The sequence below is a fragment of the Mesorhizobium sp. C120A genome, assembly GCF_030323105.1.
Classification (GTDB): domain Bacteria; phylum Pseudomonadota; class Alphaproteobacteria; order Rhizobiales; family Rhizobiaceae; genus Mesorhizobium.
Genome location: NZ_CP100476.1, coordinates 457,370 through 901,478 on the forward strand (window position 1 = coordinate 457,370; position 444,109 = coordinate 901,478).

The 444,109-nt window shown below is 63.4% G+C and carries 453 protein-coding genes, 4 tRNA genes and 8 pseudogenes (2 of these 465 cut by a window edge); 244 read left to right on the forward strand and 221 right to left on the reverse strand.

All coding sequences use genetic code 11. The annotated features are described in order from the left end of the window. The 7 genes from ureG to ureC form a co-directional block, all read right to left on the reverse strand. Nucleotides 1-376, reverse strand: the 5' portion of a protein-coding gene (gene ureG, locus NL532_RS02140; RefSeq protein ID WP_023671240.1) for an urease accessory protein UreG. The gene continues 257 nt to the left of window position 1, outside the view; the window shows 376 of its 633 coding nt (coding positions 1-376); the start codon lies at nt 374-376; the stop codon falls past the left edge of the window. 13 nt (nt 377-389) lie between these two features. Beyond that, a complete protein-coding gene (locus tag NL532_RS02145) occupies nt 390-830 on the reverse strand; it encodes a DUF3995 domain-containing protein (protein WP_023683597.1) in 441 nt (146 codons plus the stop codon). Then, on the reverse strand, nt 827-1,498 hold the full coding sequence (locus tag NL532_RS02150; protein WP_023683598.1) for an urease accessory protein UreF: 672 nt from the start codon (nt 1,496-1,498) through the stop codon (nt 827-829). Before NL532_RS02150 ends, NL532_RS02145 begins: the two co-directional genes overlap by 4 nt. Next, nucleotides 1,491-2,093 (reverse strand): urease accessory protein UreE, encoded by a 603-nt coding sequence (gene ureE / locus NL532_RS02155; RefSeq protein WP_023683599.1) that lies wholly within the window; start codon nt 2,091-2,093, stop codon nt 1,491-1,493. The genes NL532_RS02150 and ureE overlap by 8 nt, the downstream gene beginning before the upstream one ends. Further along, a complete protein-coding gene (locus NL532_RS02160; protein ID WP_023683600.1) occupies nt 2,090-2,695 on the reverse strand; it encodes a glutathione S-transferase family protein in 606 nt (201 codons plus the stop codon). The genes ureE and NL532_RS02160 overlap by 4 nt, the downstream gene beginning before the upstream one ends. 42 nt (nt 2,696-2,737) lie before the next feature. Beyond that, nucleotides 2,738-3,331 carry a hypothetical protein gene (locus NL532_RS02165; RefSeq protein WP_023829332.1) on the reverse strand — a complete coding sequence of 198 codons (594 nt, stop codon included), beginning with the start codon at nt 3,329-3,331 and terminating at the stop codon, nt 2,738-2,740. Nucleotides 3,332-3,423: 92 nt separating this feature from the next. Beyond that, a complete protein-coding gene (gene ureC, locus NL532_RS02170; RefSeq protein WP_031203249.1) occupies nt 3,424-5,136 on the reverse strand; it encodes an urease subunit alpha in 1,713 nt (570 codons plus the stop codon). Between the two features lie 180 nt (nt 5,137-5,316). On the opposite strand from ureC, the gene NL532_RS02175 reads away from it, so the two are divergent. Next, entirely contained in the window at nt 5,317-5,679 is a 363-nt protein-coding gene (locus NL532_RS02175; RefSeq protein WP_023671233.1) for a hypothetical protein, read from the forward strand. Between the two features lie 123 nt (nt 5,680-5,802). Next, nucleotides 5,803-6,300 carry a hypothetical protein gene (locus tag NL532_RS02180; RefSeq protein WP_023689155.1) on the forward strand — a complete coding sequence of 166 codons (498 nt, stop codon included), beginning with the start codon at nt 5,803-5,805 and terminating at the stop codon, nt 6,298-6,300. Between the two features lie 26 nt (nt 6,301-6,326). Here NL532_RS02180 and NL532_RS02185 read toward each other — a convergent pair whose 3' ends face one another. Genes NL532_RS02185 through NL532_RS02205 form a run of 5 tightly spaced genes read right to left on the reverse strand, consistent with a single transcriptional unit; the run spans nt 6,327 to nt 8,683 of the window. After that, nucleotides 6,327-6,632 (reverse strand): urease subunit beta, encoded by a 306-nt coding sequence (locus NL532_RS02185; RefSeq protein ID WP_023671231.1) that lies wholly within the window; start codon nt 6,630-6,632, stop codon nt 6,327-6,329. Nucleotides 6,633-6,640: 8 nt separating this feature from the next. After that, entirely contained in the window at nt 6,641-7,234 is a 594-nt protein-coding gene (locus NL532_RS02190) for a HupE/UreJ family protein (protein ID WP_023689154.1), read from the reverse strand. A gap of 29 nt (nt 7,235-7,263) precedes the next feature. Next, nucleotides 7,264-7,518 (reverse strand): DUF1272 domain-containing protein, encoded by a 255-nt coding sequence (locus NL532_RS02195; RefSeq protein ID WP_023671229.1) that lies wholly within the window; start codon nt 7,516-7,518, stop codon nt 7,264-7,266. A 10-nt stretch (nt 7,519-7,528) separates the two neighbouring features. Further along, the gene (locus NL532_RS02200) at nt 7,529-7,831 is read right to left on the reverse strand and encodes an urease subunit gamma (RefSeq protein ID WP_023689153.1); all 303 of its coding nucleotides are present in this window, start codon (nt 7,829-7,831) and stop codon (nt 7,529-7,531) included. Nucleotides 7,832-7,861: 30 nt separating this feature from the next. Continuing rightward, nucleotides 7,862-8,683, reverse strand: a complete 822-nt coding sequence (locus NL532_RS02205; RefSeq protein ID WP_286487873.1) for an urease accessory protein UreD — start codon at nt 8,681-8,683, stop codon at nt 7,862-7,864. A 235-nt stretch (nt 8,684-8,918) separates the two neighbouring features. Here NL532_RS02205 and NL532_RS02210 point away from each other — a divergent pair, with 235 nt between their 5' ends. The 3 genes from NL532_RS02210 to NL532_RS02220 all read left to right on the forward strand — a co-directional run bounded on the left by NL532_RS02210 (nt 8,919) and on the right by NL532_RS02220 (nt 11,244). Beyond that, entirely contained in the window at nt 8,919-9,173 is a 255-nt protein-coding gene (locus NL532_RS02210) for an acyl carrier protein (protein ID WP_023671226.1), read from the forward strand. A gap of 5 nt (nt 9,174-9,178) precedes the next feature. Further along, the gene (locus NL532_RS02215; RefSeq protein WP_023671225.1) at nt 9,179-10,387 is read left to right on the forward strand and encodes a beta-ketoacyl-[acyl-carrier-protein] synthase family protein; all 1,209 of its coding nucleotides are present in this window, start codon (nt 9,179-9,181) and stop codon (nt 10,385-10,387) included. Between the two features lie 152 nt (nt 10,388-10,539). Further along, nucleotides 10,540-11,244 carry a glutathione S-transferase family protein gene (locus NL532_RS02220; protein ID WP_023671224.1) on the forward strand — a complete coding sequence of 235 codons (705 nt, stop codon included), beginning with the start codon at nt 10,540-10,542 and terminating at the stop codon, nt 11,242-11,244. 25 nt (nt 11,245-11,269) lie between these two features. Here NL532_RS02220 and NL532_RS02225 read toward each other — a convergent pair whose 3' ends face one another. The 4 genes from NL532_RS02225 to NL532_RS02240 form a co-directional block, all read right to left on the reverse strand. After that, nucleotides 11,270-11,641 (reverse strand): hypothetical protein, encoded by a 372-nt coding sequence (locus tag NL532_RS02225; protein ID WP_023683605.1) that lies wholly within the window; start codon nt 11,639-11,641, stop codon nt 11,270-11,272. Between the two features lie 85 nt (nt 11,642-11,726). After that, nucleotides 11,727-12,347, reverse strand: a complete 621-nt coding sequence (locus tag NL532_RS02230; RefSeq protein ID WP_023671222.1) for a nucleoside triphosphate hydrolase — start codon at nt 12,345-12,347, stop codon at nt 11,727-11,729. Between the two features lie 267 nt (nt 12,348-12,614). Beyond that, nucleotides 12,615-13,706, reverse strand: a complete 1,092-nt coding sequence (locus tag NL532_RS02235; RefSeq protein ID WP_023714518.1) for a hypothetical protein — start codon at nt 13,704-13,706, stop codon at nt 12,615-12,617. A gap of 235 nt (nt 13,707-13,941) precedes the next feature. Further along, complete coding sequence (locus tag NL532_RS02240) at nt 13,942-15,753, reverse strand: methyl-accepting chemotaxis protein (protein ID WP_023829330.1); 1,812 nt, start codon at nt 15,751-15,753, stop codon at nt 13,942-13,944. 249 nt (nt 15,754-16,002) lie between these two features. Here NL532_RS02240 and NL532_RS02245 point away from each other — a divergent pair, with 249 nt between their 5' ends. The 13 genes from NL532_RS02245 (at nt 16,003) to NL532_RS02305 (ending at nt 28,556) form a co-directional block, all read left to right on the forward strand. Beyond that, nucleotides 16,003-16,971 (forward strand): D-alanyl-D-alanine carboxypeptidase family protein, encoded by a 969-nt coding sequence (locus NL532_RS02245; protein WP_023689149.1) that lies wholly within the window; start codon nt 16,003-16,005, stop codon nt 16,969-16,971. A 429-nt stretch (nt 16,972-17,400) separates the two neighbouring features. Continuing rightward, complete coding sequence (locus tag NL532_RS02250) at nt 17,401-18,303, forward strand: DUF1003 domain-containing protein (protein ID WP_023703727.1); 903 nt, start codon at nt 17,401-17,403, stop codon at nt 18,301-18,303. Nucleotides 18,304-18,467: 164 nt separating this feature from the next. After that, nucleotides 18,468-18,544: transfer RNA gene (locus NL532_RS02255), tRNA-Arg, on the forward strand. Between the two features lie 91 nt (nt 18,545-18,635). After that, nucleotides 18,636-19,076, forward strand: a complete 441-nt coding sequence (locus tag NL532_RS32380) for an acylphosphatase (protein WP_444849051.1) — start codon at nt 18,636-18,638, stop codon at nt 19,074-19,076. Between the two features lie 156 nt (nt 19,077-19,232). Then, nucleotides 19,233-19,886, forward strand: a complete 654-nt coding sequence (locus tag NL532_RS02265; RefSeq protein WP_023819712.1) for a Rieske 2Fe-2S domain-containing protein — start codon at nt 19,233-19,235, stop codon at nt 19,884-19,886. Further along, nucleotides 19,883-20,728, forward strand: coding sequence for an aromatic ring-hydroxylating oxygenase subunit alpha (locus tag NL532_RS02270; RefSeq protein ID WP_023829329.1), 846 nt, complete (start codon nt 19,883-19,885; stop codon nt 20,726-20,728). The genes NL532_RS02265 and NL532_RS02270 overlap by 4 nt, the downstream gene beginning before the upstream one ends. Next, nucleotides 20,725-21,384: a glutathione S-transferase family protein gene (locus tag NL532_RS02275; RefSeq protein ID WP_023699368.1), complete on the forward strand. Its 660-nt coding sequence runs from the start codon at nt 20,725-20,727 to the stop codon at nt 21,382-21,384. Before NL532_RS02270 ends, NL532_RS02275 begins: the two co-directional genes overlap by 4 nt. A 1-nt stretch (nt 21,385) precedes the next feature. Next, a complete protein-coding gene (locus NL532_RS02280; protein WP_023689144.1) occupies nt 21,386-22,765 on the forward strand; it encodes an amidohydrolase in 1,380 nt (459 codons plus the stop codon). A gap of 26 nt (nt 22,766-22,791) precedes the next feature. Next, entirely contained in the window at nt 22,792-23,889 is a 1,098-nt protein-coding gene (locus NL532_RS02285; protein ID WP_196813867.1) for a BMP family ABC transporter substrate-binding protein, read from the forward strand. Nucleotides 23,890-23,892: 3 nt separating this feature from the next. Beyond that, the gene (locus NL532_RS02290; RefSeq protein ID WP_023699370.1) at nt 23,893-25,416 is read left to right on the forward strand and encodes an ABC transporter ATP-binding protein; all 1,524 of its coding nucleotides are present in this window, start codon (nt 23,893-23,895) and stop codon (nt 25,414-25,416) included. After that, a complete protein-coding gene (locus tag NL532_RS02295; RefSeq protein ID WP_023734808.1) occupies nt 25,413-26,513 on the forward strand; it encodes an ABC transporter permease in 1,101 nt (366 codons plus the stop codon). The genes NL532_RS02290 and NL532_RS02295 overlap by 4 nt, the downstream gene beginning before the upstream one ends. Then, a complete protein-coding gene (locus NL532_RS02300) occupies nt 26,510-27,421 on the forward strand; it encodes an ABC transporter permease (protein WP_023744942.1) in 912 nt (303 codons plus the stop codon). The genes NL532_RS02295 and NL532_RS02300 overlap by 4 nt, the downstream gene beginning before the upstream one ends. A gap of 547 nt (nt 27,422-27,968) precedes the next feature. Next, nucleotides 27,969-28,556 (forward strand): hypothetical protein, encoded by a 588-nt coding sequence (locus tag NL532_RS02305; protein WP_286487874.1) that lies wholly within the window; start codon nt 27,969-27,971, stop codon nt 28,554-28,556. 358 nt (nt 28,557-28,914) lie between these two features. Here the strand turns inward: NL532_RS02305 and NL532_RS02310 are convergent, their stop codons facing one another. Then, the gene (locus tag NL532_RS02310) at nt 28,915-29,097 is read right to left on the reverse strand and encodes a hypothetical protein (protein WP_196813864.1); all 183 of its coding nucleotides are present in this window, start codon (nt 29,095-29,097) and stop codon (nt 28,915-28,917) included. Between the two features lie 218 nt (nt 29,098-29,315). Beyond that, nucleotides 29,316-30,419, reverse strand: a complete 1,104-nt coding sequence (locus NL532_RS02315; RefSeq protein WP_031203246.1) for a LacI family DNA-binding transcriptional regulator — start codon at nt 30,417-30,419, stop codon at nt 29,316-29,318. Between the two features lie 582 nt (nt 30,420-31,001). Between NL532_RS02315 and NL532_RS02320 the strand changes: the two genes are divergently transcribed. From NL532_RS02320 to NL532_RS02330, 3 genes are all read left to right on the forward strand, one after another. Next, complete coding sequence (locus NL532_RS02320; protein ID WP_023672352.1) at nt 31,002-31,964, forward strand: sugar-binding protein; 963 nt, start codon at nt 31,002-31,004, stop codon at nt 31,962-31,964. 122 nt (nt 31,965-32,086) lie between these two features. Then, the gene (locus NL532_RS02325; RefSeq protein ID WP_286487875.1) at nt 32,087-33,625 is read left to right on the forward strand and encodes a sugar ABC transporter ATP-binding protein; all 1,539 of its coding nucleotides are present in this window, start codon (nt 32,087-32,089) and stop codon (nt 33,623-33,625) included. Between the two features lie 44 nt (nt 33,626-33,669). Next, nucleotides 33,670-34,656 carry an ABC transporter permease gene (locus NL532_RS02330; protein WP_023672350.1) on the forward strand — a complete coding sequence of 329 codons (987 nt, stop codon included), beginning with the start codon at nt 33,670-33,672 and terminating at the stop codon, nt 34,654-34,656. Between the two features lie 2 nt (nt 34,657-34,658). Here the strand turns inward: NL532_RS02330 and phnN are convergent, their stop codons facing one another. The 9 genes from phnN to NL532_RS02375 form a co-directional block, all read right to left on the reverse strand. Next, nucleotides 34,659-35,288 carry a phosphonate metabolism protein/1,5-bisphosphokinase (PRPP-forming) PhnN gene (phnN, locus tag NL532_RS02335; protein WP_023741263.1) on the reverse strand — a complete coding sequence of 210 codons (630 nt, stop codon included), beginning with the start codon at nt 35,286-35,288 and terminating at the stop codon, nt 34,659-34,661. Further along, nucleotides 35,285-36,439 carry an alpha-D-ribose 1-methylphosphonate 5-triphosphate diphosphatase gene (locus NL532_RS02340; RefSeq protein WP_023741264.1) on the reverse strand — a complete coding sequence of 385 codons (1,155 nt, stop codon included), beginning with the start codon at nt 36,437-36,439 and terminating at the stop codon, nt 35,285-35,287. The genes phnN and NL532_RS02340 overlap by 4 nt, the downstream gene beginning before the upstream one ends. Before the next feature lie 34 nt (nt 36,440-36,473). After that, nucleotides 36,474-37,181: a DUF1045 domain-containing protein gene (locus tag NL532_RS02345; protein ID WP_023741265.1), complete on the reverse strand. Its 708-nt coding sequence runs from the start codon at nt 37,179-37,181 to the stop codon at nt 36,474-36,476. 154 nt (nt 37,182-37,335) lie between these two features. After that, nucleotides 37,336-38,148 (reverse strand): 5-deoxy-glucuronate isomerase, encoded by an 813-nt coding sequence (iolB, locus tag NL532_RS02350; RefSeq protein WP_023741266.1) that lies wholly within the window; start codon nt 38,146-38,148, stop codon nt 37,336-37,338. 193 nt (nt 38,149-38,341) lie between these two features. Next, nucleotides 38,342-38,590, reverse strand: coding sequence for a hypothetical protein (locus tag NL532_RS02355; protein WP_023672345.1), 249 nt, complete (start codon nt 38,588-38,590; stop codon nt 38,342-38,344). A gap of 9 nt (nt 38,591-38,599) precedes the next feature. Further along, entirely contained in the window at nt 38,600-39,517 is a 918-nt protein-coding gene (gene iolE / locus NL532_RS02360; RefSeq protein WP_023748285.1) for a myo-inosose-2 dehydratase, read from the reverse strand. A 144-nt stretch (nt 39,518-39,661) separates the two neighbouring features. Then, nucleotides 39,662-41,512 carry a 3D-(3,5/4)-trihydroxycyclohexane-1,2-dione acylhydrolase (decyclizing) gene (gene iolD, locus NL532_RS02365; protein ID WP_286487877.1) on the reverse strand — a complete coding sequence of 617 codons (1,851 nt, stop codon included), beginning with the start codon at nt 41,510-41,512 and terminating at the stop codon, nt 39,662-39,664. 33 nt (nt 41,513-41,545) lie between these two features. Next, nucleotides 41,546-43,480, reverse strand: a complete 1,935-nt coding sequence (locus tag NL532_RS02370; protein ID WP_023828812.1) for a bifunctional 5-dehydro-2-deoxygluconokinase/5-dehydro-2-deoxyphosphogluconate aldolase — start codon at nt 43,478-43,480, stop codon at nt 41,546-41,548. 152 nt (nt 43,481-43,632) lie between these two features. After that, nucleotides 43,633-44,478, reverse strand: a complete 846-nt coding sequence (locus tag NL532_RS02375) for a MurR/RpiR family transcriptional regulator (RefSeq protein ID WP_023703746.1) — start codon at nt 44,476-44,478, stop codon at nt 43,633-43,635. 213 nt (nt 44,479-44,691) lie between these two features. Between NL532_RS02375 and NL532_RS02380 the strand changes: the two genes are divergently transcribed. Beyond that, nucleotides 44,692-45,801 (forward strand): Gfo/Idh/MocA family protein, encoded by a 1,110-nt coding sequence (locus NL532_RS02380; RefSeq protein WP_023827372.1) that lies wholly within the window; start codon nt 44,692-44,694, stop codon nt 45,799-45,801. Nucleotides 45,802-45,812: 11 nt separating this feature from the next. Here NL532_RS02380 and NL532_RS02385 read toward each other — a convergent pair whose 3' ends face one another. Then, on the reverse strand, nt 45,813-46,511 hold the full coding sequence (locus NL532_RS02385) for a helix-turn-helix transcriptional regulator (protein WP_023672341.1): 699 nt from the start codon (nt 46,509-46,511) through the stop codon (nt 45,813-45,815). Nucleotides 46,512-46,637: 126 nt separating this feature from the next. Between NL532_RS02385 and NL532_RS02390 the strand changes: the two genes are divergently transcribed. After that, nucleotides 46,638-47,273, forward strand: coding sequence for a LysE family translocator (locus NL532_RS02390; protein WP_023732715.1), 636 nt, complete (start codon nt 46,638-46,640; stop codon nt 47,271-47,273). A gap of 113 nt (nt 47,274-47,386) precedes the next feature. Here NL532_RS02390 and NL532_RS02395 read toward each other — a convergent pair whose 3' ends face one another. The 11 genes from NL532_RS02395 to NL532_RS02445 form a co-directional block, all read right to left on the reverse strand. Next, entirely contained in the window at nt 47,387-47,902 is a 516-nt protein-coding gene (locus NL532_RS02395) for an SRPBCC domain-containing protein (protein WP_023805772.1), read from the reverse strand. Further along, a complete protein-coding gene (locus tag NL532_RS02400; protein ID WP_023687408.1) occupies nt 47,880-48,239 on the reverse strand; it encodes an ArsR/SmtB family transcription factor in 360 nt (119 codons plus the stop codon). The genes NL532_RS02395 and NL532_RS02400 overlap by 23 nt, the downstream gene beginning before the upstream one ends. 75 nt (nt 48,240-48,314) lie before the next feature. Then, on the reverse strand, nt 48,315-49,406 hold the full coding sequence (locus tag NL532_RS02405; RefSeq protein WP_023732717.1) for a 3-deoxy-7-phosphoheptulonate synthase: 1,092 nt from the start codon (nt 49,404-49,406) through the stop codon (nt 48,315-48,317). A 473-nt stretch (nt 49,407-49,879) separates the two neighbouring features. Next, nucleotides 49,880-50,302, reverse strand: coding sequence for a type II toxin-antitoxin system VapC family toxin (locus NL532_RS02410; protein WP_023805773.1), 423 nt, complete (start codon nt 50,300-50,302; stop codon nt 49,880-49,882). After that, the gene (locus tag NL532_RS02415; protein ID WP_023702090.1) at nt 50,299-50,562 is read right to left on the reverse strand and encodes a type II toxin-antitoxin system Phd/YefM family antitoxin; all 264 of its coding nucleotides are present in this window, start codon (nt 50,560-50,562) and stop codon (nt 50,299-50,301) included. Before NL532_RS02415 ends, NL532_RS02410 begins: the two co-directional genes overlap by 4 nt. Nucleotides 50,563-50,634: 72 nt before the next feature. Then, nucleotides 50,635-51,429, reverse strand: coding sequence for an SDR family oxidoreductase (locus NL532_RS02420; RefSeq protein ID WP_023805774.1), 795 nt, complete (start codon nt 51,427-51,429; stop codon nt 50,635-50,637). Between the two features lie 30 nt (nt 51,430-51,459). Continuing rightward, a complete protein-coding gene (gene iolG, locus NL532_RS02425) occupies nt 51,460-52,455 on the reverse strand; it encodes an inositol 2-dehydrogenase (RefSeq protein WP_023805775.1) in 996 nt (331 codons plus the stop codon). Nucleotides 52,456-52,568: 113 nt separating this feature from the next. Further along, a complete protein-coding gene (locus tag NL532_RS02430) occupies nt 52,569-53,351 on the reverse strand; it encodes an ATP-binding cassette domain-containing protein (RefSeq protein ID WP_027049093.1) in 783 nt (260 codons plus the stop codon). Nucleotides 53,352-53,353: 2 nt separating this feature from the next. Next, nucleotides 53,354-54,430, reverse strand: a complete 1,077-nt coding sequence (locus NL532_RS02435) for an ABC transporter permease (RefSeq protein ID WP_023710443.1) — start codon at nt 54,428-54,430, stop codon at nt 53,354-53,356. A gap of 107 nt (nt 54,431-54,537) precedes the next feature. Beyond that, nucleotides 54,538-55,479: a sugar ABC transporter substrate-binding protein gene (locus NL532_RS02440; protein ID WP_023684065.1), complete on the reverse strand. Its 942-nt coding sequence runs from the start codon at nt 55,477-55,479 to the stop codon at nt 54,538-54,540. Nucleotides 55,480-55,851: 372 nt separating this feature from the next. Next, nucleotides 55,852-56,883 carry a LacI family DNA-binding transcriptional regulator gene (locus NL532_RS02445; RefSeq protein WP_023828813.1) on the reverse strand — a complete coding sequence of 344 codons (1,032 nt, stop codon included), beginning with the start codon at nt 56,881-56,883 and terminating at the stop codon, nt 55,852-55,854. A 174-nt stretch (nt 56,884-57,057) separates the two neighbouring features. Between NL532_RS02445 and NL532_RS02450 the strand changes: the two genes are divergently transcribed. From NL532_RS02450 to NL532_RS02460, 3 genes are all read left to right on the forward strand, one after another. Then, nucleotides 57,058-58,161, forward strand: coding sequence for a fatty acid desaturase family protein (locus tag NL532_RS02450; protein ID WP_023828814.1), 1,104 nt, complete (start codon nt 57,058-57,060; stop codon nt 58,159-58,161). An 86-nt stretch (nt 58,162-58,247) separates the two neighbouring features. Then, nucleotides 58,248-58,562: a MocE family 2Fe-2S type ferredoxin gene (locus tag NL532_RS02455; RefSeq protein WP_023828815.1), complete on the forward strand. Its 315-nt coding sequence runs from the start codon at nt 58,248-58,250 to the stop codon at nt 58,560-58,562. After that, complete coding sequence (locus tag NL532_RS02460) at nt 58,562-59,797, forward strand: NAD(P)/FAD-dependent oxidoreductase (protein WP_031202940.1); 1,236 nt, start codon at nt 58,562-58,564, stop codon at nt 59,795-59,797. Before NL532_RS02455 ends, NL532_RS02460 begins: the two co-directional genes overlap by 1 nt. 127 nt (nt 59,798-59,924) lie before the next feature. Here the strand turns inward: NL532_RS02460 and NL532_RS02465 are convergent, their stop codons facing one another. The 5 genes from NL532_RS02465 to hslV all read right to left on the reverse strand — a co-directional run bounded on the left by NL532_RS02465 (nt 59,925) and on the right by hslV (nt 64,196). After that, a complete protein-coding gene (locus NL532_RS02465) occupies nt 59,925-60,881 on the reverse strand; it encodes a DUF1402 family protein (protein ID WP_023828816.1) in 957 nt (318 codons plus the stop codon). Between the two features lie 324 nt (nt 60,882-61,205). Then, nucleotides 61,206-62,519, reverse strand: coding sequence for an ATP-dependent protease ATPase subunit HslU (gene hslU / locus NL532_RS02470; RefSeq protein WP_023672325.1), 1,314 nt, complete (start codon nt 62,517-62,519; stop codon nt 61,206-61,208). A gap of 4 nt (nt 62,520-62,523) precedes the next feature. Further along, the gene (locus tag NL532_RS02475; RefSeq protein WP_023695986.1) at nt 62,524-63,123 is read right to left on the reverse strand and encodes a DUF2585 domain-containing protein; all 600 of its coding nucleotides are present in this window, start codon (nt 63,121-63,123) and stop codon (nt 62,524-62,526) included. 4 nt (nt 63,124-63,127) lie between these two features. After that, entirely contained in the window at nt 63,128-63,655 is a 528-nt protein-coding gene (locus tag NL532_RS02480; protein WP_023828817.1) for a GNAT family N-acetyltransferase, read from the reverse strand. Then, nucleotides 63,645-64,196, reverse strand: coding sequence for an ATP-dependent protease subunit HslV (gene hslV, locus NL532_RS02485; protein ID WP_023672322.1), 552 nt, complete (start codon nt 64,194-64,196; stop codon nt 63,645-63,647). The genes NL532_RS02480 and hslV overlap by 11 nt, the downstream gene beginning before the upstream one ends. A 237-nt stretch (nt 64,197-64,433) precedes the next feature. On the opposite strand from hslV, the gene hisB reads away from it, so the two are divergent. The 9 genes from hisB to coaA all read left to right on the forward strand — a co-directional run bounded on the left by hisB (nt 64,434) and on the right by coaA (nt 70,268). After that, nucleotides 64,434-65,033, forward strand: a complete 600-nt coding sequence (gene hisB, locus NL532_RS02490; RefSeq protein ID WP_023672321.1) for an imidazoleglycerol-phosphate dehydratase HisB — start codon at nt 64,434-64,436, stop codon at nt 65,031-65,033. A 4-nt stretch (nt 65,034-65,037) separates the two neighbouring features. Continuing rightward, entirely contained in the window at nt 65,038-65,514 is a 477-nt protein-coding gene (locus NL532_RS02495; protein ID WP_023828818.1) for a DUF2628 domain-containing protein, read from the forward strand. Between the two features lies 1 nt (nt 65,515). Further along, nucleotides 65,516-66,166, forward strand: coding sequence for an imidazole glycerol phosphate synthase subunit HisH (gene hisH, locus NL532_RS02500; RefSeq protein ID WP_023672319.1), 651 nt, complete (start codon nt 65,516-65,518; stop codon nt 66,164-66,166). A gap of 1 nt (nt 66,167) precedes the next feature. Beyond that, nucleotides 66,168-66,458: a DUF1330 domain-containing protein gene (locus NL532_RS02505; RefSeq protein WP_023672318.1), complete on the forward strand. Its 291-nt coding sequence runs from the start codon at nt 66,168-66,170 to the stop codon at nt 66,456-66,458. 3 nt (nt 66,459-66,461) lie between these two features. Next, nucleotides 66,462-67,208 carry a 1-(5-phosphoribosyl)-5-[(5-phosphoribosylamino)methylideneamino]imidazole-4-carboxamide isomerase gene (hisA, locus tag NL532_RS02510; protein WP_023672317.1) on the forward strand — a complete coding sequence of 249 codons (747 nt, stop codon included), beginning with the start codon at nt 66,462-66,464 and terminating at the stop codon, nt 67,206-67,208. After that, a complete protein-coding gene (locus NL532_RS02515) occupies nt 67,205-68,041 on the forward strand; it encodes an arginase family protein (protein ID WP_023828819.1) in 837 nt (278 codons plus the stop codon). Before hisA ends, NL532_RS02515 begins: the two co-directional genes overlap by 4 nt. After that, nucleotides 68,038-68,844 (forward strand): imidazole glycerol phosphate synthase subunit HisF, encoded by an 807-nt coding sequence (gene hisF, locus NL532_RS02520; protein ID WP_023828820.1) that lies wholly within the window; start codon nt 68,038-68,040, stop codon nt 68,842-68,844. The genes NL532_RS02515 and hisF overlap by 4 nt, the downstream gene beginning before the upstream one ends. Before the next feature lie 8 nt (nt 68,845-68,852). Further along, nucleotides 68,853-69,176 carry a phosphoribosyl-ATP diphosphatase gene (locus tag NL532_RS02525; RefSeq protein ID WP_023672314.1) on the forward strand — a complete coding sequence of 108 codons (324 nt, stop codon included), beginning with the start codon at nt 68,853-68,855 and terminating at the stop codon, nt 69,174-69,176. A gap of 132 nt (nt 69,177-69,308) precedes the next feature. Next, nucleotides 69,309-70,268: a type I pantothenate kinase gene (coaA, locus tag NL532_RS02530; RefSeq protein ID WP_023672313.1), complete on the forward strand. Its 960-nt coding sequence runs from the start codon at nt 69,309-69,311 to the stop codon at nt 70,266-70,268. Here the strand turns inward: coaA and NL532_RS02535 are convergent. The 5 genes from NL532_RS02535 to NL532_RS02555 all read right to left on the reverse strand — a co-directional run bounded on the left by NL532_RS02535 (nt 70,255) and on the right by NL532_RS02555 (nt 75,549). Further along, entirely contained in the window at nt 70,255-71,394 is a 1,140-nt protein-coding gene (locus NL532_RS02535; protein WP_023756496.1) for a phosphatase PAP2 family protein, read from the reverse strand. The two genes, coaA and NL532_RS02535, sit on opposite strands and share 14 nt — an antisense overlap. 58 nt (nt 71,395-71,452) lie before the next feature. Further along, nucleotides 71,453-72,541, reverse strand: a complete 1,089-nt coding sequence (locus NL532_RS02540; protein ID WP_081730953.1) for a phosphatase PAP2 family protein — start codon at nt 72,539-72,541, stop codon at nt 71,453-71,455. A gap of 79 nt (nt 72,542-72,620) precedes the next feature. After that, nucleotides 72,621-73,259: an alpha-ketoglutarate-dependent dioxygenase AlkB family protein gene (locus NL532_RS02545; RefSeq protein WP_023827364.1), complete on the reverse strand. Its 639-nt coding sequence runs from the start codon at nt 73,257-73,259 to the stop codon at nt 72,621-72,623. A 158-nt stretch (nt 73,260-73,417) separates the two neighbouring features. Next, a complete protein-coding gene (arfB, locus tag NL532_RS02550) occupies nt 73,418-73,852 on the reverse strand; it encodes an alternative ribosome rescue aminoacyl-tRNA hydrolase ArfB (RefSeq protein WP_023672309.1) in 435 nt (144 codons plus the stop codon). Nucleotides 73,853-73,938: 86 nt separating this feature from the next. Further along, nucleotides 73,939-75,549 carry a phosphoenolpyruvate carboxykinase gene (locus tag NL532_RS02555; protein ID WP_023828821.1) on the reverse strand — a complete coding sequence of 537 codons (1,611 nt, stop codon included), beginning with the start codon at nt 75,547-75,549 and terminating at the stop codon, nt 73,939-73,941. A gap of 347 nt (nt 75,550-75,896) precedes the next feature. Here NL532_RS02555 and NL532_RS02560 point away from each other — a divergent pair, with 347 nt between their 5' ends. The 13 genes from NL532_RS02560 to NL532_RS02620 all read left to right on the forward strand — a co-directional run bounded on the left by NL532_RS02560 (nt 75,897) and on the right by NL532_RS02620 (nt 94,026). Then, a complete protein-coding gene (locus NL532_RS02560) occupies nt 75,897-76,598 on the forward strand; it encodes a response regulator transcription factor (protein ID WP_010912942.1) in 702 nt (233 codons plus the stop codon). An 84-nt stretch (nt 76,599-76,682) separates the two neighbouring features. After that, nucleotides 76,683-78,464: a sensor histidine kinase gene (locus NL532_RS02565; protein ID WP_023672307.1), complete on the forward strand. Its 1,782-nt coding sequence runs from the start codon at nt 76,683-76,685 to the stop codon at nt 78,462-78,464. 12 nt (nt 78,465-78,476) lie between these two features. Then, the gene (locus tag NL532_RS02570) at nt 78,477-78,938 is read left to right on the forward strand and encodes an HPr kinase/phosphorylase (protein ID WP_023828822.1); all 462 of its coding nucleotides are present in this window, start codon (nt 78,477-78,479) and stop codon (nt 78,936-78,938) included. Nucleotides 78,939-79,102: 164 nt separating this feature from the next. Next, nucleotides 79,103-79,504 (forward strand): PTS sugar transporter subunit IIA, encoded by a 402-nt coding sequence (locus tag NL532_RS02575; protein WP_023672304.1) that lies wholly within the window; start codon nt 79,103-79,105, stop codon nt 79,502-79,504. Then, entirely contained in the window at nt 79,501-79,791 is a 291-nt protein-coding gene (locus NL532_RS02580) for an HPr family phosphocarrier protein (RefSeq protein WP_023672303.1), read from the forward strand. Before NL532_RS02575 ends, NL532_RS02580 begins: the two co-directional genes overlap by 4 nt. 205 nt (nt 79,792-79,996) lie before the next feature. After that, the gene (gene ahcY / locus NL532_RS02585) at nt 79,997-81,397 is read left to right on the forward strand and encodes an adenosylhomocysteinase (RefSeq protein WP_023681401.1); all 1,401 of its coding nucleotides are present in this window, start codon (nt 79,997-79,999) and stop codon (nt 81,395-81,397) included. 308 nt (nt 81,398-81,705) lie between these two features. Next, entirely contained in the window at nt 81,706-84,270 is a 2,565-nt protein-coding gene (locus NL532_RS02590; RefSeq protein ID WP_023672300.1) for a sensor histidine kinase, read from the forward strand. 8 nt (nt 84,271-84,278) lie between these two features. Further along, nucleotides 84,279-85,790 carry a tRNA (adenosine(37)-N6)-threonylcarbamoyltransferase complex ATPase subunit type 1 TsaE gene (gene tsaE / locus NL532_RS02595; RefSeq protein ID WP_023828823.1) on the forward strand — a complete coding sequence of 504 codons (1,512 nt, stop codon included), beginning with the start codon at nt 84,279-84,281 and terminating at the stop codon, nt 85,788-85,790. A gap of 14 nt (nt 85,791-85,804) precedes the next feature. Next, entirely contained in the window at nt 85,805-86,509 is a 705-nt protein-coding gene (locus NL532_RS02600) for a nucleotidyltransferase family protein (protein ID WP_031195822.1), read from the forward strand. Beyond that, a complete protein-coding gene (addB, locus tag NL532_RS02605; protein WP_023828825.1) occupies nt 86,506-89,643 on the forward strand; it encodes a double-strand break repair protein AddB in 3,138 nt (1,045 codons plus the stop codon). The genes NL532_RS02600 and addB overlap by 4 nt, the downstream gene beginning before the upstream one ends. Further along, nucleotides 89,640-93,158, forward strand: a complete 3,519-nt coding sequence (addA, locus tag NL532_RS02610; protein WP_023828826.1) for a double-strand break repair helicase AddA — start codon at nt 89,640-89,642, stop codon at nt 93,156-93,158. The genes addB and addA overlap by 4 nt, the downstream gene beginning before the upstream one ends. A 72-nt stretch (nt 93,159-93,230) precedes the next feature. Continuing rightward, nucleotides 93,231-93,554: a thioredoxin gene (gene trxA / locus NL532_RS02615; RefSeq protein ID WP_023672297.1), complete on the forward strand. Its 324-nt coding sequence runs from the start codon at nt 93,231-93,233 to the stop codon at nt 93,552-93,554. A gap of 190 nt (nt 93,555-93,744) precedes the next feature. Beyond that, complete coding sequence (locus tag NL532_RS02620) at nt 93,745-94,026, forward strand: cupin domain-containing protein (RefSeq protein ID WP_023681396.1); 282 nt, start codon at nt 93,745-93,747, stop codon at nt 94,024-94,026. A gap of 438 nt (nt 94,027-94,464) precedes the next feature. Here the strand turns inward: NL532_RS02620 and NL532_RS02625 are convergent, their stop codons facing one another. From NL532_RS02625 to NL532_RS02650, 6 genes are all read right to left on the reverse strand, one after another. After that, on the reverse strand, nt 94,465-94,884 hold the full coding sequence (locus NL532_RS02625) for a VOC family protein (RefSeq protein ID WP_023681395.1): 420 nt from the start codon (nt 94,882-94,884) through the stop codon (nt 94,465-94,467). 25 nt (nt 94,885-94,909) lie between these two features. After that, on the reverse strand, nt 94,910-96,235 hold the full coding sequence (locus NL532_RS02630; RefSeq protein WP_023696004.1) for a bifunctional folylpolyglutamate synthase/dihydrofolate synthase: 1,326 nt from the start codon (nt 96,233-96,235) through the stop codon (nt 94,910-94,912). Nucleotides 96,236-96,297: 62 nt separating this feature from the next. Beyond that, nucleotides 96,298-97,224 (reverse strand): acetyl-CoA carboxylase, carboxyltransferase subunit beta, encoded by a 927-nt coding sequence (gene accD / locus NL532_RS02635; protein ID WP_023687437.1) that lies wholly within the window; start codon nt 97,222-97,224, stop codon nt 96,298-96,300. Nucleotides 97,225-97,325: 101 nt separating this feature from the next. Beyond that, the gene (trpA, locus tag NL532_RS02640) at nt 97,326-98,165 is read right to left on the reverse strand and encodes a tryptophan synthase subunit alpha (protein ID WP_023693067.1); all 840 of its coding nucleotides are present in this window, start codon (nt 98,163-98,165) and stop codon (nt 97,326-97,328) included. 2 nt (nt 98,166-98,167) lie between these two features. After that, complete coding sequence (gene trpB, locus NL532_RS02645; RefSeq protein ID WP_023681393.1) at nt 98,168-99,418, reverse strand: tryptophan synthase subunit beta; 1,251 nt, start codon at nt 99,416-99,418, stop codon at nt 98,168-98,170. Between the two features lie 90 nt (nt 99,419-99,508). After that, nucleotides 99,509-100,168, reverse strand: coding sequence for a phosphoribosylanthranilate isomerase (locus tag NL532_RS02650; RefSeq protein WP_023681392.1), 660 nt, complete (start codon nt 100,166-100,168; stop codon nt 99,509-99,511). Nucleotides 100,169-100,277: 109 nt separating this feature from the next. On the opposite strand from NL532_RS02650, the gene NL532_RS02655 reads away from it, so the two are divergent. Then, a complete protein-coding gene (locus NL532_RS02655) occupies nt 100,278-100,496 on the forward strand; it encodes a hypothetical protein (RefSeq protein ID WP_023672288.1) in 219 nt (72 codons plus the stop codon). A gap of 18 nt (nt 100,497-100,514) precedes the next feature. Here the strand turns inward: NL532_RS02655 and NL532_RS02660 are convergent, their stop codons facing one another. From NL532_RS02660 to NL532_RS02675, 4 genes are all read right to left on the reverse strand, one after another. Beyond that, nucleotides 100,515-101,273 (reverse strand): M48 family metallopeptidase, encoded by a 759-nt coding sequence (locus NL532_RS02660; protein ID WP_023672287.1) that lies wholly within the window; start codon nt 101,271-101,273, stop codon nt 100,515-100,517. Nucleotides 101,274-101,471: 198 nt separating this feature from the next. Beyond that, a complete protein-coding gene (locus NL532_RS02665; protein ID WP_023672286.1) occupies nt 101,472-101,957 on the reverse strand; it encodes a DUF2852 domain-containing protein in 486 nt (161 codons plus the stop codon). Nucleotides 101,958-102,074: 117 nt separating this feature from the next. Then, the gene (locus NL532_RS02670) at nt 102,075-103,217 is read right to left on the reverse strand and encodes a benzoate/H(+) symporter BenE family transporter (RefSeq protein WP_023814513.1); all 1,143 of its coding nucleotides are present in this window, start codon (nt 103,215-103,217) and stop codon (nt 102,075-102,077) included. Nucleotides 103,218-103,223: 6 nt separating this feature from the next. Continuing rightward, complete coding sequence (locus tag NL532_RS02675; RefSeq protein ID WP_023828828.1) at nt 103,224-103,994, reverse strand: alpha/beta hydrolase; 771 nt, start codon at nt 103,992-103,994, stop codon at nt 103,224-103,226. Nucleotides 103,995-104,240: 246 nt separating this feature from the next. Here NL532_RS02675 and infC point away from each other — a divergent pair, with 246 nt between their 5' ends. The 7 genes from infC to pheT all read left to right on the forward strand — a co-directional run bounded on the left by infC (nt 104,241) and on the right by pheT (nt 110,654). Further along, on the forward strand, nt 104,241-104,777 hold the full coding sequence (gene infC, locus NL532_RS02680) for a translation initiation factor IF-3 (protein ID WP_023744911.1): 537 nt from the start codon (nt 104,241-104,243) through the stop codon (nt 104,775-104,777). A gap of 131 nt (nt 104,778-104,908) precedes the next feature. After that, nucleotides 104,909-105,547 carry a methyltransferase family protein gene (locus NL532_RS02685; RefSeq protein WP_023805790.1) on the forward strand — a complete coding sequence of 213 codons (639 nt, stop codon included), beginning with the start codon at nt 104,909-104,911 and terminating at the stop codon, nt 105,545-105,547. A gap of 259 nt (nt 105,548-105,806) precedes the next feature. Beyond that, the gene (gene rpmI, locus NL532_RS02690) at nt 105,807-106,010 is read left to right on the forward strand and encodes a 50S ribosomal protein L35 (RefSeq protein ID WP_006201248.1); all 204 of its coding nucleotides are present in this window, start codon (nt 105,807-105,809) and stop codon (nt 106,008-106,010) included. A gap of 39 nt (nt 106,011-106,049) precedes the next feature. Further along, nucleotides 106,050-106,451: a 50S ribosomal protein L20 gene (gene rplT, locus NL532_RS02695; protein WP_023672281.1), complete on the forward strand. Its 402-nt coding sequence runs from the start codon at nt 106,050-106,052 to the stop codon at nt 106,449-106,451. A 251-nt stretch (nt 106,452-106,702) separates the two neighbouring features. Further along, complete coding sequence (gene pheS / locus NL532_RS02700; RefSeq protein WP_023696008.1) at nt 106,703-107,800, forward strand: phenylalanine--tRNA ligase subunit alpha; 1,098 nt, start codon at nt 106,703-106,705, stop codon at nt 107,798-107,800. After that, nucleotides 107,797-108,246, forward strand: coding sequence for a GFA family protein (locus tag NL532_RS02705; protein WP_023687441.1), 450 nt, complete (start codon nt 107,797-107,799; stop codon nt 108,244-108,246). The genes pheS and NL532_RS02705 overlap by 4 nt, the downstream gene beginning before the upstream one ends. Further along, nucleotides 108,246-110,654 (forward strand): phenylalanine--tRNA ligase subunit beta, encoded by a 2,409-nt coding sequence (gene pheT, locus NL532_RS02710; protein ID WP_023828829.1) that lies wholly within the window; start codon nt 108,246-108,248, stop codon nt 110,652-110,654. Before NL532_RS02705 ends, pheT begins: the two co-directional genes overlap by 1 nt. A 105-nt stretch (nt 110,655-110,759) precedes the next feature. On the opposite strand, the gene NL532_RS02715 is transcribed toward pheT, so the two are convergent. Beyond that, complete coding sequence (locus NL532_RS02715) at nt 110,760-111,137, reverse strand: helix-turn-helix domain-containing protein (protein WP_023710419.1); 378 nt, start codon at nt 111,135-111,137, stop codon at nt 110,760-110,762. Nucleotides 111,138-111,290: 153 nt separating this feature from the next. Between NL532_RS02715 and NL532_RS02720 the strand changes: the two genes are divergently transcribed. Next, the gene (locus NL532_RS02720; protein ID WP_023828830.1) at nt 111,291-111,893 is read left to right on the forward strand and encodes a nucleotidyltransferase family protein; all 603 of its coding nucleotides are present in this window, start codon (nt 111,291-111,293) and stop codon (nt 111,891-111,893) included. A gap of 327 nt (nt 111,894-112,220) precedes the next feature. Beyond that, complete coding sequence (locus tag NL532_RS02725; RefSeq protein ID WP_031199013.1) at nt 112,221-112,409, forward strand: hypothetical protein; 189 nt, start codon at nt 112,221-112,223, stop codon at nt 112,407-112,409. Nucleotides 112,410-112,470: 61 nt separating this feature from the next. On the opposite strand, the gene NL532_RS02730 is transcribed toward NL532_RS02725, so the two are convergent. Continuing rightward, the gene (locus NL532_RS02730) at nt 112,471-113,466 is read right to left on the reverse strand and encodes an aldo/keto reductase (protein WP_023828831.1); all 996 of its coding nucleotides are present in this window, start codon (nt 113,464-113,466) and stop codon (nt 112,471-112,473) included. A 96-nt stretch (nt 113,467-113,562) separates the two neighbouring features. On the opposite strand from NL532_RS02730, the gene NL532_RS02735 reads away from it, so the two are divergent. From NL532_RS02735 to NL532_RS02750, 4 genes are all read left to right on the forward strand, one after another. Further along, entirely contained in the window at nt 113,563-114,453 is an 891-nt protein-coding gene (locus NL532_RS02735; RefSeq protein ID WP_023828832.1) for a LysR family transcriptional regulator, read from the forward strand. A 150-nt stretch (nt 114,454-114,603) separates the two neighbouring features. Further along, a complete protein-coding gene (locus NL532_RS02740) occupies nt 114,604-115,182 on the forward strand; it encodes a cytochrome b (protein ID WP_023828833.1) in 579 nt (192 codons plus the stop codon). A 68-nt stretch (nt 115,183-115,250) separates the two neighbouring features. Further along, the gene (locus NL532_RS02745) at nt 115,251-115,826 is read left to right on the forward strand and encodes a YceI family protein (protein WP_023828834.1); all 576 of its coding nucleotides are present in this window, start codon (nt 115,251-115,253) and stop codon (nt 115,824-115,826) included. Nucleotides 115,827-115,904: 78 nt separating this feature from the next. Continuing rightward, a complete protein-coding gene (locus NL532_RS02750; protein ID WP_023828835.1) occupies nt 115,905-116,891 on the forward strand; it encodes a Gfo/Idh/MocA family protein in 987 nt (328 codons plus the stop codon). A gap of 84 nt (nt 116,892-116,975) precedes the next feature. Here NL532_RS02750 and NL532_RS02755 read toward each other — a convergent pair whose 3' ends face one another. Both NL532_RS02755 and NL532_RS02760 read right to left on the reverse strand, forming a co-directional pair. Beyond that, the gene (locus NL532_RS02755; protein ID WP_245260738.1) at nt 116,976-117,824 is read right to left on the reverse strand and encodes an alpha/beta fold hydrolase; all 849 of its coding nucleotides are present in this window, start codon (nt 117,822-117,824) and stop codon (nt 116,976-116,978) included. A gap of 53 nt (nt 117,825-117,877) precedes the next feature. Next, on the reverse strand, nt 117,878-118,243 hold the full coding sequence (locus tag NL532_RS02760; RefSeq protein WP_023728831.1) for a VOC family protein: 366 nt from the start codon (nt 118,241-118,243) through the stop codon (nt 117,878-117,880). A 147-nt stretch (nt 118,244-118,390) separates the two neighbouring features. Between NL532_RS02760 and NL532_RS02765 the strand changes: the two genes are divergently transcribed. Together NL532_RS02765 and NL532_RS02770 are read left to right on the forward strand one after the other, a co-directional pair. Next, nucleotides 118,391-118,699, forward strand: coding sequence for a hypothetical protein (locus NL532_RS02765; RefSeq protein ID WP_023681378.1), 309 nt, complete (start codon nt 118,391-118,393; stop codon nt 118,697-118,699). Between the two features lie 32 nt (nt 118,700-118,731). Then, complete coding sequence (locus tag NL532_RS02770) at nt 118,732-119,622, forward strand: sigma-70 family RNA polymerase sigma factor (protein ID WP_023672268.1); 891 nt, start codon at nt 118,732-118,734, stop codon at nt 119,620-119,622. Between the two features lie 30 nt (nt 119,623-119,652). On the opposite strand, the gene NL532_RS02775 is transcribed toward NL532_RS02770, so the two are convergent. Then, on the reverse strand, nt 119,653-120,381 hold the full coding sequence (locus NL532_RS02775; protein ID WP_031202946.1) for a GntR family transcriptional regulator: 729 nt from the start codon (nt 120,379-120,381) through the stop codon (nt 119,653-119,655). A 159-nt stretch (nt 120,382-120,540) separates the two neighbouring features. On the opposite strand from NL532_RS02775, the gene NL532_RS02780 reads away from it, so the two are divergent. Continuing rightward, the gene (locus NL532_RS02780) at nt 120,541-121,083 is read left to right on the forward strand and encodes an autotransporter (RefSeq protein WP_023828836.1); all 543 of its coding nucleotides are present in this window, start codon (nt 120,541-120,543) and stop codon (nt 121,081-121,083) included. Nucleotides 121,084-121,124: 41 nt separating this feature from the next. On the opposite strand, the gene NL532_RS32140 is transcribed toward NL532_RS02780, so the two are convergent. From NL532_RS32140 to NL532_RS02790, 3 genes are all read right to left on the reverse strand, one after another. Beyond that, nucleotides 121,125-121,322, reverse strand: a complete 198-nt coding sequence (locus NL532_RS32140) for a LysR substrate-binding domain-containing protein (RefSeq protein ID WP_348524268.1) — start codon at nt 121,320-121,322, stop codon at nt 121,125-121,127. 14 nt (nt 121,323-121,336) lie between these two features. Then, nucleotides 121,337-121,413 (reverse strand) — tRNA-Arg (locus NL532_RS02785). Between the two features lie 195 nt (nt 121,414-121,608). Next, complete coding sequence (locus tag NL532_RS02790; protein ID WP_023672265.1) at nt 121,609-123,141, reverse strand: ATP-binding protein; 1,533 nt, start codon at nt 123,139-123,141, stop codon at nt 121,609-121,611. A gap of 344 nt (nt 123,142-123,485) precedes the next feature. Between NL532_RS02790 and rpmH the strand changes: the two genes are divergently transcribed. From rpmH to yihA, 6 genes are all read left to right on the forward strand, one after another. Next, nucleotides 123,486-123,620, forward strand: coding sequence for a 50S ribosomal protein L34 (gene rpmH, locus NL532_RS02795; protein WP_008833937.1), 135 nt, complete (start codon nt 123,486-123,488; stop codon nt 123,618-123,620). Between the two features lie 16 nt (nt 123,621-123,636). Beyond that, a complete protein-coding gene (rnpA, locus tag NL532_RS02800; protein ID WP_023672264.1) occupies nt 123,637-123,990 on the forward strand; it encodes a ribonuclease P protein component in 354 nt (117 codons plus the stop codon). A gap of 14 nt (nt 123,991-124,004) precedes the next feature. Then, nucleotides 124,005-125,819 (forward strand): membrane protein insertase YidC, encoded by a 1,815-nt coding sequence (gene yidC, locus NL532_RS02805; RefSeq protein ID WP_023828837.1) that lies wholly within the window; start codon nt 124,005-124,007, stop codon nt 125,817-125,819. 340 nt (nt 125,820-126,159) lie between these two features. Then, complete coding sequence (locus tag NL532_RS02810; protein ID WP_023696020.1) at nt 126,160-126,726, forward strand: fasciclin domain-containing protein; 567 nt, start codon at nt 126,160-126,162, stop codon at nt 126,724-126,726. A 319-nt stretch (nt 126,727-127,045) separates the two neighbouring features. Continuing rightward, nucleotides 127,046-127,684: a CatB-related O-acetyltransferase gene (locus tag NL532_RS02815; protein WP_023744902.1), complete on the forward strand. Its 639-nt coding sequence runs from the start codon at nt 127,046-127,048 to the stop codon at nt 127,682-127,684. Next, the gene (gene yihA / locus NL532_RS02820) at nt 127,681-128,340 is read left to right on the forward strand and encodes a ribosome biogenesis GTP-binding protein YihA/YsxC (protein ID WP_023673242.1); all 660 of its coding nucleotides are present in this window, start codon (nt 127,681-127,683) and stop codon (nt 128,338-128,340) included. The genes NL532_RS02815 and yihA overlap by 4 nt, the downstream gene beginning before the upstream one ends. A 66-nt stretch (nt 128,341-128,406) precedes the next feature. On the opposite strand, the gene NL532_RS02825 is transcribed toward yihA, so the two are convergent. Next, the gene (locus NL532_RS02825) at nt 128,407-129,150 is read right to left on the reverse strand and encodes a TetR/AcrR family transcriptional regulator (RefSeq protein WP_023673241.1); all 744 of its coding nucleotides are present in this window, start codon (nt 129,148-129,150) and stop codon (nt 128,407-128,409) included. Between the two features lie 146 nt (nt 129,151-129,296). Between NL532_RS02825 and NL532_RS02830 the strand changes: the two genes are divergently transcribed. Then, entirely contained in the window at nt 129,297-130,478 is a 1,182-nt protein-coding gene (locus NL532_RS02830) for an HlyD family secretion protein (protein WP_023828838.1), read from the forward strand. A gap of 22 nt (nt 130,479-130,500) precedes the next feature. Next, a complete protein-coding gene (locus tag NL532_RS02835) occupies nt 130,501-132,096 on the forward strand; it encodes a DHA2 family efflux MFS transporter permease subunit (protein WP_023744900.1) in 1,596 nt (531 codons plus the stop codon). 116 nt (nt 132,097-132,212) lie between these two features. Here the strand turns inward: NL532_RS02835 and NL532_RS02840 are convergent, their stop codons facing one another. The 5 genes from NL532_RS02840 to NL532_RS02860 all read right to left on the reverse strand — a co-directional run bounded on the left by NL532_RS02840 (nt 132,213) and on the right by NL532_RS02860 (nt 136,662). Beyond that, a complete protein-coding gene (locus tag NL532_RS02840; RefSeq protein WP_081730954.1) occupies nt 132,213-133,760 on the reverse strand; it encodes an FAD-dependent monooxygenase in 1,548 nt (515 codons plus the stop codon). Nucleotides 133,761-133,912: 152 nt separating this feature from the next. Then, nucleotides 133,913-134,413 carry a peptide-methionine (R)-S-oxide reductase MsrB gene (gene msrB, locus NL532_RS02845; RefSeq protein ID WP_023819245.1) on the reverse strand — a complete coding sequence of 167 codons (501 nt, stop codon included), beginning with the start codon at nt 134,411-134,413 and terminating at the stop codon, nt 133,913-133,915. A 210-nt stretch (nt 134,414-134,623) separates the two neighbouring features. Further along, nucleotides 134,624-135,181, reverse strand: a complete 558-nt coding sequence (locus NL532_RS02850) for a fasciclin domain-containing protein (protein WP_023681353.1) — start codon at nt 135,179-135,181, stop codon at nt 134,624-134,626. A gap of 222 nt (nt 135,182-135,403) precedes the next feature. Beyond that, nucleotides 135,404-136,126 (reverse strand): anti-sigma factor, encoded by a 723-nt coding sequence (locus tag NL532_RS02855; protein WP_023673235.1) that lies wholly within the window; start codon nt 136,124-136,126, stop codon nt 135,404-135,406. Further along, nucleotides 136,123-136,662, reverse strand: coding sequence for a sigma-70 family RNA polymerase sigma factor (locus NL532_RS02860; protein WP_023673234.1), 540 nt, complete (start codon nt 136,660-136,662; stop codon nt 136,123-136,125). Before NL532_RS02860 ends, NL532_RS02855 begins: the two co-directional genes overlap by 4 nt. Before the next feature lie 147 nt (nt 136,663-136,809). Here NL532_RS02860 and NL532_RS02865 point away from each other — a divergent pair, with 147 nt between their 5' ends. Both NL532_RS02865 and argB read left to right on the forward strand, forming a co-directional pair. Beyond that, nucleotides 136,810-137,232 (forward strand): amidase, encoded by a 423-nt coding sequence (locus NL532_RS02865; RefSeq protein WP_245270238.1) that lies wholly within the window; start codon nt 136,810-136,812, stop codon nt 137,230-137,232. Nucleotides 137,233-137,332: 100 nt separating this feature from the next. Beyond that, nucleotides 137,333-138,226, forward strand: a complete 894-nt coding sequence (argB, locus tag NL532_RS02870) for an acetylglutamate kinase (RefSeq protein WP_013528489.1) — start codon at nt 137,333-137,335, stop codon at nt 138,224-138,226. Nucleotides 138,227-138,268: 42 nt separating this feature from the next. Here the strand turns inward: argB and NL532_RS02875 are convergent, their stop codons facing one another. The 3 genes from NL532_RS02875 to NL532_RS02885 form a co-directional block, all read right to left on the reverse strand. Continuing rightward, nucleotides 138,269-138,667: a RidA family protein gene (locus tag NL532_RS02875; RefSeq protein WP_023681351.1), complete on the reverse strand. Its 399-nt coding sequence runs from the start codon at nt 138,665-138,667 to the stop codon at nt 138,269-138,271. Between the two features lie 112 nt (nt 138,668-138,779). Then, nucleotides 138,780-140,327, reverse strand: coding sequence for a magnesium-protoporphyrin IX monomethyl ester anaerobic oxidative cyclase (gene bchE, locus NL532_RS02880; RefSeq protein ID WP_023681350.1), 1,548 nt, complete (start codon nt 140,325-140,327; stop codon nt 138,780-138,782). Between the two features lie 111 nt (nt 140,328-140,438). Next, on the reverse strand, nt 140,439-140,915 hold the full coding sequence (locus NL532_RS02885) for an Lrp/AsnC family transcriptional regulator (protein ID WP_023687465.1): 477 nt from the start codon (nt 140,913-140,915) through the stop codon (nt 140,439-140,441). 139 nt (nt 140,916-141,054) lie between these two features. Here NL532_RS02885 and phhA point away from each other — a divergent pair, with 139 nt between their 5' ends. Next, nucleotides 141,055-141,891, forward strand: a complete 837-nt coding sequence (phhA, locus tag NL532_RS02890) for a phenylalanine 4-monooxygenase (protein WP_023681348.1) — start codon at nt 141,055-141,057, stop codon at nt 141,889-141,891. 195 nt (nt 141,892-142,086) lie between these two features. Here phhA and NL532_RS02895 read toward each other — a convergent pair whose 3' ends face one another. The 3 genes from NL532_RS02895 to NL532_RS02905 all read right to left on the reverse strand — a co-directional run bounded on the left by NL532_RS02895 (nt 142,087) and on the right by NL532_RS02905 (nt 144,633). Then, complete coding sequence (locus NL532_RS02895) at nt 142,087-143,526, reverse strand: GMC oxidoreductase (RefSeq protein ID WP_023681347.1); 1,440 nt, start codon at nt 143,524-143,526, stop codon at nt 142,087-142,089. Next, nucleotides 143,523-143,693, reverse strand: a complete 171-nt coding sequence (locus NL532_RS02900) for a hypothetical protein (protein WP_023681346.1) — start codon at nt 143,691-143,693, stop codon at nt 143,523-143,525. The genes NL532_RS02895 and NL532_RS02900 overlap by 4 nt, the downstream gene beginning before the upstream one ends. Nucleotides 143,694-143,871: 178 nt before the next feature. Continuing rightward, nucleotides 143,872-144,633: a GGDEF domain-containing protein gene (locus tag NL532_RS02905; protein ID WP_023828840.1), complete on the reverse strand. Its 762-nt coding sequence runs from the start codon at nt 144,631-144,633 to the stop codon at nt 143,872-143,874. Between the two features lie 175 nt (nt 144,634-144,808). On the opposite strand from NL532_RS02905, the gene NL532_RS02910 reads away from it, so the two are divergent. Next, nucleotides 144,809-145,528 (forward strand): pyrimidine 5'-nucleotidase, encoded by a 720-nt coding sequence (locus NL532_RS02910; RefSeq protein WP_023687469.1) that lies wholly within the window; start codon nt 144,809-144,811, stop codon nt 145,526-145,528. Nucleotides 145,529-145,608: 80 nt separating this feature from the next. On the opposite strand, the gene NL532_RS02915 is transcribed toward NL532_RS02910, so the two are convergent. Then, on the reverse strand, nt 145,609-146,454 hold the full coding sequence (locus NL532_RS02915) for an LOG family protein (RefSeq protein WP_023681343.1): 846 nt from the start codon (nt 146,452-146,454) through the stop codon (nt 145,609-145,611). Between the two features lie 148 nt (nt 146,455-146,602). On the opposite strand from NL532_RS02915, the gene dapD reads away from it, so the two are divergent. Genes dapD through NL532_RS02930 form a run of 3 tightly spaced genes read left to right on the forward strand, consistent with a single transcriptional unit; the run spans nt 146,603 to nt 148,650 of the window. Beyond that, nucleotides 146,603-147,457, forward strand: a complete 855-nt coding sequence (dapD, locus tag NL532_RS02920; protein ID WP_023696035.1) for a 2,3,4,5-tetrahydropyridine-2,6-dicarboxylate N-succinyltransferase — start codon at nt 146,603-146,605, stop codon at nt 147,455-147,457. After that, nucleotides 147,454-147,858 (forward strand): DUF805 domain-containing protein, encoded by a 405-nt coding sequence (locus NL532_RS02925; RefSeq protein ID WP_081725464.1) that lies wholly within the window; start codon nt 147,454-147,456, stop codon nt 147,856-147,858. Before dapD ends, NL532_RS02925 begins: the two co-directional genes overlap by 4 nt. Before the next feature lie 21 nt (nt 147,859-147,879). After that, the gene (locus NL532_RS02930) at nt 147,880-148,650 is read left to right on the forward strand and encodes a hypothetical protein (protein ID WP_023673220.1); all 771 of its coding nucleotides are present in this window, start codon (nt 147,880-147,882) and stop codon (nt 148,648-148,650) included. Between the two features lie 66 nt (nt 148,651-148,716). On the opposite strand, the gene NL532_RS02935 is transcribed toward NL532_RS02930, so the two are convergent. Then, nucleotides 148,717-149,730, reverse strand: a complete 1,014-nt coding sequence (locus NL532_RS02935) for a 2-dehydropantoate 2-reductase (RefSeq protein ID WP_023703797.1) — start codon at nt 149,728-149,730, stop codon at nt 148,717-148,719. Between the two features lie 115 nt (nt 149,731-149,845). Here NL532_RS02935 and dapE point away from each other — a divergent pair, with 115 nt between their 5' ends. Both dapE and NL532_RS02945 read left to right on the forward strand, forming a co-directional pair. Then, nucleotides 149,846-151,036, forward strand: a complete 1,191-nt coding sequence (gene dapE, locus NL532_RS02940) for a succinyl-diaminopimelate desuccinylase (protein WP_023673218.1) — start codon at nt 149,846-149,848, stop codon at nt 151,034-151,036. Between the two features lie 2 nt (nt 151,037-151,038). Then, nucleotides 151,039-151,644: a hypothetical protein gene (locus NL532_RS02945; RefSeq protein ID WP_023673217.1), complete on the forward strand. Its 606-nt coding sequence runs from the start codon at nt 151,039-151,041 to the stop codon at nt 151,642-151,644. Here the strand turns inward: NL532_RS02945 and truA are convergent. The 6 genes and pseudogenes from truA to def all read right to left on the reverse strand — a co-directional run bounded on the left by truA (nt 151,641) and on the right by def (nt 155,235). Next, nucleotides 151,641-152,396: a tRNA pseudouridine(38-40) synthase TruA gene (truA, locus tag NL532_RS02950; RefSeq protein ID WP_023681338.1), complete on the reverse strand. Its 756-nt coding sequence runs from the start codon at nt 152,394-152,396 to the stop codon at nt 151,641-151,643. The two genes, NL532_RS02945 and truA, sit on opposite strands and share 4 nt — an antisense overlap. A gap of 11 nt (nt 152,397-152,407) precedes the next feature. After that, nucleotides 152,408-152,914, reverse strand: a complete 507-nt coding sequence (locus tag NL532_RS02955) for a GNAT family N-acetyltransferase (RefSeq protein ID WP_023673215.1) — start codon at nt 152,912-152,914, stop codon at nt 152,408-152,410. After that, nucleotides 152,911-153,860 (reverse strand): annotated as a pseudogene (gene fmt, locus NL532_RS02960) (methionyl-tRNA formyltransferase). Before fmt ends, NL532_RS02955 begins: the two are co-directional and overlap by 4 nt. Before the next feature lie 37 nt (nt 153,861-153,897). Further along, nucleotides 153,898-154,323, reverse strand: a complete 426-nt coding sequence (locus NL532_RS02965) for a type II toxin-antitoxin system VapC family toxin (RefSeq protein ID WP_023703800.1) — start codon at nt 154,321-154,323, stop codon at nt 153,898-153,900. Then, nucleotides 154,320-154,607 carry a hypothetical protein gene (locus tag NL532_RS02970; protein ID WP_023696043.1) on the reverse strand — a complete coding sequence of 96 codons (288 nt, stop codon included), beginning with the start codon at nt 154,605-154,607 and terminating at the stop codon, nt 154,320-154,322. Before NL532_RS02970 ends, NL532_RS02965 begins: the two co-directional genes overlap by 4 nt. 97 nt (nt 154,608-154,704) lie before the next feature. Then, on the reverse strand, nt 154,705-155,235 hold the full coding sequence (gene def / locus NL532_RS02975) for a peptide deformylase (protein ID WP_023828841.1): 531 nt from the start codon (nt 155,233-155,235) through the stop codon (nt 154,705-154,707). Nucleotides 155,236-155,338: 103 nt separating this feature from the next. Between def and NL532_RS02980 the strand changes: the two genes are divergently transcribed. Continuing rightward, the gene (locus NL532_RS02980; RefSeq protein WP_023828842.1) at nt 155,339-156,592 is read left to right on the forward strand and encodes a DNA recombination protein RmuC; all 1,254 of its coding nucleotides are present in this window, start codon (nt 155,339-155,341) and stop codon (nt 156,590-156,592) included. A 101-nt stretch (nt 156,593-156,693) separates the two neighbouring features. On the opposite strand, the gene NL532_RS02985 is transcribed toward NL532_RS02980, so the two are convergent. The 4 genes from NL532_RS02985 to NL532_RS03000 all read right to left on the reverse strand — a co-directional run bounded on the left by NL532_RS02985 (nt 156,694) and on the right by NL532_RS03000 (nt 159,937). Beyond that, entirely contained in the window at nt 156,694-157,500 is an 807-nt protein-coding gene (locus tag NL532_RS02985) for a class I SAM-dependent methyltransferase (RefSeq protein WP_023828843.1), read from the reverse strand. 80 nt (nt 157,501-157,580) lie between these two features. Further along, the gene (locus tag NL532_RS02990; protein WP_023673210.1) at nt 157,581-157,985 is read right to left on the reverse strand and encodes a GFA family protein; all 405 of its coding nucleotides are present in this window, start codon (nt 157,983-157,985) and stop codon (nt 157,581-157,583) included. A gap of 78 nt (nt 157,986-158,063) precedes the next feature. After that, entirely contained in the window at nt 158,064-159,017 is a 954-nt protein-coding gene (locus NL532_RS02995) for a cation diffusion facilitator family transporter (RefSeq protein WP_023828844.1), read from the reverse strand. A gap of 110 nt (nt 159,018-159,127) precedes the next feature. Beyond that, complete coding sequence (locus tag NL532_RS03000) at nt 159,128-159,937, reverse strand: transglutaminase-like domain-containing protein (RefSeq protein WP_023687480.1); 810 nt, start codon at nt 159,935-159,937, stop codon at nt 159,128-159,130. 213 nt (nt 159,938-160,150) lie between these two features. On the opposite strand from NL532_RS03000, the gene NL532_RS03005 reads away from it, so the two are divergent. Both NL532_RS03005 and sugE read left to right on the forward strand, forming a co-directional pair. Further along, the gene (locus tag NL532_RS03005; RefSeq protein WP_006200611.1) at nt 160,151-160,276 is read left to right on the forward strand and encodes a hypothetical protein; all 126 of its coding nucleotides are present in this window, start codon (nt 160,151-160,153) and stop codon (nt 160,274-160,276) included. 214 nt (nt 160,277-160,490) lie between these two features. Beyond that, complete coding sequence (gene sugE, locus NL532_RS03010; protein ID WP_023681326.1) at nt 160,491-160,805, forward strand: quaternary ammonium compound efflux SMR transporter SugE; 315 nt, start codon at nt 160,491-160,493, stop codon at nt 160,803-160,805. Between the two features lie 85 nt (nt 160,806-160,890). On the opposite strand, the gene NL532_RS03015 is transcribed toward sugE, so the two are convergent. After that, nucleotides 160,891-161,319 carry a DUF6481 family protein gene (locus NL532_RS03015; protein WP_023673205.1) on the reverse strand — a complete coding sequence of 143 codons (429 nt, stop codon included), beginning with the start codon at nt 161,317-161,319 and terminating at the stop codon, nt 160,891-160,893. A 234-nt stretch (nt 161,320-161,553) separates the two neighbouring features. On the opposite strand from NL532_RS03015, the gene NL532_RS03020 reads away from it, so the two are divergent. The 7 genes from NL532_RS03020 (at nt 161,554) to pmtA (ending at nt 169,561) form a co-directional block, all read left to right on the forward strand. Beyond that, nucleotides 161,554-162,615: an LLM class flavin-dependent oxidoreductase gene (locus tag NL532_RS03020; protein WP_023681325.1), complete on the forward strand. Its 1,062-nt coding sequence runs from the start codon at nt 161,554-161,556 to the stop codon at nt 162,613-162,615. A 110-nt stretch (nt 162,616-162,725) separates the two neighbouring features. Continuing rightward, a complete protein-coding gene (locus NL532_RS03025; RefSeq protein ID WP_023741322.1) occupies nt 162,726-163,895 on the forward strand; it encodes an AI-2E family transporter in 1,170 nt (389 codons plus the stop codon). 82 nt (nt 163,896-163,977) lie between these two features. Then, nucleotides 163,978-164,196, forward strand: a complete 219-nt coding sequence (locus NL532_RS03030; RefSeq protein WP_023828845.1) for a hypothetical protein — start codon at nt 163,978-163,980, stop codon at nt 164,194-164,196. A gap of 5 nt (nt 164,197-164,201) precedes the next feature. Next, nucleotides 164,202-165,200, forward strand: coding sequence for an LLM class flavin-dependent oxidoreductase (locus NL532_RS03035; RefSeq protein ID WP_023696046.1), 999 nt, complete (start codon nt 164,202-164,204; stop codon nt 165,198-165,200). Nucleotides 165,201-165,571: 371 nt separating this feature from the next. Next, entirely contained in the window at nt 165,572-167,488 is a 1,917-nt protein-coding gene (gene dnaK, locus NL532_RS03040) for a molecular chaperone DnaK (RefSeq protein ID WP_023673200.1), read from the forward strand. A gap of 219 nt (nt 167,489-167,707) precedes the next feature. Further along, nucleotides 167,708-168,838 carry a molecular chaperone DnaJ gene (dnaJ, locus tag NL532_RS03045; protein WP_023681322.1) on the forward strand — a complete coding sequence of 377 codons (1,131 nt, stop codon included), beginning with the start codon at nt 167,708-167,710 and terminating at the stop codon, nt 168,836-168,838. Between the two features lie 117 nt (nt 168,839-168,955). After that, nucleotides 168,956-169,561 carry a phospholipid N-methyltransferase PmtA gene (gene pmtA / locus NL532_RS03050; protein ID WP_023681321.1) on the forward strand — a complete coding sequence of 202 codons (606 nt, stop codon included), beginning with the start codon at nt 168,956-168,958 and terminating at the stop codon, nt 169,559-169,561. Between the two features lie 95 nt (nt 169,562-169,656). Here the strand turns inward: pmtA and NL532_RS03055 are convergent, their stop codons facing one another. Next, nucleotides 169,657-170,565: a LysR family transcriptional regulator gene (locus NL532_RS03055; RefSeq protein ID WP_023752354.1), complete on the reverse strand. Its 909-nt coding sequence runs from the start codon at nt 170,563-170,565 to the stop codon at nt 169,657-169,659. A 123-nt stretch (nt 170,566-170,688) separates the two neighbouring features. Here NL532_RS03055 and NL532_RS03060 point away from each other — a divergent pair, with 123 nt between their 5' ends. The 4 genes from NL532_RS03060 (at nt 170,689) to NL532_RS03075 (ending at nt 173,028) form a co-directional block, all read left to right on the forward strand. Continuing rightward, nucleotides 170,689-171,300 carry a LysE family translocator gene (locus NL532_RS03060; RefSeq protein ID WP_023828846.1) on the forward strand — a complete coding sequence of 204 codons (612 nt, stop codon included), beginning with the start codon at nt 170,689-170,691 and terminating at the stop codon, nt 171,298-171,300. Between the two features lie 120 nt (nt 171,301-171,420). Then, nucleotides 171,421-172,017 carry an NADPH-dependent FMN reductase gene (locus NL532_RS03065; RefSeq protein WP_023701964.1) on the forward strand — a complete coding sequence of 199 codons (597 nt, stop codon included), beginning with the start codon at nt 171,421-171,423 and terminating at the stop codon, nt 172,015-172,017. Then, a complete protein-coding gene (pyrF, locus tag NL532_RS03070; protein WP_023828847.1) occupies nt 172,014-172,727 on the forward strand; it encodes an orotidine-5'-phosphate decarboxylase in 714 nt (237 codons plus the stop codon). Before NL532_RS03065 ends, pyrF begins: the two co-directional genes overlap by 4 nt. Before the next feature lie 13 nt (nt 172,728-172,740). After that, nucleotides 172,741-173,028: a DUF1330 domain-containing protein gene (locus NL532_RS03075; protein WP_023681317.1), complete on the forward strand. Its 288-nt coding sequence runs from the start codon at nt 172,741-172,743 to the stop codon at nt 173,026-173,028. An 18-nt stretch (nt 173,029-173,046) separates the two neighbouring features. Here NL532_RS03075 and NL532_RS03080 read toward each other — a convergent pair whose 3' ends face one another. The 8 genes from NL532_RS03080 to NL532_RS03115 form a co-directional block, all read right to left on the reverse strand. Beyond that, on the reverse strand, nt 173,047-174,300 hold the full coding sequence (locus tag NL532_RS03080; protein WP_031196416.1) for a low temperature requirement protein A: 1,254 nt from the start codon (nt 174,298-174,300) through the stop codon (nt 173,047-173,049). Between the two features lie 90 nt (nt 174,301-174,390). After that, entirely contained in the window at nt 174,391-175,452 is a 1,062-nt protein-coding gene (locus tag NL532_RS03085) for a D-alanine--D-alanine ligase family protein (RefSeq protein ID WP_023703813.1), read from the reverse strand. Nucleotides 175,453-175,555: 103 nt separating this feature from the next. Continuing rightward, nucleotides 175,556-176,431 carry an SMP-30/gluconolactonase/LRE family protein gene (locus NL532_RS03090; protein WP_023703814.1) on the reverse strand — a complete coding sequence of 292 codons (876 nt, stop codon included), beginning with the start codon at nt 176,429-176,431 and terminating at the stop codon, nt 175,556-175,558. Further along, entirely contained in the window at nt 176,431-177,072 is a 642-nt protein-coding gene (locus NL532_RS03095; RefSeq protein ID WP_023828848.1) for a 2-dehydro-3-deoxy-6-phosphogalactonate aldolase, read from the reverse strand. Before NL532_RS03095 ends, NL532_RS03090 begins: the two co-directional genes overlap by 1 nt. A gap of 22 nt (nt 177,073-177,094) precedes the next feature. Next, the gene (locus NL532_RS03100) at nt 177,095-178,039 is read right to left on the reverse strand and encodes a 2-dehydro-3-deoxygalactonokinase (RefSeq protein ID WP_023707745.1); all 945 of its coding nucleotides are present in this window, start codon (nt 178,037-178,039) and stop codon (nt 177,095-177,097) included. 5 nt (nt 178,040-178,044) lie between these two features. After that, on the reverse strand, nt 178,045-178,812 hold the full coding sequence (locus NL532_RS03105; protein WP_023703817.1) for an SDR family NAD(P)-dependent oxidoreductase: 768 nt from the start codon (nt 178,810-178,812) through the stop codon (nt 178,045-178,047). 169 nt (nt 178,813-178,981) lie between these two features. Further along, nucleotides 178,982-180,331, reverse strand: a complete 1,350-nt coding sequence (locus tag NL532_RS03110; protein ID WP_023673185.1) for a putative bifunctional diguanylate cyclase/phosphodiesterase — start codon at nt 180,329-180,331, stop codon at nt 178,982-178,984. A 100-nt stretch (nt 180,332-180,431) separates the two neighbouring features. Next, nucleotides 180,432-182,225, reverse strand: a complete 1,794-nt coding sequence (locus NL532_RS03115; protein ID WP_031202950.1) for a hypothetical protein — start codon at nt 182,223-182,225, stop codon at nt 180,432-180,434. 130 nt (nt 182,226-182,355) lie between these two features. Here NL532_RS03115 and NL532_RS03120 point away from each other — a divergent pair, with 130 nt between their 5' ends. From NL532_RS03120 to gshB, 3 genes are all read left to right on the forward strand, one after another. Further along, nucleotides 182,356-183,360, forward strand: a complete 1,005-nt coding sequence (locus NL532_RS03120; protein ID WP_023828850.1) for a glycosyltransferase — start codon at nt 182,356-182,358, stop codon at nt 183,358-183,360. A 4-nt stretch (nt 183,361-183,364) separates the two neighbouring features. After that, on the forward strand, nt 183,365-183,739 hold the full coding sequence (locus NL532_RS03125; RefSeq protein WP_023703819.1) for a GtrA family protein: 375 nt from the start codon (nt 183,365-183,367) through the stop codon (nt 183,737-183,739). Nucleotides 183,740-183,873: 134 nt separating this feature from the next. Then, entirely contained in the window at nt 183,874-184,827 is a 954-nt protein-coding gene (gene gshB, locus NL532_RS03130) for a glutathione synthase (protein ID WP_023828851.1), read from the forward strand. Nucleotides 184,828-184,919: 92 nt separating this feature from the next. Here the strand turns inward: gshB and NL532_RS03135 are convergent, their stop codons facing one another. Next, nucleotides 184,920-185,993, reverse strand: coding sequence for a glycosyltransferase family 2 protein (locus tag NL532_RS03135; protein WP_050590942.1), 1,074 nt, complete (start codon nt 185,991-185,993; stop codon nt 184,920-184,922). A 184-nt stretch (nt 185,994-186,177) separates the two neighbouring features. On the opposite strand from NL532_RS03135, the gene NL532_RS03140 reads away from it, so the two are divergent. Both NL532_RS03140 and NL532_RS03145 read left to right on the forward strand, forming a co-directional pair. Next, the gene (locus tag NL532_RS03140; RefSeq protein ID WP_155923791.1) at nt 186,178-187,242 is read left to right on the forward strand and encodes a glycosyltransferase; all 1,065 of its coding nucleotides are present in this window, start codon (nt 186,178-186,180) and stop codon (nt 187,240-187,242) included. Between the two features lie 191 nt (nt 187,243-187,433). Then, nucleotides 187,434-188,966: a YifB family Mg chelatase-like AAA ATPase gene (locus NL532_RS03145; protein WP_023701949.1), complete on the forward strand. Its 1,533-nt coding sequence runs from the start codon at nt 187,434-187,436 to the stop codon at nt 188,964-188,966. Nucleotides 188,967-189,171: 205 nt separating this feature from the next. Here NL532_RS03145 and NL532_RS03150 read toward each other — a convergent pair whose 3' ends face one another. Together NL532_RS03150 and NL532_RS03155 are read right to left on the reverse strand one after the other, a co-directional pair. Continuing rightward, entirely contained in the window at nt 189,172-191,343 is a 2,172-nt protein-coding gene (locus NL532_RS03150; RefSeq protein WP_023755340.1) for a malate synthase G, read from the reverse strand. A gap of 122 nt (nt 191,344-191,465) precedes the next feature. After that, nucleotides 191,466-193,486, reverse strand: a pseudogene (locus NL532_RS03155) (hydantoinase/oxoprolinase N-terminal domain-containing protein). A gap of 195 nt (nt 193,487-193,681) precedes the next feature. On the opposite strand from NL532_RS03155, the gene NL532_RS03160 reads away from it, so the two are divergent. Genes NL532_RS03160 through NL532_RS03170 form a run of 3 tightly spaced genes read left to right on the forward strand, consistent with a single transcriptional unit; the run spans nt 193,682 to nt 195,665 of the window. After that, nucleotides 193,682-194,659 (forward strand): threonine ammonia-lyase, encoded by a 978-nt coding sequence (locus NL532_RS03160; protein WP_023748246.1) that lies wholly within the window; start codon nt 193,682-193,684, stop codon nt 194,657-194,659. 8 nt (nt 194,660-194,667) lie between these two features. After that, on the forward strand, nt 194,668-195,048 hold the full coding sequence (locus NL532_RS03165) for a nuclear transport factor 2 family protein (RefSeq protein ID WP_023681284.1): 381 nt from the start codon (nt 194,668-194,670) through the stop codon (nt 195,046-195,048). A gap of 17 nt (nt 195,049-195,065) precedes the next feature. Beyond that, entirely contained in the window at nt 195,066-195,665 is a 600-nt protein-coding gene (locus tag NL532_RS03170) for a DNA-3-methyladenine glycosylase (protein ID WP_023748245.1), read from the forward strand. 4 nt (nt 195,666-195,669) lie between these two features. Here the strand turns inward: NL532_RS03170 and NL532_RS03175 are convergent, their stop codons facing one another. The 4 genes from NL532_RS03175 to NL532_RS03190 are packed head-to-tail and all read right to left on the reverse strand — an operon-like array spanning nt 195,670 to nt 199,371. Further along, the gene (locus tag NL532_RS03175; RefSeq protein WP_286487878.1) at nt 195,670-196,806 is read right to left on the reverse strand and encodes an ABC transporter permease; all 1,137 of its coding nucleotides are present in this window, start codon (nt 196,804-196,806) and stop codon (nt 195,670-195,672) included. Further along, entirely contained in the window at nt 196,803-197,723 is a 921-nt protein-coding gene (locus NL532_RS03180) for an ABC transporter ATP-binding protein (RefSeq protein ID WP_023673289.1), read from the reverse strand. The genes NL532_RS03175 and NL532_RS03180 overlap by 4 nt, the downstream gene beginning before the upstream one ends. Next, nucleotides 197,720-198,670, reverse strand: a complete 951-nt coding sequence (locus NL532_RS03185; RefSeq protein ID WP_023828853.1) for an HlyD family secretion protein — start codon at nt 198,668-198,670, stop codon at nt 197,720-197,722. Before NL532_RS03185 ends, NL532_RS03180 begins: the two co-directional genes overlap by 4 nt. Next, nucleotides 198,667-199,371, reverse strand: a complete 705-nt coding sequence (locus NL532_RS03190; protein WP_023728788.1) for a CerR family C-terminal domain-containing protein — start codon at nt 199,369-199,371, stop codon at nt 198,667-198,669. The genes NL532_RS03185 and NL532_RS03190 overlap by 4 nt, the downstream gene beginning before the upstream one ends. A gap of 91 nt (nt 199,372-199,462) precedes the next feature. Between NL532_RS03190 and NL532_RS03195 the strand changes: the two genes are divergently transcribed. The 3 genes from NL532_RS03195 to NL532_RS03205 all read left to right on the forward strand — a co-directional run bounded on the left by NL532_RS03195 (nt 199,463) and on the right by NL532_RS03205 (nt 201,857). Continuing rightward, the gene (locus NL532_RS03195; protein WP_023728787.1) at nt 199,463-199,960 is read left to right on the forward strand and encodes a CYTH domain-containing protein; all 498 of its coding nucleotides are present in this window, start codon (nt 199,463-199,465) and stop codon (nt 199,958-199,960) included. A gap of 85 nt (nt 199,961-200,045) precedes the next feature. Next, nucleotides 200,046-200,987 carry a CHAD domain-containing protein gene (locus NL532_RS03200; protein ID WP_023828854.1) on the forward strand — a complete coding sequence of 314 codons (942 nt, stop codon included), beginning with the start codon at nt 200,046-200,048 and terminating at the stop codon, nt 200,985-200,987. Between the two features lie 42 nt (nt 200,988-201,029). After that, a complete protein-coding gene (locus tag NL532_RS03205; RefSeq protein ID WP_023828855.1) occupies nt 201,030-201,857 on the forward strand; it encodes a C40 family peptidase in 828 nt (275 codons plus the stop codon). Between the two features lie 50 nt (nt 201,858-201,907). Here NL532_RS03205 and NL532_RS03210 read toward each other — a convergent pair whose 3' ends face one another. Together NL532_RS03210 and NL532_RS03215 are read right to left on the reverse strand one after the other, a co-directional pair. Next, nucleotides 201,908-203,284, reverse strand: a complete 1,377-nt coding sequence (locus NL532_RS03210; protein WP_023828856.1) for an adenylate/guanylate cyclase domain-containing protein — start codon at nt 203,282-203,284, stop codon at nt 201,908-201,910. Between the two features lie 116 nt (nt 203,285-203,400). Next, entirely contained in the window at nt 203,401-204,201 is an 801-nt protein-coding gene (locus NL532_RS03215) for a helix-turn-helix domain-containing protein (RefSeq protein ID WP_023828857.1), read from the reverse strand. A 115-nt stretch (nt 204,202-204,316) separates the two neighbouring features. Here NL532_RS03215 and NL532_RS03220 point away from each other — a divergent pair, with 115 nt between their 5' ends. After that, entirely contained in the window at nt 204,317-205,174 is an 858-nt protein-coding gene (locus NL532_RS03220) for an SMP-30/gluconolactonase/LRE family protein (RefSeq protein ID WP_023828858.1), read from the forward strand. Nucleotides 205,175-205,192: 18 nt separating this feature from the next. Here the strand turns inward: NL532_RS03220 and NL532_RS03225 are convergent, their stop codons facing one another. The 4 genes from NL532_RS03225 to NL532_RS03240 all read right to left on the reverse strand — a co-directional run bounded on the left by NL532_RS03225 (nt 205,193) and on the right by NL532_RS03240 (nt 208,608). Then, on the reverse strand, nt 205,193-206,914 hold the full coding sequence (locus NL532_RS03225) for a SulP family inorganic anion transporter (protein WP_023828859.1): 1,722 nt from the start codon (nt 206,912-206,914) through the stop codon (nt 205,193-205,195). 79 nt (nt 206,915-206,993) lie between these two features. Beyond that, nucleotides 206,994-207,263 carry a helix-turn-helix domain-containing protein gene (locus NL532_RS03230; protein WP_023825831.1) on the reverse strand — a complete coding sequence of 90 codons (270 nt, stop codon included), beginning with the start codon at nt 207,261-207,263 and terminating at the stop codon, nt 206,994-206,996. A 288-nt stretch (nt 207,264-207,551) separates the two neighbouring features. Further along, a complete protein-coding gene (locus NL532_RS03235; protein WP_023825832.1) occupies nt 207,552-208,262 on the reverse strand; it encodes a phosphatase PAP2 family protein in 711 nt (236 codons plus the stop codon). A 4-nt stretch (nt 208,263-208,266) separates the two neighbouring features. Then, nucleotides 208,267-208,608, reverse strand: coding sequence for a hypothetical protein (locus NL532_RS03240; protein WP_023673273.1), 342 nt, complete (start codon nt 208,606-208,608; stop codon nt 208,267-208,269). Between the two features lie 240 nt (nt 208,609-208,848). Here NL532_RS03240 and NL532_RS03245 point away from each other — a divergent pair, with 240 nt between their 5' ends. Next, the gene (locus tag NL532_RS03245; RefSeq protein WP_023673272.1) at nt 208,849-209,073 is read left to right on the forward strand and encodes a hypothetical protein; all 225 of its coding nucleotides are present in this window, start codon (nt 208,849-208,851) and stop codon (nt 209,071-209,073) included. 15 nt (nt 209,074-209,088) lie between these two features. Here NL532_RS03245 and NL532_RS03250 read toward each other — a convergent pair whose 3' ends face one another. The 3 genes from NL532_RS03250 to NL532_RS03260 form a co-directional block, all read right to left on the reverse strand. Continuing rightward, on the reverse strand, nt 209,089-209,769 hold the full coding sequence (locus NL532_RS03250) for a GNAT family N-acetyltransferase (protein ID WP_023710370.1): 681 nt from the start codon (nt 209,767-209,769) through the stop codon (nt 209,089-209,091). After that, nucleotides 209,766-210,251 (reverse strand): MarR family winged helix-turn-helix transcriptional regulator, encoded by a 486-nt coding sequence (locus tag NL532_RS03255; RefSeq protein ID WP_023825834.1) that lies wholly within the window; start codon nt 210,249-210,251, stop codon nt 209,766-209,768. Before NL532_RS03255 ends, NL532_RS03250 begins: the two co-directional genes overlap by 4 nt. Before the next feature lie 232 nt (nt 210,252-210,483). Further along, nucleotides 210,484-211,632, reverse strand: coding sequence for a flavin-containing monooxygenase (locus tag NL532_RS03260; protein ID WP_155922414.1), 1,149 nt, complete (start codon nt 211,630-211,632; stop codon nt 210,484-210,486). A 185-nt stretch (nt 211,633-211,817) separates the two neighbouring features. Here NL532_RS03260 and NL532_RS03265 point away from each other — a divergent pair, with 185 nt between their 5' ends. Further along, nucleotides 211,818-212,849 (forward strand): phosphatidylglycerol lysyltransferase domain-containing protein, encoded by a 1,032-nt coding sequence (locus tag NL532_RS03265; protein ID WP_023825836.1) that lies wholly within the window; start codon nt 211,818-211,820, stop codon nt 212,847-212,849. 193 nt (nt 212,850-213,042) lie between these two features. Here NL532_RS03265 and NL532_RS03270 read toward each other — a convergent pair whose 3' ends face one another. Both NL532_RS03270 and NL532_RS03275 read right to left on the reverse strand, forming a co-directional pair. After that, on the reverse strand, nt 213,043-213,804 hold the full coding sequence (locus NL532_RS03270) for an ABC transporter permease (RefSeq protein ID WP_023703863.1): 762 nt from the start codon (nt 213,802-213,804) through the stop codon (nt 213,043-213,045). Next, nucleotides 213,801-214,727 carry an ABC transporter ATP-binding protein gene (locus NL532_RS03275; RefSeq protein WP_023692970.1) on the reverse strand — a complete coding sequence of 309 codons (927 nt, stop codon included), beginning with the start codon at nt 214,725-214,727 and terminating at the stop codon, nt 213,801-213,803. The genes NL532_RS03270 and NL532_RS03275 overlap by 4 nt, the downstream gene beginning before the upstream one ends. 269 nt (nt 214,728-214,996) lie before the next feature. On the opposite strand from NL532_RS03275, the gene NL532_RS03280 reads away from it, so the two are divergent. Next, nucleotides 214,997-216,358: a cytochrome ubiquinol oxidase subunit I gene (locus NL532_RS03280; protein WP_023825837.1), complete on the forward strand. Its 1,362-nt coding sequence runs from the start codon at nt 214,997-214,999 to the stop codon at nt 216,356-216,358. Nucleotides 216,359-216,466: 108 nt separating this feature from the next. Further along, on the forward strand, nt 216,467-217,471 hold the full coding sequence (locus NL532_RS03285) for a cytochrome d ubiquinol oxidase subunit II (protein ID WP_023710366.1): 1,005 nt from the start codon (nt 216,467-216,469) through the stop codon (nt 217,469-217,471). 165 nt (nt 217,472-217,636) lie between these two features. Here NL532_RS03285 and msrA read toward each other — a convergent pair whose 3' ends face one another. From msrA to NL532_RS03300, 3 genes are all read right to left on the reverse strand, one after another. After that, entirely contained in the window at nt 217,637-218,362 is a 726-nt protein-coding gene (gene msrA / locus NL532_RS03290; protein WP_023825838.1) for a peptide-methionine (S)-S-oxide reductase MsrA, read from the reverse strand. 111 nt (nt 218,363-218,473) lie between these two features. Further along, a complete protein-coding gene (locus NL532_RS03295; RefSeq protein ID WP_023825839.1) occupies nt 218,474-218,758 on the reverse strand; it encodes a hypothetical protein in 285 nt (94 codons plus the stop codon). 80 nt (nt 218,759-218,838) lie between these two features. Continuing rightward, nucleotides 218,839-219,540 (reverse strand): DUF1223 domain-containing protein, encoded by a 702-nt coding sequence (locus NL532_RS03300; RefSeq protein WP_286487879.1) that lies wholly within the window; start codon nt 219,538-219,540, stop codon nt 218,839-218,841. A 194-nt stretch (nt 219,541-219,734) separates the two neighbouring features. Between NL532_RS03300 and NL532_RS03305 the strand changes: the two genes are divergently transcribed. Next, nucleotides 219,735-220,106 carry an endonuclease domain-containing protein gene (locus tag NL532_RS03305; RefSeq protein WP_023703870.1) on the forward strand — a complete coding sequence of 124 codons (372 nt, stop codon included), beginning with the start codon at nt 219,735-219,737 and terminating at the stop codon, nt 220,104-220,106. A 139-nt stretch (nt 220,107-220,245) separates the two neighbouring features. Then, complete coding sequence (gene lepA, locus NL532_RS03310; protein ID WP_023673259.1) at nt 220,246-222,051, forward strand: translation elongation factor 4; 1,806 nt, start codon at nt 220,246-220,248, stop codon at nt 222,049-222,051. 141 nt (nt 222,052-222,192) lie between these two features. Here the strand turns inward: lepA and NL532_RS03315 are convergent, their stop codons facing one another. Then, complete coding sequence (locus NL532_RS03315; protein ID WP_023828860.1) at nt 222,193-222,780, reverse strand: Swt1 family HEPN domain-containing protein; 588 nt, start codon at nt 222,778-222,780, stop codon at nt 222,193-222,195. Next, nucleotides 222,777-223,481, reverse strand: a complete 705-nt coding sequence (locus NL532_RS03320; RefSeq protein WP_155921606.1) for a DUF5343 domain-containing protein — start codon at nt 223,479-223,481, stop codon at nt 222,777-222,779. The genes NL532_RS03315 and NL532_RS03320 overlap by 4 nt, the downstream gene beginning before the upstream one ends. Before the next feature lie 46 nt (nt 223,482-223,527). Here NL532_RS03320 and NL532_RS03325 point away from each other — a divergent pair, with 46 nt between their 5' ends. The 4 genes from NL532_RS03325 (at nt 223,528) to NL532_RS03340 (ending at nt 225,870) form a co-directional block, all read left to right on the forward strand. Continuing rightward, nucleotides 223,528-223,938, forward strand: a complete 411-nt coding sequence (locus NL532_RS03325; protein WP_245270239.1) for a hypothetical protein — start codon at nt 223,528-223,530, stop codon at nt 223,936-223,938. A 421-nt stretch (nt 223,939-224,359) separates the two neighbouring features. Next, nucleotides 224,360-224,707: a hypothetical protein gene (locus NL532_RS03330; protein ID WP_023828861.1), complete on the forward strand. Its 348-nt coding sequence runs from the start codon at nt 224,360-224,362 to the stop codon at nt 224,705-224,707. A 315-nt stretch (nt 224,708-225,022) separates the two neighbouring features. Then, nucleotides 225,023-225,391: a hypothetical protein gene (locus NL532_RS03335; protein ID WP_023830244.1), complete on the forward strand. Its 369-nt coding sequence runs from the start codon at nt 225,023-225,025 to the stop codon at nt 225,389-225,391. 107 nt (nt 225,392-225,498) lie between these two features. Then, nucleotides 225,499-225,870 carry an endonuclease domain-containing protein gene (locus tag NL532_RS03340; RefSeq protein WP_031203649.1) on the forward strand — a complete coding sequence of 124 codons (372 nt, stop codon included), beginning with the start codon at nt 225,499-225,501 and terminating at the stop codon, nt 225,868-225,870. Between the two features lie 110 nt (nt 225,871-225,980). Here NL532_RS03340 and NL532_RS03345 read toward each other — a convergent pair whose 3' ends face one another. Further along, nucleotides 225,981-226,301 (reverse strand): hypothetical protein, encoded by a 321-nt coding sequence (locus tag NL532_RS03345; RefSeq protein ID WP_023681249.1) that lies wholly within the window; start codon nt 226,299-226,301, stop codon nt 225,981-225,983. 165 nt (nt 226,302-226,466) lie between these two features. Between NL532_RS03345 and mbfA the strand changes: the two genes are divergently transcribed. After that, nucleotides 226,467-227,450 (forward strand): iron exporter MbfA, encoded by a 984-nt coding sequence (gene mbfA / locus NL532_RS03350; protein ID WP_023681248.1) that lies wholly within the window; start codon nt 226,467-226,469, stop codon nt 227,448-227,450. Between the two features lie 160 nt (nt 227,451-227,610). Here mbfA and NL532_RS03355 read toward each other — a convergent pair whose 3' ends face one another. The 3 genes from NL532_RS03355 to NL532_RS03365 all read right to left on the reverse strand — a co-directional run bounded on the left by NL532_RS03355 (nt 227,611) and on the right by NL532_RS03365 (nt 228,597). Then, the gene (locus NL532_RS03355; RefSeq protein ID WP_023726759.1) at nt 227,611-227,955 is read right to left on the reverse strand and encodes an antibiotic biosynthesis monooxygenase family protein; all 345 of its coding nucleotides are present in this window, start codon (nt 227,953-227,955) and stop codon (nt 227,611-227,613) included. Continuing rightward, on the reverse strand, nt 227,952-228,308 hold the full coding sequence (locus NL532_RS03360) for an NIPSNAP family protein (RefSeq protein WP_023673248.1): 357 nt from the start codon (nt 228,306-228,308) through the stop codon (nt 227,952-227,954). Before NL532_RS03360 ends, NL532_RS03355 begins: the two co-directional genes overlap by 4 nt. Nucleotides 228,309-228,393: 85 nt before the next feature. Beyond that, complete coding sequence (locus NL532_RS03365) at nt 228,394-228,597, reverse strand: DUF1127 domain-containing protein (protein WP_023726757.1); 204 nt, start codon at nt 228,595-228,597, stop codon at nt 228,394-228,396. A 69-nt stretch (nt 228,598-228,666) separates the two neighbouring features. Here NL532_RS03365 and NL532_RS03370 point away from each other — a divergent pair, with 69 nt between their 5' ends. Beyond that, nucleotides 228,667-229,341, forward strand: coding sequence for an ArsR/SmtB family transcription factor (locus tag NL532_RS03370; protein WP_023726756.1), 675 nt, complete (start codon nt 228,667-228,669; stop codon nt 229,339-229,341). Nucleotides 229,342-229,452: 111 nt separating this feature from the next. Here NL532_RS03370 and ligD read toward each other — a convergent pair whose 3' ends face one another. Both ligD and ku read right to left on the reverse strand, forming a co-directional pair. Further along, on the reverse strand, nt 229,453-231,963 hold the full coding sequence (gene ligD / locus NL532_RS03375) for a DNA ligase D (RefSeq protein ID WP_031203646.1): 2,511 nt from the start codon (nt 231,961-231,963) through the stop codon (nt 229,453-229,455). 11 nt (nt 231,964-231,974) lie between these two features. Further along, on the reverse strand, nt 231,975-232,841 hold the full coding sequence (gene ku, locus NL532_RS03380; RefSeq protein WP_023681243.1) for a non-homologous end joining protein Ku: 867 nt from the start codon (nt 232,839-232,841) through the stop codon (nt 231,975-231,977). A gap of 345 nt (nt 232,842-233,186) precedes the next feature. Between ku and NL532_RS03385 the strand changes: the two genes are divergently transcribed. The 3 genes from NL532_RS03385 to NL532_RS03395 all read left to right on the forward strand — a co-directional run bounded on the left by NL532_RS03385 (nt 233,187) and on the right by NL532_RS03395 (nt 234,258). Beyond that, nucleotides 233,187-233,336 carry a hypothetical protein gene (locus NL532_RS03385; RefSeq protein WP_196813601.1) on the forward strand — a complete coding sequence of 50 codons (150 nt, stop codon included), beginning with the start codon at nt 233,187-233,189 and terminating at the stop codon, nt 233,334-233,336. 179 nt (nt 233,337-233,515) lie between these two features. Then, complete coding sequence (locus tag NL532_RS03390; protein WP_031203643.1) at nt 233,516-233,941, forward strand: thiol-disulfide oxidoreductase DCC family protein; 426 nt, start codon at nt 233,516-233,518, stop codon at nt 233,939-233,941. A 62-nt stretch (nt 233,942-234,003) separates the two neighbouring features. Beyond that, entirely contained in the window at nt 234,004-234,258 is a 255-nt protein-coding gene (locus tag NL532_RS03395) for a hypothetical protein (protein ID WP_023744857.1), read from the forward strand. Here the strand turns inward: NL532_RS03395 and NL532_RS03400 are convergent. Continuing rightward, a complete protein-coding gene (locus NL532_RS03400; protein ID WP_023687546.1) occupies nt 234,221-234,682 on the reverse strand; it encodes a RidA family protein in 462 nt (153 codons plus the stop codon). The genes NL532_RS03395 and NL532_RS03400 overlap by 38 nt on opposite strands. A 235-nt stretch (nt 234,683-234,917) precedes the next feature. On the opposite strand from NL532_RS03400, the gene NL532_RS03405 reads away from it, so the two are divergent. Together NL532_RS03405 and NL532_RS03410 are read left to right on the forward strand one after the other, a co-directional pair. After that, nucleotides 234,918-235,286, forward strand: a complete 369-nt coding sequence (locus NL532_RS03405) for a YciI family protein (protein WP_023744856.1) — start codon at nt 234,918-234,920, stop codon at nt 235,284-235,286. A gap of 7 nt (nt 235,287-235,293) precedes the next feature. After that, nucleotides 235,294-236,538 carry an RNA polymerase sigma factor gene (locus NL532_RS03410; protein WP_286439500.1) on the forward strand — a complete coding sequence of 415 codons (1,245 nt, stop codon included), beginning with the start codon at nt 235,294-235,296 and terminating at the stop codon, nt 236,536-236,538. A gap of 9 nt (nt 236,539-236,547) precedes the next feature. Here NL532_RS03410 and NL532_RS03415 read toward each other — a convergent pair whose 3' ends face one another. The 3 genes from NL532_RS03415 to NL532_RS03425 form a co-directional block, all read right to left on the reverse strand. Then, nucleotides 236,548-237,174 (reverse strand): glutathione S-transferase family protein, encoded by a 627-nt coding sequence (locus tag NL532_RS03415; RefSeq protein WP_023706962.1) that lies wholly within the window; start codon nt 237,172-237,174, stop codon nt 236,548-236,550. 199 nt (nt 237,175-237,373) lie between these two features. After that, entirely contained in the window at nt 237,374-238,348 is a 975-nt protein-coding gene (gene cysK, locus NL532_RS03420; protein ID WP_023672045.1) for a cysteine synthase A, read from the reverse strand. A gap of 179 nt (nt 238,349-238,527) precedes the next feature. After that, nucleotides 238,528-239,145 (reverse strand): LysE family translocator, encoded by a 618-nt coding sequence (locus NL532_RS03425; protein WP_023829887.1) that lies wholly within the window; start codon nt 239,143-239,145, stop codon nt 238,528-238,530. 178 nt (nt 239,146-239,323) lie between these two features. Between NL532_RS03425 and NL532_RS03430 the strand changes: the two genes are divergently transcribed. Further along, complete coding sequence (locus NL532_RS03430) at nt 239,324-240,229, forward strand: hypothetical protein (protein WP_155923878.1); 906 nt, start codon at nt 239,324-239,326, stop codon at nt 240,227-240,229. Between the two features lie 23 nt (nt 240,230-240,252). On the opposite strand, the gene NL532_RS03435 is transcribed toward NL532_RS03430, so the two are convergent. The 3 genes from NL532_RS03435 to hrcA form a co-directional block, all read right to left on the reverse strand. After that, a complete protein-coding gene (locus tag NL532_RS03435; protein WP_023829885.1) occupies nt 240,253-241,602 on the reverse strand; it encodes a PQQ-dependent sugar dehydrogenase in 1,350 nt (449 codons plus the stop codon). 109 nt (nt 241,603-241,711) lie between these two features. Beyond that, entirely contained in the window at nt 241,712-241,912 is a 201-nt protein-coding gene (locus NL532_RS03440) for a hypothetical protein (RefSeq protein WP_023672050.1), read from the reverse strand. Nucleotides 241,913-241,948: 36 nt separating this feature from the next. Next, on the reverse strand, nt 241,949-243,034 hold the full coding sequence (gene hrcA / locus NL532_RS03445) for a heat-inducible transcriptional repressor HrcA (protein WP_023681233.1): 1,086 nt from the start codon (nt 243,032-243,034) through the stop codon (nt 241,949-241,951). Between the two features lie 155 nt (nt 243,035-243,189). On the opposite strand from hrcA, the gene rph reads away from it, so the two are divergent. The 6 genes and pseudogenes from rph (at nt 243,190) to NL532_RS03475 (ending at nt 247,077) form a co-directional block, all read left to right on the forward strand. Continuing rightward, complete coding sequence (gene rph, locus NL532_RS03450) at nt 243,190-243,906, forward strand: ribonuclease PH (protein ID WP_023819299.1); 717 nt, start codon at nt 243,190-243,192, stop codon at nt 243,904-243,906. A gap of 190 nt (nt 243,907-244,096) precedes the next feature. Further along, nucleotides 244,097-244,507 carry a VOC family protein gene (locus NL532_RS03455; RefSeq protein WP_023819300.1) on the forward strand — a complete coding sequence of 137 codons (411 nt, stop codon included), beginning with the start codon at nt 244,097-244,099 and terminating at the stop codon, nt 244,505-244,507. Beyond that, nucleotides 244,507-245,154: an RdgB/HAM1 family non-canonical purine NTP pyrophosphatase gene (gene rdgB, locus NL532_RS03460; RefSeq protein ID WP_023692946.1), complete on the forward strand. Its 648-nt coding sequence runs from the start codon at nt 244,507-244,509 to the stop codon at nt 245,152-245,154. Before NL532_RS03455 ends, rdgB begins: the two co-directional genes overlap by 1 nt. Then, nucleotides 245,154-246,311 (forward strand): radical SAM family heme chaperone HemW, encoded by a 1,158-nt coding sequence (gene hemW / locus NL532_RS03465; protein ID WP_023829884.1) that lies wholly within the window; start codon nt 245,154-245,156, stop codon nt 246,309-246,311. The genes rdgB and hemW overlap by 1 nt, the downstream gene beginning before the upstream one ends. A gap of 71 nt (nt 246,312-246,382) precedes the next feature. Next, a complete protein-coding gene (locus tag NL532_RS03470) occupies nt 246,383-246,751 on the forward strand; it encodes a hypothetical protein (RefSeq protein ID WP_155923877.1) in 369 nt (122 codons plus the stop codon). 3 nt (nt 246,752-246,754) lie between these two features. Next, nucleotides 246,755-247,077: pseudogene (locus NL532_RS03475) on the forward strand (low molecular weight protein tyrosine phosphatase family protein). Nucleotides 247,078-247,190: 113 nt separating this feature from the next. Here NL532_RS03475 and NL532_RS03480 read toward each other — a convergent pair. Next, on the reverse strand, nt 247,191-247,379 hold the full coding sequence (locus NL532_RS03480; RefSeq protein WP_023672058.1) for a hypothetical protein: 189 nt from the start codon (nt 247,377-247,379) through the stop codon (nt 247,191-247,193). Nucleotides 247,380-247,386: 7 nt separating this feature from the next. Further along, nucleotides 247,387-247,572: a hypothetical protein gene (locus NL532_RS03485; protein WP_023672059.1), complete on the reverse strand. Its 186-nt coding sequence runs from the start codon at nt 247,570-247,572 to the stop codon at nt 247,387-247,389. A gap of 172 nt (nt 247,573-247,744) precedes the next feature. Here NL532_RS03485 and rsmI point away from each other — a divergent pair, with 172 nt between their 5' ends. After that, nucleotides 247,745-248,653, forward strand: a complete 909-nt coding sequence (gene rsmI / locus NL532_RS03490; RefSeq protein WP_023745883.1) for a 16S rRNA (cytidine(1402)-2'-O)-methyltransferase — start codon at nt 247,745-247,747, stop codon at nt 248,651-248,653. Next, nucleotides 248,646-249,023: a YraN family protein gene (locus NL532_RS03495; RefSeq protein ID WP_023745884.1), complete on the forward strand. Its 378-nt coding sequence runs from the start codon at nt 248,646-248,648 to the stop codon at nt 249,021-249,023. Before rsmI ends, NL532_RS03495 begins: the two co-directional genes overlap by 8 nt. A gap of 175 nt (nt 249,024-249,198) precedes the next feature. Here NL532_RS03495 and NL532_RS03500 read toward each other — a convergent pair whose 3' ends face one another. Continuing rightward, nucleotides 249,199-250,005 (reverse strand): undecaprenyl-diphosphate phosphatase, encoded by an 807-nt coding sequence (locus tag NL532_RS03500; RefSeq protein WP_023745885.1) that lies wholly within the window; start codon nt 250,003-250,005, stop codon nt 249,199-249,201. Between the two features lie 169 nt (nt 250,006-250,174). On the opposite strand from NL532_RS03500, the gene NL532_RS03505 reads away from it, so the two are divergent. The 9 genes from NL532_RS03505 (at nt 250,175) to NL532_RS03545 (ending at nt 259,370) form a co-directional block, all read left to right on the forward strand. Continuing rightward, nucleotides 250,175-250,867, forward strand: coding sequence for a glutathione S-transferase family protein (locus NL532_RS03505; RefSeq protein WP_023672063.1), 693 nt, complete (start codon nt 250,175-250,177; stop codon nt 250,865-250,867). Continuing rightward, nucleotides 250,848-252,002: a tRNA epoxyqueuosine(34) reductase QueG gene (queG, locus tag NL532_RS03510; protein WP_023672064.1), complete on the forward strand. Its 1,155-nt coding sequence runs from the start codon at nt 250,848-250,850 to the stop codon at nt 252,000-252,002. The genes NL532_RS03505 and queG overlap by 20 nt, the downstream gene beginning before the upstream one ends. Next, complete coding sequence (locus NL532_RS03515; RefSeq protein ID WP_023672065.1) at nt 251,999-253,099, forward strand: SDR family oxidoreductase; 1,101 nt, start codon at nt 251,999-252,001, stop codon at nt 253,097-253,099. The genes queG and NL532_RS03515 overlap by 4 nt, the downstream gene beginning before the upstream one ends. A 46-nt stretch (nt 253,100-253,145) precedes the next feature. Then, complete coding sequence (gene mepA, locus NL532_RS03520) at nt 253,146-254,228, forward strand: penicillin-insensitive murein endopeptidase (RefSeq protein WP_488473627.1); 1,083 nt, start codon at nt 253,146-253,148, stop codon at nt 254,226-254,228. Between the two features lie 137 nt (nt 254,229-254,365). After that, entirely contained in the window at nt 254,366-255,385 is a 1,020-nt protein-coding gene (locus tag NL532_RS03525) for a glucokinase (RefSeq protein ID WP_023672067.1), read from the forward strand. Nucleotides 255,386-255,665: 280 nt separating this feature from the next. Further along, complete coding sequence (locus NL532_RS03530; protein WP_031203515.1) at nt 255,666-257,486, forward strand: ABC transporter ATP-binding protein; 1,821 nt, start codon at nt 255,666-255,668, stop codon at nt 257,484-257,486. Nucleotides 257,487-257,516: 30 nt separating this feature from the next. Then, entirely contained in the window at nt 257,517-258,338 is an 822-nt protein-coding gene (dapB, locus tag NL532_RS03535) for a 4-hydroxy-tetrahydrodipicolinate reductase (RefSeq protein WP_023672119.1), read from the forward strand. A 27-nt stretch (nt 258,339-258,365) separates the two neighbouring features. After that, entirely contained in the window at nt 258,366-258,986 is a 621-nt protein-coding gene (locus tag NL532_RS03540) for a 2,3-bisphosphoglycerate-dependent phosphoglycerate mutase (protein ID WP_023672068.1), read from the forward strand. Nucleotides 258,987-259,285: 299 nt separating this feature from the next. Then, a tRNA-Leu gene (locus NL532_RS03545) sits at nt 259,286-259,370 on the forward strand. Between the two features lie 101 nt (nt 259,371-259,471). Here NL532_RS03545 and NL532_RS03550 read toward each other — a convergent pair. From NL532_RS03550 to NL532_RS03560, 3 genes are all read right to left on the reverse strand, one after another. Then, nucleotides 259,472-259,816: a low affinity iron permease family protein gene (locus NL532_RS03550; protein WP_023672069.1), complete on the reverse strand. Its 345-nt coding sequence runs from the start codon at nt 259,814-259,816 to the stop codon at nt 259,472-259,474. A 200-nt stretch (nt 259,817-260,016) separates the two neighbouring features. Continuing rightward, a complete protein-coding gene (locus NL532_RS03555; protein WP_023672071.1) occupies nt 260,017-260,325 on the reverse strand; it encodes a DUF1236 domain-containing protein in 309 nt (102 codons plus the stop codon). A gap of 47 nt (nt 260,326-260,372) precedes the next feature. Continuing rightward, nucleotides 260,373-260,633, reverse strand: coding sequence for a hypothetical protein (locus tag NL532_RS03560; protein WP_245272152.1), 261 nt, complete (start codon nt 260,631-260,633; stop codon nt 260,373-260,375). Nucleotides 260,634-260,809: 176 nt separating this feature from the next. Between NL532_RS03560 and NL532_RS03565 the strand changes: the two genes are divergently transcribed. From NL532_RS03565 to NL532_RS03585, 5 genes are all read left to right on the forward strand, one after another. Next, nucleotides 260,810-261,109: a DUF1236 domain-containing protein gene (locus tag NL532_RS03565; protein ID WP_023672073.1), complete on the forward strand. Its 300-nt coding sequence runs from the start codon at nt 260,810-260,812 to the stop codon at nt 261,107-261,109. Nucleotides 261,110-261,183: 74 nt separating this feature from the next. Then, nucleotides 261,184-261,390 carry a hypothetical protein gene (locus tag NL532_RS03570; RefSeq protein WP_023681214.1) on the forward strand — a complete coding sequence of 69 codons (207 nt, stop codon included), beginning with the start codon at nt 261,184-261,186 and terminating at the stop codon, nt 261,388-261,390. Nucleotides 261,391-262,272: 882 nt separating this feature from the next. After that, nucleotides 262,273-265,464 (forward strand): amino acid permease, encoded by a 3,192-nt coding sequence (locus tag NL532_RS03575; RefSeq protein ID WP_081731076.1) that lies wholly within the window; start codon nt 262,273-262,275, stop codon nt 265,462-265,464. Nucleotides 265,465-265,698: 234 nt separating this feature from the next. Continuing rightward, entirely contained in the window at nt 265,699-267,366 is a 1,668-nt protein-coding gene (locus tag NL532_RS03580; protein ID WP_023755924.1) for an FAD-dependent oxidoreductase, read from the forward strand. Next, entirely contained in the window at nt 267,366-267,671 is a 306-nt protein-coding gene (locus NL532_RS03585) for a UBP-type zinc finger domain-containing protein (protein WP_023698083.1), read from the forward strand. The genes NL532_RS03580 and NL532_RS03585 overlap by 1 nt, the downstream gene beginning before the upstream one ends. A gap of 39 nt (nt 267,672-267,710) precedes the next feature. On the opposite strand, the gene NL532_RS03590 is transcribed toward NL532_RS03585, so the two are convergent. The 6 genes from NL532_RS03590 to NL532_RS03615 all read right to left on the reverse strand — a co-directional run bounded on the left by NL532_RS03590 (nt 267,711) and on the right by NL532_RS03615 (nt 273,309). Continuing rightward, entirely contained in the window at nt 267,711-267,902 is a 192-nt protein-coding gene (locus tag NL532_RS03590) for a hypothetical protein (protein ID WP_196813888.1), read from the reverse strand. Nucleotides 267,903-267,979: 77 nt separating this feature from the next. Further along, a complete protein-coding gene (locus NL532_RS03595) occupies nt 267,980-269,215 on the reverse strand; it encodes a trans-sulfuration enzyme family protein (RefSeq protein ID WP_286487880.1) in 1,236 nt (411 codons plus the stop codon). Continuing rightward, a complete protein-coding gene (locus NL532_RS03600; protein ID WP_023672082.1) occupies nt 269,212-270,645 on the reverse strand; it encodes a pyridoxal-phosphate dependent enzyme in 1,434 nt (477 codons plus the stop codon). Before NL532_RS03600 ends, NL532_RS03595 begins: the two co-directional genes overlap by 4 nt. A gap of 227 nt (nt 270,646-270,872) precedes the next feature. Continuing rightward, entirely contained in the window at nt 270,873-272,240 is a 1,368-nt protein-coding gene (locus NL532_RS03605; protein ID WP_023672083.1) for an FAD/NAD(P)-binding protein, read from the reverse strand. A 16-nt stretch (nt 272,241-272,256) separates the two neighbouring features. Then, complete coding sequence (locus NL532_RS03610) at nt 272,257-272,733, reverse strand: RrF2 family transcriptional regulator (protein WP_023829881.1); 477 nt, start codon at nt 272,731-272,733, stop codon at nt 272,257-272,259. Between the two features lie 414 nt (nt 272,734-273,147). Further along, nucleotides 273,148-273,309: a hypothetical protein gene (locus NL532_RS03615; protein WP_023706948.1), complete on the reverse strand. Its 162-nt coding sequence runs from the start codon at nt 273,307-273,309 to the stop codon at nt 273,148-273,150. 232 nt (nt 273,310-273,541) lie between these two features. On the opposite strand from NL532_RS03615, the gene tauA reads away from it, so the two are divergent. The 4 genes from tauA to NL532_RS03635 all read left to right on the forward strand — a co-directional run bounded on the left by tauA (nt 273,542) and on the right by NL532_RS03635 (nt 276,619). Beyond that, nucleotides 273,542-274,555, forward strand: a complete 1,014-nt coding sequence (gene tauA, locus NL532_RS03620) for a taurine ABC transporter substrate-binding protein (RefSeq protein WP_023672086.1) — start codon at nt 273,542-273,544, stop codon at nt 274,553-274,555. 152 nt (nt 274,556-274,707) lie between these two features. After that, a complete protein-coding gene (locus NL532_RS03625) occupies nt 274,708-275,499 on the forward strand; it encodes a taurine ABC transporter ATP-binding protein (RefSeq protein ID WP_023710331.1) in 792 nt (263 codons plus the stop codon). Beyond that, nucleotides 275,496-276,356: an ABC transporter permease subunit gene (locus tag NL532_RS03630; protein WP_023702434.1), complete on the forward strand. Its 861-nt coding sequence runs from the start codon at nt 275,496-275,498 to the stop codon at nt 276,354-276,356. The genes NL532_RS03625 and NL532_RS03630 overlap by 4 nt, the downstream gene beginning before the upstream one ends. Nucleotides 276,357-276,436: 80 nt before the next feature. Next, nucleotides 276,437-276,619, forward strand: coding sequence for a hypothetical protein (locus tag NL532_RS03635; RefSeq protein ID WP_023672089.1), 183 nt, complete (start codon nt 276,437-276,439; stop codon nt 276,617-276,619). Between the two features lie 136 nt (nt 276,620-276,755). Here NL532_RS03635 and NL532_RS03640 read toward each other — a convergent pair whose 3' ends face one another. Then, nucleotides 276,756-277,043, reverse strand: coding sequence for a GIY-YIG nuclease family protein (locus NL532_RS03640; protein ID WP_023710330.1), 288 nt, complete (start codon nt 277,041-277,043; stop codon nt 276,756-276,758). Between the two features lie 286 nt (nt 277,044-277,329). On the opposite strand from NL532_RS03640, the gene NL532_RS03645 reads away from it, so the two are divergent. The 4 genes from NL532_RS03645 to NL532_RS03660 all read left to right on the forward strand — a co-directional run bounded on the left by NL532_RS03645 (nt 277,330) and on the right by NL532_RS03660 (nt 281,106). Further along, entirely contained in the window at nt 277,330-278,283 is a 954-nt protein-coding gene (locus NL532_RS03645; protein WP_023710329.1) for a sulfonate ABC transporter substrate-binding protein, read from the forward strand. 69 nt (nt 278,284-278,352) lie between these two features. Further along, the gene (gene ssuD, locus NL532_RS03650) at nt 278,353-279,522 is read left to right on the forward strand and encodes an FMNH2-dependent alkanesulfonate monooxygenase (protein WP_023829880.1); all 1,170 of its coding nucleotides are present in this window, start codon (nt 278,353-278,355) and stop codon (nt 279,520-279,522) included. Next, nucleotides 279,519-280,295: an ABC transporter permease subunit gene (locus tag NL532_RS03655; protein ID WP_023672093.1), complete on the forward strand. Its 777-nt coding sequence runs from the start codon at nt 279,519-279,521 to the stop codon at nt 280,293-280,295. The genes ssuD and NL532_RS03655 overlap by 4 nt, the downstream gene beginning before the upstream one ends. Before the next feature lie 7 nt (nt 280,296-280,302). Then, nucleotides 280,303-281,106 carry an ATP-binding cassette domain-containing protein gene (locus NL532_RS03660; RefSeq protein ID WP_023672094.1) on the forward strand — a complete coding sequence of 268 codons (804 nt, stop codon included), beginning with the start codon at nt 280,303-280,305 and terminating at the stop codon, nt 281,104-281,106. A gap of 230 nt (nt 281,107-281,336) precedes the next feature. Here the strand turns inward: NL532_RS03660 and NL532_RS03665 are convergent, their stop codons facing one another. Next, the gene (locus tag NL532_RS03665) at nt 281,337-281,522 is read right to left on the reverse strand and encodes a hypothetical protein (RefSeq protein WP_023710328.1); all 186 of its coding nucleotides are present in this window, start codon (nt 281,520-281,522) and stop codon (nt 281,337-281,339) included. 311 nt (nt 281,523-281,833) lie between these two features. On the opposite strand from NL532_RS03665, the gene NL532_RS03670 reads away from it, so the two are divergent. The 4 genes from NL532_RS03670 (at nt 281,834) to NL532_RS03685 (ending at nt 285,076) form a co-directional block, all read left to right on the forward strand. Then, complete coding sequence (locus NL532_RS03670) at nt 281,834-282,193, forward strand: septal ring lytic transglycosylase RlpA family protein (RefSeq protein WP_023710327.1); 360 nt, start codon at nt 281,834-281,836, stop codon at nt 282,191-282,193. A 252-nt stretch (nt 282,194-282,445) separates the two neighbouring features. Beyond that, nucleotides 282,446-283,723: a polyhydroxyalkanoate depolymerase gene (locus tag NL532_RS03675; protein WP_023829879.1), complete on the forward strand. Its 1,278-nt coding sequence runs from the start codon at nt 282,446-282,448 to the stop codon at nt 283,721-283,723. A gap of 192 nt (nt 283,724-283,915) precedes the next feature. Then, entirely contained in the window at nt 283,916-284,533 is a 618-nt protein-coding gene (locus NL532_RS03680) for a transglutaminase-like cysteine peptidase (protein WP_023752821.1), read from the forward strand. A gap of 336 nt (nt 284,534-284,869) precedes the next feature. After that, the gene (locus tag NL532_RS03685; protein WP_023672099.1) at nt 284,870-285,076 is read left to right on the forward strand and encodes a hypothetical protein; all 207 of its coding nucleotides are present in this window, start codon (nt 284,870-284,872) and stop codon (nt 285,074-285,076) included. Between the two features lie 95 nt (nt 285,077-285,171). Here the strand turns inward: NL532_RS03685 and NL532_RS03690 are convergent, their stop codons facing one another. From NL532_RS03690 to NL532_RS03705, 4 genes are all read right to left on the reverse strand, one after another. Beyond that, nucleotides 285,172-285,540, reverse strand: coding sequence for a helix-turn-helix domain-containing protein (locus NL532_RS03690; protein WP_023672100.1), 369 nt, complete (start codon nt 285,538-285,540; stop codon nt 285,172-285,174). Next, nucleotides 285,540-286,058, reverse strand: a complete 519-nt coding sequence (locus NL532_RS03695; protein ID WP_023672101.1) for a Smr/MutS family protein — start codon at nt 286,056-286,058, stop codon at nt 285,540-285,542. The genes NL532_RS03690 and NL532_RS03695 overlap by 1 nt, the downstream gene beginning before the upstream one ends. Continuing rightward, nucleotides 286,055-287,152: a murein transglycosylase A gene (gene mltA, locus NL532_RS03700; protein WP_023829878.1), complete on the reverse strand. Its 1,098-nt coding sequence runs from the start codon at nt 287,150-287,152 to the stop codon at nt 286,055-286,057. Before mltA ends, NL532_RS03695 begins: the two co-directional genes overlap by 4 nt. Before the next feature lie 79 nt (nt 287,153-287,231). Beyond that, nucleotides 287,232-287,936 carry a Tim44/TimA family putative adaptor protein gene (locus NL532_RS03705; RefSeq protein ID WP_023672103.1) on the reverse strand — a complete coding sequence of 235 codons (705 nt, stop codon included), beginning with the start codon at nt 287,934-287,936 and terminating at the stop codon, nt 287,232-287,234. Between the two features lie 196 nt (nt 287,937-288,132). Here NL532_RS03705 and NL532_RS03710 point away from each other — a divergent pair, with 196 nt between their 5' ends. Further along, nucleotides 288,133-288,633: an FxsA family protein gene (locus tag NL532_RS03710; RefSeq protein ID WP_023687591.1), complete on the forward strand. Its 501-nt coding sequence runs from the start codon at nt 288,133-288,135 to the stop codon at nt 288,631-288,633. A gap of 139 nt (nt 288,634-288,772) precedes the next feature. Beyond that, complete coding sequence (gene secB, locus NL532_RS03715; protein ID WP_023672105.1) at nt 288,773-289,273, forward strand: protein-export chaperone SecB; 501 nt, start codon at nt 288,773-288,775, stop codon at nt 289,271-289,273. Nucleotides 289,274-289,515: 242 nt separating this feature from the next. On the opposite strand, the gene dnaQ is transcribed toward secB, so the two are convergent. The 5 genes from dnaQ to NL532_RS03740 form a co-directional block, all read right to left on the reverse strand. After that, nucleotides 289,516-290,220, reverse strand: coding sequence for a DNA polymerase III subunit epsilon (dnaQ, locus tag NL532_RS03720; RefSeq protein WP_023672106.1), 705 nt, complete (start codon nt 290,218-290,220; stop codon nt 289,516-289,518). A gap of 125 nt (nt 290,221-290,345) precedes the next feature. Next, the gene (coaE, locus tag NL532_RS03725; RefSeq protein ID WP_023687592.1) at nt 290,346-290,930 is read right to left on the reverse strand and encodes a dephospho-CoA kinase; all 585 of its coding nucleotides are present in this window, start codon (nt 290,928-290,930) and stop codon (nt 290,346-290,348) included. 27 nt (nt 290,931-290,957) lie between these two features. Then, nucleotides 290,958-291,785, reverse strand: coding sequence for a shikimate dehydrogenase (locus NL532_RS03730; protein WP_023685038.1), 828 nt, complete (start codon nt 291,783-291,785; stop codon nt 290,958-290,960). After that, complete coding sequence (locus tag NL532_RS03735) at nt 291,778-292,377, reverse strand: Maf-like protein (RefSeq protein WP_023698100.1); 600 nt, start codon at nt 292,375-292,377, stop codon at nt 291,778-291,780. The genes NL532_RS03730 and NL532_RS03735 overlap by 8 nt, the downstream gene beginning before the upstream one ends. 58 nt (nt 292,378-292,435) lie before the next feature. Then, nucleotides 292,436-293,374 (reverse strand): pyruvate, water dikinase regulatory protein, encoded by a 939-nt coding sequence (locus tag NL532_RS03740; RefSeq protein ID WP_460222828.1) that lies wholly within the window; start codon nt 293,372-293,374, stop codon nt 292,436-292,438. 283 nt (nt 293,375-293,657) lie between these two features. Between NL532_RS03740 and hemE the strand changes: the two genes are divergently transcribed. From hemE to yddG, 4 genes are all read left to right on the forward strand, one after another. Continuing rightward, nucleotides 293,658-294,689 carry a uroporphyrinogen decarboxylase gene (gene hemE, locus NL532_RS03745; RefSeq protein WP_023726726.1) on the forward strand — a complete coding sequence of 344 codons (1,032 nt, stop codon included), beginning with the start codon at nt 293,658-293,660 and terminating at the stop codon, nt 294,687-294,689. Then, nucleotides 294,689-295,231 (forward strand): protoporphyrinogen oxidase HemJ, encoded by a 543-nt coding sequence (hemJ, locus tag NL532_RS03750; RefSeq protein WP_023742021.1) that lies wholly within the window; start codon nt 294,689-294,691, stop codon nt 295,229-295,231. Before hemE ends, hemJ begins: the two co-directional genes overlap by 1 nt. Nucleotides 295,232-295,394: 163 nt before the next feature. Next, entirely contained in the window at nt 295,395-296,660 is a 1,266-nt protein-coding gene (gene rho, locus NL532_RS03755; protein ID WP_023672113.1) for a transcription termination factor Rho, read from the forward strand. Between the two features lie 167 nt (nt 296,661-296,827). Then, nucleotides 296,828-297,754: an aromatic amino acid exporter YddG gene (gene yddG / locus NL532_RS03760; protein WP_023829877.1), complete on the forward strand. Its 927-nt coding sequence runs from the start codon at nt 296,828-296,830 to the stop codon at nt 297,752-297,754. A gap of 277 nt (nt 297,755-298,031) precedes the next feature. Here yddG and NL532_RS32385 read toward each other — a convergent pair. After that, a pseudogene (locus NL532_RS32385) lies at nt 298,032-298,174 on the reverse strand (DUF255 domain-containing protein); the annotation flags it as partial. Nucleotides 298,175-298,225: 51 nt separating this feature from the next. Between NL532_RS32385 and mnmE the strand changes: the two are divergent. The 5 genes from mnmE to NL532_RS03785 all read left to right on the forward strand — a co-directional run bounded on the left by mnmE (nt 298,226) and on the right by NL532_RS03785 (nt 304,192). After that, entirely contained in the window at nt 298,226-299,548 is a 1,323-nt protein-coding gene (gene mnmE, locus NL532_RS03765; protein ID WP_023829876.1) for a tRNA uridine-5-carboxymethylaminomethyl(34) synthesis GTPase MnmE, read from the forward strand. A gap of 330 nt (nt 299,549-299,878) precedes the next feature. Beyond that, complete coding sequence (mnmG, locus tag NL532_RS03770; RefSeq protein ID WP_023829875.1) at nt 299,879-301,753, forward strand: tRNA uridine-5-carboxymethylaminomethyl(34) synthesis enzyme MnmG; 1,875 nt, start codon at nt 299,879-299,881, stop codon at nt 301,751-301,753. Further along, a complete protein-coding gene (gene rsmG, locus NL532_RS03775) occupies nt 301,750-302,382 on the forward strand; it encodes a 16S rRNA (guanine(527)-N(7))-methyltransferase RsmG (RefSeq protein WP_023715714.1) in 633 nt (210 codons plus the stop codon). The genes mnmG and rsmG overlap by 4 nt, the downstream gene beginning before the upstream one ends. Nucleotides 302,383-302,442: 60 nt before the next feature. Continuing rightward, nucleotides 302,443-303,243 (forward strand): ParA family protein, encoded by an 801-nt coding sequence (locus NL532_RS03780; protein ID WP_023829874.1) that lies wholly within the window; start codon nt 302,443-302,445, stop codon nt 303,241-303,243. Between the two features lie 58 nt (nt 303,244-303,301). Beyond that, complete coding sequence (locus tag NL532_RS03785; protein WP_023715715.1) at nt 303,302-304,192, forward strand: ParB/RepB/Spo0J family partition protein; 891 nt, start codon at nt 303,302-303,304, stop codon at nt 304,190-304,192. A 271-nt stretch (nt 304,193-304,463) separates the two neighbouring features. Here NL532_RS03785 and holA read toward each other — a convergent pair whose 3' ends face one another. Next, on the reverse strand, nt 304,464-305,507 hold the full coding sequence (gene holA / locus NL532_RS03790; RefSeq protein WP_023829873.1) for a DNA polymerase III subunit delta: 1,044 nt from the start codon (nt 305,505-305,507) through the stop codon (nt 304,464-304,466). 511 nt (nt 305,508-306,018) lie between these two features. On the opposite strand from holA, the gene NL532_RS03795 reads away from it, so the two are divergent. From NL532_RS03795 to NL532_RS03815, 5 genes are all read left to right on the forward strand, one after another. Then, entirely contained in the window at nt 306,019-307,251 is a 1,233-nt protein-coding gene (locus NL532_RS03795; protein ID WP_023829872.1) for a 3-methyl-2-oxobutanoate dehydrogenase (2-methylpropanoyl-transferring) subunit alpha, read from the forward strand. Nucleotides 307,252-307,253: 2 nt separating this feature from the next. Then, entirely contained in the window at nt 307,254-308,267 is a 1,014-nt protein-coding gene (locus tag NL532_RS03800; RefSeq protein WP_023672171.1) for an alpha-ketoacid dehydrogenase subunit beta, read from the forward strand. Between the two features lie 2 nt (nt 308,268-308,269). After that, the gene (locus tag NL532_RS03805; RefSeq protein WP_023829871.1) at nt 308,270-309,670 is read left to right on the forward strand and encodes a dihydrolipoamide acetyltransferase family protein; all 1,401 of its coding nucleotides are present in this window, start codon (nt 308,270-308,272) and stop codon (nt 309,668-309,670) included. A 233-nt stretch (nt 309,671-309,903) separates the two neighbouring features. After that, entirely contained in the window at nt 309,904-311,292 is a 1,389-nt protein-coding gene (lpdA, locus tag NL532_RS03810) for a dihydrolipoyl dehydrogenase (RefSeq protein ID WP_023754588.1), read from the forward strand. 205 nt (nt 311,293-311,497) lie between these two features. Continuing rightward, nucleotides 311,498-312,364, forward strand: a complete 867-nt coding sequence (locus NL532_RS03815) for a glycosyltransferase (RefSeq protein WP_023702534.1) — start codon at nt 311,498-311,500, stop codon at nt 312,362-312,364. Between the two features lie 161 nt (nt 312,365-312,525). On the opposite strand, the gene NL532_RS03820 is transcribed toward NL532_RS03815, so the two are convergent. Further along, the gene (locus NL532_RS03820; RefSeq protein ID WP_023710313.1) at nt 312,526-313,629 is read right to left on the reverse strand and encodes a saccharopine dehydrogenase family protein; all 1,104 of its coding nucleotides are present in this window, start codon (nt 313,627-313,629) and stop codon (nt 312,526-312,528) included. 150 nt (nt 313,630-313,779) lie between these two features. Here NL532_RS03820 and NL532_RS03825 point away from each other — a divergent pair, with 150 nt between their 5' ends. After that, complete coding sequence (locus tag NL532_RS03825; protein WP_023672167.1) at nt 313,780-314,208, forward strand: Lrp/AsnC family transcriptional regulator; 429 nt, start codon at nt 313,780-313,782, stop codon at nt 314,206-314,208. A 177-nt stretch (nt 314,209-314,385) separates the two neighbouring features. Here the strand turns inward: NL532_RS03825 and NL532_RS03830 are convergent, their stop codons facing one another. The 5 genes from NL532_RS03830 to NL532_RS03850 all read right to left on the reverse strand — a co-directional run bounded on the left by NL532_RS03830 (nt 314,386) and on the right by NL532_RS03850 (nt 320,703). Continuing rightward, a complete protein-coding gene (locus tag NL532_RS03830) occupies nt 314,386-316,419 on the reverse strand; it encodes an aldo/keto reductase (RefSeq protein ID WP_023740153.1) in 2,034 nt (677 codons plus the stop codon). 27 nt (nt 316,420-316,446) lie between these two features. Beyond that, the gene (locus tag NL532_RS03835) at nt 316,447-317,526 is read right to left on the reverse strand and encodes an ABC transporter ATP-binding protein (RefSeq protein ID WP_023726711.1); all 1,080 of its coding nucleotides are present in this window, start codon (nt 317,524-317,526) and stop codon (nt 316,447-316,449) included. Nucleotides 317,527-317,539: 13 nt separating this feature from the next. Further along, nucleotides 317,540-318,376, reverse strand: coding sequence for a carbohydrate ABC transporter permease (locus NL532_RS03840; RefSeq protein ID WP_023672164.1), 837 nt, complete (start codon nt 318,374-318,376; stop codon nt 317,540-317,542). Next, nucleotides 318,373-319,233, reverse strand: a complete 861-nt coding sequence (locus NL532_RS03845) for a carbohydrate ABC transporter permease (RefSeq protein WP_023726710.1) — start codon at nt 319,231-319,233, stop codon at nt 318,373-318,375. Before NL532_RS03845 ends, NL532_RS03840 begins: the two co-directional genes overlap by 4 nt. Nucleotides 319,234-319,434: 201 nt before the next feature. Next, nucleotides 319,435-320,703, reverse strand: coding sequence for an ABC transporter substrate-binding protein (locus NL532_RS03850; protein WP_023829870.1), 1,269 nt, complete (start codon nt 320,701-320,703; stop codon nt 319,435-319,437). Nucleotides 320,704-320,809: 106 nt separating this feature from the next. Here NL532_RS03850 and NL532_RS03855 point away from each other — a divergent pair, with 106 nt between their 5' ends. Continuing rightward, complete coding sequence (locus tag NL532_RS03855) at nt 320,810-321,679, forward strand: helix-turn-helix domain-containing protein (RefSeq protein WP_023706782.1); 870 nt, start codon at nt 320,810-320,812, stop codon at nt 321,677-321,679. 192 nt (nt 321,680-321,871) lie between these two features. Here the strand turns inward: NL532_RS03855 and NL532_RS03860 are convergent, their stop codons facing one another. Together NL532_RS03860 and NL532_RS03865 are read right to left on the reverse strand one after the other, a co-directional pair. Further along, nucleotides 321,872-323,260, reverse strand: a complete 1,389-nt coding sequence (locus NL532_RS03860) for a HAMP domain-containing sensor histidine kinase (RefSeq protein ID WP_286487881.1) — start codon at nt 323,258-323,260, stop codon at nt 321,872-321,874. Nucleotides 323,261-323,316: 56 nt separating this feature from the next. Beyond that, nucleotides 323,317-323,988, reverse strand: a complete 672-nt coding sequence (locus NL532_RS03865; RefSeq protein WP_023829869.1) for a winged helix-turn-helix domain-containing protein — start codon at nt 323,986-323,988, stop codon at nt 323,317-323,319. A 224-nt stretch (nt 323,989-324,212) separates the two neighbouring features. Here NL532_RS03865 and NL532_RS03870 point away from each other — a divergent pair, with 224 nt between their 5' ends. Further along, the gene (locus NL532_RS03870) at nt 324,213-325,214 is read left to right on the forward strand and encodes a LacI family DNA-binding transcriptional regulator (protein WP_023742039.1); all 1,002 of its coding nucleotides are present in this window, start codon (nt 324,213-324,215) and stop codon (nt 325,212-325,214) included. Between the two features lie 6 nt (nt 325,215-325,220). Here NL532_RS03870 and ocd read toward each other — a convergent pair whose 3' ends face one another. Next, a complete protein-coding gene (ocd, locus tag NL532_RS03875) occupies nt 325,221-326,282 on the reverse strand; it encodes an ornithine cyclodeaminase (protein WP_023706788.1) in 1,062 nt (353 codons plus the stop codon). Continuing rightward, nucleotides 326,279-327,214 carry an arginase gene (gene rocF, locus NL532_RS03880; protein WP_023754932.1) on the reverse strand — a complete coding sequence of 312 codons (936 nt, stop codon included), beginning with the start codon at nt 327,212-327,214 and terminating at the stop codon, nt 326,279-326,281. Before rocF ends, ocd begins: the two co-directional genes overlap by 4 nt. A 146-nt stretch (nt 327,215-327,360) precedes the next feature. Between rocF and NL532_RS03885 the strand changes: the two genes are divergently transcribed. The 5 genes and pseudogenes from NL532_RS03885 to NL532_RS03905 all read left to right on the forward strand — a co-directional run bounded on the left by NL532_RS03885 (nt 327,361) and on the right by NL532_RS03905 (nt 331,995). Continuing rightward, entirely contained in the window at nt 327,361-327,801 is a 441-nt protein-coding gene (locus NL532_RS03885) for an Lrp/AsnC family transcriptional regulator (protein ID WP_023685065.1), read from the forward strand. A 99-nt stretch (nt 327,802-327,900) separates the two neighbouring features. Next, on the forward strand, nt 327,901-328,161 hold the full coding sequence (locus tag NL532_RS03890) for a hypothetical protein (RefSeq protein ID WP_023672151.1): 261 nt from the start codon (nt 327,901-327,903) through the stop codon (nt 328,159-328,161). A gap of 229 nt (nt 328,162-328,390) precedes the next feature. Next, a complete protein-coding gene (locus NL532_RS03895) occupies nt 328,391-329,605 on the forward strand; it encodes a glycosyltransferase family protein (RefSeq protein ID WP_023672150.1) in 1,215 nt (404 codons plus the stop codon). A gap of 1 nt (nt 329,606) precedes the next feature. Then, nucleotides 329,607-330,850 (forward strand): annotated as a pseudogene (locus NL532_RS03900) (glycosyltransferase). Continuing rightward, nucleotides 330,847-331,995 (forward strand): glycosyltransferase family protein, encoded by a 1,149-nt coding sequence (locus NL532_RS03905; protein ID WP_023732837.1) that lies wholly within the window; start codon nt 330,847-330,849, stop codon nt 331,993-331,995. Before NL532_RS03900 ends, NL532_RS03905 begins: the two are co-directional and overlap by 4 nt. Here NL532_RS03905 and NL532_RS03910 read toward each other — a convergent pair. After that, nucleotides 331,973-332,644 (reverse strand): class I SAM-dependent methyltransferase, encoded by a 672-nt coding sequence (locus NL532_RS03910; protein WP_081731080.1) that lies wholly within the window; start codon nt 332,642-332,644, stop codon nt 331,973-331,975. The genes NL532_RS03905 and NL532_RS03910 overlap by 23 nt on opposite strands. A 262-nt stretch (nt 332,645-332,906) precedes the next feature. Between NL532_RS03910 and NL532_RS03915 the strand changes: the two genes are divergently transcribed. From NL532_RS03915 to NL532_RS03925, 3 genes are all read left to right on the forward strand, one after another. Next, a complete protein-coding gene (locus tag NL532_RS03915; RefSeq protein ID WP_023732839.1) occupies nt 332,907-335,621 on the forward strand; it encodes an ABC transporter transmembrane domain-containing protein in 2,715 nt (904 codons plus the stop codon). Between the two features lie 34 nt (nt 335,622-335,655). Then, a complete protein-coding gene (locus tag NL532_RS03920; RefSeq protein WP_023672144.1) occupies nt 335,656-336,123 on the forward strand; it encodes a cyclic nucleotide-binding domain-containing protein in 468 nt (155 codons plus the stop codon). A 111-nt stretch (nt 336,124-336,234) separates the two neighbouring features. Then, on the forward strand, nt 336,235-337,086 hold the full coding sequence (locus NL532_RS03925) for an MBL fold metallo-hydrolase (RefSeq protein WP_023687624.1): 852 nt from the start codon (nt 336,235-336,237) through the stop codon (nt 337,084-337,086). A 1-nt stretch (nt 337,087) separates the two neighbouring features. Here the strand turns inward: NL532_RS03925 and NL532_RS03930 are convergent, their stop codons facing one another. Further along, the gene (locus NL532_RS03930; protein ID WP_023685073.1) at nt 337,088-337,846 is read right to left on the reverse strand and encodes a polysaccharide deacetylase family protein; all 759 of its coding nucleotides are present in this window, start codon (nt 337,844-337,846) and stop codon (nt 337,088-337,090) included. Continuing rightward, entirely contained in the window at nt 337,843-338,931 is a 1,089-nt protein-coding gene (locus tag NL532_RS03935; protein WP_023829867.1) for a glycosyltransferase family 4 protein, read from the reverse strand. Before NL532_RS03935 ends, NL532_RS03930 begins: the two co-directional genes overlap by 4 nt. 74 nt (nt 338,932-339,005) lie before the next feature. Here NL532_RS03935 and NL532_RS03940 point away from each other — a divergent pair, with 74 nt between their 5' ends. The 7 genes from NL532_RS03940 (at nt 339,006) to NL532_RS03970 (ending at nt 348,576) form a co-directional block, all read left to right on the forward strand. Then, the gene (locus NL532_RS03940) at nt 339,006-340,184 is read left to right on the forward strand and encodes a DUF3095 domain-containing protein (RefSeq protein ID WP_027050460.1); all 1,179 of its coding nucleotides are present in this window, start codon (nt 339,006-339,008) and stop codon (nt 340,182-340,184) included. 303 nt (nt 340,185-340,487) lie between these two features. After that, complete coding sequence (locus NL532_RS03945) at nt 340,488-341,828, forward strand: adenylate/guanylate cyclase domain-containing protein (RefSeq protein WP_023829866.1); 1,341 nt, start codon at nt 340,488-340,490, stop codon at nt 341,826-341,828. A 151-nt stretch (nt 341,829-341,979) separates the two neighbouring features. Further along, entirely contained in the window at nt 341,980-343,875 is a 1,896-nt protein-coding gene (locus NL532_RS03950) for an ABC transporter ATP-binding protein (RefSeq protein WP_023829865.1), read from the forward strand. Continuing rightward, nucleotides 343,872-345,770, forward strand: coding sequence for an ABC transporter substrate-binding protein (locus NL532_RS03955; RefSeq protein WP_023827416.1), 1,899 nt, complete (start codon nt 343,872-343,874; stop codon nt 345,768-345,770). Before NL532_RS03950 ends, NL532_RS03955 begins: the two co-directional genes overlap by 4 nt. Nucleotides 345,771-345,772: 2 nt before the next feature. Next, entirely contained in the window at nt 345,773-346,771 is a 999-nt protein-coding gene (locus tag NL532_RS03960) for an ABC transporter permease (protein ID WP_023672136.1), read from the forward strand. Then, nucleotides 346,768-347,949: an ABC transporter permease gene (locus NL532_RS03965; RefSeq protein WP_031196756.1), complete on the forward strand. Its 1,182-nt coding sequence runs from the start codon at nt 346,768-346,770 to the stop codon at nt 347,947-347,949. Before NL532_RS03960 ends, NL532_RS03965 begins: the two co-directional genes overlap by 4 nt. 147 nt (nt 347,950-348,096) lie before the next feature. Further along, nucleotides 348,097-348,576: a class I SAM-dependent methyltransferase gene (locus NL532_RS03970; protein ID WP_023754929.1), complete on the forward strand. Its 480-nt coding sequence runs from the start codon at nt 348,097-348,099 to the stop codon at nt 348,574-348,576. Nucleotides 348,577-348,591: 15 nt separating this feature from the next. On the opposite strand, the gene NL532_RS03975 is transcribed toward NL532_RS03970, so the two are convergent. Then, on the reverse strand, nt 348,592-350,007 hold the full coding sequence (locus NL532_RS03975; RefSeq protein WP_023685078.1) for an adenylate/guanylate cyclase domain-containing protein: 1,416 nt from the start codon (nt 350,005-350,007) through the stop codon (nt 348,592-348,594). Nucleotides 350,008-350,305: 298 nt separating this feature from the next. Here NL532_RS03975 and NL532_RS03980 point away from each other — a divergent pair, with 298 nt between their 5' ends. The 3 genes from NL532_RS03980 to NL532_RS03990 all read left to right on the forward strand — a co-directional run bounded on the left by NL532_RS03980 (nt 350,306) and on the right by NL532_RS03990 (nt 353,159). Continuing rightward, on the forward strand, nt 350,306-351,127 hold the full coding sequence (locus NL532_RS03980) for a hypothetical protein (protein WP_023685079.1): 822 nt from the start codon (nt 350,306-350,308) through the stop codon (nt 351,125-351,127). Between the two features lie 137 nt (nt 351,128-351,264). Continuing rightward, nucleotides 351,265-351,786, forward strand: coding sequence for a GNAT family N-acetyltransferase (locus NL532_RS03985; protein WP_023829864.1), 522 nt, complete (start codon nt 351,265-351,267; stop codon nt 351,784-351,786). Between the two features lie 29 nt (nt 351,787-351,815). Continuing rightward, a complete protein-coding gene (locus tag NL532_RS03990; RefSeq protein WP_023829863.1) occupies nt 351,816-353,159 on the forward strand; it encodes a hypothetical protein in 1,344 nt (447 codons plus the stop codon). Between the two features lie 20 nt (nt 353,160-353,179). On the opposite strand, the gene NL532_RS03995 is transcribed toward NL532_RS03990, so the two are convergent. Next, complete coding sequence (locus tag NL532_RS03995) at nt 353,180-354,940, reverse strand: adenylate/guanylate cyclase domain-containing protein (RefSeq protein ID WP_023829862.1); 1,761 nt, start codon at nt 354,938-354,940, stop codon at nt 353,180-353,182. Between the two features lie 290 nt (nt 354,941-355,230). On the opposite strand from NL532_RS03995, the gene NL532_RS04000 reads away from it, so the two are divergent. Continuing rightward, complete coding sequence (locus NL532_RS04000; RefSeq protein WP_023829861.1) at nt 355,231-358,515, forward strand: adenylate/guanylate cyclase domain-containing protein; 3,285 nt, start codon at nt 355,231-355,233, stop codon at nt 358,513-358,515. Nucleotides 358,516-358,535: 20 nt separating this feature from the next. Next, the gene (locus tag NL532_RS04005) at nt 358,536-359,216 is read left to right on the forward strand and encodes a redoxin domain-containing protein (RefSeq protein ID WP_023672127.1); all 681 of its coding nucleotides are present in this window, start codon (nt 358,536-358,538) and stop codon (nt 359,214-359,216) included. Between the two features lie 20 nt (nt 359,217-359,236). Here NL532_RS04005 and NL532_RS04010 read toward each other — a convergent pair whose 3' ends face one another. Both NL532_RS04010 and NL532_RS04015 read right to left on the reverse strand, forming a co-directional pair. Continuing rightward, nucleotides 359,237-361,264 (reverse strand): SAM-dependent methyltransferase, encoded by a 2,028-nt coding sequence (locus tag NL532_RS04010; RefSeq protein ID WP_245270383.1) that lies wholly within the window; start codon nt 361,262-361,264, stop codon nt 359,237-359,239. Between the two features lie 323 nt (nt 361,265-361,587). Next, nucleotides 361,588-361,662: transfer RNA gene (locus tag NL532_RS04015), tRNA-Gly, on the reverse strand. Nucleotides 361,663-361,878: 216 nt separating this feature from the next. Between NL532_RS04015 and NL532_RS04020 the strand changes: the two genes are divergently transcribed. The 4 genes from NL532_RS04020 to NL532_RS04035 all read left to right on the forward strand — a co-directional run bounded on the left by NL532_RS04020 (nt 361,879) and on the right by NL532_RS04035 (nt 364,520). Then, a complete protein-coding gene (locus NL532_RS04020) occupies nt 361,879-362,376 on the forward strand; it encodes a prolyl-tRNA synthetase associated domain-containing protein (RefSeq protein WP_023754927.1) in 498 nt (165 codons plus the stop codon). A gap of 80 nt (nt 362,377-362,456) precedes the next feature. Then, nucleotides 362,457-363,464 carry a thioredoxin gene (gene trxA / locus NL532_RS04025; RefSeq protein ID WP_023698125.1) on the forward strand — a complete coding sequence of 336 codons (1,008 nt, stop codon included), beginning with the start codon at nt 362,457-362,459 and terminating at the stop codon, nt 363,462-363,464. Nucleotides 363,465-363,575: 111 nt separating this feature from the next. Continuing rightward, a complete protein-coding gene (locus tag NL532_RS04030; RefSeq protein ID WP_023703197.1) occupies nt 363,576-364,247 on the forward strand; it encodes an LON peptidase substrate-binding domain-containing protein in 672 nt (223 codons plus the stop codon). A gap of 30 nt (nt 364,248-364,277) precedes the next feature. Further along, on the forward strand, nt 364,278-364,520 hold the full coding sequence (locus NL532_RS04035; protein ID WP_023672122.1) for a Trm112 family protein: 243 nt from the start codon (nt 364,278-364,280) through the stop codon (nt 364,518-364,520). Nucleotides 364,521-364,640: 120 nt separating this feature from the next. Here NL532_RS04035 and NL532_RS04040 read toward each other — a convergent pair whose 3' ends face one another. Genes NL532_RS04040 through NL532_RS04050 form a run of 3 tightly spaced genes read right to left on the reverse strand, consistent with a single transcriptional unit; the run spans nt 364,641 to nt 370,382 of the window. After that, nucleotides 364,641-367,913 carry an error-prone DNA polymerase gene (locus tag NL532_RS04040; protein WP_023829859.1) on the reverse strand — a complete coding sequence of 1,091 codons (3,273 nt, stop codon included), beginning with the start codon at nt 367,911-367,913 and terminating at the stop codon, nt 364,641-364,643. Further along, nucleotides 367,910-369,388: a Y-family DNA polymerase gene (locus tag NL532_RS04045; protein ID WP_023829858.1), complete on the reverse strand. Its 1,479-nt coding sequence runs from the start codon at nt 369,386-369,388 to the stop codon at nt 367,910-367,912. The genes NL532_RS04040 and NL532_RS04045 overlap by 4 nt, the downstream gene beginning before the upstream one ends. Next, nucleotides 369,330-370,382, reverse strand: a complete 1,053-nt coding sequence (locus NL532_RS04050; RefSeq protein WP_023829857.1) for an ImuA family protein — start codon at nt 370,380-370,382, stop codon at nt 369,330-369,332. The genes NL532_RS04045 and NL532_RS04050 overlap by 59 nt, the downstream gene beginning before the upstream one ends. Nucleotides 370,383-370,611: 229 nt before the next feature. Between NL532_RS04050 and NL532_RS04055 the strand changes: the two genes are divergently transcribed. Further along, complete coding sequence (locus tag NL532_RS04055; protein WP_023702572.1) at nt 370,612-371,034, forward strand: metallopeptidase family protein; 423 nt, start codon at nt 370,612-370,614, stop codon at nt 371,032-371,034. 163 nt (nt 371,035-371,197) lie between these two features. Here the strand turns inward: NL532_RS04055 and NL532_RS04060 are convergent, their stop codons facing one another. Both NL532_RS04060 and NL532_RS04065 read right to left on the reverse strand, forming a co-directional pair. Next, on the reverse strand, nt 371,198-371,404 hold the full coding sequence (locus NL532_RS04060) for a DUF1737 domain-containing protein (protein ID WP_023673921.1): 207 nt from the start codon (nt 371,402-371,404) through the stop codon (nt 371,198-371,200). Nucleotides 371,405-371,443: 39 nt separating this feature from the next. Continuing rightward, entirely contained in the window at nt 371,444-372,340 is an 897-nt protein-coding gene (locus tag NL532_RS04065) for an HpcH/HpaI aldolase/citrate lyase family protein (RefSeq protein ID WP_023829856.1), read from the reverse strand. Nucleotides 372,341-372,991: 651 nt separating this feature from the next. Between NL532_RS04065 and NL532_RS04070 the strand changes: the two genes are divergently transcribed. Genes NL532_RS04070 through NL532_RS04085 form a run of 4 tightly spaced genes read left to right on the forward strand, consistent with a single transcriptional unit; the run spans nt 372,992 to nt 377,998 of the window. Next, nucleotides 372,992-374,518, forward strand: a complete 1,527-nt coding sequence (locus NL532_RS04070; RefSeq protein WP_023828760.1) for a DUF4153 domain-containing protein — start codon at nt 372,992-372,994, stop codon at nt 374,516-374,518. 4 nt (nt 374,519-374,522) lie between these two features. Beyond that, nucleotides 374,523-375,218 carry a response regulator transcription factor gene (locus NL532_RS04075; protein ID WP_023826847.1) on the forward strand — a complete coding sequence of 232 codons (696 nt, stop codon included), beginning with the start codon at nt 374,523-374,525 and terminating at the stop codon, nt 375,216-375,218. Then, nucleotides 375,206-376,801: a HAMP domain-containing sensor histidine kinase gene (locus NL532_RS04080; RefSeq protein WP_023826848.1), complete on the forward strand. Its 1,596-nt coding sequence runs from the start codon at nt 375,206-375,208 to the stop codon at nt 376,799-376,801. Before NL532_RS04075 ends, NL532_RS04080 begins: the two co-directional genes overlap by 13 nt. A 30-nt stretch (nt 376,802-376,831) precedes the next feature. Continuing rightward, complete coding sequence (locus NL532_RS04085; protein WP_023828759.1) at nt 376,832-377,998, forward strand: NAD(P)/FAD-dependent oxidoreductase; 1,167 nt, start codon at nt 376,832-376,834, stop codon at nt 377,996-377,998. A gap of 374 nt (nt 377,999-378,372) precedes the next feature. Here NL532_RS04085 and NL532_RS04090 read toward each other — a convergent pair. Further along, nucleotides 378,373-378,867: pseudogene (locus NL532_RS04090) on the reverse strand (DUF72 domain-containing protein); the annotation flags it as partial. 146 nt (nt 378,868-379,013) lie between these two features. Beyond that, nucleotides 379,014-379,439 carry a GNAT family N-acetyltransferase gene (locus NL532_RS04095; protein ID WP_286487885.1) on the reverse strand — a complete coding sequence of 142 codons (426 nt, stop codon included), beginning with the start codon at nt 379,437-379,439 and terminating at the stop codon, nt 379,014-379,016. 166 nt (nt 379,440-379,605) lie between these two features. Here NL532_RS04095 and leuD point away from each other — a divergent pair, with 166 nt between their 5' ends. From leuD to leuB, 5 genes are all read left to right on the forward strand, one after another. Continuing rightward, nucleotides 379,606-380,211 (forward strand): 3-isopropylmalate dehydratase small subunit, encoded by a 606-nt coding sequence (gene leuD, locus NL532_RS04100; RefSeq protein WP_023730275.1) that lies wholly within the window; start codon nt 379,606-379,608, stop codon nt 380,209-380,211. A 64-nt stretch (nt 380,212-380,275) separates the two neighbouring features. Further along, nucleotides 380,276-381,199 (forward strand): Ivy family c-type lysozyme inhibitor, encoded by a 924-nt coding sequence (locus NL532_RS04105; protein WP_023683819.1) that lies wholly within the window; start codon nt 380,276-380,278, stop codon nt 381,197-381,199. A 285-nt stretch (nt 381,200-381,484) separates the two neighbouring features. Next, on the forward strand, nt 381,485-381,868 hold the full coding sequence (locus NL532_RS04110; protein ID WP_023828757.1) for a RidA family protein: 384 nt from the start codon (nt 381,485-381,487) through the stop codon (nt 381,866-381,868). Nucleotides 381,869-381,881: 13 nt separating this feature from the next. Next, the gene (locus NL532_RS04115; RefSeq protein ID WP_023671691.1) at nt 381,882-382,232 is read left to right on the forward strand and encodes a VOC family protein; all 351 of its coding nucleotides are present in this window, start codon (nt 381,882-381,884) and stop codon (nt 382,230-382,232) included. A gap of 148 nt (nt 382,233-382,380) precedes the next feature. Further along, entirely contained in the window at nt 382,381-383,484 is a 1,104-nt protein-coding gene (gene leuB, locus NL532_RS04120) for a 3-isopropylmalate dehydrogenase (protein WP_023732861.1), read from the forward strand. A gap of 8 nt (nt 383,485-383,492) precedes the next feature. On the opposite strand, the gene NL532_RS04125 is transcribed toward leuB, so the two are convergent. The 4 genes from NL532_RS04125 to NL532_RS04140 all read right to left on the reverse strand — a co-directional run bounded on the left by NL532_RS04125 (nt 383,493) and on the right by NL532_RS04140 (nt 387,451). Further along, nucleotides 383,493-383,870 carry a MarR family winged helix-turn-helix transcriptional regulator gene (locus NL532_RS04125; RefSeq protein ID WP_023671693.1) on the reverse strand — a complete coding sequence of 126 codons (378 nt, stop codon included), beginning with the start codon at nt 383,868-383,870 and terminating at the stop codon, nt 383,493-383,495. Nucleotides 383,871-383,940: 70 nt separating this feature from the next. After that, a complete protein-coding gene (locus tag NL532_RS04130) occupies nt 383,941-384,369 on the reverse strand; it encodes an SRPBCC family protein (RefSeq protein ID WP_023821938.1) in 429 nt (142 codons plus the stop codon). A gap of 193 nt (nt 384,370-384,562) precedes the next feature. After that, complete coding sequence (locus NL532_RS04135) at nt 384,563-385,285, reverse strand: DUF805 domain-containing protein (protein WP_023740120.1); 723 nt, start codon at nt 385,283-385,285, stop codon at nt 384,563-384,565. Nucleotides 385,286-385,609: 324 nt separating this feature from the next. Then, nucleotides 385,610-387,451, reverse strand: coding sequence for a DEAD/DEAH box helicase (locus tag NL532_RS04140; RefSeq protein ID WP_023828756.1), 1,842 nt, complete (start codon nt 387,449-387,451; stop codon nt 385,610-385,612). A 422-nt stretch (nt 387,452-387,873) separates the two neighbouring features. On the opposite strand from NL532_RS04140, the gene NL532_RS04145 reads away from it, so the two are divergent. Together NL532_RS04145 and NL532_RS04150 are read left to right on the forward strand one after the other, a co-directional pair. Continuing rightward, complete coding sequence (locus tag NL532_RS04145; protein WP_023671698.1) at nt 387,874-388,908, forward strand: aspartate-semialdehyde dehydrogenase; 1,035 nt, start codon at nt 387,874-387,876, stop codon at nt 388,906-388,908. Nucleotides 388,909-389,133: 225 nt separating this feature from the next. Then, a complete protein-coding gene (locus NL532_RS04150; protein ID WP_023671699.1) occupies nt 389,134-389,586 on the forward strand; it encodes a GNAT family N-acetyltransferase in 453 nt (150 codons plus the stop codon). A 3-nt stretch (nt 389,587-389,589) separates the two neighbouring features. Here NL532_RS04150 and NL532_RS04155 read toward each other — a convergent pair whose 3' ends face one another. Then, nucleotides 389,590-389,997, reverse strand: coding sequence for an ACT domain-containing protein (locus tag NL532_RS04155; protein WP_023671700.1), 408 nt, complete (start codon nt 389,995-389,997; stop codon nt 389,590-389,592). Nucleotides 389,998-390,351: 354 nt separating this feature from the next. Here NL532_RS04155 and NL532_RS04160 point away from each other — a divergent pair, with 354 nt between their 5' ends. From NL532_RS04160 to NL532_RS04170, 3 genes are all read left to right on the forward strand, one after another. Then, nucleotides 390,352-390,762 (forward strand): DoxX family protein, encoded by a 411-nt coding sequence (locus NL532_RS04160; RefSeq protein ID WP_023687655.1) that lies wholly within the window; start codon nt 390,352-390,354, stop codon nt 390,760-390,762. Between the two features lie 14 nt (nt 390,763-390,776). Further along, nucleotides 390,777-391,301 (forward strand): SRPBCC family protein, encoded by a 525-nt coding sequence (locus tag NL532_RS04165; protein ID WP_023828755.1) that lies wholly within the window; start codon nt 390,777-390,779, stop codon nt 391,299-391,301. A 153-nt stretch (nt 391,302-391,454) separates the two neighbouring features. Next, complete coding sequence (locus tag NL532_RS04170) at nt 391,455-391,718, forward strand: YMGG-like glycine zipper-containing protein (RefSeq protein ID WP_023687657.1); 264 nt, start codon at nt 391,455-391,457, stop codon at nt 391,716-391,718. A gap of 87 nt (nt 391,719-391,805) precedes the next feature. On the opposite strand, the gene NL532_RS04175 is transcribed toward NL532_RS04170, so the two are convergent. From NL532_RS04175 to NL532_RS04205, 7 genes are all read right to left on the reverse strand, one after another. Continuing rightward, entirely contained in the window at nt 391,806-392,648 is an 843-nt protein-coding gene (locus tag NL532_RS04175) for an acyl-CoA thioester hydrolase/BAAT C-terminal domain-containing protein (RefSeq protein ID WP_023828754.1), read from the reverse strand. Nucleotides 392,649-392,735: 87 nt separating this feature from the next. Next, entirely contained in the window at nt 392,736-393,137 is a 402-nt protein-coding gene (gene rpsP / locus NL532_RS04180; protein ID WP_023671705.1) for a 30S ribosomal protein S16, read from the reverse strand. 104 nt (nt 393,138-393,241) lie between these two features. After that, nucleotides 393,242-393,568 (reverse strand): chorismate mutase, encoded by a 327-nt coding sequence (locus tag NL532_RS04185; RefSeq protein ID WP_023671706.1) that lies wholly within the window; start codon nt 393,566-393,568, stop codon nt 393,242-393,244. A gap of 7 nt (nt 393,569-393,575) precedes the next feature. Continuing rightward, complete coding sequence (gene ffh, locus NL532_RS04190; RefSeq protein ID WP_023671707.1) at nt 393,576-395,162, reverse strand: signal recognition particle protein; 1,587 nt, start codon at nt 395,160-395,162, stop codon at nt 393,576-393,578. A 382-nt stretch (nt 395,163-395,544) separates the two neighbouring features. Next, nucleotides 395,545-396,495: a CPBP family intramembrane glutamic endopeptidase gene (locus tag NL532_RS04195; RefSeq protein WP_023828753.1), complete on the reverse strand. Its 951-nt coding sequence runs from the start codon at nt 396,493-396,495 to the stop codon at nt 395,545-395,547. A gap of 147 nt (nt 396,496-396,642) precedes the next feature. Continuing rightward, nucleotides 396,643-397,242: a DUF1236 domain-containing protein gene (locus NL532_RS04200; protein ID WP_023828752.1), complete on the reverse strand. Its 600-nt coding sequence runs from the start codon at nt 397,240-397,242 to the stop codon at nt 396,643-396,645. 62 nt (nt 397,243-397,304) lie between these two features. Beyond that, on the reverse strand, nt 397,305-398,402 hold the full coding sequence (locus NL532_RS04205; RefSeq protein ID WP_023828751.1) for a zinc-binding metallopeptidase family protein: 1,098 nt from the start codon (nt 398,400-398,402) through the stop codon (nt 397,305-397,307). Nucleotides 398,403-398,695: 293 nt separating this feature from the next. Here NL532_RS04205 and NL532_RS04210 point away from each other — a divergent pair, with 293 nt between their 5' ends. Next, on the forward strand, nt 398,696-399,493 hold the full coding sequence (locus tag NL532_RS04210) for a lytic murein transglycosylase (RefSeq protein ID WP_023671711.1): 798 nt from the start codon (nt 398,696-398,698) through the stop codon (nt 399,491-399,493). A 101-nt stretch (nt 399,494-399,594) separates the two neighbouring features. On the opposite strand, the gene NL532_RS04215 is transcribed toward NL532_RS04210, so the two are convergent. The 3 genes from NL532_RS04215 to NL532_RS04225 form a co-directional block, all read right to left on the reverse strand. Further along, nucleotides 399,595-399,873 carry a hypothetical protein gene (locus tag NL532_RS04215; protein ID WP_023671712.1) on the reverse strand — a complete coding sequence of 93 codons (279 nt, stop codon included), beginning with the start codon at nt 399,871-399,873 and terminating at the stop codon, nt 399,595-399,597. A 215-nt stretch (nt 399,874-400,088) separates the two neighbouring features. Then, entirely contained in the window at nt 400,089-400,511 is a 423-nt protein-coding gene (locus NL532_RS04220) for a hypothetical protein (protein ID WP_245270220.1), read from the reverse strand. A 139-nt stretch (nt 400,512-400,650) separates the two neighbouring features. Beyond that, a complete protein-coding gene (locus NL532_RS04225) occupies nt 400,651-401,883 on the reverse strand; it encodes an argininosuccinate synthase (protein WP_023828749.1) in 1,233 nt (410 codons plus the stop codon). 188 nt (nt 401,884-402,071) lie between these two features. Here NL532_RS04225 and NL532_RS04230 point away from each other — a divergent pair, with 188 nt between their 5' ends. Continuing rightward, complete coding sequence (locus NL532_RS04230; RefSeq protein ID WP_023828748.1) at nt 402,072-402,713, forward strand: LysE family translocator; 642 nt, start codon at nt 402,072-402,074, stop codon at nt 402,711-402,713. On the opposite strand, the gene NL532_RS04235 is transcribed toward NL532_RS04230, so the two are convergent. From NL532_RS04235 to NL532_RS04255, 5 genes are all read right to left on the reverse strand, one after another. Next, a complete protein-coding gene (locus NL532_RS04235; protein WP_023694539.1) occupies nt 402,685-403,152 on the reverse strand; it encodes a hypothetical protein in 468 nt (155 codons plus the stop codon). The genes NL532_RS04230 and NL532_RS04235 overlap by 29 nt on opposite strands. Next, entirely contained in the window at nt 403,149-404,381 is a 1,233-nt protein-coding gene (gene rlmN, locus NL532_RS04240) for a dual-specificity RNA methyltransferase RlmN (protein WP_023828747.1), read from the reverse strand. The genes NL532_RS04235 and rlmN overlap by 4 nt, the downstream gene beginning before the upstream one ends. Nucleotides 404,382-404,491: 110 nt before the next feature. Then, a complete protein-coding gene (locus NL532_RS04245; protein WP_023671718.1) occupies nt 404,492-404,995 on the reverse strand; it encodes an invasion associated locus B family protein in 504 nt (167 codons plus the stop codon). Between the two features lie 314 nt (nt 404,996-405,309). Further along, nucleotides 405,310-405,672, reverse strand: a complete 363-nt coding sequence (locus NL532_RS04250) for a YkvA family protein (protein ID WP_023671719.1) — start codon at nt 405,670-405,672, stop codon at nt 405,310-405,312. A 119-nt stretch (nt 405,673-405,791) separates the two neighbouring features. Then, entirely contained in the window at nt 405,792-406,088 is a 297-nt protein-coding gene (locus tag NL532_RS04255; protein ID WP_023671720.1) for a 4a-hydroxytetrahydrobiopterin dehydratase, read from the reverse strand. Nucleotides 406,089-406,192: 104 nt separating this feature from the next. On the opposite strand from NL532_RS04255, the gene NL532_RS04260 reads away from it, so the two are divergent. Then, a complete protein-coding gene (locus NL532_RS04260; protein WP_033003073.1) occupies nt 406,193-406,720 on the forward strand; it encodes a low molecular weight protein-tyrosine-phosphatase in 528 nt (175 codons plus the stop codon). Here NL532_RS04260 and thpR read toward each other — a convergent pair. Together thpR and NL532_RS04270 are read right to left on the reverse strand one after the other, a co-directional pair. Next, complete coding sequence (gene thpR / locus NL532_RS04265; RefSeq protein ID WP_023671722.1) at nt 406,624-407,220, reverse strand: RNA 2',3'-cyclic phosphodiesterase; 597 nt, start codon at nt 407,218-407,220, stop codon at nt 406,624-406,626. The genes NL532_RS04260 and thpR overlap by 97 nt on opposite strands. Before the next feature lie 273 nt (nt 407,221-407,493). Beyond that, on the reverse strand, nt 407,494-408,138 hold the full coding sequence (locus NL532_RS04270) for an arylesterase (protein ID WP_023702600.1): 645 nt from the start codon (nt 408,136-408,138) through the stop codon (nt 407,494-407,496). 86 nt (nt 408,139-408,224) lie between these two features. Here NL532_RS04270 and NL532_RS04275 point away from each other — a divergent pair, with 86 nt between their 5' ends. The 4 genes and pseudogenes from NL532_RS04275 (at nt 408,225) to NL532_RS04290 (ending at nt 413,153) form a co-directional block, all read left to right on the forward strand. Further along, complete coding sequence (locus tag NL532_RS04275; protein ID WP_023732872.1) at nt 408,225-408,926, forward strand: ABC transporter ATP-binding protein; 702 nt, start codon at nt 408,225-408,227, stop codon at nt 408,924-408,926. Further along, nucleotides 408,926-411,475, forward strand: a complete 2,550-nt coding sequence (locus NL532_RS04280) for an ABC transporter permease (protein WP_023828746.1) — start codon at nt 408,926-408,928, stop codon at nt 411,473-411,475. Before NL532_RS04275 ends, NL532_RS04280 begins: the two co-directional genes overlap by 1 nt. Before the next feature lie 239 nt (nt 411,476-411,714). Next, nucleotides 411,715-412,455: a Bax inhibitor-1/YccA family protein gene (locus tag NL532_RS04285; RefSeq protein WP_023671726.1), complete on the forward strand. Its 741-nt coding sequence runs from the start codon at nt 411,715-411,717 to the stop codon at nt 412,453-412,455. A 117-nt stretch (nt 412,456-412,572) separates the two neighbouring features. Next, a pseudogene (locus tag NL532_RS04290) lies at nt 412,573-413,153 on the forward strand (GNAT family N-acetyltransferase). Between the two features lie 116 nt (nt 413,154-413,269). Here the strand turns inward: NL532_RS04290 and NL532_RS04295 are convergent. The 3 genes from NL532_RS04295 to acnA form a co-directional block, all read right to left on the reverse strand. Then, nucleotides 413,270-413,656, reverse strand: a complete 387-nt coding sequence (locus tag NL532_RS04295; RefSeq protein ID WP_023683844.1) for a DUF2794 domain-containing protein — start codon at nt 413,654-413,656, stop codon at nt 413,270-413,272. 610 nt (nt 413,657-414,266) lie between these two features. After that, nucleotides 414,267-415,046 carry a DUF1223 domain-containing protein gene (locus tag NL532_RS04300; RefSeq protein ID WP_023828744.1) on the reverse strand — a complete coding sequence of 260 codons (780 nt, stop codon included), beginning with the start codon at nt 415,044-415,046 and terminating at the stop codon, nt 414,267-414,269. A gap of 356 nt (nt 415,047-415,402) precedes the next feature. After that, the gene (gene acnA / locus NL532_RS04305) at nt 415,403-418,093 is read right to left on the reverse strand and encodes an aconitate hydratase AcnA (protein ID WP_023745430.1); all 2,691 of its coding nucleotides are present in this window, start codon (nt 418,091-418,093) and stop codon (nt 415,403-415,405) included. A 285-nt stretch (nt 418,094-418,378) separates the two neighbouring features. Between acnA and ccmA the strand changes: the two genes are divergently transcribed. The 4 genes from ccmA to NL532_RS04325 all read left to right on the forward strand — a co-directional run bounded on the left by ccmA (nt 418,379) and on the right by NL532_RS04325 (nt 420,783). Further along, entirely contained in the window at nt 418,379-418,984 is a 606-nt protein-coding gene (ccmA, locus tag NL532_RS04310) for a heme ABC exporter ATP-binding protein CcmA (RefSeq protein ID WP_023828743.1), read from the forward strand. Between the two features lie 229 nt (nt 418,985-419,213). Beyond that, nucleotides 419,214-419,879 carry a heme exporter protein CcmB gene (gene ccmB, locus NL532_RS04315; RefSeq protein ID WP_023828742.1) on the forward strand — a complete coding sequence of 222 codons (666 nt, stop codon included), beginning with the start codon at nt 419,214-419,216 and terminating at the stop codon, nt 419,877-419,879. Between the two features lie 122 nt (nt 419,880-420,001). Further along, nucleotides 420,002-420,205 (forward strand): heme exporter protein CcmD, encoded by a 204-nt coding sequence (gene ccmD, locus NL532_RS04320; RefSeq protein ID WP_023828741.1) that lies wholly within the window; start codon nt 420,002-420,004, stop codon nt 420,203-420,205. After that, entirely contained in the window at nt 420,202-420,783 is a 582-nt protein-coding gene (locus NL532_RS04325; RefSeq protein WP_023828740.1) for a DsbE family thiol:disulfide interchange protein, read from the forward strand. Before ccmD ends, NL532_RS04325 begins: the two co-directional genes overlap by 4 nt. 179 nt (nt 420,784-420,962) lie before the next feature. On the opposite strand, the gene NL532_RS04330 is transcribed toward NL532_RS04325, so the two are convergent. Continuing rightward, nucleotides 420,963-421,130, reverse strand: coding sequence for a hypothetical protein (locus NL532_RS04330; protein ID WP_023828739.1), 168 nt, complete (start codon nt 421,128-421,130; stop codon nt 420,963-420,965). A 285-nt stretch (nt 421,131-421,415) separates the two neighbouring features. On the opposite strand from NL532_RS04330, the gene NL532_RS04335 reads away from it, so the two are divergent. Further along, a complete protein-coding gene (locus NL532_RS04335) occupies nt 421,416-422,336 on the forward strand; it encodes an SMP-30/gluconolactonase/LRE family protein (RefSeq protein WP_023671738.1) in 921 nt (306 codons plus the stop codon). A 165-nt stretch (nt 422,337-422,501) separates the two neighbouring features. After that, nucleotides 422,502-422,708 (forward strand): tautomerase family protein, encoded by a 207-nt coding sequence (locus NL532_RS04340; RefSeq protein ID WP_023683852.1) that lies wholly within the window; start codon nt 422,502-422,504, stop codon nt 422,706-422,708. A gap of 84 nt (nt 422,709-422,792) precedes the next feature. Here NL532_RS04340 and NL532_RS04345 read toward each other — a convergent pair whose 3' ends face one another. The 8 genes and pseudogenes from NL532_RS04345 to NL532_RS04385 all read right to left on the reverse strand — a co-directional run bounded on the left by NL532_RS04345 (nt 422,793) and on the right by NL532_RS04385 (nt 429,971). After that, nucleotides 422,793-423,341, reverse strand: coding sequence for an NADPH-dependent FMN reductase (locus NL532_RS04345; protein ID WP_023821954.1), 549 nt, complete (start codon nt 423,339-423,341; stop codon nt 422,793-422,795). A gap of 59 nt (nt 423,342-423,400) precedes the next feature. Beyond that, complete coding sequence (locus tag NL532_RS04350; RefSeq protein ID WP_023683854.1) at nt 423,401-424,021, reverse strand: pyridoxamine 5'-phosphate oxidase family protein; 621 nt, start codon at nt 424,019-424,021, stop codon at nt 423,401-423,403. A 60-nt stretch (nt 424,022-424,081) separates the two neighbouring features. Next, nucleotides 424,082-424,753 (reverse strand): septation protein A, encoded by a 672-nt coding sequence (locus tag NL532_RS04355; RefSeq protein WP_023745428.1) that lies wholly within the window; start codon nt 424,751-424,753, stop codon nt 424,082-424,084. Between the two features lie 61 nt (nt 424,754-424,814). Beyond that, nucleotides 424,815-426,802 (reverse strand): annotated as a pseudogene (ftsY, locus tag NL532_RS04360) (signal recognition particle-docking protein FtsY). Nucleotides 426,803-426,805: 3 nt separating this feature from the next. Beyond that, on the reverse strand, nt 426,806-428,134 hold the full coding sequence (mtaB, locus tag NL532_RS04370) for a tRNA (N(6)-L-threonylcarbamoyladenosine(37)-C(2))-methylthiotransferase MtaB (RefSeq protein ID WP_031202901.1): 1,329 nt from the start codon (nt 428,132-428,134) through the stop codon (nt 426,806-426,808). Then, nucleotides 428,134-429,018, reverse strand: coding sequence for a diaminopimelate epimerase (gene dapF / locus NL532_RS04375; protein WP_023828736.1), 885 nt, complete (start codon nt 429,016-429,018; stop codon nt 428,134-428,136). The genes mtaB and dapF overlap by 1 nt, the downstream gene beginning before the upstream one ends. Nucleotides 429,019-429,091: 73 nt before the next feature. After that, nucleotides 429,092-429,253, reverse strand: coding sequence for a DUF1328 family protein (locus NL532_RS04380; RefSeq protein ID WP_023683859.1), 162 nt, complete (start codon nt 429,251-429,253; stop codon nt 429,092-429,094). A 94-nt stretch (nt 429,254-429,347) separates the two neighbouring features. Further along, a complete protein-coding gene (locus tag NL532_RS04385; RefSeq protein ID WP_286487894.1) occupies nt 429,348-429,971 on the reverse strand; it encodes a hypothetical protein in 624 nt (207 codons plus the stop codon). Between the two features lie 376 nt (nt 429,972-430,347). Between NL532_RS04385 and NL532_RS04390 the strand changes: the two genes are divergently transcribed. Then, entirely contained in the window at nt 430,348-430,887 is a 540-nt protein-coding gene (locus NL532_RS04390) for a protease inhibitor Inh/omp19 family protein (RefSeq protein WP_023687689.1), read from the forward strand. Between the two features lie 30 nt (nt 430,888-430,917). Continuing rightward, entirely contained in the window at nt 430,918-432,102 is a 1,185-nt protein-coding gene (zapE, locus tag NL532_RS04395; RefSeq protein WP_023732883.1) for a cell division protein ZapE, read from the forward strand. A 208-nt stretch (nt 432,103-432,310) separates the two neighbouring features. On the opposite strand, the gene NL532_RS04400 is transcribed toward zapE, so the two are convergent. After that, nucleotides 432,311-432,739 carry a GNAT family N-acetyltransferase gene (locus NL532_RS04400; protein ID WP_023687691.1) on the reverse strand — a complete coding sequence of 143 codons (429 nt, stop codon included), beginning with the start codon at nt 432,737-432,739 and terminating at the stop codon, nt 432,311-432,313. A gap of 233 nt (nt 432,740-432,972) precedes the next feature. On the opposite strand from NL532_RS04400, the gene mdh reads away from it, so the two are divergent. The 11 genes from mdh to lpdA (NL532_RS04455) form a co-directional block, all read left to right on the forward strand. Beyond that, nucleotides 432,973-433,941, forward strand: a complete 969-nt coding sequence (gene mdh / locus NL532_RS04405; RefSeq protein ID WP_023670541.1) for a malate dehydrogenase — start codon at nt 432,973-432,975, stop codon at nt 433,939-433,941. A 33-nt stretch (nt 433,942-433,974) separates the two neighbouring features. Next, complete coding sequence (sucC, locus tag NL532_RS04410; RefSeq protein WP_023687692.1) at nt 433,975-435,168, forward strand: ADP-forming succinate--CoA ligase subunit beta; 1,194 nt, start codon at nt 433,975-433,977, stop codon at nt 435,166-435,168. Nucleotides 435,169-435,174: 6 nt separating this feature from the next. Then, nucleotides 435,175-435,546 carry a cupin domain-containing protein gene (locus tag NL532_RS04415; RefSeq protein WP_023687693.1) on the forward strand — a complete coding sequence of 124 codons (372 nt, stop codon included), beginning with the start codon at nt 435,175-435,177 and terminating at the stop codon, nt 435,544-435,546. Nucleotides 435,547-435,548: 2 nt separating this feature from the next. After that, nucleotides 435,549-436,040 (forward strand): DUF1579 family protein, encoded by a 492-nt coding sequence (locus NL532_RS04420; RefSeq protein ID WP_023687694.1) that lies wholly within the window; start codon nt 435,549-435,551, stop codon nt 436,038-436,040. Between the two features lie 12 nt (nt 436,041-436,052). Beyond that, nucleotides 436,053-436,958 (forward strand): succinate--CoA ligase subunit alpha, encoded by a 906-nt coding sequence (gene sucD / locus NL532_RS04425; protein WP_023687695.1) that lies wholly within the window; start codon nt 436,053-436,055, stop codon nt 436,956-436,958. A gap of 128 nt (nt 436,959-437,086) precedes the next feature. Further along, the gene (locus NL532_RS04430; protein WP_023670536.1) at nt 437,087-440,074 is read left to right on the forward strand and encodes a 2-oxoglutarate dehydrogenase E1 component; all 2,988 of its coding nucleotides are present in this window, start codon (nt 437,087-437,089) and stop codon (nt 440,072-440,074) included. A 48-nt stretch (nt 440,075-440,122) separates the two neighbouring features. Then, nucleotides 440,123-441,415 (forward strand): 2-oxoglutarate dehydrogenase complex dihydrolipoyllysine-residue succinyltransferase, encoded by a 1,293-nt coding sequence (gene odhB, locus NL532_RS04435; protein ID WP_023670535.1) that lies wholly within the window; start codon nt 440,123-440,125, stop codon nt 441,413-441,415. A gap of 16 nt (nt 441,416-441,431) precedes the next feature. Beyond that, nucleotides 441,432-442,169 (forward strand): DUF4241 domain-containing protein, encoded by a 738-nt coding sequence (locus NL532_RS04440; RefSeq protein WP_031195599.1) that lies wholly within the window; start codon nt 441,432-441,434, stop codon nt 442,167-442,169. Beyond that, entirely contained in the window at nt 442,166-442,672 is a 507-nt protein-coding gene (locus NL532_RS04445; RefSeq protein ID WP_023828733.1) for a hypothetical protein, read from the forward strand. Before NL532_RS04440 ends, NL532_RS04445 begins: the two co-directional genes overlap by 4 nt. Next, nucleotides 442,669-443,424: an SDR family oxidoreductase gene (locus NL532_RS04450; protein ID WP_023826883.1), complete on the forward strand. Its 756-nt coding sequence runs from the start codon at nt 442,669-442,671 to the stop codon at nt 443,422-443,424. The genes NL532_RS04445 and NL532_RS04450 overlap by 4 nt, the downstream gene beginning before the upstream one ends. A 23-nt stretch (nt 443,425-443,447) precedes the next feature. Then, nucleotides 443,448-444,109, forward strand: partial view of a dihydrolipoyl dehydrogenase gene (lpdA, locus tag NL532_RS04455; RefSeq protein WP_023828732.1) — the 5' end (the start) only. The gene runs 745 nt beyond the window's last position; the window shows 662 of its 1,407 coding nt (coding positions 1-662); the start codon lies at nt 443,448-443,450; the stop codon falls past the right edge of the window.

Sequence of the window (444,109 nt, forward strand, 5' to 3'; positions counted from 1 at the left end):
TGACATAGAGGGTCAGGTCGGCAAGGTCCGGCGAGAAGGTGGCGGCAAGATTGTCGCCGCCGGATTCGATGAAGACGATGTCGAGATCGGGGAATTTCCTGTTCAGCCCGGCGATCGCCTGCAAATTGATCGAGGCGTCCTCACGGATGGCGGTGTGCGGGCAGCCGCCGGTCTCCACGCCGACGATGCGGTCCTCAGGCAGCGCCTGCAGGCGGGCCAGCATCATGGCGTCTTCCTTGGTGTAGATGTCGTTGGTGACGACGGCGATGGAGAAATCGTCGCGCAGCGCCTTGCAGAGCTTTTCGGTGAGCGTCGTCTTGCCGGAGCCGACGGGACCGCCGATGCCGATACGCAGGGGACCGTTTGCCTGAGTCATACCGAAAACTCCGTCATGCCGAAAACTCCGTGATGGCGAGGATGGCGAAGCTGAGCCCGATCAACAGGCAGAGCGGCGAATAGAAGCTGACATCGAGCCGCGCAAAAGGCTGTTCCGGCGCCAGACGGCGCCACCACGGCGTGAAGCCGGCAATGCCGCGGCCGAGGAAGACCAGCCCTATGAGCAGCGCTGTGGCGGCAAGGCCTTCCCTTGGAAAGGGGGTGGCGAAGACCCCGGTCAGCGCCAGCGGCCAGAGGGTTGCGAGGCACAGGCACGCGGCAACGGCGAGACAGGCAAACGGCGTCGGCATCTCGTCGACGCCGCGAAAGCCGACGACGGCGTGGGCGCAGGAGACGCCGTCCCTGCCCGGCCAGATGCCGCCAAGGCCCCAATAGACATGCAGCGCGGTGATCAGCAGCAGGACGGCCGAGAGGGCGAAGGCGAGGACGATCATGAGCGGAACAGCCTGGAATACTGCGTCTCGTGCTTCATCGCCATGATGTCGGAGATGAAGGCGCAGCCGCCGAGATCGTCCAATGTCGAGCCGGCGGCGCGCGCGGCCGTCGACAGCGCCAACGGCTCGAAGCCGGCGAGCAAGGCCATAGCGTCCGTCTGGCCGACGATTCCGAGTCGGATCGCCGCCTGGACGAGGTTGGAGAAGAAGGCCTGCAGGAAGGCCGACATCGCGTCCTGAAGCGCGATGCCGTTGCCGCCGGCAACGGCGCCGACGGCGACACAGTAGGCGCATTCGGCCGGCAGGCGGCCCAACACCGGATTCGCCCAAGCCGCTGCCGCTTTCAGGAAGGCGGCGCCTTGCAGCATGGTTTCGGTGTGACGCTCACGCGAGCCGGCCAGCGCTTCGGCGAGATCGGCAATTTCATGGAGATCGCCGCCGTCGCGGGCGCGGCGCCAGGCTTCCGTGAAGAGCACGGCGTCGTTCCAGCCCGAGCCCATCTCGACCAGCGTCTCCAGCCAGAAGGCGAGGCTGGCGGTATCGGCAACCAGCCCGTCTTGCCCGGCGCGTTCGAGGCCATGGCTGTAGGCAAAGCCGCCGACCGGAAAGGCCGGCGACAGCCACGCCATGAGCCGCAGCAAAGCGATGCCGGATGGCTGGTCAGTCATGATCGTGATGGTGCCCGTCATGGGAATGGCTGTGCGAATGCGACTCGCTGTGTGCGTGGGAACGTCCATCATGGGAATGCGCTTCGGCGTGCGCATGCGCATGGCCATGATCGTGACCATGCGCACCTTGGGCGGAATAGGCGCCGCGCACCGGCTTGAACGGTTCGGAGACTTCGCGGACCGTGGCGCCCAGCCCTTCCAGCATAGCCTTGATGACATGGTCGCGCAGGATCAGGATGCGGCCGGGCTCGATCGCTGCCGCCAGATGGCGGTTGCCGATATGCCAGGCAAGCTCCGTCAGATGCACCGCATCGCGGGCGCGGATATCATAGACCTCTTCGGGTGCCGCGGTGATCTCGACCTGGCCGCCATCCTCCAGCACCAGCCGGTCGCCATCGTTCAAGGTCACGGGCTCGGGCAGATCGACCAGCACCTTGCTGCCGTCGGCAAGCTCAATGGCGCGGCGGCGCAAATGACGCTCGTCATGGGGCAGGACGGCACGGCCGGATGGCGGCGTAGTTCCGGCAGTGCCGGCAGGCACCACCGAGACGGCCCGGGGGAACTTGGTGAAGTCGGTGTTCAGGTTGAGTTTCATCGCATGGCTCCACCGTTAGCCTGGGCTCTCGCACGGGCAGGCCGCGCCAGGACGCGGTCGAAATACGCGTTGACGCGCTCGGATTCGATCGGAAATTTTCCGGCGCGGGCCCAGCCGCCCATGTCGCCCAACAGCACGTCGACGGCGGAAAACCGGTCGCCCAGCGCAAACTCCCGATCCCCCAGCCGGCCGTCGAGCGCCTTGGCCTCCGAGGCGAAATCGTAGGCGGCGGCGGGGCCGACATCGACCCGCACGTCCTTCGGCAACAGGAAGCGGTGGCGCAGCTTGTTCCACAGCGGCGCTTCGAACTCGGACTGGGCAAAATGCATCCAGGAATCCATTTCGGCGCGTCCGGCCACACCTGGATTGGCGCCCATGCCTTTGTCGGCGTGCTTGTCGGCGAGATAGACGCAGATTGCCGCCGAATCAGTCACCGTCAGTTCGCCATCGATCAGGATCGGCACCTTGCCCGACGGGTTGAGCGCATAGGCTTCGGGCGAACGCAATTTGACCTCGACGAATTCATAGGGCTGCCCGAGTTCCTCGAGCATCCACAGAACGCGGCTGACGCGGGATCCACGCGATCCGATGGCCTTGTACATGGTTGAACCCTCTTTCCTGCGACCCTAAACCATAGCCACTGTTCAGCCGATGGTGTCGAAGAGCCGCAGGATGAACGATATCTGATAGATCAGCGTGCCGGCGACGAAGGCAATGTGGAAGCGGCGGTCACGCACCAGTATGGCGGCGATGCACAACACCACGAAAACCGGCGTTCGGAACAGATATTCATTGCCGTAGCGGGCGAAATGCTCGGGACCCTTCAGCAGCGTGTCGACGACGTCGAGCAGATAGGTCGTCGCCAGCAGGCCGAAGAACCAGCCACGGCGTGAATAGAAGAAATCCTCGTAGCTGGTGTAGTCGAGCATCGAATCCGGAAACAGCAGCGCGCACAGCAGGAACAGCGTGATGGCGTAGAAGATCAGGAACAGGTACTTGCCGAAAGTCCAGACCTCTATGGTGTAGAGGCCGAACTCCCACCACCAGAAATGCACCAGCAGCAACAGCATGGAGGCGACCCAGCCGAGGTGCACGGGATAGAGCCTGTACTGGCCGGGATGCTGGACGATGCGCGCCACCCCCGACAGCAGGCGAGCGACGCCAAGTCCGATCACCATGCCCATGACGATGCGGATATGCGGGAAGATGTCGTGGGCGGAGGCTATTTCGGTGGCCATGACCTGCTACGCGGTTTCTTTGAGCCGCATATTGCGGCGGCACCGACCGGCTCGCAATGGAATTTGCCGGGTCGATCAAATCGCCCCTCGCCTCAAAACAGGAAATACCGCTGCGCCATCGGCAGCACGGTTGCCGGCTCGCAAGTCAAGAGTTCGCCATCGGCGCGAACCTCATAGGTTTCGGGATCGACCTCGATATGCGGCGTGGCGTCGTTGAGGATCATCGAGTGCTTGCCGATGCCGCCACGGGTATTTTCGACCGCGACGAACTGCTTGTCGACGCCGAGCCTGCCATGCAGGCCGGACTCCAGCGCCGCCTTGGAAACGAAGGTCACCGACGAGTTGGTCCTGGCCTTGCCATAGGCGCCGAACATCGGGCGGTAGTGCATGGGCTGGGGGGTCGGGATAGAGGCGTTGGGGTCGCCCATCGGGGCTGCGGCTATCATGCCGCCGATCAGCACCATGTCCGGTTTGACGCCGAAGAAGGCTGGGTTCCACAGCACCAGATCGGCGCGCTTGCCGACCGCGATCGACCCGATGTCCCTGGACAGCCCATGCGCGATGGCCGGGTTGATGGTGTATTTGGCGATGTAGCGGCGGACGCGGAAATTGTCGTTGTTGCCGGTCTCCTGCGGCAATGACCCGCGCTGGCGCTTCATCTTGTCGGCGGTCTGCCAGGTGCGGATCGCCACCTCGCCGACACGGCCCATGGCCTGCGAGTCCGACGAGATGATCGAGAAGGCGCCGATATCGTGCAGAATGTCTTCCGCCGCGATGGTCTCCTTGCGGATACGGCTTTCGGCAAAGGCGATGTCTTCAGGGATCGACGGCGACAGATGGTGGCAGACCATCAGCATGTCGAGATGCTCGGCCAGCGTGTTGACGGTGTAGGGCCGCGTCGGGTTGGTCGAAGACGGAATGACGTTGGGCAGGCCGCAGACCTTGATGATATCGGGCGCATGGCCGCCGCCGGCGCCTTCGGTGTGGAAGGCGTGGATGGTGCGGCCCTTGATGGCGGCGACGGTGTTCTCCACAAAGCCGGATTCGTTCAGCGTGTCGGTGTGGATCATCACCTGCACGTCGTAATCGTCGGCAACCGACAGGCAGCAATCGATGGCCGCCGGCGTCGTCCCCCAGTCCTCGTGCAGCTTCAGCGAGCAGGCCCCGCCCAGCACCATTTCCTCCAGCGCTGCCGGCAGCGAGGCGTTGCCCTTTCCGGACAGGCCGATGTTCATCGGGAAAGCGTCGGAGGACTGGATCATGCGCGCCATGTGCCAGGGTCCGGGCGTGCAGGTGGTGGCCAGCGTGCCATGCGCCGGGCCGGTGCCGCCGCCGAGCATGGTGGTGATGCCCGACATCAGCGCTTCGTCGATCTGCTGCGGACAGATGAAGTGGATGTGCGCGTCGAAGCCGCCGGCGGTCAGGATCTTGCCCTCGCCGGCGATGATCTCGGTACCGGGGCCGATGATGATGGTGACACCGTCCTGCGTGTCGGGATTGCCGGCCTTGCCGATCGCCGCGATGCGGCCGTCCCTGAGACCTATATCGGCCTTGAAGATGCCGGCAGTGGCATCGACCACCAGCGCGTTGGTGATGACCGTGTCGACCGCGCCGCCGGCGCGCGACACCTGGCTCTGGCCCATGCCGTCGCGGATGACCTTGCCGCCGCCGAATTTCACCTCCTCGCCATGGACGGTGAGGTCCTTTTCGACCTCGATAAACAGCTCGGTATCGGCCAGGCGCACTCTGTCGCCGACCGTCGGGCCATACATCTGCGCGTAGGCGGCGCGGGTAATTCTAGCCATCAGTCAATGCTCCCCAAACGAGAGTCCGGCCGCAGCCGAACTCCACATCGTCGCCATCCAATGGTCATGCAATGACCCGCTCGGCGACACCTTCTGATCCCATTTGGCCGTTGAGGTGGCCGTGCCACCCCAAACCGCCCGTTTGCCAAACCCTTGGCCAAATCGATGAAAGGAAAATACATGCGCAAAATCATCGTTCTTGCAGCCGCCGCCACGCTGGCCTCCGCAACCGTAGCCGGCGCCCAGCAGCAGCCCACGCCGCAACCGAAGCCGGCGGCGCCCAGCGCTCAGCCGGCGGCGCCGGCGATCCAGAAGGTCAACATCGTCGATATCAGCGAATTGCCCAAGGCCACCCAGACGCAGGTCAATCAGGTGATCGCCCAGCGTGGCGATGCCGGGCTGCAGAAACTGCGCTCTTCGATCGACGCGACGCCGCAGATCAAGTCGGCGCTCGAAGCCAAGGGGCTCACCTCGGCACAGGTGGTCGCCGCCAGCATGACCACCGATGGCGCGCTGACCCTTGTCACCAAGAAGGCAAGCTGAAAGAAGCGCTTGGCGGGCCGGCACCCGGCCCGCCAGCCCACAGGGAACCTTCGCCCGACAGGAGGCGTTTCGTTCCTTTGGCGCCGAACGGCGTTGCACAGAAAAGTCCACCAGGAGCGAGCAATGCCTGTCTTTGCCGACACCAGATGGCTCCAGAGCCTTGCTGCCTGCACATTTCTCGCAGCTTTCGGCCCGCAAGCCGCGCAAGGTCTTGAAAGCGCTGACGCCGTCAACCGGGCCGACACCGTCAACAGGATCGTCGGCTCCGATGTCCGGCAGGAGGAGGCGCGGACGGAACCACAGACCAACAAGATCATCACCGCGATCGAGCGGACGCGTGAGAACATCGGCGCCGTGCGCAAGACGTCCAAGCTCGATACTGTGGATATCGTCTTCCTCACCGACGCGGCGCGCAGCGAAGGCGGCCCGCCGCCGGCGGTCGAGAGCAAGGTCGAACAGCATCAGGATGACATTGCGGAACTGCGCAAGGAGATCGACGCCAACGCCTTGCTGTTCAACGCCATCGATTCGCGGCGCGTGCTTACGGAAGACGTCCTTGCGGTGGAATTCGACGGCTCGGCAAGAATCGTCATCTACGCGGCGGCCAGGCCGTCGAACTGACCTCAGGGCGCCCGACCCCGTCGATCTCACAGCCTGCCCATGATCTTCTGCTGAAAACCGTAGACCTCGCGTTTTCCTCCGAACGGCACCAGCGTGACGTCCCGCTCTTGTCCCGGTTCGAAGCGCATCGCGGTGCCGGCGGCAATGTCCAGACGCATGCCGCGCGCTTTGTCGCGATCGAATTTCAACCCCTCATTGGTCTCGAAGAAATGGTAGTGGCTGCCGACCTGGATCGGCCGGTCGCCGCTGTTGGCCACCTTCAGCGTCACCGTCGGCAGCCCCTTGTTGAGCTCGATGTCGCCGCTTGCCGTGATGATTTCGCCGGGAATCATCGTTAGCCTCACAAAACGCCGAAGACCAGGCCGACGGCGACTGCAGCACAAGCGGCGCCAGCGGCGCGGGCAAGCCCGCGAAAGCGCATGCCGAGGCCAAGGCCGGCAGCGATGCCCATGGCATGGAGAAGTGCGGTGGCAACGGCAAAGCCGGCCATATAGTCAAGTCCACCGGCATTTTCCGGCACTTCGGTGCCGTGGGCATGGCCATGGAACAGCGCGAACAGGCCGATGATGGCGACTCCGGCCGAGACCGGCAGATCGACCGCCAACGCCACCAGCAAGCCAAGCGCGACGACGGAGGCAAGGATGCCCGGTTCGACGAAAGGCACCGGCACGTGGAGCATGCCGAGCGCGCCGCCGACCAGCATGACGCCGACAAAGGCCAGCGGCCAGGCCCAGATTGCCTTGCCGCCCTTGAGCGCCGCCCACAGGCCGACGGCTACCATGACGGTCATATGGTCGAGGCCGGACAGCGGATGCGCGAAGCCCGCCGCGAAGGACGAGGTCGTGCCGATGCCGACATGGGCATAGGCGGGCATCGCCGCCGCCAGCAGCAGGATCGCTGCAAGCGTGGTGCGTTTGGTTGAAGCAGAGATCATCGGTCTTCCCTTCGAAGTCACGAAAACAATCACGCAGCCTTGCGCGGGCCGCAGCCCTCGGCCTTGAGCACGCGTTGGGTCGAGGCCGGATATTTCACCAGTTTCTCCACTGGGCGGATCGGGCGTGCGGAAAAATTGCCGCCGCAGTTCGGGCAGACGCCGCCCAGCACATGTTCAGCGCAGTCAGCGCAGAAGGTGCATTCAAAGGTGCAGATCAGCGCGTCCGCCGCTTCCGGCGGCAGGTCCTTGTCGCAGCATTCGCAATTCGGTCGCAGCTCCAGCATCGTTTTCTCCTCACCTGATCGGTTCGTGAACGGTCACCAGCTTGGTGCCGTCGGGAAAGGTCGCCTCGACCTGCACGTCGTGGATCATCTCGGCGATGCCTTCCATCACCTGCCCGCGGGTGATGACATGGGCGCCGGCCTCCATCAGTTCGGCGACCGGGCGGCCGTCGCGGGCGCCCTCGACGACGAAATCGGTGATCAGCGCGATCGCTTCGGGGTGATTGAGCTTGACGCCGCGTTCCAGCCGCTTGCGCGCCACGATCGCCGCCATGGCGATGAGCAGCTTGTCCTTTTCACGCGGCGTCAGGTTCATGCGCTTTCCTGGATTTGGCCTGTATTTGGCTCAGAGTGACCATAATTTGGGCAGACCCGCCCGCCCGTTGAGCAGTTCGACGAGCGGAACCAGCCGCTTGCGCAGCTGATAGCCGTCCTCGGCAAACAGCCTCGCAAGAAGCTTGCCAGATTTTTTGACGCTCCAGGCGCTGGCATCGCCGTCGGCGCCGACGATGTCGCGGGCCGGATCGAGCAAGGCTTCGGCCTGCGGCGAGACCATCAGCAGCGTCGCAGCGGCAATGGCGCCGCCGGCGACAGCCGGGCGGCCAAGTGCCGCCGCGATAGCCGGCCCGATGCGGAAATCCTCGGCATGAACGAGCGCACCATCCTGGCGGACACGCCAACGGTCGTGGAAATGGCCGTGCGCGGCCTCTTCGCCCATGGCGAGGCGGCCGAATATGGTGGCTTCAAGCAGCAATGCCTCGGCGCCTGCGTCAAGCTCGACCTCGAGCGTGCGGGCAAAGGCCGAGCGGTCGAAGACGATGGTTTCCTGGGGCAGCCAGGCGATACGCCCGCCCGCGCCGACGCTGAGCTTCACCCGAACTTCGGCGCGGTCGCTAGCGGCACGATAGATCTTTTCGCAGGCCTGGGTGGTTATCGAGGCGGAGGCACCTGGCCCGACATCGATTTCCCAGCCGAGCCGATCGCCGCCGGTCAGACCGCCGGCGGTGTTGATGAGCACGGCTTCGAGCGGATCGGCCGCAACGGCCGGCATGCGGATTTTGGCCGAGCCGTCCTGATAGAGGCGCAAAAGCCGGGTGCGTCCATCCCTGACGCCGCACGCAAGCCGGGCCGCCCCGGCCGCGCGCTGGGCCGGAAGAGCTGGGATCAAGACATGCTGCAACGTATCCACGGCGCTAACGTTAAGCACTCCCGGCGCTTTGTCGATATGGTGCTTGTTGATATAGCTTGTTGCTTGACAGCGTTTCCGTTTCTATAGAGGGAGCCTCTTTGGAACGGTCATGCTGCGCCTGGCGGGTTTTTGAAGGCGACGGCGATTTCAGTCCAGGCAACAGGGGCGCCAACCAATCGGCACCGCGACGTTATAAAATTGGGGAAGGAATCGAATGGCTGACGAGCTGGCAACGGAAATCATCGCCAAGATCAGGGCACATGCGGAGCCCGGTGGCGAAGAGATCACCACCAATACGGAATTGACCGCGCTTGGCATCCATTCCCTGGAACTGACCGAGATCATCTTCGATCTCGAGGAGCAGTACGGCATCGAGATCGAGATGAACACGGTCGATGCCTGGAGCAATCTCAAGAATGTCGGCGATATGGTTGAGGCTGTTCGCGCGCTGATTGCGAAAAAAGCCTGAGCTGAATGCAAAAGCGCGTCGTCATTACCGGCATCGGCGGCATATGCGGGCTCGGCGCCAATGCGCCTGCAATCTGGAACGAAATGCGGGCCGGCCGATCGGCCATCGGTCAAATCAGCAATCCCGGTTTGCATGATTTGAAGGTCAAGGTCGGCTGCGAAATCAAGACGCTGCCCGACCATGGCATCAGCCACAAGCAGACCGTGTCGATGGACCGCTTCAGCCTTTTGGCGACGATTGCCGCGCGCGAAGCCATGCAGCATGCCGGCCTGACATCGACTGAAGCAACCACCTACCGGATGGGCGCGGTTGTCGGCGTCGGCGTCTGCGGCTGGGAGGCGATCGAGGAGAACTATCGCGCCATCCTGGTCGACGGCAAGAACCGGGCCGGCATCTTCACCGTGCCGAAAGTGATGCCGAGTGCGGCATCCGGCCATGTCAGCATGAATCTCGGCCTGCGCGGGCCGGTGTTCGGCGTCACTTCGGCCTGCTCCTCGTCCAATCACGCCTTTGCCTCGGCGGTCGACCAGATCCGGCTCGGCCGCGCCGATGTCATGGTCGCCGGCGGCACCGACGCGCCGCTGCTTTGGGGCATCCTGAAGGGCTGGGAGGCCCTGCGGGTGCTGGCGCCCGATACCTGCCGGCCGTTCTCGGCCGATCGCCAAGGCCTGTCGCTCGGCGAAGGTGCTGGAATGGCGGTGCTGGAAACGTATGAACACGCCATGGCGCGCGGCGCGACCATTCTGGCCGAATTTGCTGGAGCCGGCCTTTCCGCCGACGCTTCCGATATCGTCGCGCCGACTGTCGAGGGACCGACGGCGGCGATGCGCGCCTGCCTGGCGGACGCCGGGCTCAATCCCGAGGACGTCGACTATCTCAACGCCCACGGCACCGGCACCAAGGCCAACGACCAGATCGAGACGGCGGCAATCAAGCGCGTCTTCGGCGACCATGCCTATAAGCTGTCGGTGTCGTCGACCAAGTCGATGCATGCCCATTGCCTCGGCGCCTCGGGCGGCCTGGAAATGATCGCCTGCGTGATGGCGATCCGCGAAGGCATCGTGCCGCCGACGGCCAATTTCCGGCAGGCCGACCCCGACTGCGATCTCGACATCACGCCGAATGTGGCGCGCGAGCGCAAGGTGCGCGCGGCGATCAGCAACGGTTTTGCCTTCGGCGGCACCAATGCCGTGGTGGCGTTCAAGGCGGTCTGACGGCAAGCGACTGGCCTGAGCGACTGGCCCTGAATGACTGCGAAGACGGTGTGTGCACCTTCGACCGGTTGATCGGCAAAGAAGCCGAGGATAATCCTTCGCAACTCGCCAGACGGCGCGATACCGCGCCAAATTCCCGACCGGAGCTTTCGATGACCGACCTGTCCGCCTTTCCGATCACCAAGCGCTGGCCGGCCAGCCACCCCGACCGCCTGCAGCTCTATTCCGCGACGACGCCGAATGGGGTGAAAGTCTCGATCGCGCTGGAAGAACTCGGCCTCCCCTACGAGGCGCATCTGGTGGATATCGGCAAGGACCAGAGCTGGACGCCGGAATTCCTGTCGCTGAACCCGAACGGCAAGATACCCGCGATCATCGACCCCGACGGGCCGGGCGGCAGGCCATTCGGCCTGTTCGAATCCGGCGCCATCCTGCTCTACCTCACCGACAAGACCGGCAAGCTGATCCCTGCCGATCCGGCGCGGCGCTACGAGACCATCCAATGGGTGTTCTTCCAGATGGCGGCGATCGGGCCGATTTTCGGACAGGTCGGGTTTTTCAACAAATTCGCCGGACGCGAGATCGCCGACAAGCGGCCGCTGGATCGCTACCGCAATGAATCGCGGCGGCTGATCGGGGTGCTGGAGACGCGGCTGAAGGGTCGAACCTGGATCATGGACGACGACTATACCATCGCCGACATTTCGATGCTGGGCTGGGTGCGCAATCTGATCGGCTTCTACGAGGCGCGCGAACTCGTCGGCTTCGACGACTTCCCCACCGTCGCGGCATGGCTGGAGCGCGGGCTGGCGCGGCCCGCGGTGCAGCGCGGCCTGACCATTCCCGCCAGGAATTGACCTCGGCCAGCCGAAGCAGCCGGGTCTATTTCGCCTTGGCCTTGCTTTTCGAGCCGCCCTTGCCGATGACGGACGCAGCGAGCGACGCAGCGCCCCTGGCTGTCGCCGCCACCGCACCAGCGGCGACATTGGCGGTCGCCTTGACGGTGCGCATCGCGCCGCCGGCCACCGAGCCGCTGCTTGCCGGCTTCTTGGGTTTGGCGGTTTTCGCCGTCACCTTTGCCGTCGCCACCGGTTCTACCTTCTTTGGCGCCGCTTTGCCGAAAGCCGGCTTTGCGTCCTTGGACCGCTCGGCGATCGCCGGGCCGGCGCCTGCCTTCGCCTGCGTGGCCTTTGCCTGCCTGGCTTTGGGTTGAGCGGTCTTGCTCTTGGCGGGTGTTTTTGCCTTGGTTGCCATCTGACGGTTCCCTCACGGCGGCACGATTGCCGATGAGAGATAACGACCTGAAAGTCTTAAGGTTCCCGTTCCGAAGTCCAGCGAACTATGCGGGATCGCCAACAACCAGGTCGGCGGACCTGCGACGGCCGAGCACGCGATCGATGTTGGGCATGTCGTTGGAAGCGATCCAAGCGCGGGCGTCTTCGTCGGAGCGGCCATGCTCGTGCCAGCGCACCAGAAGGCGGCGCTCGAGTTCGGCACGCGGCACATCGACAAAGATGGTGAAGTCGAACAGCGGCGCCAGCCGCGACCACGGCTCCTCGTCCAGCAGGAGGTAATTGCCTTCGACCAGGATGAACTTGGTCTCGGCGGCAACGATGGAGGCGGCGGCGCGCGACAATTCCATGCTGCGGTCGAACACCGGAATGGCGATGTCTGGCTCGCCCGAACGGATGCGCTTCAACAGCGTCTCGAAGCCGGCGAAGTCGAAAGTCTCCGGCGCGCCCTTTCTTGACCGCAGGCCGCGCTGGTCGAGCACGATGTCATCATAGTGGAAGCCGTCCATCGGCACGACTTCAGCCGCGCCCTCCGGCAACAGATCATGCAGGCCGGCCGAGAGCGTCGACTTGCCGGCGCCGGGCGGGCCGGCAATGGCGACGATGAAGCGTTTCGCCTTGCCAGCGCGCTTGAAGATGGTGGCGGCGAGATGGGCGATTTCGGACATTGGGCGCTTCCAGTTATGCTTTGCATCTTGTCGGCAGTTTGAGGAAATTTCAAACCGCGATTTGGGCAATCTCACGACATCCGCCACGTCAGCGCTGCCCCTCGTCGCCTGCCGGTGTGCAGCCGATAGATGGGTAACACTTCTCCCCTATGCGTCCGCCGCAGCGCCAAGCAGATTGGTTGGCGCGGCGGTGCGGCGGACAAGCTCCATGTGCCGTGTGTCGAGGATGCCGGCAGGCAGGTGAGGGGCAGGGCCAGCGTTCGAAAATCAGCCGGGCTGGCCGATCCGCAGGAAATCGCTGTCGAATGCGACATCGCGGGTCGAACCATCGGCTCCGGTGAGATGCATGTGACCTGAGGCTGTCCCGATAGCGCGCGGCGGCTCGCCGCTCGCCAGCGGCAGCGTGCCGATGACATGGCGGAAGGAGACTTCGCCGCCGAGGGTAAAAGCGGTCGCGACCCCTTCGCGCTTCAGCCAATTGTCGTCGATCGATGCGGCATGGCCGATGGCGGCGCGGCCGTCCTCGATGCCGAGCACGCCGCGATGGCGGCTGCTCCACGGCGCGTAGTCGCGGCCGCCATTGCTGAACCACAGCATGGTGACCGGAAGCTCCGCCGGGTTCTTCAGCACCAGCACCAGATCCTGTTCGGCCCGGCGCGCCAGCGCCGTCCAGCCCGGACCGTCATGATCGGCTTCGACCAGGGTGATGAAATCCTCGCGCTCATCCTCCATGCGGTAGTCGGTGAGATCGAGCGTGCCGCCGCCAGTGGCTGGAAAGCGCGTCAGATCGGTCGAGCGGGCGGGATAGGAAAGCTTGAAGCGGCCGCGGGCCGGATCGGGCTCCAGCGGTGCGTCCAGTGTCCCGGCAAAGCGCTTCGGCGAAAAGGCCAGCCGGCCGCCATCGCGCATCGCCGCCATCGGATGGTGGGCGGCGGAGACCGCTCCGGAACCGCCGGAAAAGACATGCTCCTGATAGAGAAAGGGATGACTGTTGCGGAGCGTGAAGATCTTGTCGACCGTCGCGCCCATCACCGTGCGGCGCAACCGGAAGACGGCCCGCCAGCCGTCGGATGTCGCTTCGCTGACGGTGACATCCCAGGGGCTGTTGGCCGGCCAGCCATGCAGCGGTGCGGCCTCGATGTCGCTGGCCGAAAACGGTGCGCATAGGAAATCGCCAGACAGCCGCACCGTGCCTTGAGGCAGATCCGGCGGCAGCGTCTCGCCGGCATCGATCCAGGGCGCGCGGTGCAGCGGCTTCAGCTGGCGGCCATCGCTGTCGACCGTCATGTCGGCGATATGGCCGACAGTGAGATCGAGCGTGACCGAAATGCCCTTTGCCTTGATCGTGACCGTATCCATCCGCGCACCTGCTGATTCTGATGGCAGCGAACAAACCCGCTCCGTGACGGATGCGCAAGCACAGCGACCGGCATTTTGCATCAGGGCGATTTTTACCCTCCCCCTTGTGGGGAGGGTCGGCAAGCGCTCGACGCGAAGCGGAGATTGTTCGACGGGGCGGGGGTAGCGCCCTACAAGGACCCCACCCCGATCCGCTACGCGGATCGACCCTCCCCACAAGGGGAAGGATGGACGCCTACTGCCGCTTATACTCGCGCACCGGCGACTTGGTGCCGTCGGTGTAGGTGACCTGCACCGCCATCGACGTCACGTTGTCGGCGACCTTGAAGTAAGGCTGGTAGTCATAAGGAATGGCGTACGGGTCCTTCTTGTCGCAAGGCGGCAGCTTGATCTCCTTGTCGAGCGCCGTGCCGTTCAAGCTGTAGCGCACCTCCCTGATGCCGCAGCGGAATGACAGCATCTGGGAGAAATAGACCAGGCCGTGATTGCCGCTGGCGTCGAAGGCGATCCACGACGTCCAGAACTGGTCGAGGATCTGTTTGTTGCCCTGTTGCAGCGCCGCGTCCGGATCGAAACTTATGTCGAACGGCCCGGTCTCGCGGCCCCTGAGATCGAGATATTTGACCCCGATGATGGTGGCCGTGGTGCTGTCGGGCAATTCGAAGCTCGGATTGGGCATCGGCTTGCCGGTGCGCTGGTCGTTCATCGCCATCAGCCCGGTGTCGGTGAACGGACCTGACACACCCATGCGCCAGGAAATGCCGGTCGCGGCCTCGGGCAGCGAGATGGAGATCGTCCAGCCGGCATTGGAGCGCATCGGCGTCAGCGTCGGGGCAAAGCGTGCTGGGTCGAGCACGTCGCCAAGCGCCGTCAGGCGGGTACGGCTGCGGTCGAGCCAGTCGGCGAGCTGCGTCTGGTCGACGAAATATTTGAGCAGCCCGCCTTCCTTTTCATAGGAGACGAACCTGGTCAGCGCCTCGGCCTCGCTGCGCTTGTCGGACAGCGACTGGACGCCGAGGCGATCCTCGGAAAACTCCTGCGCGAGCAGGTAATAGGCCGGTGCGAAATCCGGATTGGCGGCGATGAAGGCGTTGAGCTTGTCGAGACGCTGGGCATCGTCGAACTGCAGGATATGGACCAGCTTGATCGACAGCGCCTTGGCCTTGTCGGCCAGGGCGCCGAACACTTCGCGGGCGCCGGCCTTGCCGTCCTGCACGCGCAGCAGGGTGGCGAAGCGTGTGTAGGGATCGACGGCGTCGACGTCGAAACCGGCGAAAGCGAGATAGGAGCGCCGCGCATTCAGCATGTCGCCGGAAAGCTCGTAGACGCGGGCATTGTGATAGAATTCGTCCGGCCGCTTCGGCTCGGCGATCGTCCCGCCCTGCGCGGCCAATGCGGCAAAGCCCTTGGCGATGGTGTCGATCGAGGCGGCGATCTGCTCGGTGGTCGCCTGAAGCTTATCCGCCTGCTCGGCCTGTTTCTGCTGGCCGGCAGCGAGCGTTTCGGTCGTCTGCTTGACCGCCTCTACCGACTTTTGCGTCTGCGCGCCCTGCTCAGCCTGCTGCTGCTGGGTCGACGCAATTTCCTCGGTCTTCTTCGCCACCGCGTCGGTCGATTGCTTGACCTGGTCGACCGCCAGCTTCGTCTCGGTTACCGTTTGCTCGATCCTGGCCACCCTGGCCGAGACGATGCCCATCTGCTGCTGCAACTGGGCGATGGCCGGCACCAGGCCGGCGATCACACCGTTCTGCGAATTGGACTGCTGCTGCAGGCCATAGACGCCGCCGGCGACGGCGGCAGCGCTGGTGGCAAAGATCAGCGCCGGCAGCGCCTTGGCGGCCAGCACCAGCCGCAGAACGATGGCAATGGCGATGACGGCGGCGGCAACCGAAGCGACCAGCGCGATATAGGCGGCGAACGGCGCCAGCGGATTGAGGATGTCGGATGCGGCGCCGCCGATGAAAGCGACGCTGCCGGCCCATTTGCCGGTGCGGCTGAGCGAAGCCCTGATAAGAGATGGCGCAGCCGCGCCGATGTCACCGGTCATTGTCAAATCCCCCAAGCAATTGCCGCCTCTATAGCAGCACCGCGACCCCGCAGGCAAAACAGGACAGGAAGCAGGCGATTTCGGGAGGTTGCCGTTTCAGCGCCGATGGTTGGCGAAGCCGAAGCGACATCTGATCTCCCCCCTTGCGGGGGAGATTGGCAGCGTCATCGGCAGCTCCGCCGTTAACCAAATGGACGAACAAAATGGGTTAGGCTAGGTTCCGGCCCTCTCAGCAACGCCGGACTTGACTTGCCAAATTTCCATTTCCCCTCCCCCGCCCAGAAATTTCTCGCAGCCCTCCTGCTGCTTGTCTTCGTGGCCGGCTGCAGCACCACCGCACCGCCCGACAGCGTGCTGGCGGTGCCGGCGCCGCAGGAGAAATATGCGGCCATCGTCGTCGATGCCGGCAGTGGCAAGACGCTGTTCGAAGTCAGTTCGAGGGCGCAACGCTATCCGGCGTCGCTGACCAAGATGATGACGCTGTACCTGCTGTTCGAGGCGCTGGAGTCCGGCCGCGTCTCGAAGGAAACGCAGATTCCGGTCTCCGACAATGCCGCCCGGCAGCCGCCGACCAAATTGCGCTTCAAGCGCGGCGAGAGCATCGATGTCGATTCGGCGATCCGGGCGATCGTGGTCAAGTCGGCCAATGACGTGGCGGTGGCGGTGGGCGAATATCTCGGCGGCTCGGAGGACCAGTTCGCCGCCATGATGACGTCCAAGGCGCGCCAGATCGGCATGAGCAGCACCGTCTTCCGCAATGCCTCCGGCCTGCCCGACGATGGCCAGCACACATCGGCGCGCGACATGGCGACGCTGGGGATGGCGCTGCGCGCCCGCTTCCCGCAGCAGTTCCACTATTTCTCCGAAAGCGACTTCATGTTCCGCGGCCGGCTGGTGCGCGGCCACAACGACATGCTCGGCCGGGTGCGCGGCGTCGACGGCATCAAGACCGGCTATATCAGGGCATCCGGCTACAATATCGTCACGTCCTACAATGCCGACGGCCGGCATCTGATCGTGGTGGTGATGGGCGCCGACAGCGCTAGGCAGCGCAACGACCATGTCGAAGCGCTGATCCAGCGCAGTCTGTCGCCCGCCATGGCCGATACGAAGACGCGGCTGATGTTTGCGGGAGATCAGCCGGCCGCGTCGCCCGGCCTGCCGCCGCCTGGTTTGCCGGCGCAGGGGTCGCAGTTGCCTGGTTTACCGCCGCAATAGAACCCGTCGTTGGGTGGAGGAACTCTGAAACGCCGGCGGGACAGCACCCCCCTCTGGCCTGCCGGCCATCTCCCCCTCAAGTGGGGAGATTAGCAGCTTCGGCGTCTCGCCTCTTTTTCGTGTTTGGCGAAGCCATGGCGACATCTGATCTCCCCCCTTGAGGGGGAGATGTCCGGCAGGACAGAGGGGGGTCGTGAAGGATCGCTGCCTCATCTTAACTCTGCAGCAGGCGCGACCTCCGTCGGCAACAGCACTTCGGCGGTCTAGTTGCCGAGCAGCAGGCGAGCGAGGCCCCGGGGGGCTGCGCTGCCACAGGCAATTGCAGCAGGCATTCATCACAAGCATGCACAAGCCCCCAATCTTCACCGCCACAGTGGCTATGCCGCCTCGCCTTGGCGTATCGTGGGCGCGACAGCAGGAGCCGGCATCATGAGCCCAAAACCATCCGAACAGGCCGACAATGAAAACGACAGCGGCGGCGAGTATTTCGAGGCGCCGCCCGCCCACGACGCCGAACTGGTTGCCGACGAGGCGCTGGAAGCGCCCGATGTGCCGGACTCCGAACCCCATGGCCGCCTGAAGCCGAAGCGAAAACCGTCGGCGATATCAGGTAGAAAGTTTCGCAAGCGTGACCTGGTGCGCATCGACGACCTCAGGCCGAGCCTGGCCGACCGCATCCGCTCCGATCATCCCGACCTGCCGCGCGGCGCCCGCATCAGCCGGGAGGAGCTCGGCCGTTACCGCATGCGCTACATGGAGGAGCTGCTGCAGCAGGAGCATGGCGAATTCTCCGAGCTCGACCGCCAGGTGGTCGAATCGATCGCCAGGCAGGACACGATTTCGGAAAACTCGGAAGAGGAGTTCGAGGAGCACCGCTCGTTCGCCGACCGCGTCTCCGACAACATGGCGGCTTTCGGCGGCAGCTGGTGGTTCCTGATCTCGTTCGGCAGCGTGCTTGCGGTGTGGATCGGCATCAATTTGATCGCGGGCGTGAGCAGCGCCTTCGACCCCTACCCCTTCATCCTGCTCAACCTGCTGCTCTCCTGTATCGCCGCCATCCAGGCGCCGATCATCATGATGAGCCAGAGACGGACGGAGGCCAAGGACCGCCTGCGCTCGTTCAACGACTACCGGGTGAACCTGAAAGCCGAGCTGGAAGTGCGCCATTTGCACGAAAAGCTCGACTATCTGATCTCGCGCCAATGGACGCGGCTGGCCGAAATGCAGCAGATGCAGCTGGATGCGATGCACGAACTGACCGGCGCGAAGAAGGCGAAGCGGGCGCCGCGCAGGGTGCGCAGGCGGGTGGCGAAGGTGGAGGTGGCGGGGTGAGTCCCGGGCTGAGGCTGCAAGGCGGACGCGAAGTTGCCAAGCCGAGCGACGTGGCTTCGAAAAATATCGCCACGTCCAATTGCCCGTTGAAGCCCGGCGCGGCTTCCGCTAAGAAGCCGTGGCTGGCCGGCCTATCGGCTGGTTCGTTTTCAGGTTCCTTGAAGGCACCCGTAGCTCAGCTGGATAGAGCGCTGCCCTCCGAAGGCAGAGGTCACAGGTTCGAATCCTGTCGGGTGCGCCACTTACCGATGTATTACAATAGCTCAGATAACCCTAAAGCCCGTCACGCTGAACGGATTCATGCGACGCGCTTGAAGTCTTTGTTTTAATGCATGTCGTTGTCCCAGGACCGCGGCTCACTTCTGGGCGACATGCATGAGTGCCCGGGTCTAGGCACGGGCGATCAGTCGATATTCGGTGTTATTGGCGCGTCGATTACCACTTCCGCCCGTTCAGTCAGACGCTATGCTGCTGACCGTGACACCAAGGCGCGCGTTCCGTTCGTGATGAAGCAAAGTCAACACCGCTTGCATGAGCGGATGACCATTCGCGGCCACCTCGAACCCGCGTCCTTCGTGCCCTGGATCATGCGCCATGCGGCCAAGCTCGGTCTCGCGCACCACATCGCTCATGCAAGCACCGATCGCATCGAACTCGATATTGCCGGTGCGGCGGAGCTGATCGACATGATGGAGATGGGATGTTCGCTTGGGCCCATTGAGGTCTGGGTCGAGACGATCGACCGCGCGCCTGTCGAGCAAAAAAACATATAGCTTTGCGTGTGGTTACCTCGGTTTGCACTTAATTTAACCAATATTGCAATTGCGAAATTATTATGCATACGTCAGCCGCATCGAGCGGTTCGCCAACTCCTTGCGCCGGCATCTCTCTGGTCGGGAAACAGTAGTATCAGTACGGAAAGTAAGGTCATGCTGTCCGACAAGACGGACACCTGGGTGCCGGTCGCCCTTACCCAGGATCTGCCAACAGGACAGGTAATGCCGGCGCGGACGCCCGCCGGTCCCATTGCCCTCTGGCGAAGCCAATCGGGGCGCTTGGCGGCATCGGCGGATCGTTGTCCGCATCGCGGCATGCGCCTCTCCCATGGCTTCGTGCGCGGCGAGGCGCTCTCCTGCATCTATCACGGCTGGACCTATTCGCAGGCCGGTCAGTGCCTGCGCATTCCTGCCCATCCCAGCCTCACGCCGCCGGAGACGATTCGAGTTGCGACCCGGTTGGTCGAAGAGGCAGGCGGGATCATCTGGGTCGCGGATGGAGAGCCTGACGGCAAGCCACCCCTTTTTGAGGGTTACGTCCCGCTCCGTTCATTGACGGCCCGCGCCGGAAGTTCGGCGCTCTTTGTCGCTGCCGGTACGAAGGCCACCGTTGAAGGATGCGTCTGGCAGGCACCCGGCGCGCCGGCAATCCGCCTGCTGCCTATCCCGCAGGAAGCCGGCGAGACGCTGATCCACGTCCTTGTTCCAGCCGATTGCGATGCGTCCGAGCGCATCGCGGCCTCGCGAGCCGCCGAGAGCCTTCGGCGCATGGCCGAAGGGATCGAGGCGAAAGGGACTGTGCCATGATCGACGATGCGATGCGCCACGAATGGTATCCGGTCGGGCTTTTCAGCCGGCTCGACCGCTATGGGCGCGAGACCACCCTGATGGACGAGCCGATCAAGGTTGCGCTCGACGCCAATGGCGCGGCGAAAGTGACAGGCGAAAACGGGCGCGTGCTGCCGGTTTCGGTGCGCTATGGCCATATCTGGTCGTCGCTCGGCGAACCGAAGAAACCGGTCTTTCCGATTCCCGAGGCAGACCAGCCCGGGCGCCGCTTCGTCGATGTCGGCGTGGTGCGGGTGCGCTGCTCGCCGCTCCGCGCCGTCGAGAACTTCCTCGACATCGCACACTTCCCCTTCGTCCATACCGACATCCTCGGCTCGGAGCCGCATACCGAGGTCGAAAACTACAAGGTCGAGATCCGCGAGGAAGAGGACGAGGTCTGGGCGACCCAGGTGAAGTTCTACCAGCCGCAGGCGGCGAAATCCGCGAGCGGAGGTATCACGACGGAATACATGTACCGCGTGCCGGCTCCGACCTGCTCAGTCCTCTACAAGACCTGCCCGCCGCGCCCGGGCGAATGGGATGTCATTACGCTATTCGTCCAGCCGCTTGCCGAGGATCTCTGCGACGTCTGGCCATGGATGGCGCTTTTCGATGACGAGACGCCACTGACCGATCTCATCCATTTCCAGCAGACGATTTTCCTGCAGGACCGCTCGATCCTCGAAAACCAGATCCCGCGTCTTCTGCCGCTCGATCCCGGCATGGAAATCCCCACGCGCGCCGACCTGACCTCGGTCGCCTATCGCCGCTGGCTGAAGCGCCACAATTATACCTACGGCGCGCAATTGGTGGCACAATGAAGCTTTACGACTACATCCTCTCCCCAAGTTGCTACAAGGTGCGCCTGATGGCCACGCTGTCAGGTGTGAAGCTCGAAATCCGCCCGGTCGACTTCCATCCCGGCGCCGAGCATCGTGGCCCCGAGCTTATGGCGCTTAATCCGGGAGGCTCCATCCCGATCCTTGAAGACGGCGACCTGATCCTGACCGAGTCTTCCGCCATGCTTGGCTATCTCGCCGCGAAGGCAGCACCGGCCTGGCTCGGCAGCGGCGCCCCCGAGGAGACGGCGCGCATCCAGCAATGGCTTTCCTTCTCGCACAGGCTGACCGCCAACCTCGGCGGCGCGCGCCTGCATGAGATGCTGCTGCGTCCCGGTGACATCGGTGCGCTTCAGGCCAATGGCATAGCGGCACTACGTGAGCTGGAAGCCGGCCTCTTCGAACAAAAAATGCGTGGCGATCGGTTTCTCGCATCCGACCGGCCGACGATTGCCGACATTGCTTGCTTTCCCTACGTCGCGCTCGCGCCCGACGGCGGCGTTTCCCTCGATCCGTATCCCACGATCCGGCTCTGGTCGCGAGCGCTCCGCAGCCTCGACAATTTCATCGAAATGCCCGGTATCCACCGGCTGCACGAATTGAAGCCCGAACCGCGACCCATGCTGGACGAGGCGTGAGGTGACCGGCTATCTCCTGAAGAATTGCGCAGCGGTCATCACCGACGAGGGCAGGGGTCCGAGCGTCCGGCGCAATGTCGATGTGCTGACGAATGGCCCGCAGATCGAGGCAATCGGGCAAGGCCTGCACAGAAGCGAGTTGCCGGCCGGTACTATCGTGCAGGACGCCGACGGCTGGTTCGTCTATCCCGGCCTCGTCAACACGCACCATCACTTCTTTCAGTGCTTTGTGCGCAACCGTGCCGAACTCGACTGGACGAAGCTGTCGGTCATCGAATGGCTCGACCGGATCTATCCGATCTTCTCCCGGCTCAACGAGGATTGTTTCTACCACGCCTCGATCACGGCGATGGCAGAGATGATAAAGCACGGTTGCACGACGGCCTTCGACCACCAGTACAATTTTCCGCGCCATGCCGGAAAACGGCTCATCGACCGGCAGTTCGAAGCGGCCGATCTTCTCGGCATGCGTTTCCATGCCGGCCGCGGCGGCAACACGCTGCCAAAATCGGAAGGCTCGACCATTCCAGACGAGATGCTGGAGACCACGGACGAATTCATTGCCGACTGCGCACGCCTCATCGACACTTATCACGACACCAGTCCCTTCAGCATGCGTCAGGTCGTGGTCGCTCCCTGCCAGCCGGTCAACTGCTACCGCGAGACCTTCGTGGAATCGGTTTCGCTGGCGCGTGATCGCGGGGTGCGGATGCACACCCATGTCGGCGAGGGCGAAAGCCCGATCATCGAGGCCCGCCATGGCATGCGTACGGTGGACTATCTCGAGGACCTCGGATTTGCCGGCCGAGACACTTTCTATGCCCATTGCTGGGAGCTGACGCATGACGAACTGCGGCTGATGGCGGCGAGCGGCACCGGTGTCTCGCATTGCCCTGAGCCGGTCTATCTGGTGGGCGCGGAGGTGACTGATATTCCCGCCATGTCCGCCTTTGGCCTGCGCGTCGGTCTCGGCTGCGACGGTGCTGCCTCGAACGACAATTCCAACCTCATGCACTGCATCCATTCCGCCTACATGCTGCAATGCCTGGCGGCCTCGACGCGCGCTCATCCCGTGCCTGCGCCGGTCGATTTCCTCGGCTATGCGACAACGGGCGGGGCCGCGCTTCTGGGCCGCAATGACATCGGCCGACTGTCGCCCGGCATGGCCGCCGACCTCTTCGCGATCGACACGCGCCGCATGGATTATGTCGGCACGCGCCACGATCCATTGAGCCTGATCGCCAAGGTCGGTATCGGCATGCCCACCGACATGACCATGATCAACGGCCGCATCGTCTGGGAGAAGGGTGCGTTTACCGGGCTGAACGAGGCCCGGCTTGCTGCGGACGCGGAAGCCGCCTTTGCCGCGGTGGAATTCTAACAACTTAAGACAGGGGAACTGACATGCTGAACTATCTGACCCGCAGAACTCTGATGAAGGGCCTTGCCGCGACAGGGCTTGCCGGCGCGCTTGGCAGCCGTCCCGCCTTTGCGGCCGACGAGCCGCTCGGTATCACGCTCGTGCTCCCGTCGCCGGTCGGCGATGTCGGCTGGGGCCATGCGCTCGCCGCCGGCCTCGAGCCGGTCAAGGCCGCCTACGGCGACAAGGTGAAGATCACCGTCATCGAGAACATCGCCGAAGGGCCGGACGCCGACCGGATCATGAACAAGACCGTCGCCGACGGTAACAAGTTCCTGATCGCCGGCTCATTCGGCTACCAGAATGGTGCACTACAGATCGCCCGCCGCGATCCTGGGGTCACCGTGCTGCATGCCTCCGGCTTCCAGACCGCGCCGAATTTCTCGCCCTTCGCGGCGAAGTATTTCCAGGGCACTTACCTGCTCGGCATAGCCGCCGCAGCTCTTTCCAAGACCGGCAAGCTCGGCTCCGTCTCGGCCTTCGCCATTCCGGAGCTGATCACCTCGATCAACGCATTCACGCTCGGCGCACAGACTGTAAATCCCGATGTCGAGGTATCGGTCGTCTGGGTGAACTCCTGGTTCGACCCGGCCAAGGAACAGGAAGCCGCCAAGGCGCTGATGGCACAGAACTGCGACGTGATCTTCTCGAACGCGCAGGACACACCCTCCGTGATCTCGGCCTGCGAGGAGGCTGGCGTCTATGCGTTCAACCTCAATTCGTCGATGAAGAAATATGCACCGAAGAAATATCTCGGCTGCATCGCGACGGACTGGTCGCCCTTCTTCAAGGCTTCCGTGGATGCCCATCTCGCCGGAACTTTCAAGGGCGCCAACACCTTCCTCGGCGTCGCGGAAAAGGTGGTGGAGGTCGTGGACTGGAACTCAGATATCCCAGCCGACACGATGACGAAGATCAAGGAAGTGGCGGCGAGGATCGCCGACGGCAGCTTCTCGCCCTTCACAGGTCCAATCACCAAGGCCGACGGCAGCGAAGCCGCCGCCGCCGGTGCGACGATAGCGGATCCCGAGATCGTCGCGATGGACTGGCACGTCAAGGGTGTCACCACACCACTGCCGAAGTAAGTCATGACCCCGCCCCTTCTGTCGCTCCGCGGCATCTCGAAGAGCTACGGCCAGATCCGGGCTAACGAAGCCATCGATCTGGACGTGGCGCCCCAATCGATCCATGCGATCCTCGGGGAGAATGGGGCGGGCAAATCGACGCTGATGAAGCTCATCTATGGCGTTGAACAGCCGGACGAAGGCACCGTCGTCTGGAACGGAGAGCCTCTGCGCCTTGCCTCGCCGGCTGAGGCACGGCGCAGGGGCATCGGCATGGTCTTTCAGCATTTCTCGCTGTTCGAGACGCTGACTGTCGTCGAGAACATCCAGCTCGTCGTCCCCGGCGGCAAGGCGGAGCTGGCCGGGCGCATCCGCAGCCTCGGCCAGGATTTTGGCCTTGAAGTAGATCCTCTCGCCGATGTGCACGCGCTCTCGGTCGGCGAACGGCAGCGGGTGGAGATCATCCGCTGCCTGATGACGGACCCGAAGCTGCTCATTCTCGACGAGCCGACCTCGGTCTTGCCGCCGCAGGCGGTGAAGAAGCTGTTCGACACGCTCAGGCGCCTTCGCGACCGCGGCGTGTCCATCCTGTTCATCTCCCACAAACTGGAGGAAATTCGCACGATCTGTGACCAGGCGACGGTCTTGCGTGGAGGGCGCGTTATCGGCACCGTCGACCCGCGCGACTATGATGCGCACGACCTCGCCCGGATGATGATCGGCCGCGACATGCCCGAGGTGATGCCCGCGTTGGCCATGCCCGAGGGGGAGAAGCGGCTGGAAATAATCGACATGGACTACACGCCGGACGACCCCTTTGCCACGCCGCTCTCCGGCATCAGCCTCACGGTACGATCAGGCGAGATCCTTGGCATAGCCGGAATATCGGGCAATGGCCAAGGCGAGCTTGCCGCGCTCATCTCGGGCGAAGCGATGCTGCTGAAGGAACAACGCGACCGGATCTACATGATGGGCCGCGACGTAGGCACACTCGATGCGGCCGCGCGCAGGAGATTTGGCTTCGCCTTCGTGCCCGAAGACCGGCTGGGACGCGGCGCGGTCCCTGAAATGTCGCTCGTGCTCAACACCGTTCTTACCGCCCATCCTTTCGATCTCGTGAGGCGCGGCCTCATCAACAGCGCCGGAGCGACGGCTTTCACCAGCGAATGCATCCGTCGGTACGACGTCCGCGCCTCCGGCCCGGATGCCGAAGCGGGCTCGCTGTCCGGCGGCAACTTGCAGAAATTCATCGTCGGTCGCGAGATGATGCTGTCGCCAAAACTGCTTTTCGTGGCGCAGCCAACCTGGGGTGTAGACATTGGCGCTGCATCCGCCATCAGAAGGCGGCTCATCGCGTTGCGCAACCTGGGCGTGGCGATCCTCGTAATTTCCGAGGAACTCGAGGAACTTTTCGAACTCTGCGATTTCATCCAGGTGCTCCATCATGGAATGCTGAGTCCGCCTCTGGTCACGCGGGACACGCGCCCCGAAGACATCGGCAGATACATGATCGGAGCACATGCCTCGCCAGAGAAGGTTCCTGCATGAGCGTTTGGGCCGCGCCGTTCCTCCCCGCGCTCGTCCGCCGGGAGCATGCCTCGCTCGTCGCGGCCATGCTGGCCCCGGCTGTCGCGCTTGGCATGGCGATCATCCTCAATCTGGGCCTTTATGTGCTGATAGGCCGAGATCCGGCGGCCGTCCTGTACGCGATGCTTCTCGAGCCGTTCCTCTCCTGGGCATCGTTTGCGGAGGTGCTGCTGAAGGCGGGGCCCCTTCTCCTCATTGCTCAGGGGCTGGCGATCGGTTTCCGCGCAAAAGTGTTCAACATCGGCGCGGAGGGCCAGTTTATCCTGGGCGCTATTTTCGCCTCGGCGATCCCCGTCTGGTTTCCGCAGGCGACCGGGCAGTGGATCTGGCCGCTGATGCTGCTTCTCGGTGCCCTCGGCGGTGCACTTTGGGCATCTATCACCGCCTTCTGGCGCGTCAGGCTCAATGCGAACGAGATCCTGGTCTCCCTGATGCTGAGCCTCGTTGCGGCGCAAGTCCTCAACTACCTGCTGCTCGGCCCATGGAAGGACCCGGCCGGCTTCAATTTCCCACAATCCGTCATGTTTCAGAACGACGCGATGGTGCCGACCCTGATCACCGGTACCCGCGTCAACGTCTCGCTGCTCATCACACTTGCGCTCTCGCTGGTGGCCTGGGTTTTCATGCAGCGAAGCTTCATGGGGTATAAGCTCAAGGTCGGCGGCCTTGCCCCGCGCGCGGCCGGTTACGCCGGCTTCAGCGAAGGGCGTGCGATTTGGCTGTCGCTTCTGATCGGTGGCATGGCGGCGGGACTGGCAGGCGCGGCGGAAGTCGCGGGTCCGCTCGGCCAGCTGCAGCGCTCGATCTCGACCGGCTACGGTTATGCGGCCATCATTGTCGCCTATCTCGGCGGCTTGCATCCAGTCGGCATCATCTTTTCCGCGCTCTTCATGGCTGTCCTCTATATCGGCGGCGACAATGCGATGGTGTCGGCAAACCTGCCGATCGCCGCCGTCCGCGTCTTCCAAGGCAGCTTGCTGCTCGCCTATCTCGGCGCTGTGGCCTTCGTGCGCTACCGCATCGAGTGGCGCCGCCCCCATCACCTGAGCCAGCCATGAACGCCGTCGAGTTCATTATTTCGGGCATGCTCGCAGCGGCAACCCCCTTTCTCCTTGCCGCACTCGGCGAGTTGGTGGTCGAGCGCGCCGGTGTTCTTAACCTCGGCGTAGAGGGCCTGATGGCCCTCGGCGCGGTGCTCGCGTTCATCGTCGTCTACCACGGCGGTGGACACCTGCTGGGGTTCGTTGCCGCCGGCCTCGGTAGCGCCGTCCTGTCCCTCGTCTTTGCAGTGCTGGCACTCGGATTCCGGGCAAACCAGGTCGCGACAGGCCTTGCGATCGGCATTCTCGGCCAGGGCCTTTCGGCGCTGTTCGGCAAAAGCTACGAGAGCTTGACGGTGAAGGGGCTCCCGAAACTTGCCTTTCCCGGCCTCTCGGAAATCCCGGTAGTCGGCAGGCTGTTTGTCCAGGACGTCGTCGTATGGCTTTCCCTTGCCGTGACGTTTGCGATCTGGGCGATGTTTGCCTATACGAGAGTCGGCCTTGTCGTGAGGGCAATCGGCGAGAATCCCAAGGCAGCCCACGCCATCGGCTATCCGGTCATCGCTATCCGTGTCGCGGCCATAGCTTTTGGTGGCATGATGGCGGGTTTTGCCGGCGCCTATGCGGCGGCGGTGTACACGCCCCTTTGGGCGGACGGTATGATTGCCGGACGTGGCTGGATCGCGATCGCACTCGTTGTCTTTGGTACGTGGCTCGCTGGCCGCATCTTCCTGGGTGCCTGCCTCTTCGGTGCGGTTTCGCTGATGAGCCTCGCCGCCCAGGCGACCGGTCTGGACTTGCCATCGCAACTGCTTTCCAGCCTTCCCTATCTCGTTACGATCGTCGTGCTCGGTGTCATCTCGGCGGACCGCCGCTTGCTCAGGCTGAACGGTGTCGCCTCGCTTGGCGAACCCTTCGAACGTTAGCCGGGATTAAAGTGGATTTGCGAAACTCGGCGTAAGTTGAAGAGATTCGAAACGCCAGCGGACGATCGGCATCCGATCCAAAGGGCAGAAACGCCAAACGGGGCGAAGGTATGCCCGCAAGGGTAGCGCTGACGCCGTCGACTGCGAGCAGCGGAACGATGTGGCGCACAACGCGCCCGACATCGGTGGAGATCGTCGCGGGTTTCTTGGATCGTCCCCTTTTCTGCAGTACGAGCCCCATTCTCGAGGGTCCATTCTCCACCGCAGCCTAGCGAAGCGGCGTCGCAAGATGGCCTGAGGCATGCGCCCGGTAAATTCCCGCATGCGAGCACTCGTCCTGCCTGTCTAAGGTTCCGAGTCTAACCGCAAATCCTCGATTTTTTCCGCCAATTCCAAAATATATATTCCGGTCGCCGCAAGAAGCCATAACAACGATTTCCAATACTACCTATTCTTGCAGAAACTAAAAACGCTACACTCGCGTAATCATATTGGTAACGGATGCTGTTCAACCTGCGTCCAGGCAACCAGCACAGGGAGCGGCGTTATGGATTTCTTTAAAAGTTTAACAAAGGTCTTGGCCGGCGGCGCGGTTTCCGTGGCTTTGTGCTTTCCGGCTGGCGCGGGCGGGCTCAGTGTGGGCATCGGCGGCAGCGGTGGGGTGGGTGTTTCGGTCGGCGGCAGTGGCGGCGGGCTTGGCGTCGGTGTCTCGGTCGGCGGGAGCAAGGGCGTCAATGCCGGAGCGACGGTCGGAGGCACCAGCGGCACCACCGCCAGTGTCGGCGCCTCGGTTGGCAGCGGCGTTACCGCCGGCGCCGGCGTATCGGTCGGCACGGGCGTCGGGGTCGGGGTCGGCGCAACCGTCGGCAGCAGTGTCGGGGTCGGCGCCGGGGTCGGGGTGGGCAGTGGAGTGACGGCCGGGGTCGGCGTCGGCATTGGCACACAGACAACGACCACCAGCCCCAGGGATCCCAACACGCCGGCGGTGCCGGCGCGACCGGCGGTGGTTGCCATCAGCGCCATGTCGGCCGGCCAGATCGCCAAGATGAAGAAACGCTGCGCCAGCGTGCTCAGCGGCAAGGGCACCTACGACCGGGACCTGAAGGAGCTCTGCCGGATATTGGCGCGGCGCTGAGTACCGCAACATCGCATGTGCCGTGGGGCATCAGTCTCTCAGCCAGCCCCAATGCCGCAAGGTGGCGGGCATTCTTAGGGAGAGAGCTTTGCCGAGCGGTTCAGCGTTTCGCGGAAAGGCGGAACCGGTCAGGCTGTGCGCTTTCATCGGCGGCATTCTGCATGGCTTGGTCACCGAGCCGAAGGAAGCGCGCCGCCCGGTTGCGGCCTTAATCTGACCTCTGCCGTCCGTCCGGTCACCCGTTTGGGCCGGCTCGAAGATTCGCCTCTGGCCTTTTGTATCACCCGCTCTAGCTGCTTTGTGTTAGGCTCGTCATGTTAGCCTTGTCTTGCTGATGGAGGTTTTGATGGATCGGCGATCATTCTTGACAGCATTGTTCGGCGTTGCGGGGGCCGCGGCGCTTGCTACCGCGGTTCGGCCTCTCGAGGCCGTGGCCGGGGTTCCCAATATCGGTAACGGCATTCTCGATGAACTCGACAAGCAGGATGCCAATTCGTTTGATGACGACGAAGGCCCGGGCGATGTCGAGCAGATATCGCATCGGCGATGGCACCATCGTCGCCACCACAGGCGGCATGTCTGGAGACGGCACTGCCGCACGTTCTGGCGGCATGGCCGGTTACGCCGGCGCTGCTATCGCAGGCGCTCCTTCGTCGTCTTGCGGTTCTAACCGCGGCACGTTCCCGGATAGACCCTGCCCTGAGGCGCAAACACCAAACAGACCCATCCCGATTTGCATCGGGATGGGCTGGTTCAGCTTTATCCAGCCACAGCTGCCACCGAATCCCGCTGCACCAGCGGGCATTCCAGCTTGGTGATTGGATAGCGGCCGCGGCCGGGAGGCGCCGGCACTTCGAGCTGTTCGATCGCCCATTGGCCCATCGCCATGTGCGGCAGGATCGATGTCGTCAGCGGCGGGAACAGATGGCGGGCGATCTCCTCGTCGTCATAGCCGACGACGGAGATGTCCTGCGGGATGTGCAGGCCCGCCTCCTTCAGCGCTTCGTAGCAGCCGATGGCTGTGCGGTCGTTCTGGCAGAAGATGGCGGTCGGGCGCTCCTTCAGCGCCAAAAGCTTCACGGTCGCGGCATAGCCGGCGCTCGCCGACCAGTCGCCCTCGACCACCAGTTCGGGATCGAACGGGATGTCGGCGGTGGCGAGCGCTCTGCGGTAGCCTTTCAGCCGGTCCTGCGCGGCCTGCATCCACGGCTCGCCGGTGATGATGGCGATGCGGCGGTGGCCGTGGCCGATCAGATGCCGGGTCGAGTTCTGGCCGCCGGCGATCTCGGAAGGCACCACGGCCGGGAAGGCATAATCGGCCGTGTAGCAGTTGAGCAGGATGACCGGTATGTCGAGGCCGTAGAGGAAATCCGGCGCCGTGATCTCGCGGGTGAAGATGGTCATGTAGATCAGCGCCGAGATTCCGCGCCTGGTGAGCGCCGCAATGGCGCGCGGCTCCATGACGGCGTCGCCCATGGTCTGCGCCACGAGCAACACATTGCCGGCGTTCCACGATGCCTGGCGCGCGCCCTCGATGGCGACAACGGCTTCCGGGCTTGTCGCCAGCTGGTCGACAGCGAAACCGATGACACCGTCAAGTCCATCGAAGGCGGCAACAGGTTTGCGCAGCGCCGAGAAGGCGGGTGCTGCGTAGCCGAGCGCACGCGCGGCGTCGATCACCCGCTCGCGCGTCTGCTGCGACAGCCGGATGCCGGGCGAATCGTTGAGCACGAAAGAGACGGTCGCCTGCGAGCACCCGGCTGCCCTGGCGATGTCGGTCATGGTGACGCGGCCGCCCTTGGCGGCTCTCGCCGGCGCCTTGCGCCGCTTCGCCGTGTCGTCCGGATCCCTCGTCTCGCTCATGGCATTGCGTCCCAATCCCCAGCCTGTCTAGTCGCAAGCCTGCCACACCCACAAGATGGTGTCGCGCCGTCGACCGATGGAAATAGTCGAAGGCGTTTATCTTTATTAGCAGCTTTGAAGTTCCCCGCCATGCCGCTGCGGGCCGCGTGAAATTCGAGGACTGCAAGGCATCTGCTTGCGCGGAACCGATGGCTGCACCTATTCGGGCAAACTAGCCCTAAGGCTACCGCCGAGTGTCCGCGCGAGACCTTTGCTAATACTGTTTACTAATACAAAACGACGCTGTAACGTCAATCCGCCGTGTCCGGTCAGGTGGGACCCGTGCGGCGAGAAGTGCACGTGAATGGCCCGATGGTGAGCGGGGTTTGCCTCCGCAAGCCTGGTCTCAGACATGTGATATGTCAGACAAATCAGACTATTTACGAGCACGGGATGAGTCTCTAAAGTCCGTGATCGCGACCGACGACGCCATTCTTCAGCGCCGGGAACCCCTGAGGAGGAGGGCGTCCAAATCGCGAGCGGCAAGTCAGTGAATGCAAGATCGGTTCAGTCCGACGACTGAGCCAAAACGGGAGGTTGAACATGAAATCCTTGATACGACATGCATCCGTGGCCACCGCAGCCCTGCTGCTCGGCCTGACCGCGACAGCCATTGCGCGCGCCGACGACAAACCGACGCTGGCCTTCGTCGTCAACGGCGCTTCCGATTTCTGGAAGGCCGCCGAAGCCGGCGTCAAGAAGGCGCAGGCCGAATTGCCCGACTACAATCTCGAACTCAAATATCCCGAGCAGTCCTCGGTCGCCATCCAGCAGCGGCTGATGGACGATCTGGTGACCGCCGGCGTCAAGGGCATCATGGTCTCGGCCGTCGACCCCAAGACCTCGACCGACGGCCTGAACAAGATCGCGTCGGAAACGGCGCTGTTCACCACCGACTCCGATGCCCCGCAGACCAAGCGCGTCGCCTATATCGGCTCGTCCAATGTCGACGCCGGCAAGCAGGCGGCCGAGATCGCCAAGAAGGCGATGCCGGACGGCGGCAAATGCCTCGGCTTCGTCGGCCTGCTCGGCGCCGACAATGCCAAGGAGCGCATCCAGGGCATGAAGGACGGCCTCGCCGGCAGCAAGATCGAACTGGTGGACGTGCGCGGCGACGACATCGACCAGGCGCGCGCCAAGAAGAATGTCGAGGACGCGCTGGTCGCCAGCCCCGACATCACCTGCATGGTCGGCTTCTATTCCTACAACACGCCGCGCATCTATGAAGCGCTGCGCGACGCCGGCAAGCTCGGCTCGATCACCGTCGTCGGCTTCGATGACGATCCGATCACGCTGGGCGGCGTCAAGGAAGGCACCGTGGCGGCCACCGTCGTGCAGCAGCCCTTCGAATGGGCCTATCAGGGCATGAAGCTGATGGCCGCCTATCTCAAGGGCGACAAATCAGGCATTCCGGAAGGCGGCCTGATCATCATCCCGACCAAGATCATCGGTAAGGACGATGTCGACACCTATGCCGCCAATCTGAAGGCGATGTCCGGAAACTGAGACCACGAGCAGTTGCGCCGGCTCAGGGTTCGCCTTGAGCCGGCGATCGTGTTGACGGGTCGGCCAAGGCCCGTCAGTCTGTAGCCCACCGGCTGCTGGCAAGCCTGATCAAATATGGCGTGATGAATTATTCCGACCCATCCATCGTCGCAACCACCCCGTTCCTCGGCCTCGAGAACGTGCGCAAGACCTATCCGGGCGTGGTGGCGCTGGACGGCTTTTCCATGGAGGTCAGGCCGGGCGAGGTGATCGGCCTGGTCGGCGAAAACGGCGCCGGCAAATCGACCTTGATGAAGATCCTCGGCGGCGTCACCAGGCCGGACAGCGGCGCCATCACCGTCGACGGCGTTGCGCATGACGGGCTCACCGTCGAAGGCAGCCTGGGGTCGGGCATCGCCTTCGTCCACCAGGAACTCAATCTCTTCGAAAACCTCGATGTTGCCGCCAATATCTTCTTCGGCCGCGAGCCGTTGCGCGGCGGGCCGCTGAGATTGGTCGACCGCGCCAAGCTGCGCGAAATGGTGGCGCCACTGCTGAAGCGCGTCGGCGCCAATTTCTCCGCCGATACGCCGGTTGCCTCGTTGTCGCTGGCGCAGCAGCAGATGGTCGAGATCGCCAAGGCACTGTCGATCAAGGCGCGGCTGGTGATCCTCGACGAGCCGACGTCGAGCCTGCCGCTCGCCGAAACCGACAAGCTGCTCGACGTCATCAAGGCGCTGAAGGCCGATGGCATCAGCGTCATCTTCATTTCGCACCGGCTGCATGAGGTCGAGCGCGTCGCCGACCGCGTCGTGGTGCTGCGCGACGGCATGCTGGCTGGCACCTTGCCGAAGAGCGCCATCAACCACGACCAGATGGTCAAGCTGATGATCGGCCGCATGCTGAAGGAGCGCGAGAAGGCCTCCGAGGCGGCGCGGGCGCCGGGCGCCACGGCTCTCTCGGCCAAAGCCATCCGCACCCCCGCCTACCCTGCCCGGCCGGTCGACCTCGACATCAGGCGCGGTGAAATCCTCGGCCTCGCCGGCCTTGTCGGCTCCGGCCGCACCGAACTGGCGCGGGTGTTCTTCGGCATCGACAGCACGCTTGGCGGTGGGCTCGAACTCGACGGCAAGCCGCTTGTACTGGGTTCGGCGGCCGATGCGGTCGCGCATGGCATTTTCCTGGTTCCGGAAGACCGCAAGCTGACCGGCATTTTGCTTGACCTGTCGATCGCGCAGAACATCTCGCTGCCCAACCTGCCGGCGCATGCGAAGCGTAGACTGGTGTCGGCAAGCTCCGAGGCCGCCACCGCAGAGAAGCAGAAGACGAATCTCGGCATCAAAGCGCCGTCGGTGCAGACGCGAACCGGCACGCTGTCGGGCGGCAACCAGCAGAAGGTGGTGCTGGGCAAATGGCTGGCGATGAACCCGAAGGTGATGATCCTCGATGAGCCGACGCGCGGCATCGATATCGGCGCCAAGGCCGAGATTTACGGGCTGATGCGAGCCTTGGCCGATGCCGGCGTCGCCGTGCTGATGATCTCCAGCGACATGGAAGAGGTGATCGGCGTGTCCGACCGCATCGCCGTCATGCATGAGGGCCAGATCTCGGGCATTCTCGACAAGGAACAATTCAGCCAGGAAAACGTGCTGTTGCTGGCGGTCGGCAAGCCGGCAAACTAGCGGGCTTCAGGCGATTGCCGGTCCGGCGCATTGGGGAGAAGACGATGAGCAAAAAAGATCTCGGCCTGCTGATCCTGATCCTGGTGGTCGGCGCCGTGGTGACCGCCATCAACCCGCGCTTCCTTTTGCCGATCAACCTCGCCAACACCTCGAACCTGATCGGCCTGTTCGGGATCCTCGCCATCGGCCAGGCCTTCGTCATCATCACCGGCGGCATCGAATTGTCGGTGGGGTCGCTGGTGGCGCTGCTCGGCACGCTGTTCATCGATTTCATCGCTGTGCGCGACATGCCATGGCCGCTGGCGCTGCCGCTGATCCTGGTGCTGGGCGGCATCATCGGGCTGGCGCATGGCTGGCTGATCACAAGGCTGAAATTGCAGCCCTTCGTGGTGACGCTGTGCGGCCTTTTGATCTATCGCGGGGTCGCCCGTTTCTATACCGCCGACGGCACCGCCGGCTTCGCCTTCGGCCAGAATTTTCCCGAGCTCGAATTCCTCACCGCGGGCCGCAGCTATGGCGTGCCCAACAGTTTCATCGCACTGATCGTCATTTCGATCGTCATGTGGGTGGTGCTGCACCGCTCGGTGTTCGGACGCTACCTCTATGCCATCGGCAAGAACGAAGAGGCGGCTAAATATTCGGGCATCCGCACCGGCCGCGTCGTGATGGCCGCCTATGTCATCTGCGGCGTTCTGACGGCGCTGTCGGCGATCTATTTCGCCATGTACACGCGCTCGATCTCGCCGGCCAGCCACGGCCAGTTCTACGAACTCTACGCCATTGCCGCCGCAGTTCTCGGCGGCTTCTCGCTGCGCGGCGGCGAAGGCTCGCTGGTCGGCGTCATCCTGGGCACCGTGCTGCTGCAGGAGTTGCAGAACCTGGTCAATCTGCTCGGCATCCCGTCCTCGCTCAACTTCGCGGTGATGGGCGGCGTGATCCTGATCGGCGTGCTGGTCGACCAGCAATGGGGCGTGTTCCGCGCAAGGCGGCTGATGCTCGATGCCAGCCGGAAGACTGTCGCGGCGGAGTAGCGCTACATCACGCCGGATATATCCGAGAAGGCCATCGCCTTGCGCAGCACCTCGACGAAGCGTTCTCCGGCGGCTTCGCGCCGGCCGCCATTGTCGATCGAGGTGACGCCGGAGCCGGACAAAGCGATATTGGCGCTGCGGGCGAGCCGAGCCAGCACTTCGCCGCGCGATTCGCGGCCGCGCTGGGCGAGACGCTCGGCGAGGATTTCCGGCGAGGCGGTGATCTCGACGACAGCCAGATTGGCATAGCGCTCCCGCAGCACCGGGATGACTGCGCGCGAGACATTGGCGACCGCGACATGGCCATTGGCGATGGACCAGTCGACATCGGCCGGAATGCCGTAGCGCAGCCCGTGCGCCTCCCAGGAAATGGCGAAGGCGCCGTCGGCCTCGGCTTCGGCAAAGGCTGCGTCGGCCAGCGTGTCGTGATCCTCGCTTGCGGCGTCGCTCGGCCTGGTGATGACCCGGCGGACGAACTCCAGCCTCGTCTCGTCGGCAAACAAGGTGCGGGCATAGCCGATTACCGTATCCTTGCCGGCGCCGCTCGGGCCGACGACGGCGACAAACACGCCGTTGCGGAGCGGAAAGGCCTCGCTGCTGAGTTCGCGGTCGATCGACGCCGAGACCATCAGGCGACCCGGCGCCCTTGGCGCCAGACAGTGCGCACGACCGGCACATGGTCGTCGACGCGCACACGCACCAGATCGGCGCGGCGGCCCTGTTCGATGACGCCGCGGTCGTTGAGGCCGATGGCCTCGGCCGGGTTCTTCGACACCATCGCGACCGCCTGCGGCAAGGAGATGCCCTCGACGACGTCGCCGAGGAAGAAGGCCGACTGGATCAGGCTGAAGGGAATGTAGTCGGACGACAATATGTCGAGCAGGCCGTCGCCGGCCAGCGTGCGGGCCGAGACATTGCCCGAATGCGAGGAGCCGCGCATGACGTTGGGCGCGCCCATCAGTACGCCGAGCCCGGCATCCTTCGAGGCCTTGGCGGCTTCCAGCGTGGTCGGGAATTCCGCGACGCGCACGCCTTGTTCGATCGCCTCGTCGACATGGCCTGATGTGGCGTCGTCATGGCTCGCCAGCACAATGCCCCGCTCGTTGCAGGCGGCTGATATCGCCACCCGGTTCGGTCCCGAATTCTTCGCTGATTCCGACATCCGCTTTTCGCAGAACAATTGGAAGTCGCGATCGGTCAACTTCAGCTTGCGCTGATAGTAATAGGCGTAGGTCTCGAGATTGACGAACTGACGCTGTCCCGGCGCATGGTCCATCAGCGAGGCCAGCTTGACCCGCTCGTCGCCATCGAAATTGGCGAAAGCCCGCAAGCAATCCGGCGCCGAGACCTCACAGCGCAGATGCAGGAAATGGTCGGCCCGCAACCGGTCTTTCGCGACGCTGTCCTCGATCGCGTCGGCCAGCTTGCGGATGTCGTCGGAGGTAAGATCGGCGTCCTCGTCCATGCCGACGCGCAGCGCGTCGAGCACGGTGGTGATCCCGGCGGTCGCTACCTGCGCGTCATGGGCGAGCACGGCGGCAATCGGGTTCCAGCGCACTTTCGGGCGCGGCGCATAGTGGCCTTCGAGATGGTCGGTGTGCAGCTCGACCAGACCGGGAATGATGTAGTCGCCGCCCATGTCCTCGCCGGCCATGTTCCCGCCGGTGTGGCCGGTGCCGGCGTCGACGCCGGAAATAAAACCGTCGCGCAGCACGAGCGACCCTTCGACGATCTCATCGGCAAGCACGATGCGGGCGTTGTGGAGAACAGTTTCGGCAGTCATTCAGGCAGTCCTTGCTTACTCGGACGAATTGCGGTCAGGCGGTTTTTCGGGCAGCGCGGCGGCCGAGCGCATGATGCGAAAGCACCATGAACGGAGCGCCCGGTTCGGTTTCGACGAACAGCGTCAGCGCATCCACCAGCACCGGCTGCTGCAGCACATCGGCGAACAGGCTGTCAATTGCCGCGCGCAGACGTTGGCTTTCCTGCGGCCCGGCCCGGCCGGACAGTGTCATGTGGAAGCGAAAGGTCTCGAACACGTAGGGGTAGCCCCACTGACAGAGATTGCGGAACTCGGCCGGCTTCAGCGAATCCGGGCTGCGCCGTTCGATTTCCGCTTCGGTGAGCGGCGCGCGAAAACGGTCGAAGCTAAGCACGACATCATCGGCGAAACGGTTGAGCGGCGGCAGCGGGCCTTCCGGCACCAAAGCGAAGAAACCATCGATCTGGCTGACGACCAGGCGCGGGATGGTGACCGTCGGCGTTGCTTCGGCAAAGGCGTCCAGCGCCGCGCGCAACGAGCTTTCGGTTTCGTTGGCGGCCAACCGGAAGGGCGCTTTCAGCGTCGCATGAAAACCGTAGCGCCGCGCCGATGCGGTGTGAAAGGCGACTTCGGCCGCCGACAGCTCGCCCACCGCCTCGACCGGCCTGGTGGCGGCGCCAAAGGGGTCGCGGCCCAGCCAGTTGGCGGCGATCCGCGCCAACGGCTCGTCCTGCCTTGGGGTGAAATAGATGGCGTAGCGCATCGAAAAAAATCCTCGTCAGCCCGCTGCCATAGGTGATTTCCATGACGGATTGACGAAGCTTATGCGGGTTTTCGAAGGCAAATCGACCCCATGGATCGTTAGCCGACGATTTTTTGCTGCTGGACCAACCGCTTCCGGCGCAAGCGAAGGCCGATCAGGCCTTCGTCAGCCACTCGTGCTCGGGCGCGTTGTGGAACTTCCACGTCCGCGTCGGCCCGGCCATGACGTTGAGGTAATAGAGGTCGTAGCCGTGGCAGGCGGCGCAGGGGTGATAGCCCTTGGGCACCAACACGACGTCGCCGTCCTCGATCGCCATGGCTTCGTCCAGCTCGCGGGCGCCGGTGTTGTCGGCGTCGGTGTAGACGCGCTGGAAGGCAAAGCCCTGCGGCGGGTTGAGGCGGTGGTAGTAGGTTTCCTCAAGATAGGATTCGGCCGGCAGATTGTCCTGGTCGTGCTTGTGCGGCGGGTAGCTCGATGTATGGCCGCCGGGCGTGATGACCTCGACCACCAGCAGTGAGTCGGCGGGCTTACCCTCGGGCAATATGTTGGTGACGTAGCGCGTGTTGGTGCCTTTGCCCCGAGTCTCCTGGCCGAGGTCGTCGGGTGCGATGACGCGAACGGGCAAGCCGCCGCCCAGGCCCGGCGCCGAGCAGACCGCGAGTTCGAGATCGGTGTCGGCGGTGACCGACCAGTCCGAACCCTCCGGAATATAGACCGACCACGGCTTGCCCTCGAAGGGCGACATGCGCTCGCCGAGCAGGCCGAGTTCCTGGCCGCCGGCCTTTGCCGTGCCCTTGCCGGTGACGAACACCAGGCAGACTTCGCGATCCTGCGTCTTGCCGGATGCGGTCTCGCCCGGCTTCAGCCGGTGCAGGTCGAAGCCGACATAGGTCCATCCGGCGCTTTTGGGCGTGACATGGGCGACGCGGCCATGGCCCTTGTCGGCTTTGACGAGCAGTTTCGACATGTTTTGTCTCTCCTATCGCAAGTCTTCGAGGTCGGCCTCTCAACTTCGTCATCCTAGGGCGAAGCAGGAGCGAATCTCCGTCGCGAAGACCCTAGGATGACGAAGCTAGGGACGTTCCGGCCAATCAGCGACGTAGGCGATACGCCAGGTGTCGAGTGTCCGACCCGCAAGCTCCTTCCGAGCCGCGGCCGCTTCATTCCTTCGGTTCGGCGTCCGCCTTCGCTTCGCCGGTCTTTGGTCGATCAGGCGCAGCCTTGCTCTCCTCCACCGGCTTGTAAAGATAGAAGAACTGCCACACCGCGTAGGCGGCAAAGCCGAGCGCAATGATGCCCCAGAATGGGGTGCCGGAGGCGAATTCTATTCCGGCCCAGATCACGCAGACGGCGACGACGGCAACGCGCCGCCACAGCGGCCGGAAGAACGGGTGCTCGTAATCCTTCATCGGACCGGCTTACGCATTGGGAAAGCCTTGCGTTTCCACCGTGTAGCCGGCCGCCGTCATCACCCGCATCAGCTCCTTGTAACCCACTTGGGCCATCTTCAGCGGCGGGTTCTTCTTCGGGTCCTGCTCGGCCTCGACGACGAACCAGCCTTCATAGCCATGGTCGGCGAAGCGCTGCACGATGGCGCCGAAATCGAGCGAACCGTCGCCAGGCACCGTGAAGGCACCGAGCGCCACGGCGTCGAGAAAGGACTGCTTCGTGCGGTCGAGCCCGTCGATCACGCCCATGCGCACATCCTTCACATGGACATGGCTGATGCGCTTGTGGTGGTTGTCGATGGCGCGCAGCACGTCGCCACCGGCAAAGGCGAGATGCCCTGCATCGAGCAGCAACGGAATGCCTTCGCCGGAATGGCGCATGAAGGCATCGAGCTCCGGCTCGGTCTCGACCACCGCCGCCATGTGATGGTGATAGGACAGCGGCATGCCTTGCTCGGCGCACCATTCGCCGAATTCGGTGAGGCGCCTGGCATAGGCCCTCATCTCGTCGTTGGACATTTTCGGCTTCGTGGCGAGAGGCCTGGAGCGATCACCCTGGATCGAGCGGCCGACCTCGCCATAGACGATGCAAGGCGCATTCACCGCCTTGAACAGGTCGATCATCGGCTGGATGCGATCCTTGTTCTTGCCCATGTCCTCATCGACCAGCGTGCCGGAGAACCAGCCGCCGCACAGCGTCACGTCGGCCTTTTTCAGGATAGGCAGCATGATTTCGGGGTCATTGGGAAAGCGGCGGCCCATTTCCATGCCGGTGAAGCCGGCCGAGCGCGACTGGCGCAGGCACTCTTCCAGCGAGACGTCGTCGCTGAGTTCGGCAAGATCATCGTTCCACCACGCAATGGGGGACATGCCCAGTTTGGCTTTCAAGTTTTAGCTCCGGTTTCTTGTTCACCCTCCCCTTGTGGGGAGGGTCGCTGCGAAGCAGCGAGGTGGGGTGCGGCGCCAGACCCCCACCCGGACCTTCGGTCCGACCTCCCCACAAGGGGGAGGTAGGGGCCGGGTGCATGTACATCAATCGCCGATTGTCTGCATCTGCCGCTTTTCGTCGTAGGCCTTGCGGGCTGCGTTGACCTGCGGCCGTGCGGAGACTTCCGGCACCGCGACATCCCACCAATGGCCGCCGGCATCGGTGGAAATCAGCGGGTCGGTGTCGATGACCAGCACGGTGGTGCGGTCGTTGGTTTTCGACTTTTGCAGCGCAGTCTCCAGGCCAGTGATCGACGGCACTTTCTCGGCAATAGCGCCCATGCTGGCCGCATGCGCGGCGAAGTCGATGTCGGGCAGGATCTCGTGGCGCGCGTCCTTCAGGAGGTTGTTGAAGTTGGCGCCGCCGGTGGCCATCTGCAGCCGGTTGATGCAGCCATACCCCCTGTTGTCGAGCACCACGATGGTCAGCTTCAAGCCGAGCATCACCGAGGTGGCGATCTCCGAATTCATCATCAGGTAGGATCCGTCGCCGACCATGACGACTATCTCCTGATCGGGCTTGGCCATCTTGGCGCCGAGCCCGCCGGCAATCTCGTAACCCATGGTCGAGAAACCATATTCGCCATGGTACGAGCCGGGCGCGCCTGCCTGCCAGAGCTTGTGCAGCTCGCCCGGCAGGCCGCCCGACGCATTCAGCAAGGTCACGCCGGACCCCAGCGCGCGCTGCACGGCGCCGATCACCTGCGCGTCCGAAGGGAAGGCGGCGTTGGTCGACGCCGTCACCTTGGAGGCTTCGGCCTGCCATGCCTTCTTGCCTTGGGTCGCATTGTCGGTCCATGTCGCCGGTGCTTTCCAGCTCCCCAACGCCGCACCCAGTTCGACAAGCCCTTCGGCCGCATCGGCGACCAGCGGCAGCGCACGATGCTTGCCGGCATCGAAAAGCTGCACGTTGAGTCCGATGATGGTCTTGCCGGAATTCTTGAACAGCGCCCATGAGCCGGTGGTGAAATCCTGCAGCCGGGTGCCGATGGCGAGCACGACATCGGCTTCTTCCGCCAGCCGGTTGGCCGCGGACGTGCCGGTGACGCCGACCGCCGCCATGTTGCGCGGATGTGTGTCGGGCAGCGAGGATTTGCCGCCTTGCGTTTCGCAGACCGGAATGCCGGCGCTCTCGGCGAATTTCGCCAGTTCATCCGAACCCTGCGAATACAGCACGCCGCCGCCGGCGATGATCAGCGGTTTTTTCGCACCCTTCAGCGCGGTGACCGCCGCCGCCAATTCATGCCGGTCCGGACGCGGCCGGCGCTGGTGCCAGACGCGCTCGGCGAAAAAGCTCTCGGGATAGTCATAGGCCTCGGCCTGCACGTCCTGGCAGAGCGACAGCGTCACCGGGCCGCATTCCGCCGGATCGGTCAGCACCTGCATGGTCCGCGCCAATGCCGGGATGATCTGCTCGGGACGGGTGATGCGGTCGAAATAGCGCGACACCGGACGGAAGCAGTCATTGACCGTCGCGGTGCCGTCGGAAAAGTCCTCGGCCTGCTGCAGCACCGGATCGGGGATGCGGTTGGCGAAGACATCGCCCGGCAAAAACAGGACGGGCAACCTGTTTACGTGGGCGAGCGCCGCCGCCGTCACCATGTTGAGCGCACCGGGGCCGATCGAAGAGGTCGCGGCCATGAAGCGGCGGCGGAAATTGGCCTTGCCATAGGCGATCGCCGCATGCGCCATCGCCTGCTCATTGTGGGCGCGGAAGGTCGGCAATTCGTCGCGCAGCTGGTACAGCGCCTCGCCGATGCCGGCGACATTGCCGTGACCGAAGATCGCCCACACACCGCCGAAGATGGGCACTCTTCTGCCGTCGATCTCGGTCATCTGCTTGCTCAGAAAGCGGGTCAGCGCCTGCGCCATCGTCAGGCGGATTGTCTTGCTCATGGTGTTTTCCTCCGCAGTCCTCTTGCCGCGCCTTTATGCTGCTTTACGGCCACGCGCGGCAAGCCACCCTTCGGTCAACTGTTCGAAGCGCGCGGCCATGTCGGCGATAGCCTCGTCATCCGTCATCTTGCCTGCCAGCCATCGTTCGGCGGCGTGGACGAAGATGGTGCGGCCGACGGCAAAGCCCTTGACGATCGGCGCCTTGGCGGTGGCGGCAAAGGCCGCTTCCAGTTCGTCCTGCGGCGCTTCGAGACCCAGCAGCACGACGCCACGACACCAGGGATCATGCTTCAGGATCACCGCTTCGATCTTGGCCCAGGCGCCGGCCGACGCCTGCGGTTCGAGCTTCCACCAGTCCGGCTTGATGCCAAGCGCATAGAGTTCTTCCAGGGCGCGCGGGATCGTCGTGTCATCGAGCTTGCCGTGCTTGCCGGCGATGATCTCGACCAGAAGCTCCCGGCCGACCTTCCGCGCGGCTTCGAACAGCGAGCGCAGCTTCTGCTGCTGCTCTTCCTTGAGCGCTGCCGGATCGTCGGGGTGATAGAAGCACAGGCATTTGATGCAGTGGTCGACCGGCCATTCCACCAGTTGCGAGCCGATGTCCTGCGAGAACTCGAAGCGCAGCGGCCGCGAGCCCGGCAGTTCGACGGGACGGCCGAGCCAGGCAAAGGGGTGGCGGGCGAATTCGAACATCGCTTCGCGGCCATGCTTCTCGTCGATCAGCATGCCATAGCCGTCGCGGCCGGCGGCGACTTTCGCCGCAGCCTTGACCGCCAGCACCTTGAAATCGCGGATGCGCGCCGGATCGGCGCCGGTCTTTGCCGCGACGTCCTCAAGCTGCACACGGTGGTCGCAGGCGAGCGCCATCATCGAGGGGATATCGCGGCGGCGGGTCGTCGCCCAATGGATGTGGTTGATCGCCTCGTCCTTGCGCAACGCTAAGTGCTTGCTGCCGTTCTTGAGGAAGAACTGCAATTCCTCGAAGGTCGGATATTCCGGCGCGCAGAGCAGCCGCGACACGGCGAAGGCGCCGCAGGCATTGGCCCAGGTCGCCGCCGTTGCCAGGTTTTCGCCACCGAGCCAGCCGCGCAGGAAACCGGACATGAAGGCATCGCCGGCGCCCAGCACATTATAGATCTCGATCGGAAAGCCCTTGCCGACGATACCGTCTTCCAGATCGTCGCTGATCGGCCCGTCATAGACGATGCAACCCATGGCGCCGCGCTTCAGTACGATGGTTGCCTTGGACAGCGCGCGGATCGTCTTCAGCGCGCTCAGGCAATCGTCGGCGCCCGAGGCGATCATGATCTCTTCCTCGGTGCCGACGATGAGGTCGCAATCGGGCAGCACCGTCTTCAGCTGGGCCGAGACGCGGTCGGATTTGACATAGCGCTCAAAACCCTCGGCATGGCCTGCGAGTCCCCAGAGGTTGGGGCGGTAGTCGATGTCGAACACCACCTTGCCGCCCTTGGCCTTGATGATGCGGATCGCCTTGCGCTGGGCGGCGTCGCTGTTGGGTCGGGAAAAATGCGTGCCGGTGACGACGATCGAGCGGGCCGAGGCGATGAAGGCTTCATCGATATCTTCTTCGGCGAGCGCCATGTCGGCGCAGTCGCTGCGATAAAAGATCATTGGCGAGATGCCTTCGCTCTCGACCGAAAGCAGCACTAGGGCCGTCAGCCGTTCCTGGTCGGTCTTGAGCCCATCGACATTGACGCCTTCGCGCCTGAGCTGCTCGCGGATGAAGCGGCCCATCTGCTCGTCGCCGACGCGGGTGAGCAGCGCCGAGCGCAGGCCTAGTCTCGCCGTGCCAACCGAGATGTTGGCCGGGCAGCCGCCGACCGATTTGGCGAAGGAGGTGATGTCCTCCAGCCGCGAACCGATCTGCTGGCCGTAAAGGTCGACGGAAGCGCGACCGATGGTGATGACATCGAGCGTCGCCTGTTTGGCGTCCACGGCTTCGCTCATTGGAACCTCCCGTCGGTCTTGTTGTCTTGAGCAACGTAGTTGGGGGACACGCGCGAGCGGCAGCGTGGCGCCGGGAATATGAAATAATAATTCCAATCCATAGTCAATATGGAATGAGCATTCCTCCGCGAATTCGAGCGCCCGGCGCCGGCCTAGGCCTTACGCTTCTTGCCCGTGCTGCGCCGCTTCTCGCCGACGCCGACGGTGAGCGCCATGGCCAGCGCCATGGTGGCCGACAGCGAGCGGAAGCCGGCAAAATCGGCCTCGGCAACCTCGAACCAGACCTTGGCGAACTGCGCTAGTGGCGAAAACGAACTGTCGGTGATGGCGATGATCGGCACGCCCTGTTCGGAAATGGTGCGGGCCTCCTCGATGGTGGCCGGCGCATAGGGCGAGAAACTGATGGCAATGACGGCGTCCGCCGGGGTGGCGAAGGCGACCATCTCGGCATTGAGGCCGGCGGCGGATTCGATCAGCTGGTTGCGGATCTTCAGCTTGCCCAAGGCATAGGCAATGTAGCTCGCCACCGGGTAGGAGCGGCGCTTGGCCAGGACATAGATGGTCTCGGCCTTGGCCAGCAGCGAGATCGCGTCTTCCAGATGCGCCTCGTCCAGCGAGCGCGAAATATCGTTGAGCGAAGTGCTGGCGGCGGCGACGAAGCCGTCGAAGATGGCTCGGTGTCCAGCACCCGCATCGGCCTTGGCGCGCAGCGCCTGCAGGCGTTCGTCATAAGAGGAATTGCGCTCGCGCAGCCGCTCGCGAAACACCTGCTGCAGGCTGGTGAAGCCGTCGAAGCCTAGTTGCTGGGCAAAGCGGATCAAGGTGGACGGCTGCACGCCCGCCGAAGCGGCGATGCTGGCGGCGGTGCCGAAGGCGATGTCATCGGGATTGTCGAGCGCATAGGCGGCGATCTGGGCGATGCGCTTGGGCAAGGTTTCACGGCGATCGAGGATCGTGGCGCGCAGCGTCTCGAAGTCGCGAGGTACCCGTTCGTCCATCGTCGCCCCGTCCAAGCTCATCTAGAGCATGATGCCGAAAAGTGTGCAGCGGTTTTCGGACGACATCATGCTCTCTTTAACTCAAGTGACGTCCTCTCTGCCCCATCATAGCGAGCCTGCGCAAGAAGGCCATAAAAAATGAGGCAGACATTCCATTCGGAGAAGAAATGGACTAATTCATCCATCGATCGCTTCAGGTATTGGGAGAAAGAAATGGTCGGCGTTGGTCTTATCGGCACGGGTTTCATGGGCAAATGCCACGCCATTGCGTGGAGCGCCGTCGGCGCCGTCTTTCCCGATGTCGCCAAGCCGAAGCTGGTCCATCTCGGCGAGGTCAACGAGGAGCTGGCCAAGCGCAAGGCCGGTGAGTTCGGCTTCGCCAAGGCGTCGGGCGACTGGCGTGCCGTCGTCAACGACCCCGAGGTCGATATCGTCTCGCTGACCACGCCCAATCAGTTCCATCCGGAGATGGCCATCGCTATTCTCGAAGCCGGCAAGCATCTGTGGTGCGAGAAGCCGATGGCGCCGAGCTTTGCCGAAGCAGCGGCGATGGCGGCCGCGGCGAAGAAGTCCGGCAAGGTCGCAGCCCTTGGCTACAACTACATACAGAGCCCGGCCATCCGCCACATCGGCGCGCTGCTCGAGGAAAAGATCATCGGCGAGGTCAACCATCTGCGCATCGAGATGGACGAGGACTTCATGGCCGACCCCGAAGCGCTGTTCTTCTGGAAGCATGAGGCCGCATCCGGCTATGGCGCGCTCGACGATTTCGCCGTACATCCGCTGTCGCTGGTCTCGACGCTGTTCGGCCGCGTCGCAAAAGTCATCTGTGACATGGCCAAGCCCTACGCCGACCGCAAGCTGGCCGCCGGCGGCCGCCGCGCCGTCGAGACCTACGACATCGCCAGCGTGCTGATGCATCTGGAAAACGGCATTGCCGGCACGCTGCTGGTCAACCGCTCGGCCTGGGGCCGCAAGGGCCGCATCGCCATCCAGATTTTCGGCTCCAAGGGATCGATCCTGTTCGACCAGGAGCGGATGAACGAAATCCAGCTCTACGTCACCGCCGATCGCCCGACCGAACAGGGCTACCGCACCATATTGGTGGCGCCGCACCACAAGCCTTACGACGCCTTCCTCCCGGCGCCGGGCCATGGGCTCGGTTTCAACGACCTCAAGATCATCGAGTGCCACGAATTGCTGACGCGGCTTGCCGGCAAGCCGGCACGGGTCATCGAATTTGCCGAAGGGCTGGAGATCGAGCGCACCGTGCACGCGATGGCGAGGTCGTTCGAGGAAAAGCGCTGGGTGGATGTGCGGTAAACCCGCTCGCTTCAGCCGCCAGCGACAGCGTTCGCCTCCCAGCCACTGACCCAGACCTGCCGCAGGCGATCGCCTTCGCCCTTGAAGCGCAGCCCGGTCGCCCGGCAATCCGCGATGCGGTCGCTGCGGAAATTGCGGATGGCCTGGCGCAATTCGCACCAGGCGACGATGTTGGCGGTTTCTGAATAGTAGATCAGCGCGATCGGACGGATCAGCCGCTCGGAGGCGCGGCCGATTTCGTCGCGATAGGACAGGTCGAGCTTTTCCTCGTCGCGGATGGCGCGGCGCACAAGCGCCAGATCGATGGTGCCGATTGCCGGTGCTGCGAACCCCCAGACATGCAGCGCGTTGGCGTCGAACGCCTGGCGCAACGGCGGCGGCACGGCGCTGGCGATCTTGGCGCTGACGCGCTTGGCCGCCTGCTTGAGTTCGCTGTCTCCCGTGCGCTCCAGCAGGGCGAGCGACAGGACGATCGCTTCCATCTCCTCGATCGAAAACATCAGCGGCGGCAGGTCGAAGCCGGGCCGCAATATGTAGCCGATACCGCGCCCGCCTTCGATCGGCACGCGCATTGCCTGCAGTGCGGCGATGTCGCGATAGATCGAACGCATCGTGACTTCCAGCTGCCCGGCGATCATGGCTGCCGTCACCGGCTGCCGCGCCAGCCGCAGGATCTGGATAATCTCGAACAGCCGCGACGCCTTGCGCATTTCCTCTCCCTGATGAACGCTACTGACACATCCCCGTCAGTTGGGGTGATTTATTGGACTGCCTATCGGGTTGAAAATCAACGAATTCCTCAACGGCACCCCAGCAGGAAGCGACAGGCAACTGACATGAGCTACGCGGAAAATCTCTGGCTGTTCTTTATCCTGCTGTCCGGCATCATCATCGTACCCGGGATGGACATGCTGTTCGTGCTTGCCAATGCGCTCACCGGCGGCCGCGACCGGGGCCTCGCCGCCACCGCCGGCATCATGGTCGGCGGCATCGTGCACACGCTGAACGGCGCCATCGGCGTCGGCCTGCTGATGCATTTCGTACCGATCCTGTACAAGCCGCTGCTGATAGCAGGCGCCGCCTACATGGCCTTCATCGGTATTTCGCTGATGCGCAGTTCCATCACCGTCGGCCATGACGGGCTCGTCGGCAGCCGCACGGCCTGGAAGGCCTTTCGCCAGGGACTGGTGACCTGCCTGATCAACCCGAAGGCCTATCTCTTCATATTTGCCGTCTATCCGCAGTTCCTGAAGCCGGATTACGGCCCGATCTGGATGCAGGCGACGGTCATGGGCCTGCTGACGGTGGCGACTCAGGCCGCGATCTATGGCGGGCTCGCCATCACCGCCGGCCGCAGCCGCAATCTGCTGGTGGCCAACCCGCGGGCGACCGCTTTTGCGGGCCGCGCGGCCGGACTGCTGCTGTTTGCGGTCTCGGTGTTCACGGCTTGGGAGGGGCTGAGGATGGCGTGATCGCGATCAAGCGATGACGCCGCGTTTCTTCGTCTCGGCGCTGCGCTTGCGGATCACTATCCCGGTCTTTGTCGTCGAGGGCGGCAGCAACCGCGTCCCCGAGATCGACGACGTCATGACCGCCTCACGCCTTCGCCCAAGACGACGAGAAGCTCGTCCAATTGCTCGAACGTCTCGCCCATCGCATCCGCCGCCCCGGTACCGGCCGCGTCGAGAGCCTGCTTCGAGGGATAGAGTTCGTGCATGACCAGCAGCGTATTGCCACCCTTTTCCTCGAAGGTCAGCGTGGTGACGGGTCCACCGTCACCACCTTCGTCATTGGTCCAGACAAGGCGTGAGTGCGGTGTCACTTCGATATACCTGCCGAAGAATTCGTGAAGGTCCGAGGCGTCGTGGCCGAACACCAGGCGGTACGTGCCTCCGGTACGAGCATCCATCTCACATGAACGCAGGAACATGCCCATCGACTTCGGCACCCACCACTGCTTGAACAGCTCGGGCTTGGTCCACGCCTCGAACACGATGCGCGCCGGACCGTTGACTGTTCGCGTGACGACCAGCTCGCGCTCGGACTTCCGTTCGACCGTGGTGCGGCTGTTCGTGGGCTCACTCTCGGTTCTTTGGCGCATCGGCTTTCTCCTTCCGTTTCAATTCCTCGACAACCTTGTCCAACTCGTTGAAGCGTGCGTCCCAGAGCAGGCGGTGCCGCTCGATCCAGGCCGCCTCTTCCTCCAGTCCGCGCAGGCCGAGCTTGCAGGTCCGCACGCGGCCAACCTTCTGCGTGGTGACGAGCCCCGCCTGCTCCAGGACGCCGACGTGCTTCTTCATGCCCGTGAGGGTCATGTGGAACTTTCCGGCAAGCTCGGTGATCGAAGCATCTGCGCGTCCGAGCTGCTCCAGAACGCCACGCCGGGTGGCGTCCGAGAGCGCGGCGAACGAGGAGTCCAAGTCGGCATACTGAACCATATGGTTCAGTATCTAGCAGACCGGTGGCCGGGGTGCAAGGGGAGCCGCAGCGTCCTTCCCGCGCATCGCCTCGTATCAGGCGGCGCCCGGCCGGTTCTCCATCATGGCGCGGCGGGCTGAGCGGCGCCATTCTACGGCGCCGGCGAGGCCGTGCAGCACCGTCTCGGTGGTCGCCCAGTCGATGCAGCCATCTGTGATGCTCTGGCCATAGACGAGCGGCTTGCCGGGCACGACATCCTGACGGCCGGCAACGAGATTGCTCTCGATCATGAGGCCGATGATGCGTTCGTCGCCCGCCGCGACCTGACCGGCGACATCCGCCGCCACCTTGGGCTGGTTCTCCGGCTTCTTGGCCGAGTTGGCGTGGCTGACGTCGATCATCAGCCGGGGTGCAACGCCGATGCGGGCGAGTTCGGCCGAGGCTGCCTCGACGCTCGCCGCATCGTAATTCGGCTGAACGCCGCCGCGCAGGATGACGTGGCAGTCCTCATTGCCGGTAGTAGTCGCAATGCCGCTGCGTCCGCCCTTGGTCACCGCCATGAAATGATGCGGCTGGGCGGCGGATTTCACCGCCTCGGCGGCGATCCTGAGATTGCCGTCGGTGCCGTTCTTGAAGCCGACCGGGCAGGACAGGCCGGAAGCCAGTTCGCGGTGGATCTGGCTCTCGGTGGTGCGCGCGCCGATGGCGCCCCAGGCGACGAGATCGGCAATGTATTGCGGCGTCGTCATGTCGAGAAATTCGGTGGCCGAGGGCAGGCCGAGATTGTTGACCGCCGACAGCACGTTGCGCGCCATCCGCAGCCCCTTGTCGATGTTGAAGCTGCCGTCGAGATCGGGATCGTTGATAAGGCCCTTCCAGCCGACGGTCGTGCGCGGCTTTTCGAAATAGACCCGCATGACGATCTCCAACCGGTCGGACAGGGTCTCGCGCAGCGCCACCAGCCGGCTGGCATAGTCAACGGCCGCGACCGGGTCGTGGATCGAACACGGGCCGACGATGACAAGCAGCCGGTCGTCGGTGCCGTTCAAGATGGCATGGGTGGCGTTGCGTGATGCGCTCACGGTGCGCGTTGCCGTCAGCGTGCGCGGGATCTCCCGCATCACCTCGTCCGGCGTACTCAATTCTCGGATTTCCTTGACCCGAAGATCGTCTGTGGTGGTCAACACGGCTTTCTGCTCCTGTTTTTAGGAGACCTGCCGGCTGATACAAAAAAGCCGCCAGGTCTGGCGGCTGTTCGGACTTGTTGCTGCAATCTTCAGATCGAGCGCAATCCTCCCGCCGCCAGCGAGCTGCTAAAGTACCAATACGAGGCGGTCAGGTTGATCATCAGGCGTCATATAGTCGATGCCGAGGCGCTTGTCACGTGGGGTATGCGGAGACAATTCGGGATGGGCCGAATCCTCGCGATTTCGTCATCCCTGGGCGGAGCAGGAGCGAAGCTCCGTCGCGGAGACCCTGGGATCCATTCCGTGACCTGGGCCGTGGAGTGCGGCGGAGCAGAATTCTGGACCGTAGCAGCGCTCTGAAGTCGCGGCATGGATCCTCGGGTCTGCGCTGCGTCGCCACGCTCCTTGCTCCGCCCGTGGATGACGAAGTGCCGGCGGTTCGCCAATCGCCAACACGTATAACGCGGAGCGGCTCATGCGGTCCAGGGATCGAAGAGTTCAAGCCCAAAGCCTTCGAAATGTTTCGTATTGCGCGTTGCCAAGGTGAGCTCGTGCGCAATCGCAGTGGCTGCGATCAGCCCGTCCATCGACGATAGACCACGACCGCGGCGCTTGCCAAAACCCATCAGGTCGCCCCAGGCCAAGGCAACCGCATCGTCCACCGGCAAAACCCGCTGTTCGAAGCGCTGGGGCAGGTCCCGGGCGAGCCATTCGGCCAGCGCCTCGCGTTTGCGGCCCTCATCCATCAGAGAGACGCCGCGCCGGATCTCGGCGATCGACACTACGCTGATGAAGGAGCGGTCCTCATCAAGCTCGTCCAGCCAGCCCAGGACACGTGCGACAGGCGCTGGCCTCGTCACCTCGGACAGGACATTCGTGTCGAGCAGCAGTCTCACCGCGGCAGGTCACGCGGTTCGTCGCGCTGACGTTCAAGGTCGAGATCGGCGCCGCGCAGCGGCGAGTCCAGCAGGAACTCGGCAAGCGTACCCTTGCGTGCGATCTTGCGCTGCCATTCCTCGGCCGAGACGACAACCACGCTTGGTTTGCCGTTCTTGGTGATCGTCTGCGGCGAGGACTGCGCGCGCTCGATGACCTCGGAGAGCCGGGCTTTTGCCCCGGCAACCGTCCAGTTGGTGCCTTTGGATGACGTTAGCATCGCATCCCTCGCGACTATCATGACTATCATGACTATTTGGGAATGGCGATGTTGCTGCAACAGGGTTTGAAGCTACTCCGGCGAGGTCCCCGCGACGTTCTGGTCATAGTCGACCAGCGAGCCGGTCATGACGCCGGATTGCGGGCTGGCCATGTAGCTGATCAGCCGCGCCAGTTGGTCGGGCTTGACCAGTTGGCCCATCGGCTGGCCGGCCTCTGCCTTTGCCAGCCAGTCGTCGGAGGCGCCGTGCCATTTCTTCTGCACGATGTCCTCGCCCTCGGTGTCCATCCAGCCCGGCAGAACGGCGTTGCAGCGGATGCGGTTGGAGCGATAGGCGTTGGCGACGTTCTTGGTCAGTGTCGCCAGTGCACCCTTGCTCGATGAATAGGGCGCCAGGAACGACTGGCCGCAATGCGCCGACATAGACAGCACGTTGACGATCGAGCCCGGCGCCTTCTGGTCCAGGAGATGGGCCACCACGCCCTGCATCAGGAAGAACGGGCCGCGCACGTTGGTCTGGAAAATCTGGTCGAAGGTCTCCTCGGAGGTTTCGACCAGCGACCCGCGCGCGGAGGTGGCTGCGGCGTTGACCAGCGCGTTGATGGTGCCGAAATGCGAGACGGCGGTGGCGACGGCACGCTTGCAGTCGGCCACCTTCGAAACGTCGGCGCTGATGAAGATCGCGTCGACGCCGGCGTTGTTGAAGTGGGCGACCGCCTTGTCGCCCTTCTCCTGCGAACGGCCGATGAGCGCCAGCGCCTTGCAGCCCTCGTCGGCCAGCGCTTCGGCGACGGCAAAGCCGATGCCTTGCGCGCCGCCGGTGACGATAGCGCGCGTGTTCGAATTGCGATCGGCGGATGTGCTCATCGCTCTGCTCCTGTGCCCTGGTTCCGGTTCTTACTTGTCGAGACGGACGGTCTTGCCTGATGTCGCCGACTTCAGCGCGGCATCGGCCAGCTTCAGCGCCACGAGGCCGTCGGCGCCGCTCGGCGATGCCTTCTTGCCCGAGGTTGCAGCAGTGATGAAAGCGGCAATCTCGATGGCGTAGGCGTCGAGATAGCGGGTCATGAAGAAGTCGTGCAGCGGCGGGCGCGTATAGCCCTTCTCATTGGCGACCTCGATCGACACAGGCCGCTGGTTTTCGGCAGCGACCATGCCCTTGGAGCCATGCACCTCGATGCGCTGGTCGTAGCCATAGGTGGCGCGGCGCGAATTGGAGATGACGGCCTGCTTGCCGGACGCGGTTTCGAGGATGACGCTGACCGAATCGAAATCGCCGGCCTCACCGATCTTCTTGTCGACCAGAACCGAGGCATGGGCGCTGACCGCGACCACCTCTTCGCCGAGCAGGAAGCGCGCCATGTCGAAGTCGTGGATGGTCATGTCGCGAAAGATGCCGCCGGAGCGCTTGATATAGTCGATCGGCGGCGCACCGGGATCGCGCGAGGTGATGGTGACCATCTCGACCTTGCCGATCGCGCCGTCGTCGATCGCCTTGCGCACGGCGGCGAAATGCGGATCGAAGCGGCGGTTGAAACCGACCATCAGCGTCGCCTTGGCCTTGTCGACCACGGCCAGGCATTTCTCGACACGCTTGACGTCGAGGTCGATCGGCTTCTCGCAGAAGATCGCCTTGCCGGCCTTGGCGAAACGCTCGATCAGATCGGCATGGGTGTCGGTCGGCGTGCAGATGACCACGGCGTCGATGTCCTTGGCCTTCTCGATCGCGTCGATGGTGCGCACTTCGGCGCCATAGGCGGTTGCCAACTCGGTCGCCGCCTTTTCAAAAGCGTCGGCAACGGCCACCAGTCTGGCCTGCGGGTTGGAGCCGACGGCGCGGGCATGGACCTTGCCGATGCGGCCGGCACCGAGGAGGGCGAAACGAACAGTCATGGGGTATTTCCTCTAGGGGGATGGGTTCGAGAGAGTTGTGTCTCCACCTTCCTTTTGAGAAAGGTGGCAAGATAATTTTTCGAGCACGCCAGAAAACAGGATGACCATCCTGTTCAGGCCGCGAGTTCCGCCTCCCCGGTCTTGGCGCCGGTGATGTAGGAGACGATGTCGTTGCCGTCGGTGTTTTCCTTGCGCAGGTTGGCGACGATGCGGCCGCGCCGGAAGACGACGATGCGGTCGCACAGGTCGAACACCTGGCGCATGTTGTGGCTGATCAGGATCAGCGGCTCGCCATTGTCCTTCAGCGTGCGGATGATGTTCTCGACCTGCGCCGTCTCCTGCACGCCAAGGGCTGCCGTCGGCTCGTCCATGATGATCAGCTTGGAGGCGAAGGTCGCGGTCCGGGCGATCGCAACGCACTGGCGCTGGCCGCCCGACATGTGGCGAATGGTGTTGGACAAATTGGGGATTTTCACTGCCGTGCGGATCAGCGCCGCCTCGGTCGCCTTGCGCATGTATTTGCGGTCGAGGATCGAGAACGGCCCGAGATTGAAAAGCACCTTTTCGCGGCCGAGGAACAGGTTCGACGGCACGTCGAGATCGTCGGCCAGCGCCAGGTTCTGGAACACGGTCTCGATGCCCGCCGTGCGCGCTTCGATCGGCCCGGCAAAATTCACTTCCCTGCCGTCGAACCAGATCTGGCCACTGGTGCGCTGCTCGACGGCGGTGATCTGGCGCACGAAGGTCGATTTGCCGGCGCCATTGTCGCCCATGATGGCGACATGCTCGCCCTTGCGCAGCTCGAAATTCGCGCCTTCCAGCGCGTGCACGCCGCCATAACGCTTGGTCAGGTTTTCGGTCTTCAGGACGATGTCTGTCGTGGAGATATCTGGCATGGTCAAGCCCTCAATGCCCGCATGCGCTGGCGCCATTGGTCGAGAACGACCGCGCCGACGATGATCACGCCCTTGACCATCTCCTGATAGTAGGCGTCGAGGCGCAGGAAGGTGAAGCCGGAAATGATGACGCCGAAGATCAGCGAGCCGATCACGGTGCCGACGATCGAGCCGCGACCGCCCGACAAAGAGACGCCGCCGATGACCGCCATTGCGATGGCGTCTAGCTCGTACATGACGCCCATGCCGGACTGTGCCGTCAGGTTCTTGGAGGAGAGCACGACGGCGGCCAGCGCGGCTAGGATGCCGGCAATGACGTAGACGAGGATCTTGTGGTTGGCGATCTTGATGCCCGACATGCGCGCGGCATCCTCGTTGGAGCCGATGGCATAGCAATGCTTGCCGTAGCGTGTGTAGGTCATGATCAGCTGGAACAGCACCGCCAGCGACAGGAAGATGATGACCGGCATCAGCCCCTTGCCGATACCAGCGAAACTTTCGGTCGGAAACGAGATCGGCTGACCCTTGGACCACCATTTGGCAATGCCGCGCGCGGTCACCATCATGCCGAGCGTGGCAATGAACGGCGGAATGCGCGTGTATGCAATCAAGGAGCCGTTGACGAGACCGGCGAGCAGACCGCAGCCGATGGCGACCAGTACCGGCACGACGACCGGCAGGTCGGTCCAGCCTTGCGCCAGGAACATCGCCTTGGGGTTGGGGTTACCGTTGACCGTCGCCACCTGGGCAAAACTCATGGCGATCATGGCGGTGGCGCCGACGATCGAGCCCGAGGACAAGTCGATGCCGCCGCAAATGATCACCTGCGTGACGCCGATGGCGATGATGCCGACGATCGACACCTGCAGGATGATGATCTGCAGGCGGGCCTCATTGAAGATCCCGGCGACGTTGTCGCGCGTGTTGAACAGGAAGCTGTCGCCAAGAAAGATGCGGCCGATCATTTCGAAGATGACGACCAGAATGACCAGCGCCAGGAAGACGTTGAATTCGGCCGGCCATGTCCGCCTCTTCGCGTCATAGCTGACCCCGCCGACGCCATGAGATGTCTGTGACATGTCTGTCCTCCGTGAGGCGGCATTTGCCCTCCCGCACGTAAGGGCGGTGAGGGAAACGGGAGCGGCGCGATTGATGCGCCGCTCCGTTAGTCGAACGAGTCGCCGGCTCAGTTCTTCTTCAGGAACTTGTCGATGTTGGCTGGCGTCACGAGTTGGAAGGGCACGTAGACCTTGTGCTCGACCTTCTCGCCCTTGGCGAGCTTCAGCGCTGCGTCCAGAGCGCCGGCGCCCTGGCCGGCCGCATCCTGGAACACGGTGGCATCGAGGTCGCCGGCCTGCATGGCGGCAAGCGCGTCCTGCGTGGCGTCGACACCGCCGACGACGACCGTCTTCATGTCGATGTTGGCGGCCTTCATCGCCTGGATGGCGCCGATGGCGCTTTCGTCATTGTTGGCGATGACGCCGTCGAACGGCTTGCCGGTCGACAGCCAGTTGGTCATCAGGTTCTGCGCTTCGTCGCGGTTCCAGTTCGAAGTCTGCTTGTCGATGATCTTGATGAAGCTGCACTCCGGCGTGGCGATCACCTCTTCGATGTCCTTGGTGCGCTGCACGGCGGCCTGGTTGGAAAGCTCGCCCATGATGACATAGACATTGGCCTCCTTCTTGCCGGCCTCGGTGAACAGGCGGCAGACTTCCTTGGTCTCGAGCGTGCCGGAATCGGCCTCGTTCGACGCGACGAAGGCCTGGTTGTCCGGCAGCGTGTCGACATTGACCGGCTGGCGGTTGACATAGACCAACGGGATCTTGGCGGCTGCGGCGGCGTCCGACATCGCCTGCGTGGCCGAGGTATCGACCGGGTTGACGATGATGGCGTCGACGCCCGAGGCGGCGAAGTTCTTGATCTGGTCGAGCTGCTTGGCGACGTCGTTCTGCGCGTCCTCGACCTGCAGTTCCACGCCGCTCATGCCCTTGGCCTGCTCGATCATGCCGTTGCGCAGCACGGTGAGGAAGTTGTCGTCGAACTTGGCCATCGACACGCCGACCTTGGCGGCAAAAGCGGACGAACTCATCAGCGCCGCAAAGGCGACGCCCAAAATCAGTTTCTTCATTGTGTTTCTCCTCCACATTGGTGTCCGGCTGCACCGATCTACCCGGAATCCCCGATAGCCCGAGGAATCTCTCCCTGATGCCTTCCTGTTCCGTATGGCGTTTTGTCCAAGGGATGGAACGCCAGGCTCCCAGTTTGAAACAGATGTTCCGGAACGAAAGAACCAAAATACCAATCTGATGAAATATTTATTCCATTTTTTCGCGAGACGTCAAGAGCGATTCCTAAGTCGGAAAGCGGATTTTCGGTCGCCGCGCCGCAATTTCACGTCGAATCAAGGCCGACAGCGGCCCAGGCCGAGTCTGAAGGCAGAATCTGATAGATTCTATCATCGCCGGAGAGCCCGCGCCGAATGGGTCGGCGCGGCAACGCGTTAGATATTTTCCGGCAGGTAGATGTCGAAGGGCAGGAAGGTCTGGCCCGGCGCGTTGGCGGCGCCGGCCTCGATGGAATGCGCCATCAGGTCGACAAGCTCGCGGCACAAGGCGGCGAGCGGCGTCGAGATCACCATGGTCAGGATGTTGTCGGCGAGTGCCGCGCGCGATTCGGCGTTGATCTCGTTGCAGACGACCACCGGCATGTTTGCGGGCTTCGCTGCGCGGAGCGCCGAGACCGCGCCTTCCATGCCGCCGCCGGCGACATAGCAGCCGGCAAGATCCGGATACCGCACCAGGAGATCGATCATCGCATCGTGGGTGACCTGGTTGGCTTCCAGATTGACCAGCGTTTCCATCACCGTGAAGTCCGGCGCATGTTCGCGGAAGAAGGAGCGAAATCCGATCTCGCGCAGTTCATGACCGTGGAAGCGATGACTGCCGACGAAAAGGGCGACCTTGCCGGGGTTCTTTGCCGCCCTGGCGATCATCCAGGCCGCGGTGCGACCGACCTTGCGATTGTCGAGGCCGACATATCCCTCACGGATGCCAGCGGCAAAGTCGGACAGCAGCGAGAAGACAGGTTGCCCCCTCGCTTTCAGCGACTCCACGACCGCCGTCAGCGTCGGATGGTCCGGACCGACAACGGCGATTGCTCTGGATTTCGCTGCCAGCTTGCGCATCTGGGCGGCGATCTCGTCGGCGGCTAGCGAGTTGGCGAAATCGATGGTGGCGACGCCGCGGAAGCGCTGCGATTGCGAGACCGCCATTTCTAGCTCCCTCGCGAAATCGCCGTAAAAAACATCATTGCCCCGCAGCAGCAGAAAGCCGAGGCGGTATTCCGGCAATTCCTGGCGCATGCGCCGCTTGATCAGCCCGGCGGCGTGGTAGCCGATGCCGGTCGCCGCCTCATAGACGCGGCGCGCGGTTTCCTCGCGCACCGGCAGCCGGTTGTTCAGCACCCTGTCGACAGTGGCGACGCTAACGCCGGAGATGCGCGCCAGATCGGTGATGGTTGGCCGTTTTGCCATGACTGTCCCGCATGAGTGCCTGCAACTGCTTACATCGTTCTGATGGAAAATGATAGAAACTATCTTTGTGATATTGAGACTATCACCGCATGGCGCTATTTTGCGCTCGGACACAAGCGCCTGTAATGGACATATCCGTCCTGACGGATGCTGTGGCCGACGGAGGCAGCCCCTATGGAAGCGACACTATCCACACCACCGTCCCGGCGCGACTACAGCCTGATGGGCCGCGATTCCAAGCTCGCCGTCGAGACCGGGCTGGCGGCGGCCGAGTGGTATCACACCGATATTCCGCGCAAGCAGATGAAGGAGCTGATGCAGCGCTCCGACGGGCCGGCGATCCGCGACACCGCGATCTGGCTGGCCGCGCTGATCCTGAGCGCCGCCGGCGGCGCCTGGTTCTGGGGCAGCTGGTGGTGCGTGCCGTTCTTCTTCGTCTATGGCGTGCTCTACGGCTCCTCCACCGACTCACGTTGGCACGAATGCGGCCATGGCACCGCCTTCCGCACCCAGTGGATGAACGACGCGGTTTACCAGATCGCCTGCTTCATGATCATGCGCAATCCGGTGACCTGGCGCTGGAGCCACACCCGCCACCACACCGACACCATCATCGTCGGCCGCGACCCGGAAATCTCCGTCATGCGGCCGCCGGACCTGTTGCGCGTCGCGCTTGCTTTCGTCGGCGTGATCGACGCCTGGAAGGCGATGTCGGACATGCTGCGCAACGCCGCCGGCAATATCAGCGCGGCGGAAAAGACTTTTATCCCCGAACAGGAGCAGCCTAAAGCCATTCGCATCGCCCGAATCTGGACGGCGATCTATGCCGTCACCATCGCGATCGCACTGTATTTCGGTTCATGGCTGCCGCTGATGCTGGTCGGGCTGCCCCGGCTCTACGGCGCCTGGCACCATGTCATGGTCGGCCTGCTGCAGCATGGCGGGCTGGCGGAAAATGTCGTCGACCACCGGCTGAACAGCCGCACCGTCTACATGAACCCGGTCAGCCGCTTCATCTACTGGAACATGAACTATCACGTCGAACACCACATGTTCCCGATGGTGCCCTATCATGCGCTGCCGAAACTGCATGCGCTGATCAAGCACGATCTGCCGGCGCCGACGCCGTCGATCCTGGCCGGCTACCGCGAGATGATCCCGGCCTTTTTGCGCCAGCTGCGCAACGAGGACTATTTCCTCAAGCGCGAACTGCCGCCGACGGCGCGGCCCTATCGCGAGGAATTCCACAACGACGCCGTCGCCGCCGCGGCGGAATGACGATCCTGTTAGACTGTTTGTTTTGACGCAATTCCGGACGGAAAACCGCTACGCACTTTTCCTGGAATTGCTTTGGGAGAGAAAAAATGAGCGACTGGGTCGAGGCCTGCGCCGCCGGCGACATCGATGAAGAGGATGTGATGCGCTTCGATCATGGCGGCCGCACCTTCGCCATCTATCGCAGCCCGGATGATGACTATTTCGCCACCGATGGGCTTTGCACGCACGAGAAGGTGCATCTGGCCGACGGGCTGGTGATGGACGACATCATCGAATGCCCCAAGCACAATGGCCGCTTCAATTACAAGACGGGCGCCGCACGCGGCGCACCGGTCTGCGTCAACCTCGCGACCTATCCGGTGAAGGTCGAGGCCGGCAAAGTGCTGATCCGGATCGGTTGATGGCGATGCAAGCGGGGATGGTCATCATCGGCGCCGGCGAATGCGGCGGGCGGGCAGCGCTGACACTGCGCGAACTGGGCTATGACGGGCCGGTGACGCTGGTGGGTGACGAACCCCATCTGCCCTATGAGCGGCCGCCCCTGTCCAAGGACGCAATGACGAGCGACGCGGCCGAGATCAAGACGATCGCCAGCGACGAAATTCTGGCCGAGAAATCGATCCGGCATATCCATTCCGTTCAAGCGGTGGCGATCGACCGCCCGGCGCATATGGTGCGGCTGTCGGACGGTTCGGCCCTGGCCTACGACAAGCTGCTGCTGGCGACCGGCTCGACACCGCGCAAGCTGCCGATGCCGGGATTGGGGTCGCGCTGCGTCTACCTCCGCACCTTTGCCGACGCGCTGGCCATTCGCGCCCACCTCAGCCCGGCAAACCGCATCGCCATCATTGGTGGTGGCTTTATCGGCCTGGAGCTCGCCGCTTCGGCGCGCAAGCTCGGGGCCAGCGTCACGGTCATTGAGGCGCAGCCGCGCATCCTCATGCGCGGGGTGCCGGCGGAGATCGCTGAAATCATCCATCAGGCGCATGAGGCCGAAGGCGTGACCGTGCTCACCGGTCAGGGCATCGCTGATATCGCCGACGACGGCGCTGAGGTGCACATCATGCTCGCCGATGGGCAGGACATCGTCGCCGATCTCGCCGTCATCGGCATCGGCGCCGTGCCGGTGACCGGGCTTGCCGCGGAAGCGGGCCTGACCGTCGATAACGGCATCGCCGTCAATGGCGAACTCCAAACAATCGATCCCGACATCTTCGCCGCCGGCGATTGCTGCTCGTTTCCGCTCGCTGTCTATGCTGGCCGGCGGGTGCGGCTGGAAGCCTGGCGCAATGCGCAGGAACAGGGTGCGCTGGCCGCGAAGAACATGCTGGGCGCCCGCGAAGCGCATGCCGCGGTGCCATGGTTCTGGTCGGATCAGTATGGTTTGTCGCTGCAGATCGCCGGCCTTTCGGACGAGGGCAAAAGCACGGTCCGCCGCGATCTCGGCGACGGTGCTTTTATTCTGTTTCATCTGGCCGAGGATGGCAGGCTGGTGGCGGCGAGCGGCCTCGGTACGGGCAATGCCGTGGCGCGCGACATCAGGCTGGCCGAGATGCTGATCGCGAAACGGGCACAGCCGGCGCCGGAGGCGTTGGGGTCGCCGGATGTGAAGCTGAAGTCGTTGCTGGCAGCGTAAGTTTTACCCTTCCCCTTGTGGGGAGGGTCGCTGCGAAGCAGCGGGGCGGGGGTGCGGCACCGGCCCCCACCCGGACCTGCGGTCCGACCTCCCCACAAAGGGGAGGTAGACGGCTGAGCTAAGCCCGCTAAAACAGCGCCTTCAGCTCGTCCAGCTTGTCGTTGACCAGCCAGCCGTAATAATTCTCTTCCGGCAGTTTGACCGCCTCACCCGCCGCGCGGCGCTTGTCGTTCTCGGCCTTCAGCGCATAGGCGCGCTGCTCGGGATTGCCGACATTGTAGAGCGTGGCGGTCAGCCCCGGATTGCCTGAGATGTCGAAGCCGGCAATGTTTTTGTAGGCGTCGATCGACTTCCTGATCGTCGCTGCGACGTAGGGCAATGTCAGATCCGGATCCATGATGGTCTTGTAGACCCCATTGGGATCGCCGACATCGAGTTCGGGCAGCCCCGACACCTTGTGCACGAGATCGCTCATCTGCAGCGCGGTCAGCGGGTTGAGCTGGCCGAGGCCAAAGGTCTGGCCGGCATAATAGGGCTGGAAGAAGGTGGCGCCGAAGCGGTCGTTGGGAAAGCTGGTGCCGCCGACGGTCTTGCCGCGGAAGGAGCGGTTCCACACCTGCTCGCGGCATTCCCACAGGTCGTAGCTGTCCGACATTGTGCACTTCTTGAATTCCGGCCGCTGCACGAAATCGGTGATGTCCTCGCCGTCATAGGCGAAGGACAGCTTGCTGGAGAGGTAGGAGATCGCCTTGACGTAGTAGGTCTGCAGCCGGTCGTAGGCATCGACATTGTAGGTGTGCTCGCCGACGATGGCGCCGACGATGTGCAAAGAATTGATGCCGTAGGCAGCGGCGGCCTTCCTGATCTTGGCGCGCAGTTCGGCGTCGTTCTGAAGCAAGGCGTAGACCTTGCGGTATTTGGCCTGGAAGGTGGTGTTGGTGGCCTGGGTGCGGCGGCTGGAGGCGCCCGGTATGTCAGGTTGCACGGCATTGCGGTTGCCCGCCGGCACCAGTGTCGCCGCGTCGGCCGCGAACAGCGTCGCCGCCAGCGTCAAGCCGAGAATGACAAGGATCAGTTTTTTCATGCGCCGCCGCCCAAGCAATTCCAGGAAAAGTGTGAAACGGTTCTCCGTCCGGAATTGCGTCTAGAGAATTGCCGCGCAAACTAGGGAGTGCTCCCGGTTGAGTCGAGAGCGCCCTTGCACCCGGCAAGACGAAAGGTGGCCCGATGATACCATCCGGCCACACATCAAGCTGTTAGCCGGATTGTTGCCTAAGCATCGGCCCAAAGATCGAAACCGATTTTTGGAAAGTCCGATGCATCGATTCAATACTGCTAGAGCGACCTTTGCGTGTCCAAAGGACGCGCGGCGCCCTAATACCGGCGCCGGATGAACCGGCGCCCTCGTTTAAAGGATGAATCGCGACAAATCTGTGTTTCGCGAGAGGTCGCCGACATGCTTTTCCACATAGGCGGCATCGATGGCGACGCTGGTGCCGTTGCGGTCCGGCGCGTCGTAGGAGATCTCGTCCAGCACACGCTCCATCACCGTCTGCAGGCGTCTCGCGCCGATGTTCTCGACACTGGCGTTGAGGTCGACGGCAATGCCGGCCAGCGAATCGATGGCGTCGTCGGTGAAGGTGAGATCGACGCCTTCGGTCTTCATCAGTGCGATATACTGCTTGATCAGGCTCGCCTCGGTCTCGGTGAGGATGCGAATGAAATCGTCCTTCTCCAGCGCCCGCAACTCGACACGGATCGGCAGGCGGCCCTGCAATTCCGGCAACAGGTCGGAGGGCTTCGAGACATGGAATGCGCCCGAGGCGATGAACAGGATGTGGTCGGTCTTCAACGGTCCATATTTGGTCGCCACCGTCGTGCCTTCGATCAGCGGCAGCAGGTCGCGCTGCACGCCTTCGCGTGAAACGCCGGCGCCCATGCCACCTTCGCGCGAGGCGATCTTGTCGATCTCGTCGAGGAAGACGATGCCGTCATTTTCGGTCGCGTCGAGCGCCCGGCGCACCACCTCGTCCTGGTCGAGCAGCTTGTCGGACTCGTCGTTGACCAGCAGCGCGTAGGATTCCTTGACCGTCGTCTTGCGCGCCTTGGTCTTCTTGCCACCCATCGCCTTCGACAGCATGTCGTTGATGTTGAGCACGCCGATATTAGCGCCCGGCATGCCGGGGATCTCGAAGCCGGGCATGCCGCCGGTGCCGGTGTCGGCAACCTCGATCTCGATCTCCTTGTCGTCGAGCTCGCCGTCGCGCAGCTTCTTGCGGAAGGAATCGCGGGTCGCCGGGCTCGCCGTCTTGCCGACCAGGGCTTCCAGCACGCGCTCCTCGGCATTGAGGTGCGCGCGCGCCTTCACGTCCTCGCGCATCTTCTCGCGCACCAGGCCGATGGCGATCTCGACCAGGTCGCGGATGATCTGCTCGACATCGCGGCCGACATAGCCGACTTCGGTGAACTTGGTGGCCTCGACCTTGACGAAAGGCGCACCGGCGAGTCGCGCCAGGCGGCGCGAGATCTCGGTCTTGCCGACGCCGGTCGGGCCGATCATCAGGATGTTCTTCGGCATCACCTCTTCGCGCATCTGGCCTTCCAGCTGCTGGCGGCGCCAGCGGTTGCGCAAGGCAATGGCCACGGCGCGCTTGGCGTCCTTCTGGCCGATGATGAAGCGGTCGAGTTCCGAAACGATTTCACGGGGAGAGAAGGTGGTCATATCACTAGATTCCACTTTGCCACTGCTTGATGGACTCGAACGGATGCAGCAGCATGATCACGTTGAGCGTCAGATTGTCCCGGATGAGGTAGCCGACACCCAGTTCGAAGATGAGGGCGAGGCCGACGATGCTCCATATAGGTAGCTTTCGCGCCATCACAAATCCCAGCACCATGGCCAGCGTGTCGGACACCGAATTGATGATCGAGTCGCCATAGTAATCCAGCGAGATGGTGCCGGCGCGGTAGCGCTCGATGATGAACGGGCTGTTTTCCAGGAGTTCCCAGCCGCCCTCGATGACGACGGCGAATGCCAGGCGCAGACCGATTGGCGAGCGCGGGAACAGGAACCAGGCCAAGGCGTAGAACAGGAAGCCGTGGATGATGTGCGAGAACGTGTACCAGTCGGAAATATGCTGGGAATTCTCCGAACTGTTCACCACACCGTGCCAGAGTTTGACGTAACCGCAGGTGCAGATCGGCGTGCGGCCCATGCCGTAAAGCGCGCCGGCCTGGAAGATGAGCAGAGCGAGCACGAGCAGAAGCCCCATCCGCCAGCTGTCTTCGTAGGCCGAGTAATTTTTGGCAGTGCCCGGTGTCGCCATCAACTCATTCCCCTTCTTCCGCGTCGCTCTCTTCGGCATCGACGGCCATCAGCACGACGTCCCAATATCTAGAGTGTCTGCGATCGATAGCCCTGAAGCCCGCTTTTTCATAGGCGCGGATGGCGCGGCCATTGTCGGGATGCGGATCGATGATGACGCGTGGCGCGCCTTCCTCGAACAGTTGCTCGACGAATTGCCTGACGATCGCCGAGCCATGACCTCTGCCGACCAGGTCCGGCACGCCGATCGACAGGTCGATGCCGAGCGTGCCAAACGGCTGGTCGGCATAGGGATGGCCGTCTTCCAGATGCGGATCGTAGCTCTGCAGATAGGCAATCGGCCTGCCGTCGAGCTCGACGATCAGCGGCTCTACAGAAATAGAGTCAATGTGCTCCCGGATTTCGGCGATTTCCGTCTCCGGATCGTCCCACCATTCGGCGACATGCGGCTCGGCCAGCCAGCCGGCGATCATCGGCAGGTCTTTTTCGGTAACCGGTCGAAAATCATAGAGCACCGGCGGGTTAGCCGGCATCGAGCGTTTCGACAACAAAGTTGTTGTTGGTATAGACGCAAATGTCGGAGGCGATCTGCATCGCCTTGCGGGCGATCTCCTCGGCATCCTTGTCGCTGTCCATCAGCGCGCGGGCAGCGGCCAGCGCATAGTTGCCGCCGGAACCGATGGCCATGACGCCGAATTCGGGCTCCAGCACGTCGCCGGTGCCGGTGAGCGCCAGCGAAACCGACTTGTCGGCCACCAGCATCATCGCTTCCAGCCGGCGCAGATAACGGTCGGTGCGCCAGTCCTTGGCGAGCTCGACGCAGGCGCGCGTCAACTGGTCGGGATATTGTTCGAGCTTGGCTTCCAGCCGCTCCAGAAGGGTGAAAGCATCCGCCGTGGCGCCGGCGAAACCCGCAATGACATTGCCGCCTTTGCCGATGCGGCGCACCTTTTTGGCGTTGCCTTTCATGATGGTCTGGCCAAGGCTGACCTGGCCGTCGCCGGCGATCACCACCTTGTTGCCCTTGCGCACCGTCACGATGGTCGTGGCGTGCATACTCAGTTCATTCGACATTTTTAGCTCCGATTCGCGCGATCCCGATAAGGCGATTGGCGCGCGGTACGAGTGATTTCGATCGGCCATATGTATGCATGGGGCGGGTGATTGCAAACGGCGTCCGCCATGGCCGGTGGCTGTCCGCATCGCAACTGGCAATCGCCGGATCATGCTGCTAGAAGGCTTTCGTTTTCAAGCAAATGACAGCTTGGAACCCCGTCTTGAGTTTCGAACCCCTCAGCCAAGGACAAGGTCATGGCGTCCCGTTCCGCCGAAGTCAGCCGCAAGACCAAGGAAACCGAGATCAGCGTCTCGGTCCATGTCGACGGCACCGGAAAATCCGACATGTCGAGCGGCGTCGGCTTCTTCGACCACATGCTGGACCAGCTGTCCCGCCACTCGCTGATCGACATCACGGTGAAGGCCAAGGGCGACCTGCACATTGACGACCACCACACGGTCGAGGACACCGGCATTGCGATCGGCCAGGCGCTGGCCAAGGCGCTGGGCGAGCGGCGCGGCATCATGCGCTACGCCTCTGTCGACCTTGCCATGGACGAGACGCTGACGCGGGCCGCGATCGACGTGTCGGGCCGTCCGTTCCTGGTCTGGAATGTCGCCTTCTCGTCGCCCAAGATCGGCACGTTCGACACCGAACTGGTGCGTGAATTCTTCCAGGCGCTGGCGCAGAATGCCGGTATCACGCTGCATGTCACCAATCATTATGGCGCCAACAATCACCATATTGCCGAGACCTGCTTCAAGGCGGTGGCGCGCGCGCTGCGTTTCGCACTGGAGCGCGACCCGCGCCAGCCGGAAGCGGTTCCCTCCACCAAGGGATCTCTGAAAGGGTAGGCTGATGGCCATCTATGTCGTGATGGAACCGCCAGGCCGCACCGAGGCGTCCGACGCAACCGTTTTGGTCCGCGACGGTTTTTCCTGGCTGGCTTTCCTGGTGGCGCCGCTGTGGCTCGCCTGGCACAGGCTGTGGATCGAGGCGGCGCTCGCCTTCGTCGCCATGGGGCTCATCTCGGTGCTCGGCCAATGGCTGGGACTGGACTGGGCCGGCTCCGCACTGTCTTTACTGGTCTCGCTCTATATCGGGCTGGAAGGCCAAGGGCTGCGGATCGCAGCGCTGCGCCGCCGCGGCTGGCATGAATGGGGCGTCGTCGAAGCCGACAATCCTGACGATGCCGACATCCGCCAGACACTGGACGCCCAGGCGCTTGCCGACGAGCCGGCGCCGCTGCCGCGCATCGTGCCGGACGCCAGCCTGGCCCGGCCGACGCAGACCGGGCTGACGCTGGGCCTGAGCCATACGCCGGGAAAAGCCTGAGATGCGGGTTGCCATCATCGATTACGGGTCGGGCAATCTGCGCTCGGCCACCAAGGCCTTCGAGCGCGCCGCGCATGAAGCCGGCATTGCCGCTGCCATTGAGCTAACCGCCGACGCCGAGCGGGTGCGCAGCGCCGACCGAATCGTTTTGCCCGGCGTCGGCGCCTATGCCGATTGCGCGGCGGGCCTGCGCGGCGTCGCCGGCATGTGGGAAGCGGTGGAAGAGGTAGCGATCGCCAAGGCGCGGCCGTTCCTCGGCATCTGCGTCGGCATGCAGCTGATGTCGCAGCGCGGCCTGGAAAAGACCGTGACCAAGGGCTTCGGCTGGATTGCCGGCGACGTCAAGGAGATCACGCCCGCCGATCCGGCACTGAAGATCCCGCAAATCGGCTGGAACACCATCGATCTGGAGCGCAAGCACCCGCTGTTTTCGGGTATTGCGACCGGGCCTAAGGGTCTGCACGCCTATTTCGTTCATTCCTACCATCTCGACGCGACAAGGCCGGACGAAGTGCTGGCCGTCGCCGATTATGGCGGCCCGGTAACGGCGGCGGTCGCGCGCGGTAACCTTGCCGGCACGCAATTCCATCCGGAAAAGAGCCAGGCGCTCGGCCTGGCACTGATCACCAACTTCCTGCGCTGGAGGCCTTGAGATGAGCAAGAAGGGCTACTGGATGGCGATGGTCGATGTGACCGATCCGGAAAACTATCCGAAATACATCGCCGCCAACAAAGCGGCGTTCGACAAATACGGCGCGAAATTCCTGACGCGAGGCGGTCAGTCGTCAAGCCCGGAAGGGCCATCCGGCAATCGCCATGTGATCGTCGAGTTCGAAAGCTACGAGGTCGCGCTGGCTTGCTTCCATTCTCCCGAATACCAGGCAGCGCTGAAATTCCGGCGCGCTTATTCGACCTCGCATTTCGCCATTGTGGAAGGGGTCTGAACGGTGATCCTGTTTCCGGCCATCGACCTCAAGGACGGCAAGTGCGTGCGGCTGAAGCACGGCGATATGGCGACCGCGACCATCTACAATGACGACCCTGCGGCCCAGGCCAAGGCCTTCGAAGAGCAAGGGTTTGAATGGCTGCATGTCGTCGACCTCAACGGCGCCTTCAAGGGCCAGAGCGTCAACAGCGCGGCGGTCGGCGCCATCCTCAAGGCGACGAAAAACCCGGTGCAGCTCGGCGGCGGCATCCGCACGCTGGCGCAGATCGAGGACTGGCTCGACCGCGGGCTGGCCCGCGTCATCCTCGGCACGGTGGCGGTGCGCGATCCCGACCTGGTCCGGGAAGCCTGCAAGGAATTTCCTGGAAAGATCGCCGTGGGCATCGACGCCAAGGGCGGCAAGGTGGCGGTCGAAGGCTGGGCCGAGGCTTCCAGCCTCGGCGTCATCGAACTGGCGCAGAAATTCGAAGGCGCCGGCGTTGCCGCCATCATCTACACCGACATCGACCGAGACGGCGTTCTGACCGGCATCAACTGGGATGCCACGATCGATCTCGCCGACGCGGTCTCGATCCCGGTCATCGCCTCGGGCGGGCTGGCTTCGATCGCCGACATCGTGCGCATGACCATGCCCGACGCGAAGAAACTGGAAGGCGCCATCTCCGGCCGCGCGCTCTATGACGGGCGTATCGACCCGGCCGAGGCGCTTGCGGTGCTGCAGGGCAAGGCGATGGAGACCCGGCCGTGAAAATCTCCATCATCCTGGCATCCTATGACAGTGGCCACTATCACGGCGGCATGGGCCGAGGCCCGGATGCACTTATCGCCGGCGGGCTTGTCGACGCGCTGACGCTCTCCGGGCATGACGTCGTCGTCACCGATATCGGCAGGGTTGGCGACGAACAGCAGCGCGAGATCGCCACCGGCTTTGCCGTGTGCGGTGCCCTCTCCGGCGAGGTCCGCATCGCCATAGACCGCGGCCGGTTTCCCATCGTGCTGGCCGGCAATTGCCTGACATCGGCCGGTGCGGTTGCCGGCGAGGATGCCGATGCGATCATCTGGGCCGACCAGCATGGCGATCTCAACACCCCGGAGACGTCCATCTTCGGCTTTCTCGATGGCATGGCGCTGGCCACGGTTCTCGGCCTGTGCTGGAAGCCGATGGCCTCGGCCATCCCCGGCTTCAGGCCGATCGATCCGGCGCGCTGCGTGCTGGTCAACGCGCGCGATCTCGATCCGGCCGAAACAGAGCTGTTGAAGACTTTGCCGGTCATCCGCACCGAATGCCCGGACTGGGCCACGGCCTGCGACAGGCTGAAGGCGCCGGACGCGAAGCGGGTGCACCTGCATCTCGATCTCGACGTGCACGACCCCGGGGCGCTGCAGGCCAACCGCTACACCACGCCCGGCGGCCCGGAGCCGAAACAGCTGCGCCAGGCTGTCTGCGGCATGGCCGGCCTGCTGCCGATTTCCGGCATTACCATTTCCGCCTATGATCCGGCGTTCGATGCGCAGGCCGAGGTTCCGCCGCTGGTCGGCGAACTGCTAAGCGAGTTGCTGGCGACGATGGAGAAGGGCTGATGCTGAAGGCCCGAGTCATCCCTTGCCTCGACGTCAAGAACGGCCGCGTCGTCAAGGGCGTCAATTTCGTCGACCTCATCGATGCCGGTGATCCGGTCGAGGCGGCCAAAGCCTATGACGCGGCCGGCGCTGACGAGCTTTGCTTTCTCGATATCACCGCGTCGTCCGACAACCGTGAAACCATCTTCGACGTCGTCGCCCGCACCGCCGAACAATGCTTCATGCCGCTGACCGTCGGCGGCGGCGTGCGCCAGGTGGCCGATATTCGCAAACTGTTGCTGGCCGGCGCCGACAAGGTGTCGATCAACACTGCGGCGGTGAAGAACCCCGATTTCGTCGCGGAAGCCGCCGACAAGTTCGGCAACCAGTGTATTGTCGTGGCCATCGACGCCAAGAAGGTGTCGGCGCCGAAAGAGCCCGGCCGTTGGGAGATCTTCACCCATGGCGGCCGTGAAAAGACCGGCATCGATGCGGTCGAGTTTGCGCGAAAAATGGTCGATCGCGGCGCTGGCGAGATCCTGCTGACCTCAATGGACCGCGACGGCACCAAGGCCGGTTACGACATTGCGCTGACCCGCGCGATAGCGGATGCGGTGCGCGCGCCGGTGATCGCGTCGGGCGGCGTCGGCACGCTCGATCATCTGGTCGAGGGCATTCGCGACGGCCATGCCGGCGCCGTGCTCGCCGCCTCGATCTTCCATTTCGGCACTTACACGATTGCGGAAGCCAAGGCGCATATGGCCGAGGCCGGGTTACCGATGCGGCTGGACTACCCGGTTCAATCCACTCCACAAAGGCTGTAGGCTGCGCCATGGCTGAATTTTCGCTGTCCGATCTGGAAACGATCATTGGCGAACGCGCCCGTTCCGGCGACCCGGACTCGTGGACGGCAAAACTGTTCGCCAAAGGCATCGACAAGGCGGCGCAGAAGCTTGGTGAAGAGGCAGTCGAGACGGTGATTGCCGCCGTCAAGGGCGACAAAAATGCCCTCGTTTCCGAAAGTGCCGATCTCATATATCATTGGCTCGTCGTGCTTGGCATGGCCGGCGTTTCGCTGGGCGAGGTGCTGAAGGAGCTTGAGGGCCGTACCGGCCGTTCGGGCGTCACTGAAAAGGCATCCCGGCCGAAAGGCTGACCGCGAGAGCCGGATGATTTCGGGCCGAGGCCTTAAATCTGAATCCGTCTCTAAATTGATAGAGGGAGCATGATGTCGCCCGAAAACCGCTTCACACTTTTCGGCATCATGCTCTAGAGGGCAGGAAACTCGATGGACCAGCTCGCTCCGACCGAGAAATATTCCCCCTATCGTTTCTTCTCGGCCGAGCAATGGTCGAACTTCCGCGCCGACACGCCGATGACGCTGGGCGAAGACGAGATCAACCGTCTGCGCTCACTGAACGATCCGGTCGACCTGGAAGAAGTCAAGCGCATCTATCTGTCGCTCTCGCGGCTGCTTTCGGCGCATGTCGAGGCCAGCCAGTTGCTGTTTCGCCAGCGCCAGGCCTTCTTCAACGCGCTGGATGTGGTCAAGACACCGTTCATCATCGGCATTGCCGGTTCGGTTGCGGTCGGCAAATCGACAACGGCGCGCGTGCTGAAGGAGCTTCTGGCGCGCTGGCCGTCGAGCCCCAAGGTCGATCTCATCACTACCGACGGGTTCCTGCTGCCCAACAAGGTGTTGCGACGAGACAATCTGATGGAGCGCAAGGGCTTTCCCGACAGCTACGATGTCGGTGCTCTGCTGCGTTTCCTCTCGGGCATCAAGTCGGCGCAGCGCAATGTCCGCGCGCCCGTCTATTCGCATTTGACCTATGACGTCATTCCCGGCGAGTTCGTCACCATCGACCGGCCAGACATTCTGATCTTCGAAGGCATCAACGTTCTGCAACCCGGCAAATTGCCGAAGGACGGCAAGATAGTGCCGTTCCTGTCGGATTTCTTCGATTTCGCCATTTATATCGACGCCGACGAAAAGCTGATCCACCAATGGTACATCGCCCGCTTCATGCGCCTGCGCGAGACGGCCTTCCGCAATCCGGACTCCTTCTTCCACCGCTATTCGCAGCTTTCGGAAGACGCCGCGCGCGCCATTGCGGAAGGCTTGTGGGCCAACATCAACCTGAAAAACCTGCGCGAGAACATCGTGCCGACACGGGCGCGGGCCGACCTCATCCTGCGCAAGGGCGCCAATCATCTGGTCGAGGAAGTGGCGCTCAGGAAACTGTGACCGCCGCCTCCGGGCTGGTCGCGATATCGGCCGATTGCGTATCCTGCGCCGGTCGCCGGACATAGCGCCGGTCGGCCGGGACGAGTTTGCGCGCCGCGACATAGACAATCACCGAGACAGCAGCTGCGGCATAGCCGTCGATTGCATAGTGCCACGCCAGATAAACCGAGCTGACGGCAACAAAGGCCACATAGACAAACGCTACAGCGCCGAGACGGCGATTGTACTCCCATGCAAAAAGTGCGTTGAGCATCGCCAAGCCGACATGCACGCTGGGAAAGGCCGAAATGCCTGACGCGAAACCGGTCTGCCTGGCCTCATGAAGCCTCCACAAATATTGCTGGTAGGAAACAGCGGAATTGGAGGATTCGGCGCCGCGGGCCAGGAATGCGAGCTGTTCGCCAAACCGCGCCGTGTCGCCCGTGACCATCCCGTAAAACGCCGGACCAGCCGACAGGAACAGTCCAGCCAATATGTTGCCGACGACGATCCAAACCACCATGAAGCAGATGACATAGCGCGTTCGAACCGACGCCGTCCGGGGCGATGTCGCGACGAAGAACAAGGCGCCAAAATTGAGGACAAACCAGAATACGTTGTAATTCCACTCGATGGCAGCCCGCACGAAATCGTTTTTGGCCACCAGATAGAGCCAGCGCCACGGATCGGCGCCGAAATGCAGGAACGCATCGATGTCGGCATGCAGCACGTCAAATGGAAAGCCGTCCTGCCAGACCGGCAGTCCGTTCTTCACCGAGGTGAATGTGCCTTGAAAGATCATGAGCGCCATGAGGAGGCATAGACCCGAGAGCGAATATGCCAGCCGCGATGTCGAGAACACATATTTCGCCGCCAGACGGCGCCTGATGTCGGTGCGATGTATAAGCAGGCTTATGTCAACAATAATGGCGAAGGTCGGCAGCATCAGGCCGTTCAACAATATCCACCGCCCGAAATATATCGAATACGCGCTGCGGTCGGCCGCGCCTATTGCATACAGAAAAACCAGTCCGGCCAATGTGTAGACGACGATGAACAGATAAACGCCTGAATCCCGGCGAATCAGCGGGATCGCTTGTTTGATGACTGCCCACAACTGACGGAAAACCACACTGCTCTTTGTCATTGTCCCGAGCCGACGTTGCAATGCCCGGGCACTTTATAAGGAAAATCTGTAGAATCGGTTAGTGCTGTGCGAGGACGCGCTCGCTCAAGAAAGTGTCGTCATTCGCCAGCCCCAATTTGCCACAGCCCCACCAGATGGCGAGCGCCGCGGCAATGCCGACAATTCCGTCCACGGCATAGTGCCACCCGAGGTGAATCGAGCCGAAGAACAACAAGACGCCAAAGGCCAGCATGGCGTGACCGAACCTGCGATCAATTGAGTACGCGACAGCCACAAACAGCGCCGCCTGCGCGTTGTGCATGCTGGGCATGGCCGAAATGCCACCGGGCAAATCGACACGGCCAGTATAGACCTCCCAAAGAAAATCCTGTGTCAAGGATGACGACAGCGGATAGATCGAGGCAACCTCGTCGAGATAGCGCATCAGATCGGCATATGGCGAGGGTGCGCCCGGCACCATTTCCGCAAAGTAACAAGGTCCTGCCGAGGAGAACAACGTTGCTATGACCAGGCCGATCAGGATCCACGAAATGACCGTCGCCCGCCAGTAGCGAAGGCGGATCCGCTCAGGCACGCGCGGACTGACAAGCAACCCCACCCAGAACAAGAACACCAGCAGCATCCACAGAGTGTACACTATGTCCAACAGGCGAGTTACCCAAGGCATGCCGACGACCGGCTGAATGATTTGCCACGCCTGATTCCCACCCAGGAGATTTGCATCCCAGTGGGAGAAAGTTTCGTCCCACTGGAAGGGGGCGACAATCGGAATCATCATTTTGTTGTAGAGGAATGCCGCCATGAAGAGAGCCAACACGACGCTAGCGCAGAAACCCCGCGCAAGGGTATTCGACATGCCTCCGAGGGAAGCGACCGCGATGCTGACTGGTGACCCATGGCGACCCTGAACGAGCGCGCAGGAACCAACCACGGCAACAAGGATAGAGCCCAGCAAAGGCAAAAAGCGCACAATTCGACCGGTATATTCAACAATATGGGGCAGGATCGAATCGCCCCTGATTGTCGCGATGAGAAAGGTCAACACGACAAATGCGAAGATCATTGCACTGCGGCGGCCCTCACGCGCGAGCCATGCGGGAAACCGGTCCACATGCGAAGGACTTTGCACGATTTCAGAGGAAGCCATAGGAACGGCCCCAATCTTTTTGAGAACATTCCTTTGTGTCGCACCTATACTTTAACAAACAGTAAGTCGAAGAATACCTCTACTGCTCCAGGGTACGGTTGACCCGCCGCAGCGTCAGATTGATCCGGCCGCCATTTTTCAGCAGCGCCGAGGTCGACGGATAGATGCGGTCGACGCCGTGGAAGCAGAGCCGGCCTTCGCCGCCGAGCACGACGACGTCGCCGCTTTTCAGGCGGAACGATTTGGTACCGCCGTCGCGTGTGGCCCCCCTGCCCGTCACTTGGCCGACCCGGAACAGGCAATCGTCGCCAAGTGACACCGAGACCACAGGCGCCGAAAAATCGGCTTCGTCGCGATCCTGGTGCAGGCCCATTTTGGCGTCCTGCGTATAGAAATTGACCAGGCAGGCCTCTGGCGGATTCGGATAGGCGGCGACCTCCCGCCACAATTGCATCAGCGCGTCCGGGATCGGCGGCCATGGCTCTCCGGTGAGTGGGTGCGTTGGCTGGTAGCGATAACCCAACTCCTTGTCAGTGACCCAGCCGAGCGTGCCGCAATTGGTCATGCGCACGCTCATCTCCTTGCCGGTCCGCGGCATCGCCGGCACGTACAGCGGCGCCCGCTGTACAATGGTCCTCACCTCTTCGACCAGCGCTTCCTGCGCCGCGCGGGACAGATAACCAGGCATGTGGCGGACGCCTTTGGGCAGAACGAGCATGACTTCGCCTCCGGTTGATACTGAAACCATGCCACCGCCAATCAGAAACAGCGACCCGAAAGCCACGGTTGTTGGCCTCCCTTTCTGTGGCAATGGTGAAACCTTGCGGCTGCGGCTCCGAAGGGGAAGCCGCTTTATGCACGCAGTCGGCGCGGTCCTTAGTCGTTCTCTACCCGGCCGCGCAGCTTTTTGATCGTGCCGCGCCCTGCCTTGCTTTGCAGCCGCCGCTCCACCGAGCCTTTCGACGGCCTGGTCTTCTTGCGCGGCGGCGGCGGCGGTTCCGCGGCCTTGGCGACCAGCGCCGTCAGCCTTGCCCGGGCATCGGCCCGGTTCTGCTCCTGGGTGCGGAAGCGGCCGGCCTCGATGACGATGACGCCGTCCTTGGTGGCGCGCTGGCCGGCGAGCTTGATCGTGCGCGCGCGCACGCGTTCGGACAGGCCAGCCGCATTGGCGGCGTCGAAGCGCAATTGGACGGCGGTCGCCACCTTGTTGACGTTCTGGCCGCCGGGACCCGACGAACGGATGAAATCCTCGTGCAGGTCGCCCGGATGGATTACGGCTTCGTCTGATATGATGATGTCGTCGATAGGCATGCCGCAGTCATGGCGCGGCGGACCAAAAAAGAAAAGGCCCGATCGAGACCGCGCCTTTCAAGGATGCTTCGGTGAAGATGCCTGGACTATTCCGCAGCTTCCTGCAGGCGGGGTGCTGCGCCTAGCACGACGGCATCGACATGGCTCTCGAATTTCTCGAAGTTGACGGCGAACATGCCGACCAATCGCGCTGCCTGCCGGTCATAGGCTGCCTTGTCGGCCCAGGTCGAACGCGGGTCGAGAATGGCGCTCTCGACGCCAGGCACAGCAACCGGCACCTCGAAGCCGAAATTGGCGTCAGCGCGGAAACCGGACGCCTTCAGCGAACCGTCAAGCGCTGCGGCCAGCAAGGCGCGCGTCGCCTTGATCGGCATGCGCTTGCCGGTGCCGTAGGCGCCGCCGGTCCAGCCGGTGTTGACCAGCCAGCAATCGGCGCCGTGGCGGGCGATCAGCTCGCGCAGCAGATTGCCGTATTCCTTGGGGTGGCGCGGCATGAACGGGGCGCCGAAGCAGGTCGAGAAGGTCGCTTCCGGCTCGGTAACGCCCTTCTCGGTGCCGGCCACCTTGGCGGTGTAGCCGGAGAGGAAGTGATACATCGCCTGCGCCGGGGTCAGCCGTGCGATCGGCGGCATGATGCCGAAGGCATCGGCGGTCAGCATGATGATGTTTTTCGGGTGGCTGGCCCGTCCGCTCTTCGAGGCATTGGGGATGAAATCCAGCGGATAGGCGCAGCGCGTGTTTTCGGTGAGCCGGCCGTCGTTGAAGTCCGGCACGCGGTCGGCGTCGAGCACGACATTTTCCAGCACCGTGCCGAAGCGCTGCGTGGTGGCGAAAATCTCCGGCTCGGCCTCGGCCGACAGCCGGATCGTCTTGGCGTAGCAGCCGCCTTCGAAGTTGAAGATGCCGTGCGGTCCCCAGCCGTGCTCGTCGTCGCCGATGAGCGTACGTGACGGATCGGCCGACAGCGTCGTCTTGCCCGTCCCGGAAAGCCCGAAGAAGATCGCCGCGTCGCCGCCCGGGCCCTCATTGGCCGAGCAGTGCATCGGCATGACGCCCTTTTCCGGCAGCAAATAGTTGAGCATGGTGAACACCGACTTCTTCATCTCGCCGGCATAGGAAGTGCCGCCGATCAGCACGATCTTGCGGGCGAGATCGACCGCAATCACCGTATCGGTGCGGCTGCCGTGACGGGCCGGATCGGCGCGGAAGGACGGCAGGTCGATGATCGTCATCTCCGGCACGAAATCCTCGAGCTCGGCGGCCTGCGGGCGGATCAAAAGATTGCGGATGAACAGCGAGTGCCAGGCGAATTCGGTGATGATCCGCGTCGGCAGCTTCAGCTCGGCATCGGCGCCGCCGATCAGGTCCTGGACATAAAGGTCCCTGTCGGCCGCATGGGCAAGGAAATCGGCAAGCAATGTTTCGAACTGAGCCGGCGAAATCGCCTTGTTGTTATCCCACCAGATATGCGGCTCGGTGGCACTGTCGCGGACGACAAACTTGTCCCTGGGCGAGCGGCCGGTGTGCTGGCCGGTCTCGGCAAGCAGCGCGCCATGCGCGGTCAGCCTTGCCTCGCCACGGCGGATCGCGTCCTCGTACAGCGCCGCGGCACCGAAATTATAACGCACCGTTCCGGTAGTTTTCAGTCCGATGCGATCGATCGCGCAGGCGGAATTGCGTTTGCCGACTTCCGACATCAAGGGTACCTTCTTCTGGAATCGCCGCACTTTGCCGTCGTATTTCCGGCAGGCCCGCGAAGTGGGCTAAGATGGTCAGAACCAGAAAACCCAAATGATATCAAATCATTAATCGATTTAAAAAAATTGAAAGTTGTTTAAATCGTTTATATATGCAAAAAATTACAGTGGTTACCCAAAGGATTGGCCAGGGTCAGGCGTCCAATCTGCATAGAGGTGCGGGATGGGTCACCGGCAAGCCTTCCGTGACAGCGGACGGAGCCTGTGCCACATTTTGTACCTAATTTGTCCTGCAAAAGCCCTTTCTCTTATCGAAGAAGGGACAGCTCATGAGGGAGCCGCTTGAAATGGCAACAATCGCGCTTGTCGATGACGACCGCAACATTCTGACATCGGTGTCGATCGCCCTCGAGTCCGAGGGGTATCGCGTCGAGACCTACACGGATGGTGCGTCGGCGCTGGAAGGCCTGGCGGCGCGGCCGCCGAATCTCGCCATCCTCGACATCAAGATGCCGCGCATGGACGGCATGGAGCTGTTGCGCCGGATGCGGCAGAAGTCCGACCTGCCGGTGATCTTCCTGACCTCGAAGGACGATGAGATCGATGAGCTTTTCGGCCTCAAGATGGGCGCCGACGATTTCATCCGCAAACCGTTCTCGCAGCGCCTGCTGGTCGAGCGGGTGCGCGCCGTGCTGCGCCGCGCCAGCGCCCGCGAAGCTGCGGCAAAGGCGCCCAGCCAGCAGGCCCGTTCGCTGGAACGCGGCCAGCTCGTCATGGACCAGGAACGCCATACCTGCACCTGGAAGGGCGAGCCGGTGACGCTGACGGTCACCGAATTTCTCATCCTGCACTCGCTGGCGCAGCGCCCCGGCGTGGTAAAAAGCCGTGATGCGCTGATGGATTCGGCCTATGATGAGCAGGTCTATGTCGACGACCGCACCATCGATAGCCACATCAAGCGGCTGCGCAAGAAGTTCAAGGCCGTCGATGACGACTTCGAAATGATCGAAACCCTTTACGGAGTCGGATACCGGTTCCGCGAAGCTTGAGTTGATGCATGTCGCCCAAAAGTGGTCGCGTTTTTGGGACGACGACATGCATAAAACCAAAGACTAGGCGGGAGCTGCTATTCGATGGCAGTGGATGTACAGCGGAGCAGACGAACGAGCGCTGTCAGGCGGTCGCGGATTCTGCCCGCATTCCTGTCGAGGTTGACGGTGCCGATGCGCCGCTTCCTCGGCCACCACATCTTTTCCAGCCTGACCCGGCGCATCCTGTTCCTCAACCTGGCCGGCCTCGCCGTGCTGGTCACCGGCATCCTCTATCTCAACACCTTCCGCGACGGGCTGATCGACGCCCGCGTCGAAAGCCTGATGACGCAGGGCGAGATCATCGCCGGCGCCATTGCCGCGTCGGCAACGGTCGAGACCGATTCGATCAGCATCGATCCGGAAAAACTGCTCGAACTGCAGGCCGGTGAAAGCCTGGGGCCGGGCTCAGACCAGCTCGACAATCTGGATTTCCCGATCAATCCCGAGCGCGTCGCGCCGGTGCTGCGGCGGCTGATTTCGCCGACGCGCACCCGGGCCCGCATCTATGACCGCGACGCCAATCTGCTGCTCGATTCGCGCCATCTCTATTCGCGCGGCCAGATCCTGCGCTACGACCTGCCGCCGGTCGAGGACGAGCAGCCGGATATGCTGGAGCGCGTGCAGAAATTCGTCTTCGACTTCTTCCGCAACAAGGACCTGCCCGTCTACCACGAGCAGCCCGGCGGCAACGGTGCGGCCTTCCCGGAAGTGGTCAAGGCGCTGACCGGCAGTCCATCGACGATCGTGCGGGTGAGCGAACAGGGCGAGCAGATCGTTTCCGTGGCGGTGCCGATCCAGCGCTTCCGCGCCGTTCTCGGCGTGCTGATGCTGTCGACGGAAGGCGGCGACATCGACAAGATCGTCGCCGCCGAGCGCAAGGCTATTTTGCGCGTGTTCGGCATCGCCGCCCTGGTCACCGCCATCCTGTCGATGCTGCTCGCATCCACCATCGCCAATCCGCTGCGCCGGCTATCGGCGGCGGCAGTGCGGGTGCGGCGCGGCGTCAAGAGCCGCGAGGAGATCCCCGACTTTTCCGACCGCCAGGACGAGATCGGCAATTTGTCGGTCGCGGTGCGCGACATGACCAACGCGCTCTATGCCCGCATCGAGGCGATCGAAAGCTTCGCCGCCGATGTCTCGCACGAGCTGAAGAACCCGCTGACCTCGCTGCGCAGCGCGGTGGAGACCTTGCCGCTGGCCAAGAACGACAATTCACGCGGCAGGCTGATGGAGATCATCCAGCACGATGTCCGGCGTCTCGACCGGCTGATCACCGACATTTCCGATGCCTCGCGCCTCGACGCCGAACTGGCGCGTGAGGATGCCGCCACGGTCGATTTGAAGAAATTCATTACCGATCTCGTCGCCGTGTCGCGCGAAGCGACGCGCAACAAAAAGGCTGTCGAGATCGAATTCAAGGCCGCCAAGCTGCCGCAAGGCGTCAAAGGCTATTTCGTCACCGGCCATGATCTGAGGATCGGCCAGGTCATCACCAATCTGATCGAGAATGCCCGCTCCTTCGTGCCGGAGGACCACGGCCATATCGCCATTTCCCTGGCACGCTCGGGCAAGGTCAACATCGTCACCGTCGACGACAACGGCCCCGGAATCCGCGCCGACGCCATCGACCGCATCTTCGAGCGCTTCTACACCGACCGCCCGGCGGGCGAGGCGTTCGGCCAGAATTCGGGGCTTGGCCTGTCGATATCCAGGCAGATCGTCGAAGCCCATGGCGGCACGCTGACCGCCGAGAACATCCCCGGCACCAAGCCCGGCGACATCAAGGGCGCGCGCTTCGTCGTTACGCTGCCGGCCGAAGGCTGATCGCGGCTGCGCATGCCCGATCCCACCGCGGAACCCGAGAACATCCATGCCACCGCAGTCCTGATTGGCGAGCGGGGCGTCCTGATCACCGGGCCGTCCGGCTCGGGCAAGACAACGCTGGCGCTGGCGCTCATCGACCATTTCAGCCGGCTCGGGCTGTTTGCGCGGCTGATCGGCGACGACCAGCTGTTTGTCGCGGCGCGTTTCGGGCGGCTGGTCTGCCATGCGCCCGCCAGCATTGCCGGCCTCGCAGAGGTGCCCGGGCTTGGTCCGAAGCCGCTTTTGTTCCAACCTGTGGGGGTCATCGACCTGGCAATCCGGATGGTTTCCGCAGACGCGATCGCGCGTTTCCAGGAAGAGTCGACCGCGACCATTGCCGGCTATGTGGTGCCGCGCATCGACCTCGTTCAGCGCAACGTCACTGCGGCTTTGCCGGCGGTAATGGCGCGGCTGGCGATTGCGCCTTTCGTATGATCCGCCGCCGGTTTTTTGCTGCAATGCGTCAAATTGGCCATGGCTGACGCAATTTTGGGCTTGTCAACGCGCCGCGCGTCGACAAGATAGCGCTCCCGCCGCCTGGGATGGCCGGCGAGCATAAAAAGCGCCTGTGAAGCGGCGATGACGGGAGCCACCATAGAATGATCGGACTCGTGCTTGTAACGCACGGTCAACTGGCCGCCGAGTTCCGCCATGCCGTGGAACATGTCGTGGGGCCACAAGACAATTTCGAAACCGTGGCAATCGGCGCCGATGACGATATGGAGCAGCGTCGGCGCGATATCGTCGACGCCGTCGGCCGCGTCGACACCGGGACCGGGGTCATCGTTCTGACCGATATGTTCGGCGGCACGCCTTCCAACCTCGCCATTTCGGTGATGGAATCCGGTCGCACCGAGGTCATCGCCGGCATGAACCTGCCGATGCTGATCAAGCTGTCATCGATCCGCAAGGGCGACAACATGGCGACCGCGCTCGACGAGGCGCAGGCCGCGGGGCGCAAATACATCAACGTCGCAAGTCAGCTGCTGAGCAGCAAATGAACGCGCTGTCGCCCGGTGAGATCGTGCGCGAGTTCCCGATCGTCAACCAGCGCGGCCTGCATGCGCGCGCCTCGGCGAAGTTCGTCCAGGTCGCCAGCGGCTTCGACGCCACCGTCCATGTCGAGAAGGATGGTCTCAAGGTCGGCGGCACCTCGATCATGGGGCTGATGATGCTGGCGGCGAGCCCCGGTTATTCGATCCGCGTCACCGCCAGCGGCGCTGAAGCCGCAGCGGCGATGGACGCGCTGGAGCAGCTGGTCGCCTCGCGCTTCGGCGAAGAGTGCTGAAGTTTTTGCTTTGAACGCCGTTGCCCCAAACCGCGGGATACTTTTGGGCGGCATGCATCCCCGTAAACACATACGCGCATAAAGATTTCTTTATATCCCATTGTCGTCTTGGCGGCGATCTGCTAGTCAGGCCGGCATTCCGCGCCCTTCGACGCGCCGTGTGGCGCAGGCGCATTCTGAAGACAAATCACACCGGAGCACTGCCATGACAGGTAGCAAGGACTATGTGGTCGCCGACATCTCGCTTGCCGGCTGGGGCCGCAAGGAACTCGATATCGCCGAAACCGAAATGCCGGGCCTGATGGCCTGCCGCGAGGAATTCGGCGACAAGAAGCCGTTGAAAGGTGCGCGCATCACCGGATCGCTGCACATGACCATCCAGACCGCGGTGCTGATCGAGACGCTGAAGGCGCTTGGCGCCGATATCCGTTGGGCCTCGTGCAACATCTTCTCGACCCAGGACCATGCGGCCGCAGCCATCGCCGAGGCCGGCATCCCGGTGTTCGCCGTCAAGGGCGAGTCGCTCGAGGAGTATTGGGACTACACCGACAGGATCTTCCAGTGGGCCGATGGGGGCCTCTCCAACATGATCCTCGACGATGGCGGCGACGCCACCATGTACATACTGATCGGCGCCCGCGCCGAAGCCGGCGAGGACGTGCTGTCCAACCCGCAGAGCGAGGAAGAGGAATACTTCTACGCCCAGGTCAAGAAGCGGCTGAAGGCTTCGCCCGGGTTCTTCACCAAGCAGAAGGAAGCCATCCGCGGCGTCACCGAAGAGACGACCACGGGTGTCAACCGACTCTACCAGCTGCAGAAGAAGGGCCTGCTGCCCTTCCCGGCGATCAACGTCAACGACTCGGTCACCAAGTCGAAGTTCGACAACAAATATGGCTGCAAGGAATCGCTGGTCGACGGCATCCGCCGCGGCACCGACACCATGATGGCCGGCAAGGTTGCGGTCGTCTGCGGCTATGGCGACGTCGGCAAGGGCTCGTCGGCTTCGCTCAAGGGCGCCGGCGCCCGCGTCAAGGTCACCGAAGTCGATCCGATCTGCGCGCTGCAGGCGGCGATGGACGGCTTTGAAGTCGTCACGCTGGAAGATGCCGCACCGACCGCCGACATCGTCATCACCACCACCGGCAACAAGGATGTGGTCACCCTCGACCACATGCGCTCGATGAAGGACATGGTGATCGTCGGCAATATTGGCCACTTCGACAATGAGATCCAGGTCGCGTCGCTGCGCAACCTGCAATGGACCAACGTCAAGCCGCAGGTCGACATGATAACCTTCCCGGACGGCAAGCGGATGATCCTGCTGTCCGAGGGGCGCCTGCTCAACCTCGGCAACGCGACCGGTCATCCGAGCTTCGTGATGTCGGCTTCGTTCACCAATCAGGTGCTGGCGCAGATCGAGCTCTACACCAAGCCCGGCCAGTACCAGAACCAGGTCTATGTGCTGCCCAAGCACCTCGACGAGAAGGTGGCGCGTCTGCATCTCGACAAGCTTGGAGCCCGCTTGACCGAACTTTCCGGCGAACAGGCCGCCTATATCGGCGTGACCCCGCAGGGTCCGTTCAAGCCGGAACACTACCGCTATTAGCCAAAGCGGCGTTTACCACTAGATATTGAAGCCGGGCGATTGACTTTTCGCCCGGCTTCTTTTTTGCGCGGATGATTCTTCACGCCGATTCCAGCACGCGCTATTGTGCTGATTCGTGGGCCGGGGACGAGGCCGGCGTACGCATCGAGAGCATGATTCGAACCGAAGGACCGCGTCAGCGAAAAGTGGGAAGCGGTTTTCGGAAAAGATCATGCCCTTTAGAAAAGAGTTAGGTCAGAAGGGCGTTTCCATCAAACGTGATCCTGATCTAGGCGGTCTTGCATTCAGGCGGCGAAGAGGACCAAGGCATGCCGGGGGAAAACCCGCCTCGCGCGGGATCGGCCGTTTCCGGCGGCCATGACGATTCCGATAGCAATGGCTCCGTCACGACAGGCGGTGGCCTGAAGAGGCGCGTTGGCGCCCGCACCGCCGGCTTTCTTGCCACCTCAGCTCTTGCCGGCCCGCTCACCTCGTTTGCCGCCCATGCCGAGCCGGCCATTGCGCAGAAGGCCGGACTGTCGGTCAGCGCGGTCGAAGTCATCCAGCTCGCCATGTTCGTCGGCGTCATGGGCGCGGCACTGGTCTCGGCCATCTTCCTGATCCGCGAAAGAGCCCGCACCTCGGCGCAGAATGTCGAACTCAGAGCCCGCATTGCCGACATCAATGCGGCGCTGCAGCGCTCCGAGGCGCTGCTCAATCTGCGTGACCAGCGCGTCATCGTCTGGGCGTCGGAGAACAAGAAGCCGGAGCTGATCGGCACGCTGCCGCTGGAAAGCGGTGCGCCGGACGACCGTGCAGCCTTCCTCGCCTTCGGCCGCTGGCTGATGCCGCGCTCGGCGGCGGCGCTCGAAAATGCCGTCGCTGGTCTGCGCGAGAAAGCGAAACCCTTTGATCTCGTGATCGAATCGCAGGCCGGGGCGCCGCTTGAAGTGCATGGCCGCAAGAGCGCCGCGCATGTGCTGGTGCGCTTCGTCTCGCTGTCGGAGACGCAGCGAAGCCAGGCCAGGCTGAAGATCGAGAACCAGCGGCTGGCCGCCGACTACGAGACGATGATCGGCCTGCTCGACGCCTTGCCGATGCCGGCCTGGCTGCGCGCCACCGACGGGCGGCTGAAATGGGTCAACCGTGCCTATGCCGGAGCGGTCGAGGCACCGAACGCCGAGACCGCGGTGCGCGAAGCCAAGGAATTCCTCGGCGCCCAAGCGCGCGAACAGATCGCCGCGCAGCACAAATCGCGCCCGATCTTCGAACAGACGCTGTCGACGGTGATCGAGGGCGACCGCCGGGTGTTCGCCGTCACCGACTTCGCCGGTGCCGACGGCTCGGCCGGTCTTGCCTGCGACACCAGCGCCACCGAAACCATTCGCGGCGAATATGAGCGCACGGTGCGCAGCCATGCCGACACGCTCGACCAGCTCAACACGGCGGTGGCGATCTTCGATGCCAACGAGAAGTTGCGCTTCTTCAACCAGGCGTTCCAGAAACTGTGGGGGCTGGACCCGGGCTTCCTGCACAGCGCGCCCGACAATGCGCTGCTGCTCGACCGGCTGCGCAGCGAAGGCAAGATCGCCGAGCAGCCGGAATGGCGGCGCTGGAAAGAAGGCCTGCTTGGCGCCTACCGCGCGGTGGAATCGCAAGAGCATTGGTGGCATCTGCCCGACGGCAAGACCATCCGCGTGGTGGCCAACCCGCAGCCGAAGGGCGGCGTGACCTGGGTGTTCGAGAACCTGACCGAGAAGATGGACCTCGAAAGCCGCTACCAGACGGCGGTGCGGGTCCAGGGCGAAACGCTCGACAATCTGGCCGAAGGCGTCGCCGTGTTCGGTCCCGATGGGCGGCTGCGCCTGTCGAACCCGGCCTTTGTCGCGCTGTGGGGACTGAGCCAGGATGTGATCAAGCCCAACGTCCATGTCTCGGCGATCCGCGATCTCAGCGACCAGCGCGCCGTCGACAGCCCGTGGGGCGGGTTCGTCGCCGCCATCACCGGTTTCGACGACGAGCGCCGCGACCGCCATGGCCAGACCGAACTGAAGAACGGCACAGTGCTCAGCTACGCCGTCATCCCGCTGCCCAACGGCCAGGTGATGATGACCTTTGTGGACGTCACCGACAGCGTCAATGTCGAGCGCGCGCTGAAGGACAAGAACGAAGCGCTGCAGAAATCCGACCAGCTGAAGAACGAGTTCGTGCAGCATGTCTCCTACGAGCTGCGCTCGCCGCTGACCAACATCATCGGCTTCACCGAGCTTCTGTCGCTGCCGGCGACCGGGCCGCTCAGCCCAAAGCAGCGCGAATATGTCGAGCATGTCGGCTCGTCATCCTCGGTGCTGCTCACCATCGTCAACGACATACTCGACCTCGCCACCGTCGACGCCGGCATCATGCAGCTCGACATTTCGGAAGTAAGCGTCGAGCGCACCATCGAGGCCGCGGCCGAACTGGTCGCCGACCGGCTGCAAGAGCATTCGATCAAGCTCCGGATCGACGCCGCTGCGGCGCCGAAGAGTTTTCACGGCGACGAGACCCGGGTTCGCCAGATCCTCTACAATCTGCTCAGCAACGCCGCCAATTACGCGCCGGAGGCGAGCACTATCACGCTTGCCTGCCGGCATTTGGAGCAAGGTGTGGAATTCTCCGTCCATGACAACGGCCCCGGCATGCCGCCGGACCTGCTCGATTCGGTGTTCCGCCGCTTCGAGCCGCGCACCAATGGCGGGCGCCGGCGCGGTGCGGGCTTAGGCCTGTCGATCGTCAAGAGCTTTGTCGAGCTGCACGGCGGCAGCGTGCGCATCGAGACCGGCAAGGACAAGGGCACCACCGTCATCTGCACCTTCCCCGATGCACCGTCGGGCATCCGCGCCGCGGCCGAGTAGCGCGCTCGATGACTGTTGTTGTGCTGGAGCGTTTTCTCGCCGACGAGGCTGCGACCGCAAGGCTCGGCGAAGACCTGGCCATGGCGCTGCGGCCGGGCGACGTGCTGGCGCTCAAGGGCGATCTCGGCGCCGGCAAGTCGACGCTGGCGCGGGCCCTGATCAGGGCGCTGGCCGATGATGCCGGCCTCGATGTGCCGAGCCCTACCTTCACCTTGGTGCAAAGCTACGACACGCGCATCCCCGTGCACCATTTCGATCTCTATCGCCTGTCCTCGGCCGGCGAGATGGACGAGCTGGGTTTCGACGAGGCGCTGCTGCAGGGCGCTGCCCTTGTCGAGTGGCCGGAACGGGCGGAGGCCGCTCTTCCGAGAACGTCGATCTGGATCGAACTCGTCCATCAGGACGAAGGACGATTGGCGAAACTATCGGGCCAAGGCGTTGCCTTCGAACGCGTGGCGCGATCGCTGGCGATGCGCGATTTCCTCAAAACGGCCGGTTGGGGCGACGCCGCGCGGCGCCATTTCGTCGGCGACGCCTCGGCGCGCTCTTACGAGATTGTTTCGCTCGCCGGCCTTGCGCCGCGCGTGCTGATGAATTCGCCAAGGCTGGTGCTGGGGCCGCCGGTGCGCGACGGCAAGCCCTATGCCGTGATCGCCCACACGGCGCAGTCGGTCACCGCTTTCGTCGCCATCGACAAGGCGCTGCTGGCGCAAGGTGTCAGTGTCCCAAAAATCCATGCCGAGGATCTCGAGCAAGGGTTTCTGCTGCTGGAGCATCTGGGCTCGGAAGGTTTTCTCGACGGCAATGGTGAGCCGGTGGCCGAGCGCTACGCGGCAGCAGCCGAATTGCTGGCCATGATGCATGGCAAGACCTGGCTGCCGCGCATGGAAGCCGTCCCAGGCGTCTTCCACGAGGTGCCGCCCTTCGATCGCGACGCCATGCTGATCGAAGCCGATCTCTTGGTCGATTGGTATGTGCCGATGGTGACCGGCAGCCCGGCAAGCGAGGCTTTACGCGCCGGCTATCACAGGGAATGGAACGCGGTTCTCGATCGGCTGGACACACAGGAATACACGCTGATGCTGCGCGACTTCCATTCGCCCAACATCATCTGGCGCGGTGACCGCAAAGGCCACGACCGCCTCGGCATCGTCGACGTCCAGGACGCGCTGATGGGTCCGGCGGCCTATGATGTTGCGTCGCTGGCCATGGATGCCCGCGTCACCGTTTCGCCCGATATCGAGCAGCGGACCGTGGACGCCTATGTCGCTGCGCGCCACGCCGCCGTCGGCTTCGATGAGGACGCCTTCCGCGCGGCCTATGCGATCATGGCGGCGCAGCGCAATTCAAAGATCCTCGGCATTTTCGTGCGGCTCGAAAAGCGCGACGGCAAGCCCTATTATCTCCGACACCTGCCGCGCATCCGCGATTATCTCAGGCGGGCGCTGGCGCACCCGGCGCTGGCTCAGCTGAAGGAGTTTTACATGGCACATGGCCTGCTGGAGGAACGGCTCCCGTGACCTTGACCACAGCGATGGTGCTGGCGGCGGGTCTTGGCAAGCGCATGCAGCCGATCACCGACACCATGCCGAAGCCGCTGGTGCGGATCGCCGGCAGGACCTTGCTCGACTGGGGGCTGGACAGTCTCGAAGCGGCCGGCGTCGAGAAAGCCATCGTCAACGTGCACTATCTGCCGGACCAGATCGTCGCCCATATAGCCCACAGGCGGGCGCCAAAGATCGTCATTTCCGACGAGCGCGACGCACTGCTGAATTCGGCGGGTGGCATCGTCAAGGCATTGCCGCTGCTGGGCAGCGACCCCTTCTACATCATCAACGCCGATACGTTCTGGATCGACAGCGGGCAGCCCAGCCTCGAGCGCCTTGCCCTTGCATGGGACGGCGCGAAAATGGATATTCTGCTGATGCTTACCGATCTCGACTCGGCCACCGGACACGGTGTCGGCACGGATTTCCTGATGGCGCCGGATGGCGGCCTGCGGCGCTCGAAAGGCGATCCGGCCGGGTTGATCTATGCCGGAGCGGCAATCGTCAATCCCGCCATCTTCAGGGATGCGCCGGCCGGGGCGCATTCGCTCAACATCTATTTCGACAAGGCAATCGCCTCTGGCCGTCTGTTCGGCATGCAGATGCGCGGAAGCTGGATCACCGTCGGCACTCCCGACGCCATTCCGCAGGCGGAAGCGGCGGTCGCCGACGCTCTCGCGAAGGTGGTATGAGCGGCGCGCGCCGCGTTCTTTCGATCCCGCCCGGAGCGCCATTCCTGCCGACTCTGGCCGAGGCCTTGCTGGCCGGACGGCTGGTGCCCGGCTTCCGGTTCGACGGCGATCCGCTGGCGCTGGCTGATGTCACCATCTATGTGCCGACACGGCGCGCGGCCCGTGCGCTGCGCGGCGCTTTTGTCGACGCGCTTTCGGGACCGGGAGGGAGCCGCCGTTCGGCGATCCTGCCGGTCATCCGCCCGCTCGGAGAGTTCGACGAGGACGAAGCCGCCTTCGACGCCGGCACGCCGACCGAGCTTGAAATGGCGCCGCCGATCGCAGCCATCGAACGCCTGCTGCTGCTGGCGCCGCTGGTGCGGGCCTGGAAGCGCACCTTGCCGGCGCATGTCCTTGATATGTTCAACGAAGAGATTGTCGTGCCGGCCTCCGCCGCCGATGCGATCTGGCTAGCGCGTGACCTCGCCCGGCTGATGGACGAGATCGAAACCGAAGGCACGGACTGGAGCAGGCTTGCCGATCTGGTCACCGGCAATCTTGCCGGATGGTGGCTTGTGACGCTCGATTTCCTCCGTATCGTCACCGAGGCCTGGCCGAAATTGCTGGAGGAGCGCGACCGCTCCAACCCGGCCGCGCACCGCAATGCGCTGATCCGGCGCGAGGCGAAGCGGCTGGAACGCAACCCGCCCAAAGGCCCGGTGATCGCCGCCGGCTCGACGGGCTCTATTCCGGCCACGGCTGAACTGCTTGCCACGGTCGCCAGCCTGCCTAACGGCGCCGTGGTGCTGCCCGGGCTCGATGGGATGCTGGACGAACCGTCTTTTGCCGCGATTGCGGCGCCCGGTGCGCGGCCGGCACTGCTCGGCCACCCGCAATACGGCATGGCCAAGCTGATCGGCAAGGTTGGCGTGCTGCGTGGCGATGTCGAGGAAGTGGTCGCCGCCGAGCCCGCACTGGTGCTCCGCGCGGCCCTTGTCGGCGAGGCGCTGCGTCCGGCCGAGACCACGGAACTATGGGCCGAGACCCGCATACGCTTCAACGCCCTGGATATCGCCGAGGCCTTCGCCGATGTGACGCTGGTCGAAGCCGCCAACGAACGCGACGAGGCGGCGGCGATCGCCATCGCGCTGAAAACCGCCGTGGAACAGCCGGGGCACAGGGCAGCGCTCGTTACCGGCGACCGCGGGCTGGCGCGGCGCGTCTCGGCCGAGCTGTTGCGCTTCGGTGTGATCGCTGACGATTCCGGCGGCACGCCGCTCGCCAACACGCCTGCAGCCAGCCTGCTGCGGCTCACACTTCAAGCGGTATTCCGGCCCGGCGATCCCGTCGGCCTTTTGTCGCTGCTCAAGCATCCGCTGCTCGGGCTCGGACTTGAGCGCACCGGCGTGCGCCATGCCGCCGAGCTCATCGAACTCGTGGCGCTGCGCGGCGGCACCGGACGCCCCGACATCGCCGCCTTGCCAGCACTGTTCGAGGAGCGTCTCGCCGGGCTGAGCGGGGACAAGCGCCAGCCCTTCTGGTTTTCGCGCCTGAGCGTGCGCGGCATCGACGATGCCCGCGATATGATGAGCCGGCTTGTGGCGGCGCTGGCGCCGCTGACTGCCTTTCGCGGTGAAGAGAATGCCGATCTCGTCGCGTTGACCAGAGCGAGCGTCGCCGCGCTGGAAAATCTCGGCCGCACGGCGGAGGGCAGCCTGGCTGAATTTTATGCCGGCGACGCCGGCGAGAAACTCGCCGAGCTGCTGCGCGGTGTGGTCGCCGCGTCTGCATCGTTCGACTTCCCGGCCGACGAATGGCCTGATGTGATGGACGCGCTGGTAGCACCGGAAACGGTCAAGCCGGGGCAAGGCACAGACCGCAACATCGCGATATGGGGCGCGCTGGAGGCACGGCTGCAGAGCGTCGACACGCTTGTCATTGGCGGGCTGAACGAAGGCGTGTGGCCACGCAAGCCGGAAAGCGATCGCTTCATGTCGCGGTTGATGAAGACCGGCATCGATCTCGAGCCGCCGGAGCGGCGCATCGGCCTTGCCGCCCACGACTTCCAGATGGCGATGGGGGCGAAAAAGGTGGTGCTGACGCGCTCCGCCCGCGCCGGCGACGCACCGGCGGTGCCTTCGCGCTGGCTGCAGCGCATCCTCACCTTCATCGGCAAGGATCCTGCAGCCGCACTGCGCGGACGCGGCGACGAATTGCTTGCCTGGGCGCGCGCGCTCGATGCCGGCGAGCGGCAGCATTTCGCGCCGCGACCGCAGCCGAAACCGCCGCTGAGCATGCGGCCCACCCACTTCTCGGTGACCGAGATCGAGACGTTGCGACGCGACCCCTATGCGGTCTATGCAAGGCGTATTCTGAGCCTTCTGCCGCTCGAACCGGTGATCCGCGATCCCGGCGCGGCCGAGCGCGGCACGCTGTTTCATGACATCCTGCATCTGTTCTCGACAGAGGTTGCGGACCCGCGCGCGCCGGAAGCCCTGGAGCGCCTTATCGCCGCCGGCCGGACCTGCTTTGCCGAGATCGCCCTGCCCGCCGATGTCGAGGCTGTGTGGTGGCCGCGCTTCGAAAAGCTCGCCGCCAACATCATCGAATGGGAGCGCGGCCGCGCTCCCGCCGTCGCCCGGCGGCATGCCGAGGAGCGCGCCGAAAAGACCGCTGTCGGCCGCACCGGCGTGACGCTGTCCGGCTATGCCGACCGCGTCGACCTTTTGGCCGGTGGCATGGCCGACATTCTCGACTACAAGACCGGCTCGTCCCCGTCCAAGGCGCAGGCCCACACGCTGCTGGCGCCACAGCTGGCGCTCGAAGGGGCGCTGCTCCGGCGCGGCGCCTTCAAGGGGCTTGGCGCGCGCGAGCCCTCCCAGCTCGCATTCGTGCGGCTGAAGCCGAATGGCGAAGTGTTCGAGGAATCCATCCTCGACTACAACCGCCAGCCTCGGACCGCCGAAGACCTCGCCGAGGAGGCTTGGGCGCGGTTGGAAAAGCTGCTGGTCCACTATGCCGATCCGACGACCGGCTATCTGTCGCGGGCGCTGCCTTTTCGCGAGGGCGAGAGCGATGGCGATTACGACCATCTGGCGCGCGTGCTCGAATGGTCGGCCGGTGGCGACAGCGATGACGAGGCGGGGGAGGCATGAAAAAAGCCTATCCCATCCCCAGCGAAACCGCCGCCAGCCAGGCGCGCGCCTCCGACCCGAAGAACTCGGCCTGGGTGTCCGCCAATGCCGGCTCGGGCAAGACGCATGTGCTGGCCCAGCGCGTCATCCGGCTGCTGCTCAACGGCACCGATCCGTCGAAGATCCTGTGCCTGACCTATACGCGGGCGGCCGCCGCCAACATGTCGAACCGCGTGTTCTCGACCCTCTCGGAATGGACGGCGCTCGGCGATGCCGAGCTTGCCACAAAGATTGAGGCGGTGGACGGCCGCCGACCCGACCGCGACACGATGCGGCGGGCGCGCCGGCTGTTTGCCGAAGCGCTGGAAACGCCGGGCGGGCTGAAGATCCAGACCATCCACGCCTTCTGCGAATCGGTGCTGCACCAGTTTCCGCTGGAGGCCAACATCCCGGCGCATTTCGAAATGCTCGATCCGCAGATGGAGGCCTCGCTGTTTGCTGGCGCCCGCCGCGACATGATTTCGGGCACGTCAGCCGGAGACGCCGGACTGGCCGAGGCCTTTGCCACCGTGCTGGAGCGCGGCGGAGAACACGGGCTCGATGCGCTGCTCGCCGAAATCGTGCGCAAGCGCGACGGGCTGCGCGGCTTCATCGATGCGGTCCGGCGCGACGGCGCCGGCTTTCAGGCCCTGTTCGACGAATTCCATTTCCGCCCCGGGCAGAGCGCCGAAGACATAGCGGCATCGGTGTGGCCGCTGCCTGGTTTCCCGCCGGATTTCTTTGCCGCGTTCGCCAGTGCCGCGGAAGCTGCCGACGCCCGCACCGTGCTCAACAATCTCTTGCCCTATGCCCGCTTGGCCTTTGCCGAGACGGACCCGATCCGCCGGCTGCAGATGCTCGGCAAAGCCTTCCTCAAGGCCGATGGCGACCCCTATGATCCGGCAAAGGCATTCAAGAAGGCGCTGCTCGACCGGCTGCCCGACCTTCCCGAGCGCTATCTGGCGGCCGTCAAGTCGATAACAGACGTCTCCGACCGGCTGGCGCTGTTCCGGATGCTGGAAGGCACGGTCGCGGCGTTGACCATAGCCGACTGGCTGATCGTGCGGTACGAGCGCCTGAAGCGCAGCCGCGGCTTTCTCGATTTCAACGACCTCATCACCCGCACCGTCAACCTTCTGGCGCGGCCCGATGCCGGCCCCTGGGTGCAGTACAAGCTCGACCAAGGCATCGACCACATCCTGCTCGACGAGGCGCAGGACACCAGCCCCGACCAATGGGAGGTGGTGAAGCGGCTGGCGGAGGAGTTCTTTGCCGGCCACGGCCAGCGCGGCACGGCCAATCGCACGGTGTTTGCCGTCGGCGACGAAAAGCAGTCGATCTATTCCTTCCAGGGTGCCGCACCGGATTCCTTTGCCGACAGCCGGCTCTTGTTTTCCGGACGCGTGAACGCAGCCAATGCTTCGTTTGCCGACCTGAAACTGACCTGGTCGTTCCGGTCGACCGACGACGTGCTTGCCGCCGTCGACCGCGTCTTTGCCGATCCGGGCGTGCGGCGCGGCATCAGCCACGACCCCGATCCGCTCGACCACAAGGCGATCCGCAACGACGCGCCTGGCTATGTCGAGGTCTGGCCGTCGCTCGGCGCTGACGCCGTCGAGGAGCCCGACGACTGGACGTTGCCGGTCAATCATGCCAGCGCGCCGGCTGTGCGGGTGGCCGAGCACGTGGCTGCGACCATCCAGACCTGGCTCAAGGACCGCGAGATCATCGAGGGCAAGGGACGCAGGCTGAGGGCCGGCGACATTCTTGTGCTGGTGCGCAAGCGCGACCGCTTCGTCCATGCGCTGTCGCGCGCGCTGAAGGACCGCGATATTCCCGTCGCCGGCGCCGACCGGCTGAGCCTGCCCGGCCACATCGCGGTCAAGGACCTGATCGCACTCGGCCATTTCCTCATCCAGCCGCAGGATGACCTGTCGCTCGCCGCCGTGCTGCGCAGCCCGGTTTTCGACGTGTCGGAGGAGACGCTTTTTACGCTTGGCGCCGGACGGCCAGCCGGAACATCGCTGATCGCCTCATTACGCCAGCATGCTGGCGACAATACCGCGCTGACCGATGTCGTTGCCCGGCTCGACGGCTGGGCCAACGAGGCGGCGTTCCGGCCGGTGTTCGAATTCTACGCCGGGGTGCTGGCGCGCGACGGCCTGCGCAAGAAGATGATCGCCCGGCTTGGACCGGAAGCCGGCGATATTCTCGACGAGTTCCTGAGTTTCTGTCTGGCCGAAGAACGCACCGGCTTGCCGGGGCTGGAGGCTTTCCTGGCGACGCTGGAAAACACCGGCCCGGAGATCAAGCGCGAGATGGACCAGACGCGCGACGAGGTCCGCGTCATGACCGTGCATGCCGCCAAGGGCCTGGAAGCGCCTGTTGTCTTCCTGGTCGATGGCGGTTCGGCGCCGTTCAGCGACCAGCATCTGCCGCGGCTCATGCCGTTCGACGCTTCGGGCCGCAATTTCGACGGCAAGGGCTATCTCTGGCGCTCGGCCGCCGATGTCGCCAACGGCTTCTCCAAGGCGGCCTCGGCCAGGGCGCGGGAGCTTGCCGACGACGAATACCGGCGGCTGCTCTATGTCGGCATGACGCGCGCCGAGGACCGGCTGATCGTCTGCGGCTATCACGGCAAGCGTCAGCCCAGCACCGGCACCTGGCATTCGATTGTCAGCCGTGCGCTGCTTGCCGCGCCGGAAAGCACGGAGCGCCGCCACCCCGCCAGCAGCGAGCCGGTGCACCGTTTCGTCATGACCAAGCTTCCGCCGGTGGCGCAAGCGGCAGCCGACGAGTCGCGGCTGCCGCAACAGGTGCCGCCGCTGCCGGTGGGCTTGTTCCGGCCCTTGCCGCCTTATGAGGAGCTGCCGCGCCCGCTGTCGCCTTCCGGCGCGTCGGCGCTGATCGACGAGGCCAAGGAAGCTGTTGTCGATACCCGCTCGCCGGTGCTGGACAGCGAGGCGGAGCCGGGCTTTGCGGTGATGCGCGGGCTGGCGCTGCACAAGCTGCTGCAGATGCTGCCCGGTTTTGCCGAAGACGAACGGCAAGGCGCGGCGGCGCAGTATCTCATTCGAGCCGGCGCCGACTGGCCGGAGGCCGAGCGCAACAAGGCGCTGGCTTCGGTGATGGCGATCCTCAGAGATTCGCGTTTTGCCGGGCTGTTTTCGCCGTCGTCCCGCGCCGAAGTTGCTGTGATGGGCAGCCTTGAGGTCAAGGGCAGGCTGCGCTCGATCTCCGGCAAGATCGACCGGCTGGCGGTGACGCCCGGGCGCGTATCGATCGTCGACTACAAGACCAACCGGCCGGCGCCCGCAGGCCTGGCCCAGGTGCCGCCGGCCTATATCCTGCAGCTGGCGCTCTACCGCGCGCTGCTCCAGCCGCTTTACCCCGGCCGCGCGGTGACGGCAGCACTGCTGTTCACCGAGGCACCGAGGCTTATCGAACTGCCGGTGCAAGCGATGGATGACGCCCTTGCCCGACTCACGGGAGCGTGACACAAGTTCTGCTTGAAGAAGGGCTGCTCAACCACCACATTTGGTGCGAGATAAATTTCGAAAGGATTTCGCATGGCCACCGTCAAGGTCGACAAGAGCAATTTCCAGGCCGATGTGCTCAACGCCTCGCAGCCCGTCGTCGTGGATTTCTGGGCCGAATGGTGCGGCCCCTGCAAGATGATCGGTCCGTCGCTGGAAGAGATCGCCAACGAACTCGGCGACAAGATCAAGATCGCCAAGCTGAACATCGACGAGAACCCCGAGCTTGCCGCCCAGTTCGGCGTGCGCTCGATCCCGACGCTGATGATCTTCAAGGGCGGCGAAGTCGCCGACATGAAGGTCGGCGCCGCGCCGAAGACCGCGCTGTCGCACTGGATCAATGGCAGCCTCGCCTGATCTGGCTTTGTTTTGATGCATGTCGTCCTCCCAAAACCGGGACCACTTTTGGGCGACCTGCATTAGTTCCCGAGATCGAAGCCCGGCCCTCGCGCCGGGCTTTTTCTTTGGCGTCATCGCCCGGCCGCCTCTGGCCCTCGCATCGGCGCACTCCATGTCATCTGCTTGAGGCAGGACAGGGAGAAACAGAATGACCGGATCCGCCAAGGCCACCGTCTTCATCGACAATGAGCGCGTCATCGTCACCGAATACCGCTTCCAGCCCGGCGACAACACCGGCTGGCACCGGCATGGCCATGACTACGTCGTGGTGCCGCTGATGGACGGCAAGGTGAAGCTGGTGACCAAGGACGGCGAGAGTTTTGCTGAAATGAAGAAGGGCGCGCCCTACTTCCGCAAGGAAGGCGTCGAGCACGACGTCATCAGCGCCAATGACGGCGAATACGCCTTCATCGAGATCGAGCTGAAATAGGCCTCAGACTGGTGCCGCGGCCGCCGATGTCTATTTAGTTTGAGCCACGGTTTTTTTGGCCTGCCTAGGCTTGCCGGGCTTCCGTCCGGTCGCGGGCTTCAGGACCTGCCCATATCCCTCTATAGCGCCCGTATACACACGATAGAGAAACGTCTCTCGGCTTACGAAATACGCGACACTGGGCTGGCCGGATGCATCATTGGGGCGCGTCGGTCTGTGGGCCACTCGAACAATTGGGTGCGGTGGCTCGATGGCTCCCGGTAACATCACATGATCGCCGACCCGCGGAGCATATTCAAATATCAGCTCCTCCGGCGGGTCGTTGTCGACGGTAACAAGACACTTCACAACCATTCGAGCTTGCCTCCATGCTTCGCCAAGCATATCGGGGCTTCTGCCCGAGGGGCAACCGCCCGATAGATTCCCCGGGCCAAAATACTACCAGTCGGCGATGCGATCCCCGCCGGTGAATTGCGCGCTTTTTGCGGTGTATTCGAACAGCTCGATCTTCACGCCGTTGGGGTCGCGGATCCAGGCCTGAAACGTGTCGTCGCAGGCATGCTTCTTGGCGGTGACGTCGATGCCCTTCGATTTGATATGGGCGATCGCCGCGTCGAGATCTTCGACTTCCAGGCAGAAATGGTTAATCTGGTTCTGCTCGCTGTATGCAGTGCCGTCCTTCTGGAACACCTCGACATGGCTGCGGCCGCCGCAATTGAGGTAGAAGCCGAAGACCTTGTCGTCGCGCAGGAAATTGAACTGCGTGTCGAGGCCAAGCACGTCGCGGTAGAAGCTTCGCGTCGCTTCGAGGTCGTGCGCAAAGATGCAGACATGGGCGAGCTGCTTGACCTTGATCATGTTCGGCTCCTCGCAGTGAATAGCTTCAGGTCGGCGGCGTGCCGTTCTCGGCCAGCACCGCGCCGGCAAGATACAAGGAACCGCCGATCAGGATGCGCGGCGCCGGCCCATCCCAGGTGTCGCGCAACAGCATCAGCGCGCTGGCGACGGAACTAACCGGTTCAGCGGTGAGGCCGGCTTCGGTCGCCCGCACCGCCAGCTCGTCATTCGGCACGCCGGCATCGCTCCTGCTCACCGGCACGGTGTAGACATGCCGTGCCAGGCCCTTGAAGGCGTGGAAGTAGCCGCTCTGGTCCTTGGTGTTGATCATGCCGGAGATCAGAAACAGCGGCCGCGGGTTCTTTTCCTCCTGCTCGGCCAGCGCCTCGGCAATGACCATGCCGGCGCCCGGATTGTGGCCGCCGTCGAGCCAGATGTCGGCGCCCTTGGGCGCCAGCTCCATCAGCCGGCCCTGTACCAGTTTCTGCATGCGGCCCGGCCATGCGACGCTCGCCATCGCCTTCTCAGTGGCGCGATGACTGATTTCGAAACCGGCGGCCTTGACGGCGGCAATCGCTGCCGCCGCATTGGCGAACTGGTGGCGCCCGGGCAGGCGCGGTGGCGGCAGGTCCATCAGCCCGTCCTCATCCTGATAGACCATGCGGCCGTTTTCCTCGAAGGCGAGAAAATCCTGGCCGTAGACGAAGGTCGGGCAATCCAGCCGCTCGGCGGTTTCGATCAGCACTTGCAGCGCCGTCTCGCTCTCCTGCGCGCCGATGACCACCGGGCAGCCGCGCTTCATGATGCCGGCCTTTTCGGCGGCGATCAGTTCGACCCGGTCGCCGAGATAGGCTTCGTGATCCATCGACACCGGCATGATCACCGACACCGCCGGCCGGGCAACGACATTGGTGGCGTCGAAGCGGCCGCCAAGGCCGACCTCGATGATGGCGGCGGCAGCCGGATGTTCGGAAAACAGGATGAAGGTGACGGCGGTTAGGATTTCGAAGACGGTGATCTTCTGGCCTTGATTGGCCCGGGCGACGCGGGCGATGGCCTCGGCGAAGGTCTCGTCGTCGACCAGCCGGCCGCCGCCCTCGGCCGCCAGTCGGTAGCGCTCGGCCCAGTTCACCAGATGCGGCGAAGTGTGGACATGGACAAGGTGGCCGCCGGCTTCCAGCAGCGCGCGCGAAAAGGCCGCGCACGAGCCCTTACCGTTGGTGCCGGCGATATGGATGACCGGCGGCAGCCGCTCCTGCGGATTGCCGAGGCGTTCGAGCAGCCTTGTGATGCGGTCGAGCGAAAGGTCGAAGCCTTTCGGATGCAGCGCCATCAGGGCTTCGATTTCACGATCTGCGGCAAGCGTTGTCATGAGCGAACCCTACGCATGCGCGCAGGTGCACGCAATCGCAGTTTGCGGCCAGAAATGTCGCGTCAGGCCTGCGGGCGGGCTTCCGTCGGGATGACCGACGGCGGCAGGATTTCCGGCTCCAGCGGCTTTTGCTCCTGCGGCAGTTTGAGCAGGATTTTCAACAGCCGTGAAATCGTCTCGCGCAGTTCCAGCCGCGACACCACCATATCGACCATGCCGTGCTCCATCAGATATTCGGAGCGCTGGAAACCGTCCGGCAGTTTCTCCCGGATAGTCTGCTCGATGACGCGCGGGCCGGCGAAGCCGATCAGCGCGCCGGGCTCGGCGATATGCACGTCGCCCAGCATGGCGTAGGAGGCGGTGACGCCGCCGGTGGTCGGGTTGGTCAAGACGACGATGTATGGGAGGCCGGCTTCCTTCAGCCGATCGACGCCGATCGTGGTGCGCGGCAACTGCATCAGCGACAAGATGCCTTCCTGCATACGCGCGCCACCGGAGGCGGCAAACAGGATCAGCGGCCGCTTGCGCTGCAAGGCGACCTCGAAACCGTGCACAATGGCGTCACCCGCGGCCATGCCGAGCGAGCCGCCCATGAAGGCGAAATCCTGCACCGTCACTACAACCGGCAGGCCCTCGACCGTGCCCAGCGCATTGATGATGGCGTCTTCCAGGCCGGTCTTGGCCTTGGCGTCCTTCAGCCGGTCCGTGTAGCGCTTCTCGTCGCGGAACTTGAGCGGGTCCTGCATGACCTTGGGGTTCTCAAGCTGCTCGTATTTGCCGTCGTCGAGGAAGAATTTCAGCCGTTCCTTGGCCGAAATCTTCATGTGATGGCCCGATGACGGGATGACGAACTGGTTGGATTCCAGGTCCTTGTGAAACACCATCTCGCCGGTCTCGGGATCCTTGATCCAGAGATTCTCGGGCATGTCGGTGCGCCGGCCGAGCATCGAATTGATCCTCGGGCGAACGTAATTGGTGATCCAGTTCATCGCTTCGGCTCCTGTCCTGACGAAGAGTTGGTTCGTGCATGTCGCCCAAAAGTGGGAACCGGTTTTGGGATAACGACTTGCACAAGGCCTAAGTAGGGAAACTATTCGGCAGCAGCAAGGCGGGCCGAACGCACGCCCTGAGACAGTCCGCTGACCAGGGTGGCGACGGCCTCGGCCGGGTCGGCGGTCTTCTCGCCCTTCGGTCCCAACACATTGGCGACCGCGTTGACGATCGCGGTGCCGACGACGACGCCATCGGCATTGGCGCCGATAATGCGCGCCTGCTCGGCGGTCTTGACGCCGAAGCCGACGCAGACCGGCAGATTGGTGTGGCCCTTGATGCGCTTGACCGCGGCGGCAACCTTGCCGGTGTCGGCCAAAGCCGAGCCGGTGATGCCGGTCATCGACACGTAATAGACGAAGCCCGACGTATTCTGCAGCACCTTGGGCAGGCGCTTGTCGTCGGTGGTCGGCGTCGCCAGGCGGATGAAGTTGATGCCGGCCTTCAGCGCCGGAATGCAGAGTTCTTCGTCCATCTCCGGTGGCAGGTCGACGACGATCAGCCCGTCAATGCCGCTGGCGATGGCGTCCTTGAGGAAGCGATCGACACCGTAGATGTAGATCGGGTTGTAGTAGCCCATCAGCACGATCGGCGTTTCATTGTCGGTGGCGCGGAAATCAGCCGCCGTCTTCAGCGTCTTGACCAGGGTCTGGCCACCTTTCAGCGCCCGCAGGCCAGCGGCCTGGATCGCCGGTCCATCGGCCATCGGATCGGAAAACGGCATGCCCATTTCAATGATGTCGGCGCCGGCCTTGGGCAGCGCCTTCATGATCGACAAAGCGGTGTCATAGTCGGGGTCGCCGCTCATGAAATAGGTGACGAGCGCCGGGCGGCCCTCGGCTTTCAGTTTTGCCATGCGGCGGTCGATGCGGGTCACCATGATCAGATCTCCATGCCCAGCATCGAGGCCACTGTGTGCACATCCTTGTCGCCGCGTCCCGACAGGTTGACGATGACGATCTGGTCCTTGTCCATATCAGGCACGATCTTCACCGCATGCGCGATGGCGTGGGCGGATTCCAGCGCCGGGATGATGCCTTCGACGCGCGTCGTCAGCTTGAAGGCTTCCAGCGCCTCGTCGTCGAGGATCGGCACATATTCGACGCGGCCGGAATCGCGCAGCCAGGAATGTTCGGGGCCGACGCCGGGATAGTCGAGGCCGGCTGAGATCGAATGGCCGTCGAGGATCTGGCCGTCGGCGTTCTGCAAGAGATAGGTGCGGTTGCCGTGCAGCACGCCGGGCGCGCCGGCATTCATCGAGGCGCAATGCTCGATGCCGTCAAGGCCGCGGCCGCCGGCTTCGATGCCGATGATGCGGACTTCTTTGTCATCCAGGAACGGATGGAACAGGCCGATGGCGTTCGAGCCGCCGCCGACAGCCGCGATGATGGTGTCGGGTAGCCGGCCTTCCTGTTCGAGGATCTGGGCGCGCGCCTCGATGCCGATCACCGACTGGAAGTCGCGCACCAGCTCCGGATAGGGATGCGGGCCGGCGGCAGTGCCGATCAGGTAATAAGTGTCCTCGACATTGGTGACCCAGTCGCGCAACGCTTCGTTCATGGCGTCCTTCAGCGTGCCGTGACCGGCGGTCACCGGCCGCACTTCGGCGCCGAGCAGCTTCATGCGGAAGACGTTGGGGCTTTGGCGGGCGACATCGGTGGCGCCCATATAAACGACGCAGGGAAAGCCGAAGCGCGCCGCGACCGTGGCCGCGGCAACGCCGTGCTGACCAGCGCCCGTCTCGGCGATGATGCGCTTCTTGCCCATGCGCTTGGCCAGCAGGATCTGGCCGAGGCAGTTGTTGATCTTGTGCGAACCGGTGTGGTTCAAATCCTCGCGCTTGAAGTAGACTTTGGCGCCGCCCCCGAGGCCCTTCGCCGAGGAAACCTCACGAAGGTGTTTTGTGAGCCCTTCGGCGAAATACAGCTTTGATGGCCGACCGGCATAATGGGTCGACAGGTCGGTCAGTTCGGCCTTGAAGTCCGGATCGTTCTTGACCTCGTTCCAGTGCCGCTCCAGGTCGAGGATCAGCGGCATCAGCGTCTCGGCCACGAAGCGGCCCCCGAAGATGCCGAACATGCCCTGTTCGTCGGGTCCCGTGCGGAAGGAATTGGGTGTCGCCGGCTTGTTCATCGCCGATCTCCTGGTCTTGGTTCTGAGCATGTCTTATCGGAAAACCGGTTCCCACTTCTCCGGAACATGCTCGGGTTCGAAAGAAGTGCCTCAGGCAGCGCGGTCGTCGCGCGCGGCCCTGACGGCCCGGAAGAACTGCTCGATCAGCGCCGGATCCTTGACGCCCGGGCCGCTTTCCACCCCCGACGAAATGTCTATCGCGGGCGGATTGGCTGATATCAGGGCGTCGCCGATATTGGCGGCGTTGAGCCCACCGGAAAGCATGTAATCGAGCCCGGCGTCAAGGCCGGCCAGGATGCGCCAGTCAAAGGCGACGCCATTGCCGCCCGGAAGTTGCGAGCCCTTTGGTGGCTTGGCATCGAACATGAAGCGATCGGCAACGCCGATGAACGGCTTTAGCCGCTCGAGATCGGCTACCTCACTGACGGAGAACACCTTCATGACAGGCAGGCCGTAGCGAGCTTTCACCTCGGCCACCCGCTCGGGCGTCTCCGTGCCGTGCAACTGCAGCATGTCGGGGCGCATTTTGGCGACGATCTCATCCAGGAACGCGTCATCGGCATCGACCGTCACGGCGACCGCCCTGGCCTTGCCGATTGCCGCCTCGCGCAGGCGGCCGGCTGCCGCAGGCTCGACATAGCGCGGGCTTTTAGCAAAGAAGATGAAGCCGACATGGCTGGCGCCGCCGGCCAGGGCCGCGGCCATTGCCTCATCGGTCTTCAATCCACAGATCTTGATATCGAGCGCCATGGCGCGGGGCTTGGCACGAAACCGGCCAAGAGTCGAGAAAAAGCATGCTGTTTGCCGGCAACGCCAAAGGCGCTACCTATTGATGGGAGAAGCAAGGCGGAGCAGACGAATGGCCGACCAGAGCATAGCCGAACTCAGGCAGAAGATTGCGCAAGCCCGCGACGTCATCGCCCATCTGATGCAAAAGGCCGCCTTCGACGGGGCAGAAGCGCACCGGGTCCTGGATTATTTCGGCAGCGATGCGTTCGAGCAGAATTTCCTGCCATGGCCGCGCCATGGCGACGAAGGGCTGCGGCCTGAAGAGCTTAATGCGGCCAATGATGATTGAGCGCGGCGCTGGCGCAGGCTAATCGAACACAATCGCCTGCAATGCCCCACCATTCCGCTTCAGCCAGTCCTTGCAGCGGTCGGTGTCGGGGCAGAGCTGCTCGCACAGTTTCCAGAATTTCGGGCCGTGGTTCATCTCCTTGAGATGCGCCACCTCATGCGCGACCAAGTAGTTTATCACCGGCGTCGGCGCCATCATGATGCGCCATGAGAAGGACAAATTGCCGTCGGAAGTGCAGGAGCCCCAGCGGCTCGACGTGTCCTTGAAGCGGATCGCCTTGGCGCGCTTGCCGATGGCCTCGGTATGCTTGACCACCAGCTTCTCGATGTCCTTCTTGGCCTCACGCCTGAGGAAATCGGCGATGCGGCGCGGCAAATGTATCCGCTCGCCATGGACGATCAGCAGCGGACCGCGCTCGTCGCGCGACACGGTGACGGTGCCGCGTTTCGACGGTTCGTGGACGATGCGATGCGCGACGCCGCGTATCGGGATCTTGATGCCGGGGCGCACTTGCGGCCGTGTCGGCACCTTGGCCAGACGCTGCTCCAGCCAGTCCTGGTGGCGGTGAAGGAATTTCTCCACCTCGCCGCGGCGCAAGCCCGGCGGCACGGTGATGCGCAGCCCCTGGCCGCCCGAATCGATGCGCAGCGTCAGCCGCCGTGCGCGGGCGCTCTCGACGATCCTGAGCGGCAGTGTGCGGCCGGCAACGACGTGCTCTCGCTCTTCGACAGGCGAGGGTTTTGGTTTGGTCAGGTTGCGGAAAAAGCCGAAGGACATGGCTGAACGATACGCGATTCGAGGAAAACGACCAGAACAAAAAAGAAACGGCGCCGCTCGCGCGACGCCGTCCATCATGCCAAGGCCTGTCTTAGAGCGCCGCGCGTCTCTGACGCGCAAAGGACGCTGTAGCACTCTAATTCGGCGCATGAACCTTTCCGAAAATCGGTTTCGATTTTCGGGGTCATGCGCGCAGCCTCAGTCGTCAAGCAGGTTCGGGCCCTTGCGCTTGGGCGTCGCGGGCTTGGCCGTTTCGGCCGAGCCTGTCTTTGCAGGCGCTGTCGACTTGTTGCGGTTGGCCATGAAGCGGTCGAACTCGTCCTGGTCCTTGGCGCGGCGCAATTCGCGGGCGTACTCATCGAACTCGCTCAGCATCTCATCGAGCTTGCGACGCTCTTCGGCGAGGCGTTCGAGTTCCTTCTCGCGCCAGTCGTCGAAAGCGACATTGCCGGTGCGGGCCGAACCGTGGCCCCAGCGCGCGGCCTTGTCGGAACCGCGACGGCAGCCGGCGAAGATGCCGTCGGTGGCCCGGTTGACGTCGCGCTTGAAGCCGTCAAGCCGGTCGCCCCAGATGATGTAGGCGAGCATGGCGAAGCCAAGCGGCCAGAACACCATGAAGCCGATCACCATCAGCGCGATGGTCGCCGGCGTCCAGGCCGGGCGGATCAATGCGGATGTGTTCATTTTCTCCCATTCCTTCGGTTGGAGACAGCCAAGAGCGGCTGCGTGGATTCGAAATGGGATGAGAAAAACGGCGATTCAAGACAACGTCCGCCAAAACCGGACAAGGTCCTGAATTGATTATCGCTTTTTGACCGCTTCGAGGAAAAGCACGACCAGGCCGGCGACCAAGCCCCAGAAGGCGGCGCCAACGCCGAACAAAGTCAGCCCCGACGCGGTGACAACGAAGGTGACAGTAGCCGCCATGCGCTGGTCCTCGTCCTTGAGCGCGATCGCCAGCGCGTTGGCCAGCGACCCCATCAACGCCAGGCCGGCCACCAGCGCGATCAGGCTTTGCGGCAGCACTGCGAAGATCGCCACCAGCGAGGCGCCGAAAACCGCGAAGATCAGATAGGCAAGTGCATAGAAGGGTCCGGTCTTCCAGCGCTCGGCCGGGTCGGGATGGACGTCCGGCCCGGTGCAGATCGCCGCAGAGATCGCGGCCAGATTGGTGGTCGAGCCGCCAAACGGCGCCGACAGCAGCGAGAACAGGCCGGTGACGCCGATCAGCGGGCCGGGTTCGGGGTGATAGCCGGCGGCGCGCAAGACGGCGAGACCCGACAGGTTCTGCGACGCCATGGTGACGAGGTAGAGCGGCAGCGCCAGGCCGATGACAGCTGCGGCGCTGAAATGCGGAGCAATCAGCGTCAGCGTCGACAGTTCCGGCGCCGGCAGTCCGCCGACGCGGCCTGTCAGGAAGGCGGCGATGCCGCCGCCGATCAGCACCGCCAGCACCGACAGCGCCGGGTTGAACAGGCGAATGACGAAGAAGGCCGCGATCAGCGGCAGGATCAGCCAGGGGTCGACCGGAATGGTCTTGACGGCATTGAGCGCGAAGGTGACGACGATGCCGGCCAGCATGCCGGACGCGACCGACGTCGGTATCCTTGATATAAGCTGGGTCAGCGGCTTGAACAGGCCGGTGGCGATCAACATCAAGCCGGTGACGATGAAGGCGCCGACCGCATCGGCCATGGTAAAGCCGCTCGATGCCGCCATCAGCGCCAGGCCTGGTGTCGACCAGGCGGTGATGATGGGCATTTTCGTGCGCCAGGACAGCCACAGGCATTCGATCGCCATCGCCACGCACACTGCCGTCACCCAGCTCGCGGTCTCGGCCTGGGTGGCGCCAACCGCCTTGGCGGCGGCAATGACGACGGCCAGCGTGCCGCCGAAGCCGACGATTGCCGCGACAAAGGCGGATATCGGGATGGAAATGCGCATTCTTGCCTACCCCGCCCGCTGAACCATGTCGCCCACCGCCCTCAGCAGCATGTCGAGATCCTGCGGCCGCGACAGGCGGTGGTCGCCGTCGGGAATGAGCGACAAGGTGACGTCGTCGGCCGGCAGCAGCGAGACCAGCTTCAGCGCATGGCTTGCCGGCACATCGGCATCGGCCAGGCCCTGCAGGATGTGGACGGGGCAATGGGTATCGATCGGCCCGGTCATGACCCGGTTCGCCCTGCCGTCCTCGATCAGCGCGCTTGTGTAGATGTAAGGCTCGGCGGAATAGTCCGAAGGTTCTTCGAAAAAGCCTTTCTCCCGAAGTTCGCGCCTCTGTGCCTCCGTCAGAGCCGGCTCGACCAGCTCGGCGGTGAAATCCGGCGCCGGCGCGAGCAGCACCAGGCCAACCACATTGCTGTCGCCCGCCTTGCGCAGCTCCTGCACCATGCGCAGCGCGATCCAGGCGCCCATCGACGAGCCGACCAGGATTTGCTTGCCCTCGGTGAAATGCCGGAAGGCGGCGAGGCTCTCGCCAAGCCATTTCGAGATAGTACCGTCGGCAAAGGCGCCGCCGGATTCGCCATGGCCGGAATAGTCGTGGCGCAGATATGCGCGGCCTTCCCTGGCCGCCCAATCCGACAGCGTTTGCGCCTTCGTGCCCAGCATGTCGGATTTGTAGCCGCCGAGCCAGACGACGCCGGGCGTTGCGCCCGAGGAATGGCGAACCGCGATATCGATGCCGTCGACATCCAGCAGGGTTTGGGTGGTCGCGGTCATGGCTGTGGATCAATCCTGGTTCTGGGGGCCTGATTGTGGGAGCCTGATTTTACTCGCCGGTCTTTTGACACAGGCACAGGCGAGGCGGAAAGTGCTCGCGACATCCTTTGTTTGGTGCAGGCCTGCGATCAGGGTGATTTTCTGTCAGCGCTGTGCTATTGACTCCGCCCGCGCGCTCACCACATTGGCGCGTCCTGAACATTCTAGATTGAAACCCTGAACGAAACGGCCAAGGAGACCACGACCATTCGCAGACCTTTCAAAGCAGCGGCGCCCACCAAAGATGGCCCGCGCTCCAACCGTGATATCCGGGTGCCCCGGGTCCAGCTGATCGACGCCGATGGCCAGAACCGCGGCGATATTTCCATCAACGACGCATTGCTGCTCGCCGAAGAGGCAGGGCTCGATCTGGTCGAGATCTCGCCCAATGCGGTGCCGCCTGTCGTCAAAATTCTCGATCTCGGCAAATTGAAATACGCCAACCAGAAGAAGGCGGCCGAGGCGCGCAAGAACCAGAAGGTCATCGAGATCAAGGAGATCAAGATGCGCCCGAACATCGACAGCCATGACTACGAAACCAAGATGAAGGCCGTGCGGCGCTTCTTCGAGGAAGGTGACAAGGTCAAGCTGACGCTGCGCTTCCGCGGCCGCGAGATGGCGCATATGGAACTCGGCATGCAGCTCCTGAACAAGGTGCGCGAGGAGACGGCTACCATCGCCAAGGTCGAAGCCGAGCCGAAGCTGGAAGGCCGCCAGATGATGATGGTGCTGGCCCCGCGCTAGATCAGTTCGGGCGTTGCGCTCTAAATCCGCCTGAATCCTGTCTCATGGCGTCCCGGCGATCGGCGGGACGCCTATTCTCCTGTCCAGACGCCGCGATCGCCGGCAAGTTTTTCGACGATCGGATTCCCGACATGGCCAATGAAATCAACCCTGCGCCCATCAAGGAGCTGGGCGGCTACCAGCACATGCGCCGCATGGTGCTTGCGGTGCTGGTGGTGGTGCTCTTTGCGGCACTGCTGTTCGGCCAGTCGACCTTCCCGCCCGATACCCCGGTGCATGAAACGATCGAGATGGTCGGCGTGCTGCTGATCTTCCTTGGCGTCGTCGGCCGCTTGTGGTCGACACTCTATATCGGCGGGCGCAAATCCTCCGAAGTGGTCACCGGCGGGCCCTATTCGATCACCCGCAATCCTCTCTACGTGTTCTCGACCGTTGCCGCCGCCGGCGTCGGGGCGCAGATCGGCTCGTTCTCCGGCATCGTCCTGTTTGCGCTTTTGTGCGCCGGCGCCTTCCACATCGTCATCCTGCGGGAAGAGCGGTACCTCAAGGAATTGCTCGGCGCCCCCTACAAGGCTTATCTGGCGCGGGTGCCGCGTTTCTTCCCCCAGCTGTCGCTCTACCAGGAAGGCGACACCGGCAGCTTCAAGCCGCGCCTCTTGCTGACCACCTTGCTCGACGGGCTGGTGTTTCTGGTGGCGTTGCCGGTGTTCGAGACCATCGATGGCGCCCAGCAATCGGGTATACTCCCGGTGCTGTTCAGGCTGCCCTAGGTAGGCCGATATTCAGGTGAGGCCGGCCTGACCTGAATCTCAACCCACCTATCGGAGCCCAGCCTTGCACCCTGAATTAAGACAGAGCGTCGCAGCCCTTCGGGTGTTGCGCGCCAGCCCGCTTTGACGTATAGGACCGCCGTTCCAAGAAAACCGCCCGGCAGGGCATGCCGTGGCGGTTTCATTTGCTTTTCGGGCTTTTGGTCCGCCCGAAGCGAACAAGAAGCGCGATTGTGCGCCACCAAGACGGAGTAGCAAAATGCCCAAGATGAAGACCAAATCGGCCGCCAAGAAGCGGTTCAAGATCACAGGTACGGGTAAAGTCCTGTCGGCTGCGGCCGGCAAGCGTCACGGCATGATCAAGCGTTCCAACAAGTTCATTCGAAATGCCCGCGGCACGATGGTTCTGGCTGAACCGGATGGCAAGAAGGTCATCAAGAATTTTCTGCCGAACGGCCTCTGAGCATTCGGTTTCAGGAACAGCGTTTAAGGAGATCATGACATGGCACGCGTAAAAAGAGGCGTCACCTCGCACGCCAAGCACAAGAAGGTCCTGAAAGCCGCGAAAGGCTTCTACGGCCGCCGCAAGAACACCATTCGCATCGCCAAGCAGGCGGTCGAAAAGTCGATGCAGTATGCGTATCGCGACCGCAAGAACCGCAAGCGCTCGTTCCGCGCGCTGTGGATCCAGCGCATCAACGCCGCGACGCACGAGCATGGCCTGACCTATGGCCGCTTCATCGACGGCCTCAACAAGTCCGGTATCGAGATCGATCGCAAGATCCTGTCCGACATGGCCATCCATGAACCGCAGGCGTTCGCCGCACTCGTGGCCAAGGCCAAGGTCGCGCTCGAATATCTGAAGAACACCACCCCGAATGCTTTTGAAAGCGCTGTCGCCTAGAGCATGATGCCAAAAAGTTGCTGACTTTTTGGACAACATCATGCTCAGGGAAATTTAGCGAGGAGCGCGATCTTTCCGAAAAGTCTGCAACTTTTCGGGATCGGGCTCCGAGCCCAGCGCTTCCCAGCATTCGCAATTCTGATTGGGGAACCCGCGCTGGCACGGCTGGCGCGGGTTTTTCTTATGGCTGAACTTTCAACTTGAAAGTGACTTTCACCTCAAAGTTGACTCCCAACACAGCGAGTTTGACCGTGAACGACATAGCTACCGGCTTGGATACTCTCGAAAACTCCCTGCTTGCCGACGTCGCGTCGGCCGCCGATGAGGCTGCTATCGAAGCCGTGCGCGTCGCGGCTCTCGGCAAGAAGGGGTCGATCTCGGAATTGCTGAAGACACTGGGCGCGATGAGCGCCGAGGAGCGCCAGGTCAAGGGCCCCGCGATCAACGGCCTGAAGAACCGCGTCACCGAAGCGCTGACGACACGCAAGGCCGAGCTGAAGGATGTGGCGGTCACGGCGCGCCTTGCCGCCGAGACGGTCGACGTGACGCTGCCGGTGCGGCAATCGCCGGCCGAGCGCGGCCGCATCCATCCGATCAGCCAGGTCATCGACGAGATCGCGGCGATCTTCGGCGATCTCGGCTTTGCCATCGCAGAAGGTCCCGATGTCGAGAGCGACTATTACAATTTCACCGCGCTGAATTTCCCCGAAGGGCATCCGGCGCGCGAGATGCACGATACCTTCTTTTTCCAGCCGGACGAAAAGGGCGAGCGCAAGCTGTTGCGCACGCACACCTCGCCGGTACAGATCCGCACCATGGAGAAGCAGAAGCCGCCGATCCGCATCGTCATTCCCGGCAAGACCTACCGGCAGGATTCCGACGCTACCCACTCGCCGATGTTCCATCAGGTCGAGGGGCTGGTGATCGACAAATCGGCCAATGTCGCCAACATGAAGTGGGTGCTGGAAGAATTCTGCAAGGCTTTCTTCGAGGTGCCGCAGGTCAAGATGCGCTTCCGGCCGTCGTTCTTCCCGTTCACCGAGCCAAGCCTCGAGGTCGACATCCAATGCGACCGCTCGCGGCCCGGCGAAGTGCGCTTCGGCGAAGGCTCCGACTGGATGGAGATCCTCGGCTGCGGCATGGTCCACCCCAATGTGCTTCGCGCCGGCGGGCTCGATCCCGACGAATATCAGGGCTTTGCCTGGGGCATGGGAATCGACCGCATCGCCATGCTGAAATACGGCATGCCGGACCTGCGCGCCTTCTTCGACGCCGATGTGCGCTGGCTGTCGCATTACGGTTTCCGGCCGCTCGACATGCCGACGCTGTTCGGAGGTCTTTCCGCATGACGGCGCCGCACGCCGGTGGCTGCCGCTGCGGCGCGGTACGGTTCGAGGCCTCGGTCGAACCGCACCATGTCAGCTATTGCCATTGCGGCGATTGCCGGCGCGCCAGCGGCGCGCCGGTGTCGGCCTTTGTCGGCTTCCTTACCGAGCAGGTGGCTTTCACCGGCAAGGCGCTGAAAATGTACGAGAACGGCCCGGTTACACGCTCGTTCTGCGGCATTTGCGGTTCGCCGATCGCCTATGTCGATGAGCGGTTGGAAGACCACATCTACTTCATGCTCGGCGCCATGGACATGCCGGCCTGTTTCCGGCCGACGCACCATGCCTATGTGCGCGAGCAACTGCCTTTCCTGCATATGCCCGACGACTTGCCGCGCCATTTGAAGACAAGCGTGCCCAGACCCGATGGACAAGGTCCGGGCGGGTACAGACAAAACGGAACACAGTGATGAAACTCACCCTTTCCTGGCTCAAGGATCATCTCGACACCGACGCCACGCTCGACGAGATCGTCGAGAGGCTGACCTCGATCGGCCTCGAAGTCGAGCATGTCGACGACAAGGCCGGCCTGAAGCCGTTCGTCATCGCCAAGGTGCTGACGGCGGTGCAGCATCCCGACGCCGACCGGCTGCGGGTGCTGACCGTCGACACCGGCAATGGCGCAGCCCCTGTCCAGGTGGTGTGCGGTGCGCCGAATGCCCGCGCCGGCCTGATCGGCGCCTTCGCCGCGCCCGGCGCCTATGTGCCCGGTATCGACGTGACGCTGACCGTCGGCAAGATCCGCGGCGTCGAGAGCCATGGCATGATGTGTTCCGAGCGCGAGCTGGAGCTGTCGGATGAGCACAATGGCATTATCGACCTGCCGGCCGATGCGCCTGTCGGCACCAGCTTCGCGGCTTACGCGCATCTCGACGATCCGGTGATCGAGATCAATCTGACGCCGAACCGGCCGGATGCGACCAGCATTTACGGCGTCGCCCGGGACCTGGCGGCAAGCGGGCTTGGCCGGCTCAAGACCGCGCCGGTCGAAGCGGTCCTTGGCAAAGGTGAAACGCCGGTCAAGGTGACCATCGAGGCGCCTGAGCTCTGCCCCGGTTTCGCGCTGCGCCTGGTGAAAGGCGTGAAGAACGGGCCGTCGCCGAAATGGCTGCAGCAAAGGCTGATCGCCATCGGCTTGCGCCCGATCAGCGCGCTGGTCGACATCACCAACTACGTCACCTTCGACCGTGGCCGGCCGCTGCATGTGTTCGATGCCAAGAAGGTCGCCGGCAATCTCGTCGTGCGCCGCGCACGCGACGGCGAGAAGGTGCTGGCGCTTGACGGGCGCGAATACACGCTGACGCCGCAGATGTGCGTGATCGCCGACGACAATGGCGTCGAATCGATCGCCGGTGTCATGGGCGGCGAGCATTCCGGCTGCGACGAGAACACCACGGACGTGCTGATCGAATCCGCTCTTTGGGATCCGATCACCACGGCCCGCACCGGCCGTACGCTCGGCATCATCACCGATGCCCGTTACCGTTTCGAGCGTGGCGTCGACCCGGAATTCATGGTGCCCGGCGTCGAGCTGGCGACAAAGCTGGTGCTGGAGTTCTGCGGCGGAGAGCCGACCGAGACGGAGGTGGTCGGCTATGCCGGCTACAAGCCGAAGATCGTTTCCTTCCCGATCTCGGAAGTGAAGCGGCTGACCGGCATCGAGGTGCCGAAGGCGGAAAGCCTCGACATCCTGACCCGCCTCGGCTTCAAGCCGTCAGGCTCGGGCGACGTCGTCGATGTCGCTGTGCCGTCCTGGCGTCCTGACGTCGACGGCAAGGCCGACCTGGTCGAGGAAGTGATGCGCATCCACGGCGTCGACAACATCGCGCCGCAGCCGCTCGGCTCGCATGACGCGGTCAACTCCAAGATACTGACGACGCTGCAGGTTCGCACCCGCACTGCCAAGCGCTCGCTCGCCGTGCGGGGCATGCTGGAGGTTCTCACCTGGTCGTTCATCCCGGCCAAACACGCCGAACTGTTCGGCGGCGGCCAGACGGCGCTGAAGCTCGCCAATCCGATTGCAGCCGACATGTCCGATATGCGGCCCTCGCTGTTGCCCGGCCTGATCGTCGCCGCGCAGCGCAATGCCGACAAGGGCATCGGCGATATCGCGCTGTTCGAGGTCTCCGGTACCTATGAGGGCGACGGCCCCGACCAGCAGCGGCGCGTTGCCGCCGGTGTGCGCCGCGGCACCGCCAAGCTCGACGGTTCCGGCCGCAGTTGGGCCGGCAATTCCGGTCCGGTCGGCGTGTTCGACGCCAAAGCCGACGCGATTGCAGCGCTGGAAGCCTGCGGCGCGCCGGTCGACAGGCTGCAGATCGAGCCAGGCGGTCCGGCCTGGTATCATCCCGGCCGCTCCGGCACGATCAAGCTCGGCCCGAAGACAGTGCTCGGCACCTTCGGCGAGTTCCACCCGAAGACGCTGGAGGGGTTGGACGTTTCCGGACCGATCTGCGGTTTCGAGGTCTATATCGACGCCGTGCCCGAGCCGAAGGCCAAGCCGACGAAAACCAAGCCAAAGCTGGAGCTGTCCGCCTTCCAGGCGGTGAAGCGCGACTTTGCTTTCGTCGTCGACAAGACGGTGGAGGCCGGCGCGCTGGTGCGCGCGGCGCTCGCCGCCGACAAGAAGCTGGTCACCGGCGTTTCGGTGTTCGATGTGTTCGAGGGGGCATCTCTCGGGACCGCCAAGAAGTCGGTTGCCATCGAAGTATCTATCCAGCCGGTTGAAAAGACGCTCACCGACGAGGATTTCGAGGCGCTGGCCAAGCGCATCGTCGACAATGTTGGCAAGCAAACGGGCGGCGTGCTGAGGACGTAAAGGGATTGCCGGCAGGGGTGGCGAATCGCCCTCCTACTGGGAGTTGATTTGCTAGGGCAAGGCCGGATTGAAACGGAAGCTCAGGTCGTAAAACCGCGCGGGCTCCTACGCGGTCACGTCCAGCCTCGACAGAATACCTTGATACGTCCTGATGTGTTCCTGGGCGTGCTCAATATCTGTTTGTGTGGTGTCGCGCCATTCGGGATGCTCGATAGTGCTTTCTCTTGTTTTCAAATGCCCTGTTTCAAGCAATTCAACTTGCCGTTCGAGGACCTCGATCCGGGCGTTGATATCCTTTCGGTATGCGATGAGCACCGCAAGCCGAACGACGTTGGTAGGTATCTCGACGGGGCGTTGATCCTCGCGCCTGCTACCGCGCTCGTAATTTTCGATGGAACCACGTGAGACGCCGAGAACTGCGGCTGCAGCTTCTTGCGATAGCCCGAGATCCTTGCGCCAAGCCTTGAACTGTTCCGGTGTCATATTGGAATCTCCATTTTCGTGGCACGGAGTATCAGTTGCGTACTGAGTACGCAAGAGTTTTCTTCATACTCAGTACGAATTCTGACTCCGCAATGAGATAAGATCTCAAGTGTCCGGATTGCGGATCGACAGCGAATCGCCCTCCAAAGGGTGATGGATCATCTGCGCTATTCCGGGTTCTCGTTCGAAGCACAACGCGAAGCGCTTCTCGCCATCGTGTCGGCGGATCCACTGGTTCGCGACGCGCTGGCGCAGGCACGCTCGCTTGACCTGCCGGATTGGCTGGTGGTTTCAGGCGCGCTCTATAATTCCGTCTGGAACCATCTGACCGGCAAGCCATCGGGCTACGGCATCAAGGATGTTGATCTTTTCTACTTCGATGACAGCGACCTGTCCTACGAGGCCGAGGACGGTGTGATTGCCCGCACCGCTACGGTCTTCGCCGGCCTGCCGCTACCGGTCGAGGTGCGCAACCAGGCGCGGGTGCATCTGTGGTATCCGCAGAAATTCGGCCGGCCCTGCCCGCGCTATACCAGCTCCAGCCACGCGCTCCGCTTTTTCGCCTCGAGGACTCACGCGGTTGGCGTTCGCTACGACGCGGATGGGCAGCTTGAACTGGTGGCGCCGTTTGGGCTCGACGATATCTTCTCGTTTCGCATCACGCCGAACCGGGTGATGGACAACCAGCAGACGCATGAGGCCAAGGGCAGGCGTGCCAAGGATACCTGGCCAGAGATATCGGTTGTACCTTGGTGATTTTTCACAAAGGTCGAAGGTGTCGATTCGCTGCAATTTTCAAGCGGTCATCGACCAAATCCACAAGATAATGTGTCCATCAGTGTGGAGGCCACAAAATATCGTTGCGCCAGATGGACTCAAATGCAGAATCGTGTTTCTTTTTGAGGGCTGGCTAAAAGAATGGGTCGACCACAGATTGCAGTCTGCGGCCGACCTTTGGTCAGACCCAGCAATTAACCCGTCGAGGGAGCTGGGCCGGTCTCGATTAAAGACGTGATCACTGAATCACGGCTGATTCGCCGCGTCAACCCTCGGCTTTGTTGTCCACAATGGAAGGACAAAGTAATGAGCGTTTATGGCCTGACCAAGGTGCCGCTTGGCACCAAGAAGCGTACCGGAGAAACCTGCCCCGAGAGCGGCGTCTGGAAGGTGGACGATCCTCGCGACTCCACCACTGGACCCTTTGCGAAGGGCAATACTTTCCCTCCGTACAAGGGAAAGGCAGTTACCTGGGTTCTCATTCAGTACGCCTAGCTGAAGACAAGGGGCTGAGCCGCATGGTTCAGCCCCTTTTGATCTGGCTATTGCTGCAAACTCACCCATTCACCAGCGCCAGCAATTCCTCGGTGTACCGCTTACCCACCACCTTGTCCGGCGACAGAGCATCGCCGATCGCCGCCACTTCGGCCGCACTCAGCTCGATCCCGGCCGCCGCCGTGTTCTGCTCGAGATGGCGGATTTTCCGCGCGCCGGGGATCGGCACGATGAAGTCGCCCTGGTGCAGCACCCAGGCCAGCGCCAGTTGCGCCGAGGTGACGCCTTTTTCCGTCGCCAGCTTTTCCAGCGTGGCGATCACCTTGGCATTGGCCGCCATGGCGTCGGCCTGGAAGCGGGGCAAGGTGCGGCGCCAGTCGTCGTCGCTCAGGGCCTCGGGCTTGGCGATGGTGCCGGTAAGCAGGCCGCGGCCGAGCGGGCTGTAGGGGACAAAGCCGATGCCGAGTTCGCGGCAGAGATCTAACACCTCGTCTTCGGGGTCGCGGCTCCACAGCGAGTATTCGCTCTGCACGGCAGCAATCGGATGCACGGCGTGCGCCCGGCGGATGGTGGCGGCACTGACCTCCGACAGGCCCAGCGCCCGTACCTTGCCGTCGCGCACCAGTTCGGCCATGGCGCCGACCGTGTCCTCGATCGGCACGTTGGGATCGACACGATGCTGGTAGTAGAGGTCGATGACATCGGTATCGAGCCGCTTCAGCGAGGCTTCCGCCACCGCTTTGACGTGCTCGGGACGGCTGTCGACGCCGACCATGCGCCCGAGGCCCGAGCCTTCCTCGGAAATCTTGAAGCCGAATTTGGTCGCGATCGTCACCTTGTCGCGCACCGGCTTCAACGCCTTGCCGAGAAGGATCTCGTTCTCAAAGGGACCATAGACTTCGGCGGTGTCGAAAAACGTCACGCCGATCTCGACAGCGCGGCGCAGCGTGGCGATTGCGTCAACCTCTGCCTGACCGCCATAGGCGAAGCTCATGCCCATGCAGCCGAGGCCGACGGGGAAGACTTCGAGTTCAGTACCAAGTTTGCGGGTTTTCATGGCGCGTCTCCTTGTTGCGATGAAAGGGAGATAGCGCCTGGCTTTACGTTCGATAATCGGCTGTCATTCGCACGGGCTGTTCTATAAAATAGAGCAATGAACCGAGCGCATCTTTCTCAACTGGCTGTACTGGCAACAGTCGCCCAATGCGGCAGTTTTCGTGGCGCGGCGCGCGAACTGGCCATCGCGCCCTCGGCAGTGAGCCATGCCGTGTCCAGCCTGGAGGCGCGGCTCGGCGTGCGGCTTTTGGCGCGCAGCACCCGCAGCGTAGCGCCAACGGAAGAGGGCGCGCAGTTGCTCGAACGGCTGCGGCCGGCGCTGTCCGAGATCGATCTGGCGCTGGAAACGGCGATTGAGGCGCGCGACCGGCCGGCCGGCAACCTGCGGCTGACCGTGCCGCGCACCGCGGCCCACCTGGCATTGACGCCCAGGCTCGGCGGCTTTGCCGCGGCCTATCCCGACATCGTGCTGGAAATCGTCATCGAGGATCGCTTCACCGACGTCGTCGAAGGCGGCTTCGATGCCGGCGTGCGGCTCGGTGAGAGCCTGCAGCGCGACATGATCGCGGTGCGCATCGGACCGGACCTTCGCGGCGCCGTGGTCGGCGCGCCATCCTATTTCGCGACCATGCCAAGACCCCGTCATCCGCGCGATCTTGCCGACCACCGCTGCATCCGCTTCCGTTTTTCCAGCGGCATTCTTTACCGCTGGGAATTCGAGAAGGATGGCGAAGAGATCGAGATCGCGGCGCAAGGGCCGCTGATCCTCGACGAAGACCATCTGATCGCCCAGGCAGCGGTCGACGGCGCAGGGCTCGCCTTCGTCTTCGACGATTATGTGCGCGCACCGCTCGCTGACGGCCGCTTGATCCACGTGCTGGAAGACTGGTGTCCGCCCTTCGACGGCTTCTTCGTCTACTACCCCAGCCGCCGCCAGATGCGCCCGGCGCTGCGGGCGTTTGTGGATTTCTTCAAGGTGAGTGGTTAGCCACCCTCCCCCTTGTGGGGAGGGCCGATCCGCGTAGCGGATCGGGGTGGGGGTCTTCGTAGGGCGACACCCCCACCCCGTCGCTTCGCGCCGACCCTCCCCACAAGGGGGAGGGTGGAAGAAAGCCCATCTGCCATTCGTTCACCAACCATGCCGGCATCCATCACCAACAACTCAACCCGCTACGGCTGGGCGGCGATCGTCCTCCACTGGCTGATCGGCATCCTGTTCATGGGCCAGTTCATGCTCGGCTTCATCATGGTGCGGTTGACCAGCCAGCGCACCGCCTTCGAGCTGATCCAGCTGCACAAATCCTTCGGCTTCCTGCTGCTCGGCCTCCTTATCCTGCGCATTGCCTGGCGGCTCGGCAATGCGGCCCCGGCCTTGCCGGCCTCGGTCGGAGGCCTGGAGCGTCGGACGGCGCCGCTGGCGCATCTGGCGCTTTATGGCTTCCAGCTCGCGCTGCCGCTGTCCGGCTGGGCACTGGTTTCGGTGTCGATGCTGGAGATCCCCAGCATGCCGTTCAACCTTTTCGTGATGCCGAACCTGCCGCTCGGCGTGTCCGACGAGGCGGAAAACTTCTGGGCGGTAGCACACTGGTATCTCGCCTATGCCGGCATTGCCTTGGTTGCGCTGCATGCGCTGGCGGCGCTGCGGCATCATTTCTGGCTGCGCGACAGCGTGCTCACGCGCATGATCACGCCTTCGTCAGATCAGGACATGGAATAGCGCGCGCCGCGCATTCGTTCATTGGAGTGAGGGCGCAACACTTCGCCTGCCCCAGAAGGACAAAACCCATGTATGCGCGCATCTTCGGATTGGCGGCTGTTGCCGCTTGCCTTGCCATGCCTGTCTCCGCCGCTGTGGACCTCGGCGACGCCGCCGGCAGCTACACGGTCAACCGGGCCAGATCCAGCATTCGCTTCTCCATCGGCAAGGTCGGTGGCGGCGGCCTCGACGGCGCCTTTGGCCGCTTCAAGGGCTCCATCCGCATCGACAACAGCGATGTCGGCCGTTCCGCGGTCAACTTCACCATCTATCCCGAAAGCGTCGGCACCGGCCAGGGCCGCATCGACGCCTTCCTGCGCTCCGATGCGGTGTTCGACGTGGCCAACAGCCCCGAAATCCAGTTCCGCTCGACCAGCGTAACCCGAACCAGCGACACCACGGCGCTGGTCAGCGGCCGGCTGACGGCGCGCGGCAAGACGTTTGCGGAAAAGTTCACTGCCGAGCTCGGCGGGCTGAAGGGCGGCGTCATCAAATTCCACGTCACCGGCAAGGTGCTGCGCTCCCGCTACGGCATGGATGTCGGCACGCCGATCTATTCGAATATTGTCGATTTCGACATGACGCTGACGGGCAAGCGAGGCTAGCAGGACCAGCGATCCGCATTGGCTTTTCCCGCAATTTCGGGCAAACCTCCTCGCCTGTAAATCGATAGGAGAAGCCTGATGTTCCGATGGGGTGTTTTGTCGACGGCCAAGATCGGCCGCGAGCAATTGTTGCCGGCAATCGTCGAGGCCGAGAATGGCGTTTTGTCCGCGATCGCCAGCCGCGACCTGTCGAAGGCCGAGGCCCTGGGCGAGCGGTTCGGCGCCCAGCATGCCTTTGGCTCCTATGAGGAGCTGCTGGCTTCGAAAGACGTCGACGGCGTCTACATCCCGCTGCCGACATCGCAGCATGTCGAATGGACGGCCAAGGCCATCGAAGCGGGAAAACATGTGCTGGTGGAGAAGCCGCTGGCGCTCGACGCCAAGGACATCGCGCCGCTGATCAAGCTGCGCGACCAGAAGAAGGTGCTGGCCTGCGAGGCCTTCATGGTCATCTACCACCCGCAATGGATCAAGGTGCGCGATCTCATCGCCTATGGCGCCATCGGCCGGCTGCGCCATGTGCAGGGCGCCTTCTCCTATTACAATGTCGATCCCACCAACATGCGCAACCAGCTCGATCTGGGCGGCGGCGCGCTGCCTGATATCGGCGTCTATCCGACGGTGTCGACGCGGTTTTCAACCGGCAAGGAGCCGCTCCGCGTGCAGGCGACGATCGAGCGCGACAAAAAATTCGGCACCGACATCTACTCCTCGATCCGCGCCGATTTCGGCGACTTCGAACTGTCCTTCTACCTCTCGACGCAGATGGCAGCGCGGCAGGTGATGGTGTTTCACGGCGAGAAGGGTTTCATCGAGGTGTTCTCGCCGTTCAATGCCGGGCTCTACGACCATCACCGCATCGAACTGCACAACCAGAACCATACGGAGGCGCAGGTGTTCCGCTTTCCCGGCACCCAGCAATACCGGCGCGAGGTCGAGACGTTTGCCAGGGCGGCACAGGGTGGCAAGGAGCGTGTCTTCACGCTGGAGGAGTCCGTGCTCAACCAGAAGGTCATCGACGCCATCTTCCGCGCCGGCGGCAAGGAAGGCTGGGAGGCCGTCTGATACAGCAATCTTAGCCGGTAATTTCATGGGAGAAGGGCGTCCGCATTGTGCATGCGGACGCCCTTTCCTATTGAACTGACGATCTCACGCGCCTCTGAGCGTCAGGTGCAAGGTCTCGGCGAAGCGGTCGGGATAGGGCGCAAAGCCCATGTGGTCGCCGGGGAAGGCGGCGCGCTTGCTGCCGAGCCTGTCGGCCAGCGCCTTGCCCATGCCGTCGATCGGCTGGCCGACGGACTCTTCGCCGATGCCGACCACGACCGGGCGGCCGCGCAGCGCCTCGATATCGGGACGATAGAGCGACAGCGGCATGACGCCATGCGCCAGCCAGTATTCGAAATTGCCGCTGACCCTGGCAAAGGTCTCGCCCTCCTCGGGCGACGGTTCGAACGAAGGCGGTCCGTCCTGCGGCCCGGCTTCATCCTGACCCGGCCCTTCCGACAGGCTGTTCTCGCTGAAGAATTTCTGCATCGCCGCCTCGACACCCTGGCTGCGATAGGTGTCGTGCAGGTCGCGCATGCCGGCCAGTGACGGCGACGGGTCGTCGAGCAGCATCATGCTGGGCGGCTCATGCGCCACCAGTGCACGAACCCGGCCGGGATGGCGGGCGGCGAGGTTGAGCCCGATCTGGGCGCCGCCGCTGGTGCCGAACACATAGGCCGGTCCGGCGCCAAGCGCCTCGATCAATCGCGCGGCATCGTCGCCATGGACATCGAGGTCCTGCTCTTGCGGCTCTCCGTCGAAGGTGCTGCGCGAATTGCCGCGCGGATCATAGGCGACCACCGTGTAGCGGTCGGCGAGGTGGCCCGCGACATCGGCGAAGACGCCGGCGTCCTGCGGTCCGCCGGGGATTATCAACAGTACGGGGCCGGAACCGCGCATCTCATAATAGAGGCTGGCGCCCGGTACTTTCAGCGTCGACGTTTGGGGGGTCATGTCCATCTCTCCTGTTGTTCTCATGTCAAAGTTCGGCTTTGCGCCGGGTCCGATCATTTGCTGGCGACAACCATGCGGTTGCCCTCGCTGTCGCGGAATTCGGCGACCGTGCGGCCCGGCTGCCAAGTCGCTTCCTGCGGCTCGGTGATGATTTCGACGCCGCGCGCCTTCAGGCCCGCGACCGTTGCCTCGACATCGCCATCAACGAGCACCAGCACGGGCTCAGTGCCCGGCGTGTCATCGGGGCGTTTGACGAAATGCAAATTGGTGACGGCGCCGGGAAATGTCAGCTCGATCCAGCGCCAGCCGCTGTCGCCCATCAGCTGGTCCGCCGACACCTGGCAAGCAAGATGGCCGGTGTAGAAGGCCTTGGCGCGGTCCTGGTCGAACACCGGCAATTCGGCAAACTGGATGTGCATGATGGGTCTCTCCTGCTCCTCGATGGCTGCCGCGCAGCCGTCCACGGGAAAGACGATCCGGACGATCGAAAAGATTCGCCGGGCGACGAATCTTTTCGAGGCCGCGAAACGTCTTCTCTGTGCAGAGTTGAAAAACAGGAGACGACAATGGGCTACAATCTCATCCGCTACGGCGTGAAGGACGAAAGCATCGCCGAGAACCGTATGCTGGTTGCACAGGTGTTCGAGGCACTCGACGACACGAAGCCGCAATCCGTGCGCTACCTCGTCCTGGAACTGGAGAATGGCGAGTTCATCCATCTTGTCAGCCAGGATGGCGACGGCCTGACGGGGCTCGCGGCCTTCAAGGCCTTCAGCGCCGATCATGCCGGGCGCCGCTCGACGCCGCTTGCCAGATCGCCGGCAAAGATCGTCGGCAATTATCGTATGCTGGCCGGCGAGGTCGTGCCGGCTTGAATGCAAAGACCGGCATTTTGGGAACGGACAGGATGAACACAGCAAAACTCGACCGCGTTGCCCTGGAGGCGATGCTCGGCGCCTTGCGACCGAAGCTGCACCGCTACTGCGCCCGCATGGCCGGCTCGGTGATCGATGGCGAGGACATCGTCCAGGAGACACTGATCAAGGCACTGCAGGCCATCGACGGCGACGCCACCGTTGGGCGTCCGGAGCAATGGCTGTTCCGCATAGCCCACAATGCCGCGCAGGATCATCTGCGCCGGCGCCAGCGGGAGCAGGCGCGCATGAGCGAGACCGACATGACGACGATCGAAGACCCCTCCGCAAGCGCCGATGCGAGGCTCGCCACCGCCGCCAGCCTGCGAAGCTTCATGCAGCTGGCAACAGTGCAGCGCAGCGCCGTGATCCTTGTCGACGTGCTTGGCCTCAGCCTGCACGAAACCTGCGAAGTGTCCGGCGCGACGCTGGCCGCGACCAAGGCAGCGCTGCATCGCGGGCGGTCGCAGCTGCGCCTGCTGGCGTCACAGGACGAGCAGGCGCCTGCCCCAAAGCTCGACGCCGACGACGAGCGGCGCCTGCGCCGCTATGTCGACCTGTTCAACGCGCGCGACTTCGACGCCGTGCGCGCGTTGATCGCCGAGGATATCCAGCTTGAAGTCGTCAACCGCACCCGCATGCGCGGCAAGGCGCAGGTTTCCAACTATTTCGGCAATTACGACCGTGTCCAGGACTGGGCGCTGTCGCTCGGCTTCGTCGACCGCAGGCCGGCCATCCTGATCCGCAACCCGCAAACGGGAGATGACGCCGTGCGCGGCTTCATGCTGGTCGACTGGCAGGATGGAAAGGTCAGCCATATCCGCGATTTCCGCTACGCGCCCTATTGCCTTGCCGATGCGGACATCCGCTTCATCGACGAGTAAGCATCGGCCAGAGAGCGCGGACTTCGCGCCTCAGGCGAAGCTTTGCAAATTGGCGTCCTGCAGCTTGGAGCCGGCGAGCAAGGCCTCGAGCACCTGCTTCTTGAGCGACAGGCACTGCGAGCGGGCAAGCTTTGCGATGGCCGAGACTTCGGCCAGCTCGCAGGCAAGCACCAACTCCTTCTGCTGGCCGATGATCGCTTGCGTGAAGTCGCGCGATTTGAAGCCGAGATGGAGGACACGCTCCGACTGGTCGAGCGTTTGGTCGAGCAGGCGAACCAGCCGCAGATTGCCGGAGAGTTCAGCCAGGGCCAGGCGAAAGGCGCGGTCGGCCGCCAGAAAGGCGACATGGCTGCGCAGCGTCTCCGGCTTCAGCACCTTCTGCGCCGCCAGCCTGATGTCGTCGAGCCCGCGTTCGGTGAGGTTTGCCGCGGCCACCCGGAACACTTCCGGTTCGATCAGGCTGCGGAGGTCGAAGATCTCGTTGACGTCGCGCAGGCTAAGCGGTGCGATGACATAGCCGCGGCGCGGCTCGCTCTTGATCAGCCCTTCCTGCGTCAGGCGGGCCAAAGCCGAGCGGATCGTCGCCTTCCTGATCTGGTAGCGGTCGCCGATCTGCTTTTCGGTCAGGCTTTCGCCGGGTTGCAGGACGCAGGCGACGATGTCGCTCTTCAGCTGCTCATAAGCTTCCTCGCTGCGCAATATGTCGGCGGTCGACGGCGCCTTGACGGCGGACGGTGACACTGATTTCGGAGGAGCCATATCTGCCTGCCCGTTTGGTCTGCCCGTTTGGTCTGCCCGCGTGGTCTGCCCGCGTAGTCTGCTTGCCCGTTCGACCATCCGGTTGACGGGTCTGCCGGCATTCGCTAGCCTGAGCATCTCAGTTGTATTGGTTGAGCTTCCCAATGGAGATGACGACAAATGCCTCTTGCCGCCAACTCGCCTCTTTACGCCGTAACCTCCGATATCGTCAACGCAGCCAAAGGTGCTCATGCCTTCGAACGGGTCAAGGCGGTGCTGCGCGAACACACCGACCGCTTCCATGCATCAGGCGTGCTCGCGCATGAGGAAGACGACGATGAGGTGCTGCTGCATGCCAGCCCTGACTTGACCATCTACCACATCACGCTGTCGCCCGGCCTGCAGTACCCGCCGCACAACCATCTGATGGATGCGCTGATCGGCATCTACAAGGGCAGCGAGACCAACTTCATCTATCCCGTCGACGGCAGCGAGATCGATGCGCCGGAACGCCACGACGTCGCGGCGCCCGCGGTGGTGCACATGACCCCTGATACTGTGCACGCGGTCGCCAACACCGGCAACGCCCGCTCAGGCGCCCTGCATGTCTATCTCGGCAATCTTACCGAGACCCACCGCCACATGTGGAGCCCGGACAGCACCCACGCCGAGCCGTTTGACAATGAGCGGTATCTGGCTGGGGCGAGGCCTATTGGGCCCTGATCCGGGAAAGCGGAATAACGGTCGCCGCATACCGGCCCATTTCAAGAACACCGCAGCGCGTTGATTAGCGCAGTTAGTGCGGCAGGCTGATGCTGGCGACTGGGGTAATACATGAAGAAGCCTAGAATAGGCGGGGTCCAGTTCTCCAGCACTCGAATGAGGCGGTGCTCGGCAACGTGTTCCGCGACCTGCTCTTCATATGTGAGCCCAAGACCGGCTAGCGGATCGCAGGAAATCACAGTTTCGGCGGAAATGGCGCGCCCGAAGAGATTCGAACTCCTGACCCCCAGATTCGTAGTCTGGTGCTCTATCCAGCTGAGCTACGGGCGCGCAACAGGCCATGCTTTACATAGCCCCGCTAACCGATCCTGACGACCGGCCGCGACAAGACGTGTTCCCTAGCGACTGAATTTCCGAAAAGCAAGCCAATCCGGCAAAAGTTTTGTCGCAGCTGCTTTCGACGGTGTCGATCAAGGTGTGCTGAGATTCAGCTAAAGTCCGGCTTCGGCTGAATATCAATACTGCTCAGGCCGGGCGGCGCAGGCCGTTGCGGGCCTGGTCGAGGCGGACCGGCTGGTCGGGGATGGTGACGGCGAAGGTGGTGCGTCCGCCGATCGATTCGACCAGCTCCACCGTGCCGCCATGGGCGCGGATCAGTTCATGCGCGATGGCCAGGCCAAGGCCGGTGCCGCCGCTGCGGGCCGAGCCGCGAAACGCCGCGAACAGGTTTTCTCGCGCCTTCGCCGGCAGGCCGGGACCGGTGTCGGTGACAATGATGCGGCTTACGCTGCCTATGCGCTCGGCCGATACGGCGAGCCGGCGCACCAGCGCGCTCTCGGCGTCGGCCGCCATCGCCTGGACCGCGTTGCGACACAGATTGGTGAGCACGCGAAACAGCTGGTCGGAATCGGCATCGACCTCGAAGGCGAGCTCGACGGCATTGACGAATTCGATGCCGTCCTCGATGTCGAGCAGGCCGTGGACGTCGTCGACCAGCTGGCGCAGCCGCAAGCGGCGGCGTGAGGGCGCCGGCTCCTGCGTGCGGCCATAGTGGAGCACGCCTTCGGAATAGGAGACGGCGCGGTCGAGCGCGCGCAACAGCTTTGGCGCGAAGGCCTGCACGGTCGGGTCCTTGACCAGGCGCAGGCGGTCCGACATCAGCTGCGCCGAGGCCAGGATGTTGCGCATGTCGTGGTTGATCTTGGAGACGGCGAGGCCAAGGTCGGCAAGGTGCTTCTGCTCCGACAGCATCTTTTGCAGCCGTTCCTGCATCTGCGACAGTTCGCGCTCGGCAACGCCGATCTCGTCGGCACGGGCGGCCGGGTGGATGATGCGCCCTGGATCGTCGGGCGCCTCGGAAAAGGACAGCATCGAGCGCGTCATGGTGCGGATCGGGCCGATCATGATCAGGTCGATCGCGGCATAGACCAGCATTGCGGTGAACAGCGAGATCAGCAGCGAGACGAAGGCGACGTTGCGCGAATAGCGCAGCATGGCGTTGCGCAGGGAATAGTCGGGCATGATCAGCTCGAATTCCTTGTCGCTGTCGCCGACGGGGCCGAACACCCGCAGCATGCGCTTGCCGCCGAAGAACAGCGTATCCAGCGCCCCGGTCATGCCCTTGATCATGCCGACATTGGCGATGTCGATATGCTCGTCGACCTGCGGCGGCATCTCGGCCACCACCAGCAGGCGCGATACGCCGCCGTCGCGCACCGCGATCGCCTTGGCGCCGATTGCCATCAGCACGTCGTTCTGGGCGGCGCGGGAGAGCGAATTGGGCTCGCCCTGCACCAGCACGATCGACACCGCGGCAGCGGTGCTTAGCCGCTCCTTCAGCCAGGCCAGGCGGTAGCTGGCGATCCAGGGCAGGAAAATGAGGACTTCGGCCAGGAGCACGAAGACAATGGTGAGCAAGAGCAGCTTGGTCGACAGGCCGCGCGCCAAGGGCACTGAACGATTGGGCACCGAACGGCTCGCAACCGGGCGAACGGTCGCCGGGCTGGCATCGGCTGTCGCCGGGCCGCTCCCTTCATCCGCTGATGCAACTTCGCTCATTAAGGCCTGTCTTCACAAACGCTTGATCGGTTGAGATTAGGCGATTGCGGCTTTTTTGCCAATTTCATCCTTCGTTGGACGATGGTACCAGCAATAAAGATAGCCTCGAACTGGGTGTTCGCGCCGCGACGAACGGGGTGTCGCGTCGTGACGAACTGGCAGTTCGCACTGCGACGAACTGGCGTTCGCGCCGGATTGACTCCCAAAACCCTTCTTTCTATAAGCCGCTCACGCTCGGGCCATTCGTCCCGGCGCGGTTTCGATCGCGCCAATGCCGGCCCGGCAAAGCTCCTGTTACACAGTGACAGAATCAAGAAGGGCCGCACCCCGCGGTATTAAAACAAATGAAGCGTACCTACCAACCGTCCAAACTCGTCCGCAAGCGCCGGCACGGTTTCCGTGCTCGCATGGCCACCAAGGGTGGTCGCGGCGTCGTCGCAGCTCGCCGCAACCGCGGCCGCAAGCGGCTCAGCGCCTGAACGGAAGACGAGATCGTTGCCCGCAACCGGCAAGCCAGTGGGACCAAACCCCAAGCGGCTTCTGAAACGTGCGGAATTCCTGGCCGTCCGCCGCGGTGAAAAGCGGCGCGGGCGGCTTTTTCTCGTCGAAGTTCTCGACCGCAATGACGGCCTGCCGCCGCGCGTCGGCTTCACCGTCACCAAGAAGGTCGGCAATGCGGTTGTCCGCAACCGCGTCAGGCGGCGGCTGAAAGAAGCCGTGCGCACCCATGCCGCAAGTGACATGGCGCCCGGCAATGACTATGTCATCGTCGGGCGTGAAGACGTGCTCACCATTCCGTTCGGCCAGTTGAAGGCCGAACTCTCCCGCCGTCTCAGCGGAACACGATAGGCCAAGGGCTTTCGATGGAAAACAACCGGAACTTCTACATCACCATCGTCTTGTCGGTGCTGATCCTCGGGCTGTGGCAATATTTCTATGTGCTGCCGCGCAGCGAACAGCAGCGCGAGGCGGCCCGCATCGAAGAGCAGCGGGCGGCGGAGCAGAAGAAGGCGGCCGAGGCCGCCAACCCCGGCGGCACGCCGGCGCCCGCAGCGCCCGGCGCCATTCCAAACGCGCCCGGCACCTATGTCACGACGCCGGAAGGCCGCGCGCAGGAAGTGGCCAAGACGGCCCGCGTCAACATCGACACGCCGAGCCTGTCGGGCTCGATCAACCTCACCGGCGCCCGCCTCGACGACCTAAAGCTCAAGCACTACACCGAGACGGTCGACAAGACATCGCCGCAGATCCAGCTGCTCAATCCGCAGGCGCTGCCCACCGGCTATTATGCCGAGATCGGCTTTGTCGGCAGTGACACGACCGGCACGGTGCCAGGCCCGGAAACGGTCTGGAGCGTCGACGGCAATGCGACTCTGACGCCGGCGACGCCAGTGACGCTGACCTTCACCAACGACAAGGGCCTGACCTTCAAGCGCACGATCTCCGTCGACGGCGACTACATGTTCACCGTTTCCGATGCGGTGCAGAATTCAGGCTCGGCCCCGGTCACGCTGTCCAATTACGGCCGGGTCATCCGTTTCGACAAGCCGGCCGTCGCCAGCTCCTATGTGCTGCATGAAGGGCTGATCGGCGTCACCGGCACGGAAGGCCTGCAGGAGCACAAATACGCCGACATCGAGAAGAACAAGCTCTATACGCCGAGCAAATCGACCGATGGCTGGCTTGGCATCACCGACAAATATTGGGCGGTTACCCTGGTGCCGACCGAGAAGCAGCCGTTCCAGCCGCACTATGCCTATTACGACAATGGCCGCCCGCGCTACCAGTCGGACTTCCTCACCGACCCGATCACCATTGCCGCCGGGCAGTCGGCGACGGTCGAGACCGAGATCTTCGCCGGCGCCAAGGAAGTCAACAAGATCAACGCCTACGCCCAGGACCGCCAGATCAGGCTGTTCGACCGGCTGATCGATTGGGGATGGTTCATCTGGATCACCAAGCCGATGTTCTACCTGATCGACACGCTGTACAAATTCTTCGGCAATTTCGGTCTGGCCATCCTTGCCACCACCGTCGTCGTCAAAACCCTCTTCTTCCCGCTCGCCAACAAATCCTATGCGTCGATGGCGAACATGAAGAAGGTGCAGCCCAAGATGCTCGAGATCCGCGAGAAATACGCGGACGACAAGATGAAGCAGCAACAGGCGATGATGGAGCTGTACAAGACCGAGAAGATCAATCCGCTCGCCGGCTGCTGGCCGGTGGCGCTGCAGATCCCGGTGTTCTTCTCGCTCTACAAGGTGCTCTACATCACCATCGAGATGCGGCACGCGCCGTTCTTCGGCTGGGTCCAGGATCTGGCCGCGCCCGATCCGACCTCGGTCTTCAACCTGTTCGGCCTGCTGCCCTTCGCGCCGCCGGCATTCCTGCCGCATATGGGCGCCTGGGCGGTGGTCATGGGCATCACCATGTTCCTGCAGATGCGCATGAACCCGACGCCGCCGGATCCGACGCAGGCGCAGATCTTCACCTGGATGCCGGTGATCTTCACCTTCATGATGGGCAGCTTCCCGGCCGGTCTCGTCATCTACTGGGCCTGGAACAACACGCTGTCGATCCTGCAGCAGGGCGTGATCATGAAGCGCCAGGGCGCCAAGATCGAATTGTGGGACAATCTGACGGCATTGTTCCGAAAGAAACCCTCGCCGGCTGAATAAACGGCGTGGCAATCAAAGCCCCGGCTCGTCCGGTGTTTTTTGTGGACGAGGCGCTCATCACGTTCCCGTGAGGCGCGAAACTTGCGGCGTGCAACCGGCGTGGCTGCTGCTTGTACCGCCAAGGCCGATCAACACCGATCAGCCCTAATCCGAAGACCGTTGTTTTTGATCCGTGACCCCGTCATGTCCATCGCGGGGATGCGGCGCGTGGAATGGGCATTCGCCTTTAAGTATTTGTTATCATTATCATTTTTTACGCTGCACCGAAACTTTCCCGCAATCGCCGCGTAACTCTTCCCGACAATCGAATCAACAATTGTCGCACCAGAAGGGTTCTCCAATGGCAAAGTCCATCCTCAAGGCATTATGCTTTTCCGCCGGCCTGGCTCTATCGGGCCTCGCAGCGACGACGGCCTATACGCTCGCCAATCCCGCCGTTGGCGGCGCTGCGATGCTGACCTCCAAGAACATCGTCGAGAACGCCCTCAACTCGCCGATTCACAAGACGCTGGTTGCCGCCGTCAAGGCCGCCGGCCTGGTCGACACGCTGGAAAGCGCGGGACCCTTCACGGTGTTTGCGCCGACCGATTCCGCCTTCAAGAAACTTCCGGCCGGCACCGTCGCCACGCTGGTGAAGCCCGAAAACAAGGACAAGCTGACCAAGATCCTGACCGCCCATGTCGTGGCCGGCAAGATCTCGGCCAAGGAGATGATGACCAAGGCCAAGGCGATGGGCGGCAAGTATGAGATGAAGACCGTTAGCGGCGACACGCTGATCGCCGAGGTCAAGGGCGGCTCGCTCTACATCGTCGACGAGTCCGGCGGCGCCGCCAAGGTGACGGTCGCCGACGTCAACCAGTCGAACGGCGTCATCCACGTCGTCAACAAGGTGCTGTTGCCGAAGTAACGGCTTTACGCAACGGGGAATGACGGCGGGCTGCGACGGGCTTTCTCGGTCTGCCTTCCCCACCTCACGAGGAGGTGCCATTCTTTTGAAGCCGTCTTCGACACCACCGGGGTCCTGCTTGTCCTTCGCAGGGCCCCGTTTTTTTGGGTTTCAGGGCGCCTTAGCCGACGGCGGCGGTCGACCTGATCGTGATCTGCCGCGGCACGAACTGAACATCGAAGCCCAGCAGGGCTCGCTCATCGGGCGATTGGTGCTATAGGGCGGATCACGCCATCTAGAATGGCGGCTTTAATTTGCGCCACTCTCGACGGATCTCGCCATGGACGGACCCAACCCAGACATCAAACACCCGATCCCGATGCACACCCGCGTCGGCTTCCTCAAGCCCCTGGTCACCGCACCGAATATCGAGATCGGCGAGTTCACCTACTATGACGATCCTGACGGACCGGACAAATTCGCCGAGCGATGCGTGCTGCATCATTATCCCTTCATCGGCGACAAGCTGATCATCGGCAAGTTCTGCGCCATCGCGGAGGGCGCGCGCTTCATCATGAACGGCGCCAACCATGCCATGTCCGGCTTTTCCACCTATCCGTTCAACATTTTCGGCCATGGCTGGGAGCAAGGCTTCGACCCGAAGACGTGGTCGCAGGAAGTGCGCGGCGACACGGTGGTCGGCAATGATGTATGGATCGGCATGGATGCGGTGATCATGCCCGGCGTGTCGGTCGGCAACGGCGCCATCGTGGCGGCGAAATCGGTGGTGACGCATGACGTGCCGGACTATGCGATCGTCGCCGGCAATGCGGCAAAGGTGGTGAAGATGCGTTTCGACGACAGGACGGTGCGGCGGTTGCTGGCTGTGGCGTGGTGGAATTGGCCGGTGGACAAGATCGGCCGCAACCTCAACGCCATCCGGGGCGCCGATATTTCGAGGCTGGAGGCAGCAATTTGAACGCGCTGGGCAACACCGTCATCGGCACCGACCTGTTCACCAAGGGGTGGATCTTCATCCGCGGCGTGCCGGCGATGAAGTTCCTGCCGCCGGAGGGGCCGCCTGAGATCGCCTTTGCCGGCCGCTCCAATGTCGGCAAGTCGTCGCTGATCAATGCGCTCGTCGGCCATAACGGGCTGGCGCGCACCTCCAACACGCCGGGGCGCACGCAGGAGCTCAACTATTTCGTGCCGGGCGGGTTTTCCGGCGAAGGCACCGACCTGCCGCCAATGGCGCTGGTCGACATGCCGGGCTACGGCTATGCCAGCGCGCCGAAGGAAAAGGTGGACGATTGGACCAAGCTGGTCTTCGACTATCTCAAGGGCCGCGTGACGCTGAAGCGGGTCTATGTGCTGATCGATTCCCGCCATGGCATCAAAGCCAAGGACGACGAAGTGCTGTCGCTGCTCGACAAGGCGGCGGTGTCCTACCAGATCGTGCTGACCAAGACCGACAAGATCAAGGCCGCCGGCGTGCCGCAGCTGATCGAAGAGACATTACTGAAGATCAAGAAGCGGCCGGCGGCGTTTCCGTTCGTGCTCGCCACGTCGTCGGAAAAGGGCGAGGGTCTGGACGAACTGCGCGCGGCGATCGTGCTGGCGGCCAATGGCGGTTAAAAGCAACTCCGGGAAAAGTGTGAAGCGGTTTTCCGTCCGGAGTTGCGAAAAAAGACCTTTGGCTAACTAGGCCTTTGCCTTGGACTTCGCCTCAAGCGCGATCATCTGATGGCTTTCTTCCTCGGCAAGCTTTTCGGTGCCGTAGGACTTCAGGAACAGGCTGACGCCCGACCGCACGATGTGGTCGATTTCATCCTGGCTCGGCGCCGTGGTGCGGTAGGCGAAGATGCACTGGCGAAACAGGCCGGCGAGGCACAGTTCGGTGAATTGATAGGCGGCAAGATCGACATCATCGATCTTGAGCAGGCCGCGTTCGATGGCTGCATTGAGGAACTTGACCACCTTGTCGTGGCCGCGTTTGGGGCCACGTTCGTAAAACCGCGCGCCCATGTCCGGTATCCTGTCGGAGGCGCCGATCACGGTGCGTTGCGCCTGGATGACCTTGGCCGAGGTGATCTTCATCGACAGCACCTTGCCGAATTTCACCAGCGTCTGGCGCAGATCGTCGGCGCGGTCGAGCATGTCGTACATGTTCTTGAAGATGGTGCCGCGCTCTTCCTCGATCAGCGCCTCGAACAGCTCTTCCTTGTTGGCGAAGTAGACATAGATCGTGCCCTTGGAGACGCCGGCCTCGCGGGTAATGTCGTTCATCGACGCCGCTTCGAAGCCCTTGTCGATGAACACGCGCCGCGCGCCCTCAATGATCTGGCTGCGCTTGACGGGATCCTGGCCCGCCGCCGGGCGGCCGCGACGCGCACTATCCAGCACATCGCACCGATCATTTTCGACGTCGGGTAACGTGTCGGCCATTAAAGTCACACCTCGCGAAATAATTCGAACCGAGCGGTTCGATTGCTCTTGATATGGGCCTGCTTTAGCGCTATGTCAACGTTCGCATCGAACCGAACGGTTCAGTATAACACATTTTCCTTATGTAGCTACGGTAGCGAGATATCATGTCCTCGAACACGCCAACCACCGCCGAAGTCCGCCCCTTTCCCAACGCCAAGGTCTCGCCGGTTATCGAAGCGCCGGAAGCGCCCATCAAGCCTGCCGCCGAAGTTTTGGCCGAGGTGCCGGCCAAGAAGAAGCGGTCGGCTCGCTCGTTCATGCTGCCGATCATCGGCCTCGCTCTGCTCAGCGCCGGCGCCTGGTATGGCTATAATTACTGGACCGACGGTCGGTTCCTGATCTCGACCGACGATGCCTATGTCCAGGCCGACATGTCGTTCGTCTCGCCGAAGATTTCCGGCTATGTCGATCAAGTCAAGGTCTCGGAGAACCAGCAGGTCAAGGCCGGCGATCCGCTGCTGACGATCGACGACGGCGACTACAGAATAGCCGTTGCCCAAGCGGAGGCGCAGATCGCCACGCTGGCCAAGACGCTCGACCGTATCGACGCGCAGACCAAGGCGGCGCACGCTTCGCTGCAACAGGCGCAGGCGCAGAAGGTCGCCGACCAGGCGGCAGCCGACAATGCCGCTCGTGCCCAGCAGCGCGCCGCGCAACTGGTCAAGACGCATGTCGGCACGCAGGCGCAACTGGACGACGCCCAGACCGCTCTCGACCAGGCCAATGCAGCCCTTGTCGGCGCCGACGCGCAGATTGCAGCCGCACAGGCCAATATCGGCGTGTTCGAAGCGCAGCGCGCCGAATCGGCCAGCACGCTGGCTTCGCTGCGGCTGAACCGCGACAAGGCCGCCCGCGATCTTTCCTTCACCGTGCTCAAGGCGCCTTATGACGGCGTCGTCGGCAACCGCTCGGTCGAGCAGGGCGACCTCGTCAGCCCCGGCCAGAAGCTCGCCGTCGTGGTGCCGCTGGACAAGCTCTACATCGTTGCCAACTTCAAGGAGACGCAGCTGGCCAAGCTGGTGCCCGGCGAGAAGGTGCGGGTCTCGGTGGACGCCACGGACGGCCATGATTTCGAAGGCACGGTGTCGTCGCTGGCGCCGGCTTCGGGTGCGGTGTTCTCGCTGCTGCCGCCGGAAAATGCCACCGGCAACTTCACCAAGGTGGTGCAGCGCATCCCGGTTCGCATCGACGTGCCGGCCGATGTGCTGAAGGCCGGCAGGCTGCGCGCCGGCCTGAGCGTCGTCGTCGCCGTCGACAGCCGCACGGCTCCGGCCGCGGCGAACTGAGCGGCCGCAAGGGGATAACGCCATGGCAACCGCAACCATAACAGCAGGAGCGGCCCCTGCCATGCCGGCGGTGCCGACGACCATCTCGACGCGCCGCCTCATCGCCTTCCTGGCGATGGTGTTCGGCATGTTCATGGCGATCCTCGACATCCAGATCGTCTCAGCCTCGCTGGCCGAGATCCAGGCCGGCCTCAGCGCCAGTTCCGATGAAATCCCATGGGTGCAGACCGCCTATCTGATCGCCGAAGTGGTGATGATCCCGCTGTCGGGCTTCCTCAGCCGGATGCTGTCGACGCGCGTGCTGTTTGCAGGCGCCGCGGCCGGCTTCACGGCGGCCAGCGCGCTGGCCGCGACCGCCACCAACATCGACCAGATGATCGTCTACCGCGCCATCCAGGGCTTTATCGGCGGCGGCATGATCCCGAGCGTTTTCGCCGCCGCCTTCACCATCTTCCCGCCGTCGCGCCGCGCCATGGTGTCGCCGATGATCGGCCTGGTGGCGACGCTGGCGCCGACCATCGGCCCGACCGTCGGCGGCTATATCAGCCATGCCATGTCGTGGCACTGGCTGTTCCTCATCAATGTCATTCCAGGCATTCTGGTGACGGTCACGACCTGGACCCTGATCGATTTCGACAAGCCCAATCTCGGCCTGTTCAGCAAGTTCGACTGGTGGGGCCTTGCCGGCATGGCGGCGTTTCTCGGCTGCATGGAATATGTGCTCGAGGAAGGTCCGAACCATGACTGGCTGCAGGAACAGGCCGTGTTCATCTGCGCCATCATCATGGTTGTCGGTGCGGCGCTGTTCTTCTGGCGTGCCTTCACCGCCGAGGAGCCGATCGTCGATCTCAGGGCCTTCACCAACGTCAATTTCGCCTTCGGTTCGCTGTTCTCCTTCGTCATCGGCATCGGCCTGTACGGTCTGACCTATCTCTACCCGGTGTTCCTCGGGCGCATCCGCGGCTACGATTCCATGATGATCGGCGAAGCCCTGTTCGTCAGCGGCCTGGCGATGTTCGTCACTGCGCCGATTTCCGGCATCCTGTCGAGCAAGATGGATTTGCGCATCATGATGATGATCGGGCTGTTCGGCTTCGCTGCCGGCACATGGTGGATGACGCATCTGACCGCCGACTGGGATTTCTGGGAATTGCTGATCCCGCAGATCCTGCGCGGCAGCTCGATGATGCTGTGCATGGTGCCGATCAACAACATTGCGCTCGGCACCTTGCCGCCGGACCGGCTGAAGAACGCGTCGGGCCTGTTCAACCTGACCCGCAACCTCGGCGGTGCGGTCGGCCTTGCCGTCATCAACACCGTGCTGATCGATCGCAGCGCCTTCCACTACGCCAGGCTGGCCGAGCATGTGGAATGGGGCAGTGCGGCGGCGCAGACCAAGCTGCAGAACATGACGCTCGACTTCCAGCAGACTCCCGGCCTCGACGCCACCAAGGCGGCGATCTCCAAACTGTCGGGCATGGTCCAGCAGCAGGCGTCGCTGCTGTCGTTCATGGACGTGTTCACCATGCTGACCGTGCTGTTCGCGACCATGGCGGTCTTCACCCTGGTCATCGCCAAGCCGGCGCCGCCCGCGGGCAGCGGTGGCGGAGGCCATTGAGCGCGCCGGACCCCCGCCTGGCGCCCTCATGTGTGACCCCGGAAATCACCCCCGATTTCCGGGGTCACGCTTAAGCATCGATCGTTATCAAGCTCCTTGGTCGAACACCCGGCGCGCTATGCTGCGGCAGGCGCCCCAAACCATTTGGTCAGCGAGTCGGTTAGCCCGGCTGCTTCAGGGCCGCCGACCCAGGCCACATAACCGTCAGGCCGGACCAGCACTGCGCATGGGGCTTCGACTGCCCCCAGCACCGGAAGCTCCCAGACGCCATCGTAGCTGGCGTCGACAGACCGAACCCGATCAGCCCACGGGCGGATGTCCAAAGCGCCGGGTTTTTCAAAGTTGAGCAGCAGCGGCCGGGCGTCGTGCAGCAGGGCAAAGACCCGCGCCGGCCCAGCAGCGGTGACGAGGTCGAGATCAGGCATGCGACGTCCCAGCAGCGGATGCCCTTCGCCAAGATCGTAGTGAATGTCCAGGCCGGACATCATCCCGGCAAAACGCTTGCGCGGCTCTTCCATGGCGAGCAGTTCGGCCATTGTATCGCGCAACGCTTTGGTACGCTCGTCTTCGCGACGGAGCGCGACTGACGCCATGGTGTTTTTCAATACGCGCGCGGCAACCGGGTGGCGTTCTGCCTGATAGGTGTCGAGCAGGCTTTCCGGCGCGGTATTTGTGACCACCTGGGCGAGCTTCCAGCCCAGATTGACCGCGTCGTGCACACCGGTCTGCAGACCCTGTCCGCCGTCCGGCGGATGGACATGCGCGGCGTCGCCGGCGAGCAGCACCCGCCCCTTGCGATATGAGGCTGCCTGCCGGGTCATGTCGGTGAAGCGGGCCAGCGATGTTGGATTGTGGACGCCGTAATCGGTGCCGTAGACGGCAATGAGCGCCTCGCTGAGCTCATGCAACGTGGGCACGCCGCCGGCCCCGACCTCGCGTTCGGTCACCAGCACCCGCACCGTACCGTCTTCCAGTCTGCTGAGGCCGTGAATTCCGATGGCATCGCGGTGGATACCCCATTGCGGCTCTTCCGTTACCTCGACCTCGGCGATCAAATTGCTGGTTGTCGGCTCGGAACCGGGGAACTCGATGCCCGCCGCCTTGCGCACGAGGCTTCTGCCGCCGTCGCAGCCGACAAGATAATCGGCACGAAGCGACCCGCCATCGCTCAGTGCGACATCGACGCCGCCGCCATCCTGCACGAAGCCTGTCACCTCGCGGCCACGGTAGACCGTGACGCCAAGTTCATCGACCCAGCAGGCAAGGATGCGCTCTATGTGCTTTTGCCGCAGCGCCAGCCCGTAATTGTGGCGGGTGGGGAAGTCGCTGATATCAAGCGAAACGCCGGCGAAGCCTGCGACCTGTGCGGTCTGGCCTTGCGACAGGAACCGATCGGCAATGCCGCGCTGGTCGAAGATCTCGATGGTGCGCGAATGCAGGCCGCCCGAGCGCGCGCCGGCGAGATCCTGGTTCTCGCGCCGCTCGACGATGGCGACATCGATGCCGTCCAGGGAAAGCTCGCCGGCCAGCATCAACCCGGTCGGGCCGCCGCCGGCGATCACCACGGAATGGGATATTCGCGGCCGGTCCGCATCAACACCGTCGGTCGATTTGGCGGTCGATTTGGGCTCGCCGTCGCGAGCCCGTGCTTTGGTTGGTTGCATAGATTCTGGCCCTCTCGTTAGGGCTGCGGAATCTACGCATAAAAAACCGTCTGCCAATTCTTGAAGTTGACTGTTTTCGCCCCATTTCAAGAGATAGGAGGCGGTCGTCACGCCGGCTCCAAATCCCCACCCCGCTAAAAGACGCCGAACGGTCAGGCAGTTGCCGGCTTGAAGCTGAGCGCAACGCCGTTGATGCAGTGGCGCAGGCCGGTCGGCGCCGGGCCATCGTCGAAGACATGGCCGAGATGACCGCCGCAGCGGCGGCAATGAACCTCGGTGCGGGTCATGCCCAGCGAACGGTCCTCGGTCTTGCCGACGGCGTTGGCAATCTCTTGCCAGAAGCTCGGCCAGCCGGTGCCGGAATCGAACTTGGTCTCCGAGGAATAGACCGGCAGGTCGCAGCCGGCGCAGGCGAAAATGCCCTTGCGGTGCTCGTTGAGCAGCGGGCTGGTGCCGGGATACTCGGTGCCTTCCTTGCGCAGCACGTTGAAGGCTTCATCCGACAGGATGGCGTGCCACTCGGCGTCGGTCTTGGTGACCTCGAAGGTTTCAGCAGCTCTGGCGGGTTGGGGTCCGCCCATGCGCAGCGTTGCCACCGCGCCGGCAAATGCGGCAACGGCGACGCCACTCAAAAGCAAGTCGCGACGGTTCATGACAGAAATCCTCCTGCGGGTTGTTTTGCCAGATTTGGCCGCCACTGGAAAATCAAAAGCCGGTGACGGTTGCCCTGCAAACGAACGCTCCACACCGGCTCCGCGCTTGTTGCGGACGGGATGGAGCGCTCGGTCGTTTGCTCGGCCCACGGGGGCGGGGCCGCGCAATCTGCAGGAGCTTACCGCCTGTTCGTCGGCGGCAGGGCTTTGTTACATCTTCGGCAGCAGGACCTTGTCGATGACGTGGATGACGCCGTTCGACTGCTCGACATCGGCGATCGTCACATTGGCGACATTGCCGTTCTCGTCGGTCACGGTGACCTTGCCGCCGTCAGCCTTGAGCGACAGCTCGCAGCCGCCGACCGTCTTGACCTTATGGGTGCCGCCATCGGCCTTGGCCATCGAGGCGACATCGGCGCCCATCGCTTTAGCGCCGATGACATGGCAGGTCAGGATCTTGGTGAGCTTGTCCTTGTTCTCGGGCTTGAGCAGCGTCTCGACCGTGCCAGCCGGAAGCGCGGCGAAGGCCTCATTGGTCGGCGCGAAGACGGTGAACGGGCCTGCGCCCTGCAGCGTCTCGACCAGGCCGGCAGCCTTGACGGCGGCGACCAGCGTGGTGTGGTCCTTCGAATTGACGGCGTTCTCGACGATGTTCTTGTTGGCGTACATGGCGGCGCCGCCAACCATCGGATTCTCGGCATAGGCGATTGTGGCGAGGGCGGAGACGGCAATGGTACCGGCGAGCAAAAGGGTGGCGATTCTACGCATAGTGTTCGAACTCCTCGGGGTTATTGTTTCCTCTTTCGGAACATGAGGAGATACGAAATAGAACTGCCTGAGTTTCCGCGCGCCGGGAAAAATTTCCTTTATTTTGTCGACGAATTAATCTCCGGAGATCGAACCTCTAATCTCCAGCAGCGTATCCAAAACGAAAACAGCGGAAGATGTACTTCCGCTGTCTTCATTGTGACGTCATGGTTTTACGATTTATCAGATGCCCTTCAGGTCGCCCGCGGCAACGACCGGTCCGGTCGGCTGTCCGGTCGTCGAACCGCCCGTCGGCTCGACGCTGACGGCAAGCACGGCGCCTTGCGCCAGCTTCTGCTGCACTGCCGGGGTAACCGGAATGTGCGTGACCTGGCCGGCGGGAATGACACCCATCGAGACCGGCGCATTCTTGCCTTCGATCATCCACAGTTCGAAGTCCTTGCCGGCGGCGCGTTCGCCCGAAACCAGCGACAGGCCGACATCGCGGCGGGAAGCGTCGTAGACGACGAGGTATTTGACATCGCTGCCTTCGGCAGCCAGCGAGGCGACGAGGCGCTCCTGCGGCACGACGACCGGCGACCTGACGTAAGGCACGGCGACATAGAGCACCAGGGCCGCGAGAGCCGCTGCGGTGAGGCCGCGCCAGAAGCTAAGGCTGGACCACAGGCTGCCGCTCGGGGCCGTCGTCGACGCCGCGGTGGAGGAGAACAGCCGGCGATCGATAGCCGGCTTGATGGTGGCCGGCGGCTCTACCTCAGCATAAGCGGCAGCCATCGGCGAGAGATTCACTTCCCAGGAATCGACGAGACGGGCAAAGCCGGTCTCCGCGTCGATGCGTCCGGAGGCTATCTGGCGCTCATCCGCCGGCAGCACGCCGAGAACGTATTCGGCTGCGAGCAGGTCGTCGCCTCCACGTTCCGGTCCATTTTCTTCTGCCAGGGTCATCTTTCCAGACATTCTCTAAGTTTCAACAGGCTGCGGCGCAGCCATGTCCGCATCGTGTTGAGCGGAACCTTGTGACGTTCCGCGAGCTCGGCGTAACTTTCGCCGTTCAAATAAGCACCCCGAACGGCTTGCGCCCGGTCTTGTTCCAACTCTTCAAGGCACTGATAGATGCGCTCGGATTCACCGCCCGCAACAACCATAGCCTCTGGCCCCGGACCGGGGTCAGCCACGTCGAGCGCGGCATCGATATCGGCAGCGGGCTTGCGTCGCGACCGGATGCGATCAATCGCATGATTGCGTGCTATGGCCACCAGCCAGGAGATTGGGCTTAGATCGGAAACAGCGAAACGGTCCGCCTTCGTCCACACTTTGACGAAGACCTCTTGCAGCGCTTCTTCCGCATCTCCGCGATCCTTCAATACACGAAGGCACACGCCGAAAAGTTTCGCACTGGTTTGCCGGTAAAGCAGATCGAACGCAGTCCGATCCTTCATCGAGGTCCGGACAATCAGGGTGGAGATATCCTGCGGCGTCATACGGACAAGCTAAGCGATCACGATTTATTTGCAAAGGCAGAAATCTTGTTGTCCACGCAAACGATGTCCGCGCCCGATCGCCAGTAATCGCCGGTCGGTGCCAAGGAAATCGGCTGTCGTTAGCCTCCCGCAGAAAGGGGAACAGCAATGTCGGCCGAACAGATGCTGTGGGAGAACGATGCAACCGGCTTGGCGGAGCTGGTGCATAGAGGCGAGATCTCGCCGCCGGACCTTGTCGATGCTGCGATCGCGCGCGCCGAGGCAACCCGATCATTGCGCATCCGCCGCTTGCCTGAGGCGCCATGGACCCGAAGGGGGCCGCGAGCTCATCGAAAACCTGCTCGACAAATTGCATTTGACCCGTCTCTTGGAGATCAGATCCCTGTTTGGGCAATTGATGGACAAGAGCCTGTGGTTCACCACTGGCCGGCGATCCAGAATGGCCTGCCGCTCGACATCCAGGGCGTCGGCCGCCCCGGCGACGAGCAGACGTTCTTGTCGCTCGCCGCGCAGATGGAGAAGATTTCCGGCTGGCTGACGCGGCGGGCGCCGCTCAAGGTGCCGGCCTGATCCGGCAGATTTCATCATCGTGATAGCAAAGCTGTTTGCGGCCTAGGCCAATTCCCGCTAAGACGCCGCCGTCCTTACCCGCATCCAGGGAACCATGCCGATGACGGAGATCACCGCCACCGCCGAAATGCAGGCCGCCCTGCTCTCGCGGGCCCTGCCCTATATGCAGCGCTACGAGCACAAGACGGTGGTGGTGAAATATGGCGGTCATGCCATGGGCGATATCGAGCTCGGCAAGGCTTTCGCCCGTGACATCGCGCTGCTGAAGCAGTCCGGCGTCAACCCGATCGTCGTCCATGGCGGCGGGCCGCAGATCGGCGCCATGCTGGCCAAGATGGGCATCGAATCCAAGTTCGAAGGCGGGCTGCGCGTCACGGACCAGAAGACGGTCGAGATCGTCGAGATGGTGCTGGCCGGTTCGATCAACAAGGAGATCGTCGCGCTGATCAACGCCGAGGGCGAATGGGCGATCGGCCTGTGCGGCAAGGACGGCAACATGGTGTTCGCCGAAAAGGCGCGCAAGACCATGATCGACCCGGACTCCAACATCGAGCGTGTGCTCGATCTCGGTTTCGTCGGCGAGCCGGTCGAGGTCGACCGCACCCTGCTCGACCTGCTGGCACGCTCGGAAATGATCCCGGTGCTGGCGCCGGTGGCGCCCGGCCGCGACGGCCACACGTACAACATCAATGCCGACACCTTCGCCGGTGCCATCGCCGGCGCCTGCCAGGCGACGCGCCTTTTGTTCCTGACCGACGTGCCCGGCGTGCTCGACAAGAACAAGAAGCTGATCGACGAGCTGACGGTGGCCGAAGCCAAGGCGCTGATCAAGGACGGCACGGTGTCGGGCGGCATGATCCCCAAAGTCGAGACCTGCATCGAGGCGATCGAGCGCGGCGTCGAAGGCGTCGTCATCCTCAACGGCAAGACGCCGCATGCGGTGCTTCTGGAACTGTTCACCGAACACGGCGCCGGCACGCTGATCGTGCCCTGATCGGCAACTGGCTTGGCGGCCAGTTGGTCGGCTGGCCAGCCCTTAGGCAGGCTGGGGCAGGCGCGCGATGACCTTTATCTCGAAGTCGAAGCCGGCTAACCAGTTGACGCCGACCGCCGTCCAATTGGTGTAGGGCGGTTCACCGAACACCTTCAGCCGAACGGCATCGATCACGGGCCATTGCGCTGCCGGATCGGTGTGGAAGGTGGTCACGTCGACTACATCGTCGAACGTGGCGCCCGCTGCTTTCAGCACTGCCGCGAGATTGTCGAAGGCAAGCTGGACCTGCTTTTCGAAGACAGGTTCGGGCGACCCGTCCTCGCGGCTGCCGACCTGGCCCGAGACGAATAAAAGATCGCCCGATCGGATTGCAGCAGAATAGCGATTGATCTCGTAGAGAGCCTGCCTGCCGGCAGGAAAGATCGCGTCACGTTTGGTCATTTTCACTCCATTGTCCGGGGCACTCACATACGTCCCGTATGCATGAGGTGGGTACATACGCTGCGTATGTCAATACGCATACGGTACGTATCTGTGAATGGCAGCGAGCCTGTCAGGCGCCGGCCGAGATCGCGACAGCCGCTTCGGCCGGCTTGCGCGACGGGCGCATGACGACCATGGATTCCTCATCGGCATCCTGCGGAGCGCCCCAGAACTCAGCCAGCGTCGGACCATCCTTGAGGCGGCGGTCGCGGGCCAGAAAACCCCAGACCTCGCGGAACCACACGCGGCGGCCCATTTGCGTGTACCAGCGCATCGAATGGCGCTGTTCGGGATCGGGGTGGAAGAGAATGCGCGCCAGCGCCTTCGGCCGCGACTGCACCGCGACCTCGATCAGCTTGACCGAGAAGAACAGCATCCACGGTTTCAGCCGCGTCATCTGCAGCACCTGGTGCTTGTAGTCCCACAGCCGGGCATCCGTCTGGATCACCTTGCGGTCCTTGGCGATGCGGAAGAACGGCGTCCAGCGGTGCGGCGTGACATAGAGCGCCTGGATCTGGTCGGGGTCATAGGCAAGCAGCTGGCGAAAGCCGCGCCACAGATCGCGAAAGGTCTCATCCTCGAACCCAGCCACCCAGGTCGCCATGGACAGTATGCCATGCTGGCGGAGCAGCCGGATCGCCTCGCGGTCGGATGAGGTGCTGCCGCCCTTGCGGATCAGTTGAAGCGTCTGCTCGTCGGTGTTTTCCATGCCGAGCAGCCAGCGGATGACGCCGGCCTTGCGATAGAGGTGCAGGATGTCGGCATCGCGCACGATGTCGTCGGCCCGGGTCGAGCCGACGATCAGCACCGGCACGTTCTCGGCGATCAGCGCATCGAGAAAGGCGCGCCAAACCTTCTTCGATACGGTCGGGTTTTCGTCGGCGAGGTTGATCAGTTCGACGCCGTGCTGGCGGTGCAGCCAGGCAATCTCCTGCGCAAATTTCTTGGGGTCGCGGTGCCGCCAGCGGGTCCAGAAACCGCGCTGGCCGCAATAGTTGCACAGATGCGGGCAGCCCCGCGAAAACTGCATGACCACGGCGCGCTTGCCGCCCCAATAGCTGTAGCGGCGGTGATCGATCAGCTCCCAGCCGACGCGGTACTCGTCCAGATTGGCAGTGGTCCCGGCCGGCCGCGTCGCGAAGGGGCGGCCGAGATCGTCGCGATAGGCGATACCCGCGACATCGGCCAGTGGCCGGCGATTGTCCAGTGCCACGACCAGGGCAAGGATGGTTGCCTCGCCCTCGCCGCGCACGATGAAGTCGAAGACATCGCTCGCCGCCAGTATGTCGCGCCAGTGATAGGTCGGGAACACGCCGCCATAGATCACAAGCGTCGCCGGCTCGAGCGCCTTGACCATGCGGGCGATCGCGAGCGCGGTGGGATGCGCCGAGGTCGAGCCGGAATGGCCGATCAGGATGCAATCGGGCTGGCCGCTGAGCGCATCGCGCACCAGCGTTTCCAACGGCATCGGCCCGAATTCGGCATCGACCAGCCGGACTTTATGGCCGGCGTCGATAAGCGGGCCGCCCAGCGCCAGCAGGCCGAGCGGTGGCAGATGGTCATCGGGCACGCGGCTGCCGATGGCGGTGTGCGGCGGATTGATCAGCACGATGTTCATGACGGACCTTTGAGCGACGGTCCGCATGGCGTAGCCGGCGTTTCAGTTTCGCATTTGGGCTCCGTTCAGCAGTTTGCGTGCAGCTTTTCCGCAGAAATGGCGATGCGTGTCCTACCGCCTGAGGTGGGCGAGCGGCACGTGGCCCGGGCCCTTGATGTTCTGCAGCACCAGCTGGGTGTGAACGTCGCGCACGCCGGCAAGGCGCATCAGGCGGTGCATGACGAAGGCGTTGAGTTCGTCGACCGACGGCACCATGACGTGCAGCAGGAAATCGTGGTCGCCGGTCATCGTCCAGCATGACGACACTTCGTCCATGCGTTGCACGGCGGCGATGAAGGTTTCGGGCGAACCGTCGCTGTGGCTGGTGAGGCGCACCTGGATGAACACCTCGACCATCAGGCCGACGGCGCGGCGGTTGAGCACGGCGGCAAAGCCCTTGATGATGCCGGCCTCCTGCAGCGCCTCGAAGCGGCGGGCGCAAGGCGTCGTCGACAGGCCGATCTCCTGCGCCAGTTCGGACACGGGCTTGCGTCCATCGCGCTGAAGAACATCCAGCATCTTGATCTCGAAATCGTCGAACTGAGGCATTTTCACTCTCTTTCAGCTTCTGCTTGGTGATTTTTACCTCAAATCATGGACCCAAGCCATCATCAAAGCTGAATTGCCTCGCCGGCCGCCGCTAGACTCTGCGGACATATTCAAGTGTCACGATCAGGGGAGAAGAACCATGACGACGATGAGCGTTGCCGAATATGCCCGTGATTGCGCGGCGCAAGGCCTGCGTGGCGACTATTCGGTGTGCCGTTCCGACTTCACCGTGGCGCAGGGCTACAACTACATCGCCGACGAACAAGCGGTGTGGCGCACGCTGTGCGACCGGCAGACCAAGCTGACGCAGAAGCTGGCGCACCATTCCTATCTCGATGGGATCGCCGCGCTCGGCCTGCTCGACGAGATCCCGGATTTCGGCGCGGTCTCAGACAAGCTGCGCAAGCTGACCGGCTGGGAAATCGTCGCCGTGCCTGGCCTCATCCCGGCCGCGCCCTTCTTCGACCATCTCGCCAACCGGCGCTTTCCGGTAACCAACTGGCTGCGCACCAAGGACGAGCTCGACTACATCGTCGAACCCGACATGTTCCACGACTTCTTCGGCCATGTGCCCATCCTGACGCAGCCGGTGTTTGCCGACTTCATGCAGATGTATGGCGAAAAGGCCGAGAGCGTGATTGCGCTGGGCGGTGACGAGATGATCACCCGGCTGTACTGGTACACCGCCGAATACGGGCTGATACAGGAGGAGGGCCAGAAGCTGAAAGCTTTCGGCGCCGGGCTGATGTCGTCGTTCACCGAATTGCAGTTCGCCGTCGCGAGCCCGGACGCGCACCACGTGCCCTTCGACCTCGAAACGGTGATGCGCACCGGCTACGAGATCGACAAGTTCCAGCGCGCCTATTTCGTGCTGCCGTCTTTCGACGTGTTGCGCGATGCGTTCCGGACCGCCGATTTCAAGGCGATCGTCGCCCGCCGCAAGGGGCAGCCAGCACTGGATCCAGCGACGGTTTAGCAAATCCTGAAGGGTTTGTGCGGCACCTACCCCCACCCTTAATCCCTCCCCAAAGGGGAGGGAGATCTCGTTGGCGCTAATTTCCGAGGGTTTCGACACCAAGGCATGGGTAGCGCCGGCAGCAATCCTGTCGCGCCGTTCGCTTTTTTGACAATCAGACGGTGATGACTTCGTCACACCGGGGGGATTACTTCGTCACACCGTGATTACTTTGGTCAGATGGTCGCCTAGCCGGCAGGCAAGTGCGGTGATCGTCGTCGTCGGGTTGCATTCGCCCGACGTGCAGAATACCGAGGAACCGCCGACATAGAGATTGTCCATGCCGTGCACCTTGCAGTTGGCGTCGACCACGCTCTTGGTGACATCGGTGCCCATGCGCGTGCCGCCCATATGATGGTGGCCGGCCAGTTCCTCATCCGTCGGGTAGTCCTCGCCATTGGTCAGCCAGTCCATGATGCGGACGCGGCCGAGGTCCTTCTCGATCAGCGTCGTTCCGAACAGCTTGAGCCCCTCGAGGATGGTGCGGCGCTCCAACGGCGACTTCTTCCAGTGCAGCTCGATGCGCGGCACGCCGGCACGGTCGACATCGGTCTTCGACAATTCGATATGGTTCGAGGCCAGCGGCGCCTGTTCCCAGGCGACGTAGAGCTGGGCGGCGCAGCGCAGGTTCTGGCTGAGCTGGTAGGCGACCCATTCGGCGGCCTCGGGCGCGGTGCAGGCAAGGTCGGCAATCAGGCTCTTGACGCCGGCATAGGGCGTCTCGATCAGGCGTATGCCGAAATTCATGATCTGCAGCCGCTCCATGGCGGCGAGCATCGGCGAGAAGAACGCCTCGTTGACGGCATCGACCTCGAACTCGCTGTAATCGGCCAGGATGGCATTGCCGCCCTCGAAGGTCGGGTGCTCCATCCAGTAGCGGCCAAGTGCCGTGGCGTTCGGCACCACGCCGCCATTCGAGCGCTGGTTCGACCATAGAAGCAGCCGCGAATTCTCCAGCCCGCCGGCGCAGACGATGAAATAATCGGCGCTGAAAGCGCCGGCATCCTTGCCGTTCGACCACAGCCTGGCGCCGGTCACTCGTTTGCCGTCCCCGGCAAGTTCGGTGGCATAGGTGTTGAGCACGAGCGCTATGTTTTTGCTCTTGTCGAGCTCGTCGGAGAATTTCTCGCCAAAGCGCACGGCCGGGCTCTTGATCAGCTGCACCCAGCGTATGTCGTCTGAAATCGGCACATCGGGCTTGAAGTCGGGAAGCTCGAGTATGTCGTGCACCTCGGGCAGATAGGGCTCGATGTCGGTCCGGGCGATTGGCCAGCCGGTGTCCGGCGCCCATGCCTTGGGCTCAAAGTCCTGCTTGTCGAGCACGCGGCACCAGCCGGCCCAGTGGTTCGACGACCCGCCCATGAAGCGCAGCCGGGTGATGTCGAGATCGAAATATTGATCGCCGACCGTGGAGCCGCGGTAGAAATCCTGCGACTCGTCGCTGAATTCGCGTGCGCCGGCCTCCAGCACCACGACCGGAATGCCGGCGGCGCCGAGCTTTCTGGCAATGGTGGTGCCGGCCGGCCCGGAGCCGAGAATGCAGACCTTGGGCTTGAAATCCGAGGCTCGAAACGCCTCATAGCTGTCGAAGATCATGCCAGGTCGCTCCGCTTCAGGATCCAGCCATTGACCACGACGATCTCGTCGGGATCGGCCGGAGGGCGGTCGCTGTCAGGCTGCTTGCGAAAAAGCTGTAGCGCCGGCATCGCAATCAGCGCCTGCACGATGGTGCGGCGCGATATTTTCCTGATGAAGAAACTCATGACACGTCTCTGGATGGGGGCTTCGATCCACGCATGGCGTTCCCTGAACGGCACACGTACCGGCCAGACATGCCATTCCCGTGCCAAGCCTTGCCTATAAACGAGTTACAACCCGGTAAACGGCGCAGTTGCGTGGAAACAATGTTGGCGATCCGTTAACAGCCCCACCACCAACACCTCAGGCAGCTTCGGAAATATCCCGGTCTAGGATCGACAAATTGCGGCCGCGGTGCTTGGCCTCGTAGAGCCGGCGGTCGGCGGCGCGCATCAGGTCCGAGACATCGGCATCTTGCGCACAGGTGATGCCGCCGATCGAGACGGTCAACGGCACCGTGCGCTCGTCGACCGGACGAAAGCGGACCAGCTCGACTTCACGGCGGATGCGCTCGGCCACGCGCCGGGCTTCGGCTTCCGTAGCGCCGACCAGGAAGGCGCCGAACTCCTCACCGCCAATGCGGCCGAGCACGTCGCCGCTGCGGACGCCGTGCTCGATGGCGCTGGCGATCAACACCAGTGCGTCATCGCCGGTCAGATGGCCGAAACTGTCGTTGATCGCCTTGAAATGGTCGGCGTCGATGATCAGCAGCGCGCCGCGATCGGATTTGCGCCGCGAGCCGTCCAACGCGGCAAAGAAGCTCTCGCGGTTGAGCATGCCGGTCATGTCGTCGCGGCTCGCCTTCGCCGACAGGCGCCGATGCGCGGCGGCGAGCTGGGCATGCGCGCGGGCGAGATCGCGATGCGCGTTTTTCAGTCGGTCGCTCTGCCAGAAGGTGCTGGCGCAGGCGATCCAGGCGAGCGCCAGCGGGCACACCGTCGATGTCAGCCAGACAGTGCGGTCGACCGGAAAACCCATGGCGGGAACGATGATCAGCGTCAGCAAAAGCGAGATGGCTACCGAGCCGAATGCGACCGCGGCGGACTTTAAGACTATGCGACTCATCGCTGGCTCCCACTGAACCGTCTCTGTGCCAGCAAGCCCTGAAGGCCACCTTTCCGTGATGGCTAAAATTTGAATGGTGAGCCCATTTTTACAACTCTAGATGCACATAGGTTGTGGATAAGCTCTACATCAGAAAGGGGTTCGAACGGCAGATATTTCATGCCATAAGGACGCCATGACCACGCTGCCCGATCCCGCCCGCTTCGCCCATGTCACCGACTGGGTGTTCGACCTCGACAACACGCTTTATCCGCACCATTCGAATCTGTTTTCGCAGATCGACGTCAAGATGACGGCCTATGTCGGAGAACTGCTCACGCTGCCGCGCGAGGAAGCGCGCAAGCTGCAGAAGGAACTCTATCTCGAATATGGCACGACGCTGAACGGGCTGATGACGCGCCACGGCATCGACCCCGACGATTTTCTCGAAAAGGTGCACGACATCGACTATTCGTGGCTGGTGCCGGATCCGGTGCTGGGCACCGCCATCCGCCAGCTGCCCGGCCGCAAGTTCATCTTCACCAATGGCGACCGCAGGCACGCCGAGCGCACCGCGCGCCAGCTCGGCATACTCGACCATTTCGACGACATTTTCGATATCGTCGCCGCCGGGCTGACGCCGAAGCCGTCGCGGCAGACCTATGAGAAGTTTGCCGAACTGCACGCCGTCACCGGACACAATGCGGTGATGTTCGAGGATCTCGCCCGCAACCTGGAGGTGCCGAAATCACTGGGCATGACCACGGTGCTGGTGGTGCCGCGCAATTTCGAGCCGACCTTTGCCGAGATCTGGGAACGCGATCCGGCCAATGAGGACGACGTCGATTTCGTCACCGACGATCTCGCGACGTTTCTGACGGGGATAGTGGAGGGGGTAGAGGAATTGAGGAGCTGAAGAATTGAAGAACTGGTGAAAGGGAGACCGATCCGGACCTCCTTTTCCTCAATTCTTCAGTTCTTCAATTCCCGGTTCCCCTACTCCCCCAACTTGTAGAAGCGGCTGATGATCCCCCAGGCCTCGTCGGCGGTGTCGACAAAGTCGATGATATCCTGGTCGCCGGGCGTGATGGTGCCTTGTTCGGCCAGGAAATCGAGGTCGATCGCGCGCTGCCAGAACGCCTTGCCGAACAGGATCACCGGCACGCGCTCCATGCGGCCGGTCTGGATCAGCGTCAGCGTCTCGAAGAATTCGTCCATGGTGCCGAAGCCGCCCGGAAACACCGCGACGGCCTTGGCGCGCATGACGAAATGCATCTTGCGGATGGCGAAATAGTGGAAGTTGAAGCACAGCTCCGGGGTCACATAGGCGTTCGGCGCCTGCTCGTGCGGCAGGACGATGTTGAGGCCGATCGACGGCGCGCCGACATCGTCGGCGCCGCGATTTCCCGCCTCCATGACGCCTGGACCGCCGCCGGTGACGACGACGAATTCGCGGTAGTAGGACGTGGCCGATTGCTGTGAGCAGAGGCGGGCGAATTTGCGCGCCTCCTCGTAATATTTGCTGTTTTCCTCGAGGTTTTTCTTCTGCGTCTCGTTCTTGGCGGCCCAGGCCTCGCCGCCGGGCTCGGGAATACGCGCGCCGCCGAACAGGATCACCGTCGAGCGGATGCCGCGCTCGGCCAGGATCATTTCGGGCTTCAAGAGCTCAAGCTGCAAGCGCACAGCGCGCAATTCCCGGCGCGTCATGAAGTCGGGATCGTTCCAGGCCAGCCGGTAGGTTTCGGCGCGCGTCTGCGGCGTGTCGGGAACGCTTTTCGAGCGCTCCAGATCCTCGTCCGAATGCGGCAGCGGCGTCCATCCCGCCTTTTCCATAGGAGTCATATGCTTTCTACCCGTCCCAACAGTTCACTTGCGCCGTCCCATGGCGCACGCGCGATTGACCCCCAATACGCCTTAACATAGGGTCCGCGCGACTTTCAAAACAAGGTTAAGGCCGACGGCCTTAACAGCGTGGTAACGGAGCGAATTCATGTCGAAGCCTGATCTGGCCAGCCTCGAAAAGACGATCGAGAAGGCCTTCGAGGAGCGCGACACGATTTCGACCGCGACCCGCGGCGAAACGCGCGACGCCATCCAGTCCTCACTCGACCTGCTCGACCGTGGCACCGTGCGCGTTGCCGAGCGCCAGCCCGATGGCAAATGGCATGTCAACCAATGGCTGAAGAAGGCGGTGCTGCTCTCGTTCCGGCTCTATCCGATGGAGATCATCAAGGGCGGCCCCGGCCAGGCGGTCTGGTGGGACAAGGTGGCGTCGAAGTTCGACGGCTGGAGCGCGGTCGATTTCGAGAAGGCAGGCTTCCGCGCCGTGCCGTCTTCGATCGTGCGCCGCTCGGCCTATGTCGCGCCGGGCGCGGTGCTGATGCCGTCCTTCGTCAATGTCGGCGCCTATGTCGATAGCGGCACCATGGTCGACACCTGGGCCTCGGTCGGCTCCTGCGCCCAGATCGGCAAGAATGTGCACCTCTCGGGCGGCGTAGGCATCGGCGGGGTGCTGGAGCCGATGCAGGCCGGCCCGACCATCATCGAGGACAATTGCTTCATCGGCGCGCGCTCCGAAGTGGTCGAGGGCTGCATCGTGCGCGAAGGCTCGGTGCTCGGAATGGGTGTGTTCATCGGCCAGTCGACCAAGATCGTCGACCGCGCCACCGGCGAAGTGTTTTATGGCGAGGTGCCGCCGAATTCGGTCGTCGTCGCCGGCTCGATGCCGGGCAAGGCCTTTCCGAACAACGAGCCGGGCCCTGGCCTCTACTGCGCCGTCATCGTCAAGCGCGTCGATGCCAAGACCCGGTCGAAAACCTCGATCAACGAACTGCTGCGTGATTGATCCTGTCCGAGCAACCAGAGCGCTCCAGATTGCCCAACACACCACCACTTCCCTGGCTTTTCTTCAGCCTCTCAGGGCGCGTCAGCCCAAGTGCCTACGTGCTCGCCGGGCTGCTGCTGGTGCTTGCACAGTTTTTCCCGCTCTACCAGTTGTCGAGACTGGAACCCGGCACCGCAACCAGCCAGAACTGGGCACTTGTGTTCTGGGTCGTTTTGCTGATCTCGACATGGTCGAGCTTTGCGGTAACCGCAAAGCGGTTTCATGATTTCGGCAAGCCGACTTATTACGCGTTGATCTCTCTTATCATCGGCCCCATTCTTCTCATCGTTCTAGCGTGTTTCCGCGGTGACCCCGGTCCGAACCGCTACGGCAAACGCAGCAACGCGCCGGCTGAACCATGAGCGCCGACCGGATATCTCGCCATGCGCTACCGCACGCTTGATCCGAAACTGATCATCGACACCGCCGAGCGGCTGGAAGAGCGCGTCGCCGAGCGTTTTCCCGATGCCGGCCTGCGCGGCGTCGCCGCCGAACTGGTGTCGCTGTCGCGCGACCTGGCCAAGGCGGCGCAGGCGCTGGAAGCGCCGATCTGGTGGCTGCGCGGCGCCATCGTCGCCGCTGTTGCCGCCGGCGCGCTGATCTTCCTGTTCGTCGGCACCATCCTGCCGCTCATCCATATCTCGCAGGCCGACGATGCGGTGCAGTCGGTGCAAGGCATCGAAGCCACGATCAACATGATGATCCTTGCCGTGCTCGGCCTGCTGGCGCTGATCCGCACCGAGGAGCGCATCAAGCGCAAGCGGGTGTTTCGCCAGCTGCATGGGTTGAGATCGCTGATCCATGTCATCGACATGCACCAGCTGACCAAGGATCCGGCAGCATTGTCCGCCAATTTCAGGCCGACCGCGCATTCGCCGGCGCGCATCACCAATGCCGCCGACCTGGCGCGCTACCTCGACTATTGCTCGGAAATGCTGTCGATCACCGGCAAGATCGCGGCGCTGTTTGCGCAGTCCGTCAATGACGATGTGGTCATCGACGGCGTCAACGACGTCGAGAACCTGGCGTCCAACCTGTCGCGCAAGATCTGGCAGAAGATCACGCTGATCGAGAACCACCCGGCGGCGCAGCCCGTGCCGGCGCCAGGCCCGGCGAGCAAAGCGCCGGCTCCGAGGCGCGCACCAAAGCTGTGACGCGGCGGGCCCACGCGCCTGTTTTCGGGCTATGCGGGCCAAGGCCCGAGGCTCGCGGCAAGTAGACTATCCAGTGACGGCTTCCGGCGTCAGCCCGGGTGAGCCGCGCGTTTCCCGCTCGGCCTGCCGCACCAGCGCGGTGACCCGCTTCAGCAGAGGCGCCGGCGTGCCGGCCTTTTCGGCGAGGCTCAGGACGGCCCCCTGCAGGTCACCGATCTCGGTCGGCCGACCGCGCTGGAGGTCGTCCCACATCGACGAGCGCGCCTGCGGGTCGATGGCGAGCATGCGGCGGGCGACCAGCCGGAACAGCCAGTCCGGCAGCCGGAGCAGCTTCGGCAGCAGGCCGGGACGCAAGCCGCCGATCCGCGCCGGCGCGATATGTAACGCCTTCATCGCCGCCAAGGCCTCGTCGATCTGACCGGCCAGGATCCGCCGCCAGCGGCGGTCGGCAAGTTCGCTCGCCAGCGGCAGGCCGGACAAGGCGACAAGCGCGTTGTTGAGGTTGATCAGCAGCTTGCCCCACTGAACGGCTTTCATGTCGGGATGGGTTTCCACGCCAAGCCCTTCGACATCGAGAAGGCCGGCAAGGCCGGTCACGCCATCTTCGATCATGACCTTGCCGTTGCTGGCGCGATGCACGTGAAGCGGCAAATTGCCTATGGCCGACTGGACGACATTGAACGGCACCATGCCGGCGAGCACAGTCCGTCCACCGAGCCCGGCGCGTAACCGGTCGGCATTGCCGACGCCGTTCTGGAGGCTGACCACCACGACTTCGCCGCGCGCATGTCCGGCAACAAGCGACGCCATCTCCTCGGTAGCGCCGTTCTTGACCGTCACCAGCACCACGTCGGCACTGGCCAGGGCAGCGGCGGGATCGGTGGTGACGGACTCCGGCCGGATGGATCGGTCGCGATTATCGAGATCGGTGATGCGCAGGCCGCCGTCCAGCAAGACCGTCGCGATGCTTGGCCGCGCCAAAAACACCACCTTGCGTCCGGCCAGCGCCAGGCAGCCGCCGACATAGCAGCCTATGCTGCCGGCGCCGGCAATGACGATGGTCTTTTCGGCGTTGGCCATGCGATTATCTCGTGTTGGCCTGCACTATACGACAGGAAAACCATAATGTCGGCGGCAGGACCGGTCATCATCTCTGGCCGTGACAGGCCTTTCGCTTTCGACTATCGCTTTGCCCATGAAACTGCCGACCGATCCCGCCGCCAACCTCGCGACCCTCATACGCTGCGCCTCCGTAACGCCCGCCGAGGGCGGCGCGCTGGCTGCCCTGGAAGGCATGCTGAAGCCGCTCGGCTTTTCCGTCGAACGCCCGGTGTTTTCCGAAGACGGCACCCCCGACATCGAGAACCTCTACGCGCGTCGCTCCGGCAATGGGCCGCATCTGATGTTTGCCGGCCATACCGACGTGGTGCCGGCGGGCGACGAGGCGTCGTGGACGCATCCGCCCTTCGCCGCCGAGATCGCCAAGGGCGAGATGTATGGCCGCGGCGCCGTCGACATGAAGGGCGGCATCGCCTGTTTCATCGCCGCCGTGGCGCGCCATGTCGAGAAAAAGGGTGGTCCGAAAGGCTCGGTCTCGCTGCTGATTACCGGCGACGAGGAGGGGCCGGCGATCAACGGGACGACAAAACTGCTCGACTGGGCGGCGGCCAGGGGCGAGAGATGGGACGCCGCGATCGTTGGCGAGCCGACCAATCCGGACACGCTCGGCGACATGATCAAGATCGGCCGGCGTGGCTCGATGTCGGGCAGTGTCACGGTCAACGGCCGCCAGGGCCATGTCGCCTATCCATTGCTCGCCGACAATCCGGTGCGCGGCCTGATCAGCCTGGTCGACGCCTTGCTGTCGCCCGTCTTCGACAAGGGCACGAAGGATTTTCAGCCGACCAATCTGGAAGTGACCTCGATCGATGTCGGCAACCCGGCGACCAATGTTATTCCGGCCAAGGCGACAGCCACCTTCAACATCCGCTTCAACGACACATGGACTGCCGAGACGGTGCAGGCCGAGATCCATAACCGCCTCGACCAGGCGGCGAAGCGCAAGAAATACCGGACCGGCAAGACGCCGGTCGACTACGAGCTGATCTGGCGCGACCGGCCGAGCCATGTCTTCCTGACGCGCGACGACAAGCTGATCGAGACGCTGCGCGGGTCGATCAAGGCGACAGTCGGCAAGGAGCCGGCGCTGTCCACCTCGGGCGGAACCTCGGATGCGCGTTTCATCAAGGACTATTGCCCGGTGGTCGAGTTCGGCCTCGTCGGCAAGACCATGCACATGGTCGACGAGCGCGTCGCACTGGCCGACCTCGAGACGCTGACCCAAATCTACCAGCGCTTCATCGATGACTGGTTCGAGCAGGGCTGATCATGCTTTCGGTTGACGAGACCTCTTCATCGCTTAACGGCGCCTGGCGGCTGATGCTCGGAAAGGCCGACGGCTTGCGGCTGCTCGACCTTTCGGCGGACGGCTTCTGGAATTCCTTCTTCGCCATCGTCGTCGCCGCGCCGGCGATGATCGTCGGCTGGGTCGGCACGGCCAACGAGATCGGCGATCCCAATGCGTTCGCCGGCCGGCTGGGCATGTTGATTCGCCTGGCGACCGTCGACCTCGGCTCGTGGCTGCTGCCCCTGGTTGTGCTTGCCCTGGTCGCATCGCGCGCCGGCATCGGCGACCGCTTCGTCCACTATGTCGTCGCCAGCAACTGGGCGTCGGCGATCACTGCCTGGATGCTGCTGCCTTCAGCGCTGATCAGGCTTTTCCTGCCGTCTGGCAACCCGGTTGCCGAATTGGTGTGGCTGGTTCTGGTGGTGCTTTCGCTGGTACTCTCCTGGCGGATGACCAACGCCGCGATCGGCAAGGGCGCGGCTGTCGGCAGCGCCGTGTTCGCAGGCATGTTGGTGGTGTCTCTGGCCGTGTTGTTCGGCCTGGTGGCGCTGCTCGGCATCACTGTGCCGACCGCCGCTCCGGCCTAGAACTTTTCCGGATAGTCTACACCGACGAGAAAAAGCCCGTCGGGCGGCGCCACCTGGCCGCAGGCGGCGCGGTCTTGTGCAGCGAGCGCGGCCTTGAGGTCGGCGGCGGTCCAGCCGCCGTCGCCGACGCGTTTCAGCGAACCGACCATGGAGCGCACCTGGTTGTGCAGGAAAGAGCGCGCCGAGGCCCTGACTTCGATCAGGTCGCCCTGGCGGCTTACATCGAGCCGCTCCAGCGTCCGCACCGGACTATTGGCCTGGCATTGCGTCGAGCGGAAGGTGGTAAAGTCATGTCGGCCGAGCAGGACTTTCGCCGCTTCGTGCATGGCGTCCGCATCGAGCCGCTTCGGCACCCACCAGACCTTGCCCTTTTCCATCGCTGCAGGCGCGCGCCGGTTGAGGATGCGGTAGAGATAGTGCCGTCCGGTGGCCGAGAAACGGGCGTCGAACTCATTGGGGACAACCGTGGCCTGCAGGATGGCGATGCGCGCGCCTGCCGCCTGCAGGTGCGCGTTGACGGCGTCGCGCACCTTGTCGTTTGGCCATGCCTTGGCGAGGTCGACATGCGCCACCTGGGCGGTCGCATGCACGCCGGCGTCGGTGCGGCCGGCGGCGCGTATCCGCACCGCCTCACCGCAAAATTTCTCGATCGCCTGCTCTATCGCCTGCTGCACCGAAGGCTGATCCGCCTGGTGTTGCCAGCCGGCGAAGAGGCTGCCGTCATATTCGATATCGAGACGAAAACGCGGCATACACCCTTCGTTCAGGCGGCGAGTGCGGTAAAGGCCTGGGCGTAGACCAGTTTGCCTTTTTCGGGTGCGTCACCCCAGGCCAGCGCCTGCAGCGCTTCGCCCTGATATTCGCTCTCGAACTTTTCGGCGCGCGCATGGCTGTAGCCGAAGCGGCCGTAATAGGCCGGATCGCCCAACACAACGGCGAGCGTCTCGCCGCCATCCCTGAGGCGGATATGCGCCTCGCGGATCAGCGCACCGCCAATCCCCGAGCCGTGGAACGAAGGTTCCACCGCCAACGGCGCCAGCGCCACGGCTGCAAACTGCTTGCCGCCGTTCTGGACGAACAGCCTGGAAAACAGGATGTGGCCGACCACCTGGCCGTCTTCTTCCGCCACCAGTTCGACAACGGCGTCGCCGCCGGTGACCAGAGCGTCGACCAGCCCGGCCTCCGCCTGCTGGCCGAATGCGTGTTCCTCGACCAGGCGTATGGCCTCGCGGTCCCGCGGCGTCGCGCCGCGTATCGACATCATGCTCATGAGAACTTCATTCCTTTTTCGATCTTGGCCCCGCGCAGAAACTCCTGCGCGGCAGCGGGCTTTCCGCCCGCCCGTTGAACTTCGACCAGCCTGACCGCGCCCGACCCGCAGGCGACCGTCAGCCGGTCATCGAGAATTCCTCCCGACTCGCCCATGCTTTCAGAAAGCGTGCCTTCCAAAAGCGTCGAGCGAAGCAGTTTCAGCCGTTCCGTGCGCCCGCCGATGTCGGCCTCGCACCAGGCGCCGGGAAATGGCGACAGGCCGCGAATGTGATTGTGGACCTCCGCAGCCGGGCGCGTCCAGTCCACACGTGTCTCCGACTTATCGATTTTCCTGGCGTAGGTCACCCGTCAGCCGCCTGCAAAGTCGATGCCAGGGTATTTGTCTCCAATCGGGACAGCGCTTCCACCATCAGCGTGGCAGCAATATTCATCAAGCGGTCGTGCAGATCGCCGGCCGTCATGTCGGGCTCTATGGCGCATTTTTCAACCAGTGCCACCGGACCGGTGTCCAGGCCCTCTTCCATGCGCATCACCATCATGCCGGTTTCGACGTCGCCGGCCATAATGGCTCGCTGGATGGGAGCTGCACCACGCCAACGCGGCAAAAGCGAGGCGTGGCCATTGAGGCAGCCGAGGCGCGGAGCCTCCAGAATAGCCTTCGGCAACAGCAAACCATACGCGACGACGACTGCGACATCGGCACGCAACGCATGGAAAGCAGCTTGCTCGCCCTCGCCCTTCAGCGACAGCGGCGTGCGCACTTCGATGCCCAGCCGCTCAGCCTCGCGCTGCACCGGCGACGGTGTCAGCTCCAGACCGCGGCGGCCGGCGGCGCGCGGCGGCTGGGTGTAGACGGCTGCTATCTCGTGCTCGGCCTCGGCAATCGCGCGCAGCACCGGCACCGAAAACTCCGGCGTGCCCATGAAGATGACGCGAAGCGGCATTTTCGTCCAGTATCCTGTTCTGCGCGCGGCAGTCCGCTCAAGCGTCTGCTTCAAACGGGTTTACGATCTTGAGGTCAAGCTCTTCGAAGTCCCTGATATTGCGCGTCGCCAGCATAGCGTCGTGCGACAGGCAGATGGCAGCGATCATGGCATCGGAAAGGCTGATCGGCCGGCCGATAGTTTCCCGCATTGCCCGGAGCTTGCCCGCCAGACGGGGAATGGGACCGGCAAATTCGACGACACGTCCCGAAAACTGCTTCGAAACCAGGTGGTCAAGTGCACGGACGTGGCGGTCCGAGCCGGTCTTGTTCAGAAACCTTTCGGCTCCAAAGGACTGCTCCATGACAACAGGACCGCAGAGATAGAGGTCGAGCAGGTCCTGTCTGCGAAACCACTTAGCGACGTTTGGATCGGGCGCGGGCCGGCTCGCTTCCGAGACGACATTGGTATCGAGGATTATCACTCGAAATTCTCAATGGTGCGGCCAAAGTCGCGTTTCCGTTCCGCTTCGATCTCATCCATCATCTGCGCAAATTCGTCGCTGATTGCATTTTCCGAGGCGAAGGCAGCGCGAATCGCATCCCAAGCCGTGAGTCCAGGCTCGGCCTTGCCTTCTTTTTCCGCAACCATGCCTTTTCGCAACAGATCGATCGCCTTGATCGAGAGGCTTTGGCCGCCCTTGCGTGCCGCATGCTCGATTTCACGCTTCAACGGCTCGGGAATATCTCTGATCAACATATCGCCCATCGGAGTCTCCAGTCTGATATCAATGATATCACGCAAGGAAGCGTCTCTCAATAGGGGCGGGTCGAGACGCGATTGTGCGAGTCGCCGAAAGCAGGGCCTATCCCACCAGCTTGCCCGGCGCCTTGTCCTTGGCGAGCTTCTTGAACTTCTTGACCACCATGTCGCGCTTCAGCTTCGAGATGTGGTCGATGAACAGCACACCGTTGAGATGGTCGATCTCGTGCTGCAGGCAGGTCGCCATCAGGCCTTCGGCCTCGATCTCCCGCAGCTTGCCGTCGCGGTCGAGATATTTCACGCGCACCGAGGCGGGACGCTCGACCTCGGCGTAATAGTCCGGGATCGACAGGCAGCCTTCCTCGTAGACCGAGCGGGCGTCGGCGCTTTCGAGGATTTCGGGATTGATGAACACATGCGGCGCCGTTGGCTCGTCTTCCTTGGCGAGGTCGATGACCAGCATGCGCAGCGGCTCGCCGATCTGGATTGCGGCCAAGCCGATGCCCGGCGCATCATACATCGTCGCCAGCATGTCGTCGGCCAGTTTGCGCAAAGGCGCGTCGACGCGTTCGACTGGTTTGGAAACCTGGCGCAGGATGGGATCGGGAAGGATGATGAGCGGCTTGATCGACATGGCGCCTCACCTAAAACGTCGCAGGAGAAGCGTCAACCGGTGCGAATCGGTCTCGTTCACGTTTTGATCTGTGCCAGGTCTGCGAATCGGCTATGCTGGCGGGATGAACGACCTGAGCACCATCCTTTCCGAACCCGTTGCCCGGCTTGGCGCCACGACGATCACGCTCGGCCATGCACTGACCCTCGGCGCGCTGGTGTTTCTCGGCCTGTTCCTGGCGCTTGTCGTGGCGCTGTGGCGATCGGCCAAGGCGCGCACCATCGCCGCGGCGGAAGCCGCCGACCACGCCCGCGACGCCGAGGCGCGGATGGCCGGCATTTTGCAAAGCCAGGCCGAGATGCAGGGCCGCATGGGCGCCATCGCCGACGTGTTCGGCGCAAGGCAGGCCGAACTCAACCAGTCGATCGGCCAGCGCCTCGACGCCATGACCGGCAGGCTCGGTCAAACCATGACCGAACAGACCAAATCGACGCATGAGAGCCTCGCCAAACTGCAGGAACGGCTGGCGGTCATCGACACCGCGCAAGGCAACATCCAGTCGCTGGCCGGCCAGGTCGTGCAATTGCAGGCGATCCTGTCCAACAAGCAGACGCGCGGCGCCTTCGGCCAGTCGCGCATGGAGGCGATCGTCGCCGACGGCCTTCCGATGGGCGCCTACGAGTTCCAGGCAACGCTGTCAAACGGCAGCCGTCCCGACTGCCTGGTCAGGATGCCGAACGGTGCGCCGCAGCTTGCCATCGACGCCAAGTTTCCGCTGGAAGCCTGGAACGCCATCCGCGCCGCCGATGGCGCCGAACAACAGAAGATCGCGGCCCAGGCTTTCCGCCGCGACATCGAAATTCACGTCCGCGATATCTCGGAAAAATACCTGATCCAGGGCGAGACGCAGGACACCGCCTTCATGTTCGTGCCGTCGGAATCGGTGTTCGCCGAAATCCACGAGAATTTCGACGCCGTGGTCCAGAAGGCGCACCGGGCGCGTGTCATCATCGTCTCACCGTCGCTTTTGATGCTGTCGATCCAGGTCATCCAGGCCATCCTCAAGGACGCCCGCATGCGCGAACAGGCGCATCTGATCCAGGGCGAGGTGATCCGGCTGATGGAAGACGTCGCGCGCGTCGACGAACGCGTGCGCCGGTTGCAGACGCATTTTGGCCAGTCGGCCAAGGATATCGACGAGATACTGGTGTCGACGTCGAAGGTGACCAAGCGCGGCCAAAAGATCGAAGCGCTGGAGTTTGGCGAAAGCGAAGCCGAAGTGCGCGGTGGCGGACCCGCCAAGGCCGAAGCCGGGGTGCGGGTGGCGGATTCCAAGACGGGGCAGCTCAGGCTACGTGTCGTCGAAGGCGACGATTAAAGCGCGTCGCGCTGAACGGATTCATACGACGCGCTTTAAAAGTCTTTGTTTTGATGCATGTCGTTGTCCCAGAACCGCGGCACACTTCTGGGCGCCATGCATTAGACCGTAGCCACGATCACGTGCGCCTGGATCTTGGCCGCAACCTCGCCGCTGCCGTGTCTGGCTGCAATCACGGACGCGGCGTGATCGGTTGCGGCTTCCAGTTTTCCTCTGGCCTCGATTTCGTTGCGAAGCGGAGTTCCCTGGCAATAGGCAACCGCCGGAAGGCGCGGCGAGGAGGCACGGCTTTGTTCGGCCCTCGTGTCGATCACCACACGGGAGAAACCTGCGGCTTCCAACTCGCCGCGGATCAATGCAATGTCATTGTAGCCGTGCGGCGTGCGGGCGAGAAAGCGGGGCGGATCGTTCGGAAAAATCTCCGCAAGAGCATTCGTCACATCATTGGCGAATACATTGTCTTCGATGCGATCCCACACGTTGAACAGGAAATGGCCGCCGGTCTTCAGGACCCGCTTTGCTTCGCGATAGCCGGCGGCTCGGTCGGGAAAGAACATCGCGCCGAACTGACAGCAAACGAGATCGAAAGCCGCATCTTCGAACGGCAGCGCCAGAGCATCCGCCTGACGCCATTGTATGCGACTGTCGGGAGCTTGTCGCGAGGCCGCGTAGTCGAGCATAGGCTGGTTGAGGTCGGTCACGACATAGCTTGCGCCAGGGGACAGTTTCGGCGCCAATGCGCGGGTGACAACGCCGGTGCCAGCGGCGACTTCCAGGACGGCGCCGGGCGACAAGGACGCTGCCCGTCGTGCCAAATCCGCGGCGAACGGCTCGAAGATCAACGGCACCATGTAGCGGTCGTAGTTTTCCGGAATCGAGCCGGCAAACACTTTGTCCGTTTCCGACATTGCTATCCCCGCCATCCGTTTGATGGCGAGCCTAGCACATAATTGGCTGGTTTGGGCCGCGTTTAACCGGGAGGCAGGTGCTACTGCGCCTCTACGATGCTTACGCCCTCGAATTCCGGAAGCCAGTGCAGGGCCGATCGGTGCCATTTCTGTTGGGTCGGAACGAGATCCTCGCGTTGCCGCGCGGTCCCCGCCCTGATCCCATAGACCTTCGGCCCGTCGCCAACCGACGTTGCGTAAAGATGCGAACCGCAGTCGCCGCAGAACGCCTGGGCACGCTTGGCGCCGCTCGATCCCGTCTTGATATAGACCTTCGGTGTGCCCTTGGTGATCCTGTAATGATCCTCAGGCGCGGGAACGGTGACACGAAAGGCGGTGCCGGTCAGTTGCTGGCAGTCGGTGCAATGACAGATAGAGGTCTTTTCCGGGTCGACGTCTGCTTCATAAGTTATGGCGCCGCAATGGCACCCACCATCGATTTTCATGGTTGATTCTCCGAAATCCGTCGAGTGATCTTAGCGGGACCAGGCGATGGGGCCAACGGTGGACTGCTGGTCCAAGAACTAGTCCGACGCCGCCTCGACCTGCTTGCGCGGGTGCTCCCAGGTTCCGGTCGTCTGCGGCTTGACGAACAGTCTAGTGATCTCCGGCATTTCTTTTTTCAAGAGCGCCTCGATGCGCTCGACACAGGCTTCGATCTCAGGCGCCGTCAGATGGTCCTCGAATTCGATGCTCAGCCCAGCGACGATCTGTTGCGGGCCGAGATGGACGGTGAGAACGCCGTTGGCCCGCTGCACCGCCGGATCCTGCTGGGCGATGGCCAGCACCTTGGCCTGCACTTCCGCCGAGGCCGGCTCACCGATGAGCAATCCCTTGCTTTCGCGCGCCAGAAAGATGGCGGTGGCGCCGAGGATCATCGCGATGCCGATCGAGGCGACGCCGTCGAGTTCGGGCATGTCGAGGAGTTCGGCCGCCAATATGCCGGCGAAGGCGACGAAGAGACCGAGCAGGGCGGCGCTGTCCTCGAACAGGATCGTGTAGACGCTCGGATCCTTGCTCGATTGCACGGCCTGCAGCCAGCCTTGCTTGCCCTTCTGCTGGCGGAACTCCTTCAGCGCCACGTACCAGGAGCTGCCCTCGAACAGCATTGAGAGGCCCAGCACGATGTAGTTGATTTTGGGATTGGCGACCGGCTCAGGCGCCATGATGTGGACGACGCCTTCATAGAAGGACACGCCGGCGCCGAGCGCAAAGACGAGCAGGGCGACAATGAAGCTCCAGAAATACAGCTCGCGGCCATGGCCGAGCGGATGCGTGCGGTCCGGCGGACGGGCGGCGCGGTGCATGCCGTAGAGCAGCAGCCCGCCATTGCCGGTATCCACCAGCGAGTGCACGCCTTCCGACAGCATCGCCGAGCTGCCGGTGAAGAAGGCGGCGACGAATTTGGTCACAGCAATAGCGAGATTACCGGCGAGCGCCGCGTAGATGACCGTCTTCGACCCGCCATGTGCTGCCATGCTGTCCCTCCAAGGAACCTGATGTAACGCCCCTGAGCTCCACAGGCATCACAACGCACGAATCGCCTGGTCGTTCAGGGTCTTGTAGGCCAGCTTGCGGAAAGACGCCCCTATTCGATGATCTCGTCCGTCCACACCTTGAAACCAGCCAGCGTGCCCGGTCCGAAGATGTGGGTGAGCGGCACGTCGGCGGCGTCGCGGCCCGACGCGATCAGGATGCGGCCGATGCGCGGCGAATTGTTGCGTGGATCGAAGACATGCCAGCGGCCGCCGAGATAGACCTCCATCCAGGCTGCGAAATCCATGCTCGCCCAAGGTTTGGGCAGGCCGATGTCGCTGATGTAGCCGGTGCAGTAGCGGGTCGGGATGTTGAGCGCACGGCAGAAGGTGACCGCAAGGTGGGCAAAGTCGCGGCAGACGCCGCTTTGCTCGCGATAGGCTTCGGCCGCGGTGCGCGTCGGTCGGGCATTGCCGTAGCTGAAGACGATGTGGTTGTGGACGAAATCACAGACCGCCTGGACGCGGGCAATACCGAGCGGAGTGTGCCCGAACAGCCGCCAGGCTTCGCTGGCCAGCAGATCGCTCTCGCAAAAGCGGCTGGGCAACAGGAACAGCAATGTGTCCGACGGCAGGTCGCGCACCTCATGCTGCCAAGCCATCAGGTCGCCCATCTCGAAGGTACCGGGGTCGCGGATTACCGAATCGGTGCCGAAGGTGAAGCGTCCGGGCGGGGCGACGAAACGGTTGCACCAATTGCCGAAACTGTCGCGGTAGCTCTGGATCGGCACCGGCGGGTTGGAGGTCAGGAAATCCGGGCGCTCGAGATCGGAGGCCCTGGAGTAGTGGACGTTGAGCATCGCGATGAGCGGCGTTTCCTGCGGAAAATCGAAACTCATCTCGCTGCCGATGCGGATTCGCATTGTCGTCCTGACCGCACTGCCTGATCATCGCCGGGCGAAGGCATGGCCGATGCTGCAGTGCGAAGGCAACCATGGCACGGACCGGAATGGTTTACGAGCAAATTAGAAACCGGTTGAAAGCGGCCCGACGGCGCCGGCGACAGACGCCCGCCCCCTTGCAGTCCGGCGTTTCTCTTGTTTCACTTGGCCTCCCAGCAACTGGAGGAACGAATCATGGCTAAAGGTGCGATGAAGGCGGGCAAGGAAGCTCGGAAGCCGAAAAAAGACGCCAAGAAGCCCGCAGCGGCTCCGGCACTCAAGGCGCCGCCCGTGAAGGCGATGAGGCTCAAGGAAAAGTAAGCCCGCCTTAGGTCGTCAATATCTTGGGACGGCTGAGATCCGGGCAAACCGTTTCGGCGCAGATTTTGACACCGGCGGCATGAACGATGCGGCCGGTGTTTTTGTTGATCGCACCGGCGCAGCCGCTTGTGTCGAAGCGGCGAGGACGACCTCGCGCCTTTCTCAAAAATCCGGCCGGGACGCCCCGCCATCCTCATGGAAGGAGTGCATCCCGATGTCGTGGATTTTTCTGTTCTTCGCTGGTCTGTTCGAAATCGGCTGGGCGATCGGCCTCAAATACACCGACGGCTTCTCGAAGCCGCTGCCGACGGTGCTCACCGTCGCCTCGATGATCATCAGCCTGGGGTTGCTCGGCCTAGCGCTCAAGACGCTGCCTGTCGGGACGGCCTATGCGGTGTGGACCGGCATCGGCACGGTCGGCACGGCGCTGCTTGGCATCTGGCTGCTGGGCGAGCCTGCGACGGCCATCCGGCTCGCCTGCATTGCGCTCATCGTCTGCGGCATTATGGGGCTGAAGCTCGCCGCCTGAGCAAAGCAACCAAGGAAATCGACGCACAAACACATTCAGGGCCGCTTGAAGGCGACCCTGATGTCCGATCGTTTCGATCGAAGCGTTAGCGGGCGGAGAAGCCCGGAGGCGTCCTGCCGGTACGCTGCTTGCGCGCCGCATAGCGTGCGTCGCGCTTGGCCTTGCGTTCGGCTTCGTCGGCCAGCAAACGGGCGATGCGCTCGTTTTCTTCGGCTTCCTTGATCTTCGCTTCAGCCTGCGCTGCCTCTTCGGCCGCAATACGCGCCGCTTCGGCTGCTGCCTCGCGCTCGGCCTTCTCGACCGCCTCGCGTGCCAGCTTTTCCTGCTTCAGCCTGGCCTTTTCGGCCTCGCGTATCTCGCGAGCCTCAAGAATCGCCTTGCGTTCGGCCTGTTTGGCCAGAACCGCAGGATCATCAGCCGCCGGCTTTGACTTGAAGCGCTCCAGAAGCGCCTTCTTTGCCTCGTTCGCGGCATTGCGCCGCTCGAAAATGTCTTTTTCCCTGTAGATAGCCAAGTCCACTTCCCTGAAGTCAATTCGCGACGCTTACATACGCGCGAAAACCGAGAGTTCAAGCGCCAAAACGGTATGCCAGCCATGAAAGTTTATGCTGTTGCAGCCGGGAGACGCGTTTCCCCTGAAACAAAGCCGGCCGAAACCGACATGCACTGTTCACCATCCGCCCCTCTGGCGGCCGGGGCGGCTCGCCGCTACCTCTAGCGGCAAATCAGAACATTTGGATGACATGCCATGGAACTCGGTCTCTACACTTTCGCCGACGTCAGCCCGGAGCCCGGCCCCGGCGCGATCGGCCCGCATCAGCGACTACGCAATCTGATCGAGGAGGTCGAGCTGGCCGACCAGGTCGGCCTCGACGTCTTTGGTCTGGGCGAACATCACCGCCCCGACTATGCCGCGTCCGCGCCGGTGGTGGCGCTGGCCGCTGCCGCCGAACGCACCAAGCGCATCAAGCTGACCAGCGCGGTCACCGTGCTGTCCTCCGATGATCCGGTGCGTGTCTTCCAGCAGTTCGCAACGCTCGACCTTTTGTCGGGCGGCCGGGCCGAGATCATGGCCGGGCGCGGCTCGTTCATCGAATCCTTCCCGCTGTTCGGCTACAATCTCGAGGACTATGACGAGCTGTTCGCCGAAAAGCTCGACCTGCTGCTGGCCATACGCGACAGCGTCAAGGTCACCTGGTCCGGCAATCTGCGCGCGCCCATCAACGACCGCGGCGTCTATCCGCGGCCGCTGCAGGACAAATTGCCGATCTGGATCGCAATAGGTGGAACGCCGCAGTCTGCGGCCCGCGCGGGGGTGCTCGGCCTGCCGCTGGCGCTGGCCGTCATCGGCGGCGAGCCGGCGCGGTTTGCACCGCTGTTCGACATTTATCGCGATGCCGCCAGGCGGGCCGGTACCGACCCCTCGGGCCTTGCCACCAGCATCAATGTGCACGGCTTCATCGCCGGGACCACTGAACAGGCGGCCGACGATTTCTACGGCCCGCAGGCCGAAGTGATGAACCGCATCGGCCGCGAGCGCGGCTGGGGCCCGACCTCGCGGGCGCATTTCGATCAGTCGCGTGGTCCGAACGGCGCGCTGTTTGTCGGTAATCCGGAGCAGGTGGCGGAAAAGATCGTCGCCCAGCACAAGATCTTCAACAATGACCGCTTCCTGCTGCAGATGGCGATCGGCGCCATGCCGCACGCCAAGATCATGAAGGCGATCGAACTGTACGGCACCAAGGTGGCGCCGATCGTGCGCAAGGAGACCGCCAAGCCCGGCGTCGCCGTCGCAGCGCCAGCCGCCTGAGCGACGGGCGGCCCGGATTGAGGGCCTTGCCGGCTAACGGAACCTTGGGCTTGCAGAGGCGTTTCCGTCAGGGGAATGCACCAATTGCGGTGCGCCGCTGAGGGAAAATCATGAAAGCCGAACCCGCCGCTTTGGGTGCTGGCCTTGCCGAGACCGAAGAGGCGAGAGTTGTGGCGCGTGCCGACACGCATCTGATGCGTTCGCTGCTCATCGGGATCTTCCTGTTCATGGCCATCTACGCGCTGTATTTCGCGCGTGCTTTCTTCATGCCGGTCATCCTCGCCTTCCTGCTGACGCTGACGCTGACACCAATCGTCCGCTTCCTGCGCAAGCGCGGCATTCCGGAAGTGGTTTCGGCGACAATGTTGGTCGTGCTGTCGATCTGCGTCTTCGGCGTTGCCGGCTATCTGCTCAGCGGCCCGGTCATCGACCTTCTCAACAACACCTCGTCGATCGGCCAACAACTTACCGAACGGCTGGCGCAATTACGGCGTCCGCTCGAGAGGATCATGCAGATCTCGCATCAGATCGAACAGATGACGGAGACCTCGCAGGAGCCGGGCATCCAGAAGGTGGCGATGGCGCAGTCCGGCGTCCTGTCGGCCGCCGCCAGCAACGTCCTGTCGGCGGGGACAAGCCTGACCATCATCTTCGTGCTGTCGCTGTTCCTGCTGGCGTCAGGCACGATGTTCTATGAGAAGATCATCCAGTCCTTCGCCAGCCTCAGTGAGAAGAAGCGGGCCTTGCGCGTCGTCTATGACGTCGAGCGCGAAATCTCGCATTATCTGCTCACCGTCACCGTCATCAATGCCGGTCTCGGCGCGGTTATCGGCCTTGGCCTGTGGGCGCTCGGCATGCCCAACCCGCTCGTCTGGGGAACGATGGCGGCGCTGCTCAACTTCCTGCCCTATGTCGGCGCGCTGATCACCATCGTGCTGGTCAGCGTCATTGCGATGATCAGCTTCGACTCGATTACCTACGCCCTCTTGGCGCCGGGCTTCGTGCTTTTGTGCGACATCGCCGAAGGCCAGTTCGTTACACCGATGGTTGTCGGCCGACGCCTCGAGATCAACGCCGTGGCGATCTTCATCGCCATCGCCTTCTGGTCCTGGCTTTGGGGCTTTGTCGGCGCGCTGATGGCGGTGCCGCTGCTGGTCGTCGTCAAGGTGTTCTGCGATCATTTCGATGGCCTCAGCCATGTCGGCAATTTTCTCGCCGCACAGCAGACGGCCGTGGTGGAGGAGGAAGCGGCCGAAGAGAACGGAAAGGCCGCGCCATAAGCTTGCCGCGCCTGTCCGTCATCGCGCATTTGTTGTCTTCAGGCGGAGTGCCTATATCGAGCCGGTCGAGCCGGACCCTGCGATGAACGATGCCTCCTTCGACCTCGATTCCTATTTCGACCGCATTGGCTATCGCGGTCCGATCGATGCGTCGCTCTACAAGCTGAGCGCGCTGCATCGCCAGCGTCCGCAGGATCCCGTTCGAGAATATGGACCCGTTGCTTGGCACCAGCTCGACATCGTCATTCCCGACCGCGTCTTCGAAACCAGGGTCAGGCAGTTGAACATCGTAAAGGCTTGAGGCCCATGACCGCACTTTCCGTTCTCGACCTGTCGCCGATCGTCGAAGGCAGCGACGCCTCGCAATCGCTGGCAAATTCGCTCGACCTGGCCCGCCATGCCGAGCGGCTCGGCTACAGGCGCTATTGGCTGGCCGAGCACCACAACATGCCGGGCATCGCCAGCGCGGCGACCGCCGTCGTCATCGCCCATGTCGCCGACGGTACCAAGACCATCCGCGTCGGCGCCGGCGGCATCATGCTGCCCAACCATGCGCCGCTGGTGATTGCCGAGCAGTTCGGCACGCTGGCGGCACTGCACCCCGGCCGCATCGACCTCGGCCTCGGCCGGGCGCCCGGCACCGATATGGGAACAGCGCGCGCGCTGCGCCGCAATCTCGAGGCGTCAGACAATTTCCCCCAGGATGTCGTCGAGCTGATGGGCTATTTCCAGCCGGCCGCGGAAGGCCAGCGTATCCACGCCGTGCCCGGCGAAGGCCAGAAGGTGCCGGTCTGGATCCTCGGTTCCAGCCTCTATGGCGCGCAGCTCGCCGCCATGCTCGGCCTGCCCTATGCCTTCGCCTCGCATTTCGCGCCGGCCGAACTGGACCATGCGCTGGAGATCTACCGTTCGCGCTTCCAGCCTTCGGAACAGCTGGACAAGCCCTATGTCATGCTCGGCCTCAACGTTTTCGCCGCACCGACCGATGGAGAGGCAAAACTGCTGTTCACCTCGCTCCAGCAGGCCTTCGTCAATCTGCGCACCGGGCGGGCCGGCCGCCTGCCGCCGCCGGTCGAGGGCTATGACCAGACGCTCGAGCCGATGGCAAAAACCATGATTTCGCAGGCGCTGTCCTGCGCCGTCGTCGGCTCTCCCGAAACCGTCCGGCAAGGCATAGACGCGTTCGTGCGCCGCACCGGCGCAGACGAGCTGATGGTGACCGCGCAGATCTTCGACCATGCGGCACGCGTGCGCTCGTTCGAAATCCTGGCCGAGGCGCATAAATCGCTGTCGCAGGCCGCGTGACGCTTTTGCCTGTGTCTGCTGTGGGCAGGCGCCTTCCTCAGCCAGGAGCCGCCTCTCTCACGCATAGGTGACGTTTTCTTGTGGTTTCGAAGCCCTGACTGGGCGCTTCGCCGGGGGATCGCGCAGATCCTGGGGTTTTGAGCGCGGTTGGAGCACATCCGGGCCGCTGGGCGGCTGTTCAAAGGCGCCAAGTGCGGCGCGGTGGATGCTATGCGCAGAATGCTTGCGCCCGATGCCGCCTGTTCTTATATACGCGCCAAGCCGCCCAGTGCCGGAATGCCGGTTGCCGGAGCGGAATTTCTTGTGAACAGGGGCTTTCGTCGGAACGCCTTAAGGGTCCTGAGAGCCTGCTTAGCGGAGAGACTAGAAAAATGGCAAAAGTAATCGGTATCGATCTCGGCACCACCAACTCCTGCATCGCCATCATGGATGGCAAGGAGCCCAAGGTCATTGAAAATGCGGAAGGCGCGCGCACGACGCCTTCCATCGTCGCCATCTCGGGCGACGGCGAACGTCTCGTCGGCCAGCCGGCCAAGCGCCAGGCGGTCACCAATCCTGAAAACACCATCTTCGCGGTCAAGCGCCTGATCGGCCGCCGCTATGACGACCCGGTGACGGAGAAGGACAAGAAGCTTGTCCCCTACAAGATCGTCAAGGGCGACAATGGCGATGCCTGGGTCGAGGCCGGCGGCAAGAAGCAGTCGCCCAGCCAGATCTCGGCCATGATCCTGCAGAAGATGAAGGAAACGGCGGAGGCCTATCTCGGCGAGAAGGTCGAGAAGGCGGTCATCACCGTTCCGGCCTATTTCAATGACGCCCAGCGCCAGGCCACCAAGGACGCCGGCAAGATCGCCGGCCTTGAGGTGCTGCGCATCATCAACGAGCCGACGGCTGCAGCACTTGCCTACGGCCTCGACAAGAAGGATGGCAAGACCATTGCCGTCTATGACCTTGGCGGCGGCACGTTCGACATTTCGGTGCTCGAAATCGGCGACGGCGTGTTCGAAGTGAAGTCGACCAATGGCGACACCTTCCTCGGCGGCGAGGATTTCGACATGCGTCTCGTCGAATACCTGGCGGCCGAGTTCAAGAAGGAACAGGGCATCGACCTGAAGAACGACAAGCTTGCGCTGCAGCGCCTCAAGGAGGCGGCTGAAAAGGCCAAGATCGAGCTGTCGTCGACGACGCAGACGGAAATCAACCTGCCCTTCATCACCGCCGACGCGACCGGCCCCAAGCACCTGACGCTGAAGCTGACCCGTGCCAAGTTCGAGCAGCTGGTCGACGATCTCGTCCAGCGCACCATCGAGCCCTGCAAGGCGGCGCTCAAGGATGCCGGGCTGAAGGCTGGCGAGATCGACGAAGTGGTCCTGGTCGGCGGCATGACCCGCATGCCCAAGATCCAGGAGATCGTGAAGCAGTTCTTCGGCAAGGAGCCGCACAAGGGCGTCAACCCGGATGAAGTCGTCGCTTTGGGCGCCGCCATCCAGGCCGGCGTGCTGCAGGGCGACGTGAAGGACGTGCTGCTGCTCGACGTGACGCCGCTGTCGCTCGGCATCGAGACGCTGGGTGGCGTGTTTACCCGCCTGATCGAACGCAACACGACCATCCCGACCAAGAAGAGCCAGGTGTTCTCGACCGCTGAAGACAGTCAGTCGGCCGTGACCATCCGCGTCTTCCAGGGCGAGCGTGAAATGGCTGCCGACAACAAGGCGCTCGGCCAGTTCGACCTGGTCGGCATTCCGCCGGCGCCGCGCGGCGTGCCGCAGATCGAGGTCACTTTCGACATCGACGCCAACGGCATCGTCAACGTTTCGGCCAAGGACAAGGGCACCGGCAAGGAGCACCAGATCCGCATCCAGGCCTCTGGTGGCCTTTCGGACGCCGACATCGAGAAGATGGTCAAGGACGCCGAAGCCAATGCCGAGACCGACAAGCAGCGGCGCGCCTTGGTCGAGGCCCGCAACCAGGCCGAGGCGCTGGTGCACTCCTCCGAGAAGTCGCTGAAAGAATATGGCGACAAGGTTTCGGAAACCGAGCGCACGGCGATATCGGAGGCTATCACGGCGCTGAAGGCTGCTGCCGAAGGCGACGATGCCGCCGACATCGAGGCCAAGTCGCAGACGCTTGCCGAAGCATCCATGAAGCTCGGCCAGGCCATGTACGAAGCTTCGCAGAAGGAAGCGGCGGAAGCCGACGCCAAGGCGGACGCGGCCAAGGATAGCGATGTGGTCGACGCCGATTTCGAGGAAATCGACGAAAACGACGAGAAGAAGAAGTCGGCCTGACCGGTTGACGGCAAATAAAGCGGAAAGCCCGGCGCAAAGCCGGGCTTTTTTGCAACCCTCGCTGAAAAAGTGCGGGCCTTGCCGAAAAAGTCACTGAAAAACACAGGCACAAGCGCGCCGGCCCTAGCATCCGGGCAGCACCGCTCCTAAATCGAGACAACGTGCCGGCAAACGACGCAACATGCATCAAGACGTTGAGCATCCGGACTGCGGGAAAAGATGAAAGCTGATTTCTACGAGACGCTGGGCGTGCAAAAGGGCGCCGACGAGAAGGAGCTCAAGAGCGCTTTCCGCAAGCTGGCCATGCAGTTCCATCCCGACCGCAATCCCGGCGATCACTCATGCGAGCATAAGTTCAAGGAAATCAACGAAGCCTACGAAACGCTGAAGGACCCGCAGAAGCGCGCGGCCTATGACCGTTTCGGTCACGCCGCCTTCGAGCAGGGCGGCATGAATGGCGGCGCGCAAGGTTTTGGCGCCGGCGGCTTCGCCGACATTTTCGAAGACATTTTCGGCGACATGATGGGCGGGCGCCAGCGCCGCTCGTCGGGCGGCCGCGAACGCGGCGCCGATTTGCGCTACAATATGGAAATCACGCTGGAAGAAGCGTTTGCCGGCAAGACCGCGCAAATCCGCGTGCCGGCCTCGATCTCATGCACGGAATGCTCCGGGACCGGCGCCAAGCCCGGCACCCAGCCGGTGACCTGCTCGATGTGCCATGGCCACGGCAAGGTACGAGCGACGCAAGGCTTCTTCTCGATCGAGCGTACCTGCCCGCAATGCCAAGGCCGCGGCCAGACGATCAAGGACCCGTGCCCGAAATGCGCCGGCCAGGGCCGCGTCACCGAGGAACGCTCGCTGTCGGTCAATATCCCGGCCGGCATCGAGGACGGCACCCGCATCCGGCTTGCCAATGAGGGCGAGGCGGGCCTGCGCGGCGGCCCATCGGGCGACCTCTATATTTTCCTGGCGGTGAAGCCGCATGAATTCTTCCAGCGCGACGGCGCCGATCTCTACTGCAAGGTGCCGATATCGATGACGACGGCCGCCCTTGGCGGCTCGTTCGAGGTGACGACGCTGGACGGCAGTCAGACCAAGGTGAAAGTGACCGAAGGCACGCAGAACGGCCGCCAGTTCCGCCTCAAGGGCAAGGGCATGCCGGTGCTGCGCCAGCCCAATGTCGGCGACCTCTATATCCAGACCGCGGTCGAAACGCCGCAAAACCTGTCGCGCCGCCAGCGCGAGTTGCTGGAAGAGTTCGAGCAGCTGTCGTCGAAGGACAATTCGCCCCAGTCGAGCGGCTTTTTCGCCCGCATGAAGGACTTTTTCGAATCCTTCGGCGAGCACTGAACCCAAGCCAAGGCCGCCACGCTTCCCAAACGTCATCAACATCTTATGCCAGATCGCGCCTTGCCTTGGACCTGTTAGCTGCTAAGTAGCGTTCGGGGAGTGTTGAGGAGAACTTGCATGGCACGTGGTCCGGGATTGCGGAAGGCGCTGGCGGAAAAGTTCGACGACGAACTCAAATTCTTCAAAGGCTGGATCGACAAGCCGAAGTCGGTCGGTTCGATCGTGCCGACAAGCTCCGTCACCGCCCGCAAGATGGCTTCCATCGTCAATCCGAAGTCCGGCCTGCCGGTGCTTGAAGTCGGCCCCGGCACAGGCGTCATCACGCGTGCAATCCTCGCCCAGGGCGTTAAGCCCGAAAACCTCTACGCGGTCGAATATTCCACCGATTTCGTGCGCCATCTGCGCCAGCTCTATCCCGGCGTCAACGTCATCGAGGGCGATGCCTTCAATCTCAACGCCACGCTTGGCGAGAAGAGCGGTATGGTTTTCGATTCCGTCGTCTCCGGCGTGCCGCTGCTCAATTTCCCGGTCGCACAGCGGATCGCCTATATTGAAAGCCTGCTAGACCGCATCCCGGTTGGACGGCCGATCGTGCAGCTGACCTATGGGCCGTTGTCGCCGATCCCGCCCGGCCGCGGCAATTACACGGTCAAGCATTTCGACTTCATCTTCCGCAACATCCCGCCGACGCAGCTGTGGATCTACCGGCGCGAAGCGCATTAGCTGGTATTGGGGGCGGGAGAAGTCTCTGGCGCCTTGTAGAGGATCGCCGTCTCCCGAAGGAAGCTCGATTGAGGGTCGATCCACATCCTTGACTGTTATCCGCCTCGCAAACTCGTGGCGACCTCTCTGATCGCCGCGCACATGGCCCGCACGGCCGTTGCTTCGGCGCTGCTGGAGAACAGAAGCAGCAGAGGCCGACGCGCACGCGGCTCAAGAGGACGCCTCGCAACGATTCGCTGCCAATCGGCCGGAAACGCCAGGCCTGGCGCAATCGACAAACCGCGCCCGGCCCCAACCAGAGCAAGCAGCGCCGCCATATCGCTCGCCGACAGGATGACAACTGGCGCAACGCCAAAATCCTGGAACAATTCGGCAAGCATTGGTCCGCAGCCGCCGCTCGACATAATGAATGGCTGGCCGTCGAGAGCGCGGATCGGAAATGACCCGCCTTGGACTGAGTTCTTTTGCGATGACGCCACAAAGAGTTCGTCGTCGACAAGTTCCTCGGCTTGGCAATTGCCGGCGATGTAGGACAGTCCAATATCGGCGGCACCGCGATCGACCCACTCCGCCACCTCGGTATCCGTGCCCAAGAGCAGTTCGACAGCAAGCTCCGGGTGCCGGACGGAAGTAATGTTCAACGCATATGGAGCAATCTTTACCGAGGCGCTGCTGACCAGCGCGAGCCGTACTCTGCCTTTGATGGAGTGTTCCCGTAGGCCGACAAGACGGCCTAAAGCATGCAAAGCGGCGCGCGCCGCGTCCAAAGCCGCCTCGCCGGTTGCGGTGAAAGCGACACCGCGCCGATCACGTATGACGAGGGGCGCGCCAACGATCTCCTCCAGCGCCTTCATTGCATGGCTTATGGCCGATTGAGAAAGACAGAGCCGCTCGGCGGTTTTGGTGAAGCTGCGCGTCTCGCTGAGCGATGTCAGGACGCGCACCATCGTGATGTTGATATTAGCTTTGTTCATGGCTGCCGAAATATCTTTCATTTCGCTCATATTAAAGAGCGCTGTAGGTTTTGTGAAGGTGAGGGAAACGACCCTCGAAATCGGCGAGCGGCTTTCCTGGCCTCTCCGGCATGCAGGCGTGCGGTACGACGAGACTGAAAACTGGAGTATCGCATGAGCTACCTTCCGCAATTCCTGACCCTTGCTTCGGTCTTCCTGCTCGGCGCCATGAGCCCAGGACCCGATTTTGTAGCCGTGACTTCCCATGCGCTGATCAGCCGTCGCGCGGGGTTCCATGTGGCGCTTGGCATTGCCGCAGCGATCTTGGTGTGGGCGGCTCTCGCGATGTGTGGCCTGGGCCTCGTACTGACGCAGATTGCATGGGCTCACCTTGCCGTCCGGATCGCCGGTGCCGTGTATCTCGGTTACCTGGGCAGCAAGATCCTTTTGTCGGCTTGGCAGGCGCGGCCACCGCTGGCCGTCGGTGGCGCAGAGACCACGGCTCCTTGGCGAAGCGGATTCGTTGTCGGAATTACAAATCCGAAGACGGCCGCGTTCTTCGCGAGCCTGTTCATATCGGTATTGCCGATGCAGGCTCCGATCTGGGTCCAGGCAGTGTCGCTGGCCATAATCGGGCTGGTCGCGATGGCGTGGTTTGGGCTTGTCGCGCTAATGTTCTCCACAAGAAGGGTTCGGTCGGTATATGGCAGCGTCCGCAGGCCGATAGATGCCTTGCTCGGAGTTGCACTCATCGCGCTGAGTGCAAGAATTGCGGTCACCCACTAGCAATAGCCCAGCTGCTCGGCACACCTTCGCGCGCTTGCCCCCCGATCGTTTCCGTTTTTTGACCCAGTGCGTTGATTTGCGCAGCCTCTGGCTGTACCTGTCCGGGAACAAGAGTGGCCAATGGCTGTGATCGCGAAAATCCTCGTCTTTGCCGGCTCGGTGCGCAGCGGCGCCTTCAGCGGCAGGACCGCCGATGTGGCGCAGAAGGAGCTGGCCATGCAAGGCGCCGAGGTGACGCGCATTTCGCTGGCCGACTATCCGCTGCCGATCATCGACGAGGACCTCGAAAAAGAAAAAGGCGTTCCCGACAACGCCGTGAAGCTCGGCCGGCTGATCGCCGCCCATGACGGGCTACTGATCGCGACGCCGGAATATAATGGCTCGATCCCGCCACTGCTCAAGAACACGATCGACTGGGTAAGCCGGGTGCGCCTCGATGGCGGCTGGCCGGTGAGGCCATTTGTCGGCAAGGTCGCCGGCCTGTGCTCGTCTTCGAACGGACATTTCGCCGGGATCCGCTGCATCAACCATCTGCGCGCCGTGCTGGTGCGCTGCCAGCTGGAGATGGTGACGCCGGAATGCTCGGTATCCGATGGCGGCAGTGCCTTCGACGGCGACGGCAATTTCAGGGATGATAGACTGACCAAATCGATGGAGCACCTATGCCGCACGCTGATCGAAACCTCGCGCATGCTATCGACCCGGACCGGGGCATGATTTCCACAGCCATGCAGGCCCATACCATGAGAGACAGGCTGATCGTCGGCCTCGACGTGCCGACGGTGAAAGAGGCCGAACAGGCGGTGCAGGAGCTCGACGGCGTCGTCTCCTTCTACAAGATCGGCTATCAGCTGGCCTTCGCCGGCGGGCTCGACTTCGCCAGGGAGTTGGCCAGCGGCGGCACGAAAATCTTCCTCGACATGAAGCTGCTCGACATCGACCACACCGTGGCGAAGGGTGTCGAGAACATCGTGCGCATGGGCATGACCATGCTGACCATCCACGCCTATCCCAAGGCGATGCGAGCCGCGGTGGAGGCCGCCAGGGGCAGCGACCTCTGCCTGCTGGCGGTCAGCGTGCTGACCTCGATGGACGAGCAGGACGTGATCGACGCCGGCTATGAATACGACCCGCACACGCTGGTGCTGAGACGCGCCGAACAGGCGCTGCATGCCGGCATGGGCGGCGTCGTCTGCTCGGCCGAGGAGGCGGAAGCGGTGCGCCGCATCGTCGGACCCGACCTGGCGGTGGTGACACCGGGGATACGGCCCAAGGGCAGCGACCATGGCGACCAGAAACGCGTGGTGACGCCCGGCCAGGCGATCCGCAACGGCGCCAGCCATCTTGTTGTGGGCCGGCCAATCGTGGCGGCAAGCGACAGGCGCGCGGCTGCCGAGGCCATACTGGAAGAGATGCGCGCGGCGTAACGAGGAGAAGAAAATGCCCAAGGGATACTGGATAGCCCGCGTCGATGTGCGCGACGCTGAAGGCTACAAGGACTATGTCGCTGCCGCCAAGCTCGCTTTCGACCGTTTCGACGTGAAGTTCCTTGCCCGTGGCGGTGAGCATGAAAAGGCCGAGGGGCCTGGCCGCGCCCGCAATGTCATTATCGAGTTCGAATCGCTCAGCGCTGCGCACGATTGCTACCACTCGCCGGAGTACCAGCGCGCCGTCGCCATCCGTCAGAAAGTAGCCGATGGCGAGATCGTGCTGGTCGAGGGTATCTGACGCGCGAAGCTGCTCTGCTCAGTGCGGCGCTTCCTCCTGCGCCAGCACCTCCAGTTGATGGCGGTGCCCCGACAGCTCATAGCCGACAACGGTGACGGCCGGCGCTAGCGTCAGTAAGATGAGGCAGACCGCCATGTCGACGCCGGCAAGGGCGGCGATGATGGCAAGTGCGACGACCGCAGCCGTTCCCGCCAGCAGCCAGACGTGGAGGGGATCGAAGCGCTGGACGAGATAATAATACAGCGCATAGATCGCCCCCAGGAACACGCCTAGCGGAATGGCGACCGAGAGCAGGGTCGCTACCGGGCCGTTATGGGTCTTGTGCTCGATGAAATAGGCCGCGACATGCAGCCCGGCGCCGGTGGCGACGATGGCAGCGACGATCACCATCTGGCCATAGCCCCAGACGAAGGAACGGCTGCGGTGCTGGTGCAGCACCGTCCCCGAGGGCAGCATGTAATAGACCCACCACATGCCGAAGGTGAGACCCATTCCGGCAATGCCGATCAAGGCGGCATCGAGGTTCCAGCCCTGCTCCTCGACCGCGGCCGACAGCGTCGCCAGCGTGCCGACCACCCCTTCGCCCAGCGCGATGATGGCGAACAGGCTGTAGCGCTCGGCGACGTGGTGCGCGTGCCAGGGCGTGCCGCCATCCCGGCGTTCGGCGATGACCGGTCCGGCAAGCTCGATGAGAAGCAGGACCGTGCCGAAAGCCAGGCTGGTCTCCAGCGAGAAATCGACCAGGATCTGCACCACCCAGCCGATCTGGGCGATCGCGATGGCGATGGCATAGGTGAGACAGGCACGCCGCCGCCCAGGGTCCTGCCGCGCCGCGCGCAGCCATTGGAAGATCATGGCGACGCGCATGATGACGTAACCCAGCACCATGACCGAATTGTTGAGGTGTTCGCCATGCTCGATCGAGGCGAACATGCGCGGCAGGCCGATGGCCAGCACCAGCACGCCGATCATCTGCACCATGGTGACGAGGCGGAAGATCCAATCGTCGGTGTCATAGGCGGAGGAAAACCAGGAGAAATTGATCCACGCCCAGCAGATCGCGAAGCTGGCAAAGCCGAAGCCGATCAGCGCCGCCGCGTAGTGGCCCTCGGCCAAGGCATGCGCCAGTTGCGACGAGGCAAGGCTGAAGGCGGTGACGAAGGTCAGATCGAACAGCAGCTCGAGCGGCGTGGCGACGCGATGCGCCTCATGCGGATCGCGCCCGGCCATGCGCCTTATGTGATGATGGAGGGAGCTTGCTGGTGTGCTCATAGCGCGGCCTTGCCTGAGGACTGTCCCGCGACACTAAAGGTGGAGCAAAAGCCGTCAAGGCGCGGTAGGTCGCGCTGGTCCCTCGACCGTTCAGATCGCCTGTCGGTTCAGTCGGTTCGCCGCCGTCTCGGCAACCGCATCGGCCAGCGTCATGCCCCATTGCATCAGGCAATAGGCGCGGAAATCGAAGCAGGGCAGGCCGGGACAGACCTCGAACTCGATGAGGTGGACATGGTCGTTAGCCTCGACCCTGAAATCGAGGGAAAACACGTCTCGCAGGCCGAGCCCGCTGACCAGCCGCTCGGCGATGCGGCGGATGGTTGCCGCGGCTGCCGGCTGGGTGTCGGCAACCGCCTCCAGCACCGGCTCGCTGTATAGTCCAGCCGCCTTGGCGGCCTCGCCGGTGTCGCCGTAAAGCGCCATCGAGTCCGCCATGGTCTGGAAATCGCCGCCGGAGTCGACGAATGCAACGCCGAGCGCTTCCGCCCCGGCATCCGTTTGCAGCCCAAGGAAGCTGGCGCGGACGTTGCGACCGCCGACATAGGGCTGGACGACGACATCGTCGCGATAAGCGGCATAGACCCGCCGGCTAAGCTCCAGCGCATGGGCCAGGTCGTTGCAGCGTGAATCCGGCCAGATGCCTACCTTGGAGCCGAGCCGGTTCGGCTTGACGAACCAGCCGGCTTCCGAAGCTGGCGGGTCGGCCAGCCAGCGGCCGTCGCGGGCCAGGCCTGCCTGCGGCGCCGGCAGGCCGAGCGCGCAAAGCACGGCGCCGGAACGGAACTTGTCCTGGCAAAGCGCGAACAGCGCATCGTCGGCTCCGATGGTTCTAAGCCCATTCAGCCTGGCAAGTGCGGGCGCTGCAGCACCGCGGAAATAGGCAATGCCGTCGGTCAGCGTCCAGACCAGCGTGGTTGCGGGATCGGCCTTCGCCAGCGCGCTTGCCGCATCGTCGAGTGCAACCGGCATAAAGGCGAGGCCGCGCTTTTCACAAGCGGTCGCCAGTTGATCGAACTCAGGAGCGAGATCGGTCGACTGCGCCAGATAAGACGAGATTTCCAGGGCGCGCTCGGCGGGAAAGCCGTCGGCGACCAGCCTGTCGAAACAGGCCTTTTCCGGCTCGTGGACGAGGATCAAGGTCGGGCGCGGCATGGGTCAAAGCTTCTCGGTGATGCAGCCACACCATCGCACGGCCAATGCGATCGGCTTGCGCGAAATCGACCCGCGCCCGCCGCCTGCACGACAACCGGTACGCTCAGGCGATGACCACGCGCGGCTCGAAGCGGCCGTTGACGGGGATGTCGAGCAGGAAGGTCATGCCGGCCTGTGGGTCGAGCTTGCGCTGCTTGTCGTCCTTGCCTTTCCAGGCCGAGGTCACCGCCAGCCGATCGGCCTTGGCCCCGACAAAGGCCGGGCACGAGGACTGCCCCGCCGGCACGGCAATTTCGCGCAACAATGTGCCATCTGGCGAATAGGCCTTGACCGCCTTGCCGCCCCAGACGGCGTTCCACAGCACGCCGTCGCGATCAACGACCGAGCCGTCGACAAAGCCCTTGGACGAGCGATGGTCGACGAACACTTTGGACTCGCCGATCGGCAGACCCGTTGCCGGATCGCAGGCGACGCGCATCAACAGGCCGGTCGAGGTATCGGTGTAGTAGGCGATCGTTCCATCCTGCGAGAAACAGATCGAGTTCGACACGGTGATGCCGGTGTAAAGCGTGCGCAATTCTCCCTTGAAGAACCAGTAGATGGCACCCGCGCCCTTCTCCTCACCCTTGCCCATCGTGCCGACCCAGAAGGCGCCACAAGGGTGGACGCGCGAATCGTTGGAGCGGGTCAGCGCATTGTCGGCCTCGATAGGCGTATGCAGCGTCAGCTTGCCGGTCGAGACGTCGCGGACATGCAGGCCGGTCTCGGTGGCGATGAGCTGGCGATTGTCATCGATAATGGCGATGGCGCTGGCCATCTGGGCGAGCTCATGGACCTTCCGCGCGCCGGACGTGACACCCTGCTCCAGCAAAAGCCCGTTGACGATGTCGAACCAGAACAGCGTATCGGTGGCGGGATCGTAGCTCGGCCCCTCGCCGAGTTCGCAGACATGGTCCGAAAAAACCGAAACGTTTCCCATCATGCCGCTCCGCCGAAGGCCGCGTCCCAGGCCGTCACCGCCGCCCGGGCGCGCGTGGCCACTTCATCGACGCTCATGCCGGGTTTGAACAGGCTGGAGCCAAGACCAAAAGCAGTTACCCCAGCGGCTTTGTAGCCGGCAAAGTCTTTGTCGGAAACGCCGCCTACGGCGCCGACCACGGTATCGGCCGGCAGCACGGCCCGCATCGCCGAAATGCCGCTGGGCCCGAGCACGCTTGCCGGGAAGAATTTGAGCGCCGAAGCCCCAAGCCTAATCGCCTGAAAAGCTTCGGTGGGGGTGAACACGCCTGGCATCGTCACCATGCCATGGTGCATGGCGCGGGCCATGACGTCGGCATCGATGTTGGGGCTGACCAGCAGCCGCCCGCCGGCCTTGGCGAGGGCGTCGACATCGGCTGAAGTCAACACCGTGCCGGCGCCGACCAGCGCTGTCTTGGGCAAAGCGGTGACAATGCTGGCGATCGATGAAAACGGCTCCGGCGAATTGAGCGGCACCTCGATGGCTTCGATGCCGGCGTCAAACAGCGCCTGGCCGATGGCAACCGCCTCGCTGGGTTTGAGGCCGCGCAGAATGGCGACAAGACCACGCTTGAGCTTCGGCAAGGGGGCGGTCTGGGTCACGCTGTCACTCCACTCTGGTGAGTCATTTGGCGATCATGCCATTTTCCCGCGCTGCCTCGATAAGGCCGGCACGCACCGCCTCGTCGGCGTCGACCGTCCTGACGGCAAGCCCTGCAAGGTCTAGCGCCTGGCGGTAGAGGGCTGCTAGCGAGCCGGACGCAACCAGCACGATTGCGGTGGTGCTTTCGCCATAGCGGCGGCCCGCCGAGGCGATCTCGCCGCCGATCAGCAGGCCGGACAGGCAAGCGGCGGCATCGTCGGCCTTGAGGTTCTGCAGCAGGCCGGCGGCGCGGATCGAGAACAGCCGCGAGGTGACATCGCCGCCCTCCGCCAAAGCCTTGCGGCACCATTCCTGGAAGAACGGATTGTCCGGAGTGACCGGCTTCGGGCTCTCGCCCAGCGAATGGCGCAGGATAGAGTGAGTGGCCAGCACCGAAAACAGCTCGCCGGTCGGCCAGGTGCAGAAGCCGTCGACCGCGCCGTCTGCGACCAGAACCCATTTCGAATGGGTGCCGGGCATGCAGACGAGATGGCGACCTTTTGCCGGCAAACCGGCGCCGGCAAGCTGGGTTTCCTCGCCGCGCATTACGTCCGGCGCATCTTCCAGGCGCTGCGCCAGGCCAGGCACGATGCGGATGTCGCGGCGCTGGCCGGGAATGCGGGCGGCCCCCGCGAGAATGGCACTGAGCGGCGCCGGCACGGTGACGTAAGGCGCTTCCAGCCAACCCTGGCGCGAGCCGGCCATGCCGCAGATGATGACCGGCAGTGTGTCAGGTGCGCCGAGCGCCGCCAGATGGCCCTCGAGGATGGTCGAAAAGCCTTTTTGCTGCGCGGTGATCAACCCATCATCGCCGCGACGCTCGGCAAGCACCCCGCCCGCCCCGTCGACCAGCCAGACCCGCATGCGGGTCGTGCCCCAGTCGACGGCGGCGACTGCCGGCGTGCCTTTTGCCGGATTTTGATTCACCGGACTCACAGGAAACCCCCGTCGACGATCAACATCTGCGCCGTCAGCATACGCGCGGCGTCGGAGGCCAGGAACAGCACCGTGCCGACGATGTCGTCGGGCTGCATGACCTGCTTGATGCATTGCTTGGCGACATGGGCGGCGAGCTTCTCCTCGGTGACCCAGAGTTCCCGCTGCCGCTCGGTGATCACCCAGCCCGGCGCAATCGCATTGACGCGGATGCCGTCGACCCCAAGCTTGCCCGCGAGACCTTTGGTGAGGCCGAGTATGCCGGCCTTGGCGGCGGTGTAGGCCGGCATATCGGGGTGGTTGATGAGATAGGAGGTTGAGGTGAAGTTGATGATCGAACCGCCGCCGGCCCGCTTCATGCCCGGCGCGACCGCCTGTGCGGTGAAGAAATGCGGGCGCAGATTGACGGCGAGATTGTTGTCCCAGAACTCGACGGTAACGTCAGCGACGTCGTGGCGTTCGTCCCAGGCGGCATTGTTGACCAGCACGGTGACGTCGCCATGTGCCTCAGCCGCTTTGGCGGCCGAAGCGCGCAACGCCTCGACGTCGCGCAAATCGGTCTTGAGGTAGAGCGGTCGCCGGCCAAGTTCTTTTTCGACGCGGTCGGCAAGCAGCGTGCTTGGGCCATCGGCGATGTCGATGAAGGCGACATGGGCGCCCTGGCGAACGAAGCCCTCGGTCAGTGCCGCACCAATTCCGGAACCGCCGCCGGTGATCAGCACCGAGGCTCCCCTGAGGTCGGCAAAATCGGCCGATGGCATCATATCTTCATCTCCCGGTCCGGTCGGCGCGCATCCTATCCAGCCAAGTCCGGGGAGCAAGGGCGAAAACGGCGATTTGATTGGCTTATGTCAGACAAAAGGCCGCAAGATGGCGGCCACAGTCGATCTTGGCTCGCGCCGCTGACTTGCTCGACGCAGGCCAGACCGCCGGTCAGACTGCCTTGGCGTAGAGGGCGCCGCGATAGGAATCGCGGAGGTAGCCGAGCGTGGCGTCGGCATCGACCGGTTTGCCGAAGAGATAGCCCTGGCCGCCGGCGCAGCCGAACTGAACGAGGCGGTCGGCCTGCGCCTCCTCCTCGATGCCTTCGGCGACGACATCCATGCCGAGCCCTTCGCACATGGCCAGAATGGCGCGGATGATGTGTTCCGACGGTCGGTCGTCGAGGATCGAGGAGACGAAGGCGCGGTCGATCTTGAGCTTGTCGAAATGGAATTCGCGCAAGCGGCCGAGCGAGGACTGGCCGGTGCCGAAATCGTCGAGCGAGACTCGGATGCCGACGCGACGCAGGTCCTCGACGATCTTCTCGGCCGAGGCCGGATCGTTCATCAGGCCGGTTTCGGTGATCTCGATCTCCAGCCGTCGCGGATCGAAGCCGGTGCGGTCGAGGATCGACAATATGTGCAGGCCAGTGTTCTGGTCGACGAGCTGCGAGGGCGACAGGTTGAAGGACAGGAACAGGTCCTTCGGCCAGCTGCGCGCCGCTTCGGCCGCCTTGCGCAGCACCAGCTGCGACAGCGGGCCGATGATGCCGCGCTCTTCGGCGATCGGGATGAACACGGTCGGCGGGACGACGCCGAGGTCGCGATCGGTCCAGCGCGCCAGCGTCTCGAAGCCGATGGTGCGGCGGGTGGTCAGATCGACGATGGGCTGGAAATGCGGCTCGACCTCACCGGCCGAGACGGCGCGGCGCAGCGCCTGTTCGATGCGGGTGACGCGCTTGGCCGCCTCTTCCATTTCGCGGGTGTAGACGACGACGCGGCCACGGCCCGAACGCTTGGCGTGGTAGAGCGCCGTTTCGGCCTTGTTGACGAGGATTTCCGTGGTTTCGTCGCCGGAATAAAAGAGCGAGCAGCCGACCGAGGCCGAAAGCCTGGCGGTGCGTTCGCCGACATCGTAGGGCGCCGACAGGATTTCGATCATCATGCGCGACTTCTCGGCCGCCGCCTCCTCCGAGAACACCATCGGGTAGAGGAAGGCGAATTCGTCGGCGCCGATGCGGCAGACAGTAGAGTGGCTGTCCATCGAGGCGCGCAGCCGCATCGCCACCTGGATCAATATGTCGTCGCCGGCCTTGTGGCCGAACAGATCGTTGATCGGCTTGAAGCCGTCGAGGTCGAGAATGCCGACCGTGAACGGCGCGGGATCGTCTGCACGGTCGCTGATCAGGCGATCGACCTTGTCGAAGAAGCGGCGATGGTTGCCAAGCCCGGTCAGCGCATCGGTGAACGCCAGATCCGAGTTTTCCCTGCTTGCCTGCCCGGTGCCAAACGTCGTTTGCATCGGTATCCCTGTTTGTGACGCCCGAAATTTAGGCTGAGACTGGCAGCAAAGCGTTTAGGAAGCGTATCGCGAAATCGATTTTTCGCTGGCGAATGATGCTTTAGCGGACGCGGTAGAGTTCGACCGGGGTTCCGCGCGTTTCGGCCACCGGTTCGAGCCAATCGGGGACGCTTCCCTGCATCAGCCCGGCCAGGAAGCCTTGCGGCGCCTTGGCGGCAAGCATCTTGCTTTCGGCGCTGCCGCGGCAGAGCGCCATCAGGCCGACGTGGTGAGCCGCCGCGATCGTCCTCGCCTGGTCCGCCGATCCGAGGAAGGCATCGAGCGCAAGCAGGTCGCCGGCGATGTTGCGATGATAGGGGCCGGCAAAGACGCGGTGCCCGGAATAGGCCAGGATGGGCGAGCCGAGATTGGAAATGGCAAGCACCGTGGTGTCCGGCAGCCGGGCCAACGCCGCGAAGGAGGCCTTGCGCTCGCAGGACGGATCGCTGTCGGTGTCCTGTGCCTCGACCGAGACCTTGCTGGCCTCGAACACGCTCGACGTCGCGGCGGCAGCGCCGGCCCAGACGGCATTCACCGACACCACCCAGACCGCCGCCATGCGCAGCGATACGCTGCGCGCAGGGCTGATCCTCGCCCGTTCGCGCCAGCTTGCGATCCAGGCCGACAGCGGGATGACGGCAAAGGCGATCGAGAATGTCGAGCCGCGGACCTGCCAGGCGCTGACGATGAAGGCGCCGACCAGCAAGGCGCCGACGAGGCTGTCCTGGCGGCGCCATGGTCCGCGCAGGCGAAGCGCCATCAGCGCGATCGCCACCAGCGGCGTGACATAGCGCGCCGCCAGCGAGGCCGGCTCGCTGGCGGCAATACTGAACAGCGACTGCGCCTCGTCGATGTGATCGAGCCACAATTCCTTGAGGCGCGGATCGAGAGTTGCGTAGGGAGCCGCAAGGCATTGCGGAAACAGCGCCGCGACAACGGCGCCCAGCACAAGCGCGAGCAGGCCGAGCGAAATCAGGCGGCGTCCGGCCGTGCCGTTGGACACCTTGAGCGACGTCACGGCGGCAAGGCCCAGTCCGGCGATTGCCGCGACGACGAATTGTACGGCCGAGAAGGCATCGCACTGCGCCTGGCCCCAGGCCGATGGCGGGATGGTGCTGACGAAGACCAGGGCTGAAACGCCGGCAAAGCCGAGACCGAAATCCCTGGCGATCCGGCGTTCGCCGCCGGGATCGACGACGAACAGCAAAGCGATGCAGGCGCCGATGGTGGCGACATAGGGCGCGGTTTCCATGCCGACGGCCAGCGTCAGGGCCGCACACAGCCCGGAAATCAGCGCCGCCCAGCGACGCGCCGGCGCCTCGAGCAGCAGGCTGAGGCTGGCCATGGTCAGCGTCAGCTGGACATTGTGATGATCGAGCGCACCCGGCAAGAAAATGCCGATGAAATGCAGCGCCGCCGCGCCGATAACGACCGCCGGCAGCACCGCGCCGACGCCGGCGAAGCTGCGCGCCGCACGGGCGAGGAAGAACACCGCCAGGCAAAACAGCAGCGCCGGCCACAGCACCTGCGCGATCGCTTCGGCCATGGCCATGCTGCCGGTCAGCGCCGAGGCGGCGAGGATGATGGCGGCGAGCGGTGCGTCGACCAGCCGCGACCAGTGCATGACGAAACCGCCTTCCGGCCCCATCCTGTACTGATGCAGGTCGAACCAGCCCTGGCCGGCCAGCATGTCGCGAACCTCGACCAGCCGCAGCAGGCTGTCATTGTCGCCGCCGGCATTGCTCAATTCGCGAAAGCCCGTGGCGGCATTGACAGCCAGCACCACCAGCATGGCAAGCAGCGCCAGCGTCATATCGGACTTCCAGGAGGAAGCACCCGCCTTGGCTGCGTTCATCATCATGACCTTGGTCGGAAAGACTGCGGCCTTAAACCTAGCCTTAACAGCTTCAATAAATAGTAAAGTCGCCTGAGCGAGGCCGCATATGAGCGCGGCCGGAGGCTCCGCCGGGCGTCGGGAGACGGAAATGCCGCACGAAGTCCGCCATGAGCCGGCCATTGCCGTGCTCCTGCCTTGCTACAATGAGGAACTGACCATCGCCGAGGTGGTGCGGCGCTTTCGCGAGACGCTGCCGTCGGCCGAGATCTATGTCTATGACAACAATTCCAGGGATTTGACCGCGCTCAAGGCGCGCGCAGCGGGCGCCATCGTCGTCCGCGAGCCGCGCCAGGGCAAGGGCAATGTCGTGCGGCGCATGTTCGCCGACATCGATGCGGACATCTATCTGATGGCCGATGGCGACGGCACCTATGCGCCGGAAGATGCCTCGCTGCTGATCAACATCCTGCAGACCGAGCGCTGCGACATGGTGGTAGGCACCAGGCGCGGCGTCACCGACGATGCCGGCCGTTCCGGCCATGCCTTCGGCAACCGCATCTTCAATAGCCTCTACAAGCGGCTGTTCGGCGCCGACTTCACCGACATCTTCTCCGGCTACCGCGTCTTCTCGAGGCGTTTCGTCAAGAGCTTTCCCGCGGTTTCCGGCGGCTTCGAGATCGAGACCGAAATGTCGGTGCATGCCTCGCAGCTCAAACTGCCGGTGAGCGAGATCGCGCTCGATTATGGCCGCCGGCCTGAGGGATCGTCGTCGAAGCTGTCGACCTATCGCGACGGCGCCAGGATCCTGTGGATGTTCGCCATGCTGATGAAGGAGACGCAGCCGCTGCGCTTCTTCGGCGCCTTCGCGATTTTCTTCCTGGCATCGAGCCTTACCCTGATGACGCCGGTGCTGATCGAATTCGCCCAGACCGGCCTCGTGCCGCGCATGCCGACCTGGGTGCTGTCGGTCGGCCTGCTGCTCTTGTCGATGCTTGCGATGGTGACCGGACTGATCCTCGATTCGGTATCGCGCGGACGCGCCGAGCAGAAGCGCATTTTCTATCTCTCCGTCCCGTCGGGCCGGGTCGAACGGCGCGAACGCACGAGCGAAACAGCGAAGGCCGAACCGGGCAAGACGCCCCGGGCCGCCTGAGGCCGTGAGCCGGCTCGCCCGCTTCGTCCTGGCCGGCGGCGTTGGTTTCGTCGCCGATGCCGCGGCGCTCTGGCTGTTCTTGGCGGTGACGCCGCTCGGTCCCTTCGTCGCCCGTGTCCTGTCGATCGGCTTTGCGCTGTGCGTCACCTGGCAGATCAACCGGCACCTGACCTTTTCGCCGTCGAGCCGCGGCGTGGCGCAGGAGGGCGCGCGCTATGGCGGCGTCGGCATCGCCACCAGCATTGTCAACTATCTCGTCTACTGCGCCATCCTGTTCGCGCTGCCGGCAATGCCGCCGCTGGCGGCACTTGCCGTCGCCTCGCCGGTCGCCATGGCGCTGTCCTTCCTCGGTTACTCCCGGCTGGTCTTCGACCGGTAAAGGTCTGGGCCAAGCAAGCGCGATTGGCAGAAGCCGCCAAGTTCCGTATATCGGCGACTTGCCTTGCCGCAATTCCGGACGGAAAACCACTACGCACTTTTCCTGGACTTGCTCGACCCGCTGGAGACCAGAAGATGACCCTGAAGATCGCCGTCCAGATGGACCATGTCTCCACCGTCTCGATCGCCGGCGACACGTCCTTTGCGCTGTCGCTGGAGGCGCAGCGGCGCGGCCACCAATTGTTCCACTACACGCCCGACCGGCTGTCGATGCTGGGCGGCAAGGTGTTTGCCCGCATCGAAGAGATGAAGCTCCGCGACGAGAAGGGCAATCATTATACGCTGGGCGACAAGGTGCGCACCGACCTGTCGGAGATGGATGTGATCCTGCTGCGCCAGGATCCGCCCTTCGACATGAATTACATCACCACCACGCATATTCTGGAGCGCATTCACCCGAAGACATTGGTCGTCAACGACCCGGCCTGGGTGCGCAACAGCCCGGAAAAGATCTTCGTCACCGAATTCCCCGATCTGATGCCCGAAACGCTGATCACCAAGGATCCCCAGGAGGTCGCGGCCTTCCGCAAGGAATTCGGCGACATCATCGTCAAGCCGCTCTATGGCAATGGCGGCGCCGGCATCTTCCATCTCAAGGAAGACGATCGCAACCTCGCCTCACTGCTCGAAATGTTCGCCCAGCTGTCACGCGAGCCGTATATCGTCCAGCGCTATCTGAAGGATGTGCGCAAGGGCGACAAGCGAATCATCCTGATCGACGGCGAGGCGGTCGGCGCCATCAACCGCGTGCCGGCCGACCACGATTCTCGCTCCAACATGCATGTCGGCGGCCGCGCCGAAAAGACCGAGCTGACGGAACGCGAACGCGAAATCTGCGCCCGCATCGGCCCATCGCTGAAAGAACGCGGCTTCATCCTGGTCGGCATCGACGTGATCGGCGACTACATGACCGAGATCAACGTGACCTCGCCAACCGGCGTGCGCGAAGTGCAGCGTTTTGGCGGCGCCGATATCGCCAGCCTGTTCTGGGACGCGGTGGAGGAAAAGCGGCGGAATTCGACCGCGTAGTGTGCGTTGCTACGGAGGACTTTGGTGGGTCCAGAGAAGCATCGAAAGATGCTCTTTATCGGGTAAGACTGCCGAGCAAGCGGCTCATCAGATCAAACTATGTCCCGGAAGCGCCGAGGCCTCAGTTTCCGAGGAAGGAGACCGATAAGTCTGGTCTGCAATTTTCGCTGTGGTGTTGCCCAGTCTTTCAGCAGAAAACCCGCATCGGAGTTCTTTTCCAGCAATGCAAAAGCCGCAGACAGTCCGATCAGGTCGACCAAGGTCCTGCGCATTGAGTGGCGGGAGATTAAATGCGCCAGTCCCGGCGCCACTTCGCACCAACGATTGGCCAGTGCCCGCCGTATCGCTATTTCAGTATCAGGCGACATCCTGCCGAGGCCAACTCCGGTACCCAGGATGCGCCCGTCCGCCCAGCCATTGCCGCCGTGAAGCCGATAACTGCCAAGAGCCCGCCCAATCCTCACGGTTCCGCCGATCATATGGGCGGCACGAGCCATATAACCATCGGCACATATCTTTATTTCGTCCGGATCGGATGGACGCATGATTTCAAGCGGAGCTCGACGAAACATCATCCCCGATGTGGTTGACCAAAACCAACCCACGGTACCCCGATCAATAAATAATAATGTCGGGTCAGCTTCGGTGTCGACATGCAGGTAGCCGCTCATTTTCGGCATCGATCGCGGGTCGTTCAGGTGGAATACGGGATGACCGCCCGCAAGCAGGTTGCCGGCCGTATCTATCACCACCTCATCGGAGCTCGACATTGCCGCGATACGGGTTTGGCTGAGATGCGCTCTCACATGGCATTCTATGAAGTCAGGATGCCAAGCATCGTCACCGTCAAGAAAGGAGATCAGGGGCCCGGCTGTCGCGTCAAGCCCGGTCATCATTGCTGTCAACTGCCCGCCATTTTGCAGTCGGGGCAGAAAGCGGAAACGACTGTCGCCAAGCTGGGACAGACACTCTTCAATCCTTCGGCGGGAACCGTCGGTCGAAAAATCATCGACCACCACGCATTCGAACGCAGTGTATGTCTGCGCCGCTACGGATCGGATCGCAGTGTCGATGAATGCCTCTTGATTGAAACAGCCTACGCAAACGGATACGGTTGGTAGCGCGATGTGAGAACCAGCTCCGCTTGGGACGATGTTTTCTTTCAAGAGGCGCTTCTCCGTACACCAGATTTGATCGCCTGAGATATTCCGTCGATCAAATGGCGGTGTTTCTTTGCCAAATTTCTCTCTATCGAAGCGAGTTTTTCTCCGCACTCAAGATCGCAATTGCCGCATGTTGACCCTACAGCACGGGTATCGCCCTCCTACCAAATTCGAGATTGTCAGAGCCATGCTGCGTCATGGCCACAACCTCAGAAAAGGGCACCCTTCCGCGAAGTCGCAACCTGCTCTTCAGGCCAGTTTGCTGTCGGACGATCCGTTCATATCCTATTCGGGAATGTCCGGTACGCCGCTCGGATTAGCAAGTCATATGCCTTTCCGTCCACGCAGCCACCGCGCCTGGTTTCTCATCTCGCCAACCTGGTCCATCGAAAACAGTGCTAGCGTCAAAACCATCCGGACCTATGCCGTTCTGCATAGACTCAAGAACCCCCGTCACTCGCTAATCTTCCTATCCAACACTCAGGCAGAGGCTGATCTGTTGAACCAGTCCGGCGAGGCCGCCGTCCTGCACAACAAGACGTCAACAACCTCCGAACACATATTCAGGCCTCTCGATGACGTCCCTGTAGAATTTGATGCAATCTACAATGCGCAGCTGGCTCCGTGGAAGCGCCATGACTTGTCGCTTGGCATCCAGCGTTGCGCATTTGTCTTCTATCGAGATTCAAGCGGATCCTCCACGACGGAGTCGGAAAGAGCGCGAATAAATCGGCATAGGGAGCTCGCGCCGCATCACGTCTTTATCAACGAGTTTGACGGCACCGGCAAGCCGGTCCGATTGGCACCGGCTCAGGTGAACACGCATCTAAATCGTGCAGCCGTGGGAATCTGTCTCTCTCACCTGGAAGGACCAATGTTCGCCAGCACGGAATATCTTCTCGCGGGCCTTCCAGTGGTCACGACGCCGAACCATGGCGGCCGAGACCTTTATCTGGATGACGACTATTCGCTCACAGTTCCACCCGATCCTCGATCCATCGCGGAGGCTGTCTTAGCGCTGAAGGAGCGACGAATTCCCCGGGATTACATTCGTTCGCAAACTTTGAAACGAATCGAACGAGACCGCGGGCGGTTCATAGACCTTGTAAACGAGATTTTTCTGGAGAGCGGCTCTTCGCGCCGGATCGCCCTGCCTTGGCCTTTCAGATATCCTGTCATGGAGTGGCTTCCACCGCAGGTCGCGATCGATCGATCGCTTTCAGGTTCGGTCGATGCCTTCATCACCGCTTAGACGGCAACAGCCTCGGATTGCCGGAGGAACTCTGTCGCCCTCTACCGGGCACAACGCGGCTGCAACCAGCACGGCTGCCTGTTCCTGTAATGTTCTTGCCTTGGCCTGAAATCTATGGTTGTCTTGTCGTGACGTCGCTCGCGGCCTGAACCACAAGGTCGAGGCGAAGCCGGTTTCCGGGGGCAGGGCAAATGGTGGCGCGGGTTCGCACGGTTGCTTTCCAGGGCATCGAGGCCGTGCCGGTCGATGTCCAGGTGATGATCGCGCCGGGCAAGGTCGGCATGCAGATCGTCGGCCTGGCCGACAAGGCGGTGGCCGAAAGCCGCGAACGCGTGCAGGCGGCGCTCCATGCATCCGGCCTGTCGATGCCGTCGAAGAAGGTGACGGTCAACCTCGCTCCAGCCGATCTGCCCAAGGAAGGCAGCCATTACGACCTGCCGATCGCGCTCGGCCTGATGGCAGCACTCGGCGCCATTCCGGGCGACATGCTGGCCTCCTATGTCGTGCTCGGCGAATTGTCGCTCGACGGAACCATTGCCGCGGTTGCAGGCGCCCTGCCGGCGGCGATCGGCGCCAATGCCGAGGGCAAAGGCCTGATTTGCCCGTTCGGCTGCGGGCCGGAAGCGGCCTGGGCGGGAAAGGATTTCGACATATTGGCGCCGCGCAGCCTGATTGCCATCGCCAATCATTTTCGCGGCACGCAGGTGCTGTCGCGACCCGAGCCCGGCATTCATGTCTCGGCGCGCGACCTGCCCGACCTCTCAGACATCAAGGGCCAGGAAAGCGCCAAGCGGGCGCTGGAAGTGGCGGCGGCCGGCGGCCACAATCTCTTGATGGTAGGGCCTCCCGGCTCGGGAAAATCGATGCTGGCGCAGAGGCTGCCTTCAATTCTGCCGCCACTGGCGCCCAAGGAACTTCTTGAAGTCTCGATGATCGCCTCGGTGGCCGGCGAGCTCGGCGAAGGCAAGCTCACCGACCGGCGGCCGTTCCGCGCCCCGCACCATTCGGCTTCGATGGCGGCAATGGTCGGCGGCGGCATCAGGGCGCGGCCGGGCGAAGTATCGCTTGCCCATAACGGCGTCCTGTTCCTCGACGAGTTTCCCGAATTCACGCCGCAGACCTTGGATGCGCTGCGCCAACCGCTGGAGACCGGCGACTGCATGATCGCGCGCGCCAACCACCGCGTCACCTATCCAGCGCGCATCCAGCTGGTGGCGGCGATGAACCCGTGCCGTTGCGGCATGGCCGGCGAGCCCGGCTATCGCTGCCTGCGCGGCGAACGCTGCCGCACCGATTACCAGGCGCGCATCTCAGGCCCGTTGCTCGACCGCATCGACCTCAGGATCGAGGTACCGGCGGTCTCGGCCGCCGACCTGATCCGGCCCGACCGAGCGGAGAAAAGTGCAGCCGTCGCCCAGCGCGTGGCGCGCGCCCGCACCATCCAGCGCGAACGTTTCGAGCGGCTGGGCGTAACCAGCGCCACCACCAACGCCCATTGCTCGCCTTCTGTTATCGAGGACATCGCCGCGCCGGACGCAGCAGGCCTGTCGCTGCTGAAAGACGCCAGCGAGAAACTCGGCTTTTCTGCGCGCGCCTATCACCGCGTGCTCAAAGTGGCGCGCACACTGGCTGACCTCGACGCCAGCGAAACCGTCGGCCGAATTCACCTGGCCGAGGCGATTTCCTACCGCATGATGTCGGAGCGGGTAGCGCAGGCGGCGTAACGCTCCTCCTTGAGGGGAAGGTGGCCCCGAAGCGGCAGGGTGGGGGTCGCCGAAGAATGGTCGATCTTTTTGGAGCCGAGCCGAGAAAGGGCCTCTGCAATGACATTGCTTGTAGTGTCGTCCGAAGGGAGTCGCTGCACTTCACGCAGGACCCCACCCGGCCCTTCGGGCCACCCTCCCCTCAAGGGGGAGGGAAACGCAGGCGCTAATTCGCCCGCTCTTTCGCCTTCAGCTCCAGCCGCCGTGCGTGCAGCACCGGTTCCGTATAGCCATTCGGCTGTTCGCGGCCTCTAAACACCAGGTCGCAGGCGGCGTGGAAGGCGATGGAATTGTCGAAATCGGTGGCCATCGGGCGGTAGAGCGGGTCGCCGACATTTTGGAGGTCGACGATCGCTGCCATGCGCCGCAGCGAATCCATCACCTGAATTTCGGAGCAAACCTTGTGGTGCAGCCAGTTGGCGATGTGCTGCGAGGAGATGCGCAGCGTGGCGCGGTCTTCCATCAGGCCGACATCGTTGATGTCGGGCACTTTCGAGCAGCCGACGCCCTGGTCGATCCAGCGCACGACATAGCCGAGAATGCCTTGCGCATTGTTGTCGAGCTCGCGCTGGATCTCGTCGGGGGTCCAGTTCGGCCGCACCGCCACCGGCACCGACAATATATCATCGAGCTTCGCCTTCGGCCGGCTCTTGAGCGCCGCCTGGACGGCATGGACATCGACCTTGTGATAGTGCGTGGCGTGCAACGTCGCCGCCGTCGGCGACGGCACCCAGGCGGTGTTGGCGCCGGCCTTGGGATGCGCGATCTTCTGTTCCAGCATCGCCGCCATCAGATCCGGCATCGCCCACATGCCCTTGCCGATCTGGGCGTGGCCGGCCAGACCGCATTCCAGCCCGGTGTCGACATTCCACGCCTCATAGGCGGAGATCCAGGCGGCCTGCTTCATGTCGAACTTGCGGATCATCGGCCCGGCTTCCATCGAGGTGTGGATCTCGTCGCCGGTGCGGTCGAGGAAGCCGGTGTTGATGAACACGACGCGTTCCTTGGCGGCGCGGATCGCCTCCTTGAGGTTGACGGTGGTGCGCCGCTCCTCGTCCATGATGCCCATCTTGATGGTGTTTGCCGCCATACCGAGCAGCGCTTCGACGCGGTCGAAAATCTCGACTGCGAAGGCGACTTCCTCCGGCCCATGCATCTTCGGCTTCACCACATACATTGAGCCCGCGCGGGAATTCATCCGACGCCCGTTGGCGCCGACATCGTGCAGCGCGATCAGCGCCGTCATCGCCGCATCCAAGATGCCTTCCGGCACCTCGTTGCCATCGCGGTCGAGGATGGCCGGATTGGTCATGAGGTGACCGACGTTTCGCACCAGCATCAGCGAGCGGCCAGGCAAGCTCAGCGCGCCACCACTGGGCGCGGTCCAGGCGCGGTCCGGATTGAGCTTGCGCGTGAAGGTTTTGCCGCCCTTGCTGATTTCCTCCGCCAGATCGCCCTTCATCAGGCCGAGCCAGTTGCGGTAGACGATGACCTTGTCCTCGGCATCCACCGCCGCGACCGAATCCTCGCAGTCCTGGATGGTGGTCAGCGCCGATTCCAGGATCACGTCGGCAATGCCGGCCGGGTCGGTGCGGCCGATCTGGTTGGTGCGGTCGATGAGGATCTCGATGTGCAGGCCGTTCTGGACCAGCAGGATGGCTTCCGGGTTGGCACCGTCGCCGCGATAGCCGGCAAATTGTTTCGGGTTGGCCAGCGTGGTGCCGCCGGCGCCAGCGCCGAGCCGCAAGGTGCCACCCGAAACCGTCAGCCCGTTCACGCCGGCCCATTTGCCCGAGGTGAGCGGCACGGACTCGTCCAGAAAACTCTTCGCCCAGGCAACCACCTTGGCGCCGCGCACGGGGTTGAAGCTTTTGCCCTTCTCGGCGCCACCGGTCTCGGCAATGGCGTCGGTTCCGTAGAGCGCATCGTAGAGCGAGCCCCAGCGAGCATTGGCGGCGTTGATCGCATAACGCGCATTCATCACCGGCACCACCAGCTGCGGCCCGGCAACGCTGGCGATCTCGGGGTCGACATTGTCGGTCGTCACGGAGAAGGCCGGCCCTTCGGGCACGAGATAGCCGATCTCACGCAAGAAGCTTTTGTAGGCCTCCATATCGATGGGCGCGCCATTGGCGCGGTGCCAGGCGTCGATCTGTTCCTGCATGGCGTCGCGTTTGGCCAACAGCGCTCGGTTCTTCGGCGCCAGATCATGCACGATGGCCGAAAAGCCGTTCCAGAAAACGTCCGCGGCAATACCGGTACCCGGCAGCGCTTCGCCGACAAAGTCATGCAGTTCGCGGGCAATCCGCAATCCGGCGATCTCGACGCGATCGGTCATCAGGGCTTCTCCAGATGAAGGCTTTGCGGCCTTTGGCATGTCAGGGGCGAAGGGTCAATTCAGCTTAGGGTGAAGCCGGGGATTTTGAAGCTGCTGATCTCCCCCTCGTGGGGGAGATTACCCTAAACCGCGATCCTCGGCCGACCCGATGCAACCGCCACCACATGCGCTTCGATAAACATCCGTTGGGCCTCAACCGTAGACACCTTGAACTCGGTCGAAACGTCGATCTCGGCATTATCCGTGCCGGCATCCTTCGCGCGCGCGGCTACGATCGCCCGCACATCAGCCTCCGCTGCCGCGATCGCCTTGGCCTCGTCGGTGAAGTCGCGCACCGTTTGCCCCGACGCGACCCGGAACAAACCTTCCTTGGGCTGGCTGACGCGGGCTTCGGCCGAGACGCGGACCTGGCCGACGACGGCGCCGAGCGCGTTGGCGACGTCGGTATCCTCCGGCACCACGCACTCATTACCGACCAGCTCGGCCAAGCCGGCATAGTGCAGCGGCGCCGAGGCGCCGAGGCCAATGACCGGACGATCGAGCGCGACGCTGAGCCTTGCGATGCCGGGATGGGAATCGACGGCGCGCTGCACCAGCGCGTGCGCGACGGTGGCGGCGCCATCCAGCCCATCCTCGGCAAAGGCTGTCTCCAGAATGTATTCGGCCGACCAGCGCGTGAGCGTCAGCAGCACGCGTTCGGAAATCACCTCCGGAGACGGCGCGATGTACTGGCCTCGCCCATCACGCTTGCGGGCAAACAGTTCGGCGCCGAGCCGGGCCGCAAGCGGGTCCCAGTTGGCCTGCTTGCCGAGCACATGGGCGGCGTCCGAGGGGTGAAGCCCGAGATATGCACAAGACCGCGCGAGACCAGCCGGTTCAGCGTGGCGTTCTGGGCGTTCGAGGTGAGCAGCCTGTCGATGGCGAGCGGCACGGCACCAATCAGTTCATACAGTTTCGCCTCGGGCGCGGTCAGGCCGGCGGCGAGCCTGTCCGGCACGCCGGTGCGCAACGCAAAGCGGCCGTCCATGCGGCCGGGGTTGGGCGCCCTGAGCTGGCGCTCGAGCTCCGATGTCACTGAAGCACCATGCATCATGCCGGCCAGCGCCAGCGGCACCAGGCGGCGCGGCCCGAGCAGGATTTTCGGGTTGAGCGCGCCATCTTCCAGTGCCACTTCGGAATCGCCGCCGAGGCCGAAGGTGCGCATGGCGACCGCCTCGACCATGGTGCGGAAGCCGCCGACAGTGGCGCCTTCGGGATCGAGCCGAGGACGGCCGCCGTCGAGCACGGCGACATCGGTGGTGGTGCCGCCAATGTCGGACACCATGGCGTTGTCCAGGCCCGTCATGTGGCGGGCGCCGACCAGGCTGGCGGCCGGGCCGGACAGGATGGTCTCGATCGGCCGCTGGCGGGCAAACGCCGCCGAAACCAGCGCGCCATCGCCGCGCACCACCATCAGGGGGGCTACGATGTTGCGGGCCTCCAAAAATCCTTCGGTTGCCGCCACCAGCCGGTCGATCATCGAGATCAGCCTGGCGTTGAGCAAGGTGGTGAGCGCGCGACGCGGACCGCCGAGCTTGGCCGACAATTCATGGCTGGCGGTCACCGGCAGGCCGGTCTTTTCGCGGATGAGGTCGCGCGCGGCGAGTTCATGCGCCGGGTTGCGGGTGGCGAAATAGGCGCACACGGCAAAGCCCGACACCGAGGCGCCGAGTTCAGGGAGTGCTGCTTCCAGCCCCGACAGATCGAGCTTGGCCGCATTGCCGTGCACGTCATGGCCGCCCGGACAAAACACCACCGGATCGGTGCCGAGCGCCGTCTTCAGCCCGTCGCGCGCAAGGTCGGCCCCGGTAAAGCCGATCATGATGAGCGCCACACGCCCACCCTGGCCCTCGACCAGCGCATTGGTGGCGAGCGTCGTCGACATCGACACGAGTTTGATCGCGGCCGGATCGGTGGCCGATTTTCCCAGCACCGCATCGACCGCGCCGGAAATGCCGACGGCAAGATCGTGCCGCGTGGTCAGCGCCTTGGCCTTGGCCAGCACCTTGCCTTTTGGCCCGCCTTGTTCCGACCACAGCACGGCATCGGTATAGGTGCCACCGGTGTCGATACCGAGAAACAGGGGTTTTGGCTTGGCGGTCATGTCTGGCGGTCCGGGATTCTGCTCCCCCGCCCTTAGCCGATACGGCCCGGCTGATAAAGGCGGGAGAGGTGGGCCAGTTTGACCCTCGTCGCCGCTCATGCCCGCCAAACTTTGTAACGGTCACATTTTTTCATTGGTGCGTGGCCTGCCTTTGCGTGCACCATGCGCCGATCTCATCCCTTTCAGGACTTCGCCATGACCACGCTCCCCGGCATCGCCGACATCCATGCCGCCGCCGCGCGCCTCTCCGGCCTGATCGCCGAAACGACCTTGATCGAATCGCTGGAACTCAACAAACGCTTCGGCGGCCGCATCCTGTTCAAGCCGGAGACGCTGCAGCGCACCGGCTCGTTCAAGTTCCGCGGCGCCTACAACAAACTGTCTTCGCTGAGCGAAGAAGAGCGCAGCCGCGGCGTCGTCGCCTTCTCCTCAGGCAACCATGCTCAGGGCGTCGCCGCGGCGGCTGCCATGTTCGGCGTCAAGGCGGTCATTGCCATGCCGGCCGACGCGCCGGCGATGAAGATCGCCAATGTCCGCAAGATGGGCGCCGAAGTGGTGCCGTTCGACCGCTTTCGCGACGACCGCATGACGGTGGTGCGACCCTACATGGACAAGGGCATGGTGCTGGTGCCTCCTTTCGACGATCCGGCCATCATCGCCGGCCAGGGCACGATCGGTCTCGAACTGACGCGCCAGGCAAAAGCGCTCGGCGTCAGCCTCGATGCGGTCGTCATTCCCTGTGGCGGCGGCGGCCTGACGAGCGGCATTTCGATCGCCGTCAAGGATGCCTCGCCGGCCACAGCAGTCTGGGCCGTTGAGCCCGAGCATTTCGACGACACCCGCCGCTCGCTGATCGAAGGAAAAAGGGTTTCCAACGAGCCCGGCCACAGTTCGATCTGCGATGCCATCCTCACCGCAGAGCCCGGTGCCATCACCTTCGAGATCAACCGCAAGAACCTCGCCGGCGCCATCGCCGTCTCCGACAAGGCGGCCGCACAGGCGGTGCGCGACGCCATGGCCCATCTCAAGCTGGTGGTCGAACCCGGCGGCTGCGTGGCGCTGGCGGCGCTCTCGTCAGGCGAGATCGAACTGTCGGGCAAATGCGTCGCCGTCGTGCTGTCAGGCGGCAATGTCGATTTCACCACCTATGCCGAGATCATGGCCGCGGCCTGAGAACCGATATGGCAGACGCTGAGATAAGGGCGGCTCTCGATCGCCATTGGGCTGCCTCCGATGCCAATGATCTCGAGACGGAGCATCAGATCTATCGCGAGGACGCGGTGCTCGATTATCCGCAATCAGGCGAGCGCATCAGCGGACGGCACAACATCCAGTCGTCGCGCGCCACGCAGCCCAACCGGAAGCGCTTTGCCGTGCGGCGGATCACCGGGTCAGGCGACCTCTGGATCACCGAATATGTCCTGACCTATGACGGGATTCCGTCCTATACGGTGAGCATCATGGAGTTCGTCGATGGCAAAGTGGTTCGCGAGACCCAGTATTTCGGCGATCCGTTCGAGCCGGGGCAGTCGCGCGCGCAATGGGTCGAACGGATACCTTGAAACACGGCGGCGGTAGCATGACCGGCCACCATCCGCTCGATCGTGCCGAACTGCCTGATGATACGGCCGATCTCGCCCGCTATCTCATCGGCAAGCTCGTGGTGCGGGAGCTGCCGGAAGGCATCGTCAGCGGCCGTATCGTCGAGACCGAGGCCTATGTCACCGGCGACGCCGCCGGGCACGGCTATCGCGGCATGACGCCGCGCAACCGTTCGCTGTTCCTCGGGCCCGGACACGCCTACGTCTATCTCGCCTATGGGGTCTCCTGGATGCTCAATGTCTCAAGCGAGGGGCCGGGCACCGGCACCGGCGTGCTGATCCGGGCGCTGGAGCCGCTCGAAGGCATCGCCATCATGCGGCTGAACCGGGGCGTGGAGCGCCTGCGCGACCTGGCGCGCGGGCCGGGGCGGCTCGCCCAGGCATTGCGGATCGACCGTTCGCTGGACGGCCTCGATCTGTGCCGCCAAGGCCCGCTATGGCTGGCAGCCGACGAGCATCAGGCCAGCGACATCGGCCAAGGCATCCGCATCGGCATCACGAAGGATGCGGACCGCCCGCTGCGGTTCTATGTCAGAGGCAGTCCGTTCGTCAGCGGTCCGCGATCGCTCAATTCCTGAACGCTCAGTCGAGCGTGCGCCTGAACCGCACCAATGCGACGCCGGCAAACAAGGCCACGAACCCGACCAGCCAGGCGATCTCGCCCGCAACCGCCGGCAGTTCGGCGCCCTTCAGCATCACCGCGCGGGTGATGCGCAGAAAATGCGTCAGCGGAAAAATCTCGCCGAAGGTCTGCGCCCAGCCCGGCATGCCGCGATAGGGGAACATGAAGCCGGACAGCAGGATCGACGGCAGGAAGAAGAAGAAGGTCAGCTGCAGCGCCTGCATCTGCGTGCGGGCGATGGTCGAGATGGTGTAGCCAAGCAGCACCAGCGCCAGCACGAACACCAATACGGCTGTAAGCAGCAGCGACCTGGAACCGGTGAAGGGGATGGCGAACAAGAGCTTCGACGCCGCCAGCACCACCACCACCTGGACGCCACCGACCACAAGATAGGGCAGCACCTTGCCCAGCATGATCTCAAACGGGCTGGACGGCATGGCGAGCAGGTTTTCCATCGTGCCGCGCTCGGTCTCGCGGGTCAGCGCGATCGAGGTCATCATCACCAGGGTCATCTGCAGGATGACGCCGAGCAGGCCGGGCACGATGTTGTATTGCGAGATGCCTTCCGGATTGTAGCGCTGGTGCACCACCACATCGAGCTGGCCCCTGGCGGCCTCACTCGCCGCCTCCTGCATGCCTTGCGCCCGAAGCAGCGCCTGGCTGGCCACTTTGCTTAGCGTCGAGATGGCGCCGCTGGCGGCGGCCGGGTCGGTGGCGTCGGCCTCGATGAGTATCTGCGGATTGTCGCCGCGCTCCACCCGGCGGCCGAAATCGGCCGGGATGGTGACGACGAAGGCGACATCGCCGCGCGCCATCAGGAATTCGGCATCCTCGGCACTTTGCGCGACATGGTCGAAGCGGTAGTAGCCGGTCGTCTGCAGGGCTGCGACAATGGCGCGGGTGTAGGGGTCGTTGCTGGTCGCCACCAGTGCGGCAGGCAGGCTTTTGGGATCGTTGTTGATAGCGTAGCCGAACAGCACCAGCTGCAAAAGCGGCACGCCCAGCATCATGGCGAAGGTGATGCGGTCGCGCCGCATCTGGATGAATTCCTTGATCAGCAGCGCACCGAGCCTGGCGAAGGAGAAGACGCTGTTCATGCCATATTGTCCTTCGAGCCGGACATGAACTGGATGAAGACGTCCTCGAGGCTGGTCTCGCCGGGTTTTACGCTGACGCCCTTGTGCTCCTTCTCGACATCGGCGAGCGCCTTTTCGAGCTTTGCCTTGTCGGAGCCGACGACATGCAGCGTCGCGCCGAACGGCGCCACCTGGTCGACGCCGGGCCGGTCCCTGAGTGCATCGGCGACCTGGTCGAGGCGCGGTCCCTGCAGCACGAAGGTGGTCAGACCGGCATTCGTCACCACCTCGTCCACCGTGCCGGTGGCCAGCATCTTGCCGTAGGAGATGTAGCTGATGCGGTGGCAGCGCTCGGCTTCGTCCATGTAGTGGGTGGACACCAGCACGGTCAGACCGCCGCTCGCCAGCCGGTGGATCTCGTCCCAGAATTCGCGCCGCGCCTTCGGATCGACGCCGGCGGTCGGCTCGTCGAGCAGCAGCAGCTTCGGCTTGTGCATGATGCAGGCGGCCAGTGCCAGCCGCTGCTTCCAGCCGCCCGACAACGTGCCGGCGAGCTGGTTGCGGCGGCTCGTCAGGCCAAGCTCTTCCAGCGTTTTCGACACATGCTCCTCGACCGGTTTCAGCCGGTAGAGCCGCGCCACGAATTCGAGATTCTCGCCGATCGTCAAATCCTCGTAGAACGAGAATTTCTGCGTCATGTAGCCGACTTCGCGCTTGATGCGGAGCGACTCGGTGCGGATGTTGAAACCCAGCACCGTACCTTCGCCCTCGTCGGGCGTCAGCAGGCCGCACATGATGCGGATGGTCGTCGTCTTGCCGGACCCGTTGGGCCCGAGAAAGCCGACGATCTCGCCCTCGGCCACCGTCATCGTCACATGGTCGACGACAGTCTTGTCGCCGAAACGCTTGACCAGGCCATGAACGTCGATGGCGTTCATTTTGAGGCCGCCAGCTCGACATCGACGATCTGTCCCGGCTGCAGCGCTTGCGCCTTGCCCTCAGGCCGCGCCTCGACGAGGTAGACCAGCTTCTGCCGGTTCTCGAGCGAGTAGATCACCGGCGGGGTGAATTCCGGGTCGGGCGAGACATAGCTGACGCGCGCCTTCACCTCCGGCCCGCAGCCGTCGCAATGCACGACAAGCAGCGTGCCGACCTTGATCGACGAGAACGCACTTTCCGGGACATAGACGCTGAGCTTCACCGCACCGTCCGGCAACATCGAAATGACAGGCGCGGTCGGACCAGCGGTGTCGCCGGGATTGCGGATGACGTCATTGATGCGGCCGGGCGAGGGTGCCGCCAGCACGCGCTTCGATAGCCGCCACTCAGCCTGTTCCAACGCCGACTGCGCCTGTTTGACCTGATTGTCTGCCGCCTTGATCGTTTCGGGACGCGCAGGCAGACCGCCGACGGCGAGGTTGGCCTGCGCCTGGCCGACCTGCGCATTGGCGGTCTCCAGCGTCGCGGCGGCGGTGTCGTAGTCGGCCTGCGTGCCGGCACCGCGCTTGAACAGGTCGGCGGCGCGGTCGTATTTGCGCTTGGCATCCGTGGCCTGGGCCTTGGCCATGTCGACCTCGGCCTTCAGCACCGCGATCTCCTCCGGCCGCTTGCCGATCTGCAGGTCGGCCAGCTGCGCCTGCGCCTGGGCGAGCGCGGCCCCTGCCTGGGCGACGGCGATTTTTGCGTCGGCGCTTTCGAGAGTCACCACCGGCGTGCCTGATACAACACGGTCGCCGCGCTTGACCGCGACGGTCTCGACCTGCGCCACCTCGATCGGAGCCAGCAAGACATAGTCGCCCTCGACATAGCCGACGGCAAGCGGCGCTGCCGGCGCGCAGGCGCCGAACAGCTTGGCCGCGAGAGGCAGGGAACAGAGAAAACTCATCGCTTGCCCTCCTTGCGGGCGACCGGATTGCGGGCCGCCAGTATGGCGCCAAGATTGCCTGTCACCGCCGCCACCACCTTGGCGGCCTCGGTGTTGCCGATCTCGCGCCAGCCCATACGACGCATCACTGCTTCGCGACCGATGCGGAAATAGATGACCTGGCCGATCAGCGTGAAGACCACGAGCTTGGTGGCCTCGCTTTCGGCCGGCTCGCCCGTCGCCTGTTCCCAGATCTGGCAGAGGCGGCGATGGGTCGGTTCGAACACCCCGTCATAGATGCGGTCGAGTGCGGCGGTCGGATGCGTCAATTCCCTAAGTACAAATTGTACGATATCGCCAGCTTCCGGTCTGGCTACGATAAACGCCACCATCGCTTCCAGCGCGGCGAACAATTGTGCCCTCGCCGCCTCCGGGCCGGCTTGACCCGGCAATTGCGTGCCGCCGAGCGCCTGGCCGGCAACCGACTGGATGGTTTCGACGATGTGGTCGGCGGCGGCCGCGCGCAACCCTTCCTTGCCGCCGAAGTGATAGGCGATCGAGCCGATGTTGGCCTTGGCCTCGGCGGCGATCTCACGCGTCGACGTGCCGTCGAACCCTTGCCGTCCGAACAGCTTGAGCGCCGAAAGCACGAGTGCGGCGCGCGTCTGCTCTGCGGGGGATGTCTCCTGGCGGGGCGTTTTATCGGCTACGGTTTTGATCATGCTGGGCACTTAATCAATCGATTGATTAAAGTCAAATTGATTATCCGCGGCGGCTTGCCATGTCGGGCCGCAGACGCTTTAGTGGGCGGCCATGGGCAAGGAAGTCGAACGCAAGTTCCTGGTCTCCAGCGCCGAATGGCTGGAAATGGCCGAGGCGAATATACGCATTCGCCAGTTCTATCTTGCCGCAACACCCGGCCGCACCGTGCGCGTGCGCATCAGCGACGGCAGTTCGGCGAAGCTGACGCTTAAATTCGGCAGCAAGATCCGCGAGCGTGACGAATACGAATATGAAATTCCACTGGCGGACGCAGAGGAGATGCTGGCCTTCGCCATCGGACATGTCATCGAGAAGACACGCCACCATGTTAGGCATCGCGGCTATCTCTACGAAGTCGATGTTTTCGGCGGGATTCTAGCCGGCCTTGTGGTGGCCGAACTGGAGACGCCGGAGGATGTACCTGACGAAATGCTGCCTGATTGGCTCGGCCGCGAAGTGACCGGCGAGCAGAGATTTTACAACGCGTCGCTCGCCCTAGAGCCGGATGATTTTAGGTCGGGTCGACCTAAAATCGGAATCCGGCTCTAAATCAAAAGAGATGGAGCATGATGTCGTCCGAAACCGCTTCACACTTTTCGGCATCATGCTCTAGGGGGATTCCGGAGATCGCCGCATGAGCTTTCGCATCGATCCGCGCCTGCCGCTGACCGGCGAGGTCAGGCGTATCCTTGGCGAGGAGATCGGCAAGGCGCTTGCCCATCTGGCCGTCGCGCGCGACCAGCCGGAGCAGGCATTGCACAAATGCCGCAAGCGGCTGAAGAGCGCGCGCGCCTTGCTGCGGCTGGTCCGTTCCGGAAATGAAACATTCTGTCGGACTGAGAACCAATGCTACCGTCAGGTGGCGGCGCTGCTTGCCGGGCCGCGCGAGGCGACCGCGCTGGTCGAGACCGTCGACCGGCTGGCAGCCGCCTTTCCCGAGCAGGTTGCCGGCGGCGGCCTCGACAGCGTGCGCGACCGGCTTATCGCCCGCCAGCATGAAATCCATGCCGGGGCTGGTCTCGACGCCGCCATAGGCGCGGCCACGGCCGCCTGCGAGGAAGGCCTGATCCGGATCGAGCGGCTGCTGCTCCCCGATCTGCCTGAGCATGCAGCCGATGTGCTTGCGGAAGGCGCTCGCAAGACCTTGCGCCGGGCCAGGAAGGCGCTGGACAAGGCCGGATCCCACGGAGGAGCCGAGGATTTCCACGATCTGCGTAAGGCGGCCAAGACCCACTCGATGCATCTTTCGCTGCTCGGCCGGCTGTGGCCGACGCCGATCAAGGTGCGGCGCAAGGCGGTCGACGAACTGGGTGAAAAGCTCGGCGAACTGCACGATGTCTTCGTCATGCGCGCCCTGCTCGAAGCCGACGGCGAGCCGCTCGGCGATGCGCAGGACACCAAGCTCCTGGGCAAGCTTTTGAAGCGCTCGGAAAAAAGCCTGAAGAAGAGCTGCCTCGCCGGGGCGGCCGAACTGTTCGGCGACAGTCCCAAGCGCTCGACAAAGAAGCTCGCCCGCAATGCGCGCGACGACCTCGCCGGGCCGGCACTGCCGGAAGAGACAGTGCCGGCCGGCTGACGCTGGCACTCCCCCGCCGGCGCGTGCTAGTCACGCTCTACCATGACCGCACCTGCCGACACGCTTCTGGACCGACTTGGCCGCTGGCTTGCCGGCCGGCTGCAGGACGAATCCTCCGGCTATGAGCCCTACACGCCGTCCGACGCCGAGACGTTGCGGCGCACGCTCGAGCCCGGCGACATCCTGCTCATCGAAGGCAACCAGAAGATCTCGGCGGCGATCAAATACCTGACCCAGTCGACCTGGTCGCATGCGGCCTTCTATATCGGCGATGCCTTGTCCGAACCGGAGGACGGATCGGAACGGCGTCGGCTGATCGAAGTCACGCTCGGCGAAGGCTGTGTCGCCGTGCCGCTGTCGCGCTACCGCACCTACAACACCCGTATCTGCCGGGCGAGCGGGCTGGCCCCGGAAGACCGCGACCATGTCGTCGCCTTCATGATCGGCAAGCTCGGCCTGAAATACGATCTCAAGAACATTTTCGACATGCTGCGCTTTTTCCTGCCGACGCCGCCGGTGCCGGTGCGCTGGCGCCGCCGCATGCTGGCTTTCGGTTCCGGCGATCCGACGCGCGCCATCTGCTCGACGCTGATCGCCGAAGCCTATGGCGAGATCCGCTACCCGATCCTGCCCGAGATCACCCGCGCGCCCGGCCGCGCCTCGGCGCAGTCGAACTATTCGCGCCGCGAAATCCTGCACATCCGCCACCACTCGCTCTACACGCCGCGCGACTTCGACCTGTCGCCCTTCTTCCGCATCGTGAAACCGACGCTGGAATTTGGGTTCGACTACCGGGCGGTGACCTGGGAGGACAAGGCAGGCACCGACGCCGCAGCCGCGAAGGCTGGCGCAATCGCCTCAGACACGTGATGGCTTCGGCCTGAGTCATGAGGTTCAGGCGTCTCACATGGCGGCCTGCATCACGCCGAAACCGCAATGGCGCCCTGGTTTTCGGCCCTGTGTTCGACCCAGACATGGACCGGTTCGTCCCGGCCGCGGATGCTAACCGGTCCATGATCGCGCGCATTCAACCGTGTCGTTGGCGATTCCGCCTTCGCGGCCTCAACCAGTCGTGACCCAAAGCAAATATTCGCCTGAAGTTCACGGCAGAGCGCCTGCAAACGGCTGGCGACGTTGACGGTGTCGCCCACCACCGCGAAGGACAGGTTGCGCTCGCTGCCGACCGCGCCGAGGACGACGGCGCCATATTGTGCACCGATCCGAACGTCCAGCGGCGGATATCCCCTGGACACACGCTGGACATTCCAGTCTTCGATAGCGGCGATCATCGCTTCAGCGCACCGGATGGCCCGGGTTGCGTCGTCATGGCTGGCTTGCGGAACCCCGAAGGTCGCCATGATGCAATCGCCGATATAGTTGTCGACGGTGCCATGGTGGTCGAAAACGACCTGCTCCATGCGACGGTGGAACTGACGCAGCAGTTCGAACACGGCTTCGGCCGGATGATCCTCGGAATAGTGTGTGAAGCCGACGATGTCGGCGAACAGCACCGCGATATCCTGCCGGCGGACCGGACCGAAGGGCTCGTCATCCGAGGCGAGCTGGTCGACGACATTGGGCGAAAAATGCCGGGCGAGATTGGCGCGGGCGCGCTCTGCCTTGACATAGTCTTCCGACAGATGCCGGGAACGGGAGACGACCAGCGCCATGATCGCGCCGATAATCAGGACAACCAACACATTGGTCGCCTGCGCGAACGTATCGACGAAATTGGGGTTGAGATAGAGATTCAGTCGCTCTGTCATCGGCAGCGAATAGAGGTTCGTTGCCGGAATGACGGTTCCCGCATGAAAAACCACCCATCCCACCCCGATCGTCCACGTCAAGGCCGCGAGCGCGCCGAGATAGAGCGCCAATCGTGTCGAAAGGGTCAGCGCGCCAAGGCATACGAAAATCAGCAGGAATTTGAAGCTGCCCTCGCGCAGTTGCATCGCGGCCGGCGCGACCTCGAGGGAAAACGGGTTGGGCGTTACCAGCAGAACGGTCAACAGAATGATGTCCAGCGTACCCACGAGGTAACCGATCCACCATGGCGCGTTGCGACGGCGCGCAAAGCGAAACTGGATCAGGCCGACGAGTTGGAACAGCGCGAGGCCCGCCAGCACGAAGAGCAGCGAGGCATCCCAGCGGCTGATCAAGGAAAAGAAGCAGGAGATCACGGCGAGCGATGCCGTGCGCGCCCAGAACTGCAATGCAGCACCCTGGCGTTCTGCGCGCTCCCGCAAATTTTTCAGGCGCGAATAGCGGCGAAGTTCAAGTGTTGGCGCGGTCTGCATAGGATCACTTCGATTTTGCGGGGACGGTCACGCATTCGGCAAACCCGCCCCGTACAGTCAGGCAAATCAGCGCGCGAACTCTATCATGGTTTCGTTTTTGAAACGCGGCTGGCGCGTCAAGCCGGCAACGGGCGGCGTCCCTTTGCCGGAGCGGTGGGCCGGTCGGACGCACCGGCATCCCTGGGGTGCGGGCCGATCGGCATGATCGCCGGAAACGGGGTTGCGCCAAAAGCAAACGTCCATTTGTAGCCGGTCAGCCCGTCTTCCGGCGTCGTGTGCTGGTCGTGATGGGCGAGCAGTTTGGCGCGCTCGGCCAGTTCCTCCGCCTCGCGCTTCACCATCTCCGCCGTATCCGGCCGCATCCGCCTGGAGAAAGAGACGAAGGTCGCTTCCCGCTCCAGATGGGTGATCGCCCAGCCGATGAAATTCTTGTTTGTCATCTCGAACAGCGGCCTGAGCGGCCCTTCGAAATTCCACTGGATCGGTGTGTCGACCAGCAGCCGTGCCGACAGCCCGCTGCCCAGCGCAATGAGGCCGAGCGCTTCGAGATCGCGCAGGTAGAGGAACATCGACGCTTCGCTCAAGCCCTGCGAGCGCATGACGCCCTCGGGCGTGAATTTCTCCGATAGCATGACGAAGATGAACAGCAACGCCGGCCGTCCGGCAAGCTTGCGCTCGACCTCCGGCGCGATGCGGTTGACCGGTCCCGGCCCCCGGTTCATCGACCCCAGCACGTTTTCCAGCTCGACGCCGGCGGCAGCGCAGATCCCGACGAGACGGTCGAGCTTGCAGTTGCGCTCGTGGAAGATGCGCTTCACCGTCGGCTCGGAAACGCCCATCCGCCCGGCAAGCTCACGATAGGTGACGCCCTTGGCCTTCAGCGTCCGCTTCAGCGCCTCGAAGATCAGGCCGTTCATGGAATGCACCTCTTTTGCGCCATTTCGTATCGGATTCCAATACTAGCTCGAATCGTCCTTCCGGAAAAGTATCGAAACTCCTAGCTCTCCGCCATCCATCACAGGAGACCTGGCCATGAAAACCCTCATCACCTCGATTTGCGTCGCCGCCTTCGGTATCGCGCTCGCATCTGCGGCCGAGGCCGCCGAACTCTGGCGCGCCTCGGGCTTCGAGCAACCGGAATCGGCGCTGTTCGACGCCGCCAACAATCGCATCATCGTCTCCAACATCGTCGGCAATCCCGGGGAGGCCGACGGCAACGGCTATCTCTCGGTGCTGTCGCTGGACGGCAAGATCATTAGCCAGCACTGGACCGACGGCATGGATGCACCAAAAGGCTCGGCGATCTCCGGCGGCAAGCTCTACGTCGCCGATATCACCAAGGTGCGCATCGTCGATCTCGCCAGCGGCAAGCTCATCTCGACCATCGATGTGCCCGGCGCCGTTTTCCTCAATGACGTGACATCGGACAGTTCGGGCAAGGTTTATGTCACCGACATGCTTGCCGATGCGATCTACCGCATTGACGGCGACAAGCCGGAACTGTTCGTGAAGGATGCGAAGCTCGCCGCACCCAACGGCATCTTTGCCGATCGCGATCGGCTGATCGTGGCGTCCTGGGGCAAGGGCATCAAGCCGGACTTCAGCACTGCCGCGCCCGGGGGCCTGCTGTCGGTCGATCTCGCGACGAAAGCCGTGACGCCGCTGCCTGGCGCACAAAACTTTGCCGACCTCGATGGCGTCGTCGCCATCGGCGACAGCATCTACGCCACCGCCTTCATGACCGGCACGCTCTATCGGTACAAAGTCGGCGAGGCGCCGGAGGCTGTAGAGCAGTTCAAGCCGGGCAGCGCCGATATCGGCACAGATGGCACGCGGATTTTCGTGCCGCTGATGAACGAAGGTGAGATCGCGGTGCTGAGCCTGGACTGACGGCGCACACTTGCCGGCTCAGCCAGCGGGCGCGGCTTTGAGTTGCGCCCGCGCATCCTTGATCGAAGCGGCAAAGGTCACCAGCGGCCGCTTGACGCCGTGGTTGATCAGCATGCGCCGCGTCTGCGGCGAGGCGCCGGCGATGATGAAACGCACGCCGGCGCGTTTCGCCTTGTGCGCCGCGCCCTCGATGACATTGGCCGCGGTGGAATCGAAGAAGGGCACCGCCGAACAATCGAGGATGAAGTTCTTGCGCTGGTCGGCGATGCGGTCGAGCACCGTGCCGACAGTCGAGGCGGCGCCGAAGAAGAAGGCGCCGGAGATGCGATAGACGACAGTGTCGGCGTCGCTTGCCTCGCTTGCATCGTAGGCGCGGCCGCTGCTGTCGGCGACATCGTCCTGCACCAGCGGCAAATCCGCCTCCACGGCGATCGACTTGGCCATGCGGTCGATGAACAGGATCGAGCCTAGTGCGAAGCCGACGACGATGCCTTCGGTGAGGTCGCGGAAGACGACGATCAGGAAGGTTGCCATCAGCACCAGGGCGTCGCCGCGCGAAGCGCGCAGCAATGTGGCGAAGGCCTGCTTCTCGAACATGTTCCAGCAGACAACCGCCAGCACCCCGGCAAGGGCGGCAAGCGGGATGTAGCTGGCCAGCGGTGCGGCCACCAGCATGAAGACCAGCAGAAAAAGCGAATGCAGCATGCCGGAAACCGGCCCATGCGCGCCGGCCCGCACATTGGTGGCGGTGCGGGCGATGGTGCCGGTGGTGCAGATGCCGCCGAACAGGGCAGACGCGATGTTGGCAAAGCCTTGCGCCACCAGTTCGCAATTGGAACGGTGACGCCGCCCGGTCATGCCATCGGCGACCACGGCCGAGAGCAGCGATTCGATGGCGCCGAGCAGCGCAAAAGCCACCGCATCCGGCAGCACCGCAAGCGCCTTGTCGAGGCTGAACACAGGCAGCGCCGGAAATTGCAGGCTGCGCGGAATGCCGCCATAGCGGGTGCCGATCGTTTCCGCCGGCAGCGAAAGCATCGCCACGACAAGGGAGGCCAGTCCGACGGCGATCAGCATGCCCGGCCAGCCGGGCCGCCAGCGCTTCACCCCGACGATGGTGGCGATGGTCAACGCCGCCACCAGCGTTGCCGAGATGTTGAGCGTGCCGGCCGCGTGGCCGATCGCCATCAGTTTCGGCAGCAGCGGCCCGGGCTCCGGCCCGGCAAGCCTCAGCCCGAACAGTTCGACGATCTGGCCGGAGAAGATGATGATCGAGATGCCGGCGGTGAAGCCGACCGTCACCGGGTAAGGGATGAATTTGATATAGGTTCCGAGCCGGAGATAGCCGATGGCGAGCAGGAAGATGCCGGCCATCATCGTCGCCAGCAGCAGTCCGTCGACGCCTTCGCGCTGCACCGTCGCCGCCACCAGCACGATGAAGGCGCCGGCCGGGCCGCCGATCTGGAAGCGGCTGCCGCCGAGCGCCGAGACGATGAAGCCGCCGACAATGGCGGTGAACAGGCCGCGCTCCGGCGTCACGCCCGAAGCAATCGCAATCGCCATCGACAGCGGCAACGCGACAATAGCGACGGTCAGCCCGGCCATGAAGTCGGCCTTGAACTGCGGCAGGCGGTAACCTTCGCGCCAGACCGTCACCAGCTTGGGCGTGAACAGCTCTGAAAATGTCGGCTTTGCCGACTTCTGGGCCGGTTGATGCACTGCCCGCCGGATCTGATCCATGGACTGCCTTCCGCTTGCGTGAAGGCGGCGGGATCGTCGGCAGGACTGTCGGCGGTCGCCGTCGCGACTATATGCCGGCTCAGCCTTGCGGGTTCGGCGGCGCGACCGACTTGAGGCGCACGCCCCGGCCGCCGCGCTCGCTGGTCTGGTTCTCGCCGATGAGCTCCACCCCGGCCTCGTCGAGAGCCTGGATAACCTTCATCAGCGTATCGACCACACCCCTGACCACGCCGTCACTCGCTTCCATGCGCTGGATCGTCGGAAGCGAAACGCCGGCACGCTCGGCGAGCGTCTTCTGATCGATGCCGGCCAGCGCCCTCGCGGCGCGCATCTGGGCGGCAGTGATCATCGGTCGGAACCCCCGTCTGAGTCTGCGGAGACGACGTGTAATACAATCATAGTGATGTTTCAACCATCATAAAGCATACATGAAACATGATCTCTCCACAAAGCCGGATGGCGGGATACGGGATGAGCATGCTACGTTAACCGCCTTGGCTCTTATTGGCGGGGAAATATCAGTTGAAGATTTTCAGGACCTTGACGACGTCGGCAGCCTTGCTGTCGGCGGTTTTTCTGCTGGCAGGCTGCGGACACGGGCTGATCAACCGGCTGATTTGAATGTCGCTCCGGATCGTCAGTCTTCGGGCTCGTTGCCACCGGCCACCGCCTTGTTCCGCTGCAGCATTCGCGCCGCCAGCCAGCACAGCGTCGCCCAGGTGAAGCCGGCGCACCATCCCGCCAGCACGTCGGAAGGCCAGTGGACGCCGAGAAAGACGCGGCTGACGCCGACCAGCAGCGTTACCAGCACCGCCAGGCTGAGGACATAGATTTTCGTCGTTCGTCCCGGCAGGAAGCGCGCTGCCAGCGAGCCCAGCGTGAGATAGGTCACCGCCGACAGCATGGCGTGGCCGCTGGGAAACGACAGCGACGTCTCGTTGGCCAGGTGCGAGACAAGATCGGGGCGCGGCCGGTCGATGCCGGCCTTGAGCAAGGTCGACAGCAGCTGCCCGCCAGCCACCGCGACAAAGATCAGCAGCGCCGTCCTCGGCCTACGGATCAGCAGGAGGTAGACGATCACCGCCGTTACGATCAGCACCAGCACGCTGGAGCTGCCGAGGCTGGTGATGTCGCGCATCGCGCCTTCCAGCCATGCCGGGCCGACGGGAACATCCGGCTGACCCACTTTTCGGAAAGCAAGCAGGATCTCAGTATCGAAAGCGTGCGGCGTGGTGGCCCGCGCCACCTCCATCAGTTCCTCGAAGCCCCACAGCCCGGCGGCTATCACCAGCCCGGCCAGCAGCACCGGAAATTCAAGCCAGTTGGTGAACGCACGCGGGGTCTTCATCGGATTACAGTCGCCCCTGCAGGTAAGGCCCGAGCGAGATCAGCACCACCGCCGCGATGGCCAGCACGATGCCGGTCGCCTGCAAGGCATTGACGCGTTCGCCGAAGAACACCAGCGCCACCACATTGACCGCCACCAGCTGGATCACCGCCGACAGGCTGAACGACACCGACATGCCGAACTCACGAACCAGCCGCAGCATCATCAGATTGCCCGCCGTATAGAGCGCCAGTGTCAGCACGATCTTGCCAAGGCTTGGCGCCAGCCCCCATTGCTTGGCCGCGATTGCCGCCAGCAGGAAGATCACCGTCGAAACGACGAGCTGCGCCAGTCCCCAGAAACTCACTTTTGTGCCTCGCTGTCGTTTGTGGCAGCCCTTGTTTCGCAAGCGCGCCGACACGTCAAGCAGACTGCGGCGAGACAGGCCCGACGATGACGAGAGGTGGCTGAATGAATGGCAGCACGATCGCGGTCTGATTGCAACGCTCGGGCCGGATTAACGCAAACCCAGGCAGCTGCCCACCCAAGCCCCGGAAAAGAATGGACATTTAAACATGGCGCCCTACCTCTTCTGGAGGAGAGTGCCATGCCAAAGTCCGTCTATGACCGTGGCCTGCTGAAACCCGACGACATCGCCAGGCTGCAACGCGTGTTCGACGAAGCCTGCCGCAGGCGCGACGTGCATCCCGATTCGGCGGAGGCGCGGGAGATCGCGCTGAACCTGCTTGCGCTGCACAATGCCGGGATGGTCGAGGAAGATATGCTTATGGAAACCGTGGGTTTCCGCAGGTTGGAGCCGAAATCAGCCTGAGGCCCGCAAGGCGGCCTATCCGGCGCGCTGCACGACGGCCACATTCATCTCTGCCCTCAGCCTGAAGCCGATGGACTCGTACAACCGGACCGCGCCGGCATTGCTGGCATAGGCATGCAGGTAGGGAACTTCGCCGCGCGCAAAAATTCGGTTGGCCACGAACACCGACAGCAGCCGGCCGAGGCCGCTGCCGCGAAATTCGGGATGCGAGCAGACGCCGCTGAGTTCGCTGTAGCCGGGCTGCTTCATGCGCTCGCCGGCCATCGCCGCCAGCCGGCCGTCGATCTTCACGCCCCAGAACTCGCCGAGGCTCAGCGCCTTGAGCGTGAACGGGCCGGGCCTGGTCAGTGACGCCAAAGCGAGCATCCCGGCCGCGTCGTCCTGCGTCAGCTGCTGCACACGCTCGTCCGACACGGCAGGCAATGGCGCCGCAGCAACCATCTGAACACCGAAGGCGGTCACGGTCGCGGTCAGTTCCGGCGGCAAGGCAATGGGGTCCGCCTGGAGCATGAACACGCTCTCACCTGCAGGAATGAGGCTTGCGAGCGCCTGCAGGCTCTCAGCGTCGTCTGCCCCGGAAGCCGCGAAGGGGACGATCGAGGAGGGATAGCGCCTGGCGAGCCTGTCGCCATACGCAAAGATCCGATGCCGCGTGTCGAGCGCGCTCCAGACCGGACGATCGAGGACATGGCTCATGGCGCGACATCCTGTTTCACACGACGGTCGAGTGGGGCCGCCGCCAGGCCGTCCTCTATTGCCGAGAGTTGTTCGAGAAGCGGCCCCGCAAGGCCTTTGCACAAGTCGGCAACGGCGTTCTCGATGCGCGGCCAAACGTCCCGCTTCGCCCTGTCGACCAGGCGCTGGCCGTTGGCGGTCAGCGAGATCATCCTGCGGCGCTGGTCGTCGTTCGATGGCGCGGCCTCGACCAGCCCCAACTCGGCCAGCAGCGCCACGCTGCGCGTCACCCCCGGCTGGGTGATCCCCAGTGACTGCGCCAGCTCGCCGACAGGCAGCGGCCCGAGCCGGTCCAGCGCGGCCAGCAGAGGATACTGGCTGGACTGCACCGGCACCTCCAGCCCATCGAGCATGCGCTGCGTATCGGCCTGCAACTGCTCGCCGATACGCTTCAGCCTGCTGCCGAGGGTGAGGTAGCCAAGGGATCGAATGATGTCTTCCATGGTCGGTTTGTCCAATTTTGATAACATGTTATATAAGAAGACATGAAGTGGATACAAGCGCCTGCGATGGGAGATTGGCCGCAAGCTCTCAGCTTCGTCATCCCACTGGCGAAGCAGCCGCGCAGCGGCGTCGCGAAGACCCGAGAATGACGAAGGGACAGGGCGCTTCGGCTAACCGCCAAAATATACGATCCCGCCATGCAGATGTGTCGGACCAAGCGCACCGCAGCGTCTACAACCCCTTGGCGATCTGACGGGCAATCGCTTCGGCCTGCAGGGCGGCGCTGTGAAAATAGCTGGTCAGGCTTGGCCGCATGCCGATGAACCACAGGCCGGGCTGGCCGCTCGGGGTGCCGCCATTGGCCTTCGGCACGCCCTTGGCGTCGAGCACGCCGAGATCGCCCAGCATGGCCTCCAGGCCGGTGCGATAGCCGGTTGCCGCGATCACCACATCCGGCTCGAGCACCGTGCCGTCGTTCAGCCGCACGCCGGCGCCTTCGAAAGCCGCCACCGGCGCCACCACCGAAATCCGTCCGGCCTTCAGCGCTGCGACGGCGCCGTCGTCGACGGCGATAGCGATCTGCTCGACGCCGAGCCGGCTGGCGCCGCCTTTCGGCGCCGGCGGCAGGCCGAAGCGGGCGAGGTCGCCGAACACCAGCCGCTGCGTCGCGGCAATCGCGGCATCGGCAATCCACGTCGGCAGCATCGCCATGAAACCGCCGAAGCGCGCCACGGCGACCTTGCCGATCCGTTTCGGCATCAGCGACGGACCCTGCCTGGCTGACAAGCAGATGGCCTTGGTGTCGGCGCGGGCGAGGTGGTTGAGCACGTCGAAGCCGGAATTTCCGGCTCCGACCACCAGCACGCTTTTGCCCACATAGTCCTGTGCTGTGCCGAAATCGGCGGCGTGGACAAGTTTGCCGGTGAAAGTCGCCTTGCCTTGCCAGTCCGGCGTCCATGGCAAGCGGTCGCGGCCGGTGGCGACGATGACATTGCGGGCGCTCAGCGTTTCCCGGCCCGTATGGACGAGCCAGCCATTGCCTCTGCGTTCGATCCGCTCGACGGCGGTGCCGAATTCGACCCTTATGCCGCGCGCGCGGGCAAAATCCTCGAGATAACCGACGATGGCATCCTTGTTCGGAAAGGTGGCGGTGCGTGGCGGATAGGCAAGGCCGGGCAGGGCCGATAGCGCGCGATGCGTGTTGAGGGTCAGCTTCTCGTGCCGCCGTCGCCACGGTTCGGCGATCCGCGGCTCCTTTTCAAGCACGACGACCCGCACGCCGCGCCGGCCAAGCGCGTCGGCGGCCGCCAGCCCCGCCGCTCCGGCGCCGATGACGATAACCGTGTCGTCGAGTCCTTTCGGCCCCAGGACGATAGGCATCGTTTCGCTTGTCGTAGCCGCCATTCGGTCGAGATTCCCTTTCAGGTGCGCCATGGGGACCCGTCCTATATGGCACGTCCCATATGGCACAGGGGCGATATGATCGATAATGAGGTCGCGTCAATGCGACTGATTCGAGGCCTTGGGGGCAAGCCTGTTTATCATCGGCACGCGGAAGCTCGACCATGCCCTCCTTGCGTATCTTTCTTGACAGACTGCTGGAGGGCGCCGCAGCCAAGGTGCCGCGCCAGGATTTTTCGCATGTCGAGCGGCTGGCGCTTGTCCGCCGGCACGGCGACTTCTCGCTGGCCTATTCGACCGCCGTGCAGCAAAAACTGTCCTATTTCGGCGACGCCGACGGCTACATCGCCTTCGGCACCAAGATGAAGCACCATTTCGCGCTCGGTGACCCGGTGGCCCATCCGGCCGATCGGCCCGACTATATCAGGCGCTTTGTCGAAGCCGCCGACAGCCCGTGGTTCGTGCAGATCGGCGAACCGACGGCGCGCGTTCTGGCCGGGCTCGGCTACCAGGTCAACCGCCTCGGCGTCGACACGCGGCTGGAGCTGCCGGCTCACGATTTTTCCGGCAAGCGCAACGAAAGCGTGCGCTATTCCGAACGCTGGCTCTTGAAGAAGGGGTTTTCCTTTGGCGAAGGAGCGGTCTATCTCGACGAGGTCCAGCGCCTGTCGCAGAACTGGCGGGCCGACCGCATCGTCAAGCGCTGGGAGATGGCCTTCCTCAACAGGCCCTTTGCCGATCATCTCGGCATCGATATGCGCCGTTTCGTGCTCTACAGCCCGGAAGGCGAGCTCGTCGCCTTGCTCGATTTCGATCCGATGTTCAGCGGCGGCATGGTGATCGGCTACACCACCTCGTTCAAGCGCAAGCACATCGATGCCTCGCCGCATGCCGAAATCGGGCTGACCAAATTCGCCGTCGACCGCTTTCGCAATGAGGGCATTTCGGTCGTCACGCTCGGCCTGTCGCCGATGCTCGATGTCGGAGCCAACAGCTTTGCCGAATCGAGCTTCTGGCGCAACGCCTTCGAGCGGGCCTATGAGTCGCCCTGGGTCAACCGCAGCAAGTTCAACCTCAAGGGCCAGGCGGCGTTCAAGCGCCGCTTCCATGGCGTCGAAGAACCGACCTACATCGCCTTCCGCGAGGGCAGGCTGATCGAGATGCTGGGGTTGCTGCGCCTCATCAAGGCGATCTAGCAAGAAGCGTGGCGGCCAACGTGGCCAATTTGCCCCCAGCAAAACTGTTGATTTGACCGGCGCACGGGCGATCGCCCATTTGCATGTTGCTCAAAAGTGGTCCCGGTTTTGAGCAAACGACATGCATAAGAACAAAGACCTAATGCGCGTCGCCTGAGTCCGTTCAAACGCGACGCGCTTTAGAGCGGCAGGGTCAGTTGCGCAGCCGGTAGCCGGTGCGGAAGATCCAGGCGACGATGGCGATGCAGATGGCGAGGAACACCGTCGTCATGCCCAGGCTGACGGCGACCGAGACATCGGACTTGCCGTAAAAGCTCCAGCGGAAACCGCTGATCAGGTAGACGACCGGGTTGAACAGCGTCACCGTGCGCCAGGTCTCGGGCAGCATGTTGATCGAATAGAAGCTGCCGCCGAGGAAGGTCAGCGGCGTGATGATCAACAGCGGCACCAGCTGCAATTGCTCGAAGCTTTTCGCCCAGATGCCGATGATGAAGCCGAACAGGCTGAAGGTCACCGCCGTCAAGACAAGGAAGGCCAGCATCCAGAACGGATGCTGGATGGTGAGCGGCACGAACAGCGAGGCCGTCGCCAGGATGATCAAGCCGAGGATGATCGACTTGGTCGCGGCGCCGCCGACATAGGCGATGACGATCTCCAGATACGACACCGGCGCCGACAAGAGCTCGTAGATAGAGCCGACGAATTTCGGGAAATAGATGGCAAAGGAGGCGTTGGAGATCGACTGCGTCAACAGCGACAGCATGATCAGGCCGGGCACGATGAAGGCGCCGTAGCTGATGCCGTCAATCTCGGTGATGCGCGAGCCGATGGCCGAGCCGAAGACGACGAAATAAAGCGATGTCGAGATCACCGGCGAGACGATGCTCTGCAGCACGGTGCGGAACGCACGCGCCATCTCGACCCGGTAGATCGCCCATACTGCTCGCCAATTCATGGCTCTTGCCTCAACAGATTGACGAAGATCTCCTCGAGCGAGCTGTTTTGCGTGTCCATGTCGCGAAACTGGATGCCGGCCGTCTCGAGTTCGCGCAGCAGCGATGCGACGCCGGGGCGTTCGCTCTGGTTGTCATAGGTGTAGGTCAGCTGTGTGCCATCGCCCGACAGCTCCAAGGCGTAGTGCGAGAATGCATCGGGAATGGCGGTGAGCGGGTTGCGCAATTCGACGATCAGGCGCTTGCGGCCGAGCTTGCGCATCAGTTCGGCCTTGCCCTCCACCAGGATGATCTCGCCGCGGTTGATGACACCGACACGGTCGGCCATCGCCTCGGCCTCTTCGATATAGTGCGTGGTGAGGATGATGGTGACGCCATCGTCGCGCAGCCGCCGCACCATCGCCCACATGTCCTGGCGCAGTTCGACGTCGACGCCGGCCGTGGGTTCGTCGAGGAACAGGATGCGCGGCTCATGCGACAGCGCCTTTGCAATCATCAGCCGCCGCTTCATGCCGCCCGACAGCGTGATCGCCTTGGCGTCCTTCTTGTCCCACAACGACAGGTCGCGCAGCACCTTTTCGACGAAGCCCGGATTGGGCGCCTTGCCAAACAGGCCGCGGCTGTAGGTTACGGTTGCCCAGACGCTCTCGAACGCGTCGATGGTCAGCTCCTGCGGCACCAGCCCGATCAGGCTGCGCGCGGCGCGGTAGTCTCGGTTGATGTCGTGGCCGTCGACGGTCACCGTTCCCGACGAACGGTTGACGATGCCGCAGACGATCGAGATGAGCGTCGTCTTGCCGGCGCCGTTCGGCCCCAGCAGCGCGAAAATCTCGCCGCGTTCGATGTCGAGGTTGATTTCCTTCAGCGCCTTGAAGCCGGTGGCGTAGGTCTTGGTGACCCCGGAAATCGAAATGATGGAAGGCAAATTAGTGGAAGACATGAGGCCGAAAACGACTGTTTGAAAGAGGCGGGGATTATTATTGCGCTGAATGTCGGTGCGCACGGCGCGAAGTCAATGCCGCTGCTGACAATTGTGGACAAACGTTCCCCTTTTGCCGTTTCGTCATGGGGGTATCGGGGCACTGACGGATTGATCCCATCTGCTGCGACAACGCGCCCCGCGTGACGCCAAGCCGCTTTGACCGGACCGCATCCGCCGCCTATTCTGCGCCAACAACAGCAGCCGGAGCCCGCATGGACCCGCTCATCCTGTCGCGAATGCAGTTCGGGGCGAATATCTCGTTCCACATCCTGTTTCCGACCATCACGATTGCGCTTGGCTGGGTGCTGCTGTTCTTCAAGCTCCGCTACAACGCCACCAATGATTCCGCCTGGATGCGCGCCTATTTCACCTGGGTGAAAGTGTTCGCGCTGTCCTTCGCCATGGGCGTGGTCTCCGGCGTCACCATGAGCTTCCAGTTCGGCACCAACTGGCCGGGCTATATGGAAAAGGTCGGCAACATCGCCGGGCCGCTGCTTGCCTACGAGATCCTCACCGCCTTCTTCCTCGAAGCGGCCTTCCTCGGCATCATGCTGTTCGGCTTCCGCCGCGTCTCCAACCGCGTCCACACGCTGGCGACGGTATTGGTCGCCGGCGGCACCACGCTGTCGGCCTTCTGGATCATCGCGCTGAACTCCTGGATGCAGACGCCGGCCGGCTTCGAGATGATCGACGGCAAGGCGCATCCCGTCGACTGGTGGGCGATCGTCTTCAACCCGTCCATGCCCTACCGTCTGACGCATATGCTGCTTGCCTCCGGCCTGACGGTGTCGTTCCTGATCGCCGGCCTGTCGGCGCTGCGCTACCTCACCGGCGACCGGTCGGAATCGATGTGGAAGGCGCTGCGCACCGGCGTCTTCACCGCCGCCATCCTGATCCCGATCCAGATCTTCGCCGGCGACCAGCACGGGCTGAACACGCTGGAGCACCAGCCGCAGAAGATCGCCGCCATGGAGGCGAACTGGAACACCGGCCCCAACGTGCCGCTGGTGCTGTTTGCGCTGCCCGACGAGGCGGCGAAGGAAAACAAATTCGAGATCGCCATTCCCGACGGCGCCAGCCTGGTGTTGCGCCATTCCACCAGCGGTATCGTGCCGGGGCTCAACGACTATCCCGGCCTGCACCCGCCGGTGTTCCCGGTGTTCTGGGGCTTCCGCATCATGGTCGGCACCGGCATTTTGATGCTCATCGTCTCGTGGTCGGCGACCTTCTTCCTCAAGCGCCGCCACAGCCTGCCGAGGCCGCTGGCCATGCTGATGGTGCCGATGGCGCTGTCGGGCTGGCTGGCGACACTGGCCGGCTGGTACACCACCGAAATCGGCCGCCAGCCCTGGCTGGTCACCGGCGTGCTGAAAACCGCCGACGCTATCGGCCCGGTCGCCGGCAGCCATGTCGCGCTGACGCTCGCCATCTATCTCATCCTCTATGTGCTGCTGTTGATCGCCTATCTCGGCGTGCTGGTGCACCTGGCGCTGAAGGCCGCCAAGGACGGCGATACCTCGCCGCTCCCGGGCGTCATGAAGACGGCGATGTCGCAACCGGCCGCGGGAGAGTGAGGAATGGTCCGCGTAGCGGACGAAAAGCCAACGATTTGGCTTTTCGAATGACGAACGCCCGGAGCCATAGCGAAGGGCAGAACCGTTGATGAGAGGGATGACAGACCGATGACCTTCGACTGGCCAACCGCGCTGCCCCTGATCTTCGCCGGCCTGATGGGCCTCGCCATCCTGATCTACGTCATTCTCGACGGTTTCGATCTCGGCATCGGCATCCTGTTCTCGGTCGCCGAAGATGCCGAGCAGGACACCATGATCGCGGCAATAGGCCCTTTCTGGGACGCCAACGAGACCTGGCTGGTGCTGGCCGTCGGCCTGCTCCTGGTCGCCTTTCCGCTGGCGCATGGCGTCATCCTCACCGCGCTATACATTCCGGTCTTCGTGCTTTTAGTCGGCCTCATCCTGCGCGGCGTCGCCTTCGATTTCCGCGCCAAGGTGCCCGCCGGCAAGAAGCATCGCTGGAACCGCATTTTCTTCCTCGGTTCCGTCATCGCCTCGCTGGCGCAAGGCTATATGCTCGGCGTCTATGTGCTTGGCCTCGATGTCGGTTTTGGCGGCATCGCTTTCGGGGCGCTGGTGGCGCTCTGCCTGTCGGCGGCCTATGCAGCGATGGGCGCGGCCTGGGTCATCTACAAGACCGAGGGCGAATTGCAGAGGAAGGCGGTGGCCTGGCTGCGCACGGCCCTGGTGCTGACCGCGCTCGGCATGGCGGCGGTGTCGCTGGCGACCCCATTCGCCAGCCCGCGCATCTTCGCCAAATGGTTCGTCTGGCCCGAAATGCTCTATCTGTCGCCACTGCCGATCCTGTCGGCGCTGCTGTTCCTGTGGCTGTGGCGGCAGACCTTCCACCTGCCCAAGCCCGACGACCGCCATGCGCTGCGGCCGTTCCTGACGCTCGCCGCCATCTTCGCGCTCGGCTTTGCCGGGCTTGCATGGTCGTTCTACCCCTTCGTGGTGCCCGAGAGGCTGACCATCTGGCAGGCGGCGTCGGCGACGGAAAGCCTGGCCATCATCCTCGCCGGCACGGTCGTCGTGTTGCCGGTGATCATCTTCTATTCGTTCTATGCGTATCGGGTGTTCGGCGGGAAGGCGACGGATCTGACGTATGATTGAGGGGAGCTGATCTCCCCCCTTGAGGGGGAGATGGCCGGCAGGCCAGAGGGGGTCGCCGCGCGTGGAGCGCTAACCTTCTTCTGCCGCAGGAGGTCGCGTCCGGTCGGACCGACCCCCTCTGTCGCCTCCGGCGACATCTCCCCCTCGAGGGGGGAGATTAGGTGCTCAGCTCTTCCCCGCCAGCACCAGCACCGGCTTCTCGCTATACAACCCCGGGAACAGCGCCTTCAAATTCGCCACCTTGGGCAGGTCGTTGTAGACGATGTAGGGGTAGGTCGGGTTCAGCGTCAGAAAGTCCTGGTGATATTCCTCGGCCGGATAGAAGGTTTTGCCCGTCTCCAACGTGGTGACGATCGGCTTGGCAAACACCTTCGCCTGGTCGAGCTGGGCGATGTAGCTCTGGGCGATCTTCTGCTGCTCGCCATTCTCGGCAAAGATGGTCGAGCGGTACTGGGTGCCCGAGTCCGGCCCTTGATAGTTCAGCTGCGTCGGGTTGTGGGCGACCGAGAAATAGACCTGCAGCAGCTGGCCGTAGGTCACCTTGGACGGATCGTAGGTGATCTCGACCGATTCGGCGTGGCCGGTGCGGCCGCTGCCCACCGTTTCGTAGACGGCGTCATCCTTGGCGCCGCCGGTGTAGCCGGAGACGGCCTTGGTCACGCCCTTGACGTGCTGGAACACGCCCTGCACGCCCCAGAAGCAGCCGCCGGCGAAGATAGCCTTCTCGCTGCCGCTGGCGGCCTTCTCGTCCATTGCCGGCGGCGGGATCACCACCGCGTCCTCGGCCGAGCGCGCAGGGCTCTGCCAGAAGGCGGCCGCGGCGGCGGCGACGATGAGCGCGGCAAGCGCGCTCTTGAAGATCGGCGTTCTCGTCCTTGCAATCCCGGTCATGTCTGATCTCCTTGATGGTGGCGAAGACTATACGACAGAACGTCCCGCCTGGTTTCTCAAATTGCCGTGCGCCGGCCCGGCCACTGTGCGGCCGGGCCATGGGACCCAGCCTTATTGCGCGGGCGCCATGGCGTCCGCCGGCTTCATCGCATCCGTTGCGGGTTTCATGGCATCGGCCGGCTTCATGGCGTCGGCGGCGGGTTTCATCGCATTCGTCGCCATTGGGTCGGCTGGCTTGATGGCATCGGTCGCCGGCGCCATGGCATCGGTCGCGGGCTTCATCGCATCGGTTACCATCGCCGGCTTCATGGCGTTGGTCGCTTCGTCGGCACGGGCGCCGGCGGCGAAGCCGATCATCGAAAGCGCAAAAGCGAGCACGGTAAGGGTCTTGGTCATGATGGTATTTCCTCCTTGAAGAGGGCGCGCGGATGCGAGCCCGGTTATGCCGCGCTAGCGGCGTTGCGTAGAAAAGAAAATCAGTCGGCGGCTGCAGCCAGGATCGGTCCACCGCCCGGCGACTGGACCAGCACGGCGGTGCTCAAGCCGCCGGAGGCTGCCGGCAATGGCAGCGTGGTGGCATCGCTGCTCCAGCTGCCGAGTTTCTCCAGCGAGTGCACGACATTGGCATGCGGCAGCGTGCGGCCGGTATTCTCGCCGCGCGCCACCGGCACTTCGACGACGCCCTTGTTGTAGCGGACCAGCCAGACATCGGCCTTTCCGCCCGGAGCCTTGCCGGCGCCGATGCTGATCTTGCCGCCGTCGAGCGACAGCGTCGGCCCCTTCGTGCGGCCATTCGCGGAAATCAGCTGCTCGATCTCGCCTGATGCCGCGCCCACCGCATCGGCACCGCCATTGACCACCACCTGCGGCGTGAACGGGCCGGAGCGGCCGAGCGACGGCTCATAGCGCACCTGGCGCTGGGTAAATTCCTCGCGGCCGAAAATGTCCTTCCAGCCGAGATAGTCCCAGTAGGTAACGTTGAACGACAGCGCCAGAACGCCCGGCTGGTCCTTGACCTTGATCAGATTGGCATTTGCCGGCGGGCAGGACGAACAGCCCTGGCTGGTGAACAATTCGACCACGGTGAGCGGCTGGGCGAAGGCGGTGCCGCCAAGCATCATCAGCGCCGCGCCTGCGGCGGCCAGCATCGCGCTGCGTTTTGGGTTAAGTCCAGTCATCGTGGGTCTCCGTTGCGGCGAGTTCTTCCCACACTTCGCCGCTGCCAGAGGCTTCGTTACATGGTTCACCGCTTCGTGATTGGGGGCCGACGCGTCGTTGCCTTCTCCCCTTGTGGGAGAAGGTGGATCGGCGCGAAGCGCCGAGACGGATGAGGGGTGTTCCAGCGGAGTGAGACGTTGGTTAATCTAACGTCATGCCACATCAGCCCGTCGCTCCTGCCAAACGAAACTTTGCCCGTTCGCTCCGACGTGAAATGACGGAGGCGGAAGACAAACTGTGGCACGAACTACGTGACCGCAGGCTTGATCGGATCAAATTTCGGCGCCAAGTTCCTGTTGGAAAATACGTCGCCGATTTCGCTTGTCTTGAATCACTCCTCATCATCGAGATCGATGGGAGTCAGCATGCGGACTCAGAGTCAGACCATGCCCGTAGAACGGAACTGGAGGCGAGAGGCTTTCGTGTGTTGCGCTTTTGGAACGACGATGTCCTGAAAGACATGGACAGCGTCTGCACCACGATAATCGCTTATGTAAGGGATGTCAGTTTGCAGCCATGGCGGTGAAAGAACGCCGGCGTCAAGCTGGAACACCCCTCATCCGTCTCGGCGCTGCGCGCCGATCCACCTTCTCCCACAAGGGGAGAAGGCAAGGGCACCGCCACCCCGCTTGCCCCTGCAACCCGCCCCTGCTAAAGCGCGCGCCATGAGCACGCCTCTCGACCACATCCGCAATTTCTCCATCGTCGCCCATATCGACCATGGCAAATCCACGCTTGCCGACCGGCTGATCCAGTCCACCGGCGGGCTGGAGCTGCGCGACATGAAGGAGCAGGTGCTGGACTCGATGGACATCGAGCGCGAGCGCGGCATCACCATCAAGGCGCAGACGGTGCGGCTGAAATACCGCGCCAACAATGGCGAGGACTATATCCTCAACCTGATCGACACGCCCGGCCATGTCGACTTCGCCTATGAAGTGTCGCGCTCGCTCGCCGCCTGCGAGGGTTCGCTGCTGGTCGTCGACGCCTCGCAGGGCGTCGAGGCGCAGACGCTGGCCAATGTCTACCAGGCCATCGACAACAACCACGAGATCGTCGTGGTGCTGAACAAGGTAGACCTGCCGGCCGCCGAGCCCGAGCGCATCCGCGAGCAGGTCGAGGAAGTCATCGGCATCGACGCCTCCAACGCCGTGCTGATCTCGGCCAAGACCGGCCTCGGCATTCCCGATGTGCTGGAGGCAATCGTCCACCAATTGCCGCCGCCGCGCGAAGGCGACGCGTCGGCACCCCTGAAAGCCATGCTGGTGGACAGCTGGTACGACGCCTATCTCGGCGTCATCGTCCTGGTGCGCATCATCGACGGCGTGCTGAAAAAGGGCGCGACCATCCGCATGATGGGCACCGGCGCAAAACACCTGGTCGAGCGCACCGGCGTGTTCACGCCCGCCCGCATCAATGTCGACGAGCTCGGCCCCGGCGAGTTCGGCTTCTTCACCGGCTCGATCAAGGAAGTGGCCGACACCCGCGTCGGCGACACCATCACCGAGGACAAGCGCCAGACCGCGCACGCCCTGCCCGGCTTCAAGCCGGCGCAGCCGGTGGTGTTTTGCGGCCTGTTCCCGGTCGACGCCGCCGATTTCGAGGATCTGCGCGCCGCCGTCGGCAAATTGCGCCTCAACGACGCCAGCTTCTCCTATGAAATGGAGACCAGTGCCGCGCTCGGCTTCGGCTATCGCTGCGGCTTCCTCGGTCTGCTGCACCTGGAAATCATCCAGGAGCGGCTGGAGCGCGAGTTCAACCTCGACCTCATTGCCACGGCGCCGAGCGTCGTCTACCGGCTGCTGCTCAATGACGGCTCGGTCAAGGAACTGCACAACCCCGCCGACATGCCCGACGTGGTGAAAATCTCAGCCATCGAGGAGCCGTGGATCCGCGCCACCATCCTCACCCCCGACGACTATCTCGGCGGCATCCTGAAGCTCTGCCAGGACCGGCGCGGCATCCAGGCCGACCTGTCCTATGTCGGCAAGCGCGCCATGCTGATCTACGACCTGCCGCTCAACGAAGTGGTTTTTGACTTCTATGATCGCCTAAAATCGATCTCCAAGGGCTACGCCTCCTTCGACTATCATCTGACCGACTACAAGGAAGGCGACCTGGTGAAGATGTCGATCCTGGTCAATGAGGAGCCGGTCGACGCCCTGTCCATGCTGGTCCACCGCACCGCGGCGGAAAAGCGCGGCCGCCAGATGTGCGAGAAGCTGAAGGAGCTGATCCCGAACCACCTCTTCAAGATCCCGATCCAGGCCGCCATCGGCGGCAAGGTCATCGCCCGCGAAACCATCTCGGCGCTGCGCAAGGACGTCACCGCGAAGTGCTATGGCGGCGACGTCTCGCGCAAACGCAAGCTGCTGGACAAGCAGAAAGAGGGCAAGAAGCGGATGCGCCAGTTCGGCAAGGTGGATATCCCGCAGGAGGCGTTTATTCAGGCGCTGAAGATGGGAGACTAACCGGTCCGGCCTTCTGGCCGCACGTGTCGACCCGGTGGGTCGGTGCGAGCGCAAGTCCGCGTAGGAGCTGCCGAAGGCAGCGGGTCCCACCCCGGGGGGTGCGGCAGTGCGGTGACCTAGTCGGACGCCCCGTGCGAAGCACTATTCCATCAAGCGGTACCAATTGCGGACAACGAGCTTAAGCTTCACAACGTCATCCTCACCTAAAACACCGCAATGCGCGATTGGACCTCGAAGCATGTTGAGTTGCTGTAGCACTTTTTCAACACCAACTTTGTCGTGCCTAGAGAATACCCCTCCGAATACGTCCCAGTTCGCTTTTATAATTTCGCCAAGCTCGCCAAACGTAGTGTAATCGATCATTCGGTCCGATCTCGGAATTATTCCCTCTCGGCGCTCTCGCTCCAAATTCTTCGCGGCGTTCAGCCTAACATTCTCAGGAACCTTGCTTAGCCACCAATCTGTTTCATCACTAGATTCTATCAGATCAACAATGAAACTTCTTATCTCGTTTTCCAACAAATAAAACAATTTATAGTATGACGCCATGCGGTCTGCCTGTTGTCGATTCTCGGAAGACGCTACCGAAATATAGCCCTTAATAAGAGCATCTGAAAACTTGTCAATGGCGGTTACGTGCCCCCTAACGCCTTGCTCCGCAAGCGCATTGTCTACAGCCGATCGTAGCGAAGCTCCCATTAGTAAGAAATGTTGAAGCTCTATTTTCAATTTAGCAAATTCTCTCTAATTGACCGGAAAATCGCGTTGTATACTTGTACGTCCGTTGTCTCAGGAAGGACGACGTTTATGGTGGTAACGAGATTAAATTCGTGGTTGTCGCTCTGTCTTCTGACGTCGCCTTTAGTGGCGCCATCCGTTTTGCTCGACTGATTAATTGCCGGATCTTGAGCCTTTGCTTCCTTGGCGCTTTTTGCGAATTCGTTAAAGGCGCCGAACGTGCCGAAAATCGCACTGACGATCTGGTCGCTCTTGTGTAGGCCCGTTATCTCTATAATCAGCTCTTTGATCCGATCGTCCGGCAGCCTGTGCGCATACTCGTTTCTTCTGAAAATTTCTGAAAATCCGTTTTTAAGTGCTGCGAGCGCTGCCTCCGAGCGCGTTGATTCTGACTTAAACTTGGAGTATAGGTCAGTTGGAGAGTTGTCAGAACTCAACAACCCCATTCTCTTCAGGATTGGAGGGATTGCCCTAGCACTACCACCTCGAATCTTCAGTACACTGTCCAAGAAACTTTCGTTGAACTGCTGCGGTCGCTCCGCCTCGATCAGGGCTTTTAGCGCCTCGCTTAGCCTACCGTGAGTAGGGGTGTATGGAAGATTCCCTGGGATTTCGCGCCTAGTCCCTTTCTTTTCACCCGGCGTTTGATCCGATTTTGTTGTTTCTTCTACCGGGCTCGCCTTCTCTGCCAATTGATCCTCCCGCCAATAATATTGAGGGAACTATACGCGTCCTGAAGTGCGCGATGTCAAGCTATTGCCAACCAAGTGCTTCGCACGCGAATATGTGTATCTCTGCCTCCTCCTGAATTTGCAGGATCGAGCCAACCGCATCGCAACCGTGCGGGTAGCCACGCCGACACCGGATCATGGCCGCTTGGAACCCCCCGTTGCCAGGCGCCTTTGGGAAACATCACATGCGCACCACATCAGACAGCGGCTGGGCAATGACTGCATAGCTGCCGGGTTCCTCACCTTCCTTGCCGGCGAAAGCATGCTGCTCGCCGGCAATGCGGCGGGGCTGGAGGCCAGCGTGCCCTCCTATGTCGGCGGCATCTCGCTGTGGGCGGCAGCGCTTGTCCTGATCAGCGCGTCGAGCACCGTTGCCCTGTGGATGCGGCTCACCGGCGCGCCATCCTGTTTGTCGTGACGGTGGCCATGGTGCTGTGGGCGCGCCGTTGCTGCCGACCTCGGCGCCGCTGCCCGCCGCCGGCTGTCCGTTCCTGGTGCTGACTTTTGTTGGCTGGATCTAGACGTTGCTGAAGTCGCCGAGGTGATTGACGCGATCCGACGGCTGGCGCCGCATGTGAAGTGGGGCAGTAGGGGGCGTAGGGTATCACGAGGCCGCCCCCTCATCCGGCCGCTTCGCGGCCACCTTCTCCCCGCTGGGGAGAAGAGGCGAGCACCAGCGCCGAGCGAGCTCCTCTCCCCTCGGGGAGAGGTCGGATTGCCCCGAATTGCCTTTCGCAATTCGGCTGGCAATCCGGGTGAGGGGGACTTGCCTAGCCGTGGCTCTAGGCCCGGCCCTCGCGGCGTGCGACCCTCGCATCTCCGATTCGGGACCGCCCATCATGCTCCGCCTCACCCTTACCGCCCTGCTCCTCGCCACCCCAACCCATGCCGCCGATATGGCGTTCTTCGTCAAGAATTTGCGCAAACAGGCGGTGGCGGTGGAGTTGTTCAGCCGTGATCGCAAGATGTCGTGGCCGGGTGGTGGTCAGGTGTTTCTGATCGAGCCGAGCTCGCAGAAATCGGTGCCGATCTCGTGCAATCCGGGAGAAAACATCTGCTACGGCGCCTGGGTCAACGGCAATGATGCGATCTCCGCCGGGGTCGGGCCGGATAATGACCAGCCTTGCGATACGTGCTGTTTCATCTGTGTGGAGAAGACGACCGAGACGATCGATCTGGTGGAGTGAGGGGCGGGGCGCCGAAGCTGCTGATCTCCCCCCTCGTGGGGGAGATGTCCGGCAGGACAGAGGGGGGCGCGAAGGATCGCCAGCGTATGGATCAGCAAGCCTAAAATTGAAATGACGCGGCTGCAGGAATGAGAGGTCGGCGGGACAGCGCCCCCCTCTGCCTTGCCAGGCATCTCCCCCACGAGGGGGAGATCAGCAGTTCCGCCCCTTGGCCAATCACCCCAAAATCAGTCAGCCGCTCCCCTTCAATGTCAGCCGCCATCATGCGATGCTGATTCCCTCGGCCGGGGGGCCGATTTGCCTCGGGGGAACACCATGTCTTTCACTTGTCTGCGCCGCGTCGTCGCGCTGTCGCTTGCCGCGCTGTTTGCGCCGGCAGCGTACGCCGCCGACATCACCTTCGCCGTCAAGAACAGCCATCCCAACGCCATGCGCCTCGAGCTCTACAGCCAGGACCGCGACTATGTCTGGCCGGGCAACGACAAGGATTTCTATCTCGACGATGGCGAGACCAAGCAGATCCCGGTCTCGTGCGACGAAGGCGAGTCCATCTGCTACGGCGCCTGGGTCGACGGCGACGAGGGCACCTATTGGGGCGTCGGCCCCAACAACAAGGAAAGATGCGAGGATTGCTGCTACACCTGCAATGGCGGCGAGACGGAGGAAATTGAACTGACGCCTTAGGAAGTACAGCCAATCTCCCCCCAAGTGGGTTCCAAGTGGGGGAGATGTCCGGCAGGACAGAGGGGGGCGCCATAGAGCGCAAGCCTCGGCAACCACCGAGCATCGTAATGCCGCACACGCCTCTACCGCCTCGACGTCGCGCAAACGCCAGATCGATGCGCAAAGTCCTGACGCCAGCCGAACTCAAGCTCTGGAACGAACTTCGTGCCCACCGGCTGATGGGGCTTGGCTTCCGGCGACAATTTCCGATTGCCGCCTACATCGTCGATTTCGCTTGCCCGGAGAAGAAGCTGGTCATCGAAGTCGATGGCTCCCCGCATGCGGACGCCGGCGCGGCTGCCGGTGATGAAACGCGGACATCGCACCTCGAACAAGATGGCTGGACCGTCCTGCGGTTCTGGAATGACGACGTCATCCGCGACGTCGACAATGTCTGCCAGCATATTGTGATTGCGGCTGGGCTTGGACGCGCATCCTGAACGGTGCCGGTGCTGGGCTTTAGGCAGGGAAAGGTCGGCGGGACAGCCCTGGCCTGCCGGCCATCTCCCCCACGAGGGGGGAGATCGGGTTTCGCCTTGGCTTTCGCCAATTATCCCAGCAATGCCCTCTGCCGCTTCGGCCCGCCCGCCTTGCGCCAGGAGTTGAACCGGTGCGTCGCGGCGGCAAACGAGATCTTCATCTGCTGGGCGACCGAATAGCGCGACTTGCCTTCGTCGAACAGGCGGTAGCAGCATTCGACGCCCTCCTCGGTCAGCTTGCCGTCGGGCGCCTTGTTGTGCGGATTGGCGGGGTCGAATTTTTCGACCTGCTGTTCGACCAGGCCTTTCAGCCGCTGCAAATCGGCCTCGATGCTGGCGATAAGATCGAGGACGGGTTTCGGATCGAAGTGGTCGTGCGGCTTTGCCGTCATCTCTTGGATACCTTTCGCTTTGCGTGTCGCGACCGATATAGGTGAACATTTGCCGATAATGAAGGGCGCGTTGCAATCCGGCGCTTCAACATTTCTTGACTGGTGATTGACCGCGGAGATTGCAGCGCCTAGTTTAGAATTGTTCTAAACTGGGGTGAATTTCTCATGCTTTCCCGTGTCTTCGGTTTCGGCCGCCGTCCTTTCGAAACGCTGTCGGAACAGGAGATCCTGGCGCTGGCAATTTCATCCGAAGAGGATGACGGGCGCATCTACCGCGCCTATGCCGACGGGCTGGCGGACAGTTTTCCGCAATCGGCGAAAGTGTTCGAGGCGATGGCGGAGGAGGAGGACGGCCATCGCGATTCCCTGATCGAGCTTTACCGCAAGCGTTTCGGCGAGCGCATTCCGCTGCTGCGCCGCGAGCACGTGAAAGGCTATTACGAGCGCAAGCCCGACTGGCTGGTGCGGCCGCTCGGCATCGAGCATGTGCGGCGCCAAGCCGAAGAGATGGAGCGGCAGGCCTATCGCTTCTATGTCGAGGCGGCCAAGCGCACCGGCGATGCCTCGACGCGGAAACTGCTCGGCGACCTGGCCGCGGCCGAGCAAAGCCATGAGAATTCGGCGCATCGGCTGGAGCAGAAACTTGTGCCGGGCGAGGTCAAGGACGAGGAAGCCAGCGCCGAGCAGCGCCAGTTCATCCTGACCTATGTCCAGCCGGGACTGGCCGGGCTGATGGATGGCTCGGTGTCGACACTGGCGCCGATCTTTGCCGCCGCGTTTGCCACGCACGACACCTGGCAGACGCTGCTGGTCGGCCTCGCCGCCTCGATCGGCGCCGGCATCTCGATGGGCTTTACCGAAGTCGCTTCGGACGACGGCAAGCTGTCGGGGCGTGGCTCGCCGATCAAGCGCGGCCTCACCGTCGGCATCATGACGACGCTGGGAGGCCTCGGCCACGCGCTGCCTTACATCATCCCGCATTTCTGGACGGCGACGGCGGTCGCGGCCGTGGTGGTGTTCTTCGAATTGTGGGCGATCGCCTTCGTGCAGAACCGCTACATGCAAACCCCGTTCCTGCGCGCGGCGTTTCAGGTGGTGCTGGGTGGGGCGCTGGTGTTTGCGGCCGGGGTGCTGATCGGGAATGCGTGAGCGCCAAGCGCCCCCTCACCCAGCCTCCGCTTCGCTCGGCTGACCTCTCCCCGAAGGGAGAGGAGATTTTCGAAGCCTGCGCCAGTCTCTTCTCCCCAGCGGGGAGAAGGTGGCCGCGAAGCGGCCGGATGAGGGGGCCTGGCGCGACGCCGATACCTAGTCACCCATTCACCGCCCTGCTATCCTCTGGCGCCTCGTCCCTCTCCGTCAGCCCGTAATCCCGCACCACATGCGCAATCCGCAACCGATATCCGGCAAATATTCCGCCGCGGCCCGCATGCTGCGCCTGCCGATGCTCTTCCGTGTTGCGCCACGCCTCGACCGCTTCCTCGTCGCGCCAGAAGGACAGCGACAGCACGCGGTTCGGGTCGACCAAGCTCTGAAACCGCTCGATCGAGATGAAACCGTCTATGCCGTCGAGCAGCGGCCTGAGTTCCGCGGCGATACCGAGATAGGCATCGCGCTTTCCCTCAGCCGGTTGCACCTCGAAGATGACAGCGATCATATCTCCTCCTTGACCGCGGTCTGGAACAGCTGCCGCGGTCCATGCGGCCCCGACACCAGCTTCAGGAAGATGCGGTCCTCTTTCAAGATGAACTTTTCGCGGCGGGCGAATTCGTAATTGGCCTTGCCCGCCGGATCCGCGGCGAGACGGGCGCGATATGCTTCGTAGGCGGCGAGGCTGTCGATGTTGTAGGCGGCGTAGGCGGTGGTGGCCGAGCCCTCGTGCGGGGCGTAGTAGCCGATCAGATCGGCGCCGCAGCGCGGGATCGCCTGGCCCCAGGCCTTGGCATATTGCTCGAAGGCCGGCTTGCCGAACGGGTCGATCTCATAGCGGATGAAGCAGGTGATGGTCATCGTGATCTCCTTGGGTTTCGCATCGATAGTTCGAGCGGCGTCGAAACGTTGTGCCGCAGGGTCTGCTAAGCAAAAGCGCTGGCGGTCAGGCCTGCCAGAAGGATTTTGCGCATTCGCGGCGCACATCCTCACGGGTCAGGCCGAGATCGCGCAGCAGATGGTCGTCGACCTCCGCGAGGTCTAGCCGCTGCAGATGGCGGTCGTACCAGCGGGCGAGAAGCCGCCGTTGCAGCCAGGTGACGAACGGGAACGGCCGGCGGCTGGCGAGTGGGACGGAAGCGGTTGGCATCGGCGTTCTCCTTGATCCCGCCCGACAATAATGCTTATCTGACGAGAATGCTTCGATGGAGGCCTAACTATGCGTGAAGGACCCGACATTGCCCGCATCGCCAGCCTGGTCGGCGATCCGGCGCGGGCAAACATGCTGAATGCGCTGATGGGAGGCACGGCTTTCACGGCGAGCGAACTGGCGCTGGAGGCCGGCGTGTCGCTGCCGACCGCGTCCTCGCATCTGTCGAAACTGATGGAGGGCGGGCTTTTAACTTTGGCCAGCCAGGGACGGCATCGCTATTACGGCCTCGCAGGGCCGCAGGTGGCCGGCATGATCGAGGCCATCACCGGGGTGGCCGAAGCAGTCGGTCCCAAGCGCGTGCGGCCCGGCCCGCGCGACGGCGCCATGCGCGTCGCCCGCGTCTGCTACGACCACCTCGCCGGCGAGCAGGCGGTGGCGATGCTGGACCGGCTCGTCGCGCGCGGCATCCTGTTGCGCGACGACATTGAGATCAGGCTGGGGCCAGCAGCAGCCTCGCATTTTTCGGCCATCGGCATCGATGTCGGCGCCAAGCCGCGCCGGCCGGTCTGCCGCGCCTGTCTCGACTGGAGCGTGCGCCGCTCGCACCTCGCGGGAACGCTCGGCGCGGCTATTCTGGACAAGATCCTGTCGGAGAAATGGGCAAGGCGGGAGAAGGACAGCCGCGCGGTGGTGTTTTCACCGCCGGGGAAGCAGGCGTTCGAGCGGGTGTTTTTGGCGTAGAGGTTCGGCGGCGCTAATTGGGCGACGCTGGCGGGACAGCACCCCCCTCTGGCCTGCCGGACAGAGGGGGGTGTGACGGAACGCTTGCGTAGCAGGTGAGGCGCGCGACGCTTACCCCCGCTTCAGCACCTTCCCCTGCTCGAAGAAATCCACCCACGGATCGGCCTTCTCCAACTCCTTCAGCGTCGTCTTGTCGCCGATCGGGAAGGAATTCGGCGGCAACCCCTTCTCAACTTCCGCCCACGTCACCGGTACCGACACCGTCGCGCCCTTCTTGGCGCGGGAAGAGTAGGGCGCGACGGTGGTCGAGCCCCTGCCGTTGCGGAGATAGTCGACGAAGATTTTTCCCGTGCGCGCCTTTTTCGACAGCGTCGCGGTGTAGCGGTCGGGCGCGGCCTGCTCCAGCGCCTTGGCGAAATCATGCGAGAAGGTTTTGACTTCCTCCCAATCCGCCGAGGGTTTCAGCGGCACCAGCACGTGATAGCCTTTGCCGCCTGACGGCTTGACGAAGTTCGGCAGCGACAGATCGTCAAGCTTGCCTCTGATGTCGAGTGCGGCCTCGCGCACCGCCTTGACGTCGACGCCTTCATCGGGATCGAGATCGAAGATGATCTGATCCGGCTTTTCCAGCTCCTCGATCTTGCAGCCCCAGATGTGGACCTCGACCACGCCATACTGGACCAAGGCGGCAAGGCCGTCGAAATCGCGGATGAACAGGATTTCCTCGCCATCGGTTGGATCCTTCATGCGGGCAATCTTGTCGCTCATGCCGGCCGAGGCATGTTTCTGGAAGAAGCGCGGGCCGCCGATGCCATCCGGCGCCCTGACCAGGCTGAGCGGCCGGTTGACGACGAACTGCTCCATCCGCGGCCAGACAAGCGCATAGTGCTCAAGCAAAGCCTGCTTGGATATTTTCTCCTCGGGCCACAGCAGCTTGTCGGGGTGGGATAGTTTTACGCTGGTCGTGATCGTCGCGGGCGCCTTAGCCCCGGCGGCCTTGCCGGCGCTGCTTGCCGCCGGCTTTTGCTTGTTCGCCGCCTTCGATGGCTTTTCCTGCACGACTTCCTCCGCCGGCTTGTCCTCGCGCAGTCCCTGGAACGACGCGTGGCGTATTATACGATCCGAGGTCCAGCTGCGGAACTCCACTTCGCCGACAAGTTCGGGCCTGACCCAGACCAGGCCCTTGCCCTTCGGCACGGCGGCGGCAAAGGGCGAGGCGTTTGCCTTCAGCGCATCGAGTTTTTTCTTCAGATCGGTGGCGCTCCTGGCTGTGAAGCCCGTGCCGACGCGGCCGGCGTAGTGGAGCTTGCCGCCCTCGTGGTAACCGACCAGCAGCGAACGCAGGCCGCGGCCGGTCTTGTCCGAGGGCAGATACCCGCCGATGACGAATTCCTGGCGGGCCGTGCATTTCGATTTCACCCAGCCTGGGCCACGGCCGCTGCGGTAGGGCGCATCGGCGCGCTTGGAGACGATGCCTTCGAGGCCCATGCGGCAGGCGTGCTGCAGCATGATCTTGCCCGGTTCCGCGAAATGGTCGCTGAAGCGAACAGCGGCATTTTCGGCCGTCTCGCCGAGCAGCTCCTGCAGCGCCTGCTTGCGCTCGACCAGCGGCTCGCGGCGCAAATCCTTGCCGTCAAGCCGCATCAGGTCGAACACATAGTAGGTGAAGCGGTTGGTTCGATTGGCGGAGAGATCCTGCTGCAGCAGCGAGAAGGACGAAACGCCGCTGTCGGCGAGCACGACGATCTCGCCATCGATGATGGCGTCGCTGCATTTCAGCTGGGCGAGTTCCGCGACGATCTCGGGGTCGAATTTCCCCGTCCAGTCGAGGCCGGTGCGGGTCAGCAGCCGCACCTCCGTGCCGGCGATCTGCGCCTGCATGCGGTACCCGTCGAACTTCACCTCATGCAGCCAGTCCTCGCCGGGCGGCGCCTCGCGCTCCAGCGTCGCCAGCTGCGGCTCGACGAAGTCGAGGCGCTTGCCGGCTTTCGCCTTGCTGGATGCCGCAGGCTTGTTGGAGTGCCAGACCTTCGGCTTCTTGCCGTCGGCGGTCTTGCCTTCCGCGACCTCTTCGATGGTCAGGCCGGACTTCACCGATTTCGGTGCGTCCTTCAGGATATCCTCGCCGGGGCGGGCGGCGGCATCGTCGGATTTGATCAGCAGCCAGTTGTCGCGCTTTTCGCCCGGGCGGGGTCTTAACCTGACCAGATGCCACCGCCCATTCAGCTTCTGGCCGTTGAGTTCGAAGTCGATATGGCCCTTCTTCATCGCCTTGGCGGGGTCGATCTCTGGCGTCCATGTGCCTTCGTCCCAAACGATGACGGTGCCGCCGCCATACTCGCCCTTGGGAATGGTGCCCTCGAAGCCGGCATAGTCGATCGGGTGGTCCTCGACATGCACGGCCAGCCGCTTTTCGTGCGGGTCGAGGCTCGGGCCTCGCGTCACCGCCCAGCTCCACAACACGCCCTCATGCTCGAGGCGGAAATCATAGTGCAGCCTGGTCGCGTCGTGCTTCTGGACGACGAAGATGCCGCCGGGCTGCTTGCCGCGCGCGACCTTGCCCGCCGGCTCGGCCGTCTTCTTGAAATCGCGCTTGGACTGATATTGTTCGAGGCTGGCCACGGCGCCGACCCTCAAGCCGACTTGCGCTTGGGCGCAGAAGCTTTCGCCTTGCCGCTTTTTGCCGCCGGCTTGGCCTTCTTCGCCGGGCCTTCCGCCTGGCCGCCATCGGACAGGCTCTTCTTCAGCGCGTCGAACAGATTGACGACATTGGACGGCTTGGGCGCGGCCTGCGCTTTCGGCGCCTTCTTGCCGGCCTTCTTGGCGCGGATCAGTTCGAGCAGCGCGTCCTCATACTTGTCCTCGAATGTCGACGGATCGAACTTCCCCTTCTTCTTGTCGATGATGCGTTCGGCCATATCGGTCATCTCCTGGTCGGTCTTCACCGCCTTGATGTCGCCGAAGATGCTCTCCGGCTCCCGCACCGTGTTGCCGTAGCGCAAGGTGGTCAGCACCATGCCTTTGCCGCGCGGCTCGATGACCACGGGCCGCTCGCGGCTATAGAGCACGACGCGCGCCAGCCCGGCCATCTTCTTGTCCGCCATGGCATCGCGGATGACGGCAAAGGCCTCCTCCGACACCTTGTCGGCGGGCGTGACATAATAGGGCGTGTCGAGATAGATCTGCTCTATCGAGGCTTTGTCGACGAAGCCGTCCAGCGCCATCGTGTGCGAGGACTCGATCTGCACCGCTTCGATCTCTTCGTCCTCGATATGGACGAACTCACCGGGGCTCACCTCATAGCCCCTGATCTCGTCGCCATCGCCCAGCGGCTTGCCGGTTTCAGAATCGACATAGATGCGCTTGACCGTGTTGCCGGTCTTGCGGTTGAGCACCCGGAACGAAACTTTTTCGGCGTGGGTGACGACGTTGGTCAGTTCGACAGCGCAGGTGACCAGCGACAGTTTCAGATAGCCCTTCCAGGCGGGGCGAGGTGCCATGGCGAACTCCTGCGCGATGCGGTTAAAGCGAGAACGGGCAAGGCCCGTTCCGGTTCCGGGCGCGCAACCAGGGGCATTTCGGCAGCGAGCATGGAAATTTCGAGAGGCTCGCCAAATCTGAAACAGAACCGCGCTCAAGCGACATCCAGACGAAACATATGTGATGCAAAAGTCACAATGCCGGAAATGGCGACGAACCACACCGAAAGACCCCCAAACAGCCGCATTCCGGCCACGAAGCATGGGGTTTTCGACCAAAGATTAACATCGTGTTCACCGACTATTCACGCCTCGACGCTATGATCCCCGCAATCGGACGGGACATCCGAAAATCGGGACAGGGACTTGAGTAAAATGAAATTCTGGGGCCACATCGCCGGCTATGCCGCCGCCATCCGCGAGTTCATCGCGCCGACCTATCGGCCGGAGCGCTACTACATGCGCGGCCCGGGTCCGGCCTGCGCCCGTCGCGGCAGCTCGCTCGGCGCGCATTGATCATGACATTCGAAACGCGTCACGACAGCCGGATCTGCAGACCGGAGGCCGATCCCCGCGCAACCACCTATCGCGCCGAGCGCCCCGCGCTGGCCGCGAGAAGCCGTGCGACAACGCCGCGGCTTTGATCCCGCTGCCGGCGGGCTTAGTGTCTGAAGACACAAGCTGCCGGACGTCCCGTGACTTCTTCTCCTGAACCCTTCGATGCCAGCCAGCCATTGATCGTTTTCGACGGCGTCTGCGTGCTGTGCTCGGGCTTCGTACGCACGGTGGTCGGGCTCGACCGCAAAAACCGCTTCCGCTTCGCCACGGCGCAGTCGCCCTTCGGCGAGGAGCTGTTCCAGAGATACGGGCTGCGCACCGACAGCTACGAGACCAATCTGGTCCTTGTCGGCGGCGCTCCCTTCATGCGGCTGGACAGTTTCATCGCGGTGATGGCCGAACTGGGCTGGCCGTGGCGGGCGGCGAAAGCGCTGCTGCTCATCCCGCGCCCCTTGCGTGACTGGCTCTACGAACGCATCGCCAAAAACCGCTACGCCATGTTCGGCCGCAAGGATAGTTGCGAGATCCTGTCCGCCGCGATACGTGCGCGCATGATCGGCTAATCGCATGTCACCCAAAAGTGACCTCGGTCTGGGAAAACGACATACGCAAAAAGAGCGGCGAGATGAGGCTTCTGGTCGTTGGCGGCTATGGCATTTTCGGCGGCCGCATCGTGCAATTGCTGGAGAGCGAGCCACGCCTGATCCTGCTCGTCGCCGGGCGCTCACTGGCCAAAGCCGAGGCCTGGTGCAAAACCCGCACCGGCGCGGCGCCGCCGCTCGTGCCGACGCGCTTCGATCGCAACGGCGACGTCGCGCAAGGCCGGCCTGTTCGTTCGCGCCTCAGTCCGGCAGCGCCGCGACGGCGACGATCTCGATGACGATGTCTGCCTGGGCAAGCGCTGCGACGCCGATTACCTCCGAAGGCGGCGGATTGTTGTCGCTGCAATGCTTCGGACAATGCTCGGCGAAAAACGCGTCCAGCACGTCGAGACGAAAATTAGGCGAGCTGAGGACGCCGCCGTCGGGAAATGGCCCTTTGACGAAAAAGGTCAGCCTGATGAGATGGTCGAGCCCGCTGCCAAGTTCTTCCAGATCCGATTTGATGTTGCCGAGAACTTCCCGCCACTGCGCCGCGGCATCGCCGGCGAAGCCGCCACCCTTCTTGCCGGCCGGATCGTAGTCAGCCGATGTCGCGGTGTTGCCGCAGAGATAGACGGTGCCTTTCGCACCGCTGACGACCGTGCCTTTGCCCCATGGCATCAACCGGCCGTTCTTGAATTTCTTGTGGGTCACGAGTTCCATTCTCTTCTCCCACGCCTCGTGTGACGTGCCCGCCAACGACAGAGGATAGTGCTGTGCGGAGCCACGGCCAGTCCGCTGCCGGTCATCCGCCAGCAGACGAAGAAACATCTGGTCCTTGCGAAATCTCCTGGCGGAGGCGAAAGTTTTTTCTGAAGCCTGTCGAAATCGGCCGCCGCCGCGCGACATACGTCTGGCCCCGCTAGGACGCGGCCTGCGAAACCACGGGAGAAGACCCATGCGATACATGCTTTTGATCAACAGCGACGAAGCCGCGCAGGCGAACACGCCAATCGAGAAGGCTCAGCAGATGAGCGCAGCATATGCCGCCTATACCGAAGCGTTGAAGAAATCCGGCGCATGGCTCGCCGGCGAACGGTTGCGCCCGACCCAGGCGACCACCTCGGTGCGGATCACAGACGGCAAGACCAACGTGATCGACGGCCCCTATGCCGACACCAAGGAGCAGCTTGCCGGCTTCTACATGATCGAGGCGGCCGATATCGATACCGCCATCGAGTGGGCGGCGCGCTGTCCGGCGGCGAGCGCCGGCACGGTCGAGTTGCGGCCGATCTGGGAAATGGCCGACTACATGCCCAAGAAATGAAACCGTGATGGACAATCGCCCGGAGATCGCGCGGGCGGCGGCCGAAGCGGCCGCCCGGCAGAGTTACGGCAAGCTGGTCGCCTGGCTAGCGGCGCGCACCCGCGACGTGGCCGGCGCCGAGGACGCGCTGGCCGAGGCCTTCGCCGCGGCGCTGGAGCGCTGGCCACAGACCGGCGTGCCCGACAAGCCGGAAGCATGGCTGCTGGCCGTGGCGCGCCGGCGGCGCGTCGACGCGGTGCGCCGTCGGCTGACCAGCGAGGCGAGCCGCGACCATCTCAAGCTGATGGCCGAGGAGATGGAGGCGAGCATGGAAGACGAAGACCTTCCCGACGAACGTCTCAGGCTGATGTTTGCATGTGCGCATCCGGCGATCGAAGCCAGCGTGCGGGCGCCGCTGATCCTGCAGACCATTCTGGGTTTCGACGCGGCGACGATCGCCTCGGCCTTCCTGGTTTCGCCGGCGACGATGGGCCAGCGTCTGGTGCGCGCCAAGAGCCGCATCCGCGAGATCGGCATTCCGTTCCGCGTGCCGGATCGCGCCGAACTCGGCGAGCGGCTGGGAACGGTGCTGGAAGCGATCTACGCGGCTTTCGCCGAAGGCTGGACCGACCCGGCAGGGACCGAGACGAGAGCGCGCAATCTGGCGACCGAAGGCATCTGGCTCGGGCGGCTGGTGGCATCGCTGATGCCGGACGAACCGGAAGCGCTCGGCCTGCTGGCGCTGATGCTGTTTGCCGAGGCGCGCCGCCCGGCGCGGCGCGATGCGGCTGGAGATTATGTGCCGCTCGCCGGCCAGGATTGCCGTCTTTGGGATCACGCGCTGATCGACGAAGCCGAGGCGCTGCTGGGCCACGCCGCCACCATGGGCGTCATCGGCCGCTACCAGCTCGAAGCGGCGGTACAATCGGTGCATGCGACGCGGCGACGGACCGGCCAAACCGATTGGGCGGCGATCCGTAACTTCTACGATGCGCTGTCGGCGATATCAGGCTCGCCGGTGATTTCGATCAACCGCGCCGTGGCGATTGCCGAGGCCGAAGGGGCGGCGGCAGGACTGGCGGCGCTCTACGTGCTGGGCGACGACAAGCGGCTCAACGACTATCAGCCCTATTGGGCCGCTCGCGCCGGCCTGCTGGCCAGGCTCGGCAATGCGGCGCAAGCGGTCGAAGCCTATGACCGGGCGATCGGCCTTGAACGCGACCCCGCCGTGCGCCGCTTCCTGCAGGCGAAACGGGCGATCCTGCGAAATTGAAGCGTCCGTTCAGGCCGGCCACATTTCATGCGTGGTGTTGAGCCGTTTCATCAGCGGATGCGCGCGCAGCGCCGACCATAAGCGTTCGATGTTCGGCCAGTCGGCTCGCGCCTTGTCCATATCGGGGTGCCAGGCCACCAGCATGACGAGGTAGATGTCGGCCAGCGACATCGCGTCGCCGACCAGCCAGCCGCGCCCCTCGAGGGCTGCATCGACAATGGCGAAGCCGCGGTCCATCTCGGCAATGGCTGCCTGCTTGACGGCTTTCTTGCCGTCGGCATCGGTGGTGTAGCGATGGGCATAGTAGAGGCGCAGGATGGCGGGGTAGAGCACCGATGACATGAACGCCATCCAGCGCAGGAAACCGGCGCGATCCGGCGATCCGGCGGCCGGCGCCAGACCCGCCTCCGGATGGCGCTCGGCAAGCAGGATGCAGATCGCCGCCGATTCGGTTATCGATTGACCGTTGGGCAAGGTCAGCACCGGAACCTGGTTCAACGGGCTGATGTCGAGGAAAGCCGGGTCCGGCGGATCCTTCTTCGGCACATCGATCTGGTCGAATTGCGCGTTTGCCAGCGCCAATGCGGCCTCGACGACAAAACCGCCGCTGCCTGGGCGCGTGTAAAGCTTGTACATGTGATTCTCCCCCTGCCCGCGCGAAGCAGGCCGGGGCGATTTGACCCTGAAGCCGCCTCCCGCTCAAGCCGGTGGCGGACGCCACGGCCGGGTTTTCTGCGGTCCAGCCATGAGACTTCCGATGTCGGAGGGACAGCACCCCCGATGCCCGGCAGGGCAGAGGGGGGTGCGAAGGATCGCCGCCTATCCAGTTAAGACGTTAAGCCCCCAGCCCGTCGAACAGGATCGTCGACAGATAGCGCTCGGCGAAGGACGGGATGATCACCACCAGGTTCTTGCCCTTGTTCTCCGGCCGCGACCCGACGGCGATGGCGGCCTGCAGGGCAGCGCCCGACGAGATGCCGACCGGCACGCCTTCAAGGCGGGCGACGAGGCGGGCGTTGGCGACCGAATCCTCGTTGGAGACCTTGACGATCTCGTCATAGATCGAGGTGTCGAGGATCTTGGGCGCAAAGCCGGCGCCGATGCCTTGGATCTTGTGCGGGCCGGGCTGGCCGCCCGACAGCACCGGCGAGGCCTCCGGCTCGACGGCGACGACATGCACCGAGGGCTTGCGTTGCTTCAGCACCTGGCCGACGCCGGTGATCGTGCCGCCGGTACCGATGCCGGCGACGAAGATGTCGACCCCGCCATCGGTGTCGTTCCAGATCTCCTCGGCGGTGGTGCGGCGGTGGATCTCCGGGTTGGCCGGGTTTTCGAACTGCTGCGGGATGACGGCGTCAGGCAGGGTGGCGGCCAATTCGTCGGCCTTGGCGATGGCGCCCTTCATGCCTTTCGGCCCTTCCGTCAGCACCAGTTCGGCGCCGAGCAGCGCCAGCATCTTGCGGCGCTCCACCGACATGGTTTCGGGCATGGTCAGGATCAGCTTGTAGCCCTTGGCGGCGGCGGCGAAGGCGAGCGCGATGCCGGTATTCCCCGAGGTCGGCTCGATCAGCGTCGTCTTGCCGGGTTTGATCCGGCCCGACGCTTCCAGCGCCTCGATCATGGAAACGCCGATGCGGTCCTTGACCGAGGCGATCGGATTGAAGAATTCGAGCTTGGCAAGAAGGTTGGCAACGACGCCCTTCTCCTTGGCGAACTTGTCGAGCCGCACCAGCGGCGTGTCGCCGATCGTCTCGGTGATCGAGTTGTAGACACGGCCGCGGCCGGGCACGCGCGCGGAAGGCTTGTTCATTGGTTTCGCTCCCAAATCAGATCAGGCAATTGGCGTCGGCGGACAGAATAGGGCTTTCGCCCGCGCAAGATAGGCTGCCGGCCGAAAATATCGAGTGGGCCGCTTGCTGAAAACGCTTGTCCCCTCAAGCCGCATTTTCCGGATGGACCGATCGGCGGAATGGATGGGCCTGAACCGATCTACTGACGTGCGGCAATGGCAGCGGCCGCGCCCACCATGAAGCCGGCGGCGGTGCGGTTCAGCGCCTTCAGCGCGCGTGGCGATTTCAGGAACCAGCGCGCCTTGGCGGCCAGCGCAAGATATGGCACCAGCACCACTAAGAGCACAATGACGGTGAGCGCGACCAGGATGCCGTAGTCGGCGAGCGTGATGGTCTTCAGGTCGACGATGGTCGGCGTGATGGCGAGGTAGAAGATCATCGTTTTCGGGTTGCCCAGCGTGACGGCGAGGCCGGCAAGGAAGCTCGATACCAGGCCGCCCTTGCCTTTCCTGGCCTCGACAGTCTCGGGCGTGATCCCGGCCGTCCAGAAACGCCAGCCGAGGAAGGCGAGATAGGAGACGCCCAGCCATTTGATGGCGAGAAACACCATGCCGAAGCTTTGCGCGACAAAGGCAAGGCCGAGCACCACCGCGGTGAGATAAATGAGGTCGCCGAGCATCAGGCCGAACGACATCGCCAGCGATGAGCGGAAGCCGGATCCGAGCGCCCGCGCCACAAGCGCGGTGACGCCGGGCCCGGGAATGGCGGCGGCGATGCCCAGCGCAGCACTATAGGCAAGGAAGCCGGCGAGGGTCATGACGGTCGCACCTCGTGAAACGACTCTGATGCCATGAAAGCCTGCAACGGCAAAACGGATTCGATTGCGCCAAGCAGGGCATGAAAGCCGGTCATCCTCGCCTGAAAGCGAGAGATGGTTCACTTACGCCCCGAAGGCGGTCGGCTATCTCGCATGGCTCCGAACGGCAGGAGCACCCATGTTAGCCAAAAGACTTCACATCCAGCTCATGAAGTGGATGCCCAACAACTATTCCGAAGCACGCGGTCACGTCCACGAGCTGGAATGGTATCTGTGGTTCGAGGGGCGTCAGGCTTTCAGCCTGTTCGACAAGGGCGATAGCGATGTCGTTCCGCAGACTGGATATTTTACCGACAGCCGGGACCCTGGCGCTCACGCCATTCGTCCGATGATCTATCCGCTGGTCGTCAACAACCGGTTCAAGGTGCGACTGGTGGCGATCGAGCGTGACGGACCGCAAAAGATAGACCCCGACGACACCGCCAAAGGCGAATTCTACATCGACCTCGACACCAAATATCCACCGGTCTCCGACTGGCGCATCATCGCTGCCGATCCGCGCAATACCGACCTCAACGTGGAAGCGTCGTTCCAGCTGCAATGGCTGGACTATGTCGATACCGCCGAGATTGCCGAGGATGGCCCGCCACGCATCATCGACAAGTCCAACTATCCCTATCCCTGGGGCGCCAATGTGATGGTGTTCGAGCACTGGCTCGGGCTTGGCCGCAAGGCGCCGCTCAAACTCATCGACCCGAACCGCGCTTCGCGCCGCGAATACTGGATGATCAATGGCAATGCGGCCCGGCGCATGGTGCAGGACCTCTATCGCTTCAACGTCAACCAGCTTGGCGTCGCCAACGACACCATCAGCAGTGTTTACGTGCCGAAGCTCAATGCCGGCCACGTCACGGTGACGCTTTACGAACACGATTTCAGCGACGGCCGCTTCGCGCAAGGGGCGAAGAAGTCCTTCGGCTCGGTCGGCCTCTTCAATCTCAGGGATACCGGTTTCGATGACCGTGTCTCATCGGCCGAGGTGATCCATACCTATCCCAAGGTGATCCATCGGGACGTACATTAGGGCCGGTTGCGCAGTTCGCCGGCTCAGGACGGGCCGTCGACATGGGTGATGCGCCAGATGGTGCCGTTGCCATCCTCGGTGACGATAAGCGCACCGTCCCTGGCCACCGCGACGCCGACCGGCCGGCCCCAGACGGCGTCGTCGGAGAGGACGAAGCCGGTGATGAAATCCTGGTACTCGCCGGTCGGCTTGCCGTCGCTAAATCTGAGCCGCACCACCTTGTAGCCGGTCCTCATACCACGGTTCCAGGAGCCGTGCAGGGCGACGAAGGCGTCACCCTTGTACTCTGCCGGGAAATTGCCGCCGTCATAGAACGCGATGTTGAGCGGCGCCGAATGCGCCTGCATCAGCACGTCGGGCACGGTGACCGAGCCGGCGAGGTCTGGGCGCGCGCCCTCGTGACGCGGGTCCTCGTTGGCGCCGATATAATACCAGGGCCAGCCATAGAAGGCGCCGTCCTTGACGGAGGTGGCATATTCGAACGGCACATCGTCGCCGAGACCGTCGCGCTCGTTGACGACACACCACAGCGCGCCGGTCGCCGGCTGCACGGTCATGCCCGAACAATTGCGCAGGCCGGTAGCGAGGATGCGGCCATTCTTGCCGTCGGGGCCGAAGGCCAGCACGTCGGCACGGCCATCCTCGGAACCCCAGGTGGCGCCGAGTGGCTGTGATTTTGCCCAGGCGTCAACGCCGCTATTCGGTGCCTTCCCCATGCCCTCCGCGACGTTAGATCCGGAGCCGACCGAGAGATACAGCGTCTTCCCGTCCGGCGAGAAGGCGATATCGCGGGTCCAGTGGCCGCCGGTAGGGATGTCGGAGACAATCGTCTCCGGTTCGCCGGAGGCTTTAAGGTCGCCGTCGCGATAGGCGTAGCGGACCACGCTGTCGTTGTTGGCGACGTAGACCCATTGCGGCTTGTCGCCAGGCGGGTAGAAGGCGATGCCATAGGGCTCGTTGAGATCGTCGGCAAAAATGCCCTCTTCGGCCGGCTTCGCGCTACCCTTGGCCAGCCGATAGACGCGGATCTGGTTGGCGTCACTGTCGGCGACGAACAGGTCGCCGTTCGGCGCCACGCGCACGACCCGCGGATTGGAAATGCCGGAAGCAACCAGTTCGGCCGAAAACCCAGGCAGCAGGACGGGCTTCGCGCCCTCGGGCCGATCGCCAAGGCCGGCGCTGTTGGAGGCGGATTCGGTGATGTTGGGTCTTTTCAGATCATCCGGCCTAATCAGCCGGCGCACACCTGGCTCGTCGGCCGTCCAGTCGCCGAAAGCGTCTTTGCCGGTCAGCAGCGGTTGATCGGCCTCCTGGGCGAAGGCGCTGGTGGCCAGAAGCAGGGCAAGGCCTGCCAAGCCGGCAATCCGGATCATGCTGTTCTCCTCGAACTCGCGCCGGTCGGCGCGTCATGCACAAGGGAGATATTGTGCGGCCGCCGCAAAAGAGAAGCGTGCGCGCGCGCAGATTCGACGAGAGAACCGCTCAACTTTCCTCTTCGACGTCGAGATCGTCGTCGAGACGCTTTTCCAATGCGACGAGATCTTCCGGCAGCGGCAAGCCCATGGCGCGCATTTCGCGCAGTTTTTCGCGCAGCTGCTCCTGGATTTCGTGCTCGTCCTCCGGCTGGTTGACCATTTCTTCGAGCAGCATGCTGATCTGGGCCTTGAACGATTCAAGCGCCATTCTGCGGCCTCCTTTACGGTGATCCCGGCTTTCGAATTATCTTAACATCCGGGTAATCAATTGCGCAGTGTAGTCGACCATAGGCACGATGCGGGCATAATTCAGCCTGGTCGGGCCGATGACGCCGAGCGCGCCGACGACGCGGGCGTCCTTGTCGCGGTAAGGCGCTACGACCAGCGACGAGCCGGAGAGCGAGAACAGCTTGTTTTCCGAGCCGATGAAGATCCGCACGCCGGGGCCGTCCTCGGCGAGGTCGAGCAGCTGGATCAGCCCGTCCTGCGTCTCCAGATCCTCGAACAGGTGGCGCAGCAATTCGATATCGGCCTGGGCGGTGACGTTTTCGAGCAAATTGGCGCGGCCTCGCACGATAAGGCGCGCCGGCAGGCCGCTATCGGCGCCGGCCCACACCGCCAGGCCTTTCTCGACCAGATCCTGCGACAGCGTGTCCAGCGCTGCCCTGGTCTCGTCCTTGATGCGGGCGATCTCGATGCGCGCCTCGGCGAGCGTGCGGCCCCTGATATGGGCGTTGAGGAAGTTGGAGGCCTCGTGCAGCTGCGAGACGGTGATGCCGGCCGGCAGGTCGACGACGCGGTTCTCGACATCGCCATTCTGCGACACCATCACCGCCAGCGCCTTGGTCGGCTCGAGCTGGATGAACTCGATGTGCTTCAGCGCCACCTCGTTCTTGGTGGCGAGCACCAGGCCGGCGCCGCGCGACATGCCCGACAGCATCTGGCTGGCCTCGGTCAGCATGTGTTCCAGCGTCGCGCCCGAGCCGGAGGCGCGCACCTGCGCCTCGATGACCCGGCGTTCCTCGTCGGAGAGATCGCCAAGCTCCATGAAGGCATCGACGAAGAAGCGCAGGCCGGTCTGGGTCGGCAGGCGCCCGGCCGAGATGTGCGGGGCATAGATCAGGCCGAGATGCTCGAGGTCGCTCATCACGTTGCGGATGGTCGCCGGCGACAGCGACGACGGCAGGATGCGCGACAGGCTGCGCGATCCCACAGGCTCACCGTCCTTCAGATAGGATTCGACGATGCGCCGGAAAATGTCGCGCGAACGCATGTCGAGCGATTGCAGCGCGGGCGCCAGCAGACTGGGTTCGGTGACTGCCTTGGTCATTCGAGCCAAAAACCTCCGGCTCAAGGATATAGACTTCCATCGCCCCCGCGCAACCCGGCGTCTGTGCCAGATCGCCCGGCCTTTTCCTTTGCGCCATGGGCTGCATGCGTCTACAAGCCGCCGACGCAACCGTAAAAGAACAGAAAGAGGCCTCGATGCGCCCTTCTAAACGCCAAGCCGACGAAATGCGCGCCATCTCCTTCGAGCGCGGCGTCTCCAAACACGCCGAAGGCTCGTGCCTGGTGAAATTCGGCGACACGCATGTGTTGTGCACGGCGAGCCTGGAGGAAAAGGTGCCGGGCTGGATGCGCAATTCCGGCAAGGGCTGGGTGACGGCGGAATACGGCATGCTGCCGCGTTCGACCGGCGAGCGCATGCGCCGTGAAGCTTCGGCCGGCAAGCAAGGCGGCCGCACGCTGGAAATCCAGCGGCTGATCGGCCGCTCCTTGCGCGCCGTTGTCGACCTGCAGGCGCTGGGCGAACAGCAGATCACCGTCGACTGCGACGTCATCCAGGCCGATGGCGGCACCCGCACGGCGTCGATCACCGGCGGCTGGGTGGCGCTTTACGATTGCCTGCGCTGGATGGAAGCGCGGCAGATGGCCAGGGTTGCCAAGGTGCTGAAAGATCATGTCGCGGCAATTTCCTGCGGCATCCATGACGGCCAGCCGGTCATCGACCTCGACTATATCGAGGATTCATCTGCCGGCACCGACGCCAATTTCGTCATGACCGGCAAGGGCGGCATCGTCGAGATCCAGGGCACCGCCGAGGGCGAGCCGTTCTCGGAAGGGCAGTTCGCGGAGCTGATGGGCCTGGCAAAGAAGGGCATTCAGCGGCTGGTGAGCTTGCAGCAGATGGCTGTGGCTTGATTGAATTTAACGTGATGACGTCGGCGATCCTTCACACCCCCCTCTGGCCTGCCGGCCATCTCCCCCGCAAGGGGGGAGATCAGAGGTCGCTACCGTTTTCGCCAACCATCAACGTTGAGACGCCGCCAGCGGAACTGCCAATCTCCCCCCTTGCGGGGGGGATGCCCGGCAGGGCAGAGGGGGGTGCCTGATGCACCCCTCCGCTATTCTTGAGTCAGCGCTTTACGTCACGGATCTCGCCGCTGCCGAGACATTCTACTCCGATGTCCTCGGCCTCCCTCTCCTCGGCAAGGTCGACGGCCGCCATCTCTTCTTCCGCTGCGGCCCGGGCGTGCTGCTCATCTTCAACGCCGAAGCCACCAAAATCCCGCCGGCGCCCGATGCGCGGCTGAAAGTGCCGCCGCATGGCACGGTCGGCGAGGGCCATCTCTGCTTTGCCGCAAGTGAGGATGAACTCGCACAGTGGAAGGCGCAACTTGAGGCGAAAAACATCGCCATCGAAAGCGAATTCGAATGGCCGCAGGGCGGGCGCTCGATCTACATACGCGACCCCTCGGGCAATTCGATCGAATTCGCCGAGCCAAGGATCTGGGGCCTTTGATGCATTCTCTCGATGGAAAGAAGATCGTCGTTGCCAGCCACAATGAAGGCAAGCTGCGCGAATTCGCCGATTTGATGGGTCCGTTCGGCTTCGAGGCGAAGTCGGCCAAGGACTACGGCCTGCCGGAACCGGAGGAGACCGGCACCACCTTCGAGGAAAACGCCTACATCAAGGCCTTCGCCGCGGCTAAGGCGACCGGCCTGCCGGCGCTGTCGGACGATTCGGGCCTGTGCGTCGACGCGCTCGACGGCGCCCCCGGCGTCTACACCGCCAATTGGGCCGAAGCTCCCGATGGCAGCCGCGACTTCGGGATGGCCATGCAGCGCACCGAAGTGGCCTTGCAGGAGGTCGGCGCCGCCAAGCCAGCGCAGCGCAAGGGGCGGTTCGTCGCCGTCATCTGCCTGGCCTTCCCCAATGGCGAGGCTGAATATTATCGCGGCGAAGCTGAGGGAACGCTGGTGTGGCCGCCGCGCGGCGAACTGGGCTTCGGCTACGACCCGGTGTTTTTGCCCGACGGTTTCGACAAGACGTTCGGCGAGATGAGCGCTGAGGAAAAACACGGCTGGAAGCCCGGTCAGCCGACGGCGCTGTCGCACCGCGCCCGCGCCTTCCAGAAATTCGCCCGCGCCAGGTTAGGCTCAGCTTAATGTCGCTGGACCGCAGCCCGGGCTTCGGGGTCTACATCCATTGGCCGTTCTGCGCGGCCAAATGCCCGTATTGCGACTTCAACAGCCATGTCCGTCACCAGCCGGTCGACCAGGAGCGCTTTGCCCGCGCCTTCGAGAACGAGCTGAAGACCATGAGCGAGCGGACCGGGCCGCGCGAAGTGACCAGTATCTTTCTCGGCGGCGGCACACCGTCGCTGATGCAGCCGCAGACGGTGGCGGCGGTGCTGGACGCCGTGGCGAAGAACTGGACGGTGCCCGACGGCATCGAGGTGACGCTGGAAGCCAATCCGTCCTCGGTCGAGGCCGAGCGATTTCGCGGCTACCGCGCCGCCGGCGTCAACCGTGTGTCGCTCGGCGTGCAGGCGCTGAACGACAAGGATCTGCGCTTCCTCGGCCGGCTGCACAATGTCGACGAGGCGCTGCATGCAATTGGCCTGGCACGGGACATATTCCCAAGACTCTCCTTCGACCTGATCTACGCCCGCCCCGGCCAGACGCTGGACGACTGGCAGGCGGAGCTCGAACAGGCGATCGGCCATGCCGCCGACCATCTGTCGCTCTACCAGCTGACCATCGAGGAAGGCACGCCGTTCCATGCCCTTCATGCGGCGAAGAAATTCATCATCCCCGATAATGACCGGGCCGCCGATCTCTATGCGCTGACTCAGGAGGTCACCGCGGCGCATGGCCTGCCGGCCTATGAGATTTCCAACCACGCCAGGCCGGGCGCCGAGAGCCGGCACAATCTGACCTATTGGCGCTATGGCGAATATGTCGGCGTCGGACCGGGCGCGCATGGCCGCTTTATCGAGAACGGCCACCGCACCGTGACGATCGCCGAGCGGATGCCGGAGACCTGGGCCAATCTGGTGGAGGCCAGGGGCCATGGCGTCACCGGCGGCGAGATCCTGACGCGCTCCGAAGAGGCCGACGAGTTCCTGCTGATGGGGCTGAGGTTGGCCGAAGGCATCGACCTTTCCCGCTACGAGGCGTTTTCCGGGCGCGGCCTGTCGAGCGCCCGGCTGACCGTGCTGCAGGATGAGGGGCTGGTGGCGCCGATCGGCAATGCCAGGCTACGCGCCACGCCAGCCGGCATGATCGTGCTCGATGCCGTGGTGGCGGATTTGGCGCGGTGAGCCCACAGGGCAAATGGCCGGGCTGTTGGACGATTTATCGGCTTGAGCAAGGATGTTAGAAAGTCGACTTGTTGAACCGCTGGCGTGCCAGCGCCGCATCCGAGGTGACTCCTGCGATGACGTTCCTGATCCACGAGACCTTGATGACATTGAACACGGATGATGTGTTCGAGTTTGGATTGACCGAAATCTTGAGATCTCCAGAGCAAGACGACCTCTTTGAGGCTCAGGCGATTTTCATCAGGAACGCAACGGTCACATCGAAACTAAAATTGACCCACTTGAGCGAATTCAGCGTTGTCCTCAGTTTCATAACATATATTGGAAATAAGCTTCGCGGAATCGCCAAGGATGAGTTGCTCGAGTTTGATCTGAATGGACTCACATTTGATCAGTACATCCCTCTCAGCAAAAATCTGCGTAAGATCTGGGATGAGTAGTCGGTGAAGAACGTCCTGTTCGTCTGCAGCCAGAACCGCTTGCGCAGCCCGACCGCCGAGCAGGTGTTCTCCAAACGTAGGGATATCGAGGTCGAGTCGGCCGGCACCAATCACGATGCAGACACGCCGCTGACGCATGAACTGGTCGCCTGGGCCGACATCGTCTTCGTGATGGAAAAAGCGCACCGCACCAAGCTGCAGAAGAATTCAAGGAGAGCCTGAAGAAGGCCCGCGTCATCTGCCTCGACATCCCGGATGACTACGGATCCATGGATCCGGAGTTGATCGACCTTCTGAAGGCACGGGCTTCGCGATATCTCGATTGAACTATGGGGGCTTCGTAACCACGCGTTCGTCATCCTCGAGTCTGCGCCGCGTCGCTTCGCTCCTTGCTCGCCCGTGATGACGAAGTGAGGGTGGTCCTCGCCAATCGCGAAGGTCAAGCGTCGTGCTTGAAGCGGCGCTTGCCGCGGTGTTTCTCGGCATGCGCCTCTCCGGTCCGGGCCGGCTTGGCGTCGCTCTTGTCCCGGCGGACGCTGTTCTGGTCGTTCATCGGATGCGGCGGCGCGCCTTCGCGGGCGCTCTTCGTTTCAAGACGGGTGATGAAGATATCGAAACGATTGGGCATCGTACGGTCAGTGCTCCGTCGTGCTGTCCGGTTTGTTGTCCGAAAGCCTGACATTCGTCGGCAAGGCGGTGGCCGTCCGACTGGCCAGGCCGGTGTCGCTTTCGGCGAGCGCACGCTTGCCCTTTCGCGCAGTGAAGCGCTTGCGCTCGGCATAATAGGGCTCGAAAACGTCCTGCAATTCCAGGCTGTCCATCCTGTCCTCCTCCTCAAGAGACTCAGGTATTCAATCCGCCAGCCACGCTTTCGTTCCCCACTGTGGCAAAGACATGGCCGCCGGGTTACATCGGCGTCAGGTTTGGCCCGACGTTCGGGAGTTTTGCAACCCGGCGCGCGCCATGCCAAACAGGGCGAAATGGAGAGACCCGGTGACCGGCGAGAAACGCAGCTATGTGATCGGGCAGACCGAGGTCGCAGTCCGGCCGCTGGCGCCGGCGCTGTATCTGGTGGCGACGCCGATCGGCAACCTCTCCGACATCACGCTGCGCGCCTTGGAAACGCTGGCTGCCGCCGACATAGTCGCCTGCGAGGACACCCGCGTCTCACGCGTGCTGCTCGACCGCTACGGCATCCGCAGGCGCACAACCGCCTATCACGAACACAATGCCGGCGAGGCGGGACCGAAGCTGATCGCAGCACTCGAGGCCGGGCAGAGCGTGGCGCTGATTTCGGATGCCGGCACGCCGCTGATCTCCGACCCAGGCTACCGGCTGGTCGGCGAAGCGCTGGAGCACGGCCTCCGCGTGGTGCCGATCCCCGGCCCATCGGCGCCGCTGGCGGCGCTGACTGCGTCGGGCCTGCCGTCCGACGCCTTCCTGTTTGCGGGGTTTTTGCCGGTGAAATCTGGGCAGCGGCTGACCAGGCTGGAGACCTTCAAGACGGTGCCGGCAACGCTGATCTTCTTCGAGTCGCCACGCCGGCTGGCCGATACGCTGCTTGCGATGGTCGAGGCGCTGGGTGGTGGGCGCAAGGCCGCCATCGGCCGCGAGCTGACCAAGACTTTTGAAGAGATGCGGACGGGAACGCTGCAGGCGCTGGCCGACCACTATGCGGCGGCTGACACGCCGAAGGGCGAGATCGTCATCTGCGTCGGGCCCGCCGAGATCAAGGCCGACCAACCCGCCGACATCGACAGGCTGCTGCTGTCGCTGGCCGCCGAAATGCCGGCGTCCAAGGCGGCGGCGGAAGCGGCGAAGATGACAGGCGGGCAGAAGCAGTCGCTCTACCGCCGGCTGCTGGAACTCAGGGATGCGGTTGGAGAAGGCGAAGGTGGCTGAGCGCCCGGCCGCCAGCCGCCAAAAAGCCTATCGGCGCGGCCATCGCGGCGAGTGGCTGGCGGCGGCGGCGCTGATGCTGAAAGGTTATCGCATCCTCGCCCGCCGGCATCGCACCCGCTTCGGCGAGATCGACCTGATCGCCAGGCGCGGCGACCTGGTGCTGTTCGTCGAGGTCAAGGCGCGGCGCACGCTGATGGAAGCGATGGAGGCGATTGGCCACGAATCGGAGCGCCGCATCGAGGGCGCGGCCGACATCTGGCTGTCGCGCCAACCGGATTATGGCAGATTGTCGATGCGCTTCGACATGATCGCGGTGCTGCCCTGGCGCTGGCCTGTGCATGTCGAGAACGCGTTTTATGGGAGGAGTTAGCGGCCTTTACCCTCCCCCTTGTGGGGAGGGTCGGTGAGCAAGCGACGCGTCGTTGGCGAAACGGGGCGGGGGTGTGGCGCCGACCCCCACCCCGATCCGCTTTGCGGATCGACTGACCGGGGCGAGCCGCCTGTCTCGCCCGTCCTTCGGACCCCCACAAGGGGGAGGGTAAAGCTCACCCCCAGATCATCAGCGCCACCAACCCCACAGTGCCCACCACCAGGCGCCACCAGCCGAAGAGCGAGTAGCCGTTGCGCGAGACGTAATCGAGCAGGAAGCGCACGACGATCAGCGCGGTAACGAAGGCGGCGACGAAGCCGATGGCGATGATCGGCAGATCGGCGCTGCTCAGCACGTTGCGGTTCTTGAACAGATCGAAGGCGAAGGCGCCGACCATGGTCGGTATGGCGAGGAAGAAGGAGAATTCCGCCGCCGCGCGCTTGTCGACGCCCAGCAGCAGCGCGCCGACGATGGTCGAACCGGAGCGCGACGTCCCGGGGATCAGCGACAGGCACTGGAACAGGCCGATTTGCAAATAAAGCCTTGTCGGGAAGCGCTCGACGTCGCGGTAGACCGGCTGCAGCTTCATGCGGTCGACGACCAGCAGCACGACGCCGCCGATGATCAGCATGATGCAGATCAGCCTTGGCGATTCGAACAGCACCGTCTTGATGAAATCATGCGCCAGCGCGCCGATGATGGCGGCCGGCAGGAAGGCAATCAGGATGCCGATGACGAAATGCCGCGTCAGCCGATCATGCGGCAGGTCGAGCAGCATCTGCCACAGACGGCGGAAATAGACGCTGAGGATCGCCAGGATGGCGCCGAGCTGGATCAGGATCTCGAACGCCTTGCCGGTGGAATGGAAGCCGAGGAAATGGCCGGCGAGCAGGATATGGCCGGTCGAGGAGACCGGGATGAACTCGGTCAGCCCCTCCAGCAGGCCGAGCAGCAGGGCTTCGACGATGGTGTGGCTATCCATGGCAACCTCGGCATTCAAGGGACGGAAGGAAACGGCTGGCAAAAGGGCTTGCTTGTCACGGCGCGGAAGTCCCCCTATAGGTCGCAGCACCGTGACGGCCGCATGACGGGCCGCCAAGACTTACCGGTGCGGACGGCGATTCGCCAGTGCGCCTTAATATCGCGGAATCATGCTGACGCTTTTCCATCACCCGATGTTCGCCACCTGCCGCTTCGTGCGCCTCGCCTTCGGCGAATATGGCGAGGAGCTGGCGCTGATCGAGGAAAAACCGTGGACGCGGCGCAAGGAGTTTTTGGCGCTGAACCCGGCCGGCACCTTGCCTATCCTGCTGGCCGAAGGCGACGTGCCGATCGTCGGCGCCATGGTGATCGCTGAATATCTCGACGAAACACGTGGTGTCCTGAAGCGCGACAAGCGCCTGTTTGCGGAAGACCCGATGCAGCGCGCCGAAATCCGCCGCCTGACCGACTGGTATCTCAACAAGGCCGAGAGCGAAGTGACCCGGCATCTGGTGCGCGAGCGCGTGCTGAAGCCGGTGATGCCGGAAACGGCGGGCGGCGGTTCCCCCGATTCGGCGGCGATCCGCGCAGCGCGCGCCAACATTCGCCAGCACATGAAGTACACCAACTGGCTGGCCGGCACCCGTCATTGGCTGGCCGGCAGCAAGGTCACCTATGCCGACCTGGCGGCAGCGGCGACGCTGTCGGTGCTGGATTATCTCGGCGAGATCGATTGGCGCGAGCATGCCGCGGCGCGCGAATGGTACACGCGGGTGAAATCGCGGCCGTCGTTCCGGCCGCTGCTCTCCGACCGGGTGCGCGGCCTGTCGCCGGTGTCGCATTATGCGGACCTCGACTTCTAGAAGCCAAACCCTGCGCGCGCTAGTCGACGCCGAGGCGCGGCGCGCCGGCTTCGATGCGGTTGCCGTCACCACGCCCGATGCGATCCCGCTGGCGCCAGCCAGATTGGCCGAATTCGTCGCCGATGGTTTTCACGGTTCGATGGCGTGGATTGCGGAGACGCTTCAACGCCGTAGCGAGCCTTCGACGCTGTGGCCCGAGGTGCGCTCGATCATCGTGCTGGCAATGAATTACGGCCCCGACCACGATCCGCGTGCGCTGCAGGCAAGGCGCGATCGCGGCGCGATCTCGGTCTATGCGCAAAACCGCGACTATCACGAGGTGATGAAGGGCCGGCTGAAGGAGATCGCCGGCAAGATCGTCGCGCGGGCCGGCGGCGACGTGAAGGTTTTCGTCGATACGGCGCCCGTGATGGAAAAGCCGCTGGCTGAGGCCGCCGGGCTCGGCTGGCAAGGCAAGCATACCAATCTGGTCAGCCGCGAGCACGGCTCCTGGCTGTTTCTCGGCACCATCTTCACCACGGCTGAGCTCACGCCCGATGCGACCGAGGTAGACCATTGCGGTTCCTGCCGCGCCTGTCTCGACGCCTGCCCGACCGATGCCTTTCCGGCGCCCTATCGGCTCGATGCCAGGCGCTGCATCTCCTACCTGACCATCGAGAACAAGGGGCCGATCCCGCAAGAATTCCGCGAAAAGATCGGCAACCGCATCTATGGCTGCGACGATTGTCTCGCCGCCTGCCCGTGGAACAAGTTTGCCCGCGCCGCTTCGGAAGCCAAGCTTGCTGCCCGCGACGAACTGCGCGAGCCGCCGCTGGGCGAGCTGTTGCAGCTGGACGACACGGCGTTCCGGTCTTTCTTCTCGGGCTCGCCGATCAAACGCATCGGCCGCGACCGCTTTGTCCGCAACGTGCTGACCGCCGCCGGCAATTCCGGCGATGTTTCGCTGGCCGGCCCGGTGCGCGCCCTCCTTGGCGACGCCTCGCCGCTGGTGCGCGGCGCGGCGATCTGGGCGCTGGCGCGGCTGGTGCCGGCCGCCGAATTCAACAGGCAGGCGGCGATCTACTCGAACACTGAAACCGACACGACAGTGCGGGGCGAATGGCTGTCCGTATTGCCAATTGAGGCGCACGCATGAGCGAAAAACAGGTTTTTATCTTTGGCGCCGGCTATTCGGGCAAAGCCTTTGCACGGGCCAATGCGGGCTGGCACGGTTTGCGCACTACGAATACCCCCACCCCTAACCCCTCCCCACAAGGGGGAGGGGAACTCGCGGAAGCGCCTACCTTCGCAGACCCAGCGACTGGGATCGGTAAGAGCGCGCGGCAACGTTCCCTCCCCCTTGTGGGGAGGGGTAGTGTGGGCGCCCCTCTTCACAAGAATCTCATTTTTGGCACCACGCGCTCATTGGAAAAATTCGACGCGCTGCGGCAGGTCGGCATCGCGCCGCTGCTGTTCGACGGCGCCCTGACCCCTGAAATCGGCGATGCGCTGGAAAAGACCACCCATCTCGTCGTCTCGGTGGCACCGGAGGAGGCCGGCGACCCTGTGCTTCTCGCCGCGCGCAAGGCGATCGAGGCGATGCCGGCGCTTCGCTGGATCGGCTATCTCTCGACCGTCGGCGTCTATGGCAATTATGACGGTGCCTGGGTCGATGAAACGGCCGAATGCCGGCCGGTGTCGAAACGCTCGTCGATGCGAGTGGCGGCCGAGCGGGGCTGGCTGCAGCTTGGACTCGAGACCGGCAAGCCGGTGGCCATCCTGCGGCTTTCCGGCATTTACGGGCCGGGTCGCAACGCGCTGGTCAATCTGGAAAACGGCACGGCCAGGCGGCTGGTCAAGCCCGACCAGGTGTTCAACCGCATCCATTGCGACGACATCGCCGGCGCGCTCTGGCACCTCATCGGTGGCAATAGAGGCGGCATTTTCAACATCACCGATGACGAGCCGGCGCCGCCGCAGGATGTCGTCACCTATGCCGCTTCGCTGATGGGCGTCGAGCCGCCGCCGGAGATTCCTTTCGAGACCGCCCAACTTTCGCCCATGGCGCGGTCCTTCTATGGCGAGAACAAGCGCGTCGCCAACGCCGCGATCAAGGCAGCGGGCTACCGGTTCCGCTATCCGGACTACCGCCAGGCGTTCGATCGGATGTGGGCCGACGGCAGCTGGCGCGACGGCGAGCCGCGCAGCCCGATGAAGGTAGATAATCGAAACGCGAGCCCGAGGGTGATATGATTCGATTGTGTTGCGGACTTTTGCAGTGGGGTTCATGACGATTTCGATGCGATCCTTGACCGGCAGACGGCCGTTCCTGACGGCGGCGCTGGCGGTCGTGGCGCTGGCCGGGCTGGTGGCGGGCGCAATCACGGCCGAGCCACGGGCAAAAGACCTGTTCGGCGCCAAGAAGCTGCCGGCGGTGGCTGCGGCGCAATCCTTCGGCTTCTATTCAAAGGGCTGCTTCACCGGCGGCGTCGCCATTCCGATGGACGGCCAGAACTGGGAGGTGATGCGTCCCTCGCGCAACCGGCGCTGGGGTCATCCAACGATGATCGCGCTGATCGAGAAACTGTCGCGCGATGCCGCCGCCGACGGCTGGCCGGGGCTTCTGATCGGCGACATTTCGCAGCCGCGCGGCGGCCCGATGCTGACCGGGCACGCCTCGCACCAGATCGGCCTCGACGCCGACATCTGGCTGACGCCGATGCCCGACCGCAAGCTTACGACCCAGGAGCGCGAAAACATCAGCGCCACGCTGATGGTCGACGACAAGACGCATCTGGTGAAGGACAGGCTGTGGAAGCCGATACATACCAAGCTGTTGAAGCGCGCCGCGAGCTATCCGGAAGTCGAGCGCATCCTGGTCAATCCAGGCATCAAGAAGAAGCTGTGCGACACCGTCACCGGCGACCGTACCTGGCTGAGAAAAATCCGGCCGTTCTGGGGCCATGACTATCATTTCCACATCCGCATCGGCTGCCAGCCGGGTTCGCCCAACTGCAAGGGACAGGAAGCGACGCCCGACGATGACGGCTGCGGCAAGCCGCTGGCCTGGTGGTTTACCGAGGAGCCGTGGCGGCCCAACAAGAACCCGGACGCGCCCAAGGCGCGCGACCTGATGACGATGGCGAACCTGCCGAAACAATGCCAGTTCGTGCTCGACCAGCCCGATGCCGACTCGGCCGAAGCCGTCACCTATCGCGGCGGCGGCGTGCCGATCGCCGCCAGGGCGCCGGAACCCGACGCGCCTCCGCCTATTGCGGGCAATGCGGGCGGGTTGCCAAACGCAGCCAACGCATTCACCGCCACGCCGGAGATCGGCATTCCCCTGCCAAGGCGACGGCCGCCGGCAAACGTCGGACAGTGATGGCGAACTGACGCTTTCCCTTTCCGGGGCCATGCGCTAGTCAATCGATTGAACACCGGGCGATTGAACACCGGGCGATTGAAAAACCGGGCGATTGAAACGGTCGCAACGGCGCCGCAAAGGGGACGAGCAAGAGCATGTCAGGCGACGACGACACCGCGTTGCGGTTTCCAGTGCTGATCGGCGACATCGGCGGCACCAATGCGCGCTTTTCGATCGTGCTCGACGCAAATTCGGAAGCCGGTGAGCCGCATATCGTGCAAACCGCCAATTTCGCCACCATAGACGAGGCGATCCAGGCGGCGGTGCTCGACCGGTCGTCCATCCGGCCGAATTCGGCAGTGCTGGCGATCGCCGGACCAGTCGATGGCGACGAGATCCCGCTTACCAACTGTCCCTGGGTGGTGAAGCCGAAGCAGATGTTTGCCAATCTGGGCCTGGGCGACATCGTCGTGCTCAACGATTTCGAGGCGCAGGCGCTGGCCGTCGTGGCGCTCGGCGAAGAGCATATGGAAAAGATCGGCGGCGGCGCGCCGGAGGAGAATGCCGGGCGTGTCGTGCTCGGCCCCGGCACCGGCCTCGGCGTCGCCGGGTTGGTTCATGCCCTCCACCACTGGATCCCGGTGCCTGGCGAAGGCGGCCATATGGATATCGGTCCGCGGACGCCGCGCGATTTCGAGGTGTTCCCGCATATCGAAAAGCTGGACGGCCGCATTTCGGGCGAGCAGATCCTGTGCGGGCGCGGTCTGGTCAATGTCTACCGGGCGGTCGCCAAGGCCGACGGCAAGCCGGCGCCGTTCACCACGCCGGCCGAAATCACCGGGGCGGCGCTGGCCAAGACCGACCCGGTTGCCGAGGAAGCGCTGGCGCTGTTCGTCACCTGCCTCGGCCGCACCGCCGGCGACCTCGCGCTGGTGTTCATGAGCCGCGGCGGCGTGTTTTTGACCGGCGGCATCGCGCAAAAGATCGTTCCGGCACTGAAGGAAGGCAATTTCCGTGCCGCCTTCGAGGACAAAGCGCCGCACAGCGCGCTGATGGCCTCAATGCCGGTCTATGTCATCACCCACCCGCTGGCAGCACTTCTGGGCCTTGCCGCCTATGCCCGCAACCCTTCGCTGTTCGGCGTCCAGACCGCGGGGCGGCGCTGGCGGGCATGATCCATTTCGTCCCGAAAACGGGTATTTTCCTGGAAATGGCTGCCGCTTTCGTGACCCCAACCTCGGGCCGCGACGAAGTTTCGCCATAGGCAAGCCGTAGCCGGGGCGCTAAGAGGGGGCCGAATTCCAGCCTGGCATCCCTAGGGCCGGATGATTTCAGATCGAATCGACCTGAAATCTGAATCCGGCTCTAAATCAAAGAGATAGAGCATGATGTCGTCCGAAAACCGCTTCACACTTTTCGGCATCATGCTCTAGCAAACCACGAAGCGCCCGCGATTTGACCGCTCAAAGTCCACTCAAACTGAAAGTCCAGCCAGCTGAGGTCACTGCGGTGCTGCGCCGCATCCTGGCCGAAAACGGTAGTGAATATCGCTGGACCTATGTCGTTGCCGTCGGCTGCCTGCTGATTGTTTCCGCCACCACCGCCTTCACGGCGTGGATCATGGCCCCGATGATCAACGAGATCTTCTACGAACGACGCGGCGACATGATCGTCTGGATCTGCGCCGGGTTCATGGCCGCCTCCGTGCTGCGCGGCTTCGCCGGTTACGGCCAGGCGGTCGCGTTGGCCAAGATCGGCAACAATCTGGTCGCCCGCTACCAGAAGCGCAGCTTCGACCATCTGATGAAGCTCGGCGTCGACTTCTTCAACGATACGCGTTCCGGTCGGCTGGCGGCACAGGTCAACGAGAATGTCGGCGGCGTTCGCGATCTGCTGTCGCTGACGCTGACCTCCATCAGCCGCGACGCGGTCTCGCTGATCGCCCTCGTTGGCGTCATGATCTACCAGGATCCGGTGTTGTCGCTCAGCTCGCTGCTGATCGGGCCGCCGCTGATCTGGGCCGTCGTCTACATCACCCGCCGATTGCGGCGCATCAACCGGGAATCGGTGCTGATCAACTCGCGGCTGAACGGGTCCGTACAGGAGGCCACGCAAGGCATCGCCATCGTCAAGGCCTTCACCCTGGAAGCCGAGCTGGCGCGCCGGATCGGCATCATGGCCGATACGGCCGAGCAGCGTAACAACAAGATCGCCCGGGTCGCGGAGCGGCTGTCGCCGATTTCCGAGATTTTGGGCGGTTTCGCCATTACCTCCGTCCTTGCCTATTCCGGCTACCGGGCGCTGGTGCTCGGACAACCACCAGGCGCTGTGTTTTCCTTCATCACCGCGCTGATCATGGCCTACGATCCGGCACGGCGCCTGGCTCGTACGCAGGTCGGTATGGAACGTGCCCTGGTCAACGCCCGGATGATTTACGAGCTGCTCGACCTGGAGCCTAAACAGGGCGATGCGCCCGACGCGGTCGAAGCCAGGATCACCACCGGCGAGGTTCGCTTCGACAATGTGACGTTCGGCTACAGCGCCGACATGCCGGTGATCAGGAACCTGAGTTTCACCGCCGCGGCCGGCAAGGTTACGGCGGTGGTCGGGGCCTCGGGTGCCGGCAAGACGACGCTCGTGGCGCTGCTGCAGCGCTTCTACGATGTCGACAAGGGTTCGATCGAGATCGATGGCCAGGACATTTCCAAAGTCACCAAGCACTCGCTGCGCGGCTCGATCGCCTATGTCTCGCAGGCGCCCTATCTGTTCGAAGGCAGCATACGCGACAACATCCGTTTTGGCCGACTTTCGGCGACCGACGCCGAGATCGAGCGGGCGGCGGTGCTGGCGGCGGCCGACAAGTTCATCCGTCAGCAGCCGCAGGGCTACGACACGCCCGTCGGCGAGGGCGGCTCGACCCTTTCCGGCGGCCAGCGCCAGCGCGTCTCGATTGCGCGGGCGATCGTGCGCAATGCGCCGATCCTTTTGCTCGACGAGGCGACCTCGGCGCTGGACAACGAGGCCGAAGCCCGCGTCCAGGAAGCGCTGACCCATGTGATGGAAGGGCGCACCACCATCGTCATCGCGCACCGCCTGTCGACGGTCGTCAACGCCGACCACATCATCGTACTTGAAGAGGGCCGCTTGGTCGAGGAAGGCAACCATGCCAGGCTGATGGCCGATCCGCACAGCGTCTATGCCCGCTTCCACCGCGTGCAGGGCAAGAGCGGGTTGGGGCTTGTCGACGACGCCCAGCCAATCCAAACTCCGGCATAGCCGCGCCAGCAAGGCGATCGGGAGAACAGCATGAGCGAATCCGGCGAAATGGGCTTGGTGGTGGTGGGGGCGGCCGGCCGCATGGGCCAGACGCTGATCCGCGCCATCCATTCGATCCCCGGCGCCCGCGTCGTCGGCGCGGTCGAACGAACCGGATCGCCCTATCTCGGCAGGGATGCGGGCGAGCTTGCCGGCATCGGCATCATCAATGTGACGATCGGCGACGATCCGCTGCCGGTGTTCGCCAAGGCCGACGGCGTGCTCGATTTCACCATGCCGGCAGCCACCGTCGAATTCGCAGGCTATGCCGCGCAGGCACGCATTGCCCATGTCATCGGCACCACCGGCTGCTCGGCGGAAGACGACGCCAGGATCGAGGCCGCGGCCCGCCACGCGACGATCGTCAAATCCGGCAATATGAGCCTCGGCGTCAATCTTCTGGCGGTGCTGGTCGAGCAGGCCGCGCGCGCGCTCGGTCCAGAGGATTTCGACATCGAGATCCTCGAAATGCATCACAAGCACAAGGTCGACGCGCCGTCGGGCACCGCCTTGCTGCTCGGCGAAGCGGCGGCGGCGGGACGCGGCATTTCCCTTGCCGGCAACGATGTGCGGTCACGCGACGGCCATACCGGCGTGCGCAAGCCAGGAACGATCGGCTTTGCCAGCTTGCGCGGTGGCTCGGTGGTCGGCGACCACAGCGTCATCCTGGCCGGAACCGCCGAGCGCATCATGCTGTCGCACCATGCCGAGGACCGCGCCATCTTTGCCCGCGGCGCGGTCAAGGCCGCGCTCTGGGCGCGCGGTAAAAAGCCCGGACTTTATTCCATGCGGGACGTGCTCGGCTTGAGCTAAACTATCCATAATTTTGAAGGAGCAAACATGTCGGGAACTCTCGTGCTCGTGCGCCACGGCCAGAGCGAATGGAACCTGAAGAACCTGTTCACCGGCTGGCGCGATGTCGACCTTACCGAGCAGGGCCACAAGGAGGCCAAGGAAGCCGGCCAGAAGCTCAAGGCACGCGGCTTGAAATTCGACATTGCCTTCACCTCGGCGCTGATCCGGGCGCAGAAAACCTGCCAGCACATTCTCGACGCGGTCGGCCAGAGCGATTTGAAGACGATCCGCGACCAGGCGCTGAACGAGCGCGACTACGGCGACCTCTCCGGTCTCAACAAGGATGACGCGCGTCAGAAGTGGGGCGAAGAGCAGGTGCACATCTGGCGCCGCTCCTACGACGTGCCGCCGCCCGGCGGCGAAAGCCTGAAGGACACCGGCGCCCGCGTCTGGCCCTATTATCTTCACGACATGCAGTCGCATGTGCTGAAAGGCGGCACCGTGCTGGTCGCCGCGCATGGCAATTCGCTGCGCGCACTGATCATGGCGCTGGACGGCAAGAGCGGCGAGGAGATCGTCAAGCTCGAGCTCGGCACCGGCGTGCCGGTGATCTACAAGCTCAACGCCGATTCCACTGTGGCGTCGAAGGACGTGCTGGAGGGGTGAGGTTTTCGGCCAGCGCATTCGCCAAGTCGGCGCTGCCCCTCATTGCCCTGCCGGGCAGTTCTCCCGGTATAGTGACGGGGAGAAAGGGCTGGCCGCAGCCTCGGCGCTCTTCTTGTGACGCAGGTGACCGGCGAAAATCATCGATGAGAGCGCCCCTCTCCCCGTCACTGTACGGGGAGAGGATGCCGGCAGGCAGGTGAGGGGCGGCGCTGACCCCCGGGAAACTAAGCCGGCAGGCAGCGGCCCTCGAAAAAGCGCGTTGACACATATCGTTTGCCCGCTTACATGAGCCCGCACCAGCCCAGATGGCGGAATTGGTAGACGCGCACGGTTCAGGTCCGTGTTCCGCAAGGAGTGGAGGTTCGAGTCCTCTTCTGGGCACCAAATTCCCGTTTCGGATAAGTCCGAAATGATTTAGACGCGAAGCAAAAAAGCCCGGTTCCCGGGCTTTTTTGCTGATGGATGACAGATAGTCCAGCGGAGGGTCAATGCGGCGGGCGAACCGCTTTCATTGCTTCTTCTTCGAGTGTCTGGAGCTTCTCCCGAATCTCCTCCGGCTCGGCATGCTCCAGGCCGACGACATCGTTTCTGGTCTCATTCAGCGAAACGATAATCTCATCAAGCTTGGCGTGAATGGCGGCCGTGTCGCGGTAACCCTGGATCAGCACAACGCCGGTGATCACGATGGCCGCTACCGACAATGCGTAGGTGACCACATTCGTCAGGCCGAATGGCACCAATGCAGTACAGAGCAGCATGGCTACAAGAAGGACGTAGAAGCCCGGTGGCCGGGATAGAAAGTCGCCCATCACAAACAGGAAGCGATTCATATCCAGGCCGCGGTCAAAAATGCCACGAGTGCGGTGACGGCTACGCAAATTGGAATTGCCGCGAGTAAGGCAGCTTCCAGGACCCAAGTTTCCTTGTCGCTAAACATCAGACATCCTCCCGTTCAGAAAACGGCTGCCCGTAGAGCCTTCACAGCGCAGCCACAGCCCGCCGCTCCTGATCGGAGCGGCGGGCTCGCGCGTTACTCGATGATCTGCACGACCTTGCGCGTGTCGGGATCGACGAGAACCGCATGATCTCCGACAACCGTATACTTGTAGCGGACATCCGGAACGTCGATTGCGTGGAGCTCGACAGTGTCGGGAAGTGCCGTGCCGACGTTGAGTTCGACGCCGAGCAAACTGACTGAGGCCAGCTTCTGCTTATGGATATATTCGCGAACGACCGTCTGTTGTTCGGGCTTGAGAACAATAACATCCTCGGCAAACGAGGTGCCGATGCCCGCCATAAGGACGAGGGCGCCGGCGGCGCTGACGAAATATCTGGTCATGGGAATTTCCTTTCATAGGTCAGTTCGGAAGCGTGGATACGAGCAGATCAGCCGCCACTCGCAGGGGCTGGGGCAGGTGCCGCAGGCTTTGCAGGTGCAGCCGGAGCTTCCACCTTTGGCGCTTCAACCTTGACGTCGATATCCTTGCCGCCGTCGCCGCGGATATTGATGACGCCGGTAAAAATAAGCAATACTACGACTGCAATAAGTGCAAGAACAACAGCAATTGCAGTGCCGCCGCCACCACCAGAATTAACAACAGTTGGGCCGTCGGCCATGTGTTCCTCTCCTGTTTTATTTAGTTGCATTTGGGAAACGCCTGCCCCGCTTGAACGTTCCGCCTCGGGACTTGGGTCTTAGCTGATATCCGACTTTGGTCTGGTTCGCCGCGGACTGAAGTCACAGGAACAATCTGGCTGATCTCAAGTTCGGTCCCTCGGCGAACAGGCGTGGTGCCGTCGCCGGATTACGCGAGGAGAAAACCATGAAAATCCACTTTGCAAGTGCCGCTGCAGGCTTGTTGCTTTTGGCTGGGGTCGGCGCCGCCGCAGCTCAGGATGTCGTCATCACACCGGAGCAGGATACGGTCGTCCGCGAATACGTAAAAAAGCAGCCGCTGGCTTCGGTGAAGATCCCGGGCGTGGAGCTGAACGTCGGCAGTGCCTTGCCTGATACGGTCGAGCTGCACGAAGTTCCCAACGTCAAATACCGCTACGTCGTGGTCGACAACCGCACCGTCCTGGTCGACCCCGGCACCCGGAAAATTGTGAAGGTCTACGACTGATCGAATAGCTGCCGCCCGCCGCCGGCCATGGCGGCGGGCAGCGGATTTCACGTTGCGCTCCAGGATGATCGAAGATGATCGATGACGTCGAGACATCGCCAGCCCTCGATACCCGCCTGGGTTCTCTCAGGGCGAGAATGCGCGATGCGCGCATAACAGAGGCCGACATGAAGACCTTTCAGAAAGTCGCATCCATCATGGTTGGCGGCAGTGGCCGCATCAGCGGCGATGACCTGATTGCAGCTTCGTTCGTCCTAGAGGACCAGCCGGAAGGCTTGTAAGGGGGAAGTACTCACGTCTGCAGGCTCCCGCAACGCTGATCCCAAGTGTTCTGGTGCTGAACACATTCCTGCTGCGGGCCGGCGTCGAAGGCGTGCCCGCTGGCGAGGTCGCGTCGCGCTCAAGCATCGTCCAGAACTCCATGTCGCCGCATGTGACGATACTCGGCCATGCTAGCCGATGCGGGCGCCATAGAAAATCACCGCGGCCGGCAGAACCGGGCAGGCCGGTCCAGAGCGTCGCCACGCCTATGGTCAGAAATGTCACCGAGGCCAGTTTGGTGCAGATCGGATGATGGTAGCGGGCGATCGCCATATCGACCGTACGGGCGCCGGCCTGGGAAGGACCCACCAGCGCGCCGAGGCCGACCGCCGCGCCCAGCGTGGTCGGCGCGCTGTTTGCCCTGCAACGCGGGGCTATGCGGCGTGCTCGCACAAGTTAGCTCCAGCTTGAGGCACGGCGTGAAGTCTCGGTGCTTGCCCCCACGATGGCGAGGTACGAAGTCAAAAGCGGTCAATGTGATTAGCGATCTACAGTCGACTTCAGCCGCCTTCGGATGATAGCGCCGCAATCACGAGATTTGTCGATAATAATCGATGTTAGGCTGTATTCGCGACTATCCCTCATAGTGGGCGATTAGATAAAATTGATATGATATCCCAGATTTGAGGAGATCGATCCATTCGGGCCGGCATCAGCATGATTGAACCGCAGCCACCGCAAGTTGACAGCGATCATCGGGCGGATCTGGTTTGGTACGAAGTCTTAATACGTCTCACCTAAGGTCCAACTTTGACTTCGGGAGCGCGACGTTCGACAGACATATCTCCGCAGGTTACATTCGCCAGTCAGACAGCGCTCCGCACTCGAATGGATGTCTCTGAATGCCGGGCCTCACGCCTTCACGACCGCACCCGAGAACCTTGGGATGGATGGGCACGACAGCGCTCGCCATGGGTGGCAGCAATCAAAGCCTGTTTCTGATTGCCGCCCTTTTTGTCGGCCAGGGGAATATTCCCGGTCAAGGAAGCGCTGCGGTTCCTTTGCTGGTTGTTGGTCTGCTTCTAAGCTGGGCCGCCGCGCCTGCGTGGACCGAATTGGTTCTCATGTGGCCAAACCGCGTCGGCGGTATCTCTGCAGCGTGCGCCGAAGCCTTCCGACCTTACAGTCCCGTTCTCTCGGCTCTGACGGGCACCTGCTATTGGTGGGGTTGGGTGCCGACCTGCGGACTGACAGCGGTTCTTTCAGCGTCTGCAATCCAGCAATGGTACCTGCCGGGCCTCCCCGTGGAGGCGGTCGCCTGCGGGCTTATCGCATTCTTTACGGCGGTCAACCTGTGTGGAATCAAGTGGGTGGTCCAACTGGCGATCCCGATCGCCACTGCCTCCGCGACGCTTGCGTTTCTCTCATCCCTCGTCCCGGTCATCAGTGGCTCGGTCGACTGGCGGCAGGCGACGGATTTTGCCCTGACCAGCCCGTTTACCGGCCTGTTCGGCGACATCACGTCGGTGATGGCGGGACTGTACCTGATCGGGTTTGCCGCACCGGCATTTGAGGCTGCAGCCTGCCATGTTGGCGAAACCATCGATCCCAACCGCAACATTCCTCTGGCGATGTGGGCCAGCGCCGCAATGGCCGGCGTCTATTTCCTGGTCCTGCCGGTTGTCTGGCTGGGTGTGCTCGGGCCGGAGCCGCTCGGTACCGACCTCGCCATAGCTCTCGGGCCCACCTTTGCGCCCTTGTTGGGGAGTTTCGGCAAGGCGGCCGCCATCTGGCTCATCATGCTGAACATGTTCCATGGAACGTTGCAGCCATTGGCAGGCGCCGCGCGGACCCTTGCGCAGCTGAGCGAAGACGGCCTGCTGCCGAGCTTCCTGGCCAGGCGCACCTCAACAGATTGTCCCTGGGCGGCAACGCTGCTCACAGCTGCCGCGGCAATCGGCTTCATGCTGTGCGGGTATCCGCTCTGGATGATCGCCGCGGCCAATTTTACGTACCTGATCAGCATCTGCATGCCAAACATCGCAGTCTGGCTCTTGCGCCGTGATAGTCCCGAAGCCGAGCGACCCTTCCGGGCTCCCAGGGGAACGATCATCCTTGGCGTAGGCGCGGCTGCAATATGGCTGTTGACCGCCATACTGGGATTTCAGCAATTTGGCCTTCCTACCGTCCTGTTCGGTCTGGCTTTGGCATATTCGGGTGCTGCGCTCTACGCCTGGCGCACGATGGAGGATCGATACGCACTCGGTCTACCCTTGCTGCCACATACGCTTCACCTGAAGCTTACCGGAGCCATGCTTTTTGTGCTCGTGCTTGACGGTGCCGGCTATTTCCTGGCGATCGGCAGCGTTCCCCAAGGCGACACTTCATTGGTCGCCGCGCTGGAGGACATTTTTGTCGTTGTCGCGCTGCTGACCATCAGCGTTGGCCTGATCTTGCCGGGAATGATCACCCATTCGGCGACCGAGGTGAGCAACGCGGCAAAGCGTCTGACATCCGGAACGCTGAAGGATTTCTCTCTCGCCATGGTCGCCCTGGGGCGGGGAGACCTCGCTGCGGCGCATGCCTCCGTGAATATCATGCCGGTTACGGTAAACTCTCGTGACGAACTTGGAGAGATGGCCGAAAGCTTCAACCTGCTCCAGGACAAGGTGAGGGAAGCCGCCCACGGCCTGGACGACGCGCGCGAGAACATGAACGTAGCGCGCACCGAACTGATGGCACGGCACGAGGAAATCGCGCATCTCGCGCACCACGATCCGCTTACCGGCCTGGCGAACCGAGCCGCGCTTGCAGCACACCTGGCCACGACGCTCGAGCGCGCAAAAGCAACGCACGCCAGCTTTGCCGTCTTCAGCATCGACCTTGACCATTTTAAAGAGGCGAACGACGTTTTCGGGCACGCCGCCGGCGACGATCTGCTTTGCACCATTTCCCGGCGTCTCCAAACCGCGGCGCCTGAGGCCTTTATCGCGCGCATGGGCGGCGACGAATTCACGGTTGTCCTGGCCATGGATGACCGGTCCGCGAGTGCCAAGGATGTTGCGGACCGTCTGTTCGAATCGGCGGCAGGCAAATTCGAAATCCGGGGCCAGCACATTTCGATCGGGGTGAGCATCGGGGCGGCGATCTATCCGAAAGACGGAGAGAATGCAGCGGCGCTGATGGCAAATGCCGACGCAGCGCTCTACCGGGCCAAGGCGGACGGTCGTCGGATGGTGCAATTCTTCGATCCTGAGATGGATAAGCGGCTAAGAGAGCGCTACGCCTTGCAGCGAGATTTGCGCTCTGCGGTCGCCCATGGCGAACTTGTGCTTCATTATCAGCCGCAAGCCAGGATGGACGGCGAAATCTTCGGCTTCGAGGCACTCGCCCGATGGCACCATCCAAAGCATGGGCTCATCTCCCCAAACGCGTTTGTCTCGCTTGCCGAACAGGATGGCACGATCGTTGAGATAGGTGAATGGACGCTCAGGCAGGCGTGCAGAGACGCGGCCTCCTGGCCCTCACCGCTGCAGATCGCCGTCAACCTCTCTCCCGTGCAGTTCCGTTTCGGGGATCTGGTAGGCCTCGTTCATTCTATCCTCTACGAGACCGGCCTTGCTCCGGGGCGGCTGGAACTGGAAATCACGGAAGGGGTTCTCATCCGCGACCGGGCAACTGCCTTGTCGGTTTTGCGGAGGTTGAAGGCGTTGGGCGTCAGGGTCTCGATGGATGATTTTGGCACCGGGTATGCCTCGCTGTCCTCGCTGCAGGCGTTTCCATTCGACAAGATCAAGATCGATCGCAGTTTTGTTTCGGGTGTCGGCTCGAATGTCCAATCGGCGGCCATCGTGCGCACGATACTCAGCCTGGGGAATGCGCTGGCCTTGCCTGTCATCGCGGAGGGTGTCGAAACAGAGGACGAGCGTGCCTTCCTGATGAAGGAAGGATGCCCCGAAATCCAAGGATATCTGGTAGGGCGCCCGCATCCGATAGCGCTCTACAAAAATGTGACGAATGGGATTTCGCCAGGATCTGCCTTCGCGGAGCCCAAGGATACCACCGCACCCCAGGCGCTTGGCGTAACGCGATAGCCCGGCGCCGACCGTCGGCGCGCTGCTCTTGCAGCATACTGGTGAGCGAGGACTGCTGGCGGTACTGCTCGGGCTCGCCCTTATAAAGGTCGCACTGGTCGGCGCGCTGTTTGCCTTGCAGCGCGGGGCCATGCGAAGCATCCGAACCAGCTGGCGCGGGAGCCACCTCCCCTTCCGGCCAGTCCCCCAACAAACCACTTCAAACCCGGCGGCCGTGGCGCTACGCTCGCACCTATGGCCCCACCCACCCAGCCGATCACCGTCACCCGCCGCGACCAGATGTTTCCCATCCTGGGCGACGCCGATATCGAGCGCATGCGCCGGTTCGGCGAGGCGAGTTCCTATGCCGCCGGCGAGCACATCGTCACCGCCGGCACCGTGGCGCCGGGGCTGATCGTCATCCTGTCGGGCACGGTCGATATCACCCAGGATGTCAGGCCCGGCCGGCGCGAGACCATCGTCACTCATGGTCCCGGCAATTTCATCGGCGAGCTGGCGCAGCTTTCCAGCCGGCCGTCGCTGGTCAATGCGGAGGCGGCCGAGCCGGTCGAGGCCTTCGTCATCCCCTCGCAGCGGCTGCGCGACCTGATGGTGCAGGAGGCAAGCCTTGGCGAGCGGATCATGCGGGCGCTGATCCTGCGCCGCGTCGGGCTCCTGGAAAGCGGCAGCAGCGGACCGATCGTCGTAGGCCCGGCCGGCAATGGCGACACGCTGCGGCTGCAGGGGTTTCTGCGCCGCAGCGGCCAGCCGCACCGCGCGCTCGATTCCGACAGCGACCCGTGCGCCAAGACGCTGATTGAGCATTTTCATGTCGACCCGCACCATCTGCCGATCGTGCTCTGCCCCAACGGCAAGCTGATGCACAATCCCGGCGAAACCGAACTTGCCCGCTGCATCGGCCTGCTGCGGCCGATCGATCCCGATGTGGTCTATGACGTCGCCATTGTCGGGGCCGGGCCGGCGGGGCTGGCCGCCGCAGTCTATGCGGCATCCGAAGGGCTGTCGACCATCGTGCTCGATTGCCGCGCCTTCGGCGGCCAGGCCGGCGCCTCCGCGCGCATCGAGAACTATCTGGGTTTCCCCACCGGCATTTCCGGCATGGCGCTGATGGCGCGCGCCTATAACCAGGCGCAGAAATTCGGCGTCGAAATAGTCATCCCGGACGAGGCCAAGCTGCTCGGTGCAGCAGGCGAGGGCTACACGCTCACCGTCGGCGACGGTGAAAGCCTGCGCGCGCGCACGGTGGTGATCGCCAGCGGCGCGCGCTACCGCCGCCTCGGCTTCGCCAAGCTGGCCGAGTTCGAGGGCACGTCGGTGCATTACTGGGCCTCGCCGATCGAGGCGCGGCTATGCACAGGGCAAGAAGTGGCGCTGGTCGGCGCCGGCAATTCGGCGGGGCAGGCGGCGGTCTATCTCGCTAGCCAGGTGCGCAAGGTGACGATGCTGGCGCGCCGCGGCGGCCTTAGGGAAACCATGTCGCGCTATCTGGTCGAGCGTATCGAGGCGCAACCCAACATCGAGGTGCTTGGCGAGACCGAGATCGAGGCGCTGGAAGGCGAAGGCGGCAATCTCACCCAGTTGCGCTGGCGCAACCCCGGCGGCGTCGAGACGCGGCCGATCCAGCATCTCTTCCTGTTCATCGGCGCCGACCCCAACACCGATTGGCTGGCTGGGTGCGATATCGCGCTCGACGCCAGGGGTTTCGTGCGCACCGGCGCCGACATAGGGGCGGGCCAGATGGAGACCAGCCGCAGCGGCGTGTTCGCCATCGGCGACGTGCGCGCAGGCTCGGTCAAGCGGGTCGCCGCCGCCGTCGGCGAAGGCGCCCAGGTGGTGGCTGCCTTGCACGCCTATCTCGCGCGACCCGACGCAGCAGCGCCCGAACTGGCCAGGAGAGCATAATGGATGAATGCAAACACACGCGCGACATCAAGACTGTGACGCCGAGCGCGCTCGGTTGCGAGGAGTGCCTGAAGAGCGGCTCGATGTGGGTGCATCTCAGGCTCTGCCGTACCTGCGGCCATGTCGGCTGCTGCGACGACTCGCCCAACCGCCACGCCACCAAGCATTTCCACGCCACCAAGCATCCGGTCATCGAAGGCTACGACCCGCCGGAAGGCTGGGCCTGGTGCTTTGTCGACGAGGCGTTCATCGACCTGGAAGGCGACGTGACGCCGCAGAACGGCCCGATCCCGAAGTTTTTCTGAGGCGGCCGTTCCCGGGCAGGCAAGCCGACGGCCGTGCCGCTATTTCACCGAGCCCGTAACCGTGCGGTCGAGGGCGTCGGAACTGTGGTCGTTGCCGGCAAGAGCGGCAATGATCAGAAGGCTGGCGACGACCGGGACAAACAGGATGGCCACGCGGACCTGCACATAAAAAATGGCGCGCCATTCGCTGCGCTTTTCCGGGTTGTTGTCCATCACACTCACTCTCGCCATGCCTCCCCGGGGCGGGACATAGCGGCGAAGAGTTAAGCAAAAGCTGCTGAATGTGTTAACGCGCGGCGGATTGGGATTTAATCTCGACGGTCAGCGCCGCCCCTCATTGTCATCGGTACGCATCCGGTACGCCTACCCCGCAGCGCCTGGTCCAGGTCGGCGATCAGATCATCGCCATCCTCTATCCCCGCCGACAACCGCACCAGCGAATCCGAAATGCCGATTTCCGCGCGCTTTTCCGCCGGGATCGAGCCGTGCGTCATCAGCGCCGGGTGTTCGATCAGGCTTTCGACGCCGCCGAGGCTTTCAGCCAGTGTGAACAGTTGCGTCCGTTCGAGGAAGCGTTTGGTGCCGGCGAGGTCGCGGTCGAGGTCGACCGAGATCATGCCGCCGAAGGCATGCATCTGTTGGACGGCGATGGCGTGCTGCGGATGGCTGGCCAGGCCGGGATAGACGACGCGGCGCACATCTTTTCGCGCCTCCAGCCACTGCGCAATCTTCAGGCCGTTCGTGGAATGCCGCTCCATCCTGAGCGCCAGTGTCTTGATGCCGCGCAGCGCGAGAAAACTGTCGAAGGGACCGGAGATGGCGCCGATGGCGTTCTGCAGGAATTTCAGCTGGGCGGCGAGATCCTTGTTGTCGCCGACGATGGCGACGCCGCCGACCATGTCGGAATGGCCGTTGAGATATTTTGTCGTCGAATGGACGACGATGTCGATGCCGAGTTCAAGCGGCCGCTGGATGTAGGGGCTGCAGAACGTGTTGTCGGCGACCGTCAAAACCCCTTTGCGCCTGGCGAGTGCCGCAACGCCTTCGAGGTCGACGATGCGCAGCAGCGGATTGGTGGGCGTTTCGACCCAGAGCAGTTTCGTCTCCGGACGGATAGCGGCTTCGACAGCGGCGAGGTCGGTAAAATCGACGAAGGAGACCTGCAGATTGGCCGAGCGCTTGCGCACCCGCTCCATCAGCCGGAACGAGCCGCCATAGATGTCGTCGGTTGCAACGATATGGGCGCCGCTGTCGAGCAGCTCGAGCACGGTCGAGATCGCCGCCAGGCCGGACGCGAATGCAAAGGCGGCCGAGCCGCTTTCGAGATCGGCCACCGCGCGCTCGAAGGCGAAGCGGGTCGGGTTCTGGCTGCGGGCGTACTCAAACCCCTTGTGCACGCCGGGCGACTGCTGGCCATAGGTCGAGGTCGCGTAGATCGGCACCATCACCGCGCCGGTCAGCGGGTCATGGCTCTGGCCGCCATGGATGGTGCGCGTGGAAAAAGCCAGGCGGTTCTTGCCCGATGGGGGTGTTTCAGCAGTCATCGTGCGCGCCTTAAATGGTTGATCAGGTCGATACGGGTTATCAGGCCGACGAACTCGTCGCCATCGAAGATGATGGCGACCTCGTTGCGGTCGAACACCGGCAGCAGCGCATCCAGCGTCTGGCTGGCCTGCAGCGTGTGCAGATTGGAGGTCATGGCGGTGCACACCGGAGCGTTGAAGCGGTCCCAGCGGCCGTCATAGGGGCCGTCGACCTTGGCCAATATATCGCCCTCATCGATAATGCCGACCAGCTTGCCGTTGTCCAGCACCGGCAGCTGCGAGACATCGGAGCGGCGCATGCGGCCATAGGCGTTGAGCAGGCTTTCGTCGGGGCCGACATAGACGGTGTCGCCGGTGCGGTGCGAGCGCACGACAAGGTCGCGCAGATCGCCATGCTGTTCCTGTTCGGCCAGCCCCTGCTCGGCCAGCCAGAAATCGTCGAACACCTTGGACAGGTATTTGTTGCCGCTGTCGCAGACGAAGGTGACGACGCGTTTTGCTGTCGTCTGCTCGCGGCAATAGCGAAGCGCGGCCGACAGCAGCGTGCCGGAAGACGAGCCGGCGAGAATGCCTTCCTTCGAAAGCAGGTCCCGCACGGCCAGCATGCTCTGCTTGTCTGGGATGGAATAGGCTTTCCTGACCAGCGACAGATCGGCATTGGGCGGCACAAAATCCTCGCCGATGCCTTCGACGGTCCAGCTGCCGGCCTCTTCCATCTTGCCGGTCTTGATCAGCGGCGCCAGCACCGATCCGACGGGATCGGCCAGCACCATTTCGGTCTTCGGCGATGTTCTGGCGAAGTAGCGGCCAAGCCCGGTCAGCGTACCGCCGGAGCCGACGCCGACGACCACGGCGTCGAGGTCGCCATCGAGCTGGGCAAGGATTTCCGGTCCGGTGGTGGTCTCATGCGCCTCGGGGTTGGCCGGGTTGGCGAACTGGTTGGCGTAGAAGGCGCCGGGCGTTTCCGATGCGATCTTCTCGGCCATGTCCTGGTAATATTCGGCATGGCCCTTGCCGACATCGGAGCGGGTCATGCGCACTTCGGCGCCGAGCGCGCGCAGATGCTGGATCTTTTCGCGCGACATCTTGTCGGGCACGACGAGGATGATGCGGTAGCCCTTGGGGATGCCGACCTGGGCGAGGCCGAGGCCGGTATTCCCGGCGGTCGCCTCGACGATGGTGCCGCCGCGCTTGAGCTTGCCTTCCTTCTCGGCCGCGGAAATCATAGACAGCGCAATGCGGTCCTTGATCGAGCCGCCTGGATTCTGGCTTTCGAGCTTGATGAACAGCCGGCACTTGCCGGTGTCGAATTTGGTCAGTTCGACCACCGGCGTCTGGCCGATGAGGTCGAGCACCGAGGCGTAGGGCGGACGCAGGCGGGATAACGCGCCGTCCGAACTGCCTGGCGCAGCTTTTCCGTGCTCGCTCATATCGATGTGCTCCCTTGAACAAGCGACCGCCTCGGGGGCAGAGCGGCAGCGTAGCTTCTTTTCCGGCCGTTTGCAGTCGGAAAGAAGGTAGATCGTGCCAATCAACCGGCGAGAGGGGGAATGGAATTCCAGTTTTAGGCCGGCTTTGGACTCAAGCCCAACACCCTCCGTAGCGATCCTTCCCACCCCCCTCTGAGGGGCGTGCTATCCCACCGACGTCAACAGCTTTACCCCAGCAGCTGCTTGCTCAGCCGCGCACACTGGACTCGGATATCGGGGATGGCGTCGATCTCGAAGAAGGTGCCGCGGGTCAGCGGCCCGACGGCGAGGATCTTGGCCGATGCGGTGCCGTCGCCGGCGATGATTTCGCATTTGGCTGTGACATCGAGACCAAGCCGCAGCGGGTCGGGCCGCGCCAGGCCGCGGTCGACCAGCGAGCGCACGACGCTGTTCGACGTCGTCGAGATATCGCGGGCGATGCCGGTGCAATCATAGATGCGGGCGACCTGCAGCGTTTCCAGCGCCTTTGTGTGGCGGGACTGGATGCCGACGGTGAATCCATCGCCGGCCTCGATGCCGACGACACGGCCGGCGACCGGGCGGATGCGGCCGGTGCGCACCGCCTCGGTGACGCGGGCATGCACCTCGGGCGCCAGCCGATGGCGATGGATGTCCCACCAGGCCTTGGTGTGCTCGACGAAGCGGCGCTTGGCCGAGGACGGCCAGTTCTGCCAGATCTTCTGGTTGAAGGGTCGCAGCCCATCGACGACGTCGCGCCAGTCGATGCCGGCCTTCTGGTTTTCTCGGATCAGGTCGCGGAACCAGCCGACGAAATAGGAGAGCTGCGTGCCGAGCGGAATGTCGGCGACGTCGAGCTTGATCGGGTTGCCCTTGCGGTGCGGCGACGGCAGCAGGCCGCGCCGCGACACGGCGACGATCTCGCCGCGATGGCCGCGCTGCTCGAGCGACAGGAAGGCATCGACCATGCTGAGCCCGGTGCCCAGCACCAGCACGCGGGCTTCAGGATCGAGCGCTGTGTCGGCCTCGGTGCCCATGCGGATGGCATGACCTTGGCCGGCGCCGGGCTGCTCGTCGTGGCCGGTGGCAAGCACCGCCAGATGCGCGACGACGCTGGTGCCGTTGGCCAGCACCACTTCGACACCGGACGATGTCGGCGAGATCGACAGGCTTTCCTCGCGAATCAGCCTGAGACGGCCGGTTTCCTTTTCGCGCGCTTCGAGTTCGTCGAGCACTTCCTTGAGGTAGCGGGCATAGACGCTGCGCGGTGCATAGAAGGGTGTCTGCGGCGTCTGTTCCTGGCTTATCAGGCCGCGCCCCTGCAACCAGCGCCAGAAATTCAGGGGATCGTCGGCATAGGCGCTCATCCCCGCGGCGCTGACATTCAGCACGTGCGCCGATAAGAGCGTCGAATAGGCGATGCCCTGGCCGAAATGCGGACGCTTTTCGATCAGCGTGACGCGAAGGTCCGGGTTGGGCGACTTCAGCAGATGCGCGGCAAGCACGACGCCGCTGGCGCCGCCGCCGACGATGATGATCGAGCTGCGGATGATCGAATTGGCGCGCGCGACGCTCATGCGAGCACGCTCAGGATCAGGCGGGGACCTTTTGCGCCGGCGCAAGCTCGTCGATGTCCCTCGCGGCCGGAAGGTCGTCGAGGACGATGTCGCGCATCTCGGCCAGCGTGCGCTGGTCGAGCACCTCGGCGATCGCCTGCCGGACCTCGAGCATCAGATGTCGGACTTGGCATGTCGCCTCATTGCAGTCTTCACAGCGCTGATACTGGGTGCGGCTGGCGCAGGGGATGGGCGCCAGCGGTCCGTCGAGGACGCGCACGACATGGCCGACCTTGATCTCGTCGGCCGGGCGCGCCAGGCGATAGCCGCCATCCTTGCCCTTGCGGCTCTGGACGAAACCGGCATTGCGCAATTCGCCCAGAATGGCGTCGAGGAATTTCTTCGGGATGTTGTTGCCGCTGGCGATGTCGCCGACGAAGGCGAGCTGTCCCACCGGCAGATGCGCCAGATGGACCAGCGCCTTGAGGCCGTACTTGCCTTTTTTGGTGAGCATAGACCGAATGTTTCTCTGTCAGGCGATGGCCCAAACCATCGGTTGCGAAACGCCTGACGTGCCTCCCCGCCGCGTGCAAGCTGCTTCGACACATAAATTCTACTGACATGATATACAAGCCGAGAAACCTTGATTTTGCTTCGTTTTCACGCCGCAGGGGCCACTTTAGCAAGGCTTTGTGCCGTTACGGTCACAGCCAGCCGCGAGCGATTGCGGCGATGAACGGCGGCTCCTGCTCCCAATGTCGATAAGATTACTATACTTACCCTCGAACACGCGGAACGTGTTTTCAAATCAACCGTCTTTTACAGCATGGATTTGCGCCATTTGGGGCTTTGCCGGGAATTTTGGGTCGCAGCCCGCGGATCGGCGAACATGACTCCCGACAACTCGGGCGCCGCCCTGCGCCCGATATCAGGACGCCGCCTTGCCGCTCTGAGACCGGGCGGCCTTGGCGGCCACCGGCACGCCGCTTGACCGCAGCATCCAGCGGTGGCCGTCGCTGCGGAAGTCGGTGAGACTCAACGGCTCGACATCGATCCTGCGGCAGGCCGCAAGCGGCGCGCCGAGCACCAAATCAGGCCTCTTCCGTAGCGAGGGTTGGCAGGACCACCAACTCTTCAGCACCTTTGGGGCGCCGTTTGCGTTTGTGCACGGTCCGACACGGGCCGGTCACCGCGCCCGCATCAGCCGTTGGTTTTTTTCTAACAAGTGCTTTTTCCTTGGAACGATTTAACTCTACAAGAATGATAGAATTAGCTGACTATGAACAGGCATCCGGTTTTTCTCATTTTTCATGGAGCCTTTCATGTCCAGCATTTCGCGACGCATTGTCCTCCTGTCGTCGGCAGCTTTGGCGGGTGCGGCCTTCCTCGGCCCGGCCCAGGCGCAGGACCTCAACATCACCATTGGCTACCAAACGGTGGTCGAACCTTCGAAAGTAGCACAGGCCGACGGCGCCTATGAAAAGGCGACCAAGGCAACGATCGACTGGCGTAAGTTCGATTCCGGTGCCGATGTCATCGCCGCCGTCGCATCCGGTTCGGTCGATATCGGCTATGTCGGCTCGAGTCCGCTGGCCGCGGCCGCCAGCCGCGAACTGCCGATCCAGACCATCTTTGTCGTCGGCCTGATCGGCCAGTCCGAGGCGCTGGTCGCCCGCAATGGATCCGGCATCGAGAAGATCGCCGACCTCGCCGGCAAGAAGGTGGCGGTGCCGTTCGTGTCGACCACGCATTACAGCCTGCTTGCCGCGCTGAAGCACGAAAACGTCGACCCGAAGTCGGTCGAAATCCTTAATCTCAGGCCACCGGAAATAGCCGCCGCCTTCGCCCGCGGCGACATAGACGCGGCCTATGTCTGGGATCCGGCGCTCGGCCAGATCAAGACGACAGGCAAGGTGGTGCTGGATTCCTCGCAGGTTGCCGCCTGGGGCGCGCCGACCTTCGACGCCTGGATCGTGCGCACCGACTTCGCCGAAAAGAACCCGGACGCCGTGCGCGATTTCGTCAAGGTGACCGGCGAATCCTATGCCCAGTTCCTGGCCAAGCCCGAGGCATGGTCGGTTTCGTCGCCGGAAGCGGCCAAGATCGCCAAGATCACCGGCGCCAAACTGGAAGAGGTGCCGCAGCTCCTCAAGGGTTACGTCTTCCCGACATTGGAGGAGCAGGCTTCCGACAAATTCCTCGGCGGCGGCACGGTCAAGGCGATGGAGGCAGCTTCGGCCTTCCTCAAGGAGCAGGGCAAGATCGACGCCGTGCTGCCCGACTATTCGAAATACGTGTCGTCGAAATACGTGACCGAGGCTCTGGCCTCGAACTGACAGCTGAGTTTTAGAGCGTCCTTTTCGTGCCCCAGCGGCACGCGGCGCTCTAGTGCCACGCGCGGTTCTTCTTCCCTGACGCCGCGTGCTGCCTGTCCCGGATCCGCTTAACCGGGCCGGGGCAGGCTGATTTTCTTCCGGAGCCCCTTTTCATGCCGCATCTCGTACTCGACCCGCATCTCGTACTCGACAAGGTCTCGGTTCACTATGACGGCCAAGCAGCGCCGGCGGTCGACCGAGTTTCCATCGATGTCGCCAAGGGTGATTTCGTCGTGCTGGTCGGCCGCTCCGGCTGCGGCAAGACCTCGCTGCTCAATGTCGCCGCCGGCCTGGTCGAACCCGCGCGCGGGGTCGCCACGATCGGCGGCAGGCCGATCACCGGCCCAGGCTCCGACCGGGCGGTCGTGTTCCAGAACGATGCGCTGTTTCCCTGGCTGACGGCTCGTGAAAACGTCGCCTTTGCGCTCAGGCTACGCGGCGTGCCGCAAGCCGAGCGGGCGCGCCGCGCCGACCAGTTGCTGGCGCTGGTCAAGCTCGACAGCGTCGGCGACAAACGCATCTGGGAATTGTCCGGCGGCATGCGCCAGCGCGTCGGCCTCGCCCGTGCGCTTGCCGCCGAACCGGAATTCCTGCTGCTCGACGAACCGCTCGGCGCGCTCGATGCGCTGACGCGCGAGCGCATGCAGACGACGCTGCTCGACCTGTGGACCGCAAGCCGGGTTGGCGTGCTGATGGTCACGCATGGCATCGAGGAGGCGCTGGTGCTGGCCACAAGCATCGTCGTGCTCGCGCCGGGACCTGGCCATGTGGTGCGGACATTCGAAACCGGCTTCAGCCGGCGCTATGCCGCAGGCGAGCCGATCCGCGCCATCAAGGCCGATCCAGCCTTTGCCGCGGCGCGCGGCGAGCTGACCGATGCGATCTTCGAAGGAGAGGCGGCATGAGCGTAACCTCCTACAGCGAGCGGCCGGCCACCGGGACCGGCGAGGCCGATGCCATTTCGGTGCCGTGGTCGCGGCCGGTGCGGAAGCGGCGCGGGGTTTCCTCGCGGGCGATCAGCGCCGTCACCATCCTGGCCGTGCTGGCGGCATGGGCGCTGTCTGCGCGCCTGCAACTGGTGTCGCCGGTGTTCCTGCCGTCGCCCGCCGCCGTGTGGACCAAGTTCATCGTGGTGATCAAGGACGGCTTCGTCGACGCGACTTTGCTCCAGCACATCGTCGCCAGCCTCGGCCGCGTGTTCGCGGCGCTGGTCGCGGCCATCATCGTCGGCGTGCCCGTCGGTCTCGCCATAGGCATCAGCACCATTGGGCGCGGCATCTTCGATCCGCTGCTCGAATTTTTGCGCCCGATCCCGCCGCTCGCCTATCTGCCGCTGGTCATCATCTGGTTCGGCATCGGCGAGCCGTCAAAGATCCTGGTGATCGCAATCGCCATGCTGGCGCCGGTGGCGCTGTCGACGGCCTCGGGCGTGCGCGGTGTCTCAAAGGAGCGCATCGATGCGGCCCGTTCGCTTGGTGCGACGCAGCGCCAAGTGGTGCGCCATGTCATCCTGCCCAGCGCGCTGCCGTCGATCCTCACCGGCCTGCGCATCGCGCTCGGCGCCGGCTGGTCGACGCTGGTTGCAGCCGAGCTGGTGGCGGCAACGCGCGGCCTCGGCTTCATGATCCAGTCGGCCGCCCAGTTCCTGGTCACCGATGTCGTGGTGATGGGAATAGTGGTGATCGCGACAATAGCCTTCGTGCTGGAATTCATTATCCGCCGAATCGAGCGTCAGCTGGTTCCGTGGGCGGGAAAGGAATGACAACAAGTTCTGCCGGTTTGACCGGCTGCTTCCCTTCGCAGCACGGCGACCGCCGACCCCGGAACAGAAGGAGTGATGTCATGACCCAGTCCACCGCGGTGCTGTTCGCCCATCTCGGCAACTGGCTGCTCGCCTGGCGGGAGAACTCGTCGTCGCAGCCGCAACCGAAATCGCCGGCCCCGGTGCAACTCGACGCCGAACGCGACCGCCTGCCGCCACGCGACGAGGGATTTTACTGGGCCTGGCAGTATTGGTCGCAGTGAGGTGATGGTGATTAGCGCCAGACTTCGCGATTTCGTCATCCTAGGGCGAAGCAAGGAGCGAAGCGACGCGGCGCAGACCCTAGGATCCATGCCGAGACGCTGATGCTACGCTCCAGGGGAGCAACAAACCGGGCGCCTACCACCCGGTTCCGCGAAACAGCTCAAACCACTCCGGATTGGCCTTCTCTATCAGTTCGATCTTCCACTGTCTCGGCCATCGCTTCAGCGACTTCTCGCGTTGAATGGCATCGGTGATGTCGAAGAATTCCTCATACCAGACCAGCCGTTGAACACCGTAGCGGCTGGTGAAGCCTGCGCCCTGGCCGGATTTGTGTTCAGGCATGCGGCGGGCGAGATCGTTGGTGACGCCGATGTAGATCGTGCCGCGTTTTTGGCTTGCAGTCATGTAGACGTAGCCGGTCATGGTTTTTTCAGGGTATCGAGCCTCGGTCCGCGCACAAGCGACATTCTGATCCGTTCCACTCTACGGCAAACGTCACGGCATGGATCCTAGGGTCTGCGCCGCGTCGCTTCGCTCCTTGCTTCGCCCTAGGATGACGAGCGCTGGGTTCTGAAGAAAATATTTCCACGTCAAGCAGCCAACTCGCAAAATCGTTTCTCTACTAAATTTATAGACCTACCTAGCCTTGTCTCTCATCCACGGCAGGGAGCCCTTCCCGGCGCCGGTTCGCAGCGAAGGAAGACGGATCATGTTCAGCCTGACCAGACGCGTTTTCGGCATCGGCCTGTTGGCGGCGGGCATTTCCGCCTCGCTCAGTGCCTCGGCGCAGGAGTTGAAGCAGCTCAACATCGGCTATCAGAAGACCGGCCTGCCGGTCATCGCCCGGCAGCAGCAGGTGATCGAGAAGGCGCTGAGCGACAAGGGTGTCGTGGTGAAATGGGTCGAATTCACCGCCGGCCCGCCGCTGGTCGAGGCGCTCAATGTCGGCGCCATCGATGTCGGCTGGACCGGCGACGCACCGCCGATCTTCGGCCAGTCGGCCGGCGCCAACATCGTCTATGCGGCGGCACTGCCAGCCAATGGCGACGGCGAAGCGATCTTCGTCAAGCCGGCATCGCCGATCCAGTCGCTCGCTGACCTCAAGGGAAAGCGCATCGGCGTCGGCAAAGGCACCAGCGCGCACAATCTGCTGGTCGCGGCACTCGAAAAAGCAAACATCCCCTTCGACCAGATCACCCCGGTCTATCTCAGCCCGGCTGATGCCTCGGCGGCTTTCGCCAGCGACCAGATCGATGCCTGGGCGGTCTGGGATCCGTTCTACGCCATCGCCGAGACACGCTACCAGCCGCGCGTGCTGGCGCGCTCCAGCGAGGTGCTCAAGGTGAACACCTATTTCCTCGCCAACAAGGATTTCGCCAAGGCGCATCCGGAGACGATCACCACGACGATAGCGGCGCTCGGCGTGGCGGCGAAATGGGCGGACGCGAACCGCGACAAGGTTGCCGCGGCGCTGCATGAGGTGACCGGCGTGCCGCTCGATGCACAGACGATCGCGGCCAACCGCACCAAATTCGGCATCTTCCCGATCACCGACGAGATCATCGCCGGCCAGCAGGCGACAGCCGATCGCTTCTACAAGCTCAAGCTGATCCCGAACGCGGTGCGCATCTCCGACGCCGTGTGGACCGCACCGGGCAATTGAACTTTCTTGTGTGGCGCCGGGCGGAAAACGCCCGGCGCCTTTGCCGTTTCAAGCCTCAGGGATTTCGCCATGACCGCTTCATCAAGCCCGCAAGCCGGCCCGCTCGATTTCTTCTGGTTCATCCCGACGCATGGCGACGGCTCCTATCTCGGCTCCGAACAGCAGCAGCGGCCGCCGGAGTTCGCTTACTTCAAGGAGATCGCACAGGCCGTCGACCGGCTCGGCTTTCCCGGCGTGCTTTTGCCGACCGGGCAGAATTGCGAGGATTCGTGGATCACCGCCTCCGGCCTTGCAGCGCTGACGGAAAAGCTCAAATTCCTGGTGGCGCTACGGCCCGGCGTGACGTTGCCCACCTTCGCGGCGCGCCAGACGGCGGCGCTCGACCGGCTGAGCGATGGCCGCCTGCTGCTCAATGTCGTGGTCGGCGGCAACCCGACCGAGCTTGCCGGCGATGGCGTGTTCCTGCCGCATGACGAGCGCTATGCGCAGGCGCAAGAGTTTCTGACCATCTGGCGCGCGCTGGTGTCGGGCGAGAGCGTCAACTTCAACGGCAAATATTACCGCGTCGACAATGGCCGTCTTGATCTTCTGCCGCAACAGGAGCGGCCGCCGCTCTATTTCGGCGGCTCGTCCGATGCCGGCCAGGAGCTCGCCGCCGATCTCGTCGACATGTACCTGACCTGGGGCGAGCCGCCGGCGCAGGTGGCGGAAAAACTCAGCGCGGCGCGCAACAAGGCTGAACGGCGCGGCCGCAAACTGCGTTTCGGCATCAGGCTGCATTTCATCGTGCGCGAGACCGAGGAAGAGGCCTGGCGCGCCGCCGACCGGCTGATCAGCCACGTCACCGATGCCCAGATCGAAAATGCCCAGGCCCGCTTCACCAAGGAGATGGACTCTGTGGGACAGCGGCGCATGGCCGAACTGCATGGCGGCCGCCGCGACCGGCTGGTGGTGTCACCCAATCTGTGGGCCGGCGTCGGCCTGGTGCGCGGCGGCGCCGGCACCGCGCTGGTCGGCTCGCCGGAGCAGATCGTCGAGCGCATCCGCGAGTATCAGGCGATCGGCATCGACACCATCATCGGCTCTGGGTACCCGCATCTCGAGGAAGCCTACCGTGTCGCCGAGCTTCTGTTCCCGCGTCTCGGCCTGGGCACCAGGCGGGCACGGGCGCATGAGAACATCGCCAATGAATTCGCCGTCGGCTTCCACGGCGCCAACCGCCTGCAGGCCTCGTCGTGAGTTTTGCCCGGCGCGTCAAACAGAACGGCATCGGCTGGCTGCTGCCGGCGCTGGTCATAATTGGCTGGGAAGCCGCCAGCCGCGCCGGCGTGATGCCGGCCAATGTGCTGCCGGCGCCGAGCGCGGTGGCCGAGGCCTTCTGGCGGCTGACGCTGTCGGGCGAGCTGATCGAAAACATCGGCGTCAGCACGCTGCGTGCGCTGGCCGGCTTTGCCATCGGCGGCTCGATCGGCTTTGCACTCGGCCTTGCCAACGGGCTGTCGGCGCTCAGCCGCGGCCTGACCGACACGACGCTGCAGATGATCCGCAACATCCCGCATCTGGCGCTGATCCCGCTGGTCATCCTGTGGTTCGGCATCGACGAGGAAGCAAAACTGTTCCTGGTGGCGCTCGGCGTGTTCTTCCCGATCTACGTCAACACGCTGCTCGGCATCCAGAGCGTCGACCCGCAGCTGGTCGAGATGGGCCGGGTCTACGGCATGGACCGCCGCGCGTTGTTTTTTCAGGTGATCCTGCCCGGCGCGCTGCCGGCGATCTTCGTCGGCCTGCGCTATGCGCTGGGCATCATGTGGCTGACGCTGATCGTTGCCGAAACCATCTCGGCCAGTTCCGGCCTCGGCTACATGGCCATGCAGGCACGCGAATTCCTGCTGATCGATGTGGTCGTGCTGTCGATCCTGATCTATGCGCTGCTCGGCAAGCTTGCCGACAGCTTCGCCCGCCTGCTCGAGCGGCTGTCGCTCGGCTGGCATCCCGCCTTCCAGAACGCCTGAGGGTTCGATGCCAACCGCCAGCCTGACCGCCATCCGTTCCTTCGTCGCCGCGCCGGAACCGTCACGGCCGGAGGAGGCCGTCGAAAGGCAGCGCGCCTTTGCCTTCAAGGGCATGGAAAAGCGCTTTGGCGACAAGGTCGTGCTCGACTGCATCGATCTCGACGTGCCGGTCGGGCAGTTCGTTGCCGTCATCGGCAAGAGCGGCTGCGGCAAGAGCACGCTTTTGCGGCTGCTGGCCGGGCTCGACCGGCCGACGGCAGGATCGCTGACATTCGGGCCGGAAGCCAAGGCCGGCGCTGGCGAAGAGAGCCGCTTCATGTTCCAGGAGCCGCGGCTGTTGCCCTGGGCCAGCGTGGTGAAAAACGTCGAGGTCGGGCTGACCGGGCTTGCCACCGGTGCGGAAGCCAGGCGGCGCGCGCTCGCCATCCTGGGTGAAGTCGGCCTCGCCGACCGCGCCGACGAATGGCCCTCGGTGCTGTCGGGCGGCCAGAAGCAGCGCGTGGCGCTGGCGCGTGCACTGATCGGACAGCCTCGGATCCTGGCGCTCGACGAGCCGCTCGGCGCGCTCGATGCGCTGACCCGCATCGAAATGCAGCAGCTTCTGGAACGTATCTGGCTGGAGCAAAAATTCACCGCCGTGCTGGTGACGCATGACGTCGCCGAGGCGGTTGCGCTCGCCGACCGGGTGGTGGTGATCGACGAGGGCCGCATCGCGCTCGATCTCGACGTGTCGGTGGCGCGGCCGCGCCGGCGTGGTTCGGTCGAGCTTGCCAGGCTGGAGGGCAGGATTCTGGATCAGCTGTTCGGGTAGAGCCTATCGCGGGCAGGGCATTCTATCCGAACCGGATAGATAGGTAACAGAATGGACCGGCAATATGGGGTGGCTGTTTTCTTGCTCGCCGGGTTGGCCCTGTTTGCGACTGCGGGTTTGACCAGCGCCTTCCCCACTCCGCCTTTCCTCTCCCCGTCGATCGGGGAGAGGTGTCGAGCGAAGCTCGACGGAGTGGGGTCGATCTGTGTGGGTCGATTTTTCGTCGCAACTCACCCCCGCGAACGGCTCGCCCATACCAGCCCGGCGAAACCGACCAGCATGGTCACGATGCCGATATAGAGCCATTGCGACTGGCCGGTCATGAAACTGCCGCCGACCACGCCAATGCCCTGCAGCGACCACAGCGCGCCAATGGCGAGCACGATCAGCGCCAGCAGATATCTGAACAGTCTCATCGCCAAGATTCCTTTCCGAAGTCGATCGTCAACTGCGCCATGACCGTGATGACAGAGCGAAAGGACGGCGCCCAATCGCGCTCTCTTCTACTTGTACTATAACGTCGTGCCTTGCTCACGGAATCTGTGAAACAGCTCGCAGTACCGCCGGCGATACGGCCGCGCCACACGAAAGATGCCTGACAAACTGTTTCCCAGCGACTCCAAACGTGTGCCGGTGCCACGGAACTGCCCGATGCTTGCCGCATTTCCCGCCTTATTCGACACTTAACGGCTGGGGTCTGTCGAAAAACGGAGCCAATCCCCCCAACATGAAGAAAACAAACCAGACCGCGCTTGTCGCGGTAACGGTCGCGGCTGGCCTGATGGTCGGTGCATCCGCCTCCTCCGCCGCCGGCCAGTGCGGCCGCGCCTCCTGGTACGCACTGCATTCCAGGACCGCCAATGGCGAACGCATGAACCCGTCGGCGCTGACCGCCGCGCACCGCAGCCTGCCTTTCGGCACCAAGTTGAAAGTGACCAACCAGAATAATGGCCGCAGCGTCATCGTGCGCATCAACGACCGTGGACCGTTCATCAAAGGGCGCGTGCTCGACCTGTCCAAGGGCGCCGCCGGCCAGCTCGGCTTCATCGGCTCGGGCCATACCTCGGTGTGCATGGCGCGCGTCTAGATCTGTCCAAGTCCGGCCCGATCGGGCCGGACGCATCCTGCCCCATTGTCCAACAGCCTTGCATTTTGCAGTGCACATTGAGCCGGCTGCACCCGCCCAACGCGGTTTCTCAAGGCCTCGGACGAAAGATTGGCATATGTCACGCCACGTGACGTATTGCATCGCAGCAATATCTTGTTAACCTCCGCGCGAGACATTCAAGGCTCGGCGCTGTCCGTCGTCCCTTCGGTCACGGCAGCTGCGGAGTACCTGATGTTCTACCAGCTCTATGAAATGAACCATGCCGCCCTGCAGCCCGCGCGGCTTTATGCCGATGCAGTGCGGCTGTTCTACACCAACCCGCTCAATCCGTTTTCGCATACGCCGTGGGGCCGCTCGGTCGCTGCCACCGCCGAACTGTTCGAGCGCACAACGCGCCGCTACAGCAAGCCGCATTTCGGCCTGAGCAAGACCGTGGTCGACTGGAAGAGCGTCGAGGTCAGCGAAAAGACCGTGTGGTCGCGGCCGTTCTGCAATCTCACCCACTTCGAGCGGTCGGTGCCCGCCGGGCGCAAGGCCGACCCCAAGCTTCTCATCGTGGCGCCGATGTCGGGCCATTATGCGACGCTGCTGCGCGGCACGGTCGAGGCGATGCTGCCCTATGCCGACGTGCACATCACCGACTGGGTCGATGCCCGCATGGTGCCGGTGACCGACGGCCATTTCGACCTCGACGATTATATCGACTACATCATCGACATGCTGCATGCGCTGGGGCCGGACACCCATGTGATGGCGGTGTGCCAGCCTTCGGTGCCGGTGCTGGCGGCGGTGGCGCTGATGGAAAAGCGCGGCGATCCCTTCGTGCCCTCGACCATGACCTTGATGGGCGGGCCGATCGACACCCGCCGCAATCCGACCGCGGTCAATCTGCTGGCCAAGGAAAAGGGCATCGACTGGTTCCGCGACAACGTCATCATGCACGCGCCCTGGCCGGTGCCGGGCTTCGGCCGCGAAGTCTATCCGGGCTTCCTGCAGCTGTCGGGCTTCATGAGCATGAACCTCGACCGCCACATCACCGCCCACAAGGACTTCTTCATGCATCTGGTCAAGCATGACGGCGACAATGCCGAGAAGCACCGCGATTTCTACGACGAATATCTGGCGGTGATGGACCTGACGGCGGAATTCTATCTGCAGACCGTCGACACGGTGTTCGTGCGCCATGCGCTGCCCAAGGGCGAGATGACGCATCGCGGCGAGGTGGTCGACACCAAGGCGATCCGCAATGTCGCGCTGTTCACGGTCGAAGGCGAGAACGACGACATTTCCGGTCTCGGCCAGACCCAGGCCGCCCACGATCTCTGCTCCAACATCCCGGTTGACCGGCATGCGCATTACATGCAGCCGGCCGTCGGCCATTACGGCGTCTTCAATGGTTCGCGATTCCGCTCGGAAATCGTGCCGCGCATCGTCGATTTCATCACCAGCTACGGCCGCCAAACACGCGTAGCGGTGAAACCCAAGCTGGTCCGCTCCGCCAAAGGCTGAGGCTCGATCCGGCTGCAGCGTGCATTGCCCGCAAAAGCGGGGCGATTTTGCGCGCCAGAGGCGTTCTGTTGCACAATAGACGCTGTTGGGCGGGCGCGGGTAACCATGCCGAAGAATCTGGCTCCCCCCATAATTGACACGGAGTGTAAATCCCCTTTAACCTTTCGTTAAGAACAAGGGCGAACGGGGACAATGACTTCCTCACCGATAGCACGGACGCTGCGCTTGTGGGCGGCAGCAGGGCTGGCGATCTCTGCGTGCTGGGCAGTGCCGGCACTTGCAGGCGGCGCCATGGCGACGGGCGGCATGACCTCGCAGCCGATCGGCCACTATGATTTCTGTAAAACCCAGCCCGGCGAATGCTCGATCCGGCCGAGCAACCTCAACCCCGCCGCGATGACCGACGCCTTCATGCGCAAGCTGATCAACGTGACGTCAAGGGTCAACGCCGCCGTCAAGCCGATGAGCGACTACGACATCTATGGCAAGGACGAGGTCTGGGCCTATCCCGACAAGGGCGTCGGCGATTGCGAAGACTATGTGCTGGAAAAGCGCCGCCAGCTCTCGCGCTCTGGCGTGTCGCTGGCCGATCTCTTGATCACCGTCGTGCGCAAGCCGGACGGCGAAGGCCATGCCGTGCTGACGGTGCGCACCGACAAGGGCGACTACGTCCTCGACAATCTGACCGACAAGGTGAAAATCTGGGACGCCACCGGCTATCGCTTCCTCAAGCGGCAGGCCATCGACAACACCGGCCGCTGGGTCTCGATCCGCGGCGGCCAGCAGGTGCTGGTCGGCGCGGTTCAGTAAATAAGGACGATGCATGTGAGCGCGTCGCTGCGAACAGCTTCGTCGGAAGCCCGCGGCTAATAACTTTCACGAGATAACCGCAAGTTGGCGCTGCCCCTCATTGCCCTGCCGGGCATTTCTCCCCGTATAGTGACGGGGAGAAAGATGCTGCCATCGGTGATTTCGCCAATCGTCAACGTTGCAAAATAGTCGCCGGCAGGCGGATGAGGGCAGCGCTGCCCTCGAAATCTTATCTCTCGAAACGCCTCCTCAAAAAATTTCGCTACCTGCGTGAACCAAACCGTCTCCAGCGGCGACACACAGCCGTAAACAGAAACCCAACCATGGAGACTTCAAATGACTGCTTTCCTGCGTAATGCTTTCCTCGCCGCCATCGCGGTGTCGTCCCTGGCCGGATCCGCTATGGCCGACCAGACCGGCTGCGCCAAGAACAACCAGTGGGGCAATCGCTGTTGCGATCTCACCTCGGACTGCCTGGGTGGCGGTCGCGGCGGCGATCATGACAGCACTGGCGGCCGTGGCGGCCAGGCCGGCGCGAAGTAATCTCGCTATATGCCCGCTGGCTAACGGCCGGCGGGCATCGCCTTCAGGATGAAATGCCGGCGCTATTGATGAGCATTCGTGGCCTTGGCGCCGCCCTACTTACGCCGCTCCAGTGCGGCCCGGATCGAGCCGGTGATGCGGGCAAGCTCGGCTTCGTCCAGCTTCTCGATGTTTTCGGCCAGGAGATTGGCCAACTCGGTGGCGGCAGGACTGAGGCCGGACGTATCGAGTCTCACCCGCGGATGTGAGGCCTCGGCCAGACGCGCCAGCTCTTCGGCATCGTCCCAGATGACGTTGAAATAGCCGATGATCTTCTGGATCAGCGTCCAGGTCGGCGCGCCGCGGCGGCCATGTTCCAGCGCCGACAAATAGGCGGCGCTGACTCCGATCGCCTGCGCCATGTCCTTCTGGCGCAAGCCGCGCTCGGCTCGAAGCGCCCGCAGTTTTTCGCCGAACGGCGTCATCAGCGGGTTCGCCTGAGTCGAACGTAGAGCGCGCCCGAACCGCCGTGGTTGCGGGCGGCGTGATCGTGGCTGGAGACCAGCGGCCGGAAGGCAGGCGTCGACAGCCAGGCAGGCACGGCGCGCCGCAAGACGCCGTCGCCGCCCGACGACGACCCTTTTCCCGTAATGACGAGGACATAGCGGATGCCGCCGGCATGGGCCCGGTGCAGGAACGAAAACAGCAGCGAATAGGCCTCGTCCTGGGTCATGCCATGCAGATCGACGCGGCCTTCGATCGGCAGCCGGCCCTTCTTCAGCTTGTCCAATGTCGGCTCGTCCAGCGCGTGCGATACATGCTGCGCCTTCGGCTTGGCGGCGAGGACCGGACCGACAGCGACCGGCGTCTGTGCCGGCTTGGGGTCGACGACGATGTCGGGAATCTCGACCGCGGTCCGGCCCTTCAGCGGTCGGGCGGTGCGCGCCACCAGGTTCCACAGCACCCGGTCGTCTTCGTTGAGTTTATCGGGGCGCTTGCTCATCGATTCGATTCCGAAACGAGAGCGCGTGGAACCAAGGCATAGAAATCGGCCGCATTGCGAACGACGCCGGCGATCTCGCCGGCCGCATCGCCGGAGCCGGCGAACAGATCGCCCCGCGCCGGTCCGGTGATGGCCGAGCCGGTGTCCTGCGCAATCATCAGCCGCCGGAACGGTTTTCCGTCGAAGGCGGTCAGCGACGGAGCGTCGATGTAGAAGGGGGTACCGAATGTGTGCCGCAGCCGGTCGACCGCGAGCGAACGGCCCGGCGTCAACGGCACCTTGGCGGCGGCGATAGGACCGAGTGCGGCATCGTCGACATCGGCTTCGCGAAAGAAGATGTAGGAGCGGTTCTGCCAGAGGATCTCGTCGATGCGATCCGGATGCGCCCTGAACCAGGCGCGGATAGACTGCATCGTCACTTTTTCCAGTGGGATTTCGCCGAGTTCGGCGAGAATCTTCCCCGGACCGCTGAAACGTTGGCCGGATTTGGCGGCGTAGGTGACGCGGCAAAGCCGGCCGTCGGTCATCTTCAGCCTGGCCGAACCTTGCACATGGATGAAGAAGACGTCGACCTTGTCGGCAAGCCAGGCGATTTCCAGGCCTTGGCCGGCCAGCGCGCCTCTCTCGATCTCACTGCGGTCGAAATACTCCACCAGGCCCTGCGTATCGCGGGCGAAGGCGAGATAGTCGTCCATCCCTCGAGGACGGTTGGCGTCATCGATGTCGACGAGGTCGGCCGGCCGCTCCAGTAGCGGCACCGTGAATTCATCCGTGCGCACTGGTGAGGCCTCGGCCTCGGGCTCGTAGAAGCCGGTGACCAGGCCGGGGTTTTCGGATCGAATCTGGACTGGGGCGAAATGGCGCTCGAAAAAAGCCTTGGCCGCCGACCGATTCGCCGGCGAAACGGTGCGCGCCTCGTCATAAGCGCCGGCAAACGCGTCGAACCGGACGCCCAACGAACCGGTGCGGTAGGGCTTGTTCAGGACATGAAACGCCGAACGGCGGAAGGCTTCGAAAGGGGGCAGATGGTCATCGGAATTCCAACCGGGAAGATCATCGAAGGACTTTTCCACGAAACGCGGCGAGAGCGACACCTCAGCCTCGCCACTGCCGATGTTTGCCTGCATGTCGCTATCCCAAAAAAGCTGCCCGCACCGGGCGACATGCATAGGCTCAGTCTTCTTCCTCGGTGGCGACCAGCTTCCAGTTCGGATCGCGCGAGCGTGTGTCGCGGGCGAAGGTCCAGACATCCTTGACCTCGGCCACCGTCTCGGGATCGCCATCGATGACGGCACCCGCCTTGTCGCGGGTCGCCGAAATCAGTTCGCTCACGATGCGCAGCGTGATGTGGGCCTCGCCGCCCTTCATCTCGGCCGAGACGATGTCGGCCTTGTCGATGCCGACGAAGGAGGACTGGATCTTTTCGGCTTTCGCCTCGCGGTCGCCAATCGCGGCAACGAAGCCGTCAAAAACCTCGCGCGACAACAGGTTCTTCAGCGTTTTTCGGTCGCCATCGGCATAGGCCATGACGATCATCTCGTAGGCCATCTTGGCGCCGTCGACGAAGACTTTAGGGTCGAAGGAGGGATCATTATCCTTGATCGCGCGCAGGCCCTTGTTGAGGTCGGTGTCGGGCTTGGCGAAGGCATCGATGGCCGCGTAGGTCTCGGCAGCCGTCTCGCCCGGCATGCGCTTGCGTGGCAGCGAAACCACATTTTCGGGCTTCTGGGTCGCGTCCTTCTCGGTGCGGCTGGCCGTGTACGGATCGAAGGGCGGGCGCTCGCTGCCCGTGCGGCGGCCAAGCACGTTGCGCAGCTGGAAAAAGATCACCACCGCCGCAATCAGAAAGAAAATGGTGCCGAAGTCGAAGAATCCCATATCTTTCGCCAATCAATCCCTGACCTGGCCGGGACCGCCAGCCAATCGGGCGGCGGTCGCATGGCGTTAAACATGCAAAGCATATAGAACGCATGGCGCAATCATTCAAATCAAAGGCAGGCATACCTATCTAACGGCCTCAGTGCCAGCGGCGATTATGCGCCGCCCGGCAAACATGGAAACGATCGGTCAAGACTTGCGCATTTCCTTCCTTCCTCTGTTCCTGCTTGCGCTGCCGCTGCTGGAAATCGCCGGTTTCGTCATTGTCGGCCGCGAGGTCGGGGCGCTGGCGACGGTCGGTCTGGTGCTGGCTTCAAGCATTGCCGGCGTGCTTCTGCTCCGGCACCAGGGTTTTGGCGTCATGGCGCGGGTCCGCGCCGAGATGGCCGGCGGCGGCGACCCCAGCCGCCAGCTCGCGCATGGCGCCATGATCGTGGTCGCCGCGATCCTGTTGATCATCCCCGGCTTCATCACCGATATTGTCGGCCTGCTGCTGTTCCTGCCGCCGGTGCGCGACCTTGCCTGGCGCAGGCTCAAGGGCCGCATCGTCGTCGCGACCGATTTCACCGCCGGCGGTTTTCGCGGCAGGTCGCGTGACAAGGTCATCGACCTCGACGACCGCGACTATTCGCGCGAGGACGATTTCAAGCGCGGTCCCGACCATAACTCGCCGTGGCGCCGCCTGAAGGACGACTGAACGTCACCTTGCCAACGACTGACTATTGACCCCTTTCGGCCTGAAGGCGGCAAACCTTGTCTTGTCTTGCCGACCATGCTAGCCAACGCCCGATTTCAATTCGGTCAGCGCTGCTGTCCAGGCAAAAGGAACAAGGCTCATGGCCAGCAAAGATGACGCGCCGGTCGGCGCCGCCAACGGCAACGGCGAAACGGCGCAGCCCTCGCTCAACGTGCTTGCCCAGTATGTGAAGGACCTGTCCTTCGAAAGCCCCGGCGCGCCGAACTCGCTGCGCGGCCGCGACAAGGCCCCAGGCATTGCGATCAACGTCAATGTCAATGCCAACCCGCTCTCCGACAAGCAGTTCGACGTCAATCTGACCTTGAACGCCAAGGCGTCCTTCGACCAGGAAGTGCTGTTCAATGTCGAACTGGTCTATGGCGGCGTCTTCGCCATCGCCGGCTTCCCGCAGGAGCACATGCTGCCGATCCTGTTCATCGAATGCCCGCGGCTTTTGTTCCCGTTCGCCCGCCAGATCATCGCCGAAGCCACCCGCAATGGCGGCTTCCCGCCGTTGATGCTCGACCCGATCGATTTTGCCCAGATGTTCCAGCAGAAGCTGGCCGAGGACCAGGCGGCATCGAAGGTCAAGGTGAGCTGAAGGCAAGCGTCACGCGCATGAGTTGAAAGCCCGGCTTCGTGCCGGGCTTTTTGTATACTGAGATGCTGGCGGGACAGCACCCCCTCTGCCTTGCCAGGCATCTCCCCCTCATCGCGACCTTCGCCAACTTTAGACGTTGCAGGAATGGGCTGGAGCGGCGAAGCTGCTGATCTCCCCCCTTGAGGGGGAGATGGCCGGCAGGCCAGAGAGGGGTGTGACGGAACGCTACCTCCGCGATCCGTTCACCCCGCCGCCACCTTCAGCCACAGCGCCTTTTCACCCAGCGTCGCCACCAGCCCCGCATGCGCCGCTCGCTCGCCCTCAGTCAGGCGCGGCGGCAGGGCGATTGGCCTGGCGGCGATCGAGATGTCGATGTCGGCAACGTCGCCATTGCTGTTGAGCTGCACCACGACCGCGTCGAGGACAAGTGCGGCCTGCTTGCCGCCGATGAGTTCGATGTAGACCTCGGCCAGGAGCTCGGAATCGAGCAGCGCGCCGTGCTTGGTGCGGTGGCCGTTGTCGATGCCGTAGCGGCGGCAGAGCGCGTCGAGCGAATTGGGGCCCATCGGATGCTTGCGCCGCGCCAGCGCCAGCGTGTCGACGACGCGCCCGGTGTCTATGGCCGGCTGGCCGAGCCGCCCGAATTCCGTGTTGAGGAAGCCGATGTCGAAATTGGCGTTGTGGGCGACGAGCTTGGCGCCGTCGGTGAAGGCGAGCCATTCCTCGGCGATTTCGGCAAAGGTCGGCTTGCCGACGAGGTCGGCGGCGCTGATGCCGTGCACGGCTTGCGCCTCGACATGGACGGCGCGCCCCTGCGGATTGATGAATTTGTGGAAGGTGCGGCCGGTCGGGAAGCGGTTGACCAGCTCGACGCCGCCAAGCTCGATGATGCGGTCGTCGCGCATGTCGAGTCCGGTGGTTTCGGTATCGAAAATGATCTCACGCATAGAATCAACTCACTCCTGGAGGAGTAGAATCATGGAGCGCAACAAAATGGCAATGGGCAATGCCGACAGCCTGCCGTCAGGAGCCTTATGGGCGCGACTTATCCCCCAGGAGTTAGCAGGCGAGCTCAGCGCCCTGAGAGCTCGGCAATGATCGCGCCGACCGCGCTGCGGGCGGCGTCCATGCCTTCACCGGTGTCGATGACGAAATCGGCCTGCCGGCGTTTTTCGGCATCGGGCACCTGCTTGGCCAGGATGGCCGCCAGCTTTTCCTCGCTCATATCAGGACGCGCCAGCACGCGGGCGCGCTGGATATTGGCCGGCGCGGTGACGACGACGACCTTGTCGACACGGTTGCGGCCGCCGGTTTCGAACAGCAGCGGAATGTCGAGCACGACGAGCGGCGCGGCGGCGGCGCGGTGCCTTGCCAGAAAGGCATCGGCATCGGCCCGCACCAGCGGATGGACGATCGCCTCCAATGTCTTCAGCGCAGCAGCGTTGCCGAGCACGCGGCGCGCCAACTCGGTGCGGTCGACCGAACCGGCAATCACGGTGCCGGGAAAGGCCGCCTCGACGAGAGGTGCTGCCTTGCCGGCATAGAGGCGATGCACGGTCTCGTCGGAGTCATGCACCGGCACGCCGGCGTCGACGAACATTTTCGCCGTCGTCGACTTACCCATGCCGATCGACCCGGTGAGGCCAAGCACGATCATCATTTTGCGCCCATCATTTGCGACCCATCATTTGGCGACGATGTCGGCGACGATCATCTGTCGCAACTCAGGCGTGACCTGCGGCTTCTTGCCGAACCAGCGTTCGAAACCGGGCACAGCCTGGTGCAACAGCATGCCGAGCCCGTCGACCGTCTTCAAGTTTCTCGCGCGGGCAGCGGCAAGCAGCGGTGTTTCCAGCGGCACATAGACGATGTCTGCGACAATGGCGTGAGCTGGCAGGCCGGCCGGATCGGCGGCCAGCGTCGCATCGCCATGCATGCCAAGTGCCGTCGTGTTGATCAGCAAGCCGGCATCGCCAAGCAAGTCGCCGACCGCGCCATGCGCCGAGACGCCGGCCCCGAAGCGGTCGGCGAGTTCCTGCGCCCGCGCCAATGTGCGGTTGACGATGCGGATATCTTTGATGCCGCGCGATTTAAGCGCGTGGATGACCGCGCGCGACGCGCCACCGGCGCCGAGCACCACGGCCGGAGCGTTTCTCTCCCAGCCCCGGGCATGCTCGTCGAGATTGCCGGCAAAGCCGATCCAGTCCGAATTGCCGCCCCACAGCACGCCGTCGTCCAGCCACAGCATGTTGACCGCGCCGATCATCTCCGCCGCCTCGTCGCGGCGCTCGACCCGGGCGAAGGCGACTTCCTTGTGTGGAATGGTGACGTTGCCGCCCTGATAGCCATTGGCCTGGAGGGAAGAGAGGAACTCGGGAAAATCGGCCGGCGCGACATCGATCGCATGATAGCTGCCGTCGATGCCGTATGTGTTCAGCCAATAGCCGTGGATCTTCGGCGAGCGCGAATGCGCGATCGGATGGCCGGTGACGAAAGCTTTTTTCTCAACCATCGATGGCTCCGAGCGCACGCAATTCCGCCAGCACCGGTAACAGCGGCAGGCCGACAATGGTGAAATAATCGCCTTCGATCTTTTCGAACAGCTGGATGCCTTCGCCCTCGATCTGGTAGGCGCCGACGCTCGACAACGCCTTGGCGCCGACGCGGGCCAGGTGCCGGCCGACGAAGGCCGGATCGAGCTTGCGCATGGTAAGGCTGGCGATGCCGACATGGCGCCACAGCACCTTGCCGTTGCGGCAGAGCACGGCGGCGCTGTTCAGCTGATGCGTCTTGCCTGACAGCGCCAACAGATGGCGGCGGGCGCCTTCCATGTCGGCCGGCTTGTGGAACACTTCATCTCCCAGTGACAAAGTCTGGTCGCAGCCGAGCACCAAGGCGCCCGATCTGCGTTCGCTGACCTCGGTCGCCTTGGCTTCGGCGAGTATCAGGGCGACATCTTCCGGCGACACACCGCTGTCCTGCAACGGCGCCTCGAGCGCACGCTCGTCGACATCGGCAGGCACCGCTTCGATGCCGAGCCCGGCATTGATGAGCATTGCTTTGCGGAACGGGCTGCCGGAGGCGAGGATGATTTTTTCGGTCATGGGTTCTGGGCCTGGTCGATAGTGGTTGATTGGGGCAGGAGGTCGCGTTGCCATCCCATCATCTATTCTTCCCCCGCAGGGCAACAATGGCTGCCGCGGTCTCTTCGATCGAGCGGCGGCTGACGTCTATCATCGGCCAATTGTGGCGGGTGCAGATCTGGCGGGCATAGGCGAGCTCTTCGGCGATCGAGGCACGGTCGACATAATCGGTCGCTTCGTAGGTGCTGCTGTTGCCGAGCACGCGGTTCTGCCGGACATGCGAGATGCGTTCGGCGGTGGCGATCAGCCCGACGATCAGCGGCTTGGTGGCAGCGACCAGGCTTTCGGGCACCGGCACGCCGAGCACGATCGGGATGTTGGCGGTCTTGATGCCGCGGTTGGCGAGATAGATGCTGGTCGGCGTCTTCGATGTCCTGGAAATGCCGATCAGCACCACATCCGCGTCGTCCATATTGAGCGGCAGCTGGCCGTCATCATGCTCCATGGTGAAATTGAGTGCGTCGATACGGTGGAAATAATCGGCGTCGAGCACATGCTGGGCGCCGACGCGGCGGCCGGCCGGCGTGCCAAGATAGGACTGGAAGACGGTGAGGACCGGCTCCAGCACCGAAACACAGGGCAGCCCCATGGTGGCGCAGCGCTCGTCAATGCCGCGCGCCAGCTTCTGGTCGACGACGGTGTAGAGGATGATGCCCGGTTCCTCCTCTATGTCCTCGAAGACTTTCGCCACCTGCTTTTCGGTGCGGATGAGCGGATAGATATGCTCGATGGCGCGCGCATCCTTGTATTGCGCCGAGGCGGCTCGGCCGGCCGCCAGCAGCGTCTCGCCGGTGGCGTCGGAAATCAGGTGCAGGTGAAAGAAGCTCTGGGGTTTGTTCACAGGGGGCGCCTCAGGCTGTGGGCTTGTGTGGATAAACCGGGGCCGCAAAGGCGACCGGCTGGAGGCGACTGTATCAGAAGGCCAGTTGTCCACAATTCGATGCGCTGTCAGCTTCACTGTGCGGTTGGGGACAAATCTGGGGACGGGCGTTTTTGCCAGCGCTTCATCCACAGAGGCGGTTTTTCAGCGGCTACGCCAAACCATTGACTCCAGTGATGGAATCCTGGTCATCCACACTCTTTGACAATCCCGCGGAAGAAACACGCGACAAAATGCTGGATGGCCTTTTCCAGGGCAAAGCGGGACAGGTGACAACCACCGATACCAACAGACTCTTAGAATCAGAAAATTCTAGAAATAGACTATTTAATTATAGAGAAGGCAGGGAAGAGAGCGCTCAATGCCCGAGAACCGCATCGTGCTGGACGTGCTGAGAGGCGAGGCAGTGTTTCCGCCGCCGCTCTGGATGATGCGCCAGGCCGGGCGCTATTTGCCGGAGTACCGCGAGACCAGAAAGCGCGCCGGGTCCTTTCTCGATCTTTGCTACAATCCTGATCTGGCTGTCGAAGTGACGCTGCAGCCGATCGAGCGCTTCGGCTTCGATGCCTCGATCCTGTTCTCTGACATTCTGGTCGTGCCGCATGCGCTGGGACGCGATGTCCGCTTCGAGGAGGGCCGCGGGCCGCTGCTGACGCCAATCACTGCAGCTGAGATTTCGGCTCTCAACAGTGAAACGTTTCACGTGAATCTCGAACCGGTCTACGAAACGGTTCGCCGGCTGCGGGCAAGATTGCCTGACGAGACCACGCTGATCGGCTTCTGCGGCGCGCCGTGGACGGTGGCGACCTACATGATCGCTGGCCACGGCACACCCGACCAGGCGCCGGCGCGGCTGTTTGCCTATCGCGAACCGACGGCCTTCAAGCATCTCCTGAAAGTGCTCGCCGATCACTCCGCGGCCTATTTGATCCGCCAGATCGAAGCCGGTGCCGACGTGGTGCAGATTTTCGATTCCTGGTCCGGCGTGCTTGATGATGCGTCTTTCGAGCAGTTCTGCGTGCAACCGGTGGCGGAGATCGTCAGGCAAGTTCGTGCGGTTCATCGCGATGTTCCGATCATCGGCTTTCCCAAGGGCGCCGGCGCCCGCTACGAGACCTATCGTGAGAAGACCGGGGTCACGGGGCTGGGGATCGACTGGACCGTGCCCCTGTCGGCTGCGAACGAACTGCAGCATTCAGGGGCGGTCCAGGGCAATCTCGATCCCTTGCGGCTCGTGGCTGGCGGCAAAGCCCTGTCGGACGGCGTCGATGCGATCCTCAAGGCGCTGGGAGACGGACCGCTGATCTTCAATCTCGGCCATGGCATCACGCCGGAGACGCCGGTGGCACATGTCGAGGCGATGGTGAAGCAGGTGCGGAGCGCGACACGCTGATGGCTCAATCAGATAATACGGGCGGCAACAGCACTCGTGGGGCGATGATGCGGATGACCATCGGCATCGGAGTGCTGGTTGTTCTCACCGCACTTTTGTTTTTCTTTGCGCCTGAGGGTTTCTATCCCTGGGCGAAGGCAATCCATATCCTGGCCGTCATCTCCTGGATGGCCGGCATGCTCTATCTGCCGCGATTGCTGGTCTACCACGCCGACACAGAGAAGGGGTCCGTCCAATCGGAGACCTTCAAGGTGATGGAGCGGCGTCTGCTGCGCGGCATCATCAATCCGGCGATGATCGTCACCTGGGTGTTCGGGCTTTGGCTTGCCTGGAAAGTGTTTGGCTTTCACGGCGGCTGGCTGCACGCCAAGATAGGCTTGGTGCTGTTGCTGTCGGGCGTGCATGGCTATCTGGCCGGTGCTGTCAGGAAATTCGCCGAGGACCGCAATGAAAAACCGGCGCGGCACTGGCGAATCGTCAACGAGATCCCCACATTGCTGATGATCGCCATCGTCATCCTGGTTGTCGTCAAGCCGTTCTAGGCCCATTTCGGTCGACAAAACGCAGCTTGCTCTTTCCCCCGACCGACGATAAAAGACGGGTCTTCCTTCCCGTCATGCGCCGCCCTTGATTGCTTTCGGCCGCGCCCGGCATTTATCGCATCCAGCCGATATATTTTCCCCAAAGCAGATTCAGAGTCCGTCTATGCAAGAAATGAAACTCGCAGAGTTCAAGAACAAGAAGCCGCCAGAGCTGATCGCCTATGCCGAATCGCTCGAAGTAGAAAACGCCAGCGTCATGCGCAAGCAGGAACTGATGTTTGCCATCCTGAAGAAACTGGCCGCCCAGGACGTCGAGATCATCGGCGATGGTGTGGTCGAGTTGTTGCAGGACGGTTTCGGCTTCCTGCGCTCGGCCAACGCCAATTATCTGCCGGGTCCCGACGATATCTACATCTCGCCCTCGCAGATCCGCCGCTTCTCCTTGAAGACCGGCGATACCGTCGAAGGGCCGATCCGCAGCCCAAAAGAGGGCGAGCGCTATTTCGCCCTTCTCAAGGTCAACACGATCAATTTCGACGATCCCGAAAAGATTCGTCACAAGATCCATTTCGACAATCTGACGCCGCTCTATCCGACCAAGCGGCTGAAGATGGAGATCGACAATCCGACCGGCAAGGACATCTCGTCGCGCGTGATCGACCTGGTGGCGCCGATCGGCAAGGGACAGCGCGCGCTCATCAACGCGCAGCCGCGTACCGGCAAAACGGTGCTGATGCAGAATATTGCCCACTCGATCACGGCCAATCATCCGGAATGCTATCTGATCGTACTTCTGATCGACGAACGGCCAGAAGAAGTGACCGACATGCAGCGTTCGGTGAAGGGCGAGGTCGTGTCCTCGACCTTTGACGAACCGGCGGTGCGCCACGTCCAGGTCGCCGAAATGGTCATCGAAAAGGCCAAGCGCCTGGTCGAGCATGGCCGCGACGTCGTTATTCTGCTCGATTCGATCACCCGCCTCGGCCGTGCCTACAACACCGTCGTGCCGTCCTCCGGCAAGGTGCTGACCGGCGGTGTCGACGCCAACGCGCTGCAGCGGCCAAAGCGCTTCTTCGGCGCGGCCCGCAACATCGAGGAAGGCGGCTCGCTGACCATCATCGCCACCGCGCTGATCGACACCGGCAGCCGCATGGACGAAGTGATCTTCGAAGAGTTCAAGGGCACCGGCAACTGCGAAATCCAGCTCGACCGCAAGGTCGCCGACAAGCGCATCTACCCGGCCATGGACATTTTGAAGTCCGGCACCCGCAAGGAAGACCTGCTGGTCTCCAAGCAGGATCTGCAGAAGATCTTCGTCCTGCGCCGCATCCTGGCGCCGATGGGAACCACCGACGCGATCGAGTTCCTGATCGACAAGCTGAAGCAGACCAAGACCAACGCCGATTTCTTCGACTCGATGAACACGTAAGCTTCTCGTCGGCCATCGTTTCGCATTGAAGCCCCGTTCCGGGAACTGGGACGGGGTTTTTCATTGCGGGGGCAAACAGGTCGCATTTCCGACAGGGCGTGGCCTTGGGCGGCAATTTCCATCGCTGTCGTCATGCGAGTAATCGCGTCTCGAAGATCGGAAGCCGCATGGAGAAAACAATCCCGACCCTGATCGGCTTCTCGGCCATCCTGACATGGTCCTTCCTGGCGCTGCTTTCGACGGCGGCGGGACCGATTCCGCCCTTTCAGCTGGCGGCGATGACGTTTCTGCTTGGCGGGTTGGTCGGCGTGTCGAGCTGGCTTGTCCGTCCGGCGGCGATCAAGTCGCTGCGCCAGCCGTGGCAGGTCTGGGCGCTCGGCACAGCGGGGCTGTGCATCTATCACTGCGCCTATTTCTTCGCCATCCAGTCGGCGCCGCCGGTCGAGGTCAGCCTGATCGCCTATCTCTGGCCGTTGCTGATCGTCGTCTTTGCCGCCTTCCTGCCTGGAGAAAAGCTTAGGGCCCATCACATCGCCGGCGTCATGCTCGGCCTTGCCGGCGCCATTGTGGTGATCACCAAGGGCGGCACGATCGGACTGGCCAATGGTGTGATGAAGGGGCATGTCATCGCGCTGTTCTGCGCTTTCATCTGGGCCGGCTATTCGGTTTTATCGCGCCGCTTCGGCAAGGTGCCGACCGATGTCGTCGTCGGTTACTGCTTCATCACGGCTGCGGTCGCCTTGGTGCTGCACCTCACCCTTGAGACCACCGTCTGGCCACAGACGGCGACGCAGTGGAGCGCCATCGTCATCTTGGGCGTAATACCGCTAGGCGCGGGCTTTTACGCCTGGGACTATGGCTGCAAGCACGGCGACATCATGATCCTCGGCGCCCTCTCCTATGCCGCGCCCCTCTTCTCGGTCCTCGTGCTTCTGCTGGCAGGCTTTGGTGTGTTTCACTGGTCGGTGGCTGTTGCTTGCATCCTGATCACGGTCGGAGCGGTGGTCGCAGCCAAGGATTTGCTGTTCGGGCCGCGGTCGCCATCCATTGATGCGACGCCGCTTCCTTCGGCGTTGGACGGAAACACCGGTTGACCTGCCGTCGCAACAGCGGCTCGGTTCCTACGGATCCGGCGCCACGGGCAGGATAGCCGGTGCATAGCTCCGGTCTGCCGGTTGGCGGCCGGATGCCACTGGCCAATGTTCGATCGATTCGCATGCGTTCCGATCGGGGCGACAATATCGGCGTGACGCGGGTCGGGATTCTGATTCGCAGCCGGAACGAAGCTTGCTTGTCGGGGGCGAAGGATCCAGCTTCACGGCTCCGGGCCAGGCACAAGCGTTAACGATGCGGCCTGCGTAGGGCTTGCTGGCCCGCCCAGAACTGCTCGGCGTCGGAATTAGGACCCGCCTGCTCGCACATGGATGACAAGGCGGCTATACAGATTTGGTAATGTCCGGCCGCTCCTCGCGATCGACCTTGATATTGACGAACAGCCGGTTCATGACGGCCGCATACTGTGGGATTGTTGACCGGACAGCTAGGCGACCGGTGAGAACGGGCAAATGATTTCAGGCGATTCGATTGTTGCGCTGTCCAGCGGCCGCCTGCCTGCCGGCATCGCTGTCATCCGCATCTCCGGACCAAGAACTCGATTCGCTGTCGAAACGGTTGCCGACGGCATGATCAAGGACCGGGTTGCGACCCTGCGCAAGCTCCGAACAGTGGACGGGTCGCTTATCGACAACGGCCTGGTGCTGTTTTTTCCGGGGCCGAACAGTTTTACCGGCGAGGATGTCGCCGAGTTCCACGTCCATGGCGGCCGCGCCGTCGCCAGCAAGATGCTGGAGATCATTGCCGGGTTTGACGGCGTGCGTCATGCGGAACCTGGTGAATTTACGCGCCGGGCTCTTCTCAACGGCAAGCTGGATCTGGTCGAGACGGAGGCGTTGGCCGATCTGGTCAACGCCGAAACCGAAGCGCAGCGGCGCTTTGCCGTGCAGAATGCCGAAAGAGTGCAAAGCGAACTCTATCTTGGCTGGCGCCGTCGGCTGATCCATGCACGGGCGATGATCGAGGCGGAAATCGACTTCGCCGACGAAGACGACGTGCCCGGTTCGGTTTCGGACACGGTTTGGTCCGATGTGCGCGCAATGGTGGGCGAGATCGGCCGGCATGTCGATGGCTTCCATGCCGCCGAGATCATCCGTGACGGGTTTGAGGTTGTCATCCTCGGTGCACCGAACGCCGGAAAATCCAGCCTTTTCAATGCGCTGGCCAGGCGTGAGGCGGCGATTGTTACCGACGAGCCCGGCACGACGCGGGATTTGCTCGAAGTGGTGCTGGATCTCCACGGAGTGCGGGTCAGGGTAACCGACACCGCGGGCCTGCGCGAGGCGCCCGGCAAGATCGAAGCGATCGGTATCGAAAAGGCGCGGGCCAAGGCGCACACGGCTGACCTGGTGCTGTTGCTGGAAGATCTGGCGGACCCGACTGCGATCGGCAACATGCCTGTCGACGCCCCGGCTTTGAGAATCGGCACCAAGGTCGATCTCTTGAAAGGTTCGCCGCGATTGGAGGCGTATGATGCGTTGATCTCGACGGTGGACGGCACTGGGTTGGCTGAACTCCTGGCCGAGATCGGCAGGCGCGCCGCAGCTGCTATCGGCGATGCCGGTGACATCCTGCCGTCTCGGTTGCGGCATGTGGAGCTGCTCAATGAGACCAGGCACTTTCTGATCTCGGCTTTGTCCGGGCAAGAGCGCGGCCAGGAGCTGCGGGCGGAGGAGCTGCGTCTTGCGGCGGACCGGCTTGGCCGGATTGTCGGCGCGGTGGATGTCGAGGACCTGCTGGACGTGATCTTTTCGCAGTTTTGCATTGGCAAGTGACTCACGTGAAACATGACGGGGCGCTGGTATGAGTGACTCACGTGAAACATAGGGGCCGCCCAAGTGCGTTTCACGTGAAACGAGACGGTTGGCAAAAGGGCAAGTGGCCGAAAGCCTGCACCGCCCCTCATTGTCCCCGTTCATGGGGAGAAGATGCCGGAAGATAGATAAGGGGCAGCGCCAAACGAGGCTTCGCCGCTTCCATGACTCACGTGAAACACCTCTGCGGCTTTCAGCACTCCGGTCCACGTGAACGAATCAACCTGCAATCCTTGACAGCGTCCTCTCGTGGGGACATGTGTCGGGAAATCTCTGAATCTGGAAGGGACAATGATCGATCACTATGACGTGGTTGTGGTAGGCGGTGGCCATGCCGGGTGCGAGGCTGCGAGCGCTGCCGCGCGCGCCGGCGCCAGGACCGCGCTGGTGACGCTGCGCTTCGACACGATCGGTGTCATGTCCTGCAATCCAGCGATCGGCGGCCTCGGGAAGGGCCATCTGGTGCGTGAGATCGACGCCATGGACGGGCTGATGGGCCGCATCGCCGATGCTGCCGGCATCCAATTCCGCCTGCTCAATCGCCGCAAAGGCCCTGCCGTGCGCGGGCCGCGCACGCAGGCCGACCGCAAGCTGTATCGGCTGGCCATGCAGGAAGCGATTCGGCAACAGAACGGACTCGACGTCGTCGAAGGCGAGGTTCTGGACTTCGACATCGTGGATGGACGCATCGCCGCTGTGCTCCTGGCCGACGGGCGCCGGTTGGCGTGCGGCGCCGTGGTGCTGACCACCGGCACTTTTCTGCGCGGTCTTATTCACATTGGCGACAAGAAGATTGTCGCGGGGCGGATGAACGAGCAAGCGAGCCTTGGCCTGTCGGCGACGATGAGCCGCGCCGGTTTCGCGCTTGGACGGCTGAAGACCGGGACGCCGCCGCGGCTCGATGGCCGCACCATCGACTGGGCGTCGCTGGAAAGCCAGGCGGCCGACGAACATCCAGTGCCGTTCTCGCTGCTCACCGACACAATCAAGAATCCGCAAATCCATTGCGGCATCACGCGTACGACGCCGGCGACGCACGCGCTGATCCGCGCCAATCTCGACCGCTCCGCCATGTATTCCGGCTCGATCGAAGGCGTAGGTCCACGTTACTGCCCGTCGATCGAAGACAAGATCGTCAAGTTCGGCGATCGAGAAGGTCATCAGATATTCCTGGAGCCGGAAGGGCTGGACGATGACACCGTCTACCCCAATGGCATCTCGACCTCCCTGCCCGAAGACGTCCAACTCGACATTCTGAAGACGATCCCGGGCCTGGAACGCGCGACCATGCTGCAGCCCGGCTACGCCATCGAATACGACCACGTCGATCCGCGCGAGCTCGAGCCGACGCTTGAGACCAAACGTATTGCGGGGCTTTTCCTGGCCGGGCAGATCAACGGCACCACCGGCTATGAAGAAGCCGGAGCGCAGGGCCTGCTCGCCGGGCTCAACGCCGCGCGCAAGGCGGCGGCCGACGACCAAATCGTGCTCAGCCGCACCGAAGCCTACATCGGAGTGATGGTCGACGACCTCACCAGCCGCGGCATTGCCGAGCCCTACCGCATGTTTACTTCGCGGGCGGAGTTTCGCCTATCGCTGCGCGCCGACAATGCCGATGAAAGGCTTACGCCTCTGGCAAATCGGCTTGGTATCGTGTCGCCGGAGCGAACGCGGCGGTTCAATGAAGTCACACAGGATCTTGATAGGGCGCGCGCACTCGCAGTTGCGACGACGATGACGCCCAACGAAGCGGCGCGGCATGGGCTGGAGATCAACAGGGACGGCGTGCGCCGTTCCGCCTATGAATTGCTTGCTTATCCCGGCGTCGATATCGCTTGGCTGGCCCATGTTGTGCCGGCCTTTGGCGCAATCGACGTCAAAACCTCTGAGCGGCTCGAAACGGAAGCGAAATATTCGGTTTACCTCGATCGCCAGCAGGCAGATGTCGCACAAATCCGCCACGAGGAAAGCCGGCTGATCCCGGCGTCGGTGGATTTCGCCGATGTTCCTGGCCTGTCCAATGAGCTGAAGCAGAAGATGCTAACGCGTCAGCCCCGGTCGATCGCTGACGCGCAGCGTATGGAAGGCATGACGCCGGCGGCGCTGGCCATCATCGTCGCGCACGTCCGCAACGCCGAGTCGGCCGCCCAAAGGGCCGTTGCGTGAGCGCTGCCTCATGGGCGACCCTGCAAGAGGCTGCGGGACCGGTTTCACGTGAAACATTCGAACGCCTGGTGGCGTTCGAACAGCTGTTCCTGAAATGGAACCGAAGCATCAATCTGGCCGCGCCGTCGACGCTGGACGACGTCTGGGGCCGCCACATTCTGGATAGCGCGCAACTGGCGCGAATCGCACCGCAGGCCAAACGCTGGGCCGATCTCGGTTCGGGCGGCGGTTTTCCGGGCCTGGTAATGGCCTTCCTGCTGGTCGAACGCGATGGCGCGTCGATCGATCTGGTCGAGAGCAACCGCAAGAAAGCATCGTTTTTACAGGCGGTCATTGGCCAGTTCGGTTTGCCGGCACGGGTCGTCGCCCGGCGCATCGACGACAGCTATGCGCTTGTTTCCGAACCGGAAATCATCACGGCGCGGGCGCTGGCCGCGCTGCCGGCGCTGCTCGATCTGTCGGCGCCGTGGCTGACCAAGGGATCGCGGGCGCTGTTCCACAAAGGCCGGGATTACCGCTCCGAGGTGGAAGAAAGCACTCACCGCTGGGCTTTCGATCTGGTAGAACATCCGAGCATGACCGACGCCCATGGCGTCATCCTCGAAGTGACCGATCTGCGGACTGCGTAAGCTCTCCAACCTTGGCGACGCAATGAATACCTGGCCCACATGAATACCTGGCACAGACCCATGAAAACCGGACCTCGCATCATCACCGTCGCCAACCAGAAGGGCGGCGTCGGCAAGACCACCACCGCCATCAATCTGGCCACGGCGCTGGCCGCGATCGGCGAAAAGGTGCTGATCGTCGATCTCGACCCGCAAGGCAATGCCTCGACGGGTCTCGGTATCGACCGCAAGGACCGCACCGTCTCCTCCTACGATGTGCTGACCGGCGAACTGGGCCTGGAAGAGGCCGCCATTCCAACGGCGGTGCCCGGCCTGTCGATCGTGCCGTCGACGCTCGATCTGCTCGGCATCGAGATGGAAATCGCCTCGGCGCCGGATCGCGTGCTTAAGCTGCGCAACGCGCTGCGCGCCGCCACCGAGCGCGGTGCGCCGTTCGGCTATGTGCTGATCGACTGCCCGCCCTCGCTCAACCTTTTGACTTTGAATTCAATGGCGGCAGCCGATTCTGTTCTTGTGCCGCTGCAGTGCGAGTTCTTCGCGCTGGAAGGGCTAAGCCAACTCCTGGAAACGGTGGAGCAGGTGCGCCGTTCGATCAATCCGGACTTGATCATCCAGGGCATCGTGCTGACCATGTATGACGGCCGCAACAACCTCGCCAACCAGGTGGTGCAGGACGTGCGGGCACACATGGGCGACAAGGTCTACGAGACCATCATTCCTAGGAATGTGCGGGTGTCCGAGGCGCCGTCCTATGGCAAGCCGGCGATCCTCTACGACCTAAAATGCTCCGGCAGCCAAGCCTATCTGCAATTGGCATCCGAAGTGATCCGCCGCGAGCGAAAATTGCGCGCTGCATGTTAGGCAGGGTCGATAAACAAAGCCGATCCGGCACCGAAACGATCAAGAATCTGGAATTGAGATGAGCGAAGACCTTTCGAGAAAGAGACTGGGGCGTGGACTGGCGGCGCTGATCGGCGAGATCGACCGCCCAGTGGCAGCGGCCGAAAAGCCAGGCCTGAATGCCGACGGCAAGGTGCCGATAGAATTCGTGAGCCCGAACCCGAAAAACCCGCGCCGGCACTTTGGCGACGCCGACCTCACCGATCTAGCGCAGTCGATCCGCGAGCATGGCGTGGTGCAGCCGGTGGTGGCGCGGCCTTCGCCGACGCAGGCCGGGCGCTATGAGATCATCGCCGGCGAGCGACGCTGGCGCGCCGCGCAGCGCGCCGGGCTGACCGAGATTCCGATCATCGTGCGCGACGTCAACGACCGCACGGCGCTGGAACTGGCGATCATCGAGAACGTCCAGCGCACCGACCTCAATCCGGTCGAGGAGGCGCTCGGCTACCAGCAGTTGATCGACGATCACGGCTACACCCAGGCCGATCTCGGCAATGTCATCGGCAAGAGCCGCAGCCACGTCGCCAACACGCTGCGGCTGCTGAAGCTGCCCGACGTCATCCGCGACATGCTGGTCGACGGCGCGCTGTCAGCCGGTCACGCCCGCACGCTGGTGACGGCGCAGGATCCAGCCGGGCTCGCCAAGCAGATTGTCGAGGAGGGGCTTTCGGTGCGCCGGGCGGAAGCGCTGGCGCAGATGCCGGCGGGCGGCACGCCGCCCAAGGCAAAACCATCACACGGCGTATCGGGCAAGGATGCCGACACGCTGGCGCTGGAAAAGCTGATGACCAACACGATCGGCATGATCGTGACCATCGAGCACAAGGGCAAGGGCGGCGCTATCCGCGTGGACTACCGCAGCCTGGAGCAGCTTGACGAGCTATGCCGGCGGTTGAAGGATGAGCGGTAGAGGGTTGGGGTTGCGCCATATTTAGCCGGCGAATGAAGTTCTGGCTTAGGATGAAGAAAGGGCTTGGCGGTTGCCGGCCCTTCTTTTTATTGGCGATTGCCGAAGGGATCGAACTGCTGATCTCCCCCCTTGAGGGGGAGATGGCCGGCAGGCCAGAAGGGTCGTCTCCCATCAAGCGCCGACCTCGTTTGTCGTTGCGAAAGGCGCCAGCGCTCCACGCGCCGCGACCCCCCTCTGTCGCCTTTGGCACATCTCCCCCTCAAGGGGGAGATCACCGCTGCGCCAGCCTCGCGCTCTCCACCGCAATGCCGAGCAGCGCCTGCCGCGCCAGCGCTTCCGACAAATCCGGCCTGCGCCTGGTCTGCAGCACGGCCGATTGCAGCCGGTTCAGCGCGCGGCTGAGCGCCTCGACGTTCCAGCGCTCCAGCGCCTTCTCCACCAGCTTGCGCCGCGAGAAAAACACCGGCGGACGGGCGCCGGCCACTGCCGAGGCGGCGTTGCGGCCGGCGGTGTCCATCTGGCCGCGCATGACCTGAAGCTGCTGCAGCTGCCGCATCGCCGAGGACAGTACCAGGAAAGGATGGCCGCCGGACAGGCAGTGGCGGGTGAAGGCGGTGTCGAAGTCACCGATCCTGCCCTCCAGCACAGCATCGACCGCGTCGTCGAAGGAGGCGCCGGAGACGTCGCCGGACATCGCCCTTACGTCGTCGAGGCTGATGTCCTTCTGGCTGTGGGCATAAAGCACCAGTTTTTCGATCTCACCGCGTGAGGCCAACCGGTCGCCGCCGAGATTGCGGCGCAGCGCCTGGCGTGCGTCGAGCGCCATCGACATGCCGGCCTTGCGCAACTCGTCGTCAATGACGCTGTCGATGTCGCGCGCTTCATCGGCATAGCATGGCAGCGCCATGGCGTTGTCGGCCGCCTCGACCACGGCGCGCAGCCCGACGCCTTTTTTCAGGTCGCCGGCCTCGATGAGAATGATGGCGTCGCGCGCGGGCTCCGCGGTCAGCGCCTTCACGTCGTCGGCCAGCGCCTTCTGGCCGCTCGCGTTGCGCACCCACAGAAGCCGCCGGTCGGAGAACATCGGCACGGTGCGGGCTTCGTCCAGCAGCCGGCCCTGGTCGCGATCGACCTCCGCGCCATCGAGCCGGACGACTGAGAACGGATCGTCGAGCGACAGGCCGGTTTTCGCGGCAAAGGCTTTGGCCCGCTCGGCGACCAAGCCGCGGTCGGGTCCGTAAAGCAGGACGATCGATATGCGCGCGTCAGGCTTCGCCAGCCACGAATCGACCTCATATCCTTTTTTCTGCGCCATGGAGGGTGGTTAGCATGATGCGGCCGCTGAGTGAACGTTCTCCAGAGAGTTCGAGACCCTAGCGCCCTTCCTCTCCCTCCGGAGGGGGGAGAGGTGGCTCGGCGAAGCCGAGACGGAGTGGGGGAGCCACCTGGCAATCGCCGCGAACGGACAAAGGAAGGGCACTATCTCAAGCATTGCCTAGCGCCCAAGGGTCGACCCCCACTCCGTCGAGCTTCGCTCGACACCTCTCCCCCGATCGACGGGGGAGAGGAAAGCGCGAGTTCGCCGACCTTGGTGCCTTCATCTCTCCCGGAGGCCGTGAAGTGACTATCTGCCGGAAATCCTGCAAAACTTTGCGCCTAATTGCGCGCCGCTCCCCAACATCGACAAGAAATTTCGCCGACATATCTGCATCTTGCGGTCGCCTGCCGGCCGTGACGCCGGATGGGTTGCGGCGCCCCATGAATTGGCGCTGTGCCGGGCGCGCGGATGTGCAAATATCACCGCAGCAAATGGGAGGACCATGGTCATGACCGATGCTGGGATGTTGCGGTTTCATGTGCCGGAGCCGGAAGTGCGGCCGGGCGGAACGCCCGACTTCTCCAACGTGCCTATCCCCAAGGCCGGCTCGGTGCCGCGCCCGGACATCGATGTCGATCCGCGCACCATCCGCGACATGGCGTTTTCGATCATCCGTGTGCTCAACCGCACCGGGGAGGCGGTCGGGCCGTGGGCCGGGCTGCTCACCGACGAGGAGCTGCTCGAGGGGTTGCGCCACATGATGACGCTGCGCAGCTTCGATGCGCGCATGCAGATGGCGCAGCGCCAGGGCAAGACTTCGTTCTACATGCAGCATCTGGGCGAAGAGGCGGTGAGCTGCGCTTTCCGCAAGGCGCTGATGCCGGGCGACATGAATTTCCCGACCTATCGGCAAGCCGGCCTGCTCATAGCCGACGGCTATCCGATGGTCACGATGATGAACCAGATCTATTCCAACGAGGCCGATCCGCTCAAAGGGCGGCAGCTGCCGATCATGTATTCGTCGAAGGAGCACGGCTTCTTCTCGATCTCCGGCAATCTGGCGACGCAATACATCCAGGCGGTCGGCTGGGCGATGGCTTCCGCTATCAGCAACGATTCGAAAATCGCGGCGGCGTGGATCGGCGACGGCTCGACGGCCGAATCCGATTTCCATTCCGCACTGGTGTTCGCCTCAACCTACAAGGCGCCGGTCATCCTCAACGTCGTCAACAACCAGTGGGCGATCTCGACGTTTCAAGGCATTGCGCGTGGCGGCTCCGGCACCTTTGCCGCGCGCGGCCTCGGCTTCGGCATTCCGGCGCTGCGCGTCGACGGCAATGATTATCTCGCCGTGCATGCCGTGGCCAAATGGGCGGCGGAGCGGGCGCGGCAGAATCTCGGGCCGACGCTGATCGAACATGTCACCTACCGTGCCGGCGCGCATTCGAGCTCGGACGATCCGTCGGCCTATCGGCCGAAGACGGAATCCGACGCCTGGCCGCTCGGCGATCCGGTGATGCGGCTGAAGAACCATCTGATCCAACGCGGCGTCTGGTCGGACGAGCGTCACGCCCAGGCCGAAGCGGAAATCCTCGAGACGGTGATCGCGGCGCAGAAGGAAGCTGAAGGCCACGGCACGCTGCATGCCGGCGGCAAGCCGTCGACGCGCGAGATGTTCGAGGGCGTGTTTGCCGAGATGCCGCCGCATCTCAGGCGCCAGCGCCAGCAGGCGGGAGTCTGACCATGCCGAGACGGACCATGATCGAGGCGATCCGCGACGCCATGGACGTGTCGATGGCGCGCGACGAACGCGTCATCGTCTATGGCGAGGATGTCGGCTTCTTCGGGGGTGTCTTCCGCTGCACGGCAGGCCTGCAAGCGAAGTACGGCAAGACCCGCTGCTTCGATGCGCCGATCAACGAATCCGGCATTGTCGGCTCCGCCATCGGCATGGCCGCCTATGGGCTGAAGCCATGCGTGGAAATTCAGTTTGCCGACTACATGTACCCGGCTTACGACCAGCTGACGCAGGAAGCAGCACGCCTGCGCTACCGCTCGAACGGCGATTTCACCTGTCCGATCGTGGTCCGCATGCCGACCGGCGGCGGCATCTTTGGCGGCCAGACGCACAGCCAGAGCCCGGAAGCGCTGTTCACCCATGTGTCGGGGCTGAAGACGGTGGTGCCGTCCAATCCTCATGATGCCAAGGGGCTGCTGATCGCGGCGATCGAGGATCCCGATCCGGTGATTTTTCTGGAGCCGAAGCGGCTCTATAACGGACCGTTCGATGGCCATCACGACCGACCGGTGACGCCATGGTCGAAGCATGAACTGGGCGAGGTCGCCGACGGCCATTACACGGTGCCGCTCGGCAAGGCGGCGATCCGCCGGGCGGGCTCGGCCGTCACCGTGCTCGCCTACGGCACCATGGTCTATGTCGCGCAGGCGGCCGTGGAAGAAACCGGCATCGATGCCGAGATCATCGATTTGCGGACCCTGCTGCCGCTCGATCTCGACGCGATAGTCGCTTCGGTGAAGAAGACCGGACGCTGCGTCGTCGTGCACGAGGCGACACTGACCTCCGGCTTCGGCGCCGAGCTGTCGGCGCTGGTGCAGGAAAATTGTTTCTACCATCTGGAAGCGCCGGTGGCGCGCGTCACCGGTTGGGACACGCCCTACCCGCATGCGCAGGAATGGGATTATTTCCCGGGGCCGGCCCGTGTCGGCCGCGCGCTTCTCGAAACCATGGGAGCCTAGGGATGGGCGAACACATCATCAAGCTGCCGGATGTCGGTGAAGGCGTCGCCGAGGCCGAACTTGTGGAGTGGCACGTCAAGGTCGGCGACCTCGTGCGCGAGGACTCGGTGCTTGCCGCCGTGATGACCGACAAGGCGACGGTGGAAATACCTTCGCCGGTCGATGGCGAGATTCTGTGGCTGGGCGCCGAGATCGGCGACACGGTGGCGATCGGCTCGCCGATCGTGCGGCTGAAGGTGGCGGGTGAAGGCAATGTGAAGGATGCGCTGCCGGGCGAGGCCAGCGCCAAGAGCACCCCCACCCCTGCCGAGGCGAGCCACGGGTCTCGCCCGTCCTCCGGACCCCCACAAGAGGGAGGCGTTTCGGCCACGAAATCCGACGCCAAGTCGCCACCACCTGCACCAGCAGCCAAAAGCGCACGGGCAGCTGAGACTGAATCCCTCTCCCCCTTGTGGGGAGGGGCCAGGGGCGGGGGTACTGCGCCGACATCTAAAGGTGCGGCACCCTCCGGCGCGCCGCGCCCGGAGGGCGAAAAGCCCCTGGCGTCGCCCGCCATCCGGCTCAGGGCGAAGGAGGCGGGGATCGATCTGCGCCAGGTGTCGGGTACCGGCCCTGCCGGCCGCATCAGCCACGAAGATATCGAGGCCTTTCTCGCGCGCGGGCCGCAGGTGGCGAAGGCGTCGGGTCTGGCGCGCAATGACAGCGTCGAGGATATCAAGGTCATCGGACTGCGGCGCAAGATCGCCGAAAAAATGTCGCTGGCGAAGTCACGCATCCCGCACATCACCTATGTCGAGGAGATCGACGTCACAGCACTCGAGGAGTTGCGCGCGGCGCTCAACAAGGAAAAGCGCAAGGGTGTGGAGAGGCCGAAGCTGACGCTGCTGCCGTTCCTGATGCGGGCGATGGTCAAGGCGATTGCCGACCAGCCCAACATCAACGCGCTGTTCGACGACGAGGCCGGCATCATCCATCAGCATGGCGGCGTCCATATCGGCATTGCCGCGCAGACGCCGTCGGGCCTGGTGGTGCCGGTGGTCAAGCACGCCGAGGCGCGCGACCTCTGGGATTGCGCGGCCGAGCTCAACCGCCTGGCCGAAGCGGCGAAGTCCGGCACGGCCAGCCGCGACGAGCTGTCGGGATCGACCATCACCATCACCTCGCTCGGCGCCATGGGCGGCGTGGCGACGACGCCGGTCATCAATCATCCTGAGGTGGCGATCGTCGGCGTCAACAAGATGATGGTGCGGCCGGTCTGGGACGGCACCCAGTTCATCCCGCGCAAGATGATGAACCTGTCGTCGAGCTTCGATCACCGGGTGGTCGACGGCTGGGATGCGGCGGTGTTTGTGCAGCGGATCAAGGCGCTGATTGAGACGCCAGCGCTGATATTTGTGGATTGAGGGCGGAACGACCGAGATGACGGCGGGACAGCGCCCCCCTCTGCCTTACCAGGCATCTCCCCCACAAGGGGGAGATTGGACGTCACGCAGGGTTTCGCCAATCTCCATCGTTGCAGGAATGAGCGAAGCGAAGAAGCTGCTGATCTCCCCCCTCGTGGGGGAGATGTCCGGCAGGACAGAGGGGGGCGCGAAGGATCGCGACGGAACATTCCCTCGCATCAAAGGGTCACGCCATGAAAGAAATCTCCTGCAAGCTGCTGGTCATCGGCGCCGGGCCCGGCGGCTACGTCTGCGCTATCCGTGCCGGCCAGCTCGGCATCGATACGGTGATCGTTGAAGCCGGCAAACCGGGCGGCACCTGTCTCAATGTCGGCTGCATCCCGTCCAAGGCGATGATCCATGCGGCGGAAGAGTTCGAGAAGGTCGCGCATATGGCCGGCGGCAGCAGTCCGCTCGGCATCTCGCTAGCAGCGCCCGTGCTCGATCTCGGCAAGACGGTTGCGTGGAAGGACGGCATTGTTAGCCGGCTGACCGGGGGCGTTGCCGGGCTACTGAAGAAGGCCAAGGTCAAGACCGTCTATGGCTGGGCGACGTTCCGCGACGGCAAGACCGTCGCGGTCGAGACCGAGACCGGCACCCAGATCATCCGCGCCGAAACGGTTGTGATCGCCACCGGCTCGGCGACGGTGGAACTGCCGTTCCTGCCGTTCGGCGGCCCGGTGATTTCATCCACAGAAGCGCTGGCTCTCGGCGAGGTGCCGAAAAAGCTCGCCGTGGTCGGCGGCGGCTATATCGGGCTGGAACTCGGCATGGCGTTCGCCAAAATGGGCGCCGCGGTGACCGTGGTCGAGGCGCTGCCGCGCGTGCTGGCGCAGTATGATGCGGAACTGACCCGGCCGGTGGTGAAACGGCTGGCCCAGATCGGCGTCGAGGTGATGCTTGGCGCCAAGGCCAAGGGGGTCAAGGGCGACGCGCTGCTGGTCGAGACCGCGGACGGCAAGAGCACCAAAATCGCGGCAGACAAGATCCTGGTCACGGTCGGCCGCAAGCCGGTGACGGAGGGCTGGGGCCTCGATCAGATCGATCTCGACGTGGCCGGCAAGTTCATCAAGATCGACGACCAGTGCCGCAGCTCGATGCGCGGCATCTATGCCATTGGCGACGTCACCGGCGAGCCGATGCTGGCGCACCGGGCGATGGCGCAAGGCGAAATGGTGGCCGAGATCGTCGCCGGCCACAAGCGCAGCTGGGACAAGCGCTCGATCCCGGCCGTCTGCTTCACCGATCCGGAGCTGGTGACGGCAGGGCTAACGCCGGAGGAGGCGAAGGCTTCAGGCGAAATCAAGATCGGCCAGTTCCCCTTCGCCGCCAACGGCCGGGCGATGACGAAACTCGGCGAGGACGGGTTTGTTCGTGTTGTCGCCCGCGCGGACAACCATCTGGTGCTGGGCATCCAGGCGGTCGGGCAAGGCGTGTCGGAACTGGCGGCGGCGTTCGGCCTGGCGCTGGAAATGGGCGCGCGGCTGGAGGATATCGCCGGGACCATCCATGCGCATCCGACGCAAGGCGAAGGCTTCCAGGAAGCGGCGCTGAAGGCGCTGGGCCACGCGCTGCATATTTGAAGTGCGCTTACCCTCCCCCTTGTGGGGAGGGTCGATCCGCGTAGCGGAGCGGGGTGGGGTCCTCGCCGACCGTCAGCGCTCACCCCCACCCCGTCTCGCCATCTCCGCTTCGCTCCGACCGCGAGCCGACCCTCCCCACAAGGGGGAGGGTGGCCGCCCAGCCGTTGGTTGTCGCAGATCAGCGGAATGTACTAAGTGTCGGTCCATGGACACCGGCCTGAAGAAATACATCGCCATACGCTACAACATCGCCGCTGGCTTCAAGCCAAGCCAGTGGGACGGAAAGGGCCGCGCCAATCTCGACCCGGTCTGGCTGGTCGAGCGCCTGGCGTTGTTCGACACCTATTGCGCGTCGTCGCTCGAAGGCCAGTCGCTGAAGGATTTTACCGTCCTTGTGGCGTTCGATGCCGATACGCACGAGAACTATATTCGCACCGTGTGCAGCTGCGTGGCCGGTGTCGACGTCAGGCCGATCCTTGTCGAGGCCGGCGACGATTACAACAATCGCTTCAATGCTTTCGTCCACGACGACAGCGATGCCGAGTATGTCTCGCTAACGCGGCTCGACAGCGACGACGCGCTGGCGCCGACCTTCATGGAGCGCGTCGACCACTACGCGCGCCGGGAGATCGAAAAGCGTGTGGTGGACCTGCAGCCGCTCTACATTGCCTTTCCGGACGGCCAGAATTTCGAGACGGCAAGCGGACGCTACACGCACCACGACTATGTCACGTCGGCGTTCGGCACGCTGGTCGAAAGGAGATCGCCGGCGATGAGCGGCGTCTACAGCGAGCACCACGCAAAAATGGCGACGCGCTTCAACACCGTCGTGGCGGCATCGAAGGGCGCGCAATGGTGCATCGTCATCCATGACAACAACGCCGCCAACGTGTTGAGGGGGAAGCCGGTCTCGGGGCCCTCCTTCACGGTGGGCCGACCGGGTGTCGAACCCAAGGTGCCAGCGCGAAGGCAAAGCGCGCCACGACAGGCGACGCAGCCCCGCATGGCGCCGCGGACCGCGGGCAACTTCATCCGGTTTCTGCTCGGACGACCGATGGCTCTGCGGAAGTAGCGGGCGCTTTACCCTCCCCCTTGTGGGGAGGGTCGATCGCGGAGCGGAGCAGGGTGGGGGTCCTCGCCAACCGTCGGCGCTCACCCCCCACCCCGTCTCGCCATCTCCGCTTCGCTCCGATTGCGCGCCGACCCTCCCCACAAGGGGGAGGGTGAAGTAGCTCAGCTCGCCAGCCGGCTCACCATCTCGTGCTGCGCATAAGCGCGCCCAAAACGATTGGCGAGAAACGCATCCAGCGCGATGTCTTCCTGCTTGACGAAACCGGTCGCCGGCAAGGTGCCGTCGGCCAGCATGTCGAGCACGGCGCAGATGCCTGAGGCAGTGGTGATCTGGATTGCGCTGCGCACCTGGCTGCCAATGCGCTGCGAATAGATCTTGTTGGCGTAGGTTTCCTGCAGCAGGCGGCCATTGCGGCGGCCCGAGACGGTGACGAAGACGATGACCACGTCCTGCAGCGTTGCCGGCAGGGCGCTCTCGAAAATGTCCTTCAGCACGTCGCGGCGGTGGCGCAGGCCGAGATCGTTGAGCAGCGCCTTCATGATCGCCGCGTGGCCGGAATAGCGGATGGTGCGGTAGTTCAGCGTGCGCACCTTGCCCTTCAGCGTCTCGGCCAGCGTGCCGAGACCGCCGGAGGTGTTGAAGGCCTCATAGGTGACGCCGTCGAGCGAGAACTCTTCGCGCTCCTCCAGCGGCGGCACCTCGATCAGCTCGCCCTCGACGATCGCCTCGCAGGGTTCGCAATATTCGTTGATGACGCCGTCGGTGCTCCAGGTCAGATTGTAGTTCAGCGCATTGGACGGGTATTGCGGCAGCGCGCCGACGCGCATGCGAACGCTTTCCAGCGTGTCGAAGCGGCTGGCGAGATCATTGGCGACGATCGAGATGAAGCCCGGCGCCAGGCCGCATTGCGGAATGAAGGCGCTGTTGCCCGACTTGGCCAGCTCCTTGACGCGGCGGGTCGAGACGACATCCTCGGTCAAATCGAGATAGTGCACGCCGGTGGCGGCGGCCGCTTCGGCGATGCGCGTGGTCAAATGGAAGGGGGCGGCGCTCAGCACGGCGAAGGCGCCGGCAAGGGCGGCCTCGAGTGCGCCCGGCGCTGCGATATCGAGCTCCAGCCCCTCGACGCCGGCGGGAAGTTCGGCCGCGGCAAACTGCGCCGCCGCGCGGTCGACAACGGTGACGTGGTAGTCGCCGCTGTCGGCGAGCATGCCTGCAATGGTGGAGCCGATCTTGCCGGCGCCGACGACGATGATTTTCTTCATGACCTTGCCCCTCGTGAAAACTCTTTGGCCCAGACCGCCGCGCGGTGGACGCGATGCCTTCAAGAATCGCAGCTTGCCTGTCGAAAGGAAGCGTGGGATCGTTTGAAATGAACCCTGCACTTGAACGATACGCCGACGAGGTTCGTCGAAATGCTCAGTGACGCCGAACAAAAACTGCTTTCCCTGCTGCGCGCCAATGCCCGCGCGTCGACCACTGAGCTGGCGCGCCAGCTCGGCGTTTCGCGCACGACAGTGCAGAGCCGGATCGAGCGGCTGGAACAGCGCGGCATCATCACCGGCTATGGCGTGCGGATGGCGCCGGACTACGAGCAGGGGCTTGTGCGGGCGCATGTGCTGCTCACCGTCACGCCCAAGCTCGCCGACAAGGTGGTGCGGGCGCTGCAGGCGCTGCCGCCGGTACGGACGCTGCACTCGGTGAGCGGCAATTTCGACATGATCGTCATCGTCGACGCGCCGTCGATCAGGGATCTGGATGCGTTGCTGGACGAGATCGGGGCGATGGACGGGGTCGAGCGGACGTCGTCGTCGATTATTTTGTCGACACGGATCGATCGGTAGGTGGAACGCATGAGCTGCTAATCTCCCCCCTTGCGGGGGAGATGGCCGGCAGGCCAGAGGGGGTCGTTCGACTGGGCTCGGCCTACCTGCCGCTGCAGAAGGAGGTTAGCGCTCCACGCGAGGCGACCCCCTCTGTCGCCTTCGGCGACATCTCCCCCTCAAGGGGGAGATTAGCTGCTAAGCCCGCCGCCTTTCCGGCCCGCTATCCAGCCACGCCACATCCTCCGCCGACAGCTTGATATCCAGCGCCTTCAAACTGTCCTCCAACTCGTCCAGCGTGCGCGGGCCGATCAACGGCACCGACGGAAAGGGCTGCGCCAGCACATAGGCGAGCGCGATGTGGATCGGACTTTTGCCCAGGCGCTGCGCCAGCTCGATGGCGCGGTCGCGGCGGCCAAAGTTCTTCTCGGAATACCAGACCCGCACCAGCTCCTCATTGTCCTGCTTGTCGCGGCCGGCGCGGTCGGTGAAGAAGCCGCGGCCCTGGCTCGACCAGGCGAAGTTGGGCATCTGCCTTTTCGTCAGCCAGGATTTCCAGTCGTCGGTCGACGAGGTGATGCAGCCGGCCCAGATCGGCTCCAGCATCTCGGCCAGCGAGAAATTGTTGGAGAGCACGCCGGGCTTCTGCTTGCCGGTGCGCTCGGCATAGGCAATCGCCTCGTCCATGCGCGCCATCGTCCAGTTCGAGCCGCCGAACGGGCCACGGATGCGGCCGGCCTTGGCCTCGGCGTCCATGGCGTCAACGAACTCGCCGACCGGCACATCCGGGTTGTCGCGGTGCATGAAATAGAGGTCGACATGGTCGGTCTGCAGCCGGTCCAACGACTGGGCGAGCTGCTTGCCGATGACATCGGGATAGCAGAGCGGCGAGTGGGCGCCCTTGGCGATGATCACCGACTGCTCGCGCACGCCGCGATTCCTGAGCCACTGGCCAAGCAGCGTTTCGGTGTAGCCGCCGCCGTAGACGTAGCCGGTGTCGAACAGATTGCCGCCGGCCTCGAAGAAGGCGTCGAGCAGGATTGCGCCCGACGAGAAGGTGCGGAAATCCTCGAAGCCGAGCGCCACCACGGAGGCCGGCTTCGACAGGCCCGGAATCTTGCGCTTGCCGATGGCGGTGCCGCCGGTGCGCAGCGGCCGGCCCGAAAGGGTGTTGGTTCGCTTAGCCGGCTTTTCGATTTCATATTCGAGCCCTACGGCAGCGCGCCATTTGTCGAGCACACGCAGCGTGCCGAGACTGTCGGCCCAGCTCATGCCCGGCCAGGCGAACTCCTGTTTGCCGGCCAGGATCGCCTCGCCGGCGGCGTCGACCTCGAAGGAATAGAGATGGCGGGTTTCGTTGACGCTGATGGTCTCGCGCGTGTCGTCGGCGAGAATTACATCGATCCGGCCAGGGCCGCCATCGCGGTTGCCGCCGCCGGCGAACCAGAAATCCGGCACCTCGATGCGGCCCTTGGTGCCGAGGATGCGCAGGACATTGTCCTGTTTGAGCGAGATGCTGCAGGATACCTCGGCGACGATGCCACCGGGAAAATGCAGCAGCGCCGAGGCCCATTCGTCGACGCCGGACTTGCCGAGATGGGCGGTGCCGACAACCTTGTCCGGCTCGGCAAAGGGTTTTCCAGTCGCAGCCCCGGCAATCAGCCGCACCATCGAGACGGGATAGCCGCCAACATCGAGGATGCCGCCGCCGGCGAGATCGTTGGCGTAGAGCCGGTGCTCGGGCATGAAGCCCGGCATGGCGAAGCCGAAGCTCGACTTCATCAGCCTGACATCGCCGATGACGCCCGACTTGATGAGTTCCACCAGCTTCGCCGTCTGCGGGTGCAGCCGGTACATGAACGCTTCGCCGAGGAAGGTGCCGGCCTTGCGCGCAGCATGGATCATGGCGTCGGCCTCGAAGGCGGTCAGCGCCAGCGGCTTTTCGCACAGCACATGCTTGCCGGCTTCCGCCGCCTTGATTGCCCATTCGGCATGGCCGGGATGCGGGATGGCGATATAGACGGCATCGACCTCGGGGTCGGCGAGCAGCGCGTCGTAACCGTCGAGGATGCGGGCGCCGGGAAACGTCTCGGCCAAGCCTGCCTTGCCGGGATTGCGGGCGCCGAGCGCCACGATCGTGCCGGTGCGCGAGCCTGCCACGCCGCGGGCGAACGCTTTGGCGATGTCGCCGGGCCCAAGTATCCCCCAGCGGATGGGCGCGGTTGCAGTCATGATCATTCTCCTTGCATAGCTGGAAGGTCAGCGCAGCCGCTGGCCGTTTTCATCGAACAGATAGGATTTGCGGATGGACACGGTGATCTCCTGGGTGTCGGGGACCTTTGCCGCGTCGCGCTGGATCACCAGGTCTTCGCCATGGGCGGTCCTGGCATAGATGAAGCTGGTGCCGCCGAGATGCTCGACCACGTCGATGCCGACAGTGAGGTCGGCGTCGCCTTCGCCGCCATTGCCGAAATGTTCGGGCCGCACGCCGACAATGACCTTGGCTCCTGTTTGCGGCACGGCGCCGGTCAATGGTTGCATAATGCGGGTCTTTTCCTCGCCCACCAGCTCGACGGTGACGCTGCTCGTGTTGCGCCCGACGACGCGGCCCTTGATGAAATTCATCTTCGGCGAGCCGACAAAGCCGGCGACGAACTGGTTGTCGGGATTGTCGTAGAGATCGAGCGGCCGGCCGATCTGCTCGACATGGCCACCGCGCAGCACCACGATCCGGTCGGCCAGCGTCATCGCTTCGGTCTGGTCGTGGGTGACATAGATCATCGTCGTGCCGAGCTCCTTGTGCAGGCGCGAGATCTCGACCCGCATCTGGACGCGCAGCTCGGCGTCGAGATTGCTCAACGGCTCGTCGAACAGGAAGACTTGCGGTTCGCGCACGATGGCGCGGCCAATGGCAACGCGCTGGCGCTGGCCGCCGGACAATTGCCTGGGCCGCCGCGCCATCAACTCTGTGATGCGCAGGATTTCGGAGGCCCGCTTCACCCGCCGCTCGGTGTCCTCCTTGGGGTTGCCGGTCATCCTGAGGCCAAAGCTCAGGTTCTGCTCCACGCTCATGTGCGGGTAGAGCGCGTAGGACTGGAACACCATGGCGATGCCGCGCTCGGCCGGCTCGACATCGTTCATCACCTTGCCGCCAATGGCGATCTCGCCGCCGCTGATATCCTCCAGCCCGGCGATCATCCTGAGCAGCGTCGATTTTCCACAACCCGACGGGCCGACAAAGACGACGAACTCGCCATCGGCGATATCGATGTTGGCGCCATGGATGATCTCATAGACGCCGAAGCGTTTTACGACATTGGTGAGGGTGACTGCCGCCATATCGCTGTTGTCCCTACTTGACGGCACCGGCGGCGATGCCGGCGATGAAATGGCGCTGCAGCAGCACGAAGACGACCAGCATCGGTACGGTCAGCATGACGGCGCCGGCCATGATGCCGCCCCATGAGACCTTGGTCAGGCCGATCAGCGTGCCGAGCGCCACAGGGGCCGTCATCGCGCCGGGCTGGCTGTTGATCAAAAGCGGCCAGAGATAATTGTTCCACGAGGCGAGGAACAGGATGATGGCGAGCGCCGCCAGCATCGGCCGCGCCAGCGGCAAAGCGACGAACAGGAAGATACGCCATTCCTTGACGCCCTCGACACGTGCCGCGTCGAAAAGGTCGGCCGGCATCATCGAGAAAGCCTGGCGCATGAACAGCACGCCCAGCGAATTGAACAAGGGTGGCACGATCAGCGCAATCCAGGTGTTGGCGAGCTGGAAGTCGCGCGCCACCATGATGAATTGCGGGATCAGCACCACCGCATAGGGCAGCGTGATGGTGCCGAGGATGATCGCCACCACCGCGCCCTTGCCGAAGAACTGATAGCGGGCGAGCGCCCAGCCGGCCATCGAGGTCAGCAGCACCGAGAAGAAGGTGTAGGTCACCGCCACCGCCACCGAAATGCCGATAGCGCCGACGAAATTGGTGTCGCGCTGCAGGTTGTTGAAATTGTCGACGAAATTGCCGTGCGGCAGAAGCTCGATGCCGGGGCTGAAAATGCCGTTGTCGGGCATGGTCGAAAACACCACCATCATCCATAGCGGAAACAGCCAGATCACCGCCAGCGGCGTCAGGACCAGATGCAGCAGGACGCTGCGGCCGAGCCGGCGTTGCGACAGCGAACTCATTTCGGCTCTCTTGTTAGCCACAGCTGCACCAGCGTGATGGCGATGGCCAGCCCCGCCATGGTGTAGGCGACGGCCGAGGCGTAGCCGAAATTGAGCGAGCGAAAACCCTGGCGGTAGAGCAGCAGGCCAAGCGTCTCGGTGCCGCCGCCGGGGCCGCCGCGCTCCGTGATCAGGAACGGCTCGGTGAACAGCTGCATCGTGCCGATGATCGACAGCACGGCGCAAAACACGATGACCGGCTTGAGCAGCGGCAGCGTTATGTAGAAGAACTGCTTGAGCTTGCTGACGCGGTCGAGCGTCGCTGCTTCATAGACATCCTCGGGGATCGACTGCAGGCCGGCGAGCAGGATGATGGCGTTGTAGCCGGCCCAGCGCCAGGTCACCGCGATCATGATCAGCGCCATGGCCGGGGTGACGTTGGAGAACCAGTCGATCTTGGCCAGGCCGATGCCGGCGAGCAGCTTGTTGATGATGCCGAAATCGAGATTGAACATCAGCCGGAACACGGCGGAATAGGCGACCTCGCCGACCACCACCGGAGCGAAGAAGGCGAAGCGGTAGAGGCCACGTGCTTTCAGCAGCGGCGAGTTCAGCAGCACCGCCATGACGATCGCCAGCGAGATCATCACCGGCACCTGGATGACGAGGATGAGCAGCGTGTTCTTCAGCGCGTTGAAGAAAGCGGGGTCGCCGATCAGGCGGCCCCAGTTGAATGTCGGCGCAAAGCGCCAGGGCACCGTGCGCGTCGCCTGGAAGGAAATCATGAACGAGGAGATGATCGGCCACACCCAGAAGATGGCGAAGATCAGGAGGTAGGGCGTGAGGAAGCGATAGGCCGTGGCGTTCTGGTAGCGCATGGTTCCTCCTCCTTCCTCTTTCCCGGCTGATATCCGGCGTGTTGTTAGCCGGCGGACGCCGCCGGCGATTGGCGAACTGTTGGGCGAGAGCGTCCCCCTCTCCGTCACTATACGGGAGAGGATGCCGGCAGGCAGGTGAGGGGCAGCGCCAACGGTCCGGCAAATTGCCCTATATCTGGCCCGCCAGCATCACCGCCTTGGTCACTTGATCGGCAGTCCCGTCGCCGAAGCGATCTGGCTGGCGGCGTCGTCGAGGGCGGCCTTGGCATCGGGATAGCCGCCGCCGAGATATTTGGTCTGCACGGCGCGCATGATGATTTCGGCGTCGCTCTGGAACGGCGTGCCGCGGCTCGGCACCACCTTGGGCAGCGTGGCGAGAATGTCCTTCCACACTGCCTGGCCGCCCCAATAGGGCAGGCCCTGCGAGACGTAGGGGTCGTCGAGGGCCGAGATCAGTGACGGCACCAGGCCGAAATCCCTGAGCATGGTGATCTGGCCTTCATTGGTCTCGAGCGTGTATTTCAGATAGGCGTAGGCGGCCTCCTTGTTCTTCGAGGCTGAGGTGATGGCGAGCGACGAGCCTCCGAGATTGGCCGCGCGCGGGCCGTCGGCGGTCAGGCTCGGCATCAGATAGACACCCCATTTGCCGTTTTCGCCGGCGGATTCGGTGCGGATGGTGCCCTCATACCAGCCGCCATAGACCTGGGTGGCGACGGTGCCGGCGGTGTTGTTGGTGATCTTGGTGCCCCAGTCGGCCGACGAGATGATGCCGGCGTCCTTCATGTCCTTGATCTTGGCCAGCGTGTCGACGCATTTCGGCTGGCTGACGGTGATCGACTGCCCATCGGCGGCGAAATAGCCGCAGCCCTGTTCGTTGGAAATCATGCGGAAGAATTCGGTGTCGCCGTTGAAATCGGCATTGGTCATGGTGACGCCGGGATTGGCGGCCTGGACCTTCTTGCCGGCGGCGATGAAATCGTCCCAGGTCTTGATCGAGGCCGGATCGACGCCGGCCTTCTCGTAGAAGTCGCGGCGGTAGAAGGCGGCTACCGGGCCGGAATCCCACGGCATGGCATAGGCCTTGTCGCCGACCTCCAGTTCGGTGCGCTTGAAGTCCGGGAATTTCTTCTGGTCGTCGGCGGTGTAGCCCAGCGTGTGCAAATCGACGAAGCAATCGGGGAACTGGCTCCAGTAATTCTCGGCCTCGCCGTTTTCGATCGAGACGATATCGGGCAGGCCGACGCCGCCGGCCGCGCAGCCGGCGATCGACTTGTCATAGGTCGGCTGGTTGCCGAGATCCTGAACGGTGACCTTGACGTCGGGATGCTGTTTGTTGAAGCCGGCCACCGTCGCCTTCAGCGACGAAGCGGCGATATTCCAGCTCCAGATCGTGATTTCGCCGGACTGCGCCAAAGCCGGGGTTGAGCCCAGGCCAAGCGCCAGCGCGGCACAGATCAGTGTCGTGCGCATTGAAATCCTCCCATTTCATTTGCTCTCTCTTCGCGAGCATGGCTAGACTAGGCGGCGCGGAAGGCTTGTCCCTGACAACGGGAATAAAAGATGGGCGGAAAGTAAGATGCCGGAACGGCCGTTTTACCAGCCTGGCGCCAGCAGCGTCGAAGGCCTGCCGATGGCTTTGCAGATGTTTCACAACCATCCGCTGGTGATGCTGAAGCCGCACTGGCATGCCCAGGTCGAGGTCAATTTCATCGTCCGCGGCAGCGTGCACTACCGCATGAACGAGCACGAGATCGCGCTCACGGCGGGCGACATGTGCCTGTTCTGGGGCGGGCTGCCGCACCAGATGGACGATCTCTCCGACGACGCCATCTATGCCGGCGCGCATCTGCCGCTGGTGCATTTCTTCCGCCTGCACCTGCCGACGGATGTCCGCCACCGGCTGATGACCGGCGCCACGCTGGTGACATCGGCGACCGACCAGGCCGACCATCACAATTTCGAACGCTGGAACCGCTATTTCCGCTCGGGCGATCCGGCGATAACCGAGCACGCCGTGAACGAGCTGCTGCTGCGGTTGGAGCGGGTGCGCTTCGAGCCCTACCGGCTGGTGCCGGAAACCGCCATCGGCCAGGAACCCGGCGGCCCGTTCGACCAGCAATCGCTGCGCAATGTCGGGCGCATGTGCGACTTCATCGCCGAGAATTTCCTCTACGACATAGACTGCGTCGACATCGCGGCGGCGGCCGACATCCATCCCAAATACGCCATGAGCATTTTCAAGAAATCGACCGGCATGACGCTCAACGAATATATGAATCTGCTGCGGCTGAGCTACGCGCAGGCGCTGCTGATGCATGAAGACGCCAATGTGCTGCGCGTCGCCATGGATTCAGGCTTCGGCTCGCTCAGCGCCTTCAACAAATCCTTCCGCAAGCTGGCAGGGATGTCGCCCTCGGATTTTCGCCGGGGTGCGGTGGGCCGATAGGTCCAACGGTCATCTTGATCAACCCGCAGCCGTTCCGGGTGGAAACATGTGCAAGGCTAATCGCGACCGCCTTTGTCGGATGCGATCATCAACTTGGAGAAAGTTGTCAGCGACTTGGCGTTTCATGAGCGCCTTCCCCCACTCCGTCGCTGCTTCGCTCGACGGAGTGGGGTCGACCTGGCTCTGGCGTTGTTATTTCAAGCCGGGACCGGTGCCCTCCGCCCGAGGAAACCCGACAATTACCGCCAGCCCAGGCCGGCGATCCTCCAGCGCAATCGTTGCACCATGCAGGTCGGCGATGGCCCGCACAAGGCTGAGGCCCAGGCCGCTGCCGGGCGTGGTGCGGCTGGAGTCCAGCCGGTAGAGCCGCTGGAACACTTTTTCGCGCTCCTGCGCCGGGATGCCGGGGCCATTGTCGGCGACCTCAGCCAGAATGCGGTCGCCTTGCCGCCGCACCGATAGAAGGATTGCCGTGCCATCGGGGCAATGCCGCAGCGCGTTCTCGACCAGATTGGCAAACAATTGCGTCAGCAGGTCGCGGTCGCCGTGGACCAGGCATGGGGTGCCGTGGACGATCGTGGCCGACAGCGACTTGCCGTCATCCTCGGCGACACCGGCGTAGATTTCGGCAATGGCATCGATGACGCCGGTGAGGTCGAGATCGACAAAGCGCGTCTTGCGAGCGCCGGCCTCGATCTGGGCAATACGCAACAGCGCATCGAAAGTATCGTTGATCTGCAGGCTTTCCCCACGTGCCTCCGCCAGCTCATCGGCAACGGCCTCACCCCGCGCGGTCCTGTCGGCCGCAGCTTCCAAAATCATCTGCAGCCGGTTGAGCGGCGTCTTCAGATCATGCGCGATGTCGGCGCTGACCTGGCGCATGCCGTCCACCAGCGCCGCCAGCCGCTCCAGCGCGGCGTTGACCTGGCGCGAGACGCCGTCAATGTCGTCGCCATTGCCGAGCAGTGGAATGCGGGCGTCGAGCCGGCCGTTGGAGACATCGTCCATGGTGGTGGCAATGCCGTCGAGGCGACGCTGCACACGCGACGCCAGCAAGGCGCCGCCAGCCACCGCCAGCCCTGAAATGATCAGGGTGGCCCAGCCGAAGCTCATCAAAACGATGCGTTCCAGCTCCTCGGTTTCGGAGAGCGAGAAGGCGATTGTCAGGCTGTTGGGCCCGACCGAACCGGTCCAGGCGCGGTACATAGTGTCCGGCGCAACGCCTGGCAGGGAAGCGGCAAAATCCGAAAAGCCATCGGGAAGGTCGGCGGCGGTGAAATTCCCGGCCAGGCGATTGCCGGCGGGATCGGTGAGCGAGAACAGCTGTTCCTTGCTCGGGCTGAGCGCGGCGTGGCTGTCGACTGCCGAAACCAGATCCTCCCGGTCGTTTCCGGCATAGGTCACCGCCACGACCGAATAGGTCTCCTTGACCGACTGGTCGAGCTGCTCGGCAAGATCCGCGCTCATCAGCTGGTAGACGATGGCGCCTGACAGGATGAAGGCGAGCACGAACAGCAAGGCGAAGGTCAGGGCCAGCCGAAACGGCGTGCTGCGCAGCAGGCGAGAGCCTGTCTCAGTCATAGTGCGTTTCAGTCATGGCAAGCTTCAGTCATGGCAAGTTTCTGTCATGCCGCGCCTCAGTCGTGAACACTGTAGCCAGTGTTGCGCACGGTGTGGATCAACGTGGTTTCGAACGGCCTGTCGATCTTGGCGCGCAGCCGGCTGATATGGGTTTCGACGACGCTGGTCCTGGGGTCGAAGTGAAAATCCCAGACCCGTTCCAGAAGCATGGTGCGGGTGATGACGCGGCCCTCGCCGCGCATCAGCACTTCGAGCAGGCTGAATTCGCGCGGCTGCAGGTCGATCGCCTGGCCCTGCCTGGTGACGCGGCGCTGGATCAGGTCCATTTCGAGGTCGGCGATGCGCAGCGTCGTCTTCAGCTCCTGCACCGCAGGGCGACGGCCGAGCGCGTTGATGCGGGCGAGCAGTTCGGAAAAGGCGAATGGCTTGACGAGATAGTCGTCGCCGCCGGCCTCGAGCCCTTCAACCCTGTCGTCGACGCCGCCGACCGAGGTCAGAAAGATCGCCGGCGTACGCACGCCCGCTGCCCGCACCGCCTTGATCATCGATAGGCCGTCGAGGCCGGGCAGCATGCGGTCGACGACGATCACGTCATAGGCGTCGCGTGTCGCGGCAAACAGCGCGTCGCGGCCATCGCGCCTGAGGTCGCAGATATGGCCTGCCTCGCCAAGGCCCTTGACGACATAGTCGGCGGTGCGTGGGTCGTCCTCGACAAGGAGAAGTCGCATCGTTGTTCCGATGGTTGGCGATTGAGCAGTTCCCGGCTCTCGAACCTTATCCGGTTGCGACAACAGGTCGACCACCAAGCACCCAGCCTTGCGGCTTTTTCTTGGCGGCAGATCGCTCCGCTCAGCAGGTTGCTCAAAGGGACATTGACACTCGAAAGCTGCGCTCTAGCGTGCGACACATCCGGTTACGCAATCATTAGGCTAATCGAGTCAGGGGACAAGAAATGACGACGATTGCCGATGTCGCGCGCCATGCCGGAGTGTCGGTCGCAACCGTCTCGCATGTGATGAACCGCACGCGCCATGTCGAGCCTGAGACGGCCGAGCGCGTGCATTCGGCCATCGCCGCCTTGCGCTACAGCCCGAACACGCTGGCGCGCAGCCTGAGGCGCGGCGAGACCAAGACCATCGGCCTGCTGCTGCCGGACAATTCCAACCCGTTCTTCGCCGGCGTGGCGCGCCAGATCGAGGATGCCGGCTTCCTTGCCGGCTATACTGTGATCCTGTGCAACTCCGACGGCAGCGCCGAGAAGGAGGAGCGCTACCTCCAGGTGCTGATGGCCAAGCAGATCGACGGGCTGATCTTCGCCGGCTCGTCGGATCATGCGCGGGTGTTCTCCAGCCTTCTGCCCGGCGTCCCGGCGGTGCTGCTCGACCGCGAGATCCATTCGGTCAATGTCGATTCGGTGCTGGTCGATCACGATCATGGCGGCTATCTCGCCGGCCGCTATCTGGCCGGGCTCGGCCACGAGAAGATCGGCGTCATCGGCGGCCCGCGCGATTCCAGCTCCAGCCCGGCCCGCCTGCGCGGCTTCGCCAGGGCGCTGCAGGAAGCCGGCCTCGACCTGCCGCCGGCCTCGGTGGTGGATTCCGACTACCACTTCGCCGGCGGCCGCACGGCGATGGAGCGGCTGATGGCGCAGGCGCCGGGGATCACGGCGCTGTTTGCCTGCAACGATCTGATGGCCATGGGCGCGCTGACAGTGCTGCGCGGGCGCGGATTGCGGGTCCCCGGCGACATGTCGATGATCGGCTTCGACGACATCCCCTATGCCGTCACCACCTGGCCGCCGCTGACGACGATCGCACAGCCGGTCGAGAAGATCGGCACCCGCGCCGTCAGCCTGCTGCTCGAGCGGGTTGCCGAGCCTGCGGCGCATTCGCGCCGCGAAGTGCTCACCCCGGTGCTCGTCGAACGGGAGAGCTGCGCGCCGTTGAGCGGCTGAAGTCCCTCAGGCGGCGGCCGGCTGCAGCGCTGCCCTGAGCAGCATGCCGAAGAGGTCGCGCGGCTCGTCGGGATCGGCGAGCAGGTCGAGCTCCTCGTAGAGGCCGGTGGCCTGAAGCTGGTCTCTGACATAGCGCAGCGCGGAAAAATCCTCGGTGGCGAAGCCGACGGAATCGAACAAGGTGATCTGTTCCGCCGTCTTGCGGCCTTCCGCCTTGCCGGTCATCACCTGCCACAACTCGGTCACCGGATGGTCGGCGTGGAGCTGCTGGATTTCGCCCTCGATGCGCGTCTGCGGCGAGAACTCGACGAAGATGTCGGAGCGCAAAAGGATGTCGCGGTGCAGTTCCGTCTTGCCGGGGCAGTCGCCGCCGACCGCGTTGATGTGCACGCCGGAACCGACCATGTTGTCGGTCAGAATGGTGGCGGACAGCTTGTCGGCGGTCACCGTGGTGATGATGTCGACGCCTTCCACAGCATCCTGGCCGGTCGCGCAGATGGTGATGTCAAAGCCTTTGCCGGCGAGGTTGCGGGCGCATTTCTCGGAAGCCGAGCGGTCGATGTCGTAGAGCCGCAGCCGGTCGATGCCGAGCAGCGCTTTGAAGGCGACAGCCTGGAATTCGGACTGGGCGCCATTGCCGATGATGGCCATCGAGCGCGCGCCTTTCGGCGCCAGATATTTGGCCGCGACAGCGGAGGTCGCCGCGGTGCGCAGCGCCGTCAGGATCGTCATTTCGGTGAGCAGCATCGGATAGCCGGAGCCGACATCGGCGAGCACGCCGAAGGCGGTGACGGTCTGGCGCCCCTCGCGCATGTTCTTGGGATGGCCGTTGACATATTTGAAGCCGTATAGCCGGCCGTCGCTGGTCGGCATCAGTTCGATGACGCCGTCATGGCTGTGCGAGGCGATGCGCGGCGTCTTGTCGAACAGCTCCCAGCGGCGAAAATCCTCCTCGATATAGGCGGCGAGTTCGGTGAGGAACCGCTCGACGCCGATGGTCAGCACCAGCTTCATCATGCGGTCGACGCTGACGAAGGGGACGATGGCAAGGCGGGAAGGCTGGGTCATGCAATGCTTCCGGAATGGCTGCGGGTCGGGCGGTCCATGATGCGCCGGCCCATCAGGCTGGCGGCGAGGTCGACAATCAGCGTGGCGGTGCGGCCGCGCTCGTCGAGGAACGGGTTGAGCTCGACCAGATCAAGGCTGGAGACCAGGCCGCTGTCGGACAGCATCTCCATCACCAGGTGCGCCTCGCGGAAGGTGGCGCCGCCGGGCACGGTGGTGCCGACGGCCGGCGCGATGGAGGGGTCGAGGAAGTCGACGTCGAGGCTGACATGCAGCAGGCCGTTTTCCTTTTCGACGATGGCCAGGAAGGCGCGCAGCAAAGGTGCGACGCCGTGCTCGTCAATGGTGCGCATGTCGTGCACGGTAACCCCCGCTTCGCTCAGCGCCCGGCGCTCCGCCGGATCGACGCTGCGCAGGCCCATGACGCAGATGTGGGCAGGGTCGACGGCGACAGGCAGGTCCGGGAAATAACCGTTGAAGCCCGGCCGGCCGCTGGCATAGGCGAGCGGCACGCCGTGCAGATTGCCGCTGACGGTGGTATCGAGCGTGTGGAAATCGGGATGTGCGTCGAGCCACAGCACGAAGAGCGGCCGGCCGCGTTCGGCGGCGCGGCGGGCTATGCCCGACACCGTGCCGGCCGATATCGCGTGGTCGCCGCCAAGGAAGATCGGCATGGCGTTCCGCGAAGCCGCATAGGCGGTCTCGGCTATCGCCGCCGTCCAGGCGGAAATCTCCGGTAGGGCCTTCAGCGCGAGATTGCCATGGACGATTGCGCGCACGGCGGCCGGTTGCACCGCGCCCCAGTCCTCGACCTCGTGGCCAAGTTCCGACAGCACCGAGACAAGCCCGGCCGTGCGCAGCGCGCTTGGCCCCATCTCGCATCCCATCCTGCCGGCGCCGTCCTGCACCGGCGCGCCAACGATCCTGCAGCGCATGGTTCTTGTTGTCCTTGTAAATTGATTGGGCGGTTGATGCGTGGAATGAACCATCCCGGCCCGGCAGAATGAACAGGCGAAATTGGCATTTCGAGAAGAATGATTTATCAATCCGATAAGTCAGCTTGGTCAAAGTGGATAGAATCATGGACTTGCTCGACGAAAGGCTGGTCACGCTGCTCAGGCATGATGCCCGGCGCAGCATCTCCGATCTCGCGGTCGATCTCGGGGTGTCGCGCGCCACGGTCAGGGCGCGCATGGAGCGGCTGGAAAAAACGGGCGAGATCATCGGCTACACGGTGGTGCTGCGCGCCGACGCGGTCGACCAGCGGATACGCGGCGTGATGATGATCGAGATCGAAGGCCATGCCGCGGATCGCGTGGTCCGGGCGCTCGGCGGCCTCGCCGAGGTTTCGACCATTCACACCACCAATGGCCGCTGGGACCTGGTGGTCGAACTCGGCACTGCATCGCTCACCGATTTCGACGCCGTGCTTAGGCGGATACGGCTCATCCCCGGGATAACCGGCAGCGAGACAAGTCTGCTGCTGGCAACGCCGAGGACGACAAGGGCGCGGCTGGCTTAGCCGCCGTTCCGGCCGGCGTGTTCACGCAAAGCTTTGGGCGGAACTGGCGAATGGGTCGCCTGGCTGACGAATCTCATTGGGGCCGCAGCTATCCTCCACATGACGGACGAAGCCGGCATGACGCGAGATTGCACCAGCTTCAACGGTGCAAGGACCGGACGCTTGCCACAGGCCAAGGCTGATGGCAGGATAAAAGGCCGCAACGTGCGGCCTCTGGCGGCCGTTGTGTTTCGATGGATTATGAAGCATTTTCCCAAGGTGCGGGTTCTCCTCACAATGTGCGGCAGCCTCGTTTCGCCTTGGTCGCCCTTGATTTTTCGCAATGTGCGCTTTGCCTGCCTCAGGCCGCAGGGCATTTAATTCCACGGGGTCAAGCCTCATGACAGAGATTTGTGCTCGGGCCGTCTATCGTCGGCGAAGACAAGGCATGGCGCCACAATCAGCGCCCCTGGCATTCGTGACCTGGTGAAGAATGCCGTTGCGTACCTCTCGCCCCCATGTTTCAAAACAGGTCGATAGACCCGCGAGAATGGTTTCGAAGCCTGCGGGGTTGCCCACGGTCCGGCGAGAATTCTAAAAGACGTTCACAATGACACAGCACGCAAAAGACGCACGAATTCTCATGTACAGCCACGACACGTTCGGGCTCGGCCATTTGCAGCGTTGCCGAACGATCGCTCATTCGCTGGTCGGGGATTTCCGCGGACTTCAGGTGCTAATCATTTCGGGCGCCACCATCGCCGGCGCCTTCGACTACCGCGCCCGCGTCGACTTCGTGAAGATCCCCAGCGTCATCAAGCTGCGCAACGGCGAATACACCTCGCTGGAAAAGGACATCGATCTGCATGAGACGCTCAGGATGCGGCAGTCGATTATTCGCCACACAGCCGAGAGCTTCCGGCCGGATATCTTCATCGTTGACAAGGAACCGCTGGGGCTGCGCGGAGAGATCGAGGATACGCTGTCCTACCTCAAGACGCGGGGCACCACGCTCGTGCTTGGCCTGCGCGAGGTGATGGACGCGCCGCATTTGCTCGAAGCGGAGTGGGCACGCAGGGATGTGATGCGCAAGATCGGCCTGTTCTACGACAAGGTCTGGGTCTATGGCCCGCCGGATTTCTACGATCCGCTGACCGGCCTGGAGGTGCCGCCGGCGGTCAGGGCAAAGATGAAGTTCGTCGGTTTCCTGCAACGGAGCCTGCAGCAGAACCAGTTGCCCGGCCACCGGCCCGAGGGCGACTATATCCTGGTTACCACCGGTGGCGGCGGTGACGGCGCCGACCTGATCCACAACGTCATCGAGGCCTATCAGCAGGATCCGCGATTGCAGCACCGGGCGCTGATCGTGCTTGGGCCCTACATGCCGGCGCGCAAGCGCAACAAGCTGGTCAGGAAAGGGGCCAAGATCCCCTACGTCAAGATCATCGAATTCGACAACCGCATGGAAGAGCTGATTGCCGGCGCCAAGGCGGTGGTGGCGATGGGCGGTTACAACACCTATTGCGAGATACTGTCTTTCGACAAGCCGGCGCTGATCGTGCCGCGCGTCACGCCGCGCGAGGAACAGCTGATCCGGGCACGGCGCGCAGCCGAACTCGGCCTCATCGAGATGCTTTTGCCCGAGGAGGCCGAGGATGCCCAGCGGTTTGCCGATGCGCTGCAGGTTTTGCCGGGCCGGCCCCGCCCATCGCAGAGCAATGCGCATCTGACGCTGGAAGGGCTGCCTCATATTTCCGAAATCGTCGCGGAACTGCTCGACCGCCGGGCCGGCCATCACCTTTCGGTCATTGAAGGCATGAACTGAGTTGCAACACCGCAAGATCGTCGTGGTTCTGAAGGGCTATCCGCGGCTGTCGGAAACCTTCATCGCGCAGGAATTGCTCGGTCTCGAGCGTGCGGGGTTCGACCTGATACTTTTCGCGCTCAGGCGGCCGACCGACGCAAAACGTCATCCCGTGCATGATGAGATCAAGGCCCCGTCCACTATCTACCCGAATATCTGCACAGAGAGCCGCTGCGCGTGCTTCGGTCGCTGTTTGCCTGTCTGCCGCGGCCTGGCTTCTGGCGCGCGCTCAAATCGCTGGCTGCCGATATCCGCCGCGACTTTACCCGCAATCGCGCGCGCCGCTTCGGGCAAGCGCTCGTGTTGGCCGCCGAATGGCCGCAAGACGCGGGATGGCTGCATGCCCATTTCGCGCACACGCCGGCATCTGTGACGCGCTATGCCAGCCAGCTTCGTGGCTTGCCCTGGAGCTGCTCAGCCCATGCCAAGGACATCTGGACGTCGGCGGACTGGGATCTGGCCGGCAAGCTTTCCTCGGCGCGCTGGACGGTCACGTGCACGAAAACCGGCTTCGACCATCTGAAAAAACTCGCCAACGGCAGTTCGTCCGTGCATCTGAGCTATCATGGGCTCGACCTTGACCGCTTCGGCAGTTTCGGCGAGGCGCGAAAACAGCGTGACGGCTCGGCGCCGGCCGAACCGGTCATGATCTTGAGTGTCGGACGCGCCGTTGAAAAGAAGGGCTATGATACGTTGCTGGAGGCTCTTGCCCTCTTGCATGGCGATCTGGCGTGGTGTTTCGAGCATATCGGTGGCGGCGAGGAACTGAAACGGCTGAAGGCGCTGGCGCAAAGGCTCGGACTGGAGGGGCGCGTCTCCTGGAAAGGCGCGCTGGCGCAGGAGGAGGTGCTTGAGCACTACCGCAGCGCCGACATCTTCGCTTTGGCCTGCAGGATCACCGCGGATGGTGACCGGGACGGCCTGCCGAATGTTCTGGTGGAGGCGGCCAGCCAGCGGCTTGCCTGCGTGTCGACCGATATTTCCGGCGTGCCGGAGCTTTTATCGTCGGATGAAACCGGGCTGCTGGTTCCCTCGGAAAACCCGACTGCCCTGGCACAGGCGCTGGAGCGCCTGATCCGCGATCCCGTCCTGCGCGTCCGCCTCGGCGACGCCGCGGAGCGGCGCGTGCGAAGCAATTTCGATCATGTGGCAGGCATTGGACAGCTCAAGGAACTGTTCGAGCGGGAGTGGCGGGCCGCCGAATGAAGCGGCTGCGCGCTTTCTTCTATGTTCAGCACCTGCTCGGCATCGGCCATCTCGCGCGCGCCAGCCGCATTGCGGCGGCTCTGGTCGATGACGGGTTCGACGTCACCGTCGTGACCGGCGGAGCGCCGATCGCGGGATTTCCGGGATCGGGTGTAAAATCCGTGACCCTGCCGCCTGTCACCTCCGGTGACGAAGGATTTTCCGGACTTGTCGACCTGCAGGGCAAAGCCGTCGACGATGATTTCAAGACGCGGCGCTCAGAGATGCTGCTGCAGGCTTTCCGGGATTACAGGCCCGACATCGTCATTATCGAGGCGTTTCCCTTTGGACGCCGGCAGATGCGTTTCGAACTCTTGCCACTGATCGAGGCCATCGAAGCGACATCGCCCAGACCGCTGCTGGCGGCGTCCGTCCGCGACATCCTTCAGGAGCGCGTGAAGCCGAGCCGAAACGAAGAAACGGTCGATATCGTCAACAGGCATTTCGATCTTGTCATGGTCCATGGCGATCCGGCTTTCGCAACCATCGACAAGACATTTCCGCTGGCTGGGGCGATCAGGGCCGAGGTCGCCTACACAGGGCTCGTTGCCGCGCCGCCGGCGCAAGCGGCCTCAGAGCGCTTCGACGTTCTGGTGTCGGTTGGCGGCGGGGCGGCCGGAAAGAGCCTTGTCAGATCCACCGTCGCGGCGGCGCGAAGTGCCGATAACGCCTGGACATGGTGTTTGATCACCGGCCCAAACCTGCCGAAGGACGAGTTTGACGCGATTGCACGCGATGCCTCCCCACGCCTGTCCATCTTCCGGTTCCGCGAGGATTTCGCCAGCCTGCTGACCGGCGCCCGCCTGTCGGTCTCGCAGGCGGGTTACAACACGGTCTGCGATGTCATGCGCGCGGGGTGTCGCTCGCTGCTCGTTCCATTTGCAGCCGGCGGGGAAACCGAGCAGACGCGTCGCGCCCTGATGCTTGAAGAGCTCGGTCTTGCAACGGTGCTGACGGAACAGGACCTGACGCCTGAAGGTCTGGCGCAAGCGATCGAGCAGGCGCTTGCGGGACCGCCGCCAGCCGCGCATCGCCTCGATCTGGAAGGGGCGCGGCGCTCGGCGCAAATCCTGCGCGAGCGCTTCAAACAGTTCCGATCAGCATGAAGCGTGTATAATTTTTTGTCGGCAATTCGCCGGAGAACCTGATCTGCCGCAGCGCCGCCATGGCTTCGAAGGCCGCAAGTGACGCCACGCAGTTGATGTGCGTCGGCTCGCTGAAATAATCGTTCGACTGCAGCAGCACGTTCGTACCCCGCGGAAGCAGGGCAAGCCAGGCGCTGAGATCGGCTATGTGTTCGCAGCTCGTATTGACCACCAGGTCAGGCCCGCCGGCGGCATAGTCGAGTGTGTACATATCTGCCGTCAGCGCTTGAAACCGCTCGCCGGCTTGCCGGTTGAGTGTCCGGGCGACCGCGCCGACTTCGGGATCGATGTCGATGCTGTCGATCGCCGCGATGTCGAAGCGGGCGTCGTTGAAAAGCATCGCCGGCAATACGCCGTACCATCCACCCAGAACCCATATGCGTTCGAACCGGCCGCCGTCGCTTTCGAACAGCCTGTCGAGCGCCCACATCTTGCAGGCGACCTGCTTGTGGTTGAAGGCATTGGCGATATCGGCCTGCGGATGCTTGGCGATGACGCGCGCCAGCCCGGCCACGAGAGGGTGGTCGACGTAGGCGGCAATTCCCCGCGTGAGGTCCAGGGCTTGCTCATGCCCACCCATGCCGGCATTGCGTGGTTGCGTGACATCCATCATATTCGTCTTCTATGTTGGGATTTCCGGCGACACAACGCAATCTTGCCTCTTGCCTGTTCGACTTGCGGACGCGACTGTGCCGCAAGCCGTTTCGCCATTGCCCGGAGGAGGCCGATTGAATTTGTCCGGACCATCGGCGCCCATCCGCCTGGCGCGCAGCTGCCGCTTTGAGCTCGTCGTTGGCGGCGAAGACATGGCCGATACACCATTTGCCAGCAGGTGCCTTTACATTCCGCATCCTTCAAACTGACAATCGCATATGGAAACCAGCCTAGCCCGCTATATCTGGACGCACACCAGGAAGCAGCAGCTCTGGATATTGATGATCGTCGTGCTTTCGATGGTCCCGTATTTCATGTCGTTCGACCTGCCGAAGCTGATCGTCAACGGCCCGATCCAGGGCAAGGGGTTCGAGCAACCGGGCGCGACCCTGCCATTCATGCGGTTGCACTATAACCTGCCGTTCATCGGCGAGGTCCAGTTCTTCTCCGGTTTTCAACTGGACCGCACCTCGACCCTGCTTGCGCTCAGCCTTGTGTTCCTCTTGCTGGTCGTCATCAACGGCTTGTTCAAGCTCTACATCAACACTTACAAGGGCCGGCTCGGCGAACGCATGCTGCGGCGTATTCGTTTCGATCTGGTCGATCGTGTGCTGCGGTTTCCGCCGGTTTACTTCAAGCGGGTGAAATCCGCCGAAGTGGCGACCATGGTGAAGGACGAGGTGGAGCCGCTGGGCGGCTTCATTGGCGATGCCTTCCTGCAGCCGGTGCTGCTCGGCGGCCAGGCGCTGACGGCCATGCTGTTCATCATGGTCCAGAACGTCTGGCTCGGAATGATAGCGGTCGTGATCGTGGCGATCCAGATCGTGCTTATCCCGCGAATGCGGCGGCGGCTGCTCGTGCTCGGGCGCCAGCGGCAGTTGACGGCGCGCGCGCTTTCAGGCCGGGTTGGCGAAATCGTCGACGGCATCGGCGCGGTTCACGTCCACGATACGTCGAACTACGAGCGCGCCGACATAGCAGCCCGGCTCGGGCTCATCTTCAAAATCCGCTTCGATCTTTACCAATGGAAATTCATGGTAAAGTTCCTCAACAATTTTCTCGCGCAGCTCACGCCCTTTCTGTTTTACATGATCGGTGGCTATCTGGTCATCCAGGGGCGGTTGGATGTCGGCCAGCTCGTGGCCGTGATCGGCGCTTACAAGGACTTGCCCGGACCGATGAAGGAACTGATCGACTGGGATCAGGACCGGCAGGATGTCCAGGTCAAATATCAGCAGGTCGTCGAACAGTTCACCGTCGAGAATATCATCGCGCCGGAAATCGGAGCACTGACGGTCGACGATCCCGATCCGATGACCAAGCCGCTGTCGGCGGTCAGCCTGTCGATAGCAGACGATGGCGGCGCAATGCTCCTCAATCGCATCTCGCTCGAGGTCAAGCCGGGTGAGACGGTGGCGCTGGTCAGCACCGCAACAGGGGGAGCGGAGGCGCTTGCGGAAGCCTTTGCGCGGCTGACCTGGCCGGACAGCGGAAGGATCGTTTCGGGCTCCGATGACTTGCTCGATCTCCCCGAAGCCGTGACCGGCCGGCGCATGTCCTACGCTTCGTCGGATGTTTTCCTGTTCCAGGCAAGCCTGCGCGACAATTTGCTCTACGGGTTGAAGCATGCGCCGCTGACATCGGTGACATATGACGGCGCCGCGGCGGACCAGCACCGTTGGAATATCGACGAGGCGCGCCGGTCGGGCAATCCGGATCTCGATATCCGCAGCGATTGGATCAACTATGCCTCCGCCGGCGCCACCGGCCCGCACGACCTCTTCGAAGCCGTGCGCCGGGTGCTCGACGCGGTTCTTCTGTCGCGCGACATTCTGGATCTAGGCTTGCGCTCTTCGGCCGACCTCAAGCGCCACACGAAGCTTGCCGGGCGGATCGTCGAATTGCGTGCGGCGCTGCGAACCCGGTTGGAGGAAGAAGGCCTGAGCGCGCTGGTGGTTCCTTTTGAACCGGGCGCCTACAACAAGGAAGCGACGATCGGCCAGAACCTGCTCTTCGGCGCTGCGGCCGGCCCCGAACTGGCTCACAAGGCACTGGCGTCCAATCCCTATTTTGCTTCCGTGCTGAAGCAAGCCGGCCTCGACCGCACGCTCTACGAAATGGGCATGGAGATCGCCGAACAGGCGATCGAGCTGTTTGCCGACCTGCCGCCCGAACACCAGTTCTTCCAGCAGCTCGCCTTCATGAGCGCCGAGGAGATACCCGCCTACGAAACCTTGCTGCAACGGCTCAAGAATCGCCCCTACGATGCGGTTTCGGAGAACGACCGCGCCATGATGGTCACGTTGAGCTTTGCCTATATCGAGCCCCGGCATCGCTTCGGCCTCTTGACCGACGAGCTGATGAGCAAGATCATCGCTGCACGCAACCAGTTCTATGAAAACCTGCCGGCCGAGCTGGAGAAAGCTGTCGAACGGTTTGACCCTGCCAAATACATCGCCGCGGCCACCGTCATGGACAACGTCCTGTTCGGGCGTGTCGGCAACAACCATCCCGACGCGCCGGACCGCATTCGCTCCATCGTCTATGATATTCTTGACGAACTGGGGCTTTATGCCGAGCTTCTGGATGTCGGCCTGGACTTCAACGTCGGCGCCGCCGGCAGGCGGCTGACCGGCGGACAGCGACAGAAGCTCGATGTTGCCCGCGCCTTGCTCAAGCGTCCCGATTTCCTCATTCTCAATCGGCCGCTGTCGGCGCTCGACCAGCGCGTGCAGGACAAGGTGCTGCGGAATGTGCTCGACGAAGCCAGACGCGACGGCCATTCGCCGGCAATTGTGTGGGTGGTGACGAATCCGGCAATGGCGACGATGTTCGACCGGGTTGTGGTCTTTGACTCAGGCCAATTGGTGGAAGACGGAACACACGAGACACTCTTGGCGGGAAACGGTATCTTCAAGGAACTTGTGTCATAGTCTGGCAAACGCGAATTCAGGAAGGTTTGCGACAATGCTGCTCAAGGATGAAGTTGGAATGCTGCAACGCGTTCCCTTGTTCTCTGGCATCGAGCCGACAAAGCTCAAGCTGCTCGCGTTCACGTCCGATCGCGTGAACTACAGTGCCGGCCAGATTCTTTTCCGGCAGGGCGACGAGGCAGACGCCGCCTATGTCATCCTTTCTGGCAGCGCGGATATTCTGGTCGATTCCGACAATGGGCCGATCAAAGTTGCCGAATTGCTGCCAAATTCGATCGTTGGCGAGATTGCCATATTGTGCAACAGCTCCCGTACTGCCACCGTCAAAGCGGCAAGTGAGCTGGAGGCCTTGAGAATCCGCAAGGACCATTTCCTGAGGCTTATGAAGGAGTTTCCCGAAATGACCATCGAGATATTGCGGGTTCTTGCCGATAGGCTAAGCAGTACGACCGCGGACCTGATCGACGCACGAACGGCCGAGAGCGATTCACAGTTGCACTGAAGCGGCGAGCCGCTCTGTTTCTTTGTTTGGATGCAGTTTCCGGAACCGTGTCACACCTTTCCTGGAACGACTCTGGCAGCAGTTGGTTGGCTACGATGGGCGAAAGGGTGCATGGACGACGATTTCTTCCTTGTCAGGTTTTGGGGCGTGCGCGGCAGCATTGCGGTGTCGGGGCCAGAATTTGCTCGCTATGGCGGCAACACGATCTGCATCGAGATGCAATGCGGCAATCATACGCTTCTGTTCGACGCGGGCTCCGGCCTGCGGCCTGCCGGCAGGACGCTTCGAGCGTCGGGCGTCACCGATTTCGACCTGTTTTTTACCCATTGCCATTACGATCACATCATCGGGCTGCCGGCTTTCAAGCCTATTTATGAACGAGGCATCAAAGTTACGCTTTGGTCCGGGCATCTCGCTGGACGCATGACGACGCGGCAGATGGTCGATGAATTCATTCGGCCGCCATGGTTTCCGGTGACACTCGGTGTCTGCAAGGCGAGCCTCGACTGCCGCGATTTCGCATCCGGAGACCTGCTTCGGCCACGCGAAGGAGTTGTTGTACGAACCGGTAGTCTTACCCATCCGGGCGGCTGCATCGGCTACCGGGTCGAATGGGGGGGCCGCGTCGTGGCGGTCATCACAGACACCGAGCACGAGCCGGGCAAACTCGACCAGGCGGTGCTCGGCCTGATCAGAGATGCCGACCTCGTCATTTACGACTGCACCTACACCGAGGAGGAAATGGAGCGCTACCGCGGCAACGGGCACTCGACATGGCAACAGGGCGTCAAGCTCTGCGAGGCGGCCGGCGCGCGCGGGCTTGCGCTGTTTCACCACGATCCGGCACGCACCGACGATGAGCTGGACGAGATGGAGAAACTGGCCAAGGACAGGTTTGCCGGCGCTTTTGCGGCGCGGGATGGCCAGACGCTCACATTTCCAGTCTTGCACAAAAAGCGCTGAGCTATTTTCCGGCGCTGCGTTCGGTCAATGTGCTGATCGGAAGCCATGCGCAGGCTTCGGTCCGCGCGGTGATCGTGAACAGCCGTTCGAGGAAAAGCCATGCCGATTCATCATGGACGAGATGGTGGGTGAGCAGGCCGACCGGTTCGCCGCCGTCGAATGCACGCTGCAATTGCGCGACGATGGCCTGAACCAACAGACCATGATCGCGGCAGCCGCGCGTGCCATGCCAATCCATGATGTCGACATTGCTGTTGATGACCGCCAAGGAAGCCGGCCTTGGCGGCCCGAACACCGACAATGCCGCAAATCCTATCGATCCGAGGTCGGGTACCAGGCCGGCGTCGATCCGGTTCCAGGGCGGCACCAGCATCGGAACCGCACGTGCGCCGTGCAGGCCTGTTACGCGCGACAGCCCGCCGGCCAGCTCATCCAGCACCACCTCGCGTGGCCGATGCGCGCCGAGCTCCTGCTTTTTTTGACCCTCGGGCGCATGATTTCGGTGCGCCCAGCCATGAATGGCGACCGTGGCATGCGGCGCGGCGTCAAGCCGGACGACAAGCTTCCCGTCGGTCTGGGCCGGAATGACGGCCAGAGTGACCGGAACCGCGAAGTCACCGGTGAGGTCGAGCAACCGATCGAGCGCCGGCGTCGGATCCACGGCGTCGTCGTCGCGCAGCCAGAACTCTGCCTTGCGGCCCCACCGTTGCCGATGCGCCAGCTCGTCCACCAGAGGCTGCCAAATCGGGTCGGACGTCATGACAACGGGATCATCTTGAGAAGTTCCGCCAGACGGGCCTTTGCAGCACCGAGAGAGCGTTCTTCGAGAACGAAACGTCTGGCCTCTGCAGCCATGATGGTTCTTTCGTCATTATTGGCCAGAAGCCTTGCGATGGCCGAAGCGAACGCCCCCACATCGCCCGGCGGGGTGAGAAGCCCGGTCTGGCCATGCCGCACGACCTCCGGCACGCCGGCAATGTCCTGAGCCACCACCGGAAGGCCGGCGGCCTGTGCTTCAAGATAGGCAATGCCATAGGCCTCGCCGTAACCCGGCCAGACGTAGATTCCCCCGCGATAGAGGACATCCGGCACGGCGACCGGCTCAATCGCGCCAAGCCATTCGATACGGTCGGCGGGCAAGCCGGCGAATTGCGCCTTTACCTCGTCACGGGCAGGTCCGTCCCCGACGACCGATAGCGTCCAGGGGAGATGGCCGATCAACCCGAGCGCCTGCGCCAGCATGCGATAGCTCAAGACCTTGTCGCCCGGGCGCATCATGGCGACGGTCACGAGGCGCGTCGGATAATCCAGTACCGGCATTTCGTGGAATGCCGATGTGTCGATGAAGGGTGAAAGCATACCGAGAGCGGCGTGGGGGACAGCATCCGCCAGCCCCTGGCGATCCCTTTGCGTGAAGCAGATGTTCAGCGCCGCCTGTTCGATGGCTCGCGCGACCAATGCTTGGCTATCGGCCCACGAACCGGCGTTGCGCCGTTCGGAATAGGAGGCTTCGGCCGTCACATAGGGGACGGCAAAGGCCAACGCCAGCTCGGGCCCGATCAGGTCGGGCGCCTTGTAGTAGGGATGATAGGAGAACCAGAGATCGGGCTTGCCGTCACGGTCCCAAAGCCTTGTCAGTCGCGCGGCTTCGTCCCGGGCCTCGATCATGAGCGCATCGAAACTTTTCGGTTCCGGCTGGCGTAGATAGAAGCGCAACTCCGATGCCAGTTCGACGCTATGCCCGCCATGCTGCAGCGCCTGGACCAGCATCCGTGCCATCTGGCGGTCGCCGGAGACAACGGGATGATTGGGCGACTTCAGCGGGGCGTAGAAGGCAATTCGCATCGCGCGATCCTATCATCGCAAAGCCTGCCCAAGTCAATTTCGAGGCATGATCGACTTCACCTTCAAGCGCTGGAATGTGCTATCTGATGCTTATGGAAACAGCTGTCGCGTCCGACCCGTTCGTCGCTTCTTTGCCGGTCTTCGCAAAGTTCGAAAGCGTTGCCGATATCGACAACTATCGGCCTCTCCCCGATGGCTGGGCGCTGGCCACCGCCGACATCGTCGGCTCGACCAAGGCGATCGAAGCCGGGCGCTACAAAACCGTCAATATGGCCGGCGCCAGCGTCATTTCGGCGCTGCTCAATGCACTGGGCCGGCAAGATCTTCCCTTCGTCTTCGGCGGCGACGGCGCGCTCGTGGCGTTTCCCGGCTCGGCGCTGGAGATCGCCCGTAACGCGCTGGCTTCTGTCCAGAGATGGGTGGCGGACGAACTGGACCTGACCTTGCGTGCCGCAATCGTGCCGATAAAGGACATAAGAGCGCAAGGCCTCGACGTTCGCGTGGCGAGGTTCCAGGCCTCCGAAGCAGCCTTCTATGCCATGTTCGCCGGCGGCGGCGGCAGTTGGGCGGAAGCCGAAATGAAAGCCGGGCGCTACCGCGTCGACCCCGCCCCGGCCGGCGCGCGGCCGGATCTGACGGGCCTCTCCTGCCGCTGGAACCCGATCGAAGCCCGGCATGGCGAAATTGTCTCGATCATAGCCGTGCCGGGGGCATCGCGCGACTTGCGTGGTTTCCAGTTTCTGGCTTCCGACATCATCACCCTTGCCGGCAGGCAGGAGCGCGATGGCCACCCGGTGCCGGTGGACGGTCCGGCCTATAGTCTCTTGCCCGCCGGTCTCGATGTCGAGGCACGGGCCACGGCGCCGCCGGGGCGGCGGTGGCTGGCCAAGCTGTGGGTGATCTTCCTGATGACGCTTACGGCCGTCACCGACAAATTGGGCTGGACGATCGGCGGTTTCGATCCGAAGGTCTACAAGCGCGAGGTGGCCAGCAATTCGGATTTCCGCAAGTTCGACGACGGCTTGAAGATGACCATCGACGTCGACGCGGATGTGTTGCAGCGGATCGAGAACCGGCTGAAACAAGCGGAAGAGGCCGGCATCTGCAACTATGGCCTGCACCGCCAGAAGTCGGCCTTGATGACATGCCTCGTCATCTCGCCGCTGCAGCGCGATCATGTTCACTTCATCGATGGCGCCGCCGGCGGCTATGCAATGGCTGCCGCAAGCCTGAAGGCGAAGGCGCCGGTCTGATGACGGCTTGGGGAATCGATTTTCCGCAATGCGCCGCGGCCATGGTTCTTGGGACCCGGCGAGCCCAACGGTGCCTGAGCCGACCAATTATTTGCGCGATGTCAGGATCGGGATTGCACTTCGCCGGCAGCCTCGCCACATAGTGTTGCAGGTGATTTGTGCGGTCGACGTCTGCTTGCTTCCTGCAAGGACAGTCATTCGGGATATTCTTCGCCGGCTTCTGCCCCCGAAGCCGGCTTCATTGACTTCGAGAATTTTGCGGATCAAAGGAGATGGCTCGTCTTCGACGGGTTTCGAGATAGCATGAGCACAGCGCAAGCAGAAATTTCCAACATTCTCATGGATAAGGTTGCCGATTGGCTGACCCAATCGGCGCTGGCGGGCGACGACCTGGAAACATTGGTCAAGGGTTTTTGTGAACGGCTGGCTGCTGCCGGCCTGCCGCTGAAGCGGGTGCATTTGAGCTTTTCGATGCTGCATCCGCTTTATGACGCGCTCGGTTTCACCTGGATTCGCGGCCAAGGCCTGGAAGTGGAAGGCTTCCGGAGTGAGAACGGCGTCCATTCCGACAGATTCCTGACCAGCCCATACTACCATCTGCTCAGCAACAAGCTCGACCATCTGCGGCGCCGGCTCGACCCGTCGGTGCGGTCGGAGTTTCCTGTTTTCGATGAGCTCAGGCTTATGGGCGTCACCGATTACATGGCTTTCGTCCATCCCTTCAACGGCGATACAAGTCAGGGCATGTTGGGGTCCTGGTCCACCGACAGTGCTTCAGGCTTCAGCGACAGCATGATTTCGGCGCTGCTGCGGATCCAGAACCATCTCGCCATAGCAAGCAAGATGGCGGTGCTCACCAAGCTCGCCGACAACATGATGACCACGTATCTCGGCGGTGACGCCGGCAGGCGCGTGCTGGACGGCCAGATCAAGCGCGGCGAGGGCGACACAATCCGGGCCGCGCTGGTGATGGGCGATATGCGCGGGTCGACAAGGCTCGCCGAAACCTCCGGCCGCGAAGTCTATATCGATACGCTGAACCAGTTTTTCGATGCCATCGCAGCACCTTTCAATCGCAAAGGCGGGCAGATCATGAGTTTCCTGGGGGATGGATTCATTGCCGTCTACCCCTGCGAAAGGCACCGGGCGCAGTCAGAGATCGCCTGCCAGGCTGCTCTTGCGGCTGCGCACAAGGCCAGCATGCGCATGATGGAGCTCAATCTGCGCAGAAAAGAGCAAGGACTGGGCGACATAAAATTTGGTATCGGCCTGCATGTCGGCAATGTGATGTTCGGCAATGTCGGGCTTACCGACCGACTCACATTCTCCGTCTTCGGCTCGGCTGTAAACGAGGTCCAGCGTCTCCAGACCCTGACCAAGAAATATCCGCACAGCGTTCTCGCCAGCAAGGACTTCGCCGGCTATTGCGGGGCCAACAGCTGGCTGACGCTCGGCGAGGAGGAACTGGCGGGCAGCAAGCAGAAGCTGACGGTGCTTTCACCCGATCTGTCGGGTGCTCTCGCACTCGATGAAGACGGTGCGCTGCAGCCGTTTCACGATCGGATATCGGACGCCGAGCAGGTCATGCTGCTTCATCGCGATGCCGCGCGGCTGTCGGCGGGCGACCGGAGGAAGCTCCAGTAGTCACCACCATCCGATCTGGACGCCCTGGTATGCTGTCCGGCCGCCGGTCGCCGGGGAATTCGTTTCGAATCCAAGTTGCTCTGCGCTGACAATGCGCTAGTCTTGCTTTTTGGGGCCGGTCGGGAGGCGCCAGATTGGGGCTGGTGTGGGAATGGATGCAGGCGTTGATCTGCTGCGGATCGAGGATATTGGCATCTCTTTTGCCATTGTCGGGGGACCGTTGCATGCCGTCAGGCGGGCAAATCTTCGCGTCCTGCCCGGCAAGGTCACCGCACTTGTCGGTGAGTCCGGTTCCGGAAAATCGGTTCTCAGCCAGGCCGTGATGGGCATCTTGCCGAACACGGCCCATGTTCGCGGCCGTATCCTGTTTTCCGATCCCAAAAAGCCCGGCACGACGCAGGATATCCTGCAGATGCCGCGAGACGGACCCGAAATCCGGGCGTTGAGAGGCAGCCGCATCGGCAAGATCTTTCAGGAGCCGATGACATCGCTGTCGCCGCTGCACACGATCGGCAACCAGGTCAGCGAATCCCTGCAGATTCATACGCACATGGATAGGACGGAGCGCAAGGCACGGACCGAGGAAATGCTCGGCCTCGTCGGGTTTCCCAATCCCAAGCGCGCCTACGACATGTATCCATTTGAACTTTCGGGAGGATTGCGGCAACGCGCTATGATCGCCATGGCGCTTATCTGCCGGCCCGCTCTGTTGATCGCCGATGAGCCGACGACGGCGTTGGACGTCACCATCCAGGCGCAAATCCTGCAATTGCTTCGTGGGCTCCAGACCAAGCTCAACATGGCAATGCTGCTGATCACGCACGACCTCGGCGTGGTCGCCAATGTCGCCGACGAGGTGGTCGTCATGTACCATGGCGAGATCATGGAAGCAGGCCCTGTGGAGGCAATATTCCGCCGGCCAGGCCACCCTTACCTGAAGGGCCTCATGGCAGCCGTTCCGCATTTCGACCTGAAGCCTGGCGAAAGACTGAAGGCGCTCCGCGAGGTGCCGGTGAATGTCGGGACCCTGCTGGGCAAGCAGACGGCGCCGGAAGCGAAGGGGCCGGACGACATTCTGCTGTCGGTCAGGGATCTGAAAAAGGTCTACACCATCCGCAACTCCGGATGGTTCAGCGGGAGCCATCAGACCTCTGTTCGCGCCGTGGACGGCGTCAGCTTCGACATCAGGCGAGGTGAGTGCCTGGGCCTGGTTGGCGAAAGCGGTTGCGGCAAAACCACCGTCAGCAAGATCCTGATGCGGGCCGTCACCCCTACCGGCGGCTCCGTGATCTTCAACGGCCGCGACGGACCGATCGACGTCCTGGAAGCCGAGGGAGACGCCCTGCGCTTGCTGCGGGCGAAACTCCAGATGGTTTTCCAGGATCCGGTCTCGTCGCTTTCGCCTCGCATGACCGTGGAAAACATCTTGAGCGAGCCACTGGAAATCCATCAACGTGGCAATGCCGCGTCCCGGCTAGCCACAGTCAAGAGCCTGATGCAGGCAATCGGGCTCGATCCGCGCTTCATCCAGCGTTATCCCCACAGCTTCTCCGGCGGGCAGCGTCAGCGTATCGGCATTGCGCGCGCCTTGGCGCTGGGGCCTGAACTGCTGATCTGCGACGAGCCGGTTTCGGCGCTCGATGTCTCCGTGCAGGCGCAGATCCTGAACCTTCTGAAGGACCTGCAGAAGGAACTGGGCCTGACCTACCTGTTCATATCCCACAATCTGGCGGTGGTGGACTACATGGCGGACCGCATCGCGGTGATGTGCGGCGGGCGTATCGTCGAGCTTGCACCGCGCGAAATTCTGCTCAGGAAACCGATCCACCCCTACACGCGCTCGCTGCTCGCCGCAGTCCCTTTCCCCGATCTCGACCGGCCCATGGATTTCAAGACGCTGAAGCTCGGCGGCGCTTCCGACACCAGCGCATGGGGCCCGCAATTCCGCGACGAGGGCGAAGAGGATATGCTGTCGCCGCTCGATCTCGGCGGCGGCCATCTCGTGCTGGCCCGACGTTCGGCCGATGTCAGCGAGTTACGCCATTGATCAGCCGCCGCACTGTCCTTGGTCTCATGGCTTCGGCATTTCTGCCGGGCACGGCGCGCGCCGGCGATCTGGAGCCGGATTTTCTTCAGCCGCAGCTGAAAGCCAGGGCTCTGCCGCCACTCGCGGAGCGCCTGCCCAAAAGCCCGCGCGCGTTGAACCTCGCCGCGATGGGCCGGCAGCCCGGCCAGTATGGCGGCACGCTGCGTACGATCATCGGCAGCCAGAAAGATATCCGGATGATGACGATCTACGGGTATTCCCGGCTGGTCGGCTATGACGAAAAGCTTAACTTTCAGGCCGACATTCTCGAAAGTTTCGACGTAAAGGATGATCGCGTCTTCACGTTCAAGATTCGTGAAGGCCATAAATGGTCAGACGGCAGCCTGCTGACGCCGGAGGATTTTCGTTATTGCTGGGAAGATGTGTGGCTGAACGATGAGCTTTCGCAAGGCGGGCTCGCCCCTGCCCTGCTGGCGGACGGCAAGCCGCCACGTTTCGAGATCGTCGATCCGTTGACGGTGCGCTACAGTTGGGATGCGCCCAATCCCGACTTCCTGCCCAAGCTTGCCGCTGCTTCGCCGACACCGCTTGTTTTGCCGGCCGCCTATCTCAAGCAGTTCCACAAGAAATATCAGGATCCATTCCGGCTCGCCGGCCTGATGAAGGAGAACCGGACCGCAAAATGGACGCTGCTGCACATCCGCATGTCGCGGCAGTATCGCCCGGAGAACCCGGATCTGCCGACACTCGACCCCTGGCAGAACCGGACCAAGCCGCCGGCCGAGCAGTTCATCTTCGAGCGCAACCCGTTCTTTCATCGAACAGACGAGAACGGCCGGCAACTGCCCTATGTCGACCGGATCATCATGAATGTCAGCTCGTCGGCGATCATCTCCGCCAAGACCGGTGCGGGCGAGAGCGACCTGCAATGCATGGGAATCGACTTCAGCGATTACTCCTTCCTGAAGGACGCGGAGAAGCGCTACCCGGTGAAGATGCATCTGTGGAAACGCACACAGGGTTCGCGGCTGGCGCTCATGCCAAATCTGAATTGTGCCGACCCGGTGTGGCGCGGCCTTTTGCGTGACGTGCGCGTGCGACGCGCCCTTTCGCTCGCTGTCGACCGTCGCGAGATCAACATGGCCGTCTTCTACGGATTGGCGCAGGAAAGCGCCGACACGGTCTTGCCGGAGAGCCCGCTCTACCGGCCGGAATTCGCGAAAGCCTGGATCGCCCACGATCCCGACCAGGCCAATGCGCTGCTTGACGAGGTCGGGCTTCAGGCCCGTGACGATGACGGCCTGCGGCTACTTCCCGATGGACGCCCGGCGCAGATCATCGTGGAAACAGCCGGCGAAAGCACGCTGGAAACCGATGCGCTCGAACTCATCACCGATCACTGGCGCAAGATCGGCATCGCTTTGTTCATCCGGACTTCGCAGCGCGACATCTTCCGCAGCCGCGCGCTTGGCGGCCAGATCCTGATGTCGATGTCGTCGGGCATCGACAATGGCGTGCCGACCGCCGACATGAATCCATACCAGCTGGCCCCCACCATCGACGACCAGCTGCAATGGCCGCTCTGGGGCGCTTACTATCTGTCGCATGGCAAGATGGGTGAGGCGCCCGATGTTCCTGAAGTGGTCGAGTTGATGGCTTTGCTCAAGCGCTGGAACGGGTCGACCGAATCCAGCGAGCGCGCCGAAATCTGGAATTCGATGCTGTCGATCTACACCGATCAGGTGTTCTCTATCGGTACGGTGAACGAAACACTTCAGCCGATTCTGGTATCCTCGCGGCTGCGCAACCTGCCTGACAAAGCACTCTACGGCTACGACCCGACCTCCTATTTCGGTGTCTACATGCCGGACACATTCTGGCTTGGAGGCTCCTGAGCGTGCTTCGATATCTTGTCTGGCGCATCGCCGTGATGGTTCCAACGCTGCTGGTCATATCGGCGCTGGTGTTCACCATCATCGAACTTCCGCCGGGGGACTATTTCGACAGCTATGTCGCTGAGCTTCGCGCCCAGGGCGAAGCGGTGGATTCCGACCGCATCCAGATGATGCGCAAGGAATATGGTTTCGACCAGCCGCCGGTCATTCGCTACTTCTACTGGGTGGGCGGGATGCTGCACGGCGATTTCGGCTATTCCTTCGAATATGAGCTGCCGGTTCGCGACGTCGTCGGCGACCGAATGTGGCTGACCGTGCTGGTTTCCTTCGTCACGATCATCTTCACCTGGCTCATCGCCTTTCCAATCGGCATGTACTCCGCCACGCATCAATACAGCTGGGGCGACTACGGCCTGACTTTCTTCGGCCTTCTCGGCCTTGCCATTCCGAATTTCATGCTGGCGTTGATCCTGATGTATTTCGCCAACATCTGGTTTGGCACCTCCATCGGCCATCTCATGGACCAGCAATATCTCGGCGAGCCGATGAGCTGGGCCAAGGCGAAGTCGATCCTCGCCCATCTCTGGATCCCGGTCCTGATCATCGGCACCGGCGGCACGGCGAGCATGATCCGGCGGCTGCGCGCCAATCTGCTCGATGAGCTGCACAAGCAATATGTCGTGACCGCGCGCGCCAAGGGCCTGCATCCGTTCAAGGCGCTGGTCAAATATCCGCTGCGCATGGCGCTCAATTTCTTCATTTCCGACATCGGCTCGATCCTGCCTGCCATCATTTCCGGCGCCGAAATCACGGCTATCGTTCTGTCATTGGAAACGACCGGGCCGATGCTGATCAAGGCGCTGCAAAGCCAGGATATGTATCTGGCTGGGTCATTCCTGATGTTCCTCGCCTTCCTTACGGTCATCGGCGTGCTGATTTCCGACCTGGCGCTGGCGCTGCTTGATCCACGAATTCGTTTGCAGGGTGGCAGCACCAAATGAAGCAGGACTCGCCGCTGCCCGCTCCGGGTGCTCCACTGCAACACTACATTTCCGGCGCGCCCTTCGACCTGCAGTCGGTCGAGGCGATGACGCCGGAGCAATCGAAGGTCTTTCAGGCATCGCAGTTGCGGCTGATGTGGTGGAAATTCCGCAAACACCGGCTTGCGCTTATATCCGGCATATTTCTGGCAGTGCTGTATTCCGGGATACTTATCTGCGAGTTCCTGGCGCCCTACAATCTGCACTCGCGCAACATGGACTACATCTATGCGCCGCCGCAGCACGTGCATCTGTTCCACAATGGCGAGTTCGTCGGGCCGTTCGTCTATGGCCGCCAGATGACGCTGGATATGGACACGCTCAAGCGGAACTACATCGAGAAGCACGACGATGTTCAGCGGCTCCGTTTCTTCTGCAAGGGCGACACTTATCGGTTCTGGGGCCTGATCGAAGGTGACAGGCATTTTGTCTGTCCTGCCGAAAACGGGCAGCTGTTTCTGGCCGGCACCGACAGGCTGGGGCGCGACGTGCTCTCGCGCATGATCTATGGCGCACGCATTTCACTGACTATCGGCCTCGTCGGCATCAGTTTCAGCTTCCTGCTCGGCATCGTCATCGGCGGACTGGCCGGCTATCACGGCGGTATCTTCGACTTGATCGTCCAACGGATAATCGAAGTCCTGCAATCGATTCCCAGCATTCCGCTATGGCTGGCCCTGGCGGCGATCATGCCGATAACGTGGAGTCCGATCCTGATCTATTTCGGCATCACCGTCATCCTCGGGCTGCTCGACTGGACCGGACTGGCGCGAGCCGTGCGTTCAAAGCTTCTGGCCTTGCGCGAGGAGGATTACGTTCTGGCCGCGCAGTTGATGGGCGCGGGGAGCAGCCGCATCATCAGGCGGCATCTCATTCCCGGCTTCATGTCGCATCTGATCGCGACGGCGACGCTCTCCATCCCTGGCATGATCCTGGGCGAAACGGCGCTGAGCTTCCTCGGGCTCGGCTTGAGGGCGCCGATAACCAGCTGGGGCATCCTGCTCACCGAGGCGCGCAGCGTCAGCGTGATCGCGTTCTATCCATGGCTGCTTTTGCCGATGCTCCCCGTCATCCTCGTCATCATGGCGTTCAACTTCCTCGGCGACGGTTTGCGGGACGCCGCAGACCCCTACAAGTGATATCGCTGTTCCACCGCGCGGCCTGCCGAACACTCCACCCGGTATGACGCTTGTCGGCGGCCGGTTGCGTTATTGCAGCGTTCGTCGTTCGCCTCTATATGCGGCAAGCCTCGAGCGGGGTTGCTGGTTCAGGACATACAATCGCATATGAGTCGCCTCGACAGTTTCATCCGCAGGATGACCGCACAGCGCGACATTCTCGATCTTGTCTGCGCTGAGGTGGCGAAGATAGAAGGGCCAGTGGTGGAGCTCGGCCTCGGCAATGGCCGGACATTCCACCATCTGCGCGAGCGCCTGCCCGGACGCCGAATCGTGGCGTTCGACCGGGTGCTCGCCGCACACGCCAGCTCGATTCCCGACGCTGAAAATCTCGTGCTGGGCGAAATTCGCCAGACGGCGGAGAGGTTCATCGGCATCGACGCCGCCCTTGTTCATGCCGACATCGGCACCGGCTACGAAGATCGCGATGCCGTGACCGCTACCTGGCTTCCCGATCTGATTGCGCGCCTGCTTCGCGTCGGCGGCATTGCGGTCAGCGGCACGCCGCTGGATCACCCTCTTCTGCAACAGCTCCCGCCGCCGCCGCCGGTATCAGCCGATCGTTATTTCATCTGCAGGCGCGTGTAAGGGGCGGAGAAACCCTCAGGGGATCGTGTACACCGCAATCTCCCGCTCGATGCCGCGCAGCGATACCTCGTGCGGCACGGGCGTCAGCGCGTTCCTGTGCAACAGATCGGCGGTGAGATTGTCGTCGACCACCGCACGCGTGGCGAAGATCGCCTGTGCGTTGGCGAGGTTCTGGACCCGCGAAGCAATGTTGACCGTCTGGCCGAAATAATCCTGCCGCTCGTTCATGGACACGGCTATGCAGGGGCCGGCGTGAACACCGATCTTGAGCAGAAGGTCCTCGCGCCCGCTTTTGTCATTTAGGGCCCGCATGGCGTCGCGCATCCGCAGCGCCGCGGCAATCGCACGGTCAGGCGTCGCGAAGGTCGCCATCACCGCATCGCCGATCGTCTTCACAACCGCGCCTGCCTCCGCCGCGACGATCTCGTGCAGAACCTGGAAATGCTCGCGCACGAGATCGAAGGCTGAAAGATCGCCCACCCGCTCGTAAAGCTCGGTCGATCCGCGCAGATCGGTGAACAGGAAGGTCAGGCTGGTGATCTTCAGGCGCTGGTTGATGTCGAGCGTATCCGTGCGATAGAGATCCCGGAACGTCTGGTTGGTGAGCAGGCGCTTGGCGGTCACGAAAGGCCGGCGCTTGCCCAGGAAATCATGCAATACCGGGCAGGCGATGAAGACCGTCGGCAGCACGCGCGTGTCGGTCCTGTTTTCCAGCGAAATGCGCAATGGGCCGGGTTGCATCTCCAGCGTCTGGCTCTGGACATGGTCGCGGTCGAAGGCCAGAGAGAGGTTTCGCCGCTCTTTTGCCGGTTCGCCCTTCGCGTCGATGAACTGGGCCGAATGCGTGACCGGCTCGAACACGATGATGAATTGGGGCGGAAGCTGGATGTGCAGAACCGCCTTTTCACCGGGCGCAAGCTCGATATCTTCCAGCGAGAACGCTTCCATCTTTTCCGCCAGATCCTCGTCCGGCAGATCGGCCCCGGACGCCCAGTAGATCTGGCGGTAATATTCCACCAACGGCAGTTCGTGTGGATTGTGGGCGGCAATCCTGCGCACGCGGGGACTGACGGTGAATGTCACCTCGACCATCTCGTCGAGGGTCGGCGAATAGCCCTGGGAGCACAGCGCGCAGGTGTATTCGTCCTTCTGCATGGTTTTCAGCGTGGCGTTGGTGTCGAGCACGCCGCCACAGCCGGGGCACAGAACATTCCAGGAAATGTCGAAGATGCCCACCCGCGCCGCATGGAGAAAGGCGCTTATGGTGCGTTCCTCGTCGAGGCCATGCTTGCTGGCGAAGGCGAGCGCATTGATGCGGCAAAGTTCGCGGTCCTTGCCCTCGGCGATGGTTTGCCGGATTGCGTCGATTGCCTGCGGATCGACATCGGTCGATTGCCGCAGAAGCGAGAACAGATCCTGAGCTTCGGTCATCGTGCAGGCTCCGGAAATTGCGCCGCTAGAGCATGATGCCGAAAAGTGTGAAGCGGTCTTCGGACGACATCATGCTCTTCCTGATTCAGAGGCGGATTCAGATTTCAGGTCGGACAGACCTGAAATCATCCGGCTCTAGGCGTGTTGGCCGGACCGATCTTCGACCCGAACGCTCCATCATACTGCTAAACGGACCGGACGGCCATTCGAATGGACAAGCCTGGTGACAGGTCAATTTCCATTTGTTGAATTCCAAACTATGATAGCCCATGGGGCATTCATCTCTGGGGTTTTCTCCATGCCGACACGCGACAACCCGCCATTTCCGGCGGCCCTGCGCCTTTTCTCGGCGGGGGTCATCATCGTCCTGATCGTCGGGGCCGGCCTGTTTTTCGCGCCTGCGCTGGTCAAGCCGCGCTGGCCCTGGGCCGTCACGCCGTTCAATGCCCGCTTCCTCGGCGGCTTCTACACCGCCGAAATGGCAGTGATGGCGGCGCTGCTGGTCTGGAATCGCTGGTCGCCCGGCAGGCTCGTGCTGGTCATGGCCTTCATCTTCACCGTCATCGTGTCGGCGGCTTCGTTCATCAATCTCGGTTATTTCAACTTCGAGCGCAAAGCCCCCTGGCTCTGGTTTCTGGTCTATCTTGCGTCAGCCGCGGTATCCGGGCTGTTCCTGTGGCGGGCAAGGGCCCGCCCTTCTGCAAAAGGCGTGATCTTGAACCCCGCATGGCGCGCCTACCTACCGGTGGAAATGACGATCCTCGGGGCCTACGGCGTCGGCCTGTTGCTGTTTCCCCTGACATTCGGTGGTTTCTGGCCATGGCCGATCGATGCCTTCCACGCCCAGGTCTACAGCGCCATCTTCCTCGCCGGCGCCGGCGGCACCTATCTCGTCTGGAGAAGTGCACCGCGTGAGGAATTGCTGGTGCTCGGCCTGGCGCAGTTTCTGGTTGGCCTGCTTGCTGTTCTTGGCCTCTTCATTACCGACGCTGCCGTGCACCGGATCGACTGGACGGCGGCCGGGACATTGTGCTGGCTCGCCCTTTTCGGCTGGATCGGCATCAGCGGTATCCTCAAACTCTGCGCCGCCCCCCGGCATTTTGCCGCGCAATCGGCATAGGTCGCAGAGACGGCTGGATTTTCAGGTGACGTCCGGTGCATCGTGCCGGGCATATTGCCTCTGTCGCTTTGTTCTGACGCAATTCCGGACGGAAAACCGCTCACACTTTTCCTGAAATTGCGTTAGGCGGGAAAGCCATGACCAGCACGACCTCCTTATCCGAGAAAATCCAGCCGCAGCTCCGGGCCGTCCGGCCAAGCGATGCCGAGGCGCTGTGCGCTATCTTCAATATGCCGGGGTTCCGCTGGGGCACGCTCAGGATGCCGTTCGAGATGGTGGAGCAGGTGGAGCGGCGCATCGCCAAGTCCGGCCCGGAAACCACCTGGATCGTTGTGGAGCTGGACGGCAAGGTTGTCGGCCATGGCAGCCTGGTCGCGCAGGGTTCGCCGCGCCGCTCGCATATAGGCGAGATCAATATCGGCCTTGACGATGGCTTTGTCGGCAGAGGCATCGGCTCTGCCATCCTTGGCGCGCTGCTTGACGTGGCCGACAACTGGCGCGCCCTGAAGCGGGTCGAGTTGACTGTCTATGCCGACAACGAACCGGCCATCCGTCTCTACACAAGCCACGGCTTCGAGGTCGAGGGACGGCATGTGAAGGCCGGTTTTACCGACGGGCAGTACCACGACCTCCTGAGCATGGCCCGGCTGCGGTTCTGATGACCGCCGTCCCTGCCCCTGCGCCTCCGGTGGACATTTTGGCTGTGCTGTCGCTGCTCTGCCCGGAGGTCGTGCGTGACATCGAGCAGAACTGGAATGCGCCGGTTTCCGATTATGCCCGCCATCTGTGGCGGCCGGTGGCAAGGCCTGGATCGGCCCCGTCGATCGCTGCCCGCTCGATCCTGCGCGACGTCCTGCAGCAGCGCCTCGGTGCGATCATGCAGCCCGAAGCGATCGACAAGGCCCTCGACGAATTCGACCACAGACCGGTTATCCAGTCCGGCCTGCACTGCCTGCTTCTGATGGATCGCATCACCTTCGATGCCCTGCTGCTTGCCTGGCTCGGCGCGGTCGAAAACGGGCTGTCGGCTTTTTTCGGCTTCATGGGAACGACGATGACCATGGAGACAACCGGCCGGGAGGGGCCGGGATGGCTCGATGTCGGCGACGACAAGGTCAATTTGTTTGGCATGGGGCGCCACAAACTGTGCCGCAAAAGCGCCTGCGCGGCCGGTCCCGTTACCCTCAACGGGCGCGCGCTCGAAACGGTGGGCAATGAGACGGATGCCAGAAGCTGGCTGGGCACGCTGCTTGCCAGCCAGGGCAAGGTATTTGCAACAGCCGCCGATGCGCTGACAGAACTCAACGAGGATCTGGTCGCCGATTGGGATCGTTCCGGCATGGCCCGGCCGGTTTTCGTCGATGATAGGCTGGCCGCGACTGTCGTGGCGCGGCATCTGGAAGATGAAGGCAGTCTTCTTTCCAGGCTGCTCCTCAAGCCCCCAAGGCGCCGGCGTCTCGACCATGCCTTGCAAGAAGCCGCATCGGGCCCATTTGGCAGGTTCCTGCCCAATGCCACGGCCTATTTCTGGGGGATCCGCGAGCAGCGCGTGCGCAAGCTCGTCCTCGAGAACGGGCGGCTGATCGAGCCTGACAGGCCGCATGGTCTTTCCATCCTGTTCGAGCGGCCGCATCTCCAGCAGGCACTGCTCGACGGCATGCTTTTGCCGGACTTGTTCCTGATGTTCCTCGCCCTTGCCATATTGCCGCGCGTGCGGGTTGTGGGCGGCCTGAGACAGATTGGCTATGTCGCGCTTTTCCACTCGATCCTGCTGGCTGCGCTTGATGAAAACGCGCCAGAAGAGCGCGATCTGGCCGCCGAGCTGCAGGTTCGGGAAAATGCCTGGGGCATGCGGGTCATCGATGAAAAGATCTCGGTCCGCGAGCAGCTTGCCAGCCTGCCGGAAGGAGCGCTCTTCCCGGACCTGCTGCGGCAATACCGGTTGCGGACATTTGCCGAGACGACCGATGACCTGAAACCGGTCCGCGAAAACGCCCGATGGCGCAAGATCGGCCGGGCCTCAGGCCTCTGACCCGGCCGGGCTTTAGCCCGTCATTGCACCACACCGGCCTTGCGGAGCCCCTCTACCATCAGTTCGAAATCGGCAGGGTTCTTGTAAGGCAAGACCTTGCGACGGTGTTCCAGCGAATAGGCGGGATTGACGCGAAGCAGGTCCTGCCATGCCGTATGGGCCTCCTCCAGACGGCCCAGATGGCCGTAGGTGGCGGCCAGAAGCGCGCGCGAGAGGTCGGTGACAGCGTTGCGAGCCAGCCGTTGCAGCAAGAGGTCGACCGCCTCTTCGTACCTTCCCAGTTGAAACGATGCCAAAGCCTGGAAGTGCAGAAGCACATCCGGGAAGTATGGATTCAAGGTCTTTCCCCGGGCGAAACTCTCTAGCGCCTCCGCGGGTCTACCCGAATAATACAGCGCCTCGCCGCGGGCGACGTGCGCTTCGGCGAAGTTCGGATTGAGGGCTATCGCGCGCTCGACCTCGCCGATGGCCTCATCGTGCCGTCGTGTGTAAAGCTTGGCCGATGCCAGCGCCCAGTGCGCCCAGGGATCGCTGTCATCCAGCGTTACCGCTCGCGTTGCTGCCTCTTCCGCTTGCGCCATCGAGTCCGACGCACCCCACCTGTTGAGGTAGTCGAGCCCGTACGTGAGGGCTAGGAAAGCGTGGGCAGAGGCAAATTTCGGGTCCAGTTCGATGGCCCGCTGCAAGAGCTCGCGGGCCGCGACGTTCGTGTCCTTCGTCAGCCGGTGCCACAGCTCTCGGCCCCGCAGGAAACAGTCATACGCCTCCGGGTTGCGCTGGTGTTCGGGCGCCAGCCGCAGACGGTCATCCTCGGTCAGATTGAGCGCCAGCGCACCGACGATGTGCTGCGTCACGTCATCCTGCACGGCGAATATGTCGGTCAGATCGCGATCGAACCGCTCCGCCCAAAGATGGCCGCCTGAAATTGCATCGATGAGCTGCGCGGTGATGCGTACCTTGTTCCCCGACTTGCGTACGCTGCCTTCAAGGACATAGCGCACGCCGAGCTTCTTGCCGACATCCTGCACATGGACGTTCTGGCCCTTGAAGATGAACGACGAATTGCGAGCGATGACGAAGAGCTGTGACAGTTTGGACAGCGCCGTGATGATGTCTTCGGAGATGCCGTCGGCGAAGTAGTCCTGTTCGGCATCACCGCTCATATTGGCGAACGGCAGCACGGCGATCGACAGTTTCGGCGGCGCTGCCGCAGCCGGAGGGCTCGTCGGGGTTTGCGAGGTCACGACCTTGGCCCCGGCGCCGACCTGCAGCGAATACACCCGGATCGGCTCGGCGATGTTCTTGAGCTGTGTGCTGCCGAGATCGCTGACCGAGAGGTCAAGCCTGGCCTTGACCTGGCGATAGGCATCCTCGGACAGGCAGATGGCGCCGGGCGCCGCAACGCCCTCCAGACGCGAGGCGATGTTGACGCCGTCACCCATCAGGTCGCCATCGCTCTCTTCGACCACGTCGCCCAGATGGATGCCGATCCTGAACTCGATGCGGCGCTCCTGCGGTACGCCGGCATTGCGCTCAACCATACCGTTTTGAATCTCAACGGCGCAGCGCACGGCATCCACCACACTGCGAAACTCAACCAGCGCCCCATCTCCGGTACGCTTGATAACCCGCCCGTGGTGCACTGCAATGATCGGATCGATCAGGTCGCTGCGCAGTGCCCGCAACCTCGCCAAGGTACGATCTTCGTCCGCGCTCGCGAGCCGGCTGTATCCGACCACATCTGCAGCCAGGATTGCGGCCAGCTTACGGTTCTCGCTCATGGGTCGCCTCCTCATCTCCATCATAGCAGGAAGACGGCGGGACGAGGGAATTTTCGCAAATCACGGCCACGCAGCCGCCCGTATCGGCAGTGCTCCACCGCCGAACCCAGACCGATGCCCATTTGCGCTGCCGCTTGCCGGTTGACGACTATCGGTTCATCCTTGTGAATACCCCGGCCGTGACGAGCGTGGCGAGATCACGCGTCATGGCCCAAGGTCAAAGAGATAGAGCATGATGTCGTCCGAAAACCGCTTCACACTCTTCGGCATCATGCTCTGGTGAGGTGTCCATGAACTGCTCGGGCTGCGGTTTCGAGATCGAGGGCGGTTACGCCTTCTGTCCGAAGTGTGGCCGCCGCCAGCCCGTGCCATGCGCCAGTTGCGGCTACGCCTGCGCACCTGATTTCGAGTTCTGTCCTAAATGTGGGGCAAGCGTCGGTGCGGCCGCAAAAGCTGCCGAACGGCCTGCTCCGACACCAAGCCGCACCATTGCGCAGCCCTCTCGAGCTCCATCGCCGAACATCGAAAGCGAAGAGGGGCCGCATTCCGTCTCCGACGCCGATCGACGAACGGTAACGGTGCTGTTCGCCGATCTCTGCGGCTTCACGACACTCAGCGAGCAGCTCGACCCCGAGGTCATGCAGGCGCTGCAGAACGAACTGTTCAAGGAATTGACGGCGGCCGTGCAAGGCTTTGGTGGTTTCGTCGACAAATTCATCGGCGACGCTCTGCTCGCCTTGTTCGGTGCGCCGGTCGCGCATGAGGACGATCCGGAACGTGCGCTTCGAGCCGCTCTCGACATGATCGCCCGGACGGCGCGGCTCGGTGAAAGCACCCGCCACTCCGGCTCGCCGCTGCTGCTCCACATAGGCATAAACACGGGTCCGGTCGTTACTGGCGGATTGGGCATCGGCACCGCCAAATCCTATTCGGTGACCGGCGACACGGTGAATACGGCGCAACGCCTGCAATCGCTGGCTGCACCGGGTGAGGTGCTGGTGGGCGAACTCACGCACAGGCTGACCCGGCATGCCTTCTCGTACGAGTCGCTGGGCGATGTCGTCTTTCGCGGCAAGGCTGGCAGTGTGCTCGTCCACCGACTGGATGCACCGCTTGCGGCGCCGCGTGCAGCGCGCGGGCTCGAGGCGCTCGGCCTCAGTGCGCCCATAATAGGTCGTGATGCGGAGCTCAACAGAATGCTGGCGAGCCTTGACTTGGCGTGCGGCGGCTCGGCCCAGCTTGTCCGCCTCGTCGGCGAAGCCGGTATCGGGAAGTCGCGGTTGGTGAAGGAGTTCGTCGCCCGCGTCGGCGACGAGGATCGTTTTCGCAACGTCGCCGTGCGGCAGGCCACGTGCTCACCGCTGGGTGAACAATCATTTGGCGCCCTGGGTGCAGTGGTGCGCAGCGCTGCCGGGATGATGCAAAACGACAATGGGGACGAAATGCGGGGCAAGCTCGCAGCCTTGCTTGCCGATCTCGGCCTGCAGGGCGAGGAGGCGAAGCGGCTGATGCCTTTGCTCTACCATGTGCTTGGCCTCGGCGACCCCGATGCCACCTTGCAGCATGTCGAGCCCGAGCAGCTGCGGCGGCAAATTCTCTACGCGGTCCGCACAATCATGGAACGGCGGCTTGCGTTGTCGCCGCTGTTGATTGTCGTCGAAGACCTGCACTGGGCCGACTCCGTCTCGCTCGAGGCACTGCGTTTCGTGATGGACAGACTGGAACGCACGCGGCTGATGTTGCTGGTCACGCATCGTCCGGCGTCGGACAACGACCAACTCGACTCAAGTCGGGTCAGCCACACAGCGCTCAGGCTTTCGCCGCTCGACAGCGATGACGGACGCCGCCTGGTGGCGGCGCTTTTCGGCGAGAGCTGGGTAAACGCCGCAGGAGGGCTTCTCGACCAGATCCTCGAGCGCGCGGGCGGCAACCCGCTTTTCTTGGAGGAGATCGTTCGCGGCCTTATCGATCGCGGTGTATTGGTGCGCGAGGGCCAGCAATGGCGGACCGTGGCAGGCGAAGTCGCAACCGGCATCCCCGCCACGATCCAGGCAATGTTGCTTGCTCGCGTCGACCGGCTGCCGCAAGAGGTGCGCCGGTTGGCCCAGGAAGCCGCGGTAATCGGCCCGCGCTTCGATGCCACGCTTCTGAAAGCCGTGGCAGCCGACCCCGGCCGACTGGAAGCGGGCTGCGAACTGCTTTGCGATGCGGAAATCATCGAGGAAGTTGCCGGATCAGGCTCGGTCTCGTCGCAAAGCTACCGCTTTACGCAAACATTGTTGCAGGACGTGATCTACCAGAATCTGCTCCTGCAACGCCGGACCGACATCCACCGCCGGGTAGGTGCCGCCCTGGAGCAACTGTGCGGCGACAAGCCGGAACGGTTCGAGGATCTGGCCGTGCTCGGTCATCATTTCGCTCAGAGCGCCGAGCGGGAGAGGGGCGCGCATTACCTGCAGGCGGCGGGAGATCGCGCTGGCATGATATACGCCAATGACGACGCCCTTCGTTTCTACGAGCGAGCACTGACTGCGTTGGGCGCGATCGGGCAAACACCGCTCAAACTGGCAATTGCAGAGCGCATTGCGGATTTGAGCGGCCCGGCAGGCCGCCGCGAGATTGCACACCGCCACTACGAGGCGGTGCTGCAGGCCTATCGCGAGTCAGCCGATCGTGTCGCGGCGGCGCGCGTTTTGCGCAAGATCGGTCGGCTGTTTTGGGACGTGGGCAAGCGGGACGACGCGGAATCGCGCTACGCTGAAGCGGCAGCGCTCCTCGATGGAGCGGATGCCCCGATCGAGCAGGCGCATCTCTGGCAAGAACGTGGCCGACAGGCGTTCCGCAGCGGAGATCACACTCTCGCGGCAAAATGGGCAGACGCGGCGCTGGATTGCGTACGCTCTCTGACAACGGAACATGTCTCCGATGATGCCACCCTCGTGACCGCCGAGGCACTTAATACCAAGGCTGTTGCGCTGGCTCGCCTTGGGCGAAACCATGAAGCCGTGCGTGAGGTTGAGCGCAGCATTGAATTGGCCGAAGCCGCCGGTCTGCTGGGCGCGGCCTGCCGCGGCTACACCAATCTCGGGGTGCTCTACACGACCATCGATCCGGCGAAGGCGATGGAGGTCTGTCGGCGCGGTCTTGAAGTGGCGCGCCGTATTGGCGATTTGGGTTTCCAGGCGCGCCTCCTCGCCAATCTGGCGGTAGCTTGTTGTACTTTCACGGATCGCTGTCCAACGGAGGGCGTGCCTGCTGCCGAGAAGGCCATCGAGATTGACCGGGCGCTCGACCAGCGCGAGCACCTGCCAGTGCCGTTGATCGTGCTTGGGCAGATCCACCAGTGCAACGGCCATCCGGAACTGGCGATCGGCTTGTTCCACGAAGCACTGGAGGTAGCCCGCGAAACGGGCGAGCCCCAACTGCTGTTTCCGTGCTATGATGGACTCGCAACGCTTAATCTCGACCTCGACAATCTGGCCGAGGCCGAACGCTACTTTTCCCTGGCGCAGGGTATATGCGCCCAGCACGGGCTCGACCCGGAAGCGCTTGTGGTGCTGCCTTTTCTCGACTAGCCGGGATAAGGGGGTTGGACATGTCCGCGCCTAGTGGATTGATACCGCTTCAACCGGGCGACCGGGCGCCGAACCTGATACTCGACGCCATTACCCAGGAAGGCAAGATTGCGCTTGACGACTTTCGCGGGCAAAAACCGGTGCTGGTCGGCCTGTTTCGAGGTCTGCATTGTGCGTTTTGCCGGCGCCACATCGCCGCTCAGGCGCGTCTCGATCCGGAGCTGCGCGAAAAGGGCGTGGAGAGCCTGACGGTGGTCAACACGCCGATCGAACGGGCGCGGCTCTATTTCCGCTACCATCCAATGCCGAACCTGCTTGCGGCGTCGGACCCGGAACGCGCTTCACATCGTGCTTTTGGACTGCCCAATCTCGAATTCACCGAGAACGAGACGAACTGGCCGTACAAGGTCGCGATGGCAGCGGCACAGGACATGCGGGTCGACATACCTGGCGAATTGCCCGGTCCCATGGATCCGATGACAGCCGCCGCAATCCTCGACAAGAAGGACCACTACGAACTGACCGAAGCCGACGAGCAGATGATGGCCACGGGACACGGACAACTGGTTGGTCAGTTCCTGCTGGACCGGCAGGGGATCGTCCGCTGGAGCTTCACGGAGGTCCCGGAGGGTGGGCGATACATGTTTGGCGCCCCAAACCCGAAGGAGCTGATGTCAGCCGTGTCGCAAGTCGCCCAATAATGAACTGACAAGTTCACCGTTTATCCGAGCACGGCCTCGACAGTGGCGACAAAGTCATCGAGCGAGCGGTCGCCGCGAATCTCGATGCGCGGAAGGTCGATGAGATCGCTATCGAGGTCCGCCGGCCCGTGCCTGCGGCCGAAGCCTACTCGATAGCCGCACTCCCTGGCCAGCCGGCCAAGCCGTCGGTCGGTGACGGAGAAGGGTGCCGCGAACGCCGTGGTTGGACGGCCGGTCCAGCGTTCGATGAACAGACGAGAGCGCAGGAGCTCGGCGGCCAGGTCAGCGCTCGACAGACCATCGATGGCGCGATGCGTCGCCATGTGGCTGCCGAAGAAGGCGCCTTCGGCAGCGAGGCGTCGCACCGTCCCGGCGCCCATAAGCGGTGTCGGCGGACCGATGTCGGTGTCCCACTTTGCACTTTCGCCCACCAGGTCCGTCACCAGGAACACTTCCGCGGTCAGGTCGTTGGCGCGCAAGATCGGCCAGGCATGGTCGGCGAAGTTCTGGAAGCCGTCATCGAAGGTGATGAGCACCGGGCGGCCGACGAAAGGCTGACGGTTGGTGATGAACTGCTCCAACTGCTCGGAGCCAATGGCGTGAAAGCCATTGGCGCGCAGCCATGCCATCTGGCTGGCGAATGCGGCGGGCGTGAGCCGAAAGCGAGCGAGCGCGGCCGGACCTTCATCGGCAACGCCGTGATACATGAGGACAGGGATATGCCGGCGCTGCTCGTTACGTGCGACGTCGCGGCGCAAGGCTCGCGCCCCACCCCAGACGATATTTCGCGCGACGCCGATTTCGATGGGCGCGCGGATCGGCACATGATCGATCACCGGGTCCGTCGCCACATCGCCCGGCGACAGGCGGCGGAAGCGGTCTATGCGGTAGAGCTCGGTCTGGATCGATTGCTCGAAGACGAGGCCTTCGGTCGCCGCCAGCGTCTCGGAGATCGCCTGGGCACCGAATGTGTTCCAGTCGAAGCCCGTCTTTTCGACATTGTCACGCAACACGAATGCGTGTGCGCTGATGATGCTGCCGCCAGGCGCCAACGCCTCGGCGAATTTCCTGGCGATGCGCCGTAGCTCGGCGAGGTCATCGAGGTAGTAGAGCACTTCCGAGCAGACGATCAGATCCATGTTACCCGGCAGCGTGTCGGCAGCGAAATCGAGTACCCCGAACTCGACATTCGGCTGATCGGTGCATCGCACGCGGGCCCGCCCGACGGCTATGGCGGAGATGTCGGTTGCGGTCAAATGGCCGACGCGAGGCGCCAGCTGCCGCGTGAAATGACCCTCCGCACAGGCCAGTTCAAGCGCCCGCCCAATGGAACCGCGAGGCAGAATTTCGAGCTGGCGCTCATATTTTTCCTGCTCATAGGACGAACCGTAGTTCCAGGGATCTTCGGTTGCGAAATGGCGATTCCAGAACGCCGTGCGGTCCCTGTCGTGCTTGTCCGCGACCCGTGCGCGGCGCGGCGCAACAGGCTCTGACGGTTCAGCGCTCGACCGAACCAGGTCATGCGCCTGTGCGGCCAATTGCGCGAGTTTGCCGAAGTGGCTGTCCTGATCGGGCTCGCTTCCCGCCATGGCAAACGATGCCTCGGCTGCAGGCGTGTTTGACGTGGTCGCGCCGGCGCCCTTTTGCGGTGCAGGCGATCCTCCCGCAAGCCGCTCAGCAGGCACTACATCCAAGATCAATTCAATCCAATGATCGCTTGTCACAGTCCCGAGTGCACCGAACTGCACTACAGCCTCGATCCGGCCATCCAGCATCAGATGGGCATAGATCTGATCGATGCCTTCCGGCAGTTCGGTCGCGGTCGGATTGCGAGCGTCGACGCGAATTCCGAGCGTTCGCGCCAGCCTGCGCGGCGCGGCAAGATCGTCGGCTTCGAGAAGCATTTGCTCAAGCTGGTACTGGACGCGGCGAGCTGCTGCGGGATTGTCCCAGATCCTGCCGAGTTCGATGATCAACGCGGTGGTTGCGCTGCCGAACCTCGCCCATCCGGCAGCCAATTGTGCCGGCACCGACAGGCTTCCTGCCATGAGGCCATCGAAGATTACCTTGGCAATCTCATGCGCCCACTTGCGTCCCGCCGGGAGTGCGCGCAGGGGCTGCGGGTCGACCAAGCGCGAGCCTGAGCCGCATTCGGACGCGGCGTTCCGCAACGCCAGCCAAGCAAGCGCTTCGGATGCGCTGCCGCCGTTCGCCGAACTGGAAACCAAGGGATTATGCGCCACGCCGTACTACCCGCGCCTGGTTCTGAGGGAGAACAAGTGTCCCGCAACGCGCTTACATCGCCGGTCTGGAAAAAGCAAAAGGCGCCCCGAAAGGCGCCTCTTCATCGCTTGATTCCCCTAGAGGAAACTGGAGCGGGTGAAGCGATTCGAACGCTCGACCCCAACCTTGGCAAGGTTGTGCTCTACCCCTGAGCTACACCCGCTCACACGGCCCTTTGGCCGCAAGCCGGGCCTATATGGCTGAAGAGCGCGGCGATTGCAACAGGGAAATGACGGGCTTTTTGGTCGCGCCAAATCGCTTGGCGGAACCTTGTCGGCCACGCGGGTGGTTCATCGACTTCCCGCATGACGGTCTTGTCTCGGCGGCATCATTGGCCGTAAACGGCTTTGCCGCGCGCCGATACAGGGGAAGACCACCAATGCCGAAGACCGAAGCCGAGCTTTTCGCCTTTCTTGCCGATCTCGGCATATCAGTGTCGACCGTGCGCCATCCGCCGCTCTATACGGTGGCCGATTCGCAGTCGCTGCGCGGCGAGATACCGGGCGGGCACACGAAAAATCTGTTTCTCAAGGACAAGAAGGACAATTTCTTCCTGGTCAGCGTCGGCGAGGAGGCGGTCGTCGACCTGAAGCAGATCCACACGATGATCGGCGCCGCCGGCCGGGTGTCGTTCGGCAAGCCGGAGATGCTGATGGAGCTGCTCGGTGTCATTCCGGGCGCGGTCACCGTGTTCGGGCTGATCAACGACACCGAAAGACGGGTGAAGGTGGTGCTCGACCAGGATTTGATGGCACATGCGACAGTCAACGCGCATCCGCTGACCAATGAGGCGACGACGTCGATCGCGTCCGCCGACCTCATCAGATTCGTCGAGGCAACCGGACATGATGCTGCTATCTTGAAAGTCTCGGCTTGATCGCCACATGGATGGCGAAAACTGACCTCTAGTTAAGGACGTCGCGCTGCTCCGCTGGGCGCGACCGGAAGGGCGACGACATGAGCGACAACAACAATCCGTTTGGCGGCCAATTCGGCGGCAATTCGGGCCAATACACCACTTCCGTGCAATATGGCGGCGCCGAGCCGGCCAAGTCGGCACTTGGCCCGACACCCGGCGCAGCACCTGCCGCTGGCGAGCTGATCAAGGACACCACGACCGCCACTTTCGCCGCCGACGTCATCCAGGAATCGCGCAAACAGCCGGTACTGGTCGATTTCTGGGCGCCGTGGTGCGGGCCCTGCAAGCAGCTCACGCCGCTTCTGGAAAAGGCGATCAAGGCCGCCGGCGGCAAGGTCAAGCTGGTCAAGATGAACATTGACGATCATCCCTCGATCGCCGGCCAGCTCGGCATCCAATCGATCCCGGCGGTCATCGCCTTCAAGGACGGCCAGCCTGTCGACGGCTTCATGGGCGCCATCCCCGAGAGCCAGATCGCCGAGTTCATCACCAAGGTCGGCGGCAAGGGCAATGGCGCGCCGCCCGTCGCCGAAGCACTGGCCGCGGCGGCGGAAGCGCATGCGGCGGGCGATGCGCAGACCGCAGCCGACATTTACGACGCCATCCTGGCGCAGGCGCCGGAGACGATCGAGGCGATTGCCGGGCTGGGCGAGCTTCTGTTCGAGGCCGGCGACAGCGACGGCGCCGAGGCGCTGCTGGCAACGGCGCCGGAGGCCAAGAAGAATGCGCCGGCACTTGCCGCGCTGCGTGCCAAGATGACGCTGGCTGCGGAAGCGGCAGCACTTGGCAATCCAGCTGAATTCGAGCAGCGACTGGCCGCCAATCCCGGCGACCACCAGGCGCGTTTCGACCTCGCCATGATCCAGAACGCCAAGGGCGAGCGCCATGCGGCGGCCGACAATCTTCTGGCGATTATAAAAGCCGACCGGACGTGGAACGAGGACGGCGCCAGGGCGCAGTTGCTGAAACTGTTCGAGGCCTGGGGCATGACCGACGAGGCGACGCTGGCGGCACGGCGCAAATTGTCGTCGCTGCTGTTTTCCTGAGCCGTTTGCCGGCCAAATTGCCGGGGCGTGGCTGTCGGGCCTTGCGGTCGGCGGCCGCCGCGCCAGATTAGGCCGATAACATCGCGCCCGAAGCGGGTCGGAGGAGTGAAGGTGCAGGTCGGAAACGCATTTTACCGGGTCGGCAAGGATCTGCCGGCAACCATTCCGGTGTTTCCGCTTGCCGGCGCGCTGCTGCTGCCGGGCGGGCGCATGCCGCTAAACATCTTCGAGCCGCGCTATCTGCAGATGGTGGATGAGGCGATCGCCGGCGCGCGGCTGATCGGCATCGTCCAGCCCAGCCTCAATGGCGCGTTGCGCGCCGACGGCGAGCCGGAACTGTGCAATGTCGGCTGCGCCGGGCGCATCATCTCGATGGCCGAGAGCGGCGACGGCCGCTATCTGATTTCGCTGCAGGGCGTCTGCCGTTTCCGCATCACCAGCGAATTGCCGGTGAAGACGCCGTTCCGGCAATGCAAGCTGGCGCCGTTCCTCACCGATCTCGCCGAAGACCAGGCGGCAAGCGAGATCGACCGGCCGGCGCTGTTGAAAGCGTTTCGCGCCTATCTGCAGGCCAACGATCTCGAAGCCGATTGGGAAAGCGTCAGCCGCGCCGAGAACACCATGCTGGTCAATGCGCTGTCGATGATGGCGCCCTACGGACCGGCCGAGAAACAGGCGCTGCTGGAGGCGCCCGACCTGAAAGCCCGCGCGGAGACGCTGATCGCGATCACCGAAATGGCGCTGGCGCGCGAGAATGAGGACTTTGGCTCCAGCCTGCAATAAGGGCTGAGCCGATGGCTGAAGGGGGATCCAATGGCTGCGGATGGGCGTGACGGCAAGTCGGTCAATGTCGATCCAAAATTGCTGGAGCTGCTGGCCTGCCCGCTGACCAAGGGGCCGCTGGCCTGGGACCCGGTGCGCGGCGAGTTGATCTCGCGGCTTGCCAAGCTCGCTTATCCCGTGCGCGACGGCATCCCGATCATGCTGCCCTCGGAGGCGCGGACTATTTCGGCGGAAGACGTGCTGTCGCCGCCGCGATTGGGTGGGCCGGGCTGAAGGGCCAGGGGTGGTTCAAACGGACCTCAGCCTAAGAAGCCATTCTGTTGGCGATCCTTCGCGCCCCCCTCTGCCCTTACCGGCATTAATGTCATGGGCTCCCGACCGCCCTGCACTTGCCTACTGAAAATTCCGCCCCTTGGGCATGACCCTTTCAGCTTTGTCCGAGAGGGTGGCAATGTCGGGCCGGGCAGCCGGCGTCATCTCTTCCAGCAGCACCGTCAGCCACGGCGTTAAATCCTCGATCTTTTCGGCGACGATGTGGATGACGTCGGATTCCGACTGCAGCTTGCCGGTGACCTTGACGAAGCGCGCGCCCATGACGATGGGCCGGAAACGGGTAAAGGTCCGCTCCCAGAAAATGACGTTGGCGACGGCCTTGTCGTCTTCCAGCGTCAGGAAGATCGCATTGCCCTTGCCGGGCCGCTGCCGCACCAGCACCAGGCCGGCGACCGAGACCCGCCTGCCGTCGCGCACCGAGCCGAGATTGGCATTGGGAATGACGCCGGCGCGGTCGAGCCGCTCGCGCAGGAAGGCGACCGGATGCGCCTTCAGCGACAGGCCGAGCGCGCGGTAGTCGTGGATGACGTGCTCGCCGAGCGGCATTGTCGGCAGTTTTGTCTCGGGCTCGAGTTCGCGCAGCCGGATCGCCGGCTGGTCGAACAGCGGCAGCCGTTCGGCGGCGCTCTTGCCATCCAGCGCGCGCACCGCCCACAAGGCTTCACGACGATCGAGGCCGAGCGAGCGGAAGGCGTCAGCCTGCGCCAGTCTTTCGATTTCGCCGACATCGAGGCCCGAGCGCAGCCACACATCCCTGACGCTTGTATAGCCGGCGCCGCGCCGCGCGGTGAAAGCTTCCATACGCTTCTCGGCCAAGCCCTTGATCTGACGGAAGCCAAGCCGGACGGCGCACCGGGTCTTGATGACACCGCGCATTTCGGCATGGCGCGCCAGGATGCGGCCCGGATCGAATTGGGCTTTCTCCAGGGTGCAGTCCCAGTCGGAAAAATTGACGTCGACGTCGCGGATATCGACGCCATGGTCGCGCGCGTCGCGCACCAGCTGGGCCGGCTGGTAAAACCCCATCGGCTGCGAATTCAGGATCGCGGCGCAGAACACGTCGGGATAAAAGGTCTTGAACCAGCAGGAGGCATAGACGAGCAAAGCGAAGGAGGCGGCATGGCTTTCGGGAAAGCCGTATTCGCCAAAGCCCTCGATCTGCTTGAAGCAGCGCTCGGCGAAGTCCTTGGTGTATCCCTTGCCGACCATGCCGTCGATCATGCGCTGGCGGTAATTGCCGATGGTGCCGGTGCGCTTGAAGGTGGCCATGGCGCGGCGTAGTTCGTCCGCCTCGCCCGGCCTGAAGCCGCCGGTGACGATGGCGATCTTCATCGCCTGTTCCTGGAACAACGGCACGCCCAGCGTCTTGCCCAGGATTTCTTCCAGTTCCGGCTTGGGGTACTCAGGCATTTCCTTTTTCTGCCGGCGGCGCAGATAGGGATGCACCATATCACCCTGGATCGGACCGGGCCGCACGATCGCCACCTCGATGACCAGGTCGTAGAATTCGCGCGGGCGTAGACGCGGCAGCATCGACATCTGCGCGCGCGATTCGATCTGGAAGACGCCGAGTGTGTCGGCGCGGCAGATCATGTCGTACACGTCGTTCTCTCCCGGCGGCAGGGTGGCCAGCACATAGGGTCGGCCGTAATCATCCCGGGCCTTCGGATAATGGTCGGTGAGCAAGGTGAAGGCGCGTTTGAGGCAGGTCAGCATGCCAAGCGCCAGAATATCCACCTTCAGGATCTTCACCGCGTCGAGATCGTCCTTATCCCACTCGACCATCTTGCGCGCCTCCATCGCCGTCTTGACGATGGGGACGATCTCGTCGAGCCGGTCGCGGGTAATGACGAAGCCGCCGACATGCTGCGACAGATGCCGGGGAAAGCCCATGATCTCGTTGGCGTGGGCGATCACGTGACGGGTCGAGGTCTCGTTGCGGTCGAGGCCGCCGGCATGCGCCTCCTTCTCGCCGAGCTCCGAGGTCGACCAGCCCCAGATCGAACTGGAAAGCGCAATGCGGACATCGTCCGACAGGCCCATGGCCTTGGCCACCTCGCGCAGCGCCGAGCGGCCGCGATAGCTGATGACGGCGGCAGCCAGCGCGGTGCGCTTGGCGCTGTATTTGGAGTAGATGTACTGGATCACCTCCTCACGCCGCTCATGCTCGAAATCGACGTCGATGTCGGGCGGCTCGTTGCGCTCCTCGGAAATGAAGCGCTCGAACAACGTGTCGATGCGCTCGGGGCCGACCTCGGTGATGCCGATGCAGTAGCAGACGATCGAGTTGGCGGCCGAGCCTCTGCCCTGGCACAGAATGCCCTCATTGCGGGCGAACTGGACGATGTCGTAAACGGTCAGGAAATAGCGCGCATAATTCAGACGCTCGATCAGAGCGAGCTCCTCACTGATGCGCTGCAAGACGGAAGCGGGGACGCCCGCCGGATAGCGCGTGGCGGCCCCCTCCCTGGCCAGACGCTCTAGCTCGGCCTGCGGCCCAAGCCCTGATTGCGTCGGCTCGTCGGGATAATTGTACTGGAGGTCGCTGAGCGAGAAGGTCAGTTCGCCGGCAAAGCGCAGCGTCTCGGCCAGCGCCCGTGGATGGCGGCGGAAGAGACGGGCCATTTCCAGCGGCGGCTTCAGATGGCGCTCGGCGTTGGCCGTCAGCTCCAGCCCGACCTCGGCGACCGGCAAATTGAGGCGGATGGCGGTGAGCACATCTTGCAGCGAGCGGCGCTCGGCGCTGTGATAAAGCACGTCGTTGGTCGCCATCAGCGGCACGCCGGCGATGTCCGCCATGCCCGCCGCCTGCTCGATGCGGAAACGGTCATTGCCGCGATAATCCGGCGCCATGCCTAGCCGCAAATTAGCGCCGAAACGGTCTTTCAGTTGACGGACCAATGCCAGGGGATCGTCGGCATTCGCCGAGAGATCCGGCAGCACCGCCAGCGACAGCAGGTCGCCCCATTCGAGCAGGTCGCTGCGCTGGAGAAGGGTCGCGCCCTTCTCGTTTTCATCGCGCAAATTGGCTTGCGTCAGCATGCGGCAGAGATGGCCCCAGCCCTTGCGGTTCTGCGGATAGGCGAGAATGTCCGGCGTGCCGTCGCCGAACACCAGGCGGCAACCGGGGTGATAGGCGAGCTTCTCGACCTTGGCCTGCTGCCAGGCGCGCACGACGCCGGCCACCGTGTTGCGGTCTGCCAGTCCGATCGAGGAAAAGCCGAGGAATTTGGCCGCCACCACCAGCTCCTCCGGCTTGGAGGCGCCGCGCAGGAAGGAGAAGTTCGACTGGATGCCGAATTCCGCATAGGGGATGACGGTCAGCGCGTTCATGCGAAGACCCCATGCATGAACCAGCGCGGCGGCACCTGCGGGTTGCCATAGAGGCCTTGCCGGTAGAGCCAGTAGCGACGGCCGCCGGCATCCTCGATCCGGAAATAGTCACGCGTCGATGTGAGCGGATTGCTTGACGTTTCACGCCACCATTCCGGCGCGATGCGTTCCGGCCCCTCGGCGCGCACAACCCGGTAGAGGGCGCGGCGCCAGCGGAAATTCATCGGCGGACCCTCAGGCATTTCGGTGGCCGACACCTCGATCGGCTCGGGCGAACGGAACAGCCGGATCGGCCGTTCCGGCGGGAAGATGGTTGCGCGCGGCGCGTCTTTCGAGCCCGGCTTCCTGGGCGGTGCTTTGCGTTGTGGCGCTTCCGAGAACGGGATGGTGGCGATGGCGCGCTCCGGCAGATGGCTCTCGAGGGCGACCGGTTTCAGCACCGCACTGTCGCCGAGCCTGGCGCGGATGCGGTCGGCAAAGAGTGCCATGTCGGCGCCGTCATCCTCGGTCTCGCCGGTCAAATCGGCCTGCTGCATGTCGAAGCCGGCGGCCGCCAGCACCGAAAGCCGCACCAGGTCGAAGCCGTAGCCGGCATCGATGTCCTGTTCGAGCGCGGCCAGCCGCTCATGGAACAGGCGCTGGATAAGCTTGGGTTCGCGCAACGGTCGCGAGGTACCGACAGCGATGCGGCTGACGGCGCCGTCGACGCGAAACAACAGCAGCGCCAGCATCCTTGCGCCTTCGCCGCGGCGTTCGAGATCGGCCTTCAGCGTCACCGCCAGCAAGAGCACCAGCCGTTCGATCTCGGCGGTCAGCACGACCGGCTCGGCCAGGTGGCGTTCGACTGAAAGGGGCGCCACCGGCAGGCGCGGCGATACCGCCTCGTCGAGGCGGCCGAGCGCCTGGTCAAGACGCAACAGCAAGGTCGCGCCGAAACGGCGGGCGAGCGGCGCGCGCGGCGCTGCCATGACCGCGCCGGCGGTGCGCAGACCGACGCTTTCCAGGCTGGCGCGGATATCGGCCTCGATGCGCAGTGCGGCCAGCGGCAAGGGGGCGAGCAGCGCTTCTTCCTCGCCGGAGACAACGATGCGGTCGCCGCAAAAGCGCGCTGCCGCCCAGGCTGCACCCGGCGTCGCGGCCAACCCGGCGCGGACATCGAAACCCTGCTGGAAAAACCGCGCAAGGATGTCGTCCAGCATGGCGCGCTCGCCGCCGAACAGGTGGGTACAGCCGGTGACGTCGAGATAAAGCCCGTCGACGCCGTCAAGCGCCACCAGCGGCGTATAGCGGTCGCACCAGTCGGCGAGGCCTTCGAGCAGCCGGCGGTCGGCCTCCGGATCGGCCTCGACAATGTCGATCGAGGGATGCATGGCACGGGCGTCGGCAATGCCCATGCCAGGCTTCAGATGCAGCGCCTCAGCCCGCTCGTCGAGGGCCGATATGCGCTGGGCGTTGCGGTCGCGATGGCTGATCACGAGCGGTGGGTGAGATGGCGGCAGATGATCCGAAGGCCGGGAACGCCACGACCGTCCCAGGCGCTGGCGCAGGATCCGTTCTGCCGCCAGATGCGGGAACCACAGCGACAGAATTCTCTGCCCGTTTTTCGCGGGGCTTTCTTTCTTCGAATGCGTGTTCATCGGGGTTCCACTCCAGTGTGAATTGTCCAGGCAGAGCGGTGCGGCTCTTGCCGATGCTGACGGTGAAGGCAGGGTGGCCGATCGAGCCGGCAAGCGGCCCGGCGATCGTCCGGCGCGATTTCGCTGGTGCAGCCGACACGATGAGGCGCACCGGGGCGGCGGTCGGCTCGGCTTCGCCGGCCTGGCGCAGCAGGAACACCGGCCGGCCGGCGTTTTGGGCGCGCGCGTGCAGCCGGCGCGTCGCGGTGAGGTCGAGCCGCTGCGGGCTGCCACGGATTTCGAGGATGATTGCGGCGAGCGCCGTCATCTTGGCGGCCTCCTCGGCTACCCACAGCGCATCGGTGAGTTTCGGCGCCTCGGAAAACAGCAATTGCTCCGGTGCGAGACCGAACATGCCCTGCAATCCCCTGGCATAGGGAAAGCCGGCCTCGCGAAAAATCTCCGATGTGCCGATCCACAGCACGGGCAAGGGCTGGCCCTTGAGGATCAGGCTGACAAGCGACAGCACAAAGCCGGCGACGGCCCCGGCATTGCGGGTCTCAAGGCCATGGATTTCGCTCAAGGCGGCTTTCGGAAGGCCGCCGCTCAGCGCCGCATCGAGGCGCTCGACGCCGGTGGCCAGGAAAGCATCCGGCGAAGCCACGGCAAGCCCGCGCCGGATGATGGTGACATCGGCATCGGGTTCAGGCGCGGCGTCGAGACCGCCGCCAGGACCCGCGCGCAGCCCCTCGCCAGCCGGCGCGGCCAGGCGCTCGGGCAGCGTTCCCTCGATCTTCGCGATCTGGCGGCGCAGGGCAAAAACAGTCTCCCGCGCCACGGCTGATGTCGCCATGACGGTCAATTTCTCTCACAATTGTTCCTGTTATGTTCCCATAGATTCCAGAGGGTGCCGGAAGAGTCAAGCGGAGTCAGAAGGAATTTATTCCTTGATCAAAGGTGGCGAGGCCAACCTTGGACTTTGGTCGCAGCCATTCGGCGCAAAGAAACAGTCATCGGCCAGGTACCCGTCCATTTGCCGAGTCCGGAGGGAAAGCCTATATGCCGGGATCAAAGGACAAAGCATGGCCCGCATCTACAAGACCCGCACCTGGCACGATGAACTCTCGCCCTCGATCGAGGAGATGGAGTTTCTGGCGCTGGAGGCGTACGCGCATCTGCCCGACGATTTCCGCAAGCTGACCGGCGAGATCGTCATCATGATCGCCGAATTCCCGACCGACGAGATCATGGACGATCTGTCGCTGGAGACGCCGTTCGACCTGCTCGGCCTGTTCGAGGGCCGCGGCATCGCCGAGCGCTGGAACCCGCAGACCGGCGAAGGCCCGAACCGCATCACCCTCTACCGCCGCGCCATCCTCGACTACTGGGCCGAGAACGAAGAGACGCTGGGCGACATCGTCACCCACGTGCTGATCCACGAGATCGGCCACCATTTCGGCCTGTCGGATGATGATATGGAGAAAATCGAAGAGGCGGCGGAGTGAGGCTGCGCCGATATTCAGGTGAAGCCGGCCTGCGAACGGCAGCTTCCTGCGCTTCCGGTGCTCGCGTACTTTAAGTACGCTCCGCTCCGGTTCTCGGAAACCACTGTTCTCGGCTCGGCCTGACCTGAATCTCGACACAGCCTGCGTCCGTGCCTGGCAAAGCCTACCAGTCGCTCAGCTTGGTATCCGGCCCGTATTCCTGGCCGTCGATATCCTTCACCACCGCCTGGCCGCAGCGCATCGATTTGGTCTTCTTGTCGTAGGCGTAGGTCGGTGAGCCGTACAGGTGCCAGCCCTTGTTCAGCGCCGCGGTGACCTTGTGGCAGAAGGTTGAATCGTCGGGGGCGGACAAAAAGCGGTAAAGTCTCATGGGTCAGATCCTGTCGTGAGTTCGTCTTTTCGGGGCGGATCATGCGCCGATGGCGGCGGCCTTCGCCAGCAATTTCTCGGCCTGCGCCAGATGCAGCCGCTCGACCATCCTGCCGTTCAGAGCAATCACGCCCTTGCCGGCATTTTCCGGCAAGGCGAAGGCATCCTTCACCGCGCGCGCCTCGGCGAGAGCTTCGGGCGCGGGCGCAAAGGCGCGGTTGGCGGTTTCGATCTGGGCGGGGTGGATCAGCGTCTTGCCATCGAACCCCATGGCAGCGGCTTCCGTGCATTCGCGCGCAAACGCGTCGAGGTCGCGAAAATCGTTGGAGACGCCGTCGAGCATGTCGATGCCGCCGGCCCGCGCCGCCAGCACCATCTGCATCAGCCAAGGCACGAGGTAGCGCCGATCAGGCGTCGCCAGAATGCCGGTTTCCTTGACCAGATCGTTCGTTCCGGCAACGAAACAAGCTAGGCGCGAGGCCGGGTCGCGGCCGAGTTCGGCAATGGCGCCGATATTGAGCATGGCCTTGGGCGTCTCGATCATCGCCCAGAGCTTGACGCTGTCGGGGGCAAAATTATCGTCGAGCACGTCGCCGACTTCGAGGATATCGCGCGGCGTGGCGACCTTGGACAACAGGATGCCGTCGGGCTCGAATTTCGCCGCGGCGAGCAGGTCATCGTTGCCCCATTCGCTGGACAGCGCGTTGACGCGCACGATCATTTCGCAGCGGCGCCCATGCTGATTGGCAACTGGTCGGCTGGCGAAAATGCCGGCCAATTTGTCCCGCGCGGCGATCTTGTCTGAGGGCGCGACGGCGTCTTCGAGGTCGATGATCACGGCATCGCAGGCCAGCGTCGCGATCTTGGCCAGCGCCTTGTCATTGGAGGCGGGGACGTAAAGCACCGAGCGGCGCGGGCGGTAAGGTTCGCTTGTCATGGCCGATCTATGCCGCGTGGGGGCGGGGGAGGCAAGCGTCCGACCGGTACCTGATGACGAGCCAACTGCGAAAGCTTGCGCTGCCCCGCCCGTCCCGCAGCAGTTGCGGAAGGGGGCCTTTCCTCTCCCCCGTCGATCGGGGGAGAGGTGTCGAGCGAAGCTCGACGGAGTGGGGGTCGACGGAGTGGATGTCGACCCTTGGGGCGCAAGGCGAGGCGATGTTTGCACCGAATGCCCTTCCTGTGTCCGTTCGCGGCGACTGCCAGGTGGTTCCCCCACTCCGTCTCGGCTTCGCCGAGCCACCTCTCCCCCCTCCGGAGGGAGAGGAAAGGAGCCTGGCTGGGACAGCGCCAACGTCCGGAAAGATGGGGGGGAGCGCCCCGGCCGTAAGCGCAGGTCCTGCACGAAAACTGCACATCCCTGCGGAAAACCTCCTCCGCTCCGCCCCGCCGTTTCCATGCGAGCCCGCGACAACAGCGGCATGCAACAGCGAAACGCTCACCTTTGGTCCTTGCCCTATCGCCTGCGCAGCGAAAGCTGGTGGTTGGTCGATCCGCCCCGGGCGGCGGCCCGCCCTTACCTGGAAGCGAGCCTGCTCCCTTTTATCCGCCCACCGGCCGAGCGGACCCAGCCCATCAGGAAAATCCGCGCATGACATCGTTTGCAAGCTTTTCCAGCCGCTTCGGCATCGCCGTCCTGCTCGTGGCGCTGGCGGATTTTTTCTTTTACGGCCAGCCCGCCGGGATCACGGTGCTGCTGTTTGCCATCCTGATCGCCGGCGCGGTGGTCGCTGTGCATCCTGCCGCGCTGAATTCCACCCGACCCTGGCTCAAGCCGGCCGCTTTGTTCGTCGCGCTGCTGCCGCTGGCCGAGAACGTCAGCCCGCTGTCGGTGGCGATAGCTGTCGTGGCGCTGGTGGTGTTTGCGCTGTCCCTGTCCGGGCGGCTACGGCACGGCATCGCCCGCATTGCCGGCCAGGTGGCGCTGTTCCTGCTGGCGGCGCCGCTGCGCCTTATCCGTGACTTTTTCCAATGGCGCCGCACGGTGCGCCGGCTTGGCGGCCGCCGCATCCGCCTGGCGTCCATCATCGTCTGGGTCATGCCGGTGACGCTGGGCGCGGTGTTCCTGTTCTTGTTCGGCGCCGCCAATCCGGTCATCGAATACTGGCTGTCGCTGATCGACCTGATGAAGCTGCTCGATCTCATCCAACTGGCGCGGATCGTCTTCTGGCTGTTCGTGATCGCCGGCGTCTGGGCTTTCCTGCGGCCTCGCCTGCCGCGTTTCCCGCGCCGCCTTCCACCTTTGACGCCGCCTGCAGCCGTGGCCGCACCGGCCGCGACTAAACCAGCGACAACGATCGAGGCCGTCGTCTTCGGCAAGGCCGCGATCCTGCGCGCGCTGATCGTCTTCAACGCCTTGTTTGCGCTGCAGACCGGGCTCGACGCAGCCTATCTCTGGGGTGGGGTCGCCCTGCCGGACGGGTTGAGCTATGCCGCCTATGCGCATCGCGGCGCCTATCCACTGATCGCCACCGCGCTGCTGGCCGCCGGCTTCGTGCTGGCGGCGCTGCGGCCGGGCAGCGAAACCTCAGGCGATCCGCTGATCCGCCGGCTGGTCTATGCCTGGGTGGCGCAGAACATCGTGCTGGTCATCTCGTCGATTCTCAGGCTCGATCTCTATATCGGCGTCTATGCACTGACCTACTGGCGCATCGCCGCCTTCGTCTGGATGGGGTTGGTGGCGTCAGGGCTTGCACTGATCATTGCCCGCATCGCGGTTGGAAAATCCAACGAATGGCTGCTCTCCGCCAATCTTGCGACGCTATCGGCGACGCTTTATGCCTGCTGCTTCATCAACTTCGCCGCAACGATCGCCAATTTCAATGTCGACCATTCCCTTGAAATGACCGGCGACGGCACGCCTATCGATACCGAATATCTGCGCTCGCTCGGCGCTGCCGCCATGCCGGCGCTGGACCGCCTCTACATGCACCAATTCGGAAACCAAACCACCTATCTGGCCGATCAAATGATGATCGACGACACTATCGCCGAGCAGAAGCAGTGGCGCGCCTGGAGCTTTCGCGGCTGGAGGCTCGTGCAGGTTCTCGACAAGAGAGGTCCGCTCGTGCTTCCTCCACCTACCCAGCCCTCGCAACCTTCAGTGCCGGACCGTTAGATCCATGCCGCATCAGATCCTGGTCGCCGACGACGATCCGCACATTCGCGAGATCATCTGCTTTGCGCTGGAGAGGGCCGGGATGAAGACGCAGGCCGTCGCTGACGGCGCAGCCGCCCTGCAGGCGATCGAAGGCCGCGAGCCCGACCTCGTCGTGCTCGATATCGGCATGCCGGAGATGGACGGGCTGGAAGTCTGCCGGCGGCTGAGGCAGCGCTCCGATGTGCCGATACTGTTCCTGTCGGCGCGAGACGAGGAGATCGATCGCATCCTCGGGCTCGAAATGGGCGGCGACGACTATGTGACGAAACCGTTCAGCCCGCGCGAGCTGGTGGCGCGCGTCAACGTTATCCTGCGCCGCGCCCGCCCGGTGGCGCCCGACCCGGCCGACGACAAAAACTTCGCGCATGGCAAGCTCAGCCTGGTGCCGGCCAGCCACGGAGCCAGTTTCGACGGCAAGGCGCTGGCGCTGACGGCGATCGAGTTCTCGATCCTCAGGGGATTTCTGGCGCGGCCGGCGCATGTGCTGGGCCGCGACCTGGTGGTCGCCAGCGCCTATGCCGCCAACATCCACGTCGCCGACCGTACCGTCGATAGCCACATCCGCAACATCCGCGCCAAGCTGGCGGCGGCGGGCTGTCTCGACGCCATCGAAACCGTGCATGGTGTCGGTTTCCGGCTCGGCCGATGCGGCGCCTGAGCGACGCCAAATGGATCGGCACCAAATGGCGGCCAAGGCTGGCCACGGTGGTTCTCGCCATCCTCATCATGGTGCTGGCGCTGCCGCTGGTCGGCCTGTTCTTCTTCCGGCTTTATGAAAACCAGCTGATCCGCCAGACCGAGGGCGAGTTGATCGCGCAAGGCGCCGTCATCGCCGCCATCTATGCACAGAATATCAGTGACGCCGCCATTGCCCCGGAGAAGCTAGGGGTGCCGATGCAGGCTGACAGCGGCGATGCCAGCCGCGGCGACGACTCGCCTTACCAGCCGATCGAGCCGAGCCTCGATCTCGCTTCCGACTACCTGCTGCCGACCCGACCCGCCGGCATCGCCGCGGCCATCGATCCAGCCTTCGCGGCGATCGGCGCCAGCCTGTCCGGCATTCTCGACACGACGCAAAAAACCACGCTGGCCGGCTTCCGGCTGCTCGATCCGCGCGGCGTTGTCATTGCAGGGCGCGACGAGGTCGGACTATCGCTGGCCAATGTCGAAGAGGTGCGCACCGCCCTTGCCGGCCACTACGCCAGCGTGTTGAGACAAAGAATTCCCGACCAGCCGCCACCGCCCCTCTATTCGGTCAGCCGCGGCACGAAAGTTCGCGTCTTTGTCGCCATGCCGATCGCGGTCGACGGCCATGTCGCCGGCGTGATCTACCTGTCTCGAACGCCGAACAACATCGTCAAGCATCTCTATGGCGAACGCGGCAAGGTGACGCTGGCGGCCATCGCCATGCTCTCTGGCACGCTGGTGATCGCGCTGGTGTTCCTGCGCACCGTGAGCCGGCCGATCTACGCGCTGATGGAGCGCACGAGGCGCATCGCCGCCGGCGACCGCGACGCGATCCGGCCGCTCGACCATCACGGCACGCGCGAAATGGCCGAGCTGTCCGCGGCCTTTCTCGACATGGCGGAAAAGCTGCAGGCGCGCTCCGACTCGATCCAGACCTTTGCCACCCATGTCTCGCACGAGCTCAAATCGCCGCTGACGGCGATCCAGGGCGCGGCCGAACTCTTGCGCGATTCCGGCGAGGCGATGGACGCGGCAGAGCGCAAGCGGTTTTCCGGCAACATCGTCAACGATGCCGGAAGGCTCAATCTGCTGGTACGGCGCCTGCTCGATCTGGCGCGCGCGGAAAACCTGGCGCCGAGCGGCGAAAGCACATCGCTCGATGCGGCGCTGGCATTGCTGCCGGTGGACGGCAGGCTGGCTGTGACCATCGAGACGGGCGGCGAAACCGGTCTGCGCATCTCGGCCGAGAATGCGGCGATCGTGCTTGCCAACCTGATCGACAATTCCGCCAGGCACGGCGCGACCCAGGTTTTGCTGGCGGCTGCCAGCGCCGACGGCAAAGTGACGATTGCGATCAGCGATGATGGCGCCGGCATTTCGCCGAGCAACAGGGCGCGCATTTTCGAGCCGTTCTTCACCACGCGGCGCGAATCCGGCGGGACCGGCATGGGCCTCGGCATAGTGCTGGCCCTCCTGAAAGCGCATGATGGCACGATCGCGCTGGTTGACTCCGGGCGCGGCACGCGCTTCGAGATCATTGTGCCGGGGGCATGAAGGATGCCGGCGGCCGGATCGGAGAAAAACGTGCGCTACGACATCGTCATCATCGGCGGAGCCATCGTCGGCTCCTCGGTCGCCTACTACCTTCGCGAGGAAGGCTTTTCCGGCTCCATCGCGCTGATCGAACGCGACCCGCAATTCGCCCATGCGGCAACGACGCTGTCCATGGCCTCGATCCGTCAGCAATTCTCGATTCCGGAAAATATCCGGCTGTCGCAGTTCACGCTAAACCTGTTCCGGCGGCTGAAGGAGACCTTCGGCACCGACGCCGATATCGGTTTTCGCGAAGGCGGCTATCTCATCCTGGCCGGCGAGGCCGGGTTGCCGATCCTGAAAGCCAACCACCAAGCACAGGTCGCCGAGGGCGCCGACATTCTGCTCGAGGATGCCGACCAGCTGGCAAAGCGCTTTTCGTGGCTGTCGACGGAAGGCATCAGCGCCGGCGCCTTCGGCCGCAGCGGCGAGGGCTGGTTCGACGCTCATGCGATGCTGACGCTGTTCCGCAAGGCGCTGCGCGACAGACAAATCGATTTCATCGCCGCCGACGTCACCGGCATCGAGAGGCAGGGCAACCGCGTCACCGGCGTGGACCTCGACAACGGCGAAAGACTGCAAGCCGGCATCGTCGTCAATGCCGCCGGGCCGAATGCCGGCAAGGTGGCCGGCATGGCGGGACTCGTGCTGCCCGTCGAGCCGCGCAAGCGCAACGTTTTCGTCTTCGAGGCGCGGGCAAAATACGCCGACATGCCGCTGCTGGTCGACCCATCCGGCATCTATGTCCGGCCTGAAGGCTCGGTCTATCTCACCGGCGGCGCCGAGCTGGAGGAGGGCGATGGCCCCGCCGACCCCCGGGATTTCGACGTCGACTGGCCGCTGTTCGAAGAGGTGATCTGGCCCGTGCTGGCAACCCGCATCCCCGCCTTCGAGGCGATCAAGCCGACCCGCGCCTGGGCAGGCCACTACGACTACAACACGCTCGACCAGAACGCGGTGATCGGACCGCATCCCGAGGTCGAGAATTTCATCTTCGCCAACGGGTTCTCAGGGCATGGGCTGCAGCAGGCGCCGGCCGTCGGCAAGGCGCTGGCGGAGCTTTTGGTGCATGGCGGGTATCGGACCGTGGATTGCTCGGCGTTCGGGTACGCCAGAGTGGCCGAGGGAAGGGCGTTCCGGGAATTGAATGTGATTTGAGGCGGGCGGAATAGGATCGCTCTGTCGAGTTCCCGCCCACCCCCCTCTGCCCTGCCGGGTATCTCCCCCGCAAGGGGGCAGATTGGCAGCTTCGGCGAAGGCGCCATTCTTGCAACGTCGGCGATTGGCGAAAGCGGTCGCGGCATCTGATCTCCCCCCTTGCGGGGGAGATGGCCGGCAGGCCAGAGGGGGGTGCTGTCCCGCGAGATTCTAAGCAACCATCGCACTGACAGCCATCGCGTTGCCCAGTGCATGCCCGGCGGCCGTGTTGTCGAAAATGCCCCAGACCTCGGCACCGGAAGCGGCCGCTGCTTCCACTTGCCGCGCAAACCGGTCGAGCCACCCGGCCCTGCTGCCTCCGGAACCGAAGCCGGGTCGGCGGCGACCCGTGCGACCTGGTGACCGGCCAGCAGTGCGTCCGCCTCGGCGCCGAACCAGCTGGGATGGCGCGGCTCGCATGCCAGCCTTGCCCGGACACACTTGCTCAACATGTCGAAGAAACCGCCGGCGACCTCCGGCTCGAAGGGCAGGCTTGGCGGCAGCTGCGCCAGAAGCACGCTCAGCTTTTCGCCGAGACCTTCGACCTGCCCGAGAAAGTCCTCCGTCAGCCCCTCGCAATCGGCGAGGCGATGCTCATGGGTCATGCTCTTCGGTGCCTTGACCGCGAAGCGGAAGTGCTCCGGCACGGCGTGCGCCCAGCGCTCATAGGTCTCGCGGCGGTGCGGCTTGTAGAACGAGGTGTCGATCTCGACGACCGGAAAGCGTTTTCCGTAACGTTCGAGATGCGACCCGGGCTGCGGAAAGTCAGCCTTGTATCGAGACGGAATTCCCCAGCCGGCGGTGCCTATGAGAGATCGGCGATTTCCCATGCTGGGGATGTGGACCGGATGAAGCGCGGGTCAAGGGCGGTGCCGGCAGGCGTTGTTCCGCGGGGTCCTGAACACCGTTCCGCATTGCCCGAGAACCTTGCCCGCCTTGACTGCCCAACCCGATCGGCAATTGCGCCCGACGCGCGTCAGCCCTCGCGGGAGAACCAGAACGCGTCGGCCATTCGCGTCATGCCAATACGCTCATAGAAGCCGACGGCGTCGGGCATCGAGATCAGGCTGATGGCGACCGAAGGCCCAAGCTGCCGGCGGGCCTCGTCCATCAGGCCCTTGCCGATGCCGCCGCCTTGCGCCGATTGCGACACGGCGAGCTCTGAGACGTAGCACACCCAGGAAAAATCGGTGATGGCCCTGATAACGCCGATCAGCGGCCTGCCTTCGATGTCGAGCCGCGCCGTGAGCACCAGGTTCGCGCCTGAAAGCATCGCCTGCAGCCGGGCGTCGTCATCGACGGGGCGTGTTTCGCCGAGCGTGGATTCGACCAGCACGCGGCGGAACTCGGCGACGTCGAGCTCAGGCTCCCTGGCATAGATAATCTTCGATTGTGCGGTCATGGGCGTAAGGTGCACCAGCGGCAGCCGGTTTTAAAGACAGTGCCGCGTCGATCTTTCGATCGGGCCGCGCACCAACAGTTGCCTTTTATTTGCCGGCGGCTTTGTGTAAACCGGGCGCCAGCAAACCCTGACGCAACGAATTATCGATCAAGAACGGGCAAAAGCCATGGAAAAATTCACCAAGCTCACCGGCGTCGCCGCACCGATGCCGATCGTCAATGTCGACACCGACATGATCATCCCCAAGGATTATCTCAAGACGATCAAACGCACCGGGCTCGGCAGCGGCCTGTTCGCCGAAATGCGCTACAAGGACGATGGCTCGGAAAACCCCGACTTCGTGCTCAACAAGCCAGCCTACCGCAAGGCGCAGATCCTGGTCGCCGGCGACAATTTCGGCTGCGGTTCGAGCCGCGAACACGCGCCGTGGGCGCTGCTCGATTTCGGCATTCGCTGCGTCATCTCGACCTCGTTCGCCGACATTTTCTACAACAACTGCTTCAAGAACGGCATCCTGCCGATCACCGTCAGCGCCGAAGACTTGGAGAAGCTGATGGACGACGCCTCGCGCGGCTCCAATGCGACGGTTTCGGTCGACCTCGAGGCCAAGGAAATCCGCGGACCGGATGGCGGCGTGGTCACCTTCGACCTCGACGACTTCAAGCGCCACTGCCTGCTGAACGGTCTCGATGATATCGGCCTGACCATGGAGAAGGCCGGCGCCATCGCCTCGTTCGAGAAGAAGAACGCTGCCGAGCGTCCTTGGGCCTGAGTGGTACGAGATGGCCCGGCCGCCACAAAGCCGGGTTCGTGGCGGCTGAACGGAGGGGACAGTCATGACACGTTTTCTTCTTGCCGGCGCCTGCGCGCTGGCGTGGATGCTGATGCCGGTGGCCGGCGCGCAAGCACAGACCGACACGGTCCTCGTGCCGGCAGAAGATCCGTCCGCCGCCGATCCGGGCGCGTCGAGCAATGCGGCCCTGGCGGACGATGACAGCCAGGGGCCGGTCCCGTTCGAGGGCGGGCAGCTGACCATCACCCAGCCGGAGCAGGATGGCGAAAAGGTGCTGGCCTATGACGGCAAGCAGCTGGCCAGCAATTACGACGTGTTCTTCGACAGAACAGTCAAGGTCGGCGGCGTCGACGTGGCGCTGGTCGATGTCGGCGACGGCGGCAACCAGTGCGGCCCGGCCAAGGTCATCGTCTGGAAGCCGGAAGGCGGCGAGATACAAAGCCTCAAGGTCGAACAGGACGAATGCGGCGCGCCGCCGGCGGCGGTGGCCGACAACGCCATCTATTTCGTGCCGTATCTGTTGCCGGGCGATACGAAGCAAGCGCTTCAATGGTCGCCCAGCGACGGGCTGACGATCTCGGGCGACCTGACCTACGCGCCGGAGCCGGGTACGGACTGGAAGGACGTCGATCCGGCCAAATACCAGAACATCATCGACGCCTTCCACAATGAGGCCGTCTACAAGGCGGCGCAGACGCTACTCGGCGACACCATGCCCGACATGGCGACCAGCCTGCTGGTCGGCGGCGGCACCGAAAAGACGGCGTCGGGCGCCTTCTACGCCACCGGCTGCGTGCCGCACGCATGCGGCAGCAATGACGGTTTCATGGCGGTCGACCCGGCCAAGCACACGCTCTACTTCGCCCGGCGCGGCGACAATGGCGAGCCGCAGGCGTGGCCTGACGTGAAGACCTGGCCTGCGGATGTGAAGGAAGCAATGGACAAGGCGCAGGAGTCGGGGAACTAGGGTTCGCGGCAGCGCGGCGAACACTCGGTGTTCATGCTTGTTCCGTCGCGATCCCGGGCATCTCCCGCTCAAGGGGGGAGATCAGACGTCACTCTGGCTTTCGCCAATCGCAAATGTGGAAAGCGAGAAAGGCGTCCGAACTGCTAATCTCCCCCGTTGAGGGGGAGATGGCCGGCAGGTCAGAGGGGGGTGCTGTCCCGCCGACGACCAAGATTTGCACCTGACTTGGCCCATGGCCTGGCCGGCCCTTTCCCTGCAAAGTGTCCGAAACCACAGCGAGGCTCCATGCGCACACTCATCTCCACCGGTTCGCCCTTCGAAAAAACCGCCGGCTATTCGCGCGCGGTGGTGCAGGGCGACTGGTGCTTCGTCTCGGGAACCACCGGCTATGACTATGCGACGATGGCCATGCCGGAAACGGTGGAGGCGCAGACGCGCAATTGTCTGGCGACCATCGCCGAGGCGCTGAGGGATGGCGGCTTCGACATGGCCGATGTGGTGCGGGCGCATTACTACATCACAGACCGGGCCATCGTGGACGTCGTCTTCCCCATCCTCGGCGAGGCTTTCGGCGAGATCAGGCCGGCGGCGACGATGATCGTGTGCCAGCTCAACAAGCCGGAAATGAAGATCGAGATCGAAGTCACGGCGCTGCGGCGCACGGCTTGAGGAGGCCAAAGCCATGACGGTCCGGCGCATCGTAGCCAATATCGGGACGCAGGACGCGGCGGCGGCGAAACGCTTCTATCAGGACGTGCTTGGCCTCGATGTGCTGATGGATCAGGGCTGGATCGTCACCTACGGGTCCGACGAACGGATGCAGGTGCAGATCAGCTTCATGGCCCAGGGCGGCTCCGGCACGCCGGTGCCGGACCTCTCCATCGAGGTCGACGATGTCGATGCGGCGCTGCAAGGCATGAAGGCCGCCGGCTTTGCCGTCGAATACGGTCCGGCCGACGAGCCGTGGGGCGTACGGCGGTTTTATGTGCGCGATCCGTTCGGCCGGTTGGTGAATATTTTGTCGCACAAGTGATTTGTTCCTCTCCCCCGCCTCTGGCCACGGCGAGGAACCCAGGTCTTGAGAGGCGGGCGCCGCCGTAGCGTTCTTCATCCCCTTGCGCCGCAAGCTCTTGGCGTTTAGCAAGGCCGCGGTTTCTCCAAACAGCATCGGACGGTTCTCCATGGCTTCGAAAAATCTTCTCCTGCTCGCCGGCGACGGCATCGGCCCCGAGGCGATGGCCGAGGTGAAGAAGCTGATCGCGGCCATGAACGCAAAGCTCGGCAGCGGTTTTGCCACTGATGAAGGCTTGGTCGGCGGCTGTGCTTACGACGCACATGGCGCGGCGATTTCCGACGCCGACATGGCAAAGGCGATGGCTGCGGATGCGGTTCTGTTCGGCGCCGTTGGCGGGCCGAAATGGGACAAGGTGCCTTACGAGGTGCGTCCCGAGGCCGGGTTGCTACGGCTGCGCAAGGATATGGAGCTGTTCGCCAATCTCCGGCCCGCCATCTGCTATCCGGCGCTGGCCGCGTCCTCTTCGCTGAAGCAGGAGGTGGTCGAAGGCCTCGACATATTGATCGTGCGCGAGCTTACCGGCGGCGTCTATTTCGGCGAGCCGAAGCAGATCATCGATCTCGGCAACGGCCAGAAGCGCGGCATCGACACGCAGGTCTACGACACGTTCGAGATCGAGCGGATTTCGGGCGTCGCCTTCGAGCTGGCGCGCACGCGCAAGAACCACGTGACATCGATGGAAAAGCGCAACGTCATGAAATCCGGCGTGCTGTGGAACGAGGTCGTCACCCAGACCCAGAAGACTCGCTATGCCGACGTCAAGCTCGACCACATGCTGGCCGATGCCGGCGGCATGCAGCTGGTGCGCTGGCCAAAGCAGTTCGACGTCATCGTCACCGACAATCTGTTCGGCGACATGCTGTCCGACATCGCCGCCATGCTGACCGGATCGATCGGCATGCTGCCGTCGGCCTCGCTCGGCGCGCCCGATGTGAAGACCAAGAAGCGCAAGGCGCTGTACGAGCCGGTGCATGGCTCGGCGCCCGACATTGCCGGCCAGGGCATCGCCAACCCGATCGCCATGATCGCGTCGTTTGCCATGTGCCTGCGATATTCCTTCGGCATGGTCGATGAGGCCGACAAGCTCGAAGGCGCAATAGCCGCCGTGCTCGACGACGGGCTGCGGACGAAGGATATTTTGTCCGAGGGCATGACCGAAGTCGGCACTGTCGCAATGGGCGATGCCATCATCGCCAAGTTCCTGGCTTAGCGGCCGACTCAGCGGATCTCGCCGGCCAGCCGTTTCAGCAGGCCGACGAGTTGCGCCTCATCCACGGCTGAGAAAAAAGCAGCGTCGGCGGCTTCGACGGCGACGATAGCGCGCTGGACTGCGGCCGTCCCCGTCGTGGAGACGCGGATCACCTTGGCGCGGGAATCCCGCGGGTTGGTGTCCCGCACAATCAGTCCCTTTGCCTCGAGCCGGGCGACGACGTCCGATGTCATCTTCACCTCGGTGCCGGCCTGGGCGGCGAGCTGCACCTGGTTAGGCGGCTCGCCATAGCGGCCGAGCCACATCGCCGAAGCCAGCAGCACGAACTGGACATGCGTAAGGTCAAGCGGGGCCAGCGCCGCCGTCATGACGCGCTGCCAGCGCATGGTGGTTCGCCAGAGCAACAAGCCGGGGCTCTCGGATGGTCCGCTGAAGCGCGTTTGCAGATCCCCCCGATCAGCCACCGTTCGCCAACTCCCTTGCCTGCTCGAACAGTTTGGCCATCGAAGTGTCGAAATCGCCGCTGATCTGCGGCCCGAGCTCTGGTCCGACCTCGGCGGCCGATGGGCCGGAAATCTCGAGGCGATGCGTCACTTGAGTGCCACCCTCGACCGGCGTCAGCGTATGCCTGAACAGCAGTTTCGTGTCGCCGAACGAGGTCTCGTCGGCATAGGTTACAGCGTCGACGAGGTCGACGATCGTCGATTCGAAGGTGTCCTGCCCGACGGGCGTTACAGAGACGCGGGTGCCCTTGGCGAACGGGCCGTGCAGCACGAAGGTATCGGACCCTTCGTAGGTGAGGCGGCCTTCGTGCAGCGCCTTGAGCGCGTTCCAGATGGCCTGCGCCGAAAGGGGGGAAATTGCGGTGTACTCGTTGGTCCACATTTGTCTTGGCTCCATCATCCGTTTTCGATCGTCGATTTGATGATTGCACAGATTATCTATGCACAGACTAAATGGCAAGAGAAATATTTCGTTCGTTCGGTCAAAACAGCAGCTGCCTTCCCGGCTGCGACCTAAGCCATTGTTATAGCACGGCTGTCCGCAAACAGCCGGCTGCTCATTTCTTGGTGCGGGTCTAGGCTCCGCCTCCTCCAGGCACCGGCCCCCACTGGTTTTCGTGGGCCTGGGTCGGGATCAATCCGAGTATCAGCGCGAGGATCAGCGTAGCCGGAGCGAACATGAAGGTGATTGCGAAGTAAGGTATTGCCAGCCAGCCGGTCAGGCCGATGTCGTGCAAGCGGCGCACGACGAGCCCGACCCAGGGCAGGAACGTCGCTAGCCAAAACAGCCCCCAGACGCCGATCATCACAATCGGCCAGTTGCCGGCATCGAAATTGCCGACGGCCTGGTCGGCGAGGGCGCCGGCAATTCCGACCAGGATGAAGCTGACGGTCCAGAACAGGCAGTAGCCCCAGAATTCCTTGCGGCGGGCGCGTTCGGCGAAGTTGATGTAGTTGCGCGTCACGCCTCGCCAGAAATAACCCGGCAGTCCGCTATCGCGAACCGCGCCGTCTTCCGCCAGGCGGCCGAAATGCTGTGGGGCGGCTGAACCGGCAGCCGCCTTGGGCGGCGCGGCGCTTGCCGCTGGCGCAGCGGTGGCGGGACTGGCGGGCTGGGCGCGGATTGAAAAAACGTCGCGCGCCTGACCGCTTGCCGGCAGAAACTCGACCACAGCGCCGTTCGCGATCACGGTATCACGGCGCAGATCCTCGCGCGCGAAGGTGTAGCGGTTGCCGTCCGCCCCGGTGATGAAGCCGAAACCCTGGGCCTCGTCATAGTGAAGAACTTCGCCGCGCATTTAGCCTCGCCCCCGTGCAGGCACAGACTGTTCAAAGTTGCGGCGGACTGCAAGGGGGTGGACGAAATGGAGGGCGAACGGTTCAGGCATGAGTTGCTTTATTTTCCGGTGCGTTGGCGCTGCCCCTCACCTGCCTGCCGGCATCCTCTCCCCGTATAGTGGCGGGGAGAGGGGTCGCTGTTATCGACGATTCCGCCAATCGCCAACGTTGCAAGAGAGCGCCAAGGCTGCGGTCAGCCCTTTCTCCCCGTCACTATACGGGGAGAAACGCCCGGCAGGGCAATGAGGGGCAGCGCCTGCATCTGTAATTGGCCGATAAGAGCCTCAAACCGGCCGCTTCTTCGGTTTCTTGTTCTTCGGCGGTCCAGCCTTGTCGAATTTCGGTTTCCCGGCCCAAGGCTTTGCATCGCCGGGGGGCCGTTCCCGCTTCTCGAATTTCGGCTTGTGTGCGCTTTGCGGCGCCTCGAACGGGCGCTTGCCGCGATGCGGCTTCTTGTCGGGCTTCGGCGCCTGGTAGCCGGCCCGCGACAGGTCGGGCGTGCCGTCCAGGCGCTTCACCGCAATGTTGCCCTGCAATTTCTTGTCGGGGCCGACGGCGGCGAGGAAGCGATCGGCCCAGTCGGCCGCGATCTGCACGTAGGTCTCATCCTGCTGCATCTTGATGGAGCCGATCTCGCGCTTGGAGATGTTGCCGGTGCGGCACAGCATCGGGATCAGCCAGCGCGGCTCGGCATTTTGCTTGCGCCCGATCGACAGCGAGAACCAGACACTGTCGCCGAAGTCGTCGCGCCGGCTTGGCGCTTCATCGCGGCGCTCGAATTTTTCGCCCGCCGGTTTGTCACGCGAAGGCGTGAACGGTGCGACATCCGTAAGCTCCTCGGGCGCCGAGCGGCTGGCGCGGCATTGGCGCACGAAGGCGGCCGCAATCTGTTCGGCGCCATGCCTGGCCAGAAGCGTGTCGACGAAACCGCGCTCGTCCTCGGCTACCGGCTCGTCGAAGACTGGATCGGCAAGGATGCGCTCGTCATCGCGCTTGATCACGTCGTCGGCCGAGGGCGGGCTCGCCCATGTCGCCTTCAGCCCTGCATTCTGCAGCAGGCGCTCGGTGCGCTTGCGGGCGCCGTTGGGCACGATCAGCGCGCTGACACCCTTGCGGCCGGCGCGGCCGGTACGGCCGCTGCGATGCAGCAGCGTTTCGGGATTGGTCGGCAGATCGGCATGGATGACCAGTTCGAGATTGGGCAGGTCGATGCCGCGCGCGGCGACATCCGTGGCGATGCAGACTTTGGCGCGTCCGTCGCGCATCGCCTGCAGCGCGTGGGTGCGTTCGTTCTGGCTGAGCTCGCCCGACAATGCGACGACGGAAAAATTGCGGTTGTTGAAGCGTGCCGTCAGATGATTGACGGCGGCGCGGGTGTTGCAGAACACCAGCGCGTTCTTCGCCTCGTAAAAGCGCAGCACGTTGATGATGGCGTTCTCGCGGTCGGGATAGGCGACATTCAGCGCCCGGTATTCGATATCGAGATGCTGCTTTTCCTCGCCGCCGGCCGAGATGCGTACGGCGTCGCGCTGATAGCCTTGCGCCAGCGTGGCGATCGAGCGCGGCACGGTGGCCGAAAACATCAGCGTGCGGCGCTGAGCCGGTGCGGCATCGAGGATGAATTCGAGGTCCTCGCGAAAGCCGAGGTCGAGCATCTCGTCGGCCTCGTCCAGCACCACGGCTTTCAGCGCCGACATGTCGAGGGAGTTGCGGGTGATGTGGTCGCGCAGGCGGCCGGGCGTGCCGACGACGATGTGGGCGCCGCGCTCCAGCACGCGCCGTTCGGAGCGCATGTCCATGCCGCCGACACAGGACGCGACGGTGGCGCCGGTCGGCGCGTAGAGCCATTGCAGTTCGCGCATCACCTGCAGAGCGAGCTCGCGTGTCGGCGCCACGGCCAGCGCCAGCGGTGCGCCAGCCTGGTCAAAACGTTCGGCGCTGCCCAGAAGGGTCGGCGCCAAAGCGAGGCCGAAGGCGACGGTCTTGCCGGAGCCGGTCTGCGCCGACACCAGAGCGTCGGACTCGCCGAGCTCCAGCACCGCCTTCTGCACCGGCGTCAGCTCGGTATAGCCGCGTTTTTCCAGCGCCTCTGCCAGCGCAGGAACAATAGCTTCGAAATTGGACATCTCACTCTTTCGGAATTCAGGGTCTGGGCTCATCATGGAGCACATGCCGGGGCTGACGCACGCCAGCCAAACACTATTTGGGCGTTCGTACTTCTTGCGGCCGCTATTGTACAGAGCAGGCGTGTGCCTCCCGCAATTGACTCCTGACGCAAACCGCGTAAAAGCCGGCATCGAACGGGATCATTTTCGATGCGCGGCCTTCTGATGGCTCTTCTTGCATTCGACTTCCCCGGCCACAATCATGGGGCCGGGCGCGTTGGCGCGTCTTACCGTTCCAGCAAAACTATGGCCAAAACCACCACCAAAACGGTGTGATTCCCTTGGCCTAACCACCCTCTCCCGGGTCCGGCCTGGGGGACGAAACCCGCATTGGCCGGCGGGTTTTCTCCAAAAACCAAGCGGAGAGGGACAGGAGATTTCTGATGAGTTTCAAGGTTGCGGTAGTCGGCGCCACGGGCAATGTGGGTCGCGAAATGCTCAACATACTGGAAGAGCGCGGCTTTCCGGTAAGCGAAGTCGTGGCGCTGGCCTCGCGGCGCAGCCAGGGCACCGAAGTGTCGTTCGGCGACCGTTCGCTGAAGGTCAAGACGCTCGACCAGTATGATTTTTCCGACACCGACATCTGCATCATGTCGGCCGGCGGCAACGTCTCGAAGGAGTGGTCGCCGAAGATCGGCAAGCAGGGCTGCGTCGTCATCGATAACTCGTCGGCCTTCCGCTACGACCAGGACGTGCCGCTGATCGTGCCGGAAGTGAACCCGGATGCGATCTCGCTGTTCACCCGCAAGAACATCATCGCCAATCCGAACTGCTCGACGGCGCAGCTGGTCGTGGCGCTGAAGCCGCTGCACGATGTCGCCACCATCAAGCGCGTCGTCGTCGCCACCTATCAATCGGTATCCGGCGCCGGCAAGGAGGGCATGGACGAACTCTTTACACAGACCCGCGCGGTGTTCGTCGCCGATGGCGTCGAGGTCAAGAAGTTCACCAAGCGCATCGCCTTCAACGTCATTCCGCATATCGACGTCTTCCTCGACGACGGCTCGACCAAGGAAGAGTGGAAGATGGTCGCCGAGACCAAGAAGATGCTCGACCCCAAGATCAAGCTGACGGCGACCTGTGTGCGCGTGCCGGTGTTCATCGGCCATTCCGAAGCCGTCAACATCGAGTTCGAAAAGCCGATCACCGCCGACGAGGCGCGCGACATCCTGCGCGAAGCGCCAGGCTGCCAGGTCTTGGACAAGCGCGAGGATGGCGGCTACATCACGCCGCTGGAATCGGCCGGCGAGGACGCCACCTTCATCTCGCGCATCCGCGAGGATTCGACCATCGACAACGGCCTGTCGATGTGGATCGTCTCCGACAATCTGCGCAAGGGCGCGGCGCTCAACGCGGTGCAGATCGCCGAGCTTCTGGTCGAGCGCGGCCTGATCCAGCCGAAGAAGAAGGCGGCCTGACGGCTGGTTTGTTTTCGCTCACGGGGTTCGGCCTTCGGCCGATTCCGTTTATCGCTCACGGGCCGTATCGCCGCTGCCGCGGCTGGCCCTCCGCGGGGCGCCGGAAAGCCGGCGGCCCGTAGTCGCGGGCTCGGCCTTCGGCCGAAGCCTTCCTTCTCCCCGTTCACGGGGAGAAGGTCCCGGCAGGGGGATGAGGGCAGCGCTGACCTCTGTTGAGAAACGCCTTTGAACGATCCCACCAAAATCGTGCTGCGCCCCGCCACGGCTTTGGATGCCGCGACCATCGCCATTGTCATGCGGGCCGCACTTGGCTCGTTCTCCTGGATGCCGGTCATCCACACGCCGGATGAGGATCTTGCCTTCATCCGCGAGATCGTGCTGTCCCGGCAGCAGGTGACGGTCGCCGAGGCCGGCACCGGCATTGTCGGCTTCATTGCCCTCAGCGGCGATTGGGTGGAACAGCTCTATCTCGACCCCGCCTGGACGGGGCAAGGCATAGGCAGCCGGCTGCTGGTGCAAGCGACCGCCGCGCTACGGATCGTTAAACTGCATTGCTTCCAGGCCAACACCGGCGCGCGTCGCTTCTACGAGCGCCATGGCTTTCGCCCCGAGGCGTTCGGCGCGGGCACCACCAACGAAGAAGGCCTGCCGGATATTCTCTACGTGCGTCGAGCTTGATATTCAGCCGGCGTTATCCTTGGCCAGTTGGCGCAATAACTCCATCGCTTCCTCGGCCCGCTCAGCGGGCACGAACAGATGGTCATGATAGAAAGCAGAGACCGGATTGACGCCCATGCCGGCGGCGGCAAGCCGGGCGGTGATGGCGGCGAGGAAGCCGACGGCTTCCAGCGAGGAGTGGACGTTCAGGGTGATCATGCGGCAGCGGAACGAAGCGGTCAGCCCGGCCGCCCGTGCCGCGTCCTCGGTCACGATCAGTGTCACACCCTCGCGCTCGCGAAAGACCATCACGGGATCGAGGCCTGCCTGCCGGCTGATTCCAGGTGTGAGCGTAGCGAACACGTAGACGTCCGGCAGCAGTTCCGGCGTCATCGCCGCCAGCAGCTTTTTCAGATCAGTCTCGCCGGCCATTCGCTCGTCTCTCGCCCAGCCCTATCAATAGCCGTGACTGGTGGATGTCGATAGTCCGTCAAGGTGGAGGGACAGCGCCCCCTCTGCCCTGCCGGGCATCTCCCCCGCAACCAGGGAGATCGGCGGTTTCGATGCTCCGCTCATTCATGGAACATTGCCGAAGCGGTCGAGCGTGTAATCTCCCCCTTGCGGGGGAGATGGCCGGCAGGCCAGAGGGGGTGTGAAGGATCGCCACGCAGCGGCTTTTGCTTGCTGCTACCCAAAAAGAATCCGCACCCTGTAGGATCGCCGCCCCATCGCTCGTCCTTGGTCCGAAGCCAGCAAACGGCTCGAACCGCTTAGGAGGGAACACCCGTGAGTATTTCTCAAACCATGCCCGTCTCATCGGGCGCCCTGTGGACCGGCCGCGTGCTCAGCGGCCTCATCATCCTGTTTATGATCTTCGACGGCGTCATCAAGCTGCCGCCGCTCGATGTCGTCACCCAGACCATGGTGCCGCTCGGCTGGCCGGCCGATGTCAATGTCGCGCGCACGCTCGGCATTATCGGGCTGATCTCGACCGCGCTCTATGCGCTGCCCCGCACCTCGGTGCTCGGCGCCATCCTGCTCACCGGCTATCTCGGCGGCGCCATCGCCACAAATATGCGCGTCGGCAGCCCGTTGTTTTCGCACACGCTGTTTAGCGTCTATCTCGGCATCATCCTGTGGGGCGGTCTCTATCTGCGCGACCCAAGCGTGCGCGCCCTGATCCCGTTCAGCCGTTAAGCGAGGAGAAAAACATGCTCAGCACCATTCTCATCCTCCTGGTCGTCATCATCGCCGCCGTGCTCATCTATGCGGCGACGAGGTCGAATGATTTCACCGCCCGCACCGCCAGCATCAAGGCCGCGCCGGAAGCGATCTTTCCGCTGATCAACAATTTCAAGCACTGGCCGGAATGGTCACCCTACGAAAAGCTCGACCCGCTGATGAAGCGCACACTGTCGGGCGCTGATGCCGGCAAGGGCGCCGCCTACGCCTGGGAAGGCAATGCCAAGGCCGGCAAGGGACGCATGGAGATCGTCAATTCCGTGCCATCCTCGCTGGTGTCGCTGAAGCTCGACTTCGAGAAGCCGTTCCGGGCCAGCAACAGCGTCGACTTCACCCTGAAGCCCTCGGGCGACACCACCGCAGTCACCTGGGCAATGCGCGGCAGCCGGCCCTTCATTGCCAAGCTGATGGGCCTGTTCATGAGTTTCGATACGCTGATCGGCAAGGATTTCGAGGCTGGCCTCGCCAATCTGAAAAAGGCAGCCGAAAGGTAGAAAAGCCTGGATTTTCAACAAGCTCGGCGGCGGTCGGCACGAATGTGACCGGCGCGGACACCGCGATCTCTCACGTCATCGGGATCAAATCAGCCGTCTGGGAGTTAGAGCCGTGGCGGCGAGGACGGCGATCCGCGTGAGAGAGGAACGATAATGAAAAGAGCGATGATCATTCTGGTACTGGCGACCGCACTGGGTGCGTGCTCGCAAACCGAAAAGGGTGCCGCGGTCGGCGGCCTCGGCGGCGCGGCGGTTGGCGCAGCTGTGGCAAATGATCCGGTTCAGGGCGCCGTCGTCGGCGGCGCCGTCGGCGCCGTGGCCGGCGCGCTGATCGGCCGTGCCAGCGAAAGCGGTCAATGTCGCTACCGCGGCCGCAACGGGCGCACCTACATCGCCAGCTGCCCCGACGGTTATTGAACACAGCCAGGTCCAACATCGGAAACCGGCGGCTATAGATCGCCGGTTTCGCTGTTGCCCAAGGCAGCTGGACCATGGCTGCCTGCGCTACAGCAATCCCCGGATATGCTCCCAAGCCAGGCGGCCCAGGCGTGTGTCGGCGTCGTCATTGCCGCCATGGGCGTGCAGCCCCGAGCGCGGCGTGTTTTCGCCCGGCAGCAGAATGCGGTGGCCGGCGTCGGGCACTGAGACGAGGCAGGTGGTCATTGCTGTGTCCTGGCGACGCCGAACGATCGACTGGGCAAAATCCAGCGATGGCCATAGCGCGTCGTCGCCGCCCGCAACCAGAACAATGTCGGCTGAAATAGCTTCGGCGGGAATGGCAGCCTTGGCCGCTGCGTCCTCGAAGGTTTGCAAGGCACGTAGGAAGAGCCGCCGGTAGGACACCAGACCATCGACATACTCGGCGTTCCAAGCGGGATTGCTTGGGACAAACGGCAAAGGAATCCCCTCGATCGTCCACGACGATCGTTCCGGCCAGCTGACGCCGTCGCGGCCCGGCCCGATATTGCCCCAGACCACCGATGTCGGGCTGATCGCAACAAGGCCGATGCGTGGATCGTGAGCCGCCGCAAGCAGGGAGGCCTCGGCGCCTTTCGAGGTCCCGACATAGACGATGCGCCGGCATCCCATCTGGACAAGATAGTCGGTCGCCGCGAAAAACGTTTCGAGCGGGATCTCGCAAATGCCGGGCACCTGACCTTCGCCGCCAAACCATTGCAGCGCGAGAGCGGATGCTCCTTCCTTGGCAAAGAGCCGGGCGCGGGTGACGTCGATGCGGCCGCTCGATCCGCTGAGCACGACGACGCCTGTCGTGGCGCCGGCGCATCGCAACAGCGTTCCGGCTACGCCGCCGAAAAGGGTCTCTTCCGTGACGGTCCGCTCAGTCATCTTTCGTTCGAACGCATATGACATCGCCGCACATTAGCAAAACGGCGGGCACAGGCCCGCCGTTTTGTCGATGCGATGACGCGATGCTTATTCGGCGGTGGCGGCTTCCGCTTCGGCCGGGGCTGCAGCAGCGGCGGCAACGGCGGCGGCAGCGTCTTCCTGGGCCTTCTTCAGCAGAGAGGCACGTTCCTGCGCCTTCTTGCCGGGCTCGGCCTTCTTCGGGTTGGAGCGGGCTTCGCGCTTGAGGAGGCCGGCCTCATCGAGGAAGCGCAGCACGCGGTCGGTCGGCTGAGCGCCGTGCGACAGCCAATGCTTGACGCGGTCGGCGTCGACCTTGACGCGCTCGCCGTCCTTGGGCAGCAGCGGGTTCCACGAGCCGATCGACTCGATGAACCGGCCGTCGCGCGGCGAACGGGCGTCGGCAATGACGACGTGGTAGTAAGGGCGCTTCTTCGAGCCCGCACGGGCCAGTCTGATCTTCAAGGGCATTTCATTTCTCCTAAATTTCTGATTTCAGTGTTGGGTTAATGGCTTTGTCTGGTGCAGGTCGTTGTCCCAAAACCGCTGCGCACTTTTGGGCGACATGCACTTTGTTAGCCGGTTTTGCTTGCGCCGTTGGACGCGGCGATCTGCTCGTGATGGCGGATCACTTCGCGGACGACGAAGTTGAGGAATTTTTCCGCGAAATCGGGGTCGAGATGAGCGTCCTTCGCCAGCTGGCGAAGGCGGGTGATCTGCTCCTGCTCGCGCGCCGGGTCGGCGGGCGGCAGGCCATGCTCGGCCTTGAGCACGCCGACCGCCTTGGTGCAGCGGAAGCGCTCGGCCAGCATATGAATGAGGGCGGCGTCGATGTTGTCGATCGAGGCGCGATAGCCGGCCAGGATGGTGCGTGCGTCGGCCATGTCTTTTTCTTCGTTCATAGCGTCCTCACTTCTTCTTTCCGAGGCCGGGCAGACCACCGCCGCCAAGGCCGGGAAGCTTCATGCCGCCGGGCAGACCGGGCAGGCCACCGCCGCTCGGGGTGGGCGGGCCCTTCATGCCGCCAAGGCCGGGCATCTGCTTCTGCAAGGCTTCGAGCTGCTTGGGATCCATCTTGGAGAGGTCGGGCATGCCGCCACCCATCATGCCGCCGGGGCCACCCGGCATCATGCCGCCGAGGCCCATCTTGGAGGCAAGGCCGCCCATCATGCCGCGCATCAGGCCGCCGCCTTTGCCCTTGCCGCCCATCGCCTTCATCATGTCGGCCATGCCGCGATGCATTTTCAAGAGCTTGTTGATCTCGGCCGCATCCGTGCCTGAGCCGGCGGCGATGCGCTTCTTGCGCGAATGTTTCAGCATGTCCGGATTGGCGCGCTCGGCCTTGGTCATCGACGAGATTATGGCGAGTTGGCGGCCGAACATCTTGTCGTCGAGGCCGGCGGCCGCCATCTGGTCCTTCATTTTGCCCATGCCGGGCATCATGCCCATGATGCCGCCCATGCCGCCCATTTTCGACATCTGCTGAAGCTGGCCGGCAAGGTCGTTCAGGTCGAACTTGCCCGACTGCATCTTTTTGGCCATCGCCGCCGCCTGCTCGGCGTCGATGTTTTCGGCGGCCTTTTCGACCAGCGAGACGATGTCGCCCATGCCGAGGATGCGGTCTGCAATACGCTTGGGGTGGAATTCCTCCAGCCCGTCCATCTTTTCGCCGGTGCCGATCAGCTTGATCGGCTTGCCGGTGACGGCGCGCATCGAAAGCGCGGCACCGCCACGGCCATCGCCGTCCATGCGGGTCAGCACCAGGCCGGTGATGCCGACGCGCTCGTCGAAGCTTTTGGCAAGGTTGACGGCGTCCTGGCCGGTCAGCGAATCCGCGACCAGCAGGATTTCGTGCGGGCTCGACATCTTCTTGATGTCGGCCATCTCCACCATCAGCGGCTCATCGATATGGGTGCGGCCGGCGGTGTCGAGGATGACGACGTCATGACCGCCGAGCTTGGCTGCCTGGACGGCGCGCCTGGCGATGTCGACCGGGTTCTGGCCCGCAATGACAGGCAGGGTCGCGACTTTGACCTGCTCGCCGAGCTGGCGCAGCTGCTCTTGCGCCGCGGGCCGCCGCGTGTCGAGCGAGGCCATCAGAACCTTCTTGTTCTGGCGCTCGGTCAGGCGCTTGGCGATCTTGGCCGAGGTCGTCGTCTTGCCGGAGCCCTGCAGGCCGACCATCATGATGACGACCGGCGCCGGCGCATTGAGGTCGATGGCGACGCCCTCGGCGCCGAGCATGTCGACCAACTCGTCATGGACGATCTTGACGACCATCTGTCCGGGCTTGATCGACTTGACGACGGCGGCGCCGACGGCCTTCTCGCGCACCTTGTCGGTGAAGGAACGCACCACTTCCAGCGCAACGTCGGCTTCGAGCAGCGCACGGCGCACCTCGCGCAACGCCGCCGAGACATCAGCCTCCGACAGCGCGCCGCGGCCTGTCAGGCCGTTCAGGATGGAGCCAAGGCGCTCCTGAAGTGATTCAAACATTGGTCAACCCGCCGCGCGAGAGCGCCTTGGATTCATGGTGATCCCTGTCGGGCCGATGGCCCTCCACGCCTCTTGTGCGCTCCTGCAGCGATTCAAACATTCCGTTTCCTTTTTCTCAGGCACCCCGATGGTGCCCGAGAGGTAGTGCGTTCGCGCCGCTCATCCAAGCAAAGCTCAAAACCAAAAAGCACCCGGGGCGCTCAGCGCTGCCGGGTGTTGGCCTCCAGGATCTGTTTACAGCACCCACCTCAAAAGGTTTTGGCGTCCTGGTCGGCTTGCTCGGAGGGATACTCGTCGCGGATTTCGGGGCTGTAGACAGGAAATCGGCCGAAGAGTCAAGACAAGGGCGGCTTGCCGGTCTCTGGATCGGTCCCTGTTTAGTTCACCCTGCATCCCGAGGGTCGGCCGTAACCTTCAGCGGCGAGCGCGGGTGCAGAAGCAGCAGGATCGTCAGCAAGGTGCAGACGATACCGATGGCGGCGATGATGACGGCATCCGTCGTCGTCCAGTCCGGACCTTCCAGCGGCTTGGCGTTGAACAGGGCGAAGGAATTGTAGTTCTCCTGATGCGAGATCAGCAGGAAGCCGGTGAGATTGTTGCCGAGATGGGCGCCGAAGGCGGCGCCGAGATTGCCGGTGACATAAACCACCAGCGTCAACAGCAAGGCGAAGGCGGCGATCGAGGCCAGCACGCAGGCGTTGATGGCGGGGGTCGAGCCCGGGCTCCAATGCAAGGAGGTGAACAGCAAAGCGGGCAATAGCGCCCACACGTAAGGGCTCTCGAAGCGCCTGGCCAGGCCGCGCAGCAGATAGCCGCGAAACAGCATCTCCTCGGACGAGGTCTGCAGCAGGGTCAGCGCCACGATCGGGAGCAGGAACAGCAGCCAGGTCGACAGGTTGATCGTGCCGCGGGCGATTTCGGGCTGTAGCCAGTAGAGCAGGATTTCGGAAAGCGCCGATGTGATCAGCACCGCGACCAGGCCCTTGAGGAAGCCCGACAAGGACACGCGGCGACTGGCGCCGAAAAGCGCCGAGAGCGGCTCGCCATGGACGAAACGCATGGCAAGCCAGAGGCCGAGCCAGATGCCGGTAAACGAGGTGAGTGCGGCGAGTATGCCGATGGGCGAGGCCAGAAAGCCCTGAAGCGGCCCGCGCGGATCGTCCGGCAATACATGCCAGACGATCGCGACATAGGTGCCGCCAAGCACCACAACCAGGGTGATCGCCACCCAGAACAGGACGACGACTGCCGTTCCAATTATCAGCCGCGGCAGGTTCGTCTTTTCGGTGGCCGTGTTGCGATAGCGCTCGAAGGCGGCTGGATCTGATATCACGCGAGTTCCTCTGCCGAACGCATCGGGTCGCATGATCTAGGGGATCGTCGGCTCTCGCGCAATTGCTGCTGTTCAGCGACCCTTTTGCCGCCCTCAGCCTCGGCAGGAGGGCGGCACGAGTTCACTTGTCATTCTTTCCAGGCAAAATCAGCGCACGACGTACATGATGCGCCGTGTCTGCGGGTCGACCAGCGCCTGCTGGCCATTCACATAGACGTAGCGGTAGCGGTAGTCGGGGATTTCGCGCAGTTCGACCGTGTCGGGCAAGGTGGCACCGGTCACCACCTCGCCCTCGAGATAGACAGGATCGAGCCGGTGCGTGCTGACATAGGTGCCGACTTCCGCCGGTGGCCTGTCGATGGCGTCGACGGGGCCGTCGTCGGACAGAATCGCACCGGTATAGGTATCGGGATAATCATCCTGCGGCGGTGTAACCACGGTGATGGCGGCGTTGGCGGGGCGGCGTGTCAGAACGACCCGGTTGCCGCCGAAATCGGCCGTGACATAGTCGGAATAGACCCAGCCCTGGCCTCCGGCTTCGGCAATGGTGCACCATTTGCTGTTTTCGATGCAGCCATTGAGCGTCGCCGACTGGCCGGCGGCGAGCACGCCGATCACAGGATATTGCGGGCCGGGGCCGGCGCGCACATTAAGATCGGTGACGGCCGAGACGGCGGTATCGGCGAGTGCCACACCCGACATCGCGACAAGCGCCCCGGCGACGGCCGGAAACAATATGCGTCTCATGGTTTCTCTCCCTTTCATGGTCCCCCGCGACACCAAACGAAACCAGAACGCATGCGTTCCGGCTAAAATACCGACGCCAGCTCACGATTTGTTCCGGTTTCTTTCGGCAAACCGGTCAAAAGCTCATGCACGAAGCTGAGTTTCTGCGCCGTCACGTCCGAAATGACGAAGGGATAAAGGTCGGGCAGGCCCATGCAGCGGTTGATCGAGTTGGAGGCTTCCGAGAGTACCAGCCAGCGGGCGAGAATCTTTTCGAACGGCTCGGGCACGGCGTCAGGTTCCGCGGGCGCCGCCTGCAACCGGCCGCCGGTGTCGCCTTGCGGCAGCACATTGGTCTCCATCGTCTCAAGCTGGCCGAGTGGAAAATTCAGCGCGTGCACCATCTCCAGCGTGTCGGTGATGTGGAGATGGTGCGCCCAGGTCTCGGCCCAGTCTTCCCATGGATGCGACGTCGCATAGGCGGAGATGTGGTTCTGCTGCCAGTCGGGCGCAGCGCCATTGGCGTAATAGGCCTTCAGCGCCTGCTCGTAGTCGGAGCGTTCGTCGCCGAACAGCGCCCGGAAGGCATCGAGCCGTTGCGGCTCGTCGCGGATCAGCCGGTCCCAGTAGTAATGGCCAAGCTCATGACGGAAATGACCGAGCAGCGTGCGGTAATTTTCGCCCATCTCGACGCGACGCCGCTCGCGCTCGGCCGAGTCCGCCTCGGCGACGTTGAGCGTGATCAGGCCGTTGTCGTGGCCGGTAAGGATGCGTTCGCCGCCGGGACCGCCGCCGATCGGATCGGCAATGAAGTCGAAGGCGAGGCCGATTTCGTCGGCGTGCTTGTGCTTGGGCGCGACCGGAAGGCCGAAGGCGAGCAGCGAATAGACGGCGCGCTTCTTGGCCGCCTCGACGCGAATCCAGCGGCGGCGGTTGCCGTCGACGGAGAGGTCGGGGATCAGCTGGTTCAGCAAGCAGGCGCGGCAGTAGGTATGGCCCGGTTCGGCCATCCAGTTGCAGGCGCATTCATCCGCATTGGTGCAGTGGAAGATGCCGTCGACGTCAGACAAGGCAAAGCGCGCATGCTCGGGATCGTAAAGCACGAGACTCCCGCAATTCAGGCACTGCGCATTCTCGAAGTAGAGGCGGTGGCCGCAATGCGGGCAGTCGAACAGTTTCATGTCGATCTCGATGCGTCAGGCGTTGGCGTATGGCGTCAGAGGAGGAATATGGTGCGGAGCGGCGCCTCGCCCAAACGCCCGCCACGGGCCGCCGTTCCATGCCCCCGTCACCTCTTTTTACCCGAGCAGCGAATTCGCCTGCCCGGCGCCCGGGCGTTTCGGCCACAATAAGCACTTGATCGTAAGCAAATTCCGCTGCATTGGCCAGGGTAGCGCCGGGGGTACGGTGACAATGGCGCGTTTCGCTGGCAAGTTCGCAACCGGGACGTGATTCAGGCAATCAGGAGAAAAGCATGGCATTGCTTGCCAAGGGAAAGATTATTGCTGCCGCGGTGGTCGCGGTACTTGCGCTGGCGACGGGCGCGCAGGCGGCGGCCAGCTGCGGCAAGACCGGCGCGGGCTTCGAAGCGTGGAAGCAGGACTTTGCCGCGCAGGCCAGGTCCGAAGGTGTCGGCGGGAAGGGTCTGGCTGCTCTGGCCGGTGCCAGCTACGCGACAAAGACAATCTCCGTCGACCGCGCCATCCACAAGGCTTTCAGCGGTTCGGTGGACGCCTTCATGAAGCGCCGTGGCGGAGCTGCGATCATTTCCAGGGGCCGTGCGCTGAAGAAGTCGAATGCGGCGATGTTCGACAGGATCGAGAGCAATTACGGCGTGTCGCCGGGCGTGTTGCTGGCCATCTGGGGCATGGAAACCGGCTTCGGAGCCTCCCTGGGCAACCAGAACACGGTCTCCGCCATTCTGACGCTTGCCTATGATTGCCGTCGCCCGGGGTTCTTTTACCCGCATGCCATTGCGGCGCTGAAGCTGGTCGATCGCGGCGCGCTGAGCGCCTCGTCGGTTGGGGCTGCGCATGGCGAGATCGGCCATACGCAGTTCCTGCCCGGCAATGTCCTGAAGTATGGCGTCGGCAACGGAAATCTGCGCGACAAGGCGACGGCCTTGGCTTCGACGGCCAACTTTCTCAAGGCTCATGGCTGGCGGGCGGGTGCGAGCGCGAGTGCGAATATGGGGGCCATCGCCGGCTGGAATTCCGCGAGCGTCTACCAGCAGGCCATCGCCCAGATCGCCGACGCGATCGATGGCGGTTGATAGAAATATCGAGATCGAAGAACGGAAAGCCCGGCCATGCGCCCGGGCTTTTCTGCAAGGACTGGAGCTTTTGGCGGTCAAACCGTTCAGCAGCCGAGCGGCTACCCGCCTTTTATGACCTTCCAGATGTCCGTGGACTGGTCGAACTGGAGGCGGTTTATGTCGGAGAAGGTCAGCCGGCCGGTCTTCATGGCATCGACAAGGCGGCGGCACAGCAGTGGCGGCATGCGCTCCAGGGAAACGCCCATAAAAGCGGCGATCTCGTGTTTGGCCGATATATTCGATATGGCCACCTTGCTGACGCAGCGATCGAATGCCGCCTCGGGATCCTGTCTCACTTGCTCCTGCCCAGTCTGGCAACCGGCCAGCATGACGACCATTGCAGGCAGGGCCACAAACCACGGCTTCATTGTCAGCTGCCCCCATCGATTGTGAGGAGGCTAGATAAGGGCCCGAAAAGATCAAGCAGGAAAAGCACTGAGTTCTTTGCCGTCGCTCTATTTCTTTGTTTTTACGCAGTTACGGACGAAGTCGGGCATGCTCTTTCTCGAATTGCTCGATCGTTGGCGCAAATGCCGGCTGAGCGCCTGGGCTCTCAATAATGTGCGTAGCCGCTCAACGGGCACTTCTGGGAAATAGGAACCTCGAAGGCGCCTTCAGTACCTTTGCAGCTCCGGAATTTGGAGTTGCGCAGCACCGGCGCGGCCCTGGCAGCCGCCTTTGACTTGCCCTTGATGACCAGCCATATCTCGGTGGGCAGGTCTAGCTGCACTCTGTTCAAATCGGAGTAGCTGATCCGCCCGCTGCGGACCCCTTCGCCAAGGCGCTGGCAGAACAGGGCTGGCATGCGCTCCTGCGAGACGCCCATGAAAGAGGCGATTTCGTGCTTGAACGTGATGCTCCACAAATGGACTGCGGAGATGCACCCGTCCTGCTCGCGTTTCGCGGCCGCCTGCGAGGACTGGCATCCGGTAAAGACGATGGCCGCCGCAAGCATGAGAAAAATGGCGTTTTTCACGATCGGAATCCCTCGTCCCGCGAAGGAATTTAGATGAGGCTTTTAAAAGGTCAAACGGAAACCATGTCAGCCAGCTTGGCCTCTTATATTAGAGGTACCAAATAAAAACCCTGCGTGACCGCCGGGTTTTCCTGGAACACTAGTTTGGTTCACCCTTGCGGCTCCTTGCCGCCAGCGTCCTCAGCCGCAGCGCGTTGAGGCGGATGAAGCCGGCGGCGTCCTTCTGGTCGTAGGCGCCGCGGTCATCCTCGAAGGTGACCAGGGCGTCGGAATAGAGCGTCTTCTTGGATTTGCGGCCGGTGACCATTACATTGCCCTTGTAGAGTTTCAGGCGCACCGTGCCTTCGACGTCCTCCTGGCTCTTGTCGATCATCGCCTGCAGCATCAGCCGCTCGGGCGAGAACCAGAAGCCGTTGTAGATCAGTTCGGCGTAGCGCGGCATGAACTCGTCCTTGAGATGGCCGGCCCCGCGGTCGAGCGTGATCGATTCGATGGCGCGGTGGGCGACGATCAGGATGGTGCCGCCGGGGGTCTCGTAGACGCCGCGCGATTTCATGCCGACGAAGCGATTCTCGACCAGGTCGAGCCGGCCGATGCCATTGTCGCGGCCAAGATCGTTGAGGGCCGTCAGCATCTCGGCCGGCGACAGTTTCTTGCCGTTCAGCGCAATCGGATCGCCCTTCAAAAATTCGATCTCGATCTCGGTGACCTTGTCCGGCGCCTCCATCGGCGAAACGGTACGCTGGTGGACGAATTCCGGCGGCTCGCTCCACGGGTCTTCCAGCACCTTGCCCTCGGAAGAGGAGTGCAGAAGGTTGGCGTCGACCGAGAACGGCGCCTCGCCCCGCTTGTCCTTGGCCACCGGGATCTGGTGCTGCTCGGCGAAGTTGATCAGGTCGGTGCGCGACTTGAACGACCAGTCGCGCCACGGCGCGATGACCTTGATGTCGGGATTCAGCGCATAGGCCGACAGCTCGAAACGGACCTGGTCGTTGCCCTTGCCGGTGGCGCCATGCGCAATGGCATCGGCCCCGGTCTCCCTGGCGATCTCGACCAGGTGTTTGGAGATCAGCGGCCGGGCGATCGAGGTGCCGAGCAGGTAGGTGCCTTCGTAGACGGCATTGGCGCGAAACATCGGGAAGACGAAGTCGGCGACGAATTCCTCGCGGACATCGACGACGCGGATATCCTTGATGCCCATCATCTCGGCCTTCTTGCGCGCCGGCTCCAGCTCGCCACCCTGGCCGAGATCGGCGGTGAAGGTGACGACTTCCGCGCCGAGCTCGGTCTGCAGCCATTTCAGGATGATGGAGGTGTCGAGACCGCCGGAATAGGCGAGCACGACCTTCTTGACGTCTTTTGTCTTGGGCATTGCTGGGGACATTTTGGCGGTTCCGCGCGTGAGTTTCGCGGGCGAGGTATCACGGCATTTCCGGCCAGCGCAAGGGATGAACGGGCGCCGGCCGCCGCAGCCGCTGGACCAGATGCCACGCTAGTCAGTTGCTGGCGTGAGCGGGGAGGCTGCGTTATAGACCGACGATCATTCGCCAGGGGCCACCGATGTCCTTCATTCCCGACACCACGACGCTGATCCAGTTCGCCGTCGCCACCATGATCCTGGCGATCACGCCGGGGCCTGATATGACGCTTTTCGTCTCGCGCACGCTGAGCCAGGGCCGCGCCGCCGGCTTTGCCTCGCTGGCGGGTGCTCTGTTCGGCACGCTGATCCATACAACTTTGGTGGCGGTCGGCATCTCGGCGCTGATCGTCGCCTCGCCGATGGCCTTCCTGGTGCTGAAAATCTTCGGCGCCGTCTATCTGGTGTTCCTGGCCTGGCAGGCGATGACCAAGGGCTCGGCGTTTTCACCGCAGAAGAAGAATGGCCCGCAGATTTCGCTGTTCCGCAGCTGGGCCGCCGGACTCGGCGTCAATTTACTCAACCCGAAGATCATCCTGTTCTTCATGACGTTTCTGCCGCAGTTCGTCTCGGCTCACGATCCGAACGCGCCGGGAAAACTGTTCTCCCTCGGCCTCATGTTCATCGTGCTGTCGGTCCCGGTCACGGCGCCGATGGTGTTTGCCGCGGAAAGGTTTTCGGCGGCGATGAAGGCCAGCCCGCGGGTGACGCGGGTCGTCGACTATCTCTTTGCCGGTGTGTTTTCGGCCTTCGCGCTCAAGATCCTGACCGCTCAGGCGAAGTAGCGGCCTGCCACCAGCTTCCGGCCCAGCGGCCGGCGCTTAGCCAGTAGAAGATGCCGCCGACCATGCCGCAGCCGATCACCGCGGCGATGGCGCGCGGTTCGGTGACGTCGAAATCCACGTTCTGGTGGACGAAGCCGAGGAAGGCCGCGGCCACCAAGCCGCCCGCGAGTGCATAGAACAGCCAGTCGCGGCGGCTGAGGACCTCGGAGATCAGGATTGCGACCACCGCCGGTATGAAAGCGAAATAGGCGACAAACAGCGCCACGAACGGGATCGAAAAATACAGCGCCGCGGCCGCCGCTGGGTGCGCATCGTCCGGCATATAACCGACGGAAGCCAGGAACAGCACGTTGAGAAAGGCGCTCGCCGCCAATGAGGCGACGACATAGCCGAACAGGATGACAGCGAAACGGAGGATATAGGCGAAGAGGCGGCTCACGCCTCGCCATGCCCCGCAATCATCATGGCTTCCAGCGCCAGGCGGTCGACCTTGCGCATGCGTTCGGAGTCGGATTTGAGCTGCCCGCAGGCGGCCAGGATGTCGCGGCCGCGCGGCGTGCGGATCGGCGAGGCATAGCCGGCATTGTTGATGTAGTCGGCAAACTTCTCGATCGTCTCCCAGTCCGAGCACTGATAGTTGGTGCCCGGCCACGGGTTGAACGGGATCAGATTGATCTTGGCTGGAATGCCTTTGAGCAGCTTGATCAGCCCCTTGGCGTCCTCGATGGAATCGTTGACGTCCTTCAGCATCACATATTCGAAGGTGATGCGCTTGGCGTTGGACAGGCCGGGATAGGCGCGGCAGGCCTCGATCAGTTCCTTCAGCGGATACTTCTTGTTGATCGGCACAAGCAGGTCGCGCAGATCGTCATTGGTGGCGTGCAGCGAGATCGCCAGCATGACCCCTATCTCCTCGCCGGTGCGGAAGATCTCGGGCACCACGCCGGAGGTCGAGAGCGTAATGCGGCGCTTCGACAGCGACAGTCCGTCGCCGTCGGAGGCAATCAGCAGCGCCTTCTTCACCGCCTCGAAATTGTAGAGCGGCTCGCCCATGCCCATCATGACGACGTTGGAGACTTTTCTGCCCTCGGCAGGGACGATGGCGCCGTCGGGTGTGTCGCGGTCGGGGAAATCGCCGAGCCGGTCGCGGGCGGTGAGCAATTGCGCCAGGATCTCTTCCGCCGTCAAATTGCGCACCAGCTTCTGCGTGCCGGTGTGGCAGAACGAGCAGGTCAGCGTGCAGCCGACCTGCGAGGAGATGCAGAGCGTGCCGCGGCCTTCTTCGGGGATGTAGACGGTCTCGATCTCGACGGGACGGCCGGCACCGCGCGGCGGAAAGCGGAACAGCCACTTGCGCGTGCCGTCGGAGGAAATCTGCTCCTCGACGATTTCGGGCCGGGCGACGGTGAAATGCTTGTCGAGTTCGGCGCGCAGATCCTTGGAGATGTTGAACATGCCGGCAAAATCGGAGACGCCGCGCACATACATCCAGTGCCAGAGCTGTTGGGCGCGCATTTTCGCCTGGCGCTCGGGCACGATGCCGGCACTGATGAGGGCGTCACCGAGTTCGGCCCGCGTCAGGCCGATCAGCGACGGCTTCTCGGGCGTGGCGCGAGCGCGCAACGCGTCGCGTGCGCCCTCAGTGGTGAGATCGAAGGAAAGGGTCATATCAGCGCCAATATAAGCAAATTGCGGCCGATTTCATCCATCGTGCCGAAAAGAAGCGCGGCGCATAGCACAGGTTGCGGCGAGAGTCATGCGGCGGGAACCGCGCTAGCCTACTTGCACTTGGCGATCGACGTCAGCGCGGCCGAGATGCCTTTCAGCGAAAACACATAGGTCGTCGGATTGCCGCGGCCAGACTTCGCCGAGACCTTCATGTCGGTGCCGGTCTTCATGGCGGCGATCAGCACCGGCTCTTCGGCGGCGTTCTCGACCCAGGCCGACTTGCCGCGGGTGAACATCGAGAACGTCTTCTTGTCGATGGTGACGGTGGCCTTGGAGCCTTCCTGGAATGTGTAGCCGGCGATGAATTGCGGCTCGTAGGACACTTGCTGGCCCGGCCGCTGGCTGACGAAGAAGAACATGTCGCCGTGATCGAGCGTCGGCGGCTGCTTGTCGGTCGGCACGGTGAGCACATAGCAGACCTTGCCGCCCTGCGCCTGGTAGCTGTAGGTGCCCCAGGCATTGTGCTGGCCGATCTTGGTCGCCTGCTGCGCCAGCGCCGGCGCGGCAAAAGCCACCAGTACCAGGCTCGAGACTAGTGCAATCAATCCGCGCATCGCTTTTCCCGTATTCCAAATGGTGCGGGGCAGGCCGGCTTGGCGTCCTGCCCGTCGCTTCATTTTGATTTAATCTGGGTTACCAAACGGTGAATTTCCCTCGGAAAAGGACATTCACCCATGGAAACCACCGCCATTTCCGCGCCGCTTCTTGAAAAAACGGCTTTCGCAATGTCCCTGCGGCGACTTGGAGGCCACGAAAGCGGCAAGAGTTTGACTTTTCCAACGGCCGCAGCGGAACCCGAAGCCAAGCCGCTATCGTCCTGTTTGAGCGGAGGATTTCTTCTGAACCCAGTTGCCAACGCGACGCCGATTCAGCTCTTGTCGGCGATCGCCTCCTTGGCGGCCTTGCGGTGCGCAGGGGTGATATGGGCGCTTACCGTGGAGATCGCGGCGGTCAGCACGGCGATGTCGTCGGTGAAGCCGAGGCCGAAGACGAAATCGGGTATGACGTCGACCGGCAGCACGAAATAGCCAAGCGCTGCCAGCAATATGCCCTTGGCACGCAAAGGCGTCTTCCTGTCGAGCGCGCAATAATAGCCGGCGACGACCTCTTCCATGAACGGAATCTGCCGGGCGGCCTTCTTGGCCGTGCGCCAGAATTTGGCGCGCACTTCACTCTCGTCGCCGAGCTTGCTGCCGAAGCCGAAGAAATCAAAACCGGGCTGCTGCGCCATCAATCCTCTCCTTGCCGGCCGTCGCGCTACGCGTTGCGCGCGGCCGCCACGGAAAATGTGGTGAAAGTCCCGGTCCACTGCAAGAGGATGGCGCCGATTTGGCGTTGCCGCCCCAGCGTTCAGCCGCCAGCATACCCATTCATCTTCTTGGCCAGCGCGATGTCGAGCGCAGTGACACCACCGGCATCATGGGTGTTGAGCGTCACGTCGACAGTCTTGTAGACGTTCGACCAGTCGGGATGATGGTCCATCTTCTCGGCGGCCAGCGCGACGCGGGTCATGAAGGCGAAGGCTTCGGAAAAATTCTTGAAGTCGAAGCTGCGCTTGATGGAGGCGCCATCGGCTGCCTGCGACCAGCCGGCCAGTTCGGCCAGTGCGGCGGCGATGGCGTCCTTGCTGAGTTTCTCTCTCGTCATGATGATTTCCCGTGCTATCCCAGATATCGACCCTCACCATAATGCAAGTCGCCCAAAAGTCCTTTGCGTTTTGGGCTTCCAAATGCACGAACGGCGCATATCGAATGAGCGTAAAGCCGATAAATTCCATACTCTTCGTCTGCCTCGGCAACATCTGCCGCTCACCCCTGGCCGAAGGCGTGTTCCGCGCCGTGCTGGCGGAACGCGGCCGCGACATGGTGCTGGACGACATCGTGCTGGACTCTGCGGCGACCGGCGGCTGGAACCTCGGCGAAGCGCCCGACCCGCGCTCGATCGCGATTGCGGCCCGCCACGGCCTCGACATATCAGGGCAGCGGGCACGCAAGGTCAGGCCGGGGGATTTTTCGCGCTTCGACCTGATCCTCGGCATGGATCGGCAGAATGTCCGCGACCTCAAGGCGTTGGCGCCGGCCGGTGCCCGCGAACGTATTCATCTCTTGGCAGAGTTTGCGCAGGGCAAAACCCGCGACGTGCCGGATCCCTATTATGACGGGGCCGAAGCGTTCGCTTCGGTCTACCGCATGATCCGCGAAGCGTCGGAGGCGCTGGCGACGAGATTGGTGGCGCGGGCGTCGACGCCGGAGAGCGGCCACGCCTCCTCGACAATGTAGGGACCGCCGCCGACCGAATCGCGCGACGACATCAGCACGAAGCGGCCGACGCGAAACGGTAGCGTCGCAAAATTGCCGCGCGCCGACAGGTACTGGGCGACGTCGAGCGGGCTCGAATTGCGCAAGCGTGCCAGCGTAACATGCGGGGTGAACTTGCGCGGGTCGGCGGGCAGGCCGAGCCGCTGGCAGATGCGGTCGATTTCGCTCTGCAGCGCCGAAAGGTCGGGCGAGGCGAAGACGCCGGCCCAGACGGCGTGCGGCTTCTTCTGGCCGAAAGCGCCAACTCCGGACAGGGTGAGCGAGAAGGATGGGCGGTGCACCCGGTCGAGCGCGTTGGCGATTTCGTCGGCGATATGGCCTTCGACGTCGCCGATGAAGCGCAGCGTCAGATGGTAGTTTTCGACATCGATCCAGCGGGCTCCGGGCAGGCCGCCCCTGAGCAGGGACAGCGAAAGAGCGGCGTCACGGGGTATTTCGAGGGCGGTGAAAAGACGCGGCATGGTGAGCCTCCCTTCCTCGAATCGAACTGTGCCCCTAGCGAATCATCGATAGTCAAACGGGGCAAGTGGTTTGTTGGTTGCAGGCATTTTTACGAACAGGCGCCTCCAAGCGATGAATAAGCACTATTGCCGTGCCGCCTCGGCGCTTGCATTACCCAGATGCTGCATATGCTCTTCGAGCGCAGCATGGATGACTCGGGTCATCGGCAGCCCGGTCTTTTGTTTCAAAGTTCGCGCGAGGCGAACGCCGCGTTATTCTCGTCAGGCCGGCGTTCAACCGCCACCCTCAACTGCCGCAATCGCCTTCTCCACGGCGGGCATGATGCGCTCGACCATCGCTGCGATGCCCTTCGGATTGGGATGCAGGCCATCCTCCAACTGCAGGCCGGACTGCCCGGCGACGCCATCGAGAAAAAACGGATAGAGCGGCACATCGTATTTCGCGGCCAGCTTTGGGTAGATCGCATCGAAGGCGTTCTGGTAGTCGGCGCCGAGATTGGGAGCGGCGCGCATGCCGGCCAAAAGCACCGCGATCTTGCGCGCTTTCAGCTTCGCCAGCATGTCGTCCAGGTTCTTTTCCGTAATGCTGGGCGAGACGCCGCGCAGCATGTCGTTGGCGCCGAGTTCGAGGATAACCAGCCTTGTCCCATCCGGCACCGACCAGTCAAGCCGCGCCAAGCCGCCGCTCGAGGTGTCGCCTGAAACGCCGGCGTTGGCGACGGTGACGTCATGGCCTTTGGCGCGCAGCGCAGCTTGCAATTTGTCGGTAAAGCCATCGCCAGGCCCGAGGCCGAAACCGGCCATCAGGCTGTCGCCGAAGCCGACGATGGTGAACGTCTCGGCGCGCACAGACGAAATGGCGCCGCAAAGGGTGACGAAAAGGACGAGCCCTGCGGCATTCAAGCGTTTGAAAGACATGTGGCAGCCCCCATATACCCGAGGAATTCTTCCGGCGACGGCTTCCGGCAAGCAGAGCCTTCATCCTGATATAGGACGCTTTAATTGTGACAGAAGCCGTCATCGCGCTTAAAGACATATCCCTGACCCTGGGCCAAGGGGCTTCGTCTGTGCATGTGCTGAAAGGCGTCAGCCTTGACGTGACGCGCGGCGAGGCGACCGGCGTTGTCGGCCCTTCGGGTTCCGGCAAGTCGACCTTGCTGATGGTGCTGGCCGGGCTGGAGCGGGTCGATTCGGGCACGGTGCGCATTGCCGGCGAATTGCTGAACGGCAAAAGCGAGGACCAGCTCGCCTCGTTTCGGGGCCGAAACATTGGCATCGTCTTCCAGTCCTTCCATCTCATTCCCAACATGACGGCGCTCGAAAATGTCGCGGTGCCGCTGGAACTGGCCGGCCATGCCGATCCGTTCGGCGTCGCCGCGCAGGAGTTGGCGGCCGTCGGCCTGAGCGACCGCGTCACCCACTATCCCGGCGAACTCTCCGGCGGCGAACAGCAGCGCGTGGCGATCGCCCGCGCGCTGGCGCCGTCGCCGCGCATTCTGATTGCCGACGAGCCGACCGGCAATCTCGACCAGGCGACGGGGCGGCAGGTCGCCGACCTTTTGTTCGCCAAGGCGGCCGAGCGCGGCATGACCTTGGTGCTGGTCACGCACGATCCGGCCCTTGCGGCGCGCTGCTCGCGCCAGGTGTCGATGCGCTCCGGCCGCATCGAGGATGCGCCGGTAGCGCAGGTCAAGGTGCCGGCCTGATGCCACTGTCGCAGACGCTGAAGCTCGCGTTCCGCTTTTCGCTGCGCGAGATGCGCGGCGGACTGTCCGGCTTCATGATCTTCCTTGCCTGCATCGCGCTCGGCGTCGCTGCAATCGGCGGGGTCAATTCGGTGGCGCAGGCGATCACCGCAGGCGTTGCCGACCAGGGCCAGACGCTGCTTGGCGGCGACTTGCGCTTCCAGCTCAACCAGCGCGATGCGACGCCAGCCGAAAGCACCTTCCTCGACCGCCTCGGCACTGTGTCGCACAGCGCCAATATGCGCTCGATGGCGCGGCTGGAAGACGGCTCCGACCAGGCGCTGGTCGAGGCCAAGGCCGTCGACGACGTCTATCCGCTCTATGGCGCGATCGAGACCGCGCCGCAGCTTGGCAGAAAGGATTTGTTCGGCGAGAAATCAGGCGTCTTTGGCGCCGCCGCGCCCGACCTGTTGTTCGACCGGCTGAATGTGAAGATCGGTGACCGGCTGAAGGTCGGCAGCGCGACATTCGAATTGCGGGCCAGGCTGGTGAGCGAACCGGATGCGGTGTCGGACGGTTTCGGCTTCGCGCCGCGGCTGATGGTTTCGATGCAAGGGCTCGCCGCCTCTGGTCTGATCCAGCCAGGCAGCCTGGTCGAGAATGCCTACAAGGTTCGGCTGCCGGCCGGCGCCAGCGAGGCCGATCTCAAGACCATCCAAGATCGGGCGGCGAGCGATTTCCCTGAAGCCGGCTGGTCGATCCGCACGCGTTCCAATGCGGCGCCGGCGCTGTCGGCCAACATCGAGCGCTTCTCGCAATTCCTCACGCTGGTCGGGCTGACGGCGCTGGTCGTCGGTGGCGTCGGCGTTGCCAATGCGGTGCGCGCCTATCTCGACGGCAAGCGCGGCGTCATCGCCACCTTCAAGAGCCTTGGCGCCTCGGGCGGCTTCGTCTTCACCGTCTATCTCGTGCAGATCCTGATGATCGCCGGCCTCGGCATCGCGCTTGGCCTCATCCTCGGCGCCGCCATGCCGTTTGCTGCCAGCGCTGCGCTCCAGTCGGTCATTCCGGTGCCGGCTAAAGGCGGCTTCTATCCCGGTGCGCTGTCTCTTGCCGCGCTGTTCGGGCTGCTGGTGACGCTTGCCTTCGCGCTGTTGCCGCTCGGCCGCGCCCGCGATGTGCCGGCGACCGCGCTGTTTCGCGAAATGGGTTTTGAGGGCCGCGGCTTTCCACGCCTGCCCTATCTTGCCACGGCGGTCGGCATCGCGGTCGCTTTGGCGGCGCTCGCCATCCTGTTTTCCGGCGACCGGCGCATCGCCTTGATCTTCGTCGGCGCGACGGTCTTTGCCTTTCTGGTGTTGCGCCTGGTCGGTGCGCTGGTGCAGTGGGTGGCGCGCAAAAGCCCGCGTGTGCGCTCGGTCGCGCTCAGGCTCGCCATCGGCAACATCCACCGGCCCGGCGCGCTGACGCCGTCCGTCGTGCTGTCGCTGGGCCTCGGGCTGACGCTTTTGGTGACGCTGGCGCTGATCGACGGCAATCTCAGGCAGCAGATCTCCGGCAGTCTGCCGGAACGGGCGCCGAATTTCTTCTTCGTCGACATCCAGAATAGCGAGGTCGATGCCTTCTCGACATTGATCGGCAATGAGGCGCCGAAGGGAACGCTGGTCAAGGTGCCGATGCTGCGCGGCCGGGTGATGGCGCTGAACGGCGTTAGTGTCGACAAGGCCAATGTGCCATCGGAAGGCGCCTGGGTGCTGCGCGGCGATCGCGGCCTGACCTACGACGCCAAACAACCGGCCAATGCGACATTGACCGAGGGCAGCTGGTGGCCGGAGAACTACAGCGGCGAACCGCTGGTTTCGTTCTCCAACGATGAAGGCAAGGCGCTCGGCCTGAAGCTTGGCGATACCGTCACCGTCAATGTGCTCGGACGCAATGTGACGGCCAGGATCGCCAATTTCCGAGAGGTGCAATGGGAGACGATGGGCATCAACTTCGTCATGGTGTTCTCGCCCAACACTTTTGCCGGCGCCCCGCATGGCTGGCTGGCGACGCTGACCGAAAAGGATGCCGCGGCAGCAGAGGATGCCCGCCTGCTGAACGCCGTCACCCGCGCCTTCCCGGCGGTGACGACAGTTCGGGTCAAGGACGCGCTCGATGTCGTCAACCGGCTGGTCGGCCAGCTCGGCACGGCGATCCGGGTCGCGGCCGGCGTTGCCTTGATCGCTTCGGTGCTGGTGCTGGCCGGCGCGCTCGCCGCGGGAAATCGCGCCCGCATCCACGATGCCGTGGTGCTGAAGACGTTGGGCGCCACGAGGCGCACGCTGATCGCGGCGTTTTCGCTGGAATACATGCTGATCGGCCTGGCCACCGCGGTGTTTGCGTTGGCTGCCGGCGGCATCGCCGCCTGGTACATCGTTGCCCGCATCATGACGTTGCCGTCGCATTTCATGCCGGAGGTGGCAGTGGCGACCTTGGTGTTTGCGCTGGTGATCACGGTCGGCATCGGCCTTGCCGGCACCTGGCGGGTGCTCGGGCACAAGGCGGCGCCGGTGCTGCGCGACCTCTAGGCCCCAAACGGCAAGGTTGGCCGAATCTGCCGTTTCCGATTAAATCTTGGTAATGTGCAGTCATGGAAGCCCAAGAAAACCGGCTTCCGGAGATTCACCAAGCGTTGCAGCCCGTTACGGTCTTGTTCTTGACGTCAAGAACCATCATATTTCGCCACAGGCATGCTGGAGCCCCGCCAGCGGCGCCCAGGTCCGAAAGGGCCTGACACCGTACGGGGCAGAAGCAACAGAGGATTCCAATGGCTGAGCCCATTCGCAACTACCAGACTTCGGCCGTGCCGGGCGCGCGCGCCGACATTGACCAAGGCCTGCGCACTTACATGCTCAAGGTCTACAATTTGATGGGGCTTGGCCTCCTCATCACCGGCGTCGCCGCCTGGGGCGCTTTCCAGCTCGCCGTCACCGGCGACGGACAGCTGACCGCTTTCGGCACGCTGATCTATGCCAGCGCCTTCCGCTGGGTGGTCATCCTGGCTCCGCTCGCCGCCGTCTTCTTCCTGTCGTTCAGGATCCAGTCGATGAGCGTGGCCGCGGCGCAAACCACCTTCTGGGTCTATTCGGGCCTGGTCGGCCTGTCGCTGTCGACCATCTTCCTGGTCTACACCGGCGCGTCGATCACCCAGACCTTCTTCGCCACGGCGGCCGCCTTCGGCGCGCTGTCGCTCTACGGCTACACGACCAAGCGCGACCTTTCGGCCTTCGGCTCGTTCCTGGTCATGGGCGTGGTCGGCCTGGTGATCGCCATGCTGATCAACATTTTCCTGCAGTCGTCGGCGCTCGGCTTCGCCATCTCGGCGATCGGCGTGCTGATCTTCGCCGGGCTCACCGCCTATGACACGCAGACCATCAAGGAAATGTACTACGAAGGCGATCAGGCCGACGTTGCCGGCCGCAAGGCGATCATGGGCGCGTTGAGGCTATATCTCGACTTCATCAACCTGTTCATGTTCCTGCTGCAGTTCATGGGCGATCGCCGCTAGGCGGTCTTCCCATCAGGCCACTGGACCAGCTGATATCAAGAGGGCGGCCAACGGCCGCCCTTTTCTTTTGTGCCGGCCTTTGCTGTCATGGAGGCAGATGAATCGTCTGCATAAATCATGAGCACTATTTCCATCCGCGCGGCCTTGGAAGGCGACCTCGGCCGAATCACCGAGATCTACGGCGATGCCGTGACGCATGGCACCGCGAGCTATGAGCTGGAGCCGCCCAGCCGCACTGAGATGGGTGGGCGCTTCGACAGCCTGATGGCGGGGGCTTTCCCTATCTGGTGGCGGAACGAGATGGCGCGCTGCTCGGCTACGCCTATGCCGGCGCGTTCCGGCCGCGCCCGGCCTACCGCTTCATCGTAGAGGATTCCGTCTATGTCGCGCCTGATGCGAAGGGCCAGGGCGTCGGGCTGCTGCTGATGCAGGCGCTGATTGAAGCCTGCCGTATGGCGGGCTTTCGCCAGATCGTCGCGGTGATCGGTGACGGCCATGCAGACAGCGCCTCGGTGCGGCTGCATGAAAAGCTCGGCTTTCGCCATTCCGGTCGCCTGGAAGGCTCCGGCTACAAGCATGGGCGCTGGCTTGACACGGTGTTCATGCAGCTGTCGCTGAATGGCGGCGTAACGGTTCCGCCCGATCCGCATTCGCTGCCGGAGCGGAAGTTTCGTGAGAGCCTGAGGAGGGGGAATTGAGGAGTTGAAGAACTGAAGAATTGAGGATTTGAATAGCTGAGAACAAACCCGGCGGTATTTCGACCGTTACATCCTCTTTCTTCAATTCTTCAGTTCTTCAATTCCCCAATTCTCAATTAGGCCTGGACAATCTTCAGCTTAGCATCGAAGACGTTGAGCACGCGACCGAGTTCCTGGCCGCGCTTGAGGATTCGGCCGCCGGCGGCGATGACGGCGAAGGCGCCTTGCCGGCGTGCCAGTTTCGGATCCTTGACGATCTGGAACAGCGGCACTTCGCTGGCCCGGCGGAAGACTGAAAACACAGCCCGATCAGACAGATGATCGATGGCATAGTCGCGCCATTCGTTGGCGGCGACCATGCGTCCGTACAGCCTCAGGATCTCATCGAGTTCACGCCGGTCGAAACGGACCGGCTGGTCGAGGCGTTCGCGTCGCGCCTCGTGCAGCGGGATCAATATTGCGGATGCGTCCCCATCCTCCGTCCCACCGCTGCGATCGGTCATCCCGCGATCCCTTTGAAAATGAATCTCGCTTGCAGAAGTTGGCGTGTTCGCCGTGGAATTGCAAGGCCCGGCTAACCATCCCGGGACCGCGCTGTTTTCGCAACGTCCAGTCACTTTTATAAAACGCGGTGTTTGAATTGGTGATGCCTCGCCACATTTCCGCCCTTTTTTATCCGCGCTCATGCCCCAATGTCCGACGAATTTACCGGCGTTGCCTGAGACGGTTCGGTCCGGCACCGGCTCGTAAACCCCAAGCCCCCCGCCCACGGGTCTGCGTCGGATCGAACCAACCTCGGACTTTCCTCAGGGAGAGACCGGGTGCGACGATCCCAAAGCCTAAATGACCGACGTCAGAAGCAAGCTGACGTCGGTTTTTTTGTTGGGCGGCGCCAGACACTTGTCGTCGTGATCCTTCACACCCCCCTCTGTCCTGCCGGACATCTCCCCGCAAGGGTGGAGATCAGATTTCGCGTTTGCTTTCGCCAATCTCAAACGTGGGACAGGATGGCGGATGTCGCGAAGCTGCCAATCTCCCTCCTTGCGGGGGAGATGGCCGGCAGGCCAGAGGGGGGTGCTGTCCCGCCGATATCAAAAGGTATGGACCAGCCTCTTAAGGCTTGTGAATAAACGCCGCGCCCAGAATAGGCCCCGGCAGGCCGTCCTTGCCAACCGATTGCAGCAGCACGGCGCAGCCGCCTTTCTTGGCGATCTCGGTCATCGGCAATTCGTAGCGCTGCGCCTTGCCGTGCCACATGCCGGCGGTCTGGATGCCGGTGACGGCGTTCCAGTAGGTCATGCTGCGGCCGGTGTTCTCGCCCTTGGCGATGGTCACCGTCTGCGGTGGTTCGAAATAGACGATGACGACATGGGCGTCGCTCGGGCCGCTACCGGCGTCGCCGGCATCGATCATGACGCGATCGCTGGTGCGGCTGACCTTGACGCTGACCCGCATGCCTTCACCGGATCTCTCCATGCGGGCAAGCGCGCCGTCGACCTCCTTGCGGCTGGCGCCGTTGACATGGCTGCGACCATTGATGACGGCTTGCGGCGTGTAGACGGAGCGGGTGCCGAAGGCGCGCATATAGTCATATTGCCGGTCGGTATTGTCCTTGCTGCTCAGCGTGTCCTGCCAGCCGAGATAGTCCCAGTAATTGACGTGGTAGGCGAGCGCGACGACGTTGTCCTTGGCCGCCAGCTCGGCAAAGAAAGCGTCCGCCGGCGGGCAGGAATTGCAGCCCTGGCTGGTGAACAGCTCGACCACGCCCAAGGGCCTGTCAATCTGCGGTTTGTCGGTCTGGGTCGTTCCCGATTCCTCGGCGAACCCGGTCCCGGCAAGCGCCGAGAAGGCCAGCGCAAAAGCCGCAAGCCGCAGAGGTTGTCGAGGTGCCATGATCGTTCCGATTCCCGCCGGTGACGCCGGCCTTGTTCTGGTTGCCCAGATTTGTGGCAGAAGCGACAGTCAACGGGAAGTCACGTTGCGGTGAAATTTTTGCTGCCGCAACCATGGGTATGGCATCACAGGGGGAGCACTTCACCGCCCGGTTCGATCGGGAGCATGGCATCAGGAGCGTGGGGCAGATCTTGCTGAGCCCAGCCGGTTTTTACTCCTGTCGTACAGGGCGGGGCTTCGATCGGGTCGGGCAATGCTTTGGAAAGACTGGGAGTAGGGAGTAGGGAGTAGGGAGTAGGGAGTAGGGGATGTCGTTCCCCGCTACCGCCCAATCCCTACTGCCTAAGCCCTGGCCGCTACGCGGCCAGATCGCGCAGCACGTATTGCAAAATGCCGCCATTCTTGAAGTAGTCGAGTTCGTCCAGCGTATCGATGCGGCAGATGATCGGCACGTTCTTCACGGTGCCGTCGCCATAGGTCACCTTGGCGATCATCGTCTGGCGTGGCTTGATGGTGCTTATGCCGTCGATCTCGACCAGCTCGTCACCCTTGAGGTTGAGCGAGGCCCATGAGGTGCCTTCCTCGAAGACGAAGGGGATGACGCCCATGCCGACTAGGTTGGAGCGATGGATGCGCTCGAAGGACTGGGCGATGACGGCACGGACACCGAGGAGATTCGTTCCTTTAGCTGCCCAGTCGCGCGAGGAGCCGTTGCCGTATTCGACGCCGGCGAAGATGACCAGCGGCACGCCTTCCTTTTTGTATCTCATCGCCGCGTCGTAGATCGATTCCTCTTCCTTCGACGGGTAGTGGATGGTGTAGCCGCCCTCGCGGCCGTTCTCGCCCAGCATGTGGTTGCGGATGCGGATGTTGGCGAAGGTGCCGCGCATCATCACCTCATGGTTGCCGCGCCTTGTGCCGTACTGGTTGAAGTCGGCAACGCCGACGCCATGGTCGGTGAGATATTTGCCGGCCGGGGAAGCGGCCTTGATCGAACCCGCCGGTGAGATGTGATCGGTGGTGATCTTGTCGCCGAACAGGCCGAGCACGCGCGCGCCCTTGATATCGCCGATCTTGCCGAAACCGGAGGTCATGCCGGCGAAATAGGGCGGGTTCTGCACATAGGTCGAGTTGTCGTCCCAGGCATAGGTCTGGCCTTCCGGCGCCTTGACGTTCTGCCAGTATTCGTCGCCCTTGAAGACGTCGGCATATTTGCGGGCGAATAGCTCACGTGTGACGTTCTTCTCGATGAACTCCTGGATCTCGGCCGAACTCGGCCAGATATCCCTGAGATAGACCGGCTTGCCGTCGCGGCCTTCGCCGAGTGGCTCGGTGGTCAGGTCCTTGGTGACGGTGCCGGCCAAAGCATGGGCTACCACCAGCGGCGGCGACGCCAGATAGTTCGCCTGCACGTCAGGTGAAACACGGCCTTCGAAGTTGCGGTTGCCGGAGAGCACTGCGGCGGCGATCAGGCCCTTATCGTTGATGGTCTTGGAGATCGGCGCCGGCAGCGGGCCGGAATTGCCGATGCAGGTGGTGCAGCCGAAACCAACCAGGTTGAAGCCGATCTGGTCGAGCTCCTTCTGCAGGCCGGACTTTTCCAGATATTCGGCGACCACCTGGCTGCCCGGCGCCAGCGAGGTCTTCACCCACGGCTTCTGCTTGAGGCCGAGCCGGTTGGCGTTGCGCGCCAAAAGGCCGGCGCCGATCAGCACGCTCGGGTTGGAGGTGTTGGTGCAGGACGTGATGGCGGCAATGACGACATCGCCATGACCGAGATCATGGTCGGTGCCTTCGACGGCATAGCGCTTGTGGATTTCGGCAGCCTTCTTGTACTCGGTTTCCATCGCCTTTGCGAAGCCGGCCGGAATGCCTTCGAGCGGAACGCGGCCTTCGGGGCGCTTGGGACCTGCCATCGACGGCACGACGCTGTCGAGCTCGAGTTCGAGCAGGTCAGTGAAGACAGGGTCGGCCGAGCCGGCGTCACGCCACATGCCTTGCGCCTTGGAATAGGCCTCGACCAGGGCGATGCGGCTTTCCTCGCGGCCCGACATTGTGAGGTAGCGGATGGTCTCGCCGTCGACCGGGAAGAAGCCGCAGGTGGCGCCATATTCGGGCGCCATGTTGCCGATGGTGGCGCGGTCGGCCAGCGTCATGTTGGACAGGCCCGGGCCGAAGAACTCGACGAACTTGCCGACGACGCCCTTCTTGCGCAGCATCTGGGTGACGGTCAGTACGAGGTCGGTGGCGGTGATGCCCTCCCTGAGCTTGCCGGTAAGGCGGAAGCCGATGACTTCGGGCAACAGCATGGAAACCGGCTGGCCGAGCATCGCCGCCTCGGCCTCGATGCCGCCGACGCCCCAGCCGAGCACGCCAAGGCCGTTGATCATAGTGGTGTGCGAATCGGTGCCGACGCAGGTGTCGGGATAGGCGGTCGTTCCGCCGTCTTCCGTGTTGGTCCAGACGACCTGACCGAGATATTCGAGGTTGACCTGATGGCAGATGCCGGTGCCGGGCGGCACGACGCGAAAATTGCGGAACGCCTGCTGGCCCCATTTCAGGAATTTATAGCGCTCTTCGTTGCGCTCATATTCGAGCTCGACATTCCTGGCAAAGGCCAGTGGCGTGCCGAATTCGTCGACGATGACGGAGTGGTCGATGACGAGGTCGACCGGCACCAGCGGATTGATCTTCTGCGGATCGCCGCCGAGCGCCTTGAGGCCGTCGCGCATGGCGGCCAAGTCGACCACCGCCGGGACGCCGGTGAAATCCTGCATCAGGACACGCGCGGGGCGATAGGCGATCTCGACGCCGGCGGTGCCCTTGTCGGTCAGCCAGCCGGCAACAGCCTGGATAGAGTCCTTGGTGACGGAGCGGCCGTCTTCATTGCGCAAAAGGTTTTCCAGCAGCACCTTCATCGAATAAGGCAGCTGGGCAATGCCGGTGAGGCCGTTCCTCTCGGCCTCGACCAGATTGTAATAGACATAGTCCGCGCCACCCACGGTGAGGGTGCGGCGGCAATTGAAACTGTCGAGGGATTTTGACACGTGCGGTCCGTCCTTGTCTGTTCAGCCTGAAAGGGAACGGACGCCGATGGGCATGCAATCACGCGCAAAGGTGCGGGTACGGCCATTTCCGCTGTCCGTTCCCAGCCAACCCGAGCCGTTCAAGGCGGCGCGTGCGCTGGTTCGGCGCAAATTCTGTTCCCGTGCCGACCGCTGGCACGGATGTCCCGCATATAGAGAATTTTCTGGAATAGTTCTAGACAGTTGCGGAGCAAATTTGTGCGATGCGGCAGCTATCGCGCGGTAAAGTTTTCGGGACGGGCAGGCATGCGGCTGATTGCCGAAAATCTGGGCGGCGAACGCGGCGGCGAGACGGTCTTTTCCGGCATCGGTTTTGCGCTCGACAAGGGCCAGGTGCTGGTCGTCACCGGGCCGAACGGCTCGGGCAAATCGACGCTGCTCAGGGTCATCGCCGGGCTGCTGCCGAAGGCGCAAGGCGATGTGCGCATCGAGGGCGGCGAGAGGTTTCCGACGATCGCTTCGGCGGTCCACTATCTCGGCCACCTCAATGCAATGAAGACGGCGCTCAGCGTGGCGGAGGATCTGCGCTTCTGGCGCGATTTCAACGGCGATGGGCAGTTGGGTGTCGGAGAGGCGCTGGAGACGGTTGGTCTCGGCGGCATCGGCCATCTGCCTTTCGGATATTTGTCGACCGGGCAAAGGCGGCGGGCGGCGATTGCGAAATTGCTGGTCAGTCATAAGCCGCTGTGGCTGCTGGATGAGCCGACGGCTGGGCTGGATAAGGCCTCGGAGGCGCGGTTTGCGGGGCTGATGACGAGGCATTGCGCAGAAGGTGGAATCATTGTCGCGGCGACGCATTTGCCACTGGGATTGGATGGAGCACAGGCATTGAGGATGGGAGCAACAGGGTGATGTCGGCATTCCCGCCCACCCCCCTCTGCCCTGCCGGGCATCTCCCCCGCAGGGGGGGAGATCAGATGTCATGCCGGCTTTCGCCAATCACCGGCATTGAAAAAGAGGCGTCAGCAGTGGAACTGCCAATCTCCCCCCTTGCGGGGGAGATGTCCGGGAGGACAGAGGGGGGTGTGAAGGAACGCCACCTTCGGCAAGATGGCGATCAAACCGCAGGCGCGGCTTGGCAATGCTAGCCCTCTTCCTGCGCGACGTCCGTCTCTCAATCCGTGCCGGGGGCGGGGCGCTCACCGGCGTCATCTTCTTCCTCGCCGTCATCGCCACCATCCCCTTCGGTGTCGGACCGGACCTGAAGCTGCTCGCCCGCATCGGTCCGGCGATCCTGTGGATCGGCGCTCTGCTCGCCTGCCTGCTCGGCCTCGACCGGCTGTTTCAGGCCGATCGCGAAGACGGTTCGCTCGATCTTCTGGTGCTGGGCAATGACCGCCACATGCTGGCGCTGACGGTGCTGGTGAAGTGCCTGGCGCATTGGGCGGGCAGCGTTCTGCCGCTGGTGGTTGCGGCACCTCTGCTGAGCCTGTTCATGAACATGGAGCCGCTCAGCATCGGCGCCACCGCGCTGACGCTGCTGGTCGGCACGCCGGCGATCACTTTCATCGGCGCGGTCGGGGCGGCGGTGGCGGTGGCGCTGCCACGTGGCGGGCTGCTGATCTCGGTGCTGGTGCTGCCGCTGACCATCCCGGTGCTGATCTTCGGGGTGTCGGCGAGCTACGGCGCGGTGGCCGACCCTGATCCGTTCCTGCAGCCCTTCCTCATTCTTGCCGCGCTGACGCTGTTTCTTGCCGTGCTGGGTCCGGTGGCGGCGGCGCTGGCGCTGCGGCATGGAACGGATTGATATGACCGCTCCGGCGCGACGATCAATTGCGAAGCCCCAGCGGCAAAGCTAAGAAGGCCGCAAAGCTATGGGAAGGCCATGATCGAGCACGACGAAGTGACGGTGGAAGGGGAGCGAAGCGCATGAGTGCACACGCACTCTATGTCGCGGCCGCCTATGGCATCACGGCGATCGTGCTGGCCGGGCTGATCGGCTGGATCCTGCTCGACCAGCGGACCCGCAAGCGCGAACTGGCAGACCTCGAAGCGGCCGGCGTGCGGCGTCGCTCGGACAAAGCCGGTACTGGGGCCAGCACTGGGGCCGGCACCGGGGCCAGCAAGCCATGAGCACGGAAAGCGAAACGCCGGCGTCGCTGCGCCGCCGCCTGATCGTGCTGTTGCCGCTGCTGGTTTTTCTCGGCCTCGCCGGATTGTTCCTGTCGCAGCTTTTGTCGGGACGCGACGAGGCGGCAGTGCCGTCGGCGCTGATCGGCCTGCCGGCGCCGCAGACCAACCTGCCGGCACTGGAAGGGTCAAACCTGCCCGGGCTGGATTCAAAAGCCTTCGCCGGTAAGGTAACGCTGGTCAACGTGTTTGCATCGTGGTGCGCGCCGTGCCGGGAAGAGCATCCGGTGCTGTTGGCGCTGTCGCAGGACAAGCGCTTCGTCATGGCCGCGCTAAACTACAAGGACCAAGCGCAAAACGCGCGCCGGTTCCTTGGTGATCTCGGCAATCCGTTCCAGGCGATAGGTGTCGACGAGGCCGGCCGCACGGCCATCGACTGGGGCGTCTACGGCGTGCCGGAAACCTTCGTCATCGGCAAGGACGGCAAGATTGCCTACAAGCATGTCGGGCCGCTGACAGGGGAGTCGGCGAGGGATGTTCTGTTGCCGCAGATTGAAAAGGCGCTCGCGGCACCGGGCTGACGTTGGCGCCATGCCCCCTCATCCGGCCGCTGCGCGGCCACCTTATCCCCGCGGGGGAGAAGAGGGAAGCATCGGCACAGGCTAGCTCCTCTCCCCGAGGGGAGAGGTCGGATTGTCCGAATTGCTCATGCAATTCGGTTTGGCAATCCGGGGGCGGTGCCCCGCTGACGTCCGAAAGCTCAGCCGTAGATCTGCTTGTGGATCTGGTAGAGCATTTCCGAGCGGTCGGCGCGCAGGTCGGCCAGATCGCGGCTCGTCAGGTTTTCGATTTCCGCGACGAGGCGGTTGTAGTGGCGGCGCTTGGCCATCGAGGTGCGCGCGCGGGAGAAGAGGTTGTCAAAAGCCATAGCAAGGGTCCTTTCGTACCGCATATCAGCGGTGAATTGTTCCTCCCTTGGTCGTTCGCACCATGACATAGGAATGGTGCGATGCAAAAAGAAGATGTTGCAATGCACCATTGCACAGGGCGCATAGCGGGTTAATACAGCGCTAACAGCACCATAAACGGCCGGACAGGCTGGCGGGCCATGCCGGCCGGGCACCTTTTGTCTTACAATTGCGCCTGCGCCACCTTGCCATCGCGCCCGCAGGCTGGCTTGATCCGCGCGTCACGTGATGCCCGGAGGAAATGCATGGCGACCGCAGACTATTACGAAATTCTCGATCCGCGTTTCGCGCGGCTGTTCAACGGCAACGCCCAGGTGGAAAAGCTGTTTACCGGATGTCAGTGGGCGGAAGGGCCGGCCTGGTTCGCCGCCGGCCGCTATGTCGTCTGGTCCGACATCCCCAACAACCGGATGCTGCGCTATGACGAGACCGACGGCAATGTGAGCGTCTTCCGTCAGCCCTCCGGCAATTCCAACGGCAACACCGTCGACCGCCAGGGCCGACTGGTGACGTGCGAGCATTCCGGCCGCCGCGTCAGCCGCACCGAGCATGACGGTTCCGTCACCACCATCGCGGCCGAATGGAAAGGCAAGCGGCTGAATTCGCCCAATGACGCGGTCGTGAAATCCGACGGCTCGATCTGGTTCACCGATCCGAGCTACGGCATCGACACCGACTATGAGGGCGACAAGGCCGAAAGCGAGATCGGCGCTTGCAATGTCTACCGGGTCGATCCGGATACGGGCGAGGTCGAGGCCGTGATCACCGACATGGTCCGGCCGAACGGGCTTGCCTTTTCGCTGGATGAAAGCCAGCTCTATGTCGTCGACACCGGCCGCACGCATGGCGCGCAGAACCCCGCGCATATGCGGGTCTTCAACGTCGGCAAGCACGGCAAGAAGGTGTCGGGCGGCAAGGTGTTCGCCGACTGCACGGCCGGCCTGTTCGACGGCTTCCGGCTCGACGAGGCCGGCCGCATCTGGACCAGTGCCGCCGACGGCATCCATTGCTACGATCCCGACGGCACGCTGATCGGCAAGGTCAAGGTGCCGGAAGTGACCGCCAATTGCGTGTTCGGCGGCAACAAGCTGAACTGCCTCTACATCGCCGGCACCACGTCGCTCTACATGGTGCGGCTGATGGTGAACGGGGCGAAGACGTATTGAGGCTGCTGGAAACGCTTCTCTGGCGGCCCTTGATGGCGTTTCTGCGCATGTCCGCGGCGCCTGTTGCGCGGCGGCCGCCGGAACCGCCGCCAAGCGGTTCGCCGGAGCGGATTTCGAAGCCGCCCAGCGGCGGCGGTATCAGACACAATTCAAGGGGAGGACGTCATGCCATTCGTCAACATCCGCATCGTCAAGGAAGTGATCGCCGCTGATCCCGCTGGCAAGAAGGCCGACATCGCCAAAAAGGTCACGGCGGCCATCATGGACGCCACCGGGCTTAGCAATGACGACGTCTGGGTGGTGTTCGAAGAGGTCAACGCGCGCGACTGGTATGTCGGTGTGACCGATGTCGAGACGTTGCGGAAGGGGTAGCACAGCGGCACGTTGGGGTGCGGCCGCACCCTTTCGTTCGTCATCCTAGGGTCTGCGCCGCGTCGCTTCGCTCCTTGCTCCGCCCTAGGATGACGAGGCAACGTCTGCGCGTATAAAACTCGCGAAAACCTGCACCGCTTCGCGCATGGCCCGCAGGTTCTCGTTCTCTCCCAGGATCGCTTCCATCTCCGGCGGTTTCTTGCCGAGCAAGGCAATCTCCAGAACCGCGTCCTCACAAAGCGCAAACGACATCGTCCGCATGATCTCCGCAAGCGCTGCGCGGGCGTAGAGCGAGCGCGCGGAGGCGTGGGCCAGCATGGCGGGCTTGCCGACTGCGGCGTCGCGCGAGACCAGCCAGTCGAGCGCGTTTTTCATGCCGCCGGGCACGCCATGGGCATATTCGGGGCAGGAGACGATGATGCCGTCGGCGCTGGTGACGGCCTCGATCAGCCGCATGGCCTCGGCCGGTGTGCGCTCGCCTTCGTCATCCGGGTTGAAGATCGGCAGCAGGCCGAGCCCGTCATAGACAGTTACGCGGCAATCCGAAGGCGCGTTCGCGGACAGCGCCGCCAGCAGCGCCGAATTGGTCGAGGCGGCGCGCAGGCTGCCGGAGATGGCGAGGAGTTCGATCACGGGGAAACAGGGCTAGGGAAAACCGGCAAAGGACCGCAATGGCGAATCGTACCCGAAATCTACCACAGGGTCTTGCTGTAGGCTTCGTCCAGCGAGCGGTCGAAATCGTCGGCAGTTTCGGCATGCGCCATCTGATCGGACAGGATCTGACCGAGCGTCGGCAACGTCGCGCGGTCGTGCCAGCTGTCCGGCTTCCACAATTCGGAGCGCATGAAGGCCTTGGCGCAGTGCATGTAAGCGGCCTTGACGCTCACCACGACGACGCTTTGCGGTTGCTTGCCGTCGACGGTGAGGCGCTCGCGCAAACCGGCATCGACGGTTATGCGGGCGTCGCCATTGATGCGCAGCGTCTCGTTCATGCCGGGGATGAGAAAAAGCAGCCCGACCGAAGGGTTGAGCAGGATGTTTTCCAGCGTGTCCAGCCGGTTGTTGCCGGGCCGGTCGGGAATGGCGATGGTCCTGTCGTCGAGGACAAGGGCAAAGCCCGGTCTGTCGCCTTTCGGCGTCACGTCGGCATTGCCGGCGCCGTCGGAAGAACCGATCAGCACGAAAGGGCTCTTGCCGATGAAAGAGCGGCAGTGGCCGTCGAGCGCCCTGAGTTCCTTGCGCATCGAGGTGTCGGTCGGCCGCGGGGTCTTGTAGATCGTCCTCAGTTCATCGCGCGTGGTGACGAATTCCATGGCCGTCTCCGTTTATTCTGACGCAATTCCGGACGGCTTCACACTTTTCCTGGAATTGCTCTACTTGCCGGCTTCTTCCACCTTCTCGGCCTTATCCTCGATCGAATGGTGCAGGATCAGCGGCATCTGGCTGAAGGTGAACAACAGGGTGATCGGCATGATGCCCCAGACCTTGAAGGTAACCCAGAAGTCGGTGGAAAAATTCCGCCACACCACTTCATTGGCAAGAGCCAGGAACAGGAAGAATAGACCCCAGCGGAAAGTCAGCTTGCGCCAGCCTTCGGCATCGAGGCGAAAGGCCGAATCGAAGACATAGCCGAGCAGCGATCGGCCGAAATACAGACCGCCGAGCAGCACGCCGCCGAACAGGGTGTTGACGATGGTCGGCTTCATCTTGATGAACACGTCGTCCTGCAGATAGAGCGTCAGCGCGCCGAAGATGAAGACGACGACGCCCGAGACCATCGGCATGATCGGCAAGGTGCGCAGCAGCAGCCAGGAGGCGATCAGCGCGATCGCCGTCGCCGCCATGAAAAGGCCGGTGGCGACGAAGATCGGCCCGCCGAATTCGGCCAGGACAGGAAATTTCTGCACCAGCCAGGCGCCGCGTGCATTGGCGAAGAAGAACACCATCAGCGGCCCGAGTTCCAGCACCAGCTTGAGCAGCGGATTGACGCTTTCTTTCTTCTTTCGCGGATCGGACGGGTCGCGTTCGAGGATGGGTGAGTTCATGACTTCCTTCTGACGCATGATCTTGTCCAAAAAGCCGTCAGCTCTTCGGGATCATTGCCTGTTACGCCACGCCGGCGATCGCCCTGGCGAATTCGCCGGCCGAGAATGGTTCGAGGTCGTCGACCTGTTCGCCGACGCCGATGAAGTAGACCGGCAGTTTGTGCTTTGCCGCGATCGCGACCAGAATACCGCCGCGCGCCGTGCCGTCCAGCTTGGTCATCACCAGGCCGTTGACGCCGGCGACATTGCGGAAGATCTCGACCTGATTGAGCGCATTCTGGCCGGTGGTGGCGTCGACCGTCTGCAGCACGGTATGCGGCGCTTCCGGATCGAGCTTGCCCAGCACGCGCACGATCTTTTCCAGCTCCGCCATCAGTTCGGTCTTGTTTTGCAGCCGGCCGGCGGTGTCGATGATCAGCACGTCGGAGCCGGCCTCCTTGGCGCGTTCGAAAGCGTCGTAGGCGAGGCCGGCGGCATCCGCGCCTATCTTCGAGGCGATGACCGGCGACTTCGTCCTCTCGCCCCAGATCTTCAGCTGCTCGATGGCTGCAGCGCGAAAGGTATCGCCGGCGGCCAGCATCACCGACAGGCCACCATCGGTCAGTTTGGCGGCGAGCTTGCCGATGGTCGTGGTCTTGCCGGTGCCGTTGACGCCGACCACCAGAATGACATGCGGCTTGTGCGAGAGGTCGAGCTCCAGCGGCATGGCGACATGGGCCAGCACCTTCTCCACCTCGGCCGCCATGATGGTGCGGACATCCGCGTCGGAGACATCCTTGCCGTAGCGGCTGGCAGCGAGGGCATCGGTGACGCGCAAGGCTGTTTCCATGCCCAGATCGGCACGGATCAGCACGTCCTCCAGATCCTGCAGCGTCTCCTCGTCGAGCTTGCGCTTGGTGAAGACGCCGGCGATGTTGCCGGTGAGTTCTTTCGAGGAGCGGGCAAGCCCGTCGCGCATGCGCTGGAACCAGGAGCGTCGCGGCGCCGGTTCGGGCGCCTTTTGCGGCTCGGCTTTCTGCTCGACCTTTTTGGTTACGGTGACTTTGCCGACTGACGGTGTGGGCTGTGGTGCCGGCGGAAAACCCGGTTCAGGCATGGGCGCAACCCCCGCCGTGACAGCCCGGACTTCGACCGGCGCGGGTGTGGCTTCGACCGGAGTGCGCTTTACCTCCCCCTCGATGGGGGAGGTCCCAAGCGAAGCCTGGGGGTGGGGGTGATTTGCGCTGGCGTCAGCGCTGTCACCCCACCCCGCCGCTTCGCGTCGACCCTCCCCACCGAGGGGAGGGTGGGGCGCCTCGTCCTTCTCCCCGTGGCTATACGGGGAGAAGGTGCCGGCAGGCGGATGAGGGGCGGCGCTGACCTCTGAGGTAGGCTGTGCGGGAGGCGCGGACGGTTGCGGCACTTCGATCGGGGCGGCCGGTTCTGCTGGAGTCTCGGCAGGCGTCGGCACTTCGACGGGAGCGGGCTCCAGCTGCGGTTCCGGACGCGATGGTTCGATCTCCGGCTCGGCCGGCGCCGGCGGCACTTCTTGGGGCTGCGGCTCGGGAGCCGGCTCCGGAACGGCTGGCGCAGGAACTTCTTCCGGTGCAGGCGGCTCGGGTATCTCCGGCTCAGGCTGCGGTTCTTCTACCGGCGCGGGCTCCGGCAACGGTTCCGGCTCGGATGGGACGACCGGTTCCGGCGCGGGCGGGATGGTCGGCGCGGGTTCGGGCTTCGGTTCTTCTGGCGCCGACTGCGGCGCAGGCTTTACCTCCCCCTCGACGGGGGAGGTCCCAAGCGAAGCTTGGGGGTGGGGTGAGTGGCGCCGGCGTCGGCGCTCTCACCCCTCCCCGCCACTTCGTGGCGACCCTCCCCATCGAGGGGAGGGTGGGGCGTCGGCGGCTCGGGCTCCTCGCGCTTCAAGAACTCCGGAACGACCTGCTCGGCCGCCGGCTTCAGCGCCTCAAGCGCATCCCATTTGATCGGCGGCAGGGGAGCGGTTTCGTCGATGCGCTCCTCGACGACTTCCTTCTTGCCGAACGAAAATATGTTCTTGAAAAAACCGGCCATGCTTCAATCGTCGCAGGCGGCGCGGGCAGTGAGCGGGGCCGCTATCAGGCGCACGCCGTCATGGCCGGTGATGTCTGCCTCGACGATCTCGCCCGGCGCGCCTGTGCCGAGCGCGGCAAGCGTGAACCCTTCGGTGCGGCCGAGGCCGTCGCGCTCGATAAGGATCGTTTGGCGCGTTCCCGGGAGGGACGACAGATGGCGGCGATACGCAGCCTCACCAGCGGCGCGCAGCTGGGCCGCGCGCTGCTTGACCAATTCGCGGCGGACCTGCGGCATGCGCGCGGCGGGCGTGCCTTCGCGCGGCGAAAACGGGAAGACATGCAGGTGCGTCAGCCCACATTCCTCGACGATCTTTATCGAATTCTGAAACATTTCCTCGGTCTCGGTCGGGAAGCCGGCGATGATGTCGGCGCCGAAGACGATTTCGGGGCGCAGCTTGCGCACATCCTCGCAGAAGCGGATCGACTGGTCGCGCAAATGCCTGCGCTTCATGCGCTTCAAGATCATGTCGTCGCCCGACTGCAGCGACAGATGCAGATGCGGCATCAGCCTGGGTTCGGTGGCGATGGCGTCGAGCAGATCGTCGTCGGCCTCGATCGAATCGATTGAGGACAGCCGCAGCCGCTTCACATCAGGCACCTGCTTCAGGATGGTCTTCACCAGCTTTCCCAGCTTCGGCGCGCCCGGCAGGTCGGCGCCGAAGCTGGTCATGTCGACGCCGGTCAGCACGATCTCGGCATAGCCGTTGCCGGCCAGACGCTTGACCTGCTCGACCACGGCGCCCATCGGCACCGAGCGTGAGTTGCCGCGGCCATAGGGGATGATGCAGAAGGTGCAGCGATGGTCGCAGCCGTTCTGCACCTGGACGAAAGCACGCGCCCGGCCCTCAATGGCGTCGACCATGTGGCCGGCGGTCTCGCGCACCGAGAAGATGTCGTTGACGCGCGCCTTTTCGGTGTCGTTGACGCCGAAATCCGGCAGCGCGCGATAGGAGTTCGCCTTCAGCTTCTCCTCATTGCCGAGCACGAGGTCGACCTCGTGCATGGCGGCAAAATTCTGCGGTTCGGTCTGCGCGGCGCAGCCGGTGACGATGATGCGCGCCGCCGGGTTTTCGCGGCGGGCTTTGCGGATCGACTGCCTGGCCTGGCGCACCGCTTCCGAAGTGACGGCGCAGGTGTTGAAGATGATAGCCCCGCCTTTGAGCGCGCCGAGGCCGGCACTTTCGGCCTCGCGCCGCATCACCTCGGATTCATAGGTGTTGAGACGGCAGCCGAAGGTGACGACGTCTATGCCTTGGGAGTTGAGGCCCTTGGTATCGGCAAGTGCAGACATCAGGCCGCGCTTTCGGTGTCGCGGGCCCAGGTGCCGGTCGACGGATCGAAACTGCCGGAAAATTCCCATTCGGCAGCGCCGGTCAGGATGACGTGGTCGTCGTCGCGCCATTCCACATGCAGCGAGCCGCCGCCGGGCGTCATCAGCGTAACGCTGCGGCCGGTGCGCCGGGTGCGGGCAGCGGCGACGACGGAAGCGCAAGCGGCCGAGCCGCAGGCCTTGGTCAGGCCGGCGCCGCGCTCCCAGGTGCGGATGATCATCGTCTCCGGCGACGTTACCTGGGCGATAGTGATGTTGGCGCGCTCGGGGAAGATCGGATGGTTTTCGAGCAGCGGGCCGAAACGCTCGAGTTCGTAGGACCAGACATCGTTGTCGACCCAGAAGATAGCGTGAGGGTTGCCCATCGAGAGAGCCGAAGGCGAATGCAGCACCGGCGCGTCGATGGGGCCGATCTGCAACTCGATCATGCGGGTGTCGCGGAATTCCTCGGCCAGCGGAATGTCCTGCCAGCCAAAGCGCGGAGTGCCCATGTCGACCGAGATGGTGCCGTCGGCATGTTCGACGGCGTTGAGGATGCCGGCGCGGGTCTCGAAGGTGAAAGTCTTCTGGCCGGTTTCGGCGGCCAGCGCCTGGACGACACAGCGCATGCCGTTGCCGCAGGCCTGCGCGCCCGAGCCGTCGGAATTCAAAATGTCGATGTAAAAGGCGGTGCCCGGCGTGCGCGAATCGTGGATCGCCATGATCTGGTCGAACCTGGTCGCCGCATCGGCGTTCAGCGCGACAGCCGACGCCGCCGTGACCCTATCGGCACGGCCACGCATGTCGGCGACGATGATTTCGTTGCCGATGCCGTTCATCTTGGCGAAGGGGGCAGTGCCTGCCATGATCTGAGGTAATTCCTGTACGTTTCGCCGCTATATGGCGGAAACGGGCGGGAATTACCAGTGTGGGCTGCGTCTAGGTTACCGCGAAAACGCCTAGCACGATCAGCAGGAAGATGACGAGAACGATGCCGATCAGCACGCGCGCGCCGGTGGCGGCGGCACCGGCCAGCGCCGGCATGCCGAGCAGGCTGGCGGCGGCAGCAACGATGAGAAGAATGATGATCCATTTGATCATGGACAATGCCTCGCAAATTGACTGCAGCGGCCTAAGAACGCATCTGCCGCGCTCTGGTTCCCTCTTGCCGCGAGGCTCTCTCCGACTGGGCGCGCTATTCGGCAATCTCGAAGTCGGTCGTGAAAGGCGCCGTCTTTTGCGAGTTCTCGTCATGCATGAGGAAATCCGCTCGGTATTTGCCGGGGGGAACGCCATCCAGGGAGACGTTTAATTTGAAGAACATCTCTCGGTTATGCGAGCGCGAGGCGAGCTGGACCCGGCCAAGCTTTTCGACGGTTCCCAGCTTCTCGCCCGACTGGGAAAGCACAGTAAGGTCAACGTAAAGCGCGATCTGGTTGTTGCCGAGCCCATCCGAGCCGTAGCCGTAACCGACCGGCTCCATATAAAGCACAACCTCTTCGCCCGGCTTGTAGACATGGTTCGGGCGCTCGGCGTAGGCGCCGAACCCGCTGGCCGACATGATATGCTTCACATTTTGCACGCCAAGCGGCATCGCTTGCCACAGAGCGTCCTCGGCGCTGCGGAATTTGTCCAGCGCGCCGGCGCCATCACCCGCCTGCAGTGCCTTTTCGGCTTCAGCGGCGCGATCGGTGATTTCACCCGCGAAAGCGGCCGGCGTCGAAATTACCAGCGCGATCAAAACTGCCAAGATTGATTTCATCTGTTCCCCCTGTTGCGATAGACCATCGGCTAAAATGGCAGTGTCGTAAACGGCCAAATGCAGACTCCAGCCGCGCTCGATCTCGGGAACGTCCCAAACCTCGCCCGGACGCAAGGCGCGAAACCGCTCACGCGCCAGGCCTTGCGCCTCAAGCGCTTCAGTCAGTTTTGCGCCGGCAGTTGCGCTCGATCGCCGATGCGCCGACCTGCTGCGGGCTCCGGTGCCGCTTTCGCAACCAATGTACCGGTTGGAACCGCGCTAGAGCGAAGACATGCCTTTTGTCCGCCAGCCATTTTGCGACAAATTTACAACAATTCGTGGTGCAAACCCTATTTTAACCATATCGGGTTGAAATTTCGCCACCTTCTCCATCTTGGTGAGGGGTGAGATTGTGCGGACGGCTTCCCCCCAGCCGGATCCGACGGAGGTTGGAATGATTTTTTCGAGAAGCGGGCTGATGGCCGTATCGCTGGCAGCGCTCGTTGCGAGCGGCTGTTCGACCTCGCGTTTTTCATCGATGGATGACCAGCAGCCCGCCCCGCTGCAGCCCGCGCCCGCCGGCACGGTGAGCGGAAGCCAACTGCCGCCCCCGGCAGCGCCGGGCACCACCGACCCATCGCAATTCCCCACCGCGCCGGCAGGCGCGCAGGTCGCCTCGCTGCCGCCGGACGGATCGGCGCCGGCCGGAGCCTCCGACCTTACCGCTGCGAGCGTTGCCGGCGTCTGGAACGCCAGCGTGTCCGGACAGAGCTGCAAGGTGGCGACGCCGCAGACCAAATTCGGCGCCGGCTTCCGCGCCGGGCCGCTGCATTGCCCGCCGCCCATCGACGGCATCAAATCGTGGAACGTCGCCGGCAAGCAGCTGACGCTCTATGACGAGAATGGCGGCACGCTGGCGCGGCTCTATTCCTCGGGCGGTTCGAAATTCGACGGCCAGACTACCAACGGCTTGCCGATATCGCTTACAAGATAGGCTGCCTATCCCTAGACAGCGACGTGACCGATGCATCTGCGTGACGGCCTCCAGACCCATGCGACCGTCAGGCAGCGCTACGACCATCTGGTCGCAACCGGCGCCATCGAGCGCGATGCGGCGCAGGAGCGCATCGCCGCCGCGCTCGACCGGCTGACCGACGAGATCTCGGTCAAGCGGCTGGCGCACAAGTCGAGCGCGCTCGGCTGGCTGTTTGCCCGCAAGCGCGAGACGCGCGAGGTCGTCAAGGGCCTCTACATTCATGGCGGCGTCGGTCGGGGCAAGACCATGCTGATGGATATGTTCTTCGAGCTGTTGCCGGTCAGGCGCAAGCGCCGCGTTCATTTCAACGACTTCATGGCCGATGTGCAGGACCGCATCCAGAAGCACCGGCAGGCGCGCAAGAACGGCGACGTCAAGGAGGACGACCCGATCCCGCCGGTCGCGCTTCAGCTTGCCGAACAGGCCTGGGTGCTGTGCTTCGATGAGTTTTCGGTCACCGACATTGCCGATGCGATGGTCCTGTCGCGGCTGTTTTCGGCGCTGTTCGCCAATGGCGTGGTTCTGGTCGCCACCTCGAATGTCGCGCCGCAGGACCTTTATCGCGACGGGCTGAACCGCCAGCTTTTCCTGCCCTTCATCAGCATTCTCGAGCGCCACGCCCATGTGCTGACGCTTGATGCCGACAAGGACTACAGGCTGGAAAAGCTCGCCCGCACGCCGGTTTATGTCACCCCGGCGGATGCCGAAGCCGACCGTGTGCTCGACGAGGCCTGGCAGGCGATGACGCGTGGAGCGCTGACGGCCGAGACCTCGCTGACGCTCAAGGGGCGGCAAGTGAGGATACCGGCTGCCGCCGGGGATGCAGCGCGGTTTTCCTTCGCCGACCTCTGCGAAAAGCCGCTCGGCGCACGCGATTTCCTGGCCATTGCCGGCCGCTTCTCGACCGTCTTCATCGATCACGTGCCGGTGCTGGGCGAAGGCAAGCGCAACGAGGCCAAGCGCTTCATCCTGTTGATCGACACGCTCTACGATCATCACACGCGGCTGGTGGTGAGCGCTGAGGCTCCCCCGCCTGAGCTTTACACGGCCAGGCGCGGCGTCGAGGTGTTCGAATTCGAACGCACCGCCTCGCGGCTGATCGAGATGCAAAGCCGCGACTGGCTGGAGGACTGGGCGGAACGGCAGAAGGACAACGCGGAAGCGCAGGTCTGAGGGTTCCAAGAGGTCATTATGTAGTGATCCTTCGCGCCCCCCTCTGTCCTGCCGGACATCTCCCCCACACGGGGGGAGATTGGCGGTTTCGGCGCTCCGCTCATTCCTGCGGCCATTGGAGATTGGCGAAAGGTCGCGTGACGTCCGATCTCCCCCCTCGTGGGGGAGATGCCTGGCACGGCAGAGGGGGGCGCTGTCCCGCCGACGCCTAAAGCTCGTACACATACATCACAAACGACTCCGCCGGCCCATGCACCTCCTTGCGCGATTCATAAAGCGCGCGCGCTGGCACATTGTCCGGTTCGGTGCCGACCCAGGCTTCGCCGCATCCCTGCTCGCGGCCGAGCGCGAACATGGCGTCGAGCATCTTTCGCGCGATGCCATGGCGCTGGTAGGCGGGTGAGACGCCGACCTCGTCGATGTAGAGTTCGCTGACCTTGTCCAGGTGGCGGTGGATGACGGCAGCACACTGGCCGACGACGACGCCATCGGCCAGTGCCACAATCATCATATGACCTGAGGAGGCGAGGTAGGCGGACAGTCTGTCGGCCCGTACCGGTTCATCGAACACGTCTTCGGCGATGCGCTTCACAAGGGCGTCATCGCCTGGATATAGTCTTCTGATTTCCACGTTCATTGTGTAAAATCTCTCAAGTCGGCTTACAAACTTTGACGTTTACGTAAATCCCAATGTTTCTAACCGATTGAAATTATTCACTCGAAAATAATCGATTGAATATATTTTCCACCAGGGCTACTGGATGCGGCGAAATCCGCTGACACCACAGCATTCCGGCCTCTTCCTCGACGCCGTCAACCAGATCGCCAGAGATTTGGGCGTCGTCACAGACAAAGGGAAAATTTCCTCACATGGCACGCAACAAGATAGCGCTCATCGGCTCCGGCATGATCGGCGGCACGCTCGCTCACATGATCGGCCTCAAGGACCTCGGCGACGTGGTGCTGTTCGATATTGCCGAGGGCATCCCGCAAGGCAAGGGGCTCGATATCGCGCAGTCTTCGCCGGTCGATGGTTTTGACTCCCGGCTGACCGGGGTCAATGATTATGCCGGGATCGAGGGCGCCGATGTCTGCATCGTCACTGCCGGCGTGCCGCGCAAGCCGGGTATGAGCCGCGACGATCTGCTCGGCATCAACCTCAAGGTCATGGAACAGGTCGGCGCCGGGCTGAAGAAATACGCGCCCAAGGCCTTCGTCATCTGCATCACCAACCCGCTCGACGCCATGGTCTGGGCGCTGCAGAAGTTTTCGGGCCTGCCCAAGACCCATGTCGTCGGCATGGCCGGCGTGCTCGACAGCGCGCGCTTCCGCTATTTCCTCGCCGAGGAGTTCAAGGTCTCGGTCGAGGACGTCACCGCCTTCGTGCTCGGTGGCCATGGCGATTCCATGGTGCCGATGATCCGCTATTCCACGGTGTCGGGCATTCCGCTGCCGGACCTCATCAAGATGGGCTGGACCTCGAAGGAAAAGCTCGACCAGATCGTCCAGCGCACCCGTGACGGCGGCGCCGAGATCGTTGGCCTCTTGAAGACCGGCTCGGCCTTCTACGCGCCGGCGGCTTCCGCAATTTCGATGGCCGAATCCTATCTCAAGGACAAGAAGCGCGTGCTGCCTTGTGCGGCGCATCTCTCGGGCCAGTATGGCGTCAAGGGCACCTATGTCGGCGTTCCCGTTGTCATCGGCGCCGGCGGCGTCGAGCGCATCATCGAGATCGACCTCAACAAGGCCGAGCAGAAGATGTTCGACGCTTCGGTGGCGACAGTGCAGGGCCTGACCGAGGCTTGCGTCAAGATCGCCCCGCACCTCGCCTCGAAGTAATCCCCCAAAGCAGCCGATCCGGAGACCATCCAGATGAACATCCATGAATATCAAGGCAAGGCGCTGCTGAAGTCGTTTGGTGCGCCGGTGGCCGAGGGCGTGCCGGTGTTCAAGGCAAGCGAGGCGGAAGCCGCGGCACAAGCGCTGCCCGGTCCGCTCTATGTGGTGAAGAGCCAGATCCATGCCGGCGGCCGCGGCAAGGGCAAGTTCAAGGAACTGTCGCCCGACGCCAAGGGGGGCGTGCGGCTGGCGAAGTCGGTGGCCGAAGTCGTTGCCAACGCCAATGAGATGCTCGGCCACACGCTGGTCACCAAGCAGACCGGCCCGGCCGGCAAGCAGGTCAACCGCCTTTATATCGAGGACGGCGCCGACATCGATCGCGAGCTTTATCTGTCGATTTTGGTCGACCGCTCGGTCGGCCGCATCGCTTTCGTCGTCTCGACCGAGGGCGGCATGGACATTGAAGGCGTCGCCCACGACACGCCGGAAAAGATCATCACCCGCGCCATCGACCCGCTGGCCGGCGTGACGACCATCGACGTCGACATATTGGTGGAAGCGCTGGGCCTCACCGGCGATGCCGCCAAGGATGCCGGCACGCTGTTCCCGATCCTCTACAAGGCCTTTGTCGAGAAGGACATGAGCCTGCTCGAGGTCAACCCGCTGATCGTGATGAAAAACGGCCGCCTGCGCGTGCTGGACGCCAAGGTGTCGTTCGACAACAACGCGCTGTTTCGCCACCCCGAACTGATGGAATTGCGCGACACCACCGAAGAGGACGAGAAGGAGATCGAGGCGTCGAAATACGACCTCGCCTATGTCGCGCTCGACGGCAATATCGGCTGCATGGTCAATGGCGCCGGCCTCGCGATGGCGACGATGGACATCATCAAGCTCTACGGCGCCGAGCCCGCCAACTTCCTCGATGTCGGCGGCGGCGCGTCGAAGGAGAAGGTGACGGCGGCGTTCAAGATCATCACTCGGGATCCGGCGGTCAAAGGCATCTTGATCAACATCTTCGGCGGCATCATGAAGTGCGACATCATTGCCGAGGGCGTGATTGCCGCGGTCAAGGAAGTCGGCCTGGAAGTGCCGCTGGTGGTGCGCCTCGAAGGCACCAATGCCGAACTCGGCAAGAAGATCATCAACGACAGCGGCCTCAACGTGGTGTCGGCGGACGATCTCGACGACGCAGCCAAGAAGATCGTGGCGGCGGTGAAGGGCTGAAGGCGAATGCCTCCGCGCAAGATAAACCTGGTCGAGGCGGCGGATCGAACGATCACCAAGGTCTTCGATCCGCATATTGCCGGCGACGTCAATGACAGCCAGGCGAAGGTCGCCAAGTTCGGCGGGACCTTCGACTGGCACGCGCATGAGCATGAGGACGAAGCCTTCCTCGTCCTGCGGGGCAAGATCGCCATCGATTTCCGTGACGGTCCGGTCGAACTCGGCGAGGGTGATTTCATCGTCGTGCCGAAGGGCGTCGAGCATCGGCCGCGGTCGCTGACCGCCGAGCCGGTGGTGCTGATGTTCGAGCCGGCAACGACGCTCAACACCGGCAACGCCAAGAGCGACCTCACCGTCTCCGACCTGAAGCGGCTCTGACCATGAACGCCTTCTCCTCGCTCTCGGCCGATCACCAACGCCTGCAGGCGCTGGTCGGCGCGTGGCGCGGCGAGGAAGAGGTGGCGGAAACACAATGGGCCGATGGTGGACCGGCGACGTCGGAAGTGCTGGCGGAGCCACAGTTCGGCGGCCTGTTCGTGGTGCAGCGCTATCGCCAGCGCCGCGACGGCACGGTCTCGTTCGGCTCGCACAGCGTGTTCGGCTTCGACCAGCCAAACAGGCTCTTCACGATGCACCAGTTCGATTCCATGGGTTTTATGCCGGCCTTGCCGGCCACAGGTGCATGGAACGGCGCAGAACTGATTCTGGAGCGGTCATCGCCGCGCGGCTCAGCGCGCGTGACGTATATTTTCGACACTCCCGATGCCTACCGGATGCGACTGCATTTCAAACCTGCCGGCAGCGACAGCTGGCAAGACATGGTGAGCGGCGTCTACCGGCGCGTTTCGCCTTCCTCGATCAACGGTTTTTAGAAAAGGGCTCCGATGTCCATTCTCATCGACAAGAACACCAAGGTGCTGGTTCAGGGCCTGACCGGCAAGACCGGCACGTTCCACACCGAGCAGGCCTTGGCCTATCACGGCACCAGGATGGTCGGCGGCATCCATCCCAAGAAGGGTGGCGAGACCTGGACCGGCGCCAAGGGCGAAAACCTGCCGATCTTCGGTTCCGTTGCCGAGGGCAAGGAAAAGACCGGCGCCAATGCCTCGGTGGTCTATGTGCCGCCGGCGGGCGCCGCCGAAGCCATCCTCGAAGCCATCGAAGCCGAGATCCCGCTGATCGTCTGCATCACCGAAGGCATTCCGGTGATGGACATGGTTAGGGTCAAGGCGCGGCTCGACCGCTCGACCTCGCGGCTGATCGGCCCGAACTGCCCCGGCGTGCTCACCCCCGACGAATGCAAGATCGGTATCATGCCCGGCAACATCTTCCGCAAGGGCTCGGTCGGCGTTGTTTCGCGCTCGGGAACGCTTACCTATGAGGCAGTGTTCCAGACCACCAATGTCGGCCTCGGCCAGACCACCGCCGTCGGTATCGGCGGCGACCCCGTCAAAGGCACCGAGTTCATCGACATGCTCGAAATGTTCCTCGCCGACGACGAGACCAAGTCGATCATCATGATCGGCGAGATCGGCGGTTCGGCCGAGGAAGACGCCGCGCAGTTCCTCAAGGACGAGGCCAAGCGCGGCCGCAGGAAACCGATGGCCGGCTTCATCGCCGGGCGCACCGCGCCGGCCGGTCGCACCATGGGCCATGCGGGCGCGGTCATATCCGGCGGCAAGGGCGGCGCGGAAGACAAGATCGCGGCGATGGAATCGGCCGGCATTAAAGTATCGCCATCGCCGGCGCGTCTGGGCACGACGCTGGTCGAGGCGATCAAGGCCAAGTGAGTAGCGAGTAGTGAATAGCGAATAGGGAAAAGAGAGTAACGGCGCGACCCGGGAAAAATCCCTACTCGCTATTCGCTACTCACTATTCGCTTTTGAAAAGGAGACGGAGCCAGGCTCCGCGGACAAAAATGGCAAGACAAGATCAGGCCAACGACCAATTTTCGCTCACCTCTTTCCTGTATGGCGGCAATGCCGACTATATCGACGCGCTGTACGCCTCCTATGAGGATGATCCAGAGTCGGTAAACCCCGAATGGCAGGACTTCTTCGCCGGGCTGAAGGACGACGCCGGCGATGTGCGCAAGAACGCCAAGGGCGCTTCCTGGGCAAAGCCGTCCTGGCCGCTGCAGGCCAATGGCGAACTGGTGTCGGCGCTGGACGGCAATTGGGGCATCGTCGAGAAGCATCTGGAAAAGAAGGTCAAGGACAAGGCGGTCACCAATGGCGTCGTGCTGTCGGATGCCGACGTGCATCAGGCGACGCGCGATTCGGTGCGCGCCATCATGATGATCCGCGCCTTCCGCATGCGCGGCCATCTGCACGCCAATCTCGACCCGCTCGGCATCGCCAAGCCGCTTGAGGACTATAACGAGCTGTCGCCGGAAAATTACGGTTTTACCGCAGCCGACTACGACCGGCCGATCTTCCTCGACAATGTGCTCGGCCTCGAATTCGGCACCATCCGGCAGATGCTGGAGATCCTGACCCGCACCTATTGCTCGACGCTCGGTGTCGAGTTCATGCACATTTCCGATCCCGAGGAGAAGGCCTGGATCCAGGCGCGCATCGAGGGTGCCGACAAGGAGATTTCCTTCACCGCTACGGGAAAAAAAGCGATCCTGCAGAAGCTGGTCGAGGCCGAAGGCTTCGAGCAGTTCATCGATGTCAAGTACAAGGGTACCAAGCGCTTCGGCCTCGATGGCAGCGAAGGCCTGATCCCGGCGCTGGAGCAGATCATCAAGCGCGGCGGCCAGCTCGGCATGAAGGAGATCGTGCTCGGCATGGCGCATCGCGGCCGGCTGAACGTGCTGTCCCAGGTGATGGCCAAACCGCATCGCGCCATCTTCCACGAATTCAAGGGCGGCTCGGCCGCTCCTGACGAGGTCGAGGGCTCGGGCGACGTCAAGTACCATCTCGGCGCCTCGTCGGACCGCGAATTCGACGGCAACAAGGTGCATCTGTCGCTGACCGCCAATCCTTCGCATCTGGAAATCGTCGATCCGGTTGTGATGGGCAAGGCGCGCGCCAAGCAGGACTATCTGTTCGGCCGCAGCCGCGAGGAGATCGTGCCGCTGGAAGAGCGCGCCAAGGTGCTGCCGCTGCTTCTGCATGGCGACGCCGCCTTTGCTGGCCAGGGCGTAATCGCCGAAATCCTCGGCCTGTCGGGCCTGCGCGGCCACCGCGTCGCCGGCACGCTGCATTTCATCATCAACAACCAGATCGGCTTCACCACCAATCCGCGCTTCTCGCGCTCGTCGCCCTATCCGTCCGACGTCGCCAAGATGATCGAGGCGCCGATCTTCCACGTCAATGGCGACGACCCGGAAGCGGTGGTGCATGCCACCAAGGTGGCGATCGAATTTCGCATGAAGTTCCACAAGCCGGTGGTGGTGGACATGTTCTGCTATCGCCGCTTCGGCCACAATGAGGGCGACGAACCGGCCTTCACGCAGCCGATCATGTACGCCAACATCCGCAACCACAAGACGACGGTGCAGATCTATGGCGACCGGCTGATCGCCGAGGGCCATATCAGCCAGGCCGAACTCGACAAGATGAAGGCCGACTGGCGCGCCCATCTGGAGTCCGAATGGGAAGTCGGCCAGCACTACAAGCCCAACAAGGCCGACTGGCTGGACGGCGCCTGGTCTGGTTTGCGCACCGCCGACAACCAGGACGAACAGCGCCGCGGCAAGACCGCCGTGCCGGTCAAGGTGCTGAAGGACATCGGCAAGAAACTGACCGAGGTGCCGAAAGGTTTCGAGGCGCACAAGACCATCATCCGCTTCCTCGAAAACCGCCGCCAGGCGATCGACTCCGGCGAAGGCATCGACTGGTCGACGGCCGAGGCGCTGGCCTTCGGCGCCATCCTGCTCGACGGCAATCCGATCCGGCTCTCCGGCCAGGATTCAGAACGCGGCACCTTCTCGCAGCGCCATTCCGTGCTCTACGACCAGCGCGACGAGACCCGCTACATCCCGCTCAACAATCTCTCGGCCGCACAGGCCGGCTACGAAGTCATCAACTCGATGCTGTCGGAAGAGGCGGTGCTCGGCTTCGAGTATGGCTACAGCCTGGCCGAGCCTAAGGCGCTGACGCTCTGGGAAGCGCAGTTCGGCGATTTCGCCAACGGCGCCCAGGTGGTGTTCGACCAGTTTATCTCGTCGGGCGAGCGCAAGTGGCTGCGCATGTCGGGCCTGGTCTGCCTGCTGCCGCATGGCTATGAGGGCCAGGGGCCGGAACATTCCTCGGCCCGGCTCGAGCGTTTCCTGCAGCTCTGCGCCGAAGACAATATGCAAGTCGCCAACTGCACCACGCCGGCAAACTACTTCCACATATTGCGCCGGCAACTGAAGCGCGACTTCCGCAAGCCGCTGATCCTGATGACGCCGAAGTCGCTGCTGCGCCACAAGCGGGCAGTGTCGACGCTGCCGGAGATTTCGGGCGAAAGCTCGTTCCACCGGCTGTTGTGGGACGACGCCCAGCTGTTGCAGAACCAGGCGATCAAGCTCACCAAGGATTCCAAAATCCGCCGCGTCGTGCTGTGCTCGGGCAAGGTCTATTATGACCTCTACGAGGAACGCGAGAAGCGCGGCATCAACGACATCTATCTCTTGCGCGTCGAACAGCTCTATCCGTTCCCGGCCAAGGCGCTGATCACTGAACTGTCGCGCTTCCGCAATGCCGAGATGGTGTGGTGCCAGGAGGAACCCAAGAATATGGGCGCCTGGTCGTTCATCGATCCGTATCTGGAATGGGTGCTGGCGCATATCGACGCCAAGCACCAGCGGGTGCGCTATACCGGACGTCCTGCGGCGGCATCGCCGGCGACCGGCTTGATGTCGAAGCATTTGGCGCAGCTCGCCGCCCTGCTCGAAGACGCGCTCGGCGAATAGAACAAACCCGGCGAATAGAACAGACAGAGAAGAAACGGAACAGGCACAATGGCTACCGAAATCCGCGTTCCCACTCTCGGCGAATCCGTCACCGAGGCGACCATCGGCAAGTGGTTCAAGAAGGTCGGCGATGCCATTGCCGTCGACGAGCCGCTGGTCGAGCTCGAAACCGACAAGGTGACGGTGGAGGTGCCTGCCGCCGCCGCCGGCACGCTGGGCGAGATCACCGCCAAGGAAGGCGAGACCGTTGGCGTCGGCGCGTTGCTGGGTTCGATCTCGGCAGGCGTCGCCACGGCCGCCCCGGCGTCCAAGCAGGAGACCAAGCCGCAAGCTGTGTCGCAGGCGTCGAGCCCGGACGCAGCGCACACGACCAGGCAGGCCGCGGCCGAGACCGCCAAGATAGCCGGCGATGCCGGGCCGGTCGAGCCGCGCACAATGCCGCCGGCGCCAGCTGCCGCAAAGCTGATCGCCGAGAACAATCTGTCGGTCGACCAGGTTTCTGGCTCGGGCAAGCGCGGCCAGGTGCTGAAGGGCGACGTGCTCGACGCGATTTCCAAGGGCGCGCCGTCGCAGCCGGCCGAAATTCCGAAGGCCGCACCGGCTCCGGTCGCCGTGCGTGCGCCGTCCTCGGGCGACGATGCGTCGCGCGAGGAGCGCGTGCGCATGACCAAGCTGCGCCAGACCATTGCGCGCCGGCTCAAGGAAGCGCAGTCGACCGCCGCCATGCTGACCACCTTCAACGAGGTCGACATGTCGGCGGTGATGGCGCTCAGGACCAAGTACAAGGACATCTTCGAGAAGAAGCACGGCGTGAAGCTCGGCTTCATGGGCTTCTTCACCAAAGCGGTTACGCACGCATTGAAGGAAATCCCCTCGGTCAATGCCGAGATCGACGGCACCGACATCATCTTCAAGAACTATGCCCATATCGGCGTTGCCGTCGGCACCGAAAAGGGTCTCGTCGTGCCGGTGGTGCGCAATGCCGACCAAATGTCGATTGCCGAGATCGAAAAGGATATCGGCCGGCTGGGCATTGCCGCGCGGGACGGCAAGCTGTCGGTCGCCGACATGCAGGGTGGTACGTTCACCATCTCCAATGGCGGCGTTTACGGCTCACTGATGTCGACGCCGATCCTCAATGCGCCGCAGTCCGGCATTTTGGGCATGCACAAGATCCAGGACCGGCCGGTCGTGGTCGGCGGCCAGATCGTGATCCGGCCGATGATGTACTTGGCGCTGAGCTACGATCACCGTATCGTCGACGGCAAGGAAGCCGTGACCTTCCTGGTCCGCGTCAAGGACAGCCTGGAAGATCCGGAACGGCTGGTGCTTGATTTGTGATCGGAGCTGATCCGTCATGAGCGGCTGGCTGGCGCGGTTTGGGTTCAAGCTGGGTCGAGTAGCGGGTAGCGTATTGAGGCGTTCCCGGCCGGCGGCTTCCGCCGCCATCTCTCCGCCGGCGACATCGACTGAATGGGATTCGGCGCCGGCGAGCAGCAATCTCGGTGTCTTCGCTCTCAGCGAAGCCGAAATGGCGGAGCGGAAGATCATCGTCACCGCGATCGGTGAGCTTGAGCTACCGACCGGCGAAATCATCGCTTGCGATCCACTGATTACCGGGCTGGAACGGCCTGTGTTTAGCCGTAAGGTCAGGCCGGGATGCTATCCAGTCACGTTGCTTGAGGCGCAAGGCCGTGTTGCTGCAGCGGTATTGCGGTTTGGCACTGGCTTGCCGGTGCGGTGGGAGTTGGCTGCCTTCGTCCGCGACGTCGGCACATCGTCCTGGAAGTCTGGATTTATTGTCGATGATAATGTTGCTTCGTTCATGGACAAGTCGGTTCTGACGCTGATGTCCGACCAGGAGGAACTCGACAGCTATCTTGCTGACGTTGCATGCTCGTTCGACAAGTTCCGCATGGATAATCCGGTTGATGGAAATCCGCTTAATATAGCCATGTTCGACACTGGCTTCGGTGATGGGAACTATTATTCCTTCTGGGGACTGGATGCGGCCGGCGAGCCGCTGGTCTTGATGACCGATTTCGAGGTGCTCGAAAACGCCGACGGCCGCGAGAGCAGCCAGAGCAATTCATGACAAACATCGCTTCGCCAATGATCGGATTTATGGCCGGGCTGGCTGTTCTCGCAGCGGGTTACGAGGCGCATGCCGCCTGCCCGCTGGCGCTTGCTGTCTATGGCGATGCCGAAAGCGAGGCCGGCATTGATTTCCGGCCGACGACGGATGCGGTCACCGTCACCAACTCGTTCAAGATGGTGCTCGACAAGGGCATCGTGCTCGACGGCATTGTGATGTGGACCTCCGGTGTTTCGCGACCGCAAGGGTCGCTGATGTACAAATGCCCGACCGGCGACGTCACCGGTGACGAGCTTGCCGCCTGCACGGTCTGGCATGGCGTCATCTACAGCGCCGACGATAAGGGCAACATCGCGCTCCTGGCGGCGGAAGGCACGGACGCGCCGCAGAGCCTGATCTTCCCCGATCTGGGTCCATCGTTGCAGATGTCGTCCGCCTTTGGCTCCATCGGTTTTTCGAAACTGCCGTGGGATGTGTTTTTGCTGAAAGGTTGCCAGGAATGAGCGCGGCGAAGAAAGTTCTTCTGGTCACCGGCGGCGGCCGCGGCATTGGTGCGGCCACTTGCCGGCTTGCGGCGAAGGCCGGCTACCGCGTCGCGGTCAACTATGCCGCAAACGAGGCCGCGGCCCAGGCGCTGGTCGCCGAGATCGAGGCCGGTGGCGGTGAAGCGATAGCGGTCAAGGGCGATGTCGGCGTCGAGGCTGACATCGTCGCCGTGTTCGAAGCCGTCGATAGCGCCTATGGCCGGCTCGACGCCCTGGTCAACAATGCCGGAATCGTCGACGTCAAGGCGCGTGTCGACGAGATGAGCCTGGCGCGGCTGGAGCGCATGATGCGCATCAATGTCATCGGCTCGTTTCTGTGCGCCCGCGAAGCGGTGCGGCGCATGTCGAGCAAGCATGGCGGCCAGGGCGGCGCCATCGTCAACATCTCGTCGGCTGCGTCGCTACACGGCTCGCCCGGCGAATATGTCGACTATGCCGCGTCCAAGGCGGCGATCGACACCTTCACGCTCGGACTGGCGCGCGAAGTCGCGACCGAAGGCGTGCGGGTCAATGCGATACGGCCGGGCATCATCGACACCGAGATCCACGCTTCGGGCGGCCAGCCGGACCGGGTCGAGCGGTTCCGCGACATGCTGCCGATGAAACGAGCCGGCACGGCGGATGAAGTCGCGCATGCCGTTCTCTATCTTTTGTCGGATGAAGCGTCCTACACGACGGGCGCAATCCTGAATGTAAGCGGCGGCCGCTGAGCCCCAAGCTAAGGGAAACGAACATGGCTTATGATGTCGTTATCATCGGGTCGGGACCGGGCGGCTATGTCTGTGCCATCAAGGCGGCACAGCTCGGGCTCAAGGTCGCGGTGGTCGAGAAGAATGCCACTTTCGGCGGCACCTGCCTGAACATCGGCTGCATCCCATCCAAGGCGCTGCTTTATGCCTCGGAGATGTTCGCCGAGGCCGGCCATTCCTTCGATGCGCTGGGCGTCGAGATACCGGCGCCGAAACTCAATCTGAAGAAGATGATGGCGCACAAGGACGCGACCGTTTCGGCCAACGTCAGTGGCGTCGCCTTCCTGTTCAAGAAAAACAAGATCGATAGTTTCCGTGGCACCGGGAAGGTGGTTGCGGCCGGCAAGGTGTTGGTGACGGCTGAGGACGGCAAGGTCGAGGAGATCGAGACGAAAAATATCGTTATTGCCACGGGCTCCGATGTCGCCGGCATTCCCGGCGTCAAGGTCGACATCGACGAGAAGGTGATCGTATCGTCGACCGGCGCGCTGTCGCTGGAGAAAGTGCCGGGACATCTGGTGGTGGTCGGCGGTGGGGTCATCGGTCTGGAGCTCGGCTCGGTCTGGGCACGGCTCGGCGCCAAGGTCACCGTGGTCGAATTCCTCGACACCATCCTGGGCGGCATGGACGGCGAGGTCTCCAAGCA

Bases quoted from the DNA above. Each gene is read 5' to 3' on its own strand.
- NL532_RS02145 (WP_023683597.1), bottom strand. From the start codon at position 830: ATGATCGTCCTCGCCTTCGCCCTCTCGGCCGTCCTGCTGCTGATCACC.
- NL532_RS02150 (WP_023683598.1), bottom strand. From the start codon at position 1,498: ATGACTGACCAGCCATCCGGCATCGCTTTGCTGCGGCTCATGGCGTGG.
- ureE (WP_023683599.1), bottom strand. From the start codon at position 2,093: ATGAAACTCAACCTGAACACCGACTTCACCAAGTTCCCCCGGGCCGTC.
- NL532_RS02160 (WP_023683600.1), bottom strand. From the start codon at position 2,695: ATGTACAAGGCCATCGGATCGCGTGGATCCCGCGTCAGCCGCGTTCTG.
- NL532_RS02165 (WP_023829332.1), bottom strand. From the start codon at position 3,331: ATGGCCACCGAAATAGCCTCCGCCCACGACATCTTCCCGCATATCCGC.
- ureC (WP_031203249.1), bottom strand. From the start codon at position 5,136: ATGGCTAGAATTACCCGCGCCGCCTACGCGCAGATGTATGGCCCGACG.
- NL532_RS02175 (WP_023671233.1), top strand. From the start codon at position 5,317: ATGCGCAAAATCATCGTTCTTGCAGCCGCCGCCACGCTGGCCTCCGCA.
- NL532_RS02180 (WP_023689155.1), top strand. From the start codon at position 5,803: ATGCCTGTCTTTGCCGACACCAGATGGCTCCAGAGCCTTGCTGCCTGC.
- NL532_RS02185 (WP_023671231.1), bottom strand. From the start codon at position 6,632: ATGATTCCCGGCGAAATCATCACGGCAAGCGGCGACATCGAGCTCAAC.
- NL532_RS02190 (WP_023689154.1), bottom strand. From the start codon at position 7,234: ATGATCTCTGCTTCAACCAAACGCACCACGCTTGCAGCGATCCTGCTG.
- NL532_RS02195 (WP_023671229.1), bottom strand. From the start codon at position 7,518: ATGCTGGAGCTGCGACCGAATTGCGAATGCTGCGACAAGGACCTGCCG.
- NL532_RS02200 (WP_023689153.1), bottom strand. From the start codon at position 7,831: ATGAACCTGACGCCGCGTGAAAAGGACAAGCTGCTCATCGCCATGGCG.
- NL532_RS02210 (WP_023671226.1), top strand. From the start codon at position 8,919: ATGGCTGACGAGCTGGCAACGGAAATCATCGCCAAGATCAGGGCACAT.
- NL532_RS02215 (WP_023671225.1), top strand. From the start codon at position 9,179: ATGCAAAAGCGCGTCGTCATTACCGGCATCGGCGGCATATGCGGGCTC.
- NL532_RS02220 (WP_023671224.1), top strand. From the start codon at position 10,540: ATGACCGACCTGTCCGCCTTTCCGATCACCAAGCGCTGGCCGGCCAGC.
- NL532_RS02225 (WP_023683605.1), bottom strand. From the start codon at position 11,641: ATGGCAACCAAGGCAAAAACACCCGCCAAGAGCAAGACCGCTCAACCC.
- NL532_RS02230 (WP_023671222.1), bottom strand. From the start codon at position 12,347: ATGTCCGAAATCGCCCATCTCGCCGCCACCATCTTCAAGCGCGCTGGC.
- NL532_RS02235 (WP_023714518.1), bottom strand. From the start codon at position 13,706: ATGGATACGGTCACGATCAAGGCAAAGGGCATTTCGGTCACGCTCGAT.
- NL532_RS02240 (WP_023829330.1), bottom strand. From the start codon at position 15,753: ATGACCGGTGACATCGGCGCGGCTGCGCCATCTCTTATCAGGGCTTCG.
- NL532_RS02250 (WP_023703727.1), top strand. From the start codon at position 17,401: ATGAGCCCAAAACCATCCGAACAGGCCGACAATGAAAACGACAGCGGC.
- NL532_RS32380 (WP_444849051.1), top strand. From the start codon at position 18,636: ATGTCGTTGTCCCAGGACCGCGGCTCACTTCTGGGCGACATGCATGAG.
- NL532_RS02265 (WP_023819712.1), top strand. From the start codon at position 19,233: ATGCTGTCCGACAAGACGGACACCTGGGTGCCGGTCGCCCTTACCCAG.
- NL532_RS02270 (WP_023829329.1), top strand. From the start codon at position 19,883: ATGATCGACGATGCGATGCGCCACGAATGGTATCCGGTCGGGCTTTTC.
- NL532_RS02275 (WP_023699368.1), top strand. From the start codon at position 20,725: ATGAAGCTTTACGACTACATCCTCTCCCCAAGTTGCTACAAGGTGCGC.
- NL532_RS02290 (WP_023699370.1), top strand. From the start codon at position 23,893: ATGACCCCGCCCCTTCTGTCGCTCCGCGGCATCTCGAAGAGCTACGGC.
- NL532_RS02295 (WP_023734808.1), top strand. From the start codon at position 25,413: ATGAGCGTTTGGGCCGCGCCGTTCCTCCCCGCGCTCGTCCGCCGGGAG.
- NL532_RS02300 (WP_023744942.1), top strand. From the start codon at position 26,510: ATGAACGCCGTCGAGTTCATTATTTCGGGCATGCTCGCAGCGGCAACC.
- NL532_RS02305 (WP_286487874.1), top strand. From the start codon at position 27,969: ATGGATTTCTTTAAAAGTTTAACAAAGGTCTTGGCCGGCGGCGCGGTT.
- NL532_RS02310 (WP_196813864.1), bottom strand. From the start codon at position 29,097: ATGCGATATCTGCTCGACATCGCCCGGGCCTTCGTCGTCATCAAACGA.
- NL532_RS02315 (WP_031203246.1), bottom strand. From the start codon at position 30,419: ATGAGCGAGACGAGGGATCCGGACGACACGGCGAAGCGGCGCAAGGCG.
- NL532_RS02320 (WP_023672352.1), top strand. From the start codon at position 31,002: ATGAAATCCTTGATACGACATGCATCCGTGGCCACCGCAGCCCTGCTG.
- NL532_RS02325 (WP_286487875.1), top strand. From the start codon at position 32,087: ATGAATTATTCCGACCCATCCATCGTCGCAACCACCCCGTTCCTCGGC.
- NL532_RS02330 (WP_023672350.1), top strand. From the start codon at position 33,670: ATGAGCAAAAAAGATCTCGGCCTGCTGATCCTGATCCTGGTGGTCGGC.
- NL532_RS02340 (WP_023741264.1), bottom strand. From the start codon at position 36,439: ATGACTGCCGAAACTGTTCTCCACAACGCCCGCATCGTGCTTGCCGAT.
- NL532_RS02345 (WP_023741265.1), bottom strand. From the start codon at position 37,181: ATGCGCTACGCCATCTATTTCACCCCAAGGCAGGACGAGCCGTTGGCG.
- iolB (WP_023741266.1), bottom strand. From the start codon at position 38,148: ATGTCGAAACTGCTCGTCAAAGCCGACAAGGGCCATGGCCGCGTCGCC.
- NL532_RS02355 (WP_023672345.1), bottom strand. From the start codon at position 38,590: ATGAAGGATTACGAGCACCCGTTCTTCCGGCCGCTGTGGCGGCGCGTT.
- iolD (WP_286487877.1), bottom strand. From the start codon at position 41,512: ATGAGCAAGACAATCCGCCTGACGATGGCGCAGGCGCTGACCCGCTTT.
- NL532_RS02370 (WP_023828812.1), bottom strand. From the start codon at position 43,480: ATGAGCGAAGCCGTGGACGCCAAACAGGCGACGCTCGATGTCATCACC.
- NL532_RS02375 (WP_023703746.1), bottom strand. From the start codon at position 44,478: ATGGACGAACGGGTACCTCGCGACTTCGAGACGCTGCGCGCCACGATC.
- NL532_RS02380 (WP_023827372.1), top strand. From the start codon at position 44,692: ATGGTCGGCGTTGGTCTTATCGGCACGGGTTTCATGGGCAAATGCCAC.
- NL532_RS02385 (WP_023672341.1), bottom strand. From the start codon at position 46,511: ATGCGCAAGGCGTCGCGGCTGTTCGAGATTATCCAGATCCTGCGGCTG.
- NL532_RS02390 (WP_023732715.1), top strand. From the start codon at position 46,638: ATGAGCTACGCGGAAAATCTCTGGCTGTTCTTTATCCTGCTGTCCGGC.
- NL532_RS02395 (WP_023805772.1), bottom strand. From the start codon at position 47,902: ATGCGCCAAAGAACCGAGAGTGAGCCCACGAACAGCCGCACCACGGTC.
- NL532_RS02400 (WP_023687408.1), bottom strand. From the start codon at position 48,239: ATGGTTCAGTATGCCGACTTGGACTCCTCGTTCGCCGCGCTCTCGGAC.
- NL532_RS02415 (WP_023702090.1), bottom strand. From the start codon at position 50,562: ATGCTAACGTCATCCAAAGGCACCAACTGGACGGTTGCCGGGGCAAAA.
- NL532_RS02420 (WP_023805774.1), bottom strand. From the start codon at position 51,429: ATGAGCACATCCGCCGATCGCAATTCGAACACGCGCGCTATCGTCACC.
- iolG (WP_023805775.1), bottom strand. From the start codon at position 52,455: ATGACTGTTCGTTTCGCCCTCCTCGGTGCCGGCCGCATCGGCAAGGTC.
- NL532_RS02430 (WP_027049093.1), bottom strand. From the start codon at position 53,351: ATGCCAGATATCTCCACGACAGACATCGTCCTGAAGACCGAAAACCTG.
- NL532_RS02435 (WP_023710443.1), bottom strand. From the start codon at position 54,430: ATGTCACAGACATCTCATGGCGTCGGCGGGGTCAGCTATGACGCGAAG.
- NL532_RS02440 (WP_023684065.1), bottom strand. From the start codon at position 55,479: ATGAAGAAACTGATTTTGGGCGTCGCCTTTGCGGCGCTGATGAGTTCG.
- NL532_RS02445 (WP_023828813.1), bottom strand. From the start codon at position 56,883: ATGGCAAAACGGCCAACCATCACCGATCTGGCGCGCATCTCCGGCGTT.
- NL532_RS02450 (WP_023828814.1), top strand. From the start codon at position 57,058: ATGGAAGCGACACTATCCACACCACCGTCCCGGCGCGACTACAGCCTG.
- NL532_RS02455 (WP_023828815.1), top strand. From the start codon at position 58,248: ATGAGCGACTGGGTCGAGGCCTGCGCCGCCGGCGACATCGATGAAGAG.
- NL532_RS02460 (WP_031202940.1), top strand. From the start codon at position 58,562: ATGGCGATGCAAGCGGGGATGGTCATCATCGGCGCCGGCGAATGCGGC.
- NL532_RS02465 (WP_023828816.1), bottom strand. From the start codon at position 60,881: ATGAAAAAACTGATCCTTGTCATTCTCGGCTTGACGCTGGCGGCGACG.
- hslU (WP_023672325.1), bottom strand. From the start codon at position 62,519: ATGACCACCTTCTCTCCCCGTGAAATCGTTTCGGAACTCGACCGCTTC.
- NL532_RS02475 (WP_023695986.1), bottom strand. From the start codon at position 63,123: ATGGCGACACCGGGCACTGCCAAAAATTACTCGGCCTACGAAGACAGC.
- NL532_RS02480 (WP_023828817.1), bottom strand. From the start codon at position 63,655: ATGCCGGCTAACCCGCCGGTGCTCTATGATTTTCGACCGGTTACCGAA.
- hslV (WP_023672322.1), bottom strand. From the start codon at position 64,196: ATGTCGAATGAACTGAGTATGCACGCCACGACCATCGTGACGGTGCGC.
- hisB (WP_023672321.1), top strand. From the start codon at position 64,434: ATGGCGTCCCGTTCCGCCGAAGTCAGCCGCAAGACCAAGGAAACCGAG.
- NL532_RS02495 (WP_023828818.1), top strand. From the start codon at position 65,038: ATGGCCATCTATGTCGTGATGGAACCGCCAGGCCGCACCGAGGCGTCC.
- hisH (WP_023672319.1), top strand. From the start codon at position 65,516: ATGCGGGTTGCCATCATCGATTACGGGTCGGGCAATCTGCGCTCGGCC.
- NL532_RS02505 (WP_023672318.1), top strand. From the start codon at position 66,168: ATGAGCAAGAAGGGCTACTGGATGGCGATGGTCGATGTGACCGATCCG.
- NL532_RS02525 (WP_023672314.1), top strand. From the start codon at position 68,853: ATGGCTGAATTTTCGCTGTCCGATCTGGAAACGATCATTGGCGAACGC.
- coaA (WP_023672313.1), top strand. From the start codon at position 69,309: ATGGACCAGCTCGCTCCGACCGAGAAATATTCCCCCTATCGTTTCTTC.
- NL532_RS02535 (WP_023756496.1), bottom strand. From the start codon at position 71,394: ATGACAAAGAGCAGTGTGGTTTTCCGTCAGTTGTGGGCAGTCATCAAA.
- NL532_RS02540 (WP_081730953.1), bottom strand. From the start codon at position 72,541: ATGGCTTCCTCTGAAATCGTGCAAAGTCCTTCGCATGTGGACCGGTTT.
- NL532_RS02545 (WP_023827364.1), bottom strand. From the start codon at position 73,259: ATGCTCGTTCTGCCCAAAGGCGTCCGCCACATGCCTGGTTATCTGTCC.
- arfB (WP_023672309.1), bottom strand. From the start codon at position 73,852: ATGCCTATCGACGACATCATCATATCAGACGAAGCCGTAATCCATCCG.
- NL532_RS02555 (WP_023828821.1), bottom strand. From the start codon at position 75,549: ATGTCGGAAGTCGGCAAACGCAATTCCGCCTGCGCGATCGATCGCATC.
- NL532_RS02560 (WP_010912942.1), top strand. From the start codon at position 75,897: ATGGCAACAATCGCGCTTGTCGATGACGACCGCAACATTCTGACATCG.
- NL532_RS02565 (WP_023672307.1), top strand. From the start codon at position 76,683: ATGGCAGTGGATGTACAGCGGAGCAGACGAACGAGCGCTGTCAGGCGG.
- NL532_RS02570 (WP_023828822.1), top strand. From the start codon at position 78,477: ATGCCCGATCCCACCGCGGAACCCGAGAACATCCATGCCACCGCAGTC.
- NL532_RS02575 (WP_023672304.1), top strand. From the start codon at position 79,103: ATGATCGGACTCGTGCTTGTAACGCACGGTCAACTGGCCGCCGAGTTC.
- NL532_RS02580 (WP_023672303.1), top strand. From the start codon at position 79,501: ATGAACGCGCTGTCGCCCGGTGAGATCGTGCGCGAGTTCCCGATCGTC.
- ahcY (WP_023681401.1), top strand. From the start codon at position 79,997: ATGACAGGTAGCAAGGACTATGTGGTCGCCGACATCTCGCTTGCCGGC.
- NL532_RS02590 (WP_023672300.1), top strand. From the start codon at position 81,706: ATGCCGGGGGAAAACCCGCCTCGCGCGGGATCGGCCGTTTCCGGCGGC.
- tsaE (WP_023828823.1), top strand. From the start codon at position 84,279: ATGACTGTTGTTGTGCTGGAGCGTTTTCTCGCCGACGAGGCTGCGACC.
- NL532_RS02600 (WP_031195822.1), top strand. From the start codon at position 85,805: ATGGTGCTGGCGGCGGGTCTTGGCAAGCGCATGCAGCCGATCACCGAC.
- addB (WP_023828825.1), top strand. From the start codon at position 86,506: ATGAGCGGCGCGCGCCGCGTTCTTTCGATCCCGCCCGGAGCGCCATTC.
- addA (WP_023828826.1), top strand. From the start codon at position 89,640: ATGAAAAAAGCCTATCCCATCCCCAGCGAAACCGCCGCCAGCCAGGCG.
- trxA (WP_023672297.1), top strand. From the start codon at position 93,231: ATGGCCACCGTCAAGGTCGACAAGAGCAATTTCCAGGCCGATGTGCTC.
- NL532_RS02620 (WP_023681396.1), top strand. From the start codon at position 93,745: ATGACCGGATCCGCCAAGGCCACCGTCTTCATCGACAATGAGCGCGTC.
- NL532_RS02625 (WP_023681395.1), bottom strand. From the start codon at position 94,884: ATGATCAAGGTCAAGCAGCTCGCCCATGTCTGCATCTTTGCGCACGAC.
- NL532_RS02630 (WP_023696004.1), bottom strand. From the start codon at position 96,235: ATGACAACGCTTGCCGCAGATCGTGAAATCGAAGCCCTGATGGCGCTG.
- accD (WP_023687437.1), bottom strand. From the start codon at position 97,224: ATGAACTGGATCACCAATTACGTTCGCCCGAGGATCAATTCGATGCTC.
- trpA (WP_023693067.1), bottom strand. From the start codon at position 98,165: ATGGTGACCCGCATCGACCGCCGCATGGCAAAACTGAAAGCCGAGGGC.
- trpB (WP_023681393.1), bottom strand. From the start codon at position 99,418: ATGAACAAGCCGGCGACACCCAATTCCTTCCGCACGGGACCCGACGAA.
- NL532_RS02650 (WP_023681392.1), bottom strand. From the start codon at position 100,168: ATGGCGCTCGATATCAAGATCTGTGGATTGAAGACCGATGAGGCAATG.
- NL532_RS02655 (WP_023672288.1), top strand. From the start codon at position 100,278: ATGGCCGACCAGAGCATAGCCGAACTCAGGCAGAAGATTGCGCAAGCC.
- NL532_RS02660 (WP_023672287.1), bottom strand. From the start codon at position 101,273: ATGTCCTTCGGCTTTTTCCGCAACCTGACCAAACCAAAACCCTCGCCT.
- NL532_RS02665 (WP_023672286.1), bottom strand. From the start codon at position 101,957: ATGAACACATCCGCATTGATCCGCCCGGCCTGGACGCCGGCGACCATC.
- NL532_RS02670 (WP_023814513.1), bottom strand. From the start codon at position 103,217: ATGCGCATTTCCATCCCGATATCCGCCTTTGTCGCGGCAATCGTCGGC.
- NL532_RS02675 (WP_023828828.1), bottom strand. From the start codon at position 103,994: ATGACCGCGACCACCCAAACCCTGCTGGATGTCGACGGCATCGATATC.
- NL532_RS02685 (WP_023805790.1), top strand. From the start codon at position 104,909: ATGGCCAATGAAATCAACCCTGCGCCCATCAAGGAGCTGGGCGGCTAC.
- rpmI (WP_006201248.1), top strand. From the start codon at position 105,807: ATGCCCAAGATGAAGACCAAATCGGCCGCCAAGAAGCGGTTCAAGATC.
- rplT (WP_023672281.1), top strand. From the start codon at position 106,050: ATGGCACGCGTAAAAAGAGGCGTCACCTCGCACGCCAAGCACAAGAAG.
- NL532_RS02705 (WP_023687441.1), top strand. From the start codon at position 107,797: ATGACGGCGCCGCACGCCGGTGGCTGCCGCTGCGGCGCGGTACGGTTC.
- pheT (WP_023828829.1), top strand. From the start codon at position 108,246: ATGAAACTCACCCTTTCCTGGCTCAAGGATCATCTCGACACCGACGCC.
- NL532_RS02715 (WP_023710419.1), bottom strand. From the start codon at position 111,137: ATGACACCGGAACAGTTCAAGGCTTGGCGCAAGGATCTCGGGCTATCG.
- NL532_RS02720 (WP_023828830.1), top strand. From the start codon at position 111,291: ATGGATCATCTGCGCTATTCCGGGTTCTCGTTCGAAGCACAACGCGAA.
- NL532_RS02725 (WP_031199013.1), top strand. From the start codon at position 112,221: ATGAGCGTTTATGGCCTGACCAAGGTGCCGCTTGGCACCAAGAAGCGT.
- NL532_RS02730 (WP_023828831.1), bottom strand. From the start codon at position 113,466: ATGAAAACCCGCAAACTTGGTACTGAACTCGAAGTCTTCCCCGTCGGC.
- NL532_RS02735 (WP_023828832.1), top strand. From the start codon at position 113,563: ATGAACCGAGCGCATCTTTCTCAACTGGCTGTACTGGCAACAGTCGCC.
- NL532_RS02740 (WP_023828833.1), top strand. From the start codon at position 114,604: ATGCCGGCATCCATCACCAACAACTCAACCCGCTACGGCTGGGCGGCG.
- NL532_RS02745 (WP_023828834.1), top strand. From the start codon at position 115,251: ATGTATGCGCGCATCTTCGGATTGGCGGCTGTTGCCGCTTGCCTTGCC.
- NL532_RS02750 (WP_023828835.1), top strand. From the start codon at position 115,905: ATGTTCCGATGGGGTGTTTTGTCGACGGCCAAGATCGGCCGCGAGCAA.
- NL532_RS02755 (WP_245260738.1), bottom strand. From the start codon at position 117,824: ATGACCCCCCAAACGTCGACGCTGAAAGTACCGGGCGCCAGCCTCTAT.
- NL532_RS02760 (WP_023728831.1), bottom strand. From the start codon at position 118,243: ATGCACATCCAGTTTGCCGAATTGCCGGTGTTCGACCAGGACCGCGCC.
- NL532_RS02765 (WP_023681378.1), top strand. From the start codon at position 118,391: ATGGGCTACAATCTCATCCGCTACGGCGTGAAGGACGAAAGCATCGCC.
- NL532_RS02770 (WP_023672268.1), top strand. From the start codon at position 118,732: ATGAACACAGCAAAACTCGACCGCGTTGCCCTGGAGGCGATGCTCGGC.
- NL532_RS02775 (WP_031202946.1), bottom strand. From the start codon at position 120,381: ATGGCTCCTCCGAAATCAGTGTCACCGTCCGCCGTCAAGGCGCCGTCG.
- NL532_RS02780 (WP_023828836.1), top strand. From the start codon at position 120,541: ATGCCTCTTGCCGCCAACTCGCCTCTTTACGCCGTAACCTCCGATATC.
- NL532_RS02790 (WP_023672265.1), bottom strand. From the start codon at position 123,141: ATGAGCGAAGTTGCATCAGCGGATGAAGGGAGCGGCCCGGCGACAGCC.
- rpmH (WP_008833937.1), top strand. From the start codon at position 123,486: ATGAAGCGTACCTACCAACCGTCCAAACTCGTCCGCAAGCGCCGGCAC.
- yidC (WP_023828837.1), top strand. From the start codon at position 124,005: ATGGAAAACAACCGGAACTTCTACATCACCATCGTCTTGTCGGTGCTG.
- NL532_RS02810 (WP_023696020.1), top strand. From the start codon at position 126,160: ATGGCAAAGTCCATCCTCAAGGCATTATGCTTTTCCGCCGGCCTGGCT.
- NL532_RS02815 (WP_023744902.1), top strand. From the start codon at position 127,046: ATGGACGGACCCAACCCAGACATCAAACACCCGATCCCGATGCACACC.
- NL532_RS02825 (WP_023673241.1), bottom strand. From the start codon at position 129,150: ATGGCCGACACGTTACCCGACGTCGAAAATGATCGGTGCGATGTGCTG.
- NL532_RS02830 (WP_023828838.1), top strand. From the start codon at position 129,297: ATGTCCTCGAACACGCCAACCACCGCCGAAGTCCGCCCCTTTCCCAAC.
- NL532_RS02835 (WP_023744900.1), top strand. From the start codon at position 130,501: ATGGCAACCGCAACCATAACAGCAGGAGCGGCCCCTGCCATGCCGGCG.
- NL532_RS02840 (WP_081730954.1), bottom strand. From the start codon at position 133,760: ATGCAACCAACCAAAGCACGGGCTCGCGACGGCGAGCCCAAATCGACC.
- msrB (WP_023819245.1), bottom strand. From the start codon at position 134,413: ATGAACCGTCGCGACTTGCTTTTGAGTGGCGTCGCCGTTGCCGCATTT.
- NL532_RS02850 (WP_023681353.1), bottom strand. From the start codon at position 135,181: ATGCGTAGAATCGCCACCCTTTTGCTCGCCGGTACCATTGCCGTCTCC.
- NL532_RS02855 (WP_023673235.1), bottom strand. From the start codon at position 136,126: ATGACCCTGGCAGAAGAAAATGGACCGGAACGTGGAGGCGACGACCTG.
- NL532_RS02860 (WP_023673234.1), bottom strand. From the start codon at position 136,662: ATGACGCCGCAGGATATCTCCACCCTGATTGTCCGGACCTCGATGAAG.
- NL532_RS02865 (WP_245270238.1), top strand. From the start codon at position 136,810: ATGTCGGCCGAACAGATGCTGTGGGAGAACGATGCAACCGGCTTGGCG.
- argB (WP_013528489.1), top strand. From the start codon at position 137,333: ATGACGGAGATCACCGCCACCGCCGAAATGCAGGCCGCCCTGCTCTCG.
- NL532_RS02875 (WP_023681351.1), bottom strand. From the start codon at position 138,667: ATGACCAAACGTGACGCGATCTTTCCTGCCGGCAGGCAGGCTCTCTAC.
- bchE (WP_023681350.1), bottom strand. From the start codon at position 140,327: ATGAACATCGTGCTGATCAATCCGCCGCACACCGCCATCGGCAGCCGC.
- NL532_RS02885 (WP_023687465.1), bottom strand. From the start codon at position 140,915: ATGCCTCAGTTCGACGATTTCGAGATCAAGATGCTGGATGTTCTTCAG.
- phhA (WP_023681348.1), top strand. From the start codon at position 141,055: ATGACGACGATGAGCGTTGCCGAATATGCCCGTGATTGCGCGGCGCAA.
- NL532_RS02895 (WP_023681347.1), bottom strand. From the start codon at position 143,526: ATGATCTTCGACAGCTATGAGGCGTTTCGAGCCTCGGATTTCAAGCCC.
- NL532_RS02900 (WP_023681346.1), bottom strand. From the start codon at position 143,693: ATGAGTTTCTTCATCAGGAAAATATCGCGCCGCACCATCGTGCAGGCG.
- NL532_RS02905 (WP_023828840.1), bottom strand. From the start codon at position 144,633: ATGAGTCGCATAGTCTTAAAGTCCGCCGCGGTCGCATTCGGCTCGGTA.
- NL532_RS02910 (WP_023687469.1), top strand. From the start codon at position 144,809: ATGACCACGCTGCCCGATCCCGCCCGCTTCGCCCATGTCACCGACTGG.
- NL532_RS02915 (WP_023681343.1), bottom strand. From the start codon at position 146,454: ATGACTCCTATGGAAAAGGCGGGATGGACGCCGCTGCCGCATTCGGAC.
- dapD (WP_023696035.1), top strand. From the start codon at position 146,603: ATGTCGAAGCCTGATCTGGCCAGCCTCGAAAAGACGATCGAGAAGGCC.
- NL532_RS02930 (WP_023673220.1), top strand. From the start codon at position 147,880: ATGCGCTACCGCACGCTTGATCCGAAACTGATCATCGACACCGCCGAG.
- NL532_RS02935 (WP_023703797.1), bottom strand. From the start codon at position 149,730: ATGGCCAACGCCGAAAAGACCATCGTCATTGCCGGCGCCGGCAGCATA.
- dapE (WP_023673218.1), top strand. From the start codon at position 149,846: ATGAAACTGCCGACCGATCCCGCCGCCAACCTCGCGACCCTCATACGC.
- NL532_RS02945 (WP_023673217.1), top strand. From the start codon at position 151,039: ATGCTTTCGGTTGACGAGACCTCTTCATCGCTTAACGGCGCCTGGCGG.
- truA (WP_023681338.1), bottom strand. From the start codon at position 152,396: ATGCCGCGTTTTCGTCTCGATATCGAATATGACGGCAGCCTCTTCGCC.
- NL532_RS02955 (WP_023673215.1), bottom strand. From the start codon at position 152,914: ATGAGCATGATGTCGATACGCGGCGCGACGCCGCGGGACCGCGAGGCC.
- NL532_RS02970 (WP_023696043.1), bottom strand. From the start codon at position 154,607: ATGGGCGATATGTTGATCAGAGATATTCCCGAGCCGTTGAAGCGTGAA.
- def (WP_023828841.1), bottom strand. From the start codon at position 155,235: ATGTCGATCAAGCCGCTCATCATCCTTCCCGATCCCATCCTGCGCCAG.
- NL532_RS02980 (WP_023828842.1), top strand. From the start codon at position 155,339: ATGAACGACCTGAGCACCATCCTTTCCGAACCCGTTGCCCGGCTTGGC.
- NL532_RS02985 (WP_023828843.1), bottom strand. From the start codon at position 157,500: ATGTCGGAAACGGACAAAGTGTTTGCCGGCTCGATTCCGGAAAACTAC.
- NL532_RS02990 (WP_023673210.1), bottom strand. From the start codon at position 157,985: ATGAAAATCGATGGTGGGTGCCATTGCGGCGCCATAACTTATGAAGCA.
- NL532_RS02995 (WP_023828844.1), bottom strand. From the start codon at position 159,017: ATGGCAGCACATGGCGGGTCGAAGACGGTCATCTACGCGGCGCTCGCC.
- NL532_RS03000 (WP_023687480.1), bottom strand. From the start codon at position 159,937: ATGCGAATCCGCATCGGCAGCGAGATGAGTTTCGATTTTCCGCAGGAA.
- NL532_RS03005 (WP_006200611.1), top strand. From the start codon at position 160,151: ATGGCTAAAGGTGCGATGAAGGCGGGCAAGGAAGCTCGGAAGCCGAAA.
- sugE (WP_023681326.1), top strand. From the start codon at position 160,491: ATGTCGTGGATTTTTCTGTTCTTCGCTGGTCTGTTCGAAATCGGCTGG.
- NL532_RS03020 (WP_023681325.1), top strand. From the start codon at position 161,554: ATGGAACTCGGTCTCTACACTTTCGCCGACGTCAGCCCGGAGCCCGGC.
- NL532_RS03025 (WP_023741322.1), top strand. From the start codon at position 162,726: ATGAAAGCCGAACCCGCCGCTTTGGGTGCTGGCCTTGCCGAGACCGAA.
- NL532_RS03030 (WP_023828845.1), top strand. From the start codon at position 163,978: ATGAACGATGCCTCCTTCGACCTCGATTCCTATTTCGACCGCATTGGC.
- NL532_RS03035 (WP_023696046.1), top strand. From the start codon at position 164,202: ATGACCGCACTTTCCGTTCTCGACCTGTCGCCGATCGTCGAAGGCAGC.
- dnaK (WP_023673200.1), top strand. From the start codon at position 165,572: ATGGCAAAAGTAATCGGTATCGATCTCGGCACCACCAACTCCTGCATC.
- dnaJ (WP_023681322.1), top strand. From the start codon at position 167,708: ATGAAAGCTGATTTCTACGAGACGCTGGGCGTGCAAAAGGGCGCCGAC.
- pmtA (WP_023681321.1), top strand. From the start codon at position 168,956: ATGGCACGTGGTCCGGGATTGCGGAAGGCGCTGGCGGAAAAGTTCGAC.
- NL532_RS03055 (WP_023752354.1), bottom strand. From the start codon at position 170,565: ATGAGCGAAATGAAAGATATTTCGGCAGCCATGAACAAAGCTAATATC.
- NL532_RS03060 (WP_023828846.1), top strand. From the start codon at position 170,689: ATGAGCTACCTTCCGCAATTCCTGACCCTTGCTTCGGTCTTCCTGCTC.
- NL532_RS03065 (WP_023701964.1), top strand. From the start codon at position 171,421: ATGGCTGTGATCGCGAAAATCCTCGTCTTTGCCGGCTCGGTGCGCAGC.
- pyrF (WP_023828847.1), top strand. From the start codon at position 172,014: ATGATTTCCACAGCCATGCAGGCCCATACCATGAGAGACAGGCTGATC.
- NL532_RS03075 (WP_023681317.1), top strand. From the start codon at position 172,741: ATGCCCAAGGGATACTGGATAGCCCGCGTCGATGTGCGCGACGCTGAA.
- NL532_RS03080 (WP_031196416.1), bottom strand. From the start codon at position 174,300: ATGAGCACACCAGCAAGCTCCCTCCATCATCACATAAGGCGCATGGCC.
- NL532_RS03085 (WP_023703813.1), bottom strand. From the start codon at position 175,452: ATGCCGCGCCCGACCTTGATCCTCGTCCACGAGCCGGAAAAGGCCTGT.
- NL532_RS03090 (WP_023703814.1), bottom strand. From the start codon at position 176,431: ATGGGAAACGTTTCGGTTTTTTCGGACCATGTCTGCGAACTCGGCGAG.
- NL532_RS03105 (WP_023703817.1), bottom strand. From the start codon at position 178,812: ATGATGCCATCGGCCGATTTTGCCGACCTCAGGGGAGCCTCGGTGCTG.
- NL532_RS03110 (WP_023673185.1), bottom strand. From the start codon at position 180,331: ATGCAAACGACGTTTGGCACCGGGCAGGCAAGCAGGGAAAACTCGGAT.
- NL532_RS03115 (WP_031202950.1), bottom strand. From the start codon at position 182,225: ATGAACGCAGCCAAGGCGGGTGCTTCCTCCTGGAAGTCCGATATGACG.
- NL532_RS03120 (WP_023828850.1), top strand. From the start codon at position 182,356: ATGCCGCACGAAGTCCGCCATGAGCCGGCCATTGCCGTGCTCCTGCCT.
- gshB (WP_023828851.1), top strand. From the start codon at position 183,874: ATGACCCTGAAGATCGCCGTCCAGATGGACCATGTCTCCACCGTCTCG.
- NL532_RS03140 (WP_155923791.1), top strand. From the start codon at position 186,178: ATGCTGCGTCATGGCCACAACCTCAGAAAAGGGCACCCTTCCGCGAAG.
- NL532_RS03145 (WP_023701949.1), top strand. From the start codon at position 187,434: ATGGTGGCGCGGGTTCGCACGGTTGCTTTCCAGGGCATCGAGGCCGTG.
- NL532_RS03150 (WP_023755340.1), bottom strand. From the start codon at position 191,343: ATGACCGATCGCGTCGAGATCGCCGGATTGCGGATTGCCCGCGAACTG.
- NL532_RS03160 (WP_023748246.1), top strand. From the start codon at position 193,682: ATGACCACGCTCCCCGGCATCGCCGACATCCATGCCGCCGCCGCGCGC.
- NL532_RS03165 (WP_023681284.1), top strand. From the start codon at position 194,668: ATGGCAGACGCTGAGATAAGGGCGGCTCTCGATCGCCATTGGGCTGCC.
- NL532_RS03170 (WP_023748245.1), top strand. From the start codon at position 195,066: ATGACCGGCCACCATCCGCTCGATCGTGCCGAACTGCCTGATGATACG.
- NL532_RS03175 (WP_286487878.1), bottom strand. From the start codon at position 196,806: ATGAACAGCGTCTTCTCCTTCGCCAGGCTCGGTGCGCTGCTGATCAAG.
- NL532_RS03180 (WP_023673289.1), bottom strand. From the start codon at position 197,723: ATGAACGCCATCGACGTTCATGGCCTGGTCAAGCGTTTCGGCGACAAG.
- NL532_RS03185 (WP_023828853.1), bottom strand. From the start codon at position 198,670: ATGAGTTTTCTCTGTTCCCTGCCTCTCGCGGCCAAGCTGTTCGGCGCC.
- NL532_RS03190 (WP_023728788.1), bottom strand. From the start codon at position 199,371: ATGATCAAAACCGTAGCCGATAAAACGCCCCGCCAGGAGACATCCCCC.
- NL532_RS03195 (WP_023728787.1), top strand. From the start codon at position 199,463: ATGGGCAAGGAAGTCGAACGCAAGTTCCTGGTCTCCAGCGCCGAATGG.
- NL532_RS03200 (WP_023828854.1), top strand. From the start codon at position 200,046: ATGAGCTTTCGCATCGATCCGCGCCTGCCGCTGACCGGCGAGGTCAGG.
- NL532_RS03205 (WP_023828855.1), top strand. From the start codon at position 201,030: ATGACCGCACCTGCCGACACGCTTCTGGACCGACTTGGCCGCTGGCTT.
- NL532_RS03210 (WP_023828856.1), bottom strand. From the start codon at position 203,284: ATGCAGACCGCGCCAACACTTGAACTTCGCCGCTATTCGCGCCTGAAA.
- NL532_RS03215 (WP_023828857.1), bottom strand. From the start codon at position 204,201: ATGAACGGCCTGATCTTCGAGGCGCTGAAGCGGACGCTGAAGGCCAAG.
- NL532_RS03220 (WP_023828858.1), top strand. From the start codon at position 204,317: ATGAAAACCCTCATCACCTCGATTTGCGTCGCCGCCTTCGGTATCGCG.
- NL532_RS03225 (WP_023828859.1), bottom strand. From the start codon at position 206,914: ATGGATCAGATCCGGCGGGCAGTGCATCAACCGGCCCAGAAGTCGGCA.
- NL532_RS03230 (WP_023825831.1), bottom strand. From the start codon at position 207,263: ATGATCACTGCCGCCCAGATGCGCGCCGCGAGGGCGCTGGCCGGCATC.
- NL532_RS03235 (WP_023825832.1), bottom strand. From the start codon at position 208,262: ATGAAGACCCCGCGTGCGTTCACCAACTGGCTTGAATTTCCGGTGCTG.
- NL532_RS03245 (WP_023673272.1), top strand. From the start codon at position 208,849: ATGCCAAAGTCCGTCTATGACCGTGGCCTGCTGAAACCCGACGACATC.
- NL532_RS03250 (WP_023710370.1), bottom strand. From the start codon at position 209,769: ATGAGCCATGTCCTCGATCGTCCGGTCTGGAGCGCGCTCGACACGCGG.
- NL532_RS03255 (WP_023825834.1), bottom strand. From the start codon at position 210,251: ATGGAAGACATCATTCGATCCCTTGGCTACCTCACCCTCGGCAGCAGG.
- NL532_RS03260 (WP_155922414.1), bottom strand. From the start codon at position 211,632: ATGCCTATCGTCCTGGGGCCGAAAGGACTCGACGACACGGTTATCGTC.
- NL532_RS03265 (WP_023825836.1), top strand. From the start codon at position 211,818: ATGCCCTCCTTGCGTATCTTTCTTGACAGACTGCTGGAGGGCGCCGCA.
- NL532_RS03270 (WP_023703863.1), bottom strand. From the start codon at position 213,804: ATGAATTGGCGAGCAGTATGGGCGATCTACCGGGTCGAGATGGCGCGT.
- NL532_RS03280 (WP_023825837.1), top strand. From the start codon at position 214,997: ATGGACCCGCTCATCCTGTCGCGAATGCAGTTCGGGGCGAATATCTCG.
- NL532_RS03285 (WP_023710366.1), top strand. From the start codon at position 216,467: ATGACCTTCGACTGGCCAACCGCGCTGCCCCTGATCTTCGCCGGCCTG.
- msrA (WP_023825838.1), bottom strand. From the start codon at position 218,362: ATGACCGGGATTGCAAGGACGAGAACGCCGATCTTCAAGAGCGCGCTT.
- NL532_RS03295 (WP_023825839.1), bottom strand. From the start codon at position 218,758: ATGACCAAGACCCTTACCGTGCTCGCTTTTGCGCTTTCGATGATCGGC.
- NL532_RS03300 (WP_286487879.1), bottom strand. From the start codon at position 219,540: ATGACTGGACTTAACCCAAAACGCAGCGCGATGCTGGCCGCCGCAGGC.
- NL532_RS03305 (WP_023703870.1), top strand. From the start codon at position 219,735: ATGCCACATCAGCCCGTCGCTCCTGCCAAACGAAACTTTGCCCGTTCG.
- lepA (WP_023673259.1), top strand. From the start codon at position 220,246: ATGAGCACGCCTCTCGACCACATCCGCAATTTCTCCATCGTCGCCCAT.
- NL532_RS03330 (WP_023828861.1), top strand. From the start codon at position 224,360: ATGCTCCGCCTCACCCTTACCGCCCTGCTCCTCGCCACCCCAACCCAT.
- NL532_RS03335 (WP_023830244.1), top strand. From the start codon at position 225,023: ATGTCTTTCACTTGTCTGCGCCGCGTCGTCGCGCTGTCGCTTGCCGCG.
- NL532_RS03340 (WP_031203649.1), top strand. From the start codon at position 225,499: ATGCCGCACACGCCTCTACCGCCTCGACGTCGCGCAAACGCCAGATCG.
- NL532_RS03345 (WP_023681249.1), bottom strand. From the start codon at position 226,301: ATGACGGCAAAGCCGCACGACCACTTCGATCCGAAACCCGTCCTCGAT.
- mbfA (WP_023681248.1), top strand. From the start codon at position 226,467: ATGCTTTCCCGTGTCTTCGGTTTCGGCCGCCGTCCTTTCGAAACGCTG.
- NL532_RS03355 (WP_023726759.1), bottom strand. From the start codon at position 227,955: ATGATCGCTGTCATCTTCGAGGTGCAACCGGCTGAGGGAAAGCGCGAT.
- NL532_RS03360 (WP_023673248.1), bottom strand. From the start codon at position 228,308: ATGACCATCACCTGCTTCATCCGCTATGAGATCGACCCGTTCGGCAAG.
- NL532_RS03365 (WP_023726757.1), bottom strand. From the start codon at position 228,597: ATGCCAACCGCTTCCGTCCCACTCGCCAGCCGCCGGCCGTTCCCGTTC.
- NL532_RS03370 (WP_023726756.1), top strand. From the start codon at position 228,667: ATGCGTGAAGGACCCGACATTGCCCGCATCGCCAGCCTGGTCGGCGAT.
- ku (WP_023681243.1), bottom strand. From the start codon at position 232,841: ATGGCACCTCGCCCCGCCTGGAAGGGCTATCTGAAACTGTCGCTGGTC.
- NL532_RS03395 (WP_023744857.1), top strand. From the start codon at position 234,004: ATGAGGCTTCTGGTCGTTGGCGGCTATGGCATTTTCGGCGGCCGCATC.
- NL532_RS03400 (WP_023687546.1), bottom strand. From the start codon at position 234,682: ATGGAACTCGTGACCCACAAGAAATTCAAGAACGGCCGGTTGATGCCA.
- NL532_RS03405 (WP_023744856.1), top strand. From the start codon at position 234,918: ATGCGATACATGCTTTTGATCAACAGCGACGAAGCCGCGCAGGCGAAC.
- NL532_RS03410 (WP_286439500.1), top strand. From the start codon at position 235,294: ATGGACAATCGCCCGGAGATCGCGCGGGCGGCGGCCGAAGCGGCCGCC.
- NL532_RS03415 (WP_023706962.1), bottom strand. From the start codon at position 237,174: ATGTACAAGCTTTACACGCGCCCAGGCAGCGGCGGTTTTGTCGTCGAG.
- cysK (WP_023672045.1), bottom strand. From the start codon at position 238,348: ATGAACAAGCCTTCCGCGCGCGTGCCCGGCCGCGGCCGTGTCTACAAC.
- NL532_RS03425 (WP_023829887.1), bottom strand. From the start codon at position 239,145: ATGACCCTCGCCGGCTTCCTTGCCTATAGTGCTGCGCTGGGCATCGCC.
- NL532_RS03430 (WP_155923878.1), top strand. From the start codon at position 239,324: ATGTTAGCCAAAAGACTTCACATCCAGCTCATGAAGTGGATGCCCAAC.
- NL532_RS03435 (WP_023829885.1), bottom strand. From the start codon at position 241,602: ATGATCCGGATTGCCGGCTTGGCAGGCCTTGCCCTGCTTCTGGCCACC.
- NL532_RS03440 (WP_023672050.1), bottom strand. From the start codon at position 241,912: ATGGCGCTTGAATCGTTCAAGGCCCAGATCAGCATGCTGCTCGAAGAA.
- hrcA (WP_023681233.1), bottom strand. From the start codon at position 243,034: ATGACCAAGGCAGTCACCGAACCCAGTCTGCTGGCGCCCGCGCTGCAA.
- rph (WP_023819299.1), top strand. From the start codon at position 243,190: ATGCGCCCTTCTAAACGCCAAGCCGACGAAATGCGCGCCATCTCCTTC.
- NL532_RS03455 (WP_023819300.1), top strand. From the start codon at position 244,097: ATGCACCCCTCCGCTATTCTTGAGTCAGCGCTTTACGTCACGGATCTC.
- rdgB (WP_023692946.1), top strand. From the start codon at position 244,507: ATGCATTCTCTCGATGGAAAGAAGATCGTCGTTGCCAGCCACAATGAA.
- hemW (WP_023829884.1), top strand. From the start codon at position 245,154: ATGTCGCTGGACCGCAGCCCGGGCTTCGGGGTCTACATCCATTGGCCG.
- NL532_RS03480 (WP_023672058.1), bottom strand. From the start codon at position 247,379: ATGCCCAATCGTTTCGATATCTTCATCACCCGTCTTGAAACGAAGAGC.
- NL532_RS03485 (WP_023672059.1), bottom strand. From the start codon at position 247,572: ATGGACAGCCTGGAATTGCAGGACGTTTTCGAGCCCTATTATGCCGAG.
- NL532_RS03500 (WP_023745885.1), bottom strand. From the start codon at position 250,005: ATGGATAGCCACACCATCGTCGAAGCCCTGCTGCTCGGCCTGCTGGAG.
- NL532_RS03505 (WP_023672063.1), top strand. From the start codon at position 250,175: ATGCTGACGCTTTTCCATCACCCGATGTTCGCCACCTGCCGCTTCGTG.
- queG (WP_023672064.1), top strand. From the start codon at position 250,848: ATGCGGACCTCGACTTCTAGAAGCCAAACCCTGCGCGCGCTAGTCGAC.
- NL532_RS03515 (WP_023672065.1), top strand. From the start codon at position 251,999: ATGAGCGAAAAACAGGTTTTTATCTTTGGCGCCGGCTATTCGGGCAAA.
- mepA (WP_488473627.1), top strand. From the start codon at position 253,146: ATGCGATCCTTGACCGGCAGACGGCCGTTCCTGACGGCGGCGCTGGCG.
- NL532_RS03525 (WP_023672067.1), top strand. From the start codon at position 254,366: ATGTCAGGCGACGACGACACCGCGTTGCGGTTTCCAGTGCTGATCGGC.
- dapB (WP_023672119.1), top strand. From the start codon at position 257,517: ATGAGCGAATCCGGCGAAATGGGCTTGGTGGTGGTGGGGGCGGCCGGC.
- NL532_RS03540 (WP_023672068.1), top strand. From the start codon at position 258,366: ATGTCGGGAACTCTCGTGCTCGTGCGCCACGGCCAGAGCGAATGGAAC.
- NL532_RS03550 (WP_023672069.1), bottom strand. From the start codon at position 259,816: ATGAATCGCTTCCTGTTTGTGATGGGCGACTTTCTATCCCGGCCACCG.
- NL532_RS03555 (WP_023672071.1), bottom strand. From the start codon at position 260,325: ATGACCAGATATTTCGTCAGCGCCGCCGGCGCCCTCGTCCTTATGGCG.
- NL532_RS03560 (WP_245272152.1), bottom strand. From the start codon at position 260,633: ATGCAACTAAATAAAACAGGAGAGGAACACATGGCCGACGGCCCAACT.
- NL532_RS03565 (WP_023672073.1), top strand. From the start codon at position 260,810: ATGAAAATCCACTTTGCAAGTGCCGCTGCAGGCTTGTTGCTTTTGGCT.
- NL532_RS03570 (WP_023681214.1), top strand. From the start codon at position 261,184: ATGATCGATGACGTCGAGACATCGCCAGCCCTCGATACCCGCCTGGGT.
- NL532_RS03575 (WP_081731076.1), top strand. From the start codon at position 262,273: ATGCCGGGCCTCACGCCTTCACGACCGCACCCGAGAACCTTGGGATGG.
- NL532_RS03580 (WP_023755924.1), top strand. From the start codon at position 265,699: ATGGCCCCACCCACCCAGCCGATCACCGTCACCCGCCGCGACCAGATG.
- NL532_RS03585 (WP_023698083.1), top strand. From the start codon at position 267,366: ATGGATGAATGCAAACACACGCGCGACATCAAGACTGTGACGCCGAGC.
- NL532_RS03590 (WP_196813888.1), bottom strand. From the start codon at position 267,902: ATGGCGAGAGTGAGTGTGATGGACAACAACCCGGAAAAGCGCAGCGAA.
- NL532_RS03595 (WP_286487880.1), bottom strand. From the start codon at position 269,215: ATGACTGCTGAAACACCCCCATCGGGCAAGAACCGCCTGGCTTTTTCC.
- NL532_RS03600 (WP_023672082.1), bottom strand. From the start codon at position 270,645: ATGAGCGAGCACGGAAAAGCTGCGCCAGGCAGTTCGGACGGCGCGTTA.
- NL532_RS03605 (WP_023672083.1), bottom strand. From the start codon at position 272,240: ATGAGCGTCGCGCGCGCCAATTCGATCATCCGCAGCTCGATCATCATC.
- NL532_RS03610 (WP_023829881.1), bottom strand. From the start codon at position 272,733: ATGCTCACCAAAAAAGGCAAGTACGGCCTCAAGGCGCTGGTCCATCTG.
- tauA (WP_023672086.1), top strand. From the start codon at position 273,542: ATGTCCAGCATTTCGCGACGCATTGTCCTCCTGTCGTCGGCAGCTTTG.
- NL532_RS03625 (WP_023710331.1), top strand. From the start codon at position 274,708: ATGCCGCATCTCGTACTCGACCCGCATCTCGTACTCGACAAGGTCTCG.
- NL532_RS03630 (WP_023702434.1), top strand. From the start codon at position 275,496: ATGAGCGTAACCTCCTACAGCGAGCGGCCGGCCACCGGGACCGGCGAG.
- NL532_RS03635 (WP_023672089.1), top strand. From the start codon at position 276,437: ATGACCCAGTCCACCGCGGTGCTGTTCGCCCATCTCGGCAACTGGCTG.
- NL532_RS03640 (WP_023710330.1), bottom strand. From the start codon at position 277,043: ATGACCGGCTACGTCTACATGACTGCAAGCCAAAAACGCGGCACGATC.
- NL532_RS03645 (WP_023710329.1), top strand. From the start codon at position 277,330: ATGTTCAGCCTGACCAGACGCGTTTTCGGCATCGGCCTGTTGGCGGCG.
- ssuD (WP_023829880.1), top strand. From the start codon at position 278,353: ATGACCGCTTCATCAAGCCCGCAAGCCGGCCCGCTCGATTTCTTCTGG.
- NL532_RS03660 (WP_023672094.1), top strand. From the start codon at position 280,303: ATGCCAACCGCCAGCCTGACCGCCATCCGTTCCTTCGTCGCCGCGCCG.
- NL532_RS03665 (WP_023710328.1), bottom strand. From the start codon at position 281,522: ATGAGACTGTTCAGATATCTGCTGGCGCTGATCGTGCTCGCCATTGGC.
- NL532_RS03670 (WP_023710327.1), top strand. From the start codon at position 281,834: ATGAAGAAAACAAACCAGACCGCGCTTGTCGCGGTAACGGTCGCGGCT.
- NL532_RS03675 (WP_023829879.1), top strand. From the start codon at position 282,446: ATGTTCTACCAGCTCTATGAAATGAACCATGCCGCCCTGCAGCCCGCG.
- NL532_RS03680 (WP_023752821.1), top strand. From the start codon at position 283,916: ATGACTTCCTCACCGATAGCACGGACGCTGCGCTTGTGGGCGGCAGCA.
- NL532_RS03685 (WP_023672099.1), top strand. From the start codon at position 284,870: ATGACTGCTTTCCTGCGTAATGCTTTCCTCGCCGCCATCGCGGTGTCG.
- NL532_RS03690 (WP_023672100.1), bottom strand. From the start codon at position 285,540: ATGACGCCGTTCGGCGAAAAACTGCGGGCGCTTCGAGCCGAGCGCGGC.
- NL532_RS03695 (WP_023672101.1), bottom strand. From the start codon at position 286,058: ATGAGCAAGCGCCCCGATAAACTCAACGAAGACGACCGGGTGCTGTGG.
- NL532_RS03705 (WP_023672103.1), bottom strand. From the start codon at position 287,936: ATGGGATTCTTCGACTTCGGCACCATTTTCTTTCTGATTGCGGCGGTG.
- secB (WP_023672105.1), top strand. From the start codon at position 288,773: ATGGCCAGCAAAGATGACGCGCCGGTCGGCGCCGCCAACGGCAACGGC.
- dnaQ (WP_023672106.1), bottom strand. From the start codon at position 290,220: ATGCGTGAGATCATTTTCGATACCGAAACCACCGGACTCGACATGCGC.
- coaE (WP_023687592.1), bottom strand. From the start codon at position 290,930: ATGATCGTGCTTGGCCTCACCGGGTCGATCGGCATGGGTAAGTCGACG.
- NL532_RS03730 (WP_023685038.1), bottom strand. From the start codon at position 291,785: ATGGTTGAGAAAAAAGCTTTCGTCACCGGCCATCCGATCGCGCATTCG.
- NL532_RS03735 (WP_023698100.1), bottom strand. From the start codon at position 292,377: ATGACCGAAAAAATCATCCTCGCCTCCGGCAGCCCGTTCCGCAAAGCA.
- hemE (WP_023726726.1), top strand. From the start codon at position 293,658: ATGCCCGAGAACCGCATCGTGCTGGACGTGCTGAGAGGCGAGGCAGTG.
- hemJ (WP_023742021.1), top strand. From the start codon at position 294,689: ATGGCTCAATCAGATAATACGGGCGGCAACAGCACTCGTGGGGCGATG.
- rho (WP_023672113.1), top strand. From the start codon at position 295,395: ATGCAAGAAATGAAACTCGCAGAGTTCAAGAACAAGAAGCCGCCAGAG.
- yddG (WP_023829877.1), top strand. From the start codon at position 296,828: ATGGAGAAAACAATCCCGACCCTGATCGGCTTCTCGGCCATCCTGACA.
- mnmE (WP_023829876.1), top strand. From the start codon at position 298,226: ATGATTTCAGGCGATTCGATTGTTGCGCTGTCCAGCGGCCGCCTGCCT.
- mnmG (WP_023829875.1), top strand. From the start codon at position 299,879: ATGATCGATCACTATGACGTGGTTGTGGTAGGCGGTGGCCATGCCGGG.
- NL532_RS03780 (WP_023829874.1), top strand. From the start codon at position 302,443: ATGAAAACCGGACCTCGCATCATCACCGTCGCCAACCAGAAGGGCGGC.
- NL532_RS03785 (WP_023715715.1), top strand. From the start codon at position 303,302: ATGAGCGAAGACCTTTCGAGAAAGAGACTGGGGCGTGGACTGGCGGCG.
- holA (WP_023829873.1), bottom strand. From the start codon at position 305,507: ATGGCGCAGAAAAAAGGATATGAGGTCGATTCGTGGCTGGCGAAGCCT.
- NL532_RS03795 (WP_023829872.1), top strand. From the start codon at position 306,019: ATGACCGATGCTGGGATGTTGCGGTTTCATGTGCCGGAGCCGGAAGTG.
- NL532_RS03800 (WP_023672171.1), top strand. From the start codon at position 307,254: ATGCCGAGACGGACCATGATCGAGGCGATCCGCGACGCCATGGACGTG.
- NL532_RS03805 (WP_023829871.1), top strand. From the start codon at position 308,270: ATGGGCGAACACATCATCAAGCTGCCGGATGTCGGTGAAGGCGTCGCC.
- lpdA (WP_023754588.1), top strand. From the start codon at position 309,904: ATGAAAGAAATCTCCTGCAAGCTGCTGGTCATCGGCGCCGGGCCCGGC.
- NL532_RS03815 (WP_023702534.1), top strand. From the start codon at position 311,498: ATGGACACCGGCCTGAAGAAATACATCGCCATACGCTACAACATCGCC.
- NL532_RS03820 (WP_023710313.1), bottom strand. From the start codon at position 313,629: ATGAAGAAAATCATCGTCGTCGGCGCCGGCAAGATCGGCTCCACCATT.
- NL532_RS03825 (WP_023672167.1), top strand. From the start codon at position 313,780: ATGCTCAGTGACGCCGAACAAAAACTGCTTTCCCTGCTGCGCGCCAAT.
- NL532_RS03830 (WP_023740153.1), bottom strand. From the start codon at position 316,419: ATGACTGCAACCGCGCCCATCCGCTGGGGGATACTTGGGCCCGGCGAC.
- NL532_RS03835 (WP_023726711.1), bottom strand. From the start codon at position 317,526: ATGGCGGCAGTCACCCTCACCAATGTCGTAAAACGCTTCGGCGTCTAT.
- NL532_RS03840 (WP_023672164.1), bottom strand. From the start codon at position 318,376: ATGAGTTCGCTGTCGCAACGCCGGCTCGGCCGCAGCGTCCTGCTGCAT.
- NL532_RS03845 (WP_023726710.1), bottom strand. From the start codon at position 319,233: ATGCGCTACCAGAACGCCACGGCCTATCGCTTCCTCACGCCCTACCTC.
- NL532_RS03850 (WP_023829870.1), bottom strand. From the start codon at position 320,703: ATGCGCACGACACTGATCTGTGCCGCGCTGGCGCTTGGCCTGGGCTCA.
- NL532_RS03855 (WP_023706782.1), top strand. From the start codon at position 320,810: ATGCCGGAACGGCCGTTTTACCAGCCTGGCGCCAGCAGCGTCGAAGGC.
- NL532_RS03860 (WP_286487881.1), bottom strand. From the start codon at position 323,260: ATGACTGAGACAGGCTCTCGCCTGCTGCGCAGCACGCCGTTTCGGCTG.
- NL532_RS03865 (WP_023829869.1), bottom strand. From the start codon at position 323,988: ATGCGACTTCTCCTTGTCGAGGACGACCCACGCACCGCCGACTATGTC.
- NL532_RS03870 (WP_023742039.1), top strand. From the start codon at position 324,213: ATGACGACGATTGCCGATGTCGCGCGCCATGCCGGAGTGTCGGTCGCA.
- ocd (WP_023706788.1), bottom strand. From the start codon at position 326,282: ATGACCCAGCCTTCCCGCCTTGCCATCGTCCCCTTCGTCAGCGTCGAC.
- rocF (WP_023754932.1), bottom strand. From the start codon at position 327,214: ATGCGCTGCAGGATCGTTGGCGCGCCGGTGCAGGACGGCGCCGGCAGG.
- NL532_RS03885 (WP_023685065.1), top strand. From the start codon at position 327,361: ATGGACTTGCTCGACGAAAGGCTGGTCACGCTGCTCAGGCATGATGCC.
- NL532_RS03890 (WP_023672151.1), top strand. From the start codon at position 327,901: ATGACGGACGAAGCCGGCATGACGCGAGATTGCACCAGCTTCAACGGT.
- NL532_RS03895 (WP_023672150.1), top strand. From the start codon at position 328,391: ATGACACAGCACGCAAAAGACGCACGAATTCTCATGTACAGCCACGAC.
- NL532_RS03905 (WP_023732837.1), top strand. From the start codon at position 330,847: ATGAAGCGGCTGCGCGCTTTCTTCTATGTTCAGCACCTGCTCGGCATC.
- NL532_RS03910 (WP_081731080.1), bottom strand. From the start codon at position 332,644: ATGGATGTCACGCAACCACGCAATGCCGGCATGGGTGGGCATGAGCAA.
- NL532_RS03915 (WP_023732839.1), top strand. From the start codon at position 332,907: ATGGAAACCAGCCTAGCCCGCTATATCTGGACGCACACCAGGAAGCAG.
- NL532_RS03920 (WP_023672144.1), top strand. From the start codon at position 335,656: ATGCTGCTCAAGGATGAAGTTGGAATGCTGCAACGCGTTCCCTTGTTC.
- NL532_RS03925 (WP_023687624.1), top strand. From the start codon at position 336,235: ATGGACGACGATTTCTTCCTTGTCAGGTTTTGGGGCGTGCGCGGCAGC.
- NL532_RS03930 (WP_023685073.1), bottom strand. From the start codon at position 337,846: ATGACGTCCGACCCGATTTGGCAGCCTCTGGTGGACGAGCTGGCGCAT.
- NL532_RS03935 (WP_023829867.1), bottom strand. From the start codon at position 338,931: ATGCGAATTGCCTTCTACGCCCCGCTGAAGTCGCCCAATCATCCCGTT.
- NL532_RS03940 (WP_027050460.1), top strand. From the start codon at position 339,006: ATGTGCTATCTGATGCTTATGGAAACAGCTGTCGCGTCCGACCCGTTC.
- NL532_RS03945 (WP_023829866.1), top strand. From the start codon at position 340,488: ATGAGCACAGCGCAAGCAGAAATTTCCAACATTCTCATGGATAAGGTT.
- NL532_RS03950 (WP_023829865.1), top strand. From the start codon at position 341,980: ATGGATGCAGGCGTTGATCTGCTGCGGATCGAGGATATTGGCATCTCT.
- NL532_RS03965 (WP_031196756.1), top strand. From the start codon at position 346,768: ATGAAGCAGGACTCGCCGCTGCCCGCTCCGGGTGCTCCACTGCAACAC.
- NL532_RS03970 (WP_023754929.1), top strand. From the start codon at position 348,097: ATGAGTCGCCTCGACAGTTTCATCCGCAGGATGACCGCACAGCGCGAC.
- NL532_RS03975 (WP_023685078.1), bottom strand. From the start codon at position 350,007: ATGACCGAAGCTCAGGATCTGTTCTCGCTTCTGCGGCAATCGACCGAT.
- NL532_RS03980 (WP_023685079.1), top strand. From the start codon at position 350,306: ATGCCGACACGCGACAACCCGCCATTTCCGGCGGCCCTGCGCCTTTTC.
- NL532_RS03985 (WP_023829864.1), top strand. From the start codon at position 351,265: ATGACCAGCACGACCTCCTTATCCGAGAAAATCCAGCCGCAGCTCCGG.
- NL532_RS03995 (WP_023829862.1), bottom strand. From the start codon at position 354,940: ATGAGCGAGAACCGTAAGCTGGCCGCAATCCTGGCTGCAGATGTGGTC.
- NL532_RS04000 (WP_023829861.1), top strand. From the start codon at position 355,231: ATGAACTGCTCGGGCTGCGGTTTCGAGATCGAGGGCGGTTACGCCTTC.
- NL532_RS04005 (WP_023672127.1), top strand. From the start codon at position 358,536: ATGTCCGCGCCTAGTGGATTGATACCGCTTCAACCGGGCGACCGGGCG.
- NL532_RS04010 (WP_245270383.1), bottom strand. From the start codon at position 361,264: ATGGCAGGAAGCCTGTCGGTGCCGGCACAATTGGCTGCCGGATGGGCG.
- NL532_RS04020 (WP_023754927.1), top strand. From the start codon at position 361,879: ATGCCGAAGACCGAAGCCGAGCTTTTCGCCTTTCTTGCCGATCTCGGC.
- trxA (WP_023698125.1), top strand. From the start codon at position 362,457: ATGAGCGACAACAACAATCCGTTTGGCGGCCAATTCGGCGGCAATTCG.
- NL532_RS04035 (WP_023672122.1), top strand. From the start codon at position 364,278: ATGGCTGCGGATGGGCGTGACGGCAAGTCGGTCAATGTCGATCCAAAA.
- NL532_RS04040 (WP_023829859.1), bottom strand. From the start codon at position 367,913: ATGAACGCGCTGACCGTCATCCCCTATGCGGAATTCGGCATCCAGTCG.
- NL532_RS04050 (WP_023829857.1), bottom strand. From the start codon at position 370,382: ATGGCGACATCAGCCGTGGCGCGGGAGACTGTTTTTGCCCTGCGCCGC.
- NL532_RS04055 (WP_023702572.1), top strand. From the start codon at position 370,612: ATGGCCCGCATCTACAAGACCCGCACCTGGCACGATGAACTCTCGCCC.
- NL532_RS04060 (WP_023673921.1), bottom strand. From the start codon at position 371,404: ATGAGACTTTACCGCTTTTTGTCCGCCCCCGACGATTCAACCTTCTGC.
- NL532_RS04065 (WP_023829856.1), bottom strand. From the start codon at position 372,340: ATGACAAGCGAACCTTACCGCCCGCGCCGCTCGGTGCTTTACGTCCCC.
- NL532_RS04070 (WP_023828760.1), top strand. From the start codon at position 372,992: ATGACATCGTTTGCAAGCTTTTCCAGCCGCTTCGGCATCGCCGTCCTG.
- NL532_RS04075 (WP_023826847.1), top strand. From the start codon at position 374,523: ATGCCGCATCAGATCCTGGTCGCCGACGACGATCCGCACATTCGCGAG.
- NL532_RS04080 (WP_023826848.1), top strand. From the start codon at position 375,206: ATGCGGCGCCTGAGCGACGCCAAATGGATCGGCACCAAATGGCGGCCA.
- NL532_RS04095 (WP_286487885.1), bottom strand. From the start codon at position 379,439: ATGACCGCACAATCGAAGATTATCTATGCCAGGGAGCCTGAGCTCGAC.
- leuD (WP_023730275.1), top strand. From the start codon at position 379,606: ATGGAAAAATTCACCAAGCTCACCGGCGTCGCCGCACCGATGCCGATC.
- NL532_RS04105 (WP_023683819.1), top strand. From the start codon at position 380,276: ATGACACGTTTTCTTCTTGCCGGCGCCTGCGCGCTGGCGTGGATGCTG.
- NL532_RS04110 (WP_023828757.1), top strand. From the start codon at position 381,485: ATGCGCACACTCATCTCCACCGGTTCGCCCTTCGAAAAAACCGCCGGC.
- NL532_RS04115 (WP_023671691.1), top strand. From the start codon at position 381,882: ATGACGGTCCGGCGCATCGTAGCCAATATCGGGACGCAGGACGCGGCG.
- leuB (WP_023732861.1), top strand. From the start codon at position 382,381: ATGGCTTCGAAAAATCTTCTCCTGCTCGCCGGCGACGGCATCGGCCCC.
- NL532_RS04125 (WP_023671693.1), bottom strand. From the start codon at position 383,870: ATGCGCTGGCAGCGCGTCATGACGGCGGCGCTGGCCCCGCTTGACCTT.
- NL532_RS04130 (WP_023821938.1), bottom strand. From the start codon at position 384,369: ATGTGGACCAACGAGTACACCGCAATTTCCCCCCTTTCGGCGCAGGCC.
- NL532_RS04135 (WP_023740120.1), bottom strand. From the start codon at position 385,285: ATGCGCGGCGAAGTTCTTCACTATGACGAGGCCCAGGGTTTCGGCTTC.
- NL532_RS04140 (WP_023828756.1), bottom strand. From the start codon at position 387,451: ATGTCCAATTTCGAAGCTATTGTTCCTGCGCTGGCAGAGGCGCTGGAA.
- NL532_RS04145 (WP_023671698.1), top strand. From the start codon at position 387,874: ATGAGTTTCAAGGTTGCGGTAGTCGGCGCCACGGGCAATGTGGGTCGC.
- NL532_RS04155 (WP_023671700.1), bottom strand. From the start codon at position 389,997: ATGGCCGGCGAGACTGATCTGAAAAAGCTGCTGGCGGCGATGACGCCG.
- NL532_RS04165 (WP_023828755.1), top strand. From the start codon at position 390,777: ATGCTCAGCACCATTCTCATCCTCCTGGTCGTCATCATCGCCGCCGTG.
- NL532_RS04170 (WP_023687657.1), top strand. From the start codon at position 391,455: ATGAAAAGAGCGATGATCATTCTGGTACTGGCGACCGCACTGGGTGCG.
- NL532_RS04175 (WP_023828754.1), bottom strand. From the start codon at position 392,648: ATGACTGAGCGGACCGTCACGGAAGAGACCCTTTTCGGCGGCGTAGCC.
- rpsP (WP_023671705.1), bottom strand. From the start codon at position 393,137: ATGCCCTTGAAGATCAGACTGGCCCGTGCGGGCTCGAAGAAGCGCCCT.
- NL532_RS04185 (WP_023671706.1), bottom strand. From the start codon at position 393,568: ATGAACGAAGAAAAAGACATGGCCGACGCACGCACCATCCTGGCCGGC.
- ffh (WP_023671707.1), bottom strand. From the start codon at position 395,162: ATGTTTGAATCACTTCAGGAGCGCCTTGGCTCCATCCTGAACGGCCTG.
- NL532_RS04200 (WP_023828752.1), bottom strand. From the start codon at position 397,242: ATGAGACGCATATTGTTTCCGGCCGTCGCCGGGGCGCTTGTCGCGATG.
- NL532_RS04205 (WP_023828751.1), bottom strand. From the start codon at position 398,402: ATGAAACTGTTCGACTGCCCGCATTGCGGCCACCGCCTCTACTTCGAG.
- NL532_RS04210 (WP_023671711.1), top strand. From the start codon at position 398,696: ATGGCATTGCTTGCCAAGGGAAAGATTATTGCTGCCGCGGTGGTCGCG.
- NL532_RS04215 (WP_023671712.1), bottom strand. From the start codon at position 399,873: ATGGTCGTCATGCTGGCCGGTTGCCAGACTGGGCAGGAGCAAGTGAGA.
- NL532_RS04225 (WP_023828749.1), bottom strand. From the start codon at position 401,883: ATGCCCAAGACAAAAGACGTCAAGAAGGTCGTGCTCGCCTATTCCGGC.
- NL532_RS04230 (WP_023828748.1), top strand. From the start codon at position 402,072: ATGTCCTTCATTCCCGACACCACGACGCTGATCCAGTTCGCCGTCGCC.
- rlmN (WP_023828747.1), bottom strand. From the start codon at position 404,381: ATGACCCTTTCCTTCGATCTCACCACTGAGGGCGCACGCGACGCGTTG.
- NL532_RS04245 (WP_023671718.1), bottom strand. From the start codon at position 404,995: ATGCGCGGATTGATTGCACTAGTCTCGAGCCTGGTACTGGTGGCTTTT.
- NL532_RS04250 (WP_023671719.1), bottom strand. From the start codon at position 405,672: ATGGCGCAGCAGCCCGGTTTTGATTTCTTCGGCTTCGGCAGCAAGCTC.
- NL532_RS04255 (WP_023671720.1), bottom strand. From the start codon at position 406,088: ATGACGAGAGAGAAACTCAGCAAGGACGCCATCGCCGCCGCACTGGCC.
- NL532_RS04260 (WP_033003073.1), top strand. From the start codon at position 406,193: ATGAGCGTAAAGCCGATAAATTCCATACTCTTCGTCTGCCTCGGCAAC.
- thpR (WP_023671722.1), bottom strand. From the start codon at position 407,220: ATGCCGCGTCTTTTCACCGCCCTCGAAATACCCCGTGACGCCGCTCTT.
- NL532_RS04270 (WP_023702600.1), bottom strand. From the start codon at position 408,138: ATGTCTTTCAAACGCTTGAATGCCGCAGGGCTCGTCCTTTTCGTCACC.
- NL532_RS04280 (WP_023828746.1), top strand. From the start codon at position 408,926: ATGCCACTGTCGCAGACGCTGAAGCTCGCGTTCCGCTTTTCGCTGCGC.
- NL532_RS04285 (WP_023671726.1), top strand. From the start codon at position 411,715: ATGGCTGAGCCCATTCGCAACTACCAGACTTCGGCCGTGCCGGGCGCG.
- NL532_RS04295 (WP_023683844.1), bottom strand. From the start codon at position 413,656: ATGACCGATCGCAGCGGTGGGACGGAGGATGGGGACGCATCCGCAATA.
- NL532_RS04300 (WP_023828744.1), bottom strand. From the start codon at position 415,046: ATGGCACCTCGACAACCTCTGCGGCTTGCGGCTTTTGCGCTGGCCTTC.
- ccmA (WP_023828743.1), top strand. From the start codon at position 418,379: ATGCGGCTGATTGCCGAAAATCTGGGCGGCGAACGCGGCGGCGAGACG.
- ccmB (WP_023828742.1), top strand. From the start codon at position 419,214: ATGCTAGCCCTCTTCCTGCGCGACGTCCGTCTCTCAATCCGTGCCGGG.
- ccmD (WP_023828741.1), top strand. From the start codon at position 420,002: ATGAGTGCACACGCACTCTATGTCGCGGCCGCCTATGGCATCACGGCG.
- NL532_RS04325 (WP_023828740.1), top strand. From the start codon at position 420,202: ATGAGCACGGAAAGCGAAACGCCGGCGTCGCTGCGCCGCCGCCTGATC.
- NL532_RS04330 (WP_023828739.1), bottom strand. From the start codon at position 421,130: ATGGCTTTTGACAACCTCTTCTCCCGCGCGCGCACCTCGATGGCCAAG.
- NL532_RS04335 (WP_023671738.1), top strand. From the start codon at position 421,416: ATGGCGACCGCAGACTATTACGAAATTCTCGATCCGCGTTTCGCGCGG.
- NL532_RS04340 (WP_023683852.1), top strand. From the start codon at position 422,502: ATGCCATTCGTCAACATCCGCATCGTCAAGGAAGTGATCGCCGCTGAT.
- NL532_RS04350 (WP_023683854.1), bottom strand. From the start codon at position 424,021: ATGGAATTCGTCACCACGCGCGATGAACTGAGGACGATCTACAAGACC.
- NL532_RS04355 (WP_023745428.1), bottom strand. From the start codon at position 424,753: ATGAACTCACCCATCCTCGAACGCGACCCGTCCGATCCGCGAAAGAAG.
- mtaB (WP_031202901.1), bottom strand. From the start codon at position 428,134: ATGTCTGCACTTGCCGATACCAAGGGCCTCAACTCCCAAGGCATAGAC.
- dapF (WP_023828736.1), bottom strand. From the start codon at position 429,018: ATGGCAGGCACTGCCCCCTTCGCCAAGATGAACGGCATCGGCAACGAA.
- NL532_RS04380 (WP_023683859.1), bottom strand. From the start codon at position 429,253: ATGATCAAATGGATCATCATTCTTCTCATCGTTGCTGCCGCCGCCAGC.
- NL532_RS04390 (WP_023687689.1), top strand. From the start codon at position 430,348: ATGATTTTTTCGAGAAGCGGGCTGATGGCCGTATCGCTGGCAGCGCTC.
- zapE (WP_023732883.1), top strand. From the start codon at position 430,918: ATGCATCTGCGTGACGGCCTCCAGACCCATGCGACCGTCAGGCAGCGC.
- NL532_RS04400 (WP_023687691.1), bottom strand. From the start codon at position 432,739: ATGAACGTGGAAATCAGAAGACTATATCCAGGCGATGACGCCCTTGTG.
- mdh (WP_023670541.1), top strand. From the start codon at position 432,973: ATGGCACGCAACAAGATAGCGCTCATCGGCTCCGGCATGATCGGCGGC.
- sucC (WP_023687692.1), top strand. From the start codon at position 433,975: ATGAACATCCATGAATATCAAGGCAAGGCGCTGCTGAAGTCGTTTGGT.
- NL532_RS04415 (WP_023687693.1), top strand. From the start codon at position 435,175: ATGCCTCCGCGCAAGATAAACCTGGTCGAGGCGGCGGATCGAACGATC.
- NL532_RS04420 (WP_023687694.1), top strand. From the start codon at position 435,549: ATGAACGCCTTCTCCTCGCTCTCGGCCGATCACCAACGCCTGCAGGCG.
- sucD (WP_023687695.1), top strand. From the start codon at position 436,053: ATGTCCATTCTCATCGACAAGAACACCAAGGTGCTGGTTCAGGGCCTG.
- NL532_RS04430 (WP_023670536.1), top strand. From the start codon at position 437,087: ATGGCAAGACAAGATCAGGCCAACGACCAATTTTCGCTCACCTCTTTC.
- odhB (WP_023670535.1), top strand. From the start codon at position 440,123: ATGGCTACCGAAATCCGCGTTCCCACTCTCGGCGAATCCGTCACCGAG.
- NL532_RS04440 (WP_031195599.1), top strand. From the start codon at position 441,432: ATGAGCGGCTGGCTGGCGCGGTTTGGGTTCAAGCTGGGTCGAGTAGCG.
- NL532_RS04445 (WP_023828733.1), top strand. From the start codon at position 442,166: ATGACAAACATCGCTTCGCCAATGATCGGATTTATGGCCGGGCTGGCT.
- NL532_RS04450 (WP_023826883.1), top strand. From the start codon at position 442,669: ATGAGCGCGGCGAAGAAAGTTCTTCTGGTCACCGGCGGCGGCCGCGGC.